Genomic DNA, 458,845 nt, shown 5'->3' with positions numbered 1-458,845 from the left:
CAGGTGGCGGTTGCGAGCGGTGGAGAGTGCGCAAGGTAGCGCCGGGCCAACAGCGCCGCTACGCCGTAGCTCATGCAGGCCGCAAGTCCGAGCATGATCCCGATGCCGCTGCCGGAATGGTCGAGGCCTGGAGCGCCGCGAAGGATCACGACGCCGATCAGCCCGGCCAGGACGCCGCCGACGCGCCGCGCCGACAACATCTCGTCACCGGCCGCGACCATCACGAGGATCGTGAACAGCGGCGTGGTCGCATTGAGGACCGCGGCGAGCCCGGACGAGATGAAGGTCTGGCCGACCACGATCAGCGAGAAGGGCACGACGTTGTTGAACAGCGCCACGGCCACGAACGGCCGCCACCCGGCGACATCCTTCGGCAGTCTCAGGCCACGCAGATGCAGCACCGGCAGCAGGATGGCGGCAGCCATCACGACCCGCAGCAGCACCAGGGTCAGCGGTGGTAGCTCTCTCAACGCAATGCCGTTGAAGAAGAAGGAACCTCCCCATAGGATCGACAGGACCAGCAGCAGCGACCAATCCTGTCCGTCCATCTGCTCCTTTTGCGCAATCATGGTCACCATCTGCACTCCGGCCAATGAATGCAGACTGCAGGCCGAGACCAGCAGTGGCCACCCGATTTCAGGGCGACGAAAAATGCCGGCGTCGCGATCAGGCCGGGGGCTTTCGGCGCGAGATGAGCTCGATCATACGGCCTTCATCCTCATCCGGCAGGGCCGCCTTGGCCCGCGCGTAGGCATCGACGGCGGCTTGCGCCATGACCGGACGCTCACCAAGCAGCTGCTCCGCGAGCTGCAGCGCGTAGGCCGCATCCTTGTGGCGCAGCGCCGCCGTGAAGCTCGCATCGGCGAAGTTGCGGGCGATCATGCGCGGCGCGTGCCGGAGCACCTGCGGGCTCGCCGCGACGCCGCCCTGGATCGCCTCCAGCACGAGGCTCATGTCGAGCCCGGCCTGCTCGGCGATCGCGAGTCCCTCGGCAAGACCTGCGATCTGGATCGCGCCCAACAGGTTGTTGATCAGCTTGTAGACCGTGCCGACGCCGACGGGGCCGAAATGGCGGATGGTCGAACCGATCGGCGTGAGAAACGGCCGGGCACGCTCGAGATCGGCGGCGTCGGCGCCGACCAGCAGCGTGAGCTTGCCGCTCGCCGCCGCCTCGGGCAGCCCAGTCACCGGACAGTCGAGGTAGATCACGCCACGCGCGTTCAGCTCGCGCGACAGGCGCAGTGCGTGATCGCGGGACACGGTCGAGCATTCGATCGCGATCGTGCCGACCCGCATGGTCGCCGCGGCGCCGTCCGGTCCGAGCCACACCGCGCGCGAGGCGTCGTCATCGGCGACCATGGTGACGACCGCATCGGCATCGATCGCGGCGTCGGCCGGAGAGGTCGACCAGCGCGCGCCGCGCACAATGAGATCCTCAGCCTTGGCCTTGCTGCGATTCCAGACTGCGACGGCATGACCGGCGTCGAGATAACGCGCAGCCATGCCATGGCCCATCCGCCCGAGCCCGATGAAGGCGACGCGAGCCACGCTCAATCCACGTCGTCGATGGCAGCGCCCGGTGTCGTCCCGAATGCACGCTGCGCCAGGGTCGCCGCCATGAACTCGTCGAGATCGCCATCGAGCACGCCCGCAGTGTCGGATGTCTGCACGCCCGTGCGCAGGTCCTTGACCATTTGATACGGCTGCAGCACGTAGGAGCGGATCTGGTGACCCCAGCCGATTTCGGTCTTGGCCGCCTGGTCGGCCGCAGCCTTCTCCTCGCGCTTCTTCAGCTCGATCTCATAGAGACGCGCGCGCAGCATGTCCCAGGCCTGGGCGCGGTTCTTGTGCTGCGATCGGCCCGCCTGACAGACCACCGCTACGCCGGTCGGGATGTGCGTCAGCCGCACCGCGGATTCGGTCTTGTTGACGTGCTGGCCGCCGGCGCCGCCGGACCGCATCGTGTCGGTGCGGACGTCGGATTCCTTGATGTCGATCTTGATGCTGTCGTCGATGACCGGGAAGATCTGGACCGACGAGAACGAGGTGTGGCGCCGCGCGTTGGAATCGAACGGCGAGATGCGGACCAGGCGGTGCACGCCGCCTTCCGTCTTCAGCCAGCCATAGGCGTTGTGGCCGGAGATCTGGATGGTCGCCGACTTGATGCCGGCCTCCTCGCCCAGCGATTCTTCGAGATACTCGATCTTGAATCCGTGCTTCTCGGCCCAGCGCGCGTACATGCGCAGCAGCATCTGAGCCCAATCCTGGCTCTCGGTGCCGCCGGCGCCGGCATGCACCTCGAGATAGGTATCGAACTTGTCGGCCTCGCCGGACAGCAACGCCTCGAGCTCGCGGCGCGCCACTTCCTTCTTCAAAGCCTTGAGCGCGTTCTCGGCTTCACTCACCACACCGGAATCGTTCTCGGCCTCGCCGAGCTCGATCATCTCGATGTTGTCGCTAAGCTCACGCTCGACCTTGCCGATGCCGGTCAGCGAATCCTCCAGCGAGGTCCGCTCCTGCATCAGCCTCTGAGCTTTCTGGGGATCGTTCCAGAGATTGGGATCTTCGGCGAGCTTGTTCAGCTCGGCTAGCCTTGCCGTCGATGTCTCGACGTCAAAGATGCCTCCTCAGCAGCCCGACCGACTGCTTGATCTCTTCTACGATTTTTTCGATTTCGGCGCGCATATCGCTCTCTTCGGGCTGCGGTCGAACCACCGCAGCATCAGGTCTGGCTGGGGATGTAGCGGCGCACGGCGCAAAGCGCAATCGCCCTGCACCGCACTAGCGTGAGTTTCGCAGGCCTAAGGCCTAATAGAGGCTGCCGGTCCCCGGACGGATGATGAAGCTGCCGGCGTCGGGCTGGCCGCCGCTCTGCGACGGGCTCATGCTGCGGCCGTCGGCGTCGGCGACGCCGATCACCGAGTAGTTGTCCGGCGGTGCGGTGCCCGGCTTGAACGCCTCCATGATCGTACGGCCGCCGTCGCCCGGGCTCGCACGCATGCCGGTCTTGGAATCGACGCGCACCAGCTTGATGCCGGCCGGGATCTTGAACGGCGTCGCCGGCTTGTCGGCCAGCGCGAGCTTCATGAAGTCCTTCGCGATCGGCGCGGCCAAATGGCCGCCCGTCGCGGCATTGCCCTTGCCGAGCGGCCGCGGCTTGTCGTAGCCCATATAGATCGCGACGGCGAGATCCGGCGAGAAGCCGACGAACCAGGCGTCCTTGGCCTCGTTGGTGGTGCCGGTCTTGCCGGCGATCGGCTTTCCGACCTCCTTGAGCACGGTCGCCGTACCCGCCTGCACCACACCTTCCAGCATCGAGGTGACCTGGTAGGCCGTCATCGTATCCAACACCTGCTCGCGGCGGTCGACGAGCTGCGGCTCGCTCTGGTTCTTCCAGCCGTCCGGTGCCTCGCAGCCGCGACATTCGCGGGCGTCATGCTTGAAGATGGTGTGGCCGTAGCGGTCCTGGATGCGGTCGATCAGAGTGGGCTTCACCCGGCGGCCGCCATTGGCGATCATCGAATAGGCCGTGACCATGCGCATGGCCGTGGTCTCGCCCGCGCCGAGTGCGTAAGAGAGGTAATTCGGCAGCTCGTCATAAACGCCGAACCGCTTGGCGTATTCCGAGATCAACGGCATGCCGACGTCCTGCGCCAGCCGCACCGTGACGGTGTTCAAGGACAGCCGCAGGGCGTTGCGTAGCGTCGTCGGGCCCTGATATTTGCCGTTCGAAAAGTTCTCAGGACGCCACACTTGGCCGCCCTGCCCTTGGTCGATCTCGATCGGGGCGTCGACGACCTGGGTCGACGGCGTGTAGCCGTTGTCGAGCGCCGACGAATAGACGATCGGCTTGAATGACGATCCAGGCTGCCGGTAGGCCTGCGTGGCCCGGTTGAACTGGCTCTGGTCGAACGAAAAGCCGCCCACCATGGCCAGCACGCGGCCGGTGTTCGGGTCCATGGCAACCATCGCGCCCGATACTTCCGGCAACTGCTCGAGCCGGTACTGGCCTTCGACAGGGTTGCCTTCCTTGAACAGCGGATCGGCATAGATCACATCGCCCGGCTGCAGCACCTGCGCAACCGAGGTCGGCGTCTTGCCGCGACCGTTGCCGGACATGGCGCGCGCCCACTTCACGCCGTCGAGCGTGATCAGGCCGGTCTGGCGCTCCTTGCTGACGGCGCCGCCGAGCTCGCGCGCCGGCTGGAAGCCGATGCGGGCGGACTGGTCGCTGGTCTCGAGCACCACGGCCATCCGCCAAGGCGAGATGTCGGAGAGCGACTTGATGTCGGCGAGCTTGACGCCCCAGTCGCCCGAAATGTCGAGCTTGGAGACGGCCCCGCGATAGCCCTGCTCCTGGTCATACCTCACGAGACCCGCGACCATGGCTTTGCGCGCCATGACCTGGACCTTCGGATCGAGCGTCGTGCGTACCGACAGCCCGCCCTCATAGAGCTTCTTCTCGCCGTAGCGCTCGAAGATGTCGCGCCGGACTTCCTCGGCAAAATATTCGCCGGCGAAGATGTGCGCACCGGTGTTGCGGCTCGCGATTGTCAGCGGGTCCTTGCGCGCCTTGTCCGCATCGGCCTGCTTGATCCAGCCATTCTCGAGCAGCCGGTCGATGACGTAGTTGCGACGCTCGATGGCGCGGTCGCGGTTACGAATCGGGTGCAAGCTGCCAGGCATCTTCGGCAGCGCCGCCAGATAGGCCGCGTCGGCCACCGTAAGCTCGTTGACGGACTTGTCGAAATAGACCAGCGACGCGGCCGCAATGCCGTACGCGCCTGACCCAAGATAGATCTCGTTCAGGTAGAGCTCGAGGATCCGGTCCTTGGAATAGGTCCGCTCGATGCGCATCGCCAGCAGCGCTTCCTTGATCTTGCGGGCGAACGAGACCTCGTTGGTCAGGAGGAAGTTCTTGGCAACCTGCTGGGTGATGGTGGAGGCGCCCTGTGGACGTCGGTTCGAGCCGAAGTTCTGGGCATAGACGACGGCAGCGCGAGCCATGCCCGTGAAATCGATGCCGCCATGCTCGTAGAAGTTCTTGTCCTCGGCGGCGAGGAAGGCGTTGATGACGAGCTTCGGAACCGCCTGGATCGGCAGATAGAGCCGCCGCTCCCTGGCATATTCGCCGACCAGCGAACCGTCCGCCGCATGGACGCGCGTCATGACCGGCGGCTCGTAATCCTGGAGCTGGGAGTAGTCAGGCAGGTCCTTGGAGAAGTGCCAGATCAGGCCGGCTGCCGCCGCCACGCCGACCAGAAAGACAACGGTACCGGCCGCGAACAGGAAGCCCAAAAACCGCACCATAAAGCGCATCGGCGAATATCCGTTCCAACTCTTGTTCATCTCTCGGCTTGGACGCGGCGCGCCTCAGGTGCGCTTCCGCCGACATCACGCAGTCGGCCGCAATTCCACGTGACCCATGCCAGATAACCGCACGGTCCAACCTATCAACGGTTAAGCCTATCACAAGTCTGCCGAGAAGGAATCCTTACGTGATTCCGGGTGCCTCGCAGCACGTTTATACGGCTGTTGCTGTGGCCAAACTAGGGCTTTGCACGCGCCGGAGCCGGCTTCTCGGCCCGTTCCCCACCGGCATTGGCGATGCGCTTGGCCAGGAATGCATCGATCGCGCGCGCCATCGCGTCCGCAGTACGCGAGCGCCACGTCTCGGAGATCAGGTTCCCCATGTCTCCCTTGTTGGAGACATAACCCAGCTCGACCAGCACCGAAGGCACGTCAGGCGCCTTCAGGACGCGGAAACCTGCCGATTTCAGCGGCCGCTTGTGCAGATGCACGGCCGTCTTCAAGTCGTTCATCAGGACACGAGCGAACCTGTTGGAAAAGGTGCGCGTTTCGCGCCTGGCCAGATCGATCAGAATGTCGGCGACATCCGCAGGCTCTTCCGTCAGGTTGACCCCGCCGATCAGGTCGGCACGGTTTTCCGCCTCCGCCAGCCGCTCCGCTTCGGAATCGGAGGCCTTGTCCGACAATGTATAGATGGTGGCGCCCTGGGCGTCGCCCTCGCCCCGCGGCAGCGCATCGGCATGGACCGAGACGAACAGTGCCGCCGATAGCTTCTGCGCAATGCGAACCCGGTCGCCGAGCGGGATGAATGTGTCGTCATCACGCGTCATGATCACGCGGTATTTGCCCGACCGCTCGAGCCGATCGCGCAGCGCCTGACCGAAGGCGAGCACCAGGTTCTTCTCGGGCACCTCGCCGCCCTGGGTTCCGTAGTCGATACCGCCGTGACCCGGATCGATCACGACCACGGGCCGCGTGTCAGGGGCTCCGGCAGGTCCTGTCGGCGCGACCGCGACCGTGGTCGGTGGCGGCCTGACGGCCAGAGGGTTGCCGGCGGCAGTCGGGGTGGCCGCGATCGGGGCCATTGGCCCGTTCGAATCGGTCGGCTTGCCCTGAGAGCGGCTGTCGATGCCGATCGCGCGCGCGAAAGTGGCCTCGTCGACCTCCTCCAGCTCCAGCACCAGACGCGACGGCTGCCCGTTGGCGGCGTCGAGGACCGACGAATTGGCGATTCGGGCCGGCCCGGTGAGATCGACGACGATGCGCGAGCCGCCAGGCATGACCAACCCATAGCGGAACGCCTTCACCAAGCCGCGACCATTGGTTCCCGCCCCTGCGGGGAGATGAAAGCTCACCTGCGGCAGGTCGACCACAACGCGATAGGGGTCGCTCAGCACGAAGGCGCGGAACGGAACCGGCTTGTCCAGATCGAGCACGAATCGGGTCTGCCGGGAATCGCCGGCCAAGCGGACATCGGAGGCGATCGGGAACCCTGGGCCCACGACCACAGGCGGAACCTGGCCGACCGGCCCGCTCTGAGCCTGCGCCGGAATCGCTCCCGCATATAACATTTGCGTGACGCACAGTGACGCGCATCCCAGCCAAGAAAGGTAGTTTGCCCGGCCTGCTGCCAAATCCGTGCCTCCGCGGGACCGTCTTACCGCAACCAATCCCAGCGGTTAACCGCCTAATTTTGTCATTTTCGTTAAAGGCCGGCGATTGTTGCGGTTCCGCGACGCTTCCCTTGCACGGCCAGCCCATTCCACGTATGTACGAACTGCTGAAGGCTATTCTTTACTGCCGGTTGTGTCGCGTTCAAGCTCCCGGTGCAACGCCGGAAGCTTCGTGATCGAGGTTCTCGATCTTTGCGGAGCTTCCTGCGCCTTTCCGACCCTCCATGGGGCCTGCGCGATCCGCGCGGCTGCAACGGAGAGCCGGTCAAGAGCCGAGTGGCGCCGGTTCCAGGGCGCCTCCTTGCTGAGACCGCCCGGGCACCAGGTCAGACACGGCGTAGCCTAATACCACACCCCTGTCGGGGTTGGTGTTCGATCCTGGGCAAGCGTTTCGGCGCAATCTGGCCTTCGGCAATAGACAAGGCGGCATCCACTGCCGCCAACGTGTTCCAGACGGGCCGACGCTTGATGCGCCAGACTGCATTGCTAACCATGACCAGCGGACGATCCGCGCCGATGCGGGGCAGCGTCCCCGCACGGCCGATCGTTCCGTCGGCACCAGGGTTGGCACGGCGCAACCAGATGCGTTTAGGCCTTCCCCTCACCCCCGAATCAGGTGGACCGTCGCGTCGTCCCGCAGCGCGCCACGCGCTCGCGTCGAATCGCGTCCGTCGCCTCCAAGAGTTCCAATATGCCCAACAAGATGTTGATCGATGCTACCCACCCGGAAGAGACCCGGGTCGTTGTCGTCCGCGGCAACCGCGTCGAGGAATTTGATTTCGAGACTGCCCAGCGCAAGCAGCTCCGTGGCAACATCTACCTGGCGAAGGTGACCCGCGTTGAGCCCTCGTTGCAGGCGGCCTTCGTGGAGTATGGCGGCAACCGCCACGGCTTCCTTGCCTTCAGCGAAATCCATCCCGACTATTACCAGATCCCGGTCGCCGACCGGCAGGCGCTGATCGAGGCCGAGGAGCGCGCCCACCGCGAAGCCGAAGAAGAGAGCGAGAACCGCTCCAACCGCCGTCGCAACCGGCACCGCAGTTCGCGGCGCCGCGGCAGTGGCGAGCGCGTGCAGAGCGAGGTCATCGAGGCCGTCGACGGCGGCCAGCCGATTCCAGCCGAAGGCCATGAGACCGACCACGAGGCGCATGAGCACCACGCTTACGCCCACGACGATCATTCCGATCAGCCGCATATCGAGGCGGCCGAGCACGCTGAGCCGCACGGCTTCTCCGAGGCCGCGGCTCCCGGCCATGGGGTGACGAGCGAGGCTGGCCAGGGCGCAGCCGATGAATCGCGCGACCACGCGGGCGGGCATCATGATGCCGTCACGGACGATGCCGGACACACCGCGGACCAGCCGGTCGGCGATGTTGCCGGGGCTGTGCCCGCTTCGGCCAGCGCCGAAACGACCGGCGCCGCGGGCGCGACCGACGACCATGACGACGACGCGCATGACCATGAAGCCCATGGTCACGATGAGCACGGTCACGATGAGCACGGTCATGATGAGCACGATCACGACCACCATGATCATGACGAGCATGACCATGATGAGCACGATCATGACGAGCATGATCACGACGATGACGTCTCGCCGGTCGCCGAGCATGAAGGCCGCGATGTCACGATCGTTCCGGGTGACGAGAACGGCGCGGACCCCGCTGCGGGCGACCATGAGGACGACGACGAGGACGAGATCGAGGAAGATGTCGTCGAATCCGTCGGCGGCGACGACGTGCTGGAGGAAGTGCCCGAGCGCACCTTCCGCCCGCGCCGCCAGTACAAGATCCAGGAGGTCATCAAGCGCCGCCAGGTGATGCTGGTGCAGGTCGTCAAGGAAGAGCGTGGCAACAAGGGCGCGGCGCTGACGACCTATCTGTCGCTGGCCGGCCGCTATGCCGTGCTGATGCCGAACACGGCGCGCGGCGGCGGCATCAGCCGCAAGATCACCTCGGCGCAGGACCGTTCGCGCCTGAAGGAAGTCGTGCAGGACCTCGACGTGCCCGAGGGCATGGGCGTTATCCTGCGCACCGCCGGCGCCAACCGGACCAAGCCGGAGATCAAGCGCGACTTCGAATACCTGCTGCGGCTGTGGGAGACGGTCCGCGACATGACCTTGAAGTCGCAGGCACCGACCCTGGTCTACGAGGAAGGCTCGCTGATCAAGCGCTCTCTGCGCGACCTCTACAACAAGGAGATCGACGAGATCCTGGTCGCCGGCGAGGCGGGCTACCAGGAGGCGCACGACTTCATGAAGATGCTGATGCCGTCCAACGTCCGGGCGGTGAAGCAGTATCGTGACGGCCAGCCGCTGTTCTCGCGGATGGGCGTCGAGAGCCAGCTCGACGCGATGTTCTCGCCGACCGTCCAGCTCCGCTCCGGCGGCTACATCGTGCTCAACCAGACCGAGGCGCTGGTCTCGATCGACGTGAACTCCGGCCGCGCCACGCGCGAGCATCACATCGAGGATACGGCGCTCAAGACCAACATGGAGGCAGCCGAGGAAGTGGCGCGCCAGCTCCGGCTGCGCGACCTCGCCGGGCTGATCGTCATCGACTTCATCGACATGGACGAGAAGCGCAACAACCGCTCCGTCGAGCGCAAGCTGTCGGACTGCCTGCGGCAGGATCGCGCGCGCATCCAGGTCGGCCGCATCTCGCATTTCGGCCTGCTCGAGATGTCGCGCCAGCGCATCCGCGCCAGCGTGCTGGAAAGCTCGACCGAGCCCTGCGTGCATTGCGGTGGCAGCGGCCATGTCCGCTCGGTGTCCTCGGTGGCGCTGCAGCTGCTGCGCAGCCTCGAAGAGACCCTGATGAAGGGGGCGACCCACAATCTGGTGGTCCGCACCCGCACCGAGGTCGCGCTCTACGTGCTCAATCACAAGCGCGGCCATCTGCGCGATCTCGAGAACAGCTTCAAGGTTTCGCTTGCCGTCATCGCCGACCCCAACGTGAGCGGTCAGCAGTCGTTCGTGATCGATCGCGGCGAGCAGGTGCACACGCTGGAGGCCGCCAAGGCGCTGCTCGCAGCGCAGGCCTCGGCGCCGCCGCTGGTCGCCGAGGAGGTCTATGACGAGGACGAGCCGTTCGACATCGAAACGGAGTCCGAGGTCGAGACCGAGGAAACCGAAGGCCTGTCGGAGGATGCCGCCGAGGGCGGCGAAGGCGAGCGCGATGGCTCCCGCCGCAAACGGCGCCGGCGCCGACGCGGCCGTGGTGGCGAGGCCCGCGAGGGCGCGCTACCCGAGGCGACTGCCGAATCGCAGCCATCCGAATCAGGTCTTGCCGCCGATCTGCCGGCCGAGGAAGCCGAAGCCGAGGACGACGAGGCGGACGAACAGCCTGCCTTCGCGCAAGGCGACCAGCCGACCGATCAGGCCGGCGAGCGGCGTCCCCGCCGGCGCGGGCGGCGCGGTGGCCGACGTCGGCGCGGCGGCATCGATGACGGTCTCGCCGCGTCGATCAGCGACGAGCTGGCACCGCCTTCGGTGTCGGAGGCAGAGACTGCAGTGGCCGATTTCGACGGCAACGGCGCGCCTCGCCATGATCACGAGGAAGAGCCCGCGGAGCAGGAGGCTGCTGCGGTCGCGGTGACCGCCACCGCACCGGAGGTCGTAGACTCCGTCGCGCCGGCGGCCGCTCCCGCAGCCCAGCCCGATCTGCAGGACGGCGACAAGGCCGAAGCTCCCAAGAGCGATTCTGAGAAGGCCCCGCGCCGCTCGACCGTTCGCGAAAAGGTCAGCTTCGTCACCGAGCCCAAGACTGAGCCCAGGCCGGACAGCCCGGCTTCGGCGGCCAACGTCGCCCAGAGCCATCAGACGGTAGCGGCCGCTACGCCTGAACCCGTTGCGACCGAGCCGGTCGCGCCAGACGCTTCGAACGCGGATCCCGCTGCCCCGCGCAAAGCCGGCTGGTGGTCGCGCCGCTTCGGCGGTGGGCAGTAACCGGCCCGCCACCGTCCATTCGATCCTCGACGCAAAACGCCCGGCCAGACGGCCGGGCGTTTTCTATTTCCAATACGCTCTGAAGCGCTTGCCGTGCGGGACTCAGCCGGTCGTGACCGCCGTCTCCAGATCGGAGGGATCGATCTGCTGGTTCAGCCGCCTCTGCAGCAGATCGTGGTCCAACTCGCCTTCCCACCACGAGACGAACACCGCGGCGACGCCGTTGCCGGTGATGTTGGTGAGCGCGCGCACCTCGCTCATGAACTTGTCGATCGAGAACACGACCGCCATTCCGGGAACGAGGGCGGGATTGACCACCGACAATGTCGCGGCCAGCGTGATGAAGCCGGCGCCCGTCACGCCGCTGGCGCCTTTCGAGGTCAGCATCGCGACGATGAGAATGGTGACCTGCTGACCGAGCGACAGATCGACGCCCAGAGCCTGCGCGATGAACAGCGTCGCCAGCGTCATGTAGATGTTGGTGCCGTCGAGATTGAACGAATAGCCGGTCGGCACGACCAGGCCGACCACCGGCTTCGAGCAGCCGAGCCGCTCGAGCTTTTCCATCAGCTGCGGCAGCGCGCTCTCCGACGAGCTCGTGCCGAGCACGATCAGCAGCTCGTCCTTGATGTAGGCGATGAACTTGAAGATGCTGAAGCCGACGAAACGCGCGATCAGTCCGAGCACGATCACGACGAACAGGCCGGCCGTGACGTAGAACAGCACGATCAGACCGATCAGGTTGCCGAGCGCCGCAGGACCGAACTTGCCGATCGTATAGGCCATGGCGCCGAACGCACCGATCGGGGCCGCCTTCATGACGATCGCGATGACGCCGAACACCGCGTGCGCTGTGTCGTCGATCACGTCGCGCAGGCGGTGGCCACGCTCCCCCAGCGCCATCAGCGCAAAACCGAATAGGATCGCGAACAGCAGCACCTGCAGGATGTCGCCGCGCGCCAGCGCGCCGACGACGCTGTCCGGAATGATGTTGAGGACGAAATCGACCGACTTCTGCGCCTCGGCCTGCTTGACGTAGTTGGCAACCGCAGCCGCGTCCGGCTTGGCGACAAGGCCATGGCCGATGGGGATCAGATTGCCGACGATGAGTCCGAGCAGCAAAGCGAAGGTCGAGACGATCTCAAAATAGACCAGCGCCTTGACGCCGACGCGGCCGACCTTGCTCGCATTCTGGATGTGGGCAATGCCGGACACGACGGTGCAGAAGATGATCGGCGCAATCACCATCTTGATCAGCTTGATGAAGCCGTCCCCGAGCGCCTTGATCCATTCGTTGGTGGCGAGGTTCGGGGACAGCCAGCCGACCACGATGCCGATCAGGATCGCGATCAGGACCTGGACATAGAGTATCCCGTACCAGGGCTTCTTCGCCGTTTGCGACCGGGCGCCCTGCGTCCCGGCTTCACTTGCTGCCACCATCGGACTTTCCTCATCCACCTGCTGCGTCGGGCCTCATGTCCCAGCCCTCGCGAGGCGCCACCTCACGCAAATTGTCCCGGCCAAGTCAATGGCGACGAATGGTGGACGCACGGCTCTCGCAGCGCAGCCCCTGCCCTAGCCGAGCCAGCGCGCAATCCGGGCCACAGCCTCGCGCATGTCGTCCCCCGAACGTGCATAGGAAAAGCGGACGAAGCTGCGGCCGTGGATCGGGTCGAAATCGACACCGGGCGTCGCCGCGACATGGGTCTCCTGCAGCATACGCTTGGCGAAGTCGAAGCTGTCCGACGTGAAGTCGGAGACATCGGCATAGAGGTAGAACGCGCCGTCGGCAGGGAGAAACCGGGTCAGGCCAGCCTTCGGAAACCCTTCGATCAGGATACGGCGGTTCTCCTGGTAGCCGTGCCGGATGGCCTCCATCTCGGTACGGCCATCGAACGCCGCCTCGGCCGCGATCTGCGACAGTGTCGGGACCGAGATCGCCAGATTCTGCTGCAACCTCTCGATCGGACGGACCAGCGCATCCGGCACCACCATCCAGCCGACCCTCCAGCCGGTCATGCAGAAGTACTTCGAGAACGAGTTGATGATCAGGGCGTCGGACGACAGCTCCGCCGCCGTCACGGCGGGAAAGGCGTAGTCGAGGCCGTGATAGATCTCGTCGGAGATGAAGCGGATGCCGGCATCGCGCGCCGCAGCGATCACCCCGCCGAGTGCCTCGCGCGACATCATGGTCCCCGTTGGATTGGCGGGACTCGCCACCAGCACGCCCTTCAGTGGCGTCTTGCGATGAGCCGCGAGCAGCGCCTCGCCGGTCAGGGCATGGCGGTTCTCGGCGGTGGTCTCGATCAGGACCGGCTCGCAGCCCAGCGCCGTCAGGATGTGGCGGTAAGGCGGATAGCCCGGCACGGTCACGGCCACGCGATCGCCCGGCTCGAACATCGCCAGGAACGCTAGGATGAACCCGGCCGACGACCCCGTCGTGACAATGATTCGTGCCGGATCGATCTCGCAAGCGTGGGTCTCGCGGTAGTGGCGCGCGATGCGTTGCCGGAGCGACGCCACCCCGAGCGCCGAGGTATAGTCGATGCGGGCCTGATCGAGCGCGGCATGCGCCGCCACCAGCGCGCTGCGCGGCGCCGGAGCGGCGGGCTGCCCGACTTCCATGTGAATCACGTGGCCGCCATTGGCCTCGATCCGCTCGGCCGCGGCCATCACGTCCATCACCATGAACGGTGGAACATTGCTGCGCGCGGACGGCGCGGTCAGGCTGGCGATCCGCTGTTCCAATGTCGGTATCACTGTCGCATCCACCATCAATATCTGCTATTGACCCAGGCTGTCCGGACCCGCTCTCTGAACCGGTCGGCGTGTGCCGCAATGGGTACCATTTCGCCGCAGATGAGCCGCATTCCGCAGTTTGGTGGGCAATAGCCCGTATCGAGCCTCGCGCCAATTGCAAAGATCGTCTGATGTTGCTCCGTATCGTGCTTCGCAAGAAATTGTCCGGCGGACTTGCCGCGATCGTCGCGGCTGCCGTTGCTCTGGCTCCGGCCGTGCCCGTTTCGGCGCAGCAGGGCAAGGGACCGCCGACCCTGCGTGACACCGAGGTGGAGGTGCTGCTGCGTGAGTACACGAGGCCGATCCTGCGCGCCGCCGGCCTCGAGAAGCAGAACATCCAGATGGTCATCATCAACGACGCATCGTTCAACGCGTTCGTCGCCGACGGCCGCCGCATCTTCGTCAATTACGGCGCCATCATGCAGTCGGAGAACCCGAACCAGCTGATCGGCGTTCTTGCGCACGAGACCGGCCATCTCGCCGGCGGCCACCTCGCCAAGCTGCGCCAGCAGCTCGCCACCGCACAGACCCAGATGATCATCGCCACCATTCTTGGCGCCGGCGCGCTCGCGGTGGGCGCACGCGGCGGCGGAAACGGCGGCCTGGCCAATGCCGGCGCGGCCGCGCTGTCTGGGCCCGGCGAGGTCATCCGCCGCTCGCTGCTGTCCTATCAGCGGCAGCAGGAGGAGAACGCCGACCGCGCCGGGGTGAAATTCCTCACGGCCACCGGACAGTCGCCGAAGGGCATGTACGAGACCTTCAAGCGCTTCACCAATGAGAGCCTGTTCGCGGCCCGCGGCGCCGACCCCTATCTGCAGTCGCATCCGATGCCGGCCGATCGTGTCGAGGCGCTGGAGGGCCTGGCCCGCCAGAGCCCCTATTGGGACAAGAAGGACGATGCCGCGCTGCAGCTGCGTCACGACATGGCCCGCGCCAAGATCTCGGCCTTCATGGAGCGGCCGGACACGGTGGCCCGGCGCTATCCGCAGTCGGACAATAGCCTGCCGGCCCGCTATGCCCGGGCGATCTCCACCTACCTCCATGGCGACCTGCGCAGCGCGCTGGCCCAGATCGACCTCCTGATCCAGGCGCAGCCCAACAACGCCTATTTCTACGAGGTGCGCGGCCAGGCTCTGCTGGAGGGCGGCCGTCCGGCCGAGGCGATCGCGCCGCTGCGCAAGGCCGCCCAGCTATCCAATAACGCTCCGCTCATCGAGATGTTACTTGGCCAGGCCTTGGTCGCAGCCGACAACAAAGCCTACACTGAGGAGGCGATCCCGATCCTGCGGACGGCCGTTGCACGCGAGTCCGAGGCGCCGCTCGGCTACTCCCAGCTCGCCATGGCCTATGGCCGCAAGGGCGACTACGCGGAGGCCGATCTGGCGTCGGCCCAGGCGGCCTTTCTGCGTGGCGACAACAAGACCGCGCGCGAGCTTGCATCGCGGGCCAAAACGCGTTTCGCCGTGGGATCTCCGGGCTGGGTGAAAGCCGACGACATCGTCGCAGCAAAGCCGCTCTCGAGCCAGTAGAACGAAGAGATTACTGCTATCATCCCAGCCGGATCATCAAGATACCCCTCACGATCATCGACAAGGACCCGATCATTTTGACCCAGAGGACCTCCTTCATGCCGTCATTCCGCCTGTTCCTTCCGGCGCTGCTCGCGCTTTCGCTGTGTGGCGCACCACAGATCGCCGCGGCCGAGAGCTTCTCCGACAGCCAGCGGAGCGATATCGAGGCCATTGTCAGGAACTACCTCGTCTCGCACCCCGAGGTGCTCGAGGAGGCCATGGCCGAGCTGCAGAAGCGCCAGACCGCCGCCGAGACCGCCAAGCACGAGGCGAGCATCGCCAAGAACGCCGACACCATCTTCAACTCGCCGCGCGGCGTCGTGCTCGGCAACAAGGACGGCGACGTCACCTTCGTCGAGTTCTTCGATTACAATTGCGGCTACTGCAAGCGCGCCATGGCCGACATGATGGATCTGATGAAGAGCGATCCGAAGCTGAAGGTCGTGCTCAAGGAATTCCCGGTGCTGAGCCAGGGCTCGGTCGAGGCCGCCCAGGTCGCGGTCGCCGTGCGCATGCAGGCGCCGCAGAAATATCTCGACTTCCATCAGAAGCTGCTGGGCGGTCGCGGCCAGGCCGACAAGGCCCATGCGCTCGCCGTCGCCAAGGATCTCGGGCTCGACATGGCCCGCCTCGAGAAGGACATGGCGAGCCCCGAGGCCAAGGCGACCATCGAAGAGAACTTCAAGCTGGCCGAGGACATGGGCATGAACGGCACGCCGAGCTACGTGATCGGCAAGCAGGTCGTGATCGGCGCCGTCGGCGTCGAAGGCCTGCGGGAGAAGATCAGCACGGCGCGCTGCGGCAAGGCGACCTGCTGAACCAACCGGCCAAGCACTGCGCATCGTGAGATCAGAAAAGAAAGGCCGGCTGTGTCAGCCGGCCTTTTGCTTTGGGTTCGTACCGGTCGAATACGAAAGGCCAGCCCGCGGCGACCGCGCCTTGCCTATCCCTTCAACTTCATGCCGAGCCGGGTCCGCAGCGCCTCGCGGATATGGCTCCGCGCAATCGTCTCGGCCCGATCAGGATCGCGGGCCGCGATCGCGTCGATCAGTTCGCCATGCTCGGCGGCTGCCGTCGCGGGACGCCCTTCGGCCGCGAAGGTCGTTGTTCCCAACAACGCAATCGCGACGTGCATGTCCTCGAGCGCGGCATCCAGGTAGCGATTGCGGGCGGCGCGCTGGATCGCCCCGTGCAGCAGCCGGTTCAGCCGCGCGAGCTCGGCCGCGCCGGCCACACCGGCCGCAAAGCTCTCATGGATGTCGCGGAGCGCCGCGATCTCGGCCGGAGCCGCATATTGGGCCGCAAGCCGCGCCGCGGCGCCCTCGAGAATCTCCCGCATCGCGTAAAGCTCGAGAATCTCGCTTTGATCGAGGCTGCGCACGACGAGGCCGCGGCCACCGGCCGGCTGCACCCAGCCTTTGGCCGTGAGCTTGCCGAACGCTTCGCGGACCGGCGTGCGGCTGACATCGAGCTTCTGCGCGACCTCGTCCTCCCGCAGCCGGTCTCCGGAGCGATAGACGCCGTTCTCCAGAGCCCGACACAGCGCGCGGAATACCGCCTCGCCGAGAGAGACGTTGTCGCGATCGATCGTGAGCGTGGGCGCTTCGGAGGCCATCGCGTTCAATGTCTCACAACCCTCCTCAGAACAACAGGACCACTTGCATATTTTTGTATACAATAGTATACGATTTTCATGTTTCAGTCAGAGTGTGCCCACGCATCGCGCCCGTCCGCCTTCGCCACTGCCCGGATGGTCCTGGCGCCGGGCGGGTATGGCGCCAGTCCGGGCCTGCCGGCTTGCAACAGGGAAGCGGTGCGATGAATGGCCAGAGCGACATTGCCGAGCATCCCGCAGCTTACGACGTCGTGGTCGTCGGCGGCGGCAATGCGGCCCTCTGCGCCGCGATTGCGGCGCGCCGCGCCGGCGCCTCGGTGATCGTCCTGGAGGCCGCCTCGAAGTTCTATCGCGGCGGCAATACGAGGCACACGCGCAACATGCGCTGCGCCCATGACGCGGCGACGGCCACCTTGAGCGGTCCCTATTCGGAGGACGAGTTCTGGGACGATCTCGTGCGCGTCACCGATGGCCAGACCAACGAGCAGCTGGCGCGCATGATGATCCGCGAATCGAAGGACATGCTCGACTGGATCTTCGATCAGGGCGTGCGCTTCCAGCCCTCGCTCGGCGGCACGCTGAGTCTGGGGCGCACCAACTCCTTTTTCCTCGGCGGCGGCCGGGCGATGCTCAACGCGCTGTATCTGACGGCCGAGCGGCTCGGCGTCGACGTGCTTTACGAAGCCGAGGTGGTGGCGCTCGACATCGACGGCGATCGTTTTCACGCGGCCACCGTCCAGCGCAAGGAAGGCAGGATGCGCATCCGCGGCAAGGCGCTGGTGGCCGCTTCCGGCGGCTTCGAATCCAACATCGAGAAGCTGGTCGAGGGCTGGGGCGAGATCGCCCGCAATTTCCTGATCCGCGGCACGCCGAACAACCGCGGCACCGTGCTGGACATGCTGCTTGGCGCCGATGTCGACAGCGTCGGCGATCCCACCCAGTGCCACGCGGTGGCGATCGATGCGCGGGCGCCGAAATATGACGGCGGCATCATCACGCGGCTCGATTGCGTCGTGTTCGGTATCGTCGTGAACAGGAATGCCGAGAGATTCTACGACGAAGGCGAAGACGTCTGGCCCAAGCGCTATGCGATCTGGGGACGGCTCGTTGCCACCCAGCCGGACCAGATCGCCTACATCATCTTCGACGCCAAGTCGGCCAACCTGTTCATGCCGTCGCTCTACCCGGCGATCGAGGCCGCGAGCATCGGCGAGCTCGCAGCCAAGTTCGATCTCGATCCGGAGAAATTGACGGAGACCGTGGCACAATTCAACGCCGCCGTGCACGAGGGATCCTTCGATCCCGACACGCTCGACGATTGTCACACCGAGAACCTGACGCCGCCGAAGACGCATTGGGCACGGCGCATCGACACCGGCCCCTACTACGCCTATCCGGTGCGTCCCGGCATCACCTTCACCTATCTCGGGGTGCGGGTCGATCACGAGGCCAGAATGATGATGAAGGCGGGTGGACCGGCTGCCAACATGTACGCCGCCGGCGAGATCATGGCCGGCAACGTGCTCGGCCGCGGCTACGCCGCGGGGATCGGCATGACGATCGGCAGCGTGTTCGGACGCATTGCAGGCCGCGGAGCAGCAAGACATGCAGCGCAGTGAGGCGTTGAACGAGGCGGATCGCCTGATGACGATCTGCAATTCCTGCCGCTATTGCGAGGGCCTTTGCGCCGTCTTTCCAGCGATGGAGATGCGCCGCGCCTTCACCAGCGGCGACCTCAATTATTTCGCCAATCTCTGCCATGCCTGCGGCGCCTGCTATGTCGACTGCCAGTTCTCGCCACCGCACGAATTCGACGTCCGTGTCCCATCCGTCCTGGCCAGAGTGCGGCACGAAAGCTATGCCGACTACGCTTGGCCGCGCGCGCTGGCGCCACTGTTCAGGCGCAACGGCCTCGCGGTGTCCCTGATCGCCGTCCTCAGCATCGCCGCGTTCATTCTCGGCTTCGTGGCCTTCAACGATCCCAGAGCCCTGTTTGCGAGCCGGCCCGGCCCCGGATCGTTCTACGCGCTGATGCCGCACAACGCGATGGCGCTGCTGTTCGGTGCGGCCTTCCTGTGGGCCGTCGTCGCCTTCATCAAGGGCGCGCGCGCCTTCTGGAATGACATCGGCGAAACGCGCTCGGCCCTGGCCGCGCCGCGCCCGTTGCTGCGCGCGGTTCGCGATGCCGCCAGCCTGCGCTATCTCGATGGCGGCGGCGTCGGCTGCTACAATGAGGACGAGCGGACCAAAGACAACAGGCGCTTCTATCACCACCTGACGTTCTGGGGCTTCATGCTCTGCTTCGCGTCGACGAGCATCGCGACGCTCTATCACTACCTGCTGCATCGCGAGGCGCCCTACCCGCTCTGGGACCTTCCAGTCGTGCTCGGGACGCTCGGTGGGCTTGGAATCGTGATCGGTCCGCTCGGACTCTACGCCGCGAAGCGCAAGCGTGAGCCCATGATGATGGACCATGACAGCCGCGGCATGGACATCGCGTTCCTCGCCATGCTCGTGCTGACCGGCGCGACCGGCCTTACCCTGCTCGTTCTGCGCGAGACGAGCGCCATGGGCGTTCTGCTGGCGCTGCATCTCGGGGCGGTGTTCGCGCTGTTCGTCACGCTGCCCTACGGCAAGTTCGTGCACGGCCTCTATCGCTTCCTGGCGCTCGTCCGCTACGCCAGGGAGCGCCACACCGCGGCGCCGGAAGCGCGCTCGGAGCGTGAAGCCCGCTCGACCTGAGCGAGGCGCGCCCTTCGGCCGACCTCACACATGATGCGCCGGTCACGCGGATCGTCATCCTGCGTTCATGACCGTGAGCATCCGTTCATAAGATCGCGATCCCGGACATTTTCGAGGAACAATCGGAGGCGCACGGAACGACTCCAACATCCTGCCGTTGTCGGCGCGGGCAGTGCCAATGATAGAGGAGGATAGAGTATGACCAATCGTTTGATGGTTTCAGTTGCTGCGATCGCGCTGGTCGCGGGCGCAGGCTTCGCCCACGCTCAAGGGGCCGGTGGTGCAGCCGGTGGCGGAGCAGCCGGTGGCGCAACGATGAACCGTGACAGTGCCGCGCCATCGCCAGGCGCTGCGCCGGGCGGTGCGCCCGAGACGCGCTCCGGCCAGTCGGATCAGAAGTCGGGTATGGCTCCGAAGAATCAGCACGCTGAAGACGGCATGAAGGGGCCGAAGAGCACGAGCTCGGAGACCGACAGCAAGGGCGGCGCCAAGAATATGAAGGCCGAAGGCCGCGACAGCAAGGGCGGCACCGGCGCGGCCGAGAACCGCGATGGCCGCAGCGACGCCACCAAGAATGCCGAGACCAAGACCGGCGGCGACCGCTCGCAGACCACCACGGGACAGGCCGGCGCAGGTGCGAAGCTCTCGACCGAGCAGCGCACCAAGATCTCGACTGTGATCCGCAGCCAGCGCGTCGAGCCGGTCACCAACGTGAACTTCAACATCTCGGTCGGCACCCGCGTGCCGCGCGAGGTCCACTTCCACCCGCTCCCGGCCGAGGTCGTGACCGTCTATCCGGAATGGCGCGGATATGACTTCATCCTGGTTCGTGACCAGATCCTCGTGATCGATCCTCGTTCCCACGAGATCGTCGCAGTTCTCGACACCTGATCCCCGACCAGGCAGGTGACGAGCAAGGGGCGGGCAGCAGTGCCCGCCCCCTTTTGTGCTGTGCAAGGCCCCGCGCGAGCGACTACACGCAGCACGTGCAGCTGTGCTGCGCCAACCTGGTTAAGCAGTCCTTTCCGTGACTTGGAGTGTTTTTTTCGCGTGACGGACCAAGCCCGGCCGGGCCTCTCCGGTCGCCGAAAGGCTTCCCCTTGGCGGCTTTGTTACCTATAACGCCGCCCACTGCCGCCACACCGCCGGGATGGGAATGGCCGACGCCGCGCAAAAGACGATCTATGTCCTCAACGGACCCAACCTCAATCTGTTGGGCACCCGTGAGCCGGAGACCTACGGCCACGCCACGCTGGCCGACGTCGAACGGCTCTGCATCGAGACCGCGGCCGGCTTTGGCATGATGGCGGATTGCCGGCAGTCCAACCACGAGGGCGTGCTGGTGGATTTCATCCATGAGGCCCGCAGCCGCGGTGTGGTCGGGATCATCCTCAATGCCGGCGCCTACTCTCATACCTCGATCGCCCTCCACGATGCGCTGATGGGGGTGAAGATCCCCACCGTCGAGGTGCACATCAGCAACATTCACGCCCGTGAGAGCTTCCGGCACCATTCGTTCACCGCAAAGGCCGCGTTTGCGTCGATTTGTGGTTTTGGAATCGACGGCTACCGACTCGCGATCACCGGCCTCGCCGCCAAGATCGGCATCACCACCGACACGAAGATCGGCGTCCAGGCACCAGCCTGACGCCCTCGCCCTCACGCCACACAAGGTTCTGGATCACGATCATGGCGCCCCAGCCCGACGACAAGACCACCGCCAAATCCGAAGACAGCCAGCTCATCCGCGAGCTTGCGGCCCTGCTGGACGAAACCAGCCTGACCGAGATCGAGCTGGAGCGGGCCGGCCTGCGCATCCGCGTCGCCCGCAACGTGACCATTGCCGCCGCGATGCCTTCCGGCGTCCCGGCAGCGGCCGTTCCTGTGGTCGCCGCCGCGACGGCTGCAGCCGCCGGCGCCGACCTGTCCAAACATCCGGGCGTCGTACCCTCGCCAATGGTCGGTACCGCCTACTGGGCTCCGGAGCCCGGCGCCAAACCGTTCATCGAGGTCGGCTCCAAAGTCACGGTCGGCCAGACCCTGATGATCATCGAGGCCATGAAGACGATGAACCAGATTCCGTCGCCGCGCGCCGGTACGGTGACGCAGATCCTGGTCGAGGACGGACAGCCGGTGGAATACGGCGAGCCGCTGGTGATCATTGAATAAGCGCGAATAGCGAATGGCGAATAGCGAATGGTTCTCCGTTCCCTATTCGCTGCTCACTATTCGCCACTCGCGCCCGAGGCACCATGTTCGATAAGATTCTCATCGCCAATCGCGGCGAAATCGCCCTTCGCATCCTGCGCGCCTGCAAGGAGCTCGGCATCTCCACCGTTGCGGTGCATTCCACCGCCGACGCCGATGCGATGCATGTGCGGCTCGCCGACGAAAGCGTCTGCATCGGCCCGCCGCCGTCGAAGGACAGCTACCTCAACGTTCCGGCGCTGCTCGCCGCCTGCGAGATCACCGGAGCTGACGCCGTCCATCCCGGCTACGGCTTCCTGTCGGAGAATGCGCGCTTCGCCGAGATCCTGGCGGACCACAATCTGCATTTCATCGGGCCGAAGGCGGAGCACATCCGCCTGATGGGCGACAAGATCGAAGCCAAGAAGACCGCCAAACGCTTAGGGATTCCGGTCGTGCCGGGTTCGGACGGCGCCGTGACTCCCGACCAGGATGCGCTGGCGATCGCCAAGGAGATCGGTTTCCCCGTGCTGGTCAAGGCCGCAGCCGGCGGCGGCGGCCGCGGCATGAAGGTCGCCCACACCGAGGCCGACCTCATGCTGGCGCTCACCACCGCGGCCAACGAAGCCAAATCGGCGTTCGGCGATGCGTCGGTCTATCTCGAGAAATATCTGCAGAAGCCGCGCCACATCGAGATTCAGGTGCTCGGCGACGGCCGTGGCGGCGCGATCCATCTCGGCGAGCGCGACTGCTCGCTGCAGCGCCGCCACCAGAAGGTCTGGGAGGAAGGCCCCTCCCCGGCGCTCGATGCGGCGGCCCGGGCCAAGATCGGCAACACCGTCGCCAAGGCGATGCAGGAGCTGAAATATATCGGCGTCGGCACCGTCGAATTCCTCTACGAGGATGGCGAGTTCTACTTCATCGAGATGAACACGCGCATCCAGGTCGAGCATCCCGTCACCGAGATGATCACCGGGATCGACCTCGTGCTGGAGCAGATCCGCATCGCGGCCGGCGGCGACCTGCCGATGACCCAGGACGCGGTCGTCATCAACGGCCACTCGATCGAGTGCCGCGTGAATGCGGAAAACCCGGTCACCTTCCGTCCCTCGCCGGGCAAGATCCTGCAGTACCACCCGCCGGGCGGCCTCGGCGTCCGCATCGACTCGGCGGTGTACCAGGGCTACGTGATCCCGCCCTATTACGACTCTCTCGTCGGCAAGCTGATCGTGCACGGCAAGAGCCGGGTCGAGTGCCTGATGCGGCTGCGGCGGGCGCTGGACGAGATGGTGGTCGACGGCATCGAGACCACGCTGCCGCTGTTTCGTGCGCTGGTCCGCGAGCCCGCCATCATCGACGGCGACTACCACATCCACTGGCTCGAGCAATATCTGGCCGGCCAGACGACGGACTGATCAGCGTTCGAGGAAAATCGCCTCTTCCCTGGAACCATTTCGCCTTCGGGCACGTTCTGGTCGGTCGGAGTTATTCCGCCGGGGGGTCATTATTTCCATCGATGTGCGAGTGAGCGGTGGCGCCTGAGGTCAGACAGCGGCGCACGCTGGGACAAATCCTGCTGTTGTCGGCGGGCTTCCTGGTGCTGGTTGCCGTCAGTACGGCTTCGGTGCTGCTGGTCAACAAGGCCCGCAGCGACAGCGCCTGGGTGATCCATACCGTTGAGGCCGAGAACCAGATCAATGCGCTGCTGCTGGAGGTCCGGCGTGCCGAGAGCGGCGTGCGTGCCTATCTGCTGACGCAGAACCCGGAGTTCCTCAGGGATCACGAGGCCGCCGTGACGGCGATCCGGCCCCTGCTCGACAAGCTGGGCACGCTCATCGCCGACAATCAGACGCAGCTGGCAAACCTCGCCAAACTGCGCGGCGTCATCGAGAGCCGGCTGGCGCAATTCGATCGCGAGAAGGCGCTGGTCGTGTCAGGCGATCTCCCCAGCGCCGTCACGCTGGTGCGCGATGCCGGATCAACCGACAGCAGCAATATGATGCGCGACACGGCCGAAGTGATGCGCAGCGAGGAGGAGCGCCTGCTGGCGCTGCGGACCACCAACGCCGATGCGAGCCAGCGGTTGGCGACGATTGTGACCGTCGCAGGTTCGGCGCTGGTCGTCGTGCTCGCCTTCATCTCGGTGGTCCTGGTGCGCGGCTCCACGCGCGCCCGTGACGAGGCGGAGGCCCGGCTACGCGAGAGCCATCTCAACCTCGAAGCCACCGTCGACGAGCGCACGGCCGACCTGCGCGAGGCCAATGAGGAGATCCAGCGCTTCGCCTATATCGTGAGCCACGATCTGCGCTCGCCGCTCGTCAACATCATGGGCTTCACGAGCGAGCTCGACGAGCTGCGCAGCGACATCTTCCGGCGTATCGCGACGCTCGCGCGCGCGGTGTCCGACGCGCCGCCGCCGGCCGAAGGCGCCGAGCCGGAGCTCGAAGGCGCCGACAAGCAGCTGTCGGAGGACTTCTCGGAGGCGCTGGGCTTCATCAAGTCCTCAATCGCCAAGATGGACCGGCTGATCACCGCGATCCTCAACCTGACCCGCGAAGGACGCCGCGAGTTCGTCCCGATCCGGATCGACACCCGCGAGCTGATCGAGACCATCGTGTCGACGCTCGCCCATCAGGCCGACGAGGCGAATGCGACCATCCGCATCGAGCCGCTGCCCACCGTTGTCAGCGACCGCCTCGCACTGGAGCAGATCTTCTCCAACCTGATCGACAACGCCATCAAATACATGAAGCCCGGCATTCCCGGCGAGATCGCCATCCGTGCCCGCACCAAGCTCGGTTTCGCGATCTTCGAGATCAGCGATACCGGCCGAGGTATTGATCCCAAGGATCACCAGCGTATCTTTGATCTGTTCCGCCGCGCCGGAACCCAGGACCGTCCCGGTCAGGGGATCGGATTGGCCCATGTACGCGCGCTGGTGCGCCGGCTCGGCGGAACCATGTCGGTCGCGTCGGAGCTCGACCAGGGTAGCACGTTCACCATCACGCTCCCGATCAACTGGAACGCCTCTAACCGGAACTCAGACCGATGACCATGCCTGTGACGATCATCATGATCGAGGACGACGAAGGCCACGCCCGCCTGATCGAGCGGAACATCCGCCGCTCCGGCGTCAACAACGAAATCATGCCGTTCACCAACGGTACAGACGCCGTCAAGTATCTACTGGGGGATGACGGCACCGGCCTCGACCATAAGGGCCGCGCCCTGCTGATCCTGCTGGACCTCAACCTGCCGGACATGACCGGCATCGAGATCCTGCGGATGGTCAAGCAGAACAGCTTCCTGAAGAGCGCGCCGGTCGTGATCCTGACCACGACCGACGACTCGCAGGAGATCAAGCGCTGCTACGAGCTCGGCTGCAACGTCTACATCACCAAGCCCGTGAACTACGAGAGTTTCGCCAACGCCATTCGCCAGCTCGGCCTGTTCTTCTCCGTCATCCAGGTTCCGCCCGCCGCATGAGCCCCGCCTCCCCCACGCTGCTCTACATCGACGACGACGCGGCGCTGGCGCGGCTGGTCGACCGGGGCCTCAAGCGGCTCGGCTTCACGGTTGAACATGCGCCCGGCGGCAGCGAAGGGCTCGACCGGATCAAGCACGGTGGCATCGACGTGGTCGCGCTCGACCAGTACATGCCCGGTCTCGACGGGCTGGAGACGCTGGAGCGCATCATGGCGCTGCCGGAGGCGCCGCCGGTCGTGTTCGTCACGGCGTCGCAGGATTCCAAGATCGCCGTCACGGCGCTGAAGGCCGGCGCGGCCGACTATCTCGTCAAGGACGTGCAGGGCGAGTTCATTCCGCTGCTGCAGGTTGCAGCCGAAGGCGCGCTGCGCCAGGCGCGGCTGCAGAAGGCGCGCGACGAGGCGGAGGCCGAAGTCCGCGCCTCACGCGACCGCTATGCGGCGCTGGCGGCGGAGCGAGAGGTGCTGTTGCGCGAGGTCAACCATCGCGTCGGCAATTCGCTGCAGATCATCGCCTCGCTGCTGCACCTGCAGGCCAATTCGAGCACGCAGGAGGACGTCAAGGCCGCGCTCACCAACGCCATGGGCCGCGTCGCCGCCGTCGCGCAGGTGCATCGCCGCCTCTACACCTCGCACGATTTGAAGAGCGTGCTGCTCAATCAATATCTCGACGCGCTGCTCGACGATCTCCGCCGCTCGGCCGAGGGCAACCGCATGTCACGACTGACCTTGAGGGGCGAGGCAATCGAGATCGACCCCGATCGTGCGGTTGCGATCGGCATCGTGGTCAACGAGCTGGTCATGAACGCGGTCAAATACGCCTATCCCGATGGCCCCGGGCCCATTCACGTCGAGCTGAAGCTCGACGGCGACGACATCGTGCTCGCCATCGCCGACAACGGCGTCGGCCTCAACGCGACCAGCGATCCGCGATCGACCGGCATGGGCCAGCGCATCGTCAGTGCGATGGCCAACAAGCTTGACGCGACCGTGGCTCCCGACCCGAGCCATGCCGGTACCAAGATCGTCGTCCGCTTCCGCCTCACCAAGGATGTTCCCAAGCCGGCTGCCGCCGTGGGCTGAGACCACGCGCCTCAGGCGCCAGGCGCGACCAACAGACCATCGCGTTGCTCATGGCATCCTGCTAAGCTGCCGTCATGAATTCGCGCGACTCCGCAGCGTCCGAGATTACGCCCGAGGTCCTGCTGCGTGCCTATGCCTGCGGCATCTTCCCGATGGCCGAAAGTGCCGACGATCCGACGCTGTTCTGGGTCGAGCCGGAGCTGCGCGGCCTGATTCCGCTCGATGGGTTTCGCGTGGCGTCGCGGCTGGCCCGCACGGTGCGCTCCGACACCTTCGTGGTGACCGTGAACCAGGCCTTCAAGGCGGTCATGGATGGCTGCGCCGAGCCGCAGCCCGGCCGCGAGGACACCTGGATCAACCGGCGCATCCGCGAGCTCTACAGCGGCCTCTATGCGCTCGGCCATTGCCACAGCGTCGAATGCTGGCAGGACGGCGAACTCGTCGGTGGCCTTTATGGCGTCAGCCTGGGCCGGGCCTTCTTCGGCGAGAGCATGTTCCATCGCACCCGCGACGCCTCGAAGGTGGCGCTGGTGCATCTCGTGGCGCGGCTGATCGCGGGCGGCTTCGAGCTGCTCGACACCCAATATGTCACCGAGCACCTCAAGACCTTCGGCGCCGTCGAGATCCCGCGGCGGCGCTATACCGCGCTGCTCGAAAAGGCGCTGACGGGACCAGCGGCTAATTTTGCGAGGCTTCCGGTCGACCAGCCGATCCCCGGCAGCGAGGCGCTGGCCATCATCGCCGCGCGCGGCTGACCGGCACTACCTGAACACCCCGCCGAACGGCCCACCCGCCTGGGGTGGCGGAGGCGGCGGCATCTGCTGGGTCTGATACTGCTGTGGCTGCTGCGGCGGCTGGGGCCTGGGTGCCGCCTGCTTCTGCTGCGGCGGCCGCTTCTGCGCCGGTTGAGCCGTGGGCTTCTGATCGGGCGCCGCGCTCACCACCGTGGTCTGCGGCTCTTTGCAGTCGACCAGCCAGATGTCGTAGACCGGGTGCTCGACGCCGTGCAGGCCGGGGCTTGCCGCGAACATCCAGCCCGAGAAGATGCGCTTCACCTCGCCCTGCAAGGTGATCTCGTCGACCTGGACGAACGCATCGGTATTCGCGGCTTCGGTGGCCGGCCGGGTGTAGCAGGCGTCGGTCTTCACCCTGAGCGCGCCGAATTGCACGGTCTCGCCGACGTCCTCGTCGAAATTGATGATGCGGCCGGTGATCTTGTCGAGGCCGGAGAAGCTCGCCTTCTTGTTCACGATCTTCTGCGCCGGCGGCTCGGTCACCACCTCGTCGCCCGGCTGCAGCGTCGCAGGCGTCTGCGGCACGGCCCCGTTCGGCGGGACCGCCGCATTCTGGGGCGCGCCGCGCGGCGGCAGCTGACGCTGACCGGGCTGGGCGACATTGCCGCCCGGCGCCGGCACGGCACCCGGCTGCGCGGAGGGCGGCGCGACCGCGACCGGCGGATTGTTTGGCGGCATCGCTGCCGGCGGCGGCGCGAGAGGCTGGGACTGCACCGGTCCCGGAAGGGCTGCGCCCTGCCCTGGCGGCGGACGGGTCGGCGCCGGCAGCACGCGTCCCTGCGGCAGCTCCGGGATCTCTTCCTCCTCCTCCGGCGGCGGGGGAAGCGGTTCTCCGCGGCGCGGAATGTTGCCGGGCGGACGCGGAACAGGGTCGGAGAAGATGGTGCCGATCTGCGCGCGCGCAGGCACGGCCACCAGCGCCATGGAGGTGGCGGCCACGAAGGCTGCGAGAGCGGTCAGGGCAATGTTTCGATGCATCTCGCGGGGCTTTGTCAGGCGAATCGGGGTTCCGGACAGTGTAATGGCGTCCTGTCCCATCCGCCGCTCTCGATCAGCCTCTCCGTTAACATGCGGAATACGGCGGGGAAAGGGCGACTTACCAGCGCACCGCGAGCTGGTCACGCAGTTCATCCAATGAGATAGTCGCATGCTCAGAAGATAGCGTGAAACCAACACGCGACAAGGCCGGCGCCACGGAACCGGCGGCAAGGGAAGAACAAGGGAAGGAAGCGAATGACGGATTCGATTCGTCTCGACGGCAGGATCGCCGTCGTTACCGGCGCAGCCGGCGTGATCGGCGCGGCGACCATGCGGCTGCTGGCTGCACGCGGCGCTCGCATCGTTGCCGTTGACCGGCGAGAGCAGGATCTCAAGGATGCCATCGCCTCTCTGCCCGCAAGCGCGGAAGCGCTGGCGATCGGTGCCGACGTCACCGACGAGGAGCAGGTCGCGGCCTACGTGCGACGCGCCTGCGATCGGCTTGGAACCATCGATGTGTTCTTCAACAATGCCGGCGTCGAGGGTGAGATCAGGCCGATCACGGACTATCCGCTCGATACGTTCCGCCGCGTGCTCGACGTCAACGTCGTCGGCGTATTCCTCGGCCTGAAGCACGTGCTGCCCGTCATGCTGAAGCAGAACCGCGGCTCGATCATCAATACCGCCTCGATCGCCGGCCTGTTCGGCTCGCCGCAGATCGCCGTCTATAGCGCCAGCAAGCATGCGGTCATCGGCCTGACCAAGAGCGCGGCCTGGGAATGCACCGGCACGAACGTGCGCGTGAACTGCGTCTGTCCCGGCCTGATCGAGAGCCGCATGCTGAGCGCGATCATCGAGGGCCGCAGCGGGGCGCCTGCTCCGTCCGAAAAGGTCGTCGACCGCGTCCCCGCGCGCCGGCTCGGCCTGGGCTCTGAGGTGGCATCGATCGTCGCCTTCCTCGCCTCCGACGACGCGAGCTACGTCTCCGGCGCCGCCTACACCGTCGACGGCGGCCGCACCGCCGCCTGACATCCCCTCAACTCAGCAGGTTCATTGTCCATGCCCGTCCAGCTCGATGCCGATGCCGCAGCCGTCTACAAGGCGTTTCAGGAGGCCGGCCGTCCGGCCTATGAGACCCTGACGCCCGCGGAGGCGCGCGACTACTATCTCGCCGCGCGCACGGTGAGCAATCCCGAGCCGCCGGAGCTCGCCGAGGTCAAGGAGCTCGCCATCCCCGCCCCGCATGGCGCAATCCCCTCCCGGCTGTATCGCCCCAAGACGCTGCGACAAACAGAAGGACTCGCGCCGGCGCTGGTGTTCTTCCACGGCGGCGGCTGGGTAATCGGCAATCTGGATTCGCACGATGTCGTATGCCGCGCGCTCGCCAATGAGGGCGAGCTCATCGTCATCTCGGTCGACTATCGCCTTGCGCCCGAGCACAAGTTTCCGGCCGCGATCGACGATGCGGTCGCGGCGACACAATGGGTGGCGGACAATGCGGCTGCGCTCGGCATCGACGCCTCCCGCCTCAGCGTCGGCGGCGATTCCGCGGGCGGCAATCTCGCCGCCGTGGTCGCGCTCGCAGCGCGTGACGGCAACGGCCCGCTGCTGTCCGGCCAGGTCCTGATCTATCCGGCGACCGACTTCACGATGAACCATCCCTCGCACAGCGAGCCCGAGACCAGCGTGCTGCTGACGCATTCGGTGATCCGCTGGTTTCGCGACCACTATCTCAACAGCGCCGCCGACGTGCACGACTGGCGGGCCTCACCGGCAAAAGCGGAGACGCTGGTCGGCCTGCCCCCAGCCTATGTGCTCACCGCCGGCGCCGACCCGCTGCGCGACGAAGGCGACGACTATGCGCGGCGCCTGCGCGAGGCCGGTGTACCAGTGACGCACCGGACGCATCCGGGCCAGTTCCACGGCTTCTTTACGATGGGCAAATTGCTGGACCAGGCCAACGTCGCAGCGCGTGACATCGGCGCTTGGTTGAAACAGCTCGACGGCGGAGCGCAGGCATTCGGGACCGCACCGGCTTGAGTTGCCACCCACACCACAGCCGGCAGGAAGGCAGGATGACCAAGGAACCATCAACCATAATGATCGCGCTCGCCTGGTACAGGCCCGAAGAATGGGAGGATATCAAGCAGATCTGTCCAGATCTGCACGACACCTACGAGGAATGGCTGGCCAGCGCTCAGGCTACCATCGAAGGCCTGGGCAGCCCTCTCAAAGAGCAGGTCGTGAAAGTCGTTCTGACGGCCGACGAACTCCGGAAGTGGAAGCGTGCCACCGGGCGCAAAGTCGATGGCAAGGTTCGATCTCAACTCGCCGCCAAGCACGCCAGAAAGACCGACGACGAAGGTGATGAAGGTGAGATTCATCCGCCACAGAGGCAACCATGAGACCTCGCGGCACTAAGACAACGAGGACAAACTTGAGCGCTGCATTGTGAAGTCGCCAAGCAAAGGCGCGGCTGCAAGCCGGCCACAACAGTAACCTCGCCTGTCAGATTTTGCATTCATGCGCGCCCTCTGACGCCTGTTCTCCAGTTCATTGATAGGGGACAACGATCAGCTTTGCCGGCGATCCCGCTGGAGGGTTTCCCCGTGCGCGCAAAGGAAGCCAAGCGTCGGCGAAATTTCCGCTGTTCTTGCGCTGCAACCAAGATAGTGTCCGACCGCCCGCGAGGACGGGTCATGGCCGACCAGCCCGGCTGCACCAACAGGAATGCCCTTGATGTTCGAACGATTGAGCCGCCAGCCCGATGATCCGCTCCTTGCCCTGATCGGCATCTTCAAGGCCGATCCGAGGACGGACAAGGTCGATCTGGGCGTCGGCGTCTATCGCGACGAGGCCGGCCATTCACCGATCTTCCGCGCGGTGAAGGCCGCGGAGCGCCTGATCTGGGAGAGCCAGGACAGCAAGGGCTATGTGGCGCCGGAGGGCGACCAGCGCTTCCTCGACCTGTTGTGGTCGCTGGTCGGCGGTCTCAAGCCGTCGGTCCATGCCGCAGGCGTGCAGACGCCCGGCGGGTCCGGCGCGCTGCGTCTCGCAGCCGACCTGATCCGCCAGGCCGGCACCGGCAGGATCTGGCTCGGGCTGCCGAGCTGGCCGAACCACGCCGGCATCTTCGCGGCCGCGGGTCTCGCGATCGAGACCTACCCGTTCTTCGACGTGACCTCGCAGACGATCCTGCTCGACAGCATGATGGAGGCGCTGCAGCGCGCCCAGCCGGGCGATGCCGTGCTCATCCATGCGTGCTGCCACAATCCTAGCGGCGCCGTGCTGACCGCCGACGCCTGGACACGCATCACCGCCGTCATCGCTGAGCGCGGGCTCGTGCCGCTGATCGACTCGGCCTACCAGGGGTTTGGCGCCGGCCTCGAAGGCGACGTGGCGGGGCTGCGGGCCATGATCGCTGCCGTGCCCGAGGCGCTGGTCGCAGTGTCCTGTTCGAAATCCTTCGGCCTCTATCGTGAACGCACCGGTGCCCTCTACACCGTCGCGGCATCGCCGGCGACGGCCGACACCGCGCGCTCCAATCTCGTGGCGATCGCCCGCACGAGCTATTCGATGCCGCCGGACCACGGCTCGGCGATCGTGAAGACCATCCTCGACAGCCCCGATCTTCGGCAGGACTGGAGCGAGGAGCTGGAGTCGATGCGCCTGCGCCTTGCGACGCTGCGCCGCTCCTTTGCCGAGGCGCTGGGCGGACGCTGGTCGAACACCGTCGCCATCGGCGTGCAGGAAGGCATGTTCTCGCTGCTGCCGGTCACCCCGGCCGAGGTCCTGGCCTTACGTGAGAAGAGCGGTGTGTACATGCCGACCTCCGGCCGCATCAATGTCGCCGGGCTGAAGCTCGCCGACGTCGCGCGCGTCGCCGGCCTGTTCAAGGCGCTGTGAGCGCTCGCGGGCGAGAGGGCAACGCGTGACGGATATAGTTCAGGAGCGGCACAAGCTCTACGAAGACGCGATGGCGCTCACCTTCGGCACGCTGTTCGTATCGCTGGGCATGCTGATCTACAGCAAGACGGTGCTGCTGGTCGGCAGCACTGCAGGCCTGTCGCTGCTGCTCAGCTACATCAGCGGCTACGGCTTCGGGCTCTGTTTCTTCCTGATCAACCTGCCCTTCTATGTGCTGGCTGTCCGGCGCATGGGCTGGCCGTTCACGGTCCGCACCTTCGTCGCGGTCGGCCTCGTCGCGGTGTTCTCGCGGCTGACGGCATCCTGGGTCGACATCGGCTATATCGATCCGATCTACGCGACCGTGATCGGCGCCGGCCTTACGGGGACCGGGCTGCTGATGCTGTTCCGCCACCGCACCGGGCTCGGCGGCGTCAACATCCTGGCGCTCTATCTGCAGGAGCACTGGAACGTCCGCGCCGGCTATTTCCAGCTTGCCGTCGACTTCGTCATCATGATCGCCGCCTTTTTCGTGATCCCGGTCGACCGGCTCGCGCTGTCGATCCTGGGCATCGTGATCGTCAACGTCATCATCGCGATCAACCACAAGCCCGGGCGTTACATGGCGCTCAGCTGAGACGCCCGACGTTGCAATCCGCTCCACCATTGCCTCGGGGGACGGCCGCCGATTCAGCCACCCGCGCCGGATGGCGCACGCGTGCGCCGCACCTTGCCAGACAGCTCATTCCATGTGATGTAGGCTCTGGTATGCCAGCAATCGAGGCAATGGGTTACCGCCCTCGTCCGCCCTTTTTGGGCGTCTGACGGACTCCACGGTGCGGCTGGATCGCCAATAAAAATCGCGAATGAATCTCTGGGGAAGACCAAGGTATGGCGCGCAACATTCTGATCCTCGGAGCCTCCTACGGCTCCCTGCTGGCCACCAAGCTGTTGATGGCCGGCCACAACGTGACGCTGGTCTGCCGCAAGAAGACCGCCGAGCTGATCAACCGCGAGGGCACTGAAGTCCGCATCAAGCTGCGCGACGAGCCGACGCATCGCTCCATCTTCTCGCGCGACCTGACCGGCAAGCTCGACGCCGCCTCGCCCGACACTGTCGACCTGTCGCGCTACGACCTCGTCGGTCTTGCGATGCAGGAGCCGCAATACACCAACCACACCATCCGTGTCCTGATGGTCAAGATCGCAGAGGCCAAGCTGCCGTGTCTCTCGATCATGAACATGCCGCCGCTGCCCTACCTCAAGCGCATCCCGGCGCTGGCCGACAGCGATCTCGAAGAGGCCTATACCAACGCCAAGGTGTGGGAGCGCTTCACGCCCGGCCTGGTGACGCTGTGCTCGCCGGATCCGCAGGCCTTCCGTCCGCCGGAGGAAGCCGCCAACGTGCTGCATGTCGGCCTGCCGACGAACTTCAAGGCCGCCGCCTTCGAGGACGCGACGCACAACGCGTTGCTGCGCGAGCTCGAGCGCGACATCGACGCCGTCACGCTCGACGGCCATGACGTGCCGGTCAAGCTGAAGGTGTTCGACTCGCTGTTCGTGCCGCTGGCGAAGTGGTCGATGCTGCTGACCGGCAACTACCGCTGCATCACGCGCGGCGAGCCGCAGGCGATCCGCGACGCCGTGCACGGCAATCTCGCGCTGTCGAAGTCGATCTACGAGCATGTCGACGCGATCGCGCGCAAGCTCGGCGCCGATCCGAGCGACCAGGTGCCGTTCGAGAAATACGCCAAGGCCGCCGAGAGCCTGCTGAAACCCTCGTCGGCTGCGCGCGCGGTCGCTGCCGGCGCGCCCTTCATCGAGCGGGTCGACCTCTTGGTGAAGCTGATCGCGCAGCAGATCGGCATGCCCAGTGCCGAGATCGACCAGACGGTGCAGATCGTCGATTTCAAGCTCAACGAGAAGATCGTGGTGGGCGGCTCCAGCGCGCAGTGATGTGCAGGAGAGTTCGGCGTTCGGCGTACTCGCAGGGCGCCGACATCATCGGTAACGAGATGTGACTTTGCCGGAACGCGCGACCAACGCATGGTTCGCGCGTTCATTGATTCACATCGCTTGGAATACTGATGCCATCCTCCGGGCCTCTCGCTTTTCCCCTGCAAGCCCTGAGCTGGCTTGGCAATCAGGGCACACGCGCCATCGCCGCGGTGCTCCTCGTCGCCATCGCGGTGCCGCCGGTCGGGGCGCTGACGCGCCCCTACGTCACCGAGGCCATCTTCCTGCTGCTCTGCATCTCCTTCATGCGCGTCGACGTCGCGATGCTCCGCGCGCACCTCAGACGTCCTGCGCTGGTGATCGCTGCGACCGCCTGGACCACGATCGCCGTTCCGGCGCTGGTCGGCACCCTCGCGCGCATCACGGCCGTCGATGCCGCGGCACCGGATCTCTACCTCGCCCTCATGCTGCAGGCGACGGCGTCGCCGATGATGGCCTCTCCCGCGCTGGCGGCGCTGATGGGGCTCGATGCGACGCTGGTGCTGATCACGCTGGTGACCTCGACCGCGCTGGTGCCGCTGACGGCGCCGCTGTTCGCCTATGCCTTGCTCGGCCAGACGCTGTCGCTGTCCCCGGCCGCACTGGGGCTGAAGCTCGCCGGCATCCTCGCTGGCGCCGTGGCTGTCGCGACTGTCATTCGCCTCGCCTTCGGCATCACGGCGATCCGGCGCCACCGTGCGCCGATCGACGGCTTCAACATCTGCATCCTGTTCGTGTTCGCCTCGGCCATCATGGCCCACTTCCTGGCCGACCTGGTCGCGGGCCCGTTCCGCATGTTGGGACTGGCGGTGCTGGCGTTCGCGGTGTTCTTCCTGCTGCTCGGTACCACGATGCTGCTGTTTTACAGCGCTGGCCGCGAACGGGCGATGGCGCTCGGCATGATGGTCTCGCTGCGCAACATGGGCCTCATGCTGGCCGCCACCGAGGGCGCAATACCGGGCACGACCTGGCTCTACTTCGCGATGAGTCAGTTCCCGATTCACCTTGCGCCGCAGCTATTGCGGCCGTTCGCTGAGCGCCTGCGCAACAAGCAGCTTCCGCCTGGTGAGACCGATCACGACTTGATCAGCCGTGCACGGGAATGAGGCATCGCAGCCTATAAACGAGCCCCCCGGCCACCTTTCCGCATGACTGGTCGGCGCCACCGATTGCTAACAGGTCCGACATGCTGGTTGCTGGCGCGCGGAGCCGACGCTACGCTCCGCGCCGATTGGTGCAGGAGGATTATGTGACCACTTCAGACGACCAGAGGATTTCCGAAGACCGCCGCGACGCACTGCGCTACGCGCTCGCGATCGGCTCCGGCGCCGCGCTCGCGTCCGCCATCACGGCGAGCCCGGCATCAGCGCAAGCGGCGGCCGACAACACGCTCGACCGCGTCCGCGCCAACAAGGTGCTGCGCATCGCCGTGCTGCCGGGCGAGCTGCCCTATTTCAACAAGGATCTCGCCTCGGGCACCTGGTCGGGCTTCTCGATCGAGATGGCCAACGACATCGCCAAGCTGCTCGACGTGAAGCTCGAATATGTCGAATCGACCTACGGCAATTCGGTGCTCGACCTGCAGGCCGGCAAGATCGACCTCGGCTTCGCGCTCAACCCGACGCCGCAGCGCGCGCTGGTCATCGACTTCTGCGGCACGGTGTTTCCGCACCCGTTCGGCGCCATGCTGAAGAAGGGCCTGGAGGCCAAGACCTGGGCCGACATCAACAAGCCCGAGGTCAGAATCGCCGTCGACGTCGGCTCGGCCAACGAGGCGGTGGCGCGGCGTTTTGCCCCCAATGCCACGATCAAGTCGCTGAAGTCGCGCGACGAGGTGATGCTGGAGATGGCGTCCGGCCGCGTCGACGTCGTCGTCAACGCGCTGATCCTAGGCCTCACCGCGATCGCCAAGAATCCCAATCTCGGCACCTACAAGATCCTGCAGTCGCCCTCGGTCGCAATTCCCTCCAGCATGGGCGTGCGCCGCGAGTCCGACAAGCGCTGGCGCGACTTCCTCGCGGTGTGGATCGACTACAACCGCGGCATCGGCCAGATGCGCGAATGGTTCGTCAAGGGTCTGGGCCTTGCCGGCGTCAAGTCCGAGGACGTGCCGGTCGAATTGAGCATCTGACGGACTTCACGACCCCCTCCGCCGTCATTGCGAGCGAAGCGAAGCAATCCAGAGTCCCGACGTAGCTCTGGATTGCTTCGTCGCTTCGCTCCTCGCAATGACGGCCGATGGGTCACGCCTTGTCGTAGCTCATGCCGCGCTCGAACCGCCGGCCCAGCAGGGTGGCCGGAAACAGGATCGCGAAATAGATCAGCGCGATGATGGTGTAGACCTCGAGCGGGCGGTAGGTATCGGCGTTGATCAGAGTGGCGTTGTAGACGAGATCGGGCACCGCGATCACCGACACCAGCGAGGTGTTCTTCAGCTGCGTCACCGACTGGTTGACGTAGGGCGCGAGCATCGGCTTCAACGCCTGCGGCAGGATCACGAGCCGCATCATCCGCCATGGACGCAAGCCCAGCGCGCGCGCCGCATCCCATTGGCCGCGCGGCACGCTCTCGATGCTGCCGCGCACGATCTCGGCGTAGAACGCCCCGCCATAGAGCGACAGCACGGTGACGGCGGCGACATGCGCGGGAATGTTGACACCGATCACCACCGGAAACGCGTAGTAGAACCAGATGATCTGCACCAGCAGCGGCGTGCAGCGGAACAGTTCGATATAGGCGATCAGCAGCCAGTCGATGACGACGGGGCGGCGCAGCCTGATGATGCCGACGAACAGCCCGATGGCCGAGCCGAGCAGGATGGTGCCGAGCGTATAGGCCATGGTCCAGCCCAGCCCCACCCAGAACAGATGGCTGTACTTGGCGAGGATGGCGAAATCCCAGGTGTAGTTCATTCAAGCTCCGAGCCCGGCGCGATGGCGCCGCCGATTGTGCCGGCCCATCACAGATACCGGCTCGGAGCGAACGCCGACGCGTCGAAGGACGGCGCCTCGCCCGCGATCATCGCGGCGATCGCCGCGCCCGTGGCCGGCCCCGTGGTGAAGCCGATGTGCTGATTGCCGAATGCAAGCCACAGGCCGGAATGCCGTGGCGCCGGCCCGATCATCGGCAGCGAATCCGGCAGGGTCGGCCGCGCCCCGCGCCAGGGCTGAGCCACCGGCTCGCCGAACTCGACCACGCCGCGCGCCAGCGGCACCACCTGCTCGAGCTGGGCGAAATTGGAGGGCGCATCGCGATCGGTCAGCTCGACGCCGGAGGTGACGCGCACGCCGTTCTCCATCGGAGTCATCAGGAAGCTGCCCTCGGCGTCATGGATCGGACGCAGCAGCGTTCGTCCCGGGTTCGGCGTGAACTCCTGGTGATAGCCGCGCTCGAATGCCATCGGCACCCGATAGCCGAGCGGCCGCAGGACATCCGGCGACCACGGCCCGAGCGCGACCACGACATGGCGCGCGCGGACCTCGCCGTCGCCGAGCACCACGCGCCAGCCGTCCTGATCAGGCAACAGCGCCCTGATCTCGGACTGGCGCAACGCGCCGCCGGCGCCCTCGAACATCCGCGCATAGGCCTTGGTGACGTTGCCCGGCGAATCCACGGACGCCGTCTGGCTGTGCAGCAGGCCGACCTTGTAGACCGGCAGCATGTTGGGCTCGAGCGCGGAGATCGCCTGGCGGTCGAGCAGCTCGCTCTTGATGCCGTAGTCGGCCAGGACCGCCTGCTCTTCCCTGGCGGCGGCCAGCGCCTCGCTGCGCCATGCCTTCAGCCATCCCGTCTCGCGGATGCGCTGCGGCTCGCCTGCCCGGACGATCCAGTCGCGATGCAGCTTCAGCGACGCGCCGATCAGGCCGTGCAGCGCGGTCGCGCGCGGCCTGACCCGCGACTCCACCGCATTGGCGAGGAAGCGCAGCACCCATTCGGCATTGCGCAACGTCCAGGCTGGATCCCAGCGCAGCGCCGCATTCCGGTTGCCGAGATAGGATGGCAGCGCTGATAACAGCGAGGGCTTGTTGAGCGGCAGGATCGAGCCGCTGGAGAGAATGCCGGCATTGCCGTACGACGTCTCCTCGCCCGGCGCCTTGCGGTCGACCAGCACGACCGAGAGGCCGCGCTCCCGGATCGCATAGGCCGAGGAGACGCCGACGATCCCCGCTCCCAGCACGACCACGTCGGCTGTCTGCTGCACGCTCTCCATCGCCTCTCGATCCATTTACATCAGGGTCAGGCCGCCATCGACCGGCAGCACGGCGCCCGTAACATGGCGCGCTTCGGCCGACAGCAGGAAGCGCGTGGCGGCCGCGATATCGTCCGGCTCCGCCAGCCGTCCTTGCGGATTGGCCGCTGCCGCCCTCTGCCAGGCGGCGGGATCCAACGAGCCGAGCCGGCCTTCGTCCTTGCGGGTATAGCCGGGCACCACGACATTCGCAGTCCCGGCGGTAGCAGCGAGTTCGATGGCGAGACACTTCACCAGCGCCTCCAGCGCGGCCTTGGCCGCGGCCGAGGCGGGAAAGGTGCCGCCGGGCACGAAGCGGTGCGCGACGAAGCTGGAGATGGCGACGACACGCGCCTGCGCGCTCTGCAGCAGGTCAGGCAGCGCGGCGCTGGCGAGCTCATGAAAAGCGGCCGGCATCACCGCCAGCGACCGCTCGAGCCCATCGCGCGGCAGGTCGCGAAAGCTGCGGCGATCGGCGAAGCCGGCGGCATGCACCAGCGCATCGACGCGGCCGAACGCCTTGCGCGCCGCCTCGACCAGCTCCGCCGCGGTCCCGGCGCGCGCGAGGTCGCCGCTGTGAAAGCCGACCTCGGCGCCGGCCTGCCGGCATTCGCCGGCGACCGCCTGCAAACGCGCGAGGCCAGCCTCGTCGGCGCCCTGCCCGTGCAACATGATGGCCTGACCCGGTGCAGCCACACGGCGCGCCACGGCTGCGCCGATGCCGGCCCCGCTGCCGGTGATGATGGTTACAGCCATGGATTCCAGGTCTGCCCCTTGTTTCGCGGGGCGGACTATAGGTCTCAGGCCTGCCAATGCCAACACGCGGACAGACATGCACCGATGTCCGCCGCGCGGGACTGCCTCTCAGCTCAGCCGTTCAGACAACCCGGGGCGGGCTGCTCGATCGGGCCGCTCAGCACTTCGCGCCGACGCTGCATTTCTTTGTCGATTGGGAAATCGTGCCCCCAGCCGTCGAGCATGTGGTCGCATAGGCGTTCACGCAGGCCACCTTCACGGAAGTGCAGCCCGCATGATCGTTCTTCACGCATTGCGTCTCGCTGTAGGTGTTGAGAACGTTGCTGCCCTTCTTGCAGACGCACATCCCGGTGACGTCCGCCTTCGCGGCGAAGGCGCTGCCGAGGCCGACCATCGAAGCCGCCAACAACAAAATCACAGACAGAAATACACGCATCGTATCCTCCATTCGGAGTGGGCAGTGCGAACAGTATGCGCGACGTCAGGTCGATACACAACTTTAAATTGATTAAGTTGTGGTCAAGCGTCCCATCGAGGACCTCGACCGCACTACGATAGAATTCAGCTGTGCGTTCGTGGATCTGGCCGATGCAGACCACGCCGAGCCTGGCCGAATTCCGACAGGGCTCAGATCAGATGGAAGGCCACGCCCGTGCCGGCGGCGTGGAAGTGCAGTCCGTTGACCACGGCGATGTCGACGAGATCGTCGGGCGTCAAGCCGCGAGGCCTCGCTCGCGAGGTTGTCTGACGCGTCGTAGCGGCGCGCCTGGCCGCAGGCGTGAGGAATTCGCCGCTGCCGGGATCGTAGCGGCCGTCGGATACTCGTCCGAAGTTCTCTTGCCGGCTGACTCAGATCAACCGGCGGCGACGGTACGCGCTGCGCGCCGCAGCGCCTGAGGTGGCTGGCCGAAGGCGCGGATGAAGGCGCGCCGCATCCGCTCGGGATCACGAAAACCGGTGGCTTCGGCGACCAGCTCGATCGGCTGGTGCGAAGCCTGCACGCGATCGCGCGCGACCTCGAGCCGCAGACGTTCGATCGCCTTCGACGGCGTGGTGCCCGTTTCCGCGACGAAGGCGCGGGTGAAATGCCGCGCGCTCATGCCGACACGCTCGGCCAGGTCCTCGACGGTCAAGGGCGCATCGAGATGCTCGCGCGCCCAGGTCAGAAGATCGGCGAAGCGCCCGCCAGGCGCCTTCAGCTCCAGCAGAGAGGAGAATTGTGACTGACCGCCGCTGCGGCGATGATAGAGCACGAGCTGGCGCGCCGTCTTCTGCGCGATCTCCTCGCCGTGATCCTCGGCGACCATGGCGAGCGCGAGATCGATGCCGGCCGTGATCCCTGCCGAGCTCCAGAAATTGCCGTCACGCACATAGATGCTGTCCGGCTCGAGCCGCACATTCGGATAGGTGCGCAGGAACTGCCGCGTGCGCTGCCAATGCGTGGTCGCACGCCTCCCGTCCAGCAGGCCCGCTTCGGCGAGCACGAACGCGCCGGAGCAGACGCTGGCCACGCGGGTGCCCCGGTGCGCGACCTTGCGGACGAAGTTGAGGGTGCACGCGTTGCGGCTCGCAGCCTCGACCCCGTCGCCGCCGGCGATCAGCAGCGTGGTGAACGCCGAGACGGGGCCGAACTTGCGCGCCAGCATTTCCACACCCGACGAGGAGCGCACCGGCCCGGGTGCGGCCGCGACCACGCGAATCGTCGGTGCGGCATGCGCATAGCACGCAGCGATCTCGAACACCGAGATCGGTCCCGCGGCGTCGAGCAACTGGAAGTCAGGAAAGATGAGGACGCCGATCATCTCGGTCGAGGCCTCCGACCCAATGTCCGAAATAGAGGGAACTTTGGCATATCAGACGCCAACTCCATCATGCAGGATCGCCGGCGTCAACCTTTCTCGTAGGGACACGCCCATGGCCGAACCGCTTTCGATCGCCCTTTTGTTGTTTCCCCACCTCACGCAGCTCGATCTGACCGGGCCGCTTCAGGTGTTCTCCAGCGTGCCCGGTGCGACGCTTCATCTGGTCTGGAAGAGAATCGAACCGATCCCGACCGACTCGGTTCTCACGCTGTTGCCGACCACGACCTTCGCCGAGTGTCCGCAAACTGACGTGATCTGCATTCCCGGCGGCTTCGGCGTCGATGCGATCCTCGACGACGACGAGGTCCTCGGCTTCATCCGCCGCCAGGCCGAAGGGGCAAAGTACATCACGTCGGTGTGCACGGGCTCGCTTGCGCTCGGTGCTGCCGGCCTGCTCGACGGCTATCGCGCGGCGACGCATTGGAGTGCGCGCGAGTGCCTGCCGCTGTTCGGCGCGACCGTCAGCACCGAACGGGTCTGCATCGACCGCAACCGCATCACCGGTGGTGGCGTCACCGCGGGCATCGATTTCGCGCTGACACTGGTGTCGCGGCTGGTCGACCGCCAGACGGCGGAAGCGATCCAGCTCAGGCTCGAATACCCCGCCCCGCCTTTCGCCGCCGGCTCGCCCGACACGGCGCCCCCAGAGGTGCTTTCACGGATGCTTGAGCGGATCGCGCCGTTCCAGCAGCGGCGGGCCGAGGCGGCGGAGCGCGCGGCGGCAGTTCTCAGGAATAGCGCAACGTAGCGCCGCGGGCTCAGGTTCCGGACAGCAAAGAGGCCGCCCGAAGTTCCGGACGGCCTCTTCTGATGCGATCATCCACAAGAAATCGAATCAGCTGCCCGGCGTCCAGGGCTGATAATCGCCGGTTGCCTTCGGACGGCGGCCGCTGGCCAGGGTCGAGCCGGCCGGACGATAGGCGAGCGGCGTGCCGGTCAGGTTGGGCTGATGCGGCTTTTCCCACTCGCGCGGCTTGTAGCCGTCCTGCGTCGGCGGCACGTCGACCGTGTGATGCATCCAGCCATGCCAGTCGGGCGGAATGCGGCTGGCTTCAGCCAGACCGTTATAGATCACCCAACGACGCTCGAAATGCAGCACCGGATCAATCTTGCCGCCGGCAGTCCGATAATAGCGGTTGCCCTGCGCGTCCTGTCCCACCAGCTCGCCGAAACGCCAGGTCCACAGCTGCGTGCCGAAGGTCTGGCCGTTCCACCACGTGAAGAGCTTGAGAAAAAACTGTTTCATGCGCTCGGGCCGATGTTGTGACGGTCCGGCTCTGATGCCACCCCGCCCACGACTTGTCCAGTGTTGCCCGCCTCAGGGTCCCAACCATATCCGTGCGCCTGCCTGTCTTGCGTCACGTCAGAGGTCCGCCGGGGGAACGACATCCCCTGCCTGCGGTTAGATCACTTTCCCCCCCTGATGGAGCGACATCGATGAACAACCTGAAGAGATTGAGCGCGGCAGCGGCCGTAGCGCTGATTCTGCCGCTGGCAGCAGCGACGACGAGCTTCGCACAAGGACCCGGTGGCCATGGCGGCGGCGGTCCGGGCGGCGGTGGCGGCGCAGCCATGGGTGGTGGTGGCGGCCGCGGCGCCCCGGGCGGCGGCGGCGCAGCCATCGGTGGCGGCGGCCGCGGCGGGCCGGGCGGCGGTGGGTTTGCCGGCAGCCATGGCGGCTTCGGCGGTGGCGGAGGGTTCGCGTCGCGCGGCGGAATGGGCGGCGGCGCAGCCTTTGCTAGTCGAGGTCCGGGGCCTGGAGCCAACGTCGCCGTGAACAACGGCGGCGGCCGCGGTTTTGGCGGTGGCAATTGGAATGGTGGCGGCGGCTGGCGTGGCGGACACGGCGGTGGCTGGCACCACCGCGGTGGCGGGTTCTGGCCAGGCGTGGCCGCAGGTGCCGTCGTGGGCGGCGCGCTGGGCGGCTCCTATGCCTACTACAACGATCCCTATTACTACGGACAGGATTACTACGCCGACGACTCGTACTATGACGACTCGGCACCTGTTGCCGTCGTGGGGGGCGAGGGAGTTGACCCGAGCTACTGCGCACAGCGTTACCGCTCCTATGATCCGGCGTCCGGCACCTACCTCGGCTATGACGGGCTTCGTCATCCCTGCCCGTAAGACATAGCGTCCGCACGATCTCCTTCGGAGGCGGCGAGGTATCCACCTCGCCGCCTCCGTCACGAGGCAAATCAGGGTTGCTAGTTGCTAGCAGCCGCATTCTTCAGCCGATTTCCGAACAGAAATTTCCACATTGTGCCCCCCGGCGTGCAGATGTATTGCACGTTCCGGTCCATTATTTACGCTTGTGATTCTGCCCGGACGGGCCGCTGGCGAGGACATCGATCTCTGCAAAATGAACGGACCGTTTTCCGCAGATCCGCGCCGCACAAATCGCGGCGAGCCGGTGTTGCGCCTGCCGCCGTCGGCCGCGCCGGGAATTCGACTAATTAGAGAGGCGCGCCTTGCAAACACACCATCGTCGCTTCGAACCCAGGTGTATTCGAGCACCGGCAGCGCGAGACCCTCGCGTGAATCCGGAGGGTAGCGGACGGGTATGCCGATGATCGAGATACGTGGATGATTCGTCAGCGTCTTGCCCTGGCGCTCGGTCTTGGAACGCTGCTGGCGATCGGCGCCGCGTCCACGGCGCTGGACATCAAGTCCCGCCACGACGCCGCCTGGGTCGACTCGTCTCTCGATATCTTGCAGAAAACGTCCGATCTGCGCCTGCTGCTGCGCGAAGCGGAGGCCTCCTCGCGCGGCTTCGCTCTCACCGACGCTGAGCAGTTTCGCGCCGAGTTCGCCGAAGTCAGCGCGAAGCTTCCGCCGGCGCTGGCCGATCTGCAGCGGGCCGTAAGCGACAGCCCCAAATCAGTCGAGCTTCTCGCCCAGACCGAGACGCTCATCGGGCGGAGGGTCGCACTCGCAGCGGAATTGATCCGCCTGCGCGCCGCGTCGGATCGCGCAGGGCTCCAGGCGCTCGGAATCAGGTCCGAAGGCCCGACCACGATGGCGGCGATCACGGCAAACCTCGATCGCTTCATTGCCGACCAGCGCCAACTGCTCGCGCAGCGCTCGGCGACGTCGAAGGCCACCGGCTCGCTGCTGCTCACGATCGACTTGTGCGGCCTGGCACTCCTGCTGGCGATCGCCGGATACGTCATCCGGCGTGCCTATCTCGATGACCGGAGGCTGCGCGCCTCGCTGGTCCGGTCCGAGGCCGAAGCGAGTTCGCTGGCAGAAAAGGCCGAGCAGCAGCATCTCGATCTGGTTGCGGCCCACGAAAAGCTGCGCCACTCGGTGGAGATCCTGCAGAGCACGTTCAACAGCATGGCGGAAGGCGTCCTCGTGATCGACGCCGCGGACGGCGTCGTGTTCTCAAATCCTGCCGTGGAACGCCTGCTCGGCTATCGTCCCGGCAGGAAGTTGTCCGACGTTCGTGCAAGCCTTTGCGTCTACGAGAACGAGGGCCTTACGCTGGTCGCGGACCAGGATCTGCCGACGCCGCGGGCGTTGCGTGGAGAGACGTTCGACCGCCGCGAACTCATCGTCCACCTGCAGGATCGCGGCGAGACACTGCGGCTGATGGTGAGCGGGCGCCCGCTGCGCGATGCGAACGGACGCATCACCGGCGCAGCCATGGTCTATCACGACATCACCATGGCGCACGAAACCGAGCGTCTGCTGCATCAGGCACAGAAACTCGACGCGATCGGCAAGCTCACCGGAGGCGTCGCGCACGATTTCAACAACATGCTCACGATCATCACCGGCACGATCGAAACCCTTGCCGACGAGGTCAGAGACCGTCCGGCCGCTGCCGCGACGGCCGCACTGATCGGGCAGGCCGCGGACCGCTGCAGCGAGCTGATCCGGCATCTGCTCGCCTTCGCGCGCAAGCAGCCGCTGCACCCGCGCGACAGCGACGTGAACAGCACCATCCTCGACATCGCCAAGCTGTTGCGCCCCACGCTCGGCGAGCAGATCGAGATCAATTCGATCCTCGAAGAGGAAGAGCTGATCGCCCATATTGACTCGGCCCAGCTCGCCAATTCGCTCGTCAACATGGCCATCAACGCCCGCGACGCGATGCCCAATGGCGGCAGGCTGCTGCTGGAATCGCGCCGGGTCGTGCTCGACGAAACCTATGCCGCAGCCAATGCCGGCGTGGTTCCCGGTCCCTACGTCATGGTCGCCGTCAGCGACACCGGCACCGGCATGTCGACCGAGGTCCGCGATCGCGCCTTCGAGCCCTTTTTCACGACCAGGGAAGCCGGCAAGGGCTCGGGCCTCGGCCTCAGCATGGTCTATGGCTTCATCAAGCAATCCGGTGGTCACATCAAGATCTACAGCGAGGAGGGCAAGGGCACCACGATCCGGCTCTACATCCCCGCGCCCAAGGGCCAGGCCGCAAGCCCCGCTGTACCCGAGCCGCAGCCGCTGCGCGGCGAGGAAACGATCTTCGTCGTCGAGGACGATCCGCTGGTGCAGGATTTCGTCGTCTCGCAGCTGCAGAGCCTGGGCTACAAGACGATCACCGCGTCGACCGGCGTCGAGGCGCTGGCCAAGATGGAAGCCGGACACCCCTTCGATCTGCTCTTCACTGATGTGATCATGCCCGGCGGCATCAACGGCAAGGAACTCGCGGAGGAAACGCTCCGACAACGGCCGGGCACCAAGGTGCTGTACACGTCCGGTTACACCGACAATGCCATGGTCGAGCACGGCCGCATCGATCATAGCGCGCTTCTGCTCACGAAGCCCTATCGCAAGTCCGAGCTCGCCCAGATGGTGCGGCTGGCCCTGCTCGACGGGCGCGATGCCCCGGCGCCGTCTTCCGCTGGCCCGCGCGAGCGAACTGAGAGCCATACCTCGATGGGCGCGGCGTCTGGTCGGCGGAACAATCCATGACGGAGCCGGACAAGTCCCGATGGAGCGTACGGGCGCTCAGCCCCGCGTCGCCAGCGCCACCGCCGCGAGCGTGAAGGCGAGCGCTGCCAGCTGCCCTGCCCCGAGCGGCTCGCGCAGCGCGATCGCCGAGGCGACGACACCGATCACCGGCACCGCCATGGTGCCGATCGCCGCCACCGACGCGGGCAACCGCGACAGCGCCGCGAACCAGGCGACATAGGCGACGCAGAACTGGATCACGGTGGAATAGAACATCAGCGCCCAGTCGAGAGAATCGAGCTTCGTCCAGTCGGAATGCTCGACGGCGAATCCGACCAGCACGATCGGCACGCAGCCGACCCCGATCTGCCAGGCCGCCGCCGACAGCGGCGGCAGCCTGATCGGCAGCTTCTTGGCCATGACCGTGCCGAGCGCGAAGCCGAACGCGCCGCCCAGCACCATCAGGATGCCCGGCAGCTTGTCGCGGCTCGCCGACAGCCCGTTGGCGCCCATGATCGCGCCGAGCCCCGCGAACGCCATCACCAGCGCCAGCACACGCAAGGCCGTCGGCCGCTCGCCGAGGATCGGCCAGGCCAGCAGCGAGGCCCACACCGGCATCGTATAGGCGATCAGGGCCGCCTCGCCGGCCGGCAGCCACAGCAGCGCCAGCCCCATCAGCACCATCCACGCCGTGACGTTGAGCAGGCCGGCCAGCACGAGCCGCGGCCAGACCTCGCGCGGCACGGCCAGGCTCTGGCTGCTGACGAGCGCGAGCAGCGCCAGGAGGGCTGCGCCGACCATGCCGGTGGAGCCGCGCAGGGTCAAAGGCGGCAGCACGCCGACGAGGTGCTTGGTGACCGGCCAGTTGAAGCCCCAGCCGAGCGAGGTGATGGCAAGGAACATCAGCCCGGCGGGCGCGATTCGCCCGCTGGCCTTATGTGTGTCTGTCATGGAATCACCGGCGCCGTCTGTGGGAGGGCCAGCTTGCCGGCGTTTTCCCGGTCCCACCAGGGATTGTGGGGCATGCCTGCCCCGCGCCCCTCCCGCAAGCGCCCGTGAGTCCCGCCGATGCAAGCCAAACCCGCGATTTGCACGCGAATAAATTTGCCCCTGTGAACAGCGGGACGAAGCCCTGTGGACAGGCCGCCGCACAAATTTTTTCGGTTTCGAATCCGCGAGGACTCGCCGATAGTTACGGCCATCACGATACCGGCACACGCCCTGGTTATCCCGTACTTTCCCCCATATTTAGTGTTTGGTTAGGGAACCCCCACTAGTTCTTGACGGGGGAAGCGGAGTCGTCCTAGCTTCCGGCCCGGTTCGGCGCACTGTCATGTTTCGGGTCTGGCCGGCCGCTTCCCTCAGAGGGTTCGAGGACGATCACGCTTCCGGCCACCTGGCCCGGCGTGCGCGGCCTCGTCTGTCCCGCGCTGGGGCGGTCGTGCAGCCATGGTCCGCCTGGGACCCCACTAGATGTGGGGGCTCCCCTGCAGGGACGACGGAGCAGGATGGCACGCGTGACGCGTTGAGTGTGGTGCGTTGAGAAACAGACGGAGCGGGCAGCGGACGGGCTGCACGCGCCGGCAGGGGAAGACGGGCGAGACGCCGGACAACGGCGCGGCAGCTTCCGCCTTCCAAGGCTGAACGACAGACGGACCGGGCGACCGGTTGAACTGCGGCGGCAGATGAGCTCCCGGCATCCCCGGGGGCTCGCGGTCGTCGCCATCTGATGCAATGATCCCGGCCGCCAAACGCGGTCCGGCAAGAACAAATTGGGGCTCGACCGATGCGGATTGAACGGCGCAACACCACCGAAGGACAGTCTCCCTATGCAGGGATCGACTTCCGCCTCACCACGTCCGAGATCAAGAATCCGGATGGCTCGGTGGTGTTCCGGCTCGAGAATGTCGAGATCCCCCAGGTCTGGTCGCAGGTCGCCTCCGACGTGCTGGCGCAGAAGTATTTCCGGAAGGCCGGCGTCGCCGCACGCCTGAAGAAGGTCGAGGAAGAGAGCGTGCCGTCCTGGCTGTGGCGCTCGGTGCCCGACACCGACGCGCTCGCCGCGCTGCCCGAGAGCGAGCGCTACGGCAGCGAGCGCTCCGCCAAGCAGGTGTTCGACCGCCTCGCCGGCTGCTGGACCTATTGGGGCTGGAAGGGCAGCTACTTCTCCTCCGAGGAGGACGCGCAGGCGTTCTATGACGAGCTGCGCTTCATGCTCGCCAAGCAGATGGTCGCGCCGAACTCGCCGCAATGGTTCAACACCGGTCTGCACTGGGCCTACGGCATCGACGGCCCGGGCCAGGGCCACTATTACGTCGACTACAAGACCGGCAAGCTGACCAAGTCGAAATCCTCCTACGAGCATCCGCAGCCGCATGCCTGCTTCATCCAGGGCGTCGAGGACGATTTGGTCAATGACGGCGGCATCATGGACCTGTGGGTGCGCGAGGCGCGCCTGTTCAAATACGGCTCCGGCACCGGCTCCAACTTCTCCCGCCTGCGCGGCGAAGGCGAGAAGCTGTCGGGCGGCGGCCGCTCGTCCGGCCTGATGAGCTTCCTCAAGATCGGCGACCGCGCCGCGGGCGCGATCAAGTCGGGCGGCACCACGCGCCGCGCCGCCAAGATGGTCGTGGTCGACGCCGACCATCCGGACATCGAGGCCTATATCGACTGGAAGGTGAAGGAGGAGCAGAAGGTCGCCGCCCTCGTCACCGGCTCCAAGATCAACCAGAAGCACCTGAAGGCCGTGATGAAGGCCTGCGTCAATTGCGAGGGCTCCGGCGACGACTGCTTCGATCCCGAGAAGAACCCGGCGCTGCGCCGCGAGATCAAGCTCGCGCGCCGTTCGCTGGTGCCCGACAACTACATCAAGCGGGTGATCCAGTTCGCCAAGCAGGGCTACAAGGACATCGACTTCCCGATCTACGACACCGACTGGGATTCGGAAGCCTATCTCACCGTCTCCGGCCAGAACTCCAACAACTCGGTGTCGCTGAAGGACGACTTTTTGCGCGCGGTTGAAACGGACGGGGATTGGAATCTCGTCGGCCGCACCAACAAGAAGATCGTCAAGACGCTCAAGGCACGCGACCTCTGGGAGAAGATCGGCCACGCCGCCTGGGCTAGCGCCGATCCCGGCCTGCACTTCAACTCGACGATGAACGACTGGCACACCTGCAAGGCGTCCGGTGACATCCGCGCCTCCAATCCGTGCTCGGAATACATGTTCCTGGACGACACGGCGTGCAACCTCGCCTCCGCCAACCTGCTGACGTTCTACGACATCAAGGCCAAGCAGTTCGACGTCGTAGCCTATGAGCATCTCTGCCGGCTCTGGACGGTCGTGCTCGAGATCTCCGTGCTGATGGCGCAGTTCCCGTCCAAGGCGATCGCCGAGCTGTCTTATGAGTTCCGCACGCTCGGCCTGGGCTACGCCAATATCGGCGGCCTCCTGATGACCATGGGCCTGCCCTATGACAGCAAGGAAGGCCGCGCGCTGTGCGGCGCGCTCAGCGCCATCATGACCGGCATCGCCTACAAGACCTCCGCCGAGATGGCCGGCGAGCTCGGCACCTTCCCGGGCTACAAGAAGAACGCCCTGCACATGCTGCGCGTCATCCGCAACCATCGCCGCGCCGCCCATGGCCAGGCGACCGGCTACGAGGCGCTCTCGGTCAACCCGGTGCCGCTCGACCACGCGCACTGCCCGCAGGTCTCGCTCGTCAGCCACGCCATCCAGGCCTGGGACGACGCGCTCGCGCTCGGCGAGACCAACGGCTATCGCAACGCCCAGGTCACCGTGGTCGCCCCGACCGGCACCATCGGTCTCGTGATGGATTGCGACACCACCGGCATCGAGCCTGATTTCGCGCTGGTGAAGTTCAAGAAGCTGGCCGGCGGCGGCTACTTCAAGATCATCAACCGCGCCGTTCCCGCAGCACTCCGCGTGCTCGGCTATCGCGAGAGCGAGATCGCCGAGATCGAGGCCTATGCGGTCGGCCACGGCTCGCTGTCGAACGCCCCCGGCGTCAACGTCTCGACCCTGAAGGCCAAGGGCTTCACCGATGAAGCCATTGCCAAGGTCGAGAAGGCGCTGCCGACCGCCTTCGACATCAAGTTCGTGTTCAACAAGTGGACCTTGGGCGAAGACTTCATCGTGAAGCAGCTCGGCGTCTCGACTGAGGCGATCGCCGCCCCGGGCTTCGACCTGCTGGCCGCCATCGGCTTCAGCAAGCGCGAGATCGAGGCCGCCAACGTGCACATCTGCGGCGCGATGACGGTCGAGGGCGCCCCGCATCTGAAGGCCGAGCATTACGCGGTGTTCGACTGCGCCAATCCCTGCGGCAAGGTCGGCAAGCGCTATCTCTCGGTCGAGAGCCACATCCGCATGATGGCGGCGGCGCAGCCGTTCATCTCGGGCGCGATCTCCAAGACCATCAACATGCCGAACGACGCCACGGTCGAGGACTGCAAGGCGGCGTATCTGTTGTCCTGGAAGCTCGCACTGAAGGCCAACGCGCTCTACCGCGACGGCTCGAAACTGTCGCAGCCGCTCAACTCGCAGCTCATCAGCGATGATGAGGACGAGGACGATGCGGTCGAGTCCTTCTACGAGAAGCCGATGGCCGCACGCGCCACGCAGGTCTCGGAGAAGATCGTCGAGAAGCTGGTCGAGCGCATCGTCGTGATGCGCGAGCGCGAGAAGATGCCGGATCGCCGCAAGGGCTACACCCAGAAGGCGGTCGTCGGCGGCCACAAGGTGTACCTGCGCACCGGCGAGTATGATGACGGCCGTCTCGGCGAGATCTTCATCGACATGCACAAGGAGGGCGCAGCACTGCGCTCCTTCATCAACAACTTCGCCATCGCGGTGTCGCTGGGTCTCCAGTACGGCGTGCCGTTGGACGAATATGTCGACGCCTTCACCTTCACCCGCTTCGAGCCGGCGGGCCCCGTGCAGGGCAACGACAGCATCAAGTACGCCACCTCGATCCTGGACTACGTGTTCCGCGAGCTCGCGGTCAGCTACATGTCGCGCTTCGACCTCGCCCATGTCGATCCCTCCGAGAGCAATTTCGACGCGCTCGGCCGCGGCGTCGACGAGGGCAAGATGACCGGCGAGCCCCAGCAGAACCAGGCCAGCAAGTACCTGTCCCGCGGCCTGACCCGTTCCCGCACCGACAACCTCGTCGTCATGCGCGGCGGCTCCCAGGCCGGCTCCTCTTCGACCGGGACGGTCGGAAGCGGCGCGAGCGATCGGGGTGGGGTCTCCGCCCTCTCCTCCTCCCGATCAGGAGATTCCTTCGAAGGCGCCACCGCCCTGAAGCAGGAGCCGCAGCACGACCTCTCGCCAACCGAGAAGCTCGAAGCGCTGCAATGGAGCAAGGCCGGCACCGCGGCGACGCAAGTCGCCTCCAAGGCCGAACGCCGCGCCGAAGCCAAGGCCAAGGGCTACGAAGGCGAGATGTGCTCGGAGTGCGGCAACTTCACGCTGGTGCGGAATGGGACGTGTATGAAGTGTGACACGTGCGGAAGCACGACAGGGTGCAGCTGATCGATTAACTAGAGGTAGAGGGCGGCGACAAACTCGCCGCCCTCGACGCAAAGGAACAAATCGTGCTCTTTTAGAGTACAAACGTTCTCACCCACCAGCTTCGTACCGACTGGACCGACGATGGCAAAGGCGTTTATTTCATACTCACACCGTGATGAGAGAGCGCTAGAGCGTCTCCATACACATCTGGCGACGATGACCCGAGAAGGGACTATTTCGACGTGGTACGATAGGGAAATTTTAGCTGGTGGGGAGATCGACCACGAGATTGCTTCTAGTTTTGCCAAAAGCGATCTCTTTCTAGCTCTCGTGAGCCCCGACTTCCTCGCATCCAGATATTGCTATGAGCAGGAGATGAAATCTGCGCTTGAGCGCCACGCTGATGGCACGATGCGCGTGGTCCCTGTTATCCTTGAACCTTGCGATTGGCGCTCGACTCCCCTCGGGAAACTGAAAGCGATCCCCAAAGACGGGAGAGCTATTTCGACATGGACGAATGAAAACGTTGCCTATCTCGATGTAGTCACAGAACTCCGTCGAATAACTGCCGAACAACAAACATCGAAATCAGAGGAGCCGCTGCCGAAGATCCAAGGTGAACGCGCACGAGCCGAGACACGAACCTATCGCATAAAAAAGAAGTTCGATTCTATCGACCGGGATGATTTTCGCAGAGAATCATTTGCAAAGATTCAACAATTTTTCCACGCCTCAGTCGATGAGCTCAACCAAGTCAGTGAACTGATACGGGCGCGATTCGAAAAAATAAACGAACTTGCATTTACCTGCACCGCCTTAAACAAGGCAAATAACCGCGAAGCAAACATCACGCTACGCGCCGATACCGAGCTTTTCGCGAGCAACATTGCGTTTTCATTTTCAAGACGAGCGGCACCAGGTACAGCAAATGGATTTGTCCACATAGATGCAGATGACTATGAACTTTATCTCAGATTAGACGACTTCTCACGCGGCCAAGCCCAAGGCGACAAAGCAGCAACCGCCGAAGAGGTCGCGGACGCGCTGTGGCGAAAATTCACTTCTAATGCGGGCATAGACCATGAGTAAAGATGTCCGCTATCAGCGTGGACTGATCCGATCTAAGACGCGAGCGAGACAAGCCCATGGCTGATTTCTTTCCGATTTTTGCAACAACTTCGCTCAGAAATGCATCCCCAGGATCGGTCGTGCTAGTTCCACGGCATAAAGGTCCTAAGCTCGCATTAGTCACGGATCAGATTGTAAACAATGCTCGATCTTTCGTCTGGATCACTCCGAATTTTCCCGGCAAGCCTCCGGCGATCTTTGAAGAGAACCGGCGCGATGAGCCATCTGTTCTCCAGTTTACTTCGCCGGTTCGGTTTGAGCTGAAACATGAGCCGGATAAATTGGATCCCACTGGCAGGGACTATTGGTACACCCCTGGCGTAATCGTATGTATCGGCGAGGATCTCTTCATTCGCGCAGTCCCGGGCGAGAATTTTTATGACGTTTATAAGCTAATAAACATTCGTGATGGGACTGTTTATAATGGTGAGCCACTTTCGCAAATGTGGACTTTTCTCACCTGGGAGCTCTGGATCCGAGATCCAAACAAGCTATGTGACAAAGTACTTGCAGCATTTGATGCGCGTTCGAATAGCACGCAATCATAGCAAGCGTAAGGCGGATTAGCGGAGCGTAATCCGCCGATTGACCGGATCAGCGCGTTACGCTTCGCTCACGCGCCCTAGGGATACGAGCACGCGGCTGGCCGCTCACCCCCATGGACCTCCACATCTTCTCCGATCTTCACGCCGACGTAGCCGACATCAAGCCGATCGCTGACCTCCCCGGGGTCGATGCGGTCGTCGTGGCCGGCGATGTCTGCGAGGGGGCGGTCAACGGATTCGCGCGGCTGCGCGAGATCGTGCCGGAGTCGGTGCCGATCGTGATGGTCATGGGCAACCATGAATATTATCACCGCACCTTTCCCGAGGAGCTCAAGCTGGCGCGGGCCGAGGCGGCGCGGTTCGGCGTGCATCTGTTGGAGAACGACGCAGTCGTGACGTCAGGCGTCCGCTTTGCGGGCGCCACGCTGTGGACCGACTATGCGATCTTCGGCCCCGGCAGCGAGACGGAGGCGATGGCCGCCTGCCTGGACGCCATGCACGACCATCGCTGCATCACCTGGCAGGACGAGCCGTGGCAGCGGTTCACGCCGCAGGAGGAGCTCGGCCTGTTCAGTGCCTCGCGGTCGTATCTGACGGACCTGCTGGAGACCCCGTTCGACGGACCGACCGTCATGGTCACGCACCACGCCCCCCGGCTGGGGCTTGGTCGCCAACAACTATCGCAACGACCGCGTCACCGCCGCCTTCGCCTCGGATCTCACCGAGCTGATCCTGGCGACCCAACCGGCGCTGTGGGTCCACGGCCACATCCACACGCCCTCGGACTATCGGATCGGATCGACCCGCGTTATCTGCAACCCGCACGGCTATGGCCGGGAGAACCCGGCGTTCGATCCGGCGCTGGTGGTGGAGGTCGCGTAGCCCGGATGAGCGAAAGCGACATCCGGGTTCATCACAGGCGGTGCGGGAGAATCCGAGTCTTCCTATCGCTCATCCAGGCTACGCGCTACTATGCTCACCACTATGAGCTACGCGGTCCTCAATCAATTGCGTCGTGGGAAGCCGCTCGCGGCCTCTGTTCCGTCCAAGTCGCCCGACCGGCTTGCCTGGATCGGCGTGTATCCTCTCGACATGGCATCGGACCATAGCCGGCGCTTTCTCGAGAACCACCGACAACCGATCCCGCTCCCCAACGTGCTGACCTGTCATATTCGCCACTTCGAGGTCGATCGCGGGCTTGTCGAACAGGATGTTTGGCTCTCGGAACGGGACCTTCAGAATTCCACCAGCTATTTCACGTTTGGAGACGAGGATCTCGTCAAAGCTCTGAAGCGGCTTGGCGTAGAGATCGAGCAGCTAGAACCGCACTGGAAAACGGACTACCCGATTTGAGTGCCGTAGCCCGGATGAGCGCAGCGACATCCGGGTTCATCACAGACGGTGCGGCAGGACCCGGATATCGCTTCGCTCATCCGGGCTACTGCTGGAACTATGGTGACGCTGCCGCCAGCGCGATTCCCGGGGCCGGCAACCGACACGCTCGGCGTCGAACGCCGACTGGTGCCCTATTTTTTCTTCTTCTTCCCGGCTGCGCCGGCCTGCTTGATGCCCTTGGCGTGCTTGTCGCCCTTGGCCCCGGACTTGTTCGGCTTTGTCAGACTGTCGTGATTTCCCTGATGGTCGCGGCCGGTGACTTGCTTCCGTGCAGCTGCCTTGGCTTTGCCCGCCTGGGCAGCTTTGATCTTGTCCTGCTTGCTGGACTTGGCGGCCTCGGCAGGAACTGCTGCCATAGCCACCATCGTCAGGCTGAGGACGCTGGCGAGCAGTCGACGTATGGTCATCATCGCCACCCTGGGAGGCTGGACTTCACGCATCCGTTTTCCTTCGCATTTACCTCAGGTTGATTCATCGACGACCACCAAGGCGTGAGTTTGTCCAAAATGCGAAACAGCCTGTAGCCCCTGAGGCGGATGAGCGGCTTGTCCACCGCAGCTCAACGAGCGAAGGCGGAAGCGTCATCCGGGAATTACGGAATTACAGTGACGCTGCATGTTATTAGCTAGTGCGAATGGACGGAATTACGGGGACGCTGCATTTTATTAGCTAAATGTCGCTCCACTCGAGCAGCCTCCTCGCCCGCCGGCCCTAGCGGAAACTGGCCGAGCGGTCGCCGGAATTACGTGACGCTGCGTTTAACTGATCCTGCGTATATGCCAGCTCCTGAAGGGACGCTGCATATCGGACGACCACACCCGCTGACCGGGACAAGGTCGAGATCAGCCGGGTCGGCCTGCATTGGGAAACACTCGACGAGGACATATCGGTCGCCGGCCTGCGCTGGCGCCCCAACCGAAAAACGCCTTACGAGGGCTCCATCCGATCTGCGGGTAACCGGCTGACAGCCGCGTGCGATCGTGTCGGAAGAACTGGCCTGCACGGACGCTCGAAGGAACGAATCCGCTTTTGTTGAGCATGAAGCCAGTAAGCGCAGCACCATTAGCAACTCGATTTACACTGATTGTACTCCGTCCGGCACTCCGCATTACAACTCGGTCGGCCTTCACTGAGACCAAAACCACATGCGCGCCCGCAACTCATCCAGCTCCTGGTACAATCGGCAGAGCAGTTCAAATTCTCCGCGCGTGGTGCGCCGATCGTGTCGCCGGGGCGGGCGCGAGGAACTGCATGGGGCACGACCGGGACACTTGGCTCCCTGTTGGCCGCCACGCGCATTCCCAGCAGCGTTCCACTTCGATACGCATTGACCGAGTTCAGCGAAGCGTGGTGCTCAACCCATTCGCCGCTGATTTGGCTGACATTCACAACGCGAAAGTAGTACTCCGTGGTCGCCGGGGACGGTGAGTTGTCGCTTGCCGTAAAGCTCAATTCCGTGTCGTTGAACTGAACGTCACTAATCTGCCCTAGCCCTTCGATGGAATAGGTCTCACCCAGATAGGTAATCCCGAATGATTGAATGAGCGGGCCATTTATCCGTCGCATGAACTCGTCCATTCCCTCTTCAGCGACGTCGCCGCTGGTTTGCGTCAGCTTAATCTGCCAGGTGCCCACAAACGGACGCTTGGAGTCGGGCCCCGCTGCGATGGCGTTGCTGCCAACGAGCCAGAGCAGCGCAACAGCGCAAATGAGCCAACGCACCGTCCCGGTGTGGCGCCATGGGCGGCGTACAATCAAAGAGGAGTCGAACGGGCGAAAGCATCGCATGCCGGAGGGCATATTCATCGACCATTCTCCTCTGACGAATTGAGATCATTTGCTGGGTACTGCGGGATGTCGGGTCATGCCCAACTCGAAAGAGCAAATGCTCGGCACGGCGAGAAAACGCCGTTCCTAAACGGCGTTCTTGCCGAATGTCTCAGGATGCCATTTTGCGCGCTTCAACGTGTTGATATGAGTCAACCTATGCGAGCGATGCTCGATTTGCGTGCGTGCGTGTCAGCGCGCTTAGGATCAGCCTAGCCTCATCCGCCATTTTGGGATCAGGGTGACGCAGCGCCTTACGGCCAATGCGAATCCATCCACCGTCCGACTATCGGAACGGATCAACCCGCGTCATCTGCAATCCGCACGGCTATCGCCGGGAGACTCCGGACTTCGATCCTGCGCTGGTGATCGAGGTCCCATAGCCCGGATGAGCGAAAGCGACATCCGGGACCTCACGAACTGCGCGGGAGACCCCGGATATCACTCCGCTCATCCGGGATACTTAGCGGAAACACACCGAGCGATCGCCGGGGGCGAAGGAGTTGCCCGGCATAGGTCGCAGCGCGGTCAGCTTGGGGTCGGCGTTCGTCAGTCGCTTGGAATAGGCGCCGAGCGCGGCGTTCATGGTGTTCAGCCGGTCCTGGGCGTCGGTGCGCTGCAGCGGCAGCGTGACCACGCCGGAGGCGTAGACTTCGGCCCGGGACCATTGCTGGCCCTGCACGATGCGGCCGACGAGGCGCGACTTCAGGTCGGCGGCGCTGTCGCCCGCGGCGCTCTTAGCCCCGACGACATTCGGCGGCAGCAGGCTGGGGTTGACGATCCAGCCACGCGGCTTGGCGACGTTGTTGCCGAACAGGATCAGCTCGTCGAGCGTGTTGTTCAGGGCCACATAGTCGCGCAGCGGCAGGCTGACATCCCCGGTTCCGGTCTCCTGGACATGGCTCGCCAGATGAGGACCGGTGGCGCAATAGGTGCCGAACGCGAGCTTCACGCTGCCGGAGCTCATGATCATGTAGCTGCCGGCGTCCGAGCCGCCCGGGGGCGACGGCGCGTCGTCGCCGCAGAAGGTGCCGTGCGACGAGGCATCCTGCAGGGAGTGCAGATAGAGCCCGATCCTGGCCACCTGGACCGGCACGGGCGGCTTCTTCGGATCGTCGAACAGCACGCCGGTGGTGCGGCTCTTGTCGTCCAGCCAGGATTTCAGCTGGGTGTAATCGACGACGGCGCTGGGATTGCTGTTGTCGAGAATCTTGGGTCCCGAGGTCACGTTGATGGCCGGCCCGATGGCGTAGTTCTCCAGCAGTGGCACGTTGCCGCTGATCGGGACGTTCGCCAGGCATTTCGGGCCGCTGAAGTTCGAGGAGCCATTGGGCGTCGTGTATCCCGCCGTGCACAGCAGGCCCGGGCCGTCGTCCGCCTTCATGGCCCATTGCCGGAGGTCGTAGAGCGTGCCCTGATAGACGTCGTCGATGGTGATGGGATAGCCGGGCGGCGGATAGTGGAACGGATAGACCGCCTGGACCCCGCTGGCGCCATGCACATCGGTGCCCTGCCCGTTGGGCGAGAAGTTCAAGAGATAGTGATAGAGCGGCCCGTCGGTGGTGTTGTTGGTGCGCTGGAAGCCGTTGAACTTGGCCGTGATGTAGCTGGATCCCGAATTCGTTGATGTCGCCTGCACGCCGCACTGATCGATCGGCGCATATTGCGCGTAGTCGGAGTTCTCGTTATACGCGGCGATCCAATAGGCGACGTCGGCGCGATAGCCGAGCGCCTGGGCGATGAAATAGGTCGAGTCGGCATGGACCATGCTGCGGCCGGGCGGGATGACGGCGAACTGCACCGCCTCGAGCAGGCAGCCCCGATTGAGCGCTTCCGTCGGATCCTTGCACGCGCTGGCCGGCGCGAGACAGTTCCTCAGGCCCTCACCGACGCGCTGGACGCAGATGTCCTCCAGAAACGCGCGCGCGGTGCGCGGCGCTGTCAGCCCCCAGCCGAGAACCGCCGATCCCACGACGACAGATAGGGTCGAAAGTGCAAAGCCAATGCGCATGATCAAATCCTTCGTGATTCGAAATCCAGCCGGGTCGGGACCTTGCGTCATGGCAAAACGCCATGCGTCCAACCGGTGGTCGGTTGAAGCGGCATCGTTCGTGAATGCATCACGGATACGACAGACTCCGCTTCGACCTTACGGAAACGACTATCAACCTATAGTTGTTTTTGTCAATCGCTTTCGGCCCCGCTGGTCGTCATCGCGAGCGCAAGCGACGTGTCCGCCGAAGGGCGAAGGTGGAAGCAATCCAGAATCCCACCGCGGAGACAAGTCTGGATTGCTTCGCTTGCGCTCGCAATGACGGCGAGATGGCGGAGGCAATGACGGCCATTCGCCAGAGCCGGGTTTCAGGCGCGTAGGGTGGGCAAAGGCGCGCCCGTACGCGCCATGGGGTAAAACGTCTCACGCGCCGTGCCCACCGTCCCCACCCACCGCTGCCGATGATGGTGGGCACGCGCCGCCTCACGGCGGCGCTTTGCCCACCCTACGGTTCGCTGGTCGTTGTTTCGAGCGCAGCGACGTGACGCCTCAGCGCAAACCGCCGGTCACATGCAGCGTCTCGCCGGTGACATAGGACGCATCATCCGAGGCGAAGAACGCCACGGCCGCGGCGATCTCCTCGGCTTTGCCGACGCGCCCGAGCGGGGTGGTCGTTTCGATCCAGTTGCGCATGTCGCCCTCGTGCAGGCCCGCGGCGACGACGCCTTCGGTCACGATCATGCCGGGATTGATGGCGTTGACGCGGATCTTGCGCGGCGCCAGCTCCTTCGACAGCACCGAGGAGATGGCGTCCACCGCGGCCTTGGTCGCGGAGTAGACGGCGGTGTTCGGCGGCGCCAGGGTCGACGCGCCCGAGGAGATGTTGACGATGCTGCCGCCGGCCGGATTGAAATGGCGCGCGGCTTCCTGCGACACCAGCAGAAGCCCGAGCACGTTGAGATCGAACTGGCTGTGGAAGTGCTCCGGCGTGATGCCGTCGAGCGGCGCGAAGGCGTAGACGCCGGCATTGTTGACGAGGATATCGATCGCGCCCAGCGCCTTGACGGTCTCGGCAACGACTGATTTCACCTGGTTGGCGTCGGTCAGGTTGCCGCGGACGGCCACCGCCTTGCCGCCCTTGCCGGTGATCGCCGCGACGACACGCTCGGCGCCCTCCTTGCTGGCGCTGTAGTTGACGGCGACCGCGGCGCCCTCCGCCGCCAGCCGCGCCGCGATCTCGGCGCCGATCCCCTTGGATGCGCCCGTCACCAGCGCCACCTTGCCTTCGAGTCTCTTGCTCATCTTTCTCTCCACATTGCGCTATGGCGCTACCGTTCAATAGTTCAGAACTAGTGAACCATTGAATGAGTGCAAGGCCGTCGCTATATGTTTTTTCATGGCGCAATTGTTTCACCCCTCGCGCGAGAACATCACCTTGGCCGGCGTGCTGGCCGCGCTCGCCGACCCGATGCGGCTGCGCATCGTCAGGAGCCTGATCGCGCAGAACGACTGCATGTCCTGCACCGAGGCCGCGCCCTGCCCCGGCATGGCCAAATCGACGCTATCCAACCATTTCCGGATCCTGCGCGAGGCCGGCCTGATCCAGACCACGAAAAAGGGCGTCGAGCACCGCAACGTCGTGCGCGAGGCCGACATCAATGCGCGGTTTCCCAAGCTGCTGAAGACGATTTTGGGCTGCGCGGAGTGAAAACGTAGATTCCATGGGGGAGCGGTGAGCGAGCCCTTCCGATAGGTTTGGGTTTCCACACTCGAACCCTCGGAGAGTCAGATGCAAGCTTCGACCCAAGGCACGCTCACCGCCGGAGATACTGGCACGATTTTCGTTGCAATTGAACTCAGCCAGAAGAGCTGGCTGATCACGTTGCACAGTCCCGATCAGGGACGGATGTCGCGGCACAAGCTCGACGGAGTCGATCAGGTCGGGTTGCTGGCGTTGATCGCCAAGACGCGGGCCCGGGCGGCGCAGAAGCTCGGATCGGAGCCGCGCGTGGCGAGCTGCTACGAGGCCGGCTATGACGGCTTCTGGCTGCACCGGTTGCTGGTCGCGAACGGAATCGACAATCTGGTGTTCGATCCGGCAAGCATCGCGGTCGAGCAGCGCGCACGGCGGGCAAAGACGGATCGGATCGACGGCGAGCTGTTGCTGCGCACGCTGATGGCCTATTTGCGCGGCGAGCCCCGGGTGGTCCGGATCGTCCGGGTGCCGACGGTGGAGCAGGAGGACGCCCGGCGGGTCAGCCGCGAGCGCGACCGGCTGGTCACGGAGCAGACGGCCCACACCAACCGGATCAAGGCGCTGCTGCGGCTGTCCGGCCTGGAGGTCGGCGCGCCGCGCCGCCGCAACTGGCTCACCTGGCTGGAGCAGCAACGCGACTGGCAGGGTGAGCCGCTGCCGCCCCACGTTCTGGCCGAGGTCAAGCGCGAGCACGCGCGTCTGATGCTGGTGCGCGAGCAGCTCGCGGCGCTGGAGCAGAGCCAGGAGGCCGCGCAGGCGGCTGTCGTTCCGGAGGCGATGGCCAAGCGGCGGGAGCAGCTGCAGCGGCTCAAGGGGCTCGGGCCGGCCTTCGCCACGACATTGGCGGGCGAGCTGTTCTACAAGGACTTCCGCAACCGGCGCGAGGTCGCCAGCTATTGCGGCCTGACACCGAGCCCATGGAAGAGCGGCGGCATCGATCGTGAGCAGGGCATCAGCAAGGCGGGCAATCCGCACGTCCGCCTGAAGACGATCGAGCTGGCTTGGCTCTGGGTCCGCCATCAGCCGGACAGCGCGCTCAGCCGCTGGTTCCAGACCCGCACGCTCAACACCGGCAAGCGTGTCAGGCGCATTGCGATCGTGGCGCTGGCGCGCAAGCTCGTCGTGGCGCTGTGGCGCTATCTCGAGACCGGCCTCGTGCCCGAGGAGGCCCTGATGAAGGCGTAAACGAACTTCGCGATCAGGCCCGCGGTTCGCCGCGGTCTTGCGAGGATGGATGATGACCGTGCCACCCTAGGGCCGTACCACCAGCCGTCTTGTAGATGGGTCTCATCCTCTTTGGCTTCTCGCCGCAAGCATGCGGAACATGGGCCCGGATGACTTCATCCGACCGGATATGAGGTGATGCAGCGGACAGCTGCAGAATCTTCGCAAGCCAGTCCTCGACCGAGACCGCAGGTTCGTGGCGCCAGACGTCGCCCTGCCCACCCGCAAAGCCGCCGTCCGCTACGGCGCAAAATCGAGAGCGCGCGGACGTCGGCTTTGCTCCGCCGAACACACCACCTCTAAGGAAACGAACGGCATCCTCGAAAAAACAACCTCGACCTATCGAACGAGACTTGACTCACAAGACCCCATATGAGGGTGGGCAAAGGCGCGCCCCTGAACGCGCCCGTCGGACACGCTGTCTGCCGCGCCGTGCCCACCGCCCGCACCCACCACCACCGACGGTGGGCACGCGCCGCCTCACGGCGTCGCTTTGCCCACCCTACGGTTGTGAGTTTGCGGCGACGTCCTCGTCACCAAGTTCTCAAATCGGGACCCTCATGGTGACGAGCGCCGCCTGCGGCGCGTCTCGAACCATGAGGTCCGGATGTGTCGGCGCATGGTCCACCTCTGCGAGGTGAACGGCGCGTGATGCGTCGCTGTTCTCGCCCCCTACTTCTCCTGCTCCATCGTCACGGCCACCGCGCCGATCGCCGACAGCCGCACCTTGTCGCCTTCGACCTCGGCGACGAGGCTCTTGTCGATGAAATGGTGATGTCCCTTGTGGCTGCCCTCGCCGCTGTCCTGCTTCGTCAGCTTGATACGATTGCCTTCAACGCCGTCGACGGTGCCGACATGCACGCCGTCGGCGCCGATGATCTCCATGTGTTCCTTGATGTCCTGCATGGCGGAGTCCTCTCGCGGCTGACCTGGAAGCTGCTTCAACCGGCTTATGGGACAAGTGTTCCGCGACGTGCATCCGCGCAAACGGAGCCGTAGGGTGGACAAAGCGACGCCGCAGAGCGGCGCGTGCTCACCATCACCGCCCGTGGGTGCGGACGGTGGGCACGGCGCGGGACACAGTTTGCCCGATGAGGTCGCGCCCGGCGCGCCTTTGCCCACCCTGCGGCAGCTTGCGCGCGGCGACATCGCCTGCGCCCCACGGCCAATTTCATCAAACTCATCAAGCTGATTTGCCCTGTCCAGTCCTTCGGCAAAAAATAATTATCTTTCGCTTTTCCGGAAATCATGATTGTCTATCGCCATCCCGCCTCACGAGAGGGGCGCATCGCGATCGTCACGAGACGTTGGGTTGCGGGATGCGGTGGCTGCAAGCGTGCTGCAGCGGGCTTCGTGCTCGCCGACGAACGGCAGGCTTTGCGGACGTGAAGACGCGTGGTCCTGGCGCCCCGATGCTGGCGCTAAGTCTTCTGGTGATGATGATCCGGAAGGCGACGGTGGCTATCAAGCCCGGACACCGGGGAGAGCGCGAGATAAGCGTGAAAACCATCGCGCGGGGAATGCCGGGACGTCTCGGCTGAACCTGTGGTGACTGCCGCCTGCTTTCTTGTCGCAGGCGGGCCATGGGTGCGGCCAGCGCCCGGCATTCCCCGCGCCCTCTCTGCTCAGAGGGCAAACGACCGGCACAGCTCGGACGCGATGCGCGCCGCGAGATCGCGACGACGCATGCCTGAGGCTGCGCTGGCGCGGTTGCGCGGTCGAAGGAGCGCGCATGCTGAGATGAGCGACGATCCCGCCGTCGCGGCCGGCGCACGCAGGCCTACGCCCTTCGCACCGTGCCGAGGAAGCCCTCCACCGCCACGCGGAAACGGTCGGCATCGGTGGACATCCGGCGCACGGAATCGACCATCGCGGCCCCCGCATTGCCGGTCTGGCGGTTGAGGGCCGCGACCGAGCCGATCGTGTCGGTGACGGCGCGGGTGCCCTGCGCGGCCTGCTGGAAGTTGCGCGAGATCTCGGTGGTGGCGGCCCGCTGCTGCTCGACCGCGGCCGCGATCGCCGTCATCTTCTCGTCGATGCCGGAGATGTTGAGGCTGATCGCGCGGATCGCCACGACCGACTCGCCGGTGGCGGCCTGGATCTCGGCGATCTGCCGCGTGATGTCGTCGGTCGCGCTGGCCGTCTGCGACGCCAGGTTCTTGACCTCGCCGGCGACGACGGCAAAGCCGCGGCCGGCCTCGCCGGCCCGGGCGGCCTCGATGGTCGCGTTGAGCGCCAGGAGGTTGGTCTGGCTCGCGATCGCGGTGATCATCTTGACCACCTCGCCGATGCGGTTGGCGGCGCGGTCGAGCATCTCGACGGTGGCATTGGTCTGCGCCGCCTTCTCGACCGCCTGGCGGGCATCGGCGGCGGAGGCCTGAACCTGAGTTGCGATCTCGGCGACCGAGGCCGTCAGCTCTTCGGTCGCCGCCGCAATGGTCTCCAGATTGCTCGTCGCGGTCTCGGCGGCGCTGGCGACGGCGGCGGTCTGCTCGGTGGAATCGTCGACCAGCGTTCGCACGTCGGCGGCGCTGGAATCGAGCTGGCCGGTCGAGTTGCCCATGCTGACGATGACCGCCTGCACGGTGTCGTCGAAACTGCGGCAGGCGCTGTCGATCGCCTGCGAGCGTTCCAGCCGCTTGCCCTGGTCCTGCTCGCGCTCGCGCGCCAGTTGGTCCGCCGTCGCGGCGCTCTCGCGCAGGCCTTCGAGGGCGGACGCCATCGCGCCGAACTCGTCGGCATGACCGAACTGCGGCACCGGCGTCTGATAATCACGCTGGCCGATCCGCTCGATCGACTGCATCAGCGCGCGCACCGGGCGCACCAGCCGGACCCGCACGGAGCGCAGCGCCACGACCGCCACAAGCAGTGCGGCGACGAACGCGATGGACTGCGCGACGAGGCTGCGCAGCGCCGCCGCCTTGAGCGCCTCGGCGCGAGCAATCGAGGCGTCGAGCGCCGTGATGCCGATCGCGATGATGCCCTGGAACGGAGCCTGGCAGAACGCATTCCATTCCGGTGCCGGCATCACCGGCTTGCCGCTGCCGTCGAGGCCCTTCGTGATCTGGTCCATCCGCTGATGCGCCGCGTCGACCTCGACCCGCGATGTCTTGACCACAATGGCGAGTGCGGAGCCTGCGGCGCCCGCCATCAGGTCGTCCAGCCCGCTCCAGCCGGCGTTGATGGTGCCGCGCCCCTGCGCGATCGAGCTCTTCTGGGCCTCTTCGAGCGGCTTGGAGCTGTTGATGTTGGGACGCAGCAACGAGCACTGCAGGCCATAGCGGTCGCGGACCTGCCAGGCCAGGCGGCGCGCCTGCACCATCTTCGCGATCGTCGGATCGGTCATCCAGACGCGGTTGGAGACCGCCAGCGACGCGGCGTTGGCCGAGTCCAGCGTCTTCGTCATCTGATCATACCAGGCATTGGTGCGCGCCAGCACGCGCTCGGCGCGCGGCCGCGCCGCCTCGTCGAACAGCAGCTTGAACTGCGGCACGGTGGCGTCCCAGTTCGCTTTCAGCCTGGCCACGAGGTCGCCGCGATCGGGCAGATCGACGCCGGCGAGCGCAGCCAGAATGCCGTCATAGCTCTTCGTCTCGATGCCCTGATATTCGGCGAGCTTGGCGCGGGGATCCTCCTCGCTGAGCAGCGCGCTCTGAATGTCGCCGCGATGGGCGCGCATGACGAGAACGTTCTGGAAGATCGCCTTGTCGGCCGCCGCGAGCTGTTCGGTCTCGACGCTCTCGTTGTAACGTGCCGTCGCACCGCTCATCAGGACGGCCGTGGACACCAGGATGCCCGCCGCCAGCACAGACAACAACACCATCAATAAGGTACTGACCGATTTCTTCATCACGCACCATCCCACCACAGAGAGCTACACCATGACGCGGTTGCACGAATTCTTCCTTAACCCTGATGGCGCGACCAGCGTTGGGAGCTGATGAGTTGCCTGAGCGCCGTACTCAGATACTACAAACAAGCCGCAGGCGGCGCGGGGCCAGTCGCTGGAACGCGCTGCTCCGCCGCACCAGGCGGATAGCTGCGCGCAGCGCGCGCTGGCTGCGCCGGAAAGTGACGACAACGCCGCGCGCACTGAAGATCGCCGCCATCACCGTGCTGGTGCTCGCCGCCTTTGCGCTGGTGAATCTCGCCTATCATGTGATGCGCAAGCCGACCGAGCTGTTCATCGTCGCAGGCCATTCGCTCGACAAGGAGCCGGAGCAGACTTGGCGGCAGTATGGCGCGCTGTTCCGCGACAATGCGACGCGATCGATCACGGCGGACCTGCTGGCCGCGCTGGCGCAGACGGAGAGCTCCGGCAATCCGGTCGCGCGCACCTATTGGCGCTGGCGCCTGGCGTGGAATCCGTTCGCGCTGTATCAGCCGGCCTCCAGCGCCGTCGGCCTGTTCCAGATGACCGACGGCGCCTTTGCCGAGGCCGCGCGCTTCTGCATCAGGGATCATGAGGTCACGGCCGACGGCTGCGGCGCATCGAGCCTCTACATCCGCGCCTGGCCCGCGCATGCAGTGGCGCTCACGGCGATCTATCTCGACCGCCAGGTCGCCGCCGTGCTCGCACGCTCGCCCGCCGCGAAGCCGACGGCACGGGAGACACAGGATCTCGCCGCCGTCATCCATCTCTGCGGCGCCGGCCCTGCCGCGGGCTTCGTGCGCCGCGGCTTCAGGCCCGATGACGGCGAGCGCTGCGGCGACCATTCGGTCGCGGGCTACCTCGGCAAGGTCAATGCGATGAAGAAGCAGTTCCGGGCACTGGCGGCGGCGGAGCGGAGCTAGAGAATGGAACCGTTCGGCAGGCCCGGCCCGCGCCCGGTTCCGCGTTAAGCACGTCGCATTTGCAGGGCGGGCAAGCGGCTGCCGTTAACACATTGGCAATGAACTGCCGCGCATTTTCGGGGTCCCATTAGTGTAGGAGTCACCATGTCAGACATCGGCATTCCCGGCGCGCGCATCCGGTCCTTCGTCGAGCGGATCGAGCACCTCGATGGCGAATTGGCGGAGCTGAACGAGCAGAAGAAGGAAGTATTCGCCGAGGCCAAGGGCGAGGGCTTCGACGTCAAGATCCTGAAGGAGATCATCAAGCTGCGGAAGCAGGACCAGGACGAGCGCGACGAGCACGAGACCCTGCTCGACACCTATCTGCGGGCCATGGAATCGGCCGAGAGCGCGCCCAAGGTCGCAGAGAAGAAGGCGGCGTGACGACGGGCTGGCTCGGCCAGCGACATGTCAACAACGGCAGCGCGCAACGTATCTGCGATGCGCGCTGTGACTGCAGGCAGGGCGCGATTTCCCTTGCCCGGTTCCACCCGAGCCTCTAACGCTGCGCACGCTTCCAGCAGCACCTGAGGATGAGATGACCGACGCGATGACCTGCCCGCAATGCCGCTCCGAGCACGCCTATCAGGACGGCGCGCTGTGGGTCTGTCCGGAATGCGGTCATGAATGGAGCGGCGACGCCGCGAACGCTGCGGCGGCAGGTGACGACGTCAGCATCCGCGATGCCAACGGCAATGTGCTCGCCGACGGCGACAGCGTCATCGTGATCAAGGACCTCAAGGTCAAGGGATCGTCCTCGGTGGTCAAGGGCGGCACCAAGGTCCGCAACATCCGCCTGCAGGAAGCGACCGACGGCCACAACATCGCCTGCAAGATCGACGGCATCGGTCAGATGAACCTGAAGTCGGAGTTCGTGCGCAAGGCGTGAGGATCGTCACGTCCGGACGACTCATCCGCGGGACGTGAGGACGCGCACGGCGCGGCTTGCAGCGTCGAGGCAAATCAGCTCCATGATGCGGGTCAACGGGTCACACCCGGATCAGTTTGACTCGCGTACCCCAGGGATCGGCAGTCTCCAGACCGTTCGCGAGTGGCGTGAGCGTTGCACCCGCCTGGCGCAGCCGCGTGTCTTGTCCGGCGAGGAGTTCTTCGCTTTCGACCTCAAAGGAGAACCACGACAGGCCTGTGGTGCCGTCGTCGCGGCGGCCGGCACCGGCGCTGCGCCAGGTGTTGGCGCCGATGTGATGGTGATAGCGGCCAGACGACAGGAAGGCGGCGCGGTCGATCGTCCGCGTCGGCTGCAGCCCGATCAGCCCGGTGTAGAAGCTGGCAGCCTCGCCGATATCACCGACCTTGAGATGGACGTGGCCGATGCGCAGGCCTTCTGGCGCGCCCGCGTAGTTGCTGGTGCGCGTATCGGTCAGGGCGACGAGGTCGTCGACGTCGAGCTGCTCGGTGCCCATCCTGACGACGCCGTCGCGCCACTGCCAGAGCTCCGGCGCGCGGTCGGCATAGACCTCGACGCCGTTGCCCTCGGGGTCGTCCAGATAGACGGCCTCGCTGACATTGTGGTCGGCAAAGCCAGTCAGCGGCGTGCGGTTGCGCGCGACATGCACGAGCCAGCGCGCGAGGTCCTTGCGCGTCGGCATCAGGAACGCCGTGTGGAACAGACCGGCCGCACGGGGCGATTCACGGCTCGCGTCGGGGCGCGGCTCGAGCTCGACGAGCGGCACGCCGCCGGCGCCGAGGCGGACCGACATCGTCGTCCGCTGCATCACCGACAAGCCGATGACGTCGCGGTAGAAGGCCGCGACCTTGTCCGGGTCAATCACGCGCAAAGTGACCATGCCGATGCGGATCGGCGTGCGGCTCGCGAAGGTCGGGCCCGCGACGGTGCTCTCGCCGCCACTTTCGGCGCGGGCGGCAGCGATGGCCGCCAACGTCATCGACGAAGCGCCGGCGATCTCGAGCAGCGCGCGGCGCGTGAATTCGGCTGTCATGAAGTCCCCCGGGATCTCTTCCGTTGTCCTACGGAGCGAAGGGCTGTTTGCGCAAGCCCGGCGCTCGGCGCAGGCCGTCACGTGGGTGTGAGCCGTGCGGCGGCCGCCTCCCAGCACCGCACCGCATTCGGAATTCAACACTGGACGGGCCAGTTCGACTTGGCGAAAGGCTGGGCTCGCCCCGCGCGGCATTGGAGCCTGCAGGCCCGTCGTCTGCAACCGCCGCAGGACTGCGCAGGCGCTGCCCGTTCTTTGACATCCGCCGAACTACACGTCGGCACGTCCCCAGCGGCGCCGGCCGCCACAGCGACGAGGCGACCAACTCATCAGCAGCGAACGCGAACGATGTGGTGAAAGAAGCGTGATGTAAGCAGTGAATCCGTCACGCTTCTGTAGCCATGAAGTGACACCCGTACCAATCCTTTCCGTAGCAACACGGCCTGGATTCATCACTTGGCATGAACTCTGCTTTCCAGATCCCTACCGGGTCCCACTCTTTGGAGGCAGAATCAACGTGCTCGTCACTCTCGTCGCAATGCTATGCAACGGCCCGCTCTGCATGGAGAAGGTCGTCACCAACAGCGAGATGTCCGGCATCACGATGACATCATGCGCGGTCAGTGCGCAGATCGGAATCGCGGACTGGATGTCCAAGGGTCCATATCACGAGTGGCGTCTGCAGAGTTACAAGTGCGTCGCCGGCAAGTACGTGCCGAAGACCAACGCCTGATCCCCTTCCCAGCCGGCTGGCGCCGTGATTTCCGGCACCGGCCGGCGGGCGCCGTGATTTCCGGCACCGGCCGGCGGGCGGACGCCCGCGGCGGGCTGTCAAGAGTTCGACGCCAGCCGCGTCGCGTTCGGAACACGCTCAGGCCCAGAGGGGGCCGTTTGCGTGCAAATGAGCCCCAATCGAGCCCCGAATCAACGCTTTCGGCGGGCTTGCGGCTGGCCCGCTTCATGCACTGTCCTCTCCCGTCGAGGAGGGGACGTGTCATGCCGTTCTACAGCTTCCATTGCGCCAAATGCACCGAAGATGTCGAGTTGCTGATCGGAATTTCGGAAAAGCCGGTGTGCCCGAACTGCGGCGGCCGCAGGCTCACCCGCCTGCCCTCGCTGCCGGCAGCACCGGCACGCAGCCCCGGCCTGATCAGGGCAGCGCGAGCCCAGGCCGCCCGCGAGGGGCATCTCAGCAATTTCAGCCGCGCCGAACGGAAGAAGCGCTGACGGCGGCGCGGTCTGCTCGTCAGTCCGAGGTGATCTGCACCTCCGGCACGTCGTCCTCGGGGTCGTCGATGTCGAGCCCGTCCTCCTCGTCCAGATCGATGCCGGACAGGCAGACATCGCCGTCGTCGATCACGAGCTTGATCGGGGGCAGCGCCCGGCCCTGACAGGGGCCGATGAAGCACTGCCCGGTGTCGAGATCGAACTGCGCACCGTGCTGGCCGCAGACGAGGAAATTGCCCTCCTCGTCCATGAACTCGCCTGGACGCTTGTCGAGGCGCGCGCCCTGATGCGGACAGGCATTCTCGAAGCCGTAGAAATTGTTGCCCTTGCGCGTGACCAGGATCGGCCAAGGCTTGGCGCTGCCATCTGCATCGCGCCGCTGCAGCACGAAGCCCTGCGCCGTGCCGTCGTCCACCTCATAGGTCGCGCAGATCGCAAACAGCGTGTCCATCAACTGTCTCCCCTCGCCTCGTGTGGCGGATCCGACATTCGCAAGCGCGCGCGGGCATGCTGACGCGAATGGCAGGGCCGGGACGCCGGCGTTCTGGCGCAACCGCGACATTGCGGGTTGCCCGGAAGGGGTTGCAGCAAGCAGCATGCCAGGAGATCGGCGCCCGCCGCCCTCAGGTGGGGGTCATGCCGAGACGGCCGATCCCGGGGAATTTCAAGGCAGGACGCCGCAGATCGAGCCCGAGGACCCCGCCGAAGAAGTTCAGCTCAACGCCTTCGATCCATCCCACCGTGAGGCCGAGATAGCCGCCGAGCGATACGAACAGGCCGGTGCCGGACGCCGTGCGTCCGCACCAGCCGTCATAGGGGTAGTCCTTGCCGATCGCGGTCGGCGGCAGCACGGCGTTCAGCTCCGGCACCGCATTCAGCGCCGCCTGCACGAACGTGTTCGAATTCGGTCCGGGCCAGGCGTTGTAGTCGCCATAGGCGCGCAGGCGATAGGTTTCGATCACGCCGCGGATCTTTGGAATCACACGCTCGGCTTCGTCGCCATCGACGGCCAGCACCGTCTCGGGCAGAGCCCCGAACCAGCGGCCGTCGGGCGCGAAACCATCGATTCGGATCGGCTCACCCCAGGCCGTGTAGTCATAGCGCGTGTAGCGCAGCGCGCCGCTCTCCTTGACGACGATCCAGGTGTGGACCGCGAAGATGCCGCGCCAGCGCACCGTGCGCGCAGCGAACACGCGCAGGATTGCGTCGGCATGCTCTGCCGGAGATGGCAGCAGGCCGGCGCTCGAACGGTCCGCGGTCTGCCAATGGCCGCGGCGATCGCCGCGCAGATAGTTCGCGGCCGAGAGCAAGATGGGGGTGATGATGAGCAGCAGGAAGACGAGCACGGACTTTTTCACGGCGGGCGAAGATCAAGGGAAAAACGGGAGGACGACAGCCATGTAGTCATCGTCCCCGCTATTGCCACCAGCCGATCTGCGCGCCGGCCCCGCGCCCCGCCTTGCAGCGGATGCGCGGTCTGCATTCTCTCCGCCACGCACGATCGTCAGTGCCGACGGAAGCCTCCAGCGGAGCCGGAGCGCCCGCCGCCGCGGGGGCCGCCTGCGCTGATGTGCGAAGGCCCCATGGCAGGGCTGCCGACGACGCGGGGAGCTGCGCCGACCTGCGGTGCATTGCCGATCATCGTCCGCATGCCGCCCATCTGCGCGCGGGCGCTCTGCGGCGGGCCACTGCTGCGTCCGATCGGCGGCTGCATGACATGGACCGGTGTTGTAGTCTGAGATGCGGCGCCCGCTGAGACCCGAGGTCCTGCAGCCCCCGTGACAGGGGCTGGTGACCCCGTCGCCATGCGTGGCGGCGGAGGCTGACTGCCAGCTCCGGCCACCGCGCCCGATGCGCCTGCGGGCTGGGCCACCCCGCCCGGGCCCGGACCACGCGGAGTCATGCCGGGCTGCGGTGGATTTTGAGCCATCGCGGGCGGATGGCGACGCCAGTAGTGGTTCCAGAACGCGTGCCGATAATACCAGGGCCGTCCGATGTAGAAGCTGCTCCAGTAGGTCGTGAGCACGAACGGCGCCACCGGCACGTATTCGACGTATTCGGGCAGGTAGACGTAGCGCTGACCGTCGAGATAGGCGAGCGCTCTCGCGGCCACCCAGCCGCGTTCGCGATCGAAGCTGACGTCGCACCACGCGCCGCCCTCAATGCAGCCATGGATGGTGACGCGTGCGCCCGCCGGAATGCGCTCCACGACAGGAAAACCGGAGCCGGGTCCGGCGCGCATCGTAGCCGCCGTTCGCACCAGGCCGGGCGCGGCGGCCGCCAGCGAGACAGGCATTGCCATCAACAATGCGGCGAACAGACACGTCTTGAATTTCACCACGCACACCTCCTGTCTGGCTTCCGGGCAGACCCGGGAGCAGAACGCTCATTCCCGCAAGCGCGGCATTGCCCGCTCCGGCATGAACTCGACAGGGATTGTTGCAGGCTATCGCGGCAACCTCACGGCGCTCCGTTGCCGGAAAGAATCTGCGCTACACCGCCCAGGCCGCGGCGAAACGCTTCGTCGAACGTCACGCCACGAAATCGCCACCGATGCTGCGCGCCCGCGGCATCGAGCCGCCATTGCGCGACCCAACCGAGCTCGGAATCATCCCAGGTGAGGCGACCGAACAATGTCGCCTCTGCTCCCGGCAGCGACACAGCGACGGTCGCAGGGGGAAGCTCGGCGCTGCCGAGATCGACGTTGGCGATCTGCGACGCGCTCGGGAGCAATACGTCCAGGCCACGCTTGACAGCGGCGGCACGCAACGCATCGCGCTGCAGATCAGACTGGCGGTCGTCCGACACGACGAGAAAGCTCCGGCTCCCGGACGTGATTGCGACGATCGCAGCGATGGACGGCCGCCGCGCCGACCATGGCTTGACGTTCAATGTCGCGAGCAGATCGTCGATCTTCGCATGATCGAACGAGACGGTCAGGTCGTAGGGCCGGTCGCGCGTGCCCTGCTCGTCGTGCTTCGGCTTGCCCGACATCTGGTCGTGGTAGTCGAAACCCGTCACGAATGCGCCGGCCCGCGCCTTCAGTGGCATCAGCCGCGCGTCTCCGCTGAGCTGAAACGCGCCGGATGCCTTGATCAGCACATCCTCCAGACAGATCGCAAAGCCTGCCTGGCGATTGTCCTCGCCCTGCCCGGTCACGACGGTCTGAGCCTGATAGAGGCCGCCGGTGGCTGCCTTCACGACCGTGCCGAGACCGACGATCAGCCACAGCCCAAGACACCATGTGCCAGACCGCAAGGAAACAGCGCCCGGTCCCATCCCGCCCTCGACGCGAAAGGTGAAACTATTACTGCCGATCGAGCTTGATGATCGTCTTCGCGCCGCTGCCGTCGGCGGTCGAGAACGTGACGCGATCGCCGGCGTGAACCTCCTCGATCATCGCATTGTCCTTGACCTTGAACTCCTCAGCCGCGGCGGACGCTCCTGCGCCGACGGTTCCATTCTGCACTCGCTTGATGGCGATGGTTCCATTCAGCCGGTTGATACCGGTCACGACGCCGGTGGCCCCCTGCTCGGCAGCAAGCAAGGGCAGGCTCCACACGAGAGCCGCAACCGTGACCAGAGTGATCCTTGCTGCTTTCATCGCTGTTCTCCTGCTTCCGATCTGCGGCAGACAAGCTACCACGAATTCTTTGGTTCCCGGAACAATGGTCCTATTCACGACTTTGATGCAGCCGCGTGACGCGCCGCAGCTCACGCCAAGATCATCGAACTGCCCGTGCCCTTCGGCTCATCCCACCCCGGAAATTCTGCTGGACGACATAGCCGCCACTGTCCGATTGCACAGCCTCGATAGTAAGACCCGTGCTCTCCTCAAATAGTGATCTTCGACGATTTGTCATCGGACGAACGCGAAGACTCCGCCGAACGACGAGAGTCCGCGTCCGCAAGGCCTTGCCGCAGCGATCCCTACCGTAACGCCGAATTCATCATTGCGTCATGATGCGCCTTGACAGCGAAGGTTCGCGGGAGGAGCATTCGAGGTGCCGTTTCGTTCGACGTGCCGGTTGATGAAGCCGCGGCGATGATCGGACGGCAGTCAACAATCAGGATGAGCGGGAGGTTCAATGACTCCACCTCAGCACCAGATCCGCTGAATGCGGCGGTATCGCTTCGGACCATCGCAGAGCGGTCAATCGCGAACGGCACGCCGGGTCGTGGCTTAGTGGGCTGCATCAGCAAGGCATTGCCCCTTGCCGCCCGGCGCTGTGCCGTCAACTGATTGTTGTCGGCGTAGCGTAAGCGGCGAGCGCGCTCGACGCGCCACCCGCCGCTTATGAATCACTGCGCATAAGAAGAGCTACACAGCGCATAAGAGCTACAGCGTATACGAAGTCACTGCGTATAGATTCACTGCGCAGCCGTTACTTGCTGTAATCGTAAAATCCCTTGCCGGTCTTGCGGCCCAGCTGGCCCGCCGCGACCATTTCCTTCAACAGCGGCGCAGGACGATATTTCGGGTCGTTGAAGCCGTTGTAGAAAACCTCCATCACCGACAGCATCGTGTCGAGGCCGATCAGATCGGCCAGCGCGAGCGGCCCGATCGGATGATTGCAGCCGAGCTTCATGCCCTCGTCGATGTCAGCGGCCGTCGCAATGCCTTCCGAGTACGCGAAGATCGCCTCGTTGATCATCGGGCAAAGGATACGGTTCACCGCAAAACCGGGGCTGTTCTTGGCGGTGATCGCGACCTTGCCGATCCGCTTGGCGAAGTCGACCGCCGCAGCATGGGTCGCGTCCGATGTCTGCAGGCCCCGGATCAGCTCCAGCAGAGCCATCATCGGCACCGGATTGAAGAAGTGCATGCCGATGAAGCGATCCGGCCGGTCGGTCGCGGTCGCAAGCTTGGTGATCGAAATCGACGAGGTGTTGGTCGCGATCAGCGCCTCGGGCTTCAGGCTCGCACAGAGATCCTTCAGGATCTTGAGCTTCAGCTCCTCATTCTCGGTCGCAGCCTCGATGACCAGATCACAGCTCGACAGCTTTGCCTTGTCAGCCGTGCCGGTGATGAGGGACAACGCCTTGTCCTTGTCGGCGGCGGTCATCTTGTCCTTCTTGACCAAGCGATCGAGGCTCGAGCCCACGGCCGCGAGCCCGCGCGCCACCGCCTGCTCCGAGATGTCGACCATGATGATCGGTACGCCGGCAGCCGCGCACACTTGCGCGATGCCGTTGCCCATGGTGCCCGCTCCGATGATACCGACCGTCTGAATCATTGCTGATGCCTCTCTCGCGTCCTTGGGGACCACGCCCCGCTTTCCGGTGTTGCTTAACAGGCTATCGCGCGGCCCGGTAGACCCCAGGCTTGGCGCCGACGTCCGGCCTCAGCCGACCGCGACATGAGCCGTCTGGCCTTCTGCCACCGCACGGAAGGCGTCGCGGATCGCGGACAGCAGAGTTTGCACGCGCGCCAGATTGGCCCGGGTCGTCGGCACCAGCGCCTTGACCCAGAGATCCGGTACCAGGACCTCCGGGAGGAGCTCGATCAGCGCGCCGCTGCGCAGCCGCTCCGCCACCGCCATCCGCGAGACCACGGCGACTCCGCCGCCGGCCCCGAGGGCCTCGACCAGCAGCGCGTTGTTGTTGGTCACGAGGCGCGGGCGCACCGCCATCGTCGTCAGGCCATTGGTGCCGTCGAAGGTCCAGACCGGTCCCATCGGCGTGAAGACGAGGCAGTCGTGGTCGGCGAGATCGCGCACGTGACACGGCCGGCCGCGCCGCGCGAGATACGACGGCGCGGCGCACAGCACGCGCGGAAAGGCCAGCAGCGGCTCCTCGATGACGCCGTGGAAGGATGATGGCATCATCGTCAGCACGATGTCGAAGCCTTCTTCGACCGGATTGACGGTGCGATCGACCAGCACCGCCTCCAATGTCACGCGCGGATATTTGAGCTGAAAAGCCGACAGCAGCCTCGCCAGGTCGATGGCCATCGGCGATCCCGGCGCCTTGATCCGGATCTGGCCTTCGATCTCGTCCGGCGATCGTTTCACGCCGGCCGCCATGTCGTCATACTCGCGGACGATGTGCTGCATCGTCTCGAGATAGCGCTCACCGACCTCGGTGAGCTGCAGACGCCGCGTGCTCCGGCGCAGCAGCTTGCACTTCAGCGACCATTCCAGCTGGCCGACCCGCTTGGTGACCGCCGATGGTGCGAGGCCAAGCTGGCGCGCCGCCTCGGAAAAACTTCCGCCCCGGGCCGTCGCCACAAATGCCTTCATGTTCAAAAGGCTATCGCCCATTTCATCCAATCCGGAAAAAATGTCTGTCCAAAATAGCCTATTCTCTCTCGATCCCGAAGCAAATAGCCTGCAGCTGCAAACTGCTTTGGCCGCGGATGCATCCCCCACGTTGCGCCCCGACGCTGGCTGTCCCCCAGGGAGGCCGGCTGTCGCCAGAGCGGTTTGCAACAAGCCGTCGCGAACGAACGGCAACTGGGGAAGGAACGACCGTGAGTGTCACCGCCGTCATTGACGTCAGCGACGTCATCGAGCGCCAGCGTCGCAATGGCCTGGTGCTCAAAGTCATGATCCTCTCCACGACGATGATGTTCCTCGACGGCTACGACCTGCACGCCATGGCATTTGCGGCGCCGGCCATCATCCGCAACTGGGGCATCGACAAGGCCACGCTCGGGGTCGTGTTCAGCGCCGGCGTGTTCGGCATTCTCGTCGGCGGCCTGATCTTCGGCTATCTCGGCGACCGCATCGGACGGCGCCTCGCGATCGTCGCATCGACCATCACTTTCGGCGGCTTCAGCCTGCTGACGGTCTGGGCCGACGACCTGAGCATGCTCATCGCGCTGCGCTTCCTGGCCGGTATCGGCATCGGCGGACTCGCGCCGCTGTGCTTCTCGCTCAATCTCGAATATGTGCCGAGCCGCTATCGCGGCACCGTGGTCGCGATCATCATGCTCGGCTATGTCGCCGGCGGCAGCGCCGGCGGACTCATCGCGGCCTGGCTGGTGCCGCATCTCGGCTGGCAGATCGTGTTCTGGATCGGCGGCGTGCTGCCGCTGATCGCAGCGACCGTCAGCTTCTTCACCTTGCCGGAATCGATCAAGTTTCTGGTGGTGCAGGGCCGGCGGCCCGACGAGGTTGCACGCATCGTCAACAGCATCGAGCCCGGGCTCGACGCGCAGCCGACCAGCCGCTTCGTGGTTCAGGAGGAGGAGCCGAACCCGGTTGGCAGCGGCCCGCTCGCAAGGCTGACCGCCTTGTTCGACGGCAAGCTCGCGATCATCACGCCGCTGCTGTGGGCCGCCTATATCGCGAGCTCGATGACGATGTTCTTCCTCAACAGCTGGACCCCCATTCTCGCGGAGGCATCGGGCTACACGCCGGCACAGGCGGCATTCGGCCTCTCGATGTTCAGCCTCGGCGGCGCCGTCGGCGCGCTGCTCGCCGGCTGGGTGCTCGACCGGTTCGGCGTGCTCGCGATCGCCGCCGTCCCGATGATCGCCTGTCCGCTGGTCGCCTCGCTCGGCCTTGCCGGCTTCAGCGATACCGGCTTCCTGGCGGCCATGATGTGTGTCGGGTTCTTCGTCGTCGGCGGCCACCAGGGGCTGAACAGCGCCGTCGGACAATTCTATCCCAGTGCCAACCGGGCGACCGCCGTCGGCTGGGCGCTCTCGGTGGCCAAGATCGGATCGATCGGCGGTCCCCTGATCGCGGGACTGCTGATTGCGCAGCACCTGCCCGCATCGAACCTGTTTCTTCTGGCCGCGCTGCCGCCCCTGGTGATGGCGAGCTGCGTCGTCGCCATGGGGCTTTCACAGCGCCGCCGGACGCTCACCGCGCCCGGGCCGGACAAGGTCAACCAGGCTGCGCCAGCCTGACCGGCCGCCGCACACGCCAACGCAAGCTGAGAGCCACGGAGCCGACGATGAGGATGCCCTACACGGGCGCGATCGATTGCGATCTGCACGTTCCTGCACCGACGATCGCGCAGCTGCTGCCCTACCTCGACGACTACTGGCGCGACCAGCTCGTCAACCGCGCGATCGACCGGATGCCGTTCGCGATGATGAGCTATCCGCCCAATGCGCCGATCAGCCAGCGCGCCGATTGGCGCGCATCGCAGGCCGGAACGGCGCTCGACACGTTGCGCTCCCAGGCGCTCGATGCGTTCGGCGTCAAATTCGCCATCGCCAACGTCATCCATGGCTGCGTCGCGCTCCACAATGACGACATGGCGGCAGCGCTGAGCCGCGCGGTCAACGATTGGCTGCGCGCTGAATGGCTCGACCGTGAGCCGCGGCTGCGCGGCTCCATCCTGATCCATCCGCAGGATCTGACGCAGGCGCTCGCAGAAATCGAGCGTCTCGCCTCCGATGGGCGTTTCGTCCAGATCCTGATGCTGGCGATGGGCGAACGGCCGCTCGGGCGCCGCGAGTTCTTCCCGATCTACGCGGCCGCAGAGCGCCACGGACTGGTCGTCGCCGTTCATGCCGGCAGCACCTATCGCTATGCGCCGACCATCGTCGGCTGGCCCTGCTATCAGTTCGAGGACTATATCGCGCAGGCGCAGGCGTTCGAGAACCAGACCGTGAGCCTGATCGCCGAAGGCGTGTTCCAGCGCTTTCCGCAACTGAAATTCGTCTTCCTGGAATCCGGCGTCAGCTGGCTGCCGGTGACGATGTGGCGCACCGACAAGACCTGGCGCGGCGCCAGGCCCGAAACGCCATGGATCGACCGTTGGCCGTCCGAGATCATCCGCGCGCATCTCAGGCTGACGACCCAGCCGTTCGACGCGCCTGATGCACATGCGGTGGCGCAAACCGTCGAGCGCATCGGCTCCGACGACATGCTGCTGTTTTCGACCGACTATCCGCACTGGCAGTTCGACGGTGACGACGTGCTGCCCGACGGGTTGCCTGCGCTGCGAAAGGTGCTGATCGAGAACGCGATGGCGACCTATCCGCGCCTTGCGCAGGATGCGCTCGGTGGTGCCGCCACGATCGAGGAGACCATCTGATGAATGCCCCCTTCCTGGAGCAGCAGGCACGGCAGACGCTGGCCGTCGTCGACTGCGACATCCATCCCGCGCACCGCACGCCGGGCGAGCTCCTTCCCTATCTCGAACCGCGCTGGCGCGAGCACTACCAGACCTATGGCGTGCATGTGCGGCAGGCGCTGTCGAGCACGCTGATGTATCCGCGCATGATGGCGGCGGGCATGCGCACGGATGCGCTTCCCTCGGCCGGCCCGGCGGGCTCGGATCTGGACATGCTGCGCAAGCAGCATCTCGATCCCGTCAATGTCGAGTTCGGGCTGCTGATGGCGCTCAGCAAGGGCGGGATGGAGGAGCGCAATCCCGAGTTCGCCGCCGCCATGTCACGCGCCACCAATGACTGGCAGATCGACCATTGGGTGCGCCAGGAGCCGCGGCTGCGCGCCGGGATCGTCGTGCCGCAGGAATTTCCCGAGGCCGCGGTGACCGAGATCGAACGCTGCGCCGCTGATCGCCGTTACGTGCAGATCATGCTGTCGTCGCGCCCGTCGGACCCGCTCGGCCATCCCCGCTACTGGCCGATCTACGCGGCCGCGGAGCGGGCCGGCCTGCCGATCGGCCTGCACCCGGTCGGCTACAATGGCGGGCATCCGTCGACCGGCTCGGGCTGGCCGACCTACTATCTGCAGGAGCATTACGTGTTCGTCGCCTGCATGGAAGCGCTGGCGGCGAGCTTCATTGTTGGCGGCGTGTTCGAGCGCTTCCCCGGCCTGAAGGTCGTGCTGGTCGAAGGCGGCTTCGCCTGGGCCCCGGCGCTGGCCTGGCGCATGGACAAGCATTTCGACAAGTTCCGCAAGGAAGTGCCGCACCTGAAGCAGCGGCCGTCCGAGTACCTGCGCCGGCACATCTGGTGGACGACGCAGCCGATCGAGGAGCCCGAGCATGCGCGGCATCTCGTCGAGATCATCGACTGGATCGGCTGGGACCGCCTGCTCTACTCGTCGGACTATCCGCATTGGGACTACGACAATCCCAGCTTCTCCTTCAAATTCCCGATGACCGAAACCCAGCGCCGCAAGATCTTCAGGGACAATGCAATGGCATTGTATCGCCTCTCATGAGCCGCCACGTCGTCTGTTCGGCGGACGAATTGCCGCCGGGGTCGCGCCGGACCGCGTTCGTCGACGGCCGCGAGATCGCACTGTTCAACGTCGACGGTCGCCTGCACGCGCTGCTCAACCGCTGTCCGCACGGCGGCGCCCGGATCTGCACCGGCGTCGTTACCGGTATCGCGCAATCGTCCGGTCCCGGTGACTACCGTCTCGAACGTCACGGCGAGTTCCTGCGCTGTCCCTGGCACGGCTGGGAGTTCGAGCTTGCCACCGGTCAGTCGTGGTGCGATCCGCGCACCACGCGGCTGCGCAGCTACGACGTGAAGCGTGAGCCCGGCGCAAGCCTGGTGAAAGGCCCCTATGTGGCCGAACGCTTTCCGGTGGTGATCGAGAACGACTACGTGGTCGTCGAAACCCGGTGAGACTCCGACGGTGGCACCGGGTTTGAAGATCGCGGCGCTGGCCACCGGCCTGCAGCACCCACGCCCGCTCTACGCGCTGCCGAGCGGCGACGTGCGGTGGAGCCGAGGGCGCTGCCGCCCCCGGCGAAACGGCCGAAGGTTGTCGTGATGGCGATCATCGAGTGTCAGGCGGCAGCACCGGCCCCAGCGACCGCGTCGCCCTGCTGCATACTCGCGCTTACTCGTCTCAAAGGATCGCTCCGAGCTTGCTCTCGGCAGTAGAGATAAGTTCTCGAACCTTTGCGCTTTCGATACGCAATGCTGCGAGAGGTGGATCCGAGCCGATGAGCAGGTCCAATTCGTCCAGGGCCTGGCGCTGCCGGTTCAGCTCTTGCTGGAGGCGATCAATGTGGGGATGTAGGAGCGCCCGAGAGATCGCATCTGCGCGACACGTGCTGAAGCGCGATGGATCGGGGACAGGAAAGTCGAGGATATCGGCCACGGTCTTCTCGCCAGCGCCTAGTCGTGAACCCAACCGTTCAATGGCTATGGGGCCGGGCTCCAGAGCCCAGCCGTCAGTTGTCCAGGCGTTCAAGCAGCGGCCCGACCGGCCAAGGCCTGCGCCTCGGCCGCCGCGCGAGCCATGCTGGACGACATCTCGTTCGTCACCGTGCTCTGCTCTTCGACTGCCGCGGCCGTCGAGGTGACGTACTCGCTGACGTTGTTGATCGCCTGTTTGATGGAATTGAGAGCCATCACGACGTCGCCCGATATGCTGTTGAGATTCTCGATTTCCTGACCGATCTTGTCGGTGGCCTGCTTGGCCTGGTTGGCGAGGCTCTTGACCTCGGCGGCGACGACCGCAAAACCACGACCGGCTTCACCCGCACGGGCTGATTCGATGGTCGCGTTCAGCGCCAGCAAGTTGATTTGCCCGGTAATATTATTGATCATCTCGACGATGCCGCTCATGGCCTGGGCGGCATCAGAAAGTCGCTGGGCCTGGCCATCCGCAGAGGCCACTTGACTCACGGCCCCCATCGCCGTCTCACGTGATTTCGTCATGGCTTCCGAGATCTCGCGCACCGATGCATTGAGCTCCTCCGACCCCGCGGCCACCGTTTCCATCATCGCGCGAACACGCTCGTTACCCATGCGAACCAGCACTTGTCTGGTGACGTCGGTGGCGTATTTGACGACCTTGAAAGGCTTGCCGTTGAGATCGAGGATTGGGTTATAGGATGCCTGGATGTAAACCTCCTTGCCGCCCTTGCCGATACGTTTGTATTCGGCAGCTTGGTACTGGCCGCGATTCAGGCTCGCCCAGAACTCGCGATAGTCGCCGCTGTTGCGCTCCGACGGATCGACCAACATGCTGTGGTGCTTGCCCTTGATTTCGGCCAAGCTGTATCCAAGCGCATGAAGAAAATTGTCGTTCGCCGTGATGATCGTTCCGTCCATGTTGAACTCGATCACGGCCTGCGACTTGCTGATTGCATCGATCTGGCCGGCAAGATCGGCATTCTTGATCTTCTGCGCGGTGACATCGGTTGCGAATTTGACGACACCGAACGGCTTGCCGGATGGATCGAGCACGGGATTGTAGGAAGCCAGGATCCAGACTTCCTTGCCGCCCTTGCCAATGCGCTTGAACTCGCCGCTCTGAAATTCGCCGCGATTGAGGGCCGCCCAGAACTCGCGATAGGCAGCGCTGTCGCGCTGCGACGGCTCGATGAAAATGCTGTGATGCCGCCCCTGGATCTCATCCAACCTGTAACCCAGCGCGTCGAGGAAGTTCTGGTTGGCGCCGACGATCGTTCCGTCGAGCTTGAATTCGATCACAGCTTGCGCGCGGTCGACCGCGGCGAGCTTGGAGGCGTCCGTCATGCTGCGGAGTTTCTTCTCTGTGATCTCGGTCGCGAACTTGACCACCTTGACCGGTCTGCGCTTGTCGTCGAGCACCGGATTGTAGGACGCCTCGATCCAGACCTCGCGGCCGCCCTTGGCGATCCGCTTGAACTCGCCCGCCTGAAATTCTCCGCGATTGAGTCCTGCCCAGAACTCGCGATAGGCAGCGCTGTCCCGCTCGCCCTGCGAAACGAACATGCTGTGATGCTTGCCTTCGATCTCGTTGAGCTGATAGCCGAGACAGTCGAGGAAGTTCTGATTGGCGCCGCGGATCGTGCCGTCAAGATCGAACTCGATCATGGCTTGCGAGCGGCTGATCGCATCGATCATCGCCTGTGCGTCGCCTTTGCTTGATTTCCGGCCGAACATTCACTTCATCTCCGAATTGTTGCGCGCGGGGCGCCTCCCGGACTATCCCGACCTCAGATCGAAATGCCGCGCAGGACCCGCAGCGCCTCCGATCCCAGGCGGCCGGAACAGTAGCTAATTCGACTTTTCAATTCATTTGCCCGATAGCTGACACAATGGCCGAATTCCGCCATTGCGATTGACTCAATCGCAATGTGTCGCCCCGTATTTTCACGGGCTTTCCGCGCGCGAGACATTTGCGAAGCAGCGCAGGCTACCGACTTACCTTGAGCTGTCCACGCTCGTACCATTGCGCGCGTCGTTCGCAGCTCGAGCCCGCAAAAGATTCCGCCTCGGCTCGTCTACAGGCGTTGGCCCGGATACCGGAATTGAGTAGATTCGAACTGGGTGTCGCTTTCGGCAACACCATGGCGGATTCCGGCACGACGACCGATGAACGGTCGCGTCGGAGCCACCGGGCGGAATTCGAGGATCGATTGGGCGGTATCTCATATCTCGATCGATATCCGTTGTTTCGCTCGCGAGACAGCGAGTTCGCTCGCGATCGCCTGTTCAGCGCGTACGGAGTCGATCGTTTTGAATGCCAGAACGCCGACTTCGGCATTCAGGCCAACCTTGCGCGACTGGGTTCGATGGGGCTGGCGTACTGCTCATATGCGGGTGCGGCGTCACTCTCGTTTCCGGAATCGACGATCTTCAGACAATTCTTTTCGATCCAGGGGACCGCGCACTACAGGGCAAGAGGAGTCGGCCAGGCGATCGCGGTCTGGAGCCCGATGATATCGGGCGAATCGAGGCTGGATTTGGACTTTCCCGCCGGCTATCGCCAATTAGTTGTCAGGGTCGATTCGGCTGCGTTGGAGGGCTTGCTGAAAGCAATACTCGGCGACGACAGCGATACGAAGTTGAGGTTTGACGCGGATCTTCCCGACCCGACTGTTATGGCCTTTGTCCGTCAGGATGTTTTCACGCTTGCTGAGGAATTGCAGAAGTTCGGAAAGGACTACTCACTGATAGCGATGGCGGAACTTGAGCGGAGCTTGATGGCTCGACTCCTCCTGGCACACCAGCACAACTTCAGCCAACGCCTGCGCAATGCGCCGCAGCGCGTCAATCGATCGGTCGTCGACATGGTCGAGTCCTACATCGAGACCCATTGGGATCAACCCTTGGATTTGGAGAAGATCGCGGGCATCGCTAATGTCAGTGTCCGGTCGATCTTCCGGGAATTTTCAGACACGGGACGCGGATCACCCGGCCAGTTCGCAAGACGCGTGCGACTTCAGCGGGCGTCGGAGTTACTGAGACAACCTGATACGAAGACCAGCGTGGTTTCGGTCGCGTTCAAATGCGGCTTTGGCAATCTCGGGCGTTTTGCCTCCGAGTACCGCCAGGTGGCGGGTGAGCTGCCCTCCGAGACCTTGCGGAACGCGCGGAAGGGGCTGGCTAACGCGATAGATGAGGCAGATCCAGATCCCAGCCAATCTTAGGATATGTCCTTAGCTGCCCCGCAAGGTCGCGCCATCTGACGTCGAGCATGATGAAGCGAACCGACCGTCCCGCGATGGCGTCGAACCGCCGTCGACCGTCGGGGCCGGACCGAACACGCGCGGCGCCGTGCCGGATTGTAACGACGCCCGATAGTCGGTCAGGGAGATCCCGTCTTCCACAATCGCAGCGTGCAGCAGCACGGCATCACCGCACGCATGCTCTGCGTCCCATGCTCTCGTGGCGATGCTGCGGCTTACGAGGCACTATGCTAACATAAGTTATTGAAGCAGCTCCACCTGGACCCCCTATAAGCACGCTGGGGGAACCGCTCCTTGAGTCATCTGGTCCGTAAGCTTGAGAACTTCGTCCGCCTCTCTGCAGCGGACCGCCTGATGCTCAACCGCGCGTCGGCGCAGCGGGTCAGGACTTTTGCGGCTCGCGCTGATATCGCGCGCGAGGGCGAGAAACCGAAGGACGTGCATCTGATCCTGAACGGCTGGGCCTGCCGCTACAAGCAGCTTGAGGACGGCCGCCGCCAGATCGTGTCGTTCTTCCTACCTGGCGACATTTGCGACCTCAACATCTTCATCCTGCGCGAGATGGATCACTCGATCGGCACGATCACTCCGGTCTCCATCGCCGACCTGCCGCGCGAGTTCTTCGATGAGATCAGCGCCGGGTATCCGCGCATCGCCACCGCCTTCTGGTGGGAGACGCTCGTCAATGCCGCCATCCAGCGCGAATGGACCATGAATCTCGGCCAACGTACCGCGTCCGAACGCATGGCCCACCTGCTGTGTGAGCTTTTCTTCCGGCTGCGCCTTGCTGGACTGGCCGACGACAACAGCTGCAACTTCCCGCTCACGCAGGCCGATCTCGCCGAGGCGACCGGCCTGTCGAAGGTGCATGTCAATCGCACGCTGCAGGAGCTGCGGGCCAGCAATCTGATCGTGCTCAAGGGCAAGATGCTGGTCCTGCCGGACCTCGAGCGCCTGATGAGCGCCGGTCTGTTCAACGCCAACTACTTGCATTTGGACCGGGAAGGTCGTCAGCTCGATGCGAATGAATGAGGCGACCTGAGCGTCGGCACGCGCGGATATCGCGATACCGGCCGGCTGAGGCGCTGCTCGGGAAATCGCGATGATCGAACAGCCTTCTGAGGACAGCGGCTCATTCGAGTTGGAGATCGTGCTGCGCCTTGGGGTGATGCCCAACCTGTTCCGGTCACCACCCGCGGCACCGGAGACGACGCGGCAGCTGTGGCAGTTCGCAAGATGCGCCTATCTCGATGCTCCGCTGCCGCCGTTGTTCAAGGAACGGCTTGCCGTCCACCTTTCGCGTCTGTGCCTTCAGCCCTATTGCCTCGCCCGCCATTTCGGTTTCCTGGTCGGGCTCGGACGTCCCGGAGGCGACCCGGCTTGCCGCCCGGAGACGATCGACGAAGCCCGCCGACTGCTCTCCCGTCCCGTTGCCGAAACGGCCCGCGTTGCTGCGGCGCTGACACGTCTCGAAGCCGTCCGGCGGCCTCTGGACATCCCTGAGCCCGGCAGCGAGGACGAAGCCGATCTGTTGGATGCCGCAGCCGCCCTGTTCATGCAGGCCGCGGCCGCCGGCCGGTCGCGGCTGGCGATCCGCAATGCGTTCGGAGACACCAGCTTCGAGCATCTGACTGCCTTTCTGGCCTATCTGCGCATGGCGCATTTCTGGGCCGACGCGCACCCCGACCTCGAGGTGGATGACGACGTCCTGGCGCTGGCGCAGTCCGACTCCGATCTCGCCGCAGGTCTGAGCTGCGACGGTCTGAGCTGCGACGACATCCGCCATCCTCGCCCCCCCGCCCCGGCACAGAGTCGTTCCGACCGGAGCGAACCGGGCGAGCATCGGCTGCGGCGGATGCTGGAGATCGATTCGGTCGGCGTGCTGTTCTTCGATTACGCCGCGGGCACGCTGATCGATGCCAACGACGCCTTCCTCGCGATGACCGGCTATTCACGCGAGGAGATCAACAACGGCGAGCTGACATGGCAGAGCCTGACGCCGCCGGAATGGGTCGGCAGCTCCGCGGCGCAGATCGACATGCTGCGACGGACGGGGCGGATCGGCCCCTACGAGAAGCAGTATTTTCGCAAGAATGGCGAGCGCGCCTGGATGATGTTCGCCGGCCGCGACATCGGGGACGGCACCCTCGTCGAGCTCGCCATGAACATCGACGACCGCAAGCGGACCGAAGCCGCCCTGCGCGAGAGCGAAACGCGTTTTCGCCAGTTCGGCGAGGCGTCCTCGGACGTGTTGTGCATCCGCGACGCGAGCAGCCTGCAGTGGGAGTATCTCAGCCCCGCGTTCGAGACAATCTATGGCGTTCCGCGCGCTGCGGTGCTGCTGGGTGATCATCTCGCGCATTGGACCGAACTGATATTGCCGGAGGATCGGCCACACGTGCTGGAGGACCTCGCCCGCGCTGGGCGAGGCGAGCGCGTCAGTTGCGACTTCCGCATCGAGCGGCAGCCCGATGGAGGCCTCCGCTGGCTCCGTATCCGTAGTTTCCCCGTGCTCGGCGACTCCGGGCACGTGCAGCGAATCGGCGGCATCACCCAGGACATCACCGCGCTGATCTCGGCCGCCGAGCACGAGAAGTTCCTGCTCTCCGAGCTGCAGCACCGGGTGCGCAACATGCTGGCGGTGATCCGCTCGATCGTCAGGCGCACGGGAGACAGCAGCACCAGCGTCGAGGATTTCGCGAGCCATCTCGAGGGCCGCATCACGGCGCTCGCACGCATCCAGGCGGCCGTCACGCGCAATCCTCTTGCGGGCTTCGATCTCGCCGAACTGATCGCCGACGAATTGCGGGCCGGCGCCGCACGCGAGGACAGGCAGTTCTCGCTGTCCGGCCCCGCGCTTCGGATCAAGGCGAAGACGGCCGAGAGCCTCGGCCTCGCGATGCACGAGCTCGCGACCAATGCGCTGAAATACGGCGCGCTCACCGTGCCGCGCGGCTTCATCAAGATCGAATGGCGGCTCGATGACAGCGAGGCAAGCACCTGGCTCGTCATCGACTGGACCGAGACCGGCATGTCGGGCCGACCACTCACGTCTCAACGGCAGGGTTTTGGAACGGTGCTGCTCGAACAGATGCTGCCCTATGATGTCGGTGCGCGCGTCACCAGGCGCTTCGAGCCGAGTGGCCTGCGCTGCGAGATCTGGCTGCCTGCCGACGACATCCTCCCGCGCTGAGCACAACGGGCCGATCGGAACTTCAAATTTGCCGCATGGGTCGGCAAGGATGGCCGGGCCGCGTCTCCGTCGTGAAACGCCATCAGCATAGCCTTCGTCGTTCATTCGGGGTATGCTCGGCCATGCGGCCAGAGGTGGAGGTCGCATGCATCGCGCAACCGTCATGCCTTCGCCTTGGTTTGGGCGGATATGACGAGGTGTGGAGCAAACAGGGAATGGCCTGAGCTTCGACACGGCGGAACGCTGGTGGGACGTTCCGAGGTCTCCGGCTCTGGCGAAGACTGATCGCCGTGCGCATGCAGGTTGCGTGGGCGCGAGGGACAACCGGTATCCAGGTTCTGTGCTGACGCGGCCGCGCGCCGCCGATCGTTTCGTGGCGTTGGTACGGAATCGAGCGCCGCTGCGGACGCGGACGACAACGGAGGACGGAGCGTCAATGCTTGCAACGACGACCACGAAAGAAGCCGATCAGCAGCCTCATGCTGTGATCGACGCCGAAATCGTCCTGGCGGCCCGCGCCGATCGCGCAAGCGCCGAGCCCGACCGGCGCGCCTCCTATCGGCCGCCGGAGATGCCATCGCCGAAGATCGATCCCGAGCTCAGGTCGCAGGCGACCAATGGGCTTGCCGCCGCGGGTGAGCGCAGCAAGGTCGGAACCTGGATCGTGCGCACCATGCTTGCCGTGCTGTTCGCGGTCGGCAGTGCGGTCGCCGCAGCCGCCTGGCAGAGCTATGGCGACGAGGCCCAGGAGATGATCGCGCACTGGATGCCGCGGATTTCGCTCGTCTCGAGCGCCGACAAGGATGGCACTGCGCCGCCGGCCGCGACATCAGGTCAGGAGACGGCCGCAGCGACACAGGCGCAAGCGCAGGACCCGGCAACCGGTACGGCGGCGGCTGGCGCATCCCTGGAACAGGCGCAGTTGCTGCAGTCGATGGCGCACGACCTCGCCGCCCTGAGCCAGCAGATCAGCGACCTCAAGACGGGCCTTGCCCAGCTCAAGACGGGCCAGGAACAGCTGGCGCGCGACGTGGCGCGGGTGGCCGAAGCCAGGCCGACGGAGCGGACCGCGGAGGCAAGATCGTTCGACCCCCGCGCCATCGAGCAGACGCTGCGGCCGCGCCCTGCCCCACGGCCGACAACGGCAGCAATCACGCCGCCGCCCGCAGCAGCTGCCCCAGCCCATCGACCGCGACCAGTCTCGCCGGCGGCGAACATGGTTCCACCGCCGCCCGCGCCGATGTCGCTGCAGTCGGCGCCGGCGGATCCGGATCAGCCGGTGGTGCGTCCGCCCATGCCGGTGCGCTGACGCGCTGCCAGAACGCGCTGCGCAAGTCCGAACTGCAGGCTGACGCGGTTGGCGTCCGCGTCGTCGGACTTGTCGCAGCGAGGCTTTCCGAGCTATGGAACCGCGCCTGAGATGTGCGCGCGATCTGAGATGCCTTACGGCTCACAAGCGCGGCGCACCAGCAGATTGGCGAGGAATCCATGAGCCTGATCGATCCAACCATCCTGTCCGCATCCGAGCTTGCAGAGCGCATCGCGATCCTGCGCGACAACATCCGCCAGATCACGGAACAGGCCGCTTCGCAATCGGGCGCAGCCGACGAGGAGCGCAACGCCGACCGCCTGGCGCAGCAGAGCGATGAACTCGACGTTCTGCTCAAGGAGCAGGAGCAGCGGCTGAGCAAATAGGCGGCCGGGCCAAGCCCGGATCCGGATCAAATCGCGATATTGCACTGCGCTCGTTGTTGCCGGCGCCACGCCCAGAAGCTAGCCTCGCCGCAAATAAACGGGAGGGTGCCAGGGTATGCGAAACGGTATGCGTTCTACATTGACGATTGCGGCCTTGCTCGTGGCCGCAGCTCCAGCCAGCGCCGAGCCGCGTCATACCTATACGACCCTGGTGCTGGAGGCCTTTGCCACCAAGGTCCAATGTCCGGGCACCGACGTCGTCTATCAGGACCTCGTCCAGAAGGCGCAGGACATGCAGCTGCCTGACGGGACCACCGAAAAGGTCCGCAAGGCGATCGCCTACATGCACACCGGCGGAAAGATGGGCGAGAAGCAGGACGACGACCTGATGGCCGAGGTGGCCGTCGCCACACAGGCCATCGACATGGATCAGCGGCATCTCGGCGTGCCGGCCTGGTGCGAAGAAGAAAAGAAGCGGCTGTCCGGTTTCATCCGCACCAAGGGCTGAGCGACGGCGGCCAGATCGACGGTGCGTCTTCTCTGAGGCGAGCGTGACGCGCGCCTCATCCCGGCGGGCTCGGACGAAAGGGAACCGCCGACGGGAAGGAACTCGAATGGCGGCTGCCGCTTGGCACTGTGATAGCAAGCTCGGAGCCCGCCATGCGCATCGAAAGCGCCTTCCTGTTCGACCTCGACGGCACGCTGGTCGACAGCGTCTATCAGCATGTGCTCGCCTGGAAGACTGCACTGGACGCCGAGAGCATCGAGCTGTCGGTCTGGCGCATCCATCGCAAGATCGGCATGAGCGGCGGCCTGTTCACCAACCAGTTGCTGCGCGAGACCGGTTTCTCGCTGGAGCCGGATCGGATCGAGCGGCTCAGGCGCGCACATGCGGCGGCCTATCAAGATTTGGGACGGCAGGTCCGGCCCCTGCCCGGCGCCCGCGAGCTGCTCGGTTTCCTGACCAACGCCGGCATTCCCTGGGCGATTGCGACCAGCGGCCGGATGGAAACCGCGGCAGTCAATCTCACCGCGCTCGGTGTCGATCCCAAGACCAGCCCGGTCGTGACGCGCGACGAGGTCCGTTACGCAAAGCCCGATCCTGATCTGTTTCTCGCCGCCGCCGCGCGGCTCGGTGTCCCGATCGAGCGTTCGGTCGTCGTCGGCGACAGCATCTGGGACATGCTGGCGGCGACCCGCTGCCGAGCGCTCGGCGTCGGCCTGCTGAGCGGCGGTTACGGTTCCGAAGAGCTGCGGCAGTCCGGCGCCATCCGCGTCTATGACGACCCGGCCGACCTGCTCGGACACATCGACGAGGTCGGCGGCCGGCGCTAATCGGCGCGATGGGCCGATCTCAGGTCTGCGGACCCGACAGCGGGATGTCGCGCTCGGCGCGGAACACGTTGGCGTAGAGATTGGCGATCCACTGCCGCCCGGTCGATGTCATGTTGAGATAGCGGATCTCGGTCTGGATATGCGGCGCGACGCTGTTCCAATAGAACTGCGGATAGCGGTTGACGATATCCGCCGGCGAGCCGTAGCCGAGCTGGCGGTTGATGCCGACCTCCTCGAACTCGTGGTAGAGCGCGTTGGCCTTGCGAATGTAGTTGGGATCGCCGAGCTGTCCGATCAGATCGGCGGCGCGCACGATCGACTGCTCCTCGTCGAACTGCTGGCCGGCAAGCGGGGGAAAGCGCGTGCCTTCGATGGCGAAGGCGATCCGCTCCTTGTCGAGCGGTGCCATGCCTTCGATCCGGTTGATCACGTAGAGCTTGGAACGGTCGACATGATACGGCATCAGGCTGGCATCGGACGAACCGCGCGGCAGGCTGATCTTGCGCCCTCCCATGTCGATGACGAAACCGTCGGCATCGTCCTCCCTGAACAAGCCGCGGACGTAGCCGATATCGTGGAGAAGGCAGGCCATGATGACATGGACGTAGTCCTCTGCCGTCATGTGGCTGTGGAGCGCCCGACCACGCAGGATCTCGTGGCCTGCGAGCGTGACCAGGAGCGTATGTTCGACGTTGTGATACAGGGCGTCGCTGTTGCCGATACATTCGAGCGCGATGCGCGCCGCAGCGGGAAGCATCTCGGACAGCTGGGTGTGGGAGGAGCCGAAACGACGGCGCATGTAGGAGCTCAGGAAACGCTCCAATGCCGCTGCTGCGAGCTCCGGTAAGGTCATCATCGCTGCTGCCCCGCCTCAGCGGGCTCCAGGACCCAGTCAAGGACCCCACCTGAGGAACCACCTCAGATATGGCACTTCCGGTCGTTGCTCAGCCGCCTCGGCACGTCGAACATAGCCCAGGTTGCCGGTATGGGCCACACTCCCATCGGGTTGCCCCGGAAAACTGCGGATGCGGGCCGCCCGCTAACGTCCGCGCACCGGCAGCGGCGGACGCGGTGGTCGCGGCTCGCGGGTTGCGGGTCGCCGACCTCTTGGGCCGGACTGCGCGGGCTTGCCGGCCGGCGTATCGACCGACTGCAGATAGGTGCTCAATGCGGACGCCGCGTCCGCGCTACTGGTGTAGTGCTGCTGCAGGAACAGATACAGGGTGAGGCGGAAGCGGCCCTTGGCGAGCCCACGGGGTGAGCGATGGCAGGTGGCGCAGCTGTCGGCAAACAGTCGTGCCCCGGATTTGCCTGCATCGAGATCTTCGGCGCGCGCCACGCTCATGCCAATCAGCAGCAGCAGCGCAGCCGACCATCCACGCTTCATCAGGCGCGTGCCGGGACGCTCACGTAGTGGCGGCAACGCCGCAGCCATTGTCAGACAGCGCCGTCAGGCAACATCGGCCCGCGGGCTTTCCTCCGCCTGCACACCGAGCGCGTCGAGATCGACCAGAGCGGGATCATCCGGCATCGGCTCGGCCTGCTGCTGCCCACTGCCGTGGACATGGATGAGGGTCTGAACCCGCCGCGCATTCAGATAGTCGACATGCTGATGCGCCAGCGCGAGCGGCAGCAGCGTCTTGGGCAACGCGGCCATGGTGAAGGCAGCGACACGCTTGACCTCGTCGCCTTCCCGCCAGGTCAGCGGGTTGAGCGTATAGATCATCTGCCGGTCGGTCTCAGGCGCAGGCAACAGCTTCGCCTCGGGGGGCGCCAGCAACGCCACATTGATGTTGCCGGCCCTTGCACGGGTTGCAGCCGCACGCAGTTCCCAACAGATCAGTTCAGCAGCCGAGAGCACCTCGCGACGGATGTCATCGACATCGGCAGCGAAGCGATTGGCCTCGCTCAGCGCCGCGCGGCCGCGCGTCACGGCATCGACCAGCGCCGCCGCGCCGATCTCGAAGCGCGGAACCGCCTGCTCGATCGCTGTCGCCACCGACTCGATTTCGTTGGCTGCACGATCGCGGTCGCGCTGCGCCACCGCGTCGGCGAGCGCGCGCTCCGCCAGCACCATCTGATCGTCGCATTCGGCGACCGATGCCCGCAGCGCCTTGGCCTTCTGCTCGACCACCTGCATCTTCGCCTCGGCGCGATCGAGCTGACCGTTGCTGGCGCCTGCCTTCGCCAGCCGCTCGGCCACCACGCGCTTCTCGTCGAGCGCCCTCTCGGCAACGATGAGACGCTCCGTGAGCTTCTGCCGCGTAGCCTGCTTGTCCTTCAGCGCACGCTCGAAGATCTCGACCGGACTGAGCTCACGCTTGAAAAAGACCATGGCAATATCCCCGAGGCTGCGATCGCGCCGGCACCGCCGCGTACGGCGAATCCGCTGCCGAATCATCTTGCCCGATTCATGCGTGGGAATTGGGTCGGAAACCAGGATCAGATTCCACATCGCGACCCTTGACGGGCAAATTCGAGGTCCCGCAGCGTCAGAGTCGCGGCCCGGTACCGCGTATCCTGCGGCCGGCCGGCGGCAATAGTCGGTCAGCTCTGATGCGGCCCACGCATCATCTTCATGGCGTCGGCAATGTGGCGCCATTCCCTGGCCTCGTCGGACTCGCCCTTGCTCTCGCACGCCTGCGCCTTCTGCGCAGCCTGCGCAATGGCTCCGGCACCGTGCATTTCGAGCATCTGCCGCGCGATCACATGGATCTGGGTTTCAGACATCATGCCGTGCTCCTGTTGCGCCAGGATTTTGAGGATCTGGCAACAACTTCGTCGGCGCCGAGGCGTTCCCTCCCGATGCGCTTCCGTGACCTGCATCACGGCGCGGCTGGTTCCAAAGTCACACACTGAGCCCGTAATTTACCTTACGTGATCGTTCCGATTTCGCTCGCGACGCAGCGCTGCTACTCGTAGACAACAATTCGCCGGTGGCGACTGAGGAGCCGAACATGGCACAGGTGTTTTTTCACTGCTCCAACGATGATGAGTTCCTCATCGATCGGCGTGGAACCTCCGTTCTCGATCTCACCGAAGCCCGCGATCACGCCGCCCGCGTGGTGCACACGCTGATCTCGACCGAAGGCGGCGAGGATTGGCGCGACTGGGTGTTGCACATTTCCGACGATCTCGGTGAGGAGATCTTCACCATGCCGTTCTCGTCGATGCTCGGCCGGATGCACTGAACGGAGTAATGCGCCATGTCGTCGGCGGCAACCCGCAGCTTGTCAGCACTAGGCGCACGCTTGAAGCGGTTTGTCGCGCTGCTAGCTGATCCATACCGCCCCGAGCGCCACTACATGCGCGGCCCAGGGCCGAAGTGGCGCGCCAGACACGCTCGGAACTTCGATCTCGGGAGCTGACCACTTCGCCTTGGTTCTGAGGGTCGCGCTCTTATCGCCACATTTGTCCTTCATTTCGGGCGCCGATGCGACGAAGGGACATCTCATGACCAGACTGCTGGCCGCGACGGCATTCGCGTTGATACTGACGGCATCGACCGCTCTGGCCGACGAGCGTCGCGGCGGTGACGCTGCGCTGGGCGCGCTGTCGGGCGCTGTCGTGTTCGGGCCTGTCGGGGCGGTTGCCGGCGCTGTCGTCGGCTACACCGCGGGTCCGTCGATCGCACGCTCCTGGGGCTTCCGCCGCTCCCGTGCAGCCCGGTCACAGCAGGTCCGGCGTCCCCTTCGGGACAGCCAGGCGGCGATGACCGCCCCACAGCCGCAGCAACAGGCGGCACCGCGCAGCGCCCCGTCCCAGCCGAGGACCGCCGCTGCAGCGCCTCCCGCCCCGCGTGGCCCCGTCGCGCCGCCGGTTCAGACGCTCGAATAGTTGACGGCTCCGACGCTCAGTAGCCGCGCGCGCGGTCGACCTCGTTCAGCAGCGCTCCGCCGCGCAGGAGCCGCCTGACGTTGTCTGCCACCTGCTGCGCGATCACCTCCCATGACGCGATCGCCGCCATGTGCGGCGTCACCAGCACGCCCGGCTCGCGCCATAGCGGATGGTCCGACGGCAAGGGTTCATGCTCGAAGACGTCGAGCACGGCGCCGCGCAGGTGACCGCTGCGGATGAGCGCGACCAGATCATCCGCGACCAGATGCTCGCCGCGACTGCAGAGGACCAGCGCGGCGCCTTGCGGCAGCCGGCCCAGGCGTTCGGCGTTGAGCAGGCCCACGGTCGACGGCGTCAGCGGCAGCAGCGAGACGAGAATTTCCGTTTCACTCAGAAACTCACCGAGCGCATCGGCGCCGCTGAACGTCCGCACACCGGCGACGACCTTTGGCGAGCGCGACCAGGCGCTCACTGCGAAGCCGAGATCGACGAGACGGACCGCCGCCGCGGTGCCAAGCGCGCCGAGACCGAGAATGCCGACTCTCCGGTCCTTCGCCGCACGCTGATCGTAGCGCCGCCACAGACCGTCACGCGCCTGGCTGATGACGCGGTCGAAGTCGCGATGAAAATACAGCGTCCCCCACAACACGAACTCGGTCATGGCCGAGGTGATATCGGGGTCGACGATCCGGCACAGCGGCACGTCCGGAACGGTGGGATCGGAGAGAATGTTGTCGACGCCGGCCGCGATCGAATGGATCAGTCTCAGCTTTGGCATCGCAGCCAGCGCACCGGCTTCCGGCTTCCAGCACACCGCAAGCTCCGCCTCACGCGCAGCTTCTTCCGGCCACGACGCAAAGGTCACGCCCGGCAGTTCGCGCGCGAGAGGCTCCTTCATCGGATCCATCAGACCCGGGCGGCTGAGCAACGCAATCGAGATCATGTCGTCGTCACGCCGTCCGCAGCCCGCACCATTGCGCGACGAACATCGCAATCGAGAGCGTGGTCTTGCGCACGCTGTCGAGATCGACGCGCTCGTCGAACGCATGCGGCCCGATGCCGTAGGGTCCGTAGCACAGCGCCGGGATGCCATAGTCGACCGTGTAGTAGCGGGTGTCGTTGACGGCCGTGGACAGCCGCACGTCGAGCGGCTTCTCGAATACGCGCGCATGCACCTCGGACAACGCGGCCTCCGCAGCACTCCCGGGCTCGCACACCGCGGGATCGGCCTGGAAGCCGCTCCACACCAGCTCGACGGGGTTCTCCGACAGGAAACTGTCAGCGGCCTGCGCCTTGGCGAGACACTGCTCGATGCCGGCCATGGCCTGCGCCGGCGTCTCTCCGGGCAGGATGCCCAGCCGACAATCGAGATCGCACCACGCCGGGGTCGAGCTCGCCCAGTCGCCGCCCCTGATGATGCCGACGTTGAACTTGATCGGATCCTTGACCTTGGCGAACCACGCGTTCGCCGCGGCGCGCGCGTTGATCTCTTTGGTGTGCTCCTGGAACGCCCGTATCAGATGCATCGCCGAGAGGATCGCGTTGGTGCCGGTCTCCGCATAGGCGACGTGCACGGGCGTGCCGCGCACGCGCAGGCGAAACCAGATCGCGCCGACCTGGGCGCGCGTCAGCGTATGGCCGGTCGGCTCAGGAATCAGGCAGGCATCCGCCGTGTAGCCGCGCATCAAGGTCGAGAGCGCGCCGTTGCCGGTGCTTTCCTCCTCGGTCACGGTTTCCAGGTGAATGCGCCCGTTGGGCACGAAGCCGGCGGCCTTGATCGCGTCGAGCGCGAAGATCATCGCGGAGACGCCGGCCTTCATGTCCTGCGCGCCGCGCCCGATCATCCAGCCGTCGCGCACGATCGCTTCATAGGGCGGATCGTTCCACAGGTCGCTCGGCCCCTCGGGCACAACATCGATATGACCCTGCAGGATCAGGCTTCGACCCTTGCCCTGGCCGTCCAGCGTGGCCACCACCTGCTTCGAGCCGTCCAGCGCGATGCTGTCCATCGGCGCCGCCTTGGGATGTCGCATCAGCTCGACATCGGCGAGGCTGAAGCGGTCGACCTTGTAGCCGCGCGTCTCGAACTCGCCGGCCAGCCAATCCTGCACCGGCGCCTCTTCGCCACGCAGGCTGCGGAAGCGGACGAGCTGCTGCAGGAAAGCGACCTGCTCGGCGAAGTTGGCATCAATAGCGGCGGCGAGCCGCTCCATCACGTCATTCGGCACAGCCGCCGCAGTTCCAGTCACACCAAGCCTCCAGCCTCTACACTTTCATCCGGCCGCGCTCACGCGGCCAGACACTTCTCCAGAATCGCGAGCCCCTCGTCGACGATGTCGTCGGACGCGGTCAGCGGCACCAGAATGCGGATCGTGCTCGCGGTGACGCCGCAGGACAACAGGATCAAACCATTCTCGTGCGCCACGCGGGTCACGCGCTTGGTCATCTCGGCATCCGGCTCGTCGCTTCCGCGCTGCTTCAGGATATCGAATGCAACCATCGCGCCAGGACCGCGTGGCCCGGAAACTGGAACCAGAGTGTTGGCGCGCGAGAAGCGCTCGATCGCAGCGCGGAGCTTGTCGCCGATGGCGTTGGCGCGGTCCAGCAGCTTCTCCTGCTCGAACACGTCGAGCACGGCCAACGCCGCGGCGCAGGCCAGCGGATTGCCGCCATAGGTGCCGCCGAGGCCGCCGGGCTCGGCCGCGTCCATGATCGCGGCACGGCCGATCACGCCCGACAGCGGCATGCCGCCGGCCAGGCTCTTGGCGACGCAGATCAGGTCCGGCTGCACGTCGTAGTGCTCCATCGCGAACATCTTGCCGGTGCGGCCGAACCCGGTCTGCACCTCGTCGGCAATCAGGACGATGCCATGGGCATCGCAGATCCGGCGAAGCCCGCGCATCAGCTCCGGCGGCGCCTGGTGGAAGCCGCCCTCGCCTTGCACCGGCTCGATGATGATGGCCGCGACCTGCGAGGCGTCGATGTCGGCCTTGAAGATGAAGTTGATGTAGGACAGCGTGTCCTCGACCGAGACGCTGCTGCCGGCGATCGGGAACGGCGCGTGCCAGATCCCGGGCAGCGGCGGTCCGAACGGCTTCTTGTAGGGCAGCACCTTGCCGGTCATCGCATTGGCCAGCGCGGTGCGGCCGTGGAAGGCGCCGGTGAAGGCGATGATGCCGCTGCGCCCGGTCGCGGCGCGCGCGATCTTGATCGCGTTCTCAGTCGCCTCCGCGCCGGTCGTCAGCAGGATCGACTTCACGGGCCCTGAGATCGGCGCGAGCGCGTTGAGGCGCTCGCTCAGCCGCACGTAAGGCTCGTACTGCAGCACCTGGAAGCAGGTATGGGTGAAACGGTCGAGCTGGGCACGGATCGCCGCCACCACATGCGGATGGCAATGGCCGGTGTTGAGCACAGCAATGCCGCCGGCGAAATCGACATAGCGCTTGCCCTCGACGTCCCACACTTCGCTGTTGACGGCGCGGTCGGCAAACAGCGGGGTGGCGTAGCTCACGCCCCTGACCACCGCCTGATGTCGTCGCGCCAGCAGTTCCTCGTTCGCAGCCATGGCTCATCTCCTCATCAGCAGAGTCGAGCAACAGGCTAGGCGGAGCGCCGGCGCGATCAATCAGCTTGTTCCGCACGATGGGTGGCTTTTATGCACCAGACGCCCGGATCGGTGCGACAGGGTCAACTACGCGGCGAGCACCTTCTTCAGCCAGGCCCGCAGCGCGACGATGGCGGGCTCGTCCCAGCGCTCCTTGAGCGCCACGAGTTGGTAGGCCCCCAAATGAATCGACGACGGGATCACCTCGACGAGCGCGCCGCTGTGCACATCGTCGGCCACCAGCACCTCGTTGGCGAGGGCCACGCCCTGGCCGAAGCGTGCGGCCTCGATCGCCAGATGCGCGTGCCACAGCCGCTGTCCGCGCAGCGTGACCGGCTCCGGATGCCCGGCGAGCGCGAACCAGCGCTCCCACTGCTCGGTGGACTCCTCGTGGATCAATGCGGCCTTGGCCAGATCGCCGAGTGAGGCCAGCGCTGGAAACCGCGCCAGATAGGCCGGGCTCGCCACCGGGAACACGCGCGGACGCACCAGCTCCTCGGCCATCAGCGCGCCCCTGGTGTCGATCGCCTCGGTGTAGACGATCTCGGCATCGGCCTCACCGCGCTGCAGGTCGGGATGCGACAGCGTCGGCTGCAGGTTGATGTCCCAATTGCGCGGCGGGCCGGTCAGCTCGGGCAGCCGCGGCAGCAGTCGGCGGTTGGCGAGACCGGGAATGCACCAGATGTTCAGGGTGGGACGTGCCGCCGGACGGGCCGAGGTGGTGGCGCGGGCGATGATGTCGAAGGCCTGGGTGACCTCGGCGTGAAACAGGCGCCCGGCATCGGTGAGCGCGATGCCGCGCCCCTCCGCGCGCACCAGCGCCACGCCCAGGCTTCGCTGCAGGTTCTGGAGATGGCGCGAGACCACGGTATGGCTGACGGCGAGTTCCTCGCCGGCGGCACGGACGCTGCCCCGGCGCCCGACCGCCTCGAAGGCACGCAGCGCAATCAGTGAGGGCAATCGTGGTCTGCTCATGCTCGCACAGCCTTCAAGCCTGCGCGATCCCCCCTCGCCCGCTCGCGCGCGAGCCGCCACGACGTGTCGTCCATGCGGCTGATGTCGAAGCGCCGGCGGCTTCGCCGACGTCCGTTGACCGAACGCAGCGCCCCGATCGGAGTGCGGCATGAGGCCGTGAGGGCGCTTTCGCGCGTCACGTCGCTCTTAGCGCCGCCGGTGGCGCAACACCAGCCCACATCCTGCCACAGTCGCCACGCGCACGGCCGCCTCGCGCATGAGCGTTAACGCGGCCGGCGAACCGGCAAACGATGCTTAAGGATGGCGTTGCCGGACGCGCATTTTGCCTCAAAGTTTCCACAATCCGGCTCTGAAACGTCGGTGCTTCGAGCAGGAGAACCTGAGGATGCGGATCACCCCAATGATCTTCGCCGGTTCGCTGGCTGCCGTCGTCGTGACGGCGGCCCCCGCACTGGCGAAGAATTCCCAGACGCCCAACCAGACGCCCAAGGCGGACGATCAGACCACCTCGTCCTCCCCGTGCCGCGCCTACCAGCAGGCTCCCGACGGGAGCTGGATGGAGCTGCCCTGCCAGGGTCAGGGCCAGGCGGCCAGCGCGCCGGCTCGCCAGCGGTCGGTGACCAACACGCCGAGCAGCGCTGCGCGGTAGCAGCCATGATGCGCGAGGGCCGGAGCGCGCCTTGCGCTTCGGCCCTCCACGGGACGGGCCACCCGGCTCAATAGGGCGGCGCCTTGCGCGCCCGCTGTTCCTTGCCCGCCTCGGCCCACCACAACAGATCGTCGGCAAAGCGCGGGAACGCCCGCTCCAGCGCCTTGCCGGCATCGCCCACGGGCTTGCCGTCGGCCGACAGCGACTGTCCGATCGGCCCGACCGCGAGCGTGCTCGACACCACGACCATGCCCATCTCCGACAAGGTGCCGTGCCACGCGGTCGCAGCGCGCGCGCCCGAGAGCCGGCCCGCCGAGTAGCTCGCGATCGCGGCGGGGCGCCAGAACCATTCCTCGAGGAAGTGGTCGGTGAGGTTCTTCAGTCCCGGCTGCATGCCCCAATTGTACTCGCCGGTGACGAACACGAAGCCGTCGGCGGCACGGATCTTGGCCGCGAGCTCCGCCATGGCAGGCGGGGCCTCACCCGGCTTGTATTCCTTGTACATGCGGTCGAGCATCGGCAGGCCGACCGCCTTGGCGTCGATCAGTTCGACATCCTGTCCCTTGGCGCTGATACCGTCGACCACGAATTGCGCCAGCCGGATGCCCATCCGGTCGGCGCGATAGGAGCCATAGAAGACGAGGATGCGGAAGCTCATGGCGGGTCAACTCCTGGCCGGTTGATCCGCGCCAGTCTACCACGCTTGAGAACGATGCGATCACGCCTGTGCCGCGCGCTCTCTCATGATGTGATGATGGTCACGCCGCAGATCCTGGCAGTGCCGGATCGGCGGCGCGTGATCGTTGTTTTAAATTGTCGGAGAGAGTTGCGTTCGAAAGCGTGCGGCCAAGGCGACTTGCGCCGCCATCGCCGATGGTGAAGGCCTACCGGGTCACCGTGGCCGAAGCCGAGCGCTCGGACGGCCGTCCGAACACGCTGCGGCAGCCGTCGCTCAGGCTGGCGCGCTGCTTCATCATGCAGGCGATGATGCGGTCACGATCGGGAATTTCCGACGAGCACAGCCGGAACACATCGCCGGTGCACAGCCGCCGCTGGTCGTCTTCGGTGAAGGCGTGGCTCGCGCGCGGCGTCGCAACCATCGCCAGCGCCAGCCCCGCCATCGCCACATTCCAGTTCCGCATCCTGAACAGATGAGTTCGCATCAGAGTCCCCAATTCGCCCGCTGTTTGCCCAGTTCACCCGCTGCTCTCGCTGACCACGCGAAGCAGTTGCCGCCGCAGAATCAAATCATGACACGTCGAGGCGCGCCTTCAACAAGCGCTCGTCTCCCTGCACCACTATTTTGCCGGCTGTTGCATCTTCGACTCCTTCACCGGCTTCGGAACCCGTGAAGCGCCGTCAAATTGTCATTAGGCGAACGCAATCCGGCCCAGCGACGCTCACACTCTCGCGGCGTAGTGACGGCGCTCCGGGCCGTCGCCCCGAGTTCATGCGTGGGAGCAGAATCATGGCGTACACGATGGTGGCTGAGCGGGACTCTCAGAAGATCCGCAAGCAGCGCGAAAGCGCCCTGATCGTGCTCGCCAATGCGAAGGTGATGGAGGCCGAGGGCTGGCAGGTCGTCATCACCGACGAGGAGGGCAACAGCCATCCGCTCGCCGCGTTCGAAGCAAGCCTGACCGAGAAGTTCTCGTCCTGGTACAAGCCGACGCCGCGCCCGTTCGTCGCCACGACCGTTCCAGCGCCCAACATGTTTGCTGAGCCGGTCGCCGGCGATGCCGAGCCGGAGGCGATCGTGGCCGCCGAACTCGCGGCCGAAGCGGTCGAGACCGCCGGCTCCGAGGTGCAGGAGATCGCCGAAGACGATTTCGAGACTCTCGAGGCGGCCAACACGGTCGATCAGACTCAGGCCGCGACAGCCGAGCGCGAGGAGAGCGCGCTCGACGCCGCCGAATTGGCCGACTGACGCCGCGGCCGCGGCACCACGCGCCGCCGTTACTCGCCGCCCTCGTAGAACAGTTCGAGCGGCAGGCCGACCTGGGCCTTGCCGATCCATTCCCGCGCAATGATGTTGGACGGCCCCATCGCGATCGCCGCGCGTGCATCGCGGAACGCCCGCTCGATCGGGCCGCGGTGGTAGCCATAGCCGCCGGTCACCGTCAGCGCCGATGACGCCACCTTGTTGGCGACCTCGGCCGCATGCACCTTGAATTCGGTCAGCGGGATCAGGATCTCGCTCTGCGGCTTGCCGGCGCGCCAGAGCTCGTCGAGCTTGTGCGCCAGCTCGATCCGCCACGGACGCAGGCTCTCGACCAGCACCTTGGCAGCCCCGAGCTCCTGCCGGATCGCCTGGTAATCCGACAGGCTCTTGTTGCGATCCTTGTGGACGAAGCCCGTGGTGTGCGCGACCGCAGCATTGAGCACGCCGCGCGCCAGCCCCTCCCAGACCGCGCCGAGGCCGATCAGATAGACCGGCGAGACGCCGTCATAGATGATCTCCTTGCCCTGCCCCTCGGCGCCGAGCCGGTCGCGCTTGGGCACGTGCACGTTCTTGTAGCTGATCGCGCCGGAATGATTGGCGCGGACGCCGAGCGCCTCCCACGGCCGTGACTGGATGCCCTCGGCCTTGCCATCGACGATGAAGAAGATGATGTCGGCCTGGTCCTTGGCGCCGGGCGAGCGGGTCTGCGCGACATAGAAGTCGGCCTGGCCGGAGCTCGTCGTGAACGACTTGTCGGCGTTGAGGCGGTAGTCCTCGCCGTCGCGCGAGGCTTCGGAGAGATTGTACCACCAGTGGCCGCCGGTGGCGCGCTCGCTGGTCGAATAGGTGCCGAGCAGCCGGCCACCGTCCGCCTTCAGCCAGCGCTCCTTCTGGTCGTCGCTGCCGAACAGGTTGATGGTCTGCGCCGCGCCGACATGCATGACGAAGACGAGCCCACTCGAGGCATCGGCCTGGCCGATGCGGTAGGCGGCCTCGGCGAAGTCGACATGGCCGAGCCCGAGCCCGCCGAACCGCGGCTCGTTCAGGATGCCGGTCCAGCCGGCCTCGGCGAGCGCGAGCAGGTTCTCGCGCGGGAAGCGCCCTTCGCGGTCGTTGCGGTCGGCATTGGCCTTGATCACCTGCTCGACGATGGCGTCGAGCTGCGGGTATGGGCTGTCCTCGATCTTGCGTGCGGCAGTGCTGGTCGCCATGAACGGTCTCCTTTGATGGTGAAGTCAGGCCACGGCCTGGGTTGAAGCCGGCGACGCTGTCGCGCCGCCGAGATAGAGATGCTTGATGTCGGGGCGCTGCCTGAGCTCGCGCGCCGACCCTGCGAGCACACTGCGGCCGCCTTCCAGGACAATGGCGTGGTCGGCGAAGCGCAGCGCCACGGTGGAATTCTGCTCGGCGACCAGGATCGATAGCCCCTCCTCGCCATTGAGCCGCTTGAGCGCACGAAAAATGCCTTCGACCACCAGCGGCGCCAGCCCCATCGACGGCTCGTCGAGCACCAGCAGCCTCGGCCGCGACATCAGCGCCCGTCCGATCGCCGTCATCTGCTGCTCGCCGCCGGAGGTGAGCCCGGCCACCGAACGGCGATGCCGCGTGAGCTGCGGAAACAGCGCGTAGACGCGGTCGAGATCGGCGCTGATCTCGCCTCGCCAGGCATCGCGGCCGATCGCGCCGGTGATCAGATTCTCCTCGACCGTCAGCGATGCGAAGCAATGCCGGCCTTCCAGCACCGGCACGAGCCCGGCACGCACCAGCGCCGCCGCCGATGACGTCGACACGTCACGTCCGTCATAGACGATGCGTCCGCTGGTGATCTGGCCACGGCGCGCCGGCAGCAGCGCCGACACCGCCTGCAGGGTCGTCGACTTGCCGGCGCCGTTGGCGCCGAGCACGGCGACGATCTCGCCGCGCGCGACCGTGAACGACACGTCGCTGACCGCGCGGATGGCTTGGTCGTAGGTCGCGGCCAGATGCTCGACCGACAGCAGCACGTCGCTCATGATGGATCATCCTTGGGAGAGATGCGCGGGAGACTGGCTCCCGCGCATGCAGGTCTCACTGCCCGACCGGATCGTCGCCGGAGGTGCGGATCTTGATGCCGTGCTCCTGCGCATAGGCCGTCGACGACTTCTCGATGATCGGCCGCAGCGCTGCCCAGTCCGGCGAGATCCAGTCGGAGACGACCTTCCACTTGGCGCCGTCCCATTGCTGGAACGTCACGCGGCCATTGCCCTCGTGATTGTCCCAGGTGACGTTGATCGAGTGGAACAGGCCCTTGGCGCCGAGCGCCTCGACGCGGGCCGGATCGAGAGCGAGATGCTCAAAACCCCAGCGCACCTCGTCGCCGGTCAAGGTCCGCTTGCCGAACTTCTCCTGCGCGATCCTGACCGCCTCGACATTGAGGATGCCGTTCACGATGCCGAGATTGTGGTAGACGCTGCCGATCCGCTTCTTGTCGTCGAGATTGCCCTTGCCGGCGCCGTAGACGGTCTTGATGACCTCCTGCAGCACCGGATATTCGGCACCCGAGGCCTGCGTCGTGATGGCGACATAGCCCTTGGCAGCGTCGCCGGCCGGGATCACGTCTTCCTCCGAATTGGACCAGACGTTGCCGATGATGTGGTCGACCGGGAAGCCTGTCTTCTGCGCGGTCTTCAGCGCCACCGGATTCATCACGCCCCAGCCGCGCAGCACGACATAGTCGGCCTTGGCGCGGCGGATCGACAGCCATTGCGACTGCTGCTCGTTGCCGGGATGCGGCACCTCGATCTGCTCGAGCTCGAAGCCGTATTTGTCCGCGAGCAGCTTGTAGATCGGGATCGTCTCCTTGCCGTAAGGAGAGCCGTGATAGAGCACGACCAGCTTCTTGCCCTTCAGCTTCTCCGGCCCGCCCTCGCGGTTGGCGATGTAGTTCACGATGCCCGAGGTCTCGCTGTAGGGATTGAGCAGCAGCGGGAAGACATAAGGAAAGACGCGACCGTCGGTGGAATCCGTGCGGCCGTGATTGATCGTGATCAGCGGCACCTTGTCCTTGCTGATGCGGTCGATCATCGCATAGGCGATGCCGACCGAGAGCGGATTCCAGGCGGCGACGCCCGGCCGGCTCTTCAGCCGCTCATAGACCTCGACGCCACGCTCGACCTCGTACTGGGTCTCGCCCTCGTCCCAGGTCAGCCTGACGCCATTGACGCCGCCGTCGCGGGTGTTGATCAAATTGAGATAGTCGATGAAGCCGCCGAAGAAGCCGGTGCCGCCGGCCGCATAGGGGCCGACCCGGTAGCTCTGCAGCGGGAAGAACTGCTCGTCGGCCTTGGCCGGCAAACTTGTGGCAAGGCCGAGGGCGAGCGCCACCCCCAAAGCCAGCTTCGCGCGTCTGAACGTCGTCATCATGATCTCCTTCTGGTGGGTGGTTCAGGTCTGGGATGAACGGAGGCGGCGCACCGCGCTCGTGGCGCGATCGACCAGCGCGATCAGGCCGCGCGGCTCGGCGATCAGGACCGCGATGATCAGCGCGCCGATGACGATGCGCTGGCTCATTTCGAGCACGCCGGAGTCGAACACGCCGCCGAGAACGGCGGCGCCGAGCCGCGACAGCAGCAACGGAAAGACGACGATGAAGGCCGCGCCGACGAAGGCGCCGCGCAGCGAGGCCAGCCCGCCGATGATGATGATGAACAGGATCTGGAACGAGCGATCGAGATTGAAGCCGGCCGGCTCGACCGTGCGCAGATAAGCGAACGCCCAGAGCACGCCGGCGACGCCGATCAGGAACGACGAGAACCCGAAGGCGAGCAGCTTGGTGCGCAGCAGCGGCACGCCGATCACCTTGGCCGCGACCTCGTGATCGCGCACCGCGATGAAGTTGCGGCCGGTCTGTGACGCCAGCAGCCGCGCCGTCAGCGCGGTGGCGATCAACACCGTTGTCAGCGAGAACACGTAGCGGCCAGTCGCCGAGGTGAAGGTCAGGCTGCCCACGCGGAGCACCGGCGCGTCGATCACGCCGGAGGCGTTGTCGTTGGAGAACCAGCCGAACTTGGTCAGCGCCCACTGCACGAAGAACTGCGCCGCGAGCGTCGAGACCGCGAGATAGAAGCCGCGCAGCCGCAGACTGGGCAGGCCGAATACGATGCCGACGGCGGCTGCGATGCCACCGGCTAGCACGATGTCGGCGAGCAGCGGCAGTGCCGGCAATCTCAAATTGAGATTGTAGGCCGCATAAGCGCCGACCGCGAGGAACGCCGCCGAGCCCAGCGAGACCTGGCCGGCATAGCCGGTCAGCACGTTCAGCCCGACGGCCGCCAGCGCCAACGCCAGGAACGGCGTCAGCACGGCGTCCATCAGGTAGTCGGAGCCGATCAGCGGCACGAGGCCATAAGCGAGCAGGAGCAGCAGCACGACGCCGAACACATTCGGAGCAAGCCACGCTGATCTCGCAGGAGCGGGAGCCGTATCGATGATCGTCGTCATGGCCTACACCCGCTCCACCAGCTTCTGGCCGAACAGGCCGGAGGGGCGCACCAGCAACAGCGCCAGCGCCACGACATAGGCCGCCCAGGCCTCGATGCCGCCGCCGAAGAACGGCCCGACATAGACCTCGGCGAGCTTCTCGATGGCGCCGATCAGCAGGCCCCCCACGATGGCGCCAGTGATGGAGTCGAAGCCGCCGAGCACCAGCACCGGCAGCGCCTTCAGCACGACCAGCGACAGCGAGAACTGCACCCCGAGCCGCGCGCCCCACAGCAGGCCCGCAACCAGCGCCACGATGCCGGCGGCCGTCCACACCGCCGCCCACACCCGCGGCAGCCGCAGGCCGACCGCCAGCGCGGCGAACTGATCGTCGGCGACGGCGCGGAACGCGAGCCCGGTGCGGGTGTAGCGGAAGAACAGCGTGAACAGCGCCACGAGACTGCCGGCGACCGCGGCGGCGAACAGGTCGAAGCGGCTGATGAAGACACCGCCGATATCGAACGGGATGTCGCTGACGCCGATGTCCAACCCGTGCACCTGCGTTCCCCACAGCAGCTGCGCCGCCCCCTCGATGACGTAGGACAGGCCGAGGGTGGCCATGAACAGCGTGATCGGCGGCTGGTTGATCAGCGGCCGCAGCACGGCACGCTCGATCGTGATGCCCAGCGCGACCATGATGGCGAGCGTCGCGAGCAGCGCCAGCGCGAACGGCGTACCGCGCTCGACCAGGCTGACGAAGGTCAGCGCGGCGAACAGCAGCATCGCGCCTTGCGCGAAATTGAGCACGCCCGAGGTCTTGTAGATCAGCACGAAGCCGATCGCGACCAGCGAGTACATCACCCCGGAGAGCAGCCCGCCGACCAGCACCTCGATCAGGAATTGATAGTCGAACATCAGATCGCGAGCTCCGTTTCGTCTTCATGGGCGACGCCGAGATAGGCATCGATGACGGCCTGGTTGGTGCGGATCTCGGCCGGCGGCCCGTCGGCGATCTTGCGGCCGTAGTCGAGCACGGCGATGTGATCGGACAGCTCCATCACGATGCCGATGTCGTGCTCGATCAGCACGATGGTGGTGCCGTAGCGGTCGCGCGCATTGCGCACGTGCTGCGCCAGCTCCTGCTTCTCGCTCAGGGTCACCCCGGCGAACGGCTCGTCGAGCAGCAGCAGCTTCGGCCGCGCCACCAGGGCGCGCGCCAGCTCGACGCGCTTCTGCAGGCCGTAAGGCAAGGTGCCGGCGATGCGGTCGCTCATGTCGGCGAGATGCAGGAAGCCGATGACCTGCTCGGCCGCGGCGCGGTTCTCGGCTTCGATCCGCCGCGCCAAGGGCGTGCCGACGAGCTGGCGGAGGAAGCCGACGCGGACGCGATGCGCGAGCCCCATCAGCACATTGTCGAAGACGGAGAGTCCCTTGAACAGCGCGAGGTTCTGGAAGGTGCGGGCCACGCCATGGCGCGCGAGGCGCGCTGTCGGCACCTGGCGGAACGCATGATCGCCGAGCCATACCTCGCCCTGGTCCGGCCGGTAGAGACCGCTGACGACGTTGAGCAGCGAACTCTTGCCGGCGCCGTTGGGGCCGATCACCGCCCGGATCTCGCCCTCCGCGACGTCGAGATCGACATCGCGAAGCGCGGCGAGACCGCCGAACGATAGCGAGACGCTGGCGAGCCGCAGCACCGGACGCCGCGCGCCGCTCGCGGCGTGCGCCGGCACGTTGGCCGGCTCCGCCGCGAGCACCTGGCGGGCCGTCCCTGGAGCCCATGTCTCCAGGGCCAGCACGTCCAGCGAGGTGGTGAGCCCGCTCAACAGCATCGCTCCCTGCCCTACTCGGCAGCCTGGACGCGAACGCCTGCCTTGGCCTCGGCCTTGGCTTCGAGCTCACGCACCAGCGGGATCACGTGCTTGCCGAAATAGGCGACCTCCTCCTGGAAGTGCAGGAAGCCGAGCAGGACCAGATCGACGCCGACGTCCTTGAGCGCAACGATGCGCTCGGCGATCTGCTGGGGCGTGCCGATCAGGTTGGTCTTGAAGCCGTCATTGTACTGGACGAGATCCTCGAAGGTCGATTTGGCCCAATTGCCTTCGCGCTCCGGCGATGCCTTTCCGGCATTCGCCACCTCATGCGCGAACGCATGGACGGCCTCCGGATTGGCTTGATCGATGATGTCCTTGAGCACCGCCTGCGCCTCGGCCTCGGTGTCGCGCGCGATCGCGAACGCGTTGACGCCGATCTTGACCGAATGCCCATTGGCCTTTGCCTTGGCCCTGATGTCGTCGACCTGGGCCTTGATGCCCTCGACCGAGTTGCCGTTGGTGAAGTACCAGTCGGACACGCGCGAGGCCATGTCGCGCGCCGCCCGCGAGCTGCCGCCCTGGAAAATCTCGGGCTGCGGATCGATCGGCTTCGGCTTCAGCGAGTAGTTCGTGAAGCGGTAGAAGTCGCCGCGGAAATTGAAATTGTCCTCGGTCCAGATGCCCCTGAGCACGCGGATGAACTCCTCCGAGCGGCGATAGCGCTCGTCATGGTCGAGCCAGGGCTCGCCGATCGCGGCGAACTCGCCGCGGAACCAGCCGCTGACGATGTTCACCGCGACGCGGCCCTCGGTGAGATGGTTGATGGTGGCGATCTGCTTGGCGACGACGGCGGGATGCCACGGTCCCGGCAGGATCGCCGCGATCACCTTCAGCTTCGTGGTCGCCTCCAGCAGCGCATGGCTGAACGACACTGATTCATGCTGATATTCGGCGCCGTAGCCGGCGGTGAACCTGATCTGGCTCAGCGCGTAGTCGAAGCCGCTCGCCTCGGCGATCTGCGCCAGCCGCTTGTTGTAGCCGATGTCCCAGCTCGTCCGCTGCTCGATCTTGGAGATCACCAGGCCACCCGAGACGTTGGGCACCCAATAGGCGAACTTGATCGAAGAGTCATTGGTCGTCATTCGCGTCCCTCGCTTGTCGTCATGGTCATGAGTGCCGGCAGCGCCTGCGTGAGGACGACAACCGGCATTTGCGCAGCCGGCCTGGCAGCACATGTTGGCTTGCATCGCGATATCGAGATGATGGGCAGACAACGCCTGCCGATGTCGCGGCGCTCGGCGCCGCGACCGCATTATCAAAGGATCAACAGAGCCAGGCGCAGACGATGCGCGGCAGGTTTCCATTCATGAGTGGAGCCGCATCGCTGTCGCGGCGGCCGTCATTGCCGATCATGCACGTCCCCTCTGTCAATCACCATCGATCGACGGACGAAGTGTCGCAGAGAAGCGGTGAGCCAGCGAGTCCAAGACTGTCTCTTTTTGGCTGTGGAGGTAAAAACGCCTTTCGTAGTTTTGCGTGGCGCGGATTGTTTGTGCTTCTGCGCCTCACGGTTTTCCTCCGCGCGCGGCCGCTGCGCGCGACAACTAACAGAAGCGACTTCACACGATCGAGACAGGACTCTCGTCCATGCTTCTCGCCCAAGACATCAAACATCAAAAAGAAAAATCGCGCTGCCCGTCGGGCAAATCAGCGCGCATTCTTCCACGACAACGCAGCATCCAGAGGTTGACCCGGCCAAAATGGCGATGCGCGCAGAAACTAAATTCTCCTGACGCATCAAGCTGATTTGGCCTGTCCAGTCCTGCCGCCAAAAATTTTCCGCTTTTCCTAAATTGGATTCGGTGCTCTTGTCTCGTCATCTCCCGCTCGCATGAGGGGCGTATCGCGGTCGTCACGGACGTTGAGCGGGAGGAGCGGTGGACGCGATGGCAGCGCAGCGCATCTTGCGCCGACGAACGCCGTCGTCGCGTACGGTCAAGTCGCGTGGTCCTGGCATCCCGACGCTGATGCCGCGCTGGTGCGTAAGCATCATGCGCAAAACGGTGACCAGAAAGCCCGGCGCACCGGGGAGAACGCGAAGCAGCCGTTAAGCCCATCGCGCGGGGAATGCCGGATGTCCGGCTGAACCTGTGGTGACTGCCGCCTGCTTTCTTTTCTGCAGGCGGGCCATGGGTTGCGGCCAGCATCCCGGCATTCCCCGCGCCCTCTTCTATCCGCGGGCATGACTGACGAATCACTCGGACGCATCAGCGCCGCGAGAACGCGAAATCGTGCGGGGATGATGTCGAGGTCTGCGAGGGTTGAGGTCATGTGCGGAGCGGCACCTCAAGAAACTCGCCGTCATTCCGGGGCGCGCGTCGGCGCGGGCTATGATGCGCAATTGCGCATCTGAGAATCCATACGCCGCAGCAGAACTTATCAAGCGAGATGGAGCAATCAGCATGCCCCCCACGGCCGCTCGTGCTTATGGATGCCGGGCTCGCGCTGCGCGCGCCCCGGCATGACGATGGAGCGAGGTCTTGGCCCATTCCACCGCTGTCATGCCCCGCGCAGGCGGGGCATCCAGTACGCCGCGGCGTCTCGACTGATCACCGCTGCCCTGGATTACTGGATCGCCCGGTCAAGCCGGGCGATGACACCGACTGAAAAGCGAGCGGGCGGTCACCACGAGAGGCCGACATCGCAGGCGCCTCCCGCCATGCCCTCCACCCTCACAACAGCTTCGCGCTCACGAACAGCGTGCGCACGGCGGTGGTGGCCTGCACGGTCATGATCGCATTGTCGGCCGCCGCCTGCAGCGCCGCCATCGCCTGGTCATGCAGCGACTTGAACTCCATCCATTCGACCGCGTTGAGGCTGGTGAGGAACTGATGCGCCTGCCCGACCGTCGAGATCATGAACGGTTTGCCGTTCACCTTGATGTTGAAGGTGGTGCGCAGACGCGTTTCCGAGTTTGCGGGATCGTTCATGGGGCCCTTCCGGAAGATGCGACGGGCGTAACCGCCGTGGTCGCGCACAGGCCCAGCAACAAGACGTCACTCTGCCTTCTGTGCGGTCCGCGTCGGGGTGCCCGCCTCGAGTCCGACGACGACAACGAGTCGGTTGATCTCGCCGTCATCATACGCCTTCAGGAAGCGATCGTAATTCTTGATCGAGACACAGCCGTTCGAATCGCCCTCAGGTCCCAGCATATAGGGGTGGGTGAGGAGCCCGATCCGGCCGAGGGTCGAGCCCTCCACCACGTTCATGCGCAGGGCGCGCACGCCGTGAAACAGTCTTTCGCGCGGCTTGAGCTCGTAAGTCGCCGGCGGCGTTGCGCCGACCATGCGCTGATTGACGTGCTCAGGGTCGTCGCGGAGATTGCCCATGCCGGAATGCGCTTCGAGCCCGAAGCCCGAGGGCAGGTAGACCATCTTCGCCTTGATGTCGTAGACGGCGGTCTGGCGATCATAGCCGAGCGCGCCGAGATCGATGTCGGCGCGCACGATACCGCTGTCCGGCCCGAGCGAGGCGAACTTGGTCGGGCTCGGCAACAGATCCGACAGCTTCTGCAGAATCGAACGATCATCGACACGCCCGATTGCTTCAGTCGCACTGGCCGAAACCAGGCTGGTCGGCAGGCCGGCCACCGACGGCCGCGGACGCGGCAGCGGCACGCCGGGCGCGGGCATCGTGACCGCGCTGCCTTCCGTCAGGGTCGGCCGCCAATCGCTGTTGGCGAGGTCGCGCCCGTTGGGGTCGCGCGACTCCATGCCCTTCACCAGCGCTGCGCGGGCGTCGAGCAGCTGACGGTCCATGCCGCGCAACGCGAAACGGTCCAGCGCGCGCACGGCGTCTTTTTCGGAATAGGCCGACGCCGAGGCCGAGGCCGGCGCGAAACGGGTTTCAAAGGACATCGACGGGGTGTTCGCAGTCGGCAAAGCAGCGGCTGCCGTCGGCGCCCGATCGCCGTCAGCACCGACCCATGCCGCCGCTCCCGCAGCGATCGCCAATGCCACGAGCACCAGGGCGATCGCTTCGGAACGACCGAAGCGGCCATGCGACAACAGCACTTCTACGCTTGCTTCACTGGAAGCCATCACGTCCCCGATATACCCCCCTTTCCGAACCGCCTGCGGAAGGCGTCCGACCCCAAGGGGTACGATTCGACCCGTCATGACATAGGATGGCAAGAGTGCGGCATAATCTAGACAAACGCCAGCCCGGATTGATGCGGATCGAGCCGGCAGCCGTATCGCGGCGCGCCGGCCGGCGATGCCGTCGAGACGAAATTATCGTTACTATTCAAACGATTGGAGGAATCATGGCGACGAATGGTGACGATCTCCGCCGATTTGTCGACGCACAGAATTCGATTTATTCCCGCGTGACCGCCGAACTTGCGGCCGGGCGCAAGCAAAGCCACTGGATGTGGTTCATCTTTCCCCAGATCGAAGGGCTCGGCAGCTCGGCCATGGCCCAGCGCTACGCCATCCGCTCCCGCGCGGAGGCTGAAGCCTATCTCGCCCATCCCATGCTCGGCCCGCGCCTTCTCGAATGCACCCGCCTGGTGCTCGCCGTGCAGAACAAATCGCTGCGCGAGATCCTGGGATCCCCTGACGACATCAAATTCCGCTCGTGCATGACGCTGTTCGACGCGGTCGCTCCATCGTCGAGCTTCGCGGAAGCGCTCGATCGCTATTGCAACGGCGAGCGGGATCCGGCGACGACGGCATTTCTGCAACGCGATATCCGATGAGCACACGGTTACCGTCACGGATGCATGCGGGCGACATGGCGATCAAATCGTTCTGCCGAGGTGGCGCGATTTCGGGTGATAGCACCAGACGAAAACTTGATCGCGCCAAGATTTGAGGCTCCCATCCGCCACATTGTTTGTCCCAAGGAGACACGCTCATGAAGAAGTTTTTTCTGATTGCCGCGCTCGCGACCTTCGCCGCCGGCTCCGCCTTCGCGCAAGACAGCTGCGACACCAAAGCTGTCGGCAAGGATGGCAAGCCGCTGGCCGGCGCCGCCAAGACCTCGTTCATGAAGAAGTGCATGGCCGAGTCCTGCGAAGTCAAAGCGGTCGGCTCCGACGGCAAGAAGCTCGCCGGTGCCGCCAAGAACAGCTTCATGAAGAAATGCGAGGCCGGCACCTGACGCGGCCGACGTCGTTCTGACGACATCGGAGCCCCGCCGCCAAGTCCGGCGGGGCCCAGATGCGAAGCGTGAGTTCTATCGGCAGCGGCGCACCGCAGGCATCGTTGAAGACCGCGATCCTGGGCAGCGGCCAGCTCGCCGGCCGCGTCACCGAGATGATCGAGAGCTGATCGAGGAGGATGCGTTGTCGATGATCGGGACTCGGAGCAATGCCGGCGCCGCCTTGCTCGCCGCGCTGTCGCTCGCACCAGCGGTCGCCGCCCAGCCCGACACCGTCTACTTCCCGAGCGCCGACGGTCACACCGAGCTCGCGGGATATCTGTTCAAGCCGCAGGGCAAGGGGCCTTTTCCGGCCATCGTCATGCTGCACGGCCGCGGCGGTCCGTACTCCTCCAACGTCAACGCAGATTGCACCCTGGTGTCACGCGCCGCGCCTGCATCGCCGTGCAATGCCGGCACGTTGTCGAAGCGTCACGTGATGTGGGGCAGCTACTGGGCCGAGCACGGCTATCTCGCGCTGCTGCCGGACAGCTTCGGTCCGCGCGGCAAGGCCCATGGCTTCGGTCGTTACACGCATGACGATCCGGACCGCGCCGATGTCAACGAGAAGACGGTGCGGCCGCTCGACGCCGAAGGCGCCCTCGCTTTTCTGCGCCAGCGCAGCGATGTCGCCGCGGGCCGCATCGTGCTGCAGGGCTGGTCCAACGGCGGCAGCACCGCACTGAATGTTCTGTTCCGACAGGGCCTCGAGCCCTCGGGCTTTCGCGCGGCCCTGGTGTTCTATCCCGGCTGCGGCGACAAGGCCCTGCTCGGCCCGACGCTCAAGACGCGGGCGCCAATCCAGCTTTTTCTCGCCGCCGATGACGAGGAGGTCTCGCCCGCGCTCTGCAGCGCCATGGCCGATCGCTCACATCAAGCCGGCACGCAGATCGACACGACGACCTATCCCGGTGCCAGCCATGGCTTCGACGAGCCATCGGCCGGCCGCCAGGCGACGGCCGGCAACGGTCCAGCCATGGACGACGCGCTCCGGCGTTCCGGCCCGATCGTGGACGGTTGGTTGAAACAATGAGGAGCAGGCGCCGGGCACACGCTCAGCTTCGCAGCCCGGGTGCCTCGTGACCGCTGCGGGCGACGTATTCGGTGTAGCCGCCGCCATACTGGTGGATGCCGTCGGGCGTCAGCTCCAGCAGGCGGTTGGAGAGCGCGGCAAGGAAATGCCGGTCGTGCGAGACGAACAGCATGGTGCCTTCGAAGCTGGACAAGGCGGTGATGAGCATTTCCTTGGTGGCCATGTCCAGATGGTTGGTCGGCTCGTCCAGCACCAGGAAGTTCGGCGGGTCATAGAGCATTTTCGCCATCACCAGCCGCGCCTTCTCGCCGCCCGACAGCACCCGGCACCGTTTCTCGACGTCATCGCCGGAGAAACCGAAGCAGCCGGCCAGCGCGCGCAGCGAGCCCTGCCCGGCCTGCGGGAACGAATGCTCGAGCGACTCGAACACCGTATCTTCACCGTCGAGCAGATCCATCGCATGCTGCGCGAAATAGCCCATCTTGACGCTGCCGCCGACCGTCACCGCCCCCTGGTCGGGCTCCGCCGTGCCGGCCACGAGCTTCAGCAGCGTCGACTTTCCTGCGCCGTTGACGCCCATCACGCACCAGCGCTCCCTGCGCCGGATCATGAAATCCAGCCCGTCGTAGATGCGGCGGCGGCCATAGGTCTTGGATACGTTCTTCAAGGCAACCACGTCCTCGCCGGAGCGCGGCGCCGGCTGAAACTCGAAGGCCACCGTCTGGCGCCGCTTCGGCGGCTCGACGCGCTCGATCTTGTCGAGCTTCTTGACCCGGCTCTGCACCTGCGCGGCGTGCGACGCCCGCGCCTTGAAGCGCTCGATGAACTTGATCTCCTTGGCAAGCATCGCCTGCTGGCGCTCGTACTGCGCCTGCTGCTGCTTCTCGTTCAGCGCACGCTGCTGCTCGTAGAATTCGTAGTCGCCGGAATAGGTCGTCAGCTGGCCGCAGTCGATCTCGATCACCTTGTCGATGATGCGGTTGATGAACTCGCGGTCATGCGAGGTCATCAGCAGCGCGCCCTCGAAACCTTTGAGGAAATGCTCCAGCCAGATCAGGCTTTCCAGATCGAGATGGTTGGACGGCTCGTCGAGCAGCATGACATCGGGGCGCATCAGCAGGATGCGCGCCAGCGCGACGCGCATCTTCCAGCCGCCGGACAACCGGCCGACGTCATTGTCCATCATCTCTTCGGAGAAGCCGAGACCGGCCAGCGCCTCGCGGGCGCGGCTGTCCAGCGCGTAGCCATCGAGCTCCTCGAAACGCGCCAGCACTTCGCCGTAGCGCGCGATGATCTCGTCCATCTCGTCGACCCGATCCGGATCGGCCATGGCCACTTCGAGCTCCTTGAGCTCCGCGGCGACCGCCGACACCGGCCCGGCACCGTCCATGACCTCCGCAACGGCGCTGCGGCCGGACATCTCGCCGACATCCTGGTTGAAATAGCCGATGGAAATGCCGCGATCGGTCGAGACCTGTCCCTCGTCCGGCTGCTCGCGGCCCGAGATCATCCGGAACAGTGTCGACTTACCGGCCCCATTGGGGCCGACCAGTCCGATCTTCTCACCTCTTTGCAGGGCGGCGGAGGCTTCGATGAAGAGAATCTGGTGACCGACTTGCTTGCTGACGTTATCGAGACGGATCATGAGGGCTCAGGACATGGGGAGAGGTTGCCGCCGCTCTTAATCCATGCACCGCCCCGGTGGAAGGCGCATTTTGCGGTGCGATACCGGCCCGCCGCCCGCGGAGGAAATCAGCGACCCGGGGGCCGGAAATCCTGGTTGCCGAACGGCTTTTCGGTCGGGATGCGCATGGCAACGTAGCCGCGGTCCATCGAGGCATGACACGCATTGCATCCCGACGTCAGCTCGGTCACGGCCGAGGCGAAGCGTTTGCCATCCTTGGCGGCGATCGCATCGGAAATCGACTGGATCGGCTGGGCCAGGGTGGTCACATTGTCCACCGGAAGACCCGAATAGAAGATCGCGGCGTCGGCCAGGCTCTGCCGCAGCTGCACCAGCTCGTAGGCCGCCAGATCCCAGTTCTTGGCCTGCCCGGCGAACCAGAGCTTCGCATGGCGGACCTGAATGAGGTTCATGATGTCGCCGAGCCGCGGCAGATACTGGTCTCCATTGGACCGCGTGCTCAGCGATTGCGCCGTTGCCAGCGACACCGCCGAGCAGGCCAGCAACAGACCAACCACCCACTTGCGATACGTCATTCGCCCACTCCGCTTCCCGGATCCAAAACATTGCAGCTTCTTGTCAAACTTACCGCCGCCGGACGATGGCGGACTTGCGATTGATCAAGACGGATCCAGCCCGCTCGCTGCAGGCGGTCGTTGCCGCGCGTCCGTCAGAAGCAGAGATTGCTGACCAGGTTGCCGCGCTTGTCCTTGAGCACGTAAGGGCATTCCAGCCGCTTCAGCGCCTTCTTCGCATCCTCGTCGCCGAGATCGGCCGCACGCTGGTAATAGGTCTTGGCCGTATCGCGATCCCTGGCGCCGCCACGGCCCTGCTCGGCAAAGGCGCCCATCCGCTCCAGTGCACCGGGGTGATTCTGTGCGGCCGCCTTCTCGAACATCGCGCGCGCCGCGGCGTCGTCCTGCGTCCCGCCCTTGCCTTCGGCCAGCATCAGGCCCAGCTGATACTGCGCCTCGGCATTGGTCTCGGCGGCCTTGGCAAGGAGCGATCGCGCACGCGCCGGATCGGCGGCCCCGGCCCCGCCACCGAGCGCGGCGAGATTGCTGACGCCGCGCGGATTGCCTGCTTCGGCGGCGCGCTCGAGCAGCTTGCTGGCCTGTGCCTCGTCCTTTGCGACGCCACTGCCGGTCGCGTAGAGGATGCCGAGTTCGACCATCGCAGCCGTCGAGCCCTTGTCGACGGCCTTCCGCCATGCCGCCAGCGCCTCCGTCGCCTGCTTGTTGGCCGCGTAGGCGCGGCCGAGCTGGTACAGCGCGCGCCGCGAACCGCCGGACGCCTGCTTGCAGAACCTGATGGCAGTCGGAATGTCGACCGCCGCGATCTCGCTGAAGCCCTTCACGTCGGCCGGCTTGTCCGGATCGGAGGGATCGGCGGCAATGCGATCACACAGCACGAGATCAGCCGACTGGGCACGCGCCCCGTGCGACAAGGCGATGACAGCAAGGACCGCAAGACAGAAGGCTGCAAGCGCGTTTTTCATGGTCGGGAAGGTGCGTGCCCAGCAGGGAGAATGCAAGCTCGTCCGCGGCTGACGCAACCCGAGTTGAAAACTCACCCTTCGCACGAGCACGGTCGCAAACGAATGATCCGCCGAAGCGATCGCTTCGGCGGATCATCATGTCAGCCCCTGCCCCGGGGTATCGTGTTCGGCGTCTTAGGCCGCGGCTTTCGCGCCGGTTGGAACCACCGCGATCGTCTTCAACACCTGAGACGCGATCTGGTAGGGGTCGCCCTGAGAGTTCGGACGGCGGTCTTCCAGATAGCCCTTGTAGCCGTTGTTCGCGAAGGAGTGCGGAACGCGGATCGAAGCGCCGCGGTCGGCAATGCCCCAGCTGAACGTGTCGATCGACGCCGTCTCGTGCTTGCCGGTCAGGCGCATGTGGTTGTCCGGACCATACACCGCGATGTGATCGGCGCGCGCGTCCTTGAACGCGTCCATCAGCTTCTCGAAGTACTCCTTGCCGCCGACTTCGCGCATGTGCTTGGTCGAGAAGTTGCAGTGCATGCCCGAGCCGTTCCAGTCGGTGTCGCCGAGCGGCTTGCAGTGGAACTCGATGTCGATGCCGTACTTCTCGGTCAGGCGCAGCATCAGGTAGCGGGCCATCCACATCTGGTCAGCGGCCGTGCGAGAGCCCTTGCCGAACACCTGGAATTCCCACTGGCCCTTTGCCACTTCGGCATTGATGCCTTCGTGGTTGATGCCGGCCGCGAGGCACAGGTCGAGATGCTCCTCGACGATCTCGCGGGCGACGTCGCCGACGTTCTTGAAGCCGACGCCGGTGTAGTACGGACCCTGCGGAGCCGGGTAACCGTGTTCCGGGAAGCCGAGCGGGCGGCCGTCCTTGTAGAAGAAGTACTCCTGCTCGAAACCGAACCACGCGTCCGGATCGTCCAGGATGGTGGCGCGCGCGTTGGACGGATGCGGGGTCTTGCCGTCCGGCATCATCACTTCGCACATCACCAGCGCGCCATTGGTGCGCCCGGCGTCAGGGTAAACGGCGACCGGCTTCAGCACGCAGTCGGAGCTATGGCCTTCGGCCTGCATCGTCGACGAGCCGTCAAAGCCCCAAAGAGGAAGCTGTTCCAAGGTCGGAAACGAGGAAAATTCCTTGATCTGTGTCTTGCCGCGCAAATTCGGCACCGGCTTGTAGCCGTCGAGCCAGATATACTCGAGCTTGTATTTCGTCATTGAGCCTCTCTGTCTTATCGAAAGGTGGGAGCCCGGCAATCTAAGGCACCCCGCTTACCCGGCCACGATCGGCCAGCGCACTCTTAAGCATGGAACGTGCCAAATCCTGCGGCGTCCCGCCGCATCCGACCCGGCCGATACAGACACCGCGCGAGTCGGATTTTATCCCTCAGGGTGCGGCAAAGCAGCGCGGCTGGGATTTCACGGACTGCATGACGGCGACAACGGCACGCCAACAATCCGCTTGATTCCGCAGCATTTGCGGCGGCGCGAAAAAGCGGCCGAACAAGGCCGCGGCAGATGTTGGACATTTTCGGAAAGGCCAACGCCGAACCTCGCAACCTTTGATCGGGCCCAAGCGTTAATCACCTGCACGTTGCTTCGCAGGAGGCAAATCTTGAATTGCCCTCAAAATGCGCAAGTCGTGATTTCATTTTGATCATGTTGCATTCTCTGGGGCAGCCACCGATATCGAAAATAGTAACTACAAGAGAACGAGTCGGGCGCACCATCATGGGGTCCGATAGGAAGGAGAATGTGTAATGGACACGAACGTGACCGAGGGATCCGCAAGGATCTACCAATTTCCACGCGGAGGACGGGCCGGTCTCGCGCCTCGTCACCTGGGCGAGACGTCCGCCCGACAGATCGCTCCGGCATTGCAGCCCACCATCTATAGTGGCAGCTGGTATCACGACGAGGCGATCCAGGAAGCCAAGCCGGCGTGGGACCGGTGATGTCGACAGGCTCAACGATGCACTTTTTGCACTTCTGCTAAAGGGTCGGACCGATACGGTTCCGACCCTTTTGCTTGATGGCCTCCCGCCTCAGCGTGCGGATCTTGTGGGGAAGGAAACCGACGATGAAGCGGGTCTCGTCAGGACAGCAATGCGGCCTACGGTCAGCGCTCCTTACTGCCGGTTCGATCGTTGCCAGTCGTCCGATCAGCATTGAGATGGCCGACATCCGGACCCGGCCCGTCGCATTCACTGCCCTGTAAGCCCTGCTGCGGCTGGGCGTCGAGACTGAGCGAACGGCGTTTCACGCGGACGCCTCATGACGTACATTCGGCTCATGTCCGATGCGCCCCCTCTTCATCCAGCCCGCCATCTCGGCCTTCGCGGCGCCAGCAATTTCAGAGATCTGGGCGGATATCCCAGCCGGGATGGACGCCGCGTGCGTTGGCGGCAGATCTTCCGGTCCAACCATCTCGGCCAACTGACGGAAACGGACGTAGCGATCGTCCGCCAGCTCGGCGTCCGGACCGCGTTCGACTTCCGCGGTCGCGACGAGCGAAGCGCCGGCCTGTGCCCGATCGCGGAGATTGCAGTGCAATCCTTGGCGATCGAGCCGACGGTCCTCCCTGCGTTGCGGGCCCTGGTTTCGGCGGGGCGCCTGACGGCCGAAGATGCCCAGGACCTGATGCGGGAATCCTATCGCAACTACATCCGTCACCACACGCCACGCTTCCGGGTTCTGTTCGACCATCTTCTGGCTGATCACGCGCCGCTCGTGATTCATTGCACAGCAGGAAAGGACCGTACGGGCGTCGCCTGCGCTCTCGTCCTCTCCGCACTCGACGTGCCCGACGAAGTCGTCCTCGAGGACTACCTGCTCACCAACCAGTACTTTCGACGTGACGCCGCAGCTCATTCCGAGCTTCCCGACGACGTGCTCAAGGCCATCGGAACGGTCCAAGCCTCGTTCCTGGCAGCCGCTCTCGATGCCGTGCGCCAGGACTATGGCGATCTCGACACCTATCTGCGCGACGGCCTGGGCGTCGACGGCGCCGCGCGCAAGGCTCTCCAGGAGCGCTATCTCGCTGCGTGACGTAGCGTGGCGCCGGCTCGTCTGCCTCTCAATCAGGCCGCTTCGATATCGGCCATCTCAGCGGCTTCCATCGCGTCGAGGTCAGCAATCACCTCCTCGAACGCGGAAATGGCCTGCTGGACGGCCGCAATCTGCATCAACTCCCAGCCGCTTACCGGACCCGCGCGATTTTGCAGTGCGACCACGAGGTCCCGCCGCTGCTCCTTCAGCTGTACCAGCGGCAAACCATGGTCCGGCAGATGTCTCATCATCACAAAGCTCCAATGCCCCTTAAGCGGCAGAGTGAGACGCTAGCCTGTCGTCCTGGCAATCCCCTTACGGAAGCCCGGCGAATTTTAGCGATCAGACCTGCGGCACCGACGGCGACATGATCGCACGGGCAAGAGCGTCGCTGACACAGGCTGTCGCGCGTTCGCTCATATGGAGGCGATCGTCATGCCCATCGTCCATGGCCGAGAGCGGGATCTGGCCCGTGTCACACCAGCTTTTCATCAGCTCCCAACGCCTGAACAGGTTGACGCCGGCCGCCGACGTGACCCTCTCGATCCGCCGCTGCATGTCTAGGGCCCGCGCCAGCCGGTTCGGCACCTCGACGATCGCGAACGTATATTGCAGATCCATGACGATCACATCGACCGGCAGCCGGGCGAGCCATCCCAGGCCAACGCGCAGCGCCGCCTCGACCTCATCAAGGCTGTAGCTCTCACGGTACGCGGCGTTGGTGCCGACCTGCCACACGACGAGCGACGGCTGCTCCGCAATCACGTCGCATTCGAAGCGAGACAGCTCCTCCGCCGCCTCCTGTCCGCCGAGGCCACGATTGAGAACATCGATGATGCAGCCGAAATTGGCCTTGCGCAGCCCTTGCTCAAGCCGCGCCGGAAAAGCCACGATGCCGTTGGTGCCAGCCGTCGACGACGAGCCGAGGGCGACGATCCTGGTCTTGCGCTGGACTGCCAGACTCTGGGGGAAGTGCTTGAACGGATGCAGGAATGTAGCGAGATCGGCGGGCCGATCGGAAACAACCGACATCATCGTGACCACCTCGGTGCAAAATACAATTCGTAATTGCAATCCCATGCCCCGGCCGCGCCACCATTGCAAGTGGTGGGCTTGGCCATAGTATAACAGGTGACGCTGCGGGGCGTGTGAACGGGGACCATGGACGGAATGAACGGAGCAGTGATTGTCATTACGGGGGCGCAGGGCGCGCTTGGGCGCAGCGTTGCTGACCTCGCGCTGGCGCGCGGCGCGCATGTGGCCGGGATCGATCATGCCCAGGCCGAGATCCCGGCCAGTGACGACCGCATCGAACTCGGAGGCGTCGATCTGTCCGATGCCGAACAGGCCAAAGTCGCAATCGACTCGGTGGCAGCCCATTTCGGCACTCTGGATGCCCTGATCAACATCGCCGGCGCATTTGCATTCGAGAACACCGCTGACGGCGACGACAGCGTCTGGGAGAAGATGCATGCGCGCAATCTCATGACCGCTCTGCACGCCTCTCGTGCAGCGATTCCTCATCTGGTCCGTTCCAGCACCGGCCGCATCGTCAACATCGGCGCGATGGGCGCACTGCAAGCGGGCTCCGGCATGGGTCCCTATGCGGCCTCGAAGTCTGGCGTTCACAGATTGACCGAGGCCCTGGCGGCGGAGTGGAAGGGCAAGATTACGGTCAACGCCGTGCTGCCTTCGACGATCGATACGCCGGCCAACCGCGCCAGCATGCCGAAGGCCGATTTCGACAAATGGGTGACCCCGCAGGAGCTCGCGGAGGTGATCCTGTTTCTGGCCAGCGACGCGGCGAGCGGTGTGACCGGCGCATTGATACCGGTGGTCGGCCGCATGTAGCGGCGCCGTAAGGTGCAAACCGACTTTGCACTGACATGACAATACGCGTCGGGCTAGAATCCCCGCGCTTTGAGTCGCACGCATGGACGGCCCTTGGAAACCGCGCTCTACCTCCCCGTCAAACGCTTCCTCGAAAAGCTCGGCTTCTCGGCCAAGGGCGAGATCGGCGGCTGTGACGTGGTGGCGCTGAAGGGCGGTGATCCGCCGATCGTTGTCATCTGCGAGCTGAAGCAGGCCTTCAATCTGGAACTGCTGCTGCAGGCCGTCGATCGCGCCGGTGCATGCGACGAAGTCTGGGTCGCGGCGAAATTCTCGGCGCGGGGCAAGGGGCGCGAAAGCGATGCACGGTACCGCAACCTGTGCCGCCGCCTCGGCTTCGGCATGCTCGCGGTGACGTCCACCGGGCAGGTGGAGGTGCTGGTACAGCCGCCCACCACCGCGCCGCGCAAGAACCCCAAGAAGCGATCGCGCCTGGTCGTGGAACATGAGCGGCGCAAGGGCGACCCCGTGGCGGGCGGCTCGACTCGCGCGCCCATCATGACCGCCTATCGCCAACAGGCGCTGGCCTGCGCCTCGGCCTTGTCAGAGGGACCGAAACGCGTCCGTGATCTGCGCACCGACATTCCGGATGCGCCGAAGATCCTCCAACGCAATGTCTATGGCTGGTTCGACCGCGCCGAACGCGGCGTTTATGGCCTCACCAAAGCCGGCCACGCGGCCTTGCGCCGGTGGCCCCAGGATATCCACATCCCTGCAGCGTTGCCCGATCGCGACATGGTGAATGCATAGCTGGGCTGCCGCGCAGAATTCATATTGCAATGCAACAAGGCTGCTTCTAGGTATCCCCGGACGATTTACGAGGCCCCCATGAGCGAAGATTGGAACACCAAGTACGGTCCGCGTCGCGTCAGGCGCGACCCTCCGACTCTGGAGGAAGCGATTTTCGCCGCATCCGGCATCACCGATGACGTGCAGGCTCAGGCCGAGATCGCGTCGGCGCTGATGGGCCTGCCGCTCGAGCAAGTCCTGCCCGAAGTGAAGAAGGCGAGCCGCATCGCGGCGCGCACCAACACGCGCGTCATCACGGCCGATCAGGGCACACAGCAACGCGCCATCGTGGTCGAGCGCCGCACCGTGCGCCGCTTCAACTTCGACAAGCGCACGGGCACCTGAGGCATCTGCCCGCGCCAGCGTAAGCGGCGCGCCCTGCCAGCCTGCAGTCGAAAACGAAAAGCGCGACAGCGGTCATCGCTGTCGCGCTTTTATTCGTTTTTACAGATCGTTGTCGATCAGGCGGCGCGCTGGTCGCCGTACATGCGAGTGACGAGCTTCCAGCACGCGCGATTGAGGCTGAAGAGCGCACGGGCTGCAGCGATCGGCGTCTCGACCACAAGCTTCGCCAGCTCGTCCTGCGGCTGCTGGGTCAGGTCGATCGTACCGGTCGACTCGCCGTGGCGGAACGCCAGGTGCGCGCCGAACTTGGCCGCCAGCGCCCGCATGGCGTGGTTCTGCGACCCGGTCGTGACGCGCAGCTTGCGATAGCCTTTCCAGCGCGCTTCCGAGATCACCCGCTGGAACAGCAGGCTGCCGACGCCGCGGCGGCGCACGCAGGATTCGACGCTGAACGCGATCTCCGGAAGCCCATCCTCGGACTGCTCCGGCGGATGCAGCTCGGCGGCGCCGCGCACCATGCCGTTCTCCATATAGGCGACGACGATGGTGCCATCAGCCGCACAGCGGGCCGCGTAGCGCTCGATGAAACTGTCATCGAGAAAGCCGTTGAATCGATCGTGCCGGCTCTCAGCATCGAGCCGCAACAAATGATCGCGCAGCAGCGGCAGTTCCTCGTGCTGGCTGAGCGTCCGCACATAGCCAAAGCCCGGCCGGGGACGAAAAATATCTACCTGTGACACTGCCAAAGACTCCTCTCAGAAGCCCTCGCGTACAGACGTCTTTCCCTAGACAGCAGCTATATTGTGCATTGCAACATTCATTGCAAGCCCCGGGCTCTACGGAGAGAACATGCGGCCATGCACGGGCCGCGTGAGTTAATAATTCGTTTGTGTACGAATCATCACAACACGAGCTGGGTCTGGGTCACGACGGCCACCAGCTTACCGTCCTCGGTCTCGATCCGGGTCTGCCACACCTGGGTGCGGCGCCCGCGATGGACCGGCGTCGCCGTCGCGATCACGACGGTGCCCTCCCTGGCGCCGCCGATGAAGTTGGTCTTGCTCTCGATGGTCGTGGTGCCCTTGGCATCTTCGGGCAGGTTGATGACGGTAGCCGCCGCGCCCACCGAATCGGCCAGCGCCATGACGGCGCCGCCGTGGATCGTGTGATGCAGGGTGCACAGATCCGGCCTGATCAGCATCTGCGCGACGACGCGATCCGCGCTGGCTTCGGTGAATGTCACGCCCTTCAGCTCCGCGAACGGCATCTTCAGCGCATTGATCTTGTCGAGCGGCGTCATGCCGTTCCCTCCCCTTGGACCCAGCTGCGCCTTTCAGCGCGTGTCGGCCGCCTTCGCGCAAGAGATGCACGGAGGTGCCAGCCGAAGGCAACGACCTGCGAGGTCATCGCCCCCCAAGCCGATCGTCATGCCGCTCAGGCCTTCTCGACTCCGCACCACTCGGCAATGAACAGGGCCATCGTCTTGGTCGCCCGGCGCAGCGAATCGAGCTCGACATGTTCATTGAAGCCGTGCATCGCCGCGCCGCTCGCGCCGAAGCACAGACTCGGAATGTTGTAGTTGAGGCCGTAGAAGCGGGTGTCGGTCAGCGCGGTGAAGACGAGATCCTGGACCTCGCTGCCATGCACGGCCTTGAACGCCCGTCCAAATGCCGCCTCCGGCTCGGCCGAATCGGTCAGCTCGTAGCCTTCCGACAGGAAGCCGGACCATTCGACGACCGGCGGATTGTTGGACAGGAAGCGGTGATCACGTGAAGCCGCCGCAACGCAGGCCAGGATTTCGTTCTGACAATCCTTGACCGACCAGCCCGGCAGGATCGCGATCCGGCAATCGACGTCGCACCAGGCCGGCACGCTCGAGGCCCAGTCGCCGCCCTTGATGATGCCGGGATTGAAGTTGATCGGATGGTCGAGCGACTTGAAGTGACGATCGCTCTTGGCCCGGTCGTTCCAATCGGCTTCGAGCTTCTCCAGCGCATGGATCAGGTGATACGCCGCCTGGATCGCATTGGCGCCGGCGCCCGCCTCGAACACATGCACCGGGAAGCCGCGCACCTTCAGCCGGAACCAGATCACGCCGACCTGCGAGCGGACCATCTTGCCGCCGGTCGGCTCGGGAATGAAGCAGGCATCGGCACGATAGCCGCGCTGCAAAGTGGAGAGCGCGCCGACCCCGGTGCTTTCCTCCTCGATGACGGACTGGACGTGAATGCGCGCCGTCGGCTTGAAGCCGGCCGCGGCGATCGCATCGAGCGCATAGAGCGCCCCGATCGTGCCGGACTTCATGTCGCAGGCGCCGCGGCCATACATCCGGCCGTCCTTGATAACGGGCGAGAACGGTGGCGTCTCCCACATGTCGAGCGGGCCGGCCGGCACGACGTCGCAATGACCCTGCAGGATCAGCGACCGGCCAGCCGTGGTCGCCGGGCGATAGGTTCCGACCACGCTGCGCGCCTTCGAGAAGTCGTGCTCGATCGGACCAAAGCCGCGCATCTCCTTGAGATCGTCGAGATCGATGTGCCAGTCGTCGACCTCGTAGCCGCGCGCACGCAGCAGATCACCGAACATGTCCTGGCACGGCCCTTCGGCACCGCGCGTCGAGGGGATCGCGACGAAGTCGCTGGTGGTCGCGAGCTGGCGCTCGAAGCCGGCGTCGACGGCGTCGACGATCCGTTGCGTCGTGTCTTGGGTGATCATGCCTGTCCAGGTTCCCGTTTTGAAACGCCGCCAGCAAACCACAATCCGCAGCGCAGGTGCAGCGCATTTGCCGCTGCTTTCAGAATCGCAGCCCTCCCCGTACACTGGCGCATACGGAACAGCGCAATGACATAGTCTGGAATTTTCGCATGTCGGATCACCGCAACATTCTCTATTTTCTGGTCGGCATCCTCACCGCAGCCGTCTGCGTGCTCGGCTACAATCTCTACCAGGCCAAGAAGCAGCCCGACGGCGTCCAGATCAATCTCGGGCCGAACGGCCTAAAGATCGAGGGCAAGTGATGCGTCCAGTGGCTTTGTCTCTGCGTACGATCGTGAAGGGTCTTGGTGGCGTTGCCGCGCTGCTGGTGGTCGTCTCGGCAGCTCAGGCCCAATATGTCGGGCGTGAGGAGGACATCGTTGATCTCAGGCTTGGGCAGCGCGTGCTGGTCGATGACGGCACCTGTGGCGCCGGCCAGGTCAAGGAGGTCTCCGGCTCCAAGATGGCCGAGACCGGCATCGTCCGCACCGTGAAATGTGTCCCGCGCTTCGGGCCGAAGAAGAAATAGCAAGACGATCCGGCGGCCCTGGCGCGGCCTGCCGTTGTGATGTGACTTCCCGCACAGTGCCGAGACAGCCGATCGCAGATGCTCCCGCCCGGTGGACAACCACGGGGGATGCAAATGTCGATGTCACTGGTGCATGATCACAGCTTCGAGCCTCCAGGCCGGACGCCGCCGATCAAAGCCGATTTCAGCCGCTACGCCCTGCTCGGCTATGTCTCGATTGCCCTCGTGTTCGGCGGGTTCGGCGTGTGGGCCGGCTATGCGCCGCTGGACCGCGCGGCCATCGCACCGGGAACGGTTTCCGTCTCCGGCGACCACAAGGTGGTTCAGCATCGCGAAGGCGGAATCGTCAGGGATATCCTGGCCAAGGAAACCCACGAGGTGCACCGTGGCGATCTGCTGTTCCGGCTGCAGCCGACCGAGGCCCAGGCCAATACGGATCTCCTGCGCAAGCAGATGGATGCCGCGCTCGCCGAGGAAGCCCGCCTTTTGGCGGAGCGTGGCAATGCCCGCATGATCAGTTTTCCCGACAGCCTGCTCAACCGGCAGAGTGTGCCGGAGGCCGCCCTTGCCATCGCCGATCAGCAGCGGCTGTTCATCGAACGCCGCAATGGCCTGATCAGCCAGGTCAACATCCTCAACTCGCAGATCGCTCAGCAGCAGCAGGAGCTCGCCGGGCGCGACCGGCAGCGCGCCGCTCTGGTTGCACAGCGCGCGAGCTTCGAGACGCAGATGAACAACGTGCGCCCGGCCGTCGCGGCAGGCTACTATCCGCGCAACAAGTTCCTCGAGCTCGAACGCGAGCGCGCCCGCGTCGAAGGCGATCTCGGCCAGGCGCAGGCCGACGTGGCGCGTCTGAGCCAGACCGCCTCACAGTCACGTTTGCAGATCGACCAGGCGCTGCAGAAGTACCAGGCCGAGGTTGGCCAGCAGCTCGACGGCACCCGTGCCAAACTGTCGGACCTGCGCGAGAAGCTCGTCATCGCCGAGGACGTGCTGCGCCGCATCGACATTCGCGCCGAGCGCGACGGCATCGTCATGAACATGAAGGTCCACACTGTGGGCGCCGTCGTGAAGCCGGGCGACACGCTGGCTGAGATCGTACCGATCGGCGAAGGCGTCGACGTGATGGCGCACGTCTCGCCGCGCGACATCGAGAGCGTCGCCGTCGGACAGAAGGCCGAAGTGCGCTTTTCCAATTTCTCCTCGCGCACGACGCCGACCATTTTCGGCAAGGTCCAGAGCGTTTCGGCTGACGCGGTGACCGACGAGGCGACCAAGCAGAGCTATTACTCGGCGCGGGTCGTGATCGACTATTCGACCCTGCCGCACGAAATCGTCGAAAAGATCATTCCGGGCATGCAGGCCGACGTGCTGATTTCGACCGGCGAGCGCACCGTGCTCGAATATCTCGTCGGCCCCTTGCTCAATATGCTCGCGAAGACGTTCCGGGAGAAATGAGCTGGCAGCGCTCAGGTTGCCGCCGCAGGTCCCGCGCCCGCGTCGAGCGAGAAATCGCGGGCGCGCGGCAGGCCGATCACGTCGATGTCCCGGCCCTGCTCCGCGCCGGCAAGACTCTCGCGCTGTGCTCCGGCGATGTCCTGTAGGCCGGCATGTATCGCGACGTCCCCGGACAGCGCGAGTTGCCACCCTCTGACATTGGCCAGTTCAGCCAGCCGCGCCGGCAGCTCGAGTCCAGGCCCGAGCACCGCGAGCTGCGCCATCCGTCCCAATTCCAGGCGCCCGACGACGACCTCTCCTGTCCAGGCCCCGATGGCAAGCTCGACCGGCTGGCCGATCTCGGCCGCGATCTTCTCGTTGACGCGGTCCATGGCGACGTCCATTGCGCGGATGGCCTGCAGCGCATCGCGGCATCCCTGGTCGGGCCCATGCTGCTCGCCGAACACGGCAAGCACGCCGTCGCCGAGGAAGCGATCGATGCGTCCGGCATGGCCTTCGACGGCCTGGCCAACGGCACCGAAGATCTCGTTCATCATGAACACGAGATCGTAGGGCAGCCGGTCACGCGACAGCGTCGCGAAGGTGCGGATGCTGACATGGACGAGACACACGGCGCGGCGCGCGCCTTGCGCGTCGACATGCGCAACGGGCTCCCTCGCTCCTTCGTCGCCGCCGACCAGACGCGTCACGGTCATGGGCGCGGTGGGACGGATCTGACAAGCCAGCCGCACATGGTCCGATGCGCCCAAGCGCGCCAACGTGGCGCGCTCCTCAGGGGCGAGCGGCGGCAGCGTGTCGGCGCCTTGGTCGATGCGGACGCGGCAGAGACCACAACGGGCGCGACCGCCGCATTCGGACTGGTGAGACAGATTGTTGCTGCTGATGATCTCGAGCAGCGTCGGACCAATCGCGGCCTGCACCGTTTCGCCATCGGCGAAGGCAATGGCGATCTTTGGTGCCGCGAGCATCGCGATATAGCGGAACACGATGATGGTTGCGACCACCGCGAGCAGCGCGGCGACGGCGATGCGCGCCGACATCTGAAGAAGACCAAGCCAGGCTTCGTCGACCGCGCTCGGCCAATGCGTGACCGCACGCATCCGGTCGGTCATGCCGGGGTCGGTCAGCAACGCGGCAACAGCCCGCCCGGACACCACGAAGCCCATCAGCGCCGCCATCGGCACGGCGACGGCGAGCACCACCAGAAGCGGCTGCGCGACGCGATACCAGCCGCGGAATTTCAGCCAGTGATGCAGGCCGAGACAGCCGTGGATCCAGACGAGCAGCAGCAGAAGCGTCTGGATCCAGGCCGCGCTGGGCCACAGGCGCGCCAGCGCATAGAGGTAGCTGTCCTGGACACCGAACAGCGCATGAGCAACATGAGTCTCGACGATGTGCGGCAGCAACAGCAGCGGGATCGCAAATCCCGTGGCGAGCTGGATCAACTCCCACAACGGCAGCCGCCAGCTGGCACGTTGCAGCGTTCTCGTGGCCGCCAGCATGGCATGCGCCAGCAACGCCGTGGCCAGCACGATCATGCCTGGCCACGACCGCGTGACGGCGAGCCGCCACTCCTGCACCTCGTCCATCGCTTCGAGACTGAACAGACCCACCGCGTGGTTGAGGAAATGAGTCGCAGCGAATGCGAGCAGGATCAGCCCGGACACGAGGCGGAGGTTCTGGGTCGTTATTGCGCGCATGTCGTCACTGGCGAGGAAGGCAGACTTCGAAATCGGAGCACGGGCCTTCATGCGGTAGCGGCTGAGACTGGCCAACTCAAGCGCGGTAAAGCGCCTCCGCGCTATGTGAGGTCAATCACGGTCGCGGATGCGGAGCTGGAAGAACATCCCTGAGCGCTTTGCAAAGGGATCTGCCATGACGACCACCATCGCCCGAAGCCCGCTCGGAACCGCGCTCCGCGCCTGCTTTCCCGCGCTCACCGCGACCTTCGTGCTCAGCCTCTTCATCAATGCGAGCATGCTGGCCTCGCCGCTCTATTCCATGCAGGTCTACGACCGGGTTCTCACCAGCCGCAGTCTCGGCACGCTGGTCATGCTCACCCTGATCGTCGGCGTTTTCCTGGTGCTGTACGGCGTGCTCGAATTCGCCCGCTCCGGCGTGCTGGCGCGGGCCGGCGTCCAGTTCGAAGGCACGCTGCGCCACCCCCTGTTCGAAACGATGATGAAGGCCGAGCTGTCGCCGCGGCATCGCTTCGGACAACAGGTCATCCGCGACGCCGAGACCATCCGCGACTGCATCTCCAGCGGCACGGCCGCGATTGCCTGCGATCTGCCGTGGACGCCGGTGTTCGTCGCGCTGTGCTTCCTGCAGCACGCCTATCTCGGCATCCTGTCGCTGCTCGGCGCGATCGTGCTGTTCTCGCTGGCGCTGTTCACGGAATTTTTCACGCGCGACAGTGTCGAGCGCACCAATGCGCTGGCCAACGAAGCTTCGCGGTTCGTTGCGGCTGCGCTCCGAAACGGCGAGGTCGTGCGCGGCCTCGGCATGGGCGACATCGTGATGGACCGCTGGAGCTGCCGGCAGTCGGCGATGGTCGATGCCCACAGCACGCTGGTCGAGCGCGGCGCCGCGATGCATTCGGTGACGAAATTCGCGCGGATGGCGGTGCAGACCTCGCTGTTGTGCATCGGCGCCTGGCTCGCGATCGAGCAGCAGATCTCGCCCGGCGCGATGATGGCGACGTCGATCATCATGGGGCGCGCTTTGGCGCCGGTCGAGCAGGTGGTCGGCCAGTGGAAGCGCATCATCGCGTTGCGCTCCGCCTATCGCCGGTTGGAAGAGCTGTTCCGGGCGCTGCCGGTGACGGCGGCCCCGACGGCGCTGCCCACGCCGCGTGGCGACATCGACGTCGAGAATGCCGTGGTGTGGCCGCCCGCGGCCGGCCGCCCTTCGGTCAAGGGCGTCAGCTTTTCGCTCAGGGCCGGCGAGAGCCTTGCGATCGTCGGCGCCTCCGCCAGCGGCAAGTCGAGCATGGCGCGCGCGATGGCCGGCGTCTGGCCGTTGCGCGAAGGCGTGATCCGGATCGATGGCGCCGCCTACAGCCAGTGGGATCAGAACCGGCTCGGCAAGCATATCGGCTATCTGCCGCAGGACATCGAGCTGTTCTCGGGCACGGTCGCCGACAACATCGCACGCCTCGCCAAGGTCGACGAAGCGGCTGTCGTCGCCGCAGCCAAGGCCGCCGGCGCGCACGAGGTGATCCTGCGCCTGCCGAACGGCTACGACACGCCGATCGGCGAAGGCGGCGTGGCGCTGTCCGGCGGCATGCGCCAGCGCGTCGGCCTGGCCCGCGCGCTCTACGGCGATCCGCGTCTCCTGATCCTCGACGAGCCGAATTCCAATCTCGACGAGGACGGCGAGCGGGCGCTGGCGCAGGCCATGGCCCAGGCGAAGGCCGCCCGCCGAACCGTGATCGTCGTCACGCACCGTCCGCAGCTTCTGGCGCATGTTGACCGCATCATGGTGATGGCCTTCGGCAAGACGCTGGCATTCGGCCCGCGCGACGAGGTGATCGCCAAGATGCGCGGCCAGCGCGTCGTCATCGCTCACGACCGGGCTGCGGCCAGCGCCGCAGCCTAAGCCAAAACCCAGTGCAGATCGCACTGCAGCCATATTAAGGAGCCTGCCATGATGAAGTTCGCATCGCGCTCGACCACACTGCAGTTGGCGCTCGCGACCGCCGTCCTGCTGCCGATGTCGGCGTTCGCAGAGCCGCCGACGACGGCGCGGCAGATGCTCGCCCACGCCCAGACGCAGGCCCTCAACGTTCCCGGGGACTTCAAGAAGACCGCACCGGAGCTGGACAAGAGCGAAAAGATCATGAGCGGGCCTGTTGTGACGCCACCGGACGTCGCCTTCGCAGCCGCCCCGCTTCCGATCATCGAGCCGCCGGCGCCAATCTCACCCCCGATGGCAACGTCCCAGACATTGGCTGCCCCGGTCGCTCCTGCGGAGACAATTCCCGCGCGGGGCCGCGTCGATGTTGGCGGGCCAGTTGCGCCGGCTGCTGACGCGGTCAAGGCTTCGAGCGCCACGGTCGCCATGCTGCCGGCAACCAGCAGCACCACCGAAACTCACGCCTCGGCACCGGCCACGCCACCCGTGACGGCAATCGCCGCTCCTAGCGTGGCTCCGGTCGTAGCCCCCGCCGTAACGCCGGCACAGCCCTCAATGCCGGCTACGGCCGCGACGGAGCCGACACGGCTGCCGCCGGCGGCGAACGTGTCCTCGTCCGAAAAGGCTGCGCAAGCCCAGCGCCAACCATCGACTGCCAGTCCCGCGATGCCGACGCGCCCTGCCCGCAGATCTGCTGCAAGATCGTCCGCCCGCAGCGACGAGGTCGCGATCGGCACCCGGATATCCCAGATCATGCGCCGGCCGGAGGTGCAATCGTTGATGTCGCAATATGGTCTGGAGTGACGCCGATCATGGCTGCACGAAGGTCATCGGCAAATCCAGTCCGACGATGCTCGTCGTTCACGGCATCACTGGGCGGGATCGAACATGCACTGCAGAGCCGGCTTCGCGATCTTGGTGAAGGTCGGGCCGATCTCGGCCTGTTTCGTCGCCGGCACCCAATTGGTCTCGATTGTGGGCACACCGGTCTCGCTGATCCCGCGCAACAGCGCCTCGCGCAGATCGGCATCCTCTACCACCGCGGCCGCATGGTCGTGCAAGCAGGAGCAGACAGCTTCGGGATGCGCCCATCGTCCGAGCATGTGCGGCGTACATTGACGGACGAACTCGCCGCGCGGATCAGGCAGTCTGACAGTTGGCCGCGCATCCGCGGATGACGAAAGACAGCAAATGACAGCCAGCGCCGCCGTACCGAGTTGAAGAAGCATTGTGGACCGCATGTCTCGGATTCTCGTCATGTCTTCCGCAGCGGCCGGTCGGAGGCTCAAAATCGGGTCGCGCCGCAGCCCGCTTCTGTTTCATAGCCATTTCACGTTTCATCCCGTCTGCGCCACAAGCAGGAAATGGTTTCGTCGCCGGCTGCTTTGTTTCGTGCGGACCGCCCCACAACACAAAACACAATCATTGCGGGTATTTCCTGGCCGAATATTACCATCGGATGAGCCTCGGCGGCGGCCGATTGCAGGGTCGGACGCAGCGGTCGATTCGGCCGATGGGATGGCTTCTTAAGGTTTCCATGTTGCAATGCTGGCGTCGGGAGAACCGTCTCCAAGCTCCTCGCAGGCAGCGCGCTGTGCGTTGAAGATATCGTTGCTCCCTCGGCTCGCCATGGACAAGAAGCGCACGCACGCCCCCCATTCGAAGGCACAGCGTCCAACAACCCCGCTTGCCACGCCGATGGCGCAGCAGCGCGCCGAGAACTGTGCCCGCTCGACGCAACAGGGTCTGGTTCGACTGATCGGCTGCCACGACCCCGCCAAGCGTCACTTGCCTGGAAAGCCCGCGGACAGCCGATCGGCCGCTCGAAAATCCCTTATTGAATGAAGTCGCCGCATTTCTGGACGTCACCCTCATCGGCCTTGCCCCACGGCATGACCGGCACGGACGAGGTCGAGTTCTTCGGCGAGCCTTCGATCAACTTGTCTGAGTAGACCATGTAGACGAGCACGTTGCGCTTGGCGTCGCAGCCGCGCACGATCTGCATCTTCTTGAAGAACAGCGACCGCCGTTGCCGGAACATGTCGTCGGCCTGCTCGAGCTTGTGCTTGAAGCGAATCGGCCCGATCTGCCGGCAGGCGAGCGAGATGTCCGAGACCTCCTCGGCAAGACCGAGCCAGCCGGCATATCCACCCTTCTGAGGTACGGTGAAATGACACGCGACGCCCTCGACCTCTGGATCATCAACACCATAGGTCGCGAGCTTGGCATTCGGGCTGAGCAGCTTGAAAACCGTCGACCGACGAAAGATCAGATCCGGCTCTTCCGCAGCGTACGCTGACACCACAGGCGAAGACAGCCCGATAAGCAGCAGGAAAGCTAGGGTTTTCAGCCACAGATCATACCGGCTGGTGGCTCTGAACGACATGTCGGTCTCCGTTGTAACGCCGATGGCTCGGCATACTGCCCATGTAGGAACACAAATGCCTGCGAGGAAGGCGGCTCCTGCCTTCGCCTTCCGATACGCGTTTAACGCGATGTGAGGCTTTTCTGCTACGATCGGGACGAATTCGTGCAGGGCGGAAGCCCAGGCTGGTGAACGCAGACTCCGTCTGCGACACTAACGACCAGATGGTTCTTGAGGATTTGCCGGAATGCTCTGCGTTCGTGCAGCCGCCAGGGGGCGGTTTTGTTGTGTAGCAATCGTTTCAGTCCCGCTTGTCATAGCCGCGACCTCTCAGGCTGAAGCAGCGCCCTATTACTATTGGAACGACACGCAGCCGGCCATCTCCCCTTCCGAACGCCCGGCAACTCTGCCGCGCAAGCCCAAGGCACGCCACGCTCAGAAGCCGGCCACCATCGAGAAGGAGGCCGCCAAGCCGCAAGGGCCCGTGATGGTGGCGGTGTCCATCAACAAGCAGCAAGTCAAAATCTACGACGCCAACGGCCTGTTCGCGGAAGCGCCGGTGTCGACCGGAATGAAGGGGCACTCCACGCCGATGGGCGTGTTCAGCGTCATCCAGAAGCAGAAATTCCACCGGTCGAACATCTATAGTGGCGCGCCGATGCCGTTCATGCAGCGCATCACCTGGTCAGGCGTCGCGCTCCATGCGGGCGTGCTGCCGGGCTATCCGGCGTCGCATGGCTGCATCCGCATGCCGCCGAGCTTCGCGACCCGGATCTATGGTTGGACCCGGATGGGCTCGCGCATTCTGGTCACACCGGGCGAAGTCGCTCCTGCCAGATTTTCGCACGCCCTCCTCGCGGCGCTGAAGCCGCCCCAGCCGAGCGCCTCGGTCCAGCCCGACGCCAACGCCCCCGCAGCGACCAAGTCAGACAAGGGCGCGGCAGTGAGCACCGCGATCACGGTCGCGACGACGGATCTGCGCACCTCGATCGGCCATCGCGAAGGCGCCGGGTCGGGCAACGATGAAACGCTGTCGTCCTCCCGCAGCCAGGTGCGCACGGCCGACGCCAGCAACACCAATGGCATGGCACCGATCGCCTCCGACGTTTCGCCCAGTGCCGGACCGGTTCGGGCGGACGCGGCCGAGCAACGCACCAGTGCTGCCGATTTGAAGCCCAGCGTTGCTGCGACCGACGTCAAGGCAGAGGATACGACAGCGGGCACGCCGACCGCCGCCAAGCCTGCTGAGCAGGACGAGAGCAAGTCCGCGGCGGGCCAGCCTGCCGGCACAGCTCAGGCTACGACGCCGGCGCCGGGCACGTCCGCCGAAACACCAGCCAGGATCGAGGCAACGACCGACGGCAAGCCGGCCGATCCCAAGATCGCTGACCGGCCTGCCGCGCCGTCGAATACGGCCGCAGATGCCCCCGCGAAGCCGGACGATGCCAAGGATTCGAAGGATCAGTCCCGTCTTGCTGCTCCCGTGCAGCCGGTCGCGCCGAAGCCCGAGTTGAGGCGCAATAGCCAGATCGCGATCTTCATCAGCCGCAAAGACTCCAAGCTGTACGTCCGGCAGAATTTCGCGCCGGTCTTCAACACCCAGGTTACGATTGCGCCCGGCGAGAAGCCGCTCGGCACGCACGTGTTCACGGCAGCGGCTGACAAGGCCGATCCGGCGACGATGACATGGACCGTCGTTTCGCTCGCCGCCTCGGCACGGAGCGCCGCCGTCAATGACAGCGCAGAGCACGCCGCCCGGCGCGGCAAGACGTCGGCCGGGACGCGCAGCGATGCGAAGCCGGCCCCTCCGGTGAGCAGCGCGGCCGAGGCACTCGATCGCATCACGATCCCGGCCGATGTCATGGCCTGGCTCGGCGAGGCCTTGTCGACCGGCAGTTCGCTGATCGTCTCGGATCAGGGCATCAACCAGGGCGAGACCGGCGAGGGCACCGAGTTCATTCTTTCGCTGCGCTGACGACTGAAGCAGTCCTTCTTTCCGCCCAAGGCCAGGGGTATCCCTTGGTGGAACGCGGCCTGATCCAACTCGACGTTGCGACCGTTCCAAGGCGCTAGTCGGGCGCAGGCGCATTCATGCTTACGGGCTGGGCTAAGGGAGATTCACATGATCGATCGCAGGATGGTTCTTATCGGCATCGGCGCGTCCTTGTCCGGCGCGACACTGATGTCGCGCGCCGGACATGCCGACAACGCGGTGAGCAAGATGACGGCTTACCGCTTCTCCTTCCCGGCGCTCGCCGGTGAGCCGATTCGCCTCGCCGATTTTGCGGGCAAGCCGGTGCTGGTCGTGAACACGGCTTCGCAATGTGGCTACACCCCCCAATACACCGGCCTGCAGCAGCTCTGGAGCGAGTTCCACGGGCGAGGTCTTTCGATGATCGCCGTGCCCTCCAATGACTTCAACCAAGAGCCGGGAATCGCGGGCGACATCGCCGAACTGGCCAACAAGGAATACGGCGTTACCTTCCCTATGGCCGCCAAGGCGGTGGTCACCGGTTCCAATGCCCACCCGTTCTACCGCTGGGCCGCGGAGGCCAGGCCCAAGGAGACGCCGCGCTGGAACTTTCACAAGTACCTGATCGGCCGCGACGGGTACCTCGCCGACGTGTTTGCCTCGTCGGTCGAGCCGACCGACACGCGGGTCAAGACGGCCGTGGCGCGGCTGCTGGCGGACGGCTGAGCCACACTCGGCAAGAATGCGGCGGAACTCGACAACTTCCCCGTGTTCTTGCCTCGTTTCCTTTTGGCGCTGATCCGGTGGCTGGTCTAATATCCCACCCCGGATGCGGAGCGAGTCCTGGCGCTCCCCGGTGCAACAACCCCCGAGGAAACACATGCGGATTGCGGCTGGATTGGTGTTCGCGAGTTCTTTGGCGGCATCGCTGTTGACGTCTGGTGCGGCGTGGTCGCAGGCCCAGCGCACGGCGGCAGCCCCTACCCCTGCAGCAGTTCCTGCCGCCGCGCCGGCCCAGGCGGCTGGCGGGCAGACCCAGCCGCCGCGCGCGCCCTGCATGAACACCGAGGCGCTCGGCGTCGGCCGCACGGTCGAGATCGACACGACGGGCGGCCCGGGCTTCGGCTTCGAGCACTTCAAGGATCTCGACTTCCTGAAGGATCACGAGGTCGTCCTGACCTTTGACGACGGTCCGTGGCCGGAGAACACGCCCGGCGTGCTCAAAGCGCTCGCCGACCAGTGCACGACCGGCATCTTCTTCATCATCGGCAAGCACGCGACCTACTATCCGGAGATCCTCAAGCAGGTCTACAACGCCGGCCATACGGTCGGCACCCACACCTGGTCGCATGCGGCGCTGACCAACAAGAAGCTGACCGAAGACCAGCGCAAAGAGGAGATCGAGCTCGGCATCAGTGCGGTGAAATGGGCGCTCGGCGGCAACTCCCCCGCCCCGTTCTTCCGCTTCCCGGCGCTGCAGCACCCGCCGGAGATGGTGACCTATCTCGGCACCCGCAACATCGGCATCTTCTCCTGCGATCTCGACTCGTTCGACTTCAAGGCGAAGAACGCACAGGCGGTGCTCGACGTCACCTTCAAGAAGCTCGACAAGCTCGGCAAGGGCATCATCCTGATGCACGATTTCCACAAGCATACGGCGGAAGCTCTGCCCGAACTGCTGCGCCGCCTGAAGGCCGGCGGCTACAAGGTGGTCGCGATGCGGGCCAAGGCGCCGGTGCAATCGCTGCCGCAATATGACGAGCAGCTCGGCAAGGTCGCCAAGCTTCCGACGGTGAGCCAACGACCGGTTTCGAGCGTTGTGACGACAGTGTCCGAATAAGTCAGGATTGCTTTCGTCAGTGCCTCAGCTTCGTATCGAAGGTTATGTCATCGTATCGGCCGACGGCATGTTGGCCGATTCCCGCAATGTGATGCCGGACGCGCTCAAGTTTCCCGGCGACGCGCTGTTCTTCTCCAGTGCGCTCGACCGCGCCGACCTGATCGTGCATGGCCGCAACTCCTATGAGGACCAGCCCAATTCGCCGAAGCGGCGGCGGATCATCGTCACCGGCAAGGTGGCGGGGCTGGCTCCTGACACGGAGAAGCCGCTCTCCACCCTGTGGAACCCGGCCGGCGCCTCGTTCGAAGCGGCCTGCGCAGCCGCCGGCATCGGTGACGGCATGGTGGCCGTGATCGGCGGCCCCGCCGTGTTCGAGATGTTCATGGACCGCTACGACACGTTCTTCCTGTCGCTTGCGCCCCACGTCTCGCTGCCTGATGGCGCGCCCTGCTTTCCCGGTGTCGGCCCCTCGCGCTCGCCCCAGCAGGTGCTGACGGAGCACGGCTACAAGGTCGCCGATCGCCTCATGCTCGATCCGGTCTCCGACGTCAGCGTCATCGCCTGGAAGCGCGCCGCCTAGCTCGGCCGTTACATATCGCCATATGCCGCCCGCTCAGGCTCCTTCGGCCCCTTGCCGTAGCCGAAGATCATGAACAGCGCGCCGATGATCGACAGGTTCTTCAGCGCGTCGATCAGGGTCTTGGCGTTGTCGGGTGGCGCCTGGTTCCAGAAATCGTGAAAGTAGAAGATCGTCGCGCCGACGAAGACGATCATCAAAGCCGCGAAGAACCGCGTCAGAAAATTCAGCGCGATCATCAGCCCCGCGAGCACCTCGAAGGCGCCGACCGCAATCGCGAGGATCTGCGGCATCGGCATCTTCGCCGCCGCCTCCAGCTGCGCCGCGTAGGGTGCGAGCACCCCGGGGATGGTCACTTTGGCGGCAATGAGATCGGCGGTCACCGCAATGCCGAACAGCTTGGTCGCGCCCGTGTAGATGAAAATCACGGCAAACAGAACGCGCCCGAACGTTATGAAACCCGGCATTCTCGTCCTCACGGATCAACTTCAAACGATATATGGTGCCGGCACGCCGGCGGGATATGTGACGTCTCCAACGCTTTTCAACAATAAAGGCGGACGGAATGCGACCGAAACCGGACGAATTCCGCCACACTTCGATCACGCCGACACGATCACGCAAACAGCGTCGGCTGCGCGCGCCCGGCCCGCTCCTGCGCTTCGACAGCCGCCACGGCCGTCATGTTGAGAATGCCGCGCGCGGTCACCGACGGCGTCAGGATGTGGGCCGGCCGCGCCGGGCCGATCAGGATCGGGCCGACCGGCACCGCATCCGCCAACACCTTGATCATCTGGTAGGCGACGTTGGCGGCATCGAGGTTCGGCATGATCAGCACATTGGCCTCACCGTCGAGGTCGGAATGCGGCAGGATCAGCTTGCGCGCCGTCGCCGACAGCGCCGTGTCGCCCTGCATCTCGCCGTCGGCCTCGAGGTCCGGCCGGTGCTGCTTCAGCAGCGCGGTCGCCTGGCGCATCTTGCGCGAGGATTCGGTGTCGTAGCTGCCGAAATCGGAGTGCGACACGAACGCGATCCTGGGCTTGATGTTGAAGCGCATGACGTGATTGGCCGCAAGCGAGGCCATCTCGGCGAGCTCCTCGGCGGTCGGGTTCGGCCGCACCTGCGTATCGCCGATGAAATAGGCGCCCTTGCTGGTGATGGTGAGCGCGAGCGCCGCGTAGTCGCTGACCCCCGGCATGAAGCCGATGATCTCGCGCACATGGCGCAGATGGCTCATGTAGCGGCCCTCGACACCGCAGATCATCGCATCCGCCTCGCCGCGGATCACGGCCAGCGCCGCGATCACGGTGGCATTGGTGCGCACCACGGTGCGCGCCGCATCCGGCGTCACGCCGCGACGGCCGGCGATCTCGATGTAGCTCTGCACGTAGGAGCGGTAGCGCGGATCGTCCTCGGGGTTGACGAGGTCGAAGTCGGTGCCCGCCCGGATCGACAGGCCGAACCGCTTGATGCGCGCCTCGACCACCGAGGGACGGCCGACCAGGATCGGCCGCGCCAGCTTCTCCTCGAGCACCACTTGCGTGGCGCGCAGCACGCGCTCGTCCTCGCCCTCGGCATAGATCACGCGCACCGGCTGGGACTTCGCCTTGGCGAACACCGGCTTCATGATCAGGCCGGAGCGGAATGCGAAGCGCTCGAGTTGGGTGGTGTACTCGTCGAAGTTCTTGATCGGCCGCGTCGCGACGCCGGAGTCCATCGCAGCTTTCGCAACCGCCGGCGCGATACGCAGGATCAGGCGCGGGTCGAACGGCGAGGGAATCAGCGAGCCCGGGCCAAACCCTTGCGTCTCGCCGGTGTCGAAGCCGCGCGACACCGCGTCCGACGGCGGGTCCTGCGCGAGCTGGGCGATCGCGTCGACCGCCGCCTGCTTCATCGCCTCGTTGATCGCGGTGGCGCCGACGTCGAGCGCGCCGCGGAAGATGAACGGGAAGCACAGGACGTTGTTGACCTGGTTCGGGAAGTCCGAACGTCCCGTACAGATCATCGCGTCGGGCCGCGCCGCGCGCGCCTCCTCCGGCATGATCTCCGGATTGGGATTGGCGAGCGCCATCACCAGCGGCTTGTCGGCCATCTGCTTGACCATGTCAGGCTTCAGCACGCCGCCGGCCGAGACTCCCAGGAAGATGTCGGCGCCGCCGATCACCTCGGCGAGCGTGCGCTTGTCGGTCTTCTGCGCGTAGACCGCCTTCCAGGGGTCCATCAACGTGTTGCGGCCCTCGTGGACGACGCCGTCGATGTCGGTGACCCAGATGTTCTTGCGCTGCGCGCCCATCGACACCAGCAGATTGAGGCAGGCGATGGCCGCGGCGCCGGCGCCGGAGGCGACGATCTTCACGTCTTCGATCTTCTTGCCGGCGAGCGAGAGCGCGTTCTTGATGGCGGCGCCGACGATGATCGCGGTGCCGTGCTGATCGTCATGGAAGACCGGGATCTTCATCCGCTCCTTGAGGCGGGCTTCGATCTCGAAGCACTCCGGTCCCTTGATGTCCTCGAGGTTGATGCCGCCGAAGGTCGGCTCCAGCGCGGCCACCGTCTCGACCACCCGGTCGATCGTGTCGGCGGATATCTCGATGTCGAACACGTCGATGCCGGCGAATTTCTTGAACAGGACCGCCTTGCCCTCCATGACCGGCTTCGACGCCAGCGGGCCGATATTGCCGAGGCCCAGCACCGCGGTGCCGTTGGAGACGACGGCGACGAGGTTGGCGCGCGCGGTGAGCGTGGCCGCCTCGGCCGGATTGTTGGCGATCTCGGTGCAGGCGGCGGCAACGCCCGGCGAATAGGCCAGCGCCAGGTCGCGCTGGTTGGCGAGCGGCTTGGTGGCCTGGATCTCCAGCTTGCCCGGCCGTGGCAGCCGATGATAGGCCAGCGCTGCGGAACGAAGATCTTCAGAATAGGACGACATACGTGCTCCAGCGTTTCCGACCCCGGTTGGTCTCGTGAGGTGCGTTCAGAACGCATTTTTTCCGGCCGGTGGAACCGCATGTGATGCACGCTGAGCGGTTTTCATGCAACATCGGAAACCATGTCCGTCAACAGACCAGGGGCGGCAAATTCTCAAGTTGGCAGAAGCACATCCCTATCCGATCCAGTCCGCCAACACCATGACCATGAGACCATGACCATTGCGGCCAGCCCGGGCGTCGGGCGTGAGCGGGAGCAGATTGAATGAGCCGGATCTTGATTGGAGCTCTCGTTGCGGTTGTCCTCGGCGTCGCCGGCTTTCTGGGCGTCCCCTGGTATGCCCAGAGCCGTGCGGAGCGTGAGGTCGAGGCCGGCTTCGCCCAGATCCGGCAGAATGGCGCCACGGCGAGCCACGGCAAGGTCGCGTTCGACCTGTGGACCCGCAAGCTGTCGATTGCGGACGTCAAGATCGAATCGGCCGCGCAGCCTCCGGCGAGCGTCACGCTCGGCAATATCGTCGCGACCGGCCTGAGCCAGCCGGACAGCGAGCACGTGGCAGCCAGCAGCATCGAGGTCAGCGACATCACGATGGCCGGCCAGATCCCCGGCCCTTCGGCCTTGCGCTTGAGCTACAAGCTGCCGCAGCTCGTGGTGAAGGACTATACAGGTCCAGCCCGCTTCGCACCGGCACCGGGCACCGGCCCGATCGAGACCTACCGGGCTCTGACGCAGCAATTCGTTGCCATCCGCGCGGCGTCGATCACGGCGCCGCGCATCAACGGCACGATGGAGGGCGATCCCAGCGCCGCTGGCCCGGCCGAATTCGCCTATGGCGGCCTCGTCATCGACGACATCAAGGATGGCCACATCGCGAGCTACCGGGTCGACGAGATGACCTTCACGATGACCCCGCAGCAGCCGAACGGCAAGGCCGCGAAGATGCAGGGCCGCATGGCCGACATCGTCACCAGGGACATCGATGCCAACGCGGTCGCAGCCTTGCTGGCGCCCGACTCGGCCACGGACGACAAGCTCTGGCGCTTCAGCGGCGGAGCCTCCGCCGGCGCCTATGAGGTCAATTCCGACATCGGCCTGCGCATGCACATGGACGGCATCAAGATGGGCGCGTTCGGCGTCCGTCCATCGCGCGTGCAGCTGCCGGCGCTGGTCGCCGCCATGACGACGGGTGCGCCGAAGTCTGCCGCGATGGCGCCGGAGCTGATGGATAAGGTCGCCGGCGTCTACGACGGCGTCCAGTTCAAGGACGTTGAGGTCCTGGGATTTGCAGTCGAGACTCCTGACGGTCCGGTCAAGATCGCGACGACGCGGTTCGATCTCGACGACGGCAAGGGCGACATCGCGTTCGAAGGCTTCGACGGCCGCACGCCCAACGGACCTGTCAAGCTCGGCCGCTTCGCCCTCAAGCGCTTCGACATCGCAGGCCTGCTGCGCCTGAGCGCAAAGTACGGCGCGCCGGGCGCAAAGCCGGCGCCCGCCGAGGCGCTCGCCCTGTTCAGGATGCTCGAAGGAATCGAGCTCAAGGACGTGACAACCCCCTACAGGGCCGGCGGCAAGCCGGTGCGGATCGACAACATCAACCTGAACTGGGGCCAGTTCGTCGGCCCGATCCCGACCCAGGCCCGCCTGGTCGCCAAGATGGCCGGGCCGCTCGATGCGTCCAACCCGGCGCTGCTGCCACTGCTGGTCGCCGGCATCGACACCGCCGCCTTCGACGCCGATGTCGGCCTCGGCTGGACCGAGAGCTCGGGTGCGTTCGCGCTTCAACCCTTCAAGCTCGAGGTCAGCAACCTCGTCGCGGCCTCCGCCAGCGTGTCGCTGGCGCGGGTGCCGCGCGACGTGTTCACGATCGACCTGCAGCAGGCGACGACCGCGGCGGCGCAGATCGAAGCGGTTGGGCTGGAATTGACCCTGCGCGATCTCGGCGCGGTCGACGTGCTCGTCGCCAACTACGCGCGCGGTCATGCGATCCCGCGCGATGCCGCACGCAAGGCGCTGATCGACGCCATCAAGGCCATCGGGGCGCAGGTTGCGGCCGCCAACATCGACGCGGCCAGCGCGGTCGACGCCATCAGCCGCTTCGTCGAGAGGCCGCGCCAGACCTTCACCTTGAAGCTCACCCCGCGCGCCAAGGTGCCGGCGATGCAGCTCGCCCAGCTCATCGCCATCGACCCGCCGAGTGCGCTGGCACAGTTCAAGATCGAGGCGCAGACCGCGCCGTGAGGTCCATGGCGGCGTGAGGCTGGGCCTCTCTCCACCGTCATTCCGGGGCGCGCGACTTGTCCGCCGTAGCTCGAAGAGCGAAGGCGGAAGCGCGAGCCCGGAATCCATACTCCCGGACGCCGGTTGGTGAAGGGAGGTCGTACGTGCAGGCATCTTCTTTCCCACGCAAAGTCGTGGTTATGGATTCCGGGCTCGCGCTGCGCGCGCCCCGGAATGACGTTGGATGGATTTGTGCGCGGGGCTGACATCGACGCCGACGGCGAGGACAACGCTCATCCCATGAGCGTCCGCTCTCCTCGCGTCGTTCATTCACCTCGCGCATGAACTCACCCCGCGCAACCGCGATCCCGCGGCGCGATCGCCCGGGGTTCTGCAGGTCGTTCGGCCCTCGGAAATTCGAAGAGGGCGCAGGGAATGCCGGGTGCTGGCCGCAACCCATGGCCCGCCTGCGAACAAAGAATGCAGGCGGCAGGTACCACAGGTTCAGCCGGTCATCCGGCATTCCCTGCGCGATGGGCTTTTCGGCTGCTTCGCGCTCTCCCCGGGAACCGGGCTTGTTTGCCCCCGTCATCCGCGCGATGCCGCAAGGCATCGGCGCGAACTTGACACCAGCATCGGGGTGTCAGGACCACACGACTTGACCGTCTGCACCCTGCCTTTCGTCCGCGCGCTTGCGCGCGCTGCGACAGACTGCAGCCACCGCCTCCCCACCTCACGTCTCGTGACGACCGCGAACCGTCCCTCTTCATCGAGGCGGGATGGCCGGAAATGTGCGGGTGATTTGCCCGACGGTGCAAGCGCAAACACTGCGACAGAGTGGCACGACGGGCAGTTTGCGCATGAACGGGATGCGGGAATTGCCCGTCGGGCAGACGCGTGATCGCGCGCGATTGTAGAGATCAACCTCAAGCGGTTAGATGCCAGTCCACGAGTGCGCTCGCGGATGCAATCCAGCTTTCTCAGTGGTGGTGCTCATGATCGAATACGCATGCGGCAACCCGCTGGACTCGGACGCCGGGGCTGCAGCCCACAACACCCTAGCAGGTGTTGCACTTGTGTCGTGAGCCCAAGGGATCCATAGCCACAGGATGTTGTGTGGCGGCACGCGCGTGGCTCCGATCTCGTGTCACCGCATCTCCCTGGGGGTATGGGTCCCGGGTCGGCGCCCGCACGGCGCTACGCGCCGTTCCGGCTTGCCCGGGACGACAGCGGGGGGTGAGGCCGTCGCTTCGTCGACGTGTGCTGATCATGAGATCGTGGCTGTCAGCCAAATACTCAGTCGTCATCCCCGCCAAAGCGGGGAGCCATCACCACATGATGTCGCTGGGGGCACACTTGTCGTCGAGTCTTTTGGACAATAACGCCTGTTGCTGGCGAAGCACGATCCGGCTCGCGCTTCAGGCTATTTCGCCTCCCACTTGGACGGCGACAAGCTTCGCGTCCTGACAACCGAAAGTCCAGCGGATGGCCACGTTCGGCTGAAGATCTACATCACCCTTGCTGATCATCTCGACGCAATCGCCTTCGGCGGCCGGTCGTCGTTCGACCCGTAGGATGTGCGTGGCCTGCGATGGCGTCGCGCTGACGCCAGACTATCGAAGCAAGCCCGGTTCGATGCCCGCCCTCACGCATTCACGCAGCTGCCGTATATCTGCGCTACCCCATACCTGTGACGACCTCTCCAAGGGACGCTGATTCGGGCGACGGCTGATCGCGTGGTCGACCTTCCCCAGGGCGCGCGCTCCCCATATCGTCCTTCATATCTCCGTACGGACACGACGTGAATCACAGCAAGATCAGTTACTACGCCGAGCTTTTCATCTACCCGATCGTCGTCGTCGCGCTTCTGCTGTTCGATCTCGCGAGCAGCGGCTTCACCTTGCACCAGCGTTGGCTGCTGGCGGCGCTCGGCGGGGCCATGCTGTGGACGCTCGCCGAATATCTGGTGCACCGGTTCCTGTATCATGAGGTCGCCATCCTCAAGCAGCTCCACGGACTGCACCACGCGCGCCCCAGTGATCTCATCGGCGCGCCGATCTGGGTGAGCGCCGTCATTTTCTTGTCATTTTTCGCGCTCGTCGCCGGCCTTGCCGACCTCCAGACGGCAAGCGGAACGACGAGCGGCCTGCTGGTGGGTTACGTGTTGTATCTGCTGGTCCACGATGCTGTGCATCACTGGCCATTGGCCGGACAGTCCCCGCTGCAGTCCTGGCTGCGGAGCTGTCGGCTCCGCCATGTCCGACACCATCGCGGCCCGATGCCCGGCAATTTCGGCGTCGTCACGGGTGTCTGGGATTACGTTCTTGGCACGGCCCTGGCGCCCGGACGGACACGAAACGCCTGAGACCACGAGCCCGATCAATGCCAACATCTCGCTCATCCTTGTCGCTCATCCTTGGCGAGGTGTCCTACAGCTACAAACCGAGCCTCGGGTCCGGCGTGACCGGTCCGGTCACGATCGCCGACAACGACTGCCTGTTTCCGCGCTGCGCGACCAACGGTCCGACGACTGTCGAGCTTTCCGTACGACGACGTCAAATCCCCCTCTTCGGCGACCTGCACCTGCATCCAGCATCTGCGGCAGAAGGGCTGCTAGCCTGCGCGTGACAGCCGCTTCTCGAAGCACACGGCTTCCGGCCTGCCGACATATTTGCCGAAGTTCGGGATGCGGCGGTAGCCGTGCCGCTCGTAGAACCTGACTGCACGCTGGTTCACCAGCCGGGTCTCCAGCCGGAGGGCACGGTAGCCGAAACCGGCGGCCGCGATTTCGAGATGTGAGAGGATCGCTGCGCCGACGCCGCGCGTGCCTGGGCGCGCATACATCCGCTTCAACTCGGCGATATCCGCATCCAGCGGTCGCAACGCGCCGCAGCCGACGGCCTGCCCGCACGCATCGCTCGCGACGACGAAGCACGCCTGCGGTCCGCGCACATCGTCCGGGTCGAAGGACGACCGGCCGCTGTCGCCGGTGATGCGCGCAAGCGTCGCCGACAGCTCCGCCATCAGGGCTCCCGCATTTGCCGAGGCCGGGTCTTCCAGTGAGATCGTCAACATGGGGGGCCGCGCGGCTCATCCATCATCGTACGCAATCATCATACAAGCGTCTGCAACGATCGGGCAGTCTCCGTTGACCGTGACCGCCGTCGGTCGCCAAGCCCGCAGGCGCGGCTTTGCTTCCCCCACGGGTTGCCGTACAAGATATGGCCCTCTCCCCGACAAGAACGCGATGCCCGAGCTCCAGACCTTCCTCCTCTATCTCGCGGCCGCACTGGTGGTCGCGCTGACGCCCGGCCCCGGCATCTTCTACATCGTGGCAAGGACGCTGGCCGGTGGTCGCACGGAAGGCCTGGCCTCCAGCGTCGGCCTCGGGCTCGGCGGCCTCGTGCACGTGTTCGCCGGCGCGCTCGGCCTGTCGGCGCTGGTTCTGGCGAGCGCGCAAGGCTTCACGGCGCTGAAGATCGCGGGCGCGGCCTACCTGATCTGGCTCGGCGTCAAGACGTGGCGCGAGGCGCGCGTCGCTACGCCGACCGAGGTGACGACGACCGGCAGCCGGCGCGCATTCCGCGAGGGCATCATCGTCGAGGCACTCAACCCGAAGACGGCAGCGTTCTTCCTCGCCTTCATCCCGCAATTCGTCGATCCCGCAGGCCGCGTTGCCGCGCAGTTCATCGTGCTCGGGCTGATCTCGGTGGCGCTCAACACCAGCGTCGACCTGGTGGTGACGTTCTGGGCCGCCAAGGCACGCCATCGCCTGGTCCGGCGGCCAAGCCTCGTCACGCGGCTGCGGCAGGCGTCCGGCGCGGTGATGTGCGGGCTCGGCGGGGCGCTGTTGCTGGCGCGTCGCACGAGCTGACGCTCAGATCGTCCGGCGCCAAGCCGCCACGTTCCATACCCGCGCAGCCGCGGCGTGCCGGCGTTGCTGCCGGCGCGCACGAGCCGATGCGTCTTTGCGACCGCCCCTGCTGGACGGGGGCTAGTCGCGATAGCGGCAGAACTCGTCGCCGTTCTCGTATTCGTAGCAGACCTTGACGCGACGATAGGGCCGCTCCCCGTCGGAGCTCCGCGCACGACGATCCATGTCGTCATCATCACGTTGCGTTCGCGCGTTTCGGCCCGTGGTGCGATGGTCCATGTCCTGATCCATCATGCGGCCCATGCGGTGCTCGCGCATGCGATCCATGCCCATGCGATCGTCGTCGCGCTGTTGCGCGGTCCAATCACGGTTCACCCGCGTATCTTCGGCACTCTGGCGCTCGCGCTCACGAACCTGGTCGGACTGCTGGGGTGTGCGTTCGGGCTGCACGGGGACCGCCTGGGTTTGTCTGGTTCCCGACGGGCTCTCGGCCTGCTGGGCTGATGCTCCTGCCGAGAGGAGACAAGAGGATAGGAATAGGACGGTCGCTGCTGCTGGAACGCGCATGGTTCATCCTCCAAGAGAAGGCTGTCTAACCGTGCGGCTCAGCGTTGGTTCGAACGACACCGCCTGTTTCGATGCTGCACCGCCGAGCAGATGACAACAGGGCGCGGTTCTTCAGATGCGGAGTGAGCGCAATCCGCCAACGTCAACGGTTGAACGTCGCGCCGGCGGCCAAGCCGCCGCGCGTTCATGACTGCCAGAAGCCGCCGTGGCGCAGCAATTCAGGCTCGTTTCTCTGGGTTGCTTCGCGGTGCTGCTCTCTGGTGTCAGCCCGAGATCATGTCGTGATCAATTCCACGTCCACGCCAGTACCTCGCGCGCAGCCGCGGCGCGATCTGCCACGAGAGAACGGCTGCCGCCGCCATGCTCACGGCGATCATGACGGGCATCGCGATCATCGCGTGCCCGCTCAGCGGCGTGAGGAGAATGGTCAGGATTCCCACACCGAACAGGATGGCCTGAACCATCATGAAGACCATCACCGAAATCTGTGTCCGGACAGACATTGCCATCACCCAGGGGTTGTTGCGCATCTAGCTCAACCCAAAATGGGGCGAACGGTTCCGCCTCACCATGGCTCGAAGCCGGCCGCTGTTCTGCGGCGCGGCCCGGACGGCAAGCTCAGCTGTGTCTCGCCGAGCTCGCACCTTCTTGCATCATTCCAGCTCGATCGCCTGGTAGGTGCCGGTCTCGTCGAGCGCGGTGCCCCAGATCTTGTGCGAGGCCTGGTGCTCGGCGCGTCCAAAGGCGAGCGCACTGCCGAGGCCGAGATCGATGCTCTGCATCGATTCCAGCGTGTCGACCAGCCGCTCGGTGTCGAGCGGCGTGGCCTGCTTCAGCGCCTGGATCAGGATGCTCGCTGAGATGAAGCCCTCGAGTGAGGTGTAGTCCGGCGCTTCGCCGGGGAAGTATTTGGCCAGCGCATTCTTGTAGTCGAGCACGAGGCTCGAATAGCCCGCGACCGATGGAACGCCCTGCGTGACAATGACGCCATTGGTGTATTTCGCGCCGAGCAGCTTCAGCTCGGCGGCCAGCGATGTGGATCCGACGGCCGAGATGTTGGCGTAGACCAATCCCGGAACCGCGTCGTGGGTCTTTTCGATGAATTTCGCGGCCGCGCGGTCGGTCGCGATCATGATCACGGCCTTGATCGCGGGCTTGGTTTGCGCCTTCAGTTTGCCGACGGCCTCATCGACATCCAGCGTGCCGCGGGGGAAACCGTAGCGGATGATCGGATCGTTGATGCCGAGCGCGCGGAACGCCTTGGCGACGCCGTTGGCGCCATCGTCGCCATAGGCATCGTTCTGCGCGAAAACAGCGATCTGTTTCGCCGGGATCCGCTTCACTTTCATCAGATAGCGCACGATTGCAGCGGTCTCTTCCGCGTAGCTCGCACGATAGTTGAAGACGTAACGGTCGGGCGGATCGCGGCGAACGACGGCCGAGCCGCTATAGGGCGCAAAGAACAGCGCGCGGCGCTCCAGCGCATAAGGGATCGCCACCGCGTTGTTGGCCGTGCCCATGTTGCCGATGAAGCCGAACACCTGATCCTTCTCGTAGAGCTGCGTCACTGCGGCAAGCGTCCGCGTCGGATCATAGCCATCGTCGGCCGCAATCAGTCGCAGCATGCGGCCGTTGATCCCACCGGCGTCGTTGGCGCGGTTGAACGCCGTCTCGATGCCGAGCTTCATCTGGCGCGCGGGCTCCTTGCGGACGCCCGAAAACGGGATGACGGTGCCGAAACGGATCTCGGTGTCGCTGACGCCGTGCGGAAGGGCGGGCGGAAGGTTGGCCGTGGGCTGCGTCGCCGCCGCCGCGGTCGAGGGCCCCAGCGCGAACGACAGCGTGGGTGCCGATGGCTGCTGCTGAGTCAGCGACCGCTCGAGCTCTGCCAATTGGCGTTCTGCGGTCTGACAGTTCACCTGTGAGGACGCGATCCGGCCGCGCCCCTCGGCGATGTAGCTGTTGAAGCTGCGGATGAGCGGATCGCGCTCGCCGTTGTTCGAAGCGGCCTGCCGGATCACCTCGCCGAACTGGTCGATGATGGTCTGGACGCGCCCCTGCGCAATGGTCGGGCAGGTCGCGGCCTGACCGACGACCGGGCCGACGCGGGAAGCGAGATCACGAACGACATCGGGGGAAATGGGGAGAGCGGAGGCCGTAGGGACAAAGACGCAGGTTCCGAGAAGGAGCACACACCAGCGAACGGTCATTTGATTATCCGTCTTCTTCTGATTGGTTGGCTATTCACTCCATCATTCAGACAGGGTCCTATTAAGGATAGGTTGCCTGACACCGCTATTAATCCGCGCGGTATCTCGATAAATTTGCTTCTCCCAACGTTGTGCGCTGGTTCGAGCTTCGTCCTTGAAAAACCCCGGACTAACAACCCTTCATCGATTAGTACTCGGAATCAAGCAGTTGCCGGCTTGTTGGGCAGCCAGCCTGGATGCCGAGTGAGGAATTGCTGCGATGCTCTGATGCGCCCGGTCGTGCTCGCAGGTCCCGGGATGAAGATACGTGCAGCCTTAACCAGCGCTGACGCGAGAAGATAGAATGCATGGGACCCAGGACGGCCGGGTCACCTTGCGCTGGAGAGACATCGCCGGCAAGCGATGCCCGGCATTGCGGGAGGCGGCCGGGCGCGCGCCATGGCTCGGCGCAAGACGGCAGCGGAGTGTGCGGAACAATCCGCCTGACGATATCAGCGACTGATCTGAGCCGTCCCGTTTGGCAACCGCAGCAGCGTCAGCCGCGTCGGCGCGGGGCGTGGCAATGGCCGGGCATTGGCGGGCGCGGCCTGCTGCGCCGGCGGCTTGTGCGGTCGCGGCTTCGGCCAATGCACCACGCTGAGCCGGACGTCGGCGAGGCCCGTCTCCACCATGCCAAGCTTGGCGGCCGCGGCATAGGACAGGTCGACCACGCGACCGTCGATATAGGGGCCGCGATCGTTGATCCGCACCGTCACCGACTGCCCGTTGTCCAGCCGCGTGACGCGCAGCCGCGTGCCGAACGGCAGGCTGCGATGCGCGGCGGTCATGGCGGTGGTGTCGAACACCTCGCCGTTCGCGGTCGGCTGCGGCGCCGTGTAGTAGCTGGCGACGCCGCGCGGCACGTAATGCGGCCGGCGGGGCTTGGGAGGTGGCGCAGGCGCAACCGTGGCCTGAGGCGACGGGCTCGCTTGAAGCGTGGGCGGCGATGGAGCCTGCTGTGTGAGCGCGGCCTGATTGCCCGGCGTGCCTGCATCAGGTCGGGCGGACACCTCCGGCGACCGCGCGCAGGCCGCGAGCGACGCGGCCGACAGCGCGACGATGATCCAGCGGACGAGCGCAGCAGCAGACGCTGCGTGATCAACGCGCGGGTGCGGCCGGGCCACGCCGGCCTCGTTATCGAGGCCGAATGCCCGTCCATGGCGGGTCGACGCCATGTCTCCTCCTCCCCGTGCCCCAGCGGGAGAAGTCGACTAGGCAAAATCGGCGTGGTGGCGACGGAACCGTGACGACAGCGGACCGACTCGGTGGAGGTCCAGGGATGACATACCGCGGTCCCGCAACGCGGCCGTTACGGCTCGGCCGCTGCCAATCGAGTTTGGCGCGGCTGGAAGCTGCGAGCGGCGCGGTCCCGTAGGGCGGGCCAAGGCGCTGCAGAACTCTCGCCTCGCGCGCGATCGCAGTGGCGCCGTGCCCACCCGTCTCGCCGCGTAACGCACCGATGGACGGTGGGCACACAGCCGCCTCACGGCGGCCGCTTTGCCCACCCTGCTCCACAGCGTCTGCCGAACTACTTGTTCGGCAGGTTGGTCTTGATGTGCAGCTCGCGCAGCTGCTTCGTGCTTGCTTCCGACGGTGCGCCCATCAGCAGGTCCATGGCCTGCTGGTTCATCGGGAACAGCGAGATCTCGCGCAGGTTCGTGGTGCCGCAGAGCAGCATCACGATGCGGTCGACGCCGGCGGCCATGCCGCCGTGCGGCGGCGCGCCGTACTGGAAGGCGCGGTACATGCCGCCGAAGCGGTCGACCACTTCCTGCTCGCCATAGCCGGCGATCTCGAACGCCTTCACCATCGCGTCCGGCTTGTGGTTGCGGATGCCGCCGGAGGCGATCTCATAGCCGTTGCAGGCGATGTCGTACTGGAACGCCTTGATGGTCAGCGGGTCCTGCGTCTTGAGCGCCTCCAGGCCGCCTTGCGGCATCGAGAACGGGTTGTGCGAGAAGTCGACCTTCTTGTCGTCCTCGTTGTACTCGTACATCGGGAAGTCGACGATCCAAGCCAGCGCAAACCGATCCTTGTCGATCAGGTTCAACTCCTCGCCGACCCTGGTGCGGGCCAGACCCGCGAACTTCCAGAACTTGTCGGGATCGCCCGCGACGAAGAAGGCGGCATCGCCTTCCTTGGTGCCGAGCTGCGTCCTGATCGCAGCGGTGCGCTCCGGGCCGATGTTGTTGGCAAGCGGGCCGGCGCCCTCGCCGCCCTCGCGCCACATGATGTAGCCGAGGCCCGGCTGGCCCTCGCCCTGCGCCCACGAGTTCATGCGGTCGCAGAACGCGCGGCTGCCGCCGGATGACGCCGGGATCGCCCAGACCTGGTTCTTGGGATCTTCGAGCATGCGCGCGAACACCTTGAAGCCGGAGCCGCGGAAGTGCTCGGAGACGTCCTGCATCTCGATCGGGTTGCGCAGGTCCGGCTTGTCGGTGCCGTATTTGCGTAGCGCCTCGGCGAACGGAATCCGCGGCCAGCCCTTGGTGACCGGCTTGCCCTTGGCAAATTCCTCGAACACGCCGGTGACAACCGGCTCCAGCGCCGCGAACACGTCCTCCTGGGTGACGAAGCTCATCTCGACGTCGAGCTGATAGAACTCGCCCGGCAGGCGGTCGGCGCGCGGGTCCTCGTCGCGGAAGCACGGCGCGATCTGGAAGTAGCGGTCGAAGCCCGACATCATCAAGAGCTGCTTGTACTGCTGCGGCGCCTGCGGCAGCGCGTAGAACTTGCCGGGATGGATGCGCGACGGCACCAGGAAGTCGCGCGCGCCCTCCGGCGAGGACGCGGTCAGGATCGGGGTCTGGAATTCGAAGAAGCCCTGCTCCTTCATGCGCCGGCGCATCGAGTCGATGATCGCGCCGCGGGTCATGATGTTGGTGTGCAGCTTCTCGCGGCGCAAATCGAGGAAGCGGTATTTCAGCCGGATGTCCTCCGGGTAGTCCTGCTCGCCGAACACCGGCAGCGGCAATTCGCCGGCCGGACCTAGCACCTCGATGTCAGCGACGTACAGCTCGATCTGGCCGGTCGGCAGGTCCGCATTGTCGGTGCCGTCAGGGCGGCGGCGCACCTTGCCCTCCATCCGCACTACCCATTCCGAGCGCAGCTTCTCGGCCAGGCTGAACGCCGGCGAGTCCGGATCAACCACGCATTGGGTGAGGCCGTAATGGTCGCGCAGGTCGACGAACAGCACGCCGCCATGGTCGCGAATGCGGTGGCACCAGCCGGACAGCCGCACCGTCTCGCCGATGTTGCTCTCGCGGAGCGCGCCGCAGGTATGGGTCCGGTAGCGATGCATGGTCGTCCTGAATTCGTCGTCGAAAGGGATGGGAATCGGCGCAAGCCCAAAGGCGCTGCCGAGTGCGCGCAGGGTTTAGCCGAGCCGCCCCGGCGCGGCAACCAAGGCACCGGGCCTTTTTCGCACCCAGCGCCGGGAAAACGGCGGTTCGGCGAGCCGGATTGCAACCGGCGGCGCTGCCGCCGGATTGGGCTGCCGAGGGATCGCTCAACTGGCCGCCGTTTGGGCTCGAAAAATGGGCGTCTTGCGCCTATCTTGGGAGGTATGACCGTGCATTTTCCCTTCCAGAACTCCTATGCGGCACTGCCGGACAATTTCTTTGCCCGGGTGGCGCCGACCCCCGTCGCGGCGCCGCGCCTGATCAAGCTGAACCGGCCGCTGGCCGCCGAGCTCGGGCTCGATCCGGCCGAACTGGAGACGCCCGAGGGCGCCGAAATCCTGGCCGGCAAGTCCGTGCCCGAGGGCGCCGAGCCGATCGCGATGGCCTATGCAGGCCACCAGTTCGGGCATTTCGTGCCGCAGCTCGGCGACGGCCGGGCGATCCTGCTCGGCGAGGTCGTCGACCGCAACGGCGTCCGCCGCGACATCCAGCTCAAGGGCTCCGGCCCGACGCCGTTTTCGCGCCGCGGCGATGGCCGCGCGGCGCTCGGCCCCGTGCTGCGCGAATACGTCGTCAGCGAGGCGATGGCGGCCTTGGGCATCCCGACCACCCGCTCGCTGGCGGCGGTCGTGACCGGCGAGCAGGTCTATCGCGGCACCGCCCTGCCCGGCGCGGTGCTGACGCGGGTCGCCACCAGCCACATCCGGGTCGGCACCTTCCAGTATTTCGCCGCGCGCCAGGACACCGACGCGGTGCGCCAGCTCGCCGACCACGTCATCAGCCGGCACTATCCCGATCTCGCCGGCACCGAGCGGCCCTACCACGCTTTGCTCGATGCCGTGATCGCACGCCAGGCGACCCTGATTGCGAGCTGGCTGCTGATCGGCTTCATCCATGGCGTCATGAACACGGACAACAGCTCCGTCTCCGGCGAGACCATCGATTACGGCCCGTGCGCCTTCATGGACGGCTATGACCCGAAGCAGGTGTTCTCCTCGATCGACGAGTTCGGCCGCTATGCGTTTGCCAACCAGCCGCGGATCGCGATGTGGAACCTGACCCGGTTCGCCGAATGCCTGCTGCCGCTATTTGGCGACGACAAGGACCAGGCGGTCAAGCAGGCCGAGGCCGCGCTCGACGGCTTCGCTGCGCAGTTCACGGCCGCGCACCAGGCGGGGCTGCGCCGCAAGCTTGGCCTGTTCACGGAGCGGGACGGCGACCAGCCGCTGGCGCAGGCGCTGTTCGACGTGATGGCGGCAGCCAAGGCTGATTTCACCCTCACCTTCCGCGGGCTCAGCGAGGCTGCGGGAAGCGGGGACGCCAGCGAGGTCCGCGCTCTGTTCGAGGAGCCGACCGACTTCGACGAATGGGTCCCGCGCTGGCAGCAGCGGCTCGCCGAGGAGCCGCAGACGCCGGCCGAGCGCCGCGCGGCGATGCGCAAGGTCAATCCGGCCTTCATCCCGCGCAACCACCGCATCGAGGCGGTGATCACGGCCGCGGTCGAGAACGACGACTACAAGCCGTTCGAGGAGCTGCATGCGGTGCTGGCGAACCCCTATGACGACCAGCCGGAGTTCGCCGCCTACGCCGAGCCGCCCCAGCCGGACGAGCGCGTGCTGCAGACCTTCTGCGGGACATAGCGCGCGCTTTTAACCTCGCGTGCACCATCGGGGCCGGCCGCCGCCGGTCCTTAAGAAACGATCAACGCAGCCCCGACAAGTTGAAACAACAAGTCGGGGAGGTCGCGAACGTGGACGCGCTGGTGTTCGAATTCATGGGTCTGGCGATGATTGCGCTGTGCCTGATCGTGCTCGCCGTGCCCTCAGGGCGCCGGCCCTCGGGACGCGTCCGACATCACTGATCGGCCTCATCCGGGAGCGCCGCCGCGGGCCCGCTGTCAACCATAGAGCGATCGTCCGGGCGCCCAGTGCTTGCCTTCGGGCCCGATTGGGCCGACAAGCAGGGACGAATTTATCCCGTACCCTTTGCCGACAGCCTTGACTTGTCAGCGTTTTCGGACGACGGCGTAAGTGCCTCGTCATGGATCGTTCATGGACTTGATCACCACCACCGCCGATCTTTCGGCCGCCTGCGCCCGCCTCGCCCAGCACCCGGTCATCACCGTCGATACCGAGTTCCTGCGGGAGACCACATATTACCCCTTGCTCTGCGTCGTGCAGTTGGCGAGCCCAGACGAAGCCGTGGTGATCGACGCGCTGGCCGTGGGCATCGACCTCAAGCCGTTCTTCGCGCTGATGGCCGACGAGAAGGTGCTCAAGGTCTTCCATGCTGCGCGCCAGGACATCGAGATCATCTGGCATCGCGCCGGCATCGTGCCGCATCCGATCTTCGACACCCAGGTCGCCGCGATGGTGTTGGGGTACGGCGACAGCATCGCCTATGACCAGCTGGTCGAGCGCATCACCGGCCACCGTCCCGACAAGACCCACCGCTTCACCGACTGGTCGCGCCGGCCGCTGAGCCATGAGCAGGTGCACTATGCCGAGGCCGACGTCACGCATCTGCGCGACGTGTTTGCAGCGCTCGATGCCGATCTGAAGAAGCGGGGCCGCAGCGACTGGGTCAGCGAGGAGATGGAGATCCTGACCTCGCCGAAGACCTACGACTTCCATCCCGAGCGCGCCTGGGAGCGGCTGAAGACGCGGGTCCGCAAGCCGAAAGAGCTCGCGGTGCTGATCGAGGTCGCCGCCTGGCGCGAGCAGGAGGCGCAGAGCCGCGACGTGCCGCGCAGCCGGGTCATGAAGGACGACGCGGTCGGCGACATCGCCACCCATGCACCGACCTCGATCGAGAAGCTCGGCGGTCTGCGCTCGCTGCCCAAGGGCTTCGAACGCTCGAAATGGGGCTCAGACATCGTCGCCGCCGTGCAGCGCGGGCTCGCCCGCGACCCTGCGGCGCTGCCCAAGCTGGAAAAGCCGCGCAACAACTCCAATGGCGCCGCGATCGTCGAGCTGCTCAAGGTGCTGCTGCGCATGACCTCGGAGCGTCACGCGGTCGCCAGCAAGGTGATCGCGACCGTCGACGATCTCGAGCAGATCGCCGCCGACGACGAAGCCGACGTGGCCGCGCTGCAGGGCTGGCGCCGCGAGCTGTTCGGCGAGGCCGCGCTGGCGCTCAAGCACGGCCGGCTGGCGCTCGCGATCGAGAAGGGCCGCGTCGTCCGAGTCGACCGGACCTAAACCCGGCCGGCAGCCGCGATGTGCCGCACCCGGGAGTTTCCCCAGTCGATTGCGCACCGCGCCACACCCGGCTACGGCCGGCGGACGTCATTCGGATCCAGCCTGCCCCCTCAACTCCGCCTCTATTGTCTGGGAAACCTCAACCAGAGCCATCGACAGGATGTAGACGCTCGTCGGCAGGTCGAGCTGACGCGCCCTTGCGATGGCCGCCTGGAGGTTGCTCGCCAGCTCTTTGAGCTCTTCCTCACGGGTCATGTCGGGTCTCTCGTTCCTGGAGCTACCGCGTGAGCAAAGACGATTGCGAACCGCCAGAACAGAAGCTGCTGCGGCTACTCAGCGAAAATCCTGTTGATTTGCACGTCGTCGAGGCTTTGCGACTGGTGGTTGCATTCAACAAGATCAGCGATCCGTCTGACCGTCGCATGGTCATCGATCTGGCCGAGCGGCTCGCCGGCGGGTGATGGCTTCACCGCCGGCCCCGGTTACACCTCGAGCCGGCCACTGGCGCCGATCACGTCGGCGCTGTCGAGCACGCCGGCGAAATTGCTGATCACCTTGGTGACGACCAGCTTGTACGAGGCGACGTCGCCGACACAGGCCTGCCGGCAGGCCACCGCATCCACGATCACCTGATAGCGGTGACTGCGATGGAAGCCGTCGACCACCGTCGAGAGGATCGTCTCGTCGAGCGAGAAGCCGAGCACGACGCAGCGCATGCTGCGCATGTTCGACATGTATTCGGCGAACCGCGCCGAGCTGTAGGCCGACGGCAAAGGGTGCTCGAACGTGAGCTCGCCAGGCGTCGGCTTGAAGTCCGGAAGCCAGTTCGTCAGGTTGGAGGCCGGGTTGAACCAGGCCGCCTGCGCGATCCGCTTGAGGTGGATCACCGGCCAGAGATTGTCGCGCCAGAGCGCGATCAGCTGCCGACAGCGCGGCATGATGGCGTCCCCGTCGGCAATCAGATGCTGGCGCCCCTCTGCGAGATATTCGCACTGCAGGTCGGCGCACACCAGAACCGGCGGATTGGTTTCGATCGCGCCGAACATGTCTCGGTTCGCCATCACGGTCTCGCTGCAGCGAAGTCACGCAAGGGCGAGGACGCCGGCCGGCCGGCGGAGATATCGAGCACCCCCGGACGATCCCAGTCACCCTCGGGACGGATGATCAGATAGGGATCGCTGTCGAGCGTGATCGCGTCGTTGCAGGGCTCGAGATCCAGCACCATCTCGGTGTAGGAGAAATCGGAGAAGGTGAGCTTGCGGTTGTGGCCGAGCGGCTTCGCACCGAAATGCGCCCAGAAGTCGACCAGGCGGTCCTGGGCATGACCATAGGCCTTCTTGAAGCCTTTGCGCCTGCAATAATCGAGCGCTTCGCGGACCAGCTTGAACGACAGCCGCGAACGCCGGTACTGATGCCGCACCGCAAGCCGCTCGACCTTGGCGAACTCGCCGAAGAAGCGCACGCGCACGCACCCAGCCGGCTGGTTGCCGACGAAACCGAGGAAATGCGCCGCGACGAGATCGTTGCCGTCGAACTCCTCCTCCATCGGGCAGTCCTGCTCGGTCAGATAGACCGCCGAGCGGATCGCGGTGACGAGCATGAGGTCGTTCGGATCGCGCGCGATGCGCACCGTGATGGCGCGTGAATTCGATTTTGCCGTCCTGGCTGAACTAATGTCGTGCATCCGCAAGACTCCTCTCTGCGAAAATCCTTGTCGATTGAATCGAAGGCGCGATCACCTCGGGCAGCCGGTTCCATGGCCGCTGATACCACCACAGATCCGGCTGGAAGCTCGGAACCGGCGTGAAGCCGAGTGCTCCGAGAAACGCGCGTCCTTCCGTGCTCGACGGCTGCGCGTAGTAATCGGCCGCGTGAAATCTCGGCCCCCTCAGCGCCTGCGCAACATTGCCGAGACCAACCGTTCCTCGTCCCTGCGCAACGAGCGCCCAGACATAGATCGCCGCAACCTCTTCGTCCGGTCGCGCAAGGTGCCTGCGCGCCGGATCGTTCAAATTGAACGCATCCAGCAGCAGCGCATCGAGACCCGCGCAGTTCAGATACAGGAAGGCAATGCCGCCGAGCAGTTTCCGGCCGCGATAGAGCGCGAAGATCGACTCCGGATCGTACCGCAGGAATTCCGCGAGCTCCTGCTCCGATGCGCGCACGCCGGGGATCTCTCGCCTGGCGAGTTCTGCGAGCTCGCCGAGCCGATCGGACGTGACGGGCTGCGCCGTGACCAGATCCGTCGCCGGCAGCGCATCGAGCTGATGCCGCAGGGTGAATTCTGTGCTTCCGCGCTGCAGGTTCTGCATCTATGTTTCCAGCTTGACTTTGATGACGTCATCATACTGGTCGGGGCTGGAGGGTATGCAGCAACATTTGCATCGGGGTGCTGCATCTACGCAGCGCAAGAAGACTGATGAAACGCTTAACGCTTCGTGGGAAGATTTAAGAGCTTTTCTCCTTTGTACGCGGCACCAGAGTTTCAGGAACGCGGCGGAAGTTCTTGGACTGACCGGCACCACGCTGATGCGCAAGATCGACCGGCTCGAGCACGAGCTCGGATGCAAGCTCTTCATCCGGGATCAGTCCGGCCTGTCGCTGAGCGACGAAGGCCGCTCGCTGCTGTTCGACGTCGAGCAGATGGAACGGCTGAGCTTCAGCATCTTCCGGCGCGCGTCACTCTCGACCGATGCTCATGGATCGGTACGGGTCGCCGTGACGGAAGGGCCCGGCAATTTCTGGATCCTGCCGCGTCTGATCGACTTCCAGAAGACCTACCGCAGGATCATGGTCGAGTTGAACTGCGCGATGGAGCAGGCCGACGTCTCGCGCCTGGAAGCGGACATCTCGATCCAGTTCGCGCGGCCGACCAATCCGGATGTGATCGTCACCAAGCTTGGCCGGCTGCACATCTACGGTTTCGTGTCGGAAGCCTATCGCGATGCCTATGGATTGCCGGCATCATTGGCCGACCTCAAAAATCATCGGATCATCAAGCAACACGGCATGCAGCTCGACGAGACCGGCTATGCGCGCATCCTCGGTCTCGAGTCGCTCGACGGCATCGTCGGCATTTCAACCAATTCGAGCGTTGCCGTGCTCTACGCCGTCGAGCGCGGCGCAGGCGTCGGATTCCTGCCGACGTCGGCGATCGCGCTTGGCGCACCGCTGGTGCCGATCGACCTGGGCATCAACTACCACATGGATCTGTGGCTGACCTATCACAAGGAGTTTCGCAACTCCGACCGGCACAAGATCGTGATTGAATGGCTGAAGCGCATCTTCGATCCGAAGGCCCATGCCTGCTTCCGGGATGAGTTCATCCATCCCCTCGATCTAGTGCCTCTGATGGCCCAGGCGCGGGAGACCGTCGGCTTCGATGAATACGTCGCGCCGAAGCCGGCGTAGAACGACAGTTGCCGATCTACCATTTGAGTTCAAGGCCGAGCGTGCCCTGATGCGACTGCAGCGCGGAGCGGAGCTTCGCATCGTAGCTCAGATAGACGCGCGCCGTGCTGCTCAGCGACAGCGAAAGCGCCGCACCTGTGTCCGCGCCATAGCGCCCCTCGCCAAGTCCTTGCAGCGTGATGCTTTGCGCACCGAGGCTGACGGTCACCGAGCCGAGATTCTGCGAAAAATTATCGACGAGCTTGCCGTAGGCCGAGAGGTCGAGAATCCTGCCGTCAACGACGAAATAGTGGCCGAGCTCGGCGCCGATCAGAACGCGCGCGCGTTCCAGCGACGTCCCACTGACCGCCAACGGATCGAGCCCGCCTGCCTCCTGGAACCCCGCCGTCGTGGCGCGCGCATATTCGAAGGCGAGCTTCGGAACCACCCGGCTCTCTCCGGAACTCCAATAATAGTCCAGCTCGCTCAGCACGCCGGTGATATGGGCGCCATAGGCCGACGTCGTCGTACCCAGGCTCGTGTCGCGGCGCGCCTTGATCCCGCCGAAGCCGTGGACGATGGCGACGGCCCAGGTCCAGGGCCCCTGGTCGACCGAGGCGTTGAAGCCCAGTTGCGTCAAATCGAGCGTGGCCGACTGCAGCGCCAGCGGGACATCGACAGCCGTGCGGCTCTGATCGACCGACAGGCCGATGTTCACGCCGGCGCCGAGGCGCATGCCGAGACCGGCAACGCCGCCCCAGGTCGTCCTGCTGTCGCCGACGAAGTTGCCTTGCGCCTTGGCGCGGGCCGTCACGCCGTAGGTTTCACCCCAGGCCCTGAAGCGCGGCTGGTCCGCGGCTTCCGACGCGCCGCCGCCCCCGGGGTTGGTCCGCAGCAGCCGGCCGCCGCCGTGAGTGGCCTGGTTCCCGAGCCGCTCGAGGAAGCTCGATCCGAGATCGAGCACGGATCGGCCCGATGATAGATCTGAACTGATCGCGTTCGGTGCCGGGCTGGGCGATGGGCTCGGCGTGGGCGTCGGGGTGGGAGTCGGCGTAGGCGTCGGGGTCGGGGTCGGGGTCGGGGTCGGGCTCGCCGAGGTGTTTGGAATGCCGGCAGCGTCCGCCGCGCTCGCCATCAGGGCAAGGGCAAGGCCGGTCGCAACGGCAAGCAGCGTCGAACCGCGTGAAACGGTGCTCGATCGCCCATCCTGTGTGGCCTGAGATGCCCCGCGCATCGCTGCCCGCCCGCCATCAGCTCAAATTCGTCGAAATATTGGCCGCGAGGATTTGCCTGCAGTTCCCGCCGGCCGTCAATTGCGATCGCCGCTGCCGCGCCTGCGCCTGCGAAAATTGTGGTTCCCGCGCCACACGCTACGCACTGCGGTACCACGACCAGTCGCGACTGCGCGACGCGTTCTCATCACCGTCTCAATCTTGATATCGGCAGAAAATCGTGTTGCTATCTCAGCACAATCGGATTTGGCCGTTCGACTGTGCGTTTCGCAACTTCGGAAATTGAGCAGATCTCGGGAAAGCCGGTTCGTGGCGTGGCACGCGGTGAGCGTGGCCGCGTCTTTTTTAGTCTAGACGAGGAGACAACGATGCCGACCTACAAAGGCAGCGTGAAATGGTTCAACCCGACCAAAGGATATGGGTTCATCAAACCGGCCGGCAGTGACAAGGACGTCTTCGTCCACATCTCGGCTGTCGAACGTGCGGGGCTGACGACGCTCAACGAAAACCAGGCCGTCGAATACGATCTGGTGGAGAGTCGCGGCAAGGCCTCGGCCGAGAACCTGAAGCTCTCGTGAGCATGCTCCAGGCAGGCGGCGCCTCCGCGCGCACTCCGACGCCAATCAACACGGTCGGCGCAACGCTCGCCCGCCGCGGATGATCAAACTTCGTCACAGTCGCATTGGCTGCCATGATGTTCCCCGGCTTTGCCGGGGATTTTTTTGACCAGCCGGCACCGCTACTACGAGACCATGGGCCAGATCAGCGATTGATCCGCCAGCTCCACGGCCGAAGTCCTGCACAGATCGCCGTCGAGCCGCACCTGACTCTTAGCCAGCAGCCGCAGCGCCTCGGGATAGATGCGATGCTCGATGCCGAGGATGCGTTCCGATAGCGTGTCCGGCGTGTCGTCATCCCTGACCACCACGGCGCCCTGCAGAACGATCGGTCCGGCATCCGTCTCCGGAATGACGAAATGAACCGTTGCGCCGGAGATCTTCACGCCGGCCCGCAACGCCTGGCCGTGCGGATCGAGGCCGGGAAAGGACGGCAGCAGCGAGGGATGAATGTTGAGCATCCGCCCATACCAGCGCTGCACGAACTCCGCCGTGAACAGCCGCATGAAACCGGCGAGGCAGATCAGCTCGATGCCGCGCGCATCGAGCGCCTGCTGCAGCTTCGCTTCGAAGCCGGCGCGGTCCTTGCCGAACGGCTTGCTCTCGATGATTTCGATCGGAACACCGCTCTCCTGCGCCTTCTGAAGGCCCGCAGCGTCGGCGCGGTTGGAAATGACGACTGCGATCTCGGCAGGGAAATCCGGCCCGCCCGCCGCACGGATCAGCGCGGCCATGTTGGACCCGCGACCGGAAATCAGGATGGCGACGCGGCGCTTCATCGGATCACCGTCGTCAGAGCGAGAGATCGAGCGCGCCGCTATAGACCACGCGCTGCTCGCCGCTCGCAGCGATGACCTCGCCGAGCAGCGCGACATGTTCGCCGCTCGCGGTAAGCACGTCGGTGACGACGTCGACAGCCTCGGCCTTCACGATCGCAATCATGCCGATCCCGCAATTGAAGGTGCGCAGCAGCTCGAGCTCGGCGATCCCGCCCTGCTCCGCCAGCCATTTGAACACCGGCAGCACCGGCAGGCGCGCAAGGTCGATCGACACACCCAGATGTTTCGGCAGCACGCGCGGAATGTTGTCAGTGAAGCCGCCGCCGGTAATGTGGGCGAGCCCCTTCACCGCGCCGGTCTCGCGGATCGCGCGCAGACATGATTTCACATAGAGCCGCGTCGGCGTCAGCAGCGCGCCGCCCAGCGTCATGACCGGCGCAAACGGCGCCGGCGCGTCGAAGCCCAGGCCCGACTGCGCGACGATCTTGCGAACCAGCGAATAGCCGTTGGAATGGACCCCCGACGAGGCGAGCCCGAGCACCGCGTCGCCCGCGGCAATGTCGGCCGACGGCAACAGCGTGCCGCGCTCGGCAGCCCCCACTGCGAAGCCGGCAAGATCGTAGTCCCCGTCCTTGTAGAGGCCGGGCATTTCCGCCGTCTCGCCGCCGATCAGCGCGCAGCCGGCTTCCCGGCAGCCTTCGGCGACGCCAGCGACGATCGATGCCGTCGCCTCGGGATCGAGCTTGCCGCAGGCGAAGTAGTCGAGGAAGAACAGCGGCTCGGCGCCCTGCACCACGAGATCGTTGACCGACATGGCGACCAGATCGATGCCGATGCCGGCATGCAGCCCGGTCTCGATCGCGATCTTGACCTTGGTGCCGACGCCGTCCGTCGCGGCAACCAGCACCGGATCCTTGAAGCCGGCGGCCTTGAGGTCGAACAGACCGCCGAAACCGCCGATCTCGGCATCCGCGCCCGCCCGGGCGGTCGCGCGCACCATGGGCTTGATCAGATCGACCAGACGATTACCGGCATCGATATCGACGCCCGAATCTGCATAAGTGAGCCCGTTCTTGCGCTCGGTCATGGTAAAAACCCCTAATCTGGCCGCTGGTTACGTCGGAATCCGGCGGCGCGCAATGGCTCGCAAGGGGCTCGTCCCCATACTATCTAAAGACCGTACCGGTCGCCCCGCTTCGGAATCGGGTTGTATTTTGATCGAGTTGTCGTCGGGACCTGCTGCGTGACCATTCCTCACACTCTCCCCAATCTGATTACGCTTGGTCGAATCCTGCTGGTTCCGATCGTCGTCTGGGCCATCGCGGCCGGCGAGATGGAGATCGCGTTCATGGTTTTCGTCGTCGCCGGCGTGAGCGATGCGGTCGACGGCTTCCTTGCCAAGCGCTTCAATCTGCGCTCCGAGCTCGGCGCGCTGCTCGATCCGCTCGCCGACAAGGCGCTGCTGGTGTCGATTTTCGTCACGCTCGGCATCTGGGGGGCGATCCCGCGCTGGATCGTGATCCTGGTGGTCTCGCGCGACATCATGATCGTCACCGCGGTGATCGTATCCTGGCTGTTCGACCGGCCGGTCGCGATGAAGCCATTGATGGTGTCCAAGCTCAACACGGTGGCGCAGGTGGGATTCGCAGCGCTCGTGCTCGCATCGCTCAGCTTCGGCTTCGAGCCGAAGCCCTACGACGTCGTGCTGATGGTGCTGGTGACGGTCTTTACCCTCGTGTCGGTCGGGCTTTATCTCATCGAGTGGGTGCGCCACATGAACACCATCGAAGTCCGATGAGCTGTCTGCAAGCCCTGCACCCAAGCCTGCACCCAAGCCTGCACCCGAGCCCTGCACCGACGACCTCATGGATGACACGATACGGAGCACGTCACACTTGGCCGGCCATATTCCCCCCCGTCAGTTGACCTTCGCGCTGCCGCATGCGGAGAGCCTGACGCGGGACAATTTCCTCGAAGGTCCGGGCAACGCGGCCGGCCTTGCCCTGGTCGACGCCTGGCCGGAATGGCCGGCGCGCACCATGTTCCTGGTCGGCCCCGACGGCTCCGGCAAGAGCCATCTCGCCGCGATCTGGGCCGAACAGGCCGGAGCCCGCTCGCTGTCGGCGCAGGCCCTCGATCTCGCGGCCGTGCCCGGCGCGCTGGCCACCGGGGCACTCGTGCTCGAGGACCTGACGCCGACCGATCTGGACGAACGCGCGCTGTTTCACCTGCTCAACCTGGCGCGCCAGGACGAGGCCTATGTTCTGATCACCGCGCGCCAGACGCCGACCGCCATGCCGATTGCGCTCAACGACCTCAGGTCGCGACTGCGCGCCGTCCCGGTTGTCACCCTGCTGCCGCCGGATGACCAGCTGTTCCGCGCCCTGATCGTCAAGCTGGCCGCCGATCGGCAGCTCGCAATCGACGAGGCGGTAGTGAACTACCTCGCCACGCGCATCGAGCGGTCGTATGCTGCGGCACGCCAGACCATTGCGCTGCTGGACAACGAATCCCTGCGGCTGGGACGGCCGATCACCCGCGCGCTCGCCGCCGAGCTGCTCCGCCCCGCGTAAGCCGCGGACGATCTTGACGATCCTCTGCCGCGGAACCTCAATGGTGCCGGGAACGTCATCCCTTGGTCATGCAGATTGGGCTACGGTCCGCGGCTGCGCCCTGATTTGATGCCGCTATCGGATATGGATCAATTTTCTCATGGACACCGAACAAGTTATTGAAACTCAAGAGAAAGACCAGACTTCGGCGGCCCCGCTCCAGATTGCCTCGAGCCCCGAGCGCTTCATCAATCGGGAACTGTCATGGCTGCATTTCAATCGCCGCGTGCTGGAAGAGTCGGTGAATCCGCGCCATCCGGCCCTGGAGCGCGTGCGCTTCCTGTCGATTTCCGCCAACAACCTTGATGAATTCTTCATGGTCCGCGTCGCCGGCATCCGCGCCCAGGTGCGCGAGGGCATCGCCGAGCGCAGCCCGGACGGGCTAACGCCGACCGAGCAGCTCAAGCTGATCAACGAGACCGTGTCACAGCTGGCGATCGACCAGCAGGCGATCTGGCGCGACCTGCGCAAGCTTCTCGCCGAGCTCGGGATCGTGCTGGTCGACGGCCAGGACGTCAGCAAGAGCGAGCGCGCCTGGATCGAGGACCACTTCCTCGCCAACATCTTCCCGCTGCTGACGCCGCTCGCGATCGACCCGGCTCACCCGTTCCCGTTCATCCCGAGCCTCGGCTTCACCGTTGCGCTGCAGTTGATGCGCACATCGGACGGCCGGCCGATGAACGCGCTGATCCGCATGCCCGGCAAGCTCGACCGCTTCATCCGCTTCCCCGGCTCCAAGGATGGCGTGATCCGCCTGATCACGCTGGAGCAGGCGACCGGGCTGTTCATCGGCCGCCTGTTCCCGGGCTACACCGTCAAGGGCCAGGGCGCCTTCCGCATCATCCGCGACAGCGAGATCGAGATCGAGGAAGAGGCCGAGGATCTGGTAAGGCTGTTCGAGACTGCGCTGAAGCGGCGCCGCCGCGGCTCGGTGATCCGGCTGGAGATCGAGGCCAACATGCCGGCAGAGCTGCGCGACTTCGTGCAGCACGCGCTGTCGACGACCGACGACGAGGTATTCCGCGTCGATGGCGTGCTGGCGATGAACGAGCTGTCTCAGCTGACGCGGGTGGACCGTCCCGACCTCGAATTCGCGCCCTATGTGCCGCGACATCCCGAGCGCGTCCGCGACCATGGCGGCGACATCTTCGCCGCGATCCGGCAGAAGGACCTGGTGGTCCATCACCCCTACGAGTCGTTCGACGTCGTCGTGCAGTTCCTGCAACAGGCGGCGCGCGACCCCGACGTGGTCGCGATCAAGCAGACGCTGTACCGCACCTCCAACAACTCGCCGATCGTACGCACGCTGGTGGAAGCCGCCGAAGCCGGCAAGTCGGTGACGGCGCTGGTCGAGCTGAAGGCGCGTTTCGACGAAGAGGCCAATATCCGTTGGGCACGCGATCTGGAACGCGCCGGCGTGCAGGTGGTCTACGGCTTCCTGGAGCTGAAGACGCATGCCAAGCTGTCGATGGTCGTGCGCCGCGAGGGCGGCGGCCTCACGACCTATGTCCACACAGGGACCGGCAATTATCACCCGGTGACGGCGCGCATCTACACCGACCTGTCCTACTTCACGTCGGATCCGGTGATCGGGCGCGACGTCACGCGCGTCTTCAACTACATCACCGGCTATGCCGAGCCGATCGACATCGAGAAGATGGCGGTGTCGCCGCTCACGCTTCGCAACCGCATGATCGAGCACATCCACGGCGAGACCAATTTCGCGCGGCAGGGCAAGCCGGCCGTGATCTGGATGAAGATGAACTCGCTGGTCGATCCCGACATCATTGACGCGCTGTACGAGGCCTCGCAGGCCGGCGTCTCGATCGACCTGATCGTGCGCGGCATCTGCTGCCTGCGCCCCGGGATTCCAGGGCTGTCAGACAACATCCGTGTCAAATCCGTCATCGGCCGCTTCCTCGAACATGGCCGGATCTACTGCTTTGGTATGGGTCAGGGCCTGCCGAGCGCCAAGGCCGCCGTCTACATCTCCTCGGCCGACATGATGCCGCGCAATCTCGACCGCCGCGTCGAGGTGCTATGCCCGCTGCAGAATCCGACCGTCCATCAGCAGGTCCTCGAGCAGATCATGGTGGCGAACCTCAAGGACACCGAGCAGAGCTGGCAATTGTTGCCGGACGGGTCGTCAACGCGTATGAAGGCCGCGAAGGGCGAGGAGCCGTTCAACCTGCACAATTACTTCATGACGAATCCGAGTCTGTCCGGCCGTGGAAAGTCGCTCAAGGAATCATCGCCACGCCGGCTCACCCGCCGGAATGAACGCCACCCGTCATAAGGGCAGCGTTCCTCGTACCATCCTTAATCGAGGAATACCGCGGTGAAACGGCCCGATACGAGGGCCGCGAGCGTTGGCGTCATCGACATCGGTTCGAACTCGGTCCGTCTCGTCGTCTACCAGGCGATGGAGCGCAGCCTCGTCACCGTGTTCAACGAGAAGGCGCTGTGCGGGCTCGGCCGCGAGGTCCAGACCACCGGTCTGCTCGCAGCCGACGCGGTCGACAAGGCGCTGACGGCGCTGAAGCGCTTCCGCGCGCTGTGCAAGGTCCAGAAGGTCGGCGAAGTCCATGCGATCGCGACAGCGGCCTGTCGCGACGCCTCGAACGGCCCCGACTTCATCGCCAAGGCCGAGAAGATCTGCGGCGCTTCGATCCAGATTCTGACAGGCCCGGAAGAGGCGCGCTACTCGGCGCTCGGGGTCATCTCCGGCATCCACAAGCCGGACGGCATCGTCGGTGACCTCGGCGGCGGCTCGCTCGAACTCATCGACGTCCGCGGCCACCAGGTCCGCAGCGGCGTGACCCTGCCGCTCGGCAGCCTGGCGCTGCAGGATCTCGCCGAAAAGTCGCTCAAGAAGGCGCAGCGGATCGCGAGCGAGGCGCTGACCGACCTGCCGCAGTTGCTCGCCGGCGAGAACCGAACCTTCTATGCGGTCGGCGGCACCTGGCGCGCGCTGGCCCGCATCCACATCATCCAGAGTGGCTATCCGCTCGGCGTCATGCATGGCTATGCGATCCCGGCCGCGGAAGCGCTCGCCTTCGTCCGCCGACTGCGCCGCCTCGTCGCCGCCGACATGCTGGCCGACATCGAGGCGATCGCCGAGGCGCGCCGCCCCCTGCTCGCCTATGCCGCGCTGGTGCTCGAACACGTCATCCGCATCGCCAGGCCAACGACCGTCGTGTTCTCGACCTTCGGCGTGCGCGAGGGCCTGCTCTACTCCAAGCTCCCGGACACCGAGCGCGCCAAGGACGGCCTGCTCTGCGCGGCCCAGGATCTGAACGAACTGCTGTCGCGCTCCGCGCAGCATGCCCGCGAGCTGATCGACTGGACCGACCGCCTGTTCCGGGTGGTGCATATCCGCGAGACCGAGGAGGAGCGACGGCTGCGGCACGCCGCCTGTCTGCTGTCGGACATCGGCTGGCGCATGCATCCGGATCATCGCGGCGAGCAGACCTACGGGATCGTGCTCAACGGCAATTTCGGTTCGATCAGCCATGAAGGCCGCATCTTCGTGGCGCTGTCGGTGTTCTTCCGCTACGAGGGCCTGCGCGACGAGACGGCGCCGCCGCCGCTGACGCAGCAGCTGAGCCAGGCCGCGATCGACCGTGCACGCGTCCTGGGCACGGCCTTTCGGGTCGCCCATCTGATCTCCGCGGCGCGGCCCGGCGTGCTGCCGGCCACCCATTTCCGCACCCAGGATCGCAAGCTGATGCTGATATTCGAGCATCAGATGGTCGACCTCGTCGCCGACCGCGTCGGCGGCCGCTTCAAGCAGCTGGCGCGGCTGGTCGGACGCTCCGGCTCGATCGTGCGAAGCTAGTCAGGACCGCGGAGCGCCGGCCGAAATCGCGATCATGCGCTGGGCGATGACGCCGTAGACCTTGCGCCAGGCCTGCTCCACATCAGCGGTCCAGTGCGGCCCAAGACCCTTGGCGAACAATCCTAAGACACTCAGCAATCCATCATGCGCCGACGAACGGTGTAATCCCGGCCGTCAGCCGCGGTCTTCCCGTCAATTCGGCAGGACCGCCGCTGCAGCCGGGTACTGGGCCAGCAAGGCCTCGCCGAGCACGTTCTGCTCGTCCTTCGGAATCGCGAACCGAACGCTGAAGCCGTCGAGCGTCGCCAGGGTCATGATGCGTTGCGTGGCGTCTGTCGACTGTTCGATGGTCCAGGATGCCAGCGGATAGGTATAGCGCAGCGCCTGATCGCCGTAGCGCGTGCGCAGCGCCATCTCGAGGAGACCCGGAAGCGTCATGACCAGCGCGCCGGCCTGGCTGACCGACAGGCTGAGCGCGGCCGGATTGCCTGCGGCATCCTCGAAACCGAGCGAGATCGTCTCGCCCTGCTCCACCACCTCGCAGCTCGTCAGCGCCTTGGCCCGCAGCTCCATCACGCGCTCCGCATCAATTCAGCGTTATTTCTGCCTGACTATATCGAAAAATCGCGCTCGGTCCACTTCGGCGCGCTCGATCAAACCGCCAGGTTCATCCACACCGCCTTGGGCTCGGTGAAGTTGTCCAGCGCCGCTGTCCCGTGCTCGCGGCCGAGGCCGGAGTCGCGGTCACCGCCCCAAGGCAACCGGACATCGGTGTAACCATAGGTGTTGATCCACACCGTGCCCGCGCGCAGCCGCTTGGCGAGGCGCTGGACGCGGCCGATGTCGCGGCTCCAGACGCCGGCCGCGAGGCTGTAGGCCATGCGCACCGCATCGGCCTCGTCCCTGAACTTGATCACGCTGACGACGGGACCGAAGATCTCCTCCTGCGAGATCCGCATGTCGTGCGTGACGCCAGCGAAGACGGCCGGGCTGATGAAATAGCCGCGCCTTGCCGCTCGCTCGCCACCGGTGACGAGCGTGGCGCCCTCGCTGCGGCCGATGTCGACATAGTCGAGGATCGACTTCATCTGCCGTTCGGAAATGACCGGACCGAGGGTCGTGGCGCGATCGAGCGGATCACCGATCCGCAGCGCCCTCGCCCGCTCCGTCAGGCGCTCGACGACCTCGTCATAGACGCGCTCTTGCACCAGCACACGAGCGCCGGCCGAGCACACCTGTCCCGCGTTGAAGAAGACACCGCTGGCCGCCGCCTTCGACGCGGCTTCGATATTGGCATCGTCGAAGATAATGTTGGCGGACTTGCCACCGAGCTCGAGCGACACGCGTTTGAAGTTACCAGCGGCGCCCTTCATGATGCCGCGGCCGACGCCCGGCGATCCCGTGAACGTGACCTTGTCGACATCGGGATGGTTGACCAGCGCCTCGCCAACGGTGCGTCCGGGGCCGGTGACGATGTTGAGGACACCCGGCGGCAGCCCGGCTTCGAGCGCGAGCTCAGCGATCCGCAGCGCCGACAGCGACGTCAGCTCCGCGGGCTTCATCACCACCGTGCAGCCGCAGGCCAGCGCCGGTGCGAGCTTCCACATGCCGATCATCAGCGGGAAGTTCCACGGCACGATCGCCGCGACCACGCCGACCGGCTCGCGCACCGTATACGTCAGCGCATCATCGCGCGTCGACACGACATCACCGCTGATCTTGTCGGCCCAGCCGGCGTAGTATGTGAGTGTATCGATCGCCGCGGGAAGATCCTGACGCAGGACTGCCGCAACGGGCTTGCCGGCATCAAGGCTTTCGAGCTCGACGATCTCGTCGGCATGGTCGCGCAACAGCTGCGCCCATTTCAGCAGGATCGCGCCACGCTCCGCTGCACGCATCGTCCGCCACGGCCCTTCGAAGGCCTTGCGGGCCGCAGCGACCGCGAGATCGACATCCTCGGCATTGCCCTCCGCGACCGTCGCAATCGCCTGCTCAGTTGCAGGATTGAGCGACGTGAAGGTGCGTCCCGAAACCGAGGGAACATGCCGGCCGCCGATCAGGAGCTGCAACGGCTTCGTCAGATACGACGACGTCGTCGAGCCACGCTCGTAGTCATATGCAATCGACATCATATTTCCTCCGTTTGTTGTATGCCAACGAAGGTAAGAACAAACATCCGTTCGTAAATATGATATCTGTTGCCTATGGCCGGCAATCATATGAAGCCGACTTCACAAGCAGGCCCTGATGTTGCGGATCGCGATCGAACCTGTCTGGCGCTTCTACAAGGACGACGGCCCGCAGAGCATCGTCGTGATGCTCCGCGTGCTCAGCGAAATCAGGAGGACGGGTAAGATCACCAGCGCGGCCAGCGACGCGCATCTCTCCTATCGCCACGTCTGGAATCTGATCGAGCAGTGGTCTGAATTCTTCGGCGTGCAGCTGGTCGAGACGCAGCGCGGCAAGGGATCGAAGCTCACAGCGTTCGGAGACAAGCTGGTCTGGGCCGGCGAGCGCATGCAAGCACGTCTCGGCCCGCAGCTGGAGAATCTCGCGCAGGAGCTCGTCACCGAGATCAAGCCGTTCCTGCAGCCGCATCCTGGCGTGATCCGTGTTCATGCCAGTCACGGCTTCGCGGTCGCCAAGCTGCGCGAGCTGTTGGATCGCGAGTCAGGTGTCGGGGTCGATGTCCGCTATGTCAGCAGCCAGCATTCACTGGCCTCGCTGGCGCAAGGCGAATGCGACCTGTCGGGACTGCATCTGCCGCGCGGCGAGCTGCGTGCCCAGAACATCCAGGCCTGCCGGGATTGGCTCGATCCGAAGCAGGACTGCGTCATCAGCTTCGTGACCCGCGAAATGGGGCTGATGGTCAAGCGCGGCAATCCGCTGTCCATCCGCTCGTTGGCCGATCTTGCCGATGGCAAGGCGCGCTTCGTCAATCGCGATCATGATTCCGGCACCCGCCTATTGTTCGATCAGTTGCTCGCGTCACAAGGCATCGACGAAACCAGCATCAATGGCGCGCAGCAGATCGAGTTCACCCATGCAGCCGTCGCGGCCTATGTCGCGAGCGGCATGGCCGACGTCTGCTTCGGCGTCGAGGCCGCCGCGCGGCAGTTCGGGCTCGACTTCATCCGGATCCTCACCGAGGACTATTTCTTCGCCTGCCATACGTCGTTTCTGGAAACCGACCCGATGCGGCGGGTGCTCGCGGTGATGAAGGGCGACGAATTCCATCGCGCCATCGCGGCCCTGCCCGGCTACCAGCCAGCCGCCACAGGATCGGTGCATACCGTTCGCGAATTCCTCGATCGGCTGGATGCGAAGTCCTGACGCCTCCAGATCGGATGCGACGCGTCCTGACGATCAGCTACGGCAGATCGACCCCGCGAGCCGGAACCGCTTCCAGCTCGCCCTCAGCCCGGCGCTGCAGGGCGCGGCCGCGCCAGATCGAGCCCGCGACCAGCACGACCGCGGCGCCGAGCAGCGACATCAGCGTCTCCATGACGTCGACATGGCTGGAGAGATGCGTCTTGCCGGCGAACAGGGCCGAGGCCGCCTCGATGTTGATGACCACGGTGCCGTCGAGAACATGATGCAGCAGCGGCTCGATGGCCGGATCGGTCGCAATCACCTCGCCGGCGACCCAGCCCAGCAGCATGGCGCCGAGCCAGACCAGCAGCGGAAAGCGGTCGAGCACCAGCATGATCAGCGCGGCGCCGGCGATGATCAGCGGGATGCTCATGGCGAGGCCGATGATCAAAAGCGAAGCCTGCCCGTTCGCGGCGGCTGCCACCGCGATCACGTTGTCGAGGCTCATCACGAGGTCGGCGAGCGCGACGATGCGCACCGCATGCCACAGCGTCGTGCCGGCGGCGATGTCGTCGTTCTCGTCTTCGGGCACCAGCAGCTTGGCGGCGATGACGAGCAGCGCCAGCCCGCCGACCAGCTTCAGATAGGGGAGCGCCATCAGCGTGGCGACGATGCCGGTGAAGGCGATGCGCAGCGCCACCGCGATGCCGGAGCCGGCCACCATGCCCCAGAAGCGATGCCGGCCGTGCAGGCCCCGGCATGCGAGCGCGATCACCAGCGCGTTGTCGCCGGACAACAGCACATTGATCCAGACGATCTTGCCGAGCGCCAGCCAGAAGCCCGGGCTCTGCAGGTCAGCTTCGAATTGAGCGAGCAAATGGCCGAAAGTGGCGGGATCAGCGAGCTGCGACAGCCAGTTCACGGCCGGACCTTCCAGATAAGTTCAGCGGATAGTACGGGCGGGTGCGATGTGCGGCGGAGGTTGCTCTCCGCCGCACATGAGATCGTCAGCCGACGATCTCATTGCCGGAGAAGAACTGCGCGATCTCGACCGCGGCGGTTTCCACCGCGTCCGATCCGTGCACCGAGTTCTCGCCGATCGACTTCGCATGCGATTTGCGGATGGTGCCGTCGGCGGCCTTCGACGGGTCGGTGGCGCCCATCACGTCACGGTACTTCAGGATGGCGCCCTCGCCCTCCAGGACCTGGACCACGACCGGGCCCGAGATCATGAAGTCGACCAGTTCGCCGAAGAACGGGCGTGCCTTGTGCACGGCATAGAAGGTTTCGGCCTGGTCGCGGGTCATGCGGATGCGCTTCTGCGCCACGATGCGCAAACCGGCCTTCTCGATCAGCGCGTTGACGGCGCCGGTGAGATTACGCTCGGTCGCGTCGGGCTTGATAATCGAAAACGTGCGCTCAATCGCCATGATATCGTCCTTGGAGGTGCGGGAATTGGGTGAGTTGCGGGCTTATATCGACGCAGCCGGGCAACGGCAAGCGACCCAGGCCCGATCCATGGCACGACGCATTACGACAATTTCACAATTCTGAACATAGTCTGAAGGGCCTGTGTCAGCTGCGTTCAGCTTGGGTCTCATATGTTCACGGCATCGGGTGAGGATGGCCTGAATTCAGCGACCGCCTTCTCCCAGCCTCAAGCGTCGGGGACAATGTGGGCGCCACCAGCGCCGTAATCCAGGAGACGATCATGTTGCGCAAACTCTCCCTCATGGCGGTCGCCGCCGTTTCGCTGGGCGCAGCCGCGCTGTCGCCGACCGCAGCCTCGGCCCATTGGCACGGTGGCGGTTGGCACGGTGGATGGCATGGCGGCTGGCACCGTCCGTTCTACGGCCCCCGGGTCTTCGTCGGCGGCCCGGTCTACAGCTACGGCTATGGCGGCGGCTGCTACGTGCGCCGTGTGGTTCCGACCCCGTGGGGACCGCGCTGGCGCTTGATCAACCGCTGCTATTGATACGAGCCTCCATACGAGCCTCGGCGCGGCACCCGCCCCCCGCCGCACCGAACTCGCATTGCCCCGGCGTCCCCCACGCCGGGGCTTTTTTCATAATTTTTAACTCAAAAGCCGCGTATCTGCGGCCTTGGCGGAAACCTATTCCGCAGCCATGACTTGTTACAGCATCCTGTTACAAATGCTGGTGGAACTCCGTCATGACTGGCCGCACCTCCGACCTCGGCGAGGCGCTCGATCGCAAGACCAGCCGATCGATCTGCGAGGCCGTGGGTGAACGGCTGCAGCGTAGCCTGCCGCCCGACGGCTCGCAGCTGCCCTGTCGGCTCGAGCATCTGATGGACGAGCTGCGCAAGCACGAGGGCGTGGCGGCGCGTCTCGAGTAGGCCGTTTCGAGGAGGCCCTGGACCTCCTCACGGCAAGCTGCTGGCCACAAAGCGGTTGCGTTTGGCCGCGCGCGCGGTGACAAGGCGCGCATGCTTTCCATCACCGACATCTCCATCCGCCTGGCCGGACGGCTGCTCATCGACCAGAGCTCGGTGCAGATCCCACCCGGCGCACGCGTCGGTCTGGTCGGCCGCAACGGCACCGGGAAATCGACGCTGTTCAAGGCGATCCGCGGCGAACTGTCGCTGGAGAACGGCGCGATCGCGCTGCCGCCGCGCTGGCGGATCGGCAGCCTCGCGCAGGAGGCACCAAGCGGACCGGAGAGTCTGATCGAGGTGGTGCTGCGGGCCGATCTGGAGCGTGATGCCCTGCTGCGCGAGTCCGAGACCGCTGATGACCCCGACCGCATCGCTGAGATCCAGACCCGGCTCGTCGATATCGACGCGCATTCGGCGCCGGCGCGCGCGGCCGCCATCCTCAGCGGCCTCGGCTTCTCTGCCGCCGACCAGGCGCGTGCCTGCGCCGAATTTTCCGGCGGCTGGCGCATGCGGGTCGCGCTTGCAGCGACGCTGTTCGCCGCGCCCGACCTGCTGCTGCTGGACGAGCCGACCAACTATCTCGACCTCGAGGGCACGCTGTGGCTCGAGGATCATCTGGCGCACTATCCGCGCACGGTGATCGTGATCAGCCACGATCGCGACCTGCTGGAGACCTCGGTCGATCAGATCCTGCATCTCGACCGCGGCAAACTGACGCTGTACCGCGGCAGCTATTCCTCGTTCGAGGAGCAGCGCGCCATGCGGGAGATGCTCGACGCCAAGGCCGTCAAGCGCCAGGAAGCGGAACGCGCGCGCCTGCAAGCCTTCGTCGACCGCTTCAAGGCCAAGGCCTCGAAGGCGCGCCAGGCCCAATCCCGCGTCAAGATGCTGGAGCGGATGAAGCCGATCGCAGCGCTCGTCACCCAGGACGTACGCGAGATCACCTTCCCCACCCCGGAGAAACTGCTGTCGCCGCCGATCATCGCCGTCGACAACGTGTCGGTGGGCTACGACCCCGCACAGGCCGTGCTCAACCGGGTCACGCTGCGCATCGACAATGACGACCGCGTCGCGCTGCTCGGCGCCAACGGCAACGGCAAGTCCACGCTGGTGAAGCTGCTCGCCGGCCGGCTCGCGCCGTTCTCCGGCAAAGTCACGCGGGCCGACAAGCTGTCGATCGCCTATTTCGCCCAGCATCAGCTCGATGAGCTGGACGAGCTCGGTTCGCCCTACAGCCACGTCCGCAAGCTGATGGGCGACATGCCGGAGTCGAAGGTCCGCGCGCGCACCGGCGCGATCGGCTTTTCAGGCAAGGCCGGGGACACCCTGGTGAAGAGCCTGTCGGGGGGCGAGAAGGCGCGGTTGCTGCTCGGACTCGCGACCTTCTTCGGTCCGAACATGATCATCCTGGACGAGCCGACCAACCATCTCGACATCGACAGCCGCGCCGCGCTCGCCGAGGCGATCAACGAGTTTCCGGGCGCCGTGATCATGGTGTCGCACGACCGCTATCTGATCGAGGCCTGCGCCGACCAGCTCTGGGTGGTGGGCGATCGAACGGTCAAGACGTATGATGGCGATCTCGACGACTACAGGCGCATGATTCTGTCGGCCCGCAGCGGCGCGCCCGCGCGCGAGACGGAACGACCGCAGGCGACGGACAAACCGGAGCGGCCGCGTGGCGACAACAAGCGGGGCGCGCTGAAGCAGAAGATCTCGGCCGCAGAGGCCGAGATCACGCGCATCACCGAGATCATCGCCAAGATCGACGGTGCGCTGTCGCTGCCCGACATCTTCACGCGGGATCCGAAACAGGCAGCGCAGCTATCGAAGGCGCGCGCCAATGCCGCCGAGGCGTTGGCGCGCGCGGAAGAAGTGTGGCTGGAAGCCAGCACGCTGTACGACGAGGCGATGGGCTGACGAACGGACGTTCGGCAGTCGGCCGGGAACGCACTTGATCGTCGGCTCAGCCGGTCCGCTTCTTCGCCTTGGGCTTGGCCATCTTCGGCGCCGGGCCTGGATCAGGCGCGCGCTCGACCGAGGTCAGGCGGCCGCCGGTGAAGGTGTAGACACCGGCACGCGCGCTGCGCAGCCACGTCACAGTGGCGACTCGGTCGCCGCCATTGCTGGAAATGTTGACGCTATCGGGCGCGCCGATACCGCGCACCACGTCGCATTCGGTATGGCCGAGCGCAACCGTGCCGCCAGCGCCTGTCGGTGCCGCGGCCGCATCGCTGGCCAACGCATTCGCCCCGGGATCACCGGCGGCCGGCGCCATGCCTGGACATGCTCCTTCAGCGCTGACGAGATCCTCGGCAAGCACAGGCTTTTCCGGCGATAGCGGCGGCGCATCGATCGAGATGCTCTTGATGAAGAGGCGCTGTGGCCGGTTGAACCATTCGGTATCTTTGGAGAGAAAATCAGGCGTTCCCGAGCATCCGGACACGACCGGTGCAAGCACAAGAAATGCCAGAACGCGCGTCAGCTTTTTGTTGTGGTCTTGCACGATGAACCTTGCTGGATTGCAACTTCCAGGATGAAGCAACATGTTGTCCCAACATCACTTTGCGGCACGTTCGTGGCTTTGCCAACGCTCGCCCCGCAAATCGGCAGATTATCATTAATCGCCGTGCGCGGCCATCGTCGGCGCATCCGCAACGTACCGGTCATCATTGCCGACGCTGCCAGCGTCCCCGCTCGTCGGCCTGCCAGTAGGTGACATCGAATCCGCGGGTTTTGCAATCGGTCCAAGCCGACCGCGCTGCAGCAAGCGCGTCCGTGTCGTCGCCGTTGAACACCAGCACCATGCGCTCATAGGTGTTCGAGTCCAACGGCAGCAACGCGTTGTCCACCAGGAATCGGACGTTCGCTGCGTTGGGATTGCTCTCTTCGACGGTCAGCACGATCGGCTGATCGGCCACATCAGCCACGCGCCAGGTGGCGTGCGGCAGAAACGAATCGTCACGATAGGTCCACAGATGCGCATCGAGCGCATCTGCACGTTCCTCCGACGTCGACTGTACGACGACCCGCCAGCCGCGCTCGAGCGATTTCTCGAGCAGCGGCGGCAGCACGCCTTCCAGGGTCATGTTCTGCAGATGATAGAACAGGACTTCGGTCATCGCCCGCGATCAAGCCTTATCAAGAGCTCTTGGCTTCGTAGGAATCCCAGACCAGCCGGTCGAGCAGTCGCACGCCATAGCCTGATCCCCAGCTCTGGTTGATCTCGGACTTCGGCGCGCCCATCGCAGTGCCGGCGATGTCGAGATGCGCCCACGGCGTCTCGTTGACGAAACGCTGCAGGAATTGCGCGGCCGTGATCGAGCCGCCGTGGCGCGAGCCGGTGTTCTTCATGTCGGCAAACTGCGAATCGATCAGCTTGTCGTATTCGGGACCGAGCGGCATGCGCCAGACCTTCTCGCCGGTCTCCTGCCCTGCCTGAATCAGTTTGTCGGCGAGATCCTCGTTGTTGGAGAACAGGCCGGCGTGCTCGGTGCCGAGCGCAACCATGATTGCCCCCGTCAGCGTCGCCAGATCGATCATGAATTTCGGCTTGAACTTGGTCGCCACGTACCAGAGCACGTCGGCAAGCACGAGCCGGCCTTCCGCGTCGGTGTTGATGATCTCGATGGTCTGCCCGGACATCGACGTGACGATGTCGCCGGGGCGCTGCGCATTGCCGTCCGGCATGTTCTCGACCAGGCCGATCGCGCCGATGACGTTGACCTTGGCCTTGCGCGCAGCCAGCGCGTGCATCAGGCCGACGACGCAGGCAGCGCCGCCCATGTCGCCCTTCATGTCCTCCATCGAGCCGGCCGGCTTGATCGAAATGCCGCCAGTGTCGAAGCACACGCCCTTGCCGATGAACGCGACCGGCTGCTCGCCGCGCTTGCCGCCATTGTAGCGCATGACCACCGTGCGGCTGGGCCGCGCCGAGCCCTGGCCGACGCCGAGCAGCGCCCCCATGCCGAGCTTCGTCATGGCTGCGACGTCCAGCACCTCCACGGTGACACCGAGCTTGCGCAAGGCAGCGGCGCGCTTGGCGAACTCTTCCGGGTAGAGCACGTTCGGCGGCTCGTTGACGAGATCGCGCGCCAGGATCACGCCGTCGGTCACGTGGGAACGCGGCGAGAATGCCTTCTTGGCCGCCGCGGCGTCGGCCACCGCGATCGACACGTTGGCGCTGACGCTCCCGTCCTCGTCCTTCTTCTTGGTCTTGTAGCGGTCGAATCGATAGGCCCGCAGCCTGATGCCGGCGGCCAGCGAGCTGACCTGATCCGGCGTCAGCGGTCCCGCCGGCAATTCGGCCAGCACCGTCACGGCCTCAGTCCCGGCGTTCAGCTTTCCCGTCAAGCTCCCGCCGTACTTGAGGAAATCCCTGTCCTTGAGGTCGGTTCCCTTGCCGGTTCCGATCACGATCAAGCGCTGAACCTTGATTCCTTCGGGAGCCAGGAGGTCCAACACCGAGCCATCCTTGCCCTTGAAACGGGCGGCGGCGGCGGCGCGCTTGATGAGATCGGAGGCGCCACCGAGCGCCTTCTCCGTCGCGACTCCAAGTCGCAGCGACTCATCGCAAAAAGCCACCAGGATACCGCGCGGGGCGGTCGACAGCGGAACGAAGCCGACCTTGACGGCGTCGGACATCAAGCAATCCTCCAAATTTCGACATGCTGAGCCGCCACGGCCGTCCGAAAACTCCAACGGACAGGCGAGGATGGCGGCTGTTCGGAACCCAACTTGGCAACAGTATGACCCGCCTTGGCGGGAGCTGCCAAGCGTCGCGTGGCGGCACCGCCACAATAGTGAAATTTTAGGCGTATTTTCATTGCGCCATGCCACAGCCATTTTGTCGACGGATCAAAGGGATGGTAGAGATACTCACCGCCTTCGGAACGTGACGGCGACAGCAGCCTCGGGGCCCCGTTTTACGGGTTGGCTGCAGCGCCCGTTCCGATAATGCTGACCGGGGATCGAGCGCGTACGATGGGGTCCATCGACAGGTACATCTTTCGCACGACGCTGGCGTCGTTTGCGTTGGTCCTGATCAGCCTCACCGGCGTGATCTGGATTACGCAGGCGCTGCGCGGCATCGACCTGATGACCAGTCAGGGACAGACCATCCTGACATTCCTGGGCATCACCGGCCTCGTGATCCCCTCTCTGCTCGGCGTCATCGCGCCGATCGCGCTGATGATCGCGGTCTCGCACACGCTGAACAAGCTCGCGACCGACTCGGAGATCATCGTGATGAACGCCGCCGGGATGTCGCCGTTCCGGCTGTTCATCCCGTTCGCCTATGCGACCTGCGTGGTCGCAATATTGGTGACCTTGATCGCATCCTATTTCGCGCCCGACGGCCTGCGCCGGATCAAGCAATGGGACGCCGAGATCACCGCCGACGTGCTCGCCAACATCCTGCAGCCCGGACGCTTCGCCCAGCTCGACCAGAATCTGACGATCCGGATCCGCGAGCGCCAGCCCGGCGGTGAACTGTCCGGCATCCTCATCGACGACCGCCGCGACCCCAAGGAGCGAATCACGATCGTGGCCGATAGGGGCACGGTGGTGAAGAATGTCGACGGTTCGTTCCTGGTGCTCGAGGACGGCAATCTCGAACGGTTCGAGCTCGGCAAGCGCGAGCCGGCCATGGTCGCCTTCGCCCGCTACGCCTTCGACATGTCGAAGTTTTCGAATCAGGGCCGCGATGTCGCGCTGGGCATCCGCGAGCGCTATCTGTGGGAGTTGATGGCGCCGGCCGAGGACGATCCGATCTACAAGCAGATCCCCGGACAGTTCCGGCAGGAATTGCACGACCGCTTCCTCGCCCCGATCTATCCGTTCGCCTTCGCAGCCCTGACCTTCGCGTTTCTGGGCGCGCCGCGCACGACGCGGCAGAGCCGTAATTTCTCGTTCGGCAGCGCAATCCTCGCCGTGTTCGGCGTACGCATGGCGGGCTTTGCCTGCTCCGTCATGACGGTGAAATCGCCGTTGGCGGCACTGGTCCAGTACCTCATGCTGTTCGGCGTTCTCGGCGCGAGCATCTGGATCATCATCGGCGGCGTGGTGGTCGAGCCGCCTGCGCGGCTGATGGAGGCCATCAACCGCTCCAATGCGCGGATTGCGCGGCTGTTCAGAAGGCCGGCCACCGCATGAGCATGGTCACCAACACGCTCGGGCGCTACTTCGCCGGCCGCTTCCTGGTCTCGGCGGTCGGCGTGTTCGCGAGCATCTTCATCCTGCTCGTGCTGGTCGATTACATCGAGATGGTGCGCAAGACCTCGGGCCTTGCCTCCGCCTCGGCGCTGATGGTGGCGGAAACCTCGCTGTTCCGCGTGCCGCAGCTGCTCGAGAAGATGATGCCGTTCTGCGTGCTGATCGGCGCCATGACCTGCTATCTCGCGCTGTCGCGCCGCCTCGAGCTCGTGGTGGCGCGCGCAGCCGGCGTCTCGGCCTGGCAGTTCATTGCGCCTGCGCTCGCCAGTGCGATCGTGCTCGGCCTGATGGCGACGACGCTCTACAACCCGATGTCGGCCAATCTCCGCGAGCTGTCCAAGCGCATGGAGGCCGAGTTGTTCGGCTCTGCTCCGGGCGGCGGCGTGCAGGATGCCTCAGGCTTCTGGCTCAACCAGATCAACCCGGACGGCTCCGTCATCATCAACGCCGCACGCAGCGAGCAGCAGGGCGTTCGGCTGACCGGACTGACCCTGTTCCGTTTTGATACGAAGAATCATTTCAAGGACCGAATCGAGGCTCGCGAGGCGACACTCGAGGACGGGCAATGGGTGTTCAGATCGGTGCGCCGATTCTCGCTCGATGCTCCGCCAGTGGACGAACCGACATTCATTCTGCCCACGACTCTGACGCCGGCGCAGGTCCGAAACAGCTTCTCCACCCCCGAAACTGTGTCGTTTTGGCAACTGCCGACCTACATCCGTTCGTCGGAGAGCTCAGGCTTCGCGACCGCCGGGTACCGACTGCAGTATCATAAGCTGATCGCACAGCCGTTTTTGCTGGCTGCGATGGTCATGCTGGCTGCGTCCGTGTCCCTCAGGTTCTTCCGTATGGGTGGCGTTCAAAAAATGGTTTTGAGTGGCGTGGGCGCCGGCTTTCTGCTCTACGTTCTGTCGAAAGTAACGGAAGATTTGAGCAAGGCTGCGTTGATGGATCCGATCGCTGCGGCGTGGCTGCCTGTCCTCGTGGGCGGCCTCACCGGTTTTATGGCCTTGCTCTACCAGGAGGACGGCTAGTGTCGTTCGTCGCCGTCCGTCAGACAGCGCTCGCCGCGCTCCGGCAGCATGCCGTTGCGCGCCGCGTTCGCGCGCGCGCGTCTGGCGTCCAGTCTGTCGTGCTCAAGTCTGTCGTGCCAAATTCTGCCGTTCTCGGATCCGTATTTGCCCTGGTGCTCGGCCTCGTGCTTGGCGCTGCGATCGACGTCGTCGCGGTCGCACCTGCGGCCGCGCAGAGCTTCACCTACAATCCCCGTCCGCCGAAGCCGCCGCCGCCGCGCGTCGCCAACGACAACCAGATGCTGGTGCAGGCGACGGAGGTCGACTACGACTACAACAACTCGCGCGTGTCGGCGGTCGGCAACGTCCAGCTGTTCTACAACGGCACCTCGGTCGAGGCCGACCGGGTGATCTACGACCAGAAGACCAAGCGCCTGCATGCGGAAGGCAACATCCGCATGACCGACGCCGAGGGTAAGATCACCTACGCCAACAGCCTCGATTTGTCGGACGATTATCGCGACGGCTTCGTCGATTCGCTGCGCGTCGAGACCGAGGACCAGACGCGGATGGCGGCGACCCGCGCCGACCGCTCGAAGGGCAATTACACCGTCTTCGAGAACGGCGTGTACACCGCCTGCGCCCCCTGCAAGGACGATCCGAAGAAGCCGCCGCTGTGGCAGGTCAAGGGTGCGCGCATCATCCACGACCAGAACGAGAAGATGCTGTATTTCGAGAACGCCCAGCTCGAATTCTTCGGCGTTCCGATGGCGTACATCCCCTACTTCTCGACGCCCGATCCGACCGTGAAGCGCAAGAGCGGCTTCCTGATGCCGGGCATCACGCAGACGGGCACCTATGGCTTCGGCGTCGACATCCCATACTACTGGGCGATCGCGCCGGATTACGACGCGACCTTCACGCCGCGCATCACCTCCAAGCAGGGCGTGCTGCTGCAGGCCGAGTTCCGCCAGCGCCTGAGCAATGGCGCCTATCAGGTGCGCCTCTACGGCATCGACCAGCTCGATCCCAACGCGTTCGCCGGCCAACCCGGAAACCGCCAATTCCGCGGTGGTGTCGATACCAAGGGCCAGTTCGCCCTCAACGACAAATGGGTGTTCGGCTGGGACGGCATCCTGCTGTCCGACTACATGTTCCTGTCGGATTATCGGCTTGCGCAGTACCGCGACCCGTTCAACTCGTTTATGAGCCTGCCGACCGAGGCGATCTCGCAGCTGTACCTGACCGGGGTCGGCAGCCGCAGCTTCTTCGACGTTCGCGCAATCCACTATCTGAGCTTCTCCGGCAACCAGCAGACGGTTCCGGTGGTCTATCCCGTGCTCGATTATTCGAACGTGCTGAACTATCCGGTGTTCGGCGGCGAGTTCAGCTACAAGACCAACTTCGTGAACCTGAGCCGCGAACAGGCGGTGTTCGACCCGATCACGGCCCAGGCCAACACCGCCGGCCTGTGCACGACCACGTCGGCCGACCCGCGGGCGCGCCTGCCGACGCAGTGTCTGCTGCGGGCCACGCCCGGCACCTATACGCGCCTCACCGCGCAGGCGGAGTGGCGGCGGTCCTTTACTGATCCGTTGGGCCAGATCTGGACGCCGTTCGCGATCCTGCGTGCGGACGCGATCAACGCCAACGTTTCGAACCAGCCCGGTGTGGCAAACTTCCTGCCGACGGGTGACACCCAGGCGTTGCGGCTGATGCCGACGGTCGGCCTGGAATACCGCTATCCGTTCATCAACGTCCAGCCGTGGGGCACCACGACGATCGAGCCGATTGCGCAGATCATCATCCGGCCGAACGAGACCTATGCCGGCCGGCTGCCGAACGAGGACGCGCAGAGCATGGTGTTCGACGCCAGCAACCTGTTCAGCGTCGACAAGTTCTCCGGCTACGACCGCGTCGAAGGCGGCGGCCGCGCCAATGTCGGCGTCCAGGCGACCACGCAGTTCGATCGTGGCGGCACCATCAACGTGCTGTTCGGCCAGTCCTACCAGCTGTTCGGCATGAACTCGTTCGCCGTGCAGGACGCCAACAACACCGGCATCGGGTCCGGCCTGGACAAGACCGTGTCGGATTACGTGGCGCGGGTGGATTATTCACCGAACCGGACCTACACGTTCAGCATGCGCAGCCGGTTCGACCAGCAGACGCTGAACGTTCAGCGCTTCGAGGCGGAAGCCAGGGCGAATTTCGATCGCTGGTCGGTGGCGCTGACCTACGGCAACTATGCCGCAGATCCGGCGCTCGGCTATCTCGATCGGCGTGAGGGCATCCTGGGCAGCGGCTCGGTCAAGGTCGCGCCGAACTGGATCGTGTCGGGCGCCGCGCGTTGGGACCTGGCGGCCAACAAGATCAACCAGTATGTGATCGGCGCGGGCTATGTCGACGATTGTTTCGTGCTGGCCGCGAACTATGTAACGTCCTATAATTACACGGCAGGCACCACCCCGCCCGTTCTGAGCCACGCCTATATGCTCCAGATCGGACTCCGGACACTTGCCAATTCCTCGTCGACGGGAAGTGCGGCCGGGGGCATTCAGTAGCGCGCGCCGGTCTCCGACTGGTGCTCCCCGGGTTCGAATGGACCTCGTCAGGAGCCGTGGCGCCGCTTCCAGTTGGATTCATTGCGAACAGCGAAGCTTGGTCATGACGATCGCGTCCCTTCCTCGCCTTCGGGCCCTGGCCATCTGCACCGTCGCGGTGCTGGCCTGGGGCGCCGGAATGATATCGGCTCAGGCCCAGAGCATCGTCGTCATGGTGAATGGCGATCCCATCACCGATTTCGACGTCGAGCAGCGCATGAAGCTCGACTTCCTGAGCACGCGCAAGCAATCGACCCGCCAGGAGGTCATCAACGAGCTGATCGACGACAGGGTGAAGATCAAGGAAGGCAAGAAGTTCGGCGTCGAGCCGAGCGCCGCCGATATCGACCAGTCCTTTGCCGGCATGGGCTCACGCATGCGCCTCAATACCGAGCAGTTGACGAAATCGCTCGAGAGCCAGGGCGTGCGGCCGGAGACCCTCAAGGCCCGCATCAAGGCGGAGATCGTCTGGACCAGCCTGGTGCGCGGCCGCTACAAGGAGAAGCTCATCGTCGGCGAGAAGGATGTGGCGGCCGCAGTCGCTGCGGCCGGCGGCGATGCCGATCAGCAGGGCCAGGCCTTCGAGTACAAGATGCAACCGGTGGTCCTGATCGTGCCGAAAGGATCGCCGCAATCGACCTACGAAGCCCGCCACAAAGATGCAGAATCGCTGCGTGGCCGTGTCCAGAGCTGCCAGGACGCCAACTCCTCTTTCCGCTCGATGCAGAACGCCGCGATCAAGGAGATCGTGATCAAGACCTCCGCCGATATCCCGCCGAATTTGCGCAAGGTGCTGGACGAGACGCCGATCGGCCACCTGACGCCGCCCGAGGTCACCAAGCAGGGCGTCGAAATGGTCGCGCTCTGTGCACGGAGCCCGACCACGGTCGAAACGCCGAAGAAGCGCCAGATCCGCGAGGAAATGTACACGAAGAAATACGAGGCGACCTCGAAGGCGTATCTGCAGGAAGTCCGCAAGGCGGCGATGATCGAATATCGCTGATGACGAAGCCCCTCGCGCTGAGCCTGGGCGAGCCCGCAGGCATCGGACCCGACATCACCCTGCAGGCTTGGCTGCGCCGCACCGAGCTTGGACTCCCTGCCTTCTACGTGCTCGGCGATGCGACCTTCATGGCGCAGCGGGCCAAGCATCTCGATCTCCATGTTCCCGTGGCTGAGGTCCGTCCCGAGCAGGCGGCCGAGGCTTTTGCGACGGCACTGCCCGTGGTCTCCACCGGGCATGCGGTCACCGCCCTGCCCGGGCGTCCCGACAGGACCAGCGCAGACGCCGCGATCGGCTCGATCCGTCAGGCCGTGGCCGACGTCAGGGCTGGACGTGCCGCCGCCGTCGTGACCAACCCGATCGCGAAGGCCGTGCTCTACCGTGCCGGCTTCTCGCACCCCGGCCACACCGAATTTCTTGCCGAGCTCGCCGCCGACGGCGGAGCCGTCCCGCAACCGGTCATGATGCTGTGGTCGCCTGGTCTCGCGGTGGTACCGGTGACGATCCACGTGTCGCTGCGCGAAGCGATCGAGCAGCTCACCAGCCCGCTCATCACGTCGACGACCCGCATCATGGCCGCAAGTCTGCGGCGCTATTTCGGCGTGCAGCGGCCGCGCATCGCGATGTCGGGCCTCAATCCGCATGCCGGCGAAGACGGCACGCTGGGCAACGAGGAAGAGACGATCATCGCACCGGCGCTCGCGACCTTGCGCAATGCCGGCCTCGACGTGCGGGGGCCGCTGCCAGCCGACACGATGTTCCATGAAGCGGCGCGCAGGTCCTATGACTGCGCCGTCTGCATGTACCACGACCAGGCGCTGATCCCGATCAAGACTCTGGCGTTCGACGAGGGCGTCAACGTCACCCTGGGCCTGCCCTTCATCCGCACCTCGCCCGACCACGGCACGGCATTCGGCATCGCCGGCAAGGGCACGGCCAATCCGGCGAGCCTGATCGCCGCCCTGCAACTGGCCGCACGCATGGCCTCAACGTCGACATGAGCGCGATCGACGACCTGCCGCCGCTGCGCGAGGTCATCCGCGACCATCAGCTGTCGGCGCGCAAGGCGCTGGGCCAGAACTTCCTACTCGATCTCAATCTCACGACGCGGATCGCGCGGGCCGCCGGCCCGCTCGAAGATGCCACCGTCGTGGAGATCGGCCCCGGCCCGGGAGGTCTGACGCGGGCCCTGCTTGCGCTCGGCGCACGTCACGTGATCGCGGTCGAGCACGACGCGCGCGCGCTCCCCGCGCTGCAGATGATCGCCGACCGCTATCCCGGACGGCTCGAGATCATCTGCACCGATGCGCGCACCTTCGACCCGCTGCCGTATCTCGGTGCGACGAAGGCGAAGATCGTCGCCAACCTGCCCTACAACATCGCGACGCACCTGCTGATCGGCTGGCTCTCCACCGAGCCGTGGCCGCCCTGGTACGACATGATGGTGCTGATGTTCCAGCGCGAGGTCGCCGAGCGCATCGTCGCGCGCGAGAACGAGGAGGCCTATGGAAGGCTCGGCGTGCTCGCGAATTGGCGCTGCGAGACGAAAATCCTGTTCGACATCTCGCCGTCCGCGTTCGTGCCGCAGCCGAAGGTCACGTCGTCCGTCGTGCGCCTGGCGCCGCGGCCTGCGCCCGAGCCATGCGACCGCCGCGCACTCGAACAGGTCGCCGCGGCCGCCTTCGGACAGCGGCGCAAGATGCTGCGGCAGAGCCTCAAATCGCTGCCCGCCGATCCGGCCAGGCTGGCGGCCGCGGCCGGCGTCGATCCGACGCGCCGCGCCGAAACCATTCCGGTGTCCGGCTTTGTTGCCATGGCCCGTGAATTGACCAATAGTCGCGGCGAAGCCAGATCCTAATCAACAAGCATTTCAGGGAGATGTTTCATGGCGTTGATGCGCCGTCAGTCGCTGGTCAAGTTCGACGCGCCGCTTTGTGAAACCATCGTCGAGACGCCGAAACCTGTGGGGGCCGAGGTTCTCGTTCGCATCGAGCGCTGCGGCCTGTGCCATTCCGATCTGCACATCCAGGACGGCTATGCCGATCTCGGCGGCGGCAAGCGCCTCGACACGACCCGCGGCATGACGCTGCCATTCACGTTGGGACATGAAATCGCCGGCGTCGTCGACGACGTCGGGCCCGACGTGCCGAGGGAGCTGATCGGAGCGCGGCGCGCGGTGTTTCCATGGATCGGCTGCGGCCAATGCCGCGACTGCGCCAATGGCGACGAGAACCTGTGCGCGAAGCAGCGCTTCCTCGGCGTCGCGATCGACGGCGGCTTCGCCACCCACGTTCTCGTGCCCGATGCGAAGTACCTGCTCGAATACGACCCGCTTCCGGTCAGTCAGGCAGCGACCCTGATGTGCTCGGGCGTGACCGCCTATGGTGCGCTCAAGCGTCTCGTTGATCGCCCGCGGCAGCGCAACCTGCTGCTGATCGGACTCGGCGGGGTCGGCATGATGGGTCTGTCGTTCGCACAGGCGATGTTCAAGCAGCCGATCTCGGTGGCGGATCTCTCAGCCGCGGCCCGCGACACCGCACTGCAGAATGGCGCGGCCACAGCCTATGATCCCGCCGAGCCGGACGTGATCAAGCGCATCCTGAAGGAGACCGAGGGTGGCTTCGACGAGGTCGTCGACTTCGCCGGCAACGAGAAATCGATGGCGTTTGCGGTCTCGGTCGTCGCGCGCGGCGGCAAGATCGTCGTCTCCGGATTGATGGGGGGCCAGTTCACGCTGCCGATGGTTCAATGGGTGTACAAGCGCATGACCATCGAAGGGTTCATGGTCGGCACGCTGGCCGAAGGCCACGAACTGATGCGGCTTGCCCGCGCCGGCAAGATCAAGCCGCCGCCGATGCGCGAAGAGCCGATGGGCGACGTCCAGAAGTGGATCGATGCGCTGCGCGCCGGACACGTGGTTGGACGGGTGGTTTTGAAGAACTGATTAGTTGGCCGCTTCATGCGAGATCGCAGGCGGCGACGGTGCGTGCAGCATTGCAGCCCTGCCCGCCGCGGCCGAAGCGGCGAACGGCCGCAGATCACTTGTCCACAAACGCACCGGTTGTCGACACCAGGTCGCAGATCGCCGAGGGTGAAAAAGCGCGGAGATTTTCATCGATGTGACCGTTTTGCCGCGACATCGCGGCCGAAATCGCGACGCGATGCAGGTCCGGTTGTGGGGAAAATGCCGCACTCGGAGACGAAAGGAGCGGGCCAGAATTAATCCGGAATTGCGGCTCATTGCCACCCAACTTGTTTCCGAGAACGCGCCGTTGCGTAGCGTATCCGGAGTAGTCAATGGCAAGCCGAACGGCGGGAGTTGCATTCGCCATTGCAGCCGGTATCGCTGGGACGGTCGTGATCGAGCTGCCACGCGCCGCCCTGGCCGCGGAGGAATGCCTCACCGAACCGACCGGTGACAAGTCGGACGCGCAGCATTGGTACTATCGCTTCGATCGCGGCACCAACCGGCGCTGCTGGTATCTGAAGGATGGCGCCGGAAATTCGCGCGACACGGCGGCACCCGCCCGCTCCGCGCAACAGCCGACTCCATGGGACTTTGCTCAGCCCACACCGCCCAAGCTGACTGCCCGACGGTCCGACGGTCCGGCCCCGCGCGCCAGCGCCGATGCCCTCGCAGAGCTGCCCCAACCTCGCCTGCGGACCGACGTCGACGCGCGAGGCACGCCGAGGCCGCAAAATCTCGCCATCACGCCAACGACGTTGACGGCGTCGGACGCCAGCCTCCCGCGCAGCCTCGATGCCTCGCCCTGGCCGTCGGCGCCGCCGCAACAAGCGGAGACCACGACGAGCGACACGACGCCGGCGCCGATGGCGGACGACGGCAATGCCGAACCGGACGCCAACGCGGCTAACGCCGCCGACGGGCAGACTGGGGTCGCGTCGAAGGCGGCCAAGCCTGAAGCGCCCATCCACATGCTGATGCTCGTCGTCATCGGCGCGCTGGCGATTTCGGGCCTGCTGGCCAGCGCTCTCTATAGGCTCAGCCGGATGGGACGCGGGCGACGGCGCAACGGCAGCTGGCACACGGCCGCCGCAAGGACGCGCCACGCGCGCATGAAGCCGCGGGTCAAGGCAAAGACGCCACCGTCCGGGCGCTCCGGTCGCGGCGGCCAGCCCACAGCGCCGTCCCGCGCGGGCGGCGATCGCGCGTCTCAGGCGCCTTCGGCGCTCGACCTCGCGAGTGCACGTCTGCCCCCTTCAAGACCGGCGCCGGTCGAGTCCCGTCCGTTCCGCGCAGCGGCGCCCGCTGTCCATCAGGATCAACCGCACGTCGCAGCGCGCCGACGTGACCCGGATGACGTCCCGGACATGCCGAGGCCACAGCCGACCGATGCGGTGTGGCAGGCCGTCGATCAGCTCGCAGACCGCGCGGCGGCGCGACGCGCCCCGCCGGCGGCCGCGGAGCCGACGGCACCGGTCCAGGCGCAAATGCCCTCGGCGCAGCAGACGTTCTCCGCCCCGATGGTCGCTGCGCCAGCTGCGGCGGCGCAAATCCCTGCTGCAGGCCAGCTTGCCACCGCCCAGATTGCTGCGGCTCAAGCCGCAGCAGCCAAGATCGCGGCGGCCAAAGCCAACGCAGCCGCCGCCAGCGTTGCCGTCGCACAGGGCGCCCGCCCTCACGCCGCGACGATCGCCCCGACCGAGCCCTGGCCTTCCGCGGAGAGGGTGGCGCCGCCTCCACCGCCTCTGCAGGATCCCCCGGCCGTCACACCGCCCGCGCCGGTCGACGTCAGCGAAATCGTATCGGCCCTGCGCAAGGCGCGCGTGGCCGATGCGTCGTCTCCGTCGGGCGGGGCCGCTCAGGGTGGCGGGTCGATCGACGCCGCCAAGGTCATTGCCGCGCTGCTGGTGTCCCGCGCAGCCAAGCGGCGCCCCGGGCAGCCGGCTTCGGCCGGACAGGGCGACGCTCCGGCCGCTGCCATCACCGCCGAATCGGTTTCGCCGCAGGCCGCGCAGCCGGTTGCGCCGCAGCCGATGCAGGCGGCGCAGAACCTCATCGATCACCTGCGGAACGCGCAGGCTGCCGCGCCGGTCGCGTCCGACCACCCAGCCGCGACGCGCGCGCAGGCTGCGCCCGCTGCCGATCCCGCCGCCGCGCTGATCGAGACGCTTCGCGCCCATGCGGCACGACAGCCGGCCTATGAACAGGGCAGTGCGATCGCCGCGGCCGAACCAGCAACCAGGCCGGAAGAGTATGCTGCCGCCGATGACAGGGAGCTCGACGATCCCGCTGCGGCGCTGATCAATCTGCTGCAATCGCGCTTTGCGTTGCCCGAAGACGAGCTCGAGGAGGATCCGTCCCACGAGGGCAGTGACGCGTTCGAACCGGAAGCGCCGGAGGCCGGCGTGTTCATGCATGACGATCCAGCCGCGCGACTCATCAGTCTTCTGGAGTCGCGGTCATCGCTTCCGGCCGAGCCGCCGATCGTACAAGCCCCCCAGCAGCAGCAGCGGCCGCTGTTCGTCCCGGCCCCCTTCGAAGACCCGGCCTCCCCGCCGCTCGACTTCATCCCGCGGCCGCCGGCCCTGCGGCCACGCCCACGAAACATTCAGCACGATGAATCGCTCGATGGGATCCAGGACATTCTGGCGCGCCTCGGCCGGCGCGCGTAAGTCGCGGAGCTGGATCGCGGCGGGGATCCGCTCTCGAGGGATCAGCTCTCGAGCTGGCGTTGCAGCTCGCGCACGAAAGTCGTCAGTCCGGTCCGCCGCTCGCGCTTCAGGCGCTCGGCCTTGAGAATCGACTGCACTTCGGCAAACGCATCGTCGACGTTGCGGTTGATGACGATGTAGTCGTACTCCGCCCAATGGCTCATCTCGTGGCTGGCGCGGCTCATGCGCCCGCGGATGACCTCATCGGAGTCCTGCGCGCGCGTGTGCAGACGCTTCTCCAGATCAGCGGCCGAGGGCGGCAGGATGAACACGCTGACCACGTCCTGCCGCGCCTTCTCGCGTAATTGCTGCGTGCCCTGCCAGTCGATGTCGAACAGCACGTCCTGCCCCGCCGTGAGAGCCGCTTCGACGGGCGCGCGCGGCGTGCCGTAGCGATTGTCGAACACGGTGGCCCATTCGAGCAGCTCGTTGCGCTTGGCCATCTCCTCGAACCGCGCGCGATCGACGAAGTGATAGTCGCGCCCGTCGACCTCACCGGGCCGCATCGGGCGCGTCGTCGCCGACACCGACATCCGCAATCCGGGCATGCGCTCGATCAGGAGGCGAGACAGCGTCGTCTTGCCCGCCCCCGAAGGCGATGACAGCACGAACATCAGGCCGCGCCGTTCGACCCCATCGAAGCTCCCGTCGTGAGCCATCATGGATCACTCCAGATTCTGAACCTGTTCGCGGAACTGCTCGACCACGGTCTTCATCTCCAGCCCCGTATTGGTCAGCTCGATATCGTTCGACTTCGAGCAGCAGGTGTTGACCTCGCGGTGGAATTCCTGCGCGAGAAAATCGAGCCGGCGGCCGACCGGCCCGCCCTTGCCGAGCATCTCGCGCGCCTGCGCGATGTGCGAGGCGATGCGATCGAGCTCCTCGCGGACATCCGCCTTGGCGGCGATCAACAGCGCCTCCTGCGCGAGGCGATCGGGATCGAAACGGTCGGACGTCTCCAGCAATGCCGCGACCTGCTCGGCGAGCCGCGCCTTGATGGCTTCCGGCTTGCGCCCGGGAGAGGCTTCGGCTTTGCCCGCCAGGGCCTCGATCTCACTGACGCGCTGGTTCAAGATCTGGCCGAGCGTTTCGCCTTCGCGCCGGCGCATCTCGACCAGATGTTTCAGCGCGGTCTCGAAGGAGCCGATGGCGGCCTCTTTGGCGGCCTTGTCTTCGGTCTCGTCGCTCTCCTGCTCGACGACCTCGATCACGCCCTTGATGGAGAGCAGGCCGTCGATGCTCGGCGCGACCGCGTCGATCCTGCCGGCCAGCGAGCTTGCCACCTTCACGATCGCCGCCAGCACATCCTCGTTGATGCGCACGGTGGAGCCGGTCTCGGCGCGCTTGACGGTCAGGTTGGCATAGACCGTCCCGCGCGACAGCACTTCCGACGCCCGCTTCTTGGCGAAGGCCTCGACCTCGTCCCAGCCCTGCGGCAGGCGCACCCGGACGTCCAGTCCCTTGGCGTTGACAGATTTCAACTCCCACTCGAACGAGTAGGGACCGCTTGCCCCGTGACTTCGGGCAAAGCCGGTCATGCTCGACAGCGCCATTTCGTCAATGTCTCCGGCACATCAGGAACGGGCGACAGACTCAGCCCAGCCAAAAGTGCGCGAACCTTACGGCCTTTTGGGCAAATGTTAAGCCCGGTTCTGTGCGGCCGGCAGGCGTGGAAAATTATTGCTGAACGACGGGCGGGCTCGGCTGCGCGGCCCCCTGCCGGCCACCATTGCCCGGCGCAGCGCCGCCCGATGCACGATTGGCCGGCGGCTTCTTGGCCCCTGCAGGGGTCCTGGGGGTCGCGGTCGCTGCCCCCGGATCCACTGCTCCGCCCGCCACGGCAGGCGGAGCCTCTTCGGGCTCGATGGTGTCGTTCTGGGTCTGCCGTTCCATCGCCCGCAGCTTCGCGACGTTCTTCTGGTGCAGGTCGTAGGTCTCGGTGAAGGCGTGCCCGCCGGTGCCGTCGGCGACGAAATAGAGATCGCGTGTCCGCGCGGGAGTTGCAGTCGCTTCCAGCGACGCCCGACCAGGATTGGAGATCGGACCGGGCGGCAGTCCCTCGATCACATAGGTGTTGTACGGCGAGGGCTGGGTGATCTCGCTGCGCTTGATCGGGCGCCCCAGCGTTCCCTTGCCGCCGACCAGGCCATAGATGATCGTCGGGTCCGACTGCAGCTTGATCTTCTGCTTCAGCCTGTTCACGAACACCGAGGCCACGCGGCTGCGTTCGTCCGGCTTGCCCGTTTCCTTCTCCACGATCGAGGCCAGCGTCACCAGTTGTTCAGGCGTCTTGACCGGCACGTCGGGGCTGCGCCGCTCCCAGATCTCAGCCAGCACGCGCTTCTGCGCCTGCTGCATGCGCTGAATGACCTGGTCGCGGCTGGTGCCGCGCGGGAACTTGTAGGTTTCCGGCAACAGCGTTCCCTCGCGCGGAATCTCGCGAACGCTGCCGGTGAAGATCTCGTTCTCCGACAGGCGGGCCACGATCTGCTCCGAGGTCAGCCCCTCGGGGATCGTCACCGCGTGCTGCACGACCTTGCCCTCGACGATCACGCCGATGACGTCGCGCAGGGACGCATTCTTCTGGAATGAATATTCGCCGGGCTTCAAGTCGGAACTGGCCTTCAGCGCATACACACCGCCGATGAAGATCCAGGGATTGACGTCGATCACGCCTTCGCGCGCCAGCACGTCGGCGATGTCGCGCTTGCCCGCACGCTGCGGGATGTTGACGATCTTGTCCTCCTGCAGCGGTCCAGCCGCTTCGAGCATCTGCCGGCCATAGTAATAGGCCGCGCCGGCGCCGAGCATCGCGAGCAGCAGCAATGTGATGATCGCGTTGCCGACGACCACGAACGGATTGCGGGCGCGCTCGGAGCGACGCGGCGGCGGAGGCACGCGTTCAGGCTCGAGCGCTGCGCGCGGACTACGGGGCGAGATGGGCGGCCGTTCACTCATCGATGCAACCTTCAGTCCTGTCGCTCTCGTCATGGCCGTGCGCTCCCCACGCAAGCGACCTGAAGTCCACGCCCATCCTAACGATTTATCATCGAATACGGCGAAAAGGTGTTTCGCCGGGTCTCGCCGCAATGACGTGTGCGCTCCCGCCCGGGCAAGTGCAAGCCGCCCCGGGCAGGACACGCGAACTCTTGGGTTCTAGTGTGGCTGCGGTCGGAAATCCGCGTGACGAAACGGCAATTGGCCGCAGCGGTATTCCGTCCTTCCTCACTAGTTGACCACGCGCCGCAGGATCACTGACGCGTTGGTGCCTCCGAAACCGAACGAGTTCGACAACGCCACGTTGATCTCGCGCTTGCGAGGCTTGTGCGGAACGAGGTCGAGCGCGGTTTCCACCGACGGATTCTCCAGATTGATCGTCGGCGGCGCGATGTTATCGCGAATCGCGAGAATGCAGAAGATCGCTTCGACCGCCCCTGCCGCCCCCAGCAGATGGCCGATCGACGATTTGGTCGATGACATCAAGACCTTCGATGCCGCATTGCCGAGCAGACGTTCGACGGCGCCGAGCTCGATCTCGTCGCCGACCTGCGTGGAAGTGCCGTGAGCGTTGATGTAGTCGATGTCGACAGCGCTGATTCCGGCCCGCTTCATCGCCGCACTCATGCTGCGGAATCCGCCGTCACCATCCGGCGACGGTGACGTGATGTGGTATGCATCGCCGGAGAGGCCGTAACCGGTGACCTCGGCGTAGATGCGGGCCCCGCGGGCCTTGGCATGCTCATACTCCTCGAGCACGACGACGCCGGCGCCCTCGCCCATGACGAATCCGTCGCGATCCTTGTCGTAGGGACGCGAGGCCCGCTCGGGAGTCTCGTTGAACCCAGTCGACAGCGCACGCGCCGCACAGAACCCGGCCATGCCGATCCGGCAGATCGGCGATTCCGTTCCGCCCGCCACCATGACGTCGGCATCGCCAAGCGCAATCAGTCGACTCGCATCGCCGATCGCATGCGCGCCCGTCGAACAGGCTGTGACGACGGAATGATTGGGGCCCTTCAGTCCGTGCTCGATCGAGACATAGCCCGACGCGAGATTGATCAGCCGTCCGGGAATGAAGAAGGGCGACACCTTCCGCGGACCGCGCTCCTTCAAGAGGATCGCGGTGTCGGCAATGCCCGACAGGCCGCCGATACCGGAACCGATCAGCGTGCCGGTGGCGCAGCGATCCTCTTCGGTCGCAGGATGCCAATTGGCATCGTCGAGCGCCTGGCGTGCCGCGGCCATGGCGAAGATGATGAAGTCGTCGACCTTGCGCTGGTCCTTCGGCTCCATCCACTGATCGGCATTGAACGTGCCGTCGGTACCGTCGCCGCGAGGCACCTGACAGGCCACCTTGGCAGGCAGATCAGAGACGTCGAAGGTCGCGATCACGCGAGCGCCGCTCTTGCCTTGAAGGATGCGCTGCCAGGTCGTTTCAACCCCACAGCCAAGCGGCGAAACCATGCCAAGGCCAGTGACGACAACCCGCCTCATGTTCGTTTCTCCGGACCCGACCTTGAGCACAATGGAGTCAGCTGGCGACAGTCGCTGCGCCTCGGGTCATTTCGAGCGACAATTTCTCGGCACATGACGGCGCTTCCGAATCATGCGCCGCTGGCCGACAGGAGCGGCCAAGGACGACGCCGCCAACAACAAGAAACCGGTCGGCCGCACGTGACGGACCGGCCGGTTTCGGGGCAACTCATGCCTGAGCGTCAGCTCTTGGCGTTCTTCTCTAGAAACTTGGTGGCGTCGCCCACGGTCAGAATCGTCTCCGCGGCGTCGTCCGGAATCTCGCAGCCGAACTCTTCCTCGAAGGCCATCACGAGCTCGACCGTGTCGAGGCTGTCAGCGCCGAGGTCGTCAATGAAGCTTGCGTTGTCGACCACTTTCTCGGGCTCAACACCAAGGTGTTCGACCACGATCTTCTTAACCCGCTCGCCAATCTCACTCATCGTTCAACCTCGTGCTTGTTCCTTTAAGACCCGACCCCCGGATGATCCGCGTCACCCCGGCCGTTAAACTTCCTTCGCGATCGCGCAAAACCAGATGTGCCCCGCAGCGCCCCTTTACCGAAATTGGCGGACGGTGTGGTCCGAAAACTTCGGAAACGGGGCCACTCACAAAACTCCAATCCACAGACTCCATCAGTCCAGTACGCCTCCAATCCAGAGCTCTCGAACAGGAACCCGGATCAGAAGGCACCGGCCGACGGAAAGCCCGGCGAACGATGGCAGCTCGCCCCGCCAATATACAGGGTTTCGAAATCCTGCAATGGCGTTCTTCGTCCACCCACGGGCGCCTCGGGTACCATATACGCAGATTCTTGACCACAACGCCCGAGGCGGCCGATGCGACGTCTTTTCGCCGCATTCCGCACCGCGAACGGGGTCTAGATCATGGCCATCCCGCCATTGACGTGGATGGTTTGCCCCGTGACATAGGCCGCCTCGTTGGAGGCGAGATAGACCGCAGCTGCAGCAATGTCCTCGGGTGTGCCGAGTCGCGCCGCCGGCACCTTGGCGAGGATGGACTCGCGCTGCTTCTCATTGAGCGCATCCGTCATGGGCGTCTTGATGAAGCCCGGGGCGATGCAGTTGGCCGTCACGCCGCGCTTGGCGTATTCCGCACCGAGCGTCTTGATCATGCCGATGAGACCGGCCTTCGATGCCGTGTAATTGCCCTGTCCCGGATTGCCGGTGACGCCGACGATCGACGTGATCGCGATGATGCGGCCAAACCGCTTGCGCATCATCAGCTTGGTGGCGGCGCGCGCCAGACGGAAGGTGGCGGTCAGGTTGACCTTGATCACCTCGTCCCAGTCCTCGTCACGCAGCTGCACGAACAGGTTGTCGCGCGTGATTCCGGCGTTGGCGACGAGAATGTCGACCTGCCCGAGCGCCTGCTCGGCGGCCGGCACCAGCGCCTCGACCTCGGCAGTGTCGGACAGGTTGCACGGGAGCACGTGCACTCGGCTGCCCAGCTCGCCCGCCAGTGCCTCGAGCACCTCGCGACGCGTGCCGGAAATCGCCACCGTCGCCCCCTGGGCGTGCAGCGCCTTGGCGATCGCATTCCCGATGCCGCCGGTCGCACCGGTGACCAGCGCGGTCCTGCCACTCAGATCGAACATTCAAACTCTCCTCAATGCCGCTACCTGCGACCTTCTACGCCGCCTTTGCCGCGGCCAAAGCATCCTTGGCACCGGCGATATCCGCTGGCCCCGCCACGGCGATGCCGACCGCGCCGTCTGCGATCCGCTTGACCAGACCGCTCAGCACCTTGCCAGCGCCGATCTCGAAAAACCGCGTCACCCCCTGGGCGGACATATAGGCGATCGATTCGCGCCAGCGCACCGTCCCCGTGACCTGTTCGACCAGACGACGACGAATCTCGTCGGGATCGCTGATCGGCGCAGCAAGCACGTTCGAGACCAGCGGCGACGCCGGCGCCCTGATCGTGACCTTCGACAGCGCCTCCGCCATCACATCGGCAGCGGGCTGCATCAGCTTGCAATGGAACGGGGCCGAAACCGGCAACAGCATCGCCCGCTTCGCGCCTTTGGCGCGGGCGATTTCAACGGCCCGATCCACCGCGGCCTTGTTGCCGGAGACCACGACCTGACCGCCGCCATTGTCGTTCGCCGCCTGGCAGACCTCGCCTTGCGCCGCCTCTTCGGCCACCGCCACCGCGGCGTCGTAGTCCATCCCGAGCAGCGCAGCCATGGCCCCGACCCCGACCGGAACCGCCTTCTGCATGGCCAGACCGCGCGTACGCAGCAGCCGGGCCGTGTCCGCGATGGTCAGGCTGCCGGCGGCGGCGAGCGCCGAGTATTCCCCAAGGGAGTGGCCGGCGACGAAGGCCGCATCTCCACGGACGGAGAACCCGGCCTCGCTCTCCAGCACACGCAGGGTCGCGATGGACACCGCCATCAGGGCGGGCTGGGCATTCTCGGTCAGCTGCAGGGTTTCGGCCGGACCGTCCCAGATGATCGCCGTCAGCCTCTCGCCAAGGGCGGCGTCGACCTCCTCGAACACGGCGCGGGCCACTGGAAAGGCCTCCGCGAGCGCCTTGCCCATGCCGACCGACTGCGACCCCTGCCCGGGAAAAGTGAATGCTGCCGTCATCGGCCGCTCCTTGAAATGTTCCGAAATCCCTGGAATTCAGTAACTTTGGCCGGAAAGACACTGGCCGAGGCAGTGATGTCAAGCACGTGACAGGCGCAATTCGACCACTTTCCCTTGCCTTGGCGTCGAAAACCGGTATATAGCCCGCCATCCGTGGATCCCGAGCCGGGAGCTGAACGGACGGTCCCAGCAAATTCACCTTGTAGGATCCCCGGGAGTTATATCCCCAGGATATCTGCAGGCGATTTTGATGTGGCAGGGCCAGTCGGTCCGTCGTCCCGTGTTCCCGCCTTCTGAGCTGACGTCTGCGAGTCCTTTCCAAAAGGCCTCGAAGGGCTTGACGCCGGGGTTCGCGCCAACTTGGAAAGGACAGCCATGCCGCTTTACGAGCATGTTTTTCTCGCGCGTCAGGATGCGAGCACCCAGCAGGTGGAAGACCTGACGGCCCAGATGACCGGTATCGTCGAAGGCCTCGGCGGTAAGATCACCAAGACTGAGAACTGGGGCGTTCGCTCCCTCACCTACCGCATGAACAAGAACCGCAAGGCGCACTTCGTGCTGCTCAACATCGACGCGCCGTCGGCGGCGATCGCGGAGATCGAGCGCCAGGAGCGGATCAGCGAAGACGTGATCCGTTACCTGAGCGTCCGCGTCGAGGAACTCGAGGAAGGTCCGTCGGCCATGATGCGCAAGGCCGATCGCGACCGTGAGCGCGACGATCGCGGCGGTGGCTTCCGTGGCGAGCGCGATGGCGGCGGTTTCCGCGGTGATCGTGGCGACCGCGGCGATCGTGGTGATCGCGGCCCCCGCCGTCCCCGTGACGAAGAAACTGCGGACGAGGAGTAAGATCAATGGCTGAAGCCCCCGCACGTCGCCCCTTCTTCCGCCGCCGCAAGACCTGCCCGTTCTCCGGTCCCAACGCGCCGAAGATCGACTACAAGGATTCGAAGCTCTTGATGCGCTACGTGTCCGAGCGCGGCAAGATCGTGCCGAGCCGCATCACGGCGGTGTCCGCCAAGAAGCAGCGCGAACTCGCGCGCGCCATCAAGCGCTCGCGTTTCCTCGGTCTGCTGCCCTACGTCATCCGCTAAGACGATGGACGTCGGCGGCCTTTGGGCCGCCGGCCGTCCGCCTTCAATTTCATAAGGTTTCCGGGTCGACCGGTTACCGATGGTTGGGGCCCATGGCCTCTAACCGCTCGAAAGGAGCGGGACAGCTGATGATCGCACCGCTTCTCATCGCGCTCGCGGCAGGCCTTGCCTCCGCCGTCATGTTCGCCTCGATCGTGTCGGGTGCGCTGATCTCGCTGGCGCTGTTCTATATGGCGCCACTGCCGCTCATGGTGGCAGCGATCGCCTGGGGACCGCTCTACGCCAGTGTCGGTGGGATCGCCGCGGCGGCTGGTCTCGGCGTGCTCGTCAGCTTCCCCTATTGCATCGCCTTCGTCGTGGCCGTTGCGCTGCCTGCATGGTGGCTGGGTCACCTCGCCATGCTCGGCCGTTCCGCTGCCGAGACCTCGCCCGGCGCGATCGAATGGTATCCCGTCGGGCGCATTCTGCTGTGGATCGCCGCGCTGGCGGCGCTCACGACTGTCGCCGCCTTGCTGACGCTCGGCACCGACGCCGACACCATCACCGACACCCTGCGGCGCGCGCTGGTCCGCCTGCTGAGCGCGGCCGACTCGCCGCTGCCCCCGGACGCGGATCGGTGGGTCGACGCGCTGATCCGAATTGCGCCTGGCGGCGCGGCGATGTTCGCGACCCTCACGCTGAGCCTCAATCTCTGGCTCGCCGGCAAGATCGCCGCGACCTCGGGACTCTTGCGGCGGCCCTGGCCTGACCTGAGAGCCATAGCGATGCCGCCGATGACGTTGGTGGCGCTGCTGGTCGCCATCGGCCTCGCCTTCGGCGGCGGCCTTCTCGCCCTGATCGCCGTCATCGCGGCAGCCGCGTTGCTGATGGCCTACGCTCTCACCGGATTCGCCGTGCTGCACACCCTGACGCTCGCGCTGCGCAGCCGTGCGCTGTGGCTGGGCTCGATCTACGTCGTGATCGTGCTGTTCGTCTGGCCGGTGCTGGCGATGGTCGTGCTGGGGCTCGCCGACGCCGCCTTCGATCTGCGCCGCCGCTTCGGCCCGAGACAGCCGCCGCCGCTGCCGGTGCCCTGATCAACTTCAACCCAAACCAACCGCATATCCGAACATCAAAGGAGAACATCGATGGAAGTCATTCTGCTGGAACGCGTCGCCAAGCTCGGCCAGATGGGCGAGATCGTGAAGGTCAAGGACGGGTTCGCCCGCAACTTCCTGCTGAAGCGCAAGAAGGCGCTGCGCGCCACCGCCGAGAACAAGGCCAAGTATGAGGGCATGAAGGCCGAGCTCGAGGCCAACAACATCCAGGCCAAGGGCGAGGCAGCCAAGGTCGCCGAGAAGATCGACGGCCGCGACATCATCATCATCCGCCAGGCCTCCGAATCCGGCCAGCTGTTCGGTTCGGTCTCGGTCCGCGACATCGTCGTGGCGCTCGCCGCCGACGGCATCACCGTGGGCCGTCCGCAGGTCTGGCTCGATGCGCCGATCAAGGCCATCGGCAAGCAGAAGGTCACCATCGCGATCCACCCGGAGGTCGAGACCTCGGTGACCGTGACGGTCGCCCGCAGCGCCGACGAGGCCGAGCGCATCAAGCGCGGCGAGGACATCTCGACCCGCCAGGAAGACCGCGACGCCGCCGCCGAAGCGATCGCCGCCGCCGGCGAGTTCTTCGATCCGGAGGCCCAGGACGAGGGCGCCGCCGGCGAGACCGAGCAGTAAGCACCGCTCCTGCTCTCTTCTCTCTCTTGCTATAAAGCCCGGCTCGTCGAGCCGGGCTTTTCGTTGTCTCAGTGCGACGGCGAGGATGGAACCGAAGGGTCGCTCGCGCTGCTGGAGGACGCCTGCGGCACCGACTGGGTCGTGGTCGGCGCCGGTGTCACCGGCGGGACCGGATCGGCGCGCAGCACCGGGGCCGCCTCGCTCGACTTCGGCGGCTCGACCCGCGGCGGCTCGGACCGGCTGCTCGCCTCGGGGCGAACGGCACTGTCGTCGCGGCTCTGCTCCGGCCGGGTCGCGCCGGTCGGCTCGCTGCGCGACTCCTCGGGGCCGGATCCTTCCTGTTGCGCCGGCTTCTTGCGCTTGCCGTGCCGGCCCTTCGTTGCCGGCGTGCGGCCCTCGCCGTCGGCAGGCCCCGCGACCGGCTCCTTGACCTCCGCCCCGGCCTCGGGCTTGGCGTCGGCCGGCGCAGAGCGCGCCGAGCGTCGGGAGTGATGGCCCGACCGGCGTCCCGGCTCGGTCTGACCGGCGCTCTCGGCATCGGCAGCGGCAGGCCGCGCCTCCGATGGCTCGGTCGCGGCCGACCGCGCCCGGCGCTCGGATCGCGTCTCCTTGCCGTCCTTGCCGTCCTTGCCCGAATGGCCGGTGGATCGGACATCGGCAGCGCCGTTGGAGATCAGGTAGTTGGCGAGCACGCCGGCCATTTCGGGGCTCGTCGTGTAGTGCTGCTTCAGGAACCCGGGCAGCGATCCCGCCGACGTCGTCTTGATGAGACCGCGCGGAGACTTGTGGCAGACCGTGCAGGTCCCGTTGAAGATCTGCGCGGGGCTCTTGCCCGCATCGAGATTTTCCTGCGCCACGGCAGCGGCCGCCAAGCCCATGCAGAACACGGCCACCACCGCCGCCAAATTGAGCGCTCGGCCCACCATCCTCATTCTCCAGCTATGGTTTCGTCCACACGGCGCAGTTCCTGACCCGACATTCGCTGCCGTGTTTCCACTCGCTATCAAGCCAACGTGACATCCGACATGGTGGTCGTTCCACGCCCTCGACGGCGCTCCAAGATCCAAAAAGACCTCGTCCGGCGCTCACCTGCCGGACACCGGCGAAAGCACCGGTGGCCGCCGCCTTTTTAGCGGATCGGAGAGGGAATGAAAGCGCACAGATGTCCCAGCGCACAGATGTCCATCGTTGAATGTCGCTTCCGAATAATCGCTTTGTCTCACCCGCAGCGACGGAACATATGAATGCTGCGCGCGATCCCGGCCCCGACCGATCGTCGACGCGAAAATGTTGCTCGGCCGGACGCATCCTCCGAGCGACGAAAGCTCCGTTCCGGACCGGTTCAAATTTTCTTCAGGCCAAACGGGCGGTCTGTGAACTGGCTCACAGACCCCGGGAAAGTCCGGCCGTAGTGTCCCGGCATGTCCCCGAGCCCCAGCCAAGCCATGTTGGAACCCAAGACCGACTTCAGCACCGATTACGCGCTGATTGCCGCCGGCGTGGGCGCATCGCTGATCGCCCTGCTCTATCTGCTGCTGATCTGACGCGCCGCGCGGACCTGGCAGTAGCGGACCTGGCAGTAGCGGACCCGGCAGTAGCGGACCCGGCGGTAGCGAACCTGCCAGCAGAGGATCCGGCAGCGGCGGGCTTGGCAACAATCGTCGCGCTCGCAGACACGCCGGCTTCGTTTCCCGTCTCACGTCGTTTTCCATCTCACATGCGTTCAGCATGTCTCGCTCCGTGATTGCACCGGGGTTCCGTTCCACCGCGGCCGGCACTGAGTCCGGCAGATCGCGTCAAGCGCGGCATCTGGCGAGTCCAGATTCATCCACCAGATTTACCCGACGGTGAATAGCGCTCAGCTTTCGCTTCCGCTTCGGGTGCGACTGGCGCTTTATCCCCTCCCCTTCAAAGCTGCTAGACACGCTGCCATGGCATTGACCGATTCGAACGTCCTGAAGCTGGCTCCCGATACGGCGGCGCCGGCCTATCGAAGCGCTCCTCACAACATCGAGGCGGAGCAGGGTCTGCTCGGCGCCATTCTCGTCAACAACGACGCGTTCTACCGCGTGTCGGACTTCCTCGAGCCGAAGCATTTCTTCGAGCCGCTGCACCAGACCGTGTTCGAGACCGCGTCCAGCCTGATCCGGATGGGCAAAGTGGCGACGCCGGTCACGCTGAAGACCTTCCTGCCCGCCGACATCGACATCGGCGGCATGACCGTCGGCCAGTATCTGGCGCGACTTGCCGCGGAAGCGACCACCATCATCAACGCCCAGGACTATGGGCGCACCATCTACGACCTGTCGTTGCGCCGCGACCTCATCGGCATCGGCGAGGACATGGTCAACGTCGCCTACGACGCGCCGGTCGACTTCGCGCCGCGCAACCAGATCGAGGATGCCGAGCGCAGGCTCTATGAGCTCGCGGAATCCGGCCGCTACGACGGCGGCTTCCAGAAATTCTCGCAAGCCCTGACGACAGCGCTCGACATGGCCGCCAAGGCGTTCCAGCGCGACGGCAAGCTGTCCGGCATCTCCACGGGCTTGCGCGATCTCGACGCCAAGATGGGCGGTCTGCAGCACTCCGACTTGATCATCCTCGCCGGCCGTCCCGGCATGGGCAAGACCTCGCTCGCGACCAACATCGCCTACAATGTCGCCCAGGCCTATGTTCCCGAATTGCAGCCCGACGGCACCTACAAGGCCGCCCAGGGCGGCGTGGTCGGGTTCTTCTCCTGCGAAATGAGCGGCGAGCAGCTCGCCACCCGTATCGTCGCCGAGCGCAGCGGCATTCCGTCCAGCATGATCCGCCGCGGCGGCATCACCGAGGCCGATTTCGAGAAGCTGCGCGAGTGCTCGATCGAGCTGCAGTCGCTGCCGTTCTATGTCGACGAGACCGGCGGCATCTCGATCTCGCAGGTGATGGCGCGCGCGCGCCGCCTGAAGCGCCAGAAGGGGCTCGACCTGCTGGTGATCGACTACATCCAGCTGCTGTCCGGCTCGGGCAAGCGCGGCAACGACAACCGCGTCCAGGAAATCACCGAGATCACCACCAGCCTGAAGGCGCTGGCCAAGGAGCTCAGCGTTCCCATCATCGCGCTGTCGCAGCTGTCGCGCCAGGTCGAGAACCGCGAGGACAAGCGGCCGCAGCTGTCGGACCTGCGTGAATCCGGCTCGATCGAGCAGGACGCCGACGTGGTGCTGTTCGTGTTCCGCGGCGAGTATTACCTGGCCGCCAAGGAGCCGCGCCCCGGCACCGAGGAGCACCAGAAATGGCAGATGGAAATGGATCTGGCGCTCGGCAAGGCCGAAGTGATCATCGGCAAGCAGCGTCACGGCCCCACCGGCACGGTCGAGCTGCACTTCGACGCCTCGGTCACGCGGTTCGGCGATCTCGCGCACGACGGCACGGTGCAGCAGAACCACGACTATTGACCGTGTGCTGTTGAACGGCGGCGCTGCGGCGCGTAAAAGCGCCTCATGAGCGTTCCCGAACCGAAACCCGCCGAGTCGCCCACGCCCGCACCTGACGACGGCCAGGTGCCCGCCAGCGCCACCGGCGTGCTGACCATCGATCTCGACGCGCTCGCCGCCAACTGGCGCAAGCTGGAAAAGACCGCGGTGCCCGCCGAATGCGCCGGGGTCATCAAGGCTGACGCCTACGGCTGCGGCATTGCCCAGGTCGCGCGCACGCTCGCCGCCGCCGGCTGCAAGACGTTCTTCGTCGCGACGCTCAGTGAGGCCAAGGCCGCCCGCGCCGCCTTGCCCGAATCGGCCGCGCTCTACGTGCTCGACGGCTTCTTCCAGAACACCGGCGACGACTACGCCGCGATCAACTGCCGCCCGGTCATCGGCGACCTCAACGAGCTCGCCGAATGGGACATGTTCTGCCGCCGCACCGGCTGGAAGGGCGGCGCCGCCATCCATGTCGACACCGGCATGAACCGGCTCGGGCTCACGGCCATCGACGCGCAGGGAATGATCCCGCGCATCCAGACCGGCGACCACGGCATCACGCTGGTCATGAGCCATCTCGCCTCCGCCGAGCAGATCAACAGCCCCGCGAATGCGCGCCAACTCGGGGCGTTTCGCGAGGTCGCGAGCGCCTTCAGCGGCGTGCCGGCGGTGCTCGCGGCGTCCTCCGGCATCTTCCTCGGCGCCTCGTTCCAGTTCGACATGGTGCGCCCCGGCGCTGCGCTCTACGGCGTCAACCCGACGCCCGAGGCCGACAACCCGATGCAGCCGGTCGCCGAGATCAAGGCCCGCATCGTGCAGCTGCGCGACCTCGCCCGCGGCGACACGGTCGGCTATGGCGGCACCTGGAGCGCGCGCCGCCCGACCAGGATCGCGATCCTCTCGACCGGCTATGCCGACGGCTATTTTCGCGCGGCGAGCTCCAATGACGGCACCCGCGGCGCCGACGTCATCATCGCCGGCCAGCGCTGTCCGATCGCCGGCCGCGTGTCGATGGACCTGATCGCGGTCGACGTCACCGACCTGCCGCCCAAGGCCGCGCGCCGAGGCCACTTCGCCACCCTGCTCGGCGACGGCATCACGGTCGACGAGCTCGCGCATCATTTCGGCACCATCGGCTATGAGGTCCTGACCAGCCTCGGCCGGCGCTACCACCGCATCTACAAGGGCGGAGCGGCAAGCGCGGAGAGCTGATCGTCTGCCGCGCCCTCCGCGCGAGGCGGTGCGCTTAACTGCGTCCACACCGTCATTGCGAGCTTCGCTCGCAATGACGGTGTCCGGACATACGTCCTCGTTCTCGCGGCATGTAACGCCCGAGGCTTGCATCTCGATTTCACCCTCTTCGAAAAACGAGGGCGCAGGGAATGCCGGGTGCTGGCCGCAACCCATGGCCCGCCTGCAGAAAAAAGCAGGCGGCAGTCACCACAGGTCCAGCCGTCAACCGGCATTCCCTGCGCGATGGTTTGACGACTTATACGTACTCTCCCCGGGGACCGGGCTGTCTTGCCCCCGTGACCGGCGGATCATCATCACCGCCGGCGTAGCCTCAGCGTCGGGAGGCCAGGACCATACGACTTCACCGTGCGCTCAAAGCCTTTCGTCCGCACGACATCAAGCCATGCTGCAGCCCCAAGCGCCCACCGCATCCCACCCCGCGTTCCGTGACGATCGCGATACGCCCCTCGTGCCGAGGCGGGATGGAGGTAGAGAAACACAATTTCTGGAAAGACGAAAGAGGAATATTTTTCGCGGGAGGACTGGACAGGGTGTGTCGCGTTGAGATGGTTGGGAAAATTCGTATGTTCGCGCATGCTCGACACCAAGGTCGGGCTGATCGACCCGCGATCGGCGATAGCCATGTGCTAAAAGAACCGCGGACCAGCCACCTCCTCGAGATGAGCGCCTCGCCATGAACCGTATGATGGCCCTTGTCGCGACTGTCATGCTCGCCACCACGGCAGCTATCGCGCATCGAGATCGTATCCTTTCCCTCGGCACCGACGGCATAATCCCGGAGCTGCCGCCTGCCTATCAGGCGACGCGTCTGCACTTGCGGTCTCTGAGGGCGACGCGGGCGCCTTGCAGGAATTGAGCTTCCTCTCGTCTGACCGAGAAACCCGCGTCCAACCATGTCTGCTGCGGCTGGTCTCCAAGGGCTCGCGCCGCCAAGTGTTTCTGATGGGCTCCTGGTATCATGACGAGACGATCGTGCCCCACTACGTTCAGGTCGAACTCCGCGATCCACCGTCGTCACAGCAGGCACCCGATCAGACCAGCATCCGCTTCCTGTTCAGCCTGCGAGACTCGACGCTTCTCGAAGTGACGCGGCAGTTTCAACGGCTACAATTGCGGGACGGCTGTCCAGACCTACCCTGACATTGCAACAAGCGTAGCCCGGATGAGCGCAGCGACACTCGGCATTGCGGCGATGGTGAACAAAGCTCTTCGTGCCCCTGACCTAGCGAAGAGCCTTGTAGAACAAATTCTATGCACCGTACTCCAAGGCGACTTCGCCTCGATGCAAGAGACATGACATAGTTTATCTGATATGGAAGCACCGCTGCGCGACTTGGGAGGCGGTACACAGTGTGGCGTCCTTCATTGGAAGAAGTAGAGGCAGCGGCTCGGGTTCTCCACATGGCAGGGCTTCACCACCATTGGTGGGAGCCGTATCGAAAATCGTACGACGAAATGGCTGCAAGTGATCCTATCGCCAAGGAAGAATTCGATGCGATCGTCGAGCAGATGTTGATGGCCGCACGCGACGCAGCATCACGGCTGCGTTGTTAAGTGCACTGTCACCGAATTGGTTCTACCCACGCTCGTTCAGCATCGGAAAGCCGCGCTGGTGCCAGACCGGATAGGCCGGCGGGGTGTCGCTGGCGGCGTCGAGGCGGGCGACCTGCTCGGGGGTCAGGCTCCAGCCCACGGCGCCGATGTTCTCGATCAGCTGGGTCTCGTTGCGCGCGCCGACGATGAGGGTCGAGACGGTCGGACGCTGCGGCAGCCAGTTCAGCGCGACCTGCGGGATCGTCTTGCCCGTGTCTTTCGCGGCGGCGTCGAGCGTATCGACGATGCGATAGAGCCGCTCTTCCTCGAAATGCGCGCCAGTACCGGCGATGTCATGGGCGCGGGTGCCGGGCTTGGCCGGCTGTCCCCTGCGGATCTTGCCGGTTAGCTTGCCCCAGCCGAGCGGGCTCCAGATCACCGCGCCGACGCCCTGGTCCAGACCGAGCGACATCAGCTCCCACTCATAGCCGCGGTTCAGCAGCGAATAATAGGCCTGGTGCGCGACGTAGCGCTGAGTGCCGTAGCGCTCGACGACGCCAGCGACTTCATCAGGTGCCAGCCGGAGAAATTCGAGCAGCCGATGTAGCGGATCTTGCCGGCGCGCACGGAGCCGTCGAGCACAGCCAGGGTCTCCTCGACTGGGGTGTTGTAGTCCTGGCCGTGCCGCTGGAACAAATCGATGTGGTCGACGCCGAGCCGCTTCAGTGAACCGTCGACGGCTTCGGTCAGATGCCGGCGCGACGAGCCGTAGTCGTTCGGACCATCGCCTCGCGGGAACGTCGCCTTGGTCGAGATCAGCAGCCGGCCGCGCTTGCCTTTGATGGCCTGGCCGAGAATGCTCTCGGCGAGGCCATCCGAATAGACGTCGGCGCTGTCGAACATCGAGATGCCGTGATCGAGGCAAACGTCGATCAGCCGGGCGGCGCCGCCCGCATCGGTGGCGCCCCAGGCCTTGAAGAAGTCGTTGCTGCCGCCGAAGGTCGCGGTGCCGAAGCTGAGCACCGGCACCCGCAGGCCGGAATGGCCGAGCCGTCGATAGTCCATCAATTCGCTCGGCGGCGCGGCGTTGGCGGAATCGGCGCGCGCAACTTCGAATGACACCGTGCGGCGCGGCGCGCGATGAAACGCCGGGAGATTCCGCGGTTGGTTTTCGGGATTTTGCGGCGGCGAGTCCCACTTCGCTCGAAAATGCAGGAAACCAGCGTGACGCAAGCGTTTTCGGGTTTGATGGCGCCGCCCACCGGGCCGCAAGTGGGACTCCTAAGTGGGTGGTCAGTCGCAAGGAGCCTCCGGCATGGTGATGGCCTTGCCCGAATGACCATTGCAGTCGCACCTGTCTCCTTTGTGGAGATTGAGGCTTGTTGGCTTACCGCAGACAATCTGGGGAACATCGTTTGTTCGACAATTTGCGCATACTCTGGTGTTCGGCGGCACCGGGGGCTGAGCGAGGCCAACACATGCGTTTATACGCGCCTTCCGTCCGACCTGGTTGATCGTCTCCAACGGACAGCCTTTTCCGTTATTCGTCCAGTCTTCATCCTTCCCGGCCAAATGGTGACACCGCTCGGCCATATCTTTTTCCGCCGCGGGATCGTCGCGCTGCATCGCCTTTTCGAATTCACTTACTTGCGGATCATCCTTCCATTCGCCACCTCGATAAGTGTACTTGCACCACGCCATGTCTTGACAGGCTTTTAAAACGTCGCAGCCATCAGCCGCCGCCTCGCTTCCTGATAGAATGGCAAAACAAAGAGCCGCGAAAAGAAAAATTCGCATTGCGATCACCCCCCAAATAAAACGCTTAGGTTATCACAACCTGTGGATGCAGCAAGGCAGGCCTTTACACGCTCCGGCGCAAGACACCTGATCAATCGTCCGTTTCAACCGGCTGCTCGCCCGGGCGGTAGGCGAATCCGGGGTCGATACCTTCAGGCGTGTGCCGTTATCCTCCGGGTAAGCAAGCGTAGCCCGGATGAGCGCAGCGACATCCGGGATCCCACGCGCTGTATCGGAGAACCTGGATATCGCTGCGCTCATCCGGGCTACGGGCTGGTCGCGCAAGAACCCCATCGTTCGATCAAGACGGGCGCCTTCGGGTCCGGATTCAGTAGCAGGGGCCCGATCGTTTGCCCGCGATTACAGTGCAAAGCCTCCTTGCATCCCCCACAGATCATGGCGGCGCGCGACCGCGCGCACCAACGGTCGCGGCCGGTGCTCACGCCTTGAAGTAGTCCGGTTGGCCGATGTCGGCGATCAAGCCGATCCCGTCAGGCGTCCAGCCCAGGCGCTGCTGTGTCAGGACGCTGGAGGCCGGCATATCCAGGCCCGCGAACATCGCCAGCGGTCCATAATAATCGCCCGCCTCCTCCTTACCGATCGAAACGACCGGCACGTTCAGCGCGCGACCGATCACCTCGATGACCTCACGCATCGGGACGCCTTCCTCGCCGACGGCGTGGTAGATCCCGTCTGCCGCGCCCTTCTCCAAGGCAAGCCGGTAGAGGCGGGCGACATCCGATCGATGCGCCGCGGCCCAGCGCTCGGTGCCTTCGCCGACATAGGCGGCGCGGCCCTTCTGACGCGCGAGCTCGACCAGATAAGAGATCAGCCCGGCCTTTCCCGGGGCGCCGTGCACCTGCGGCAGGCGGATCGCGATCGCGCGCACGCCGCGCGACGCATAGGCCAGGCCGGCCTGCTCGGACACGCGCGGAACATGCGCGCTGGACGCGCGCCGCATGTCTTCGGTGACCACCACGTTTGCCGCAACGAGCCCCGTTCCCGAGGTGACGATGAAAGGCTTGTTCGTTCCGGCCAGCACATCGCCCATGGCCTCGATGGCGGCCTTGTCGATCGCGCCGTTCTCCGCGAACTTCGTGAAATCATGGATGAAGGCCAGATGGATCACGCCGTCGGCGTCCTTTGCGCCGCGCTTCAGGCTCTCGAGATCCTGCAGCGAGCCGCGATGAACCTGCGCGCCCAGTTGCTCGAGCGTGCGGACGTTCTCTTCGGAGCGCGCGAGGCCTATGACCTGATGCCCGCCGGCGATCAGCTCTTTCGCGGTTTCGGAGCCGATGAATCCGGCGGCGCCGGTGACGAATACGCGCATGCGACACACTCCCTGTTCAGACCGCCGGGATATTGCTACGTTGCTCATGCGGGTAAAGTAGTGACATTATACGGGTATAATCGCTAACAGGATGACGGACACCAACTCGCTCGGGACTTATCTCAGGGATCGCCGCGCCAAGCTCGATCCGACCGCATTCGGTCTGCCGCTGCAGCGGCGGCGAACGCCGGGACTTCGGCGCGAAGAGGTGGCGCAGCGCGCCAATGTGAGCGCCACCTGGTACACCTGGCTGGAGCAAGGGCGCGGCGGCGCGCCCTCCGCCGACGTGCTGGATCGCATCGCTCGCGCCATGATGCTGACCGACGTCGAGCGCGAACATCTGTTCCTGCTCGGTCTCGGCCGGCCCCCCGAAGTCCGCTATCACGCGATCGACGGCATCTCACCCCGCCTGCAACGCGTGCTCGACACGCTGGAATACAGTCCCGCCTTTGTTCGCACGGCGACATGGGACATCGTCGCCTGGAACAGGGCCGCGACGGCTGTTCTGACCGACTACAGCACCCTGCCGGAAGGCCAACGCAATGTTCTGCGCATGATCTTCCAAGACAGCCGCGTCCGCGCGGCACAGTCCAACTGGCAGGCTGTGGCGCGCTATGTGGTCGCCTCCTTCCGCGCCGACGTGGCGCGCGCCGGTGCGGCCCGCAATGTCCAATCGCTGGTCGATGAGCTCTGCGCGACGAGCCCGGAATTTGCGGCGATGTGGCGCGACAATGATGTGCAAGGACGGCATGGCGATGGCGTGAAAGTCCTGCAGCATCCGATCGCCGGATCGCTCTCGCTGGAATTTTCGGGCTTCGCCGTCGATGGCCGGCCCGACCTCACCATGGTGATCTACAATCCTGCGACGCCTGCCGATACGGACAAGATCCGGGCGCTCGTGACGTCGCGACCGAAATAGGCGCGGCCGGGCAATTGCGGCAATTACAAATTACGGTGACAGTGCACAAAACTTGCCGCGCCCGGCTCGTGCACTTCTGGCCTCATGGTTCGAGACGCGCGGCCAGCGGCGCTCGTCACCGTGAGGGTCAAGGGCTCGCCAGGAATTCAACCCTCGTCCTGAGAAGCCCGCCGCAGGCGGGCGTCTCGAAGGAAGGTGGCAAGTCCTTACGCCCAACCTGATTTCGCATGCGACCGCGCGTAGCGCCCGCCCTCATCACCAACTGCGCGGATCCGTCTTCAGCAACGCGTACAGCATGTCGTCGCGCCATTCGTCGCCGACGCGCAGATGGTCGCGCAGTTGCCCCTCGCAGCGGAAGCCGAGCTTCTCGGCCAGCCGGCGCGAGGCGGTGTTGTCCGGATGGATCAACGCCTGCACGCGGTGAAGGCCAAGCTCGCCGAAGCAGAAGTCGAGCATCGCCGCGACGGCCTCGGTGGCGATCCCTTCGCGCCGGCGGGCGGGATCGACGATGTAGCCGATCGCCGCCCGCCTGCTGCGGATGTGACCGTCGTGATAGTTGACCATGCCGATGCAGCGGTCCGAATTCGGCTCTGCCACGGCCCAGAACCGATAATAGGACGGCGTGCAATCGATGAACCTGCGGACGGCGCGCTCGCTCTCGATGACCTTGGTGTGGACCGGATGATTCCAGAACCGCATCGCCTCCGGATCGCCGAAGCACCGGTGCATGGCGTCGGCGTCATCGGGACGGAACTGGCGCAGGCGCAGGCGGGAGGTCGCGAGGATCGGGTGCGGGATCGGCGGTTTGGCCATGGCGGGGCTCGTGCATGCACTGAGCGAGCCTAGCAGCGATCCAGCCGGGAGCGCCACCTTCGGTCGGTCGCGCCCCGATGCGCGCAGCGACATTGGGCGCGGTCCGCCATCCCTCCTCCGCGTTGACCACCTGTCGGCTACGATCGCGCCGGTGGGCGGGCCGTGTCCGCAGCGCGCTTTCGCGCGCGGTACGCCGCCCGACATTCATTCCACCGTGCACGCCCCGGCATCATTGAACCGTCATCGGACCGTCATTTTTACTTCGTCGCCCGTTGCTCTGTTGCCGGCGCAACTACGAGGACTGGAATGAACTTCATCGAGACCATGACCTCCAACCGCAGGGCGATCCTCAAGGGTCTTGCGGCCGCCGCGGTGGCGCCGCTGGCTGCGCCGGCGCTGGCGTCCGACGAATTGCCGAAGCTGCCGACCGCTCCGACGGCCGAGATCGCAACCGACAAGGCGTATTGGGGCGCGGTGCGCGGGCTCTATGCCGTCACGCCGGACATCGTCAATCTGGAGAACGGCTATTGGGGCGTGATGCCCGAGCCGGTACGGCGCGAGTTCATGCGCCAGTCCGACATGGTCAACACCCAGAACTCCTATTATGCGCGGCAGCGCTTCGGGGCGGATTTCGAGGCCGTGCGCGTCAAGGTGGCGGAGGCCGTGGGCGCAGCGCCTCAGGAGATCGCGCTGACGCGCGGCGCCACCGAGGCGCTGCAGCTTCTGATCGGCGGCTACAACAGGCTGAAGCCCGGCGATACCGTGCTCTATGCCGATCTCGACTATGATTCGATGCAGTATGCCATGAACGCGCTTCAGGCGCGGCGCGGCGTCGACGTGGTCAAGTTCGATGTGCCGGAGCCGGCGACCCGACAGGCCGTGCTCGACGCCTATGCCCACGCGCTCGAAGCCAACCCGAAGACGAGGCTTCTGCTCCTCACCCATGTCAGCCACCGGACCGGGCTCGTGATGCCGGTCGCCGAGATCGTGCGCATGGCCAAAGCGAGGGGCGTCGACACCATCGTCGACGCGGCCCATTCGTGGGGACAGCTCGATATCAAGGTCGCCGACCTCGAGGCGGATTTCATCGGCTTCAACCTGCACAAATGGATCGGCGCGCCGCTCGGCGTCGGCTTCCTCTACATCAGGAAGGACCGGCTCGACAGCATCGACCGCGACATGGGCGACGAGGACTATCCGGAGACCGACATCCGCTCACGGGTACACACCGGCACGGTGAATTTCGCCACCGTGCTGACGGTGCCCACGGCGCTCGCCCTTCACCAGGAGATCGGGGCGGCGGCCAAGCAGGCCCGCCTGCGCTACCTGCGCGACTCCTGGGTCCGTCGTGTCAGGACGTTCAAGGGCGTCGAGATCCTGACGCCGGACGAGCCCGGCCTCTATGGCGCCATCACGTCCTTTCGCCTGTCCGGCAAGATCAGCAAGGCCGACAACGAGGCCATCGTGGCGAGGCTCAGGGACGACCACAAGGTCCTCACCGTGCGCCGGGCGGGCGTGGCCAAGGGGCAATGCATCCGCGTGACACCGGCGCTCTATACCGGAGAGGAGGATCTCGACCGCCTGGTGGAGGCGCTCGCCGTCATCTCCGGCACGAAGAACGGGTGAGTATCGTATTACGACTCGTTGCGCGTTCTCGTTAGGCCGTTACGCATTACGCGTTACGGTGACAGTGCACAAAACTCGCGCCCCGCTCAGCGGGATCGGAGGGGCGCCCTCGACGAGTTAAATGCACTGTCACCGATTTATAGAGACGCGACGCGCCCCACGCTGCGCTAGTCGTTCCTCGCGGCGTCGAGCACCTTCTTGCATGTGTCCGTCAGCTGCGCATAGTTTCGCATCAGGCAGGCGACGATGCGGCCGCCGCCGGGCAGCGTGTCGCTGCAAAATTTGATGTAGTCTGCCTGGCAGGCGGCGCGCTGCTCGTCGGTCGGCAGCTGCGCGAAGGCCGCACCGGCGACGCCGAGCAGCGTGGTGAACAAAATGGCGATTGCGCGCTTGGACATCGGGCCTTCTCTCATTGCAGCCTCATCATGAAGATCGCGACCTTCAACATCAACAACGTCAGGCGGCGTCTCCCCAATCTCCTGCACTGGCTGCGCGCGGCCAAGCCCGACATCGTGTGCCTGCAGGAGCTGAAATGCGCGCAAGCCGAGTCCCGGCGGATGAGATCGACAACGCCGGCTATGGCGCGGTGTGGCAGGGCCAGAGGACCTGGAACGGGGTCGCGATCCTCGCGCGCAAATCCGAGCCGGTGCTGACGCGCACCGCCCTGCCCGGCGATCCCCACGACACCGACGCCCGCTACATCGAGGCCGCCGTGCGCGGCATCGTCATCGGCTGTCTCTATCTGCCGAACGGCAATCCGCAGCCCGGGCCGAAATTCGAAGCCAAGCTCGCCTGGTTCAGGCGGCTGCACAAGCATGCGGCGAAATTCATCAAGGACGACCTGCCGGTCGTGCTCGCCGGCGACTACAATGTCGCGCCGACGCCGCTCGACATCTACCCCACGAAGTCATGGGACAAGGACGCGCTGATCCAGCCGAAGAGCCGCGCCGCCTTCAAGGCGCTGGTGGACCAAGGCTGGTGCGACGCGATCCGCACGCTGCATCCGGATCTGCCGATGTTCACCTTCTGGGACTACAAGCGCAACCGCTGGCCACGCGATGCCGGGCTGCGGCTGGATCATCTGCTGCTCAGCCCGCTTCTCGCGCCGCGCCTCCGCAAGGCCGGCGTCGATCGCGCCATCCGCGGCGAGGACGGCGCCAGCGACCACGCGCCGGCCTGGATCGTGCTGACATAGTCCGAACGTCGCAGCCGCTGTTGCGCGCGGAGAGCCTCAGCTGCGGTCCGGCCAGATCTGCTCGAGATTGGTCGAGCGCTCCGGCAGGCCCTCGGTCAGCACCGCCATGCCGCCGCACACCGGCAGATGCACGACGAGGCTCGCCGCATCCGCCACGTTCGCCCGCGGCGTCACGTTCCACAGCATGATCTCCTGGCGCGTGCGCCGGATCTCCTTGAAGTCATAGCTGTAGGTCTCGGAGCCGCGCGGATATTCGCGCCAGAGATTGCCTTCCTTCCGGAAGCTGCTCTGCGTGCCGTCATAGCGATCGGCATAGGACAGGCAGGCGGGAAGGTTCAGCGTTTCGAGCACGGCCGCGCCGACGTTCGACGCCGCCGGGATCGCGCTGTTCACCGCGCCGATCGCGGCAAACACGGTCGTGATCACGCCGGCCGCGATCGCGAGCCAGCCGGTCCTGGACCGGCTCGGCTGCGCAGCCGTGTTCGGGCTGAGACCCTTGGAAACAGAAGCCTTGGAAACAGAAGCCTTGAAAGCGGCAGCGTTGGACGCAAGAACCTGGGGGGACGGCAGATGTAGCTGGGCCATGACTGCGTTCTCCGATGTTTCGGCAGGGAGCGCCGGAAGCGACACTCCTGATCGCTGACCAACCGAGGTCCGTTCATCGCAGATCAATCTTGCAGATCACGCTCCGGGCGAATGTGAGACGGATCACAACCATGAATTTGCACCGACCGCTGCCACACGGCGAACGGTCGGCAGTGCTGCCCTGTCAGTCCCTCCCCGCATCCATGATCGCCTGCGCGAGCCGCGCCGGATCCGAGAAGCACAGCTCGTGGCTGCCGCGCACCTGCACCAGCCGGAACAGGCCGAGCTTGCCGGACAGCCGCGGATGCCACGGCAGGCTGTGCGGCAGCGCGGTGTCCTCGGTGCAGTTGATGTAGGACTTGGCGAGTCCCATCTCGGCCGGATTGGTGCGGAGCTTGATCGCGTCGGTGAACGTCTTGTTCGGATGCGGATTGAGCAGCTCATAGGCGCGGGTCGCGGTGGCGAGATCGGCATCGTTGATGAAGGCCTCGCGCCAGACCGGGAACGGCAGCACCACCGAGCCGTCGTCGCGCTCCGCAGCGACGGCGTCGAACAGCGCGACGTAGTGCGGCGGCACCATGTCGTTGAGGCACTCGCCGTCATTGGGCACGAACGCGTTCCAGTAGATCAGCCGGCGGATGCGCGCCGGGATGCGGTCGGCGACGCCGGTGATGACCATGCCGCCATAGGAGTGCCCCATCAGAACGGCATCGTTGATGTCGTGCTCGGTGAAATAGTCGCAGATCGAGGCGATGGCCTCGTCGAGACCGGTGGTCTTGGCGTCGCCGGGGCGGTTACCGCGGATGGTCGGCAGGTGCACGACGTGGCCCGCCGCGCGGATCGGCGCCGCGACGGGCTCGAGCTCGGCGCCGGTATGCCAGGCGCCGTGGACCAGGACGTAGGTTGACATGCTGGGGTTCCTTTGCACTGTTGAGGGCGGTGCAAGGATGATGGCCCGGACGGCGCCCGCCGCGCTTGGCTGCAACTGAACCCAATTGGTCTCGGAGTGAACCGATGCCGGGCGCGGAGCCGGAACGTCAGCGGAGCTGGAATACGGCCATGGTGCGGCCGGCCGAGCAGTTCTCCTACTATCGCGAGGCGATCTGCCAGGCCTTCATGAACCTCACGCCCGAGCCGACCCGCGGCATCGGCTTCGCTGCTGACGTGCAGAGCGTCAGCGTGGGCGACGGCGCGATCAACCGCGTCACCTTTCCTGAGCACATCGTGCGCCGCTCGCGCGCCGACATCGCGGCGTCCGACCAGCGCTGCTTCTATCTCAATCTCAAGCTCGCCGGCCGCTGCACCATCCTGCAGGACGATTGCGAGGTCAGCCTGTCGGCCGGACAGGTCGGCATCTTCGACAGCGACCGCACCTTCGTGCTGCAGCACGATCGTGGCCCCTCGCTCGGCGTGATCTCATTCCGCGTTCCGGCGGAGGCGCTGTTCGGCCGCCTGCCCGTCCGCGACATCGCGCCGGCACGGCTCTCCGACGACCCGTACGTGGGCGCGCTGATCGTCGAGACGGCGCGGTCGCTCAACGCCAATGCGCTGCGCCTTGCGCCTGATGACGCGGCCGCGCTGTTCGGCGTGCTGCTCGATCTGGTGGCGCTGAGCCTATCGCGCGGCAGCCGCAGCGAGGCCCAGGCCACCGCCTCTTTCGCCGATGCGACGACGCTCGCGCTGCGCCGCGCCATCCACGACCGCCTGCGCGAGCCGGGCCTGACGGTCGCAGCCATCGCATCGACGGTCGGGATCAGCGAGCGCTACGTGCACAAGCTGCTGGCCCGCGCCGGCACCAGCTTTTCCGAGCTCGTGATCGCACGCCGGCTCGACGGCGCCGCGCGCGATCTGCGCGATCCCGGCTGCGCCAGCCGCGACATCGGCAGCATCGCCTTCGACTGGGGCTTCTCGGATCTGTCGCACTTCACGCGCCGCTTCAAGCAGCGCTTCGGCATGCGGCCGCGCGACTGGCGTGCGCAGCTCACGCGTCACTCAGGCTGACAACCCGCTTGGTCAGCGCGGACTCGGTTCGCGGACGACGCCCCACAACCAGATGGCCGCCAACAGGACGAGCGAGCCGACGAACGCTGCAACGATGTCGCGCAGCGAAATGACGATCGTGCCCATGCCAGCAAACAATCCAAACAAGTTGAACAAGACACCACCGATGAGGGCGCCGACACATCCCAACCCGATGTTGGTCAGAAGCCCGAAACCTGCTCGGCGGCGTTTCACCAGGATGCCGGCAAGGCCGCCGCCAATCAAGCCGACGACGAGCCAAGTCCCTGCATGTACCAATGTAAACATTCTTCACTCCGTGGGTCTGCCGTTGCCGCTGCGCTGGAGCGTCGCAGCTCAGCAGCAAGATCGTGAGAACACACTGCCAAGCAAACAGAACGACCAGTTGCTGCGCGGATGCAACCAGCTCAAGGTTCCTGCCCGCAGAGGCGCACGAATCGTGTCCTTGTGAGCTACATCGATTAAGCTACATCGATTTCGTTGCCATCAACTGAATTCTGCAAATCGGATGAGCTCGCGACCCATTCGCAAGTCGGGCATGGAGCGCGCAGCCCAACACGCCAAGACAGGTGCGTGATGACGATAGCGTGCATAGCCGCTCGGTCTTGCGGCCTGGTTTGTTGGCTTGCGCTGACATCCTGGCCCATCACGGCGATGGCGCAAGCGACGTCCCCATCGATCGAAGATATCGCAAGACAACGGGAGAATCCGCTCTCCGAGGTCGCCAGCTTCTCCGTCCAGAACACGCTCGGTTTTCCAACAGGTCCCTACCGGCAGGCCTCCCATGGCGCTGATCTCCAGCCGGTCATACCGTTTCATCTCGGTCCCGACTGGAATCTGGTGACACGAACGACCATCCCGACGCAGGTGCAGCCTCGACTGTCTCCTGAGCAGGGACGCAGCTTCAGCATCGGCGACGTCAGTCAGATATTTGCGATCACGCCATCGCATGCAGGACCGTTGATCTGGGGGGCCGGCCTCGCGCTCTCCCATCCGACGGCGAGCACGCCGAGTTTCGGTTCTGGAAAATGGAGTACCGGTCCGGCGCTTGTGGTGCTGACCATGCCCGGCGATTGGGTGATCGGCGCTTTGGCGCACAATGTGTGGTCATTTGCCGGAGCCGGCGATCGGGACCGTGTCAGCCTGCTGACGCTCGAGCCATTCATCTACTACAATTTCCCAAACGGCTCCTATATCACGTCAAATCCCACCATCACCGCGAACTGGATTGCCAATGGACGGGAGCGATGGACCGTCCCGATCGGCGGTGGCATCGGCCGGCTGTTCGCGGTCCGAGGCCAGGCAATCGATGCGCAAGCCGGTGTCTATTACAATGTGATGCGGCCCGCGTTCGCTTCGAATTGGCAATTCCGGTTCGACGTCTCGTTCTTCTTCCCGAAATGATATTCATTCGAATCTAAACGTTACAAACACAGCTCGTGCGAACGTTTCGCACGCAATGTCTTACGTAGTTCCCCCGAGTTTATACGGCCATCGGAATCAGAGAGAGTGCGCCTCCCGCAGAGCGTGTGAGGGTGAATGCATGTGCATGGCGTGCAACTGGGCAAGATTTCGCGGCCTGCTGAAGCTTGATTTGGCGTCAGTCGATGAGGCCGAGCCCTCGCGGCGCCTCCTCCTGCAGGCAGGCGCCGCGTTCGCTGCGGCCGGCGTTGCGTCGGTGTCGGCTCCGACGAGCGCCGAGGCGCGAACCAATGGCGGCAAGGCCGACATCGTATTTCGCAACGGCCCGGTCTACACGGTGAACGGCAGCCGGGAATGGGCACGGGCGGTCGCCGTCAAGCACAAGCACATCGTCTATGTCGGTGATGATGCCGGCGTCCGCTCCTTCATCGGCCCCAGGACGCGCGTCATCGATCTCGCCGGCAGGATGCTGCTGCCCGGTTTCGTCGAAGGACACATCCACCCGATTGCAGGCGCTGTCGCCACCCGGGGCGTCGATCTTCAATACGACACCAGGGAGGAGATGCTCGAGGCGCTCAGGGCCTATCGCACCAAGCTGGGCAAGGCCGACATCGTCCGCGGCTTCGGCTGGCGCTACAACGCCTTTCCGCCGACCGGGCCGCGCAAGGAGGATCTCGATCAGATCTGGCCCGACACATCCGTCTTTCTCGTCGGGATCGATGGCCATTCCGCCTGGGTCAATTCCAAGACGCTGGCGATCGCCAAGGTGACCAAGGCGACCAAGGACCCGCTGCCCGGCTACAGCTACTTCGAGCGGGATCCGGCCTCGGGAGAGCCGACCGGCTATCTGGTCGAACCGCCCGCCATGTTTCCGGTTCTCAACGCCGTCTCGCCGTTCACGACCAGCTACATCGCGGAGTCGCTCGAACAGTGGCTGCCGAAGGCATCGGCCGCCGGCATCACCAGCGTGTTCGATGCCGGACTGCTCGTTCTGCCGGAGGAGACCGGCTACGAGCTCTATCAGGACCTGGAGCGCAAAGGGAAACTGCCGTTTCGGGTGGTCGGATCGACCTACCACAACAATCCCGCCGTTGACCCCGTGCCGATCGCCAAGGCGCTGCGGCGGCGCTTCCATTCCGAACTGGTGCAGGCCTCCGTTCTCAAGCTCAACATCGACGGCGGCGAAGCCCAGCGCACGGCCGCACTGCTCGCCCCCTATAGCGACGATCCGAGCACGAGCGGCGAGACGCTGGTCCCGCCGGACCAGTTCAAGGACATCATTCGCCGCGCCGACAGGGATGGCCTCGACATCCACATCCACTCCTACGGCGATCGCGCCAACCGCCTGTCGCTGGACGCCTTCGAAGCCGCGATCAAGGTCAATCCGCCGCGCGATCGCCGGCACACGTTGGCGCATGTGGTGATTCTTGCCCCTGAGGATCTGCCGCGCTTCGCCAAGCTCGGTGTCACCGCGCAGTTCTCCACCCAGTGGTCGGTGGGCGATGCCTACTGGCATGGCGTCATGCGGCCGCGTCTCGGCGCGCGTGCCGAACAGGTGTATCGCACCGGCTCGATCCTTCGCCACGGCGCCAACATCTCGCTCGGCACCGATTGGCCGGCCGCCGGCTACTACAGCACCTACAAGCCGCTGGATGCGATCGAGATCGCGACCACGCGGCGGGAGCTGAACAAGCCGGATCAGCCGGCTCTGGTGCCGCTCGATGAGCGGATCAGCCTGGAAGAGGCGATCCGCGCCGCCACCATGGGCCCGGCCTATCAGCTTGGGCTCGACCAGAAGGTCGGCTCGATCGAGGTCGGCAAGCTCGCCGATCTGATCGTGCTCGAGAACAACCTGTTCGAGGTCGCCCAGCACGAGATCCACAACACCAAGGTGGTGATGACTGTCATGAACGGCGAGGTCAGGCACGAACAGCGAAGCTGAATCCAGCGACTTCTCGGACCGTCACCTTCAGGACCACATCGACATCCTCAGACCGATTCCCGGAAATGCGGAGGCGTATATGATTGACAGAAGAACGCTCATCAAAGGCGCGGGCGCGGCGCTCGCTGCCTCAGAGCTCGGTCTCACGGCTGCGCGGGCCGAGGCCGCCGATCCGCTCAGCTACGCCTCAGTCGACCATCTCATCGCCATGTTCCGGGCCCGCAAGGCGTCGCCGGTCGATCTCCTGAAGGCACAGATCAAGCGGATCGAAGCCTACAACGCGAAGGTCAATTGCATCACCTACGACCACTTCGACGAGGCGCTGAAAGCGGCCAAACAATCCGAAGATCGTTATCGGCGCGGGGACGCAAGGCCGCTCGAAGGAATCACGGTCGCCATCAAGGACGAATTCTCCAGGCCGGGTTGGCGAACGACGCAGGGCTCTCTCATCTACAAGGACTCGCCGCCCGCAACGGAAAACTCGGCCGTGACCGACTCGCTCGAGGCGGCCGGCGCCGTCATGCCCTTCCAAACCACGGTGCCGGAATTCTACCTCTTCCTCGGCGCCTCGACGCGTGCCTGGGGCACGACACGCAATCCCTGGAATCTCGAGTACTCCCCTGGCGGGTCGTCGGCGGGATCGGGTGCGGCGCTCGCGGCAGGATTCTCAACGCTGGCCATGGGTTCTGACATGGGCGGCTCGATCCGGATTCCCGCCTCGCAATGCGGTCTCTATGGTTTCAGGCCGCCGTTCGGACGGGTCGCGGGTGGTGAAATCCCCTACTCGACCTCGGGCCCGATGGCGCGGCGCTTCGACGACCTCGTCCATTTCCAGAACGCCATCGTCGGCCCGTCCGAGCGGATCATGGCCGCGATGCGGCCTCCTCTCGACTATCCCACCCATTATCCGCGCCTTTCCGGGTGGCGTATCGCCGTGGACTGGGGCGCCGGCATTGCCGATCTCATACCGTCCGTGAAGGCGGCGATGCTGAAAGGCATCGCGGCGTTGCGCGCCGCCGGCTGCACTGTGGACGAGGTCGACTGCGGCTTCACGAAGGCCCACAAGATGGTCTTCATACGTGGGCTGATGTCGACGTCCATCGGCGTTGCGATCGAGATCTCGAATGCCCATCGCGATCAGCTCTCGCCCTACATGACCGACATGCTCGACCAGGTCGGCCCCGTTGGACCGCGGCAGGCCGAAGAAGCCGAGGAGCTGCTGCAACGGCTGCACCGACAGGTCCAGCAGCGCGTATTCGGCTTGGGCTACCGCGTCCTGCTGATGCCGACCATGGCGACGCCTCTCGTTGGCGCCGACATGTTCAAGAGCAAGGAGAACAATGTCGATCCGTGGGTGGGCACCGGCCTGGGCTTGGCACTGACGTGGCACTGGAATCTGCTCAACCGCTATCCGGTCCTCGATGTCCCGCTCGGCGTGGTCGAGAACCGCATGCCCGCAGGCATGCAGGTGATCGGCCAGACCTACAGCGATCTGGACACGTTCCAGTTCGCGTCGAACTGGTCCCGACTCCGGCCGTCCCTGTTCGCCGGCGGGCGCTTCCCGACCTTCGCTTGAAGTGAAGAGATTGCTCGCGGCAGAAGCGGCACAAACACATCCGGAGGTCGGCAAGGCCGCCGGCCTCGTCGCGACCGACAACCCGACGCTGAAGATATGAGACAGACGCTGCACGAGCGGCGTTTCGGAACGAGGTGGGCAATGACGCCGCGAATTCCTGGACGTTTACGTTTGGGTTTGCTGATCCTGATCTCAGCGCTGTGCCCTGGCGCCGGCGCCTCGGCACAGCAGGCCAAGACGCCGTCTCTCGAAGATCTGGCCAAGGCGGCGCAGAACCCGATCGCGGATACGATCAGCGTTGGCCTCGAGAATATCGCCGCGCCGAATACGGGTCCGTACAGGCAGACGGCCGACGTCTTCAAGATCGAGCCGGTCATCCCGTTCCAGCTCAATGCCGACTGGAATCTGGTGACACGCACGACCATTCCCGGCATCGCGCAGGTGCGCTTCTCCCCCGAGCAAGGCCGGATCGGCGGCGTCGGCGACATCAACCAGATCTTCGCGCTCACCCCGTCGCACTCGGGCGCTCTGATCTGGGGTGTCGGCCCGACCTTTTCCTATCCGTCGGCGACCGACCCCGCCCTCGGTTCGGGAAAATGGAGCGCGGGCCCGACCATCGTGGCGCTGACCATGCCGGGTCCATGGGTGCTCGGGGTGCTCGCCAACAACATCTGGTCGTTTTCCGGTCCGAGCGACCGCGCGCCGGTGAACCAGATGATGCTGCAATACTTCGTCACCTACAATTTCTCCGACGGGTCCTACATCAGCTCGACTCCCATCATCACGGCGAACTGGCTCGCGAAGGGCAATGATCGCTGGGTCGTTCCCGTCGGCGCCGGCGTAGGCAAGCTGTTCATGGTCGACAAGCAGCCGATCAATGCGGAGATCGGCGTCTACTACAATCTGCTGAAGCCGGACCTCGCATCGCATTGGCAGTTTCGGGCCAGCCTGGCTTTCCTGTTTCCGAAGTGATCGTGCTCGGATCGAGCGCCTCTGTCGCCGTGACTAGCGATCCTGTCTGAAAGAATTCGATTTGAATTTTCTTCATCGGCAACAATCCGGGACTTCAGTTCGAGCGTGCGCGCGCGATGCCCGAGACTGACTTGATCGCTGTCAATCTTGGCGGGTGTGGAGTGACGTAGTTTAGCGTTCGAGTCGACAATGATGCAGCTCGCGCCGAGCGCGGACTTTTAGGAACAGGACAATGTGCATTGCATGTGGCTCAGCCCTCGGTTCACTCTTTTCGGCATCGAAGCCGGGCGGCGGCGGACTGACTCGTCGCCAGATGGTCGCGACCACGGCTGCGGCAGCAGCATTCGCAGCCGCCGCCGCGGCTCCGGCAGGGGCCGCCTCCAACCGCACGACCGTGTTTCGCGGCGGACGCGTCTATACGGTGGAGGACTCGCTGCCGTGGGCCGAGGCAGTCGTCGTCAAGGGAGAGAAGATCGTCTATGTCGGCGACGATGCTGGGGCGATGAAGTTTGCCAGACGCGGGGCTGAGGTCGTCGACCTCAAGGGGCGCATGCTGATGCCGGGCTTCGTCGAGGCGCATTGGCATCTTTGCACGCTGGCGTTCGCCCGCGGCGCCTGGGTCAACGAGGAAGATCCCGAGCGCATCTACGCGATCCTGCGCGATTACGCCAAGGCGCATTCCGACGACAAGTTCATTCTCGGCTTCGGCTGGATCGTTGGCGCGTTTCCCGCGTCGGGTCCACGCAAGGAATCACTGGACGCGATCTTCCCGGACCGGCCGGTCCTGCTCGTCAGTTGCGATCTGCACAGCTACTGGGTCAATTCCAAGCTGCTGGAGATGGCCGGCATCACCAAGGACACCCCGCGCGACGTCGTGCCCGGCTCCTCCTGGTACGAAAAGGATGCCAATGGTGAGCCGACCGGCTTCATTTCGGAAGTGCCCGCGCTGTTCGCGGTTCTGAAGACGCTCGAAAAGCATGGCATCGAACCGTTTGGCCTGAAGTCGACCGCCGCCGCGATCGAGGAATGGCAGCCCAAGCTCGCCGCCGCCGGCATCACCACCTTCTTCGATGCCGGCTTCAGCGCCTGGCCGACCGAGCAGCATCACGGCTTCGACATGCTGGTCGACCTCGAGAAGCGCGGCAAGCTGCGGCAGCGCGTGATCGGCAGCCTCTATCACAACGATCCCAATGTCGATCCGATGCCGATCATTCGGGCCTACCGGAAGCGCTATCGTACTCCGCTGGTCAAGGCCGAGGTGCTCAAGCTGATCGTCGACGGCACCGAACTGAGCCGCACCGCCTATCTGCTCGATCCCTACGCCGGAACTCCGGATTCGCGCGGCGACCCCTTGTTGCCATCACCCGTATTGAACCGCATCCTGCGCCAGGCGCATGCGGAGGGCATCGACACGCACCTTCACGCCTGTGGCGACGGGGCAGTCCGCATGAGCCTGGATGGATACGAAGCTGCGTTTGGCAAGCACGGACCCGGCAACCGCCGCCATACCATCTGCCACGCGTTCATCACCGCGCCTTCGGACATTGCGCGCTTCAGAAAGCTCGGCGTGATCGCGAACACCCAGATCCAGTGGGGCGTGCCGGACACGAGCCAGCGGCGCATCCGCGAGATCTATGGCGACGAGCGCTGGAGCCGCATGTACAGCTTCAAGACGTTCATCGATCAAGGCGTCACGGTTTCGTTCGGAATGGATGCCCTGGCGACCGGCTCCAAGGTCGTCGTCAAGCCGCTCGAGGCGTTGCAGGCCGGCCATACGCGTCAGGAGCCGGGCAAGCCGGACGGCCTGGTTCATCCGCCCGCGACCGAACGCCTGAGCCTGCCGGAACTCATCCGCGGCTACACAATCAACGGAGCCTACCAGCTCCGCATGGAAGACAAGATCGGCTCCATCAAGGTAGGCAAGCTGGCCGATCTGATCGTGCTCGAGAAGAACCTGTTCGATGTCGGGCCATACGACATAGGTAAGGTCAATATTCAGCTGACGATGATGAACGGACGGATCACGCATCGCGATGGACTCTGAACGGGAGTGATGAACGTGCACGAGACGACGAATGCGCGGACCGACCTGAGGTTTCCGCCGGCGAGCGCGCCGATGTCGAAACGCAATCGCTGGCTGATCCTCCTGACCGTCTCCAGCGCGCTTGCGCTGGTCGTGATCGACATGACGGTGCTCTACACGGCGTTGCCGAGCCTGACCCATGAGCTCGGAGCGACGGCCTCGGAGAAATTGTGGATCGTCATGGCCTATGGGCTTGTCGTTGCCGGTCTCCTTCCCGGCTTCGGCTCGCTCGGCGATCGCGTCGGTCACAAGAGGACGTTCGTTGCCGGCCTCATCGTGTTCGGACTGGCCTCGGTCGTCGCCGCCTATTCGCCGACTGCCACGGTCCTGATTGGCGGACGCGTCCTGCTCGCGGTCGGCGCCGCGCTGATGATGCCGGCGACACTGTCGATCATTCGCATCACCTTTTCCGATGAGCACGAACGGGCGCTCGCCATCGCCATCTGGGGAGCCGTCGCATCCAGCGGAGCGGCGGTCGGCCCCTTGGTCGGCGGCGTCCTGTTGGAATATTTCTGGTGGGGCTCGGTCTTTCTCATCAACGTGCCGCTGGTTATCCTCTCGCTGATTGCCGGCTTGGCGCTGATTCCGGCACCAGCAGATCGCGCTGACCGCAACTGGGACCTGATCGGTTCAGTACAGATCATGGCCGGGTTGATCGGATTCGCATATGTCGTCGAGGAGCTCGGCAGTCCCCATTCTTCTTATGGCATCGTAGCTGCCGCAGCCGTCGCCACGACCATCATGTTGACCGTCTTTGTACGCCGTCAATTGGGCCTCAAGGATCCGTTGATCGACTTCACCCTGTTCCAGAACGGCGAGTTCACGCTCAGCGTCGTGACGGCGATCGTGGCCTCGCTCGCCATCGCGGGCACGGAGCTGGCGATCAGCCAGCGCTTGCAACTCGTCCTCGGCTATTCGCCACTACAGGCCGCACTGTACATCCTGCCGGCGCCGGTCGGCGCGTTCGCCGGCGGGCCGATCGCGAGCCTGACGCTCCGTCGCGTCGGAGCCGCCACCGTGATGTCCGGCGCGCTGGCGATCGCCAGCATCGGCGCAGCCGGCTACTTCCTATGCTACAACGGCAATCTGGTGTTGCAATTGATCTGCATCGCGGTCAACGGTCTCGGGCTCGGTGCATCCGTTGCGGCCGCCTCCAACGCCGTGATGAATCACGCGCCCGAAGGCCGCGAAGGCATGGCCGCCTCGATCGAGGAAGTCTCGTTCGAGCTCGGCGGCACGATCGGCATCAGCATTTTCGGAAGCATCCTGTCGGGAGTTTTTACCGCATTCATGGTGCTGCCCGACGGCCTCGGCATTCCCGCGGCCGCTCGCGACAGCATCGACGAGGCCCTGATCGCTGCTGAGCGGCTGCCGACCGAGCTCGCTGCAATCGTGACCTCACACGCTCATCGCGCCTTCGATCAGGCGTTTCTGACTGTCGTCTTGGTTGCGATGCTCGTCCTGCTCGGCACCGCTTTCCTGGTCCGGCCCAGAACGGAACGAACGAGATCGAACCAGGCTCGTCAGCCTGTCCATTAGACAGACGACGACGGCAAATCATGCACCGTCGTCATTCGTGGCGATCAACACGCTCGCCAACGCAATATCGCCATCCGTCACGTAGTGATTGACGCGCTCTGGCAGGCTCTGACCAGCTTTGTACAGCTCCACGGTCTCGATCGATCGCGTCCTGATCAGTTCGGCCATGATGTAATCCCGCTCGGCGTTGACATCCGGATCGGTGGCGTGAGTGATCTGGAACGTCAGTCGGGTGAACGACAGGCCAGTGTCCTTCGTGCCGGCACCGACCCAGAGAACGGATTCATCGGCCGCTGGCTGGTCGGTGTTTGACCAGAAATCGCCAGCGTTCCAAGTCTTCTCTGCGCGTGCCAGGCCAACCGCCCAGAACCGGACGTGATGGCGCTTTCGCGGGCTATTGCCGATGGCTTGCTGAAAGCCGATATCCTGACCGCGCCCGAATAGATAGAGGGTGCTGAATGGAGCGGTGGGGTACGACGTGTTGAAGACGAAGGCACGGATCATGGCCCACGAGCTTGCCAGCCCCAATCGGTCCGCTTCAGACCAACCGACCGCCGCAAAGCCCGCGCGAATCTGTTGAAGCGTTCCGATCAGGGCGACATTGACGGGGTCCCCGTGCAATCCATCGCCGGTGATCGTGTAGCTGGGCACCCGCCGATTCTGAAGTATCTTGAGGCTCAACCGGATCACGCGCGGAAGAACGACATAGGCAGCGAATGCATAGCTGACACCGACAGCGAGAATCCAGGGCAGCCTGCGGTTCGCCGTCTCGAACACCACGAACACGATCAGCCAGACCGTGAAGATCCCCAACCCGGCGACGAGCACGCGTTGCATGAGGCGTATGAGCAGTCGCACTTGGATTGGTCCGGCGAAAACGAGGTGATCAGCCGTCGCGTTCTCGGGAGGGTGTCCGATCTTCACTTCGATGGCAACACCGCACGTGAAGGCGTGAGGCGGCCCAGTCACCGGCGTTTTGACAAGCTTGTCCGCGCTGGGTGACTCGACATCCGCCTGCCGCAGCAACAGGCCCCCAAGGTAGCCGGACTGCGCGTGCCTACACGGACAGCCGCTCGGCGTTGGCCGCGACATAGTCTCGATAGAGATCGACGATCGCCGCCGGGCTCGCGCCGGCCATCAGTTTCGCCGTCGCCTCCAGAGCTGCGGCGATCTTTTCAACGACCATCAGCTCCGCCTCCTCGCCCGCATCGGCTTCGCCGCGCGCGAATTTCTCCAGCCGCAGCCGGATCACCTCGCCGGCTTCGATCGCCAGCATCGCAGCTGCGAACCAGGGAAGCTCGGCATTGGACGTCGCCGTCATGGACGGCTGCATTTGCAAGGACATCGGCTCTCCGCTCGTCGTCATCGCCCGAAAACATCAGCGGACATGCGACGAATACGCTTCAACTTTTAAAGATGCAGACGCACAATCATCGGCGATTTCGATTCCCGTCGAACCATCGGTTAACCACACGGCGCGGCTGTCTCCTCGTCATTGCGAGCGCAGCGAAGCAATCCAGCATCCCTCCGCAGAGACAGTCTGGATTGCTTCGCTGCGCCGCTGCGCTCGCAATGACGGCCGAGACAGCGCGGGCGCCGCGGAGCGACAATCTTGGGCTTTCTCTTCGTGCTCACCGTCGGCCTCGTCGCCGGCACGCTGTCCGGCATCGTCGGCACCGGCTCCTCGATCATGCTGATGCCGGTGCTCGTTTACGAATACGGGCCGAAGGAAGCGGTGCCGATCATGGCGGTGGCCGCCGTGATGGCCAACCTCTCCCGCATCCTGGCGTGGTGGCGCGAGGTCGACTGGCGTGCCTGCGCCGCCTATTCGATCACGGGCATTCCGGCGGCGGCACTCGGCGCGCGCACGCTGCTCGTGCTGCCGTCGCATGCCGTCGACATCACGATCGGGCTGTTCCTGATCGCGATGGTGCCGCTGCGCCACGTCCTGGCGCGCTATCAGCTCAAAGCGGGTCTCTGGCATCTCGCGCTCGGCGGTGCGGTGATCGGATTTCTGACCGGCCTCGTGGTCTCGACCGGACCGCTCAGCGTGCCGCTGTTCCTGTTCTACGGGCTCACGAAGGGCGCCTTCCTGGCCACGGAGGCCGCGAGCTCGCTCGGGCTCTACGTCTCGAAGTCCATCACATTCCAGCGCTTCGGCGCGCTGACGCCGGACATCCTGCTCAAGGGCCTGATCGCCGGCGGCTCGCTGATGGCCGGCGCCTTCGTCGCCAAACGCTTCGTGCTGCACATGAAGCCGGACATGTTCCGCCTGGTCATGGATGGCATCATGCTGGTCGCAGGCCTAACTATGCTATGGAACGCATCCCAGTCCTGACCGCACCGATTCTCCTTCCATGGCCAAGACCACGCTCTCCTTCGTCTGCCAGAACTGCGGCGCTGCCTACGGCCGCTGGCAGGGCAAGTGCGAGTCCTGCGGCGAATGGAACACGCTGGCCGAGGAGGACACCACGGGTGCGACCTCGGCCCCGGTGTCGCTGCGCTCCAAGCGCAAGGGCCGCACCTTCCAGCTGGAATCGCTGAGCGGCAAGAGCATCGAGGCGCCACGCCTGTCGTCCGGGATGACCGAGCTCGATCGGGTCACCGGCGGCGGCTTCGTCCGCGGCTCGGTGCTGCTGGTCGGCGGCGATCCCGGCATCGGCAAATCGACATTGCTGACCCAGGCGACCTCCATCATGGCGCGCGCCGGCCATCGCGCGGTCTATATTTCCGGCGAGGAAGCAGTGGCCCAGGTGCGGCTGCGCGCCGAGCGGCTCGGGCTTGCGGATGCGCCGGTGCAGCTCGCGGCCGAGACCTCGGTCGAGGACATCATCTCGACGCTCTCGGAAGGTGCTGTCCCGCGGCTGATCGTGATCGATTCGATCCAGACGATGTGGACCGACACGGTCGAATCGGCGCCCGGCACGGTCACGCAGGTGCGGGCCTCGGCGCAGAAGCTGATCAGGTTTGCCAAGAAATCCGGCGCCGCCATCATCCTGGTCGGCCACGTCACCAAGGACGGCCAGATCGCCGGCCCGCGCGTGGTCGAGCACATGGTCGATGCGGTCCTGTCGTTCGAGGGCGAAGGCTCGCAGCAGTTCCGCATCCTGCGCGCCGTGAAGAACCGTTTTGGCCCGACCGACGAGATCGGCGTGTTCGAAATGACGGGATTGGGTTTACGCGAGGTCACCAACCCGTCGGAGCTGTTCCTGTCCGAGCGCGATCTCGGCAGTCCCGGCACGGCGGTGTTTGCCGGCATCGAGGGCACCCGTCCCGTGCTGGTCGAGATGCAAGCGCTGGTGGCGCCGACCTCATTGGGCACGCCGCGCCGCGCCGTGGTCGGCTGGGATCCGAGCCGGCTGTCGATGGTGCTGGCGGTGCTGGAGGCGCATTGCGGCGTCAAGCTGTCGGGCCATGATGTCTATCTCAACGTTGCCGGCGGCCTGCGCATCAACGAGCCGGCCGCTGATCTCGCCGCTGCGGCGGCGCTGGTGTCGTCGCTGGTGAACGCGCCGCTGCCGCCAGATGCGGTCTATTTCGGCGAGATTTCGCTGTCGGGCGCGGTCCGGCCGGTGGCGCAGACCTCGGCGCGGCTGAAAGAGGCCGCCAAGCTCGGCTTCGCCCGCGTGGTGCTGCCGGAACGGGCCCGCGGCGAGGCCGGCGGAGATGCCGGATTGAGCCTCAATACCGTCGGCGGGTTGACGTCGCTGGTGGCCGACATCGCCGCCCGTGGCACGCCGCGCGCGCGCCACAACAGCGGCCGAGACGACGGCGATGTCAGCGACCAGGGCCGGCGCAGCCCCAGCCATGCCGAAAAAAATGCCACACCAGCGAGATTCCGCCGCCAGGACGGCTAGGCGGACCGTGACGTTCGCGTGACTCGCCGCTATACAACGCCGCAACCGGGCCCGCGCACGGGATCGTGCCGCATCCGGACTTGCCGGGGAACCTCTGTTTCCTCCACCTGGAGGATCGGTGTTCTCCGTCGATTCGACGAGAACCTTGGACCAGCGAAGCGGACCCGACCAGCCGATGCCGATAACGATCCTCGATCTCATCCTGCTCGGCGTCATGCTGGTATCTGGGCTGCTCGCGATGGTCCGCGGCTTCATGCGCGAGGTGCTGTCGATTGCGGCCTGGGGCGCGGCGGCCCTGGTAACGCTTTATTCATTCTCCAAGCTGCTGCCGACCGCCAAGACCTATTTCAACAACGACACGGTCGCGAGCGTGGTCGTGGTCGCCGGTACTTTCGTGGGCACCCTGCTCATCGTCTCGGTAATCACGGTCCGAATCTCCGACATGATCCTCGATTCGCGGATCGGCGCGCTCGACCGCACCCTCGGATTCCTGTTCGGACTGGGCCGCGGCCTCCTGATCGTGGTCGTGGCCTTCCTGTTCTTCAGCTGGCTGGTGCCGGACAAGCAGCGTCCGGACTGGGTCACCGGGGCAAAGTCCCGCGTGGTCCTGCAGGGAACCGGGGATTGGCTGATGTCGCTCTTGCCTGATGATCCCGAGAACACCATTTTAAAGAAATTCAAGAAGAACAAGCCGGACGACGACCAGACTGACACCGAGTCGCCCGCAGCGGGCGGCGATGGGTACAGCAAGCCTGCCCGCGACAGCTTGAAGAAGCTGATCGAGAAACCCGCGGCCAAGTGAGCCAAGCCCAGAAGAGAGGCGCGATGGACCAGCACCACGATTCTTCCGGCGGAGCCCAAATGGATATCCAAGCGGATCTGGACTTCGGACCTCAAGCCTATCTCAGAGACCCCGACCTTGATGGAGACACGCTGCGCGAAGAGTGCGGCGTGTTTGGCATTTACGGGCATAGCGATGCCGCCGCGATCACCGCGCTCGGCCTGCATGCGCTCCAGCATCGCGGCCAGGAAGCGGCGGGCATCGTCTCCTATGACGGCGCGCGCTTCCACAGCGAACGCCGGCTCGGCCTGGTCGGAGATACGTTCTCCCGCCGCGAGGTGATCGAGCGCCTGCCCGGCAACGCCGCCGTCGGCCACGTGCGCTACGCGACGACCGGTGCGACGATCCTGCGCAACGTGCAGCCGCTGTTCGCCGAGCTGAATGCCGGCGGCTTCGCGGTCGGCCACAACGGCAACCTCACCAACGGTCTCACCTTGCGCCGCGAGCTGGTGCGGGCCGGCGCCATCATGCAGTCGACCAGCGACACCGAGGTGATTCTGCATCTGGTCGCCCATTCCCGCCGCAGCAACTTCATCGACCGCTTCATCGAGGCGCTGCGCGCGCTCGAAGGCGCCTACTCGCTGGTGTGTCTGACCAACAAGAAGCTGATCGGCGCCCGCGATCCCCTCGGCATCCGTCCGCTGGTCTATGGCGAGCTCGAAGGCTGCCCGATCCTGGCCTCGGAGACCTGCGCGCTCGACATGATCGGCGCGCGCTATATCCGCGACATCGAACCGGGCGAAGTCGTGATCTTCGACGAACAGGGCTTGCACAGCCACAAGCCGTTCCCGCCCAAGCCGGCGCGTCCCTGCGTGTTCGAGTACATCTACTTCGCCCGCCCTGATTCCGTGGTCGGCGGCCGCTCGGTCTACCAGGTGCGCAAGGCGTTCGGCGCGCAGCTCGCGCGCGAAAATCACGTCGATGTCGACGTCATCGTGCCGGTGCCGGATTCCGGGGTGCCTGCGGCGCTCGGCTACAGCCAGCACTCGGGCGTGCCGTTCGAGCTCGGCATCATCCGCAACCACTATGTCGGCCGCACCTTCATCCAGCCGACCCAGGCGATCCGCGAATCCGGCGTGCGCATGAAGCACTCCGCCAACCGCGCCGCGATCGAAGGCAAGCGCATCATCCTGATCGACGATTCGCTGGTGCGCGGCACGACCTCGAAGAAGATCGTGCGCATGATGCGCGAGGCCGGCGCCACCGAGGTCCATTTCCGTCTCGCCTCGCCGCCGATCCTCTACCCTGACTATTACGGCATCGACCTGCCGGACCGCGGCGGCCTGCTGGCGGCGACGCATTCGCTCGAGGAGATGCGCGAGCTGATCGGCGCGGATTCGCTGGCCTTCCTGTCGATCGACGGCATGTACCGCGCCATGGGCGAGGCGGGCCGCGACCCGGCGGCACCGAAATTCTCCGACCACTGCTTCACCGGCAGCTATCCGACCCACCTCACCGACCAGGCGATGGTCGAGCCGATCCAGCACCAGCTGTCGCTGCTGGCCGAGGCGAGTTGAGGCTCACGCCACTTGGCGGCATTCAACCCCGCGCCGTCATTCCGGGGCGAGGCTGCACGGCAAGATCGCAAAGCGATCTGCCGAAGGCCTCGAACCCGGAATCTCGAAGTTGTCTTGCACCTCTCAGCTCTGGATTCCGGGTTCGAGGCCTGTGGCCTCGCCCCGGAATGACGGCGGGTGGTTGGCCGTCGTCCGAACGCCGGCTGTCGTTCGTCGAGTGAGGCTAGCCACGACCAGCCAACTCCATCATAAACGCCGCGGAGTATGGGACCCGGCTTTCGCCGGGACGACGATGGACGCTGCATGATGACCCTTCCCCTCGCCAACCGTATTGCCCTCGTCACCGGCGCCTCGCGCGGCATCGGCTATGCGACCGCGCGCGCGCTCGCCCGCGCCGGTGCGCATGTCGTCGCGGTGGCGCGCACGCAAGGCGGGCTCGAGGAGCTCGACGACGAGATCCGCAAAGAGACCGGCAATGGCGCCACGCTGGTGCCGCTCAGCATGACCGACACCGACGGCATCGCCCGGCTCGGCGCCGCGCTGCACGAGCGCCACGGCAAGCTCGACATCCTCATCGGCAATGCCGGCGTGCCCGGCCCGTCGTCGCCGCTCGGCCATATCGACCTCAAGCCGTGGAACGACGCCGTCGCGGTCAACCTCACCGCTAATTTCCAGTTGATCCGCTGCATGGAGCCGCTGCTGAAGGCCTCGGATGCCGGGCGCGCTGTCTTCGTGACCTCGGGTGCGGCGGCCAAGGCCTCGGCCTATCTCGGCCCCTATGCCGCGACCAAGGCGGCGCTGGAAACGCTGGCGCGGGTCTGGGCCCATGAGACCGAGCGCACGCCCTTGCGCGTCAACCTGTTCAGCCCCGGCCCGATCCGCACCCGCATGCGCGCCACCGTGTTTCCGGGCGAAGACCCTGCCACGCTCGACACGCCCGAGCAGGCCGCCGAGTTCATCGTGCCGCTGTGCACGCCCGCCTGGACCGAGACCGGCAAGCTCTACGACTACAAGAGCCGCACCCTGAAGAGCTTTCAGCCGCCGGCGTAGTGCTTTCGCGCCGTCCGCCGCTGCCCGGAATGCATCCTTACGAATGACGGTCGAGAGAGGCGCTCCATCTCTCGTCCGTCATTGCGAGCGCCGCGAAGCAATCCAGGCTCGGGCCGTAAAACGATTCTGGATGGCTTCGCTGCGCTCGCAATGACGATTGGAGCGACGATCTCGCATTCCAACGACGCATGCCGGAGCGCCGCTCGCGCCTATTTGGCGGCAGGCTTCGCAGCAGCAGGCTTGGCAGCAGCCGCAGGTTTGGCAGCACCCGGCGTCTGGCGGTCGCGCACCGCCGACAGCTCCTTGCGGAGCTTCTCCTGCTCCTCCGCCGACAGCGCCGGCCGCGTGTCGTCGGCAGGCACATCGTTCACCGGAAGATAGTTGTAGGTGTTGTGGAATTGCGTGGCGTCAGCCGGCGGCGTGACCGACGTCGCGCAGCCGCCGAGCAGCAAGGGCATCAGCAACGCGATCGCGAGCAGTGCAGCGCGCGTGGCGGCGCGGGCTGCGCTCATTCCAACGCAGCCATGGCTGGTCCTGGATGCCGTCATCGCGACGCCGCCGCCATGGTGCGCGTAGGCAGCTGCGCCGTGATGCCGTGCTCGTTGGACTGCAGGCCCGGCAGGTTCTTCACCCAGGGATAGCCACGCCGGCCCATCGCCTGGCCGCGATCGAACAGCGCGGTCATGTAGTTGCGGTCGAACGGCCCGTCGGACTTGGCCTGGAAGTCGGAGGGCACGCTGGCGAGGTTGAAATCGATGCCGTTGAACCTTGCCACAGAGTAGATGCGATAGATGTCGCCGATGCCCTGATTCTTGATCAGGGTGGACAGCGAGCGCTGCGTCACCGAGAGCACGTCGGCGCCGACGCTGTCCCATTGCGGATCGATGCGGGCGTTGCGGATCACGTAGAGATGCGCGCCGCTCACGCTTCGCCGCGGGCCGCGGCCGGACACCAGGCGCAGCACCGACGGACCGATGAACACCTGCCGGGTCACGCCGCCATCGACATGCAGCTCGTCATAGTCCTTGTCGCCGATCCGTACCTTGATGCGAACCGGCGCGAAAGCGCCGGGCACAGTCGCCGAGGCCAGCAGCACCTTGCGGAACAGATCGATCGCCTCCGGCGTATCGACTGCCGCGATGCGGCCCATGTCCCACAGCACCGGCCGCTGCGCATCGAGATTGGTGGTGCCGATCAAGAGCACCCTGCCCTTGCTGCTCTCGCGCGCGACGTCGCGGAGAAACGCAGCGTCGACATATTTCTCGATCAACCGCGACAGCGGCGTGTTGTCGGCGAGCGCCGAGCCCTGCAGCAGGCCGGGAATGTTGACGGTGAAGATGTCCTTGCGCTCATAGGCGGTGAACACCTCCTGCAGCCGGTCATCATGCTGGCGCCCCAGGAAGACGAAGGGCGCGATCAGCGCGCCCGAGCTCACGCCCGTCACCATGTCGAACGCGGGCCGGTTGCCGGCCTCGCCCCAGCCGACCAGCAGCCCGGCGCCGAACGCGCCGTTCTCGGCGCCGCCGGAGATCGCCAGGAAATTGAGCGGACGCGACACGGGGATCTCGGCCGATGCACGCTGCACCGAGGCCTCGGCAAAGCGCGGCTCCGGCTCATCGCCCCAGTAGCGAACGTTGCGGAAGCCGACCGGCTCGGCGCTGACAGCCGCCATCTCGGGCGGCGCATTGCGCGGCATGACCGCGGCGCACGCCGCCAGCTGCAGCGACGCGGCGAGCACCACGGCGAAGCGCGATACGATGGCGCGGAAGGAGGCGGCAGGCGTCATCGCGAGTGTTGCTGCTCCACGCTTGCGACCTCCGGCGACGACTGCGGCGGGGTGGGTTTCGCCTCGTCAGCGCCCTTGTCGGTCCAGCCCGGCGGCAGCCCGAGGCCTGCGCCGACGAAGCCCTTCAAGCCGGGAAAGCGTCCATACTGCTCGCATGCGGCATATTTGGGGGCGCCGCCAAGCTTGGCGGGAACGCTGGCGACGGACGGCAGCGACGGCAGCCCACCAAACGGCGACTCGCCGGTCGACACCAGCCTGGCGAAATCGGCGCCGAACTCGGCGGCGAGGTCATAGGCGTCGCCGTCATTGGCCATGCGGGCCGTCGACACCGAGTTGGCGCCGCGCGCCCACACCATCGCCGCCTTCTGGAAGCCAGCGAAATCGCGCGCCTCGGCCTCGACGGACAAGGTGCCCAGCCCGACCGGGAGCCGCGGCACCGGCACGGGAACGCCCGGCAGCGCGACGCTCTTGGCAATCGAGGCAGCCTGCGAGGCTGCCGATGCCGTCGCATTGGTCGGCGTTGCATGGGTGACGGTGGCCTTGACTGTCAGGTCCGCTTCCTCGGCCGATGAGACGATCTGGAAACGTTCACTCAACCTCAGACACATCTCGCGGCTGATGGCGTTGGCCACGAGCTTCCGCTCGCCCTCATCGAGCGCGACGTCCGGGCGCGGTGGAAAGGCGGTGGGCTCGATCCGGATCGTCTTGGCCTCGAGCAGCTCCTTCTTGTTCACCTTGATCTGCGCGCGCGTCACCAGGCCGTTGGCATCGGCGAGACGGTCGTAGCTTTTCAGTGAGCCGGCCCGCTCCAGCGGCGCGCTCGCGCACCCCGCATTGGCCAGGACAAGGGACACGAGGGCAGTCCGCTTCATCGAGGCCATACGCGTCATGCCAGGGGCGCTCATTGATAGATAACTCACTCTAACTTACGATACACCGACGCGTCTGTCCAATGACACTAGATCAAATTCTCTGGATCAATTGGGCGGAAATATTATTTTATATTACAAGGGGTTGTTGTCGCGCTCCGAACCCGGGCAGGACTGAGGCGCCGGGACTTGAAGCGGCACGATGGGGAAATGGGACATGGCACGATGAGGAAGGTCGACCCGGTCAGGCACGGGCAGAAGCGCGGAGAGATCCTTCACGCCGCGTTGCGCTGCTTCGTCAGGGACGGCTTCCACGGCGCCAGCACGACCGATATCTGCGTCGAGGCGGGGATCAGCCCGGGACATCTCTACCATTACTTTCCCAGCAAGGAGACCATCGTCGAGGCCCTGGTACAGGACAGCCTGGCCCGTGCCGCCTCACGCTTCGAAGCGATCCTGGCGTCGCCCGACGTGATCGAGGCGTTGCTGACGGAGATCGAGAACACCAGCATCCATCGGCCCGAGGCTCAGGTCCTCAGCGCCGAGGCCCTGGCGGAAGCCTGCCGCAATCCGGCTTTCGCCCGCATCGTCCACGAGCATGCGCGCGCGATGCGGACGTTGCTGGTGGGCTTCCTCACCGAGGCGCAGCGCCGGGGAAACGTCGATCCCGGCCTCGATCCCGAAGCGACCGCAAACGTGCTGTTGGCCATCGTCGACGGCGCACGCGCGCTGCCGATCCGCAATCCGACCGTCGACATCAAGCAGAGCACCGAACATCTGCGGATCATGCTGACGCGCTTCCTGCGGCCGACCGCGGTACAGACGCCTCCAGCGGCCGAGAAGAAGCGCAGGACTTGCGGCCCCCTCGGTCTGCTCAAGAAGAGAAATGAACCGCGTCGGTGAGTGACGCGGGTTGGCGCAGCCCGGTCCGCCAGTTCCTCATCGCGCATAATGGAGGCCTCGACACCCGGCCGTCGGCGCGATTGACACCCCGCCCTGCCCGCGATTGACTGCGCTCATAAGCGGATGACCGCAGCACACATCGGGGAGGATGCCATGACGCGAGCGCCGCGCGGACACGCGATTGGTCTTGCCCGTATCATTCTGCTGTTCGTCATTGCCGCAGGCAGCGTCCTGCTCTCTCGGACCATCAGCGCCGCCGAGGTCCCGACCTTCGCCGTCGAGCCATCGTGGCCGAAGCAGCTTCCCAACAACTGGATCCTCGGCCAGGTCGGCGGCATCACCGTGGACAGCCAGGGCCACATCTGGGTCATTCACCGGCCGCGCTCGCTGACCGAAGACGAGAAGGGCGCGGCGCTCAACCCGCCCCGTTCGAAATGCTGCATCCCGGCGCCGCCAGTGCTGGAATTCGACGCCGACGGCAATCTGCTGCGCGCCTGGGGCGGACCCGGCCCGGGCTATGAATGGGTCGGCCGCGAGCATGGCATCGAGGTCGACGAGCGCGGCTTCGTCTGGATCGGCGGCAATGCCGACAACGACAATGCGATCCTGAAATTCACGCTCGACGGCAAGTTCGTCGCGCAGATCGGAGCGATCGCGCCGAGCAAGGGCTCGAACGACACGACCCAGCTCGGCAAGCCCGCGGAGACCGCAATCGACAAGGACGCGAACGAGATCTACGTCGCCGACGGCTATGGCAACCGCCGCGTCATCGTGTTCGATGCGACGACGCTGGCCTACAAGCGCCATTGGGGCGCCTATGGCCATGTCCCCGATGATAGCAAGCAGGCGCCCTACGATCCCGCGGCGCCCGTCGCCCAGCAGTTCGGCAATCCCGTCCACTGCGTGAAGATCGCCGACGACGGCCTCGTCTATGTCTGCGACCGCATCAACGACCGCATCCAGGTGTTCAGGAAGGATGGGACGTTCGTGAAGGAGTGGTTCTTCGAGAAGAACACGCTGGGCAACGGCGCGGTGTGGGACGTCGCGATCTGGCCCGATCCGAAGCAGACCTATCTGTTGTCCGCCGACGGCGAGAACAACGAGATCCGCATCATCAGGCGGGATGATGGCAGCGTGGCCGGAAGCTTTGGCCACAATGGCCGCAATGCGGGCCAATTCCACTGGGTGCATGCGATGGCCGTCGACAAGCAGGGCAACGTTTATACCGCCGAGGTCGACACCGGAAAGCGTATCCAGAAATTCAGGCTGACCTCGGACGCCCTGCGTTAACGCTGAGTGAGACGCACAAACCTTGGGCGAGCCTCCCCCCTTTTGGCGCATTGCCGCAACTCACAAGACCGGCTATCCAGGGTGACTGTCGGCAAAGGGCGCCCAAGAAGCCCCGCCGTGACACGATCAGGGAGGATTTTGATGACGACGTCTCATGCGCGGCGTATTGCCGCGTTGCTCGCTGCCACCGCTCTCAGCTTTGCCGGCTCCGCCTTCGCCGACGACAAGGTCGTCAAGATCGGCGTGCTCAACGACATGTCCAGCCTGTACGCCGACATCGGCGGCCCCAACTCGGTCGCGGCCATCAACATGGCGGTCGAAGACTCGGGAATGAAGGCCAAGGGCTGGACCATCGAGGTGATCAGCGGCGACCACCAGAACAAACCCGACGTCGGCGTCAGCATCGGCCGGCAGTGGCTCGACAACCAGAAGGTCGACGTGATCATGGACACGCCGAACTCCGGCGTGGCGCTGGCGGTGTCCAATCTCGTCAAGGAGAAGAACGCGATCCTGCTGAACTCCGGCGCCGCGACCGCCGACCTCACCGGCAAGGCCTGCAACGCCAACACCATCTCCTTCACCTACGACACCTACATGCTCGCCAACGGCACCGGCAAGGCGCTGACCAAGGCCGGCGGCGACACCTGGTTCTTCCTGACCGCCGACTACGCGTTCGGCCATGCGCTGGAGCGCGACACCTCCGCGGTCGTGACCAACAGCGGCGGCAAGGTGCTCGGCTCGGTCAAGCATCCGATCAACACCGCCGACTTCTCCTCCTTCCTGCTGCAGGCGCAGTCGTCGAAGGCGAAGGTCATCGGCCTCGCCAATGCCGGCGGCGACACCACCAACTCGATCAAGCAGGCCTCGGAGTTCGGCATCGTCCAAGGCGGCCAGAAGCTCGCCGCGCTGCTCTTGTTCGTCAACGACGTGCACGCGCTCGGCCTCAAGGTCGCGCAGGGCCTGACCTTCACGGAGTCGTTCTACTGGGACCTCAACGAGCAGACCCGCGCCTGGTCCAACCGCTTCATGAAGCTGTCGCCCAAGGGCACGATGCCGTCGATGACGGTGGCCGGCAACTACGCCGGCACGCTGCATTACCTGAAGGCGCTGGAAGCGCTCGGCGGCAATCCGCATGACGGCGCCAAGGTCGTGGCCAAGATGAAGGAGATCCCGACCGACGATCCGCTGTTCGGCAAGGGCCCGCTGCGCGCCGACGGCCGCCGCCTGATCCCGGCCTATCTGTTCGAGGTCAAGAAGCCCGAAGAGTCCAAATATCCGTGGGACTACTACAAGCTGATCGCGACCATCGCGCCGGAGGATGCCGCCAAGCCGCTGGAAGCCAGCGACTGTCCGCTGGTGAAGAAGTAATCGCTTAGACCCTCGTGTGGCCCTCGTCCTGCGCGACACATCGCTTGCGCGATGCTCGTCAGGATGAGGGTTTCAAGACGCCGGCGCGAAGCGTGCGGATTGCGACCCCGAGCGCGACGATCAACAACGCCGACGCCAGCAGGAATGGCGCGCCGGGCAGATGCACCGGCGCGGCGGCTCCGATGAAATAGGCAAAGGTCAGCGTGAACAGGAAGGGACCTGCGAGCTGGGCCACGCTCTGCACGCTCGACGTCGCGCCCTGCAATTGCCCCTGTCTGTCCGGCGGCACCAGCCGCGTCATCAGCGCCTGGATCGCCGCGCCGGAGACACCCCACAGCGCCAGCGCAGGGATGCCGAGCCAGCTCGAGGGCCCGGTCGGCGCCAGGCCCAAGATCAGGAAGCCCATCGTCCCCGCGCACAGACCGAGCATCAGCGCGCCGCGCTCGCCGAGCACGCGGACGATCAGTCCCACCGCCCCGCCCTGCACCACCATGGCGCAGATTCCGACCATCGCCAGCGTGAGGCCGACCGTTCGCGTGTCCCAGCCGTAGCGATAGGTCGCGTAGAGCACGAAGGTCGAGGGCAGCACGACATGGGCAAGCTGGGTGATGAAGTTGACGACCGACAGTCCGCCGAGGATCCGATCCGAGCGCAGCAATTGCAGCGCACCGAGCGGGCTTGCGGCTCGCCATCGGAACGGACTGCGCCGCTCTGACGGCAGCGACTCCGGCAGCACCAGCAGTCCGTACAGCGCATTGGCGAAGCTGAGCCCGGCCGCCGCCCAGAACGGCAGCCGCGGGTCGATGTCGCCGAGCAGGCCGCCGGTGGCGGGGCCCAGCACGAAGCCCGCGCCGAACGCTGCGCCGATACGCCCGAAGATCGCCGCGCGCCGGTCCGGTGGCGTCAGGTCGGAGATGTAGGCGAACGCGGTCGAGATGCTGGCCGAGGTGACGCCGGAGATCAGCCGCCCGACGAACAACCACGCGAGCGACGGCGCCAGCGCCATCAGCACGTAGTCCGCGGCCAGGCCGAAGTTCGACAGCAGGATGACCGGCCGCCGGCCGAAACGGTCCGACAGGCTGCCGAGCACGGGCGAGAACACGAACTGCATCAGCGCCCAGGCCGTGCCGAACAGGCCGAAGATGCGCGCCGCCTGCGCGGTGTCGTTACCGACGAAGCTTTCGATCAGCTTGGGCAGGATCGGCATGATCAGCCCGAGCGCGAGCATGTCGAGCAGGATGGTGACGAAGATGAACGCGACGGCGCCGCGGCGGGGCGCCTGCGGCGGCGAAACGCCGTCGGAATTCGTCAGCTCGGTATCGGACATCACGGCCATCGGGTTATCGCCGCTGGCGGGTGCCGGCCGCGGGCGCCGACTTATACACGCGTCACCGAGGTCGGCAATCCGAGCTGCTCAGCCGGCGACCGGCGAGGCGAAGCCTGCGACGATCCTGACGAGATCGGCCTGCCGTGCGGCCCCCGTCTTGGTGAAGACGCGGCGCAAGTGAGTCTTGATCGTGGTCTCGGCAACGCCAAGCAGACCCGCGACCTCGGGAACGCCGCCGACCTCGACGATGCCGAGCAGCACGCGCAACTCCGTGGGTGTCAGGCGATAGGCCTTGGCGATCAGTTCGGGCGATTGCGCAGGGTCGAGCACGGTGCGGCGCATGAAGATCGCAGCGCTCGGATCGGACATCTGCCGCGTCGCGCGGCGTCCGCGCGATGTCAGCGGCAGGACGCGAGCGACGTGATGCGATCCGTCCTGCGCCGTCATCAAGATGGCGGTCCCGCCGTTGTCCACCGCCGCATCGCCGGCTCCGCTTCGAGCGATCAGGTCCTGCAGCACCTGATCCGTTCGGCCATCGCGCGCCGCCAGGCGACCGTCACGCGTGAACAGCGGCTCGCCCGCCTCGAGCAACTGCCGGCCGGCCGCATTGGCGTGGACCAGCCGCCCAAGCCGGTCGACGAGACCGATGCCGCATGCCATCCGCTCCAACGCCTCGGCGAAGGCCGCCGCCTCCGCCGACCTCAGATCAATCAGACGGCCGATCAGCACGGCTCGGCGGATGTGCGGCGCGATCAGTTGCATGCGCATGCGCGCCGCGTCGTCGGCGAGGCCGTCGGACTCGTAGCGGAACACACCGAACAGTGCGGCCGAGGTCGCGGACTTGTCGATCACGGTCGAAATGAAATCGACCATGCCCTGCGGTGCGGCCCATTCCTGGTAGAAGCGGGTCTCGCGCAGCTCATCCTGCGGCATCAGGTCGGAGACCGCGATCGGCTGTCCGACCTCGGCGAAATACTGCCCGGTCGTCGCCGGATCGAGCTTCACGTATTTCTCGAAATAGAGCCGGCAAAAATGCGGATCGATGCCGGACTGGCAAAGGACGTCGCCACCGGCTGCGATCGGGCTCTTGGAAAAGATCGACGCCACCTGACCGCCGACGAAACGTCCGGCGCGGCCGACGACATCCGGCCACAGCGACGGATCGAGCGCGGCGTCGTAGATGTCTCCGATCAGATCGATGATGTCATCGGCATGCGCCATCGCACCTCTCCACGCTTCGCGATCGTGCGGCCCGACGCTCACCGTCACACGATCCAATTCATAGGATCGCGCAGGCCTGTGAACTTGGACGGACGCGACGAAACGCCCGGCCAAAGCGAAATCCCAGGACACGTCTCGACCACATGGCGAGACGCGCACCGGTTAGCGCGATGACGAGGGAGGCGGATGTGCGCGCGATCACGCGGTGATGCGCAGACGGCCGGGAAACAGACCTGGGAGCGGGGAAACGAGCCGGTCTAGTTCGGCCGCTTGCGCTTGTGCGCGAACGGATTGGCCTTCTCGCGCAAAGTAATACGCACCGGCGTGCCCGGCAGCTCGAAGGCTTCGCGCATCGAGTTGGTCAGATAGCGCAAGTACGATTGCGGGATCGCATCGGCACGCGAGCAGAACAGCACAAAGCTCGGCGGCCGCGCCTTGGTCTGGGTGATGTAGTTCAGCTTGAGGCGGCGGCCAGACACCGCGGGCGGCGGGTTGTTGGCGATGGCCTCCTCGAACCAGCGGTTCAGCGCGGCGGTCGACACGCGCTTGTTCCAGACCGCATAGGAGTCGACGATGGCCTGCATCAGCCGGTCGATGCCCTCGCCCATCAGGCCGGACACCGCCACGATCGGCGCGCCCGCGATCTGCGGCAGCCAATGGTCGGCGTCCCGGCGCAGCAGCGAGATCTGGCCGGGCTGGGCCTCCATCAGGTCCCATTTGTTGACCGCGATGACCAGCGCCCGCCCCTCGCGCTCGATCAGGTCGGCGATGCGCAGATCCTGCTCCTCGAAGCGGTTCTGCGCGTCCATCATCAGCACGACCACCTCGGCGAACCGCACCGCGCGCAAGGCATCCGCAACCGACAGCTTTTCCAGCTTCTCCTCGATACGCGAGCGCCGGCGCAGGCCGGCGGTGTCGAAGACGCGGAAGCCGCGGCCCTTCCATTCGATTTCGACCGCGATCGCGTCGCGCGTCGTGCCGGCCTCCGGGCTGGTCAGGAGACGCTCCTCGCCGAGGAGATGATTGATCAGGGTCGACTTGCCGGCATTGGGACGGCCGACGATGGCGACGCGGATCGGGCGTGCGGCGCGCTCCTCGTCGGTCTCCTCGTGCTCGTCGTCCTCATCCTCGGAGGGCGGCACCAGCACGCTGACGGCGTCGTAGAGCTCGCCCATGCCCTCGCCGTGCTCGGCCGAGATCTGGATGGGGTCGCCGAGCCCGAGTGCGTAGGATTCCATCGCGCCGAGCTCGCCATGCTTGCCCTCGCTCTTGTTGGCGAGCAGCAGCACCGGCTTGTTGGCGCGGCGGGCGAAATCCGCAAAGTCGCGATCGGCCGGCGTCAGGCCGACGCGGGCATCGATCACGAAGAACAGCGCGTCGGCGAGCGCGATCGCGGTCTCCGTCTGCTCCTGCATGCGTGCGGTGAGCGAGCCCTTCGGGCCCTCGTCGAGGCCCGCGGTGTCGATCACCGTGAAGTTCAGATCGGCGAGCTTGGCCTCGCCCTCGCGGCGGTCGCGGGTGACGCCTGGCATGTCGTCGACGAGCGCCAGCTTCTGCCCAACCAGACGGTTGAACAGGGTCGATTTGCCGACATTGGGCCGGCCGATGATGGCGATGGTGAAGGACATGATGATCCGCGTGCGCGTGAGCGCGCAGCTTTAACGCATCCGGCCGCAAAACCGAAACGCCGCGCGGCTGATCCGCAGCTTGAGATTAACGGTTGAACGAACCGCTCGGAACCGGGGCTTGGAACTGGCCGCCGGATTGCCGGACAGGCTGGTCGGCGGGAGCGGTATCATCCGCCGGCGGGGCGGTGGTGCGGCGGCGCACGATCTTCTTGGGCTTCGGCGCCGGCGGAACGGCTCCAGCGCCCTCCTCGACCGCAGCGGCTTCGCCGTCCTGCGGATCGGCGGGGGCGGCGCTTGGCGCCGCGGCCTGCTGCCGGCCCTTGGCGCCCTTCTTGCCCTTGGGCTCCTCCATCGGAGGTGCCGGCGGCGGTACGGCGGCCTGCGCTCCGGGATCGAGGTTCTGCTGCTGCGCGCCCTTATACATGTCCTTCGGCACGCCCTGCTCCAGACCGGGCACGCCTTGCGGGAACACCGGCTTGCGATCCCCCGGCAGCTTCTTCTTGGTGTCGAGGAAATCGAGCAGGTCCGACGGGTCGAAACCGCCACCGGCGCAGCCGCCGAGCGCGCCGGACAGCGCGACGAGGATGGTCAGGGCGATGAAACGTTGGGGGCGGCGCATGGTCGTCGTTCCGATCAGGGTCAGTTTCGCCGTCAGGTCGTTCGCGGTCAGCTTTTGGCCGCGGCAGGCAGCAGCGCCTGCAGCGCCTCGGCGCGCGAGCGCAGGCCCGGCGGGGTCTCACCATCCAGCGCAATCATGTCGAGCCATTGACGGGCTGCGGCGGCGTCATTGCCCCGCCAGGCCGACAGCGCCAGCAATTCGCGGGCGGCGTGACGGAACGGCGCGCCGGGCGCCGTTTCGCTCTCGAGCCGCGGCTTGATGTCAGCATAGGGCGCCGTGTCGACCAGGAGCCCGGCCGCGCGCAACCGCGCCATCGACTGCTGCTCCGCGCCGATGCTGCGGTCGGCCGCGAGCTCGTCGTAAAGTTTGACGGCCGCAGCCTTGTCACGCACCGCCGCCTCGGCCGCCTGGTGGAACCGGGCCAACATGCGGTAGCCGAACGGCGCCGTCGCCGCGACCTCGGCAAAGGCTTTTTCCGCTTCCGCGCGCTTGTTCTGCTCGGACAGCTCGAGCGCCTTATTGAAGGCGACGCCCGCCTCGGACGCCTTCTTGGCCTCGAGATATTCGTAGCCGCGCCAACCGCCCACGCCGGCGATGATCAGCACCGCGATCGCAATGATGTAGAGCGAGTAGCGGTCCCACAGCTTCTTGAGCTGTTCCCGGCGAACCTCCTCGTCTACTTCATCAATAAATTCAGACACTTGAGGACATCCCGTGAGATCCGCTGCAAACCGCAGGACGGATGGTATTGAAGTGCCGCGCGAGCAGGCTCCGCCCGCATGCGGGCGCGGATACCGCGGCGTTATGGCGGTGACAAGGCGAGTCCAGCCGAATCAAGGCGTTACTCCCAGCTTCTGCCACCGTGTCGAAAGCCGGCTATCACGCCGTCAAGCCTTCGCGCAACTGCCGTTTCATCACCTTGCCGTTGGCATTGCGCGGCAAAGGGTCCGAGGTCACCGTCAAGGTTTCCGGCACCTTATAGTCCGAGACCCGCTCGGCGCACCAGCTGCGCAAGGCCTCGGCGCTCATCGGCTCGCGGGTCACGACCACCGCGTGCACCCGCTCGCCGAGCACCGGGCACGGCCGGGCGACGATCGCGCTCTCGACCACCGCCGGGTGACTCGCCAGCACCGATTCGACCTCGGCCGAGTAGATCTTGAGGCCGCCGCGGTTGATCATGTCCTTCTGGCGGTCGAACACCCGGACGAAATTGTCGGCATCAATCGAGCCGAGATCGCCGGAGTGCCAATAGCCGGCGGTGAAGCTTTCAGCAGTGGCCTTCGGATTGTTCCAGTAGCCCTTGATGACCTGGCCGCCGCCGATCCAGATCTCGCCGATCTCGCCGCGTGGCAGCTCCCGCCCGTCCCCGTCCATCACCAGGATGCGCACGCCCGGACAGGGCAGCCCGACGCTGTCGATGTGGCGGGCGGTCAGCGCCGACGGCATCAGCGTCGCCGGCGAGGTGGTCTCGGTCGAGCCATAGGCGTTGACCAGCCGGAGGCCCGGGATCTTGGCGGCCAGCCGCTCGATGGTCGCGACCGGCATCGGGGCGCCGCCGAAGCCGCCGATGCGCCAGCTCGAGAGATCATGGCTGTCGAAGTCGCGCTGCAGCAGGCACAGATTGTACATGGCCGGCACCATCACGGTGTAGGTCACGCGCTCCCGCGCCGCGAGCTTCAGATACTCGCCCGCCTTGAACTCCGGCATGATGATCAAGGTGCCGGCGCAGCGCGCCATGCTGGTGATGTTGGCGACCACGCCGGTGACATGGCCGAGTGGCACGGCTGCGATCGAGCGGTCGGCGTGTGTCAGCCCGAGGCAGGCCTCGTAGATCATCGAGGAGTGGACGATGTTGCAATGGGCGAGCATCGCGCCCTTGGGCCGGCCGGTGGTGCCGGACGTATAGAGGATCATCGCAGTGTCCTCTTCGGCCACTTCGACCCGAGCCTCATGCGCGGCATGATCGGCCAGCGCTGCGAAGCCGGAGCGCTGCGGATGATCGTCGACGGCGATGCGCGCGGCGAGCTGCGGCGTCTCCGCGGCAGCCGGCAGCCGGTCCGCCAATGTGGCCTCGTGCAGCAGCAGCCGGGCGCCGCAGTCGTTCAGCACATAGGCGATCTCCGGCGTCTGCTGCCGCGTCGACAACAGCACCGTGATCAGCCCGAGCTTCGCTGCGGCAAACAGCGTGAGGACGAATTCGATGCGGTTGCCGAACAGCAGCGCCAGCCGATCGCCCGGGCGCAGGCCTCGCGCCTGCAGGCCGCCGGCGATCCGCGCCGCGGTTTCGGCGACCTCGCGCCATGACAGCCGCACGGCCCCGCAGACCAGCGCCTCGCCATCGCCGTTGCGCGCGGCGGCCTCTTCGACCATGGCCCAGATGCTCGCCGACCGCTCCGTGAACAGCGGAACCACGCGGTCGCCGAAACGGGCCTCACGCCGCAGCGGCGGCGTGACATAGGTCGACCAATCCATGGCGTTTCCTCGAGCTTGGCTTCTTGTCGTTGTTCGCCGCGATGCGGACCAGCCCAAGCATAACCATCGGACGACGCGCTTGGCTATCTCCGGCAGCGCCGGAGATCGGTCCCATGCCGCCGCGCCGCACCACCGCCCAAAGCGGCGACCAAGCGAGAGACCGGTCAGGTCTTGGACTTCATGCCGTACACATGTTCCGCCGCCGGAAAGGCGCGGGCGCGCACGTCGGCCGCGTAACGTTCGACCGCCTCGTCGATCGCCGGACCGAGATTGCCGTAACGGCGTACGAATTTCGGCGCGCGCGGCGACAGGCCGAGCATGTCCTCCAGCACCAGTACCTGGCCATCGCAGGCGGCGCTGGCGCCGATGCCGATGGTGGGGATCGCGATCTGCTGCGTGATCTTGCGCGCCAACGGCTCGGCCACGGCTTCGATCACCACCGAGAACGCGCCGGCCTGTGCGATCGCCGCAGCATCGTTCTCGATCGCGGCCCAATCCGCCTCGTCGCGGCCCTGCGCACGGAACGAGCCGAGCGTGTTGATCGATTGCGGCGTCAGGCCGATATGGCCCATCACCGGAATGCCGCGCTCGCTGAGGAAGGCCACCGTCTCGGCCATCCGCGCGCCGCCCTCGAGCTTGACCGCGCCGCATTGCGTCTCCTTCAGGATCCGCACCGCCGCATGAAACGCCTGCTCCTTCGTGGCCTCGTAGGAGCCGAACGGCATGTCGACCACGACCAGCGCCTGGCGCGAGCCGCGCATGACGGCGCAGCCCTGCAGGATCATCATCTCCAGGGTCACCGGCACGGTGGTCTCGAAGCCGTGCATCACGTTCCCAAGGGAGTCGCCCACCAGGATCACATCGCAATGGCGGTCCACCAGGGCCGCGGTATGGGCGTGGTAGGACGTCAGCATCACGATCGGCTCGCCGCCCTTGCGGGCGCGGATCTCGGGCGCCGTCTTGCGCCGGATGGTCGACTGCACCGACATCGCTAACTCCCGATGACGGGAATGCCGAGCACAACGGGATGGAACGCGAAGGCCAGCGCGACATAGACGACGATGCCGACCACCACCGCGATGACGTCGTTGCCGACGCCGCCGACCGGGATCGGCGGGCCGCCGGCATCAGTGCGCCGCTTCAGCGAGATGCGGTCGAACACGGCCCAGGCCAGGATCGAGCCGAACAGGATGATGCCGCCGAGATCGCCATTGCTGAGCAGATGCCCGAACGCCCATAGCTTCACGCCGGCCAGCATCGGGTGCTTCAGCGCCGTATAGATGCGGCCGCGGATGTAGGCGGCGACCACCATGATCACGGCAGGCAGCATCAAGGCGAGATTGATGTGCTTGAGCGCCTTCGGCGGCGTCCACACCTGGATCCAACCGCCGCCATGGCGGTACTCGGCAAAGCCCCAGACGATCAGGGCGAGGCCGGCGAGAGCCACGACCGTGTAGGCGAGCTTATACGTGCCCTCGCCCAGCCGCGCGATGACCTGCGCACGCGCCGCGCGCCGGGTCGTGAACACATGGGCGCCGAGAAACAGCACCAGCCCCACCACCATCACCAGAAGTCCCACGGCGTCCCCCTTCGCATGCACACGACCTGTGCGTGGGCATCGGTATCATTTCCGGGGGCGGCCTCGCAACGTACACGCGGTGCGCTTGGCTGGAGCACGCGGCAAACAGCGCAAGGCAACGTCGGATTACTGCTGGTCCGACGACGTGTTCTTCAAATCCCGGTTGTCGACATAGCGGATCGCGATCGGCCGCCCTGCCAGCGCACCGCCGAGCCCTGAGGTGAACTTCAGCGGCAGGCAGGTATCGAGCGAGGCATTGATGGCCTTCAGATAGGTCGCGCGGTTGTCGGCCGACGCGCCGGAGGTGGCGAAGGTCAGGCGTGGCGGCGCCACAATCTCGCCAGTCCGCTTGAAACTGAAGCGCACCGTCAGCTGCATGCCCGCACGGGCAGCGTCCTGCGGTGGTGGCGTCCAGCATGAGCGCAATTCGGCGAACAGGTCGCCGATCGTGTCGAGATCATGATCCGGCCTCTGATACTTGGACTCCTGGTCCTTGGGCGGCCTGCTCTCGATCGTCAGCTGCAGGTTCTGGCCATAGGGATAGTCCATCTCCGGAATGCACGGCCAGGGCCCGTAGATGCTGCAGAACGACGGCGTGCAGGGCTGGTTGTCGAGCACGCTGCACGGCGTGTGCGCGAACGGCACCGGATTGACCCGATCACGCGCCTCGGTCGCGGCCGGCGCGGCGATCATCAGCACGAGGATCATGAGGACACGGAGCATGCACGATACTTCGAGGTTCGACCCGGCTTGAGCTGGTTGCGCGGGATCCGGGCGCAAGCCCAATCCCGTTCACGTCTGCGCGTTCCCGCGTCGCCAACGCCTCTCGACCCTGCCCGGGGAACTCGGCTAGAACACGGCGAACCACCGCGAACGGACGCCATGATGAGCCGCAGCAGCGAGATCGTGATCAACGTCATCAACCCGAACATGACGGAATCGATGACCGAGCTGATCGCTCGAGCGGCCCAGGCCAGCGCCAGTCCGACAACGCGGATCATCGGCCGCACCGCCCGCTTCGGCGCCGCCTCGATCGAGGGTCATTACGACGAGGCGATTGCCACGATCGGCATGCTGAAGGAGGTCGAGACGGGCGATGCCCAGGGGTGTCACGCCCATGTGATCGCCTGCTTCGGCGACCCCGGCCTGCTGGCCGCGCGCGAGTTGTCGCCTGTGCCGGTGCTCGGCATCGCGGAAGCGGCCATGCATGCCGCGAGCTTCGTCGCCACGCATTTCAGCATCGTCACGACGCTGTCGCGTACCAAGGTGATCGCCGAGCACCTCGTACGCAATTACGGCATGGAGCAGCATTGCCGGAAGGTACGTGCGGTCGACGTCGCCGTGCTCGATCTCGACAAGCCCGAGGCCAATGTGCGCGGCACGCTGCTCGGCGAATGCCGCGCCGCGCGCGATCAGGACGGCATCGGCGCGATCGTGCTCGGCTGCGCCGGCATGGCCGATCTCGCGCACGACCTCTCGACCGAATTGGGTATCCCCGTGATCGACGGCGTCGCCGCCGCCGTGCGCTTCGCCGAAGCGCTGGTTGGGTTGGGGCTGAAGACGTCCAAGCATGGCGACCTCGCCTTCCCGCTGCCGAAGGCGCGGACGACGCTCTGAGACGTGACGGAGCTGCCTGCCCATCCGGGGAGTTCCGAAACGCCGACCGACGCTCCACATTGGGGTCAACCAAGGGAGCCGTCCATGTCCGATCCGTCCGCCCTCACCTCGTTGTCATCGGCGCTGGCCGCGACCGTTGCCGCCGCCGCGCCTTCGGTGGTCTCAGTCCACTCGCACCGCTCGCGCGCCTCCGGCTTCGTCTGGAAACCGGGCCTCGTCGTCACCGCCGATGAGGCGCTCGCCGATGAAGGCGAGGTCATGCTCGCCTTTGCCGACGGCGCAACGCGTCCCGCCGTGATCGTCGGGCGCGATCACACCACCGATGTCGCCCTGCTGCGCTACGACGGCAAGGAGGTGCCGGCCGCACCGCTCGTCGGGAACGCGCCTCCGCTGGGCGCGCTGGCCGTCCTCGTCGCGGCGGACCAGGGCACGCCGGTCGCGGCGCTGGCAATGGTCGCCAAATCGGCAGGGAGCTGGCGCAGCCTGCGCGGCGGCGACATCGATGCGCGGATCGAGCTCGACACCCGGCTCCGGCACAGTTCCGAAGGCGGCCTCGTGCTCGACGCAGAAGGCCGAGCGATCGGCATGGCCGTGCGCGGCCCCCGCCGCACGCTCGTCATTCCCGCGGCCACCATCGAACGCGTCGCCGCCAGGCTCGAGACCCACGGCCGGATCGCGCGCGGCTATCTCGGCGCCGGACTGCAGCCGGTGAGGCTCGACGATGGCCTCGGCGCGATGGTCATGAGCATCGACAAGAACGGTCCGGCCGCGGCGGCCGGCCTGCGCCAGGGCGACGTGATCACGTCGCTCAACGGCGAACCGTTCAGAGGCATGCGCGCGCTGATGCGCGAGCTCGGCCCCGGCAGCGTCGGCGCGGCGGTCGATGTCGCCGCCTTGCGCGGCGGCGAACCGATGAAGTTGACCCTGACCATCGGCGAGAGGCCGGCGTGAGCGACGGCGAGAGCTCGCCGATCACGATTGCCATCGCGGTCGGCGACGCCGAGCTAACCGACCGGCTGGCGGCGCTGCTCGGCGGCATCGCCGGCCTTCGGCTCGTCGCGCCAGGCGAGAGCGCCGACGTCGCGGTCGTCACGCCGCGCAGCGACGACGAGGCGCGCATCGACAACGGCAATGGCGACGGCAACGCGATCGACACGTTTCAGCTCACCGCGCGCGAGCGCGACGTGCTGGCGCTGATGGCCGAAGGCTGCTCCAACAAGGAGATCGCCCGCGCACTCGGCATTTCCGTGCACACGGCAAAATTCCACGTCGGCTCGTTGCTCGACAAGCTCGACGCCACCGGCCGCCTCGACGCGGTCGCCCACGCCGCACGGCGCGGGATCATCGAGCTGTAGAGCGAAAAGCCCATTGCAACGCGTAGCCCGCATGAGCGCCGGCGATATCCGGGGACAGACCATCCCCGCATATCGCTATCGCCTGCGCCCTTCGGCTGACGCTCATGCGGGCTACGCTCCGTCTGCGCGACTACTTGCGCAGACCGCTCATCACCCTGGGCAACAGCGCCGCCGCCAGCATCCGGTAGCCGTCCGGCGTGAGGTGCTGGCCGTCGACCTGATGCGGCAGGCCGCGGAGCATGCCGTTCTCGACCATGACGACCCTGATGTGGTGCTGCGCGGCCTTGGCCGTGATGGCGCTGATGTTGCTGCCGCGCTGGTCGCCGACCCCTTTGCGGAAATCATTGCCGCCGGGCTGCAGCAGCAGGACGCGGGTCGATCCATCGACGGCGCCGTCGAAGCGGGACAACATGCCAGCCGTGGTATCGCCGTTGACGCCGGCATTGGCGACGCTGACACGAACACCTTTGCCGTGCAGCATCGCCTCGAGCTGCGCCGGAAAGTCCTCACCGCGATTGACGCCCTTGCCATAGGTGTTGCTGGCGCCCAGCGCCACCACCTCGGCGGCCCCGGCCGCTCCCGCCGTCGTCAAAACCGACCAGATCACGAGCATGCTCGCCAACGGGCCAACCAGTCTGCCCACCACTGCCGACCTCCCCTGGTTTGCCCCGAGCCTAGCGTATTCATCGCGCTTGGAAAACGGAGGAAACGGAGTTGGCAAGCGACCGCAAGGCCCAAGTCGGGCGCGATGAACATCGCGCTCGACTTTCAAAGCGTGCAAGGTCGACGCCAGTCCCAGTCGTCAGAGCGAGAGTCTCAGAACGCCACCTTCACCCCGCCATTCACGCCATAGTCGTTGCGGTCGGATCGGGCGAAAGTGCTGACCACGCCAAGATTGGCACTGACCTTGTCGGTGATTGCCGCGGAGAAACCGGCTGCGACTTTTCCGTAGGTGGCGGTACGTCCGTCGATCGGCGTCAACACGGGCAACAAGGGTGTCGTCACCTGGGTCGTGATCAGGGTGCGCGCCGAGCCGAGGAAATCGTGCTCAACCGTCAAGTTCAGGTATGGATTGTAGAACGCCCCGGCCATGGCGAATGGCGCACGAAACTGCACGCCGGCGCTTCCGGTCAGGCTCTCCAGGCTCTGGCGATTGACGATGTTGGTGAGCAGGATGTCGCCGGTTTCGGTGTAGCCCGCGACTTGCGCATTGGTATAGGACAGCCCAGCGATCGGGCCCACGCGCAAGGCGCCGAGATCCCAGAGATAGCCGCCGCGCGCGGCGACCGTGAACGTGTCCGCATGGGTCGAACCGCGGATGGTGTCGATGACGCCCTGACGATCCGTGGCGATCGCCTGGCGGCCGTAGGCGAGAAGCGCATCCGCAAACCAGTTGGCGTGGCTATAGGCGGCATAGCCGCCGATCTGATAGGCGTCGATCTTCTCGTGCGCGCTCTGCACGGCGAGATTGACGTTCGGCTGGGCGTAGCTGAACAGCCCGCCGACCATCAGCTCGGGCGAGAGGCGATAGTCGAGCCCGATCCATCCGCCGACCGAATTGTAGTTGTAGCTGGATAGGAACTGCTGGGAGTCGCGGTTGCCTCCCGCATAAGCGACGTCGCCATAGACGGACCAGGGACTTTGCGGCCCGGACGGACGGACCGCCTTGACCGGCATGTCGGCGGCCATCGCGTTCATCGCATTGGCCGCCCCATTGACGTTGCGATAGGCGTCGATATGGCCGAACACCGAGCCGGTGAAGCCGGTGGCGATCGACATCGCCACGTCGCCCTGCGGCGCCACGGTCAGGGGCGCGTCGATCTGGTTGGTCTGGTAGCGCCCGATCAACGCAAAACCGGCGGTCGTGAAGTGCAGGCCGTCATAGGACAGGAATTGGTTCTGCGCCGCCACGGACCCGCCGACGCAGGACGGCACGGCCGTACAGGCGGCGGTGACATTGGTGAATCCGTAGAGCGACGGGTTCGCAACCACCTTCTGCGTCAGGGTGGCCAGATCGAAGAAGAAGATGCGGATGCCGGAGCGCGCCAGCGGCGCCAGGCTTGCCTGCTCCATCTGCGTCAAGGTGGATTGGAAGTAGTGGATGTTCGCGTTGCCGGCAGCGATGGGCAGGTAGGAAAGGTCTCCGACCGACAGGATTGCGAGGTTGCGTGCGCCGGCCTGGACGAGTTGCTGAACGTCGGACTGGATGTTCGCTGTGGTCTGCGCAGCAGCCGCGTTCATCTGGGCTTGCGTGATGGCCGGGTTGAACAGGATGGGCACGCCGTCATTGCCGCCTGCGGTCGTGATGTCGACGAGGTCGCGCGGGCCAAAATGGCCTCCCGCCGCGAGGAACGTCCTTATCTCCGTGCCAGTCCCGGGCAACACCGGAACGGGAGGTCCAAGCAGGTTTCCGACATTCGTATCGCCACTCATCGCGCCCCCGGTCGCGTAGTTGGCGACCGATGCGGTGGGAAGACCATAGTGGAATTGCAGAGCGTCGGCCATCGACAGCCCCGCGCTGTAGCGGCCGGTCGGTGGGACCGGCGACCCGGCCCGCAGCGCATTTCCCCAATCGGCGTAGCTGTCGCCGAACACCGTCAGGCGCGTAAACTGGCCTGTCACTTGGGGACCGAACAGCCCCTGAACGGATGGGTTTTGCTGGATGTAGGCGTAGACGTCCGGGCTCGGAACGATGGCCGTCGGCGTGTAGGTCTGCGCGGAGACTTCGGTCGCGTGGCACACCACCGCTGCTGTCATGACGGCCGCAGCGACCATGCAGCGGCTCCGAGCAGATCTGCCGGTCGATCCGGCCGGCCGGTGATGACTGCCCTTTTTGCCGCTGGAAATCTTCGACCTGTCCGGTCCCACCAGATTGAGCATTCGTCTCTCCCCCACGAGCGCCGTCGCGTTGATCGCGTTTGCTGGCGCCACGGCGGAGAATTGAAGCCCGTGATTGCGATGGGCCTGGTTCTTCCGACGGCGGCGCGTCATATGGTCGCTCTTGTGAAGATAATGTTCATCTTCTGATTTGTTCAGGTCAAGAACAATTCGTAATGAGGATTTGAAATGGCCACGCACTCGGGCAATGTGTGGCCTGCAGGCACCATAATTGAGAACACACTTGGCCCATCAGCCCCGACGCACGTTGAGACGCGCCCCCAAAGCCGACGAGACGCTCACCAGACCGAGGAAACGACCTGCCACGCAGGGGACCGATGAGCAGCGGCCACCGATCAGCCTCGATGGGCTGACGAGCCTTGCCGGCTATCTGATCCGGCAGGCTCAGCTCTGGGTGTTCGAGGACTTCAACGGAACGCTTGCGCCGCTCGACATTCGCCCCGCGCAATATTCGATCTTGGTTGTGGTCCGGGATAATCCCGGGTTGTCGCAAATGGCGCTCTCGGAGGTGCTCGGCATCAGCCGTTCGGGGATCATTCCACCGCTCGACGAGCTTCAGTCGCGGGGGCTGCTCGAACGCCTGCCGACGTCAGACCGGCGTACTCATGCACTGCACCTCACCGCAGCAGGCACCGCATTGCTCGCGCTTGCCGACAGCCTGGTCCAGCAGCACGAGCGGCGGCTGATGGATAAGGTCGGCTCTCGAGGACACCAGCAGCTGCTACAGGTGCTCGAGGTGTTCGGACGAAATCGGTAGAGATCCACCCACACACCGGAAGCTGCAGCTCACGCTTTCTTCTTCACGTCCTTGACGTTGGAGAAGACGATGCCTTCCGCGCGTTCCTTGGTGTAGCCGAGATAGAACTCGTTCTTGGCCAGGAACACCGGATCGCCATCGACGTCGTCGGCGACGCCGGAGCCGTTGGCGGCGATGAAGGCCTCCAGCTTCTTCCTGTCGTCGCAGGAGATCCAGCGCGCCAGCGAAAACTCGGAGATCTCGAACTCGACAGGCAACGAATATTCGGCATCGAGCCGCGCCTTGAGCACGTCGAGCTGCAGCGGGCCGACCACGCCGACCAGCGCCGGTGCGCCGTCGCGCGGCCGGAACACCTGCACGACGCCCTCCTCCGACATCTGCTGCAGCGCTTCCTTCAGCTTCTTGGCCTTCATCGCGTCGGTGAGCCGGACGCGGCGGACGATTTCCGGCGCGAAGCTCGGCACGCCGACGAAGGTGAGGTCCTCGCCCTCGGTCAGGGTGTCGCCGATGCGAAGCGAGCCGTGGTTGGGAATGCCGACGACGTCGCCGGCAAACGCCTCGTCCGCGACCGAGCGGTCCTGGGCGAAGAAGAATTGCGGGCTCGACAGCGGCATGGTCTTGCCGGTGCGCACCAGCTTCGCCTTCATGCCGCGATTGAGCTTGCCTGAGCACAGCCGCGCGAACGCGATGCGGTCGCGGTGATTGGGATCCATGTTCGCCTGGATCTTGAACACGAAGGCGCTCATGCGCGGCTCGGCGGCGTCGACCTTGCGCAGGTTGGAGTCCTGCGCACGCGGCGACGGCGCGTAGCGACCAAGGCCCTCCAGGAGATCGCCGACGCCGAAATTGCGAAGCGCGCTGCCGAAATAGACCGGCGTCAGATGTCCTTCGCGGAACGCCTCCAGGTCGAACGGCTTGCAGGCCTCCTTGACCAGCTCCAGCTCATCGGTGATCTGGCTGATGTCGAGATTGGCGTTGATCTTGCCGAGCTCCGAGATCTCGATCTGCTGCGCCGCGCCGGTCTTGGCTCCGCCGCCTTCGAGCAGGCGCACGCCGCCGTCGCGGATGTCATAGGTGCCGACGAAGTCGCGGCCGCGGCCCACAGGCCAGGTCATCGGCGTGGTGTCGAGCGCCAGCGTCTTCTCGATCTCGTCCATGAGATCGAACGTGTCGCGGCTCTCGCGGTCCATCTTGTTGATGAAGGTGATGATCGGGATGTCGCGCAGGCGGCAGACCTCGAACAGTTTTCGCGTGCGCGCCTCGATGCCCTTGGCGGCGTCGATCACCATCACGGCGGAGTCAACCGCGGTCAGCGTGCGGTAGGTGTCCTCGCTGAAGTCCTCGTGGCCCGGCGTGTCCAGCAGGTTGAAAACCAGCCCCTCGAACTCGAAGGTCATCACCGAGGTAACGACCGAGATGCCGCGCTCGCGCTCGATCTTCATCCAGTCGGAGCGGGTGTTGCGGCGCTCGCCCTTGGCCTTGACCTGGCCGGCGAGGTTGATGGCACCGCCGAACAGCAGCAGCTTCTCGGTCAGCGTGGTCTTGCCGGCGTCCGGGTGCGAGATGATGGCAAAGGTGCGCCGACGCGCCACCTCGTCGGACAAGGCGGTGCGGGCGGGCTGTTCGGTCGTGACGGCGGAATCGGACATGAGGCGGCGGGCGTCGTTTCGGGGCCAGAGCGTTGGATTTGACAGGAAACGCGCGGGATCACGGCCGTCGCGCGCCCTCCATATAGGCGTTTTGCACCGCAACTCCAACCGGCGAGTTGAGCTTCGCCGGGACCCGGATCAGTGCCGCAGCACCGACACCAGCCAGAATGTCAGCGCCGAGACGATGGCAGAGGCCGGAATCGTGAAGACCCAGGCATAGACGATCGATCCGGCCACGTTCCACCGCACCGCCGAGGCACGCCGGGCCGCGCCGACGCCGACGATCGCCCCGGTGATGGTGTGGGTGGTCGAGACCGGCACGCCGAGGAAGGTCGCCAGGAACAGGGTAATGGCGCCGCCGGTCTCGGCGCAGAAGCCCTGCATCGGGGTCAGCTTGGTGATGCGCAGGCCCATGGTCCGCACGATGCGCCAGCCGCCCATCAGCGTGCCCAGCGCCATCGCCGCCTGGCACGACAGCACGACCCAGAACGGCACCGTGAAATCGCCGCCGAGGTGCCCCTGCGAGTACAGCAGCACCGCGATGATGCCCATGGTCTTCTGCGCGTCGTTGCCCCCGTGGCCGAGCGAATAGAGCGAGGCGGAGGCGAACTGCAGGATACGGAAGGCGCGGTCGACCGCGAACGGCGTCGAGCGCACCGAGGCCCAGGACACGATCGCGACCAGGATCATCGCCAGCACCAGTCCGACGAAGGGCGACAGCACGATGGCCAGGATCGTCTTCGACAGGCCGCTCCAGACGGCGGCCGAGATGCCGGCCTTGGCGATCCCCGCCCCGACCAGCCCGCCGATCAGCGCGTGCGAGCTCGATGACGGAATGCCGGCCGCCCAGGTCACCAGGTTCCAGACGATGGCGCCGATCAGCGCGGCGAAGATCACCTGCGCATCGACGATGGCGGGATCGATGATGCCGGTACCGATGGTCTGGGCGACGTGCAGCCCGAACACCGTGAACGCCACGAAATTGAAGAAGGCGGCCCAGAATACCGCATATTGCGGCCGCAGCACCCGGGTCGAGACGATGGTCGCGATCGAGTTGGCGGCGTCGTGCAGGCCGTTCAGGAAGTCGAAAGCGAGCGCGACGGCGATCAGGCCGAACAGGATCGGGAGACCGAGCGGAGCATCCACGGCGCGGCCCCTAGACCTGTTCGATCATGATCGAATTGATCTCGTTGGCGACGTCGTCGAAGCGGTCGGCGACCTTCTCCAGATGGTCGTAGATCTCGGCGCCGACGATGAAGTCCATCGTGTTGGCGTGGCGGTGCTTGAGGAACAGCTCCTTGAGGCCGATGTCGTGGAGGTCGTCGACGCGGCCCTCGAGCTTGGTCATCTCCTCGGTGATCGCGGTGATCATCGGCACGTTCTGTCCGATCGCCTGCAGCAGCGGCAGCGCCTTGCCGATCAGGTTGGCGCACTCGACCAGCAAGGTGCCCATCTCGCGCATGGTCGGCTCGAACTCCTTGACCTCGAACAGCACCACGGCCTTGGACGTCTGCTGCATCTGGTCGATGGCGTCGTCCATCGAGGTGATCAGGTTCTTGATGTCGCCGCGATCGAACGGCGTGATGAAGGTGCGGCGGACGGCGGTCAGCACCTCGCGGGTGATGTTGTCGGCCTCGTTCTCGAACTGGTTGACGCGCTGGCAATGGCGGAGAATGTCATCGCCGCCCTGCAGCATGTCCTGCAGCGCATGCGCGCCCTCGATCACCACCTTGTTGTGGCGGGCGAACAAATCAAAAAACCGCTCCTCCCGCGGGAGGACGGCGCGAAACCAGTTCAGCATGGGACGAGGTCCATCGATTCCGAAAACGGGCCAGGGCCGGCCCGTCACAGAACTGTCATATCGCGGATCAGGCCCAGGCAGAAGCGATGGCCGGATCATCCACCGGTTTCTGAGGACCGGCCGATGCTGTTGCAAATCAATAGCTTACAGGGAGCGCTTGAAGAAATGGGCGATTTCGCCGACCACGCCGCGGCGGAACGTCAGCACGCAGGCGACGAAAATGGTGCCCTGGATCACCGTCACCCACTGGCCAAAGCCGGCCAGATATTGCTGCATGCCGACGATCACGAACGCACCGACCACGGGTCCGAACACCGTGCCGAGACCACCGACCAGGGTCATCAGCACGATCAGCCCCGACATCGGGACTTCGACGTCGGTCAGCGAGGCATTCTGGGCAACGAACACCTTCAACGCGCCGGCAAAGCCGGCGAGCGTCCCCGACAGGATGAAGGCGAGCAGCTTGTACTGGTCGGTCTTGTAGCCGAGCGAAATCGCGCGCTGCTCGTTCTCACGGATCGATTTCAGCACCTCTCCGAACGGCGAGTTGATGGTGCGGAAGATCAGCAGGAAGCCGGCGAGGAAGCCCACCAGCACGACGTAATAGAGCACGGTCGGCTTGGACAGGTCGAGGATGCCGAACATCCGCCCCTGCGGAATACCCTGAATGCCGTCCTCGCCATGGGTGAACGGCGCCTGCAGGTAGATGAAATACAGAAGCTGCGACAGCGCCAGGGTGATCATCGCGAAATAGATGCCCTGGCGGCGGATCGAGATATAGCCGGTGATGACCGAAAGAACGAACGATCCGGCGATGCCGACGAGGATGCCGAGCTCGGGCGGCAGTCCCCACACTTTCAGGGCATGCGCGCTGCAGTAGCCTGCTGTCCCCAGGAACATCGCATGGCCGAACGACAACAGGCCGCCATAGCCGATCAGCAGGTTGAAGGCGCAGGCGAGCAGCGCGAAGCACAGCGCCTGCATGACGAAGAACGGGTAGAGCCCGGTCCAGGGCACGATGGCGAGCAGCGCCGCCATGATGACGAACACGATCATCTCGTCGCGCATCGCGCGCGGGGTGATCGGCAGGGTCGCGTCGGTGATCGATGTCATGTCAGGCCGCCCGTCCGGTCAGACCCGTCGGCTTCACCAGGAGCACCAGGACCATCAGAACGAAGACCACGGTGTTGGAAGCCTCAGGATAGAAATATTTGGTCAGTCCCTCGACCACGCCGAGCGCGAAGCCGGTGATGATGGAGCCCATGATGGACCCCATGCCGCCGATCACGACCACGGCGAACACCACGATGATGATGTTCTCGCCCATCAGCGGCCGGACCTGGTTGATCGGCGCAGACAGCACGCCCGCAAGCGCGGCGAGCCCGACGCCGAGACCGTAGGTCAGCGTGATCATGCGCGGCACGTTGATGCCGAACGCCCGCACCAGGGTCGGATTTTCAGTCGCGGCGCGCAAATAGGCGCCGAGCCGGGTCCGCTCGATCAGGAACCAGGTCGCAATGCAGACGACCAGGGAGAATATGACGACCCAGCCGCGATAGACGGGCAGAAACATGAAGCCGAGATTCATGCCGCCGCGGAGCTGATCGGGGATCGCATAAGGCAGGCCGGACGAGCCGAAGAAGTTCTGGAACACGCCCTGGATGATCAGCGCCAGTCCGAACGTCAGAAGCAGGCCGTAGAGATGATCGAGCCCGGCAATCCATTGCAGCATGGTACGTTCGAGGACCATGCCGAAGATGCCGACGATGATCGGGGCCAGCAGCAGCGCCCACCAATAGCCGATCCCGCCGATGCTCAGCAGGAAATAGGCGCAAAACGCGCCCATCATGTAGAGCGCGCCATGCGCGAAGTTGATGATGTTGAGCATGCCGAAGATGACGGCAAGCCCGAGACTGAGCAGCGCGTAGAACGAGCCGTTGATCAGTCCGACCAGGAGCTGTGCGTAGAGGGCCTGCATCGTCTTGTTCTGTTTTCTCTCGGCGTTTCCCTAGAAAGACAGCAGCCCCGGCGACATCAGCCGCCGGAGCCGCAGCGGCTCACTTCTTCAACAGGGCGCACGCGCTCTTGTCGAGCGGCGTGAAGGCCTGGTCGCCCGGCACCGAGCCGACCAGCTTGTAGAGATCCCACGGTCCCTTGGACTCCGAGGGCTTCTTGACCTCGAACAGATAGGCGGTGTGGATGGTGCGGCCGTTGGGCTGGATCTCACCCTTGCCGAACAGCGCATCCTCGGTCGGGATCGACTTCATCTTGTCGACGACCTTGACGCCGTCATGCGGGTTCTCGCCGAGCGCGTCCAGCGCCTTGAAGTAATGCGACAGGCCCGCATAGACGCCGGCCTGAACCATGGTCGGCGGCGCGGCGTTCTTCATCCGTTTGGCGAAGCGCTCGGAGAAGGCGCGGGTCTGGTCGTTCATGTCCCAGTAGAAGGTCTCGGTGAAGTTGAGGCCTTGCGCGATGTCGAGCCCGATCGACTTGACGTCGGTCAGGAACAGCAACAGGGCGGCGAGCTTCTGGCCGCCCTTGTTGATGCCGAACTCGGCGGCCTGCTTGATCGTGTTGGTGGTGTCGCCGCCGGCATTGGCAAGGCCGATGACCTTGGCGCCGGACGACTGCGCCTGCAGCAGGAAGGAGGAGAAGTCGGAGGTGTTGAGCGGATGCTTGACGCCGCCGATCACCTTGCCGCCATTGGCGGTCACGACGGCCGTGGTGTCGCGCTCAAGCGCGGCGCCGAAGGCGTAGTCGGCCGTCAGGAAGAACCAGGTCGAGCCGCCGGCCTTGACCAGCGCCTGGCCGGTGGTATGCGCCAGCATGTAGGTGTCGTAGGTCCAGTGCACCGTGTTCGGCGAGCACTGCGCGTTGCTGAGGTCGGAGGTCGCGGCACCGGAATTGATGTAGACGCCGTTCTTCTCCTTGACGACGTTGTTGACGGCGAGCGCAACGCCGGAATTCGGCACGTCGACGATGACATCGACCTTCTCGACGTCGAACCACTGCCGCGCGATCGAGGTGCCGATGTCGGGCTTGTTCTGGTGATCGCCTGAGATCACGTCGATCTTCCAACCTTTCGCGGTGAGGCCGGAATCCTCGATCGCCATCTGCGCCGCGAGCGTCGAGCCCGGACCGCCGAGGTCGGCGTAGAGTCCGGACTGGTCGGACAGCGCGCCGATCTTGACCGTCTTGTCGCCGGCGAAAGCGATGCTGCCGGCCGCGAAGGTGAGCGCCGTGCCCAGCAGCAGTGACGCGATGAATCTGCTTTTCATGTCCTACTTTCCAAACCATTCGAAAAAACGTTGGTGGCGCCGATCAGACGCCGAGATACGTATGCAGCTTGTCCATGTTAGCCGCGAGGTCGGCATTGGCAAAGCCGTCGATGACCTTGCCGTGCTCGACCACGTAGTAGCGGTCCGCGACAGTCGACGCGAAGCGGAAGTTCTGCTCGACCAGGAGGATGGTGAAGCCCTCCTTCTTCAGCCGCGCGATGGTGTGGCCGATCTGCTGGATGATAACGGGCGCGAGGCCCTCGGTCGGCTCGTCCAGCATCAGGAAGCTTGCGCCGGTGCGCAGGATGCGCGCGATCGCCAGCATCTGCTGCTCGCCGCCCGACAGCTTGGTGCCCTGACTCTTGAGCCGCTCCTTCAGGTTCGGAAACAGCTCGAAGATCTGTTCGAGCGTGAGCCCGCCCGGCCGCACCACGGGAGGCAGCAACAGGTTCTCGCGCACATCGAGGCTCGCGAAGATGCCCCGTTCCTCCGGGCACAGCGCGACGCCGAGCCGCGCGATCTTGTCGGAGGTCATGCGGATGAGCTGCTGCCCGTTGAACTGGACCGAGCCGGTGCGCTTGCCGATGATCCCCATGATCGACTTCAAGGTCGTAGTCTTGCCGGCGCCGTTGCGCCCGAGCAGGGTGACGACCTCGCCGGCATTCACGTTGAAGTTCATGCCGTGGAGAATGTGGGATTCGCCGTACCAGCTCTCGAGATTCTTCACGTCGAGAATGGCGCTGGCCGCAGCGGCCGCCTCGGGCTTGTTGGTCGTCATCACCTCAGGCATGTCCGGCCCCCAGATAGGCTTCCTTGACGCGTTCGTCCTTGGCAAGCTCCGAATAAGGCCCCTCCGTCAGCACCTGGCCGCGCGTCAGCACGGTGATGGTATCGGAGAGGTTGGCGACGACGCTGAGATTATGCTCGACCATCAGGATGGTGTACTTGGCGGAAATGCGCTTGATCAGCGCCGCGATCTTGTCGATGTCCTCGTGGCCCATGCCGGCCATCGGCTCGTCCAGCAACATCATCTCCGGATCGAGCGCCAGCGTGGTCGCGATCTCAAGCGCCCGCTTGCGTCCGTAGGGCATTTCGACCGCCGACGTATGGGCGAACTCGCTTAAGCCCACATCGTTCAGGAGCTCCAGCGCCCGGCCGTTGAAGCGGTTCAGCACGCTCTTGGAGCGCCAGAAGTCGAACGACGCGCCATGCTGGCGCTGCAGGGCCACGCGCACGTTCTCCAGCGCGGTCATGTGCGGAAACACCGCCGAGATCTGGAACGAACGGACCAGCCCCAGACGCGCCACGTCGGCCGGGGCCACCGCGGTAATGTCCTGACCTTTATAGAGGATCTTACCGGCGGAGGGCCGCAGGAACTTGGTCAGCAGGTTGAAGCACGTCGTCTTGCCGGCCCCATTCGGACCGATCAGCGCGTGAATGGTGCCCCGGCGGATCTTGAGCGAAACATCGCGAACGGCAAAAAATCCCGCGAATTCCTTCGTCAATCCGTGGGTCTCGAGAATGAACTCGTCAGCCAAACAGATTCCCCCCGAGCCGGCGCACACAGCGCCAGGCCCTCGCTTCTTCCTTTAAGGCGGCTCTACCGGACGGCTGGACGATTCCCGTTGCCGACCGCGACCGCTTCGCGCCGGAATATGCCGTCAATCGAGGGAGTTAGGCAAGGCGGAAAGCTGGGCAACGGCGTCGCGGGCGAGACCGCGCACCTTGCGTTGCAGGATTTTACCTTCTCCCGCTCACATAGAATTCTCCGGCGCAGCGGCCGGCCATCCGCGCAGCAGCCGATGACTGATCAGACACGCGATCCGCAGCGGCGGCTGCCGGACAGCGACAAGCCGTCACTCGTCACGCCAGAAGCCACGTCATCGGCGCTGCCGGAGACCATGCGGGTGTCGAGCGTATGCAGAACGAGGATCTCGCGCGCGAGATCCTCGTTGAGGCCGAGGCTTCGATCAGTAACGCTACTATTTGCAACGTTAAAGTCGCTCAATTCAAGCCGGGATTGGGTTGGCTGAATTGATCAGCCCACGCGCGCCCCGGCGGCTGCAGACATATTCACGTCGCAACCGCCGGCGTGACGCAGATCAGAAGGACGGCCCGAGCGCGATGCGGCCGATGCCGCCATTCCGGGCGAGGCCGATGCGCCACTCAGCCGTGCCGTTGGCGAAGTGGACCATGTAGATGTCGCTGTCGAGCGCGGTGACGCCGCGGAAGCTGACGGCCCTGATCTCGCCGAGCCGGGCCAGGATGGCCCGGTTCATCGCCAATTGCTGGCGCGTATAGGCCGCGACCTCCGCGGTCATATGCGCGTAGTCCGGCTCGCCGCGCACGATCGTCTCGATGTAGTTGCGCAGCTTCGCCTCGCTGTCCGGCAGCGGCGCCGACCGCCGCTCGCCGAAATGATCCGCCGCCGTGCCGGCCCCTGCGGCTTCGACCGTGTGGAAGCGCGTGCGCCGCCCCGGCATGACGATCTCCAGGCAGCGCCCCGACGCATCTGCAACCACCCAGGGGCTGCCGATCTCGGTCGTGAAGGACGACGACAGGTCGTCGCCAATCGCCGCATGCGCGATCCGCTTGCCGCGGTCATCCAGCCGGTACAGCTGAACCTCCTGCCGGCTCGCATTATAGACCGTGAGCCGGATCGGCGTCGCATCAGGCCGTGCCCGCAAGTTCGCCTCGCTGGCGCAGTCGAGCACCTCGCCCGGCGCCTGATTGCCATCGGGACGGAAGATCACGTCGTCGGCCTTGCCGTCCGGCGTCATCAGCAGGCGGAATTCCGCGGCACCATTGGCGAACTTCACGCCATAGATGTCGTAGCCGCCGGATCCGACACCACGAAAGAAGATCGTCTCCACCTCGCCAAGCGTCTTGAACGTGGTCTGCAGCCAGGTCGCATGCTGACGAATGTTGGCAGCCAGCGACGGGCTCATGAGCGCGTAGTTCGGCTCTCCACGTCGGAGATCGGCGATTCCCCGCAGCACCATGTCACGGCTGCCGGGGGTCGGAACCTGCTCGCGGAAGCGGTCCGGCACCTCCGCGATGCGCCGCGCAAACGTCTCCTCGATCGCCTTGGCGCGCGGCTCGTCGATGCGGCGCGCCACCCGCGCGCCGAGCAGCGGATCCTGGACCAGAAGGCGCGTCACCCTGCCCTTGCCGTCGCGCAGGAACAGCAGGAGGTCCTCGTTCTTGCTGGAGAATGAATCGGTGCAATCGGCCGTCACGGCGAAGCTGCCGCGCCCGGTTTCCGACAATTGCAAACCGCCTGAGGCTGCACTGACCGTGAGCACCCGGTTCGCGTTGAGCTCGTACCAGCCGGCATAGTCGTCGCCGTTCGACGTCTCGAACTGACCATCGCACGGTGCGAACTCGGTGATGCGCGCGGCCTGCAGATCGCGATCGAGCTGATGCAGCACGAGATCGTTGGGCGGACGCTCATCCATGACGAAACTGAGCAGACCCGCATTGTCGGCATAGGCGTAGTGGCCGGGCGCGGCCGAGGCGAGCCGCAGCCGGCGCTGACCGGTCAGCTGGCCGTACAGCGCATCTCCGTGCCGCGAGACCGCAAACACGCCGTGCGAGCCCAGCGCATAGAAGGTGACGCGCTCCGCCCGCTGCGCCGGGCTGCCGAGATCGCTCGCGCCAGGCACGGCCTTGGCGGAGGCCATCTGCGTCCGCGTCGTGATGGCAAGTCCGGACAGCACCGCGAGCGGCACGAGCAGCGCGGCCAGCGCGACACGGCGGCTCGGCGCAATCCTGGGCAGGAGGCTCGCCTCCGACAGGATGCGCTCGATCCGCACCAGCACCGTCGACGGCCGCGCCATCTCCAGCGCCACCGTGCTTCCGCGCGGCGCCTGCACGATGTCGAGCAGGATCTCGGCATAGGAGACCCGATCGTCCAGTGCCTCGATGGCGCTGGAGTCGCTGATCATCTCGGCAAGCTCGGCCAGCCGGCGATGATGCCACCAGGCGAACGGGCTGAACCAGAACAGCGCGCGGTTGACCGCCGCCAGCACCAGCACATGAAAATCACGGTTGGCGATGTGGGACGCCTCGTGGGCCAGCACCGCGGCCTGCTTCTTCACATCCCACGACCGCCATTGCGCCGGCACCAGGATGGTCGAGCCGATGGTGACCGGGCTCGCGATCGCCTCGCTCAGACGCAGCTTCGCCGGTCCTGGGAGCGGCTCGGCCCTGCGAACCAGCCGCCACGTCAGGACGAGGCCAATGACAAGGCGCAGCAGCATGAAGCCGGCAACCGTGAGATAGACCAGCGTCGCGACGGTCCACGGGCTTACGGTGGTCTCGGCCGCCACCGGCGCAACCGGCGCATTGGCGGCATCGTCCGGCACAGGTGCGAGCGTCGCGGCCGAGAGCGCGGCATCGTCCGGCAGCCAGGTGGGCGGACCGGACGGCGCCGCGGCGGACCGGACGGTGACCGTGACGGTGGTCCAATGCATGGCGAGCGGCATCGCCAGCGACGCCAGCAGCACCACCAGCCAGGCCGTCATCTGCAGCTGCGGATGGCGCACACGGCACAGCCGCAAGCCCAACGCGACGGCACTTCCCAGCAGGACGGTGCGAAGCGCCGCTTCCGCCAGAACAGCGAGCATCATTTCCTCCCGCCCGTTGACCTTCCCATTGACTTGCCCGTTGGCTTGCCTGACGACTTGTCGTTCTTGGCCTTGGCGATCTGGTCGGCGAGCGCCTGCAACTGGCGCTGGTCCAGCATCGCATTATCGACCATGCCGACCAGCACCTCCTCGACGGAGCCGTTGCAGAACCAGTCGACGATGCGCTGCACCGCCTTGGCGGCCACCCGCGCGCGCGGCTCGGCGGCGGAATAGACATAGGTGCGGCCGTCGACCGTGTGGGTCACATAGGTCTTTTCTTCCAGCCGGCGCAGCACCGTGCGCACGGTCGATTCCTTGAGCTTGCGCGACAGCTTCTCGCGGACGGTCTCGGCCGTCACCGGACCATGCTCCCAGACCAGTTGCATGACCTCCCGTTCGAGGTCGCCGAGTTCGGGGAGGCTCGCGTCCATGATCCGTCCTTGCGATTGAGCTCTGTAGCGCTACAGATTGTCGCTCAATCACTGGTTTCGGGCAACAGCTTTCCGCAGATCTCCACGTTGCCACCCCAAAAGACGGCCGTGACGCTCCGTTTTTTTGCTTTTGGCGACAAGTCTCCCGGCGGCGGGGAGCTCCCTACGTCGCGGCCTTCGGCGTGCGCAGGACCACCGTCGACACCTGCGTGCATGGTCTGCGCCGGGATCAGCGGCCGCTGCTTCCTTCCGGCTTTTGCATCGCGCCTGGGGTGACGGCATCAGCAGGCGTCGGCGTGGTCGAAGCGGCGGACGGTGCATCGTCGTGAAATTTTGCCGGCGTCAGCCGGGTGCGATTGATCGAGAGGTCGAAAATGTCGAACCTGTTGTAGTAGCCGACCACATCGTGGAACTGCTTCGGCTCCACGCACCGATTGAGGTCGATCTCGGCATAGGCGATGCCTTCGTCGTCCTGCAGCAGATCTCCGACGACCTCGCCGGTCGGATCGACGAAGAAGCTTGCTGCACGCGGGGTCTGATCGATGACGTCGGCAATGGTGCGGTCGCGCGCGATCAGCTCATCACGCATCGCAGCGTCCATGTAGCCGGCGGTGACGATCCCGAACACCTTGGCCTCGAAGCAATGCGCGCTGGCGCGGATGCGGTTGGCGGCGACATTGTTGAAATTACCGCCGCCGCTCGGCCGGCGCGTCGGCCACATCGGCGGCCAGCTCGAGATGTGCACCTGTTCGCCTTGCGCCATCAACGCATAGCGCGCCAACGGGTTGGTGTTCTCGCCGCAGATCAGGCCGCCGATCCGACCGATCCGGGTGTCCGCGACCTTCAGGCCGGCGCCGTCGCCCGACGACCAGATCAGCTTTTCGTAGAATGTCGGCACCAGCTTGCGGTGATGGACCAGGATCTCCCCGTCTTCGCCGATCAAGAGATTCGAATTCCATAGTCCCCCGGCGCTGACAGGCGAGCGCTCGCTGATGCCGATCGAAACCATGATTCCCAGCGCCCGCGCCTCCGCGCAGATCCGCGCCACTTCGGGTCCGTCCGCCAGCACCGAGTGCTCCGCCATGCGGACGAAGAAGTCATGGTTGTCGATCGGCGCCCACAGCGCGGCCCAGACCGGAAAGGCTGGAATATAGGTCTCGGGAAATGCCACCAGTTCGGCGCCGGCCTTGGCGGCCTCGCGCATGATCGCGACGGCCTTCTCGGTGGTCGCCTGCCGATCGAGAAAGACGGGGGCGGCATGAACGGCGGCAGCCTTGAAGCGGGGAAGCATGAAATGGTCCGGTCTCGAACTTGGTTTTGGGTCTTTCGGGGATCGGAGCGCTATCACCTTCGTCTCGCCGAGCCACACAGGAATTGTCGCAAGGCCCGTTGCGGAGGATCGGAGCCATCTACTCCTTACTCCACGATTCCGCCGCCGAGCCTGGAACGGGACTTGCAGTATTCTGCGGCAGTCTGCTGGCTGAAGACGCGTTGAAACAGATGGAAGGTCGCGATGTTTGACACCCTCAATTGGGACGATCTGCGGGTCTTCCTGCATGCCGCCCGCGCCGGCAATCTGAGCCAGACCGCCAAGCGCATGCGCCTCGACCATTCGACCGTGAGCCGGCGCATCGCGCAGATGGAGGCCTCGCTCGGCATTGCCGTGTTCGAACGCCACCGCACCGGCCTCAAGCTCAACGAGACCGGCGAGCGGCTGCTGCGCCATGCCGAGCGGATCGAAAGCGCCGTGATCGCCATCCACGAAGAGACCAGCGCCGGCGACACCCAGGAACTGACGGGATCCGTGCGGCTTGCGACCATGGAAGGCATCGCCTCGCTGTATCTCGCGCAACGGTTCAGCCAACTGCGCCGGCTGGCGCCACGGCTCACCGTCGAACTCGTGACCTCGGCGCAGACGGTCTACGTCCACAAGCGCGAGGCCGATCTGTTCGTTTCGTTTTTTCAACCTCCAGGTCCAGGCCTGATTTCCGAGCGCATCGGCAAGTTTCGGCTCGGCCTGTTTGCGGGCAGAAGCTATCTCGATCATCACGGCACGCCCGCCAGCCTGCGTGCACTGCAGGATCATTGCTTCGTGTCCTATATCGAGGACCTGATCCAGGTGGATTCGGTGCGCTGGCTCGCCGACATCATCGATCAGCCGCGCATCGCCTTCCATTCCAACAGCATGATCGCGCAGATGAACGCCGCCGCCGGCGGCCTCGGCATCGTGCTGCTGCCGAGCTTCGCCACGGTTGACCGCCCGGACCTCGTTCCGGTTCTCCCCGGCATCGCCGCGACCACCCGCGAGGTCTGGCTCAACGTTCACAGCGACCTGCAATTCGCGCCGCGCATTCGCGCCGTCAGGTCATTCCTGAAGAACACCCTGAAACAGGATCCGGACATGCAGGTGACGCTTGCGGAGAGCGCGACCCTCGCAGAGAGCATGCCGGAGCCGCGCACGGCGGATTGCAAAAATGCGTAGTTCCCTTTGCCCCAAGCGCGACTGAAGCTGGTTTCGCCTGCTTTCGCTGAACTGGGACAGCCGGCGTGCAGCTGACAAGAGGGGGCAATGTGAACGCCAAGATTCGTAGTCAGGCCGATCCGGCGCCGCGCGGCGTCGCTCTGGCCAAGAGACGACTTTCGCTCGGACTCATCATGAGCGCAGCCATGATCTTGGTCTATTTCGGCTTCATGGGGCTGTTCGCGTTCGACAAGCCGCTGCTCGGAACCATGATCGCGCCCGGCCTGTCGCTCTGCATCGTGCTCGGTCCGCTCGTCATCATCACCTCGTTCCTGCTTTGCCTCGTCTACGTGCTGTGGGCGAACCGCGTCTTCGATGCGGGCATTCGCGACCTGAACCGCTAGGAGCCACGCAGATGGGCAACAACATGCTTTCGATCGGCTTCTTCTTCGCCTTCATGGCCTTGACGCTGCTGATCACCTATTGGGCCGCGCGACGCACCCGCACGACCGAGCATTTCTTCGCCGCCGGTGGCGAAGTCACACCCTGGCAGAACGGCTGGGCACTGGCCGGCGATTTCCTCAGCGCAGGTGCGCTACTCGGCATCGCCGGCATCGTCACCTCGAACGGTTTCGACGGCATGATCTACTCGATCGGATGGCTGGTCGGCTGGCCGATCATCCTGTTCCTGATCGTCGAGCCGTTGCGCAATGTCGGCAAATTCACCTTTGCCGACGTCGTTGCCTATCGCCTGCGCCAGCGACCGGTGCGCCTTGCCGGCGCCATCGGCACGCTGGCCGTGATCCTGTTCTATCTGATCGCGCAGATGGTCGCGACGGGATCGCTGATCAAGCTGTTGTTCGGCCTGCCCTACACCTGGTCCGTCGTGCTGGTCGGCAGCGTCATGCTGGTCTACGTGCTGTTCGGCGGCATGCTGGCGACCACCTGGGTGCAGGTCGTGAAGGCGGCCCTGTTGATGGCCGGCGGCGTCGTGCTCGCGGCTCTGGTGCTGACGCATTTCCACATGAATCCGCTCGAGCTGTTCGCCGCCGCCTCGGACAAATATGGCGTCAAGGTCCTGCAGCCCGGATCCAAGGTCGTGTCAGGGCAATGGGACGCCATTTCTCTCGGTCTTGGTTTGATGTTCGGGACCGCGGCGATGCCGCACGTCCTGATGCGGGCCTATACGGTGAAGGATTCCAAGGCCGCACGGCTATCGATCCTCTACGCAACCGGGCTGATCGGGGTGTTTCACCTCATGGTGTTCATCATCGGCTTCGGCGCGATGGTCCTGGTTGGCCCGGAGGCGGTCGCAAAAGCCGGTGGCGGCGGCAACATGGCCGCGCCGCTGCTCGCACTGGCCGTCGGCGGCAATGCCTTCTTCGGCTTCATCTGCGCCGTCGCCTTCGCAACCATGCTCGCCGTCGTCGCCGGCCTGACGCTCTCGGGTGTCGCCACGGTCTGCCACGACGTCTGGACCAACGTGGTCAGGAATGGCACCGCGCCGGAAGCCGAACAGCTCAAAGTGGCGCGCGTCGCCACGATCGCGATTTCGATCCTCGCCATCGTGCTCGGCATTGCGTTCGAGGGCCAGAACGTCGCGTTCATGGCGGGCCTTGCGTTCTCGATCGCCTGCGCCGCCAACTTCCCCGCGCTGGTTCTGGCCATCACCTGGCGCCGCTTCACGACCTCCGCCGCCGTGGCAAGCATCCTGGTGGGCACCCTGAGTTCGCTGGTTCTGATCTATCTGTCGCCGACCATCCAGGTCGACGTGCTCGGCAAACCGCTTGCGCAAATCGAGCACGCGTGGTGGTTCGTCTCGCTGCGCAACCCGGCCATCATCTGCATGCCGTTGTCGTTCTGCACAGCTGTCATCCTGTCGCTGTTCACGGCCGAGAAGAACGCCGACCAGACGTTCGACGAGATGCAGCAGCGCATGCTGTTCGGGCCGTTACGGCCGCTGACAGCGCCCCGCAACGACGCCAAGAGCGCGGCATAGCACGACATGATCCGGCTGCAACGGCAAGGTCTCCCACCCTGCCGCTGCAGCCGTGATGCTCACTTCGCTGTCTTGACGTTCTTGGCATAGACGTCCGGCTTGAAGCCGACCACGCGCCTGCCGCCGAGATCGAGCACGGGCCGCTTGATCATCGAGGGCTGCGCCAGCATCAGCGCGATCGCCTTGCTTTCGGTGAGACCGTCCTTGTCGGCGTCGGGCAGCTTCTTGAACGTGGTGCCGGCGCGATTGAGCAGCACCTCCCAGCCGACCTCCTCGCTCCATGCCTTGAGAGTCGCCTTGTCGATTCCGGCGGTCTTGTAGTCGTGAAACTCGTAACGCACACCGTGATCGTCGAGCCAGGCGCGCGCCTTCTTCATCGTGTCGCAGTTCTTGATTCCGTAGATCGTGATGCTCATGCCTCGCGCCCTCAAACAATCGTGTCCGACCGCTGCGGATGTGCCATGTTGTGACAATCGGCCCCGCATTTTGCAGTGCGATTCACTCGCTTTTGATGCGGCCGACACCACTCGTTCCGCAGTCGGAATTCACTCCGACCTTTGCCACGAAACTGTCGGCTGAGCATTACATTTTCTTCGCATCCCCGGCGTATCTGGCCCACGAACAGGAGACCGCGATGGGCAAGATCATGACACGTTGTCCGCAGACCGGCCGCAGCATCGAGACGGGGATGGAAATGGATGCCGAGCGCTTTCAGCGCACGCCCGTATTCTTCTCACGCGCTTACTGTCCGCACTGCCGCATCTATCATGAATGGTTCGCCGCCCATGCCTGGGTCGAGGAGACGCGCGACCGCGAGCGTATCGCGCTGGCATAACGGACACGATGCATGCCACGGAGCGTCCCGCGCGGCGTGACGCTCGCCCGCCCTCCTCATTCATTATTCGTCGATGGGATCGTTCTTCAGCGGCTTGTTGGAATCGCCCGGCATCAGGCAGGGGAACAGCTCGGTGAAGGTGAAGTCGATCTCCCCGGCGGCGCGATCGAACCGCAGCACGACATCGAAGCGCTTGCCGGACCAATGCGTCGGGAGATCACCGGTATTGGTCACCGGCAGTCGCGGCAGGATATCCGAGATGATCGCCTTGTGCTCCCACGCCACCAGCACGGTACCGGATAACGGCAGCAGCGCCTCGACCAGCGCCGCCTCCTGCCCCTTGGCGAAGGACGTGTTCGGCTTGGCGAGCCCGACACGGGCGGCCAGTTCCAGCACCGTTTCATAAGGCCGACGGCTCGGCTCGGAGCCGTCCTTGGTGCTGTCCGGATCGGCGGCATAGACCGCCTGCGGAGCCGGATAGGTCGTTCCGCCCAATCCGGCGCCGAACAGTGCGGTCCAGGCCCCTGCCCGCTCCCAGCCGGAGATCACCAGCGACTTCGCATCCGGCTTGCCCAGGTGCGTCAGGCCGGGGCCGGTCGCGTCACCATCGGGCTTCTCGGCGTGACGGATGATCAGGAGCGTCAATGCATCCATGGGATACTCCCGCGCGTAAAGGTTGGGGCCGACATCGTAGTGCAAGCGATCAGGGGGCTCTATGAACTCGATCACAGGTTGCCGGTCAGGTCCTGCCGAAAGCACCTTCAGCTGTGGGCTCGACGCGGCGATCCGTTGCGATCGGTGCTTGCTGCGGGCATGCGCGACTGGCCGATCCAGGCGTGGTTGAGCAGGCGCGTGAACAGCGGACAGTCGTCGCCGCGGATGCGCGCCAGCGCTTCCTGATAGGGGCCGACGGTGCGCAGCCGGTTCGGTAGCAATCCATAGGCGCGCGGCAGCCAGACGCGCGCACGCGCGGCGCTGCGGCGCTCGCGCATCCCGTAGGGCAACTCGAACGCCAGCTGCAGGCGCTCCGGCAGCATCTCGGCGGTCAGCGCGGTGAACCAGCGCGGCGGTCCGATCCAGGTCGCCTCACCGGAGAAGATCCGCTGCGCGATGTCGCGCGCCGCGGGACCGACGGTGAGCGTCTCGGAGTCCATCATGTCAGCCGTGTAGGCCTTGAACGCATCCCAGTCCGGCGGCAGCACCTCTTGCGGAATCCCGAACAGGCGCGCGAAGCGCGTCGCCTCGCTCCAATATTGCTCACGCTCGGCTGCGGTCAGCGGCGGACACAACAGGCCGTACGACATCATCGCTGTCTCGACCAAGGTCGCATGAACCCAGCGCAGCGCATCGACATCGTTGGCTAGAAAGCGTGAGCCGGCCGCGAACGGTCCGACGGTCTCCGGCATGACGCCGTCGACCGCGGCATGACGCCGGTAAAGCCGGCGCGCCACCGCGACCGCCTGCGCACGGGTGCCGAACACCATCGTGTAGACGATGCCGAACGTGCGATGGAAACGGCCGAGCGGATCGGCGAAGACTTTCGACTGCTCGGCGATGCCGGCCGCGACCCAGGGATGGGCGAGCTGCAGCAGCAGCGCGCGGCCGGCGCCGAGAAACAACGCCGCCTCGCGATGCACACGCCACATCACGCTGTCCGGGCCGAGCACGCCATCACCCGCCACCGCGGGCGCGGACAACACCTCGTCCATGCAACGTTCGAAATCCGCCTCGCTGACGATCACGGCCGCTTCGGGATCTCCAGCCCGCGCTGCACGGCCGGCCGCGCCAGGCCGCGCTCGAGCCAAGCCGGGACATGCGTCAGCTCATCGAAGGCGACGATCTCGCGTGCGCCGTAGAAGCCGATCAGGTTGCGCACCCAGCCGAGGCTCGCGATGTCGGCGATGGTGTAGTCGTCGTCCATGATCCACTGCCGGCCGTCGAGCCTGGCTTCGAGCACGCCGAGCAGCCGCCTGGATTCCGCGACGTAGCGCTGCAGCGGCCGCTTGTCCTCGTACTCACGGCCGGCGAATTTGTGGAAGAAGCCGAGCTGGCCGAACATCGGCCCGATGCCGCCCATCTGGAAATGCAGCCATTGCAGCGTCTGCCAGCGCCGCGCCGGATCGGCCGGGAGGAATTTTCCGGTCTTCTCGGCAAGGTACTGCAGGATCGCACCGGATTCGAACAGGCCGAGCGGCTCGCCGCCGGGACCGTCGGGATCGATGATCGCCGGGATCTTGCCGTTCGGATTGAGCGAGAGAAACTCCGGCGTCTTCTGATCGTCCTTGCCGAAATCGATCGCGTGCGGCTCGTAGGCCAGCCCCGTCTCCTCCAGCATGATCGAGACCTTCACGCCGTTCGGCGTCGGCAGCGAATAGAGCTGGATGCGGTCGGGATGCTGCGCCGGCCAGCGCGTCGTGATGGGGAAGCTGGAGAGGTCGGACATGATGGGCTTGCTCGCGCTCGCGTTGATCGATCCAATCTAGGGCCTGATGGCAGCGCCGCAAGGTGTATGCGGAACCAGGGCGGGCGAGCCGGTCTTATTTGGTCACCACGTGCAGAAAGCCGGCATGCCGAGTGCAACCTACCAGCTGATCATACAGGCGATGATCGCGCGCCGGCAGATTCTGTGCATGTATCGCGGTTTCGCCCGTGCGCTCTGCCCGATCATCCTCGGTCATACCGTGGGCCGCGAGCGCGTGCTGGCGTTCCAGTTCGCGGGCGGCGCGAGCCGGGGATTGCCTCCCGGCGGACAATGGAAGTGCTTCGATGTCGCTGACATGAGCGAGGTCGAGCTGCGCGAGGGACGCTGGCACTCCGGCAGCAGCCACCGGCAGCCGCAACATTGCGTCGCTGAAGTCGAGGTCGACGTCAATCCAGACAGCCCCTACGGCCCGAAGCGGTCGATCGCGACGCCTCGCAGCCGCAAACCCGGGCGGAAGCGCTGATGCTATTGCGGCTCGCGCAGGCGCACGCGCAACAGCGCCGGCAGCTTCGCCGTGGCGCCATGCTGCGCCAGCTTCGCCGCGACACGGTGCATCAGCGCCGAGGCGCCCTGCTTCGCGAACACCTTGATGCCACGCGCGCTGAAATCGACCACGACCTCATGATGGCGCATGCCCTTGCCGCCCTTAACCAGGCCAAGGTCGCGCACCAGGCAATAATGCCCGTCGCTCATGCGTGCCAATCGGGTGTTCTCGAACATGCCAAGAAGCAATGCACCGAGTCGCAAATCCGTCAAGATTGACAGGAACGACTCATGAACCCAGCACATCGGGGACAGGCCGCCGTGGCGCATAAGGCAGCGCGGGGCCATAGCCGAAGCGCAGCACGAGATCCGGCCGCCTGTTGGTCCCGATCAAGCGGGCCAGCTCGGGACGCAACGCGGCCACTTCGACCGGCTGGTTGATGAAGGCGAGCTTGAGCCCCAGCCGCGTCGCTTCGAGTGCGAAGCGCTGACAGGCCTGCCCCACCCTGATCCAGTGCGAGGGATCGGCTGCGTCTGCTGTGAAGATCGCAACGCCTGCCGAGGAGCCGATCTGGCGCGCATATTTGTCATTCTCTGCCGCCGCCTTGAAGAGATGGTCAAAGGCAATGCCACCGAGCGCTGTCGGCAGCGACGGATTGCCGCTCGCGGCTGCGAACAGACCATCTCCCATCTCCATCGCGCTGCGTGGATTGAAGCGCAGCCAGCTCTTCAGCTCGCGCATGAAGGCTGCATCGTGCATCTGCGCATCGTTGCCGGCGACGACGAGATCGCGAATCTTCGCGACCGCGGCGCGTTCGGTGACAACAGCGACAGCGACGCCGGGCATGGCGGCCGCGGCCTGCAGCGCCGCGAGATCTGCGCTCGCAACGGCGCGCCCATCATACTCGGACCGAGTCGACTGCCGGCGGAGGATCGCCGCAAGCAGCGGGTCATCATGCGGCTGACCGCCGGTGAAGCTGTATCGCACCGTCTGTCCGTCGATCGTCACCTCGCCCGGACGACCGCTCGCGGTCGCCGCAATCGCGAGGTTGGTGGCGGCGCAGCCGAGGCTGACGAACAGATGATGGTCGTCGGGATCGACCGCCGGCGTCCGGCGCGACAGATCCGGCAGGATGTCGATGACATCGCGCGTCAGGCGGAAGCGCCACGGCTGGGTGTTGTGGCTGTTGGCGGCGAGCGTCGCGAGACGGATCACGTCGGCGATGTCTGGCGACAGCGGCGCGCGCAGTCGCGTATTGTAGTCATCGTACGCCGTCATCGTTCCCGTGGCCTCGCGCCAGGCAACGGCGCCGAGTGAGGCCGCGGCAATCATGCCGCCCGCGCCTATCAGGACGTGACGTCGATTCATCGGGCAGCACTCGCGCGTTCGAACTTCTCTTCGCCGGACATGAATAGGCCCGCCATGGTCCGTGCGTGTTGTGGCAGATCAAGGCCGATCGCCGATCGCGCGCATCACGCTGTTGACAGCAACAACAAACCAGCGTACATGCCGCGACCTCGCGAACATCTGGGTTCGCAACCGATCATGAGCACGACGATGTCCTGCAGATATGAACATCTCATTCGTCCGTCCAACGGCGTCATGCCGACGGATGGCGCACGCCAGGCTCATGGGAACGATCTTGCGTAAGCCAGGATCGACAGTCCGCATCACACGGACCCTCCCGAGCCAGCCGCTCCGGAGGGTTTTTTATTGCCCTCACGCGAGATGGCTGCACGGCGAAACCAACAGAAGTCCCGGCGATCAGCCGGAACGGGAGACCCGGATCCCGGGGCTCGCGCAGGTGATGCGCGCGCCCAAGCGCGCGGGGCCTGTCGGAGGGAACGAAGGCGTGAGCGCCGGACACCGATGACAGAGCGAGCTCCTTGGAGCTCGCAATTCGCGGCGCAGTCCAGCGCCGCATAGAAACGTTATTCAAATCCCGGCCGTCCGCGGCCGGGAGATGCTGGTGGTGAAGATATCGGCTCCTTCGCCTCCCCTGCGGCGACAAGCCGCCGTCAGTCGATCGTACCGTGGAGCCCATCCGGCAAGATGGGCGTGTCGCGGGTCTCGGTTAAGGCTTCAAGCTGAACCTGCCATCGATTGTCGAACCGCCGAGATCGCCCGTTCCCCAGCATGCCATCAATCGTCGCCCGGCTACGGCCGAGCGGCCAGGCGGTGGTGAAGATGTCTGTTACTTCGTCTGAAACCCGAGCGCCCCGATGGGGCAGCAACAGCATCGCCTATTCCCCGCCGAACCAATCCACGAGCCGTGGTGAAGATGACTGTTACTTCGCCTTCCACGCGAGAGGTCGCGGGTTCGAATCCCGCCCGGCGTTCTGCCGGTAGCTCAGAGGTCAGAGCGCTTTCCGGTCCACGCAACTGGACCGGATCTCAGTCATCGCCCGTTCCCGGCTCGTGGTCCATCTCAATGCGTGAACGCCTATTATGGGTGGGGCAGCAACAGCATCGTCGATTCCCCGCCCACCCCTTCCACGTGCCGTGGTGAAGAGTGCTGATACTTCGATTGCTAATCGAGAGGTCGTGGGTTCGACTCCCATCCGGCGTTCCATGCGCCGGTAGCTCAGCGGCAGAGCACTGTCCGGTCCACGCGAGTGGAGCGGAGCTCAGCATTCGCCCGTTCCCGGCGCGTGGTCCATCCTGACGCATGATCGCTCGCAAGAGACGATCATGCGTCACTGCCGGTGGTGAAGAGCGCTGTTACTTCGGGACCACAAGGTTGGAGGTTCGACTCCTCCCGGACGTCATCCGTCCGCAGCTCGTCGGATCGAGCATGTGGTTGCCAGCAATGGCAGGTCAGCCTCGTCCGTTCCCCGGCACCCCATCCATCATCAACCCCAAGAGGAGGCCATCATGGTCAGGCTCAACAAGTCCCTGCGCGCCTTCACCCATGAGGGTGCGCGCACCCGGCAGCTCGCGCCGGCACAGGCGCTGCAGCGTACACTGATGAGCTGCCTGCTGTGGGAGGACCAGTTTTACGAGGACGGCGTGTCGATCGCCGAGCGCATCAAGGCGCTGGTGCCCCAGGTCGCACCGCGCGAGGTCACTGATCTCGCGGTCCGTGCGCGCGAGGAGATGAAGCTGCGGCATGCGCCGCTGCTCGTCGCCCGCGAGATGGCGCGGCTGCCGTCGCACCGTGCGCTGGTCGCCGAGACGCTGTCGCGTATCATCCAGCGGCCGAACGAGATGACCGAGCTGCTCGCGATCTACTGGGCGGATTCTCTCGGTCCTCAGCAGCAGCGCAAGCGGCAGCCGGTCTCGGCACAGGTCAAGAAGGGGCTGGCGAAGGCGTTTGCGAAGTTCGACGCCTATCAGCTCGCGAAGTATGATCGCGAGGGGCCGGTGCGGCTCCGCGACGTCCTGTTCCTGGTGCACGCCAGACCGAAGGATGCCGCCCAGGAGGCAGTGTGGAAGCAGCTTGCCCAGGGCGAGCTGCCCTCGCCCGACACCTGGGAGGTCGCGCTTTCGGCCGGCGCGGACAAGCGCGCGAGCTTCGAGCGGCTGCTCGCTGAGAAGCGGCTCGGCGCGCTGGCGCTGCTGCGCAACCTGCGCCTCATGCAGCAGGCGGGCGTGCCGCGGGCAACCATCGCGGCCGCGATCGAGACGATGCGGACGGACCGTGTCCTGCCGTATCGCTTCATCACGGCGGCACGGCATGCGCCCGACTTCGAGCCCGAGCTCGAGGGCGCGATGCTCCGGTCGATCAAGGGCTACGCACGGCTGCCCGGCCGCACGCGGCTCCTGATCGACGTGTCCGGCTCGATGTTCGCGAGGCTGTCCGCGCAGTCGGAAATGACGCGCGCGGAGGCGGCCTGCGGACTGGCGATCCTCGCCCGCGAGGTCTGCGACGAGGTGGAGATCTTCACGTTCAGCAATGAGGTCGTGAAGGTGCCGCCGCGCCGGGGATTTGCGCTGCGCGATGCGATCCTCAGTTCGCAGCCGCATTCCGGGACCTATCTCGGCCGTGCGGTCAAGGACATCGACCGTGGGGGTGACCGCCTGATTGTCTTCACCGACGAGCAGAGCCACGATGCGGTGCCGTCGCCGAAGGCGCGCGGGACCATGGTCAACGTGGCGTCGTACCAGCACGGGGTCGGTTACGGGCCCTGGACGCGGGTCGACGGCTTCTCCGAGGCCGTGATCGCCTGGATCGCGGCGCAGGAGGAGAGCTTGCGCGGGGCCACCCTGCATTGACGATAACGGACCCGGACGCGTCACAGACGCGCCCGGGTCTCCTTCCACAAAGTGGATCGGACGGCGCGCATTGGTTCAGTCATCCTGCATCACAAGGAGCTGGGCGGTTGTGGTTTCGCCGTCATTCCGGGGCAATCGTCAATGCGTCCGCGCGAAGCGGCGACGCGTTGACGATTGAACCTGGAATCTCGAGATTGTCAGGAATGGACGCAAGACAATATCGAGATTCCGGGTTCAAGGCCTCTCGGCCTTGTCCCGGAATGACGGCGGTTGTGACTCAGTAGGAATAAGTGACCCCATGTTTCTGTCCATCGCCACGACACATCAGCCCGCCACCGATCTCGGCTACCTGCTCAACAAGCATCCCGACAGGCTGCATGAGCTCGCGCTCACCTATGGCAAGGCGCTGATCGTCTATCCCGAGGCCAGCGAGAGCCGCTGCGAGGCGGCGCTGGTGCTCGACGTCGATCCGATCGGTCTCGTGCGCGGCAAGGGCCAGAGCGACGGGCTGCTCGATCAATATGTCAACGACCGGCCCTACGCCGCGTCGTCCTTCCTCTCCGTCGCCTTGAACAAGGCGTTCCGGACCGCGATGAACGGCGTCAGCAGCGCGCGCCAGGAGCTCGCCGACAGCGCCATTCCGCTCGAAGCGGTCGTGACGCCGCTGCCGCTGCGCGGCGGCGAAGCCGTGCTGCGGCAGCTGTTCGAGCCGTTGGGCTGGCAAATGGAGCTGGCGCCGGTGCCTGGACCGCAGGGCGATCCATCGAGCCGCTATGTCCGACTGACCTTGCGCGGCAGCGCCCGGCTCAGCGCGCTCTTGAACCATCTCTACGTGCTGATCCCGGTGATGGACGACGCCAAGCACTACTGGGTCGGCGATGAGGAGATCGACAAGCTGCTCAAGCGCGGCGAAGGCTGGCTCGACGCGCATCCGGCCAAGGAGCTGATCGTGCGCCGCTACCTGCGCCATCGCGGCGTGCTCGCACGCGCGGCGCTGGCGCGGCTGGCGCCGGAGACGCAGGATGAGGCGCTCGATCCCGATGCGCGCAGCGAGACCGAGGACACGCTGGAGACGCCGATCCGGCTCAATGACCTGCGCATGGCCGCCGCCGTCGAGGCGCTGCGCGCCACCGGCGCCAAGACGATCGCCGATCTCGGCTGCGGCGAAGGCAAGCTGCTGCAGCTTCTCGTCCGCGAGCGCTGGGTGGAGCGCGTGATCGGGCTCGATCCCGCCGCCCGCGAGCTCGAGCGCGCGTCCAAGCGGCTGAAGCTGGGCTTGCCGGGCGGCCCTCAGGAGGGCCGTATCACGCTGCTGCATGGCTCGCTGACCTATCGCGACGACCGCTGGGCCGGCGCCGACGCCGCGGCGCTGGTCGAGGTGATCGAGCATCTCGATCCCGACCGGCTGCCGCTGGTCGAGCGCGTCGTGTTCGGCGCCGCGCGCCCGCGCGCCGTCATCGTGACCACGCCGAACGCCGACTACAACGCGTTGTTTCCGAGCCTTCCCGCCGGTCAGTTCCGCCATCGCGATCACCGCTTCGAGTGGACGCGCGCCGAATTCGCCGATTGGGCGCAACGCATCTGCACAAGCTTCAACTATCAAGTCGCCGTCTCCGGCATCGGCCATCACGACGAAACGTTGGGCGCGCCGACCCAGATGGCCGTCTTCACCCGCTGAGCAAATTCATGAACATCGAAATTCCCGACTTCTCGCTGGTCGTGCTGATCGGCTCGACCGGCTCCGGCAAGTCGACCTTCGCCGCCAGTCACTTCCTTCCCACCGAGGTGATCTCCTCGGATCATTGCCGCGCGCTGGTTGCTGACGACGAGACCGATCAGAGCGTGTCGGCCGACGCCTTCGACATCGTGCGCGAGATCGCCGGCCGGCGGCTCAAGCATCGCAGGCTTGCGGTGATCGACGCCACCAATGTGCGCCCCGCCGACCGCAAGGGCTGGGTGGAGCTGGCGCGCAAATGGCATGCGCTGCCGGTCGCGATCGTGTTCGATCCCGGCATCGACATCTGCATCGACAGAAACAAGACGCGGCCGGAGCGCACTTTCGGCGGCCCGGTGGTGCAGCGCATGGTCTCGGAAATCCGCCGCGGCCTCGGTGGCCTGCAGCGCGAGGGTTTCCGCCAGGTCTGGAAGCTCGACAGCGTCGAGCGTATCGAGGCCGCGACCATCGCCCGGCAGCCACTGTGGACCGACAAGCGCCACGACAATGGTCCGTTCGACATCGTCGGCGACATCCATGGCTGCGCTAGCGAATTGCAGGCGCTGCTGGCGAAGCTCGGCTACCAGGTGACATGGAGCGAGGCCACGGGCCATCGCACTGTCACGGTGACACCGCCCGCCGGCCGCAAGCTCGTTGTCGTCGGCGATCTCGTCGACCGCGGCCCACAATCGCCCGACGTGCTGCGCATCATCATGAGCATGGTTGCGGCCGGCACCGCCTATGCCGTGCAGGGCAACCACGACCGCAAATTCGGACGCTGGCTTGCCGGGCGCAAGGTTACGATCGCGCATGGGCTGCAGGCGACGATCGATCAGCTCGCCAGCGAGGATCGCAGCTTCCGCGACACGCTGCCCGCGTTCCTCGACGGCCTGCGCAGCCATGTCTGGCTCGATGGCGGCCGGCTCGCGGTCGCGCATGCCGGGCTGAAGGAGGAGATGATCGGCCGCGGCTCCGGCGCGGTACGCGAGTTCGCGCTCTATGGCGAGACCACCGGCGAGATCGACGAGTTCGGCCTGCCCGTGCGCGCCGACTGGGCCGCGAACTATCGCGGGCCAACCAGCGTTGTCTACGGCCACACGCCGGTGCTCAACGCCGAATGGGTCAACAACACGCTCTGCCTCGACACCGGCTGCGTATTCGGCGGCAGGCTCACGGCGCTGCGCTGGCCCGAGCGCGAGATCGTCGACGTCGACGCCGAGCGCGTCTGGTGCGAGCCGATCCGTCCGCTTGCCGCGCGCGCCGGCGCGGTCTCGGCGCAGGCCGAGGCCGACCAGCTGCTCGACATCGCGGATGTCAGCGGCCGGCGCTGGATCGACACCACTTTGTTGAACCGCGTGGTGGTCGCCGAGGAGAACGCCGCCGCCGCGCTGGAAGTCATGAGCCGGTTCGCGCTCGCGCCACAATGGCTGGCCTACCTGCCGCCGACGATGTCGCCGTCGGAGACCAGCGCCCGCGAAGGCTGGCTGGAGCGGCCCGAGGAGGCGTTCGCGCATTTCCGTGACCGCGGCGTCAGCGAGGTCGTGTGCGAGGAGAAGCACATGGGCTCGCGCGCCGTGATCGCGCTGTGCCGGAGCACCGACGTTGCGAAGGCCCGCTTCAACATCGCCGGAGATGAGAGCGGCGCGATCTGGACCCGCACCGGGCGCGCCTTCTTCAACGATGCCGCGATGACCGAGGCGCTGTTGGCGCGGCTGCGACAGGCCTTCGACGATGCCGGCCTGTGGCAGGAGCTGCAATCCGACTGGGTTCTGCTCGACGCCGAGATCATGCCGTGGTCGGCCAAGGCTGGCAGCCTGATCGAGAGCCAGTATGCGCCGGTCGCGGCGTCATCGGTCGCTGGTCTCGGTGCGGCGGCGGAAGCGCTGGCGCGCGCCGCCCGTCGCGGGCTCGACGTCGCTGCACTCGGCGATCACTTTCGCGATCGTGTGCAGCGTGTGGCGCGCTATGGCGAGGCCTGGGCGCCCTATATCTGGCCGGTCTCGGGCGTCGATGATCTGAAGGTCGCGCCGTTCCATCTGCTGGCCAGCGAAGGCCGGGTCTGGTTCGACCAGGATCATGTCTGGCACATGGGCATCGCCGATCGGCTCGCCGCCGCATCTCAGTCGGTCGTCACGCGCACGCATTGGCGCACGGTGACGTTGGCGGATGACGCGGCCGTCGCGGACGCCATCGCCTGGTGGGAGCAACTCACGGCCGGCGGTGGCGAAGGCATGGTGGTGAAGCCCAAAGACTTCGTCGCACGCGGGCCGAAGGGCCTGATCCAGCCGGCGCTGAAGGTGCGCGGGTCAGAATATCTGCGCATCATCTACGGCCCGGAATACGACGCGCCGGAGCACATCATCCGGCTGCGCCAGCGCAAGCTCGACGGCAAGCGCAAGCTCGCCTTGCGCGAATTCGCCCTCGGCCACGAGGCGCTCACGCGCTTCGTCGCGCGCGAGCCGCTGCGGCGCGTGCATGAATGCGTGTTCGCGGTGCTGGCGCTGGAGAGCGAGCCGATCGATCCGCGGCTGTGAGCAAGACTGAGCGTCGCGCTCATTGGAGCGCGGCGCGCACCTTCATCAGCGCGAAGCCGAGCAGGTTGAGGCCGCGCCAGCGCGCCGGTTCGCGCGCCCGCGCGTCATCGGCCGCGAGGCCGATGCCCCAGATGCGGTCCACCGGGCTCGCTTCGACCAACACGGCGTCGCCGGTCGATCGCAGCCACGCCGCGAGTTCCGGGTTCTGGCCAAACTTGGCGACATTGCCGCGCACCGCGACATCGAACCGGTGTGCGATCCAGCGATCGTCGTCGAAGCCGCGCACCGCCCGCCCGAGAGTTTTTGCCTGCGACGGACCGGGCGCCGCCAGAATGGCGTCGCGCGTCTCCTGGTCTCCGAACAACTCGGCCTTGTGCGCCATCATGTAGTGCTCGGCGGTCGCATAGGTCCGGCCATCGAGCGAGAACGCCGCCGGCCACCACTGGCTGAGCACGTGCTTGCCGATCTCGTCCGTCTTTGCGGTGTGTCCCCAGAACAGCAGAAACGCCGGCGTTCGGCCGGAGGCGATCGCCTGCTTCAGGGCCTCGACGTCTTCGATCGTCATCACGCAAAATTCCTCAAGACCGACGCTCGCAATCCAAGCACGCCCAATGACTGTGGCTCGACATGGGCCCCGTATGCCAGATTTCCAGCAACCGACAACCATCTTGCGAGACCAGGCCGGCGAGGAAAACGCCCGAGACGTCGCGCGCGAGATGATCGATGATGGCGCACGGCTCGAACGGCACGAAGAGACCCTCTCGCGCCACTGGCTCGCCACGAAGCCTGCGTTTCAATCACGATCCTCGATCGGTCCCGGCAGGTCGAGGGCCGAGCGCAGCCGTCCCTGCCCGCGGCGATACAAGGTCGCGTGGGCCGCTGATGCCAACAGGTCGGGATAGGGTTCGAAGCCGTCGATGACCGCGTTGAAGGCGATCTCGCCGCAGCCGGGAACTTCGCATTTCGGCTTGCCTTTGGGGCAGCTGTTGAAGTTGCAGAGGCGGCCGAGATAGCGATCGGTCCCCGGCTCGATCAGGAAGATCTCGACCTGGTGATTGGCCGTGCTCGGCCCGGTGCCGGCCTTGTAGGCGGCGGCCAGGGCGCCATCGCGGGCGCGACGGATGTCGCCCAGCCGATGCTGCGAGCTGATCCACACCGCGAGATCGACATCCTTGCATTCGTGCCAGACCTCGATGCCGGCGTGGCGAAAGTCGCGAAAGCGCGGCACCTCCTTCCACAGCGGCTTGGCGACCGAACCGATCACCGCGACCGCCTCGATCTCGTCGAACTTCGCCAGCGCATCGGTGACGATGTCGGCGGCCCTGCGGAAGTCATGCTGCTGCCGCAGCAGATATTCGTCCTGCCTCTTGATCTCGGCGCGCGTGATCATCTCATCCCAGCAGCTTCATCAGGTTGCGCTTGCGCCCATGGCGCACTTTGAACTCGAGCACATACGTCACGTGCTCCTTGGCCGGCCGCAGCGTGGCCATGCGCCGGATCAGCTCGGCAGCCTTCTCATAACCAAGATTGTCTCCACTATTCGCCAACTGCTCGGCCCACCGCTGATACATAGCGAGCACCTGCGCAGGATGTGTCTTCTCGGTCGCCCGGGCAAGCTCCTCCTCCAGATCGCGCGCCAGCGGGAAACGGCTCGCAATGGCCCAGGCCCGGTCGAACAGGCCTTCGGTCAACAGAACCTTGACGAGGAGATTGGGCGCCCGCGCGATCCGAACCCCAGGCAAAGGCTTGGCTGCGAGCTCCTCCAGAACCCGGATCGCGCGCTGCTTGACGGTCTCGCCACCGACCTTGCAGAGCAGTTCATAGAGGCCCAGGTCCGGGTCCTTGCCGAACACGCGCCAGAGGTGCGCCTCCGCGTCGGCCTTGCGGCCATCCTGCAACAGAAGATCGACGACAAAGCGGACCAGCCGATCGTCCTGCCGATCATCATCCTCGAACGTCCAAAGCCCTTCCTCCGCATAGCGCAGAGCCAGGTCCTTGCGGCCACTGGCGAGACAGAATTCGGCGAGACGACGATAGCTGTGCGGCGTCGAGAGATCCCTCGCACGCAGCGCAATGCGCGCGTCGAGGTCACCGTCGCGCGCGGCGAAGAAATCCATGATCTCCATCAGCTGCGAATAGTTCGCCGGCTGCTCGCGCGATCGCGGCGTCAGCGCCGGCAGCTTGCGCCAGGCCCGCTCGGCCGCGGCACGGTATGCGGCAAGGCCCGGCTCGCCCAGCACAGCGGCATAGGTGTCGAGCGCACCGCCCAGACAAGCAACCTCCTCCGCCATCTCCCGCGCGAACAGATGCTTCGCAAACTGGACCGGTTCGGGCCGCGACTGCTCCGCAGCCGACAGATGGATCCCGGCCGCACGCCCGAGCAGATCGCTGCCCTCACCATCGGAATCGTCGACATGCGGCAGCGCCTGCATGATGCGATCGATCGCCCGCTCGACGAGCTTGAGCGCGAGCGCGCCTCGTCCGGCGGGCACCAGCGCCTCGATCGTCTCCAACACGTCGTCGACACCGCTGGCCCAGTTGCCGGCCTCGGAATAGTCGACGAATCCTCGCACGCGGATCGTACCGTCGATGGCCTTGCCGAGTTTCCGCTCGACGACCGCGTCGCTGCCTTCAAACGCCGTCGCGGCCAGCGACAATCGCTGGAACAGGTTCACGTCGTTCTCGGCGATCTGCACGATCATGTCGACGAGCGCATCGACCCCGCGGGATTTCAGATGAGCGCGGATCCGCGACGTGGCGTCGGACTCTGCCATCTCGCCGTCGCCCGCGGCGTTGGCCGCCAGCCCGACCGCGACCAAGTGCTTGCAGAAGCCCCAATCCGCAAAGGCGCGACAGGAGCAATGACCGAGGAACGTCTTTCCGCCGCCCTTCAGCTCCGCGCGATAATCTTCGGTACCGGCGACCCGCGCCAGCACGCGTGCGGGCTCCACCGACAGGATCTCGACCTCGCCGTCGCGAAAATAGCTTTCGCCGCGCGTGAACGCCTTGTCGCCGGCCCGCTCGCGCAGACTCGCAACGTCGAAGCGTGCGCTGGGGGCGGTTTCCTGGCGAGGTTGTCCCATGAGCCTTCCTCTCGTGGACGACGATCTTACCATGTTCGATCCCGCTCGCGCGGCATCAAGCGCATCAACGACGCACCTGTCCACTGGAGAGAAGATGTGCCCGCACCTCTCTCGCCACGGGCATATGCTCCGCTGCAACCGACCTTCGAGACGCCCGCTGGCAGCGGGCCCTCAGGATGAGGGCTGAACTCGGAGTGCAATCTGATATCCCCATGGTGACGGGCGGCGCGCCTCGAACCATAAGGCCGAAATGGTCGAGCAACGAAGGTGGCATCCGTGATCGCCGGACGACGTGCCGTCGGGCGGCTCACGTTCGAAGTGCCGTGACACAGGGGTCCGTAACGCGGAGGACCCGCGCGCACGATCGCGCGAGAAGCATTTTTCCGGCAATGGTCTCAATGCGTTCACCGCCCCCGGTCCCAACAGGCAAAAATTCTGCTTTCGTTTTTCCGAAAATCATGAGACAGTCACCGCGTCCCGCCTCGCCATGAGGGGCGCTTCGCGATCGTCACGAACGTGGAGGCGGTGATGCGATGGGCGCAGTTCTGCCGCAGCATGGTTGTCCCGTGCAGACGAACGGCAGGATGCGCCGGCGAAATCGTGTGGTCCTGGCCTCCCGATGCTGAGGTCAAGCCGGCTGAGATGATGATCAGCAGGCGACGGGGGCAACAAAGCCGGTCCCCGGGGAGAGCACGTATAAGCCGGAAAACCGTTGCGCAGGGAAGGCCGGAATGTCCGGCTGAGCCTGTGGTTCCTGCCCCGTGCACTTCTTCACGCACGGGGGCCGCGGGTATCAGCGGATACCCGGTCTTCCCTGCGCCCTCACTCTCGATGAGGGACAGATTGAGAGCATCACCCGGGCGCATCAAACGCCGCGGGATCGCGCTTCGCTGTCCTGCTGTTTGACATTCACATCAGAACGACACGTGCATGATGCCTGCGCTCAGGCTGTCACTTGCCGTCATCGAGGCTGACGAGAACAGCAGCATTGGCGATGATGATGGCGTCGCTGCCGGCCTCGGCGGGAATTTCCAGTCCGCCCTTCACGGCGGTCACGGTCACCGTGCCATAGGGCAGTTCCTTGGCGACAGCCGCAGTGTCCACCGCCTCCGGATTCGGCACGCCGATGGTGACGTCGACGAGCATGTCCTGCGGCGTCTTGCCGACCATGCGGAAGAAGCCGAGGCTGGAATGGCGGATCGCATCCGACACCGCGCGCTTGGCGGCCTTAGTGGCGTCGCGGCCATGGACGTCGACGCCCATGCCCATCTCGGTGATACAGCGGATGCGCGCCATGTCGGCTTCCCCTCGGTTTGCGTGGTCGCTTGGCGCGACCTTAACCCGCTCGTTGCGAAGCGCAACCGAAGCTCAGGCGATGACGACACCCCCGACCACAGTGCGCAACGCGCCGAGCGCAGCATCCTCTGCGGCGCGCGCATCGGTGATCAGGCTGTCGATGCGGTCGGGTGCGCAATAGGCGACGCGGCTGGTCTGACCGATCTTGCTGTGGTCGGCGAGAATCAGCACGCGCTTCGCCGCTGCGACCATCGCGCGGGCGACGTTCGCCTCCTCGAGGTCGAAGCTGGTGGCGCCATAGCGATGGTCGATCCCGACCGGCGACAGCAGCGCGACATCGGCCTGCCAGCGCTGGATCTCCGCGACCGTGGTCGAGCCGAACGTCGCCGGCATCGTGCTGCCGAGCTCGCCGCCGAGCACGATGACGCGATTGCTGCGCTCACCGGACGACCCGCCGATGATGGTGGCGACCTCGAAGGAATTGGTGACGATGGTCAAGCCAGACAGCGTCGCGAGCTCGCGCGCAAGAATCGAGACCGTCGAGCCGACATCGAGAAACAGCGTCTGGCCGGGGCTGACGAGACGCGCCGCGGCCTGAGCGATGCGCGTCTTCTCAGCGAGGCGCACCCGGGCGCGAACCGTGATCGGCGGCTCGGGCTCGGCGATCGCTGCGACGCCGCCATGGACACGGCGCAGCTCGCCGCGCGCTTCCAGCGCGAGCACGTCGCGGCGTACGGTCTCGCGGGAGACGCCGAGATCGGTGGCGATGCGGTCGGTGGTCGCGCGGCCGACGGTGGCGAGCAGCGCGCGGATGCGCTGATGACGGTCCTCCTGCAGCATCATCGGCGCCCGCCGCGCGCCGCGAGCCATTTCAGCGCCAGCTGCATCGCCAGCGCCGCCATGCAGACCACCAGCATGATGCAGGTCGAGAACGCCGCGGCCTGCGACACGAAGCCGGCCTCGTCGAGCCGCATCACCGACACCGCGGCGATGCCGAGCGACGGCGTGACCAGGAAGATGACCGCGGACAACGTCACCATCGAGCGCATGAACAGGAAGAAGAACACCGAGACCAAGGTCGGCGTCATCACCGGAATGATGACGTTGGCGAGCACCTGGCCCGCACCGCTGCCGAGGCAAGTTGCGGCCTCCTCCAAAGCCGGCGGCACGGCGCGCATGCCGGTCACCATCGTGAGGAAACCCTGGGTGTGATAGTGGTAGAAGTTGCAGAGCGCGAGGAGAAGCGTCGAGCCGTAGAGCACCGACAGCGGCGATCCCGCGATGTTGAAGGCGAAGATGTAGGACAGGCCGAGCACCAGGCCGGGCACGCCGACCGGCATCACCGCGACGAGATAGACGATCTTGGCCGCCAGCGATGGCAGCCGGCGGATGCCATAGACCAGCGCAAACAGCAGCAGAGTGCCGAGTCCGGCGGCCATCAGCGACACCAGCAGCGAGGTCCACAGCGGCGCGTAGCCGCCGCTCAGGGTGATGTCGTAATGCTTGAGCGTGAAGGTCAGACGGTACGGCCACAGCCGCATGAAGCTCGCGTAGACGACGACGCCGATGACGGCGAGCACAGACAGCGTCACGAGACCGGTGACGATGGACAGCGGCACGTCGCGCGCCGGGATGAAGCGCAACTGCGGCGGCACGGCGCCTTCGGCTCCGCCACCGAACTGGCGCTGCGCGGCGACGCGCTCGATGTAGACCGCGATCCCGGTCGGCGCGAGCAGCAAGAGACCGACCACGGCGCCGATGCCGAACTTCATCTGCCCGGTGACCTGGTTGTAGATCTCGGTCGCCAGCACCGCATAGTCGCCGCCGATCACGGCGGCGTTGCCGAAATCGGTGATCGTGACCGTGAACACGACGAAGCCGGCGCTGAGCAGACCGAACTTCACGTTCGGCAGGGTGATGTCGAAGAACTGGCGCCAGCGCCCGGCGCCCATCACCTCGGCGGCGTCGTAATAGCGGGCGTCGGCATGGGCGAGCGCGGCTTTCAGGATCAGCACCGCCTGCGGCAGCGCGTAGAGCACGTCGGCGATCAGCAGGCCCGGGAAGCCGTAGATGTCGATGCGCTTGCCGATGATGCCGCTGATCAGGCCGTTGCGGCCGAGCAGGAAGATCAGCCCGAGGCCGAGCACCAGCGACGGCGCCAGCATCGGCAGTGCCAGCACCGCGGCGGTGACGCGCGGTCCGGGCACGCGGGTCCGGGTCATCGCATAGGCCAGCACGAAGCCAAGCAGGAGACACACGGCGGTCGTGGCAAGCCCGAGCGTGAGGCTGTTGACGGTCGCCTTGACGATGCCGGGCGTGCGCACCAGAGCGACGTAGTTGGCAAAGCCGATCGTGCCGTCATCGGCGACCAGGCTGCGCCACAGCATCATGGCGAGCGGGAAGACGAAAAAGATGAGCAGCGCGAGACATGGCAGCGCCACGGCGGCGGCGACCAGCAGACGATCGCCGCCGGCCCGTCGCAAGCGAAATCCGCTCCGCTCCGCGACGTCGACCGCAGCGATGCTCATGCGCGCACCCAGCCGCATCCGGCGGCGTCGACCGAGACGGCGACGGCAGCCCCTGGCGCGAGGTCCTCGACATGACCGGTCTGGACCATCAGCTCGCGGCCCTTCCAAGCGACGCGGGTGCGGCTGATATGACCGAGGAAGGAGATGTCCACCACCCGCGCCTCGCCGTTGCTCGAAGATTGCAGCCGGACGTGTTCAGGCCTCAGGCAGGCGAGGTATTCCGCATCGGCGCCATCAGGGCGCGAGGCCATCAGCGCCGGCATCGCCTCGCGCACCCAGTCGGTCGGCAGCAGATTGCTGCTGCCCATGAAGTCGGCGACAAACCGCGTCGCCGGCCGCAGATAGAGCTCCTGGGGTGCGCCGACCTGCTCGACGCGGCCGGCGTTCATGCAGACGATCCGGTCGGAGAGAATCATCGCCTCCTCCTGATCGTGGGTGACCATGATGGTGGGGATGCCGAGCCGACGCTGCAGTTCGCGGATCTCGACGCGCAGATCGGCGCGCACCTTGGCGTCGAGCGCCGACAGCGGCTCGTCGAGCAGGATCAGCCGTGGATCGACCGCGACGGCACGCGCCAGCGCGACGCGCTGCTGCTGGCCGCCGGACAGCTGATACGGCAGGCGGTCGGCGAGGTCAGGCAGCTTGATCAGCTCCAGCAGCTCGGCGACGCGGGCGGCGATCCTGGCGCGATCCACTTTGCGAATGCGCATGCCGTAGCCGATGTTCTCGGCGACGGTCATGTTGGGGAACAGCGAGTAGGACTGGAATACGATGCCGAAGCCGCGCTCGCGCGCCGGCACCGCGCTGAGATCCCTGCCATCGAGCAGCAGCCGGCCGCTGTCATGGGTGAGCAGACCGGCGATGATGCGCAGCAAGGTGGTCTTGCCGCAGCCGCTCGGCCCAAGCAGGCAGACGAACTCGCTGCCCTCGACCGTGAGCGAGATGCGGTCGATCGCGACGAAATCGTCGAAGGTCTTGTGGAGACGGTCGAGCTCGAGCGTCATGACGACAACAGCTCAGCGGCCGATGCTGGTCTGCCACGTGTTCAGGATGCCGTCGCGCTCCCTGGCCGAGCGGGCAAAGTCGATCGGATAGACCGTCTTGGCGATTTCGGCCGGGAAGCCCGCGGTCTGCGCGGCCTTCGACGGCGCCGTGCCGGAGATGGTCACGAGCTCCTTGTAGCTGGTGTAGAGCGCGGCTGCCTCCGGCGACAGCGTCCAGTCGAGGAAGCGCTTGGCATCGGCCTTGTTCTTGGCCGCCTTCATCAGCCCGGAGGCTTCGAGCTCATAGCCCGCGCCATCGGTCGGGATCACCATCTTGATCGGAAACCCCTCTTCGATCGACTTGATCGCGGCGAAGGCGAGCGAGCCGCCGATGGCGAATTCGCCGGCGCGCGCCGCCTTGCAGGGCCGCGAGCCGGACTTGATGTATTGGGCGACGTTGCCGTCGAGGGCTTTCAGGAACTGCCAGCCTTTTTCCTCGCCCTGCGACTGCAGGATGCCGGCGATCTGCATGTAGCCCGTGCCGGAGGAGACGGGGTTCGGCAGCACCACCTCGCCCTTGTAGACGGGGTTGGTGAGATCCTTCCACGAGGTCGGCATCGGCAGATTCTTCGCCTTCAGCACCTCGGTGTTGACGCAGAACGCCGTGACATAACCCGTCGCGGCGAACCAGCTGGCGTCAGTGCCCTTGGCGGAGCCCGGCAGCTTGTCGGCGCCCTTGACCTCATAGGGTTCGAGCAGCGCGGTGATGCGCGGGTCGAGCATGTTGGTGACGGCCCAGCCCCAGATCACGTCATGCTGCGGATTGCCGGATTCGGCGATGATGCGCGCACCGAGATCGCCGGTCGACAGCCGGAGCACCTTGAGATCGACGTCGGGCAGCGCGGTCTTGGCCGCCTTCACATAGTCGGCGATCTCGTCCTCTTCCAGCGCGGTATAGACCGTCACCGTCCCCGCCTGCGCCACCGCGCCGAGCAGAAGCAGAGCGAGACTTGCGGAGAGGCCTTTCAACAGCTGCAACATCGTCATGTTCCTCATGAGCTGCGGCGCGGGCCCGATCCCGCCCGATCGAATGTGGATTTGCGTGATTATTTGCAAATATGTGGAACCGCGTCTACGATGATTGCGCATATGTCGTGCAAATCAGCAATTGCTTATATTGAAGGCACGCATCATGGGCAGGCGCTCGCCTCGGCCTTCCGTACGCTCGCGCGTGGTTTGCAGGCACTGACCCGCACATGCGGGACGTGACGTTGCCATGACGACATCAGCCGCTGATATCGATGGGCCTACGATCCCGGTCGCCGGCAGTTGAGAGACAGAGAGACGCGAATGGGCTTTTCACACACGCTCAGCGGCACGACCTTTCGCTTCGACGACCTCAGGACCCTGCTGGCGAAGGCGACGCCGCTGCGCTCGGGCGACGTGCTCGCCGGTCTTGCCGCACAGGATGCGGCCGAGCGCGTCGCCGCGCGGATGGCGCTCGCCGATCTGCCGCTGCGGCATTTTCTCAACGAGGTCGTCATTCCCTACGAGAGCGACGATGTCACGCGACTGATCGTCGACCAGCATGACGGCAGCGCCTTCGCTGATGTCGCGAGCCTCACGGTCGGCGCTTTCCGCGAATGGCTGCTGTCGGATGCGACCGACGCGGCGAAGCTCGCTGCGGTGTCGCCGGGCCTGACGCCGGAGATGGTTGCGGCCGTATGCAAGATCATGCGACTGCAGGACCTCGTCACGGTCGCGGCCAAATGCGAGGTCGTCACCCGCTTCCGCTGCACCATCGGCCTGCCCGGGCGGATGTCGACGCGGCTGCAGCCCAACCATCCGCTCGATGATCCCAAGGGCGTGGCGGCCTCGATCCTGGACGGGCTGATGTATGGCGTCGGCGACGCCACCATCGGCATCAATCCGGCGAGCGACGACGTCGACACCATGATGCGGCTGCTCGACATGATCGAGACCTTGCGGCTCGCATCCAACGCGCCGATCCAGTCCTGCGTGCTGGCGCATGTCACGACTGCGCTGAAGGCGATCGGGCGCCGTGCGCCGGTCGATCTCGTCTTCCAATCGCTCGCCGGCAGCGAGCAAGCCAACCGCGGCTTCGGCATCACGCTGTCGCTGCTCGACGAGGCGCTCGCCGCGGCCGAGAGCCTGCGGCGCGGACCTGATGGTGCCAACCTGATGTATTTCGAGACCGGCCAGGGCAGCGAGCTGTCATCGGACGGTCATTGCGGCGTCGATCAGCAGACCTTGGAGGCGCGATGCTATGCGGTGGCGCGGCGCTACCGGCCGCTGCTGGTCAACACCGTGGTCGGCTTCATCGGCCCGGAATATCTCTACGACGGCAAGCAGATCATGCGTGCCGGGCTGGAGGATCATTTCTGCGGCAAGCTGCTGGGGCTGCCGATGGGCTGCGACGTCTGCTACACCAACCATGCCGAAGCCGACCAGGACGACATGGATGCGCTGCTGACCCTGCTCGGCGTCGCCGGCTGTACCTACATCATGGGCGTGCCCGGCGCCGACGACATCATGCTGAACTATCAGAGCACGTCGTTCCATGACGCGCTCTACGTCCGCAAGGTGCTCGGCAAGCGCGCGGCGCCGGAGTTCGAGGCATGGCTGGCGGCGACCGGCATCAGCGATGCACAGGGCGAGCTGCGCTTCGAGCCGGCCCGGCTGATGCCGGCGCTGCCACTGCTGGAGGCCGAGCGATGAGCGACTCGGACGATGTGAAGACACCCGCAACATCGTCACTAGACGACTGGACCTGGCTATCGCGCTACACCGAGGCGCGCATCGCGCTGGGACGTTGCGGCCCCGGCGTGCCGACGTCGTCCCATCTCGGCTTCCAGGCCGCGCATGCCGAGGCGCGTGATGCCGTGCTGAAGCCATTCGATGCGGACGCGTTCACAGCCGATGTGGCAGCTCGCGGCTGGCCCGCCCTGGCCGTGCACAGCCGCGCGCCCGACCGCAGCATCTATCTGCAACGCCCGGACGAAGGCCGCCTGCTCTCGCCTGTATCCGAAGCGTTGCTGTCCGAACCGCGCGCGCCGGCCGACATCGTGCTGGTGGTGGCCGACGGGCTGAGCAGTCGCGCGGTGCAGGTCAACGCCCTGCCCGTGCTCGATGCGCTGATGCCGCGCCTGGCCGCAACCGGGCGGCGACTGTCGCCGGTCATCGTGGCGTCGCAGGGCCGCGTTGCGCTCGCCGATCACGTCGGTGAGCTGTTCGGCGCGTCGGCGTCGATCATCCTGATCGGCGAGCGGCCGGGCCTGAGTGCAGCGGATTCGTTGGGTCTTTACCTCACCTGGATGCCGCGTCGCGGCCGCGTCGATTCCGAGCGCAACTGCATTTCGAATGTCCGCCAAGGCGGGCTCGCGCCGGAGGACGCTGCGAAACAAGCAGCCGAACTGATCGACCGCATGTTCCGCCATCAGGCGGCCGGCGTCAGCCTCGCTCGCCTACCGGAATTGCCAGCACTGGAGAAAGATGGCTCGTCATAATGCCGACGAACCACGAAACCTCACACCGCGCAATAGCGATCCTGGATGTCCTTGTCGGCCAGCAGCGCCGCGGCGCTGCTCTCATGCACAACCTCGCCCTGGTCGATGATCACGGCGCGATCGGCGAGCCGCAGCGCCCATTCGACGTTCTGCTCGACCAAGAGCAGCGTCTTGCCCTGGTCGCGCAGCCGGCGGAACAGCACGCCCATCTCCTCGACCAAGACCGGCATGATGCCTTCCGAGGGCTCGTCGAGCAGGACCATTTTAGGCTTCGCGATCAACGCCCGCGCGATCGCCAGCATCTGCTGCTCGCCGCCCGACAAGGTCACGCCCTCCTGGTCGAGCCGCTCCCGCAAGCGCGGAAAGGTCTCCGCGATCTCGGCGAACGCCGCGCGCTCCTCGATATCGGCGTTCGCTGCGACGAGCCCAAGCCGAAGGTTCTCGCGCACCGACAGGCCGGGCACGATGCGGCGCTCCTCCGGCACGTAGGCGAGCCCCAGGTGAAAGCGCCGGTGCGCGGCGAGCGGCAGCAGATCCTGGCCGGCGAAGCGCACGCGGCCCTCGGCCTTCGGCATCAGCCCCATGACGGTGCGCAAGGTCGTAGTCTTGCCGGCGCCGTTGCGGCCGACCAGCGCGACCACCTCGCCCTCGTTCACGCGCAGCGAGATGCCGTGCAGGACATGGCTCGCGCCATACCAGGCCTGAACGCCGTCGAGCTCGAGCAACGCGGTCTCAGCCATAACCTTCACTCTGTCCCAGATAGACCCGGCGCACGTCGGGATTGCTCCTGATGTCCTCGGGCGCACCATCGGCGAGCAGCCGGCCGTGATGCAGCACCAAAACTCGCTTGCTCAGGCCGAGCACCATCTTCATCTTGTGCTCGACCAGCAGCACGGTGCGCCGCTCGGCCAGCCGCTCGAGCAGCGCGACCATCTCCTTGGTCTCTTCCGGGCCCATGCCGGCGGTCGGCTCGTCAAGCAGCAGCAGTTCGGGCTCGGAGACCAGCGCGATCGCGATCTCCAGCGCGCGCTGCTGGCCATGCGCGAGGAATTTCGCGAGCTCGTTGCGCTTGGCGATCAGGCCAACGGCCGCCAGCGCCGCATCGGCGCGCTCGCCGAGTTCGGTGAGATCAGCCCGGTTGCGCCAGATGTCGTAGCTCACGCGCATCGCCTGAGCCGCCACCCGCACGTTCTCATGCACCGACAGGTCGGGGAAGATGTTGGTGATCTGATAGGAGCGCGAAATGCCCTGGTGCACGAAGCGGTGCTGCGGCAGGCCGTTGAGATCCCGCCCCTTGAACCGCAGCGTGCCGCTGCTCGGCGGCAGCGTGCCCGACAGGATGTTGAAGAAGGTGCTCTTGCCGGCGCCGTTCGGACCGATGATCGAGGTCAGCTGGCCGGCCACAAACGAGACGGAGATGTCCTCCAGCGCGACGAAGCCGCCGAAGCGACGGCCGATGCCGTCCGCGCGCAACAATTCGGTGGTCATCGCCGCTCCCTCGCGATCGGCAGCACATCCAGGAACGTGCCCCAGATGCCCTTCGGCAGGAACAGCACGAAGGCGACGAAGATGGCGCCGACGACGATCTGCCAATGCGGCGTCCACAGCGAGACGACGTCCTCCAGGATCAGGAAGCTGGCGGCGCCGATGAACGGCCCGAAGAAGCTGCGGGCGCCACCGAGCAGCACCATCATCACGATCATGCCGGAGGTCTGGTAATGCAGGATGTCGAGCGGAACGATCGACAGATGCAGCGCCGACATGCAGCCGCCAATCGCAGAGATCGCGCCCGACAGCATGAACACGATCAGCTTGCAGCGCTCGACGTCATAGCCGCAGGCCCGCGCGCGCTGCTCGTTCTCCCGGATGGCTTCGATCACCGCGCCGAACGGCGAGTTGAGGATGCGCGACTGCACCCAAATCGCGACCGCCGCAAAAGCCATCAGGACGTAGTATTTGTTGAGCGGATCGAGGAAATTGAGCTGCACACCGAGCAGATTGATGTGATCGACCGTGAAGCCGCGCAGCCCGTTCTCGCCGCCGGTGAAAGACGAGGCCTGCAACGCCACGTAATAGACCAATTGCGCGAGCGCGAGCGTCACCATCGAGAAATAGATGCCGCGGGTGCGCGTCGAGATCGTGCCGATCACAGCTCCGAGAATCGTGCTGCAGGCGACCGCGAGCGGCACGGCGGCAAACCATGGCAGCCCCCAGCGGCCGATGGCGATGCCGGCCAGATATGCGCCGGTGCCAAAAAACGCGGCGTGGCCGAACGACAACAGCCCGGTGTAGCCGAACAAGAGATTGTAGCCCATCACCACGACGCCGTAGATCAGGACGTTGACCGCGAGCGCCTTCGACGGCAGCAGCCATGGCAGCAGCGCAAGTGCGACGATCGAGACCAGCACGCGGTGATCGGCCAGCACCGCGAAGAGGCGTTGTACATGAGGAAGCGGCGGTGCTTCGTCGGTCGACTGCACCGTCATCACGCTCTCCCCTTGAGGCCGAACAGGCCCTGCGGCCGGACCAGCAGCACGGCCGCCATCAACGCGAACATCACGATGGTGGCCATCTCGGGCGCGAACAGCGCCACCATGCTGATGCAGATTCCGACCATCAGTCCGGCCACGACGGCGCCGACGATCGAGCCGAGACCGCCGATCACGGTGACGACGAACGCTTCCGCGAGCACCAGCGTTCCCATCTCCGGGTTGACGCTGCGCATCGGCCCGGCCAGCACGCCGCCGAGCGCGGCGAGGCCGACGCCGAGGCCGAAGATCGCGAGCCAGACCTTGCCGATGTCGACGCCGAGCACGCGCATGATCATCGGGTCGCGCGCGCCGGCGCGGACGATGAGACCGACGCGGGTCTTTTCCAGCATCAGCCAGAGCACCACCAGCACGACGGCAACCAGCGCGATCACGAACAAACGATATTTGGGAAAGAAGCCGACGCCGAGATCGACGACGCCGACCAGCTGCGACGGCGTCGGAAACGGAATGCCGTCGCTGCCGAACACGATGCGCACGCCCTCGACCAGGATATAGCTGAGCCCGAAGGTCAGCAGCAGCGGATCATCGATCGAACGGCCGTACAGGCGCCGGACCAGCACGAACTCGATCAGCATGCCGAATGCGCCGACCAGCACGGGTGCGAGCAGCAGCCCCCACCAGAAGCTCCCGGTCAGCGATGCCAGATACAGCCCGGCATAGGCTCCGATCATGAACAGAGCGCCATGGGCGAAATTGACCACGCCCAGCATGCCAAACACGATGGTCAGGCCAAGCGCGGTGATCACCAGCACCGCCCCGAGGGCGATGCCTGAAAACAGCTGCATGATGATCAGCGAGAGGTCCATGCGACAACGCGGATCAGGTCGGGTGGCCGAGCTCGCTGCAGCTTCGCAGCAGGTCTTCGGTGCCGGCATCGCTGGCTACGATCGCGAACAGATCGTTGTCGTTGGCCATCGCCGACTTCTTCTTGGACTCCAGCACCAGCACCGACTGCACCGATTGGTGGTCGCATTTGCGATATTGCTGCGGCCCTTTGGTCAGGTCGTATTTGAGCGCCTCCAGGGCGGCGATCACCTTGTCGGTGTCGGTACCACCCGCGGCCTGCATGGCCTGCAGCAGCGAGCCGACGCCGGAATAGCCATAGGCGCCGTAATCGGTCGGGATCGCGCCGCCATTGGCGGCCCTGAACGCCGCGTTGAACTCGGCCGCCGTCTTGTTCTGTGTCTCCAGCCCCCAATAGTAATTGGCGCCGCCGACGACACCCTCGAACACGTCGGGACCGACCGCCAGGCGCTGATTGTGCAGGATCACGGGCACCACGATCTTCATCTGCTGCTTGATGCCGAAATCGACCGCCTGCTTGATCGCATTGGCCTGGTCGCGGCCGAAATTGCTGATGCACAGCACGTCCGGTCGCAGCGACATCAGGCGCGGCATGAAGGTCGAATAGTCGGCGGCACCGAATGGATGCAGGATCTCGCCGACGGTCTCGGCGCCGATGGTGCCCTGCGCGCGCTTGAAGCCGCGCAGCATCTCATGACCATAGGCGTAGTCGGCCACGAGATGGGCGACCTTCATGCCCTTCTTCATGGTCTGACGTGCCACAGCCCCCGTCGTCATGTGCGGATTCAGCGCCTCGTGGAAGGTGTATTTGCTGAAATCCTTGGCCTCGTTGATCGTGTCGGACTGGCTGATCGACACGTAGATCACGCTGCGCGCGCGGGTGACCTCGTTGACCGCAAGCTGGACCGCGCTGGAGAGCGCGCCGACGACGGCATGAACCTTGTCCTTCTCGATCAGCTCGAGCGTCCGCGTCGCCGCCTCGCCGGCATTGAGCTTGTCGTCGCGCACCAGCAGCTCGACCTTGCGGCCGGCGACGCCGCCCTTGTCATTGACCAGCTTGACGGCCAGCTCGGCGCATTTGACCTGGTCACGGGCTTCCGCCGCGAATGGGCCGGTGAGCGGCGTCGGAAAGCCGATGCGGATGGTGTCATCCGCCGCACGTCCCAGGCGCGGCATTGCGAGGCTGGCGAGACCTGCCGACATTCCCATGAGCGCCGTTCGCCGGGACACTCCCGTCCGTCGCAGCTTCGTGTCGCGCCTTGGCATGATGTTCTCCCTGAATGATGTGTCTCAAAATCGCCCGAGCGCTTCGAGCACCCGCGCGGGCGTGATCGGAACGGCATTGATGGATGCACAAAATGGCGCGAGTGCATCATTGACCGCATTGAGGACGCAGGCCGATGCCGCGGCGGTCCCGGCTTCGCCGCAGCCCTTGGCGCCGAGCGCGGTGTCGGCCGTCGGCGTCTCGACATGCGCGATCACGATGTCGGGCATCTCCATCGCCATCGGCACGAGATAGTCGGCGAGCGATCCGTTGAGCAACTGACCGGTCTCGCCGTAGCGGCATTCCTCGAACAGCGCGGCCCCAAGCCCCTGGACGACGCCGCCGCGCACCTGCTCGTCGACGAGCATCGGATTGATGATGCGGCCGCAATCCTCGACGACGAAATGCTTCAGCAACTTGATGAATCCGGTGTCGACGTCGACCTCGACGTAGCAGCCCTGTATCCCATTGGTAAAGGCGAAAGGATAGCCTTGTGGCGCGAAATGATGACTAACCGTGAGTTGTGCCTGGGTGCCCGGCGGCAACGTATCGGAGCGGAAATAGGCGATCCGCGCGATCTCGGCGATGGCCAGGCGCGGCTGCCGCGTCGCGGCGTTGACGACCTCGCCGTCGATGATGTCGAGCGCCGCCGGCTGCTCCTGCAGCACCAGCGCCGCGATCTCCAGGATGTTCGCCTTGAGCTTTCGCGCGGCCTGCAGCGCGGTCTCGCCGCCGATGCCGGCACCGCGGCAAGCCCAGGTCGCGCCGCCATGCGGCGTGACCTCGGTATCCCCGGTGATGACCTTGACATGCTCCTGGGCGAGGCCGAGCTGGTCGGCGACGATCTGGCTGATGATCGCCTCGGTCCCCTGCCCCTGCTCAGTAACTGAGATCGCGCATCGCACCTCGCCCGAAGGCGTGAGGCTGATGGTCGCACCGTCCTGGGACGAAATGCGCGCGCCGCCGACGCCATAGAAGGCCGGGCTCGGATTGGTGATCTCGACGAAGGTCGCAATGCCGATGCCGCGATGGATGCCGCGCTGACGCAACTCAGCCTGCTCGGCGCGCAGCGCATCGTAGTTCATGATCTCATGCAACCGCTGCAGGCAGACCTGGTGCGACAGTGCCTCGAACTTGTAGCCGGTCGGCGACGCCGTCGGATAGGCATCATCGGGGATGACGTTCCGGGCCCGGATCGCGAAGGGATCGAGGCCGACGCTGGCAGCGGCGAGATCGACCATCCGCTCGGTCACCGCGCAGGCAATGGGATGTCCGACCGCACGATACTGGCTGGTCTGCACCTTGTTCTGGAACACGACCTCAAGCGCCGCCCGATAGGACTTGAAATCATAGGGCGCGCCGATCAGGCGGATCACCTGGTTGCCTTCGACCACGCTGGTGCGCGGATAGGTCGAGAAGGCGCCGATGGCCGTGGCGTCGTGGACGTCCATCGCGAGGATCTTGCCATCAGCATCGACCGCCATCCGGGCGCGGACGCGGTGATCGCGCGCGTGGATGTCCGAGACGAACGACTCGATGCGGTCAGCGACGAATTTCACGGGACGGCCGAGCAGCATCGAGAGGCCGACCACCGCCATGTCCTCGTGATAGACGTGCAGCTTCAGCCCGAACGAGCCGCCGATGTCCGGCGCGATCACGCGCACGCGCGCTTCCGGAATGCCATAGTGACGGGCGTAGAGATCCTGGAACTGATACGGCGTCTGCGTGGCGTGATGCACGGTCAGCATGCCGGCCTCGGGATCGTAATCCGCGACGATGGCCCGCGGCTCGAGCGTGACAGGCGTGTGACGGCCGAAGCTGAACTCCTGCTCGATCACATGCGCGGCGGCCGCAAAGGCTTCATCCACACCGCCGCTGTCGAGCTGGGTGCGGAAGCAGATGTTGGACTGTCCAGCCGGATTGACGCGCGGCGTGCCGGGCTGGCGCGCGGCATCCAGATCGACCACCGCAGGCAGCTCTTCATAGTCGACCGAGATCAGCTCCAGCGCATCCTCGGCGATCGCCCGGCTCTCGGCGACCACGGCGACGACCGCCTGCCCGGCCCAGACCACACGGTCGAGCGGCAGCGGCAACTGCGGCTCCGAGGTCATGCCCTTGAAATGATCGAGCGTGCCGGTCCACGGCGTGCAGACCTTCGCGATATCCGTGCCGGCGGCGACCAGATGAACGCCGGCGAGCGCACGGGCCTGCCCGGTGTCGATGGCGACGATGCGCGCATGCGCATACGGGCTGCGCAGGAATGCGGCATGCAGCATGCGCGGCAGACGGATGTCCGTAACGTATCGGCCGCGGCCGGCAAGCAAACGCTTCGCGTTGGGACGCGGCACGGCGCGACCGATATAGGAGTTCGGACGATCGAGCGAGGTGAGAGGTGCACTCATCGGGACGCGGCCTCCCGCTCCTGCGCCGCCCGGTCCACGCGGGCCTCGGCCACCGCAGCGATGGCATCGATGATCGCCTCGTAGCCGGTGCAGCGGCAGAAATTTCCGGAGAGCGCATCGCGGATGGCCTCGCGGCTCGGCTCGGCGACGCGGGCCAGCAGCTCGTGGGCGTTGATCAGCATGCCCGGCGTGCAGAACCCGCACTGCAGCGCGTTGCGCCGATGAAACTCCGCTTGCAGGTCGGCGATGGCGCCGCTTTCGGACAACCCCTCGATGGTGTCGACCCGCGCGCCGTCGGCCTGCACGGCGAACATCAGGCAAGCGTGCACGGCGCGTCCATCGAGCTGCACCAGGCAGGCGCCGCAGGCCCCCATTTCGCAACCGGCATGTGTCCCGGTCAATTCGAGTGAGTTGCGCAGGCAATCAACCAGCGTGTCACGCGGCGCGACCGCGCAGGTGACCTTGCTGCCGTTGACGATGAAGCGGACCCGCACCGCCTCCTCGGCCTCGTCGATATCGCTGCTCATGCCGCCTCGCCCAGCCGTCCCAGCATCCGACCGAGCAGCACCCGCGCGAGATGCAGGCGCATGGCCGGCGGCACCTCATCGCTCTCGGGCGGCGCGAGATCGCCGTCGAGCGCGGCCTGCGCTGTCGCGATCCGCTCGGCATCGATACGGACACCGCTCAGCACGGCCTCCGCCGTCCTGGCGCGGGTCGGCACGTTGCCGACCGAAAAGAACGCCATGCGGATGGCCTCGATCACACCGTCCTTGCAGGTCGCCAGCATGCCGCAGCCGACCAGCGCATAGTCGCCGCGACGGCGGGCCAGCTCGTCGAAGCAGACGCGCTGGTTGCTGCGGAACAGCGGCACGAAAATCGCCGTCACGAGCTCGCCCGGCCCGACTGCGGTTTCGAACAGATCGACGAAGAAGTCGTCGGCCCGGACACGGCGCCGTCCGGAGGCGCCCGCAATTTCGATCTCGGCATCGAGCGCCAGCATCATGGCAGGAAACTCGGACGCCGGGTCGGCCAGCGCGACGCTGCCGCCAAGCGTGCCGCGATTGCGAATGGCGGGATGCGCCACGAACGGTGCCGCCGCCCGCAGCAACGGTGCGAACTCGGTGATGAGCGGCTCGGTCAACATCTCGCAATGCCGCGTCAAGGCGCCGATCCGCAGCCACTCGCCCTCGCAACGCACGCCCCTGAGGTCGTCGATGTGGTTGATGTCGATCAGCAGCCGCGGCGCCTGCAACCGCAGCGCAAGCGCGGGCACCAGGCTCTGTCCGCCGGCAATGAAGCGCGCATCGTCGCCGGCCCGCGCGTGAGTATCCAGCGCTTCTTCGATCGTACCGGCACGAAAATAGCTGAAAGCCCTCGCTTTCATCGCCGTTTCCTCATTCCAGGGCTCATCGGCCCGAATGGCCAGATTTGTGACCATCTGGTCTCAAAAGATTTGCACGGCCTGCCCGCTCCGGTCAACCGCAAATGAACGTTTGGTCACAAATCTGCTTTCCGCTATTTGAAGCACTGTCGTTGCGTTGCGATCGATTCAGGGCATGGCCAAGACCACCAAGACAGCACGCGTGAACGAGGCCGCCGGCCGTCGCCGACCTCGACGGACGTCGAAGCCCAGGGTTCTGCCGCAGGGACGGCGTCGCAACATGCGCGCGGCCGACCGCGAGCGGCTGATCCTCGATGAAGCAATCCGCTTCTTCGCGGAGCGCGGCTTCGAGGGCCAGACGAGGGAACTGGCCAAGCGCATGGGCATCGCGCACTCGGCGATCTATCGGCACTTTCCCAGCAAGGAGGCCCTGATCGAGCGCGTGTACCAGGAGGTCTATCTGAGCCGCTGGTCGCAGGACTGGGGCCCGCTGATCCGCGATCGCAGCCAGCCGCTACAGGCTCGGCTCACGGGTTTCTATCTCGACTATGTCACGCGCGTGTTCGAGTACAATTGGGTCCGCATCTTCGTCTTCTCCGGAATGAAGTCGTTCGGCATCGCCGGACGCTATCTCGATCTCGTCCGGCGTGAGATCATCGAGCCCGCCGCAATCGAGCTGCGCCACGAACTGGAATTGCCGGACAACCGGACCTGCCCGCTCGGCGGGCGCGAGACCGAGATGTTCTGGGGACTGCACGGCCGCATCTTCTATCTGGCGATCCGGAAGTTCATCTACGAAACCCCGGTTCCATCCGACCTCGAGCAGACCGTACGCGACGCGATCCAGCTTTTCCTGGACGGCGCACGATTGGCGCTTCCCCGACTCCTGCAGGATCGTGAGCCTGACAGGGCGTCATGACCGGAGAATTCCGAAGCAATTGCTCCGGAGCGTGACAACTGCATGTCCTGAAATTCCTGTGTCGCGCACTCTCTATATAGAGCGTGATCCATCAGTCACATCATGCATCGCAACTGCGCACGAGTCGCTCTCGATGCAGGTTGTATGACACCGTCGCACTACCGCTCGCTCATAGCATGAAACACGTTCTCGACGACGCGCGACTCTGATGCAGCTCACGCGACGTGCATGGCGATCAGCCTGAGGTGGCATCGTTGCAACTTGACGCGTTGAGCGACAGAAGTTACCGTGGTTGAATATTGCGATCTTTTCTATTTTTCGTTTTGACGCGAAACTCATTGAAACAGCTGAACCACATCGACTGGTCCGCACACACAAGCTTGACGACCATGTTGTACGGGCCTCTACGCCTGATCGAGCCGACAAGAGCACGGCTGTAATTATCAATCGCGATCGTTTGGTCGCGGTACTCTTCGCTACGTCGTTGCCAGCCTGTTAGTTGCGGAGCGAGACGTGATTGATCAAGCGATGATTTTCCTCCGCGATCTGCTCAATACGCAATTGATCGGACCGGCAGTTCCCGGGCACGCCACCCCTGCCGAGGATGCCGTCATCTTCCTGGACGGGGACAAGACCGATCCGATCTCATTCCGGATGGGCGCCGTCACGACCATGCTGATCAATGTCGAGCAGGAGCCGATTCTGCGGGCGGCCAATCCGTATCAGCGGCTGGGCGCAGACGGCACCGCCTACCGCGTCCAGCCTGACGTGCGCCTGAACATGCGCGTTCTGTTCGTGGCGCGCTTCAAGCAATATGAGCAGGCGCTGTCGCGGCTGTCGCAGATCATCGCCTTCTTCCAGTCGCATCCGGTGCTGGACCGCCAGACGACGCCGAACATGCCTGCGGGCATCCCGCAACTGGCCCTGGAGCTCGTGACCCTTCCGCTCAGCGAGCAGAACGATCTGTGGAATGCGTTGCGCGCCGCATTCCAGCCCTCCCTGCTCTATCGCGTGCGCATGCTCGTCTTCGAGGACAGCCAGGAAGAGATGACCCGGCCGGTCTCCGGCCCGCCCGAACGAAAGCTGGAACATGCGCTCGGCCCCTCTCTTTGATATCAGCGTCACGCACGACTACTACGCCGACCTGCGCTGCGGCGATTTCGACATCGTGCCCGCCGCGGTGACGGCATCCGCCATGGCGCGGCTGCGGTTGACCCATAAGAGCTTCGCCGACCGGATCCGCATCTATGCCGAGCTGGACGCGAGCGGCGCCGTCATCGCCAGCGGCGCCGCGCCGTTGTCACTCGATTTCGCGCTTCAGCCCCGCGGCTCCAGCTATGCGGCGATCACCAAGCTGAGCGATCTTGCGCAGCAGCCCGCGCCTCTGTTCACCAATGATGGCGTCGCAGCCGCTGATCCCCTGCCGCTGCGTCTGACCACGCGACGCGCACGGACGAACGAGAGCCTGGTCGTATCGACTCCGGCCAGCACCGAGCCGTTCGTGCTAGCCGGCACGCCGCTCGACGGCACCACGGCCGTGGACGTCACGGTCACCGGGGCCGGTCCGGTCAAGAGCCTGGCCACGGGTCCCAAGCGCATCACGGTCGACACCTCCGCGATGACGCGAGGCACCGTTTTCCAGGTCTCCTACCCGGTGCGCGCAACGACGTCGCGCGGGGCGCTCGCCGACATCGCGTTGACGCTGGACGCTCCGCTGCTCAAGCCGACGCCTGCGCCCCGCGCCTTTGTCGTGCCGTTGACTTCCGCGAACAGCAGGTGGGCCTATTACGTGGTCACGGACTTTTCCGGCGACCTCTCGACCCTGACCGTGGTCGATGCCACCCCCGGCAACGGTCCGCGCGCGATCACCGTAGCAGATGCCGGCCGTGTCGAGCTGACGGCGGCGACGGCCAGCACCGACGCGGTCGGCGCGGATCTGATCGGGCGATATCCGGGCCGGCGTGTGGTGCGACTGCTGTCGGACGCGTCGGTCGCAACGCGCGACACGCCGTTCGGCGCGCTCGAGCTGCGTCTCACCAACACGGCCCTGATCGCGCGCCTGCCCAATCCACCCCCCGATCGGCTCTTGCTGCTTCAAACCGATGCGGCGTCGCCGCGCCAGATGGTTCGCTACCAGGTCATACCGCTACTTTCGAACTGATTGCTTCCACCTCTCCTCACCACGTTCCGAAGGTGCATTGTCATGCCGATCTACAAAACCCCGGGCGTCTACGTCGAAGAGATCTCGAGACTGCCGCCATCCGTTGCCGAGGTGTCGACCGCCATCCCGGCATTCGTCGGATACACCGAGAAGGGTCCGGCGATGGCGCGGATCAGTTCGCTGCTGGAATACAACGCCACGTTCGGAGGCGCCAAACCGACCGCCTTCGTCGCCTCGACGGCGACGGATCCCGCCTCGGGACTGCCCACGATCGCGGTGGTCGATCCGGCGGCTGCAGCAGGACCGAGCCCGGACCGGCTGCTGTATTACGCGGTCAGTCATTATTTCGCCAATGGCGGCGGCCCCTGCTATATCTTCTCGCTCGGCGACTACGGGAGTTCCGTCGCCAAAGGCGATTTCAGCAAGGCGCTCGATCTCCTCGCATTGGAGGACGAGCCGACCCTGATCGTCCTCACCGACGCGGTGTTGCTGGCGGCGAGTGACTATTTCGAGATTGCCCAGGCCGCACTCAGCCAATGCGCGCGGCTGAAGGACCGTTTCACCATCCTGGACGTGCCGAAGGGCGATGTCGCGGCATTCCGCAACCAGATCGGCGTCGACTACCTGTCCTATGGCGCCGCCTATCATCCCTACCTGCGCACGTCCCTGAACTTCGCGATCGACGAGAGCAAGGTCCAGGTCAAGATCACCGACGCGCAGGTGCCGCCGACCATCAAGGAAGCACAGTTTCCGGCCAATGATGCCAACGGCCTGATCGTCTCGTTCCAGGGCGCCGACGCCATGACGCCGAAGGTCCAGATCGTCGGCGGCGACAACGCCCAGCCGATCGACATCTCCATCGTCAATGGCAAGCCGACGCTGGTGATCACCAATGTCGCGGGCGGCAAGACCGCCAAACAGGTCGTGGATCGCTGGACGGCGGTGAAGGCCGGCCTGCCGTCCGTCGGCTTCGACATCCGGATGCAGGGCACCGGCTCGGCCGCGTTGCAGCCGACGCCGGCCGGCGATGGCGCCGATCTCGTGAAGGTAGGAGGTGGTGCGCCGCCGACGCCCGCGCTCGGCGACATCAAGCTCACCGACACGGCGCGCTACAACCAGATCAAGGATGCGCTCAGCCGCCAGCGCGTGACGCTGCCGCCGAGCGCCGCGATCGCGGGCATCTACGCCCGCGTCGATCGCGACCGCGGCGTCTGGAAGGCCCCGGCCAATGTCGGCGTGATGGCCATGGTCAGCGTCGACAAGAAGATGACCGATGCGGACCAGGAACTGCTCAACGTCGACCCGACGGCCGGCAAGTCCGTCAATGCGATCCGCGACTTCACCGGCAAGGGCACCATCGTCTGGGGCGCCCGGACACTCGCCGGCAATGACAATGAATGGCGCTACGTGCCGGTCCGGCGCCTGTTCATCACCATCGAGGAGAACACCCGCAAGGCCTCGGGCTTCGCCGTGTTCGAGCCGAACGATGCCACGACCTGGCTGAAGGTCAGGGGCATGATCGAAAGCTATCTGTATTCGCTGTGGGAACGCGGCGCGCTGGCCGGTTCGACGCCGGAAGCGGCCTATTACGTCAATGTGGGCCTCGGCAAGACCATGACGCCGCAGGACGTGCTGGAAGGCCGCCTGATCGTGGAAATCGGGATCGCGGCGGTCAGACCCGCCGAATTCATCGTGCTGCGCTTCATGCACAAGCTGCAACAAGCCTGATCGACATCGACAGATAAGGGAGCGCACACATGGCTGTCAGCGCCGGCGAAATCAAGGCCACCTATCCATTACCGGTCTACAACTTCCGCGTCGAGATCGGACCCAACGCGGTGGCGTTCTCGGAGGTGTCGGGACTGTCGATCCACTACGAGGTCACGACCTTCAAGGAAAGCCCGACCGGTGGCGGCAGCGCAGGTCCCAGGATCGTCCACATGCCGTCGCAGCCGCAGCCGGTCAACGTGACGCTCAAGAAAGGCGTGGCGCGCAGTGCCAGCGTCTCCGCGCTCTACAGCTGGATCAAGACCGTCTCGCTCAACCAGGTCGAGAAGAAGGACGTCGTGATCAGGCTCTGCGACGAGCAGGGCAAGCCGGTGATCAGCTGGACGGTCATCAACGCCTTCCCGACCAAGCTCGACGGCCCTACCTTCGACGCCAAGTCGAACGAGGTCGCCGTCGAGTCGCTCGAGCTCCGCGCCGATGCCATCACCATGACCGAAGCGTGATATCCGCAATGGCCGACGACAAGGCGACACAGAAGCTGCTGTATCCGCTGCCTGGCTACAATTTCCAGGTCGCGGTGGATTCGGACTCGGCAAGCTTCGTCGAGGTGTCGGGCTTGGCCGCGGAGTACGAGACGGTCACCTACCGGCACGGCCTCAGCCGCTGGGAAGGCGAAGACGTGACGCGCTTTCCCAAGCGCAGCCATAGCACGGTGACGCTGAAGAAGGGCGTGATGCCGGGCGGCAAATTCCTGTCGCAATGGCTGACGGCGGATCCGCCGTCGGCGCGCGCTCTCGCGATCAGCCTGTGCGACGAAACGGGCACGCCGGTGGTGGTCTGGCACATCCAGGAGGCGATCCCGGTGAAGCTCGCTGCGCCAGGCTTCGACGTCAACAGCACGCAGATCGCCGTCGAGACGATCGACCTGCTCGCTAGTGGAATCTCTGTCGAGTATCTGTGACATGCCGGTCAAGGACCTCCCCTTAAGCTTCCGCTTCGGCGTGGTCTTCTTCGTCGGCGGCCTCGTGCCGAACCCGATCGACATCCGTTTCCAGAAAGTGTCGGGCTTGGGCGCGACGGTCGCGCTGAAGACGCACGCGGAAGGCGGACAGAACCTCTATACCCACCGCTTTCCCGAAACGATCGGCTACCAGAACCTCGTTCTGGAACGCAGCGCGCCGCTGATCTCCCCGCTCGATATCGAGTTCAACATCTCGCTGTCGCTGTTCAAGTTCTCCGCCTCCAACGTGCTGGTGACACTGCTAGACGACAGCGGCGTGCCGACGGCGGGCTGGATGTTCCTCAACACCTATCCGGTGCGCTGGGCGACCTCGGATCTCGATGCCGCACAGAACGGCGTCGTGATCGATACGATGGAGCTCGCCTACACCCGCATGCAGATCATGAGGCTCTGAGCCATGCCCGTCGAAATTCGCGAGCTGATCATCCGTGCCGTGGTCGATCCGCACAAGGTCGACGAGCGCAGCCATGCACCGAACGGCCCGGCGTTCGACCGCGACGCGCTGGTGCAGGCCTGCGTCGACGAGACCCTGCGCATCCTCCGCCGCGAGAAGGAGCGCTGATCCATGGGCTTTCCCGACCTGTTCAAGCTCGAGAAGCTGCAGATCTCCGCCTTCACCGATGCCAAGCGGCAGAAGAGCAAGGAGATCGAGGGATCGCCCTTCGTGGCGATGTTCAATCCGCAGACCCTGAGCCAGACCAACAGCAACCTGTTCGAGCCGGGCAAGGCCGCGGGCGGCGCCGAGCAGGTCGCGACCTTCATCCGCACCCAGCCGAGCGCACTCGAACTCACTTTGCTGCTCGACGGCACGGGGGTCGAGGAGATGGGCCTCGTCAACCTGTTCTCCGACACCAAGACGGTCAAGGATCGCATCGACAGCTTCCTCGCCGTTGCCTACCAGCCGCAGAGCGAAACCCACGAGCCGAGCTATCTGAACCTGAAATGGGGCAAGTTCAGCTTCAACTGCCGGCTCACCAGCGTCACCATCAACTATACGAGCTTCGAGCGCGACGGCTCGCCGCTGCGCGCCGAGCTCGTGCTGACGCTGACGGCCGATGACGACGTCGCCAAGCAGCAGTCCCAGCTCGCGTTCACATCGCCCGACGTGTCGCATGCGCGCCTGGTCCGGGGCGGCGACACGTTGCCGCTCATGGTTCATGCCGTCTATGGCAGCACGGTGCATACGCCGCGGGTCGCACGCGCCAATGGCCTCAATCATCTGCGCGGCCTGGAGCCGGGCCAGTCGTTGATCTTTCCGCCGCTGTCGCGCTAGGAGCGGAATGTGCCGGACGGCTTCACCATTCCAACCATTCTGGTCGCCGGCAGCGAGCTGCCGCCCGGTTTCGCGCCGCTCTCGATCGACGTGACGTGCGCGGTGAACCGCATTCCGATCGCGGTGATTTCGATCCACGCCAAGGGCGCGGTGGCGGATGAGGCGCCGCTGATGGCCGGTGGTCCGTTCAAACCGGCGGCCGAGGTCGAGATCAAGCTGCGCAGGGCCGGCGAAGAGGACGTCAGCGTCTTCAAGGGGCTCGTGACCGCCTTCTTCGTCCATACGCGCGAGGGCCTGCCGACGCTCGACGTCGTGGTCAAGGACAAGACCGTGAAGCTGACCGGCGCTCGCCACAGCCGGATCTGGACCGACACCGCGGACAGCGACGCGATCCGCGCCATCGTGAGCGACGCGTTGCTGACGGTGGACGACGTGCCCGACACGAAGCCGCAGCACAAGACCCTGGTGCAGCATGATTGCACCGACTGGGATTTCATCCTGACTCGTGCCGATGCGCAAGGTCTGGGGGTCGCGGCCTTCGACGGCAAGGTGTCGCTCAAGAAGCTCGCGGTCGACGGCGAGGCGGCCTACAGCTTCTCGCTCGGGCTCGACCCGATCACCGATCTCCATTTCGAGCTGGACGCCGCGAGCCAGGCTCCGAGCCTCGACGGTGTGGTGTGGGATCCGAAGGAACTTGCTCCTGCCGAGCCTGCGACGGCCGACATGCTGAGCCTGCCGCAGGGCGATATCGGCACCGCGACCGTCGGCGATGAACTCGGCATGGGGGCGGTTCGTCTCACCCATATGGTCCCTCTTCAGCCGGACGAAGTGAAAGCCTGGACGAATGCGCGCTCAGCGCGCGCCCGTCTCGCGCTGATCCGCGGCCGCATGTCGGTCGCCGGCCTTCCCAGTGCCAAGCCGATGGATGTGGCCGAACTCGCCGGACTGGGCGACCTGCTCAACGGCAAGGTGCTCGTCACCGGCGTCCGCCACCGGCTCGACTCGCACGGCTTCTCGACCGACCTGCAGTTCGGCCTGTCGGCCGAGCCCGCCGGCCGTCTGCCGGAGCTCGCCAACATGGAGGCAGGCGGCCTGCTGCCGCCGATCTCGGGCCTCCATCTCGGCACCATCGCCGACTCCTCCGACGAGGATCCGGATGGCGAGCACCGCATCCAGGTCAGCGTGTCCTCCGTCCTCACCGATCCGCCGAAGCCGCTATGGGCGCGCATCGCCAGTCCCGATGCCGGCGACAAGCGCGGCCTCTGCTTCAGGCCGGAACCGGGCGACGAAGTGCTCGTCGGCTTCCTTGGCGGCGATCCACGCCATCCCATCGTGCTCGGGCGGCTCTGGGGCAGCAAGAACAAGCTTCCCGACGGATTCACCGACGCCAAGCAGAAGGGCATCATCGGCAAGAAGGATACGCGCGTCGTTCTCTCCGAAGCCGACAAGCCGTCGATCACGATCAGCACGCCGGGCGGGCGGACGGTCATCCTCGACGACGATGGCGAGAGCATTACGCTGTCGGACAAGAACAACAACAAGTTCAAGCTCGATGCGAAGGGAATCACGATCGACTCGGCCAAGGACCTGATCATCCAGGCCAAGGGTGCAATCAAGATCAAGGGCAGCACGATCGACCTGAACTGATTTGATCCGTTTCAAGTGGCGTGCGGGAGGAAGAGCATGCGGAGCTTCAATTCACACCGAGCGGATCGGACATGACCGCGTCGGCCGGCTATCTCGGACGCGGCTGGGCATTTCCGCCGCAGTTCGGTCCCAACGGATCCGATATCGCGACGGTGGCGGGCGAGGACGACATCGCCCAGAGCCTGACGATCCTGTTCGGCACGGCGCTCGGCGAGCGCGCGATGCGGCAGGATTTCGGCTGCGACGTGTTCCGCTACATGTTCGAGGAGATCGACCAGACGCTGCTGACCTCGATCCGCGAGGCGGTGTCGGACGCGATCCTCTACCACGAGACCCGCATTCGCCTCGACGGGGTCGATGTCGTCGTCGACGGCCAGACGCCGGGCCTCGTGCTGATCGCGATCCGCTACACGGTCCGCGCCAACAATTCCCGATTCAACATGGTCTATCCCTATTACCTCAACGAGGCGGTGAGAACACCGTGAGCGATGTGATCGTGATCGATGGCGACATGGCCACCTTCCAGCCGGGCTTCGGCGCGGCGACGGTCGTCGTGCGCCCGGGTCCGATCACCGCGAGCGGCAAGGCAAAGGTCACCGGCAAGCTCGCCTGCGTCGCCGGGGACGAGAAGAGCGTGTCGGTCGCGGGCTGCATGTACTCGGCCGGCCCTTATTCGATCCCGGGCACCGGAACACTCTCGATCGCCTCGCTCGCGGCGAACCAGCAGGCCAAGACCTCCCAGACGAACAGCAAGAAGCTGCTGCTCAAGGGCGGCTCCTTCACCGCGCGCTTCACCGTCTCGGTGCCCGCAATGCAGCCGCCGCCGGGCCCCGGTTCGCCGATTCCCGACCCGACAGCCACCTATAGCGGCAGCGGCAGCTTCGTTGCAGCCGACACCACCGTGAAGGCGGGATGAGCGATGGCGCAGCAGCCTCCCACCGAGATCCCATCGCCAAGGCGTGACGGCACCAGCCAGCTCGCGCGGCTGCAGGCGACCCGGATCATCTCCGATCGGTACCCGGACGGCGTCGGCGTCGACGAGCGGACGACACGCGATCTGCTGGTTTTCCTGCGCGGGTATGTCGAGAACCTGATCTACTACGATGCCGACAATCAGCCGGCCGGCGATTGGTCCGGTCTCCTCGGCGATCTGACCGACGATCAGATCATGGCCTTCATCGACAACCCGGCGGCGGCGTCCGACGACAGGCTGCGGCGGCCGCATCTCGTGCTGCTGCTGGCCCTGTTCAGGCTGCTCGGCACGGCCAGGGATGCGTTGAACGGCCTCGTCCCGCGCCATCTCGACTACTACTATCGCGACGTGCTGCGGCTGGCGCCGAAGCCGCCGGTCCCGGACCGCGTCTTCGTGCTGTTCGACTTGGCAAATGGCACGCAGGCGGTCCAGATCCCGGCAGGCACGCGGCTGCCGGCGGGACGCGACGCCGCCAAGCGCGAGCGTTTCTTTCGCACGGATGCCGACGTCGTGGTCAACCGCGCCAAGATCAGCAGGCTCGCGAGCATCTTCACCGACAAGCTGCTGATCGGGCTGGCGGAGGCGCGCGATCCCAGGAAGGGCGCGCTCGGCACCAAGGAAGACCGCTTCATCGCGATGCTCCGCCTTGCGTTGGGCGAGCCCTCGCCAGGCGGCCCGCTGCCGTCCTACGCCGGCAAGCCGGTCACCTACCCGCTGCTGCAATCGCTCGCCGCGCTCGTCGCGTTCGCGCCGGCGACGCTGCATCTGCAGCATTACGAGCTGCGCGAACTGATCGATCGCAAGCGCGTGCGTGACAATGCCGGCGCCGACTGGGCCAAGATCAACGCCATCCTGCAGGTGGCCGGCCGCGACGCGCGCCACGATCCGAACTTCGTGCTCAATCCGGCCAATCCGCGCGACTTCAACGCCAACCTTGCCACTGCGCTGAACGGCGCGCCCAACCTTGCGGGCCTCCCGGAGATCACGACCGTCGATGATCTCTACGTGCAGCGCAATCGCCAGGACGTAAAGGATGCGATCCTGCACACGCTGCACATGCCGTCCATCGAGATCTTCGTGACGATGATGGACCTGAAGCGCGCATCCGATATCGATTGGCACGTCATCAATTCGCTGCTCGAACATGCCGGCCAGGACAAGCGCAAGGACCCCACCTATCACCTGAAGGTGACCGATCCCGCCGACTTCGCGACGAACATGAAGGAGGCGATCGGGGCGATCGATTTCACCCCGACCGGCACGACGTCGATCGACACCTATGCCGGCGCGGTCCGCAACCTGGAAGCCTACTTCTTCATGTCCGCCGAGACGTTCGGCGCCATGATGGCGACGGCCGGGCAGCCCGAGGCGAACGTCTCGGAGCACGCCTGGCAGCTGGTCTACGCCGGTCTCGAAGATGCGCTGCGGAAGAAGGTGTTCGCGGCCAGACGCGACGCCCTGCGCAAGACGCGCGAGGCGGCAGCCGATGCCGCGGCCGGACTCAAATTGATCCTGGCCGATGCCGCAGGTGCGGCGCCGAGCGCGGCGACGGACCAGTTGCTGGAGGAGTTGAAAGACTGGGTCGCGGCCGCGGACATGGCCGTTCTCAAAGCCATCGCCGACGCGCCAAAGGCCGCGACCGCCGATCAGTGGACGCAGGCCTACGACATTCTCGAACGTGCTTCGCGCAAGCGCACGCAATTGCCCGATCCGCGGCCACAGCGTCAGGATTGGCTCAATCTGTATGCCTATGCGGACGCATCCGTCGTTCACCCGAGCCCGGAGCTCGCGCAGCGCTGGAAGACGTTCGGCGCGGCTCCTCCGGCACAATCGCCCGATCAGCCGCCGCCCGAGACCATCGGCCTCGCGATCGGCTCGCCGCTGTTCGCGCTCAGCGCCGGGACGCGCCAGATCACTCTCACATTCGGCTTCTACGACGATGGCGGCGGATCGATCGTCGCTGCGCCCGAGCAGCCGTTCTCGGTTCAGGTCAGCACCGACAAAGGCTGGGTCACGCTCGGCGCCGACAAGGTGGAGATCACGGGCGATGCCACCATCGACTACAGCGGGCTCGACGACATCGCGCCGATTCCCGGCACGACCACCCTGATCGGCCTGCGCGTCCGACTGACCCTGCCCTCGACCTTGCCCGCGATCGCCCCGCTGCCGGCGGAACAGGCCCTGCCGGGCTGTCCATGGCCCACCGTGCGGCTGACACTGCGCCAGATCTGGGACGGCACGCTCAATCGCTGGGTGATCCGCTACGCGCGGCTGCGCTCGCTGCGGCTGGCGCGCATCCACATGCGCGCTGCGATCGGATCCTATGTCCTGCCGGCCAAGAGCGGCGAGCCGCTCGGTCCGCTGCTGCTGGAGAACGACCTGGGCTCGCTCGACGGCAAACGGCCGTTCGAGCCGTTCGGGCCACAGCCGGACGCCGGCGCCGTGCTCTGGGTCGGACATCCAGATCTCCTGAACAAGCGGCTGCGGGCGTTCAAACTTCGGCTCGACTGGATGGGCGGTCCCACCGATCTCAACGCCACCTACGCGGCCTATCAGCTCTCGGGACCGTTCACGGTCAAGGTCAGCCTGGTCGACGGCCCCATGATCACGGCGCAAGGCGACGCCAACGCGCTGTTTGTCACCGACAGGAACCGGCGAACGCAGGACGCGAGCAAGCCGCAGCCGCTCGAGATCGCAACCGTCAGCGATTCCGTGCAGCCCTATGACGTCCCATCGCCGTCGACAGCGGCGGCGTCGGCGCGCAACCTGCCGCACGCGCTGCGCCTCGAACTGTCGATCGGCTTCGGCCATCGCGAGTATCCCGGGCTCGCCGCGACCAGAGCGGTCGCGCTCGCGGTCGATGCGGCCGTGTTCGCCAAGTCCGGGGGCACAATCACCTCCGCCAGCTACAACGTCGGCCAGCCCTACACTCCCAAGCTGAAATCCCTGACGCTCGATCTCCTGGCCGGGCACGAGATGCGGATGGAGGCCTATCAGCAGGGTCCATCCTCGGACATGATGTTTCATCTGCACCCGTTCGGGATCGCCGAGGCGAGCGCCGCCGCGACCGGCTTTCCTCTGCTCGCCGACTACGGCAACGAAGGCGAGCTGTTGATCGGCCTCGACGGCCTGCGGCCGCCGCAAACGCTGTCGCTGCTATTTCAGATGGCCGAGGGCAGCGCCAACGCCGACGTCGAGCATCCACCGATCCGCTGGAGCGTGCTCGACCGGGATGGCTGGGTCGACCTGCCCGGCGAAGCGGTCCTGCAGGACGGCACGCGCGGCCTGATCAATTCCGGTATCATCACCTTCGCCCTGCCGCAGGCTGCGCCGGACGCGCGGCTGCCCGTAGGTCCCTATTGGCTGCGCGCCGGCGTGCCCGTCGGTGCCGCCGCAGTGTGTGACACCATCGCGATCCATCCGCAGGCCGCGCTCGCCGGCCGCGAGCTGGTCGATACCTCCGCGGTCGATCTGACGCCGCTGCCGGCAAAGACCATCAAGGCGTTGTTCGCGCCGCTGCCCGGCGTCGCCGCGGTCCGCCAGCCCTACCCGTCCTTCGGCGGCCGGCCGGCCGAGGATCCGCACGGCTTCTACGCCTCCTGCAGCGAGCGGCTGCGGCACAAGCAGCGCGCGGTGACGGCCTGGGACTATGAGCGGCTGGTGCTGCGCCGTTTTCCCGAGGTGTACAAGGTCAAGTGCCTGCCGGCGACCTCGAACGAGGCCGCAACCGACACACGCGACGCGCTTGGACTGGTGCGGCTGGTCATCATTCCGGACATCCGCGGCAAGAGCCTGTTCGACCCATTCGAGCCCAAGGCCTCATCGGCGCTGCTCGCGGACATTGCGGACTATCTGGCGCCGCTGCTGCCCGGGTCGGCACGGCTCAGCGTCGAGAACGCCAGATACGTCCAGGTGCGGATCCGCGTCGGCGTTCGCTTCGTCGATCAGAACAATCCCGCGCTGTGGAAGCAGCGGCTGAACGACGATCTCAACCGCTTCCTGTCGCCCTGGGCGTTCGACGAAGGCGCCGACATCGTCATCGGACGCAGGATCTACGCCAGCAGCATCATCAACTTCATCGACCAGCGGCCCTATGTCGACTACGTCGCCGGGATCAAGCTGTTCTCCAGCGAGGACGGCGAGACCTTCACGCTGGCGCCGCCCGGCGGGCCTGACGGCGACAGCGTCGGATCCGACCGGCCCGATGCGGTGCTGGTGGCGGCGCGGCAGCACGAGATCGACCTGATCGCCGACGAGATCTATCCCGCGGATCAGTTCAAAGGGATCAACTACATGAAGGTCGAGCTTGATTTCATCGTCGGATAATCTGTTTCACACGTGATAGCGGATACGAGGTTCCCATGAATATCGATGACAACAAGAAATCGCGGGCGGCGCTCAAATCCTACTTCGTCAAGAATGCAATCCCGACCGAGCAGCAATTCTCCCAGCTGATCGACAGCCTCCTCAATCAGCGCGACGATGTCCTGGTCAAGCCCGCAGGCGATCCGCTCTCGATCGAAGCGGTGGGTGACGCCACGAGCTTCAAGAAGGTCCTGAATTTCTACACGCAGATCTCCGACGCCAATCCCGCCTGGACCCTGTCGCTGCGTCCGAGAACCAACCCCAACGATCCGCAGACCGGGCGACCGGGCCTGTCCATCAACGATGCGGCGGGCAACAGCCGCCTGACGGTCGACGCTGCCACCGGCGGGGTCGGCATCGGCGTCGCCGCGCCGATCGAAGCGCTCGAAGTCAATGGTCGCATCAAGGCGGCGCTGCTGGCGATCGGGCCCTGGCCGGCCAACCCCACCCAATATGAGTTCTTCGGCGTGACGTCGCTGGATCAAAACCAGGCGCAGAACTATGCGCTGCTGCAGGGGTCCGCCGGTGCCGACCTCGGCATCACCTTCCTGAACTCGCCTACGTCGATTCGTCTCCGCATCAAGAACGCCGACCGCATGGTCGTCGCAACGAACGGCAATGTCGGGATCGGCACGGCATCTCCCGCAAACCTGCTCGAAGTCGCGGGCGTCGCGAGATTCGGATTGCTTGGCATCGGTCCATGGCCCGCCGGCGGCAACTACATGCATTTCGGGGTGACGACCCTGAACCAGGCGGCCGCCGGCAACTACGCGCTGCTGCAAAGCGCAGCCGGCGGCGACATCGGCATGACCTTCCTGAATTCGCCGACCTCTGTGCGCCTGCGCATCGGCAATGGTGACCGGCTCGTGGTCGATCCCGGCGAGACGACGGTGCTCGGCCCGTTCAAGACGCAGGGCGCCCATTTCGTCAAGCTCGGGTACCCGTCGCCCAGCGGGCGCTACGGCAATGACGGCATCCGCGGCGAGCCCAATCTGTGGCTCGACTCCGCCGGCACCGTCTTCCTCAAGCAGGGCTTCACGTCCATCGGCATGGACGTCGCCGAACGCTTCCCGGCCGGCGAGGCGCTCGTGCCCGGCGATGTCGCCGTGTTCGACGAGCACGACCGGACGATCCATCGTTGCGATCGCGCCATCGACCGCCGCGCCGTCGGAATCGTGTCGGGCGAGGCCGCCTTCATCCTCGGCATCGAGACCGAGGAGGTGCCCATCGCGCTGTGCGGCCGGGTTCCGTGCAAGGTCGACGCCGACGTCGCGCCGATCGTCGCAGGCGACCTGCTGACGACGAGCGCGACGCGCGGCCACGCGCAGAAGGTCGATGATCCCACGGCCTGTGCCGGCGCGATCGTCGGCAAGGCCCTGACGTCGCTGGCCAGCGGCAAGGGCGAGATCCTCGTCCTGGTCCATGGGAGGTGAACATGTTCGTCGTCGGTACGACAAACCAATCAGCTGAGGGTCAGCCCGAGACGGAGCGATCGAGCATGGAAACGCGCCTCAAGGAACGCCTGAGCCAATTGCGCGAGGAGTTCGCCAACGGCCAGGCGCAGCTGGTGCAGGCCGAAGCGCGCGTGCGCGATCTGCGCGAGACGCTGCTGCGCATTTCCGGAGCCATCCAGGTGCTGTCCGAGGAGCTCGGCGAGAACGGCGGGGGCTGACGGCGATGGACGCCATCTCCATTTCCACCGGCCCGCCGGAGCATCCGCTCCTCGACTACGCCACGTTGCTGCGGCAGGGCATGTCCGAGCTGGAACGCGTCGCCGGCGAGCAGTGGACCGACTTCAACGCGCATGATCCCGGCATCACCCTGCTGGAGGCGATGTGCTATGCGCTGAGCGATCTCGGCTACCGCACCTTCCATCCGATCCCTGATCTGCTCGCGGAGGCCGGCGCGCAGACCGAGACCAGCCTGTTCACGCCGGCGCAGGCACTGACCTGCAACGCGGTCACGTCCGATGATCTCAGACGCGTCGTGCTCGACGTTCCCGGCGTGAAGAATGCCTGGATCATCAAAGCGGATGGCACGTCGCCTCCGCTCCGCTATGATCCTGCCGCAAAGACCATCTCGTTCGACCGCGATCCGACACCGGCGGCGAACACCGAGGCCGTAGTGCCCCGCGGCCTCTGGCGCGTGCTGGTGGAGAAATCCGATCTGCAGGACATCGACGCCTCGGCACTGCGGCGCGCGGTCGCGGAGCGGCTGCACGCCAACCGGCCGCTGTGCGAGGATTTCGACGACATCGTCATGCTCGATCCGATGCCGGTCGCCGTGCTTGCCTCCGTCGAGATCGGCGAGACCGAGAATGGCGCCGACGTTCTGCTCGGCATCATCGAGCGGGTCAGCGCGCTGATCTCGCCGTCGGTCGGCTTCCTGCGACTGGACCAGGCCCTGGCGGGTGGCGCGAGCACCGATGAGATTTTCGACGGTCCGCCGCTCGAACGCGGCTTCGTCGATACCTCGACGCTTCCCGCAGCCGAGCGGCGCGTCGCGTTGCACACATCCGACGTGATCCGCGAGATCATGAGCGTGCCGGGCGTGCGCGCGATCCGCTGGATCCGCCTTGCACGCGCCGGCGATTCCGTCGGCGAGCCGTGGTCGCTGACGCTGGACGAAACGGGTGCCGCACGTCTCGACCTCACGGCCAGCCAGATCGAGCTCGTCAAGGATCGGCAGCCGGTCGTGGTCGACACCGCCGGCGCGATCCGCGCCTCTGCCGTGCGCGCGCGCACGGGACAGCTGTATCCACCGCTTGCTACGACCGACCGCGACCTCATCCCGCGGCCCGGACAGGCCCGTGATGTCGCGCATTATCTGCCGCTCGAGACGGAGCTGCCGCGGCTCTACGGCGTCGGCGCCGGCGCGCTGCCCGACTCCGCCGACGACAGCCGCAAGGCGCAGGCCAATCAGCTCCGCGGCTACCTGACGGTTCTGGACCAGCTGCTTGCAAACGAGTTCGCCCAGCTCGCTCATGTCGCCTCGCTGTTCCGCATCGATGACAGCTCGCCGCGTACCTATGCCGGTCAGCTCGTCGGCGCGGATCCTGATCACGATCCGGTGCTTCAACCCGGCTTCGGCCAGCAAAAGCTCGCCGAGCTGGTCGAACCGGAAGGCTCGACGCAAGCCCTGCAGCGGCGAAACCGGTTACTGAATCATCTGCTCGGCCGGTTCGCCGAGACGGTGACCGACGATCCGCAACTGTCCGGAACGTCCACGCCCCTCGATGCCGACGCAGCGACCACGCGGCTGCTGCAGGCCAAGCGCGAATTCCTGCGCGGCATGCCGCATCTCGGATCGGCACGCGGCACCGGCATCGACTATCTCTCGCCCGGATCGTCGTCGGCGCTGATCGACCGGGTGCGCCTGAGGCTCGGCTGGCCCGCGGATCCGGACACGCGCTTCCTGCTCGTCGAGCACATCCTGCTGCGCGCCTTGCCGGAGGACGAGATCAACGCCTTGCCGCTGCTTGCCGCGGCCCCGCGCAACGATCCGTGGACGGCGCAACTCACCTTCGTGTTCCCGTCGCGCTACGCGCAGCTCGGGACCATGATCCAGCGCATCATGCGCGAGGAGACGCCGGCGCATCTCACCGCCTATCTGCTCTGGCTGGACCCCGATCCTTTCGCCGCCTTCGCCGCCACCTATGACGATCTGCTGCTGGCGCTGCAGCATCATCGCCTCGCCGACCGCCTCGGCTCCAAGGCCGGCGGCGGCCCATCGGAGCCACCGGCATGAGCGGCGCGACCACGAGCACGACGACGGTGCTGCGCCTGCGCGAGGCGCGCAATCGCATGCTCGACGCGCTCCAGCTCGGCGAGACCTATCCGGTCCGCGACCTGCCGGTGCCCAACGAGCGGCTGACGGTCGCGTTCAACGACACCGCCACGATCAAGGTCGAGAGCAGCGAAAAGGGCGTCGCATACGGGCTGCGCAACCAGAACGGCGACGCCGTCAGCGCGGTCGTCAAGGGCACGGGAGACACGGTGCCGTTGACGAGCCAGGCGATCCGCGACGACATCACCTTCACGATTCACGCGCGCGCACCGAGCGGGCGCGAGGCGGATCTGCTGGCGACGGCCGGCGTCAAGGTCGGCCTCGATCTCTCGCTGGCGGCGATCCTGTTGCCCGAGGACGGACCGTCACCGCGCATCGTGGACTACAACGCGGCCGTCACGGTGCGGATCCCATCGAGCCAGGATGGTGTCGACTACAGGCTCGTGCGTTTTCCCAACGGCGATCCGGCGCATCCCGACGACATGGCGGCGGCGGCGCAGGACGACATCGTATCGGTGGGCAACCAGACCGTTCGCGGCACCGGCGGACCGATCGAGCTGCCGGGCAAGCCGCTGCAGGCCGACACCGAGCTCCGGATCCGCGCCACCAAGATCTTCGATGCGGCGTTGGCGCGTCCGCCGCAGACCAACGTCCTCGCGATCCGGCTGCGCGTCTACGTCAAGGCCAATCCGGATCTCGTGCCGACGCCGGAGCCGGGCGCGATCGTCGACTTCCAGGCCGCCCCGAAGATCAAGCTCGGCGCGGCCCAGGGCGGCGTCGACTATCGCGCCGTCATGCTGCGCATCGCTGACGCGGCGTTCGCGCAAGGCGTGCCGCCCGGTCCCGGACTGCTCGCGGTGCCGGTGCCGGGGCAGCCTGACGCCATGATACGCCTGCCGTCGCTCGATGCGGCGGATCCGAGCGGCGTCCCGCAAGGCTTCACCATCGGCGCGGATTGGCAGGCCGGCGCCAATGCCGATCTGCGGCTGACGTTGCCGCAAGCCACCGCCGACAGCATCATCGCCATTGCCGCGCGCAAGGCTCATACGACGGGAACGATCTCCTTCAGCTCCTGGACCTGGCTGCGCCGGATGATCGCCGTGCTGGTGCGGCCCAATCCCAAGCCGGGCCTCAGCGCGACCGTGACGCTTGCGGGAGCGGCGACCGACGGGGCGATGACGATCGCCGGCGGTCAGCCCGGCGTCTACTACACGCCGAGAACCACGCCCCCCGTTCCGAACATCCTGCCGGCCTATGTCCATCAGCGCAGTCCGGACGATCCCAGCGCCAACAAGGGCATCGGCCAGATCGAGCTGGAGGTCGACTTCGCCGTGACGCGCGATGGCCAGCCGCCGCTGCCTCCGGTGGTCCAGACGGGCGCGGTCCCGGTCGGCACGTCCTGGACCGTCGCCGCGATGGTGGCGCAAAGCCGCATCGGCATCGATCTTCCAACGCCGGTGGTGATCGCGGCCATTCAGCCGGCGCAATTGACCGCAGGCCTGATCGACCGCGGCGGTATCGCCCATGTCACGGTGCAGGCCAGCGCGGCGAGCGACAGCTACGCGCTGGCGCAGGAAGCCAGCCCGGACGACGTCGCCATCGGCGCGGCGCGCGACGGCAACGGACAGACCCTCGATTTCGCCTCGGCAGCCATTGCCAACGACACCATGCTGGTGCTGTCGGCGACGAGCAAGGCGCCCATTCCGGTGCGCCGGCGGATCAGATTCCCGGTTGCCGTCCGTCCCGATCCGTCATGCCCCGTCCGCGCCGGCGACAGCGCCGTTGCGGCCGGCAATCGTACCAAGATCCTGGTCGACAAGACCCAGATCGAGATCAGCTATCAGCTCGTGGCCGCAGGCGCGCCGGTCGGCGCGGCCCAGCAGGGCACGGGCGGCACGCTCGTGTTCATCACCAATCCGATCAATGCGACCACGACCTTCTCCATCACCGCCACGCGCCTCAATCCACCTGCCGCAACGGCGACGCTCGCCGCGACGGCCACCGTCACCCTCAACTGACCTGTTGGTCGACCGCCATGCCGCAGCGCCACGCCATCCACCGCCAGATCGTCGAGGTAACCGTTGCCAGCGCTGCGACGGCCGAGCGCATCAGCTCCGTCGTCTCGGATCTGATCCGCAACGCGGTGACACCGCTTCTGGAACGGATGTTCGATGAAATGACCCCGCATGCCGAGATCGTGCGCCTCGACCGGCTCGAGCTGGACCTCGGACGGCTCGATCTGGCCTCGCTGCAGCGAGAGCTGCCGGCGCGGATCGCCGCGAAGCTTCCGGCCGCGGTGCTGCAATCGGCTGCGCTACGGCGTTCCGGCGGCGACCCGTCGGGAACGTCGGCGCGAAGTGGCCGGATGAAACCCGACGCCGACGCGGCAGCGCTGCTCGTGATCAGCCACTTCGTGACGACGGGCACATTGCCGTGGTGGTGCGACGGCCGCGGACGCGACCTCCTGGACCGCGCGGCGGACGCCGCGTTGCAAAGATCCCCGGCCAACCTCACCCACAGCCTGCGAGGCTTCGTCTCGGATCCGACCGCGATGAACCGGCTGATCGGGCATCTCTCGGATCAGTCGCTCGAGAAAATCGCCGCCGCGCTGGCGCCCGATCGCGCGGCTGTCCTGCGCGAACTCGCAACGCTGCTGGAGAGCACGTCGATTGCTGATCTGACGCCGCGGCAAAGACGCCTCGTCGTCTGGCGCGGACTGCTCCAGGCGGCCTGCGCCGGCGCACGGTCGGACCTCATCGAGACGGCGTTGACGGCGACGGCCGGCGCGGCCGGCGTGCCCCTGGCGTCACTGCTGGTCGCCTGCACGGCAGCGGCCTCGGCACGACCACCATCGCGGGATGTCGCAGCCCGCCTCGCCGCGTTGACAGCCGCATATTCCGACCTCGCCCCAGCCGACGCGGCGCGTCGCCGTGAACCTGGTCTTTCAGTGTCAGATCCTGCGCTCGCGGCCTTGCATGCGGAGCTCGCGCCATTGACGGCGCGCCTGCCCGACTCCGCGCACAGCGCGTGGTCTGCCGCGTTCGAACGGCTCGCGCAGACTGCGTCAGGCCGAGCGCGCGATGACGCCATTTCGGCCATGCTGCAGCCGCTGTTCACAGCCGCCCTGATGACATCGGCCGAGGCCGATCGCCTGCGGGCGCGGCTCGCGCGGCATGCTCCGGCACGACAGCAACCGGAGCCGATCGCGGCCACCGAGGACTCCCATGCCGTCGTGACGGCCGGCGTCTGCCTGCTCTGGCCGTTCCTGCCGCGCTTCTTCGCGCGCCGCGGCCTGCTCGACGACAAGGAGACGGGCTTCGCGAGCCTGGCCGCGCAACAGCGCGCCGTGCTGCTGCTGCATCATCTCGCGACCGGCGAGCGCGACGCGCCGGAATTTGCGCTGCTGCTGCCGAAAGTGCTGTGCGGGATGCCGCCGTTCGATCCCTGCGAGACCGCGGATCCGGTGAGCGATGTGGAGAGCGCCGAGGCCGCGCAACTGCTGGACGCTGCGATCGCGCATGCGACGTGTCTCGGCACGATCTCGCATGCGGGCCTGCGTGAGACCTTCCTGATGCGACCGGGCATGCTCGGCACGCGCGACGGCGCGTGGCTGCTGCGACTGGAGGGTCGTAGTGCCGACGTGCTGCTGAAACGGATTCCCTGGACCCTGCAGTGGCTGCGATTGCCATGGATGCAGGCGGCAATGCGGGTGGAATGGTGAGCGCGCTGGAGCAGAACGCAACGGATCTCGACGGCGAGCTGAACTGGCTCGCGCAACTGATCGATGCCCGCTTCAAGCTCTATTTCAATCTGGAGGGCACCGAGCCCGTGGCGCCGCCCGAGCCGTCCGATCTGTCGCGTTCGTCCTCCCCCTATGCGACGTTCCTGCGTGAGCTCAAATGCGACTTCGCCGAGCGGGTCGCGCTGGTGCTGGCGCTGGCGCCGCATCTGCGGCCGCAGATCCTCGATGTCTTCTTCACCCGCAACCAGACCTTCGACCGCCGCTTCACCGAATTCGGCGGCGTGCGCAGGGAGGCCGACGGCGACTTCTGGCCGACCGGCGAGACGCTGGCCTTCATCATCGGCGGCACCGATCTCGCCGTGCGCTTCAGGCTGCAGGCGCTGTTCGAGCCCGATCATCCGTTCGCACGGCGCGGCCTGTTGCGGGCGGCGTCCGGTGGCGACGAGCCGCCGATGAAGGCGCGGCTCACTCTGTCCGAAGACGCACTATCGCTGTTCACCCGCGGCGAGCAGCGGCGGCCGAGCTTCGGCGCCCATTTCCCGGCGCAACTCGTCGAGACCGGGCTCGACTGGAGCGATCTCGTGCTGCATCCGGCGACCCGCCAGGGTCTCGGCCAGATCGAATCGTGGATCGCGCACGGCCCCACGCTGATGCACGACTGGCGCATGGCCGCCAAGCTGCGTCCCGGCTATCGCAGCCTGTTCTACGGTCCGCCCGGCACCGGCAAGACGATGACGGCCTGCCTGCTCGGCAAATCGACCGGACGCCACGTCTATCGCGTCGACCTCTCGATGGTGGTGTCGAAATTCATCGGCGAGACCGAGAAGAACCTCGCCGCCGTCTTCAACCAGGCGGAGGGACGCAACTGGATCCTGCTGTTCGACGAGGCCGACGCGCTGTTCGGCAAGCGCAGCGAGACGCGCGATGCGCATGACCGCTACGCCAACCAGGAGATCGCGTTCCTGCTGCAGCGGATCGAGAGTTTCGACGGCATCGCGATCCTCGCCTCCAACCTGCGCGACAACATCGATGACGCCTTCGCCCGGCGCTTCGAATCCGTGATCTACTTCCCGCTACCGCGTCCCGAGGAGCGCGAGCAGCTGTGGCGCCAGGGCTTCTCGCCGAAGGCGCAGTTCGCTGGTGATCTCGACCTGTCGAAGATCGCCCGCGACTACACGCTGTCGGGCGGCTCGATCATGAACGTGATCCGGCTCGCCTCGCTGCAGTCGCTCAAGGACAACGAGCGCCCGATCGGCCGCGACGACCTCGTCGCCGCGATCCGGACCGAGATGATCAAGGAAGGGAGGGCGGCATGAAGCACACGGCAACGCACGCCTCGCCCCATGCGCGGCAGAGCCAGGCCGTGCGACCGAACCGAGGTTTCGCTCTGAATCCGCCCCTCGCCTTCCCGTCTGGGGCGGCCGCGCCGGTGACGCTGCAGCGGACCTGCGCTTGCGAGGAAACGGGCGAGGCATGTTCTCGCTGCGCCGGCAAGCGCACCGGCCTGCAGCGGTTCGGAACAGGCGCGCCGCCGCTCGGGCTGCCCGGTGCGGTCGGCGACGTGCTGCGAAGCCCCGGCCAGCCCATGCCGCCCGCGCAGCGCACGCGGATGGAAGAGAAGTTCGGCCAGGATTTCTCGGCCGTGCGCATCCATGCCGATGCGTCGGCGCAGAACTCCGCCGCGGCGGTCAAAGCGCGTGCCTACACGGTTGGCCGGGATATCGTGTTCGGCAGCGCCGCGCCGGACCCTGCCAGCACAGCGGGCCAGCGGCTGCTCGGCCACGAGCTTGCGCATGTCGTGCAGCAGTCGCGCGGCGGCGTAGCGGCAGGCATCGATCCCGATCCCCGGCTTGAGACTGAAGCGCGGCGGGCGGGCGAGACGGTCGCGGCGAACGGAGCCGTACAGGTCGCGGGCGGGGCCGGCCGCGGTCTCCAGCGCAACGCGAAATCGGATGCGCAGGAGCCGACAAATGCCAACACCGACGGCCCCTATCTGGACGACCCCGACCTTCTGTCGATGGGCTATCGCCAGGGCGATTATGCGTATGTCAGCGAAGGCACCACCATCGACAATGTTCCCGTGAAAGCGGACGAGCGGAGCTATTCCTACGGCCGCGAACAGGATGTCGGCGTGGAGGACGCGCAGAAGATCTATCGCGCGGCGATGCAGAATCGCTACGGCGTGACGCCCGTCGTCATCGACGGCGAGGTCGCCATGGTGCAAGGCGTCGGCGCGGAAGACCAGGGCGAGATCATCGGCAACGAGGTCATCGTCATGCACGATCTGGCGACCGAGGCAGAAGTCACACGCCGCGCCGGCACCTCCAATCCGCAGACGTTCGAAACATTCTCGAAGCAGTACCAGAAGGAGAGGCACACGTCCGAGGGAGTGGTGAAGGCGTTCTTCGAGTACCGCAACGCCTATTCCGACGAACTGCGCAAGGGCTACAAGATAATCGATGCGGCCGCCGGGGTCGCCAATTTCTCCGCGAAGGTCGTCATCGCGATGATTGCCGGCGGTGGCGATCCGATCGCCGCGTTCGCCCCCGGCATCGCCGGCAAGGGCGCCGAGTACAGCGCCAAGGCGCTCGGGGTGAACGACGAAATTGCGGAAGGCATCGGCGGGCTCGTCGAGACGGCCGCCGGCATGGGCAATCCGGCGAAGATGACGACGGCGCAAGCCATCGCCCCGCTGGTCGGCATGGGCGCGGAGAAGCTCGCGACATCGCTTGGTGTGTCGAAGGAAGATGCATCGCTGATCGGCCAAGGCGCCACGTTGGCGACAGGCCATGCCGGGTCGATCGGCAGGAAGGGCCCTTCGGTGGGCAACGCGTTTCGTGCGAGCCTGCATGGGCCGGCAGGCGAAGCGCCGACTGCCAGGCTGCCCGCCGGAAAGACCTCTGCTGCCGCTCGGACGGAGACGAAAGCACCCGGAATTCTTCCGCATGCCGAAGAGCCGTTTCAAACGAAGGTCGTCTCGCGGCCGGAAAAAACGCCCGCGCCGACCGAGGTAGAGACAAAGCCCATCACGCGTCCACGCGGCGAGGAGCCGCTCCCCGCAAAAACGACCGCAACCGCCACCACTTCGCCGCCAAAGCTCGACGAGACCGCCGCGGCCATCGAGCCGAACCGGGCGACGGCGCGCAAGCCGGCGGACAACGGGCATGATGCGGTCGTCACGCCCGAGGGCGTCGGTCGGTGCAGCCCCACGCCGTGTCCGGTCATCCAGGTCGAGTACAAGAACGAACTGGCCGACAATCCCGATCTGAAACAATGGAACGACGAGGTTCAGGGGTTGCGCCAGACCAACCCGCAGCGCGCGGCGGACGAAGCGGCCAGCCTCATCCGCGCTTGCGAGGCGGCGCGCAACAATGCACAGCGGTCGCCAGAAGAGGGAAGCGGAACGTCGGCGGCCAGTCGCCCCGGTCCCGAAACCCCCAAAGGCCGTCCGGGCGATGCATTGGCTCGAGAGGCGGAACGGCTCGACGCAATGCGCAGGATAGCAGCCCGGCAGGAGGCCGCGCTCGGCAAGACCGATCCCGATTTCGCAAAGCGTATCGAGAGGGAGACTGCCGAACTTCAGAATAGGAAGCAGGCGGCGAAGCTCGGCAAGCCGGCAGCGCCGTCCACCCCACCGTTGCGTACTCCCATCGGACCCAAGGTCGAGAACCCGCTGCCGCCGCTTCAGACCGGTCCATACAGGAACGGCCCGGATGCAGTGGCGGGACATCATGTTCATCAGTCGGCCAGCATGTCGCCGCGAGGTACGGTCTCCGCCAAGGGCAATCCCAACCACAATCCGGCAATTGCCATCAGGCAGAACGTCCCCGGCTTCACCGAGGCACAACATGGCGCCGCTTCCGCGACCCAGCGCAACCTCAACCGGGCGATGCATGGCGAAACGCACGAACCGAACATTGGCGAAGTGCAGATCAAGTCGAGTGGTGAGGGCACATCAGTCACGCCCTCGCCTTATTACGAGGATGTCAAAGCTTATTTCGCACTCCGCGCTGCCGGCCGCTCGCACGAGGAAGCGCTGGATTTGGTGATGCGTTCGCGTGATCAGATCGACGCGTCCGGCGATCCCATCATACGGGTGCCGACGCGATGAGCGCGCAACGCGCCATGGCCGTGAAGGCAGCGCCCGTCGCTCGGGCGGCCCGGCCGGTGACGCTGCAGCGGACCTGCGCATGCGAGGAAACGGGCGAGACATGTTCTCGCTGCGCTGGCAAGCGCACCAGCCTGCAGCGGTTCGGAACAGGCGCGCCGCCGCTCGGGTTGCCCGATGCTGTCAGTGACGTGCTGCGAAGCCCCGGCCAGCCCATGCCACGCACGCGGATGGAAGAGAAGTTCGGCAAAGACTTCTCGGCGGTGCGCATCCATGCCGATGCGTCGGCGCAGAGCTCCGCCGCCCGCCCGATCGGCCGCGACGACCTCGTCGCCGCGATCCGCACCGAGATGATCAAGGAAGGGAGGGTGGCATGAAGCAGACGGCAACGCACGCCTCGCCCTATCAGCGGCAGAACCAGGCCGTGCGACCGAACCGCGGCGTAGCTCTGAATCCGCCCCTTGCCTTCCCCGCGACCGCGATGCTGCAGCCGCGGCTCGAGATCGGCCCGGTCGACGATCCGTTCGAGCGCGAAGCCGATGCGATGGCGCGCCGGGTCGTCGATGGTCCGGTGCCTGCGAGCTACGCAAGTCCGGCATCGCTTGGCGCGGTCTCCGCAGTTGCGCCGCGCGTGCAACGCCAATGCGCCTGCGGCGGCACCTGCCCCGACTGCCGCAAGGATCTGATGCAGCGCAAGGAAGCGCACGGCGGTCTCGCGGCCTCGCCCGCAGCGATGGCGCCGCCGGTCGTACATGACGTCCTGCGTTCGTCCGGCACCCCGCTCGACGCTGCGACGCGCGCCGATATGGAGCCGCGCTTCGGCCAGAGCTTCGAAGGTGTTCGTGTCCACACCGATGCACAAGCCGCGGCCTCGGCGCGTGCGGTTGGCGCCCAGGCCTACACGGTCGGCCGCAACGTCGTGTTCGGCGGCGGCCATTATGCACCGCAATCGCCCGCCGGCCGCCGGCTGCTCGCCCATGAGCTGACCCATGTCGTGCAGCAGGGCCGTCGGGGGGCGGTGCTGCAACGCCAGCCGGACCCACCGCTGGATGCCCGTCTGCAGGTCATCGAGGAAGGAGGTCCCGCCGCCCAGGCGCGGCTCGACCAGATCCTGCGCGCGGGCGGACCCGTACCGAAAACGACCAAGGTCATTGGAGCCGCGATCATCGACATCGAGGGTTACACAGGCCCGAAGGAAATGCGCGCTATCAGCGGCGCGGACTCCGATGCGCTGGGCCAGGGAGCCGCGGTGTATCACGCCAGCAGTCCGAGTAGCCGCACCTTGTCGGGCACGCGCAGCATCGCCGGCTCGGGCCCGCGGCGCGACTTCCCGTTTCAGCATGTCAACGATGCGGAGATGAAGATCTTCGAGGACATCATCGCCCGGCTGCCGAAAGGGGCCAAGGGCACCATCCGTTTCTCGACCATCCGCGTTCGTCAGGTCAACGGACAAACCGTCTTCGAGCCCTATCCGGCCTGTTCGGGGTGCATCCGCGCCAGCTTCGAGACGTCCGGAACGCTGTCGAAGGTCGACCTGGTCAGCCATGCGCCCGTGCATCCGACCGGCAATGCGGACCTCGCCGAAACGCCCGCTAGCGGCGGCAGCGGCGGTGGTGGTGGCACGCGCGCGCGCTTCAAGAGCATCGGCATCGGCGTCGGCACGACCGCCCTGTCGATCGGCATCGGCTTGCTCAGCTCCTACCTCAAAGCCCGGGTCGATCGGAAGATCGCCGCGGCGCAGATCGATCGCAACCAGGCGAAGGCGCAGAAGGTCATCGACGACAGCGCCGACACCGTTCTGAAGATGATGCTGAGCAGCCCGGAGCAGACGCTCTACGCGCGCGTCTTCATGAGCAGCGCGGTGATCTCGACCATCGAAGCCAATCCCGCCGCAGTCGAGCCGACCGTCAGCGATTCATCGCCAATCATCGATCTGACCGGCGTCGGCTTCACGTTCCAGCAGCTCGACCCCGAGCTGAGCGATACGTTCCAGCAGTTCAGCGGCGGCGGACGTCACTTCACGATGGTGCGCCTGCTGGTCAGCGAGATTCCGCTCGAGACCCCGTCGATCGAGGATCTGATCGCCACCGCCAAGGCGCGCAAGCTGCCGCTGGATGAACTCCGCTACTACGTCCTTGGCCGGATGGCCGGACTGGACCAGAGCGATCCCAACAAGTTCATCGCGTCCGTGAACCGCTGGCAGAAGATCCTGGAGCTCATCGATCAGAAGGCGGCGCCTGTCCAAGCGCCTGCGCCGCCACCCGCCCCCGCGCGTCCGCCGGCGCAAGCGCATCCCAATCCGCCGAACTACAAGCCGCCGGCTTCCAACACGAACACGTTCCCGACGGTGCAGCAGCAGACCGGCACCGTTTGTCCGAACTGCCACACTCCAAACAAGAGCAAGGACAGCTGGAAGGACCTGAGCTTCGGAAACGGCCCGTCGCCCTTCGGCAAGCAGCCGAACGACGAGGCCACGCGCAAGCTCATGCAGGAGTGGCTTTCGAAGTGACGCATCATGCTCGACATGACCGAGGACCGACGGGATCAAGATGGAAGACAAATGAAGACTGAGCAAAGAATTCCAGCAGTTGGTCGGATCTTTGTGGATCTTGGTCGGCGCATGGGCGGCATCGGGGACGTGAACTCCGACAAGCGCGGGGTGCCAGAATGAAGGCGGCCGCGTCCCATAGCTCCGCCAGCCCCCGTGCGGCCCATGCGCAGCGGCCCGGCGCGGGCGTCGCCCTGCAGCCGCCGTCGCCGCTGCTGCAGCCGTTGCAGGCCCAGTTGGAGATCGGCGCGGTCGACGACCCGGCCGAGCACGAGGCGGAGGCGGTCGCGCGCACCGTCGTGGACGGGGCCGCGGCGCGTCCGGGCCCGGTCACGGCGAGGCCATCGTCGGCTCCACAGTCCAGCGTCGGTTCGTTCCGGCCAGCATCAGCGCTGCAGCGCCAGTGTGAGTGCGGCGGCACCTGCGCCTCGTGCCGGCAGGACACGCTACGGCGCAACGCGGCCCAGGATGGCGGCCCTCGCGCGCAGGCCAGCATTGCACCGCCGATCGTCCACGAGGTGCTGCGCTCGCCCGGCCAGCCGCTCGAACGCTCCGCACGCGCCACCATGGAGGGCCGCTTCGGCCACAGCTTCGAAGGCGTCCGCATCCACACCGATGCGCGCGCGGCTGCCTCAGCGCGGGCCGTCGGCGCCCGGGCCTACACGGTCGGCCACAACGTCGTGTTCGGCGACGGACGTTACGCGCCCGCCTCGGCCGCGGGCCAGCGCCTGCTCGCCCACGAGCTGACGCATGTGGTGCAGCAGCGCGGCCAGGGCGCCGTGCTGCGACGTGCCCCGGACTACACGAAGCTGTCCATCGACCAGTTGCGCAAGCTGGTCAAGAACGGCGACGCGGCAGCGGTCGAAGCGCTGCAGAATCGCTACGCCAACATGAGCAACGGCCAGCTCGCCCAGTTCGCCAAGGGCAATGATGAGCTGGCCGCAGACGAATACGCACGCCGCGTGATCAAGCCGGCCGACGCTGCAGGGCAAGGGCGCTTCTCGCAAAACGGCATGCAGGATATCCTGACGAAGGACATCAAGGCCAATCGCGCCACCACGGGCGTCACCCGCATCGAGCCCAATGCCGTGGCGCCGAACATCGAGGTCGAAGGCGGCACCGTCGGCGCAGCCCGCACCGACATTCCCGGCCTGGAGAACCGTACGTTCGTCGGCCAGTCGAAGCTGGCGGGCGGTCCGGGCTACAATGCGCAATCCAACTTCCCGCCTCACACCAGTGCCGAGACGCTGCCGCACACGCATGGTCACGCCGAACAGCACATCGCAGACCAGCTCGAGGAGGCGCTCGCAAAGATCCCGCGCGACCAGCTCAAGGGCCGCCGCGTCTGGATGCTGATCGAGCAGGAGGTGTGCGCGACCTGCGGCCAGGGCGCAACCAACGCGGAGACCGCCGCCGGCGTCTTGAAGAAGCTCAGCCTGAAATATCCGGAGCTCACCTTCGAGATCAAGAACCTGCAGAGCAGCAGCCTGACCGTCCTGAAGGGCTCCGAGACGGCGGTCGCCGCCGCAGAAGGAGCACAGGCCGTGCCCGGCGCGCCGGCCGGCCAGCAGGCCACCTCGGTGCAGGTCGAGACCAAGGTCGAGGTCGTCAACTCCGTCCGCAATGCCAATGGCACGACGGTATCGGAAGTCAGGTACACCTTCGGCAAGAACCTCGAGCAGGTCAACGCGTCAGCGCCGGCCGGCGCCAAGGTACCCGAGCAGATCACGATCAGGATCACGCAGAACGCCGACGGCAGCATCGCCGCCGTCGAGTCCTTGTCGGGTGAGCCGCAGGCGCTGGTGGAGGCGCTGGCGCAGAAGACACTCGCGGGCGCGAGCGGCGAAGCAGGCGCCCTGGAAGGCGCCGCGGAGGGGGCGGCAGCCGCCGCCAACAGCGCGCGCCGGATGGCGTTGCTGTTCAAGGGGCTCAAGATCGGCGGCATCGCCGCCTTCACCATCATTACCGGCTACCAGCTCTACACCGCGACGCCGAAGCAGCGCCCGCGCGTGCTGGCCGGCGCGGCCGGTGGACTGGCTGGCGGCGCGCTGGGAAGCTACGTCGTCTGCAATCTCCTGCTCGACATCGAGACCGCGGGATGGGGCATCTTGATCTGCGGCCTAATCGTCGGAGGCGGCACCGGCTATCTGAGCAGCAAGGGAAGCGAGGCTGCCTACGACGCCGCCACCGAGACCGATCTCGACAGGGCCTACAAGCAGCTCGACGGCAAGCGGCCGAACGAGATCAGCATCTACAACATCCTCGTGGGCCGGATGGGATCGGATGGATGCGTCGATGCTGCTTTCGTCACCGAGTTCATGAAAGCCTTCCCCGAAGGCGCGACGGACACCGAAACGGTGCTGATCGCGGCGCAGCTCGCCGACGCATCAATCCAGGGCGTGCCGCCTGCCGCGCGGCTGCCGGCGCCGAAGCCGTCCGCCGGCAAGGATGACGTCTGTCCCTCCTGTCACGGTCGGTTGCCCAAGGATCTGCCGGGACCGAAGATGACACCGGCCGAGGTCGAGGCCCTCAACAGGATTCCGACCTGCTCCAGCGTCACCGGACAGGCGCTCACGGCGCTGCGATCGGCCGTCAAGAACCTGCCGCCGCGGCCGCAGAGCCTGCCGGCGCAGGCCCAGCCGCAGCCGGTTCAACCACGCGATCCGAACGCGCATCCCAGCCCGCCGGGCTACAAGCCGCCGGATCCCAACCGCAATGCATTCCCGACCGTCCAGGAACAGCTGGGCACGGTCTGCCCGAACTGTCATGCGCCGAACCGGGGCAAGGAGATGTGGAAGGATTTCAATCTCGGCACAGACCGCAAGACTGACGAGGCCACGCGAAAATTCCTGCAGGACTGGCTTTCGAAGTGACAAGCCAGCTCCAATGAATGGACGACGATAATCACGGCCGAAGACCGATCGATACTGAACGAACGATTGCCCCCGGGAGAAACACATGACGCTCTCATCAGGTGAACTGGCCCAGATCGTGTGGGCGGAGACCAAGGCGCTCGGCAATGCGCCCGCCGACGGCAGCGGCAGCGTCAACGGCGTCAGGCGGCTCGTTGCGCAGCTCGCGGCCGCCGTGGACGGCGCAGGATTCGAGCGGCGCGACCAACTGCCGTCGGTGCAGGACCGCGAGTTCGGCGACACCGTGCGCGCGATCCTGTCGATTACCGAAAATGCGCGCGGCGCGACCGCGCCGCAAGGCCGCATCATCATCTGGGAGGCCGACGGCGACACCCTGCGGCTCAACAAAACCACGACCCCGCCGCCCCCTGCCCCCTGGAGCGATCTCGCTGCCGACAAGATCACGCATCAGCTGCATCAGGCGCTCGCCAACGGACAGACCGTCGACGTCTTCACGCGCGATGCTGCGACGGATGCGGGCTCCGGTAGCAATCCGGTGCTCGTCAACGCGATGACCGGCACCGGCGTGACCGGCGGCAGCGCGCCGATGGCGGAGCCGCGATCGACCTCGAAGGCGATGCCGAAGACCGGCGTCGCCTTGTTCGTCGTGGCCCTCGCGCTGTTCGTGCTGGCCGCGCTCGGCTCCTACGGCATGGGGGTCGGCGCACGGCTGTCGCTCGGCCAGTTCGTCCAGAGCGCGCGCGTCGCGCTCGGCGGCGCGGATGACGGCCTCGATTGCACGGTTGCGACCGCAGAGAAACCGACCGTGCTCGACAGCGTCAAATGGCGTCCCAATTCCGACAAGGCCAAGGACTGCCGCGCGCAGTTCGCCGCGGCCCAGACCGTGGTCGCGTCGGCGCAATATCCCGACGCCGATGCCAAGCCCGGCGTGAAGGCCAGCCGCAAGACGACATGGCCGGAATGGTTTGCCAGCCAGCCGCTGGGTTGGTCGAGCGCCATCAACGGCACGATGTCACTGGTCATTCCCTTCTGCCTCGCGCTGCTCTCGCTGCTGCTGCTGTTCATCGCCTGCGGCTTCGGCATCACCGGCCGCGCGCTGGGGCCCATCATCGACGAGCGCAACCGCATGAGCCTCACCCTGGCCCAACTCGCGATGTGGTCGATCATCCTGCTGTCGGGCCTATTGGTCTGCGGTCTCTTCAACTACGGCTTCGGTGGCCTTGTTATTACCGAACTGCAGCAGCAGGCGGCGGCTGCAACCGCCGCCAAGGAGACGCCCAACACCGCCAAGGCCGCGCTCGACGCCTACAATCTGTTCCCGAGCATCCCCCTCTATCTCGGTCTCGTCGGCGGGTTCGCCGTCGCCACGCCGTTCCTGTCGCGCCTGATCTCGAACTCGACCATCGTCGGCACCCAAGACCAGACCGCCCCCGACGCCGCTTCGCCAACGCAGGCGCCGAAGTATCTGGCCGACAAGACCGGCCCCGACAAGGCCGCGCTGTCCGACATGGTGCTGCAGGAGGTCAAGGGCCGCAGCAACATGGTCGACATCAACAGGATCCAGCATGTCGCCATCACCGGCATCCTCGGCATCAGCTATCTCCTGGTGCTGTTCGACGTGGTCTCGAACATCGACGCGGTGCGCATCGTCTTTGCGGCGGCTCAGAATGCCTCGGTGCTGACCTCCATGCCGCAGATCGACGGCACCTTCACCTCGCTCTTGTTCGTCAGCCATGCCGCCCTGCTCGGCAGCAAGGTCTACGACAAGATGGTGCCGGCGAAGCGGGAAGTTTGAGCGGCGGCGCATCGCAGAACGATTCGCTTCGACCCGACGGGCAAATCGGGCGTCGGCGGTCGTGTCGCATGACAACGGTCCGGAAGCGGTAGAGCACGCGTGTTCGCCGCCCCCGACCCTTGCGCGAAAAGCGCTGGTTTGCGAGCGGACTCAACGAGATCACCCTTGTCCAGTCTCCTCGCGAAAAATATTCTTCTTTCGCTTTTCCAGAATTCATGATTGAGTATCGCCATCCCGCCTCGGCAAGAGGGGCGTATCGCGATCGTCACGACACGCGAGGTGGGAAGGCGATGGCCGCGCGGTGCCGCAGCGTGCTCATGCACGCGGACGAACGGCATGGCGCGGACGTGAAGTCGCGTGGTCCTGGCGCCCCGACGCTGGCGCTAAGTCTTTGGGTGATGATGATCCCGAGGGCGACGGTGGCTATCAAGCCCGGCACACCGAGGAGAGCGCGATATAAGCGTGAAAACCATCGCGCGGGGAATGCCGGGTGTCTCCGGCTGAACCTGTGGTGACTGCCGCCTGCTTTCTTTCTGCAGGCGGGCCATGGGTGCGGCCAGCGCCCGGCATTCCCCGCGCCCTCTTCCTAATGAGGGCGCCGACGACCGGCACACCTCGGACGCGACAGGCGTTGCGAGAACGTCCTGCCGCATCGCGAGTTTGCTATTTGAGCCGTGAACCCGATCTGCCTGCCCCGACGGGCACACATGCCGCCGCGTTCGGCCGTGGGACGCCAACGATCACGCTATCGTCCATTGCCGACCGTCAAGCCGTGCGGCCCCGGCCGTTGCGGTTGATCCTCGCCGCGACGAGATACGACAGCGGCATGGCGACGATGAAACCGGCCAGAGCCGCCAGCGGCAGATCCTTCATCGGGCTCGCGACGAGCCCCTGGACGGTCAGCAACGCCGTCACCGCGCTGCCCGCCAGCACCGTGCCCAGCATGACCCAGATGAGAATTGCGACCTTGAACATGTGTCTTTCTCCGTCGTTAGGGAAGTCTCGATCCCTTGACGCGACGATGCTTTGCCTGCGGCCTCGATCCATCATTGATTTGGAACAACCGGCTAGACAAAAAAGGGAGGAGCGGCTGCTCCTCCCTCTTTCTGTCAGTGGTTATGGACCGCCCGCCTGGTGCTGTCGCCTCGCAGCTCACCGAACGACAGCCGCTCTATCGCGTCGGCGGAACGAAGTGATCGCGCGTGCTGACCGCGTTGCCGGTCGCTGGATCCGTGATCCTGATCTCGATGTCGACGGGGGCCGTCGGAAGGTCGCCGCCCTTGGCCTCGATCGACACGCGGATCTCGCGGGTCTGGTCCTGGCCGACATCGATCACCATGCGGCCGTCCGACTCGCGCGTCTCGCCGGCCACCGTCACCTTGGCATTCGGCAGGCCCACGACGTCGAGCACGAAATCGCGCGCGCCGCGCTTGTTGAGCAGACGCACCGTATAGTCGTTGCGCACGCCACCATCCGACAGCTGAACAAACAGCGGGTTGCGCTCATGCAGGACATTGATGCCCATCGTGCCCCGCGTCGCCAGCGTGTAGAGCATGATGCCGCCGACGATGGCGATGAAGCTCGCATAGATGATCGTGCGCGGCCGAATCAGCCGGTAGATCTCCGGCTTGCCTTCGCTGCGGCGCTGAACGTTGATGTCGGTGTCATAGCCGATCAGGCCGGTGGGACGGCCGATCTGATTCATCACGGTGTCGCAGGCATCGATGCACAGGCTGCACTGGATGCAGCCGAGCTGGATGCCCTCGCGGATGTCGACGCCGGTCGGACAGACGTTGACGCATTGGTGGCAGTCGACGCAATCGCCGGCCCGCTCGCCCTGCAGCCGCGCCGCCTCGGCCTTCTTGACCGACATGCGGGGTTCGCCGCGGTCGTCCTTGTAGGTGACGTTGAGCGCCCATTCGTCGGTCAGCGCGGCCTGGATGCGCGGCCACGGGCACATGTAGATGCAGACCTGCTCACGGGCGTGGCCGGCGAACACGTAGGTGGTGGCCGTGAGAATGCCGATCCAGAGATAGGCGGCGAACGGCGCCTGGAGGGTGGCGAGGTCCTTCACCAGCGTCGGCGCGTCATCGAAATAGAGCACCCAGGCGCCGCCGGTCCACCAGGCGATCATCAACCAGAGAAAATGCTTGGTTGCCACCTTGCGAACGTGGCTGAAGCTCCAGCCTCGCTTGTCGCTCAGGATGCGCTCGCGGCGGTCACCTTCCACCCATCGCTCGACGGCATAGAACAGGTCGGTCCATACCGTCTGCGGGCAGAGGTATCCGCACCACAGCCGGCCTGCGACCGCATTCATCAGAAACAGGGCCACGGCCGCAAGGATCAAGAGGCCCGTGAAGTAGTAGACCTCCTGCGGCCACAGCTCGATGAAGAAGAAATAGAACCTGCGGTGCGGCAGATCGACCAGGACCGCCTGGTTCGGCATGCCCGGACCGCGGTCCCAGCGCACGAAGGGCAGCAGATAGTAGATGCCGAGCGTGATGCAAAGGATCGTCCATTTGATGCGGCGAAAACGGCCGTGGACGGCCGCGGGATAGACCTTGTCCCGCGCCTTGTAGAGCGGACCGACGATATAGGTTTCGTCCGAGTCAGCCATGATATCCTCGCTTCATCTCGTTACCCCGCCCTGCGCGCCGCTCAGGAGAACGCGTTGCCGCTTCTGAGCCCAAGCTTCTTGAACACGATCGCCGCAGGGCAGAAGCCGGTGAAGGATGCCTGGATCATGTTCACGCCTGCAAAGGCGGCCAGCAGGAACCAATATGGGCTGACGAGCCAGCCCAGGGAGAGGCTGAGCAGGACGACGAACCCTGCAAAGGTGAGAACTGCTTTGTCGACGTTCATGGCATACACCTTCATGCTTCAATTTGAGCCTGATCAATCCGGGCGGTCATGTGCCGGTCCTGACTTCCTTGATCTTTGCAATGTTGAGCCGGTCGAGCAGGAACTTCTCGTAGAACGGCTCGGGCGTACCGCGCCTCATCTTGCGCAGGAAATACCTCTCGAAGGCGACCTTGGCGTAATGCACCCATTCCCCCTTGGACGACCAGTTGACGTTGCGCGGCGGGATTTGCGGCTGGGCCAGGAAGGCCACGCCGGTATCGCCGAAGTCGGCGAGGCAGATCGCATTCCACGTCGGCTGCGCCTTGGGCTCCTGGCCGCGCAGCAGCGCCCCGATGTTCAAGGCGGTCGCGGTGACCATCGATTCGATCATGAAGCCGGTCTTCGGCACGCCGACCGGCACCGGCGTCGGACCGATGGGCGGAATCGCGACGCAGACGCCGATGGCGAAGACGTCGGGAAAGGTCGGGTTGCGCTGATGCTTGTCGACGATGACGAAGCCGCGCGGATTGGTCAATTTGTCGATGCCGTGCACGGCTCCGACGCCGCGGAAGGCCGGCAGCATCATGGAGTAGGCAAACGGCAGCTCATGCGTCCTGCGGACCGCGCCGTCGTCGGCGACCTCCTCGACCGACATGCGCCCCTCCTCGACCTTGGTGACGCGCGCATTGGTGATCCACTTGATGTGCTTCTCGCGCATCTCGCTTTCGAGCAGGCCCTTGGTGTCGCCGACCCCGTCGAGGCCGAGATGACCGACATAGGGCTCCGAGGTCACGAAGGTCATCGGCACCTGGTCGCGCATCTTGCGGCGGCGCAGCTCGGTCTCGAGGATGAACAGGAATTCGTAGGCCGGGCCGAAGCAGGACGCGCCCTGCACGGCGCCGACGATCACCGGCCCGGGCTTCTCGGCCAGTCTGTCGAAGGCAGCCTTCGCATGCGCCGCATGGTCGACATGGCACACCGACTGCGTATGTCCATCCGGTCCGAGCCCCGGAATCTCGTCGAAGGCAAGCTCGGGCCCGGTGGCAATCACCAGGTAATCGTACGGAATCGTCTCACCATCCGACAGTTCGACCTGTTTGGTGGCCGCGTGAACCCGCTTGGCGCCCTGCGTCAGCAGCCGGATGCCCTTGCGCTGCATGACATCGACGAGGTCGATCTCGATGTCCTCGCGCTTGCGCCAGCCGACGGCGACCCACGGGTTGGACGGCACGAAATGATAGGAGGAGCCCTGCGAGACGACGGTCAGGCGGTCCTCCTTCCTCAGCTGCGGCAACAATTCGTAAGCCATCAACGAGCCGCTCAGTCCTGCTCCGATCACGACGACGTCCGCCATTGGGGTTCCTCCATCCGAACTTGCTTTGTTATTGCTTCGTGTTTCCGGCAACGTTGCAGCCGGTCTTGACTATATATTCGCATATCCGTATATACGCAACTATGAATTTTGACGTCGACATCATGGAAATGGCCGCGGACCAGGCCAGCGATCTCCTGAAGGCGCTGTCGAACCGCCACCGGCTCCTGATCATCTGCCAGCTGGTCGACGATGAGCGATCTGTTGGCGATCTCGCCGAGTTCCTGGGGCTGCGCGATTCGACCGTGTCGCAACACTTGGCTCTGCTGCGCAAGGACGGCCTGGTGACCGCCCGGCGTGAGGGGCAGACGATCTACTATTCGATCACGAGCGAACCGGCCCGTGAGGTCCTCAAGACACTCTATCGGGTGTACTGCACACCGCGACCACCGAAAGCCACACCCACACTATGACGATCTCGTCCCGTGAACTTGAGCAGGATCAAGGGTGCAAGCTCATCCCGATGGGATGCGTGCGCGACTGCGGACGTTTCGCCCAACCTCTCAATTTGATTCAGAACAGACAGGAATAGGCTGATGCGCAGATTATCGGTCCTGGGCTTGATCGCCGCGATGGCGTGGCAGGCGGCGCCGGCCCGCGCGGAGATGCTGACGGTGTCGCCGCGTCAGGTGGCCGACGAGAAGGCGGTGTTCGCGACGGTGGAAAGCATCAGCGTGGTGCCGGCACGTGGCCGCATCGGCGGCACGATCGCGCAACTGTCGGTGCGCGAGGGTGATGCGGTCAAGCGCGGCCAGCCGATCGCGCTGATTGGAGACGAGAAGCTCGCACTGCAGCTGACGTCGCTGGACGCGCAGATCCAGGCGCTGCAGGCCCAGGCCAACCAGGCGCAGATCGATTTCACTCGGACCGAAGGGCTGGTGGAGCGCGGCACCCTGCCCCGGGTCAAGCTCGACGAGACCCGTACGGCCCTCAACGTCGCCGAGAACGGGCTGCGGGCCAAGATCGCCGAACGCGCCGTCGTCAATCAGCAGATGACCGAAGGCCAGGTGCTGGCGCCCGATGACGGCCGCGTGCTGAAGAAGCTCGTCACGGTCGGTTCGGTCGTGCTGCCAGGCGATCCCGTCGTCACCATCGCACAGCAGAACTTCAAGCTGCGGCTGCGGGTCCCTGAGCGTCATGCGCTGTTCCTGAAGGCCGGCGACAAGGTCCGCCTGGATGGCGCCGAGTTCGGCGATACGTCGGACAAATGGGGCGTGATCGATCTGGTCTATCCGCAGATCGAGGAAGGGCGCGTCGTCGCCGACGCGATCGTCAACGGCCTCGGGGAATACTTCGTCGGCGACCGGTTGCGCGTTTGGATCTCCGGCGGCAAGCGCGACGCCTACGTGATCCCCGCGCGTTACGTCACCACCCGGTTCGGCATCGACTACGTCCAACTGCAGCAAGGGCCCCAAAAAGTGAGAGTTCCCGTGCAGCGCGGCCGCGCTTTGCCGAGCGCCGATCTTCCGGATGGCCTCGAAATCCTGTCCGGCCTGCGCGCCGGCGACGAATTGGTGCAGCCGTGAAACTGGGATTGTCAGGCAAGCTCACCCAGGCGACCATCGCCTCGCCGCTGACGCCGCTGTTCCTGCTGGCGGCGCTCGTGGTCGGCCTCATCGCCGTCGTCGTGATCCCGCGCGAGGAGGAACCGCAGATCAGCGTGCCCATGGTCGACATCCGCGTCAACGCCGACGGCCTGCGCGCGCCCGATGGCGTCGAGCTCGTCACCAAGCCGCTGGAGACCATCGTCAAGGCCATCGACGGCGTCGAGCACGTCTACAGCCAGACCGAGGACGACCGCGTGATGGTCACCGCGCGGTTTCTGGTGGGCACCAAGTTCGAGGACGCGATCCTGCGCGTTCATGAGAAGATCCGCGCCAACCTCGATCGTATTCCCGTCGGCATTTCGGAGCCACTCATCGTCGGGCGTGGCATCAACGACGTGGCCGTTACCGTGCTGACGCTGTCGCCGAAGCCGGAGGCCGCCGAGCGCTGGTCCGACAAGGACCTCTACGAGCTCGCCGACAAGCTGCGCTCCGAGCTGACCAAGGTCGACAATATCGGCCTGACCTACATCTCGGGTGGCGGCGCCCAGCAGATCCGGGTCGAGCCGGATCCCGAGAAGCTCGCGCTGTTCGGGGTCACGCTGCAGCAGCTCGTTGGCAAGGTGAAGGACGCCAACCGCTCGTTCCTCGCAGGCGACGTCCGCGACCGCGGCATCGTCCGCAGTGTGGCAGCCGGCCAGACGCTCACGGGCATTCCAGATATCGGCCTGCTGCTGATCTCGACGCGGGACGGCCGTCCGGTGTACGTGCGCGACGTCGCGACCGTCATCGTCGGTCCCAATCTCGCCGAGCATCGGGTCTGGGACGATGCCCGCAGCGACAAAGGCGAGTGGCACCGTGTGCCGGCGGTGAGTCTCGCGCTCGCCAAGCGCGCCGGCGCCAATGCGGTCGTGGTGTCCCATGACATCGCGCATCGGCTCGAAGGGCTCAAGTCCAGCCTCATTCCCAACGACATCGCGGTCACCGTGACGCGCGACTACGGCGAGACGGCCAACGAGAAGGCAAACGAGCTCCTGTTCCATCTTGGCCTGGCCACGATCTCGATCGTCGTTCTGATCGCGATTGCAATCGGCTGGCGCGAGGCCGTGGTCACTTTCGTGGTGATCCCGACCACGATCCTGCTGACGATGTTCGCCGCCAATTTGATGGGCTACACGATCAACCGGGTCAGCCTGTTTGCTCTCATCTTCTCCATCGGCATCCTGGTTGACGACGCCATCGTCGTGGTCGAGAACATCGCCCGCCATTGGGGCATGCATGATGGCCGGCCGCGGCTGCAGGCGACGATCGAGGCGGTGGCGGAGGTCGGCAATCCCACCGTCGTCGCGACCCTGACCGTGGTCGCCGCCCTGCTCCCGATGCTGTTCGTGTCGGGACTGATGGGGCCCTATATGGCGCCGATCCCGGCCAACGCCTCGGCCGCGATGCTGTTCTCCTTCTTCGTCGCGATGGTCGTGGCGCCCTGGCTGATGCTGCGGCTGGCGCCAAAGGCCACCAGCGCCTCGGCGGGCTCACATGACGCGCATGGCGAAGGTCGTCTCGGACGGATCTATCGTAGCGTTGCGCATCCCATCGTCGCCAGCAAGCGCTCGGCCTGGATCTTCCTGCTTGGCGTCGGCCTCGCCACGCTGCTGTCGATGACGCTGTTCGCGACCAAGTCTGTCACGGTGAAGCTGCTGCCGTTCGACAACAAGTCGGAGATCGCCGTGATGGTCGATCTGCCCGAAGGCGCGAGCCTGGAGGATACCGAGCGGACGCTGTTCACGGCGGCTGACATCGCGCATCAGCTGCCCGAGATCACGACGGTGCAGAGCTATGCCGGCACGGCTGCGCCGTTCAACTTCAACGGACTTGTCAGGCACTATTACCTGCGCGAACGCCCCGAGCTCGGCGAGCTCCAGGTCAATCTCGCCGCCCGCGGGGACCGCAAGCGCGCGAGCCACGACATCGCACTCGACCTGCGTCAGCGCCTGAAGGCGGTCTCCGTGCCGGCCGGGACCAGCATCAAGGTGGTCGAGGTGCCGCCCGGCCCGCCGGTGCTCGCGACGCTGCTCGCCGAGATCTACGGCCCGGATGCCGCGACCCGCCGCGCCGTCACGACCGAGCTCAAGAAGGTGTTCGCCGACGTCCCGTTCATCGTCGACATCGACGATTCGATCGGGCAGAGGCGGCCGCGGCTGCGGCTGTCGATCGACCAGGACAGTCTCGAATTCTTCGGCGTCGAGCAGAAGGACGTCTACGACACGATCCAGACTTTGTTTGGCGGCGTCTCGGTCGGCTACTCGCATCGCGGCGAGGATCGCAATCCGATCGAGATCGCCGTGCGGCTGCCGAAGCGCGACAAGACCTGGAGCGAAGCGCTGGCGTCGACGCCGGTGCCGGCCAACACGCTTCCCGGCAGCAAGACCGTGGTCGAGCTCGGCCAGGTCGTGAAGGCCACGATCGAAGAGGGCTCGCCTGTGATCTTCCGCCGCGACGGTCGTTTCGCCGACATGGTGATGGCCGAGCTCGCCGGGCGCTTCGAGGCGCCGCTCTACGGCATGCTCGCCGTCGCCGACCGCATCGATGCCCATGACTGGGGCAAGCTGCCCAAGCCCGTGATCGGATTCCACGGCCAGCCCACCGACGAATCCCGTCCGACGCTGCTGTGGGACGGCGAATGGGAGATCACCTATGTGACGTTCCGCGACATGGGCGCGGCCTTCGGAGCTGCGATCCTCGGCATCTACGTGCTGGTCGTGGCGCAGTTCAAGAGCTTCCGCCTGCCGCTGGTGATCCTGACGCCGATCCCGCTGACGCTGATAGGCATCCTGCTCGGCCACTGGCTGCTCGGCGCGCCGTTCACGGCGACCTCGATGATCGGCTTCATCGCGCTCGCCGGCATCATCGTCCGCAACTCGATCCTGCTGGTCGATTTTATCCGGCACAGCGGCGGCGAGGGCAAGACCCTGCGCGACGTGGTGCTGGAGGCCGGCGCCGTGCGCTTCAAGCCGATCCTGCTGACGGCGTTGGCGGCAATGATCGGCGCCGCGACGATCCTGCTCGATCCGATCTTCCAGGGGCTCGCGATCTCGCTGCTGTTCGGCTTGGCCTCATCCACCCTGCTCACCGTGCTCGTGATCCCCGCGATCTACATCGCGCTGCGTGATCCCGGCAAACCCACAACGAAGATGTCGTAGGAGACACTCATGACAAAACTGTACAGCGAGATCTGCAAGGATCTGTCCGGCAACCTGAAGACCCTGCGCAAGGACATTCCCGACGTCATGCAGGGCTTCTCGGCGCTCGCGAAGGCTGCCTCCAGCGACGGTGCGCTCGACAAGAAGACCAAGGAGCTGATCGCGCTGGCGATCGGCGTCGCCGTCCGCTGCGACGGCTGCATCGGATTCCACGCCGAGGCACTCGTCCGTATGGGCGCGAGCCGCCAGGAGGTCGAGGAGACGCTCGGCATGGCCATCTACATGGGTGGCGGCCCGTCGCTGATGTATGCCGCCGATGCGATCGCGGCGTTCGAGCAGTTCCAGCAGCAGGCGGCGGCAGCCTGACGCGGGATCATCCGCAGATGTCGAGAATGGCCAGCATGTAGATGCGGATCATGTCGAGATAGTCGGGAATGTCCACGCGTTCGTCGGGCATCGTGTTGTAGCGGCCGCCGGGGCCACAAACGATGCCTTCCATGCCGCCATAGGCATAGAGATGGCCGGCATCGGTGCCATAGAAGCAACTCGGCGTCACCGGTCCGGTCTGCTGGAACTCGCCGCGCACGGCGCGATAGGCATCGTTGACCGCGCGCACGATCGGGCTGTCCGGCGCGACCTCGAACGGCGGCATGGTCGGCACGCCAGCCCGATCCTCCGACATCAGATCGGCCTTGAGGCCGGGGAAGCGCGCCTCCAGCGCATCGAGCTCGCGCCGCATGTCAGCCAGCGCGCCTTGCTCGGTCTGGCCGGGCGCATAGCGGCCGGAGCCCTTGATGCGCACGAAGTCGGCCACCTGCGGCGTCCGCCACTCGTGCAACTCGCGCCCGAGCGCTCCGTGGACGACGCCGACATGGACGCGGTTGATGGCCTCGTGCGCGGGCGAGCGCGCGCCGGAGAACCTCATCGCATTGAGGCGCGGGACGAGATCGCAGGCCGCCGTGATGGCATCGACCGCCTCCTCACGCTTGGACAGATGCCGCGTGTTGCCGACCAGCGCGATGATGAACATGAACGCAGCGGCGTGCATGGTCATCGCCTTCAGGTCGGTCGGCTCGGAGTTGATGAAATAATCAGCGCGCAGCCCCTGCTCGATCAGCGAATAGGTCCCAACCCCGCCCTGCAGCTCGCCGACCACATAGGTCAGGATGACGTCGCCCCTCAGCTTCACGCCGGCCTCGATCAGCGTCTTGACCGCGCAGAAATAGGCGGCATCGCCGGCCTTCATGTTGGAAACGCCGATGCCGTAGATGAACTTGTCGTCCACCTTGCCTTCCCACGGATCGACGGTCCAGCCTTCGGTCACCGGATTGGTGTCGACATGGCCGTTGAACAAGAGGCTCTTGCCGCCACCGCTGCCGTTCCAGCGGCCGACCGCGTTGACACGGCCCTCGTTGCCAAAGGGAGCGATCGAGGCATCCAGGCCGATCTCCCGCATCTGGTCGGCCATGAAGGTTGCGAGCTGCTTCTCGCCATCGGTCTTCGAATAGCTCTTGTGCTGCACCATCAGCGACAGCAGCGCGAGCGCCGCCGGGATGTCGATGCGGGCGAGCAGTTCGTTGCGATCCATGCGTTGCAATCCTTGCGGTCAGCCGACGGGCGCGGGCGACGCCGCCATCAATTCGCGTGTGTAGGGGTGAACGTCATCGGCCCCGAACGCGTCGACGGGACGGCTGTCGACCAATTGGCCATGGCGCATGACCACGATGCGATGCGCGATCTGCCGGATCAGGTTGAGGTCGTGGGTGATGAACAGATAGGCCGCGCCGGTCTCAGCGCGCAGCGCCAGCAAGAGCTCGATGATCTGGGCCTGCACCGACACGTCGAGTGGCGCCGTGATCTCGTCGCAGATTACGAGCCGCGGGCGTGCAGCAAAGGCGCGCGCGATCGCGACACGCTGCTTCTCTCCGCCGGAGAGCTGATGCGGCCAGCGCCTCGCATAGGACGCCGGCAGCCGGACCTGTTCGAGAAGGCGCGGCACAGACGCAACATCACCGCCGTAGAGCTTCAGCGGGCGCGACAGGATCTCGCCGACGCGATGGCGCGGGTTGAGCGAGGAATCCGGATGCTGGAACACGATCTGAACATCGCGGCGGTAGCCGGAATTCATGTCGCCTGCCCCGCGCAGCGTGCGGCCGTCGAAGCTGATGGCGCCGGAAAAGCGGGCGAGCCCGGTCAAGGCCCGCGCCACGGACGATTTGCCCGAACCGGATTCGCCGACAAGGCCCAAGATCTCGCCGGCACGAATGTCGAGGTCGATCGCCTGCGTCGCGGGCGGCGGCGCCGCGCGGAACAGACCGGCCCGGCCATAATGGACCTCGATGCCGCGGGCTTCCAGCACCGCGGCCTCGCCCGGCGTGTCGTGCACGAGCCGCCGCTCCGGACGCGGCACCGCGGCGATGAGCGACTTCGTGTAGTCGTGCCGCGGCCTGCGGAAGATCTCCGAGGCCTGGGCCTGCTCGACGACGCGGCCATACCGAATCACCGCGACGCGATCGGCGACGCGCGTCATCATCGCGAGGTCATGCGAGATGTAGAGTGCGGCCACGCCGGTCTCCGCGCGCAGGCGTGCGAACAGGTCGATGATGCGGGCGCCGGTGATGACGTCGAGCGCCGTCGTCGGCTCGTCGAACACGATGACGTCAGGGCGGCAGCCGAAGGCGGTGGCGACGATCACGCGCTGCTTCTCGCCACCCGAGATTTCATGCGGATAGCGTCGCAGCGCGGCGGCCGGATCGCGCAGCTCGACATGGCCGAGCAACTCGATCGCGAGATCCTTCGCGTCCCGCGCCTTCAGGTCAAGATGGCGCATCAGCGCCTCGGTGATCTGACGGCCGATGGTCAGTGTCGGATTCAGCGCGGTCGAGGGATCCTGAAACACCATGCCGATGCGGCGTCCGCGCACCCCGGTGAGCTGCCTTGGACTCAGGGCCTGCAGGTCGATATCGCCAAGCCTCAGCGATCCCGACACCTCGCGGGCGTTGGCCGGCAGATGCCGCATCAGCGCCCAGGCCAGCGAGCTCTTGCCCGAACCGGATTCACCGACGAGGCCAAGCACCTCGCCCGGCGCGATCTCGAGCGACACGTCGCGCAACACCTCGACGGCGCCGGCCAAGGTCACGTAGTCCAGCCCGAAATTGGTGATGGCCAGCGCCGGCTTCATCGGTCATCCCGCGGGTTGAGTGCATCGCGCAGGGCGTCACCGACGAGGTTGAAGGCGATGGCCGACAGCGCGATCGCGGCGGACGGCGCGATCAGGATCCACGGCGCGCGATGCATGTATTGGCGCGCATCCGCCACCATCAGCCCCCATTCCGAGGCCGGGGGCTGTGCACCGAGACCAAGGAAGCTCAGCGTCGCAAACAGCATCACCGCGAACGACACCCGGATCGTGGCTTCGATCACGATCGGCCCCATCACGTTGGGAAGCATCTCGCGGAAGATGATCTGCGACGCGCCCTCGCCGCGCGCGACCGCAGCCTTGACGTAGTCCTGGTTGCGCACCCCGAGCGCCACCGAGCGCGTCACCCGCGCCATCCCTGGTGCGAATGCAATGGCGATCGCGACGACCGCATTACTCGCGCCGTTGCCGAGCGTGCTGACCAGCAGCAGCGCCATGAGAAGACCGGGGATGGCCATCACCGCGTCGTTGGTGCGCATGATGAACTCGTCGGCCTTGCCGCCGAGATACGCCGATGCGACGCCGATCACGGCGCCCATGGCACTCCCAGCCAAAGTAGCGGCGAGCGCCATCGGGACGGTCGCGCGCGCGCCGGACAGCAGGCGGCTCAGCACGTCGCGGCCGAACTGGTCGGCGCCGAGCCAGTTCTGCCATCCCGGCGCGCGGAAGCGGCCGAGAAAATCCATCTTCTCCGGACCATACGGCGCGAGCCAAGGACCGAAGATGCAGATGACGGCAAGGGCAACGAGCAGCGCCACGCTGATCGCGCCCTGCGGCTTGCGGACCATCCTGCCGAGCAGCTCAGTCATAGCGGATCCGTCGGTCGAGCAGCGCGTAGACGACGTCGGCGAGCGTGTTGGTGATCGCGTAGGTGACCGCCATGATCATCGCGCCGGCCTGGATCGACGGCAGATCGCGGGTGGTGATGGCGATCATCAACGCACGGCCGATGCCGGGAATGGCGAAGATCTCCTCGATGACGATGATGCCGCCGAGCAGATAGCCGACGTCGAGCGCAACGATGGTGATGACGGGCAGCAGCGCATTGCGCATCACGTGCCGGACCAACACCGTCCGCTCCGGCAGGCCCTTCAATCGCGCCGCACGGACATAGTCGGATTGCAGCACGTCCAGCGTCTCCGAGCGCATCATGCGCATGACATGCGCGACGAGGATGACCGAGACCGTCAGGACCGGCAGGACCAGATGGCGCAGCGCCAGCCCGGAATCCTCCAGCGGCGATACGTAGCCGGTGGCGGGCAGCCATGGCAGGATGTCGGTGAGCAACAGCGCCAGCACGGTTGCGGTGACGAATTCCGGCAGGGAGACCCCGAGATACGCGACCACGCTGGTCGCCGTATCCGTCGGCCGGCCCTGGCGCAGTGCCGCGAAGATTCCGAGCGGGACCGCGATCAGAAGCGTCACGACGAGCGCGCCAGCTGCGAGCAGCAGCGAGCGCGACAGCGCCGTCAGCATCTCTGGCGCGACCGCCAGGCCGGTGCGCATGGAGACGCCGAAATTGCCGGTGGCCGCGCGCGCGACCCAATGCGCGAGTTGCAGCCAGACCGGATCATTCAGCCCGAGCCTGGCGCGGACGGCGGCCAGCGCCTCCGGCGAGGCATTCTCGCCGAGCAAGGTCTGCGCGGCATCAGCCGGCAGCGCCTGCGTGATGGCAAACACCAGCACGCAGACGATGACGACGGTGTAGACCATCAGGAGCAGCCGCCGCAGCAGCCAGGCAAACGACACCGATCGGACCCTGCGTCAGGCGCGCTTGGGCGCGCCGGTGCCGAGCGAGGCGAGATCGAGCCGGAACACCGACCCGCGCGGATGCAGGCTGTAGCCTTCGACATAGGCGCGCTGCGCCGCCAGGATGTCGAAGAACACCGGGATCACAGACGGCACCTCCTCGTTCATCATGGTCTGGGCCCGCGCATAGAGCGCAGCGCGGTTGGCGTCATCGGTCTCGCTGCGGGCAGCATTGACGATCTCGTCGAACCGCGGGTTGTTCCAGCGCGTCTCGTTCCAGGCGGCATCCGAGGTGTAGAGCAGCTTGAAGATCGCATCCGCCGTCGGCTGCATGTTGTAGAAGCCGACGTAGAAATTGCCCTTCTTCCAGACCTGGTCGAGATAGGTCGCGTGCGGCATCGTCTGCACATTGATGCGGAAGCCCGCGGGCGCGGCCATCTCGCGGATCGCGACGCCGAGCTGCGTGCGCGTCTCCGGCTTGTCGGAGGCCACCAAGGTCAGGTCGATCCCGGACGGATATCCCGCCTCGGCGAGCAGCTGCTTGGCTTTGGCGATGTCCGGCTTCTTCAGCACGTTGTCCTTGTAGAAGCGATAGGCCGGGCTGAGCGGGGTATCGTTGCCGGGCGTGCCGTAGCCGCCGGCAACGAAGCCGGCCATGGCCTCGCGATCGATGGTCAGCGCCAGCGCCTGGCGCACGCGGACGTCGTTGAACGGCTTCTGATCGCAGCCCATGTTGACGTTGAGGAACTGGCCGGACGGCGTCCGCAGCGCCTTGACGCCGCTGGCCTTGCCGAGCCGCTCATATTCGCCGGGCGTGGTCGACAGCATCAGGTCGATGTCGCCCGAGATCAGGGCGGATGCCTCCGCGGTCCGATCGGGATAGACGAGGATCTCGACGCGATCGAGATAGGGCCGTGCCGGATCGTAATAGGCCGGGTTGCGCTCGACCACGATCTTGCGATCCGGCTCGTAGGACACGAGCTTGAATGGCCCTGAGCCATTCGCCTTGGTGGCAAGGCTGCCGAGATCGGCGGCGATGACCTTCGCCGGGATGATGCGCGCATTGGTATAGGCGAGCGCGACCGGGAAGTCGGCGAAGGCGACCGACAGCGTGAACTTCACGGTGGAGGCATCGACAGCCGTGACGTCCTTGATCGGTCCGACATTGGTGCGCGCGGGAGAGGCCGTCTTCGGATCGAGGATGGCCTTGAACGTCGCGACGATGTCTTCCGCCGTCAGCGGCGAGCCGTCATGGAAGCTGACGTTCGGCCGCAGCTTGAAGATCCACTCGCTCAGGCCGGCGGCCGATGGCTCCCACGACAGCGCGAGGTCCGGCTCGACCGTCATGTCCGGCTTCAGCCGGGTCAGGTTGGAGTAGAGCAGCTCGGTCACGAGGTATTCGGGGTTCACGCGCGCGAGCAGCGGATGAATGACGGCCGCGCCCTGGTCGACGGAGATCCGCAACACGCCGCCGCGCTTGGGAGCCTCGGTGGCACGAGAGACATAAGGCATTGCGCCAAGCGCGAGCGCGGAGCCGGCAAGGAAATGGCGACGGGTGACGGACAGCATCAGGCGAGGTCCTTCTTGAGCGTCATTGCTTCGGGAGAGAGTTCGGGACGGAACTCGGCTGAAAGATACGCGAGCACCGATTTCGCCAATGCGACGATGTCGGCGAGCGTGGTCGATTCATCGGGCGCATGGATGCGGCTGTCGGGCTTGCCAAGGCCGGTGAGCAGCACCTCCTGCAGGCCCGTGGCCTGCTGCACCCAACCGAAATCGGAACAGCCGGAGGCGCCCCATCGCGCGAATTCCTCGGGCGCATAGCCGAAGCCGGCCGACAGCGCCGTCTGCCAGCGCGACCAATGCGGCCCGCCGGGATCGGCAGTCGGCGCCAGATGGCCGGTGAGGATGATGTCGACGTCGAGAGCGCCAGCCGCCTGCGCGATCGCTGATTCGATCTCGCGGCGCGCGGCGGCAAAATCCTCCTCCGGCGCGTAGCGGCGGCACAGCAGGATCTCGACATCAGACGGAATCTGTCCGCCGCATTGGCCACCATAAATGGCGGAGATATCGAGACTCGCGGCGAGCGGCCCGGCCGCCTGCGGCGGTGGCGGCAGCGCCGATGTCCGTTGCGCGATGACCGGCTTCAGGGCGGAAAGCGCATTGAGGATCGGCAGCGCCGCCTCGATCGCATTGGCGCCGGCACTGCGCTGCTCGCCGGCATGGGCCGCCTTGCCGTGAACGCTCAAAGTCAGCGTGAACAGGCCGAAGCAGCCGGCCCAGATGCGCGGCATGGCGCTGCCGTTGAAATTGAGGACATGCCCTTCGAGCCGGCCTTGCTCGGCGAGATAGCGCACGCCGGGATAGAGCCCCGCCTCCTCGTCCGTGCACAACAGCAGCATCGGATCGTAAGCGAGAGGCACGCCGGTCGCCTGCGCGGCGCGCAGCGCCAGCAGCGCCGCCGCAATCGAGCCCTTCATGTCGGCCGCACCAAGCCCGATCAAACAATCACCGTCGCGCGTCAACTGCAGCGGATCGGTCGTCCAGCCGGGCGCAGCCGGCACCGTATCGACGTGGAAATACAGCCCGAGCACGGGCCTGCCTGAGCGACGCCGCGCAATCAGGTTGGTGCGCTGTCCCCACGCGCCCGGCGCGCGCCACAGCTCCTCGGGGACGACCACGCGCTCACAGTCCAGCGCCAGTGGCGCGGCGAACTGCTCCATCAGATAGGCAAAGGCATCGTAGCCGGCGCCCGGCGGAAAGCTGGTGTCAACCGCCACCATCTTCTGCAGGTCGTCGACGGCGGTCTCGGACAGCCGCTCTATCGCAGTGAAGGCGTGGGCCAAGCTGGCCCCGCCCCGACCTGCCGAGATGTCCAGAGATTCCATTTGCCGTCAGCTCAATCCTATATTCTATATAGAAATAGAATTCACAGCGTAGCGTTTGTCAATTCCATGAAACAGGCAGGCGTGGCCAGCAAAGCGGCAGACGGGATGGGTGCCGGTCCGGGCGGCCTGCCCGTGCCGCTCTACGAGCATGTCAAACGGCAGATCGCGGAGGCGATCCTGATCGGTGACATGCCGCCGGGCACGGTGCTGCCCGGCGAGGTCGCGCTCGCCAATCAATACGGCGTCGCCGTCGGCACCATCCGCCGCGCGCTGGCCGACCTCACCGCCGGCGGCATGCTGATGCGCCGGCGCAAGACCGGCACGGTCGTCACGGGACGTGCCTCGCAGAACGGCCTGCAGTTCTTCTTCCAGTATTTCCGCCTGCTCGGCGCGGACGGCAGCCTCCTGCACTCGGACGCCGAGGTGCTGTCGGTGGCGACGCGATCCGCCGACAGGGCCGAGGCCGCGCTGTTCGCCGTGGCCGATGGCGAGCCGCTGCTGCATCTTCATCGGATCCGCCGCGTGGCCGGCGCACCGGTGCTGCATTCGCGCATTTCGCTGGTCGCGAGCCGCGTGCCCGGATTTCCGCGCGAGACGAAGAAGGTCCCGGCCCTGATCTATCGGCACCTGCTCGAAGCCCACGGCATCCGGATCGCGGCCGTCCGCGAGAAGGTCACGGCCGAAGTCGCCACCAAGGAGGATCGCAAGCTGCTCGGCCTGCCCGCCCCCGGCGCCGTGCTCGTGATCGATGAGGAAGCCTACGACCAGACCGGCGCGCTCGCGATCCTCAGCCAGCACCGCGCGACGACCGCGCATCACTACTACTCGAACGAGATCCGCTGAGCAGACCGTTCAGCAGCCCCAGCGCAGCGCCGCCGTGTGCACCGGCGCGTCCCACAGCGACAGTGTGGCGTCGTCGAGCGCGGTGACCGTGAGCGAGCAGCCGGCCATGTCGAGCGAGGTGACGTAGGAGCCGACCAGCCCGCGCGCGATGGCAAGCCCGCGCCCCTCCAGGATGCGCCGCGCCGCATTGGCCATCAAATAGAGCTCCATCGCCGGCGTGGCGCCGAAGCCGTTGACCAGCAGCAGGCATGGCGTGCCGGGCTTGGCTGCGAGATCGGCCAGGATTGCGCCCATCATCTCCTCGGCGATCGCGTCCGCCGAGGCCAGCTTGACCCGGTGCCGGCCGGGCTCGCCATGGATGCCGACGCCCATCTCCATCTCGTCCTCGCCGAGCGCGAAGGTCGGCTTGCCCGCCGCCGGGACGGTGCAGGAGGTCAACGCCACGCCCATCGACCGGGTGCGCTTGTTGACGTCGTCGCCGAGCGCCTTGAGCGCGGCGAGATCACGGCCCTGCTCGGCCGCGGCGCCCAGCATCTTCTCCACCACGAGCGTGCCGGCGACGCCGCGACGGCCGGTCGAATAGGTCGAGGTCTCGACCGCGACATCGTCGTCGGTGATGACGGTCGCGACCTTCGTCTCCATCATCTCCGCGGCCATCGCGAAGTTCATCACGTCGCCTTCGTAGTTCTTGATGATGAACAGCGAACCGGCGCCGGTGTCCACCGCCTGCGCCGCAGCCAGCATCTGGTCGGGGGTCGGCGAGGTGAACACCTGGCCCGGACAGGCCGCGTCGAGCATGCCCTGGCCGACGAAGCCCGCATGCAGCGGCTCATGGCCGGAGCCGCCGCCGGAGATCAGCGCGACCTTGCCTTGCTTGAGACTCTTGCGGCGGACGAACTTGTTCTCCTCGCCGAGCGTGACGATATCGCCATGCACGGCGGCAAAGCCCTGCAGGCTCTCGGTCAGCACGTCGGAAACGGCATTGATCAGCTTCTTCATGGCTTCCCTCCCGGTTCGGCATCGTCCTGGTTTTCATTGGCGGAGATCAGCGCGGTGATGCCGCGCGCGACGCCGGTGATGATGCGGTCGGCATGGGCGTTGAGCGCGGCATCGCCAAAATCCGGCAGCTCGACGACGAGACGCCGCATCGGCCGCTGCGTCTCGGCCTCCTCGAGCCGGCCGGGATGCGCGGCGCGATAGGCCGCGAGAAACGCCTGCTGCTCATGCGGCGAGAAGTGGCAGATGTGGAAAATGGTGTCGAGATGCTGCAGCGGGATCGGCGTCGCATAGGCGGGATTGACGATCTGCGAGATGAAGCTGCGGTTCTTGCCGATCGCTTCCGCCAGCCGCTGCCGCGTGCCCGAGGGGCGGCTGTCGATCACCGCGCGCAGGATCGCCTTGTATTCGGCGAGCGGACTCGCGGCCTCGAATGGCTCCTGCTCGCTCATGCGCCCTCTGCAAGCTTTGCAAGATCGATCTCGCGGACCGCAGCCTTCACCAGCGGCAACAAGCCCGGTGAGACCGACAGCGCCCGCACGCCGGCCGCGAGCAACGCTGGAATGGCCCTGACGTCACCGGCGGCGTCGCCGCAGACCGAGACTTCGACGCTCCTCGCACGGCCGGCGCGCACCACATGAGCGATCATCGCCAGCACGCCGGGATGCAGCACGTCGGCGTAGTCGGCGACCTCGGCGCCGTCGCGCGAGGCGGCGGTGGCATATTGGGTGAGATCATTGGTGCCGATCGAGAAGAAGTCGGCAGCGAAATCCTGCGCAGCGAGTGCCGCAGCCGGCACCTCGACCATCATGCCGAAGGCCGGCTCGGCAAAGGCGACATGGCTATCGGCGAGCTCAGCGAGCACGTCGCGCAGATGCCCGCGCGCGGCGTCCAACTCGGCGGCATTGGTCACCATCGGCAACATCACCTTGAGCGGCCCAAGCACCGCGGCGCGGGCAAGCGCCCGTAGCTGGACGCGGAAGATCTCGGGATGGCGCAGCGACAGGCGGAGGCCGCGCAGGCCGAGAAACGGATTGCTCTCGCCGTCGATGGTGTAGCCCGGGATCGGCTTGTCGCCGCCGGCATCGAGCGTGCGGATCGTGACCGGACGGCCGTCGGCCCAGCGCATCAGCTCGGCATAGGCGCGATACTGCGCCTCCTCGTCGTGAAGCACGTTGGCAGTGAGGAATTCCGTGCGCGCCAGCCCGACGCCGTCGCAGGCTGCGGCCGGCAGCACCGTCATATCGGCCGGACCGGAGATGTTGACGAGGACGGCAACGGCCGTGCCGTCGCGCGTCAGCGCCGGCTCGTGCTGGCGCGCCACCGCGCCGGCCTTGCGGCGCGTGAGCGCCTCGCCCTCCGTCTGCGCATCGGCGATCTGCCTCACGCCGGGATCAACGATGACAAAGCCGCGGCCTCCATCCACAAGCAATGTGCCGTCGAGACTCTCCCAATCCTGACCGAGCCCGACCACCATCGGCACGCCGCGGCCGCGCGCCAGCATCGCGACGTGGCTGGTCGGGCTGCCCTCGCCGAGCGCGATGCCGCCACCCTTCGACCAGTCGATGCCGAGGAAGGCCGACGGCACGAGGTCGCGCGCGACCACGATCGCGCCGTCCGGCAGTTGGCCGTCGTCAGCGAGGCCGAACAGATGCCGCAGCACGCGATCCCTGATGTCGGTGAGATCGCTGGCGCGAGCGCGGAAATATTCGTCGTCGGCCGCCTCGTAGCCCGCGATTTCCTCGGCCATTGCCGCGCGCCAGGCGGCATCAGCCGCGACACCAGCCTCGATCTGCGCATACGCCGTTTCCGTCAACGCGTCGTCTTCGAGCAGCGCGAGCTGAAAGCCGATCAGCTCGGCGGCATCGCCGGCGAGCCGGCCAATCAGTTCAGCAACGGCCTCGCGTGCGCGCACAACCGCCGCGGCCAGAGCCGCATGCTCCTCCGCGATGGAGCCCTTCGGCCTGCTGGCGCCATCGAGCGCACGCAGCATCGCCGACGGCCCGATCGCCAGCCCGTCCGACGCCGCACGGCCGGAGATGCGCCGCTCCATCGTCACTCCTCGTCGAACTTGCGGTTGACCAGCCCGACCAGCGCGCCGACGGCGGCCTCCGCATCCGTGCCGTTCGCCCGCATATACAGCGTCTCGCCCTTGGCCGCCTTGACGCGCATGATCTTCACCGGGCTCTTGGCGTCGGTCCACGGCCCGTCGGCCGCAATCGCGACTTCGACGGTCGACGCAAAGCGCTTGGCGAGCTGGGTGAGCTTGACCGAGGGGCGCGCATGCAGCCCGACCTCGTTGATCAACAGCGCATGCGCCTTCACTTCCTGCATGCCGATCTCTCCACCGTCAGCCATTGTCGTTCCCGCTGCAATTCCCGCTCATCCGCCCATCAGCTCTTCAGCGGTCGCGCGCACGGCATCGAGCGGCGACCCGCCCGAGGCCTCCGTCGCCGCCATGACCGCGCCCTCGACCAGCGGCGCATTGCAGATCACGATGCGGTCGCGCCGCGTCTCCGGCATCATCTCGATCGCCATCTCGCTGTTGGTCTCGGCGCCGCCGAGATCGACCAGGATGGCGACACCAGATTCCGACCAGGCCTTGTCGATTGCGCCCATGATGGCGCCGACGTCGGTGCCGAGCCCGCCATCGGCATTGCCGCCGACCGCGGCGAGCGGCACGCTGTCGCCGACCATCTGCCTGACCATGTCGGCCGCGCCTTCCGCCACCTTGGCGGAATGCGACACGATGACGATGCCGACATTCTTCTGCTCACTCATGATCAGGCCTCATTGAATACGCTGCAGATCGCCTGCACCAGCAGACTGGACGAGCGCGCGCCGGGATCCATGTGCCCGATCGAACGCTCGCCGAGAAACGAGGCGCGGCCGCGGATCGCCTTCATCGGCACGGTGGCATCGGCCGCTTCAGCGGCGACGGCAGGCAACCGAGTTGCAAGATCTTCACCGCCAGCGGCAAAAGCGACCTGCACCGGGATCAGCACGTCGAGCATGGTCTTCTGACCGGCCTCGGATTTGCCGCGCGCCTTGACGTCCGCGATGGCGCGGTCGAGCGCGGCCGCGGCGTCAGCGACCGATGGCTCCGGCGGCAGCGCCTTGCCGAGGCCCATCGCGAGCGTGCCGTAGAGCGGACCGGAGGCGCCGCCGACCTTCATCACCAGCGTCATGCCGATCGCCTTCAACGCATCCGGCAACGGCTTGGCCGTGATGTTGTCGGCATCGGCGAGCACGGCTTCGAAGCCGCGCTTCATGTTGAGACCATGGTCGCCATCGCCGATTGCGGAATCCAGCGCCGTCAACTCCTCGGCATGGGCGATGATGGCATCGGCCATCGCCATGATCAGTCTGCGCTTGAAGTCCTGGTCCATGCCTCATCTCACCCGCTGGCCAACCCGGTCGAACAGCAGCGGCCGGGTGAACTCGATAGCGACGGCGTCGCCGACTTTCAATTCCGTATCCGGCTCGACCAGGCTGACGATCTTCTGGTCCCGTAACGTGATATGCAGATGATTCTGGTCGCCGAGATGCTCGATCCACTTCACCCGCGCATCCGCACCGTTGCCCGCGCGGCGGACCGTCATGTGCTCGGTGCGCGCGCCGATCGTCGTGACGTCGCCGGGAACAGCGAGATCCGGAAACAACCCGCGCGGCAACAGATTGATGCCGGGGCTGCCGAGCCGGGTCGCGACATAGGTGTTGGCCGGATCCTCGTAGATCTCGCGCGGACTGCCGACCTGCACCAGCCGGCCCTGGTCGATGACGCCGATGCGGTTGGCCAGGGTCATCGCCTCGATCTGGTCGTGGGTGACGTAGAGCATGGTGGCGCCGAGATCCTGCTGGATGCGCTTGAGCTCGATGCGCAGCTCGGCACGCAGCTTGGCATCCAGTGATGAGAGCGGCTCGTCGAGCAGCGCGATCGCGGGCCTGCGCACCAGCGCGCGGCCGATGGCGACGCGCTGCATCTGGCCGCCCGAGAGCTGGGTGGCGCGGTTGCCGAGCTTGTCCTCGATCCGCAGCATCGCCGCGATCTCGGCGACGATGCGCTTGATCTCGGGCTCCGGCGTCCTGCGCACCGGCGAGCGCAGCGGGAAAGCGAGATTGTCGTACACCGACAGATGCGGATAGAGCGAATATTGCTGGAACACGAAGGTGACGTCGCGCGCCGCCGGCGTCGCGCGGGTCTGGTCGACGCCGCCGATCGTGACGGTGCCGTTGTCGGGCACCTCGAGACCTGCGACCAAGCGTAACGTCGTGGTCTTGCCGGCGCCGGTCGGCCCGAGCAGCACCACGAGCTCGCCGTCGCGGATGGTCAGCGAGAGATCCTGCACCGCGGGCTTGGTGCCGAAGGATTTGCTGACGGCGTTGAGGCGCGTCTCAGCCATGGCGGCGTCCCCTCACCGGCTGCTCGTAAAGTGCCGTACGGATCGCACGCCCCGTGGTGCCGTCGAACAGCGACAGCCGGTCGGCGCGAAACGTGATGCCGACGGGTTCGGCCCGCTGTACGCGCTGAGTGGCGGGAGCGCGCGCCTTCACCATGCCGTGCGCCGTCGTGATGGTGATGATCTGGGTGGTGCCGAGATATTCGGCGCCGAACACCTCACCGCGCAGGCCACCCTGATCCGTCAGCGTCACCTGCTCCGGCCGGACCCCGAGCACCAGCTCGCTCGTCTCGGCATCCTCGCGCAGCTCGGGCACGCCGATCTCCGCACCGTCGATGCGGACACTGTTGGCTCCGGCTGCGAGCCTGTCCTCGAAGCGGATGAAGTTCATGGCCGGCGAGCCGATGAAGTCGGCAACAAACATCGTGGCGGGACGGTCATAGATCTCCTGCGGGGTCCCGAGCTGCTCGACCACACCGCGATTCATCACCGCGATCTTGTCGGCCATCGACATCGCTTCGAGCTGATCATGGGTGACGAACACGGTGGTGGCCCTGAGGCGATCGTGCAGCGCGCGCAGCTCGCCGCACATGATATGGCGGAACTCGGCGTCGAGCGCGCCGAGCGGCTCATCCATCAGAAACGCCTTGGGCTCGCGCACGATGGCGCGGCCGAGCGCCACGCGCTGGCGATCGCCGCTCGACAGGCCGCTGACCGGCCGATCGATCAAATGATCGATACGCAGGATGCGCGCGGCCTCCTCGACACGCCGCTTGATCTCAGGTTTCGGCACGCCCATCGAGACCAGCGGAAAGGCGATGTTCCTGCGGACGTTCATGTGCGGATAGAGTGCGAACAGCTGGAACACCATGGCGATGTCGCGCTCGCGGGCGCGGCGAAAGGTGACATCCTCGCCTCCCAAGCTGATCGTGCCCGACGTCGGCAGCTCGAGCCCGGCAATCATGCGCAAGGTCGTGGTCTTGCCGCAGCCGGATGGACCGAGCAGGCAGAAGAACTCGCCATCGGCGATGGTGAAGCTGGTACCGCGCACCGCAGCGAAGCCGCCGAACTGCTTGAACAGGTTTTCGATCCGGATCTCGGCCATGGCGTCAGTCCGGAAACTTGGAAACGATGGTGAACATCACGACGCCGGCGAGCGTGGTGACGAACGAATACGTGTAGAGCACCAGCGCAAACGGCTGCAGCAGCATCAGCACGCCCGCCGCAATCAGGATCGTCGCCAGCGTCTCCATCGGGCCACGCCGCAGCGCCCGCGGCCAGCGCGTGGTGGCGACGTCGGCAGGGATGTTTTGAGGAGATCCGCTCATTTGCGCACCGCTCCGAAGGTGATGCCGCGCAACAGATGCTTCCGCAGCAGCACGGTGAACACGACGATCGGGATCAGGAACAGCGTGGTGCCCGCCGCGACCGCCGGCCAGTCCTGGCCGCCCTCGCCGATGATGATCGGAATGAAGGGCGGCGCGGTCTGCGCCGTGCCCGACGTCAGAAGCACCGCGAAGGCATATTCGTTCCAGGCGAAGATCAGGCAGAAGATCGCGGTGGCGACGATGCCGGTGGTGGCCTGCGGCAGCACCACCTTGAAGAAGGCCTGCAGCCGCGTATAGCCGTCGACCATCGCCGCGTCCTCGTATTCGCGCGGGATCTCGTCCATGAAGCCCTTGAGCAGCCAGACCGCGAGCGAGATGTTGACGGACGTGTAGAGCAGGATCATGCCGAGCCGGGTGTCGGACAGGCCGAGCTCGCGATACATCAGGTAGATCGGGATAGCGACCGCGATCGGCGGCATCATCCGCGTCGACAGGATGAAGAACATGAGATCGTCCTTCAACGGCACCTTGAAGCGCGAGAACGCGTAGGCCGCGAGCGTGCCGAGCACGACCGACAGCGCGGTCGAACCGAACGCAATCACCAGCGAGTTGATGTAGCGCGGGATGTAGTTCGACGGGCCCGCGACCACCATGTTGCGGCCGCGCGAGACGCGGTCGCACAGGCTGGCGGCCGGCGGCAGCTTGGCCATGTACTCCGGCGTCTGCCGCGTCCGCGTCGTGAACAGGTTGCAATAGCCCTCCGGGGTCGGCTCGGCGACGAGCTTGGGCGGATAGGCGATCGCATCCGACGGCGACTTGAATCCCGTCATGAAGATCCAGAGCAGCGGCACCAGGGTGATCAACGCATAGCCGATCACGACGGTCGCAGCGATGCGCTTCGTAAGCGGCGACGGATCGACCACGGAATGGGCGGTTGCGAGACCGGTCATCGGCTTTTCACCCGGTTGAGCGCCTTGACGTAGATATTGGCGAGACCGAACACGGTGACGAACAGGATGATGGCGAAGGCTGAGGAATAGCCCGTCCGCCATTTCTCGAAGGCCTCGCGCTTCAAGGTGATCGAGGCCACCTCGGTGGTCGAGCCCGGTCCGCCGCCGGTCAGGAGGTTGACCATGTCGAACATCTTGAAGTTCTCGATGCCGCGGAACAGCACCGCAAGCATGATAAAGGGCAGCGCCATCGGCAGGGTGATCGACCAGAACTGCCGCCACGGCGAGGCACGATCGACCTCGGCCGCCTCGTAGATGTAGTCGGGAATCGAGCGCAAACCTGCAAGGCAGATCAGCATCACATAGGGCGTCCACATCCAGGTGTCGACGATGACGATGGCCCAGGGCGCGAGCTGCACCTGCGCCAGCATCTGGAACGAGGACGCCGGCGCACCGGTCACGGCGGCAATGACGTAGTTGAACAGCCCGATCTGCGGCTGATAGAGGAAGGTCCAGAAATTTCCGACCACCGCCGGCGACAGCATCATCGGCAGCAGGATCAGGGTGGTCCACAGACCATGGCTGCGGAATTTCTTGTCGATCAGCCAGGCCAGGGTAAAGCCGAGCACGGTCTGGATCAGGATGGACCAGAACACGAAGCGCGCGGTCACCGTCATCGCCGCCCACACATCCGGGTCGGTCAGGATCGACTGGTAGTTGGCGAGCCCGACATCGAGCATTGTCGCATTCGGCCGGTTGGCGCGGTAGTTGGTGAAGGACAGCCGGATGGTCCAGATCAGCGGGAAGATGTTGATCGCGAGCAGCAGCAGCATGGTCGGGGTGATGAACAGCCAGGCGATGGCGCGCTCGGACAGCCCGCGCATGCGCCGCGCGACGACGGGCGGCGTCACCAGTGCGGCACGGTCGACAAGGCCGCTCAATCCGGTTTGGTCGGTCATGCGAGGGACTGCTTCACTGGGGCTGCTTCTGGCTTGCGTCTGGGTCAGGTCTCGTCCACCGGCAGGCTCCTGAGCCTGCCGGAAGGATCGTGCGCACAGCACGTGCCTTGCGCGAGGGGCAATGGCAGATCAGAGCTTGCCGTCCTCCTTGAACACCTTGGTCCAATCGGCGATCAGCCCGTCGAGCGCACCCTTGGCCGTGCCCTGGTCGGCGACGACATAGTCATGAACGCGCTTCTGCATAGCCAGCAGCAGCTGCGCGTAGGACGGCTCGGCCCAGAAATCGACCACCTGGTCCATCGCGACCAGGAAGTCGGCGGCGAACGGCGCGGTGTTCTTGAAGTTGGGATCGTTGAGCACGCCCTTGTGGCAGCTGTAGCCGCCGAGCGCCCACCACTTCTTCTGGGTGTCGAGCGAGGCGAACCATTTGATGTAGGCCAGCGCCTCGGCGCGGTTCGGCGAATAGGCGACCACGGAGATGCCCTGCCCACCGAGCTGCGAACCCTTTTCCTTCTGCGCCGGGTTGACGAAGAAGCCGATTTTTTCGCCGCCGACATTGGGATCCTTGTAGAGACCCGGGAAGAAGGCGAACCAGTTCATCTGCAGCGCGACCTGGCCGGACTTGAAGGCATCGAGCCCTTCCTGCATGTAGCCGTTGGAATAGCCCGGCGGCGTGCAGCACTGGTACAGCGCCTTGTAGAATTCGAGGCCCTTCACGGCGTCGTCGGAATTGACGTAGCCCTGCATGTCATAGGGCTTCTTCGGGTTCTGATACTTGAAGCCGAACGGATAGAGCGCGTTGGTGACGCCCATGGTGATGCCTTCCGAGCCGCGCTCGGTGAAGATCGCCGCGCCATAGACGGTCTTGCCGTCGATCACGCGCTTCTGGAAGAACTCGGCAATGTCCTTCAGTTCGGCTTGGGTCTTCGGCACGTCGAGCTCGCGGCCGAACTTCTTCTTGAACTCTTCCCTGATCTCCGGCCGTGAGAACCAGTCCTTGCGGTAGGTCCAGCCATTGGCGTCGCCCATCGCCGGCAGCGCCCAGTAGTTCGGCGAGCCCTTCGGCCACTCGGCATAGCCCGCCACGGTGGCCGGCATGAAGTCGGAGATCTTGATGCCTTCCTTGTCGAAGAACTCGTTGAGCTTGACGTATTGGCCGTTCTCGGCGGCGCCGCCGATCCATTGGGAGTCGCCGATCATCAGGTCGCACAGCTTGCCCTTGGAGTTGAGCTCGTTGAGCATGCGGTCGGCGAAGTTCGGCCATGGCACGAACTCGAACTTCATGTTGACGCCGGTCTTGGCGGTGAAGTCCTTGGACAGCTCGACCAGCGCGTTGGCAGGATCCCACGCGGCCCAGCACAAGGTGATCGTCTTTCCTTCGGCGCGCGCCGGCGCGGATGCGCCCAGCGCCGTGGCGGCGGCGACCACAGCCGTCAGTGCAAATGTCTGCAGCAACTTCATCTGGCACTCCCTCCCTGTTGGCGCCGCCCCTGCCTTTGCGCGGGTGACGGCGATTTGTGGCCCGCGGCCAACGCGCCGTCACAACGACAGCGGGAGCCGCAAGCGTTTCCCCATGATCCCCGGATCGTCGGTCCGAGTTAAGTATTTTGTTTAGTAGATTGCCGATGACTAAACATGTCAAGCGCCATTTCCTAGCGTTTGCGGTGCATCATGTTTAGCGCATGCGGTAACCGGCTCGTGAGACGGAGATTTTCGGGAAAGAGCCGTGGCACGATTTGCCGGCGGCGCGCCGGCGGGACGGCCCACCCCAACCCTGGGGTGCGTTCGTGCGGTCAGTCCTGGGCAAGCTCGACGCCGCAGCCGACCCGATCGTCATCGACTAGAAAACGTCCGGACAGGCGGGCGACGGCGGCCGGCCAGCCTTCCTTGAGCACGCGCGCCTCGAACGTGCCCGAGGCCCATTCGATCGCAAGCTCGACATCCCGGAATTCGAGGAAGCCGCGCGTGATCGGATACTGACATTTGTAGTACGCTTCCTTGGCGCTGAAGATCACGATCGGCAGCAGCGGCCGGAGCGTCGCGGGCTGGGCGCAAAGCCACCGCCGCTCTGTGGGCGTGAGCACGAGATCCAGCATCGTCGGCTCGAGCTCACGCAGATCCTCCACGTCCAGACCGAGCGATCGGACATCGCGGCTTCGCGCCACGACGACGGCGCAATAATCGGCGCAATGAGAAATGCTTCCCGTATAGCCCGACGGCCAGACCGGCGCGCGATCGGCCGTCGGCACCAGCGCGACCGAGGGCGCCCCTACGGCGGCAAGCGCGCGGCGCGACAGGATCCGCGCCGTCGCGAACTCCGCGCGCCGCTTGGGTACCGCGTTCTGGATATGGGCGCGCTCCTCGGGATACAGCTCGTGCTCAGCCAGCCACAGCGCCGAGGTCTCAATCGCGACCGGGCCACGAAACAGGTCTGCTATCGCCGTCATGAACAACTCTGCAAGCGGGTGGCTTCCACGGACGGGCCTTTGACCACGAGGCATCTTGACCAGGAGTCATCGACCGGGCGGCCACAGTACACCACATGGTCGCTGCCACCATCGCAACGATCGCGAGCCTCGGCGCGCCGACGGAATCATCGGCGCGAGGCGCGCGATCTCCTGGCAGGATGGGCCGCACGGGACTGCCAAAGCCAAGACAAGAGGCCTGCGCCAAAAACGCAATTTCTGCTGCGCCGTCAACCTGATTTGGCCTGTCCAGTCCCCCGGCGAAAAATATTCTTCTTTCGTTTTATCGGAAATCATGGTTGAGTGTCGCCATCCCGCCTCGCGAGAGGGGACGTATCGCGATCGTCACGGACGTCGGGTGCGGGATGCGGTGGCTGCAAGGATGCTGCAGCGGGCTTCAGGGCTCGCCGACGAACAGCACCTTGCGGACGTGAAGACGCGTGGTCCTGGCGCCCCGACGCTGGCGCTAAGTCCGAGGGGATGATGATCCCCGAGGGCGACGGTGGCTATCAAGCCCGGACACCGGGGAGAGCGCGAGATAAGCGTAAAAACCATCGCGCGGGGAATGCCGGGATGCCTCGGCTGAACCTGTGGTGACTGCCGCCTGCTTTCTTGTCGCAGGCGGGCCATGGGTGCGGCCAGCGCCCGGCATTCCCCGCGCCCTCTTCTTCAAGAGGGCGACAACGACCGGCACACCTCGGACGCTGATGCGTCGCGAGACCGACGGCCCGTGTTCGACAGCCGGTGTTCAGATGACCGATCGACGGACACGCGTGAACATTGCACGGAAGCCGGTTGCTGCTGCGTTCAGCGCGGCCCTACAGCCCCGCGCCCTTTGCGATCGCCGCGGAGAACGAGCGGTCGAGGATATCAGCCGCGTCGAGATGCTCCCTGATCAGGCCGGTCCGCGCGTAGAGATCGATGGTCTTTTGCTCATCGGCCACCACGGCGTCGTCGACCGGCACGATGCGCACCTTCGCCCGGCTGAGCCAGTTCAGCGGCACCGCCGGCGGGATGTTCATGAGCCGGCCCCAGGTCTCGGCATAGCTCTCGACATTGCCCAGCGACCAGGCGCGCGCCGCCGTCAGCCGCTGCACGAAGTCCTCCAGCGCCGCACGCTTGTCCTTGATCGCCGTGGGCGTTGCGACTTGGAAGCTCAGGCCGGGCGTCAATCCCTCGCCGGTGATGATGCGCCGCGACTTGAACAGCACCTCCTCCTGGCTCACATACGGCTCCCAGGTCGACCACGCGTCGACCGAGCCTTGGCTGTAGGCGACCTTGGCGTCCGACGGCGGCAGGAACACCAGCTGGATATCGTTCACGGTCCAGCCGCGCGACTCCAGCGCCGCCAGCACCAACTGGTGACCGATCGAGCCGCGGCCGGTTGCAATCTTCTTGCCCTTCAGCTCGTCGAAGCTCTTGATGGCGGAGCTTTCCGGCACCAGCATCGCGAGCCCTTCCTGGGTCTGTCGGATCGCGGCGATCGCCTTGACCGGCACGCCCGAGGCGGCGGCAAAGGTGAACGGCGCATCGCCGACGAGCCCGGTCTCGATCGCGCCGGCGCTGAGCGCTTCCAGCAAGGGCGCCGCCGCAACGAACTCCTTCCATTCGATGGTGTAGGGCACGTCCTTGAGCACACCGGCGGCTTCCATGACGGCGCGCGAATTGCCCTTCTGATCGCCGACGCGCAGGGTGACCTGCGCGAGGGCGGACGCTGTGAACGCGAGCAACAGGCCCGCGGCAAGGAGAACGCGCTTCATTCTGCGGCCACTCCCTTGGCGCCCTGCCGCCGCGCGATCAGCTCGCGCGTCGCCGGAATCAGCTCGCGGCCATACTCGATGGCATCGATCAGCGGATCGAAGCCACGGATCAGGAAATGGCTGATGCCGAGATCATAATAATCGCCGAACACTTCGGCGACCTGCTCCGGCGTGCCGACCAGCGCGGTGGTGTTGCTGTTGGCGCCGGTGAGCCTGGCGATCTCGGTCCACAGCCGCTTGTCGACGCGCTTGCCCTGCTCGGCGATGGCGAGCAGGCGCTTGGCGCCGTCGGTCGCATGACCGTCGGCCGGCTTGCGATAGCCGGTCTGATCCTGCAGCGCGGTGGCGCGCTCCAGGATCTGCTGCGCCTCGGCCCAGGCCTTGTCCTCGGTTTCGGCGAGGATCGGTCGCACCGAGAGCGAGAAGCGCGGCGCCGGCCGGCCATGCTTGGCGGCCGCCGCGCTGACGCGGGCGACCTGCTCGCGCACCTGCGCGTAGGACTCGCCCCACAGCGCGTAGGTGTCGGCGTGCCTGCCGGCGACGTCAATCGCAGCATCCGACGCGCCGCCGAAATAGATCCGGATGCCCTCTTTGCGATACGGCTTCACCTGCGCGAACGCGTTCTCGACCTGGTAGTACTTGCCGGCATAGCTGAACGGCTTCTCGCTGCTCCATTCGGCGCGCACGATGTCGAGGAACTCAGCTGTCCTGGCGTAGCGCTCTTCTTTGTCGTCCAGCGTGTTGCCGTCCTGGCGCAGCTCGGTGGCGTTGCCGCCCGTGATCACGTGCAGCGCGACGCGGCCCTTCGAGAACTGGTCGAGAACCGCGAACTGGCGTGCCAAAAGGGTCGGCGACGTGAAGCCCGGGCGCTGCGCGATCAGCACATTGAGCTTCTCGGTCACGCCGAGCACATGCTGGGCGACCTGCAGGCTGTCGGGCGAGGTCGAGTGGAACGCCAGCAGCGCGCGGTCGAAACCAGCGTTCTCATGCGCCTTGGCCACCGTCTCGATGTGGACGGGATCGAGCACCGGCCCTTGACGGACGATCGTCTCGGACGAGTTGTTATTGGAAATGAATCCGATGAATTCAATCTCGGACATGTGTCCTGTCTCCTGCTGTTCTCAAAGTCCAAGGGCGAGACGGCCGGCGGCGATCCGCGTGGCATCGTCCTGCGGGGTGTGCACGCGGCCGCAGAGCACGTCGCGATAATGACGCTCCAACGGGTTGGCGCGGCTGAGCCCGTGATTGCTCGACAGCGACAGCGCGTCCTCGACCGCGGCGACCGCGTTGTTGGTCACGGTGAGCTTGATGATGCTGCCCTCGACCGGGCTGACGACGTTGCCCTCGTCGAAATCGCGCGCGACGCTGTCGATCAGCCGCGCATTGACCTGCAGCCGCGCCTCGATCGCGCCGAGCACCTCCTGCGCGCGCGGCAGGGTCGCGAGCGGTGCGCCGAGGCTCGACGGCGTCCGCGTCTTGAGGAAGTCGACGATCCAGTTGCGCGCGGCGCGGGCGACACCGCCATAGATCGCGCCGACGAAGGCGGCATGGACCAGCGCCTGGGTGGGGTTCTGCACGCGCCAGCCGTCCGGCTTGCGCAGTTCGATCTCATGATCGAGCGGGATCACGACGTCATCGAACACCACGTCATGGCTGCCGCTGGCGCGCAGGCCGAGATGGTCCCAGGTCTCGACGATGCTGATGCCGGGAAGCCCTGCCTGCACCAGGAACAGGCCGAGCCGCGGCTCGGCCTCGTCGGTCTTCGCCCACACCGCGTACCAGCTCAGGATCGGCGCGCCGGTCGAATAGATCTTGCGGCCGCTCAGCCGCCATCCGGTTTCGGTGCGCCGCGCCGTCGTCTCCGGCAGGCCGCCGCGCGACGGCGAGCCGAGCGCCGGCTCGACGCGGAACGTATTGATCAGCGCACCCTGCTCGACCGAGTCCCGCGCCAGCTTGCGGGCCAGCCGCGGCGGATAGTCCTGGTGACGGGCCATCACGAAATGCTGGATGTAGTGCATCGCGAGCACCAGCGCCGTCGAGGGATCGGCCTCGGCGATGATCCCGAGCACGCGCGCCGTGAGGCGCGCACCCGCCCCGTGTCCGCCGAGCGCCGTCGGCACCGTCAGCGACAACAGGCCCGCGTCGAACAGATCCTTGAAGTTCTGAAACGGAAAGCTGCCGTCGCGGTCATGTGCAGGTGCACGTTCGGCAAACAGCGGAACCAACCGACGCGCCCGCGTGAGCAATTCCGCTTCATTCTGCGCGCCGGCCTGGCGCGGCGCGATGCTTTCGATGGCGGCTACCATGTCGCTTCCAATCCGAGGAGACCGAGGATTTGTCGCCGCAGATCGCCGAGATATGGATCGCCACGATGCCGCGGATGAGGCCTGTTCACCACGATGTCCGCCTTGATCCGCGCCGGGCGGTCGCTGAGAACGACGACGCGATTGGCGAGCACCAGTGCCTCCTCGACATCGTGGGTGACGAGCAGGGTGGTGAATCCCTTGCGCTGCCACAGCGCCACGAGTTCCGCCTGCATCGCCATGCGCGTCAGCGAGTCGAGCTTGCCGAGCGGCTCGTCGAGCACCAGCACCTTGGGATCGTTGACCAGCGCCCGCGCCAGTGCCACCCGCTGCGCCATGCCGCCGGAGAGTTGATGCGGATAGGCATTGCGGAAGTCGGACAGTCCGACCAGGTCGAGCGCCGCGTCGACGCGATGACGCTGCTTCTTCAGGATGCCCTGCGCTTCCAGTCCGAGCGCGACGTTGTCCCACACGTTGCGCCAGGGAAACAGCGTCGGATCCTGGAACACGACGACACGCGAGGGATGCGGTCCCTTGATGCTGATGTCGTCCTCGCGGAGCACACCGCTGCGCGGCCTGTCGAGACCGGCGATCAGACGCAGCAGCGTCGACTTGCCGCATCCCGACGGTCCGAGCAGCGCGACGAACTCGCCGGGCTCGACGATCAGGCTGACGTCATCGAGCACCTTCAGTTCGGCGCCGTCGATGTCGAAGGCATGATCGACATGGGCGATGTCGATCGCAGCACCCGGGAATGGCGCCCTTGCGGCCTCGGCTACGGCTACCATTTGACGACCCCCTTCTGCCAGACCAGCACGCGGTCACGGGTCTTGAACAGCAGCGTGATCGCGCCGGAGCACAGCAGCGACATGACCAGCAGCGCAGCATACATGTTGGCGTATGCGGCCCAGCCCTGCGCCCACTGCAGGTACCAGCCGAGACCGGCCTTGACGCCGATCATCTCGGCGACGACCAGCACCGCAAAGGAGGCGCCGAGCCCCATGAACAGGCCGACGAACACATGAGGCAGTGCCGCGGGGATTGCGACCTTCAGCACCAGGAACGACGGCTTGGCGCCGAGCGTCCGCGCCACGTCGTAATAGGCACTCGGAACGCTGGCGACGCCGGACCAGGTCAGCACGGTCACTGGGAAGCCTGTGGCCAGCGCGATCAGGAAGGTCGACGCGCTCCAGCTGGTCGGAAAGCTGAAGAAGGCGACCGGCAGCCACGCGGTGGCCGGCAGCGGTCCGATGAAGCGCAGCACCGGATGCACCCAATAGCCGATCCGCGTCGACCAGCCGATCGAGACACCGGTGACGAAGCCGATGCCCGCACCGATGACGTAGCCGCCGAGCTGCAGCTTGACCGAGGCCCACGCGCTATCGAGCAACTTGGGCAGGTCGTCCGTATAGACCTCGATGATCGCCTGCGGCGGCGGAAAGAACGGCAGCGGCAACCAGGCGAATTTCGCGGTGGCGAGCTCCCACAGCGACAGGACCACGCCGAGCGCGATCAGCCAGGGACTGCGCTGGCGCAACGCGCCACCTGCGCGGCCAAGGCGTGACGCAGCGATGCTGGCAATGAGGATGAGAGCCCCGATGACGAATGCCGCGACAGCGAGATCCGTGGTGCGCGACCAGTCGCCGACATCCTCGCGCACCAGGCAGGATGCACCGAACGCTGCCCACGCCAGCGCCGCGGCAACGCCGGGCGCAAGATCGCGCAGCTTGCCGGCGAGACCGGCGCCGCGTTCGACCTCGCCTGCGACGACGTCAGACAGAGAAAATGTCGACATAGATGCGCTCGGCAAATTTATTGGTGTCGGTGGAGGGCTTGAACACGGAGACGACCTTCAGGTCGTCGGCATAGGCCTTGAGCTCCTGCTTGAGCGCGGGACCGTGCGGATGATGATGATGGGTGTGATAGCGCACCATGCCTTCGAGATCGGCCAACGTCGCCTGCTTCGGCGCATAGGGCTGGAACGACTTCGCCGCCTCGACCGGGTTCTGCGCCGTGAACATCGCGGCATCGAGCAGCGCCTGGGTGATCGCACGGCCGACCTGCGGCTCCTCACGCACCAGGCTGCCACGCAGGCCGAGGATGCAGCAGACGCGGTTCTGGTAGTCGCCGTCGAGATTGGAGGCGACCTCCTTGTAGGCGGGATCCTTGAGCCAGAGATAGGCAAGCGGATCGGAGGCGAGGAACGCCTGCGCCTCGCCCTTGTCGGCGGCGACGTTGACAACAGCCCCGGGATAGACACGCCAATCGACGTCCTTCACCGGATCCACGCCCAGCCTCGCCAGCTGGATCGAGAAGAAGTTTTTGTCGGGACCGCCGAGATCGCCGACGGCGACCGCCTTGCCCTTCAGGTCGGCCAACTTGGTGATGCCGGAATCGGTGCGTGCCAGCACCCGCATGCAGCCGCCATGGGTGCCGGCTGCGATCTTGACGTCGAAGCCCTGCTCCAACGGCTTGAGCCAGCGCAGCGCCATGCCGAGGCCGGCATCGCTCTTGCCGGTCGCGATCGCTTCGAGCAGCTGATCGGTGGAGCCGCTGTAGTTGATCAGCTCGACATCGAGATTGTACTTCTTGAAGAAGCCCTGGTCGATCGCCACCGGAACCGGCGTCAGGCAGACGGCGCCGGCATTCCACGACAGCTTGAGTTGGCGCGGCGCGCCCGTCAGCACCGGTCCCTCGGCCGTGGTCCTGCAGATCGGAAACTGCGACATGTCGATGTCAGGCGCGGCTCGCAACGACAGGGCCTGCGCGGCAAGGCCGCCGAACGGCGCCACCAAAGCGGCCCCGGCACCTGCCTGCAGCAGTCGACGCCGGCTCAGCGCGTTTGTCTTCTCCGAGTTGTCCATCACCCTCTCCTGCCGACAACGCTCCGCCGATGCGCAGGCACGTCGCGCCCGCACTCCCCCGCGGAATGCATCGATGTGTCGTTGAACGCGCGCTGTCGTCAGCGCCCCAATCATGAACGGATGATGCGTTCACCTGTGCACATCGTCAATGAAATGGATTTTCGAATGTGGCACGACAGCGAGCGAATATCTCCCCACGCGACGATCTTCGCAAAGCAATCAGTTCGTCTGCGCGCTCCGCAGCCGAGATCATCCCACACGACGATCGGAATCGGCCACCGAGAGACCATGGTCTCGCTGCCTTTGTCGCACGCGCGGAATGACCTCCTCCGCAAATCTCTTCATCTCGGCCTCGAACGGCTGGAACTGCAGCGTGAACAGCTCGATGCCGGCGGCATGGAAGTCGACGATGCGGCCCGCGACCTCCTCGTAGCTGCCGACGAGCCCGGCCGCCGTGCCGCCGTTGCTGCCGACCCGCGCACTCTTCTGCATGGTCTGCATCATCACGACCTTCGGGTCGGTGTTCTCCTTCTGGATCGCCTTCATCGGCGCATCCCTTTCGGCGAGGCGCAACAGCCGCTCATGGGCGGCTTCCGCCTCCGCTGCGGTCGGGCGCGCGATCACGAACGCCGAGAGGCCGAAGCGAAGCGGCGGCGCGCCGTCCCTCGGCCGCGACGCGACGTCGTGGATCAGGCTTGCGACATCAGCGAGAGGCTGACCATTGACGAACCAGACATCGCCATGATCGGCGACCAGCGCGCGCGCCGGCCCCGACTCACCGCCGACGTAGATGCGCGGTCTCTCCCGATAGAGATCCTTCGGTCGCAGCACATAGTCCTGCACGTCGAAATATCTGCCCTTGTGCGTGAGGCGCTCGCCCTGCAGCAGCCGCGACACGACCGATATCCATTCGCGCCCGTACGCGTAGCGCTCGTCATGCTCGGCAAAGCCGATCCCCGCCCGCTCCAACTCCGGCCGGTTCCAGGCATTGACGAGGTTGATGGCAAAGCGCCCGCGGCTGATGTTCTCGATGCCGAGCGCCATCTTGGCGAGCACGACCGGATGATAGAGATAAGGCTTGATCGCCGTGATGATCTCGATCCGGCTGGTCAGGGCGGCCAGGGCGGCCGCCGCGCTCCAGGCCTCGAGCTGATCAAGATCCTCCTGATGCGGATTGATGGTGTGCTGGGCCACCAGCGTCGACTCATAGCCCAACTCTTCCGCCCTCAACACGAGATCGCGATTGCGCTCCCAGGAGGCATCATACGGCTCCTCGGGATCCTGATGCGCCGCGCGCGGGCCATGGACCAGCGCCCAGATGCCGAACCGAAGCGGATGAGTCATTTTCGAGCCTCACAATCTGCAGAGTTCGGATCGCCGTCTCGACGAAGCGCCATCTCCAGCTCAGGTACTAACAAAATCGGAAAAGAAGTTCTTGCCGCTTTTTGTTCACGGCGGAAATCGAAAACCTCCAACCACGACAACAATTGGAAAACGGCTCTATTTCGGTCTGCATTGTTTCGTGGGAGAGTTTGGCAGCACGCGACAAGGCAGAGCAACGTGGCCTCGCGCGCAGAACGGATCAGCGGCCGTGCAAACCGAGTTCGATCGGCGCGCATGACATGGTGAGGACTACACACACTTGACCAGTTTCGAACAGGCTGCAGGAACGATCGAACTGCCGCGGACAAGCGCCGACAGCGTCCGGCCCGACGCCGACGCACGCCGCTCGATCAGCCCAGTCGCCCTGCAGGCGCTGTCCTGGCTCGCACCGGCACTCCTGGTTCTGATCTGGGAGGCGCTCGCTCAGGGCGGCTATCTGTCGCCTCAGGTGCTGCCGGCCCCCAGCAAGGTTCTGCGCGCTGCCTTCAAGCTCGCCTCGCAGGGAACGTTGCTCAGCGATCTCGGCGTCAGCCTGCTGCGCGCCGCCGCCGGTTTTGCGATCGGCGGCGCCATCGGTTTTGCGCTCGGCATTCTCGTCGGCTTCTCTCGGATCGCGGAAGCTCTGATCGATCGCAGCATCCAGATGATCCGCGCGATCCCGTTCCTAGCCCTTTTGCCGCTCGTGATCGTCTGGCTCGGCGTCGGCGAAGCCGAGAAGGTGTTCCTCGTCGCGCTCGGCGTGACCTTCCCGATCTATATCAACACGACACTCGGCATCCGTCAGGTCGATCCGAAGCTGATCGAGCTCGGCCATGTCCAGGGCTTGTCGACCCTGCAGCTGATCCGGCGCATCATTCTGCCGGGCGCCCTGCCCTCGGTCCTCACCGGCGTCCGCTATGCGCTGGCGACGGCCTGGCTCGCCCTGGTCGTCGCCGAGACCATCGGCGCGCAGTCGGGCCTCGGCTTCCTCGCGATGGACGCCCGCGAATTCCTGCGCACGGATGTAATCGTCCTCACGATCGTGATCTATGCGCTGATCGGCGTCGCGGCCGACCTGATCGCGCGATGGCTCGAGCGGCGGCTGCTGTCGTGGCATCCGAACTACGGGGCGGCACGATGACCATCCAGTTCGCGCCGACGCTGCAAGGCGCAGCCGCGCCGGCCGTCATCGTCAATGGGCTGCGCCGCGCCTATGGCGACCGCACCGTCATCGAAGGCCTCGATCTTCGCATCGAGCGCGGTGAGTTCGTTGCCCTGCTCGGCGAAAGCGGCTGCGGGAAGACCACGCTGTTGCGCGCCCTTGCAGGCCTCGATCCGATTCAGGCCGGGCGAATCATTGCGCCGCGACGTCCTGCCGTCGTGTTCCAGGAGCATCGTCTGCTGCCGTGGGACAGCCTCTGGCGCAATGTCGCACTCGGCCTCGAGACACCGGATGCGCGCGCCCGTGCCGGCGCGGCGCTGGCCGAAGTGGGACTGGGCGACCGCCTCGACGACTGGCCGCGCAATCTCTCCGGCGGCCAGGCGCAGCGCGTCGCGCTCGCCCGCGCCCTGGTGCAACAGCCGGAGCTGCTGCTGCTCGACGAACCGTTTGCCGCGCTCGATGCGCTGACCCGCATCCGCATGCACGCGCTGGTGCGCGAGCTCGTCGCCAATCACCGCCCCGGGGTGCTGCTGGTGACGCACGATGTCGACGAGGCGATCGCGCTGGCCGACCGCATCCTGGTGATGCGCGACGGCCGGATCGCCTACGAGCACCGCTCGCACGGCAACAGCAAGGTCGCCCGCGACGACCTGCTCGCCGAACTCGGTGTGCTCAGCGCACACACTCCCGCTTGATTTTCGGAAGGATCAATCATGTCTTCGGATGACTTTGAACAGCCCTCGCGCCGTCGGTTCCTCGGCACTGCCGCGTTCGGAATCGGAGCGCTCGCCGGCTTCACCCTGACCGATGAGGCCTGGTCCGCCCCCGGCCGCGTCACGGACACCGTGCGCCTGACCTGGGGTCTGTCGGGGCTCAACCTGATCGCCAGGGAGCGCGGCGAGTTCGAGAAGCTGCTCGCCAAGGACGGCATCAAGGTCGAATGGCTCGGGCCGTTCCCGAACCATGCGCCGACGCTTCAGGCGGTGACCGGCGGCAGTGCCGATTTCAGCTTCGGCGGCTCGACCACGCCGGCGCTGGCCGCGATCATTGCCGGCTCCCCGCTGGTGTTCACGCAGTTCGTCGTCTACGAGCCCCGCACCACTGCGATCATCGCCCGCGACGATTCCGGCATCACCAAGGTCGAGGACCTCGTCGGCAAGTCGGTGGCGGTCAACCGTTCGGGCCTCGGCGAATTCCTGCTGGTCGCCGCGCTCGAAAAGCACAAGGTCGATCGCTCCAAGGTCAAGTTCGTCTACCTCAATCCGCCGGACGCGGCGCCGGCTCTGGCCTCGGGCAAGGTCGATGCCTGGTCGATGTGGAGCCCGGGCGTCGACATCGCCCGCCTCGACTACAAGGCCCACGACATCTTCCTGGAAGGCCGCGATCTCGAATTCCAGATCGACTACACATCCTACCTGACGACCCGCAAATTCGCGACCGAGAATCCGGCCCTGGTGCGCGCCGTCAACGACGCCTTCCGGGCCGAGGGCAAATGGATTTCGGACAACAGCAAGGACGCGGAGTACATCGCGCAGAAGGCTGGCAAGTACAGCGATCAGGTGCGCGATCAGTTCATCGCACTCGATCGCAAGTACCGCTATTACTCCGTCAACGACAAGCAATTCGTGACTGACCTGCAGAAGGCCGCCGACTGGCTGGTCGAGCGCAAGGTGCTGCCCGAGCCGGTCAAGGTCACAGATCACCTCGCCCAGATCGACGAGCCGGCGCCACAACGCTGACCGGTCGCCCCCCTCTTGTCATTGCCAGGCTCCGTCATGAACAAGCCGCTATCCACCAAGGCTCTCGCCACCGAACCGACCGTCCCGCTCTCCACGAGCACCCTCGACGCCCTGCTTGCAGAGATCGCGGAAGGCGAGTCGGAGCGCGAGCGCGAACGCACCCTGCCACATCGGCAGATCGCCCTGATCAAGCAGGCCCGTCTCGGCGCGCTGCGCCTGCCGGTGGCTGCCGGCGGCGCCGGCAGCTCGATTCGCGAGCTGTTCCAGATCATCATCCGGCTCGCCGAGGCCGATGCCAATGTCGCGCATATCCTGCGCAACCATTTCAGCGTCGTGGAGCGGCTGGTTCGCAATCCGCGCGACAACCAGGCGGGGGAATGGCAGACGGCGGTGGCCGGCGGCGCCATCATCGGGCTTGCCACCACCGAGCTCGACAGCCCCCAGGTCGGCAACATCACGCCGAACACGACCTTCACGCCCGATGGCGACGATTATCTGCTGAACGGCACCAAATATTACAGCACCGGCACCTTGTACTCCGACCTCGTGCTGGTGCGCGCGGCCGATCCGAGCGGGCGTCCCGGTGCATCGATCATCCCGGTGAACCGGGACGGCATCGAGCTGATCGACGATTGGGACGGCATGGGGCAGCGGCTGACCGCGACCGGCACCACCCATTTCCGCAATGTCAGGGTCAAGCGGCAGGAGATCGTGTTCGACGCGCCGGACATCGGCTACGGCGTGCCGTACTCAAACACGTTCGCGCAGCTGTTCCTGACCGCGGCCGTCGCCGGCATCAGCCGCGCCGCGTTGCGCGACGCGATTGCGCTGGTGCGGTCGCGCAAGCGCACGTTCTATTATGCGCCGCACGAGAGGCCGACCGAGGACCCGTTGCTGCAGGAAACGATCGGCAAGATCGCAAGCGCGGCGCATGCCGCCGAGACGGTCGTCCTTGTCGCAGCCGAAGCGCTCGACGCGGCCACGGAGGCGTTCGATGCCGGGCGCGGCGACGCCGAGGAACTGGCTCACCGGGCTGCGCTGCTGTCGGCCCAGGCCAAGATCGTCGCTGACGACGCAGCCATTCGCAATGGCGGACACATCTTCGATGTCGGCGGCGCCTCGTCGACCAAGAAGGCCACCAATTTCGATCGGCACTGGCGCAACGCGCGCACATTGTCGTCGCATAATCCGGTCAGCTACAAGGAACGGGCGATCGGACAATACCTGATCAACGGCACACCGCTTCCGGCCAAGGGCTTCTTCTGACGGACAGCGCTGCGCCGCGACGAGGGCACGACCATGACGGCTCGTGTGCCCGAAGGAGGCGACGGATGAGCAAGCGTGAACTTCATCTCGTACCCGAGACCGCGTCCGATCCCCTGCACTTCCACTCGGCGCTGCGCCGCGTCGCCGCCGGCGTCAGCATCGTGACCGCGGGACGTGGCGACGACATCACCGGCGTGACGATTGCGTCACTGATCTCGCTGTCGGTCGCCCCGCCACGCCTCATGATCAATCTCGGCAGGCAGTCGTCGGCGTTTCCGCTGATCGCCCGCGACGGCTGGTTCGGCATCAACATCCTCGGCTCGGACCAGCTCGCCCTCGCCGACCGCTTCGGCACGCCGTATCTGTCCGGCCGCCAGAAGTTCGACGACGTCCGCTGGTCGCGCGGGGCCGCGGGCGTCCCGCTGCTGCAGCATGCGCAGGCGGCCATCGCATGCGAGGTCGACGAGATCATCGAGCGCTATGCGCACGCGATCATCGTCGGTCGCCCCGAAAGCGTCGAGCTTGCGCCGAAGCTGTCGAGCCTGCTCTATTGGAACGAGCAGTATGTCGAGGTCGACCGCAATGCCGACCTCGACCTGCTGGCAGAGGTCAGCGTTCCCCCTGCTCATGTCAGGTGAGCTGGCCAAACACGCGGATGACGACGGAGACCAAGACCATGAGCCACGGTCAGCCGGCTGGTTCGGAGCGCCTCACGACCGGATCCGATTTGACGGACAGCTCGACATCGAGCCCGCGCTGGGATCTCGACCGGCTCGTGACGGAGCTGCGCATATCGCGAGAGGAGACGCACAGCATCCGCAAGGACGGCGTGATCCACCGGCCGCCCTCGCGCGACAAGCTCGCGCAAGTCATCTCCGCGCTGACCGAGGCGCTGTTTCCCCGCCATTACGGTCAGTACGATCTCGACGGCGAGAACATCGACTATTTCGTCGGTCACCGGCTCAGCGTCGCGCTCGATCTGCTGTCGGATCAGATCCACCGCTCCGCCCTGTTCGTCGGCGATGAGCTGATCCCCGGCTTCCGGCAGCCCGAGGCCGTCGAGCTGACGCGCAGCTTTGCGGCCGAGCTGCCTGCCCTGCGCGGCGTCCTGATCAGCGACCTGCGAGCCGCCTTCGTCGGCGACCCCGCCGCCAAGAGCTTTCCGGAGATCCTGATCGGCTATCCCGGGATGACGGCGATCATCCACCACAGGCTCGCGCATCTTCTCTACGGCTTCGGCGCGCGCCTCGTGGCCCGGCTGATCGCCGAGATCGCCCATACCCGCACCGGGATCGACATTCATCCGGGCGCAACGATCGGCTCCGGATTCTTCATCGATCATGGCACAGGAGTCGTGATCGGCGAGACCGCCATCATCGGCGACCACGTCCGGATCTATCAGGCCGTCACGCTCGGCGCGCGCCATTTTCCCACCGACGACGACGGTTCGCTGATCAAGGGCGACGCCCGCCACCCGATCGTCGAGGACGACGTCGTCATCTATGCGGGCGCCACGATCCTCGGCCGTATTACGATCGGTCGCGGATCGACGATCGGTGGCAATGTCTGGCTGACCAATGACGTGCCGCCGAACAATGTCGTGACCCAGGCGTCTCTGCGCAACAAGGTCGGCAGCCCGAACCTGCAGAAGTCCTGACCGTCTCTTGCGCCGAAGGCGATGCCCGAAGTCGGGTGCGCCGACCCGGCGGCTGTTCGGCCGCGACGTCCGTCGAGGCTATCAAAATGGGCCTCTTGAGTCCTTGGCTCGGTACGACGCGTTCATGCTGGTGTCGCGCGCAACAATGCAAATCCATTTCATCGACAGCATCGGGACCGAGACGCTAGATTTCGACGCTACAGCCGGCCCCGTGTCTGTGAGCGGCAGCGTATGGATGGATAGCACGATGTCAGACCCCCTCGCCGTGATCAGCCTTCACCAGGACACCCCGGAGCTCGCCCACACCTATGAGCAACTGGGCGTCATCCAATTCAACCACGGCAAGCTGCTGCTGGAGCCGCTTGCGTTGAAACCCGGCGAACGCGTGCTCGACGTAGGCGCCGGAACCGGCCGGCTCGCCGAATTTGCCGCCCGTCTGGTCGGCCCCACCGGCCACGTCGTCGGCGTCGACCCGCTCGATAGCCGCATCGCCATCGCGCGCCTGCGCCAATCGACCAACCTCGTCTTCGATACCGGCCGCGCCGAGGATCTCTCGCGCTTCGGCGAAGGCGAGTTCGACGTCGTCTATTTCAACAGCGTGCTGCACTGGATCGCCGACAAGCGGACCGTTCTGCAGGAGGCCCGCCGGGTGCTCCGGCCCAGCGGCCGTATCGGCCTCACCATCCAGGATCCGACGGCTCCCCACGAGTCCCGCATCCTGTTGCGTCGCGCCATCACCGAGGCGGGTCTCGATGCGGAACGGCTCAGTGCCCACGGTGTTTACGCGGCGACCGACGCCGAGCTTCGTGCGCTGTTCGACCACACCGGCTTCGTCGGCTACCAAAGCGAGCTGCGCACGCTGGTCGAGACGCACGGCAATGTCGATGAGCTGCTCGGCTGGTCGGAGAGCAGCGCGTTCGGAAACTTCCTGGACGGATTCTCCTACGCCGAGGGCAAGCGGATCCGGGCTGCTTTCACCGGCCTGGTCGAAGCCCACCGGACGCCCGAGGGCCTGCGGCTGGCGCGCTACCTGCGCTACGCCTTCGCGCGCAAGCCGGAATAACCCGCCTCAGCCGATGATCGCCGTGCATCACACGTCAGCACAAGCCAAGACATGAGCGCCCCATGAGCGAACGCCGTCAACTCGCCCTTAACCTCTTCATCTATCCTGGCGGCCATCATGAGGCCGCATGGCGCTACAAGGGCTCCTCGGCCAGCCGGGCGTTCGACATCGGCTATTATCAGCAGCTGGCGCGCACGGCCGAGCATTACAAGTTCGATGCAATTTTCTTCGCGGATGGTCCGGCGCTGGCGGACAACGTCCGCTACGCACAGCGCTTCCGCTTCGAGCCGATCACCTGGCTGTCGGCGATCGCAGCGGCCACCAGCCGCATCGGCTTGATCGGCACGGCGTCAACCACCTATCACGAGCCCTACAACCTGGCGCGCCTGTTCACCTCGCTCGATCATCTCAGCGGTGGCCGCGCCGGCTGGAACATCGTCACCACCAGCGCGCCACAGGCGGCGCAGAATTTCGGCCTGCCGGAGCATCCGCCACATCACGAGCGCTACGAGCGCGCCAAGGAGTTCCTCGATGTCGTCACGGCGCTGTGGGACAGCTGGGAAGACGACGCCGTGGTCAACGATCCCGCCTCGGGCATCTTTGCCGATACAGACAAAGTCCACCCGCTCAACCATGTCGGCAAGTACTTCCGCGTGCGCGGACCGCTCAACGTGCCGCGCTCGCCACAGGGGCGCCCGGTCTATGTGCAGGCAGGCTCGTCCGAGGACGGCCGCGCTTTCGCCGCGCGCTTCGCGGAGGCCATCTTCACCGCGCACCAGACGCTCGCCAGCGCACAAGGCTTCTACGCCGACATCAAGCGCCAGGCGCGCGCGCTCGACCGCAATCCCGACCACGTCAAGATCCTGCCCGGCATCAGCCCGTTCATCGGCTCGACGCAAGCCGAGGCCGACCGCTTGCAGGAAGAATTCAACGACCTGATCCAGCCTGAGTATTCGCTGGTGCAGCTGCGCCAGATGCTGGGCCTCGATCTCTCCGGCTTCGACCTCGACGGCCCGTTCCCGCGCCATCTGATCGAAGCCGACGGCGCGCGCGGCGTCGCCAGCCGCTTCAAGCTGGTGGTCGACATCGTGGACCGCAAGAAGCCGACGATCCGGCAGCTGATCCAGCGCCTCGCCGGCGCGCGCGGCCATTGGGTGATCGCGGGCACGCCGGAGAAGATCGCCGACAACATCCAGGCCTGGTTCGAACAGGACGCGGCCGATGGCTTCAACGTGATGCCGCCCTGGCTGCCGGGCGGCTTCGACCTGTTCGCCGAGCACGTCGTGCCGATCCTGCGCAAGCGCGGCCTGTTTCGCGAGGATTACACCGGCAGGACCCTGCGCGAGCATTACGGGCTCGACCGTCCGGACAGCGCCTACAGTCATCAGGTCCAGGCGATCGCCTGAGATCCGTATCCTAAGCGGCGCGGATGCGTTGCGAGGCGTCCGCGCCGCCTTTCGTTTGTCCAAGCTTCGGAAGTCTCATGACCAGAATGACAAGATCACGTTTCCTCGGCCTGCTCGCCGCCTCGACACTCTCCCTGTTCGCCACCAGCGCGGTTGCGCAGACGGCCGAGAAGAAGGACCTCAAGGTCGGCTTCGTGCCCGGTCCCTATATCGACGAGTTCAAGATTGGCGTCGCGCCCGAGCTGCAGAAGAAGGGCTACCAGATCCGCTACGTCGAGTTCTCGACCGGCTTGGAGGCCAACAACGCGGTGTTCAAGAGCGAGATCGACGCCAACGTAATGCAGCACACGGTGTTCCTGAACTCCTACAACGAGCGCCAGAACACCGACCTTGCGGGCATCGTGCACGTACCGACACCGCCGATGGGACTCTATTCCAAGAAGCACCCGCTCGGCACCAGGATCGGCGCCGGCGCCAAGATCGCGGTGCCGAACGACCCGATCAACCTGCAGCGCGCGCTGTGGATCCTGCGCGATCTCGGCCTGATCGAGATCCGCGACTCCAAGCCGATCGACGTCTCCGAGCTCGACGTGATCAAGAATCCCGGCGGCATCAAGATCGTGCCGCTGGAGGCAGCCCAGGCGCCGCGCGCCCTCGATGACGTCGATTTCGCAGCCATCCAGGGCAATTTCGCAATCTTCAGCGGCCTGAAGCTGACCAACGCCTTCGCGCTCGAAAAGATGACCGCGCCCTACATCAACGTGGTCGCCGTCAAGCGCGACAATACCGAGACAGCATGGGCGAAGGACATCGTGGCGGGCTACAAGTCGCCGGCCTTCAAGGCCGCCATCCTCGCGGATCGCTTCTATGACGGCTTCACCCTGCCCGACTATATGAAGTGATCATCAGACCGAAACGGCGGCCCGCGTTCGTCACGGGCCGCCGTCGACGTCATCACGCTTCTAAGCTTAAGCGGCCCGGCCGACCGGCTTCGGCGCCTTGATACGCGTCACGCTCTTGCGGCCGTCGACCCCGACCGGAACGTCGCCATCGATCGTCGCCCGCCGCACGATGCGGTGCTGATCGCCGTAATCGTTGACCGCGATGTGCTGGGTCGCGCGATTGTCCCAGATCGCGATGTCGCCGGCCTTCCAGCGCCAGCGCACGGTGTTCTCCGGCGCCGTGATGTAGGACTGGAACAGGTCGAACAGCTTCTGGCCGTCCGCCTTGCGGATCCCGGAAAATCTCTGCACGAAATGGCCGAGCAGCAGCGTGCGCTCGCCCGTCTCGGGATGCACGCGCACCACGGGATGCTCGGTCTCGTAGACCGTGCCGGTGAAGACCTCGTCGAAATGCTTGCGGTCGGCATCCGTCGCGCGGTTGCGGGTCGCGGCATAGTCGTAGGCGTTGCTGTGAACCGCCCAAAGCTCATCGGCCAGCCGCTGCAGCGGCGCCGGGAGATCCTGATAGGCGGCCGCCGTGTTCGACCAGATCGTGTCGCCGCCGAATTCGGGGATCACGACGCCGCGCAGCACCGCAGCCTTGGGATAGGCATCGACGAAGGTGACGTCCGTATGCCAGGAATCCGCGCGGCCCCCGCCGCGCGCGGAGTCCAGCTCGAGAATGGAGGCGGTGCCCTTGATCGCACCGACCGTCGGATGCGGGACGAGATCGCCGAGCCGCTTGGCAAAGCGCTCCTGCTCGGAATCGTCGAGATGATCCTGGCTGCGGAAGAAGATGACGCGATGCTGTAACAGCAGATCATGGATCTCCTTGACCAGGTCATTAGGCAGATCGCCCGACAATCTCACATTGTTGATCTCGGCGCCGATCTGTGCCGACAGCCTTGATACGTCGGACGACGGGATCGAACGTCCCGAAGCCGGAGTTGATATTGGAACTGATTGGACGCTGGCCATGGCGGGTTCCCGATGCGTTGCCGTTCTTACGTCGCTGTCCGACCGGGCCATGTCCTCGTTGCAAGAAGCCATGGCCCTACAAGTCACGACGCTCAACTCACGGTATACGCAAGCCTGCAGAATTGGCTTTCAAACTTGACACGCCTAATGGAAGGAGAATCGACGGGCAGCGTCATCGCGAGAACAACGCCGCCTGCTACTACTTAATCCCGAATCCGAGCGCGCGCAGCGCCTCAGTCAGCTTATCGCGGCCGTTGAGCGCCTTGGCGGAGCCCAGCCGGTTGAGCACGGCCTCGCGCCATCCGACCGCGGCCACACCCTGGCTGGTTTGAAACTCACGCAGCGTCTCGTTATAGGCCGCGATGCCGTGGATCTCGTCCGTCGGCGCATAGCGCTCGCGATGCACGATCACGCTCTGGCGCAACCGCGGCTTGACGTCCTCGCCAGCCGCGCGATCGGGATAGCCGACACACAGGCCGAACACGGCGAGCACGTTGGGCGGCAGGCCGAGCTCATCGGCCACGGCCTGCGGACGGTTGCGGATCGCGCCGATATAGACGGAGCCGAGCCCGAGCGCTTCCAGCGCGACAACGGCATTCTGCGCCGCCAGCGCGGCGTCGATGATGGCGACGAACAGCGTCTCCAGGAAATGAATGCCGTCGTCGGGACGCCCTTCCCGCCTGGCCAGACGCTCCGCCCGCGACAGATCAGCCAGCCAGACCAGGAACAGCGGCGCCTCGCGGATGTGCTTCTGATTGCCGGCGAATTCGGACAGGCGCTGCTTGCGCGCCTGATCCTCGACTGCAACGACGCTCCAGGTCTGCAGGTTCGAGGACGATGCGGCCGATTGCGCCGCAGCCACCAGCGTCTCGACCGTGTGCGGCGGCACCGGATCGGACCGGTAGCTGCGGATCGACCGATGCGCCAGCAGATGGCCGAGGATATCGTCGGCGCCGGGCGCGATCTTGGGAATATGCGCGCCGTAACGCTTGCGCAGCGCCGCGGTGATGTCGTCCTCTGCCGCGGCGGCTGTCCTCGTTTCGATGATCGTCATTCCAATTCCTCACGTCAGGCGGTGCGCCATCGCACCAGCCGATGCTCGATCCAGCTTGCGCTCCGGTCCACAGCAAAGCCGACGAGACCGACGACGACAATCCCCAGCATCACCAGCGCCATCTCGAAGCGCTCACGTCCGGAGATGATCAGTCCGCCGATGCCGGGTCCGGCGGCCATGAAATACTCGGCACCGATGGTCGCAAGCCAGGCGTAGATCAGGCCGAGATGCAGTCCCGTCAATATCGACGGCGTCGCCGCCGGCAGATAGAGCGACCGCACCAGTTGCAGCCGGTTGAACCTGAAGACCTCACCGACGTCCCGGAGCTTCGTCGAGGTGGAGCGCACACCTTCGATCGTATTGAGAATGACCGGAATGGCCGCGGCCAGCGCGATGAAGACGATCTTGGCGGCCTCATCGAAGCCGAACCACAGCGAGATCAGCGGAATCCAGGCCAGCAGTGCAATCTGCTTGAGACCGTTGAACCAGGTCGTGAAGATGCGATCGGCGATGCGGGACAGGCCCAGCAGCAGGCCTGCGACGATGCCGATGCCGGCGCCGAGCGCAAAGCCCAGAAGATCGCGCTTGAGGCTTGCCGCCAGCGCATAGGGCAGCTCGCCGCTCGCGAGCTCCTGCCAGGCGACCCGGCCCACCTTTTCCAGCGGCGGCAGGAACTGCGGATTGACCAGACCGGAATGGCTGCCGGCCTCCCAGGCCGCGAGCAGCAGCAGCGGCAGCACCAGCCCACGCCGCAGGGCAACGGACGCGGAGTGAGCCGGAAGATCCTCAGACGCCATCGGTGCGCCACCGCTGCAGCCGCGCCTCGACGCTCGCCAGCAGCTTGTCGCTGGCGAAGCCGATCACGCCGATCACGATCATCGCCACCAGCACCGTATCGAGCCAGAACATCTGCCGGCCCCAGACCAGGAGATAGCCGAGCCCCTCGGACGACGCGAGCAGCTCGACGCTGACCAGCGCGATCCAGGCATGGGTGAGGCCATAGCGCAGGCCGGTGAAGATCGGCGGCACCGAGCCGGGCAGCACGACATGGCGCAGCATCTGCAGCGGGGTGAAGCGGAAGGTCTCTCCGACCTCGACCAGCGCGCGCGGCACGTTGGCAATCCCGGCACTGGTGTTCATCGCGACCGGCACGAACGCTGCCTTGGCGATGACGACGATCTTCAAGGTCTCGCCGATGCCGAGCAGCAGCATGGCGAGCGGAATCCAGGCGAGCGCCGGCACCTGCGCGACCGCGGTGAACAGCGGACGCACGTGATCGTCGACCCCCCGCGACAGACCCATCGCCGCGCCGAGCACGAGGCCAGCCCCGGCGCCAACCGCAAAGCCGAGCAGCACGCGCAGCAGGCTGATGCCGGCATGCTGCGCCAGCTCGCCGCTCGCGAGCATCTCGTTGAAGGTGTGCAGCACGTCGGCCGGCCGCGGCAGGATCTGCTCGGCCAGCCAGCCGCGCTCGCTGCCGACGATCCAGAGCGGCAGCGCGACCGCGGGGAAAATCAGCAGCCACGCCGCTGCCTTCACGCGCGTGATCAGAGCCGCGACCAGCGCATTGCCAGGCCATTCGCGCCATCTCCGCGCGGCGAGCGCGCGGGCCGGGCTCAGATTCGTCTCCAGGATCGTGTCGCTCATGCGCCGCTCCGGTTGCTTTGGCTGGTCGGGGGATCACCCGCTCCATCCTGCTCGAGCGTCCGCAGCACCGCGTTGCGCAGCCGGATCAGATCGTCATCGCTGCGCTCACGTGGCCGGACGGCCGCGACGTCGAAGATGCGTGAAATGCGCCCAGGGCGCGGCGCGAGCACGATGACGCGATCGCCGAGAAACACCGCCTCGTCGACGTCGTGGGTCACCAGGATCATCGAGATCTTCTCATGCGCCCAGATGCGCTGCAGCTCGGTCTGCAGCCGGGCCCGCGTCAGCGCGTCGAGCGCGCCGAACGGCTCGTCGAGCAGCAGCAGACGCGGCCGATTGACGAGGCCGCGCGCGATCGCCGCACGTTGCGCCATGCCTCCCGACAGCTGATGCGGGTAGGCCTCGGCAAAGCCGTCGAGGCCGATCAGCGTGATATGCGCGGCGACGGCCTCGCGCTTCGCCGCCTCGCTGATCGGCGCATTCTTCAGCCCGAGCGCGATGTTCTGACGAACCGTCGCCCAGGGAAACAGCCGCGGCTCCTGGAACACGATGCCACGCGCGAGGCTCGTGCCGGTGACGGCTTCGCCATCCTGCACGATGCTGCCCTTGTGGTCGCGGTCGAGCCCTGCGATCAGCCGCAGCAGCGTGGACTTGCCGCAGCCGCTCGGACCCAGCAGGGCCACGAACTCTCCAGGCGCAACACTCAACGAAACGTCGTTCAGCGCTGCGATCGGAGCGCTATTGACGATGAACGTCTTCGAGACGCCGCGCACCTCCAACCGGCCGCACGCCTCGGCCAACGCCGGCGTTTCGATCCGCGTGTCGCGTTCGATCGCAATGCTCATTGGCCGGCCGCCACGGGCTTGCCGTCGGCGCCGAACTCTTGCCAATAGCCAACCAACCCCTGCTCCTTCAACGCCTTGTCGAGGAAGGAGCGGTCGAACCAGCCGTCGATCTCGACATTGCGGCGGAGCAGACCAAACTCCCTGGCCTGCCTGGCCTGGACGCGATAGCTCTCGATGATCGAGGCATCGATGACAGGCGAATTACGGTACTTGAGCTCCTGGCCCTTGAAGTCGAACCGATAGCCCGAGGCAGGAAAGCCCGAGCGCGCCGAGATGTCGAAGAAGGCCTCGCGATTGGCCTCGTCCGACGACCAGCGCGCCGCGCGCACGATGGCCGACACGATCTTCTGCGTCACATCGGGATGAGCCGCGATGAAGGCCTCCTGCCCGATCAGCGTTGAATGGCGCTCATAGGCCGGGTTGTCGCCCTTGGTCGTATAGATGATCTCGGCGATGTTCTTCTCGACCAGACTGGCCAGCGGGAAGTTGCCGAAGGCGGCATCGATGTCGCGCGACGTCAGCGCCGCATTGGTCGTCGCCGTGTCCATGTTGATGACCTGGACGTCCTTCTCCTGTAGCCCATAGCCTGCCAATACCTTCACCGCCGCCAGATGATTGTTGGTGCCACGGAAGATCGAGACCTTGCGTCCCCTGAGATCGGCGACCTTGCGGACCGGCGAGTCCTTCGGTACGGCGAGGTAGATCGGCGCATGCGCGCCCGCCGCCAGCAGGATCTTGGTCTTCAGACCATTGGCGCGGCCAATGATCTCGGGAAGATCACCCTGCAGAGCGAAATCGAGCTGATTGTTGGCGAAGGCCTCGTTGACCGCAGGACCTGCGCCCTTGAAGAACGACCATTCGATCTTGACGTCGGGCAGATCGCGCAACTCCTGCTCGACATAGCGCTCTGAATGGGCGATCGCGGCCGCAGACCCTCCGGAGAACTGCCGGTTGTCGGCACCGACCGACGCAAAGCCGATCCGCACCGTCAGCGGCTCCGCTGCAGCCGGTGCCACGCCGAGCACGCCCAAGGTCAGCGCTGCGGCCAGCCCGATCGAAAATTGCTTGCGCGTTGACGTCATCTCTCTCGTCCTTTGCTTGTCGGCTATTCGACGGCCTGCGCCGCGGCACGATGAGCGGCCGCCTCGACCACGGGCGTGCGCAAGCCGGCCTGCTCCATCAGCGGCAGCACGCGGCGGCCGAAGAAGTCGAGATCCGGCTTGAAATCGTAGAACGACAGCTGCAGGCCGTCGACGCCGGCCTGTTTGAGCTGGACGAACTGTTCGACCACCTGCTCCGGCGTGCCGATCACCTCGATGTTGCCGCCGATCGCGCGGCGCTTGGGTGCGTCGACGCCGACGCGCCCGCGCCAGGCATGGGCGTCGCTGTCGAGCCGATGAAAGTCGCCGATCGGATCGGCGTGGGCGACGATGGCGTCGTGATAAGCCCAGGTCTCGCGCTCGGTCTCGCGGCAGATTACCATGGGATTGAGCAGCGTCCGCACCTCGCGGCCGAGATCACGTGCTGCCTGCTTGACTCTCGCCGTGTGCGCCGGCAGCGCCGGGATCGCGCTCGCGAAGCTCGATCCGGCAGGGCTGGTGATGAAGACGATGTCGGAATAGCGCGCCGCGAAGGCGATGCCGGCGTCCGATCCGGTGGCGTTGACCAGAACCGGCCGGCCGTAGCGCGGCTTCGGCGTGACGAAAGCGTCGTTGAGCTTCCAGGACGACTGGCCGGCGAACGAATAGTTCTCGGTCTCGCGCCACAGCCGCTGCAGCACTTCGAGAAACTCCGCGGCGAGCTCGTAGCGGCGATCGTGATCGATCCGGCTCCAACCGAACGCCTCGTGCTCGGCCGCGCGATGACCGGTCACGACGTTGATGCCCCAGCGCCCGTTGGAAATGTGGTCGAGCGTCGCGCCATATTTGGCGAGATGCAGCGGATGCCAGGGACCGTAGAGCACGTGGATGGTCGAGACCAGGATGATGCGCCAGGTCAGGCTCGTCAGCGCCGCCGTGGTCATGAAGGAGTCGAGCGCCTCGCCGGTGAAGACGCCGCCATAGCCGCCCTTGGGCAGCCATTGCGACAGCGCGAACACCAGATCGAAGCCGAGATTCTCCGCCGTCAGCACCAGGTCGCGGTTGTAGTCGAAATGCCAGGACGTCGTCCGCGGCAAGGTCGATGCGCTCCAGCCGCCGGCCTGGATCGGCAGGAACAGACCGAGCAGCAGCGGCTGCGTCAGTGCCTGCGACAGCGGACTCTCCGGCCAGTCGGCCGGTCCGCGAAACCCGTCGAGACCAACCAGGGCTCCCGGCCGGTGCGTGATGATGGTCATGCTATCCTCTCGTCATCAGCGTCGGCTGCACGCGCGGCGGCCTCGCCGGCTCGGCGGAACACCGTCTCCATCAGCCATTGCTCGTTGGGAAAATGCCCGGCCCATTCGTCCCAGCCGGAATGCCTGCGATATTGGCCAAGCGTTCCCGAGGCCACGGCCTCATCCGGCGTGATCGCGACGCGCCGATCGCAATCGGGCGCGACATAGATCGCATCCGCGCGGCAATGGAGCTCGCACAGGAAGCAGGTCTGGCAATCCTCGACCCGCGCCAGCCGCGGCGGCCCCGATGGTGCGCGTTCGAGCACGTTGGTCGGGCAGACCTCGACACAGGCGCCGCACTCGGTGCAGCGATCGGCAACAATGAGCTCGATCATGATGTGGCTTCCAGCGTGCGCGAAGCGGCCGGCGCACGCTGCCCCTCCGGGGTCACGACGATGCGGTCCAGGCCGCTGCTGAGCAGCCTCATTGCGAATTGCGGATCGAGTTGAGGGTGATCGACCCTGCGATGCAGCCCCCTGCTCTCGGTACGCTGGCGCGCGGTGGCGACCGACCAGCGCGCGGAGGCCACCAGCGCCGCCGTCTCACGCGATCGCAGGACATCGCCGGCCGCGTGGCCGGCGATCTCGCGCCAAAGACCATCGAGCGCGCGCTGCGAGGCGGCCAGACCAGCCTCCTTGCGGAAAAGCACCTTCTCGAACGGGTGCATCTCGGCGCGCACACCGGCCCGGATCGTGTCGAGGTCGACCGCTCTCGTTCTCACCTTCGGCCGCAGTCCAGCTTGTCCAAGCGGCGTCAATGCGGCGGCGGACGAGCCGACATATCGCGCCAGCCGCGCAGCCGCCTGCCCGGCCCGGACGCCCGACGACAGCGCCCACGCCGCATTGACGTTGCCGCCGCCGGAGATCGCACCGGCGACCTTCTCGCGCGAGGCATTGTCGCCAGCAACGAACAGGCCGGGCACCGATGTGCAGCCGTCGACATCGTCGACCCTGATGCCGCCGAGACCACGGATCGTGCCGTCATTGTGCAGCGTGACCTCGAAGCGATCGCGATAGGGATCGATGCCCCAGCGATCGAACACCAGCGGCACATTCGGCGAGATCGTGTGCAGCCGGGCCTTGATGTCATCGGGCAGCCGATGCAGCGAGCAGAACACCGGGCCCGCGAGCAGCGCCTTGGCCAGTGCAATCGTCTGCTGCGGGCCGAACGGCAGGTCGAGCTCGCGACCGTCGGCGTCGTAGTAGGTCGCGAACGCATAGGCCATGCTGCGCGTCATGGTCGAATGCGCCGGCGCGATCGTATAGGCCGCCGTGAATTCCATGCCGGACAGCTCGGCTCCGGCTTCCGCTGCCAGGAGATAGCCGTCTCCCGTGTTCGTGCGCGATCCCAACAGATACGACAGGAAGCTGGTGCCGCCGGCGGCCAGAACGGTCGCAGCTGCGGCGATCTGATAGAGACGATTTCCCTCCTGACGGCGCAGACCACGGGCACCGCCGATCGATCCGTCGCCGCGCGCGAGCAGCTCCAGCACCGGTGAATGATCGAGAATCGTGACGCTGTGGGCGCCCGCGAAGGCGCGCAGCGCCCGCATGTATTCCGGACCGCGCACGGCGCGGTAGTTCGTGCGCCCCTCGTCGTCGGTGCCGAAAGCGTAGTGTCCGGCCAGCGTCGGCAGCGAGCGCCAGGTCTCCTCGATGATGGCGTGCATCCAGGCGGCCTCGCCGAGACCGAGACCAGCGGCAACGCGTTGACTGACGGCTTGCTCGCGCGCATGTGGCGGCACCCACCAGTGGCCAGGACCGGCCGCCGCGGTGACGCCGCTGGTGCCGCAATAGCCCTTGTCGGCCAGGATGACGCGCGCACCGGCGCGGGCGGCTGAGACAGCGGCCCAGGCACCGGCCATGCCTCCGCCGATCACGAGCACGTCGGCCGTGAGCGACAACGGATCTGGCACCGATACCCTCACCACGACACCTGAGATGCCACCAGCAGGCAACTGCATGCCGTTAAATCTGGCGCATTGACGCAGGCAATCATGATTCCAACTCCGAGCTCATGCGCAAACGACGCACGTCAGCAGTCATGGTTGTCCAGTGCAGCGCCGCTGGCAATTTCAGAGTTGCGCGATTTTCGACGGCTCTGTTCTCGCCGCGATCAGTTGTCGGAGAAAATTTCGGTTGAGGGGAGCGGCCCCGCTGACGCACTCGCCGCGCCTATAATAATTCTATCGCCGTATGGCTCATGACGACACACTCGCGACGACAATTTGATTTTTCTTGGAACAAGGTCGATCGGAACAGGCTCAGAATTAGAATATTTGTCTTTCCGGCGGCGCCAGTCGTTTTGCGTGCTACATTTCGAAAGACGCGCATCGTCCGCGCTCGAGAGAAAAGGCATCTTTGCATGAGCCGTTTTCCAGAACGACACATGATCATTGTCGGCGGTGGAGCATCCGGTGTGCTTCTGGCCTATCAGCTCCTGCAGCATCCGGACTCGGACGTCCGCGTCACCCTGATCGAAAAGCGCTCGGAGGTCGGCCGAGGACTTGCCTATCACACGGGCAATGCGGATCACCTTCTCAACGTGCGTGCCGCCAACATGAGCGCGCTGCCTGACGATCCCGACCATTTTTGGCGCTGGCTGTCGACGCAGGCGCACGCCCAGCCGCTTTGCCCTGATCCCTTCTGTTTCGTGCCACGCCGCATCTATGGCGACTACATCGCGAGCCTCATCGCACCATTTCTTGCCGAGGAGGAGGGCGCACGTCGCCTCACCATCATACGGAGCGAATGTGTCGCGGTCAGCGAAGGGCGTGGCGGCGTCACCGTCAGTCTCGCCGATGGAACGCGTCAGCTCGGCGACACAGCCGTCCTCGCGACCGGCCACGATGCGGCGATTCCCCGCTCGGCCTGGCATGCCGACCCCTGGATCTCTCCGTCCGTTCCCGGCTTCGGCAAGGACGCCACTGTGCTGATCTTGGGCACCGGCCTGACGATGGCAGACTACGTGCTGTCGCTGCTGCGCGAAGGCCACCGCGGCCCGATCGTCGCGATCTCGCGCCGTGGGCTCATGGCGAAAGCGCATCGGCGCATCAGTCCCTGCAAGATCAGCGAAGATGAGGTTCCGTTCGGCGCAAACGGGAGCACCCTGCTGCGCTGGTTCCGCCAGCGCATTGCCGCCCATGTCGCCGAGGGCGGCGACTGGCGCGGCGTCATCGACGCCATCAGGCCGTTCAGCCATCGGCTGTGGCACGAGCTGTCGCAGGCGTCCAAGCGCAGCTTCCTGGAGCATGCGCGGGCCTGGTGGGACGTCCATCGGCACCGGATGGCGCCCGAGGTCGAAGAGCGCATCGCCCGGGCGATCTCCGATGGACAACTCCGCGTCGCGGCGGCGAAGCTGGTCAAGATCGACGGCGGCACGAACGGCGCCCAGGCGCACTATCGACGCCGCGGCCGGAGCGAGATCGAGACGCTCGAGGTCGGCGCCGTGATCGACTGCACGGGGATCGTGAGGGATCCCCGCGCCACCGCCAATCCCGCGGTGCGCAGCCTGTTCGACCAGGGGCTGGCGCGCTGCGATCCGCTGCGGATCGGCATCGAGGTCGCCGCCGATTGCACCGTCGTCGGCGCGGATGGCTCGCCATCCCAGCGCCTGTTCGCGATCGGCCCGCTGACCCGCGCCGCCTTCTGGGAGATCATCGCGATCCCCGATATCCGAAGCCAGTGCGCCGCGCTCGCCGACAGACTGCTGCAGGCCCGTCCGATCGCGGTGCCGCCGCGCGATGCTCCGGCACTCGCGGCCGCCCCCGATCACCAGGTCGCGATGTAGGTGCCCTTGAAGCGGGTCTCCAGGAACGCCTTGACCGGCTCGGACTGATAGGCCTCGATCAGCTGCTTGACCCAGGACTTGTCCTTGTCTTCCTCGCGCACCGCGAGGATGTTGACCCACGGCCCTTCTGCGTTCTCGCGCGCGATCGCGTCCTTGGCGGGATTGAGCCCGGCCTGAACCGCATAATTGTTGTTGATCGAGACCAGGTCGACGTCGGCGAGCGCGCGCGGCAGCTGGGCCGCATCGAGCTCGACGAATTTCAGCTTCTTGGGATTGTCGCTGATGTCGGCCACCGTCGCGGCGACGTTGCCCGCATCCTTCAGCTTGATGACGCCGTGCAGCGCCAGGATCATCAGGCCGCGCGCACCGTTCGACGGATCATTGGCGATCGCGACGCGCGCGCCGTCCGGAAGCTCGGCCAGTGACTTGTACTTCTGCGAATAGACGCCCTGCGGCGAGGCGATGGTGGTCGCGACCTTGACGATCTTCCAGCCGGTCTTGGAGATCTGGTTCTTCAGGTAAGGCTCGTGCTGGAACGAATTCGCCTCGAGATCCCCGAGCGCCAGCGCCTGGTTCGGAATCACGTAGTCGGTGAATTCGACGACCTTGATATCGAGCCCGCGTTCGGCGCCGACCTTCTTCACGACATCGATGATCTCGGCATGCGGCCCGGCGGTGACACCGACGCGAATGGTTTCGCCCCGTGCGGGAATGACCAGGGACAGGAGGGCGGCGACGGCGGCAAGTGAACTACGCATTCAATTCTCCACTGAAACAATCGGGGTTCGCTGCTCACTAGCGCCGGTCCCGCCCGGCATCAATTGCTTCCCGAACAAAGCAACAAGGACACTTTCAATCCGGACTATCGCGCTCAGATGTTCTTTCCTCTCCAGGTTTCGTGACCTGTTTGTTCTCGTATCCCGGATGAGCGCAAGCGATATCCGGGGGAGACCGTCCCGCATGTCGCTAACGCTCATGCAGGCTACGGGACCTCCTTCAGTTGAAGAGATCCGGCTCCTGCGCCGTGATCCAATCCCACAGCGGCTGGAAACTGAAATAGCCGCCCTTGTGGGTGCCGACCTGGCCCGCCGTCAGCTTGGCGATCTCATGCGGGATCGGCTTGGTGGGGCCGGCAGCCTCGGCCAGCAACTGGGTGCGCGCGGCATTGTCCATCGCGATATACCACCACGCCGCCGCCTCGATGGTCGGGCCGACCGTCAGCAGCCCATGGTTCTGCAGGATGGCGGCCTTCTTCGTACCAAGCGCCTGCGCGATCTTCTTGCCCTCGTCGGCATCGAGCACCACGCCGGTGAACGGATCGAACAGCACGTGATCCCCGTAGAAGGCGCAGGAATCCTGCGTCAGCGGATCGAGTAGCCGGCCGAGCGCCGACCACGCCTTGCCATAGGTCGAATGGGTATGCGCGGCGGCGATCACATGCGGATGCGCCGCATGGATCGCCGAGTGAATCACGAAGCCGGCCTGATTGATCGGCTTGTCGCCGATCAGGATGTTGCCGTCGTGATCGACGAGCTGCAGATCGGAGACCTTGATCTGGCTGAAATGCATGGACAGCGGATTGATCCAGAACCGGTCCGGGAATTCGGGATCGCGCACCGTGACGTGGCCGGCCAGTCCCTGATCGAAACCGTAGCGGGCGAACAGGCGGAAGGTCGCCGCAAGGCGCTGCTTGCGATGCAGCCGCTCTTCCTCGAAGGTGGCCGCGGGCTGCCGTTCGACGAGCGCAAATTTCCTGGGTCGTTCGACGATCGTGTTCATGGTCGTTCACCTCCCGCCTCGAGCGCCCGCATTCACCGCGACACGCTCACACGCCAAGATCCTGTCCTCAACGCTGCCGCAGCCGCCGATTGAGCCGGCGGGCAAGATGATCGCCCACGGTCTGCACCGTCTGCACCAGTGCGATCAGGACGACGACCACCGCGAGCATCATCTCGGGCATGAAACGTTGATAGCCGTAGCGGATGCCAAGATCGCCGAGCCCGCCGCCGCCGACCGCGCCCACCATCGCGGAATAGCCGAGCAGGCTGACCACGGCGAGCGTCAGTGCCAGCACGAGGCCCGGCAGCGCTTCCGGAATCAACACCTTGAACACGATCTGCAGCGGCGTCGCGCCGAACGAGGACGCGGTTTCGATCAGGCCGCCGTCGACCTCGCGAATGGCCGCCTCGACCAGCCGCGCGATGAAGGGCGTCGCCGCGACCGTCAGCGGCACGATCGCCGCGCCAGAGCCGATCGACGTACCGGCGACAAGGCGGGTGAACGGGATGATGGCGACGACGAGGATGATGAAGGGCGTCGACCGCGTCGCGTTGACGACCACGCCGAGGGCCGCGTTGATCGCGGGTGCTGCGAACAATTCCCCCTTGCGGCTGGTGGCCAGGAAAATGCCGAGCGGCAGCCCGAGCGAGGTCGCGACCAGTGCGGCCGTCGACACCATGAACAGGCTCTCGCCGGTGGCCTGGATGATCAGATTGATGAGCTCAGGAGACATAGCCGAGACGCTCCGATGAGACATGATGCTGAGCGAGATACGCCACGGTTTGCCGCGCCGCCGCCTCGCCGCCCGGAATTCCCAGGATCAGTGAACCGACATGCTGGCCGCCGATCTCGTCAATCCGCGCCGACAGCAGCGCGACATCGATCGACAGCTCGCGCGCCAGCCGCGCCACCAGCGTATCGCCTGCATCGGTACCGCGCAGCTGGACGCGAATGACCGCCTGTCCGACCGACAGCGGCGCCGGCACGAGGCGGCTTGCCAGTGAGACGGGCACGGCGTCGCCGAGCGCTTCCGACAAGAACGCCTGCGTGGTGGGATGCCTCGGATGGGTGAAGATGTCGGCGACATGGCCGCGCTCGACGACACGTCCGTCATCGATCACGACGACCTCCTTGGCGAGCTGGCGGACCACGGACATTTCATGGGTGATGAGGATGATGGTGACGCCGAGCTCGCGATTGATGTTGGCGAGCAGGTCGAGAATGGCGCGCGTGGTCTGCGGATCCAGCGCCGACGTTGCTTCGTCCGACAGCAGCACGTTCGGCCGCGTCGCCAGTGCGCGCGCGATGCCGATGCGCTGCTTCTGACCGCCGGACAGCTCCGACGGATAGCGATCGTGCTTGTCGGCGATGTCGACCAAATCCAGGAGCTCGGACACCCGTGCCCGGATGTCGGCCTTCGACCAGCCGGCGATCTCCAGCGGCAGCGCGATGTTGTCGGCCGCCGTGCGCGACGACAGCAGGTTGAAATGCTGGAAGATCATGCCGATCGAGCGTTGCGCAAGCCGCAGCGGCTGACCGCGCAAGGCCGAGATATCGCGGCCATCGACGATGACGCGTCCCGCCGTCGGCTTCTCGAGCCCATTGATCAGCCTGACGAGACTCGACTTGCCGGCACCGGAACGGCCGATCACGCCGGTGATCGAGCCGCGCGCGATCGCGAAGTCGATATCCTTGAGCGCTTCGACATCGGGCTTGTCGCGATAGGCGGGATAGACCTTCGACAGTCCCTCGAAGCGGACCATCGGCTCGGCGACGCGACCAGCGGGCACGACCGGCTCCGTGGGCCGGATCGGCTCGGCGATGCCGACGTATGGGTGGGCATTCATCGAATAGCTCTCTTTGACGTGCTGCAGCGCACTCGAATTTGCGCCACCATCGCCCGTGTGATCGGCCCGGAGGCAATTTCAGAAAATGCTCTCCGGTTGGACGATGCTTCTCGAACGACCATCATCCGGAAAACGTCTTCCTCCTCCTCATTGATTCATGCCCGGTGAAACACCAGCGCCCGCAATTCGATGCTCTCGCGCGGCGGCGCATCGGGTGGCGTCGTCGGATCGACGAACGCGGTGTGCGGCGCGAACCGCGTGCGGCCGTCGGTCGCCGAATCGTAGCACTTCAGCAGCAGCGCCTCATCGACCGTCATCTCTGGAAAATAGAACCAGCGATGACGCGGATTGTACGTCACCGAATAGGTCTCGCCGTTGCGATTGGGATAGATCAGGTCGGACGCGACCAGATCGCCGGGCGCCACGGTGGTGGCATCGCACATCGCGAGCGGCGTGTCGCGCAACGGGCCGATGATCGGCCGCCACAGATTGATCACCTGCACCCGCCCGCGCAGCAGGTCGTCCGCCTCGGCGCCGAGGTGCTCGCGGACACGGTTGGCGCCCGATGTCGCCGTCTGGTCCACATGCACGCGCGTCGCCGGCTGCCGTGGCCCGCCGTCGCGGATGTCGGCGGCGCCGGCCACGCGCTTGCGGACGGTGTGATCGAAGATCACGACGCGGTCCGCGCGCAAGGTGGCACGAATGAACGCCTCGGCCGCCGGATAGTAGACGCCGCGGATCTCCTTCTCGTTGGTGAAGTCGCGCACGAATGTCGGATGGCGCACCAGCGCAAAGCCCTCGCGATCCAGAGCAAACGACTCCGCGATCGGACGGCCGCTGAACACCGGCACCTGGCGCGGCTCCGGCAGCGCGGTCGACTTCGGCTCCCCCGGTGGCGGATCGAAGGCGTAGGTGCGCGGCTTGGCTAGTGTCGGCGCCAGATAGTTCAGCTCGGCCAGCACGAACGGCAGCGACTCGATCTTTCTCTCGACCAGGCTCATGGATCTCTCCGGGACGATTTCATGCGATTGCATGCATGTTGGCGCGCGCGGTCGGCAGCGGCAAGCTGACCGCGAAAATAGCAATGTTCCTGCTCCCGGCGGTCCTGCAGATAGCATTGCTTGCCGTGCAGGACCGCGCCGCCGACCGATTTGTCCTTCCTGCCGATTCGCCCTACTCCGCGGCCTCGCTGAGCGCGAGGCGCGCCCGCGGGACCTCGCCGGTCACGACCGACACGCGCTCGCCCCAACGCTCTTCGGGATAGTAGTCCCAGACCGCATGGTGCTGGCTCGCCCAATTGTCCCACACCAGCAGCGAATTCGGCTGCCAGTGCACGCGCGCCTGCAGTGCGAGCTGCCCCTCGACATGACGAAACAGGAGCTGCAGCAGCGCGTCGCTTTCCCGCCGCGTCAGCTGCACGATGTGCGAGGTGAAGGACGCATTGACGTAGAGGAACTTGCGACCGGTGCGCGGATGGGTGACGACCACCGGATGCTCCGACTGCGGATAGGTCTTGCCCGGATCGGGCTTGGCGCCGTAGCCGGCGGTCCACGCCAGTGATCCGTCATGGATCGCCGTCAGGCCATCGAGCAGTTGCTTGATCGGGTCCGACAGGAATTCATAGGCGAGGTACATGTTGGCGAAGGCCGTGTCGCCGCCGAGCGGCGGCGTCCTGGTCACGCGCAGCAGCGAAACCGCGATCGGGCTCGGATCGCACGAGACATCCGGATGCCAGCCATCACCCGCGGTGAAGCGCGACGTCTTGTCGGTCTTCCAGGACAGGAACTCCGGATCGAACGATCCCTCGTGGCGGAAGCGGGTCGCCGCCAGCTCGTGCCGGTGCAGCGACTTGCCGAAACGGCGCGCGAAGCGCTTGTGGTCGTCCTTGGAGATGTCCTGATCACGAAACACGATCGCGAGATTCTCGTCGAGCGCGCGACGGATCTCTACGAACTGCGCGTCCGAGACCTCCTTGGTCAGATCGACACCCCCGACCTCCGCGCCCACCGTCGGGCTGAGCTGCCGCACCTCGATCGTTGCGTAAGGCTCACGCCTGCCGCTGTTCCAGGCCTCGATGGCGAGCTTGTCGTTGAAGTCTTTGTAGAAGCTCATGGTGAGACGTCCTCGTCTGGCTGTTATTGAATTCAGAGCGACCGGCGCCGCGGCATTCCGCGGGAGTTCAACAGCGCGCGGGCGGCGCGTTCGGCCTCGCGCGCGGATGCGAAGAAGCGCCCTTCGAGGCTGTCGAAGGCGCGCTCGGATGAAAAGAAGCTGAAGCCGTGCTCATCGCCCGTGACGATGCCGGCGGTGCGATTGTAGACTTCGATGACGTAGGCGGTGGACATGGATGCTCATTCGCCGCTGGCGTCGCGGCGCTCCTGCCTGATCTGCTGATGGTGGGGGACGATCGACTTCGCGGACGGCGGTCAGCAACAGGCCCCGGTCGCCGCCGAGAAGCAGCGTCCTGCGCGGCGCTTGCGCACCAGGCGGCATGCTGCAGCTTTCGTTCTCATCTGGCGACCCGTGATTGAGCGATGACGCTCGGCAATATCCGCGCACGGCCCGCTCCGGTCAATGAAATCGCCGTTCAAAGATCGGCGCGTCGCGCGCCTTTTGTTCCATGCGGCGACGACGCCGACAAATAAGTCGTTTCGCTCGCCTCGCACCGGGGATTGCGACCGATTTGCAGGCATGGTCCGACCTGAACGGCACGCAACAGGAAGGGTCGTTCTCGAGACCGCTTCTCGCGCGGCGCGCGCCTGCGACCTCCCAAGGAGTCAAGCAGCAAGCAACAACAGTGATGAGTGACGACAGGCACAGCGACCAAATGGCTTCGCGATCTCGCGGCACGTTGCGCCCGAGCTTTGCATCAGTTGATCCTCTTCTGATGAAGAAGAGGCGCAGGGAAGGCCGGGAGCCTGCCGCCCCCATGGCCCCCGTGCAGTGAAAAAGCACGGGGTAGGAACCACAGGTTCGGCTGGGACATCCCGGCCTTCCCTGCGCGATGGTTTGCCAGCTTATACGTGCTCTCCCCGGGGACCGGCTTGATTGCCCCCGTCGTCAGCGGTTCATCATCACCGCTGACTTGGCGCCAGCATCGGGGCGCCAGGACCACACGATTTCGCCGTCGCATCGCTCCGCTCGTCCGCCTGATCGGTGAGACCAAGCTACGAAACAACGCGCCCATCGCATCTCCGGCTCGACGTTCGTGACGATCGCGAAACGCCCCTCTTCTCGAGCCGGGACGCGCGAGAAAGTGCCGGTGATTTGCCCGACGGTGCAAGCGCTAAGTTCGCGACAAACCGGCACGACGGGCAGTTTGCGCATGCGCGGCATGCACGGATGGCCCGTCGGGCAAGACTGACTCGGCGCGGCTCGGGCCACGAGAGTCACAGCTGCAACGGTCATCGCCCGCGGGTGATGACCGCATGGCCAAATCAACTCACGCTGCGACAGCGGCCGGCCGGCGCCGACGAGATACGCGGTCCACAAATCGACGCCACCGACACGACACCCGCATCCGAAGACTTCGTATCGTCTTGTATTTTGTCGGATTCCCGACACCAACTTTTCTTGACCGTCACGCCGCGCGCTCCTAGTTTCCGTCTCCGTTTGAAGCGACAATCAACAAACTCATCACGGGCGGAAACGATGGTTCGAGAATTCGAGTACAAGGGGGAAGTGTTTCGGGTGACGGCGCATGGCATCCCGGGCCATGAGGAGATCTTCATCGTCCACATCGATGACGGCGTCGAAGGCGGCGAGATCTCGATCGACCGGATGACCGAGGAGAACGACACCAGCGCACCGCTCGAAGCCATCATCGTCATGCTGTGCGACAAGCTGATTCCGGAAGCCGGCATCGCCTGCCGCGACCCAAACGGCCCGTTCGCCTGGCGCGAGGGCAAGGTCGTCTACCAGGTTCACGACGGCGTGCAGGAACTCAACCGCGGCTGATCGAAGGCGCCGAGCAGGACCGCCATGGTCAGATGCGCCGCTGCACCGTCGTGGGTCGGAGATCCGGCTCGCAGCTGCAGGTTCTCTGCGCCCTCTCCTGCAGCACCTGTGAGACCATTCGCTCCGTCCCGGTCAGGCCGGTCAGAATCGTCGCACCGACGGCCATGCCCGATCGCAATTCGGGAGGCATGGCAGCCTTCAGCAGGCTGATCTTCAGCGCGATCCGGTCTTCGCCGTATCGCGAGCCGGATGCCGCACCGATCAGCTCGGCATCCGCGACGTGTCCATAGAGTCGGACGGAGGGCAGGCCCGGCACGTCGATCGTGACCGCCTGTCCGATGGCGACATAGGTGATCTCGGACACCGCGAGACCGGCGATGACCTGGGCCTCGCCCGGCGTGACCACCGCCATCAACGGCCGATCCGCCGTCACCGATTCCCCGACATGAAGACCGCTTGCGGCAACGACGCCGGTGACGGGAGCGATGATGTCGTTCAGCACGGCCGTCGCGGCGCTCTCGTCCCGGTGCTCGATCCGCGCGAGAACCTGCCCCGCAACGATCTCCTGATTGTCGATCACGAGCAGATCCCTGACGAGGCCGGACACCGCAGACGTGATCGGGACTTCGTTCATCCTGACATAGGCGTCATCGGTGTAAACGAGATATTGGCCGACGGTCACATATTCGAACGTCCACGACAGCACGATGGCCGTTCCGATCATCAGGCTGAGCCCGACGAGCGGCCATAGCGCACGTCCCGCGCACGCCCTGGGCGTGGCGCGCCGGCCCGCCGGGTGAGACTCCTCCTGCACAATGACCGGCCCGGATCCGCCCGGCGCTTGCTGTCCGTCCACCGCTCGCTCCTCACCACCACCGGCATCAGGCCGCGCTGCCGCCCCGACAGCGTCCTCGTGTCATGAGGGTCGCGCCCGTCGGATGCTCGTGGTGCGGATGTGGCTGCTCGCAGGCCGATTGATAATGGCGGCTGGACCGAATTGGGTCTTCAAGTTTCCGAAACAATGCCCCGCGTCGACGTGCGGAACCTGCCGCGAGCGACGTTGGGAGAGCGGGCGCGGCGTCTGCACGTGTCGATGTCCGCATTGGACCGTGAGGATCGCCTGATCCGGCAATCGCCTGGAGAGATCAGGACGTCCCACAGCGAATGGCAGATCCGCCGGCCGCCCCCCTTGCGCCACGGGGCGCCGCGAAAGATGCTCTGCGCCTCGCTCATCGAAGGGATTCGTTCATGACTGTCGACGCTGATGCCGCCACCGACCGCCTCATGCGTTTCCTCGCGGTCGAGGGCGTCAGCGGACAGGAGAAAGCGATCGGGCGCGAGATCGCGGCGGCGCTGAGGGACGGCGGCGTGCCGGCCAAGGCGATCCGCCTCGACGACGCCAACAGCCGCATCCCGCTGCCGACCGAAACCGGCAACCTCATCGTCGACCTGCCCGGCCGCGGCACGATGCACAACCAGCCGCGGATCATGTTCATGACCCACATGGACACGGTGCCGCTGTGCGCCGGCGCGCAGCCGAAGATCTCGGGCCGCAAGATCGTCAACGCCGCGAAGACCGCGCTCGGCGGCGATAACCGCTGCGGCTGCGGCATTCTCGTGACACTCGCGGCCGAGCTGATCCGCGAGAAGCTCGATCATCCGCCGATCACGCTCTTGTTCTGCGTGCGCGAGGAGACCGGGCTGTGGGGCGCGCGGCACGTCAAGACCGACGACCTCGGCGCACCAGTCATGGCCTTCAACTTCGACGGCAGCTCCGCCTCCGGCGTCACCATCGGCGCGGTCGGCGCCGATCGCTGGCAGGTCGAGATCCTCGGCCGCGCCTCGCATGCCGGCGTCGCGCCGGAGCGCGGCATCAGCGCGACCATGATCCTGGCGCTCGCGCTCGCCGACGTGAAGGCCGGCGGCTGGTTCGGCAAGGTGGTGAAGGGCAAGGGCAAGGACGCCAAACTCGGCACCAGCAATGTCGGCCCCGTCACCGGCGGCGAGGGCCGCCCCGCAGGCGACGCCACCAATGTCGTCACCGACTACATCCACGTGCGCGGCGAGAGCCGTAGCCACGATGCAAAATTCGTCAGGGAGATCACGAAGGCATACAAGGCGGCGTTCGAGAAGGCCGCCAAGCAGGTCACCAACAGCGACGGCAAGGCGGGCCGCATCAAGTTCAAGGCCGAGACCGACTACCATCCGTTCCGCATGAAGGAGAGCCTGCCCGTGGTCAAGCGCGCGGTCGCGGCGGTGTCCGATGTCGGCGGAGCCCCGACCATCCGCGCCAGCAATGGCGGGCTGGATGCGAACTGGATGGTCCGCCACGGTGTACCGACCGTGACCTTCGGAACGGGTCAGAACGAGCCCCACACGATCGACGAATGGATCAATCGCGACGAGTACGAGCGCGCCTGCGCGCTGGCGCTGCGGCTCGCGACGATGCGGTGAGCGGCAATCCAGATCAAGACGCGTGTCCGAGCCGGCGACCGGCGGTGGTCGCCCTCCCTCGGTCCAGCGGCCACCGTTTCACCCGGCGCACGCACCGTAGAACTACTGGTCTGAGCTGTTTGGACCAGACGTCGTCCGTCACGCCGGCGCATCGTGCGGATTATCGGCACCCCCTCTTACCGATAGACGGCACCTCCGGTCACGAGCATTGACGGTGCTCTGCTCGGCACGCTTCGGACGTCTGAGAGATCGGATTTTGGCAATGTCGATGGGGTCAACTGACCAGCTTCAACTTAGCAAAACACCGCCCGTCGCCGACGACGCTCCGCATCTCCGCTGCGACCAATGCGGCTCAGACATGACCCATCTCGGCGACCTGCCCTCCCTGATGGGGGCAACGGCAAAGCGCGTCTTTCGCTGCTATCGCTGCAACCGGGTCGCCTCCGCACCCTGGTAAGCCGTCTCGACGCAGGCGCGTCCGCCGCGATACAGGCGGGCGGCGCGCCTTCGCCGGTCCGGGCATTTTGTGCACTGTCACCGTAACTACGTCGCAGCTCACGAGTGTCAGCCGCGGTGGAGGCGGACTGTCCGCGGTCAGGACTTTCACGTACTGGCACCGTCACGCCAGCGTTGCCACGCTTCAAACGACCGCCCCAAACAACTTTCCGATGCCCGCGGTGAGGCCGAGGGCGAAGGCTCCCCAAAATGTGACGCGAACGGTGGCGCGCGGAATGTTCGCCCCGCCTGCCTTTGCGCCGATCGCCCCCAGCACCGCAAGAAAGGCGAGCGAAGCCGCGGAAACGATCGGGACCAGCGCGTTGGCAGGTGACACGACGACCATCAGCAAGGGCATGGCGGCCCCCACTGAAAACATCACGGCCGAGGTCAGGGCAGCCTGGATCGGCCGCGCTGCCGTGATCTCCGAGATTCCCAATTCGTCGCGCGCATGAGCCGTCAACGCGTCTTTCGCCATCAACTGCTCGGCCACCTGTCGCGCAAGGGATTGATCGACACCTCGCTTGACGTAGATATCGGCAAGCTCGTCGCGCTCAAATGCGGGGTTGTCGCTCAGCTCCTTGCGTTCGCGTGCAAGGTCGGCCTGCTCGGTATCCGACTGAGAGCTGACCGAGACATATTCACCGGCGGCCATCGACATCGCTCCGGCGACCAATCCCGCGACGCCCGCGATCAGGACGTCGTTTCGTGTCGCGGCGGCCGCAGCAACACCGACGATCAGGCTCGCAGTCGAAATGATTCCGTCATTGGCGCCGAGAACGGCCGCCCTTAGCCATCCGATTCTCGCCACCAGATGGTTTTCGGGATGGGCGCGAAGGCGGCTCATGTCCTTCTCCTGATCACGCCCTGGAGCTTCGTCGCGGCCGCCACGGTGTTGGAGATCGTCCCATACTTCCTGACATTCTGATGAAGCAGCTCCAGCCGGCGGTCATCTTCATCGGTGTCGACGATCAGCTCGTAGTCGATCGACGCCATCATCGGCGGGCTGTCCTGACGGACGCCGATCAACCGCACGTCGACACCGCGAAGATCGAACTTGAGCATCGGCGTCACGCGCTCGATTCCCTTGATCATGCAGGCGGCAACCGCCGCGAGAAGAAGCTCGGCCGGATTGAACGCATCCCGCCGTCCCTTGATATCGGTATCGAGCACCACGGTCGCATCCTTGCAGTCTGCGACGCTTTCATGCGCGTCGATCCGTCGGGCGCTGACGCGATATTCCAACATTGGTGAGTCTCCCGGCCGTGTTTCCCTGGGGATTGGCAATCCGAACCACGAGCGGTGCGATGCGTCATCCCTGCAGGCGTGCCGCTTCCTCTAATTGTCCGAGTGAGGCAACATGCGAAGCAGCGTCCGGTCCCGGAAGATCCAGTGATGAATCAGCGCGGCAGCCGCATGCATTGCGGCTACGATGACGAGGGCGTGGGCGAGAATTTCATGCACTTCCTTGACGTTGTGAGCAAACGCGCGGTCCTTGGGCCAAGGCGACGCGATCTCGGCGATGCCAAACAGCGGCAAGGCATCACCGCGCGCAAACTGCAGCACGATTCCCACGACGGGCACGGCAAAGAGCAGCGCATAGAGGGCGTAGTGCGCGAAACGCGCGGCCGGATCCTGCCACTTTCCCATCCATGTGGCGAATTCGGTCGCCTCGGGCGGCGGAGATGGATCGGCCAGCCGCCATGCCAGGCGCACCACCAGAAGCGCGAGGATCGCGATCCCAGCCGTCACGTGGATGAACAGGCCGGACTCACGCGGTGCGCCCTTGGGCAGCGCGTCGCCGAACACACCAAGCGCCCAGGCGGCGGCCACGAGAACGACCGTCAGCCAATGCAGCGCCTGCGGGATCGCGCCGTAGTTCCTCGTCGAGTTGAAGAGCTGCATCTCGAATCCCTCTCGCTAGAATATGGTCCTGACGCGCCCCTCCCCCGTTGATATGAATCAAGCCCTTGTCGGCCTGCGCCCCTTCGCATTGTGCGACGGTGTAGCCCCCCATCGTCCCACGCGGTGGTCGCGCGCGACGCCGACCACGCTGGCTGCGCGCGGAGGCAAGACGCGCGGCGCGGCCCGGCCCTCGCGCAGTGCTCAGACCGGCGGGACGAGCGCCAGCTCTGCGTCGGCGATGACATAGCGGACGTAGCGGTAGTCGCGGATGAAGCTGATCTTGCCGTCGCGCCAGCTGAGCCACATGATGTAGCTGGGCTTCGGATCGCCCTGGCGTTCAAACACGGCGATGACTTCCCGGCCCTCGAGCCAGGCAGGCGCCAGCCAGAGGCCGTCAATGCCGGCGTAGATGCTGAAGAACATCCCGACATCGGCCGAGCCGACGCGGACGGGATGGGCGGACTGGTGCAGTTTGACGTCATGCGCCAGCAGCGCGCGCAGCCCGTCCCAATCACGCTGGTTGAACAGGCTCACATAGCGCGCCACCGCATCGGACACGGGTCTCGCCGCCGGCTGCGCATCGGCAACGGCGTTGATCTCGGAGAGCCGCGCCCGAGCGCGGGCGAGATGTGCCTTCACCGAGTCCACCGTCAGGCCGAGCAGAGCCGCGATGTCGGCGAGCGGCTCATCGAGCACGTCCTTCAGGATGAGAACGCTGCGCTGAGGGATCGGAAGCTCCGTGAAGCGCGACACCGCCGTCCTGATCGCCTCGTCGCGCATCATCACCTCCACGGCATCCGGTGCGGCGGCGTCGGCGACGTCGTCAGCCGCCTCGATCGGTTCGGCCGCACGGATCGCACGGCCGCGCAGCAGGTCCAGCGCCCGGTTATGCGCGACCCGGAACAGCCAGGCGCGCAGCATCGCGAGGTCCCGCATCTCGTCCACGGCGACGAGCGCCTTCGTCAGGGTGTCCTGCACGACGTCCTCGCCGTCGATCACCGAGCCCATCAGGCGCGCGCAATAGCGATGAAGCTCGGGCCGTAGCTGCTCTGCGAGAGCCATGAGCTCGGCCCTGCGCGCGCCGTGCGAAGCATGTCCGCCGTCACTCAAGCCGCCGCTCCTTCCATCACCGTCACGCCATCGTCGCCGTTGAGACCGAACACGACGCCGTCGGCGAAACGCGGGTCCTCCAGCACCGCGACCACGCGATCGCCGAACGCCCGTGGCGGCATCGGCGCGCCGAAGCGGGCGACGAACGCTTCCGGCGTGATGCCTATGGACCCGGCATAAGCGCCCGCGGCCGTATCCCCCACTCCCGTGCCGAGGATCATCATGCGCGGCACGATCGCCTGGAAGCGGATGCCGAGCCTGGTCTCCTGCGACACGCCATTGGCGTATTTCGCCATGAACCAGAGCATGCGTTTGGCGCCCCCGTAGCCGCCAGACATCTGTGAGCCCGTCACCGCCGCGCCGCTCGATCCGACCAGGACGCGGCTTCCCGGCTTGAGCGGGAGCTTGAGCGCCGCCTGGATCCAATACAAGCCGGCCTTGACGTCCGTCTCCCAGGCCGCGGAAAAGTCCGTCCAGCTCAGCTGATCCAGCCGGCCCATCCGCGGCGTCGTGCCGGCATTCAGCACAAGGATGTCCGGGCGGATGTCCCCGACGATGCGCTGCGCGGCGGCCTCGTCGGTGACATCGGCCGCAACCGTGGCCACGCCCAGACGGGCGGCGACGGCGTTCAGCGCCTCGGTTCCGCGCGCGACCACGGTCACCCTCGCGCCGTGATGGACCAGGGCCTCCACCAGTCCCAGGCCGAGACCGCGGCTTCCGCCGGTGACGACGACACTCTTGTCTTGCAGGCTCATGATGATGCTCCACTCTCCAGATGAGGTGAAGACGATCGAGCCGGGGCAAAAGAGTCAGGCGGCCGGTGCGATGGATCGGTCAGGTGAGGACCGCGGCGCCTGAGGCTCAGAGCATGAGGTGAAGGTTGCGGCCCCCGCCGCCCCCTCATCAATCGCGCATGTCAGACGTCGGTAAGCTTGGCCACGTTCATATCGCCGGACGGATGCATGGCCTTGAAGCAAGGAGAGTCCTTGGCGCACGACATCGGAGACAATTGCGTGACCCTCCAGGTCGCGGACAAGCGGGATCTGCCGGGCTTCAAGAGGGAATTGCAGGAGGCATTTTCGGCCGCCGTGATCGACGCGGTCGGCTCGGTCCCGGACCAATCGATCCCCTCCGGCGACGATGTCGAGGAGTCATTCAGCGCGCCGGGCGCCGCGACCTATCATGTCCTCCTGGACGGGATACGCGTCGGCGGAGCCGTCCTGACCATTGATCCGGTCTCGCATCGCAACTCGCTCGATCTGTTCTACATCTCGATCAGGCAGCATGGCCGCGGCGTCGGGCAACGGGCCTGGCAGGCGATCGAAGCGCGATATCCCGAAACGAAGGTCTGGCAAACCTTCACGCCGTATTTCGAGAAGCGCAACATTCACTTCTACGTCAACAAATGCGGCTTCAAGATCGTCGAATACTACAACGCCCACAACCCGCTTCCGCACCGGCCTGCGCCGGAGGGCATGCCCGACGACGGCGATTTCTTCCGGTTCGAGAAGATCATGCGGGACGAGCGTTGAGCCGAGCGCCGCATGGGCAGATCAATCTGCTCTTCGCGACGCCCGTTGGGCCTCGGCGGGCGCTCGCTCCACGCGACGCGTTGCGGCACTGGTGGCGCCTCCCCTCTAGGAAGCTGCTCGGCCAAGGCCCGCGCAAAGCTACGAACATGGACCGTGACCAGTCGGCGCATGTCGTCAGGATCTGCAGCCACGGCCGACATCCATGATTACTGCGCGTCATCCGGCGCGATGACGCCCTTGCTGAAGATAAAACAGCCGTAGAAGCGGCGCTCGCCGGTCGCGATCACGCAATAGGCGCTCCTCGCCATCTCATAGAACGCGTAGCGCTCGACGCCGACCAGCGGCCACGACTTGCCTTCGGCGCGGTCGATCACCGCCTGGACCTCCTGCTGCACCGGCGTCACCTCCTCCGGCTTCCCGACGACCTCCATCCTGACAGCGGCATCGTCGATGAAGCTGTCGAGCGGCAGCACCGACAGCACCGCCTGGACGGCGCGCGCCGCGCTCACATTGTCGATGCGCAAGAGCTCGCCGAACACGGTCTGCCGCGCGATCGCGTCCGCCGGAAAATTGGTGTCGCAGATCACCAGCCGGTCGCCATGCCCCATCGCACTGAGCGCATAGAGCACGTCGGCATTGAGCAACGGATCGAGGTTCTTGAGCATGGTCTCTCCCTGAAGCATCGTTTGCATGATTGGTCTGCCTGCCCTGCTCTTTCGGCCGGGTCGGCGTGGGCATTCAATTTGATGGTGCGATAGTCTCTGCTGCCGATCCAGACATTTGCACCTGTGCGGTCACGTTTACGGCGGCGCCGCAAACGGATCGCGCACGGCAACACCCAGCGGCTCGAGCGACCGGAGCGACAATCCGCTTCATTGCGCGTCACCAACCAGGCGAAGATCCATCCTGCCGATCAGGTCCGAGCGAACCGTCTCAGCGGTGGCCATTGCCGCCATTGTCTGTCGCAATGTGCTGACGTTCGATCCGAGTGAAACGGTGCCGCCGAGCACCGCAGCAATCGCACCGAGGGCGACGACAGCATTAGACCCGAGCAGGCCCAGCACCGCGCCGAGCAGCAATCCGGCGCCGACATAGATCACGACCTTCGAGACCAGGATGATCTTCCGACACCGCTCGGCCATTCCGGCAAGCTCCTCGAGCCGCGCCTCGATCCGGGATATTTGTTCGCTCCAGTCGTCCTCATCCATCAGACCAACTGTTCTCCATGACGTTTCGCGCCATCGCATGTGGCCGGCGTCCGCGCAACCTGGATGGTCATGGCGTCGGGCACGATTCGACGAGCTCGGCGCCGCAATGATCGCGCCCCAGCATGTCGCAGGTCCGCCAATTGCGCCAGCTTTCTTGCGCGGCCGGTCCCGATGATCCCAAACGCGCAGCCTGCCAAAGCCGCCGCATGACGTTCGCCGCGCCCTGCCCCTTCGGCAGGTCGCGCTCAGATCCAAGACCCCGCAAACGCGACAAAACGCCACGCAACCTCGCCTACTCACACGCGATCATCTCGCGGACGAATAAGGCCTTGATTCCCCCGTTCGACGTCAATCCCGAAGAAACCCGCGAACGCGCATCCTGGTCTCCGGGCTCTGCATGAGCGTCCAGATGCCTTCGATTTCGGCCTGGGCGCCTCGCGCCAGATCGTGTCGCGGCGGCCTGCGTCCAAGGTCTGATGAACGCGCGCGCCGTGCGTTGGACCAAGCGCATCGTGCCGCCCCTCGCCGATCCCGTTCCGCATCTCTGCTGCGACCAATGCGGCACGGACATGACCCACCTCGGCGACCTTCCCTACCTGAGGGGCTCAGCGGCGACATGCGTCTTCCGCTGCTACCCTTGCAACCGGATCGTTTCGACACGGTGGTGACGTGCCGGACTGACGCGGCTCACGCCAGCCGCTGGAGTTAGCAAGCGCATAGAACCGCGTCAGGCCATCTCCTCGCGTACGGTCCGCGCCAGCACGGACTCATCGAACTCGCCGCAGATCTTCGCAGTCACGATCGTGGCGATGCTGTTGCCGATCACGTTGGTGGTCGCGATCGCGATCGACATGAAACGGTAGACACCGAACAGCACGGCCAGACCTTCGAGCGGCAGGACGCCGGTGGCAGCCACGGTCGCCGCGAACACCACGAAGCTGCCGCCGGAGACGGTTGCAGCGCCCTTCGAGGTGAGCAGCATGATGGCGAGAATGCCGAGCTGCTGGCTGAAGTCGAGCGGCACGTTGTAGGCATGGGCCAGGAACAGAATGCCCATCGACATGTAGATCGACGTGCCGTCGAGATTGAAGGCATAGCCGGTCGGCAGCACCAGCCCGACGCTCTGCTTCGAGCAGCCATAGGTCGGCAGCTTCTCCAGCAACCGCGGCAGCACGCTCTCGGACGACGCGGTGCCGAGCACGATGAAGATCTCGTCCTTGATGAAGGCGAGGAAGCTAAAGAGGTTGATGCGGAACATCGCGCAGATGCCGCCGAGCACCACGACGATGAAGGCGATGACGACCGCGTAGAAGCTGAGCACGAGATAGATCAGCGACAGCAGCACCGCGGTCCCGCTCGAGCCGACCGCAAAGGCGACCGCACCGAAGGTGCCGATCGGCGCAACCCACATGATCAGGTGGATGAACTCGAAGAAGGCGTCCGAGATGGCGTTGAGCCCGCGCTCGATCGGAAGCCGCTTGCTCTCCTTCAGATGCAGCAGCGCCGCGCCGAAGATCAGGGCGATCACGAGAACCTGCAGCAGCTCGCCCCTTGCGAAGGCGCCGATGAAGTTGTCGGGAAAGATGTTGAGGATGAACTCCAGCGTCGAATGCGGCGCGCCTGCGGCCGAAGGCGGCTTGACGCCGGATGCCGCTGTGGTCGCCGACATGCCCTGGCCGATGCCGAGCAGGTTGCCGGCAACGAGGCCGAAGCCGAGCGCGATCGACGACACGATCTCGAAATAGAGCATCGCGACCAGGCCGACCTTGCCGATCCGCTTGAAGTCGCCGGCCGACACGACGCCGACGACGACGCAGAGAAACACCAAGGGCGCCACCGCGGTCTTGATCAGCCGCAGGAAGATGTCGCCGAGGATCTTGAGCTGGGCGGCAAAGGATGGAAACAGCAATCCGACCAGCGTGCCGAGGATCATGGCGATGACGACCTGGACGCCGAGATTCTTCCACAGCGCCTTTCTCGCCGGCGCCGAAGCCGACGCGACAGCAACAGACATTCCAACCTCCCTTTTCGAATTTGGCCATGACTCTGCCGTTCCCGGTTTTGGGCCGGGCCAGACAGCTTCGATGCGGCAGACGCGAGCGCTTGATCGCGCTCGTTCTTGATTGTCAGCCTCGGCGCTTGTCCGCGTCGAGCACGCGGTCGACCATCGCCGGCGCGAGGCCGAGATAGTTGCGGGGTGACGTCAGGCGATCGATCGTGGCGCGATCGATGCGGCCGGCCACCTCCGGATTTGCGGCAAGCGCGTCAGCGAGCGTGCCGCCCTTTTCGTTGACGACGCGGCAGGCGTCATAGACGACGTCATGCGCCTGCTGCCGTCCGATCTGCGGGGCCAGGCCCATCATGACCGCCTCGGCCACGATCAGGCCGCGGCTGATGTCGAGATTGTCGGCCATCCGCTTCTCGTCGACGATCAGGCCGCCAAGGGCGAACTTCGCCTGGTGCAGCGCGCCGGCGGTGAGCACGAAGCTCTCGGGGATCGCCATCCATTCGGCGTGCCACGGGCCCGTGGCGCGCTCGAAATCCTGAACCATCGCGTCGAGCATCAGGCCGGCATGCTGACGCACGCCCTTGCAGGCTGCGAGCATCAGCTCGGAGGAGATCGGATTGCGCTTCTGCGGCATGGTCGAGGAGGCGCCGCGGCCTTTGACGAAGGGCTCATAGACCTCGGCGAACTCGGTCGAGGCCATGATCATGATATCCAGCGCGATCTTGCCGAGCGAGCCGGTGACCAGGCCGAAGAAATTCACGACTTCCGCAAGGCCGTCGCGCGCGACGTGCCAGGTCGAGACGGGAACGCCGAGCCCGAGCTCCTCGCAGAGCGCGGCCTGCACCTCGAAACCCTTGTCGCCGAGCGATGCGAGCGTGCCGGCGGCGCCGGCGAATTCGCCGACGAGAACGCGCGGCTTGAGCTGCGCCAGGCGCTCGGCGTGGCGATCGAACATCGCGAGCCAGATCGCGGTCTTGTAGCCGAAGGTCACGGGTAGCGCCTGCTGCAGATGGGTGCGGCCGGCCATCGGGGTGTCGCGATATCTCCGCGACAGGTCGGCCAGGATGCGCCTGAGCTCGGCGATATCGGCTTCGATGATCTCCAGTCCGGCGCGGACCTGCAGGATCACCGCGGTGTCCATGATGTCCTGCGTGGTCGCGCCCCAATGCACGTAGCGGCCGGCGTCGCCGCACTGCTTCACCATCTGGTGGACCAGCGGCAGGATCGGGTAGCCGACGATATCGGTCTCCTGGCGCAGCAGGTCGAGATCGAACGCGGCGACGTCCGTCAGCCGCGCGATGTCCTCCGCGGCCTGTTGCGGGATGACGCCGCAGCGCGCCTCGGCTTTGGCGAGCGCGATCTCGACCTCGACGTAGCAGGAGATCAGCGCATGATCGGAGAACACCGCGCGCATGCGCGGCGTGCCGAAGGCGTCGCGAAACAGGAAAGAATCGAAGACGGTGGTGGCTGCGAGAGGAGCCGATCGGTCCATGGCGTGTTCCTCGTGCCGGATCTCATGTCCGGACATAATCCCTCGTAAATTATGTCCGGACATGAAGTCAAGGGGCTGGTAACGTCATGGCCGGATTTGTTTGGGCGGACGATTCATGAGCGAAACGCGCTATGCCCAGGTCGCGCGCGACTTGGCGGAGGGAATTGCCAACGGGCGCTTTCCCGTTGGCTCGGTGCTGCCGACGGAATTCGAGCTGTGCGACCATTATGGCGCCAGCCGCCACACGGTGCGCGCCGCCATCAAGGAGTTGCAGGACCTTGGTCTGGTCTCCCGCAAGAAGAAGCTCGGGACTCGCGTCGAAGCCTCGACGCCGGCGCAAGGCGGCTATCGGCCGTCACTGACCTCGGTCGCGGATCTCGTCCAGTTCGGCGCCGCGCACACCCGCGTGGTGCAGGACATGGCCGACCTCGTCGCCGACCGCCCCCTGGCGAAGATGCTCGGTTGCGCGGTGGGCCGGCGCTGGCTGCGCATCTCCAGCCTCCGCCTCGACGGGGACGAAGGGTCGGCGCCGATCGGCTGGACGGATGTGTATGTCGATGCCGCCTATGCGAGTCTGCGCGATAGCGTGCGCACGACGCCGGACGTGCTGATCAGCGACCTCATCGAGGCGCGCTTCGGCCGCCGCGCCGCCGAAATCCGCCAGGACATCGAACCCGTGCTGATCCCCGACGATCTCGCGCAACCGCTTCGGGTCGACCGAGGAACGGCAGGGCTGCGGATCATCAGGCATTATCTCGACAGCGCCGGCGCCTGCTTCGAGACGTCCGTCAGCATCCATCCCGCCGGCCGCTTCATGATGTCGATGCGGCTGAAGCGCGAACGGGAATGACTCCAAGATCAGCCACAGCACGCCGCAAGCGATAAGTCCGCGACAAACTGGCACGACGGGCAGTTGGCACATGCGCGCCATGCAAGGATTGCCCGTCGGGCAGCTCGGGATGACGCGAGCTCATCGGGTCACAGCGGCCAGTATCATCGACGTCCTTCAAACGTCTTCAGTTATTGGAATGCACCTTCACCGTTATGAGTTGGCTCCGGCGTGGGGCTGCTGGTCGGCAAAGGAGGAGCCGCTCCCCTCCTCCGCAGGCCCAGCGGCACTGTTCCGATCGCATTGAAGTTCGGGCGGGGCCGGAACTCCAAAGGGGAGCAGCGGTTCTATTGCGGTGGACCTGACATTCGCTTTGGGACCCCTGCTGGCTCCTCAAGCGAGGTCAGATCCAGAACCGCAATTGATCATCCGTTTGCCGGAATTCTTCGGCTCTGACGTTCGTCAACAGTTCTCGGCAGAGCCGGACACCGAAGACATCCGCCGATCACGGCGCACTTCACTGGAGGCCTGACATGTCGACCCAAAAAGCTCTGCTCGGCCGCACGGCCGTCATCGCTTCATTGACCGCACTCGCGATCGGCGCCTTGACCCCGACCAGTGCCGACGCTCGGAATGGGCGCTGGCACGGCGGCGGCAGCGCGGCGGTCGGCGCGGCGCTTGCGGCGGGTGCCATCGGCACCGGTCTTGCGATCGCCGCAAGCCGTAACGCCTATGATTATTATGATGGTCCGGTCTATGGCGGTCCGGCCTATTACGAAGCTCCGTCCTATTACGGAGCGAACCCCTATGCCTATGGCTATTATCGCAAAGGCGAATACCCCTATCAGGTCTATGGCGGCGAAAGCCCGAACGCGGTTTGCGCGCAAGGAACTACCTGGAATTGCCGCTGAGGGGCCGCTTCTGATTGAAACCTCGGCGCGGCACCGGGCAAGTTCTCGCGGCGCTCGCCCGGCGCAGCGACCCCCTCTCTGCCCTCGCGATGGATCCCGTAGCCCGCCATGAGCGCAGCGACATGCGGGACCGGTCTCTGAGCGTCTCATCCCTATCCAGGCGAGGATGACTCATCGCCCCTCGCCGCCACCGCTTGCGCGGCGCAGCCTGCCAGGCACCGCCATCGTCGTCAGCCTCATACGCCACAATCCGGATTTCATCGTGCCGGACCTGAAAACCGACGAACATTTCATGCAGAAGGCGATCAAGGTCGCAACGCAAGATGGCGCAGATCCGGCGCTGTCGCCGATCGGCTGCGTGATCGTATTGGGCTCCGACATCATCGCAGCCGATCGAAATCACGTCGCCGACAAGCATGACGCCACGGCCCACGCAGAGATCGAGGCCGTCCGAACGGCCGGACGCGGCTTCGACGCACCTCGTGCTGTCAATTAATGCAGCGTCACCCTCATTCACCGATGTCGAAAGCGTCACGCAACGCAATCCAGCATCCATTGCACGCCGAACCGGTCGGTGAGCTTGCCGAAGTAGCTCCCCCAAGGTTGATCTGCGAGCGGCGTGGTTATCCGGCCGCCATCAGCCAAACGGACAAACAGCCTATCGGTGCTGTCGCGATCATCCATGATCAGCATATGGGCAGAACCTCGCATCGGCTCGGCATCGTGATTGTCCGAAGCGAAGAACAGGATACCCGGCCCTTCGAAGCGCGCGTGCATCACCTTGCCCTGCATGACTTCGGTGACGACGGGTATGCCATGGGCGCCGTGGCGCACGAGTTCGGTGACCCGGCCGAGCCCACATTTCGTATAAAAGGCAAGCGCTTCTTCGCACTGCGTGGTGAAGAACAGATAATTGGCAAGCCGCATGTTCAACTCCGTTGCGCTGACGTGCCTGTGATGGCGCCAATGAGATCGGCGTTGCTGTAGCTTCGCCCGGCGATCCCCCACGCCCCGTCCGGGGCATAGACGATGTTTGACCAGATGCGCTCGCGTGTGAGCCGTCCTCCGGCAGCCTTTTCGACGATATCTGTCGCCTTTTCGATGAAGGCCTTCTTCGCCTCGGGCGTTGCCAGCGCGATCTCTGGCAGCTTGAGTTCGACAAACGCCGCAGCGATCGGCTTTCCGGCGGCACGCACGTGGTCCTTCGGGAGGACGTTGATCGAGCCGATGACGTTCGGGGTCATGAAGGCATTGCCGGTCAGGCCGGAGACCTCCAGAAGGGCGTCCGTCAGTTCGTCAAAGGCGCGTACCTGCTCTTCGGATGAGAGCAGGCCCTCGGGCAGTGTGAGCGTGATGGGCATGGGTCTCTCCTTGTTTGAATCGCGACGGTGATTCATATACGTTGATCACTCTTTATCGATACACGCCGATCGCTCTCTTAGCAAGAGATAAAGAGCGATTCCTCTCTATGGAAGTGACCATGCGCTACAGCACTGAACACAAACAGGAAACCCGTGCGCGCGTCGTCGCAGCCGCCGGACAGGTGTTTCGCGAGGAAGGCTATGGGGGCGCCAGCATCGATGCGCTGACGAAGGCGGCTGGGGTTACCAACGGCGCATTCTACGGACACTTCAAATCCAAGAGCGAAGCCTTCCGCACCGCCGTCCTGTCGGGGCTGGAAGAACTGCGTCAGGGGATCGCGGCACTCAAGGCGGATCGGCCAGGAGACTGGCTGAAGGCTTTCGTCGGCTATTACCTCGGCTACAAGCGAACCTGCGAACTTGGTGAGAGCTGTACCTTGCCGAGCCTGTCCCCCGACGTGATGCGCGCGGACAACGAAACGCGAGCCGCCTATACCGTGGAATTGAAGCGCCTCATCGCGGAAGTCGCCGCCGGCCTGCCGGAGAATGAAGCGCCGGGCCGAGCCGACAGCTCACGAGAGGACCAAGCGATCCTGCTTCTCGCCATGCTCAGTGGCGGCGTCACGCTATCCCGCGCCGTTTCCGACGCAACGCTGTCCGAACGCATCGCACACCTCGTCGCGCAGGCCGCCCTTTCTGGAACGCAGCAGGGTAGGAAGCGGGCCTGAGCTTGGGCTGTCGTACTTCGACGATAAGGACCACGACTCTCAGATTAAGAGTTCGAAGCGTCACGAAGCTCGTTCTGCTCGGCGACAATGCCGATGACGCCTACGCTAGCCTGACCGCCCTGTACAAGCGATTGACCACGACCGCCGGCGACCTGCCGCGCGTCAGTCGTGCGATACGGACAGCCCCGCGAGAAGCGGCGCGTACGCGGCGAGCCTGCGGGATACGAACTCCGTGAAGAGCCGCACGCGCTTGGTCTTGCGTGTCTCCCCCTGCGTGAGAAGCCAGAGCGTTCCGTACATGTGCAGGTCGGTGCCCGGCACCCTCACCAGCAGGGGGTCGGCGTCTCCGACGAAGCACGGCAGCGTCGTCATCCCGATCCCTCGCCTTGCTGCAACGATCTGCGCCTCGCCGTCCGTGGTCCTGAACGGAACCCCCGTGGCGCTGACCTCGCGGACCCAGTCCGGGATTCCATGACTGCTGATGACGATCCACCGGGTGGGATCAGGCGCGCCCGCACGCGACGCTGCCAGTCGATCGCGGGACATGTAGACGCCGCCGAACACCTCCGGTCCCTTCAGGCCGTGAAGATTGAGCGGCAGGGTTTTGCGGTCGTAGACGACGCGGATAGCCACATCAGCGTCTCGGTTGGTCAGATTTGCCAGCTCGCCGGACGACAGGATTTCCATCTCGATGTCCGGATGCAGACGCGCGAAATCGGCGAAGTCCGGCATCAGCAGGTGTGTCGCGACGGTCGGTGCCAGTGTCACCCGCAGAAGCCCGCGCACACTCTGGTCGCGGCCGAAGACCCGCGTCTCCAGCTGGTGCGACGACGCTTCCATCTGGTCCGCGAGCTCGAGAACCTCCTCGCCTGCAGCCGTCAGGCGGTAGCCCGAAGGCAGCTTCTCGAACATCTGCGCCCCCAGGCGCTCCTCGAGCTGAGCAATACGTCGCAGTACGGTCGCGTGATTCACCCCGAGGCGCCCGGCGGCGGCCCGCACCGAGCCTCCGCGCGCGACGGCGAGAAAATAGCGAACGTCATCCCAGTCGATCATGGTGCATTCCCGCGCCGCGCAGTGCTCCTTCCGGAACCCGTATCTCCCGCATCGTACGGCAGTACGGCGGTCATCATAGCTTATTTCAACGAGCGCGGCCCAATTCCGAACGGCGGACACCGATCGTCACGGCTGGCGTCAGTCGTCCGGCCGGATCGATTTTGCACCACCGATGTGCGCGCTTCCGCACTCAACGCCTGACGCCGGCGGACCCATCTCGAGGGTCTCGGGGGACCTCCCCGAACGACCAAAGACGGTGTCTGAAAGGAAGTCATGGGAAAGCTTGAGGGTAAGGTTGCAGTCATCACGGGTGGATCGAGCGGCATGGCGCTGGCGAGCGCCAAGCGGTTCGTCGAAGAAGGCGCCTACGTTTTCATAACGGGCCGGAGGCAGGAGGCGCTCGATAAGGCCGTCAAGCTGATTGGCCGGAACGTGACCGCCGTGCGCGGCGACGCGGCCAATCTCGACGACCTCGACCGCCTGTTCGATACGGTCAAGCGGGTCAAGGGCAAGATCGACATCCTGTACGCGAGCGCCGGCACCGGCGAAGCCGTCCCACTGGGCGAAATTACCGAGCAGCATTTCGATGCGACCTTCAGCCTGAATGCGCGGGGCACGCTGTTTACGGTGCAGAAGGCGTTGCCGCTGTTCAACGATGGCGGATCGATCTTCATGACCGGGTCGGTTGCTTCGATCAAAGGTTTTCCTGGTTACAGCGTGTATGCGGCGAGCAAGGCTACGCTGCACGCATTCGCACGCGGTTGGCTCAACGAACTGAAGGGCAGGAATATCCGGGTGAACGTGCTGCACCCGGGGCCGATCGCCACACCGATGCAGGACCAGGTTCTCACCGAGGAGGCGAAGCAGATGTTCGAATCCCTGATCCCGCGGGGAAAGATGGGTCGTCCTGAGGAAATTGCGGCGGCCGCGCTGTTTCTTGCTTCAGACGATTCGAGCTTCGTGAATGGAGTGGAGCTGTCTGTCGACGGCGGCTTCTCGGCGATCTGAATTCGCGCCGAACGAAAAAGGAGAGATACGATGAGCACCGAAGAGAATGTCCAGCTTGTGAAGAATTTCTTTGCAGCCATGGGCAGCAGCAACGCGCGCGATCTGCTGGCGTTGGCTGCCGAAGATATCGAGTGGATCATTCCGGGCGAAGGCTGGCCGCTGGCAGGCACGCACCGCGGGCACGCGGAGTTGGCGGCTGTGCTCAAGAAGGCGTCCGAAGAGGTGGAAACGCAATACCCGAAGCCCCCCGAATTCATGGCGCAGGGAGACCGGGTTATGGTCGTCGGCGTCGCTACGGGAAAAATCAAAGCCACGAATAGGCCGTTCAAGGACGAGTGGGTCTTCGACATTACCGTTCGAGACGGCAAAGTCGCCCACATCCAGGAGTACATCGACACGCAAGCGCTGGCGCGGGCCTCGCAGATCGACGCAAGGACCTAGTCAAGTTCGACGTGTGAATCGTGATCGCATGACACGATGTTGTGCCGACCAACATCCATTTCCTGAAAGCGCTCCCACCTATGACTTCCGCTTCAAACGATCAGTCGCTTGATCAGATCTTTCGCTCCGCTCGCACCCCCAACGGATGGGCAGATCGTCCTATAGGGGACAATCTGGTACGAGAGATCTATGACCTCCTGAAATGGGGCCCGACATCTGCGAACAGCAGCCCCGCGCGGTTTGTCTGGGTGCGTAGCCCTGATGGAAAGGCAACGCTCGCCGGGCTTGCTGCGGAACCGAATAAGCCGAAGATTCTGAAGGCTCCTGTCACGGTCATTATCGGCCACGATTTGGATTTCGCCGGCGAGTTGCCCAAGCTTTTGCCTCACGCTGCCGAGGTCATGCAGAAATACTTTGCGGCACCAGACGTGGCCGAGGTGACGGCAATGCGAAACGGAACGCTGCAGGGCGCTTACCTCATCGTCGCTGCGCGGGCGTTGGGACTGGACTGCGGGCCCATGTCCGGCTTCGACAACGCTGGCGTGGATAAGGCGTTCTTCTCAGGCATGCGGGTTCGGTCGAACTTCATCTGCAGCATTGGGTACGGCGATCCAGCTTCCGTGTTTCCGCGCAATCCCCGCCTTAGTTTTGAGGAGGCCGGTCGCTGGGCCTAGGCCCGCCCATCTGCGGCCATCAGGTTCGGGGTCGGCGGTGAATGAGCCGTGGATCGCCCCCTCGCCCGCCGCGCGCTCGTCGAATGCCCAACCGTAAAGGAGATCCCGATGTACGACCAATCCAAGCTATCCGAGTTGATCCGTTTCGCACGCATAGATGCGGGCTCCACCGTCATCGACGTTTACCCAGGCGATGGCGACTGGACCCGTCTCTTCTCCAGCATCGTGGGACCCGACGGATGCGTTTACAGCTTCGTGCCGGCCGAAGTCGCCCACTTCAAGAACGATCCGGTCGGCCGCATGCGGACGCTTGCGAAGGAGCCGGGCCGAGAGAATGTCGAAGCCGTCTCGGCGGACCTCGTGGCGATGCCGGAGGCCACGCAAGCAGCGGATATCCTGTGGCTGCACCTGTTCTACCACGACCTCCACACCGCGCTGATCCAGGCCAAGGGCGCGACCGCGGCCCTCTTCAATCGAGCTGTCTACGAGCGGCTGAAGCCCGGTGGGTCCTACGTCATCGTCGACCACGCCGCCGCCGTCGGGGCGGGCACGAGCGACGCCCAGTCGCTGCATCGGATCGAGCCCGCATCCGTTCGCACGGAGGTGGAGGCGGCCGGCTTCGTCCTGGACGCGGAAAGCACCCTGCTCGCGAACAAGGACGATCCGCACGGGATCAAGGCGTTCGATCCCTCGATCAAGGGCAAGACCGATCGCTTCGCCTATCGGTTCGTGAAACCCTGACACCACACCGATCGGCTCGCACTGGACTGCGCGTGGGCCGTCCGCGTCCTCACGACGGCTCAGGTGCATTTGCTTGACGTGTCAAACAGCGAAGGCGTGAAGTCGCGATCTCGCGGCGCGATGCGCCCGAGTTTTGGATCAGTTCGGCCCTCGTCTCTTGAAGAGAGGGCGCAGGGAAGGCCGGGTATCGACTGATACCCGCGGTCCGCGTGCAGCAAAAAAGCACGCGGCAGAACCACAGGTTCAGCCCAATATCCGGCCTTCCCTGCGCGACGGTTTGACGGGTTATAGGCGCTCTCCCCCGGGGATCGGCTGTCTTGCCCCCGTCGCCGGCGGATCATCATCACCGCCGACTTGGCGCCAGCACCGGGATGCCAGGACCACACGATTTCGCCGTCGCATCGCTCCGTTCGTCGGCCAGGCTGTGACACCCGGCTGCAGAGCAACGCGCCCATCGCTTCCCCAACTCGACGCTCGTGACGATCGCGAAACGTCCCTCTTCAGCGAGCCGGGATAACAGGAAATGTGGATGTGATTTGCCCGACGGTGCAAGTGATTAGTTTGCGACAAACTGGCACGACGGGCCGTCGGCGTGCGCATGGATGGCCTGATATCGGAGCGGCGGACGCCCATTCGTGGCTGCGATCTCAAGAGCTCGACTCTCGTCTCGATACGATCGAGATAGCGTTCGGCGGCGGCCGGCTGCTCTAGCCCGATCAGCAGATAGATATCGATCAGATCGGCCCGCGCCTAATTGGACCAGATCAGCTCAATCGGCATGGCCGGAGGCTTTCTTCGCCCCCTTCAACCGGTCGCGAGCCTCCTTGCGCAACTGCTTCATGTCGACCTTGCCGGCAGAGCCGCTGGCAACGCCCTCGTCCCATGCCTGCCGCAAACGCCTGATGTCTTCCTGCCGCAACTCGCGCTTCAACTGCCAGTCACGCACCGCCTCCCGGACGATCTCGCTCGTGGTGGCATATTCGCCGGACTCGACGGCCGTCTTGAGAGCCGAGACCTGCTCATTGGTCAGCGCAACGCTCAGCTTTTCGACAGATGCCATCGGATCGCTCCACGACTGGGGAGCATAAATTGCCACTATTTGCTAACGCGGCCAACACCTGCCGGCATGGCTGGCCCTAGGCCATGGCCAAGGCAATCCCGGGTCGCGATGCCGGAACAATCCTTGGAGATCCAGCCTGTCGCCGACGACGGTCAATTGAAGGTGCGATCAGGATGTCAGGACATGAGACGGCCTCTGCTCACCACCGCGATCCTCCTGGGAGCCGTCGCCATTCCGCCCCCGAGGCGCGCGTCGCCGCTCGACGACGCCCAGCTTCTTGGCTGGACTGCGACGCTATTAGCTCAGCGTATGATGGCAGGTCGCGATCTACTGCCGCGGGGACCACAAGGCGCCGTATCACGGCCACCTCGCGCAGCACCAAAATCGTGCGCGAGACTGGATCGCCTGCGTGCAGGACGTTGTCCAGCTTATTGCCAAGCATCGGATTCAGGTCTGTCGGCCGCAGATCGGAGGCGAGGCGTCCGGTCGTGCGGACGCCTTCAGGATCAGACGCAGGCAGGCATTCGCGTTTCATCGCGGCTCACCTCATGCGAACCCACACGCCTTTGGCGGCCGAGGATTTCACTGCGGCATCGATGAACTTCACCCCCGCGAGGCCATCCTCGACGGTCGGGAACAGGACGTCAGCATCGGGCTTCACGCCGGCTCTCGCCGCGTGGATGGCGCGCGCGGCCTCGGCATAGATCGTCGCGAAGCCTTCGAGGTAGCCCTCGGGGTGGCCCGAGGGAACGCGGGTGACGCGGGCCGCATCGCCGATGGCGCCGGCGCCGCCGCGGGTCAGGAGCTGTTTGGGCCGGCCATGCGGCGTGAACCAGAGCTGGTTCGGATTCTCCTGCGCCCATTCGAGTCCGCCCTTGCTGCCGTAGACTCGCAGCGTGAGGGCATTCTCATTGCCGACCGCGACCTGGCTCGCCCATAGCATGCCCTTGGCGCCGCCCTTCCACTTGAGCAGGATCTGGACATCGTCATCGAGGCGCCGTCCCGCGACGAAGGTCGAGAGCTCGGCGAGCAGCTCGTCGAGCTCGAGCCCGCTGACGAAGCAGGCAAGATTGTAGGCATGCGTGCCGATGTCGCCGATGCAGCCGCCGGCGCCGGAGCGGGCCGGATCCGTGCGCCACGCCGCCTGCTTGTGGTCGCTTGCCTCCAGCCGCTCGGTCAGCCAGTCCTGAAGATATTCGGCCTGCACCAGCCGGATCTCGCCGAGCTCGCCGTTTGCAACCATGGCCCTGGCCTGTCGCACCATGGGATAGCCGGTGTAGTTGTGCGTCACCACGAACACCCTGCCCGTCGTCCTCACCAGCGCCACCAGCTCTTCGGCTTCGGCCACGGTCGTCGTCAGCGGCTTGTCGCAGATGACGTGGATTCCCGCCTGGAGGAAAGCCTTCGCGACCGGAGCGTGCATGTGGTTTGGCGTGACGATCGCGACCGCCTCGATGCCGTCCGTCCGCGCAGCTTCGGCCTTCGCCATCTCTTCGAAGGAGCCATAGGCGCGATCGGAGGCCAAGCCGAGCTCCTTCGCCGAGGCCTTGGCGCGGATCGGATCGGATGCCAGCGCACCGGCCACCAGCTCGAACTGGTCATCGATGCGTGCGGCAATACGGTGGACCGCGCCGATGAAGGCGCCCTGCCCGCCTCCGACCATTCCCAGCCGGATACGGTCATGTCGACCGGCTGCACTGCTTGCCTCGATCGCCATTTTCGTTCTCCGCTCAGGACAGGCCCAGCATCTTGCGGTTGGCCATGTCGTCTGCGCCCGAGCCCGCGAAATCGTCGAACGCCTTCTCGGTCACCCGAATGATGTGGCTCTTGATGAACTCTGCGCCCTCCTGCGCGCCCTGCTCCGGATGCTTGAGCGCACACTCCCATTCGAGCACCGCCCAGCTCGCGTAGTCATACTGCGTCAGCTTCGAGAAGATCGCGCCGAAATCGACCTGGCCGTCGCCCAGCGAGCGGAAGCGGCCGGCGCGGTCGACCCAGCTCTGAAACCCGCCATAGACGCCCTGGCGCCCGGTCGGATTGAACTCGGCGTCCTTGACGTGGAAGGCCTTGATCCGCTCGTGATAGATGTCGATGTAGGCGAGGTAGTCGAGCTGCTGCAGCACGAAGTGCGAGGGATCGTAGAGCAGATTTGCGCGCCTGTGGTTGTTCACCCGCTGCAGGAACATCTCGTAGGAGACGCCGTCGTGCAGGTCCTCGCCCGGGTGGATCTCATAGGCGAGATCGACCCCGTTCTCCTCCGCATGGTCGAGGATCGGCAGCCAGCGCCTTGCGAGTTCGTCGAACGCGGCCTCGATCAGGCCAGGCGGACGCTGCGGCCACGGATAGATGTAGGGCCAGGCCAGCGCGCCGGAGAAGGTCGCGTGCGCGGTGAGCCCGAGACGCCTGGACGCCACGATCGCGCGCTTGACCTGGTCGACAGCCCAGCTCGTGCGCGCACTCGGATTGCCGCGCACCTCCGGCGCGGCGAAACCGTCGAAGGCCGCATCATAGGCCGGGTGAACGGCGACGAGCTGGCCCTGCAGATGGGTCGAGAGCTCGGTAATACCTAGTCCATGGCGCGCCGCGATCCCCTTGATCTCGTCAGCGTAGTCCTGCGATTCCGAGGCCTTGTGGAGGTCGAACAGCCTGCCATCCCAGGTCGGGATCTGGACTCCCTCGTAACCGAGCGAGGCCGCCCATCCGCAGATCGAATCGAACGAGTTGAACGGCACCGCATCCGCGGCGAACTGGGCCAGGAAGATGCCCGGTCCCTTGATCATCCTCATCGCATGCTCCCTCTTCCGTGGACTTGCTCGTTGGACGCGCTCACCGGGCCCGGTTTGCGCCGAGCCTTCTGCGTTTCTTCCCTCGGGTATCTTACTCGGACCGTCGGACCAGACCACCGGAATTTGCACCTCCGCCCGCAAGGCCATCGTCTCGACGCCTGACGGTCGCGGCCGGCCGCAATCGCCACGGGCGAGGTGATGGTCAACAGGCTTTCTCCGTCGTCGCACGCTGTTGCGGTCCTGATGCGTCGACGGACATCGCCACGGACCCTCTCTCCACGTTCCAAACAGCAGGCATGACTGAGCCATCTCGCGGCGGCCTGCGCCCGAGTTGTGCCATCAGTCGACCTCTTCGTCGAAGAAGAGGCGCAGGGAAGACCGGGTATCGACTGATACCCGCGGTCCGCGTGCAACAAAAAGCACGCGGCAGAACCACAGGTTCAGCCCAATATCCGGCCTTCCCTGCGCGACGGTCTGTCGACTTATACGCGCTCTCCCCGGGGACCGGCTGTCTTGCCCCCGTCACCAGCGGATCATCATCACCGCCGACTTGGCATCAGCACCGGGATGATGCCAGGACCACACGATTTCGCCGTCGCATCACTCCGTTCGTCGGCCCGGCTGTGACACCCGGCTGCAGAGCAACGCGCCCATCGCTGTCCAACTCGACGCTCGTGACGATCGCGAAACGTCCCTCTTCAGCGAGCCGGGATGCGCCGAAATGTGGAGGTGATTTTCCCGACGCCGCAAGTGATGAGTTTGCGACAAACTGGCACGACGGGCAGATGGTCAGTCGCACGGCGAACGCGTGTCAGTGAGTGACCTCGCCTCTCTCGTCATCGTCATGGCCGTGCGCGTCACGGCCATCCACGTCGTCGTCATCACGAATAAGGATTATGGATTCCCACGCCTCCATCATGGCCCCGAGGGGCCGCCTCGATACAGGGGACGAGTAAAACGGGCTCGGTATCAACCTCAGCTGCGGTGGCATCGATCCTTAACGCCTCGCCTTTCTCAACGCTTCGCACACCCGCCAGCACCTTATGGCCACGGCGAGCCAATTCGCGGGCTGCGCCCTTACGAGGCCTGAGGTGGCACCAGAAATCAGGATGGTCTTTGACATTTGGGTTCCTTTCGGGTCGCGCCTGAAAAGAACTTGCCCGCACCACGTCACACTTGCATTCTCGGAATATGCCAAAATTCTATCACAACGCGCCAAATCGTCGGAAGCGTCTAGCGAGCATACCTGTGCCGTGCTTGTGATTATGCGCCATACGAAAAAGGCGAACAATTATGACGACACGACTCTACCCCATGGCCAAGTCCCTCAAGCAGCTGTCCAAGCTTCTGAATTTTTCTGCTGAGCAGGCTCTTCGCCGCGCTGGGCTACCGACGGATCTCCTCCTTAATGAAGGTAAAGGACTGACTCCGTCTCAGACGTTCGATCTGTGGACGGCTATTGGCGTGGAGGTCGACAGACATGATCTGCCCTTGCATCTCGCTCGGCTGTTCGCCCATGCCCCCTTCACCCCTGCGATGTTCTCGTTCTCCTCGTCACCTGACGTCCGCACCGGCTTCCAGCGCCTCTCGCTGTTCAAGCCATTGATGGGGCCCATGCGGATCGACGTGACAGAGGACGCCGGCGGCCTGCACCTTGCGATTGGTTCGGTCGATCCAATGACGCCAGCGCCAGCCCAATTTGTCTGGTTCGAGGCCCTCTACTTGCTGGAATGCATGCGGTGCTACACCGCCGAGATGATCAGGCCACTAAAGGTGCGGTTGCCCGAGTTGAAGAATGCCGGGTCCGAGACGATCGACTTCCTTGCGTGTGATCCGGAGATTGGCCCAAACGCCAGTCTCACCATCGCGGCGGAGCATGCCGGTCTTCCGCTGATCACCGACAACTCCGAGGCGTGGCCCGCTTTCGAGAGGCAACTGCGCAAGGAGATGGAAGAACGCACCGGCGATATTCCGACGACGATACGAGCCAAGCGCGCGCTGCACGAGATGCTACCGGCGGGGGATGCCAGTATCGAAGCCATGTGTAAACGCCTGGCCATGTCGAAGCGAACCCTGCAGCGCGAGCTCAAGGAGGAAGGCGAAACCTTCCAGACCGTGTTAGCCTCGACACGTTCGGAACTCGCCCGACAGTATCTCGCGCAAGACAACCTCAGCGTCGAAGAGGTCAGTTATCTCCTGGCCTATAAGGAGCCGAACTCGTTCTATCGAGCCTTCCATGGGTGGACGGGCCTGACCCCAGCTGAAGCGCGCAGGATGCAGGCACATTAACACCCACCACGCCGCTGTAAGGCGGATAACGGATTGGCATCTTTAGATAGATGATTGGCGCGATGCGATTTTGAAAGGGTCGGAGAAAACCGCCAGATTGATCTCCATCAGCAAGGGCATCCGCCCGAAACTCTGGAGATTAAAATGGCAAACGCAAAGCAAGTCGCCCTGGTCACCGGCGCATCGTCGGGCATGGGCAAGGTCATAGCTGAAAGGCTGATCAAGGACGGCATGACGGTCATCGTCGCCGCCCGTCGTCTGGAGCAGATGAACGGGCTCAAGGATCAGGGCGCCTACCCGATCGAACTGGACGTCTCGGATGAGGCCAGCCGGCTCGCGGCAGTCACCGCGGTCACCGAGAGCTTCGGCGGGGTCGATCTTTTGATCAACAATGCCGGCTTCGGGCTCTATGGCTCCGTCGAAGATGTGCCGCTCGCCGATGCCCGTTACCAGTTCGAAGTCAACGTGTTCGGGGCTGCCGCGCTGATTCAGCTGCTGGTTCCCTACATGCGGCAGAAGCGCGCCGGAAAGATCATCAACATCACTTCGATGGGCGGCAAGATCTATACGCCCCTCGGCGCCTGGTACCACGCCTCCAAACACGCGCTTGAGGGCCTCTCCGACAGCCTTCGCCTGGAACTGCAGCAATTCGGTATCGACGTTGTTGTGGTGGAACCAGGCATCATCCAGACCAACTTCGGCAATGTCGTTGAAGGACCGATGATGAAGTTCTCCGGCAAGACGGCTTATGGCCCACTGGCGGCGAAAGTCGCCAAGGCCACTGCCAACAGCTATCGCGAGGGCGGCGGCTCCTCGCCCCAGGTCATTGCCGATGTGGTGTCAAAGGCTGTCGCGGCCCGCAAGCCAAAGACCCGCTATTCGGCAGGTCGATATGCCAAGCTGATGATGGGCATTCGCAAATGGCTCGGCGACCGCGCTTTCGACCGGCTGGTGATGGCCACCGTTCGCTGAGCCCAGCCAAGCCATCTTTGCACGTCTAGACCGCGCCAAGTCCGCATCATCCTCGGACTTCCCCCAAACCGGTATCTGCCCGGCCGCGCTCCGGCAGAGCCGGCAATCACGTCGATCTTTATCGTTCGCACCAGGAGACTACCATGACCACCCAGCTCACCCTCATCGCCCGGCTGACGGCCAAGCCCGAGCATAGCGAAACTCTCGGCGAGAGCCTCCGCGCGATGATCGCGCCAACGACCCGGGAAGAGGGTTGTCTTGGTTACATCGTCCATCGTGACAACAACGATCCCAACATTTGGATCGTCTATGAGACCTGGGTGTCCCATGCCGCGCTCGAATTCCACTTCGCGCAGCCCTATACGGCCTCTCTGCTCGCCCGCGCCTCTGATATTCTCGCTAAGGAAGCGGAGATGACCTACGCCACTGCCATGAATCCACGTAGCTGAGAACCGGACAGGGAGCCAAAGAGTTTAGTGCACTGCCACCGTAACTCCCATTCCGCCCCCGAGGCGTACGTCGCCGCTCGACGACGCCGCTAGGCGGATTGCGATTTTTGGTCAGCGCGCGCGTGGGGCGTTGGCTCTGGGCGCGGCAGGGCTGCGATCAGCCATAGTCGGCCAAGGTCAGCGCGCTGTGAATCAGACGGGAGCTATCCTTCTCAAGAACCTTGCCTCCCGCCTCGGCCGCCATCTTCCGAAACATCTCATTGCGGGCGTCGATCTCCTCCTGGGTGTCCGGAATCATGGTGCGCTTGCCTTTATCGACCAGGGCCTGGTTCATCTCGACGAAGGGCCGCACCAGTTTCTCATAGGACTCGAAAGCAGAGCTGTAGTCGGCTTTGGTCGCGATCTCGCCGGCCAGGACATAGGCGCCGACAAGCGCCATGCTCGATCCTTGGCCCGACATGAAAGAGGTGGCGTGCGCAGCGTCCCCGGCGAGCACGACGCGCCCCTTCGACCAGACCGGCATGTAGATCTGGCTGACCGAGTCAAAGAACAGGTCCTTGGCTGTTCGCATCGCCCCCACCATTTGCGGCACGATCCACCCATTGACCCCTTCGAACATGCGGGCGGTCAGATCGCGCTTATCCGCGTCGGTGAGGCTCTTCCGAAACGGCGAGGTCGGATACTTGAAGACGAGGAATGCGAATGCCGGACCGCCATCGTTGGTCGCATAGATGACCGCATTTTTTCCTGGAAGCGCATAGGCCAGCGCGCCGCGATCGAGGCCGAAGGTGTTCGGGATCGTGAACCCGGCGAAGCAGTACCCAATGTACCGCTCGAATTGCGACTCGTGACCGAAGACCAGCGCTCGGGTGTTCGAATGCAGGCCGTCAGCGCCAATGACGATATCGTAGGTCCCGGTTTCTCCGCTGACAAATGTCACGTTTACGCCGTCGGCATGCTCCTGCAGAGCGTCAATGGAGTCGTTGAACTTGTAGTTCGTCGTGTCCTTCGTCGCGGTATATAAGGTCGTGGCGATTTCGCCCCGGCGGATCTCGATATCCTTGCCCCTGACGCCGCCGGTGATCGCTTCCGGATCGATCTTCGCGACCACTGCGCCGTTGGCTTCGACGAAGCCGATGCTCTGCGTGTCGACGTGCGCCGCGCGCATCTGCGCATACAAGCCCATACGCTCCACCGCCTCGATCGCCGTGCCCCGGACATCGACCGGATAGCCGCCGCCGCGCAACGACGAGGCCTTTTCAACGACCGTTACATCGATGCCATAGCGGGCGAGCCAGAACGCCAGTGCAGGCCCCGCAATGCTGGCGCCTGATATTAGGACGGTCTTGACCGCTCTCTCACACATGTCTTGCAATCCCGTCTTGTTCTGCGGCCGATCGTTCCACGAGCGCTTCGCGGTTCGCGATCCGAATGGGCTTTCCGTCGAGCCACGCCGCCACGGCTTCAACAGCGTCCGAATAGACGGCGGCGAGAAGTTCGCGGGTGACGTAGCCGAGGTGAGGAGAAAGCGTGACGTTCGGCAGCGATCGCAGCGGATGATCGGACGGCAGAGGTTCGACGTCATAGACGTCCAGCCCTGCTCCGGCGATCTGTCCTGCTTTGAGCGCGGCGATGAGGGCCGCCTCATCGACGATCGGGCCTCTGGAAGTGTTGATCAAATAGGAGCTTGGCTTCATCAGGGCCAACTCTGGTCTCCCGACGAGGCCGTGTGTGCGTTCCGACAGCACCAAGTGGATGGAGATCACGTCGGCTTCTCTAAAGAGAGCCTCCTTCTCGACCCAGCGCGCGCCGACCGCCGCCGCGGCCTCAGCGGTCAGATTTTGGCTCCAGGCGACGACCTCCATCCCAAAAAACTTTGCGTATCCATTTATGATTTTGCCGCTCCTGCCGAGACCGAGAAGGCCGAGCGTCTTGCCGTGGAGGGTCGTGCCTACCGAGGCCTGCCACCCGCCTTCGCGGATGCGCCGATGTTCTTCGGCCAGGTTGCGCACGGTCGCCATCGTCAATCCCCACACCAGTTCCGGGACGGCGGCGCCGGCGGCTGCGAATGCGGGGTTGGCGAAGTCCGGATGGGCCACCAGGATGCCCCGTTCGGTTGCGGTAGCCATGTCCAGGTTCGCCAGGCTCATGCCGACGATTGTCATGAACTTCAGGTTCGGCAGCCGCTCGATAAGCGTGCGCGGAAAGGCCGTCCGTTCCCGGAGGGTACAAATCACGTCGAACGGTTGCAGCACCTCCGCGGCGTCATCTTCGGAGAGGTGACGGTCGAAAACCGTTACGTCCGCCTTGGCCCGCACCGACGACCAGTCGGCGAGGTCGAGGGCGACGCCGGCGTAGTCGTCGAGTATCGCCACCTTCGTCATTCGGCCTCCTGGTCAATCAACGGACCGGCTTGGACTGGCAGGTTGCGCGCAAACCAAATAAGATGCATAGATCGTTCTTATAGCTCCGACGCAGGAGCGTCAATTAGAATCACTCGCGCATCTTAAAGAGGGCGGCGTGGAAGCGAATAAAGGTCGGCGACGCGGGGACGCTCTCGAGACAGCAATCCTTGACGCCGCTTGGGCCGAACTGCTGGAAGCTGGATATTCCAGCTTCACGGTGGAAGCGGTAGCGAAGCGGGCGAGAACGAGTCGGCCGGTTTTGGCGCGCCGTTGGCCGGGCCGCGCCGATCTGGCCGTCGCTGCGCTAGCGCATTACAATAGGACTCATCCCGTCGAGATGCCCGACCTCGGAAACGTGCGGGACGAATTGATCCTCATTCTGCAAAAGCTCTCGGAACGAGGCGCCAGCACCGTGATGAAGGTCGTTCTGACCATGAACGACTATTTTGCGGAGACCAATTCGAGCATCGCCGATCTTCGGGCGCGTTTGGTTGGCGAGAACAAATTCGAACAGGTGCTACGGCGCGGCGTCGCGCGAGGGGAACTGGATCAGGGCAGATTGACATCCCGCATATCGTCGCTGCCACTCGATCTTCTCCGCCACGAACTGATCATGACGCGCATGCCTGTTTCAAAAGAGCTGATTGTCGAAATCGTAGATACGATATTCTTGCCGTTAGCGGCCGCCAGGACCGCGGGTTGATGCGCGCCACGCGTGATCGAAGGTATTACGGTGACGCTGCACTCAATCGTATCCTGCTCATTCGGATCAACAGCCGCCATCTATTGCACTGTCCCCGCGCTTGTCACCTTCCTGCTGCCGCCATCAAAGGTTTTTGGTCTTTAGCCAGGTACGGATGGCCTGAGTGAGATCGCTCTTGCGTTCTAGCGGCAGCCAATGGCCGGAGGGCATGCTCGTCGTGGTGAGGTCGGCACAGGCCGCGCGCATCGGGTCGCCTTGGTGATTTCCGGTGATGGTGCAGATTTGATCGTAGTCGCCGTTGACGAACAGCACGGGTTGCGAAAGCCGGCCGCCATCAGGCGCCTCGCGAGCGTAGGCAATGTCCGCATCGTCATTCATGTACCACGCGCACGAGGGACGGAAGCCGTGAGCCTCGAATGTCTGCACCAGCACGCCAAAGTCCGCCGGTGGCCAGAGAGCCGGGTTGGGTTGAGTAGGTGGAGCGCGGTGCGCGGCGCCGAAGCGCCCGCCCTTGCGCGTGACCAAGGCATTTGGCGAAACCTTGCCGATACCTGCGGGATCACCGGGTTGAAAGATCGACGCCAGCGATGCTGCCTTGTCTGCATCGAGGTCGGCGACAGCCTCCTCGAAGTGCGTCGTGTAATAGCGGTAATAGTCCCATTGACCATCCGGATATTGATCAGTGGGATAAATCGTACGGTCGACCAGCGGGACGAGCGTCCGCAGGGCATGTCCATCGGGTTGATACGCCAGCGAGGTCAGCACGACGCCGCGGCTGCGCTCCGGCGCATGCGCAGCGAGCTGACCGACCACGACCACGCCCCAGTCGTGGCCGACCCAGATCGCAGGTTTGCCGCTGAGATGATCATGGAGCTCCGTCATATCTGCCACGATGTCCCTGATCGTGTAGGCGTCGTTGGCGGCAGGCGCGGAAGAGCCGCCGAAGCCGCGCAGATCGGGAGCGACACAATGCCAGCCGTCGGCGGCGAACGCGTCCATCTGGGCGCGCCACATCAGACTGATGGTCGGCCAACCGTGGAGGAAGATCATCAACGGCCCGCCGGCAGGCCCGCTCTCGACGTAGTGCGTTGTTTGACGAGGCGTGCTGAAAGAGCGCGAGGCCAGCGTGGAGGACGACGGCGTCGCCCATGCTGCGCCCGGCAGGGCGGCGGCAACGCCCATCCCGAGAAGATGAGTATGCCGGTCCAGCGTCAATCCGGGCGCCCAACTGAGCGGTTGAAGTAAGGCTGTCATGATCAAGCACTCCGGTGACAATGCACTGAATGAGATATCGGTTCACCGCGCGCCTTCGCATCCATCGAGGGTTTACGGAGCCGATCCGATCTTGCGGCCCGCGACGCCGGTGGCGCAGCCGAAGAAGTATTTCACATATTTCACCTCGAGCCCCTGCTCGCGCAGCATGGCTGCGATCCCTGCGGCGCTGCCAAAATTGGTGCTGTACGTGCCGATCATCGCGAAGTCCTGGGCGCCGCGCAGAAAGATGCGCTCGATGAGCGGCAGGACCACCTTGAGATGAAGCCGGTACAGTGGCCGAAGCCACCAGCCTTTCGGGTCCGACGCCTCGATCATCGAGAAGACGCCGCCGGGCTTCAGCACGCGGGCGATGAGCGCGGCGAGACGCGCATGCTGCTCGGGATTGAATGTCTTCAACCCGAAGGTCGAGATGACGAAGTCCGCGCTCTCCGCCGGCAGGTCGCTGGCCAGCACGTCATCCTCGATGAAGTCGATGCGGTGCGCACGGTGGGTGTGCAGCCGCGCCAGCGCGCGACGGTGCATGCCGGAGGAGATATCGACAGCCGTGATCGCGGCGATATCAGCGAAGCGCTTCAACAGATGCGGCCAGACCTCGCCGGTGCCGGCCATCAGATCGTAGCCGCGGGCGCCCGTCCCGAGGGCGGGCATCGCCGCCACGCATTGCCGGCGCCAGCGCTCGGTAAAGCCGAACGAGCAGATCAGGCTGAAGGTGATGTACCGATCCGAGCAGCGATCGAATACACCCTTCACGAAGTCAGGGTCATAGATGTCGGCCATGCCCGCTGCCCGCCCCCTATTCCTGCGCGATCCTACGTTGCGGCTTGCTCGTCATATCGGAGGGCCAACGGCCGGATACTTCAAGGGGCGTTTTGAAGTCGGGAGCCGCCGACCGTGGCCGGTGGACGATCAGTGCATTGTCACCTGAGAGCGCGTTTGTCAGCGGCTCCAGCCTTTCAGCACCCAGTTCGTCCGCTCATGCAGGCATTCGAAGCCGGCGCGCTCCATATTGGCGAGTGATGGGTTCGGGCCGTCGAGGATGCCGGTCTCGGTGAACGCCCAGGATTTGCCAAGTGCTGCCGCATCGGCGATGCGCCGGGCGATGAGCGCGCTCTGCGCCCCGCGTTTGCGGCTCGTGGGCAGTGTCGCGGCCATGCCGAGCCAGGCGCTGTCGCCGTCGAGGTAGAGCGCGGCGGCGGCAAGCGTCTCGCCCGCCGCGCGCGCGAGATAGCAGCGCCAGCCCGCCCGTCCCGGCAAGGCGGCGAGCCAGGGCGAGAAGGAGCGCGGCATCCCGAAGCCGGCGAGCACCGTATCGGCATAGAGCTCCGCATCCGCTGGCCCGGCCAAGTCGATGGTGAATTCGGTGTCGAAGACCGGCGGGCGGGCGGTACGGCGGCCCATCTTCGCCCAGACGGTCGGCGCGCGGCCAAACCCTTCGTCGGCGAGATCTGCCTCCAACCCGGACGACAGCGCGAACGGCGCGATCTGCAATTGCGCCACCGGAGCCGAGGCAGACCGCATCTGCCGCGCGATCTCTCTGAGATCGTGGCGCTCGACCGGCCGTTCGAGGCCCAGCCCGATCACGCGGTTGAAAGTGACAAGCGGCACGTTCCTGGCGCTGATCACAAGCGCGCCGCCGACGATCCGGCCATCACCACCGATCTCGGTCTTGAGCTGAGCCGGCATGACATCCAACAAGTCCTGCCATGCCTTCACCTCGATGGCTTCGGCTGCCCGCTGTTCGCCCGTAATCGCAACCATTGATCTATCCCCAAAAATTCTTACAGTGTAAGGTACAGCAAAAGTTTACGCTGTAAAGGGGAAGCGTTGCAGTGACCGCCAAGCGCTTGAACCTGACCCGCGACGCCATAATCGACAAGGCGCTGGACCTGATCGAACAGGACGGGCTGGACCGTCTCTCGACCCGCGCGCTCGGCAAGAGCCTCGGCGTGCAGGCCATGTCGCTCTATCACTACGTGCCGAGCAAGGATGCGCTGCTTGACGATGTGACGGCTCGGCTTGCCGCGATGATCGTCATTCCCGAGCCGAGCGAGAACTGGCGCGGCGACCTGGAGACGATCGCCAGGAGCTATATCGCGATTGCGCGAACCCATCCGCGGGCCTATCCGCTGCTCGCGGGGCGGCGCTTCAATTCGCGGGAAACCCTGCCGATCCTGGAACAAGTGTTCTCGATCTTCGGTGCCGCGGGCCTGCCGCCGGACGGCATTGCCGCCGCCTTCCGCCTCCTCGGCTATTTCATGAACGGGGCCGGCATGGCGGAGATGGCGACCCGGGAAGCGACCCGACGCAGCGATTTCCAACTCCCTGATCCGGATTTTCTCGCCGATTATCCCTTGGCGCGGCAGGTCGTGCCGCATCTGGCGCTCGACGAACTGAACGGTATTTTTGAGAAAGGATTGAAGGCTATCCTGGATTCGATCGAGAACGACCCTGCCCGCAAGCCGAAGATCGCTGCGGCTTAGTTTGATTGCGGTGACGGCGCACTAAACCGTATGCTGCTCATTTGGATCAACGGCCGCCATTTCATGCACCGTCACCCGGCTGACGATATAGGTGAGACCGCGTGGATGGGGCGATTCTGCGCCACACCAGCGCGGGACATCGCCACGAAACCCTTTCTCCACGTTTCAAACAGCAGGCATGACTGAGCCATCTCGCGGCGGCCTGCGCCCGAGTTTTGCGATCAGTCGACCTCTCCTCCGAAGAAGAGGCGCAGGGAAGGCCGGGTATCGACTGATACCCGCGGTCCGCGTGCAACAAAAAGCACGCGGCAGAACCACAGGTTCAGCCCAATATCCGGCCTTCCCTGCGCGACGGTTTGACGGGTTATAGGCGCTCTCCCCGGGGATCGGCTGTCTTGCCCCCGTCACCGGCGGATCATCATCACCGCCGGCTTGGCATCAGCACCGCGATGCCAGGACCACACCATTTCGCCGTCGCCTCGCTCCGTTCGTCGGCACGGGCTGTGACACCCGGCTGCAGAGCAACACGCCCATCGCCTCCCCAACTCGACGCTCGTGACGATCGCGAAACGTCCCTCTTCAGCGAGCCGGGATGGCCGGAAATGTGGAGGTGATTTGCCCGACGACGCAAGCGACGATACCTGCGACAAACTGGCACGACGGGCAACTTGCGCATGAACGACATGCGCAGATTGCCCGTCGGGTAGATTGCATGGACGCCGAGATTTTGGTCATTCTCCGCTGAAGAATTATTGCCCGTTCGGCTTCGCTATCAACGCGAGTGCACGCAAAAGATCGTCGGCTACCAATCTCGAAAGTTCATCCAAGCGCGCCAGACCAGGTGCTCGCGGTCGATTGGCAGGATCACCCCAGGTCATATCCAAGCGGCAATCAGGATCGCTCAGCACACGTTTGACGTCGAATGAACGGCTTCGCTCGCCATCTTTGCGTGCAGCATCGAAGTACATACTTACGAACTCTCGCAGATCCTCGTTCTGTAGCGGCCTCGTGCGGAGTGAAAATCGCTTATCTGAACGAAGATCGTACACCCAGAGACGTTGATTATTAACTGCCCCAATCTTTTTCGGCTTGCTGAAGAAGATGACGTTCGACTTTACACCTGCAGCATAGAACAACCCGGGCGGCAGCTTTAGAATCGTATGGAGACAGCAGTTCTCCACCAACCGGCGGCGCACGGAAGCCGCAGCGCCCCCCTCGAACAACACGTTGTCTGGAACAACCACTGCAGCCCGCCCGCCAGGTTTCAGAAGGGCCACAATGTGCTGCATAAAGTTAAGCTGCTTGTTAGCACTCTGAACCCAGAAGTCGGGCCGTACGATCGTCAGGCCGTCCTCAGCACGTGTTGAGCTTCCTTTAGAATATGTAACACTGCCTTTGATTCCAAATGGAGGGTTCGTAAGCACGACGTCATACTGCCGAGCCGGGGGTGCCTTGAGGCTGTCCGCACATTCGATCGGCAATTCATCCTCATCGTTACCGCCGACGCCATGCAGCAGTAGATTCATCGCTGCGAGACGCGCAACTTCCTCCACTAGCTCCACTCCGCGAATGGACCTGGTGGCAAGATTTTTCCTCTGTGCCGCCGTCATCTTCGGATTGCTCTTCCGCAGGTAATCATGAGCTACTAAAAGGAATCCCGCCGTTCCGCACGCCGGATCGCAGATCATCTCCCCTAGCTGCGGGTTCACACATTGAACAATAGCTTCAATGAGAGGACGTGGCGTGAAATACTGCCCCGCTCCGCTTTTGGTGTCCCGCGCGTTCTTTTCAAGCAAGCCCTCGTAGGCGTCACCCTTCAGATCATCCGACAACCCCGTCCATTCCGTTTGACCAATGAGGTCGACGATCAGTAAGCGCAACTTCCCCGGATCTCGAATTTTGTTTTTTGCATTGCCGAAGATCAATCCAAGCATACCCTTGCGCCCACCGAGCGCCGATAGAATGCGGCCGTAGTGCGCGTGCATCTCGTCCGGCTCTAGGCGAACTAGGGAACGCCAACAATATTTGCTTGGTATGGCCCGGTCGGCTTGCTCGTCAGCCATTTTCAAGAATAGTAGATACGTCAACTGCTCGACATAATCCGGGTACGAAAGACCGTCGTCTCGCAACACGTTACAATAATGCCAGAGCTTCCGCACTAAGGCCTGTGCGCCAGGCGCGCTCGTGTCCGTCATTTCAAAGCCTTAGAACCACGTCGTTTACCCACCAAACATTCCTGAACGACTCAACGTAAACTTTGGCCGCGGCCGAGTACTCGGCCCGCGGGTCCATGTAGTTCTTGAGGTCGCGGATAGCATCCTTGAACGCTTCGCTAGCCGTTGGCCAACCTTCGAAATTAACCGGCGCCTCTCGGCATCCACGTTCTATTGCTCGCTCTACGAGATTGTAGAGCGTTAAACGTCCCTCGACAAACTTCGGCCAATTCAAGTGCAGACCGAGTCGGCTCGCCTCAATTTTCGCCTCCGCGACCGCGTTGCCTCGGAACTCTGGAGACAGGTCAACCTCCCCATTCGGCCTAAACGTCAGAAGGATGGGATCACCGGGGTCCGTCGGATCAAGAAGGGCAGGATGCTCCAGAGCAAGATCGTCACTAGGTCCCCGAGCCCGAATTCCCGTCGGCAAAAGTGGAAAGTGAGTGGATTTTCCCCCGGCGATACGTGTGCCAGGAGCGATGCGTGGTCGGTTGGCCCGCTGACAACTCAGCCGCATGTTTCTCCAATCGAATGCCAACCAGTAATAACCCGGATGGGTCCGATCCTCGCGTACCTTTCCCTTGGGACGGAAGTGATCGATGTCATTCTCTGCGCCGGGACACTTGCACTCTGTGTACCAGCATTTGTCAGACGAAGCCTGCTCAAATGCCTCTCGAAGAGCCGTCCAACTTTGTTGATTGGCCTCAATAATCCGCGCGCGGCGCTTGGGGTCCGGCTCCGCGAGGGTCGCGTCCTGCGCGATCTGCAGGTCCGATAGAAGGCTCCGAATTTTCGGAAGGATGGCTTCAAGATCGATGAACCGCATATCTATCAGGATCCACCCGCCTCCCGACGCAGTTCTTCTACGATCCGCGCTGCTAGCTTCCCTCGAGCCGCGCGCTGCTTAGGCGTCAACTCTACCACATCGCGCCAAGCTGGATCTTCCTGCGCGGTCCACGCTTTCAGAAACTCCTGATAGAGAGGATCCCGAATTGTGAAGTCAAAGCCTCGGCCGCGCAGGTCATCTCTAATCCGGCCAAGCTCAGCCTCCTCTTCCGGCGTCAGCGACTCTTTCATGGCGAGCACGCGCTGACGATCCAAGGCAGCCTGAGTCTTGGTATCGAGTGTTGTCTTAAGGCGAAAGAGATCACTGGTCAGGATCGCTGCGACACCCATCCCTCGCGGATCTTGTTCGGGTAGCTCCGCAACAGCGCGTCCCTTGTCGTCCCGCCTGAAAATCCGCACCTGGGCCCGCTCAAGCCCAGCAAATACGAGCGGATCATGCGAAGACATCACAATGTGGCAGCTATCACGACCTTTAATGAAACGATCTAAGAAAGCTAGGTACTGCGTACTCCAAGCTGGGTTGAGATGGGTATCTGGTTCGTCAAGCAGAAACAAAGCTTCGTCTCGGGCTGTGAATTTCAACAAGCCAAGAACCAACAGCAACTGCTGCTCGCCCTCACTCAGGTCGCGGTACGTGACGTTTCCGCCTCCTGCCCCCGCGCTCATTTTGACGCGCGTACGGACCTCGGCTAACACCTTGGACAGGTGCATACTCTCAAGCGCCGTGAAAAAAGCATACTGGTCACCATATGAACGGTACACATCCGCGAGCGCCTCGGCGCTAGACAGAAACAGATAGAGACTCTGGACGATGGGATTCTTTGTCAAATCGACTGGAATGCGCCGCGGCATACGTAGGGGAAGCATCGCTTGTTGATATAGCCGACTGAGAAACTGCTGGACTTCTCCGACCGCATTCCAGAACCTAGGATCTCCGCCCTTGCGCTTCCAAGGGGGCTCTTTTAGAGCGAAGAGCACGCTATCTAGACCCTCGATTTGAAGATGCTCGCGAAGGAAATCGCGATCTTCCTTCGAGGCGTCGCTAGCCTCCATAAAGAACGCAATTAGGGCGAACTGCCCGTGCAACGTCTGGGCATAGAAGAGACGCCGCAACGCATTCGGGTCACTGATCGCCTTTCCTCGCTGTTCAGGTGATTTTATGATCCAGCTATAAAATCGTTCGCGATGCCTCTCGAATATAACTGCCAAGCGATCGCTTGGGCCAGAGTAATACCCAAACACAAATGCCGGACGATAGTGCGGGCGACCATTTCGATCCTCTGTCATAAAGGTCTTACGAGGAAGTTCACCATACTCAGTCTCCCCCGCCCGTTTGATCCGGAAGGTCGGAAACTCGTCCGCTTTGGCGCGGATCTCAATATGGCTTTCGCGGCACTCGTAATTCAGGTCGTAATCAAACGGCGCTTCAACATCGAGATCGAGATTACGGAAGATTAGCGTCAACGCTTCAATCAGGTTTGACTTTCCTGCGCCATTCTCACCGACGAGAACAGTGTAGGACGACCTTTCGTCAAAATCGACGGAAAGATCTCGTAGATTCTTGAACGAGCCGATCCTGACGGTGTTAAGCCGCATTGGCCTCAAGTTCCGCGTTCTCTGCAGACTCACCTGTCAAACGAATAGTTTTTCCGAGCGCCTTACGCAGTGCGAGATAGAAGAGTTCGACGTGTTCGGGCAGGTCACGATTGTACCCTGCCTGTGCAAATAGCTCTGGCATAGGCAAAGATCCACCGTGTTTCTGCAACACAGCCGCCAAGTCAGGTGTCGGTTCAGCTTGCTGCGTCGGGCGAGGGCGTCTCTTTGACATAATATCGGCTCTTAGACTCGACTGGGGTAATGTCGCTTCGGTCTTGCGTGGGGGACCCAGCCGCCGGAACAGCTCGCTTGCCGGCTCGTCGCCTGGGTCTTGCGGCACTAAGTCGCCTGCCACCGCTGCCGCCAACAATTCTCGCTCAAACTCGGGCACTCGCGCAAGCGAGGCTTCAATGGCTAGCATCTGGGAAGCCGCAGCCTCAAGTCGGCGACGAGCTTCGGCGACAATACGCCGTTGTTCACCACGGGGGGGTATTGGAAATGGAAGAGATCTAAACCGCTCCAATCCTAGATGAGCAATGTTTGTCGACCATCGCGCAATCTTACGAAATACCCCCGAATGCATGTAGTGACGAAATACGAATAGCGCATATTCCGGCTCAATCTCGTCGCCGGAACGGAAGCGGATCAGGGTATTCTGAAAACACGCTCCCGGCACCTCTCCACGGTAAATCGCTGGACGACCAACTAGTTCCGGGCTCTGCCCTTCATTGAGAAGAACATCGCCGTCCCGCAGCTCGTAGATGGCGACTTCCTCCGGCTCAAAGTTCATGTGGAGAACGTCGGACGTGTCAATCCTGTCTTCGTAGACATTTGCCACGCGAAGATAGGGTCGCATATTATGCCCCCGCTCGTGCTTCGGCGCGCGCTGTCGCCCCAATGTAACTTGTCCAGCCTGCTCGACACGACACCATCGCCATCCTTCCGGCACAGTACCGCCAAGTCCCAGGACTTTCTGGGCGGATACTGCCTCATTCTCGAAGAGGCTAATCTGCCTCGATCTTGACGACGCATGAGCTCGGTCCGGTTCAGCCGCCTGCGGCGATTGCGGCACCAGTTCGCCAGCTGCGGCCGCCGCTAAGATCTCGCGCACCTGCTCTTTCAGATGTCCAAGCGCAGACCGAAGACGAGCTTCCGCTTCTCTGATGTTGGCTAGACGTACGTCGACGACCTCAGTTATCCGCTTCTGCTCAGCCAGCGGCGGCAACGGATAAAGAATCTCAGCGAAACGCGAGCCGCCCAAATGCTGAATGCCCACACCCCGCGCTACGCCTGCGAACACGCCAGCCGCCGCATAGTGCCGAAAGACGACGAGCGCGTATTCAGAGGTCGTCAGATGCGGGCGAAACCGGATCACTGTATTTTGAAAGCAGCATGGCTCGACTTCGCCGCGCCAAATCGAGGCTCTTCCAACTTGAGAGGCACTGCCCGACGCCTCGGTTAGCAAAACGTCACCCGGCTTAAGACCGAACGCCTCGCGCTCAGCTGGCGTGAAGTTCATCTCAAGAAGATTTGAGATGTTCATGCCAGCGGGAGTTATGTTAGCTGCACGAACGTATCTGGTCATATATGCACCAGATTCCTGGTCAGGCGACCGTTGTCGACCCAGCCGTACCTCGCCCACCTGATCGACGCGGACAGAAACCCAACCGGGCGGCAGTGCACGTTCAGAATCAGCCGGCAGTTGGTCCATTCGTTTCCTCATCCCTTGGGGTAGATAGGCATATCCAGAATAGTTTACAGAACTGCTAGCAGATTTTAGCTTGATTTACTCCCACTCAATCGTCCCCGGCGGCTTGCTCGTCACGTCATACACCACCCGATTCACGCCCTTCACCTCGTTGATGATGCGCGTGGCCGTATTGCCCAAAAACTTCATGTCGAACGGATAGAAATCCGCCGTCATGCCGTCCGTCGAAGTCACCGCGCGCAGGCCCACGACGTAGTCGTAGGTGCGGCCGTCGCCCATGACGCCGACGGTCTTGACCGGGAGCAGCACCGCAAAAGCCTGCCAGATGGTGTCGTAGAGGCCGGCCTTGCGGATCTCGTCGATGTAGATGGCGTCGGCCTTGCGCAGGATGTCGAGCTTGTCGACGGTGATCTCGCCGGGGCAGCGGATGGCGAGGCCGGGGCCCGGGAACGGGTGGCGGCCGACGAACACGTCGGGAAGGCCGAGCTCGCGGCCGAGCACGCGGACCTCGTCCTTGAACAATTCGCGCAGCGGCTCGACCAGCTTCATGTTCATGCGCGCAGGGAGACCGCCGACATTGTGGTGCGACTTGATGGTCACCGAGGGCCCGCCCGTGAAGGAGACGCTCTCGATCACGTCGGGATAGAGCGTGCCTTGCGCCAGGAAATCGGCGCCGCCGATCTTCTTCGCCTCGGCATCGAACACGTCGATGAAGAGTTTGCCGATGGTCTTGCGCTTCTGCTCGGGGTCGGTGACGCCTGCGAGTTCGCCGAGGAACAGTTTTGAGGCGTCCACATGCACCAGCGGGATGTTGTAGTGGTGCCGGAACAGATCGACGACGGTCTCGGCCTCGTTGAGACGCAAGAGGCCGTGATCGACGAACACGCAGGTGAGCTGGTCGCCGATCGCCTCGTGGATCAGCACGGCGGCGACGGCCGAATCGACGCCGCCGGAGAGGCCGCAGATCACCTTGCCCTTGCCCACCTGCGCGCGGATCTTCTTGATCTCCTCCGCGCGGAAGGCGTGCATGGTCCAGTCGCCGCCGAGGCCGGCGATGTTGCGGACGAAGTTGCGGATCAGCTTGGCGCCGTCGGGCGTGTGCACCACCTCGGGGTGGAACATCAGGCCGTAATATCTGCGCGCCTCGTCCTGGATCACGGCGAACGGCGCGTTCGGCGAGACGCCGGCCACCGAGAAGCCCGGCGGCATCTGCGTGATGCGGTCGCCATGGCTCATCCACACCTGGTGCTGCTCGCCGGTCTGCCAGACGCCCTCGAACAGGCGGCTCGTCGTCTTGACCTCGACGTCGGCACGGCCGAACTCGCGGTGGTGGCCGCCCTCGACGGTGCCGCCGAGCTGGGCGGCCAAGGTCATCTGGCCGTAGCAGATGCCGAGCACGGGCACGCCGGACTCGAAGATCAGCTGCGGCGCGCGCGGCGAGCCTTCCTCATGGACCGATCCCGGCCCGCCGGACAGGATCACGGCCTTCGGCTGCATCTCGCGGAAGGCGGCCTCCGCCTTCTGGAACGGCACGATCTCGCAATACACGCCGTCCTCGCGCACCCGGCGCGCGATCAGCTGCGTGACCTGGCTGCCGAAATCGACGATCAGGATCTTGTCGTGGAGCGCGGCCACGGAGAGGTCCTGGCCGGCGGATGTGTCGGGGGATTTGGGGGGGAAGTTGTCTTGGGCTGTCATGGCAAGCAATTACGCCGAGGCGGGAGGACTCGCAACCCTTGCAAGCGGGCGATTCACCGGTGCGTCGTCACCCACCGCTGTCGTCCCGGCCAAGCGGACTGGGGCAATGCGCAAGCATTGCGCCGGTCCGCGCCGAGCCGGGATCCATAACCACAGGATGCGGGTCGGGGCACGCTGGCCGCTCCAGCTCGCGCCTCACGACGGCCGCGGCGTTTGGGTCCCGGGTCGGCGCCCCACGCGCTGCGCGCGAGGGGCTTGCCCGGGACGACAGCGGAGAGGATCACGGCCGCCTACCCCGTCATTGCGAGCGAAGCGAAGCAATCCAGAGTGCCGCGCGCAGCCCTGGATTGCTTCGCTTCGCTCGCAATGACGGCGGTGGGTGGGGCTTAGGCCTGCTTCTTCAGCACCGACACGAAGAACCCGTCGGTCCCCGTCCGGCGGGGGGTCATCAGCCAGCCCTCGTCCGACTTCAGCGCTGCCTCGGCGAAGGCCTCGGCCTTGTCCCAGAGGACGGTGGCGGTCTGATCGGGGGGCTGGATGGCAAACGCCGGGTGGCGGGCGATGAAGGCGCGGACCTGGTCGCCGTTCTCCGGGTGCAGCACCGAGCAGGTGATGTAGGCGATGCGGCCGCCGGGCTTGACCAGGGATGCCGCGCGATCAAGCACTTCGGCCTGGTCCTTCAGGCGGATCTCGAGCGCGCCGGGGCGCATGCGCCATTTGGCGTCGGGGTTGCGGCGCCAGGTGCCGGTGCCCGTGCAGGGAGCGTCGATCACGACCAGATCGGCCGACGCCCTGATGTCGGCGAGCGGGTCGGCGTCGCCCTTCGGGCTGCGCACATCGGCATTGTGGACGCCGGCGCGCGACAGCCGCTCGTGGATGGGCGCGAGCTGGCGCTTGTCGTGGTCGGTCGCGATCAGCCGGCCCTTGCCGCCCATCATCGCCGCCAGCGCCAGGGTCTTGCCGCCGGCGCCGGCGCAGAGATCGATGACCTGCTCGCCGGGCTTGGCCGCGGTGAACAGCGCCGCGAGCTGCGAGCCCTCGTCCTGGACTTCAACCGCACCCTTGATGAAATCCTCCTCGGCATGAACGCCGGGATTGCGCGCGTCGGCCCCGAGCGCGATGCGCAAGCCCAGCGGCGACCACGGCGTCGGCACGGCGCCGAGATGCTTGAGCGAGGCCTGCACCTTCTCGCGCTTGGCCTTCAGCGTGTTGACGCGCAGATCGAGCGGCGCGCGGCTGGCCATCGCCATGGCCTCGGCGACGCGGTCGTCGCCGAATACGGCGGCGAGATACGGGTCGAGCCAATCGGGATAGTCGCCGGCGACGGGCGGCGGCGCGCCGGCGGTGGTGCGCGAGGCGAGCGCGCTCTCCTCCTGGGCGGTGAGCGGCGGCGGCGCGAAGCGGCTGCCGTCGCACATCGCGGCGATGGTCGCAACATCGAGGCCGCGCTCGAGCTTGAGCATGCCGAGCACGCGCGCCCGCGCCGTATCGTCCTCCATCACATAGGCGCTGGAGGCGCGGCGGCGCAGCACGTCCCAGACCAGGCCGGCGATAGCGGCGCGGTCGCCGGAGCCGGCGAAGCGATGACTGGTGCCCCAGTCCTTGAGGGCCTTGGCCGCCGGCGCCCGCTGGGCTTCGATGGACTCGATGATGTCGATGGCGGCGGACAGCCGGGCGGCGGGGGTCATTCCAGGAATTCCAAAGCTAGAGCAGAAGCAACATCTTGAGGGCGAAATACAGCCACATCGCCAGCAACACCAGTACCCCGGCAAGCCAGGCCAGCCCGCGCTGGCGGCTGTCCTTGGCGCCGCTGACCAGCCCGGCGTTGGCAAAACGGGTCACCACGAAGACCCAGGACAAGAGCACGATGACCAGATCGGCATGGCGCAGCGGCAGCGCCAGCGCGATCAGGGCGTAGAACAGCGTCGGCAGGCCGAACTCGTCGGCTGCGTCGGCCGGCGTGGCGCGGCTCCTGTTCCACAACAGGAGCGCAAAGGTGAGCCCGACCTGCACGAAGACGGGCAGCAGAACCATGGTGAGCGACATCGAAAATCCCCCTGGAAAGTCTTTGGGCCCGGCGCGATGCCGGGCCCTTAAGATTGAACCGGTTCCCTCAGGACTCCCGATAAGCCATCATGGTTCCCGCGTTTTTCGCGTTGGCCTGAACTTTTACATCAGGTGTGGCGTCACGCCTTGTCCGGCCCGACCCGCACCAGCTGCTTGCCGAAATTGGCGCCCTTCAGGAGGCCCATGAACGCATCAGGCGCGTTCTCCAGGCCCTCGGTGACGAACTCCTTGTACTTGACCTTGCCGTCCCGGACCCAGCCCGACATGTCCTTCAGGAAGTCGCCATGGCGGCTGGCGAAGTCGCTGACGATGAAGCCGCGGATGGTGAGCCGCTTGGTCAGCACGTTGCGCATCATCGCGCCGGCCCATTTCGGCGCCACCGACTGGGTGTCGTTGTAATGGGCGATCAGGCCGCAGACGGGCATGCGGGCAAAGGCGTTGAACAGCGGGAACACCGCCTCGAACACCGGACCGCCGACATTCTCGAAATAGACGTCGATGCCCTTGGGGCACGCGTCCTTCAGCTTGGCGGCGAGATCAGGGTCGCGATGGTCGAGACAGTCGTCGAAGCCGAACTCACGCTTCACGTAGTCGCATTTGTCCTTGCCGCCGGCGATGCCGATGGCGCGGGCGCCCTTGATCCTGGCGATCTGGCCGACCGCCGAGCCGACCGCGCCGGAGGCCGCGGCGACCACGACGGTCTCGCCCGGCTTGGGCTGGCCGATGTCGAGCAGGCCGGTGTACGCCGTCATGCCGGGCATGCCGAGCACGCCGACCGCGGTCGAGATCGGCGCCAGCTTGGGGTCGACCTTGGCGAGGCCACGGCCGTCGGAGATCGCATGCGTCTGCCAGCCCGCGCGGGCCAGCACGATGTCACCGGCCGCGAAGCCCGGATTGTTCGAGGCCACCACCTCGCACACGGTCCCCGCTTCCATCACGCCGCCGACCGGCACCGGCTGGGCATAGGACGGCCCGTCGCTCATCCGCCCGCGCATATAGGGATCGAGCGACAGCCAGATCGTGCGCAGCAGCACCTCGCCGGCACCCGGCGTCGGCACGGCATAGTCCTCGAGGCGGAAGTCGGAGGGCTTGGGCTCGCCGACCGGGCGGGCGGCGAGAACGATGCGCTTGGCTTGGGACATGGGTGTTTCCTCCTGATGTTCTTATCGTTGCCGACGGAAGGATGATCTCTCCTCCGTCATTCCGGGACGCGCGTCAGCGCGAACCCGGAATCCAGAGGTGATGCGCAAACGTGATTGCGCAAGACAATATCGAGATTCCGGGTTCAGCCCGCCGCGACATGTCGCGTCGGACTGCCCCGGAATGACGGCGCGAGTGGCGCCGCCGTATCTTACGCCCCGCCCGGATAGTTCGGGCTTTCGCGCGTAATCGTGACGTCATGCACGTGGCTCTCGCGCAGGCCCGCGCCGGTGATGCGGACGAACTCGGCCTTGCCGTGGAATTCGGCGAGATCCTTGGCGCCGACATAGCCCATGGCGGCGCGCAGGCCGCCGGCGAGCTGGTGCATGACGTTGCCGACCGGGCCCTTGTACGGCACCTGACCCTCGATGCCCTCCGGCACCAGCTTCAAGGTGTCCTTGATGTCCTGCTGGAAATAGCGGTCGGCCGAGCCGCGCGCCATCGCGCCGACCGAGCCCATGCCGCGATAGGCCTTGTAGGAGCGGCCTTGCCACAGGAACACTTCGCCGGGCGTCTCGTCGGTGCCGGCAAGCAGCGAGCCGACCATGGCGACATCGGCGCCGGCGGCGAGCGCCTTGGCGAGGTCGCCGGAGAACTTGATGCCGCCATCGGCGATGACAGGCACGTCGGCCTTCTTGGCCGCCTCGACCGCATCCATGATCGCGGTGAGCTGCGGCACGCCGACGCCGGCGACGATGCGCGTGGTGCAGATCGAGCCCGGGCCGATGCCGACCTTGACCGCGTCAGCGCCGGCGTCGATCAGCGCCTGCGCGCCGTCACGGGTGGCGATGTTGCCGGCGATGACCTGCACGGCGTTGGAGATCCGCTTGATGCGGTTGACCGCCTCGAGCACGCGCGCGGAATGGCCATGCGCGGTGTCGACCACGATGAGATCGACGCCGGCCTCGATCAGCTTCTCGGTGCGCTCGAAGCCGCCCTCGCCGACGGTGGTCGCAGCCGCCACGCGCAGGCGGCCCTGGCCGTCCTTGCAGGCGAGCGGATGGGCGACCGCCTTCTCCATGTCCTTGACGGTGATCAGGCCGACGCAGCGATAGTGCTCGTCGACGACCAGCAGCTTCTCGATGCGGTGCTTGTGCAGGATCTTCTTGGCCTCGTCCTGGCCGACGCCCTCGCGCACCGTGACGAGGTTCTCATGCGTCATCAGCTCGGAGATCTTCTGGCGCGGATCGGTGGCGAAGCGCACGTCGCGGTTGGTGAGGATGCCGACCAGCTTGCCGGGGATCCCCTTGCCGCCGCCGGTCACCACCGGAATGCCGGAGAAGCCGTAATCCTTCATCAGCGCCATCGCGTCGGCCAGCGTCGCCTCCGGCGCGATGGTCAGCGGGTTGACCACCATGCCCGACTCGAACTTCTTGACCTGGCGCACCTGGGCCGCCTGGCCGTCGGGATCGAAATTGCGGTGGATGACCCCGACACCGCCGGCCTGCGCCATGGCGATCGCCATGCGCGCCTCGGTGACGGTATCCATGGCGGAGGCCATGATCGGAATGTTGAGCGGGATCTCGCGGGTCACGCGGGAGCGGATGTCGACCTCGGACGGCAAGACATCCGACAGGCCCGGCTTCAAGAGCACGTCGTCGAAGGTAAAGGCTTCGCGAAGACTCTGCACGGTCGCCATCGTCAACTCCTTGTCTGCGGACGTAAACGGCCGCGATGCTGATACGGATGAGCGGCGCCGCCGTCGAGACCATGCCTCGCCGTCGAATCGGTGCCCATCGGAGGGGGTTGACGCGGGTCGATAGCATGGGCCTGTGACGAATCAAAGGGCCCTCGCGCCGTCATCCCGCGATGGCGAAGGACGGCCGCCGCACGGCGTCAATCGCGCGGCAGGCGTAACAAAAGATCGCGGACGACCCGATTCCGGAGCAGAAATTCCGCGCCGCGAGGCTGGCGCGTCCTCAGCGCCAGGCGCTCGGCGGCGGCCCGTAGCGCCTGATCGCATCGACCACCTCGCGGTGCCGGCGGTCCTCTCGCCGCATGTGCACCGCGATCAGGGCATGCGCCGACGGCACCAGCAGGAGAAAGTGGAAGAACAAGCCAAGAATGATGCAGACCACTGATAGCAGCAGGTTGAAGATGGCCGCAAACGGCTGGCCGTTGAACAGCAGCCCCAGCGGCGGCACCAATGCGGCAAGCAGGTAGATCATCCGGCACGTCTCCAAACGGAACGCCGCAGCGTCGCGCAGGATTTAGGCGGCCATGCGGCCAGTGCAATGGCCTGCGCAAGCGCAGGGTGATAAAGCCGCAGCGCCCGCCTGTCCTGCCCCTCCCCCACCGACACCCGTATGAACAAGCAACGCGTCATTCCGCTGATCGTCGCCACCGCCCTGTTCATGGAGAACATGGATTCCACGGTCATCGCCACCTCGCTGCCGGCGATCGCCCGCGACATCGGCACCAGCCCGCTGACCCTGAAGCTCGCCATCACCTCCTACCTGCTGTCGCTGGCGGTATTCATCCCCGCGAGCGGCTGGACCGCCGACCGGTTCGGCGCGCGGCGGGTGTTCTCCAGTGCCGTCTTCGTGTTCATGATCGGCTCGATCGGGTGCGCGCTCGCCAATTCGGTCGAGAACTTCGTGTTCGCCCGTATCCTGCAGGGCATGGGCGGGGCGATGATGACGCCGGTGGGCCGGCTCGTGCTGTTGCGCTCGGTCGACAAGAGCGCGCTGGTCGGCGCGATGGCCTGGGTCACGATCCCGGCGCTGATCGGCCCGGTGATCGGGCCGCCGGTCGGCGGCTTCATCACCACCTATTTCTCCTGGCACTGGATCTTCCTGATCAACATCCCGATCGGCATCGTCGGCATCGTGATGGCGTTGCGCTTCATCGATCCGATCAAGAGCGACAATCCCGAACCATTCGACTTGTATGGAATGGTGCTCGCGGGCATCGGCCTTGCCGGGCTCGCCTTCGGGCTCTCCGTCGCCGGCCTGAACCTGCTGCCGTGGTCGGTCGTCGCGAGCCTGGTCGCGATCGGCGCCATCGCGATGACGCTCTACGTCCGGCACTCCCGCCGCACCAACTCGCCGGTGCTGGATTTCTCGCTGCTGCGGCTGCCGACCTTGCGCGCCTCGATCGTCGGCGGCTTCATGTTCCGGCTCGGCATCGGCGCGCTGCCGTTCCTGCTGCCGCTGTTGATGCAGATCGGCTTCGGCCTGTCGCCGTTCCAGTCCGGCCTCGTCACCTTCGGCTCCTCGGCCGGTGCGATGGGCATGAAGGCGCTGGCGGCGCGCATCATCCGCGCCTTCGGCTTCCGCTATCTGATGACCGTGAATGCCGTGGTCAGCTCGGTCTTCCTCGCGGCCTGCGCGCTGTTCACGCCGGCGACGCCGCTGATGCTGATCCTGATCATCCTGGTCGTCGGCGGCTTCTTCCGCTCGCTGCAGTTCACCGCGATCAACACCGTCGCCTATGCCGAAGTCGAGACGGCGCAGATGAGCCGCGCCACGACGCTCACCAGCGTCAACCAGCAGCTCGCGATCTCGGCCGGTGTCGCGGTCGGCGCATTCTCGGTCGAGACCACGATGTGGATGCATCAGGCGAGCCAGATCACCGCCTCCTCCTTCGCGCCGGCCTTCATCGTCGTCGCCATCACCTCGGCGCTGTCCTCGATCTTCTTCTGGCAGATGCCGGACGATGCCGGCAGCGAGATCTCGGGCCGCAAGGTCGCGGCGATCGCAAGCCGCAAGGGCGCCGAGAAGGGCAAGGAAAAGGCGGCGACCAAGACCGCGAGCGAGACCACGCAGGATGCGCGGGATCAGCGGCTCGGGTAGTTGGCCGGCCAACCTGTCCTCGCGCCATTGTCGCGGCGAGTCGCCAGCGCGACATCGCCAGCCTCGACGTCGACGTGCGGCGGCCTCTCCGCCCGGAAGCAGACGTCAGGTCCGGGACACGAAGCTCGGCAGCACAACCTCAGCCATGATTGCCGCGACGACGCGCTGCTGCTCGCGCCCCGGTTTTCCGTAATTGCCACAGTGGATCACGACGGCGAGGTCGTGGCTGGGGAATACGTAGAGGCGCTGCCCTCCCCAGCCATTGCCGCCGAACCAGTGATCCGATGACGCGCCCGCCGCGATGTCGCCCATATACCATTGATAGCCATAGGACCGTTCACGGTCGATCGTCACAACAGGCGTCGTGATGCGCTTGACCCATTCCGCCGGCACGATCTGACGTCCGTCCCAGCGGCCACCGGCCTGCATGAGCCGCCCGATCTTGACGAGATCGGGCGGCAACAATCTGAGACCGGAGGCGGCAATGGGATCGCCGCGCCTGTCGCGATGCCACTCGAACCCGCCAAACTGCAGCGGACCAAACAGGACACGCTGACAATATGTAGGCAGATCATCGCCAGTTCCTTTGGCGATCAACTGTCCGAGCAGCGCGGTGGCGCCGCCGCAATAGATCCACCTTGCCCCCGGCTCGGCGACGATCGGCCGGTCCAGAATGAAACGGAAGCGGTCGGGCGCGGCATCCATCGCGTCCTCGCTGTTGGCCGGATTGCCATAGGGAACGGTGCTTTCATCCCATTGCAATCCAAGCGTCATGCTGAGCACATTGTGGATTGTCAGCCGGTCACGCCCGGGTTGACCGGCGAGATCGGAATATTCGGGAAACTGCGCATAGAGACTGGCCTCGGGCGGAGGCACCCGCCCCTCGGCCAGCGCAATCCCGTAGGCCAGCCCGACCACACTCTTCGACACCGAGCGCAGGTCGTGCAACACGTCGGGCGCGAACGCGACCGTACCGAGCGGCCGGCCACGCGCCCAATCTTCACCCTTGCCATAATGCTCGAACACGAGCCGGCCACCCTGGCTCGCCAGAAGCGCATGGAGACCAAACACGCGGCCCGCCTGCTCGGCCTCGGCGAGGCGCTGCGCAATATCCGACGCAGAAACTTCGGCGTGTGACGGGTTTCCCGTCAACAGCGCCGCTCCCATTCCAACCAAGACATTGCGTCGATTGAGATTGATCATGACGACCCTCGAGCCACCGCGCAGCGCTTTCTCCGTAAAGCTACGCGCTCCGCGTGACGACGTCCGCCGATTTTTTTTCAACTCTTCGAGAAGCTTGGTTCCGGCGTACTGCGGCCACACCGGTTCTGCCGCAGCGGACAAATAGCTTCGTTCGCAAGAGCGCGCTCGGCGCACAGCTCGCATTCCGGATCCGCTGCGATTGGAGCGCCTCCGCAGCCGATCGCACGCAATCCCCGGACGGGAGCGTGGACGTCAGGGGACTACAGCGCCGATAAACGGATTCCATCCAGTTTCGGCCAGCGCCGCCCAGGCCGTCGCGCCAAGGTGAGGCCGCCGATAGTAGAAGAAGTCGGGCGTGGTGCCGGTCGGATCGATCGACAGGCCCGTCGTCACACGCCGGCTGCGCGTGGCGTTGAGCAGCCCGGATCCGACCTGATCGGCGCGCATCCCCTTCATCAGGCGCTCATGCATCGCACGATCGCCGACGAGCCGATAGGCCATGGCCGCCTGCGCCGTGCCCTCGACCCAGACGCCGTCGCGGTCGCCATTGAAGTCGAAGCCGCCATCGACGGCGAGATGCGCCTGTGCGAAGCCGAGCGCATCACGCCAGGCGCGCGGCGCATCGGGCACCGCCATCCACGGCCAGAGCTGGACATCGAGCGCAAGCAGGCTGTCATCCGCGGGGCTGCCATCGGGCTTGGTGCCGAGGCTGAAATGATCGCCGCGAAAGGCGCGATCGAGCAGCCGTCGCGCCCGTTTCGCGGCGTCGTCGTAACGCGCCTCGCCGGTCAAGCGAAACAACCAGCGCGACACCGCGTAGACGTCGACATTGTGCTCGGTGGACGACCAGGTCAGCCGGACCTGCTGCGGATCGTAGCCGTGGACTCCTCCACAGTAGCCGTCGGGTCCGCAGGACGTGGTGGTCATCACCCAGTCCATCGCGCGCCGCGCGGCGGACAGAAACGTCTGCTCACCGGTCGCCTGGTGCAGCGTCAGCAAAGCGAGGGCCGCCCAGGCGACATTGCCGGTCGAGCTGCCGTCCTGCGCAGCATCCTCGGCCCACAGCCCGGCGCGATCGTCCCACCAGCCCGGCAGCAGCGGCGCCTCATCATAGATCGGTCCGGCGCGGTAGGCATTGCGGATGCGCCCGTCGGTAAAGGTGCGATCGCGCGAGGCGGCAAGAACCAAGGCCTCTCCGATCGCTCTTGCCTCGGTCACCCGACCGCAGGCGACCAGCGCGATCGCGACGAGCGCGTTGTCATAGACGAAGGCGGTCGTCGCCAGCGGCGCCGGCAGGCGGCGTTCGTCGGCCGCAGGTTCATAGCTGCGGAGAAAGACCGCGTCGGCCACGCGAAGCGGCACGGCGACAGCCCGCGCCAGACCGTCGCAGAACGGCCGCTCCTCGACTGAACCCGCAGCCGCCGGACGACCGCTCGCCAACAATGCCAGAGTAACGGCGACGGCAGCGCGCCAACTCATCGGATCATCCCTCTGACGCGGCGCGGCAGACGGCTCATCCGCGAGCTGCGCCGTCAATCCTCGTTCGCCTTGAAGCGGCCGAGCCCTTTCAACACGAACGGGGCGATCAGCGCAATCAGCGCAACGGCCAGGAGCGTCGCGGAGATCGGGGATTGCAACAGCGTCATGGGATCGCCGAGACTGATCGCGAGCGCGCGCCGCAGCTGGCTCTCCGCGATCGGTCCGAGGATCAAGCCGACCACGACCGGCGCAATGGGAAAATCAAAGCGGCGCATCAGGAAGCCGAGCACGCCGAAACCGGCCAGCATCGAGAGCTCGACGACAGACGGTTTCGCCGCGATGGTGCCCATGGTCGCGAACACGAGGATGCCGGCGTAGAGCCAGGGCGTCGGGATCGCGAGCAGCTTCACCCACAGGCCGACCAGCGGCAGGTTGAGCACCAGCAGCATCGTGTTGGCGATGAACAGGCTCGCGATCAGGCCCCAGACCAGATCCGGACGTTCGGCGAACAGCAGCGGTCCCGGATTGAGGCCGTATTGCTGGAAGCCGGCGAGCATCATCGCGGCCGTTGCCGATGTCGGCAGGCCAAGCGTCAGCAACGGCACCAAGGTGCCCGCGGCAGAGGCGTTGTTGGCGGCTTCGGGCCCGGCGACACCCTCGATCGCGCCCTTGCCGAACTGCTCCGGATATTTCGTCAGCCGCCGCTCCGTCGAATAGGACAGGAAGGTCGGAATCTCGGCGCCGCCCGCCGGCAGCGCGCCGATTGGAAAGCCGAGCAACGTGCCGCGCAGCCACGGTTTCCACGACCGCTTCCAGTCCTCGCGCGTCATCCACAGCGAGCCTTTGATGGCCTCGATCTTCTCCTCGGTGTGGTGGCGGCGCGAGGCGACGTAGAGCGCCTCGCCGACCGCGAACAGGCCGACCGCCAAGGTCGTCACCTCGACGCCGTCGAGCAGTTCCGGCACGCCGAAGGCAAGCCGCGCCTGCCCAGTGAGCTTGTCGATGCCGATGAGCCCGAGCGTCAGTCCGATGAACAGGCTGGTGAGCCCGCGCACGGGTGAATCGCCGAACGTCGCGGACACCGTGACGAAGGCGACGCACATCAGCGCGAAGTAATCTTCCGGCCCGAAGCGCACGGCGATGTCGACGAGGTACGGCGACAGGAATGCAAGGCCGATGGTGGCGATGGTGCCGGCGACGAAGGAGCCGATCGCCGAGGTCGCCAGCGCCGGGCCGCCGCGGCCGGCCTTGGCCATCTTGTTGCCCTCCAGGGCGGTCGCCATCGAGGCGCTCTCGCCGGGGGTGTTGATCAGGATCGCCGTAGTCGACCCGCCATACATGCCGCCATAGTAGATGCCCGCGAACATGATCAGCGAGCCGCCGGGATCGAGCTTGTAGGTGACCGGCAGCAGCAGCGCGACGGTGAGCGCGGGCCCGATGCCCGGCAGCACGCCGACCGCGGTGCCGAGGAACACGCCGATCAGCGCATAGAGCAGGTTCATGGGCTGGACGGCGATCGCCATCCCATGCGCGAGCGCGACAAAGGTGTCCATCAGAGCAGTCTTTCGAGAGGACCGGCGGGAAGGCTCAGGGTCAGGAGGCGATCGAAAGCGAGATAGATCGCGGTCGTCAGCACGGCGCCGATGATGAGATCGGTGACGTAGGCGCGCCTCCCGAACGCGGCCGATGTCGTCACGAACAAAGTGGTGGTGGCCAGAATGAAACCGCCACCGAAACCGATGATCATGATCAAGAGCGCAAGGCCAGCGAGGATCAGCAGCACCGCCATCGGATCGGCGCTCTCGCGCGGGGGCAGGTTGCCTCTGACGGCATCGATCAGATTGGCCAGTGCAAGAATGCCGAGCCCGATCGCGATCACGACCGGCATGACCTGCGGGCCCATGCCGTACATCGTCGTCGCCGGGATCTGGTTGGCGTCATAGACCAGCACCAGCGCGACCGCCGCCAGCAGCGCCGCGATGACGATGCCGGCCTTGTCGACGCCTCCCGAGGCAGGAGTCTCGGTGCCAGCGCTGTCCGGTGTCATGACTTGACGAGGCCGACCGACTTCAGCACGTCGGTGACGCGGACGTTCTCCTTCTTCAGGAAGTCGGAGAAAGCGTCGCCGGGCAGATAGGCGTCGTCCCAGCCCTTCTGCTTGAGGATGTCGCGCCACGCGTCCGACTTCACCATCTTCTCGACCGCGTCGCTGAGCGTCTTGCGCTGCTCCGCAGTGATGCCCGGGGGGGCCATGACCGAGCGCCAGTTGGCGAGCACGAGATCGATGCCCTGCTCCTTGAAGGTCGGGATGTCGACGCCGGGAATGCGGTTCTCCGAGGACACGCCGATCGCGCGCAGCTTGCCGCTCTTGATCTGCCCGTCATATTCGGACAGGCCGGAAATGCCCGCGGTGACCTTGCCACCGAGGATGGCGGCCAGCGACTCGCCACCGCCCGAGAACGGGATGTAGTTGACCTTCTTGGCGTCGGCACCGACGGTGCCGGCGAACAGCGCCGCCATCACATGGTCGACGCCGCCGGCCGAGCCGCCCGCAAACGTCACCTTGGCGATGTCGGCCTTCAGCGCAGCCGCGAGATCCTGCGCGGTCTTGATCGGCGAAGCGGCCGGCACGACGATGACCTGGATCTCCTCGGTGAGCCGCGCGATCGGCGTGACCTGCTCCAAGGTCACCGGCGACTTGTTCATGGCGAGCGCGCCGACCATGACGAAGCCGTTGACCATCAGCTGATTGCCGTCGCCCTTGGCGCCATTGACAAACTGCGCGATGCCGACGGTGCCGCCGGCGCCGGCGACGTTGGTGACCTGGACGCTGCGCGCCACACCGGAGGCGACGAAGGCCTGCTGCATGGCCCGCGCGGTCTGATCCCAGCCGCCGCCGGGCGCGGCCGGCGCCATCACCTTGAGCTCGAGCTGCTGGGCAATGGCCGGACCACCGGCCAGCGACGTCAACACGATGGCTGCGCCGAACAGGCGCGCACGGAACGAATTCAAGGGACCCCTCCACAGCCGGCAAGCGGCTCACGTTTCTTGTCTTGTGACTGTCCTGCCCCTCGAAAGTGGCCAGCTAGCACGACGGCGTGTCCTGTGCGGACACAGAACAGGCGCGTGGCGGCCGGGTCCGCTCTCGAATTCTCAAGACACGCCAAAAGCCTACAGCTGCAGAGGGTGCGTTCAAGGCATCCGCATGCGACAGGAGAGCGCACCCCACATGCGCTCGACCGGTGCAGCCGATTGCGGTCTCAGAGGCCTATCCGCAGGTCCAGACCGCGCCAACCGGCGTCCGCGTCCAGCACGGGCCGAAGCTGCCGCCATTGTAATGGCCGCGATAGAAGCCGGGCTGGCCGAAATAATGCCACTCGCCGTTATAGAGGAGATATTTCGGCGTGCCGTCGATGTACCAGTTGCGCCGGCTGCCGCGGGGCCCGTTGCGCATGGCCTCCTTGTCGGCATAGAGCGGCAGGCTGTTGTTGGGCGGCTGCTTGTAGCCGGGCAGGAAGCCGTAGCCCTGCCAGCGCGGTGGCTTGCGCTTATGCGTGGGCGCGGCAAAAGCGATTGCGGGCACCAGCAGCAGGAGCATCACGATCGAAACGATGAAACGATGCGGCATCTCGGAAGCCCGATTGATACGAGGTCTCGAATCTTCAGTTCGATTGCGGCGCGGCAACGGCCGTACCGTCATGAAATGTTTCAGCCATGCCGCCGATGCGCGCGGCGCGGCGGCGGCGGCGCGAAGAACGGATTGAGATCGCAGACAGCCGGCCGGCCCGACGCCGTCGCGCGGCATTGCGGCAGCGACGTGAAGCTGCAATCGATCCACTCGCCGCCGTCGAGCGGACCGGCATAGAGCTTCATGCACACGGGATAGCGCGGATCGTAGGTCTGGGCGTGAGCCGGAACCACCATCAGGGTGAGCGCGAGAGCGCTCCAGGCCAGGACACGCATCAGAACCTCCGGAACCTCATCTCGCCGGCGCCGGACGGGCGCCAAGATTCAGCAAGACTCAGATCGTATTTGCGTCTTGCTTCAGGTCTGTACCGCCCGGGCGGACCGGTCGCAATGACGCCGTTACAACACCTCGGCGTCCTCGCCCCGAAAGCCCATCGCCAGCACGTAGCGTTCCGACGAATCCTGGCGGCTCGACGCCGGCTTGACGTGACGCACGGTGGCGAAATCGCGCTTGAGCTGGGTCATCAGGTCGGCGTCCGCACCGCTCTGGAACGTCTTGGCGAGAAAGCTGCCGCCCGGCTTCAGCACCTCGCTGGCGAAATGCGCGGCGAGCTCGACCAGGCCGACGATGCGCAGCTGGTCGGTCTTGCGGTGGCCGGTGGTGTTGGCCGCCATGTCCGACATCACGACATCGGCACGGCCGCCGATCATCGCCGTCAGCTTCTCCGGCGCATCCTGGGCGTGGAAATCGAGCTGCGTGAAGGTGACGCCGGGGATCTCGCCCATCTCCAGGAGGTCGATCGCGATCACCCGGCCCTTCCCCGCCTCGGCGCCGACGCGCCTGCCTGCGATCTGGCTCCAGCCGCCGGGCGCCGCGCCGAGATCGACAACGGTCATGCCGGGCTTGAGCAGACGGTATTTGTCGTCGATCTCGATCAGCTTGTAGGCCGCGCGCGAGCGATAGCCGTCGCGCTTGGCTTGCGCGACATAGGGATCGTTGAGCTGGCGCTCCAGCCAGAGCTTGGAGGACAGCTTGCGCTTGCCCCCTGTCTTGACCTGCACATGCATGCGGCCGGTGGTGTCTTTTGCCATGTGGGTCTCTGTATCGTGACCTGTGCTGCGTCGACGGGACCGAACGATCCGCGAGGCGACAACAGCAGATTGGACGTCCACCCTCCCCTGGAGGGGGAGGGTCGATCGGGAGCGAAGCGAGCGATCGGGGTGGGGTGAAGCCACGGCAAGACTGCCCGTGTGACTCACCCCACCCCGTCTCACATCTCGCTTCGCTCAATGTGAGCCGCCCCTCCCCCTCCAGGGGAGGGTGAAGACGCTACGCTGTCCTGAGCGCGCCGTCCTCGCGCATCATCTCGACCAGCATGCCCTCGCGCAGGCCGCGGTCGGCGACGCGCAGCCGCGGCAGCGGGAACGCCTGGCGGATCGCATCGAGGATGGCGCAGCCCGCGA

427 protein-coding genes, 2 tRNA genes and 5 pseudogenes (2 of these 434 cut by a window edge) are annotated in these 458,845 nt (G+C 65.4%); 195 read left to right on the top strand and 239 right to left on the bottom strand.

Going from position 1 to position 458,845, the window contains the following annotated elements:
* From LQG66_RS03740 to LQG66_RS03720, 5 genes are all read right to left on the bottom strand, one after another.
* A protein-coding gene (locus LQG66_RS03740; RefSeq protein ID WP_425601326.1) for a DMT family transporter crosses the window boundary here: on the bottom strand, positions 1-569 show its 5' portion. 355 nt of this gene lie to the left of the window's left edge; 569 of the gene's 924 nt are visible here — the first part of the coding sequence; the start codon lies at positions 567-569; the stop codon falls past the left edge of the window.
* Between the two features lie 97 nt (positions 570-666).
* Entirely contained in the window at positions 667-1,548 is an 882-nt protein-coding gene (locus tag LQG66_RS03735) for an NAD(P)-dependent oxidoreductase (protein ID WP_231323536.1), read from the bottom strand.
* Between the two features lie 2 nt (positions 1,549-1,550).
* A protein-coding gene (gene prfB / locus LQG66_RS03730; RefSeq protein ID WP_231323534.1) for a peptide chain release factor 2 occupies positions 1,551-2,685 on the bottom strand; the annotation gives its coding sequence in 2 pieces (ribosomal slippage) (positions 1,551-2,615 and positions 2,617-2,685; 1,134 coding nt in all).
* Positions 2,686-2,808: 123 nt separating this feature from the next.
* A complete protein-coding gene (locus LQG66_RS03725) occupies positions 2,809-5,319 on the bottom strand; it encodes a penicillin-binding protein 1A (protein WP_231323532.1) in 2,511 nt (836 codons plus the stop codon).
* A gap of 230 nt (positions 5,320-5,549) precedes the next feature.
* Positions 5,550-6,881, bottom strand: coding sequence for an N-acetylmuramoyl-L-alanine amidase (locus LQG66_RS03720; protein WP_425601284.1), 1,332 nt, complete (start codon positions 6,879-6,881; stop codon positions 5,550-5,552).
* Between the two features lie 793 nt (positions 6,882-7,674).
* On the opposite strand from LQG66_RS03720, the gene LQG66_RS03715 reads away from it, so the two are divergent.
* Entirely contained in the window at positions 7,675-10,929 is a 3,255-nt protein-coding gene (locus tag LQG66_RS03715; protein WP_231323530.1) for an Rne/Rng family ribonuclease, read from the top strand.
* 102 nt (positions 10,930-11,031) lie between these two features.
* Here the strand turns inward: LQG66_RS03715 and LQG66_RS03710 are convergent, their stop codons facing one another.
* Entirely contained in the window at positions 11,032-12,369 is a 1,338-nt protein-coding gene (locus LQG66_RS03710) for a dicarboxylate/amino acid:cation symporter (protein ID WP_231323528.1), read from the bottom strand.
* A 135-nt stretch (positions 12,370-12,504) separates the two neighbouring features.
* Entirely contained in the window at positions 12,505-13,704 is a 1,200-nt protein-coding gene (locus LQG66_RS03705; protein ID WP_231323526.1) for a pyridoxal phosphate-dependent aminotransferase, read from the bottom strand.
* Between the two features lie 155 nt (positions 13,705-13,859).
* Here LQG66_RS03705 and LQG66_RS03700 point away from each other — a divergent pair, with 155 nt between their 5' ends.
* On the top strand, positions 13,860-15,257 hold the full coding sequence (locus LQG66_RS03700) for a M48 family metalloprotease (RefSeq protein WP_231323524.1): 1,398 nt from the start codon (positions 13,860-13,862) through the stop codon (positions 15,255-15,257).
* 98 nt (positions 15,258-15,355) lie between these two features.
* The gene (locus LQG66_RS03695; RefSeq protein WP_231323522.1) at positions 15,356-16,117 is read left to right on the top strand and encodes a DsbA family protein; all 762 of its coding nucleotides are present in this window, start codon (positions 15,356-15,358) and stop codon (positions 16,115-16,117) included.
* A gap of 125 nt (positions 16,118-16,242) precedes the next feature.
* On the opposite strand, the gene LQG66_RS03690 is transcribed toward LQG66_RS03695, so the two are convergent.
* Positions 16,243-16,914, bottom strand: coding sequence for a GntR family transcriptional regulator (locus tag LQG66_RS03690; RefSeq protein WP_231327682.1), 672 nt, complete (start codon positions 16,912-16,914; stop codon positions 16,243-16,245).
* 203 nt (positions 16,915-17,117) lie between these two features.
* On the opposite strand from LQG66_RS03690, the gene tcuA reads away from it, so the two are divergent.
* The 10 genes from tcuA to aat all read left to right on the top strand — a co-directional run bounded on the left by tcuA (position 17,118) and on the right by aat (position 27,166).
* Positions 17,118-18,533: an FAD-dependent tricarballylate dehydrogenase TcuA gene (gene tcuA / locus LQG66_RS03685; RefSeq protein ID WP_231323520.1), complete on the top strand. Its 1,416-nt coding sequence runs from the start codon at positions 17,118-17,120 to the stop codon at positions 18,531-18,533.
* Positions 18,520-19,656, top strand: coding sequence for a tricarballylate utilization 4Fe-4S protein TcuB (gene tcuB, locus LQG66_RS03680; protein ID WP_231323518.1), 1,137 nt, complete (start codon positions 18,520-18,522; stop codon positions 19,654-19,656). The genes tcuA and tcuB overlap by 14 nt, the downstream gene beginning before the upstream one ends.
* Before the next feature lie 198 nt (positions 19,657-19,854).
* Positions 19,855-20,547: a DUF1236 domain-containing protein gene (locus LQG66_RS03675; RefSeq protein ID WP_231323516.1), complete on the top strand. Its 693-nt coding sequence runs from the start codon at positions 19,855-19,857 to the stop codon at positions 20,545-20,547.
* Positions 20,548-20,812: 265 nt separating this feature from the next.
* Positions 20,813-21,304, top strand: coding sequence for a type II 3-dehydroquinate dehydratase (gene aroQ, locus LQG66_RS03670; RefSeq protein ID WP_231323514.1), 492 nt, complete (start codon positions 20,813-20,815; stop codon positions 21,302-21,304).
* A 41-nt stretch (positions 21,305-21,345) separates the two neighbouring features.
* Complete coding sequence (accB, locus tag LQG66_RS03665) at positions 21,346-21,825, top strand: acetyl-CoA carboxylase biotin carboxyl carrier protein (RefSeq protein ID WP_231323512.1); 480 nt, start codon at positions 21,346-21,348, stop codon at positions 21,823-21,825.
* Between the two features lie 83 nt (positions 21,826-21,908).
* On the top strand, positions 21,909-23,258 hold the full coding sequence (gene accC / locus LQG66_RS03660; RefSeq protein ID WP_231323510.1) for an acetyl-CoA carboxylase biotin carboxylase subunit: 1,350 nt from the start codon (positions 21,909-21,911) through the stop codon (positions 23,256-23,258).
* 116 nt (positions 23,259-23,374) lie between these two features.
* Positions 23,375-24,895 (top strand): sensor histidine kinase, encoded by a 1,521-nt coding sequence (locus tag LQG66_RS03655; protein ID WP_231323508.1) that lies wholly within the window; start codon positions 23,375-23,377, stop codon positions 24,893-24,895.
* On the top strand, positions 24,892-25,329 hold the full coding sequence (locus LQG66_RS03650) for a response regulator (protein WP_231323506.1): 438 nt from the start codon (positions 24,892-24,894) through the stop codon (positions 25,327-25,329). The genes LQG66_RS03655 and LQG66_RS03650 overlap by 4 nt, the downstream gene beginning before the upstream one ends.
* Positions 25,326-26,411: a sensor histidine kinase gene (locus LQG66_RS03645; RefSeq protein WP_231323504.1), complete on the top strand. Its 1,086-nt coding sequence runs from the start codon at positions 25,326-25,328 to the stop codon at positions 26,409-26,411. Before LQG66_RS03650 ends, LQG66_RS03645 begins: the two co-directional genes overlap by 4 nt.
* Positions 26,412-26,485: 74 nt before the next feature.
* Complete coding sequence (aat, locus tag LQG66_RS03640; RefSeq protein WP_231323502.1) at positions 26,486-27,166, top strand: leucyl/phenylalanyl-tRNA--protein transferase; 681 nt, start codon at positions 26,486-26,488, stop codon at positions 27,164-27,166.
* Between the two features lie 6 nt (positions 27,167-27,172).
* On the opposite strand, the gene LQG66_RS03635 is transcribed toward aat, so the two are convergent.
* On the bottom strand, positions 27,173-28,183 hold the full coding sequence (locus LQG66_RS03635) for a DUF2155 domain-containing protein (protein WP_231323500.1): 1,011 nt from the start codon (positions 28,181-28,183) through the stop codon (positions 27,173-27,175).
* A gap of 255 nt (positions 28,184-28,438) precedes the next feature.
* On the opposite strand from LQG66_RS03635, the gene LQG66_RS03630 reads away from it, so the two are divergent.
* The 8 genes from LQG66_RS03630 to LQG66_RS03595 all read left to right on the top strand — a co-directional run bounded on the left by LQG66_RS03630 (position 28,439) and on the right by LQG66_RS03595 (position 36,215).
* Positions 28,439-29,212 carry an SDR family NAD(P)-dependent oxidoreductase gene (locus tag LQG66_RS03630; protein WP_231323498.1) on the top strand — a complete coding sequence of 258 codons (774 nt, stop codon included), beginning with the start codon at positions 28,439-28,441 and terminating at the stop codon, positions 29,210-29,212.
* Between the two features lie 30 nt (positions 29,213-29,242).
* Positions 29,243-30,223, top strand: coding sequence for an alpha/beta hydrolase (locus tag LQG66_RS03625; protein ID WP_231327681.1), 981 nt, complete (start codon positions 29,243-29,245; stop codon positions 30,221-30,223).
* Between the two features lie 35 nt (positions 30,224-30,258).
* The gene (locus LQG66_RS03620) at positions 30,259-30,588 is read left to right on the top strand and encodes a hypothetical protein (protein ID WP_231323497.1); all 330 of its coding nucleotides are present in this window, start codon (positions 30,259-30,261) and stop codon (positions 30,586-30,588) included.
* Positions 30,589-30,922: 334 nt separating this feature from the next.
* Positions 30,923-32,089, top strand: a complete 1,167-nt coding sequence (locus LQG66_RS03615) for an amino acid aminotransferase (protein ID WP_231323495.1) — start codon at positions 30,923-30,925, stop codon at positions 32,087-32,089.
* Positions 32,090-32,114: 25 nt separating this feature from the next.
* Positions 32,115-32,726: a YitT family protein gene (locus LQG66_RS03610; RefSeq protein ID WP_231323493.1), complete on the top strand. Its 612-nt coding sequence runs from the start codon at positions 32,115-32,117 to the stop codon at positions 32,724-32,726.
* 254 nt (positions 32,727-32,980) lie between these two features.
* Positions 32,981-34,045 (top strand): ketopantoate reductase family protein, encoded by a 1,065-nt coding sequence (locus LQG66_RS03605; protein ID WP_231323492.1) that lies wholly within the window; start codon positions 32,981-32,983, stop codon positions 34,043-34,045.
* 131 nt (positions 34,046-34,176) lie between these two features.
* On the top strand, positions 34,177-35,190 hold the full coding sequence (locus tag LQG66_RS03600; protein WP_231323490.1) for a Na+-dependent transporter: 1,014 nt from the start codon (positions 34,177-34,179) through the stop codon (positions 35,188-35,190).
* A gap of 143 nt (positions 35,191-35,333) precedes the next feature.
* Positions 35,334-36,215, top strand: a complete 882-nt coding sequence (locus LQG66_RS03595; RefSeq protein ID WP_231323488.1) for a transporter substrate-binding domain-containing protein — start codon at positions 35,334-35,336, stop codon at positions 36,213-36,215.
* 112 nt (positions 36,216-36,327) lie between these two features.
* On the opposite strand, the gene LQG66_RS03590 is transcribed toward LQG66_RS03595, so the two are convergent.
* From LQG66_RS03590 to LQG66_RS03570, 5 genes are all read right to left on the bottom strand, one after another.
* The gene (locus LQG66_RS03590; RefSeq protein WP_231323486.1) at positions 36,328-36,996 is read right to left on the bottom strand and encodes an amino acid ABC transporter permease; all 669 of its coding nucleotides are present in this window, start codon (positions 36,994-36,996) and stop codon (positions 36,328-36,330) included.
* Positions 36,997-37,043: 47 nt separating this feature from the next.
* Positions 37,044-38,294, bottom strand: coding sequence for an NAD(P)/FAD-dependent oxidoreductase (locus LQG66_RS03585; RefSeq protein ID WP_231323483.1), 1,251 nt, complete (start codon positions 38,292-38,294; stop codon positions 37,044-37,046).
* Between the two features lie 15 nt (positions 38,295-38,309).
* A complete protein-coding gene (locus LQG66_RS03580) occupies positions 38,310-39,068 on the bottom strand; it encodes an SDR family NAD(P)-dependent oxidoreductase (RefSeq protein WP_231323481.1) in 759 nt (252 codons plus the stop codon).
* Positions 39,069-39,225: 157 nt separating this feature from the next.
* The gene (locus LQG66_RS03575; protein ID WP_231323479.1) at positions 39,226-39,504 is read right to left on the bottom strand and encodes a hypothetical protein; all 279 of its coding nucleotides are present in this window, start codon (positions 39,502-39,504) and stop codon (positions 39,226-39,228) included.
* Between the two features lie 418 nt (positions 39,505-39,922).
* Complete coding sequence (locus LQG66_RS03570) at positions 39,923-40,870, bottom strand: GlxA family transcriptional regulator (RefSeq protein WP_231323476.1); 948 nt, start codon at positions 40,868-40,870, stop codon at positions 39,923-39,925.
* Between the two features lie 112 nt (positions 40,871-40,982).
* Between LQG66_RS03570 and LQG66_RS03565 the strand changes: the two genes are divergently transcribed.
* On the top strand, positions 40,983-41,678 hold the full coding sequence (locus LQG66_RS03565) for a DJ-1/PfpI family protein (RefSeq protein ID WP_231323474.1): 696 nt from the start codon (positions 40,983-40,985) through the stop codon (positions 41,676-41,678).
* Positions 41,679-41,765: 87 nt separating this feature from the next.
* Here LQG66_RS03565 and LQG66_RS03560 read toward each other — a convergent pair whose 3' ends face one another.
* On the bottom strand, positions 41,766-42,176 hold the full coding sequence (locus tag LQG66_RS03560; protein WP_231323472.1) for an NADH:ubiquinone oxidoreductase subunit NDUFA12: 411 nt from the start codon (positions 42,174-42,176) through the stop codon (positions 41,766-41,768).
* 191 nt (positions 42,177-42,367) lie between these two features.
* Here LQG66_RS03560 and LQG66_RS03555 point away from each other — a divergent pair, with 191 nt between their 5' ends.
* A complete protein-coding gene (locus tag LQG66_RS03555; protein ID WP_231323470.1) occupies positions 42,368-43,057 on the top strand; it encodes a BA14K family protein in 690 nt (229 codons plus the stop codon).
* Positions 43,058-43,516: 459 nt separating this feature from the next.
* Positions 43,517-45,850, top strand: coding sequence for a CHASE3 domain-containing protein (locus tag LQG66_RS03550; RefSeq protein ID WP_231323468.1), 2,334 nt, complete (start codon positions 43,517-43,519; stop codon positions 45,848-45,850).
* A 36-nt stretch (positions 45,851-45,886) separates the two neighbouring features.
* On the opposite strand, the gene LQG66_RS03545 is transcribed toward LQG66_RS03550, so the two are convergent.
* Positions 45,887-46,780, bottom strand: a complete 894-nt coding sequence (locus LQG66_RS03545) for a DMT family transporter (protein ID WP_231323466.1) — start codon at positions 46,778-46,780, stop codon at positions 45,887-45,889.
* 835 nt (positions 46,781-47,615) lie between these two features.
* On the opposite strand from LQG66_RS03545, the gene LQG66_RS03540 reads away from it, so the two are divergent.
* From LQG66_RS03540 to LQG66_RS03515, 6 genes and pseudogenes are all read left to right on the top strand, one after another.
* Positions 47,616-51,383 (top strand): vitamin B12-dependent ribonucleotide reductase, encoded by a 3,768-nt coding sequence (locus tag LQG66_RS03540; RefSeq protein ID WP_231323464.1) that lies wholly within the window; start codon positions 47,616-47,618, stop codon positions 51,381-51,383.
* A 120-nt stretch (positions 51,384-51,503) separates the two neighbouring features.
* Positions 51,504-52,451 carry a toll/interleukin-1 receptor domain-containing protein gene (locus tag LQG66_RS03535; protein ID WP_231323462.1) on the top strand — a complete coding sequence of 316 codons (948 nt, stop codon included), beginning with the start codon at positions 51,504-51,506 and terminating at the stop codon, positions 52,449-52,451.
* A gap of 56 nt (positions 52,452-52,507) precedes the next feature.
* On the top strand, positions 52,508-53,038 hold the full coding sequence (locus tag LQG66_RS03530; protein WP_231323460.1) for a hypothetical protein: 531 nt from the start codon (positions 52,508-52,510) through the stop codon (positions 53,036-53,038).
* Between the two features lie 110 nt (positions 53,039-53,148).
* A pseudogene (locus tag LQG66_RS37315) lies at positions 53,149-53,346 on the top strand (metallophosphoesterase); the annotation flags it as partial.
* 352 nt (positions 53,347-53,698) lie between these two features.
* A complete protein-coding gene (locus LQG66_RS03520; RefSeq protein ID WP_231328094.1) occupies positions 53,699-53,917 on the top strand; it encodes a metallophosphoesterase family protein in 219 nt (72 codons plus the stop codon).
* A 102-nt stretch (positions 53,918-54,019) separates the two neighbouring features.
* Positions 54,020-54,388: a hypothetical protein gene (locus LQG66_RS03515; protein ID WP_231328093.1), complete on the top strand. Its 369-nt coding sequence runs from the start codon at positions 54,020-54,022 to the stop codon at positions 54,386-54,388.
* A gap of 173 nt (positions 54,389-54,561) precedes the next feature.
* On the opposite strand, the gene LQG66_RS03510 is transcribed toward LQG66_RS03515, so the two are convergent.
* Positions 54,562-54,870 carry a hypothetical protein gene (locus tag LQG66_RS03510; RefSeq protein ID WP_231323458.1) on the bottom strand — a complete coding sequence of 103 codons (309 nt, stop codon included), beginning with the start codon at positions 54,868-54,870 and terminating at the stop codon, positions 54,562-54,564.
* A gap of 383 nt (positions 54,871-55,253) precedes the next feature.
* Here LQG66_RS03510 and LQG66_RS03505 point away from each other — a divergent pair.
* Positions 55,254-55,466 (top strand): annotated as a pseudogene (locus LQG66_RS03505) (DUF2442 domain-containing protein); the annotation flags it as partial.
* A gap of 26 nt (positions 55,467-55,492) precedes the next feature.
* On the opposite strand, the gene LQG66_RS03500 reads toward LQG66_RS03505, so the two are convergent.
* The 3 genes from LQG66_RS03500 to LQG66_RS03490 form a co-directional block, all read right to left on the bottom strand.
* Positions 55,493-56,236 (bottom strand): hypothetical protein, encoded by a 744-nt coding sequence (locus LQG66_RS03500; protein ID WP_231323456.1) that lies wholly within the window; start codon positions 56,234-56,236, stop codon positions 55,493-55,495.
* A gap of 484 nt (positions 56,237-56,720) precedes the next feature.
* The gene (locus LQG66_RS03495; protein ID WP_231323454.1) at positions 56,721-58,268 is read right to left on the bottom strand and encodes a hypothetical protein; all 1,548 of its coding nucleotides are present in this window, start codon (positions 58,266-58,268) and stop codon (positions 56,721-56,723) included.
* 531 nt (positions 58,269-58,799) lie between these two features.
* Complete coding sequence (locus LQG66_RS03490; protein ID WP_231323452.1) at positions 58,800-59,552, bottom strand: SDR family NAD(P)-dependent oxidoreductase; 753 nt, start codon at positions 59,550-59,552, stop codon at positions 58,800-58,802.
* Between the two features lie 94 nt (positions 59,553-59,646).
* Here LQG66_RS03490 and LQG66_RS03485 point away from each other — a divergent pair, with 94 nt between their 5' ends.
* Positions 59,647-59,958, top strand: coding sequence for an ArsR/SmtB family transcription factor (locus tag LQG66_RS03485; protein ID WP_231323450.1), 312 nt, complete (start codon positions 59,647-59,649; stop codon positions 59,956-59,958).
* 81 nt (positions 59,959-60,039) lie between these two features.
* Positions 60,040-61,191: an IS110 family RNA-guided transposase gene (locus LQG66_RS03480; RefSeq protein WP_231317924.1), complete on the top strand. Its 1,152-nt coding sequence runs from the start codon at positions 60,040-60,042 to the stop codon at positions 61,189-61,191.
* A 711-nt stretch (positions 61,192-61,902) separates the two neighbouring features.
* Here the strand turns inward: LQG66_RS03480 and LQG66_RS03475 are convergent.
* Both LQG66_RS03475 and LQG66_RS03470 read right to left on the bottom strand, forming a co-directional pair.
* Entirely contained in the window at positions 61,903-62,136 is a 234-nt protein-coding gene (locus LQG66_RS03475) for a DUF2171 domain-containing protein (RefSeq protein WP_231323448.1), read from the bottom strand.
* Between the two features lie 874 nt (positions 62,137-63,010).
* On the bottom strand, positions 63,011-65,080 hold the full coding sequence (locus LQG66_RS03470) for a methyl-accepting chemotaxis protein (RefSeq protein WP_231323445.1): 2,070 nt from the start codon (positions 65,078-65,080) through the stop codon (positions 63,011-63,013).
* 263 nt (positions 65,081-65,343) lie between these two features.
* Between LQG66_RS03470 and LQG66_RS03465 the strand changes: the two genes are divergently transcribed.
* The 3 genes from LQG66_RS03465 to LQG66_RS03455 all read left to right on the top strand — a co-directional run bounded on the left by LQG66_RS03465 (position 65,344) and on the right by LQG66_RS03455 (position 66,952).
* Complete coding sequence (locus tag LQG66_RS03465; protein ID WP_425601325.1) at positions 65,344-66,024, top strand: lysozyme family protein; 681 nt, start codon at positions 65,344-65,346, stop codon at positions 66,022-66,024.
* A gap of 144 nt (positions 66,025-66,168) precedes the next feature.
* Positions 66,169-66,447 carry a DUF2312 domain-containing protein gene (locus LQG66_RS03460; protein ID WP_231323443.1) on the top strand — a complete coding sequence of 93 codons (279 nt, stop codon included), beginning with the start codon at positions 66,169-66,171 and terminating at the stop codon, positions 66,445-66,447.
* Positions 66,448-66,601: 154 nt separating this feature from the next.
* Positions 66,602-66,952, top strand: coding sequence for a zinc ribbon domain-containing protein YjdM (locus LQG66_RS03455; RefSeq protein ID WP_231323441.1), 351 nt, complete (start codon positions 66,602-66,604; stop codon positions 66,950-66,952).
* A 100-nt stretch (positions 66,953-67,052) separates the two neighbouring features.
* Here LQG66_RS03455 and LQG66_RS03450 read toward each other — a convergent pair whose 3' ends face one another.
* Positions 67,053-68,024, bottom strand: a complete 972-nt coding sequence (locus LQG66_RS03450) for a VOC family protein (protein ID WP_231327678.1) — start codon at positions 68,022-68,024, stop codon at positions 67,053-67,055.
* Positions 68,025-68,538: 514 nt separating this feature from the next.
* Here LQG66_RS03450 and LQG66_RS03445 point away from each other — a divergent pair.
* Both LQG66_RS03445 and LQG66_RS03440 read left to right on the top strand, forming a co-directional pair.
* Positions 68,539-68,754: a hypothetical protein gene (locus LQG66_RS03445; RefSeq protein ID WP_231323439.1), complete on the top strand. Its 216-nt coding sequence runs from the start codon at positions 68,539-68,541 to the stop codon at positions 68,752-68,754.
* A 263-nt stretch (positions 68,755-69,017) separates the two neighbouring features.
* Positions 69,018-69,248, top strand: coding sequence for an FmdB family zinc ribbon protein (locus LQG66_RS03440; RefSeq protein WP_231323437.1), 231 nt, complete (start codon positions 69,018-69,020; stop codon positions 69,246-69,248).
* Between the two features lie 19 nt (positions 69,249-69,267).
* On the opposite strand, the gene LQG66_RS03435 is transcribed toward LQG66_RS03440, so the two are convergent.
* The 7 genes from LQG66_RS03435 to LQG66_RS03405 form a co-directional block, all read right to left on the bottom strand.
* Positions 69,268-69,699 carry a Rieske (2Fe-2S) protein gene (locus tag LQG66_RS03435; protein WP_231323434.1) on the bottom strand — a complete coding sequence of 144 codons (432 nt, stop codon included), beginning with the start codon at positions 69,697-69,699 and terminating at the stop codon, positions 69,268-69,270.
* Positions 69,700-69,871: 172 nt separating this feature from the next.
* The gene (locus tag LQG66_RS03430) at positions 69,872-70,594 is read right to left on the bottom strand and encodes a DUF3750 domain-containing protein (protein ID WP_231327677.1); all 723 of its coding nucleotides are present in this window, start codon (positions 70,592-70,594) and stop codon (positions 69,872-69,874) included.
* Between the two features lie 158 nt (positions 70,595-70,752).
* The gene (locus tag LQG66_RS03425) at positions 70,753-71,589 is read right to left on the bottom strand and encodes an SH3 domain-containing protein (protein ID WP_231323432.1); all 837 of its coding nucleotides are present in this window, start codon (positions 71,587-71,589) and stop codon (positions 70,753-70,755) included.
* Positions 71,590-71,708: 119 nt separating this feature from the next.
* On the bottom strand, positions 71,709-72,527 hold the full coding sequence (locus LQG66_RS03420) for a DUF2066 domain-containing protein (protein WP_231323430.1): 819 nt from the start codon (positions 72,525-72,527) through the stop codon (positions 71,709-71,711).
* 28 nt (positions 72,528-72,555) lie between these two features.
* Positions 72,556-72,852 carry a copper-binding protein gene (locus tag LQG66_RS03415; protein ID WP_231323427.1) on the bottom strand — a complete coding sequence of 99 codons (297 nt, stop codon included), beginning with the start codon at positions 72,850-72,852 and terminating at the stop codon, positions 72,556-72,558.
* 781 nt (positions 72,853-73,633) lie between these two features.
* Positions 73,634-74,485 carry a 3-hydroxybutyryl-CoA dehydrogenase gene (locus LQG66_RS03410; RefSeq protein WP_231323425.1) on the bottom strand — a complete coding sequence of 284 codons (852 nt, stop codon included), beginning with the start codon at positions 74,483-74,485 and terminating at the stop codon, positions 73,634-73,636.
* A gap of 108 nt (positions 74,486-74,593) precedes the next feature.
* Entirely contained in the window at positions 74,594-75,511 is a 918-nt protein-coding gene (locus LQG66_RS03405) for a LysR family transcriptional regulator (protein WP_231323422.1), read from the bottom strand.
* 209 nt (positions 75,512-75,720) lie between these two features.
* Here LQG66_RS03405 and LQG66_RS03400 point away from each other — a divergent pair, with 209 nt between their 5' ends.
* From LQG66_RS03400 to LQG66_RS03380, 5 genes and pseudogenes are all read left to right on the top strand, one after another.
* A complete protein-coding gene (locus LQG66_RS03400) occupies positions 75,721-77,106 on the top strand; it encodes an MFS transporter (protein WP_231323420.1) in 1,386 nt (461 codons plus the stop codon).
* A gap of 47 nt (positions 77,107-77,153) precedes the next feature.
* On the top strand, positions 77,154-78,245 hold the full coding sequence (locus tag LQG66_RS03395; protein WP_231323412.1) for an amidohydrolase family protein: 1,092 nt from the start codon (positions 77,154-77,156) through the stop codon (positions 78,243-78,245).
* Entirely contained in the window at positions 78,245-79,342 is a 1,098-nt protein-coding gene (locus LQG66_RS03390) for an amidohydrolase family protein (protein WP_231323409.1), read from the top strand. The genes LQG66_RS03395 and LQG66_RS03390 overlap by 1 nt, the downstream gene beginning before the upstream one ends.
* A complete protein-coding gene (locus LQG66_RS03385; RefSeq protein WP_231323407.1) occupies positions 79,339-79,755 on the top strand; it encodes a Rieske (2Fe-2S) protein in 417 nt (138 codons plus the stop codon). The genes LQG66_RS03390 and LQG66_RS03385 overlap by 4 nt, the downstream gene beginning before the upstream one ends.
* Positions 79,745-79,964: pseudogene (locus LQG66_RS03380) on the top strand (PQQ-dependent sugar dehydrogenase); the annotation flags it as partial. The gene LQG66_RS03385 and the pseudogene LQG66_RS03380, both read left to right, overlap by 11 nt.
* 17 nt (positions 79,965-79,981) lie before the next feature.
* On the opposite strand, the gene LQG66_RS03375 reads toward LQG66_RS03380, so the two are convergent.
* Together LQG66_RS03375 and LQG66_RS03370 are read right to left on the bottom strand one after the other, a co-directional pair.
* Positions 79,982-80,236 carry a hypothetical protein gene (locus LQG66_RS03375; protein ID WP_231323405.1) on the bottom strand — a complete coding sequence of 85 codons (255 nt, stop codon included), beginning with the start codon at positions 80,234-80,236 and terminating at the stop codon, positions 79,982-79,984.
* An 89-nt stretch (positions 80,237-80,325) separates the two neighbouring features.
* Positions 80,326-82,011 carry a methyl-accepting chemotaxis protein gene (locus LQG66_RS03370; RefSeq protein WP_231323403.1) on the bottom strand — a complete coding sequence of 562 codons (1,686 nt, stop codon included), beginning with the start codon at positions 82,009-82,011 and terminating at the stop codon, positions 80,326-80,328.
* Positions 82,012-82,379: 368 nt separating this feature from the next.
* Between LQG66_RS03370 and LQG66_RS03365 the strand changes: the two genes are divergently transcribed.
* From LQG66_RS03365 to LQG66_RS03335, 7 genes are all read left to right on the top strand, one after another.
* Entirely contained in the window at positions 82,380-83,501 is a 1,122-nt protein-coding gene (locus LQG66_RS03365) for a helix-turn-helix transcriptional regulator (RefSeq protein ID WP_231323401.1), read from the top strand.
* A gap of 333 nt (positions 83,502-83,834) precedes the next feature.
* Positions 83,835-84,572, top strand: a complete 738-nt coding sequence (locus tag LQG66_RS03360) for a Crp/Fnr family transcriptional regulator (RefSeq protein ID WP_231323399.1) — start codon at positions 83,835-83,837, stop codon at positions 84,570-84,572.
* Between the two features lie 70 nt (positions 84,573-84,642).
* The gene (locus tag LQG66_RS03355) at positions 84,643-86,733 is read left to right on the top strand and encodes a sensor histidine kinase (RefSeq protein ID WP_231323397.1); all 2,091 of its coding nucleotides are present in this window, start codon (positions 84,643-84,645) and stop codon (positions 86,731-86,733) included.
* 436 nt (positions 86,734-87,169) lie between these two features.
* Entirely contained in the window at positions 87,170-88,042 is an 873-nt protein-coding gene (locus LQG66_RS03350) for a hypothetical protein (protein WP_231323395.1), read from the top strand.
* A 179-nt stretch (positions 88,043-88,221) separates the two neighbouring features.
* Positions 88,222-88,428, top strand: coding sequence for a hypothetical protein (locus LQG66_RS03345; RefSeq protein WP_231323393.1), 207 nt, complete (start codon positions 88,222-88,224; stop codon positions 88,426-88,428).
* Between the two features lie 127 nt (positions 88,429-88,555).
* Positions 88,556-88,936, top strand: a complete 381-nt coding sequence (locus LQG66_RS03340) for a hypothetical protein (protein WP_231323391.1) — start codon at positions 88,556-88,558, stop codon at positions 88,934-88,936.
* A 152-nt stretch (positions 88,937-89,088) separates the two neighbouring features.
* Entirely contained in the window at positions 89,089-89,763 is a 675-nt protein-coding gene (locus LQG66_RS03335) for an HAD family hydrolase (protein WP_231323388.1), read from the top strand.
* 19 nt (positions 89,764-89,782) lie between these two features.
* Here the strand turns inward: LQG66_RS03335 and LQG66_RS03330 are convergent, their stop codons facing one another.
* From LQG66_RS03330 to LQG66_RS03315, 4 genes are all read right to left on the bottom strand, one after another.
* A complete protein-coding gene (locus LQG66_RS03330) occupies positions 89,783-90,619 on the bottom strand; it encodes an HD domain-containing protein (RefSeq protein ID WP_231323386.1) in 837 nt (278 codons plus the stop codon).
* Positions 90,620-90,802: 183 nt separating this feature from the next.
* Complete coding sequence (locus LQG66_RS03325; protein WP_231323384.1) at positions 90,803-91,150, bottom strand: cytochrome C; 348 nt, start codon at positions 91,148-91,150, stop codon at positions 90,803-90,805.
* A 63-nt stretch (positions 91,151-91,213) separates the two neighbouring features.
* Complete coding sequence (locus LQG66_RS03320) at positions 91,214-92,098, bottom strand: hypothetical protein (protein ID WP_231323382.1); 885 nt, start codon at positions 92,096-92,098, stop codon at positions 91,214-91,216.
* 212 nt (positions 92,099-92,310) lie between these two features.
* Positions 92,311-92,493, bottom strand: coding sequence for a hypothetical protein (locus tag LQG66_RS03315; protein ID WP_231327676.1), 183 nt, complete (start codon positions 92,491-92,493; stop codon positions 92,311-92,313).
* Between the two features lie 227 nt (positions 92,494-92,720).
* On the opposite strand from LQG66_RS03315, the gene LQG66_RS03310 reads away from it, so the two are divergent.
* Both LQG66_RS03310 and LQG66_RS03305 read left to right on the top strand, forming a co-directional pair.
* Complete coding sequence (locus LQG66_RS03310) at positions 92,721-92,954, top strand: DUF6894 family protein (RefSeq protein ID WP_231323380.1); 234 nt, start codon at positions 92,721-92,723, stop codon at positions 92,952-92,954.
* Between the two features lie 262 nt (positions 92,955-93,216).
* Entirely contained in the window at positions 93,217-93,600 is a 384-nt protein-coding gene (locus LQG66_RS03305) for a hypothetical protein (protein ID WP_231323377.1), read from the top strand.
* Positions 93,601-93,616: 16 nt separating this feature from the next.
* On the opposite strand, the gene LQG66_RS03300 is transcribed toward LQG66_RS03305, so the two are convergent.
* The 4 genes from LQG66_RS03300 to LQG66_RS03285 all read right to left on the bottom strand — a co-directional run bounded on the left by LQG66_RS03300 (position 93,617) and on the right by LQG66_RS03285 (position 98,179).
* The gene (locus LQG66_RS03300; protein ID WP_231323375.1) at positions 93,617-94,543 is read right to left on the bottom strand and encodes a 2-hydroxyacid dehydrogenase; all 927 of its coding nucleotides are present in this window, start codon (positions 94,541-94,543) and stop codon (positions 93,617-93,619) included.
* 7 nt (positions 94,544-94,550) lie between these two features.
* Positions 94,551-95,849, bottom strand: coding sequence for an ArgE/DapE family deacylase (locus tag LQG66_RS03295; protein WP_231323373.1), 1,299 nt, complete (start codon positions 95,847-95,849; stop codon positions 94,551-94,553).
* A 38-nt stretch (positions 95,850-95,887) separates the two neighbouring features.
* Positions 95,888-97,165 (bottom strand): 4-aminobutyrate--2-oxoglutarate transaminase, encoded by a 1,278-nt coding sequence (gene gabT, locus LQG66_RS03290; RefSeq protein WP_231323370.1) that lies wholly within the window; start codon positions 97,163-97,165, stop codon positions 95,888-95,890.
* Positions 97,166-97,291: 126 nt separating this feature from the next.
* Complete coding sequence (locus LQG66_RS03285; RefSeq protein ID WP_231323368.1) at positions 97,292-98,179, bottom strand: LysR substrate-binding domain-containing protein; 888 nt, start codon at positions 98,177-98,179, stop codon at positions 97,292-97,294.
* Positions 98,180-98,564: 385 nt separating this feature from the next.
* Between LQG66_RS03285 and LQG66_RS03280 the strand changes: the two genes are divergently transcribed.
* A complete protein-coding gene (locus LQG66_RS03280) occupies positions 98,565-98,828 on the top strand; it encodes a hypothetical protein (protein ID WP_231323366.1) in 264 nt (87 codons plus the stop codon).
* 67 nt (positions 98,829-98,895) lie between these two features.
* Here the strand turns inward: LQG66_RS03280 and LQG66_RS03275 are convergent, their stop codons facing one another.
* Both LQG66_RS03275 and LQG66_RS03270 read right to left on the bottom strand, forming a co-directional pair.
* Positions 98,896-99,486 (bottom strand): NADPH-dependent FMN reductase, encoded by a 591-nt coding sequence (locus LQG66_RS03275; RefSeq protein ID WP_231323364.1) that lies wholly within the window; start codon positions 99,484-99,486, stop codon positions 98,896-98,898.
* A gap of 226 nt (positions 99,487-99,712) precedes the next feature.
* Positions 99,713-99,991, bottom strand: a complete 279-nt coding sequence (locus tag LQG66_RS03270; protein ID WP_231323362.1) for a hypothetical protein — start codon at positions 99,989-99,991, stop codon at positions 99,713-99,715.
* A 305-nt stretch (positions 99,992-100,296) separates the two neighbouring features.
* On the opposite strand from LQG66_RS03270, the gene LQG66_RS03265 reads away from it, so the two are divergent.
* On the top strand, positions 100,297-100,755 hold the full coding sequence (locus LQG66_RS03265; protein WP_231323360.1) for a hypothetical protein: 459 nt from the start codon (positions 100,297-100,299) through the stop codon (positions 100,753-100,755).
* Between the two features lie 29 nt (positions 100,756-100,784).
* Here LQG66_RS03265 and LQG66_RS03260 read toward each other — a convergent pair whose 3' ends face one another.
* From LQG66_RS03260 to LQG66_RS03215, 10 genes are all read right to left on the bottom strand, one after another.
* Positions 100,785-101,981: an acyl-CoA dehydrogenase family protein gene (locus tag LQG66_RS03260; protein ID WP_231323358.1), complete on the bottom strand. Its 1,197-nt coding sequence runs from the start codon at positions 101,979-101,981 to the stop codon at positions 100,785-100,787.
* Between the two features lie 24 nt (positions 101,982-102,005).
* The gene (locus LQG66_RS03255; protein WP_231323356.1) at positions 102,006-102,782 is read right to left on the bottom strand and encodes an ABC transporter ATP-binding protein; all 777 of its coding nucleotides are present in this window, start codon (positions 102,780-102,782) and stop codon (positions 102,006-102,008) included.
* Between the two features lie 55 nt (positions 102,783-102,837).
* Positions 102,838-104,169: an ABC transporter substrate-binding protein gene (locus tag LQG66_RS03250; RefSeq protein WP_231323354.1), complete on the bottom strand. Its 1,332-nt coding sequence runs from the start codon at positions 104,167-104,169 to the stop codon at positions 102,838-102,840.
* Between the two features lie 24 nt (positions 104,170-104,193).
* Complete coding sequence (locus LQG66_RS03245; protein WP_231323351.1) at positions 104,194-105,249, bottom strand: branched-chain amino acid ABC transporter permease; 1,056 nt, start codon at positions 105,247-105,249, stop codon at positions 104,194-104,196.
* A 3-nt stretch (positions 105,250-105,252) separates the two neighbouring features.
* Entirely contained in the window at positions 105,253-106,143 is an 891-nt protein-coding gene (locus tag LQG66_RS03240; protein WP_231323349.1) for a branched-chain amino acid ABC transporter permease, read from the bottom strand.
* Positions 106,143-107,060, bottom strand: a complete 918-nt coding sequence (locus tag LQG66_RS03235; protein ID WP_231323347.1) for an ABC transporter ATP-binding protein — start codon at positions 107,058-107,060, stop codon at positions 106,143-106,145. The genes LQG66_RS03240 and LQG66_RS03235 overlap by 1 nt, the downstream gene beginning before the upstream one ends.
* 11 nt (positions 107,061-107,071) lie before the next feature.
* Positions 107,072-108,184, bottom strand: coding sequence for a dimethylsulfone monooxygenase SfnG (gene sfnG, locus LQG66_RS03230; protein ID WP_231323345.1), 1,113 nt, complete (start codon positions 108,182-108,184; stop codon positions 107,072-107,074).
* Between the two features lie 531 nt (positions 108,185-108,715).
* Entirely contained in the window at positions 108,716-108,922 is a 207-nt protein-coding gene (locus LQG66_RS03225) for a hypothetical protein (protein WP_231323343.1), read from the bottom strand.
* An 852-nt stretch (positions 108,923-109,774) separates the two neighbouring features.
* Complete coding sequence (locus LQG66_RS03220; RefSeq protein ID WP_231323341.1) at positions 109,775-110,032, bottom strand: hypothetical protein; 258 nt, start codon at positions 110,030-110,032, stop codon at positions 109,775-109,777.
* Positions 110,033-110,098: 66 nt separating this feature from the next.
* Positions 110,099-111,142: a DUF2778 domain-containing protein gene (locus LQG66_RS03215; RefSeq protein ID WP_231323339.1), complete on the bottom strand. Its 1,044-nt coding sequence runs from the start codon at positions 111,140-111,142 to the stop codon at positions 110,099-110,101.
* A 224-nt stretch (positions 111,143-111,366) separates the two neighbouring features.
* Between LQG66_RS03215 and LQG66_RS03210 the strand changes: the two genes are divergently transcribed.
* The 3 genes from LQG66_RS03210 (at position 111,367) to LQG66_RS03200 (ending at position 113,277) form a co-directional block, all read left to right on the top strand.
* Entirely contained in the window at positions 111,367-111,801 is a 435-nt protein-coding gene (locus LQG66_RS03210) for a DUF1810 domain-containing protein (protein WP_231327675.1), read from the top strand.
* 158 nt (positions 111,802-111,959) lie between these two features.
* The gene (locus LQG66_RS03205) at positions 111,960-112,205 is read left to right on the top strand and encodes a hypothetical protein (RefSeq protein WP_231323337.1); all 246 of its coding nucleotides are present in this window, start codon (positions 111,960-111,962) and stop codon (positions 112,203-112,205) included.
* A 190-nt stretch (positions 112,206-112,395) separates the two neighbouring features.
* Positions 112,396-113,277: a dienelactone hydrolase family protein gene (locus LQG66_RS03200; protein WP_231323335.1), complete on the top strand. Its 882-nt coding sequence runs from the start codon at positions 112,396-112,398 to the stop codon at positions 113,275-113,277.
* Positions 113,278-113,299: 22 nt separating this feature from the next.
* Here LQG66_RS03200 and LQG66_RS03195 read toward each other — a convergent pair whose 3' ends face one another.
* The 4 genes from LQG66_RS03195 to LQG66_RS03180 form a co-directional block, all read right to left on the bottom strand.
* Positions 113,300-114,922: an ABC-F family ATP-binding cassette domain-containing protein gene (locus tag LQG66_RS03195; RefSeq protein ID WP_231323333.1), complete on the bottom strand. Its 1,623-nt coding sequence runs from the start codon at positions 114,920-114,922 to the stop codon at positions 113,300-113,302.
* A 107-nt stretch (positions 114,923-115,029) separates the two neighbouring features.
* A complete protein-coding gene (locus tag LQG66_RS03190) occupies positions 115,030-115,497 on the bottom strand; it encodes a hypothetical protein (RefSeq protein WP_231323331.1) in 468 nt (155 codons plus the stop codon).
* A 134-nt stretch (positions 115,498-115,631) separates the two neighbouring features.
* Positions 115,632-116,459 (bottom strand): tetratricopeptide repeat protein, encoded by an 828-nt coding sequence (locus LQG66_RS03185; protein ID WP_231323328.1) that lies wholly within the window; start codon positions 116,457-116,459, stop codon positions 115,632-115,634.
* Between the two features lie 174 nt (positions 116,460-116,633).
* A complete protein-coding gene (locus LQG66_RS03180) occupies positions 116,634-117,668 on the bottom strand; it encodes a glutamine synthetase beta-grasp domain-containing protein (protein WP_231323326.1) in 1,035 nt (344 codons plus the stop codon).
* A gap of 542 nt (positions 117,669-118,210) precedes the next feature.
* Here LQG66_RS03180 and LQG66_RS03175 point away from each other — a divergent pair.
* Together LQG66_RS03175 and LQG66_RS03170 are read left to right on the top strand one after the other, a co-directional pair.
* Positions 118,211-118,405, top strand: a complete 195-nt coding sequence (locus tag LQG66_RS03175) for a DUF2735 domain-containing protein (RefSeq protein WP_231323323.1) — start codon at positions 118,211-118,213, stop codon at positions 118,403-118,405.
* A 319-nt stretch (positions 118,406-118,724) separates the two neighbouring features.
* Positions 118,725-119,498, top strand: a complete 774-nt coding sequence (locus tag LQG66_RS03170; protein ID WP_231323321.1) for a tyrosine-protein phosphatase — start codon at positions 118,725-118,727, stop codon at positions 119,496-119,498.
* A 32-nt stretch (positions 119,499-119,530) separates the two neighbouring features.
* Here LQG66_RS03170 and LQG66_RS03165 read toward each other — a convergent pair whose 3' ends face one another.
* Both LQG66_RS03165 and LQG66_RS03160 read right to left on the bottom strand, forming a co-directional pair.
* Positions 119,531-119,749 carry a hypothetical protein gene (locus LQG66_RS03165; protein WP_231323319.1) on the bottom strand — a complete coding sequence of 73 codons (219 nt, stop codon included), beginning with the start codon at positions 119,747-119,749 and terminating at the stop codon, positions 119,531-119,533.
* Positions 119,750-119,840: 91 nt separating this feature from the next.
* Positions 119,841-120,602, bottom strand: coding sequence for an SGNH/GDSL hydrolase family protein (locus LQG66_RS03160; protein WP_231323316.1), 762 nt, complete (start codon positions 120,600-120,602; stop codon positions 119,841-119,843).
* 66 nt (positions 120,603-120,668) lie between these two features.
* Between LQG66_RS03160 and LQG66_RS03155 the strand changes: the two genes are divergently transcribed.
* The 3 genes from LQG66_RS03155 to LQG66_RS03145 all read left to right on the top strand — a co-directional run bounded on the left by LQG66_RS03155 (position 120,669) and on the right by LQG66_RS03145 (position 122,522).
* Positions 120,669-121,349: an SDR family oxidoreductase gene (locus LQG66_RS03155; RefSeq protein WP_231323314.1), complete on the top strand. Its 681-nt coding sequence runs from the start codon at positions 120,669-120,671 to the stop codon at positions 121,347-121,349.
* A 93-nt stretch (positions 121,350-121,442) separates the two neighbouring features.
* Positions 121,443-122,138 carry a DUF2161 domain-containing phosphodiesterase gene (locus tag LQG66_RS03150; RefSeq protein ID WP_231323312.1) on the top strand — a complete coding sequence of 232 codons (696 nt, stop codon included), beginning with the start codon at positions 121,443-121,445 and terminating at the stop codon, positions 122,136-122,138.
* A gap of 78 nt (positions 122,139-122,216) precedes the next feature.
* A complete protein-coding gene (locus LQG66_RS03145; RefSeq protein ID WP_231323310.1) occupies positions 122,217-122,522 on the top strand; it encodes a hypothetical protein in 306 nt (101 codons plus the stop codon).
* A 116-nt stretch (positions 122,523-122,638) separates the two neighbouring features.
* Here LQG66_RS03145 and LQG66_RS03140 read toward each other — a convergent pair whose 3' ends face one another.
* The 3 genes from LQG66_RS03140 to LQG66_RS03130 all read right to left on the bottom strand — a co-directional run bounded on the left by LQG66_RS03140 (position 122,639) and on the right by LQG66_RS03130 (position 125,237).
* Entirely contained in the window at positions 122,639-123,262 is a 624-nt protein-coding gene (locus LQG66_RS03140; RefSeq protein ID WP_231323308.1) for a GNAT family N-acetyltransferase, read from the bottom strand.
* Positions 123,263-123,423: 161 nt separating this feature from the next.
* Positions 123,424-123,822, bottom strand: coding sequence for a PaaI family thioesterase (locus tag LQG66_RS03135; RefSeq protein WP_231323306.1), 399 nt, complete (start codon positions 123,820-123,822; stop codon positions 123,424-123,426).
* Positions 123,823-123,956: 134 nt separating this feature from the next.
* On the bottom strand, positions 123,957-125,237 hold the full coding sequence (locus tag LQG66_RS03130) for an ArgE/DapE family deacylase (RefSeq protein ID WP_231323304.1): 1,281 nt from the start codon (positions 125,235-125,237) through the stop codon (positions 123,957-123,959).
* Positions 125,238-125,386: 149 nt separating this feature from the next.
* Here LQG66_RS03130 and LQG66_RS03125 point away from each other — a divergent pair, with 149 nt between their 5' ends.
* The 3 genes from LQG66_RS03125 to LQG66_RS03115 all read left to right on the top strand — a co-directional run bounded on the left by LQG66_RS03125 (position 125,387) and on the right by LQG66_RS03115 (position 127,263).
* Positions 125,387-125,539 (top strand): hypothetical protein, encoded by a 153-nt coding sequence (locus tag LQG66_RS03125; protein WP_231323302.1) that lies wholly within the window; start codon positions 125,387-125,389, stop codon positions 125,537-125,539.
* On the top strand, positions 125,539-125,805 hold the full coding sequence (locus LQG66_RS03120) for a DUF6719 family protein (protein ID WP_231323300.1): 267 nt from the start codon (positions 125,539-125,541) through the stop codon (positions 125,803-125,805). The genes LQG66_RS03125 and LQG66_RS03120 overlap by 1 nt, the downstream gene beginning before the upstream one ends.
* Positions 125,806-125,919: 114 nt before the next feature.
* Positions 125,920-127,263 carry an HlyD family type I secretion periplasmic adaptor subunit gene (locus LQG66_RS03115; protein ID WP_231323298.1) on the top strand — a complete coding sequence of 448 codons (1,344 nt, stop codon included), beginning with the start codon at positions 125,920-125,922 and terminating at the stop codon, positions 127,261-127,263.
* 11 nt (positions 127,264-127,274) lie between these two features.
* Here the strand turns inward: LQG66_RS03115 and LQG66_RS03110 are convergent, their stop codons facing one another.
* On the bottom strand, positions 127,275-128,963 hold the full coding sequence (locus tag LQG66_RS03110) for an adenylate/guanylate cyclase domain-containing protein (RefSeq protein ID WP_231323296.1): 1,689 nt from the start codon (positions 128,961-128,963) through the stop codon (positions 127,275-127,277).
* Positions 128,964-129,138: 175 nt separating this feature from the next.
* Between LQG66_RS03110 and LQG66_RS03105 the strand changes: the two genes are divergently transcribed.
* Both LQG66_RS03105 and LQG66_RS03100 read left to right on the top strand, forming a co-directional pair.
* Positions 129,139-130,863 (top strand): type I secretion system permease/ATPase, encoded by a 1,725-nt coding sequence (locus LQG66_RS03105; protein ID WP_231323294.1) that lies wholly within the window; start codon positions 129,139-129,141, stop codon positions 130,861-130,863.
* 48 nt (positions 130,864-130,911) lie between these two features.
* Positions 130,912-131,703, top strand: coding sequence for a hypothetical protein (locus LQG66_RS03100; RefSeq protein ID WP_231323292.1), 792 nt, complete (start codon positions 130,912-130,914; stop codon positions 131,701-131,703).
* A gap of 65 nt (positions 131,704-131,768) precedes the next feature.
* Here the strand turns inward: LQG66_RS03100 and LQG66_RS03095 are convergent, their stop codons facing one another.
* Positions 131,769-132,158 (bottom strand): hypothetical protein, encoded by a 390-nt coding sequence (locus tag LQG66_RS03095; RefSeq protein ID WP_425601283.1) that lies wholly within the window; start codon positions 132,156-132,158, stop codon positions 131,769-131,771.
* 575 nt (positions 132,159-132,733) lie between these two features.
* Complete coding sequence (locus LQG66_RS03090) at positions 132,734-133,285, bottom strand: CreA family protein (RefSeq protein WP_231323290.1); 552 nt, start codon at positions 133,283-133,285, stop codon at positions 132,734-132,736.
* 226 nt (positions 133,286-133,511) lie between these two features.
* On the opposite strand from LQG66_RS03090, the gene LQG66_RS03085 reads away from it, so the two are divergent.
* The 4 genes from LQG66_RS03085 to LQG66_RS03070 all read left to right on the top strand — a co-directional run bounded on the left by LQG66_RS03085 (position 133,512) and on the right by LQG66_RS03070 (position 137,656).
* Positions 133,512-135,239: a L,D-transpeptidase family protein gene (locus LQG66_RS03085; RefSeq protein WP_231323288.1), complete on the top strand. Its 1,728-nt coding sequence runs from the start codon at positions 133,512-133,514 to the stop codon at positions 135,237-135,239.
* Positions 135,240-135,386: 147 nt separating this feature from the next.
* Positions 135,387-135,962: a glutathione peroxidase gene (locus LQG66_RS03080; RefSeq protein WP_231323286.1), complete on the top strand. Its 576-nt coding sequence runs from the start codon at positions 135,387-135,389 to the stop codon at positions 135,960-135,962.
* A 154-nt stretch (positions 135,963-136,116) separates the two neighbouring features.
* A complete protein-coding gene (locus LQG66_RS03075; protein ID WP_231323284.1) occupies positions 136,117-137,076 on the top strand; it encodes a polysaccharide deacetylase family protein in 960 nt (319 codons plus the stop codon).
* A gap of 19 nt (positions 137,077-137,095) precedes the next feature.
* The gene (locus LQG66_RS03070; RefSeq protein WP_231323282.1) at positions 137,096-137,656 is read left to right on the top strand and encodes a dihydrofolate reductase family protein; all 561 of its coding nucleotides are present in this window, start codon (positions 137,096-137,098) and stop codon (positions 137,654-137,656) included.
* Positions 137,657-137,664: 8 nt separating this feature from the next.
* Here LQG66_RS03070 and LQG66_RS03065 read toward each other — a convergent pair whose 3' ends face one another.
* Positions 137,665-138,120, bottom strand: coding sequence for a DoxX family protein (locus tag LQG66_RS03065; protein ID WP_231323279.1), 456 nt, complete (start codon positions 138,118-138,120; stop codon positions 137,665-137,667).
* A gap of 149 nt (positions 138,121-138,269) precedes the next feature.
* Entirely contained in the window at positions 138,270-140,579 is a 2,310-nt protein-coding gene (locus LQG66_RS03060; protein WP_231323277.1) for an NADP-dependent malic enzyme, read from the bottom strand.
* Between the two features lie 263 nt (positions 140,580-140,842).
* Between LQG66_RS03060 and LQG66_RS03055 the strand changes: the two genes are divergently transcribed.
* The 3 genes from LQG66_RS03055 to LQG66_RS03045 all read left to right on the top strand — a co-directional run bounded on the left by LQG66_RS03055 (position 140,843) and on the right by LQG66_RS03045 (position 145,163).
* On the top strand, positions 140,843-142,819 hold the full coding sequence (locus tag LQG66_RS03055; protein WP_231323275.1) for a hypothetical protein: 1,977 nt from the start codon (positions 140,843-140,845) through the stop codon (positions 142,817-142,819).
* A 1,367-nt stretch (positions 142,820-144,186) separates the two neighbouring features.
* Positions 144,187-144,372, top strand: coding sequence for a hypothetical protein (locus tag LQG66_RS03050; RefSeq protein WP_231323273.1), 186 nt, complete (start codon positions 144,187-144,189; stop codon positions 144,370-144,372).
* A 227-nt stretch (positions 144,373-144,599) separates the two neighbouring features.
* Positions 144,600-145,163, top strand: a complete 564-nt coding sequence (locus tag LQG66_RS03045) for a sterol desaturase family protein (protein ID WP_231323270.1) — start codon at positions 144,600-144,602, stop codon at positions 145,161-145,163.
* Between the two features lie 248 nt (positions 145,164-145,411).
* On the opposite strand, the gene LQG66_RS03040 is transcribed toward LQG66_RS03045, so the two are convergent.
* Positions 145,412-145,822 carry a GNAT family N-acetyltransferase gene (locus tag LQG66_RS03040; RefSeq protein WP_231323268.1) on the bottom strand — a complete coding sequence of 137 codons (411 nt, stop codon included), beginning with the start codon at positions 145,820-145,822 and terminating at the stop codon, positions 145,412-145,414.
* 223 nt (positions 145,823-146,045) lie between these two features.
* Between LQG66_RS03040 and LQG66_RS03035 the strand changes: the two genes are divergently transcribed.
* Together LQG66_RS03035 and LQG66_RS03030 are read left to right on the top strand one after the other, a co-directional pair.
* Complete coding sequence (locus LQG66_RS03035; RefSeq protein ID WP_231323266.1) at positions 146,046-146,672, top strand: LysE family translocator; 627 nt, start codon at positions 146,046-146,048, stop codon at positions 146,670-146,672.
* A gap of 270 nt (positions 146,673-146,942) precedes the next feature.
* Positions 146,943-147,176: a hypothetical protein gene (locus tag LQG66_RS03030; protein WP_231323264.1), complete on the top strand. Its 234-nt coding sequence runs from the start codon at positions 146,943-146,945 to the stop codon at positions 147,174-147,176.
* 326 nt (positions 147,177-147,502) lie between these two features.
* Here LQG66_RS03030 and LQG66_RS03025 read toward each other — a convergent pair whose 3' ends face one another.
* The 4 genes from LQG66_RS03025 to aspS form a co-directional block, all read right to left on the bottom strand.
* On the bottom strand, positions 147,503-147,742 hold the full coding sequence (locus LQG66_RS03025) for a hypothetical protein (protein ID WP_231323262.1): 240 nt from the start codon (positions 147,740-147,742) through the stop codon (positions 147,503-147,505).
* A gap of 150 nt (positions 147,743-147,892) precedes the next feature.
* Complete coding sequence (locus LQG66_RS03020; RefSeq protein ID WP_231323260.1) at positions 147,893-149,449, bottom strand: ABC transporter substrate-binding protein; 1,557 nt, start codon at positions 149,447-149,449, stop codon at positions 147,893-147,895.
* A gap of 491 nt (positions 149,450-149,940) precedes the next feature.
* Entirely contained in the window at positions 149,941-150,663 is a 723-nt protein-coding gene (locus LQG66_RS37225; protein ID WP_256460602.1) for a septal ring lytic transglycosylase RlpA family protein, read from the bottom strand.
* Positions 150,664-151,016: 353 nt separating this feature from the next.
* Positions 151,017-152,789, bottom strand: a complete 1,773-nt coding sequence (gene aspS / locus LQG66_RS03010) for an aspartate--tRNA ligase (RefSeq protein ID WP_231323257.1) — start codon at positions 152,787-152,789, stop codon at positions 151,017-151,019.
* 264 nt (positions 152,790-153,053) lie between these two features.
* Here aspS and LQG66_RS03005 point away from each other — a divergent pair, with 264 nt between their 5' ends.
* Entirely contained in the window at positions 153,054-154,529 is a 1,476-nt protein-coding gene (locus tag LQG66_RS03005) for a protein adenylyltransferase SelO (RefSeq protein WP_231323255.1), read from the top strand.
* Between the two features lie 411 nt (positions 154,530-154,940).
* Positions 154,941-156,089: a ribonuclease D gene (gene rnd, locus LQG66_RS03000; protein WP_231323253.1), complete on the top strand. Its 1,149-nt coding sequence runs from the start codon at positions 154,941-154,943 to the stop codon at positions 156,087-156,089.
* Positions 156,090-156,176: 87 nt separating this feature from the next.
* Here rnd and LQG66_RS02995 read toward each other — a convergent pair whose 3' ends face one another.
* Positions 156,177-156,344: a hypothetical protein gene (locus tag LQG66_RS02995; protein ID WP_231323251.1), complete on the bottom strand. Its 168-nt coding sequence runs from the start codon at positions 156,342-156,344 to the stop codon at positions 156,177-156,179.
* A 29-nt stretch (positions 156,345-156,373) separates the two neighbouring features.
* Between LQG66_RS02995 and LQG66_RS02990 the strand changes: the two genes are divergently transcribed.
* The gene (locus LQG66_RS02990; RefSeq protein WP_231323249.1) at positions 156,374-156,550 is read left to right on the top strand and encodes a hypothetical protein; all 177 of its coding nucleotides are present in this window, start codon (positions 156,374-156,376) and stop codon (positions 156,548-156,550) included.
* A gap of 21 nt (positions 156,551-156,571) precedes the next feature.
* Here LQG66_RS02990 and LQG66_RS02985 read toward each other — a convergent pair whose 3' ends face one another.
* Genes LQG66_RS02985 through LQG66_RS02975 form a run of 3 tightly spaced genes read right to left on the bottom strand, consistent with a single transcriptional unit; the run spans position 156,572 to position 158,401 of the window.
* Complete coding sequence (locus tag LQG66_RS02985; protein ID WP_231327673.1) at positions 156,572-157,135, bottom strand: isochorismatase family protein; 564 nt, start codon at positions 157,133-157,135, stop codon at positions 156,572-156,574.
* A gap of 14 nt (positions 157,136-157,149) precedes the next feature.
* Positions 157,150-157,773 carry a GNAT family N-acetyltransferase gene (locus LQG66_RS02980; protein WP_231323247.1) on the bottom strand — a complete coding sequence of 208 codons (624 nt, stop codon included), beginning with the start codon at positions 157,771-157,773 and terminating at the stop codon, positions 157,150-157,152.
* A complete protein-coding gene (locus LQG66_RS02975; protein WP_231323244.1) occupies positions 157,760-158,401 on the bottom strand; it encodes a hypothetical protein in 642 nt (213 codons plus the stop codon). The genes LQG66_RS02980 and LQG66_RS02975 overlap by 14 nt, the downstream gene beginning before the upstream one ends.
* A 55-nt stretch (positions 158,402-158,456) precedes the next feature.
* Here LQG66_RS02975 and LQG66_RS02970 point away from each other — a divergent pair, with 55 nt between their 5' ends.
* Entirely contained in the window at positions 158,457-159,500 is a 1,044-nt protein-coding gene (locus LQG66_RS02970) for a LysR family transcriptional regulator (RefSeq protein WP_231323242.1), read from the top strand.
* A gap of 16 nt (positions 159,501-159,516) precedes the next feature.
* Here the strand turns inward: LQG66_RS02970 and LQG66_RS02965 are convergent, their stop codons facing one another.
* Positions 159,517-160,713: an autotransporter outer membrane beta-barrel domain-containing protein gene (locus LQG66_RS02965; RefSeq protein WP_231323239.1), complete on the bottom strand. Its 1,197-nt coding sequence runs from the start codon at positions 160,711-160,713 to the stop codon at positions 159,517-159,519.
* A gap of 366 nt (positions 160,714-161,079) precedes the next feature.
* Between LQG66_RS02965 and LQG66_RS02960 the strand changes: the two genes are divergently transcribed.
* Positions 161,080-161,289 (top strand): cold-shock protein, encoded by a 210-nt coding sequence (locus LQG66_RS02960; protein ID WP_015667237.1) that lies wholly within the window; start codon positions 161,080-161,082, stop codon positions 161,287-161,289.
* 164 nt (positions 161,290-161,453) lie between these two features.
* Here LQG66_RS02960 and purN read toward each other — a convergent pair whose 3' ends face one another.
* Positions 161,454-162,107 (bottom strand): phosphoribosylglycinamide formyltransferase, encoded by a 654-nt coding sequence (purN, locus tag LQG66_RS02955; RefSeq protein ID WP_231327672.1) that lies wholly within the window; start codon positions 162,105-162,107, stop codon positions 161,454-161,456.
* 13 nt (positions 162,108-162,120) lie between these two features.
* A complete protein-coding gene (gene purM / locus LQG66_RS02950) occupies positions 162,121-163,194 on the bottom strand; it encodes a phosphoribosylformylglycinamidine cyclo-ligase (RefSeq protein ID WP_231323237.1) in 1,074 nt (357 codons plus the stop codon).
* A gap of 156 nt (positions 163,195-163,350) precedes the next feature.
* Between purM and LQG66_RS02945 the strand changes: the two genes are divergently transcribed.
* From LQG66_RS02945 to ppx, 4 genes are all read left to right on the top strand, one after another.
* A complete protein-coding gene (locus tag LQG66_RS02945) occupies positions 163,351-163,905 on the top strand; it encodes a CDP-alcohol phosphatidyltransferase family protein (RefSeq protein ID WP_231323234.1) in 555 nt (184 codons plus the stop codon).
* Positions 163,906-164,002: 97 nt separating this feature from the next.
* Entirely contained in the window at positions 164,003-164,680 is a 678-nt protein-coding gene (locus LQG66_RS02940; protein WP_231323232.1) for an HdaA/DnaA family protein, read from the top strand.
* A gap of 139 nt (positions 164,681-164,819) precedes the next feature.
* A complete protein-coding gene (locus LQG66_RS02935; RefSeq protein ID WP_231323230.1) occupies positions 164,820-167,015 on the top strand; it encodes an RNA degradosome polyphosphate kinase in 2,196 nt (731 codons plus the stop codon).
* 42 nt (positions 167,016-167,057) lie between these two features.
* The gene (gene ppx, locus LQG66_RS02930) at positions 167,058-168,557 is read left to right on the top strand and encodes an exopolyphosphatase (RefSeq protein ID WP_231323227.1); all 1,500 of its coding nucleotides are present in this window, start codon (positions 167,058-167,060) and stop codon (positions 168,555-168,557) included.
* Here the strand turns inward: ppx and LQG66_RS02925 are convergent, their stop codons facing one another.
* The 3 genes from LQG66_RS02925 to LQG66_RS02915 form a co-directional block, all read right to left on the bottom strand.
* Positions 168,558-168,695, bottom strand: a complete 138-nt coding sequence (locus tag LQG66_RS02925; protein WP_231323225.1) for a globin family protein — start codon at positions 168,693-168,695, stop codon at positions 168,558-168,560. It abuts the gene before it with no gap.
* Between the two features lie 54 nt (positions 168,696-168,749).
* On the bottom strand, positions 168,750-169,130 hold the full coding sequence (locus LQG66_RS02920) for a hypothetical protein (RefSeq protein ID WP_231323223.1): 381 nt from the start codon (positions 169,128-169,130) through the stop codon (positions 168,750-168,752).
* A gap of 80 nt (positions 169,131-169,210) precedes the next feature.
* Entirely contained in the window at positions 169,211-170,686 is a 1,476-nt protein-coding gene (locus LQG66_RS02915) for an aldehyde dehydrogenase family protein (protein WP_231323221.1), read from the bottom strand.
* Positions 170,687-170,804: 118 nt separating this feature from the next.
* Between LQG66_RS02915 and LQG66_RS02910 the strand changes: the two genes are divergently transcribed.
* Entirely contained in the window at positions 170,805-171,890 is a 1,086-nt protein-coding gene (locus LQG66_RS02910; RefSeq protein ID WP_231323219.1) for a substrate-binding domain-containing protein, read from the top strand.
* A 37-nt stretch (positions 171,891-171,927) separates the two neighbouring features.
* Here LQG66_RS02910 and LQG66_RS02905 read toward each other — a convergent pair whose 3' ends face one another.
* Complete coding sequence (locus tag LQG66_RS02905; RefSeq protein ID WP_231323217.1) at positions 171,928-172,791, bottom strand: TerC family protein; 864 nt, start codon at positions 172,789-172,791, stop codon at positions 171,928-171,930.
* Between the two features lie 85 nt (positions 172,792-172,876).
* Positions 172,877-173,299 (bottom strand): nucleoside-diphosphate kinase, encoded by a 423-nt coding sequence (gene ndk / locus LQG66_RS02900; protein ID WP_231323215.1) that lies wholly within the window; start codon positions 173,297-173,299, stop codon positions 172,877-172,879.
* Between the two features lie 281 nt (positions 173,300-173,580).
* On the opposite strand from ndk, the gene LQG66_RS02895 reads away from it, so the two are divergent.
* The 3 genes from LQG66_RS02895 to LQG66_RS02885 all read left to right on the top strand — a co-directional run bounded on the left by LQG66_RS02895 (position 173,581) and on the right by LQG66_RS02885 (position 176,186).
* A complete protein-coding gene (locus LQG66_RS02895) occupies positions 173,581-173,844 on the top strand; it encodes a sulfur globule protein precursor (protein ID WP_231323213.1) in 264 nt (87 codons plus the stop codon).
* 197 nt (positions 173,845-174,041) lie between these two features.
* Complete coding sequence (locus LQG66_RS02890) at positions 174,042-174,227, top strand: hypothetical protein (protein WP_231323211.1); 186 nt, start codon at positions 174,042-174,044, stop codon at positions 174,225-174,227.
* A gap of 90 nt (positions 174,228-174,317) precedes the next feature.
* Positions 174,318-176,186: an ABC-F family ATP-binding cassette domain-containing protein gene (locus LQG66_RS02885; protein ID WP_231323209.1), complete on the top strand. Its 1,869-nt coding sequence runs from the start codon at positions 174,318-174,320 to the stop codon at positions 176,184-176,186.
* A gap of 46 nt (positions 176,187-176,232) precedes the next feature.
* Here LQG66_RS02885 and LQG66_RS02880 read toward each other — a convergent pair whose 3' ends face one another.
* The 3 genes from LQG66_RS02880 to LQG66_RS02870 form a co-directional block, all read right to left on the bottom strand.
* Positions 176,233-176,727: a hypothetical protein gene (locus LQG66_RS02880; protein ID WP_231327671.1), complete on the bottom strand. Its 495-nt coding sequence runs from the start codon at positions 176,725-176,727 to the stop codon at positions 176,233-176,235.
* A 208-nt stretch (positions 176,728-176,935) separates the two neighbouring features.
* Entirely contained in the window at positions 176,936-177,388 is a 453-nt protein-coding gene (locus LQG66_RS02875; protein WP_231323207.1) for a DNA polymerase III subunit chi, read from the bottom strand.
* A 19-nt stretch (positions 177,389-177,407) separates the two neighbouring features.
* A complete protein-coding gene (locus LQG66_RS02870; protein WP_231323205.1) occupies positions 177,408-178,910 on the bottom strand; it encodes a leucyl aminopeptidase in 1,503 nt (500 codons plus the stop codon).
* A gap of 339 nt (positions 178,911-179,249) precedes the next feature.
* Here LQG66_RS02870 and lptF point away from each other — a divergent pair, with 339 nt between their 5' ends.
* From lptF to LQG66_RS02830, 8 genes are all read left to right on the top strand, one after another.
* Positions 179,250-180,419 carry an LPS export ABC transporter permease LptF gene (gene lptF, locus LQG66_RS02865; protein ID WP_231323203.1) on the top strand — a complete coding sequence of 390 codons (1,170 nt, stop codon included), beginning with the start codon at positions 179,250-179,252 and terminating at the stop codon, positions 180,417-180,419.
* Positions 180,416-181,513, top strand: a complete 1,098-nt coding sequence (gene lptG / locus LQG66_RS02860; RefSeq protein WP_231323200.1) for an LPS export ABC transporter permease LptG — start codon at positions 180,416-180,418, stop codon at positions 181,511-181,513. The genes lptF and lptG overlap by 4 nt, the downstream gene beginning before the upstream one ends.
* Entirely contained in the window at positions 181,513-184,053 is a 2,541-nt protein-coding gene (locus LQG66_RS02855; RefSeq protein WP_231323198.1) for an LPS-assembly protein LptD, read from the top strand. The genes lptG and LQG66_RS02855 overlap by 1 nt, the downstream gene beginning before the upstream one ends.
* Before the next feature lie 103 nt (positions 184,054-184,156).
* Complete coding sequence (locus LQG66_RS02850) at positions 184,157-185,095, top strand: SurA N-terminal domain-containing protein (protein ID WP_231323196.1); 939 nt, start codon at positions 184,157-184,159, stop codon at positions 185,093-185,095.
* Positions 185,095-186,096: a 4-hydroxythreonine-4-phosphate dehydrogenase PdxA gene (pdxA, locus tag LQG66_RS02845; RefSeq protein WP_231323193.1), complete on the top strand. Its 1,002-nt coding sequence runs from the start codon at positions 185,095-185,097 to the stop codon at positions 186,094-186,096. The genes LQG66_RS02850 and pdxA overlap by 1 nt, the downstream gene beginning before the upstream one ends.
* Positions 186,093-186,953 carry a 16S rRNA (adenine(1518)-N(6)/adenine(1519)-N(6))-dimethyltransferase RsmA gene (rsmA, locus tag LQG66_RS02840; protein ID WP_231323189.1) on the top strand — a complete coding sequence of 287 codons (861 nt, stop codon included), beginning with the start codon at positions 186,093-186,095 and terminating at the stop codon, positions 186,951-186,953. The genes pdxA and rsmA overlap by 4 nt, the downstream gene beginning before the upstream one ends.
* A 27-nt stretch (positions 186,954-186,980) precedes the next feature.
* Positions 186,981-188,039: an alcohol dehydrogenase gene (locus LQG66_RS02835; RefSeq protein WP_231323187.1), complete on the top strand. Its 1,059-nt coding sequence runs from the start codon at positions 186,981-186,983 to the stop codon at positions 188,037-188,039.
* Positions 188,040-188,392: 353 nt separating this feature from the next.
* Complete coding sequence (locus tag LQG66_RS02830; protein WP_231323185.1) at positions 188,393-190,732, top strand: hypothetical protein; 2,340 nt, start codon at positions 188,393-188,395, stop codon at positions 190,730-190,732.
* Between the two features lie 41 nt (positions 190,733-190,773).
* On the opposite strand, the gene gmk is transcribed toward LQG66_RS02830, so the two are convergent.
* From gmk to fabD, 7 genes are all read right to left on the bottom strand, one after another.
* Complete coding sequence (gene gmk / locus LQG66_RS02825) at positions 190,774-191,433, bottom strand: guanylate kinase (protein ID WP_231323183.1); 660 nt, start codon at positions 191,431-191,433, stop codon at positions 190,774-190,776.
* 3 nt (positions 191,434-191,436) lie between these two features.
* Positions 191,437-192,324, bottom strand: a complete 888-nt coding sequence (locus tag LQG66_RS02820; RefSeq protein ID WP_231323181.1) for a YicC/YloC family endoribonuclease — start codon at positions 192,322-192,324, stop codon at positions 191,437-191,439.
* A 124-nt stretch (positions 192,325-192,448) separates the two neighbouring features.
* Positions 192,449-193,729: an endolytic transglycosylase MltG gene (mltG, locus tag LQG66_RS02815; protein ID WP_231327670.1), complete on the bottom strand. Its 1,281-nt coding sequence runs from the start codon at positions 193,727-193,729 to the stop codon at positions 192,449-192,451.
* Positions 193,730-193,999: 270 nt separating this feature from the next.
* A complete protein-coding gene (gene fabF, locus LQG66_RS02810) occupies positions 194,000-195,265 on the bottom strand; it encodes a beta-ketoacyl-ACP synthase II (RefSeq protein ID WP_231323179.1) in 1,266 nt (421 codons plus the stop codon).
* Between the two features lie 221 nt (positions 195,266-195,486).
* Complete coding sequence (locus tag LQG66_RS02805; protein ID WP_006610957.1) at positions 195,487-195,726, bottom strand: acyl carrier protein; 240 nt, start codon at positions 195,724-195,726, stop codon at positions 195,487-195,489.
* A gap of 437 nt (positions 195,727-196,163) precedes the next feature.
* On the bottom strand, positions 196,164-196,901 hold the full coding sequence (fabG, locus tag LQG66_RS02800; RefSeq protein WP_231323177.1) for a 3-oxoacyl-[acyl-carrier-protein] reductase: 738 nt from the start codon (positions 196,899-196,901) through the stop codon (positions 196,164-196,166).
* 34 nt (positions 196,902-196,935) lie between these two features.
* Positions 196,936-197,895, bottom strand: coding sequence for an ACP S-malonyltransferase (fabD, locus tag LQG66_RS02795; protein WP_231323175.1), 960 nt, complete (start codon positions 197,893-197,895; stop codon positions 196,936-196,938).
* Between the two features lie 375 nt (positions 197,896-198,270).
* Between fabD and rpsF the strand changes: the two genes are divergently transcribed.
* From rpsF to rplI, 4 genes are all read left to right on the top strand, one after another.
* Positions 198,271-198,741 carry a 30S ribosomal protein S6 gene (gene rpsF / locus LQG66_RS02790; RefSeq protein WP_231323172.1) on the top strand — a complete coding sequence of 157 codons (471 nt, stop codon included), beginning with the start codon at positions 198,271-198,273 and terminating at the stop codon, positions 198,739-198,741.
* 5 nt (positions 198,742-198,746) lie between these two features.
* Positions 198,747-198,986 carry a 30S ribosomal protein S18 gene (rpsR, locus tag LQG66_RS02785; RefSeq protein WP_231323170.1) on the top strand — a complete coding sequence of 80 codons (240 nt, stop codon included), beginning with the start codon at positions 198,747-198,749 and terminating at the stop codon, positions 198,984-198,986.
* 128 nt (positions 198,987-199,114) lie between these two features.
* Positions 199,115-200,062 (top strand): DUF2232 domain-containing protein, encoded by a 948-nt coding sequence (locus LQG66_RS02780; protein ID WP_231323167.1) that lies wholly within the window; start codon positions 199,115-199,117, stop codon positions 200,060-200,062.
* Between the two features lie 51 nt (positions 200,063-200,113).
* Complete coding sequence (rplI, locus tag LQG66_RS02775) at positions 200,114-200,704, top strand: 50S ribosomal protein L9 (RefSeq protein ID WP_231323165.1); 591 nt, start codon at positions 200,114-200,116, stop codon at positions 200,702-200,704.
* Positions 200,705-200,772: 68 nt separating this feature from the next.
* Here rplI and LQG66_RS02770 read toward each other — a convergent pair whose 3' ends face one another.
* Complete coding sequence (locus LQG66_RS02770) at positions 200,773-201,630, bottom strand: hypothetical protein (protein ID WP_231323163.1); 858 nt, start codon at positions 201,628-201,630, stop codon at positions 200,773-200,775.
* 1,005 nt (positions 201,631-202,635) lie between these two features.
* On the opposite strand from LQG66_RS02770, the gene LQG66_RS02765 reads away from it, so the two are divergent.
* The 3 genes from LQG66_RS02765 to LQG66_RS02755 all read left to right on the top strand — a co-directional run bounded on the left by LQG66_RS02765 (position 202,636) and on the right by LQG66_RS02755 (position 206,970).
* Positions 202,636-204,141 (top strand): replicative DNA helicase, encoded by a 1,506-nt coding sequence (locus LQG66_RS02765; protein ID WP_231323161.1) that lies wholly within the window; start codon positions 202,636-202,638, stop codon positions 204,139-204,141.
* A gap of 45 nt (positions 204,142-204,186) precedes the next feature.
* Positions 204,187-205,374: an alanine racemase gene (gene alr, locus LQG66_RS02760; protein ID WP_231323159.1), complete on the top strand. Its 1,188-nt coding sequence runs from the start codon at positions 204,187-204,189 to the stop codon at positions 205,372-205,374.
* Positions 205,375-206,817: 1,443 nt separating this feature from the next.
* A complete protein-coding gene (locus LQG66_RS02755) occupies positions 206,818-206,970 on the top strand; it encodes a hypothetical protein (protein WP_231323157.1) in 153 nt (50 codons plus the stop codon).
* 22 nt (positions 206,971-206,992) lie between these two features.
* Here LQG66_RS02755 and LQG66_RS02750 read toward each other — a convergent pair.
* From LQG66_RS02750 to LQG66_RS02740, 3 genes and pseudogenes are all read right to left on the bottom strand, one after another.
* Positions 206,993-208,014, bottom strand: a pseudogene (locus LQG66_RS02750) (aldo/keto reductase).
* A 228-nt stretch (positions 208,015-208,242) separates the two neighbouring features.
* The gene (locus LQG66_RS02745) at positions 208,243-208,746 is read right to left on the bottom strand and encodes a hypothetical protein (protein ID WP_231323155.1); all 504 of its coding nucleotides are present in this window, start codon (positions 208,744-208,746) and stop codon (positions 208,243-208,245) included.
* Positions 208,747-209,185: 439 nt separating this feature from the next.
* On the bottom strand, positions 209,186-210,076 hold the full coding sequence (locus LQG66_RS02740) for an SDR family oxidoreductase (RefSeq protein WP_231323153.1): 891 nt from the start codon (positions 210,074-210,076) through the stop codon (positions 209,186-209,188).
* 91 nt (positions 210,077-210,167) lie between these two features.
* Between LQG66_RS02740 and LQG66_RS02735 the strand changes: the two genes are divergently transcribed.
* On the top strand, positions 210,168-210,995 hold the full coding sequence (locus tag LQG66_RS02735) for a helix-turn-helix transcriptional regulator (RefSeq protein WP_231323151.1): 828 nt from the start codon (positions 210,168-210,170) through the stop codon (positions 210,993-210,995).
* 255 nt (positions 210,996-211,250) lie between these two features.
* Here the strand turns inward: LQG66_RS02735 and LQG66_RS02730 are convergent, their stop codons facing one another.
* Entirely contained in the window at positions 211,251-211,808 is a 558-nt protein-coding gene (locus LQG66_RS02730; protein WP_231323149.1) for a GNAT family N-acetyltransferase, read from the bottom strand.
* 306 nt (positions 211,809-212,114) lie between these two features.
* On the opposite strand from LQG66_RS02730, the gene LQG66_RS02725 reads away from it, so the two are divergent.
* Complete coding sequence (locus tag LQG66_RS02725; protein WP_231323146.1) at positions 212,115-213,434, top strand: aminotransferase class V-fold PLP-dependent enzyme; 1,320 nt, start codon at positions 212,115-212,117, stop codon at positions 213,432-213,434.
* 167 nt (positions 213,435-213,601) lie between these two features.
* On the opposite strand, the gene LQG66_RS02720 is transcribed toward LQG66_RS02725, so the two are convergent.
* On the bottom strand, positions 213,602-213,832 hold the full coding sequence (locus LQG66_RS02720) for a cysteine rich repeat-containing protein (RefSeq protein WP_231323144.1): 231 nt from the start codon (positions 213,830-213,832) through the stop codon (positions 213,602-213,604).
* Between the two features lie 27 nt (positions 213,833-213,859).
* Between LQG66_RS02720 and LQG66_RS02715 the strand changes: the two are divergent.
* Positions 213,860-214,629, top strand: a pseudogene (locus tag LQG66_RS02715) (exodeoxyribonuclease III).
* 36 nt (positions 214,630-214,665) lie between these two features.
* On the opposite strand, the gene LQG66_RS02710 reads toward LQG66_RS02715, so the two are convergent.
* Both LQG66_RS02710 and LQG66_RS02705 read right to left on the bottom strand, forming a co-directional pair.
* Positions 214,666-215,214 (bottom strand): hypothetical protein, encoded by a 549-nt coding sequence (locus LQG66_RS02710; RefSeq protein ID WP_231323142.1) that lies wholly within the window; start codon positions 215,212-215,214, stop codon positions 214,666-214,668.
* Positions 215,215-215,398: 184 nt separating this feature from the next.
* A complete protein-coding gene (locus tag LQG66_RS02705; protein ID WP_231323140.1) occupies positions 215,399-216,124 on the bottom strand; it encodes an alpha/beta hydrolase in 726 nt (241 codons plus the stop codon).
* A 104-nt stretch (positions 216,125-216,228) separates the two neighbouring features.
* On the opposite strand from LQG66_RS02705, the gene LQG66_RS02700 reads away from it, so the two are divergent.
* Complete coding sequence (locus tag LQG66_RS02700; protein WP_231323137.1) at positions 216,229-217,215, top strand: helix-turn-helix domain-containing protein; 987 nt, start codon at positions 216,229-216,231, stop codon at positions 217,213-217,215.
* Between the two features lie 12 nt (positions 217,216-217,227).
* Here LQG66_RS02700 and LQG66_RS02695 read toward each other — a convergent pair whose 3' ends face one another.
* The gene (locus LQG66_RS02695) at positions 217,228-217,479 is read right to left on the bottom strand and encodes a GlsB/YeaQ/YmgE family stress response membrane protein (protein WP_231323135.1); all 252 of its coding nucleotides are present in this window, start codon (positions 217,477-217,479) and stop codon (positions 217,228-217,230) included.
* Between the two features lie 408 nt (positions 217,480-217,887).
* Here LQG66_RS02695 and LQG66_RS02690 point away from each other — a divergent pair, with 408 nt between their 5' ends.
* The 6 genes from LQG66_RS02690 (at position 217,888) to LQG66_RS02665 (ending at position 226,767) form a co-directional block, all read left to right on the top strand.
* Positions 217,888-218,637 carry a hypothetical protein gene (locus LQG66_RS02690; RefSeq protein WP_231323133.1) on the top strand — a complete coding sequence of 250 codons (750 nt, stop codon included), beginning with the start codon at positions 217,888-217,890 and terminating at the stop codon, positions 218,635-218,637.
* A gap of 190 nt (positions 218,638-218,827) precedes the next feature.
* A complete protein-coding gene (locus LQG66_RS02685) occupies positions 218,828-220,597 on the top strand; it encodes an amidohydrolase (protein WP_231323131.1) in 1,770 nt (589 codons plus the stop codon).
* Positions 220,598-220,676: 79 nt separating this feature from the next.
* On the top strand, positions 220,677-222,173 hold the full coding sequence (locus LQG66_RS02680; RefSeq protein ID WP_231323129.1) for an amidase: 1,497 nt from the start codon (positions 220,677-220,679) through the stop codon (positions 222,171-222,173).
* Positions 222,174-222,344: 171 nt separating this feature from the next.
* Positions 222,345-223,145, top strand: a complete 801-nt coding sequence (locus LQG66_RS02675; RefSeq protein ID WP_231323127.1) for a hypothetical protein — start codon at positions 222,345-222,347, stop codon at positions 223,143-223,145.
* A gap of 313 nt (positions 223,146-223,458) precedes the next feature.
* Positions 223,459-225,189 carry an amidohydrolase gene (locus LQG66_RS02670; protein WP_231323125.1) on the top strand — a complete coding sequence of 577 codons (1,731 nt, stop codon included), beginning with the start codon at positions 223,459-223,461 and terminating at the stop codon, positions 225,187-225,189.
* 72 nt (positions 225,190-225,261) lie between these two features.
* Complete coding sequence (locus LQG66_RS02665; protein ID WP_231323123.1) at positions 225,262-226,767, top strand: MFS transporter; 1,506 nt, start codon at positions 225,262-225,264, stop codon at positions 226,765-226,767.
* An 18-nt stretch (positions 226,768-226,785) separates the two neighbouring features.
* Here the strand turns inward: LQG66_RS02665 and LQG66_RS02660 are convergent, their stop codons facing one another.
* Together LQG66_RS02660 and LQG66_RS02655 are read right to left on the bottom strand one after the other, a co-directional pair.
* On the bottom strand, positions 226,786-227,793 hold the full coding sequence (locus tag LQG66_RS02660; RefSeq protein ID WP_345778932.1) for an LssY C-terminal domain-containing protein: 1,008 nt from the start codon (positions 227,791-227,793) through the stop codon (positions 226,786-226,788).
* Positions 227,794-227,824: 31 nt separating this feature from the next.
* Positions 227,825-228,112 (bottom strand): hypothetical protein, encoded by a 288-nt coding sequence (locus LQG66_RS02655; RefSeq protein WP_231323121.1) that lies wholly within the window; start codon positions 228,110-228,112, stop codon positions 227,825-227,827.
* A 267-nt stretch (positions 228,113-228,379) separates the two neighbouring features.
* Here LQG66_RS02655 and LQG66_RS02650 point away from each other — a divergent pair, with 267 nt between their 5' ends.
* The 5 genes from LQG66_RS02650 to LQG66_RS02630 all read left to right on the top strand — a co-directional run bounded on the left by LQG66_RS02650 (position 228,380) and on the right by LQG66_RS02630 (position 234,032).
* Positions 228,380-229,105 carry a sulfite exporter TauE/SafE family protein gene (locus LQG66_RS02650; protein WP_231323119.1) on the top strand — a complete coding sequence of 242 codons (726 nt, stop codon included), beginning with the start codon at positions 228,380-228,382 and terminating at the stop codon, positions 229,103-229,105.
* A gap of 19 nt (positions 229,106-229,124) precedes the next feature.
* Positions 229,125-230,624 carry a DNA repair protein RadA gene (gene radA / locus LQG66_RS02645; protein WP_231323117.1) on the top strand — a complete coding sequence of 500 codons (1,500 nt, stop codon included), beginning with the start codon at positions 229,125-229,127 and terminating at the stop codon, positions 230,622-230,624.
* Between the two features lie 175 nt (positions 230,625-230,799).
* Entirely contained in the window at positions 230,800-231,426 is a 627-nt protein-coding gene (locus LQG66_RS02640; protein ID WP_231323115.1) for a CvpA family protein, read from the top strand.
* 59 nt (positions 231,427-231,485) lie between these two features.
* Positions 231,486-232,982, top strand: coding sequence for an amidophosphoribosyltransferase (gene purF / locus LQG66_RS02635; protein WP_231323113.1), 1,497 nt, complete (start codon positions 231,486-231,488; stop codon positions 232,980-232,982).
* Between the two features lie 306 nt (positions 232,983-233,288).
* A complete protein-coding gene (locus LQG66_RS02630) occupies positions 233,289-234,032 on the top strand; it encodes an SDR family NAD(P)-dependent oxidoreductase (RefSeq protein WP_231327668.1) in 744 nt (247 codons plus the stop codon).
* Between the two features lie 209 nt (positions 234,033-234,241).
* Here the strand turns inward: LQG66_RS02630 and LQG66_RS02625 are convergent, their stop codons facing one another.
* From LQG66_RS02625 to LQG66_RS02615, 3 genes are read right to left on the bottom strand one after another with little or no spacing between them, the layout of a single operon-like run.
* Complete coding sequence (locus tag LQG66_RS02625; protein WP_231323111.1) at positions 234,242-234,544, bottom strand: hypothetical protein; 303 nt, start codon at positions 234,542-234,544, stop codon at positions 234,242-234,244.
* 32 nt (positions 234,545-234,576) lie between these two features.
* Complete coding sequence (locus LQG66_RS02620; protein ID WP_231323109.1) at positions 234,577-235,818, bottom strand: patatin-like phospholipase family protein; 1,242 nt, start codon at positions 235,816-235,818, stop codon at positions 234,577-234,579.
* The gene (locus LQG66_RS02615; protein ID WP_231323107.1) at positions 235,815-236,723 is read right to left on the bottom strand and encodes a DUF3313 domain-containing protein; all 909 of its coding nucleotides are present in this window, start codon (positions 236,721-236,723) and stop codon (positions 235,815-235,817) included. The genes LQG66_RS02620 and LQG66_RS02615 overlap by 4 nt, the downstream gene beginning before the upstream one ends.
* 189 nt (positions 236,724-236,912) lie before the next feature.
* Between LQG66_RS02615 and LQG66_RS02610 the strand changes: the two genes are divergently transcribed.
* The 3 genes from LQG66_RS02610 to LQG66_RS02600 all read left to right on the top strand — a co-directional run bounded on the left by LQG66_RS02610 (position 236,913) and on the right by LQG66_RS02600 (position 240,248).
* On the top strand, positions 236,913-237,590 hold the full coding sequence (locus tag LQG66_RS02610; protein ID WP_231323105.1) for a TetR/AcrR family transcriptional regulator: 678 nt from the start codon (positions 236,913-236,915) through the stop codon (positions 237,588-237,590).
* A gap of 153 nt (positions 237,591-237,743) precedes the next feature.
* On the top strand, positions 237,744-238,880 hold the full coding sequence (locus LQG66_RS02605) for an NHL repeat-containing protein (RefSeq protein WP_231323103.1): 1,137 nt from the start codon (positions 237,744-237,746) through the stop codon (positions 238,878-238,880).
* Between the two features lie 141 nt (positions 238,881-239,021).
* Positions 239,022-240,248 carry an ABC transporter substrate-binding protein gene (locus LQG66_RS02600; protein ID WP_231323101.1) on the top strand — a complete coding sequence of 409 codons (1,227 nt, stop codon included), beginning with the start codon at positions 239,022-239,024 and terminating at the stop codon, positions 240,246-240,248.
* 58 nt (positions 240,249-240,306) lie between these two features.
* Here the strand turns inward: LQG66_RS02600 and LQG66_RS02595 are convergent, their stop codons facing one another.
* From LQG66_RS02595 to LQG66_RS02555, 9 genes are all read right to left on the bottom strand, one after another.
* On the bottom strand, positions 240,307-241,575 hold the full coding sequence (locus LQG66_RS02595) for a TCR/Tet family MFS transporter (RefSeq protein ID WP_231327667.1): 1,269 nt from the start codon (positions 241,573-241,575) through the stop codon (positions 240,307-240,309).
* Between the two features lie 87 nt (positions 241,576-241,662).
* Positions 241,663-242,796: a helix-turn-helix transcriptional regulator gene (locus LQG66_RS02590; protein ID WP_231323099.1), complete on the bottom strand. Its 1,134-nt coding sequence runs from the start codon at positions 242,794-242,796 to the stop codon at positions 241,663-241,665.
* Positions 242,797-243,053: 257 nt separating this feature from the next.
* Positions 243,054-244,424, bottom strand: a complete 1,371-nt coding sequence (gene der, locus LQG66_RS02585; RefSeq protein ID WP_231323097.1) for a ribosome biogenesis GTPase Der — start codon at positions 244,422-244,424, stop codon at positions 243,054-243,056.
* A gap of 85 nt (positions 244,425-244,509) precedes the next feature.
* On the bottom strand, positions 244,510-245,043 hold the full coding sequence (locus LQG66_RS02580; RefSeq protein WP_231323095.1) for a hypothetical protein: 534 nt from the start codon (positions 245,041-245,043) through the stop codon (positions 244,510-244,512).
* Positions 245,044-245,090: 47 nt separating this feature from the next.
* Positions 245,091-245,744 (bottom strand): tetratricopeptide repeat protein, encoded by a 654-nt coding sequence (locus LQG66_RS02575; RefSeq protein ID WP_231323093.1) that lies wholly within the window; start codon positions 245,742-245,744, stop codon positions 245,091-245,093.
* Positions 245,745-245,922: 178 nt separating this feature from the next.
* Positions 245,923-247,515 (bottom strand): class I adenylate-forming enzyme family protein, encoded by a 1,593-nt coding sequence (locus tag LQG66_RS02570; RefSeq protein ID WP_231323091.1) that lies wholly within the window; start codon positions 247,513-247,515, stop codon positions 245,923-245,925.
* A gap of 164 nt (positions 247,516-247,679) precedes the next feature.
* On the bottom strand, positions 247,680-248,504 hold the full coding sequence (gene panB / locus LQG66_RS02565; RefSeq protein WP_231323089.1) for a 3-methyl-2-oxobutanoate hydroxymethyltransferase: 825 nt from the start codon (positions 248,502-248,504) through the stop codon (positions 247,680-247,682).
* Between the two features lie 2 nt (positions 248,505-248,506).
* The gene (locus tag LQG66_RS02560; RefSeq protein WP_231323087.1) at positions 248,507-249,094 is read right to left on the bottom strand and encodes an NnrU family protein; all 588 of its coding nucleotides are present in this window, start codon (positions 249,092-249,094) and stop codon (positions 248,507-248,509) included.
* A 126-nt stretch (positions 249,095-249,220) separates the two neighbouring features.
* The gene (locus LQG66_RS02555) at positions 249,221-249,817 is read right to left on the bottom strand and encodes a hypothetical protein (protein ID WP_231323085.1); all 597 of its coding nucleotides are present in this window, start codon (positions 249,815-249,817) and stop codon (positions 249,221-249,223) included.
* 162 nt (positions 249,818-249,979) lie between these two features.
* Here LQG66_RS02555 and LQG66_RS02550 point away from each other — a divergent pair, with 162 nt between their 5' ends.
* From LQG66_RS02550 to LQG66_RS02540, 3 genes are all read left to right on the top strand, one after another.
* Entirely contained in the window at positions 249,980-250,711 is a 732-nt protein-coding gene (locus tag LQG66_RS02550; protein ID WP_231323083.1) for an aspartate/glutamate racemase family protein, read from the top strand.
* 84 nt (positions 250,712-250,795) lie between these two features.
* Complete coding sequence (locus LQG66_RS02545) at positions 250,796-251,662, top strand: S1C family serine protease (protein ID WP_231323081.1); 867 nt, start codon at positions 250,796-250,798, stop codon at positions 251,660-251,662.
* Positions 251,659-252,066 carry a response regulator transcription factor gene (locus LQG66_RS02540; RefSeq protein WP_231323079.1) on the top strand — a complete coding sequence of 136 codons (408 nt, stop codon included), beginning with the start codon at positions 251,659-251,661 and terminating at the stop codon, positions 252,064-252,066. The genes LQG66_RS02545 and LQG66_RS02540 overlap by 4 nt, the downstream gene beginning before the upstream one ends.
* A gap of 130 nt (positions 252,067-252,196) precedes the next feature.
* On the opposite strand, the gene LQG66_RS02535 is transcribed toward LQG66_RS02540, so the two are convergent.
* Positions 252,197-252,709, bottom strand: a complete 513-nt coding sequence (locus LQG66_RS02535) for a GDSL-type esterase/lipase family protein (RefSeq protein ID WP_231323077.1) — start codon at positions 252,707-252,709, stop codon at positions 252,197-252,199.
* Positions 252,710-252,882: 173 nt separating this feature from the next.
* On the bottom strand, positions 252,883-254,841 hold the full coding sequence (locus LQG66_RS02530; RefSeq protein ID WP_231323075.1) for an autotransporter domain-containing protein: 1,959 nt from the start codon (positions 254,839-254,841) through the stop codon (positions 252,883-252,885).
* Positions 254,842-255,187: 346 nt separating this feature from the next.
* Here LQG66_RS02530 and LQG66_RS02525 point away from each other — a divergent pair, with 346 nt between their 5' ends.
* Positions 255,188-255,721 carry a MarR family winged helix-turn-helix transcriptional regulator gene (locus tag LQG66_RS02525; RefSeq protein ID WP_231323073.1) on the top strand — a complete coding sequence of 178 codons (534 nt, stop codon included), beginning with the start codon at positions 255,188-255,190 and terminating at the stop codon, positions 255,719-255,721.
* Positions 255,722-255,750: 29 nt separating this feature from the next.
* Here the strand turns inward: LQG66_RS02525 and LQG66_RS02520 are convergent, their stop codons facing one another.
* The 11 genes from LQG66_RS02520 to LQG66_RS02470 form a co-directional block, all read right to left on the bottom strand.
* A complete protein-coding gene (locus LQG66_RS02520; protein ID WP_231323071.1) occupies positions 255,751-257,370 on the bottom strand; it encodes a peptide chain release factor 3 in 1,620 nt (539 codons plus the stop codon).
* A gap of 138 nt (positions 257,371-257,508) precedes the next feature.
* Entirely contained in the window at positions 257,509-258,516 is a 1,008-nt protein-coding gene (locus tag LQG66_RS02515) for an inorganic phosphate transporter (RefSeq protein WP_231323069.1), read from the bottom strand.
* Between the two features lie 10 nt (positions 258,517-258,526).
* The gene (locus tag LQG66_RS02510; RefSeq protein WP_231323067.1) at positions 258,527-259,171 is read right to left on the bottom strand and encodes a DUF47 domain-containing protein; all 645 of its coding nucleotides are present in this window, start codon (positions 259,169-259,171) and stop codon (positions 258,527-258,529) included.
* A 144-nt stretch (positions 259,172-259,315) separates the two neighbouring features.
* On the bottom strand, positions 259,316-260,284 hold the full coding sequence (locus LQG66_RS02505) for a branched-chain amino acid ABC transporter permease (RefSeq protein WP_231323065.1): 969 nt from the start codon (positions 260,282-260,284) through the stop codon (positions 259,316-259,318).
* Between the two features lies 1 nt (position 260,285).
* Positions 260,286-261,149 carry a branched-chain amino acid ABC transporter permease gene (locus LQG66_RS02500; RefSeq protein WP_231323063.1) on the bottom strand — a complete coding sequence of 288 codons (864 nt, stop codon included), beginning with the start codon at positions 261,147-261,149 and terminating at the stop codon, positions 260,286-260,288.
* Between the two features lie 79 nt (positions 261,150-261,228).
* Positions 261,229-262,452 (bottom strand): ABC transporter substrate-binding protein, encoded by a 1,224-nt coding sequence (locus LQG66_RS02495; RefSeq protein ID WP_231323061.1) that lies wholly within the window; start codon positions 262,450-262,452, stop codon positions 261,229-261,231.
* Between the two features lie 43 nt (positions 262,453-262,495).
* The gene (locus tag LQG66_RS02490) at positions 262,496-263,242 is read right to left on the bottom strand and encodes an ABC transporter ATP-binding protein (RefSeq protein WP_231323059.1); all 747 of its coding nucleotides are present in this window, start codon (positions 263,240-263,242) and stop codon (positions 262,496-262,498) included.
* Complete coding sequence (locus LQG66_RS02485; protein WP_231323057.1) at positions 263,235-263,990, bottom strand: ABC transporter ATP-binding protein; 756 nt, start codon at positions 263,988-263,990, stop codon at positions 263,235-263,237. The genes LQG66_RS02490 and LQG66_RS02485 overlap by 8 nt, the downstream gene beginning before the upstream one ends.
* 564 nt (positions 263,991-264,554) lie before the next feature.
* Entirely contained in the window at positions 264,555-267,080 is a 2,526-nt protein-coding gene (locus LQG66_RS02480; RefSeq protein WP_231323055.1) for a M56 family metallopeptidase, read from the bottom strand.
* On the bottom strand, positions 267,080-267,511 hold the full coding sequence (locus LQG66_RS02475; protein ID WP_231323053.1) for a BlaI/MecI/CopY family transcriptional regulator: 432 nt from the start codon (positions 267,509-267,511) through the stop codon (positions 267,080-267,082). The genes LQG66_RS02480 and LQG66_RS02475 overlap by 1 nt, the downstream gene beginning before the upstream one ends.
* A gap of 229 nt (positions 267,512-267,740) precedes the next feature.
* Positions 267,741-268,802: a carbon-nitrogen hydrolase family protein gene (locus LQG66_RS02470; protein ID WP_231323051.1), complete on the bottom strand. Its 1,062-nt coding sequence runs from the start codon at positions 268,800-268,802 to the stop codon at positions 267,741-267,743.
* A 222-nt stretch (positions 268,803-269,024) separates the two neighbouring features.
* Here LQG66_RS02470 and LQG66_RS02465 point away from each other — a divergent pair, with 222 nt between their 5' ends.
* The 3 genes from LQG66_RS02465 to LQG66_RS02455 all read left to right on the top strand — a co-directional run bounded on the left by LQG66_RS02465 (position 269,025) and on the right by LQG66_RS02455 (position 271,971).
* Entirely contained in the window at positions 269,025-269,993 is a 969-nt protein-coding gene (locus tag LQG66_RS02465) for a LysR family transcriptional regulator (protein ID WP_231323048.1), read from the top strand.
* An 89-nt stretch (positions 269,994-270,082) separates the two neighbouring features.
* A complete protein-coding gene (locus LQG66_RS02460) occupies positions 270,083-270,376 on the top strand; it encodes a DUF485 domain-containing protein (RefSeq protein WP_425601324.1) in 294 nt (97 codons plus the stop codon).
* A gap of 11 nt (positions 270,377-270,387) precedes the next feature.
* Positions 270,388-271,971, top strand: a complete 1,584-nt coding sequence (locus LQG66_RS02455; protein ID WP_231323044.1) for a solute symporter family protein — start codon at positions 270,388-270,390, stop codon at positions 271,969-271,971.
* 59 nt (positions 271,972-272,030) lie between these two features.
* Here LQG66_RS02455 and LQG66_RS02450 read toward each other — a convergent pair whose 3' ends face one another.
* On the bottom strand, positions 272,031-272,387 hold the full coding sequence (locus LQG66_RS02450; RefSeq protein ID WP_231323042.1) for an ArsC family reductase: 357 nt from the start codon (positions 272,385-272,387) through the stop codon (positions 272,031-272,033).
* Between the two features lie 218 nt (positions 272,388-272,605).
* On the opposite strand from LQG66_RS02450, the gene LQG66_RS02445 reads away from it, so the two are divergent.
* Positions 272,606-272,806 (top strand): hypothetical protein, encoded by a 201-nt coding sequence (locus tag LQG66_RS02445; protein WP_231323040.1) that lies wholly within the window; start codon positions 272,606-272,608, stop codon positions 272,804-272,806.
* 63 nt (positions 272,807-272,869) lie between these two features.
* Here LQG66_RS02445 and LQG66_RS02440 read toward each other — a convergent pair whose 3' ends face one another.
* The 3 genes from LQG66_RS02440 to LQG66_RS02430 form a co-directional block, all read right to left on the bottom strand.
* Positions 272,870-273,460, bottom strand: coding sequence for a histidine phosphatase family protein (locus LQG66_RS02440; RefSeq protein ID WP_231323038.1), 591 nt, complete (start codon positions 273,458-273,460; stop codon positions 272,870-272,872).
* Positions 273,461-273,567: 107 nt separating this feature from the next.
* The gene (locus LQG66_RS02435; RefSeq protein WP_231323036.1) at positions 273,568-274,548 is read right to left on the bottom strand and encodes an oxygenase MpaB family protein; all 981 of its coding nucleotides are present in this window, start codon (positions 274,546-274,548) and stop codon (positions 273,568-273,570) included.
* A complete protein-coding gene (locus LQG66_RS02430) occupies positions 274,545-275,249 on the bottom strand; it encodes a glutathione S-transferase N-terminal domain-containing protein (RefSeq protein ID WP_231323034.1) in 705 nt (234 codons plus the stop codon). Before LQG66_RS02430 ends, LQG66_RS02435 begins: the two co-directional genes overlap by 4 nt.
* A 124-nt stretch (positions 275,250-275,373) precedes the next feature.
* Between LQG66_RS02430 and LQG66_RS02425 the strand changes: the two genes are divergently transcribed.
* Positions 275,374-275,751, top strand: a complete 378-nt coding sequence (locus LQG66_RS02425; RefSeq protein ID WP_231323032.1) for a hypothetical protein — start codon at positions 275,374-275,376, stop codon at positions 275,749-275,751.
* A 2-nt stretch (positions 275,752-275,753) separates the two neighbouring features.
* Here LQG66_RS02425 and LQG66_RS02420 read toward each other — a convergent pair whose 3' ends face one another.
* The 3 genes from LQG66_RS02420 to LQG66_RS02410 all read right to left on the bottom strand — a co-directional run bounded on the left by LQG66_RS02420 (position 275,754) and on the right by LQG66_RS02410 (position 278,012).
* Entirely contained in the window at positions 275,754-275,981 is a 228-nt protein-coding gene (locus LQG66_RS02420; protein ID WP_042340837.1) for a hypothetical protein, read from the bottom strand.
* A gap of 79 nt (positions 275,982-276,060) precedes the next feature.
* Positions 276,061-277,140 (bottom strand): Acg family FMN-binding oxidoreductase, encoded by a 1,080-nt coding sequence (locus LQG66_RS02415; RefSeq protein ID WP_231323030.1) that lies wholly within the window; start codon positions 277,138-277,140, stop codon positions 276,061-276,063.
* A gap of 650 nt (positions 277,141-277,790) precedes the next feature.
* Complete coding sequence (locus LQG66_RS02410) at positions 277,791-278,012, bottom strand: hypothetical protein (protein WP_231323028.1); 222 nt, start codon at positions 278,010-278,012, stop codon at positions 277,791-277,793.
* A 29-nt stretch (positions 278,013-278,041) separates the two neighbouring features.
* Here LQG66_RS02410 and LQG66_RS02405 point away from each other — a divergent pair.
* From LQG66_RS02405 to LQG66_RS02385, 5 genes are all read left to right on the top strand, one after another.
* Positions 278,042-278,109 (top strand) — tRNA-OTHER (locus tag LQG66_RS02405).
* 158 nt (positions 278,110-278,267) lie between these two features.
* Positions 278,268-278,344, top strand: a tRNA-Ser gene (locus LQG66_RS02400).
* Positions 278,345-278,646: 302 nt separating this feature from the next.
* Positions 278,647-279,987, top strand: a complete 1,341-nt coding sequence (locus LQG66_RS02395) for a TROVE domain-containing protein (protein WP_231323026.1) — start codon at positions 278,647-278,649, stop codon at positions 279,985-279,987.
* 298 nt (positions 279,988-280,285) lie between these two features.
* Complete coding sequence (locus LQG66_RS02390; RefSeq protein ID WP_231323024.1) at positions 280,286-281,665, top strand: 3' terminal RNA ribose 2'-O-methyltransferase Hen1; 1,380 nt, start codon at positions 280,286-280,288, stop codon at positions 281,663-281,665.
* An 8-nt stretch (positions 281,666-281,673) separates the two neighbouring features.
* Positions 281,674-284,235: a polynucleotide kinase-phosphatase gene (locus tag LQG66_RS02385; RefSeq protein ID WP_231323022.1), complete on the top strand. Its 2,562-nt coding sequence runs from the start codon at positions 281,674-281,676 to the stop codon at positions 284,233-284,235.
* 19 nt (positions 284,236-284,254) lie between these two features.
* Here the strand turns inward: LQG66_RS02385 and ybiA are convergent, their stop codons facing one another.
* The 8 genes from ybiA to LQG66_RS02345 all read right to left on the bottom strand — a co-directional run bounded on the left by ybiA (position 284,255) and on the right by LQG66_RS02345 (position 293,166).
* Complete coding sequence (ybiA, locus tag LQG66_RS02380) at positions 284,255-284,800, bottom strand: riboflavin biosynthesis intermediates N-glycosidase (RefSeq protein ID WP_231323020.1); 546 nt, start codon at positions 284,798-284,800, stop codon at positions 284,255-284,257.
* Between the two features lie 228 nt (positions 284,801-285,028).
* On the bottom strand, positions 285,029-285,622 hold the full coding sequence (locus LQG66_RS02375) for a hypothetical protein (RefSeq protein ID WP_345778952.1): 594 nt from the start codon (positions 285,620-285,622) through the stop codon (positions 285,029-285,031).
* Positions 285,623-285,626: 4 nt separating this feature from the next.
* A complete protein-coding gene (locus LQG66_RS02370) occupies positions 285,627-287,318 on the bottom strand; it encodes an SWIM zinc finger family protein (protein ID WP_231323016.1) in 1,692 nt (563 codons plus the stop codon).
* A gap of 951 nt (positions 287,319-288,269) precedes the next feature.
* Positions 288,270-288,614 carry a Lin0512 family protein gene (locus tag LQG66_RS02365; protein WP_231323013.1) on the bottom strand — a complete coding sequence of 115 codons (345 nt, stop codon included), beginning with the start codon at positions 288,612-288,614 and terminating at the stop codon, positions 288,270-288,272.
* A gap of 72 nt (positions 288,615-288,686) precedes the next feature.
* Entirely contained in the window at positions 288,687-289,457 is a 771-nt protein-coding gene (locus tag LQG66_RS02360) for a DeoR/GlpR family DNA-binding transcription regulator (protein ID WP_231323011.1), read from the bottom strand.
* A complete protein-coding gene (locus LQG66_RS02355; protein WP_231323009.1) occupies positions 289,454-291,142 on the bottom strand; it encodes an ABC transporter permease subunit in 1,689 nt (562 codons plus the stop codon). Before LQG66_RS02355 ends, LQG66_RS02360 begins: the two co-directional genes overlap by 4 nt.
* Complete coding sequence (locus LQG66_RS02350; RefSeq protein ID WP_231323007.1) at positions 291,139-292,146, bottom strand: ABC transporter ATP-binding protein; 1,008 nt, start codon at positions 292,144-292,146, stop codon at positions 291,139-291,141. The genes LQG66_RS02355 and LQG66_RS02350 overlap by 4 nt, the downstream gene beginning before the upstream one ends.
* Positions 292,147-292,158: 12 nt before the next feature.
* Positions 292,159-293,166, bottom strand: coding sequence for an ABC transporter substrate-binding protein (locus LQG66_RS02345; RefSeq protein WP_231323005.1), 1,008 nt, complete (start codon positions 293,164-293,166; stop codon positions 292,159-292,161).
* A gap of 309 nt (positions 293,167-293,475) precedes the next feature.
* Here LQG66_RS02345 and LQG66_RS02340 point away from each other — a divergent pair, with 309 nt between their 5' ends.
* Both LQG66_RS02340 and eutC read left to right on the top strand, forming a co-directional pair.
* Positions 293,476-294,864, top strand: a complete 1,389-nt coding sequence (locus tag LQG66_RS02340; RefSeq protein WP_231323003.1) for an ethanolamine ammonia-lyase subunit EutB — start codon at positions 293,476-293,478, stop codon at positions 294,862-294,864.
* Positions 294,861-295,652: an ethanolamine ammonia-lyase subunit EutC gene (eutC, locus tag LQG66_RS02335; RefSeq protein WP_231323001.1), complete on the top strand. Its 792-nt coding sequence runs from the start codon at positions 294,861-294,863 to the stop codon at positions 295,650-295,652. Before LQG66_RS02340 ends, eutC begins: the two co-directional genes overlap by 4 nt.
* 20 nt (positions 295,653-295,672) lie before the next feature.
* Here the strand turns inward: eutC and LQG66_RS02330 are convergent, their stop codons facing one another.
* Genes LQG66_RS02330 through LQG66_RS02295 form a run of 8 tightly spaced genes read right to left on the bottom strand, consistent with a single transcriptional unit; the run spans position 295,673 to position 304,058 of the window.
* Positions 295,673-296,392, bottom strand: coding sequence for an ABC transporter ATP-binding protein (locus LQG66_RS02330; RefSeq protein ID WP_231322999.1), 720 nt, complete (start codon positions 296,390-296,392; stop codon positions 295,673-295,675).
* Positions 296,385-297,140, bottom strand: a complete 756-nt coding sequence (locus LQG66_RS02325) for an ABC transporter ATP-binding protein (protein WP_231322997.1) — start codon at positions 297,138-297,140, stop codon at positions 296,385-296,387. The genes LQG66_RS02330 and LQG66_RS02325 overlap by 8 nt, the downstream gene beginning before the upstream one ends.
* Complete coding sequence (locus tag LQG66_RS02320) at positions 297,137-298,138, bottom strand: branched-chain amino acid ABC transporter permease (protein ID WP_231322995.1); 1,002 nt, start codon at positions 298,136-298,138, stop codon at positions 297,137-297,139. The genes LQG66_RS02325 and LQG66_RS02320 overlap by 4 nt, the downstream gene beginning before the upstream one ends.
* A complete protein-coding gene (locus tag LQG66_RS02315; RefSeq protein WP_231322993.1) occupies positions 298,138-299,010 on the bottom strand; it encodes a branched-chain amino acid ABC transporter permease in 873 nt (290 codons plus the stop codon). Before LQG66_RS02315 ends, LQG66_RS02320 begins: the two co-directional genes overlap by 1 nt.
* A 13-nt stretch (positions 299,011-299,023) precedes the next feature.
* Positions 299,024-300,274, bottom strand: coding sequence for an ABC transporter substrate-binding protein (locus LQG66_RS02310; protein WP_231322991.1), 1,251 nt, complete (start codon positions 300,272-300,274; stop codon positions 299,024-299,026).
* Positions 300,275-300,298: 24 nt separating this feature from the next.
* Positions 300,299-302,674, bottom strand: coding sequence for a xanthine dehydrogenase family protein molybdopterin-binding subunit (locus tag LQG66_RS02305; protein ID WP_231322989.1), 2,376 nt, complete (start codon positions 302,672-302,674; stop codon positions 300,299-300,301).
* Positions 302,671-303,201 carry a (2Fe-2S)-binding protein gene (locus LQG66_RS02300; protein WP_231322987.1) on the bottom strand — a complete coding sequence of 177 codons (531 nt, stop codon included), beginning with the start codon at positions 303,199-303,201 and terminating at the stop codon, positions 302,671-302,673. The genes LQG66_RS02305 and LQG66_RS02300 overlap by 4 nt, the downstream gene beginning before the upstream one ends.
* On the bottom strand, positions 303,198-304,058 hold the full coding sequence (locus LQG66_RS02295) for an FAD binding domain-containing protein (RefSeq protein WP_231322985.1): 861 nt from the start codon (positions 304,056-304,058) through the stop codon (positions 303,198-303,200). The genes LQG66_RS02300 and LQG66_RS02295 overlap by 4 nt, the downstream gene beginning before the upstream one ends.
* Before the next feature lie 277 nt (positions 304,059-304,335).
* Between LQG66_RS02295 and LQG66_RS02290 the strand changes: the two genes are divergently transcribed.
* From LQG66_RS02290 to LQG66_RS02170, 25 genes are all read left to right on the top strand, one after another.
* Positions 304,336-304,974 carry a TetR/AcrR family transcriptional regulator gene (locus LQG66_RS02290; protein WP_231327666.1) on the top strand — a complete coding sequence of 213 codons (639 nt, stop codon included), beginning with the start codon at positions 304,336-304,338 and terminating at the stop codon, positions 304,972-304,974.
* Between the two features lie 528 nt (positions 304,975-305,502).
* The gene (locus LQG66_RS02285; RefSeq protein ID WP_231322983.1) at positions 305,503-306,087 is read left to right on the top strand and encodes a Pvc16 family protein; all 585 of its coding nucleotides are present in this window, start codon (positions 305,503-305,505) and stop codon (positions 306,085-306,087) included.
* Positions 306,065-307,135, top strand: a complete 1,071-nt coding sequence (locus tag LQG66_RS02280; protein WP_231322981.1) for a hypothetical protein — start codon at positions 306,065-306,067, stop codon at positions 307,133-307,135. Before LQG66_RS02285 ends, LQG66_RS02280 begins: the two co-directional genes overlap by 23 nt.
* A gap of 42 nt (positions 307,136-307,177) precedes the next feature.
* The gene (locus LQG66_RS02275) at positions 307,178-308,863 is read left to right on the top strand and encodes a phage tail sheath family protein (RefSeq protein ID WP_231322979.1); all 1,686 of its coding nucleotides are present in this window, start codon (positions 307,178-307,180) and stop codon (positions 308,861-308,863) included.
* Between the two features lie 29 nt (positions 308,864-308,892).
* Positions 308,893-309,366, top strand: a complete 474-nt coding sequence (locus LQG66_RS02270) for a phage tail protein (RefSeq protein WP_231322977.1) — start codon at positions 308,893-308,895, stop codon at positions 309,364-309,366.
* A gap of 8 nt (positions 309,367-309,374) precedes the next feature.
* Positions 309,375-309,824: a phage tail protein gene (locus LQG66_RS02265; protein ID WP_231322975.1), complete on the top strand. Its 450-nt coding sequence runs from the start codon at positions 309,375-309,377 to the stop codon at positions 309,822-309,824.
* 1 nt (position 309,825) lies between these two features.
* Entirely contained in the window at positions 309,826-310,278 is a 453-nt protein-coding gene (locus tag LQG66_RS02260; protein ID WP_231322972.1) for a phage tail protein, read from the top strand.
* A gap of 3 nt (positions 310,279-310,281) precedes the next feature.
* Positions 310,282-310,446 (top strand): DUF5908 family protein, encoded by a 165-nt coding sequence (locus LQG66_RS02255; protein ID WP_231322970.1) that lies wholly within the window; start codon positions 310,282-310,284, stop codon positions 310,444-310,446.
* A 3-nt stretch (positions 310,447-310,449) separates the two neighbouring features.
* Positions 310,450-311,157, top strand: a complete 708-nt coding sequence (locus tag LQG66_RS02250; protein WP_231322968.1) for a CIS tube protein — start codon at positions 310,450-310,452, stop codon at positions 311,155-311,157.
* A gap of 9 nt (positions 311,158-311,166) precedes the next feature.
* Entirely contained in the window at positions 311,167-312,804 is a 1,638-nt protein-coding gene (locus LQG66_RS02245) for a phage baseplate assembly protein V (protein ID WP_231322966.1), read from the top strand.
* A gap of 71 nt (positions 312,805-312,875) precedes the next feature.
* Entirely contained in the window at positions 312,876-313,289 is a 414-nt protein-coding gene (locus LQG66_RS02240) for a GPW/gp25 family protein (protein ID WP_231322964.1), read from the top strand.
* Positions 313,286-313,720: a hypothetical protein gene (locus LQG66_RS02235; RefSeq protein WP_231322962.1), complete on the top strand. Its 435-nt coding sequence runs from the start codon at positions 313,286-313,288 to the stop codon at positions 313,718-313,720. The genes LQG66_RS02240 and LQG66_RS02235 overlap by 4 nt, the downstream gene beginning before the upstream one ends.
* Before the next feature lie 3 nt (positions 313,721-313,723).
* Positions 313,724-318,103, top strand: a complete 4,380-nt coding sequence (locus tag LQG66_RS02230) for a baseplate J/gp47 family protein (RefSeq protein ID WP_231322960.1) — start codon at positions 313,724-313,726, stop codon at positions 318,101-318,103.
* A gap of 35 nt (positions 318,104-318,138) precedes the next feature.
* Entirely contained in the window at positions 318,139-319,575 is a 1,437-nt protein-coding gene (locus tag LQG66_RS02225) for a hypothetical protein (RefSeq protein ID WP_231322958.1), read from the top strand.
* 2 nt (positions 319,576-319,577) lie between these two features.
* Complete coding sequence (locus tag LQG66_RS02220; RefSeq protein WP_231322956.1) at positions 319,578-319,814, top strand: hypothetical protein; 237 nt, start codon at positions 319,578-319,580, stop codon at positions 319,812-319,814.
* A gap of 5 nt (positions 319,815-319,819) precedes the next feature.
* A complete protein-coding gene (locus LQG66_RS02215) occupies positions 319,820-321,889 on the top strand; it encodes a hypothetical protein (protein WP_231322954.1) in 2,070 nt (689 codons plus the stop codon).
* The gene (locus tag LQG66_RS02210) at positions 321,886-323,946 is read left to right on the top strand and encodes a hypothetical protein (protein WP_231322952.1); all 2,061 of its coding nucleotides are present in this window, start codon (positions 321,886-321,888) and stop codon (positions 323,944-323,946) included. Before LQG66_RS02215 ends, LQG66_RS02210 begins: the two co-directional genes overlap by 4 nt.
* Positions 323,947-323,963: 17 nt before the next feature.
* Positions 323,964-325,649, top strand: coding sequence for a contractile injection system tape measure protein (locus LQG66_RS02205; RefSeq protein WP_231322950.1), 1,686 nt, complete (start codon positions 323,964-323,966; stop codon positions 325,647-325,649).
* A complete protein-coding gene (locus tag LQG66_RS02200; RefSeq protein WP_231322948.1) occupies positions 325,601-326,986 on the top strand; it encodes an ATP-binding protein in 1,386 nt (461 codons plus the stop codon). Before LQG66_RS02205 ends, LQG66_RS02200 begins: the two co-directional genes overlap by 49 nt.
* Complete coding sequence (locus tag LQG66_RS02195; protein ID WP_231322946.1) at positions 326,983-329,781, top strand: eCIS core domain-containing protein; 2,799 nt, start codon at positions 326,983-326,985, stop codon at positions 329,779-329,781. Before LQG66_RS02200 ends, LQG66_RS02195 begins: the two co-directional genes overlap by 4 nt.
* The gene (locus LQG66_RS02190; RefSeq protein WP_231322944.1) at positions 329,778-330,155 is read left to right on the top strand and encodes an eCIS core domain-containing protein; all 378 of its coding nucleotides are present in this window, start codon (positions 329,778-329,780) and stop codon (positions 330,153-330,155) included. The genes LQG66_RS02195 and LQG66_RS02190 overlap by 4 nt, the downstream gene beginning before the upstream one ends.
* Positions 330,152-332,287, top strand: coding sequence for an eCIS core domain-containing protein (locus LQG66_RS02185; RefSeq protein ID WP_231322942.1), 2,136 nt, complete (start codon positions 330,152-330,154; stop codon positions 332,285-332,287). Before LQG66_RS02190 ends, LQG66_RS02185 begins: the two co-directional genes overlap by 4 nt.
* Before the next feature lie 6 nt (positions 332,288-332,293).
* Entirely contained in the window at positions 332,294-332,449 is a 156-nt protein-coding gene (locus LQG66_RS02180; RefSeq protein ID WP_231322940.1) for a hypothetical protein, read from the top strand.
* Positions 332,446-335,199: an eCIS core domain-containing protein gene (locus LQG66_RS02175; protein ID WP_231322937.1), complete on the top strand. Its 2,754-nt coding sequence runs from the start codon at positions 332,446-332,448 to the stop codon at positions 335,197-335,199. Before LQG66_RS02180 ends, LQG66_RS02175 begins: the two co-directional genes overlap by 4 nt.
* A gap of 85 nt (positions 335,200-335,284) precedes the next feature.
* Positions 335,285-336,994 carry a hypothetical protein gene (locus LQG66_RS02170; RefSeq protein ID WP_231322935.1) on the top strand — a complete coding sequence of 570 codons (1,710 nt, stop codon included), beginning with the start codon at positions 335,285-335,287 and terminating at the stop codon, positions 336,992-336,994.
* 765 nt (positions 336,995-337,759) lie between these two features.
* On the opposite strand, the gene LQG66_RS02165 is transcribed toward LQG66_RS02170, so the two are convergent.
* The 4 genes from LQG66_RS02165 to LQG66_RS02150 all read right to left on the bottom strand — a co-directional run bounded on the left by LQG66_RS02165 (position 337,760) and on the right by LQG66_RS02150 (position 341,189).
* Positions 337,760-337,969 carry a hypothetical protein gene (locus LQG66_RS02165; protein ID WP_231322933.1) on the bottom strand — a complete coding sequence of 70 codons (210 nt, stop codon included), beginning with the start codon at positions 337,967-337,969 and terminating at the stop codon, positions 337,760-337,762.
* A 196-nt stretch (positions 337,970-338,165) separates the two neighbouring features.
* Positions 338,166-339,611, bottom strand: a complete 1,446-nt coding sequence (ccoG, locus tag LQG66_RS02160) for a cytochrome c oxidase accessory protein CcoG (protein ID WP_231322930.1) — start codon at positions 339,609-339,611, stop codon at positions 338,166-338,168.
* A 41-nt stretch (positions 339,612-339,652) separates the two neighbouring features.
* Entirely contained in the window at positions 339,653-339,856 is a 204-nt protein-coding gene (locus LQG66_RS02155; protein ID WP_231327665.1) for a YgaP family membrane protein, read from the bottom strand.
* A gap of 46 nt (positions 339,857-339,902) precedes the next feature.
* On the bottom strand, positions 339,903-341,189 hold the full coding sequence (locus LQG66_RS02150) for an NAD(P)/FAD-dependent oxidoreductase (protein ID WP_231322927.1): 1,287 nt from the start codon (positions 341,187-341,189) through the stop codon (positions 339,903-339,905).
* A gap of 101 nt (positions 341,190-341,290) precedes the next feature.
* On the opposite strand from LQG66_RS02150, the gene LQG66_RS02145 reads away from it, so the two are divergent.
* From LQG66_RS02145 to LQG66_RS02130, 4 genes are all read left to right on the top strand, one after another.
* On the top strand, positions 341,291-341,620 hold the full coding sequence (locus tag LQG66_RS02145) for an ArsR/SmtB family transcription factor (RefSeq protein ID WP_231322925.1): 330 nt from the start codon (positions 341,291-341,293) through the stop codon (positions 341,618-341,620).
* 123 nt (positions 341,621-341,743) lie between these two features.
* Positions 341,744-342,733, top strand: a complete 990-nt coding sequence (locus LQG66_RS02140) for an efflux RND transporter periplasmic adaptor subunit (RefSeq protein ID WP_231322923.1) — start codon at positions 341,744-341,746, stop codon at positions 342,731-342,733.
* On the top strand, positions 342,730-345,951 hold the full coding sequence (locus tag LQG66_RS02135) for an efflux RND transporter permease subunit (protein ID WP_231322921.1): 3,222 nt from the start codon (positions 342,730-342,732) through the stop codon (positions 345,949-345,951). Before LQG66_RS02140 ends, LQG66_RS02135 begins: the two co-directional genes overlap by 4 nt.
* Positions 345,952-345,960: 9 nt before the next feature.
* A complete protein-coding gene (locus LQG66_RS02130) occupies positions 345,961-346,317 on the top strand; it encodes a carboxymuconolactone decarboxylase family protein (protein ID WP_231322919.1) in 357 nt (118 codons plus the stop codon).
* A 7-nt stretch (positions 346,318-346,324) separates the two neighbouring features.
* Here the strand turns inward: LQG66_RS02130 and LQG66_RS02125 are convergent, their stop codons facing one another.
* Genes LQG66_RS02125 through LQG66_RS02100 form a run of 6 tightly spaced genes read right to left on the bottom strand, consistent with a single transcriptional unit; the run spans position 346,325 to position 353,787 of the window.
* Positions 346,325-347,539, bottom strand: a complete 1,215-nt coding sequence (locus LQG66_RS02125) for a M20 family metallopeptidase (RefSeq protein WP_231322916.1) — start codon at positions 347,537-347,539, stop codon at positions 346,325-346,327.
* Between the two features lie 18 nt (positions 347,540-347,557).
* Complete coding sequence (nikE, locus tag LQG66_RS02120; RefSeq protein ID WP_231322914.1) at positions 347,558-349,132, bottom strand: nickel ABC transporter ATP-binding protein NikE; 1,575 nt, start codon at positions 349,130-349,132, stop codon at positions 347,558-347,560.
* Positions 349,129-349,959, bottom strand: coding sequence for an ABC transporter permease (locus LQG66_RS02115; RefSeq protein WP_231322912.1), 831 nt, complete (start codon positions 349,957-349,959; stop codon positions 349,129-349,131). The genes nikE and LQG66_RS02115 overlap by 4 nt, the downstream gene beginning before the upstream one ends.
* Positions 349,952-350,899 carry an ABC transporter permease gene (locus tag LQG66_RS02110; RefSeq protein WP_231322910.1) on the bottom strand — a complete coding sequence of 316 codons (948 nt, stop codon included), beginning with the start codon at positions 350,897-350,899 and terminating at the stop codon, positions 349,952-349,954. The genes LQG66_RS02115 and LQG66_RS02110 overlap by 8 nt, the downstream gene beginning before the upstream one ends.
* A gap of 15 nt (positions 350,900-350,914) precedes the next feature.
* Positions 350,915-352,468, bottom strand: a complete 1,554-nt coding sequence (locus tag LQG66_RS02105; protein ID WP_231322908.1) for an ABC transporter substrate-binding protein — start codon at positions 352,466-352,468, stop codon at positions 350,915-350,917.
* On the bottom strand, positions 352,468-353,787 hold the full coding sequence (locus LQG66_RS02100) for a M20 family metallopeptidase (RefSeq protein WP_231322906.1): 1,320 nt from the start codon (positions 353,785-353,787) through the stop codon (positions 352,468-352,470). The genes LQG66_RS02105 and LQG66_RS02100 overlap by 1 nt, the downstream gene beginning before the upstream one ends.
* Before the next feature lie 105 nt (positions 353,788-353,892).
* Here LQG66_RS02100 and LQG66_RS02095 point away from each other — a divergent pair, with 105 nt between their 5' ends.
* The gene (locus LQG66_RS02095) at positions 353,893-354,630 is read left to right on the top strand and encodes a GntR family transcriptional regulator (RefSeq protein WP_231322903.1); all 738 of its coding nucleotides are present in this window, start codon (positions 353,893-353,895) and stop codon (positions 354,628-354,630) included.
* A gap of 9 nt (positions 354,631-354,639) precedes the next feature.
* Here LQG66_RS02095 and dhaK read toward each other — a convergent pair whose 3' ends face one another.
* From dhaK to LQG66_RS01995, 20 genes are all read right to left on the bottom strand, one after another.
* The gene (gene dhaK, locus LQG66_RS02090; RefSeq protein ID WP_231322901.1) at positions 354,640-355,629 is read right to left on the bottom strand and encodes a dihydroxyacetone kinase subunit DhaK; all 990 of its coding nucleotides are present in this window, start codon (positions 355,627-355,629) and stop codon (positions 354,640-354,642) included.
* Positions 355,626-356,078 (bottom strand): hypothetical protein, encoded by a 453-nt coding sequence (locus LQG66_RS02085; protein ID WP_231322899.1) that lies wholly within the window; start codon positions 356,076-356,078, stop codon positions 355,626-355,628. Before LQG66_RS02085 ends, dhaK begins: the two co-directional genes overlap by 4 nt.
* Positions 356,075-357,679: a phosphoenolpyruvate--protein phosphotransferase gene (gene ptsP / locus LQG66_RS02080; protein WP_231322897.1), complete on the bottom strand. Its 1,605-nt coding sequence runs from the start codon at positions 357,677-357,679 to the stop codon at positions 356,075-356,077. The genes LQG66_RS02085 and ptsP overlap by 4 nt, the downstream gene beginning before the upstream one ends.
* 2 nt (positions 357,680-357,681) lie before the next feature.
* Complete coding sequence (locus LQG66_RS02075; protein ID WP_231322895.1) at positions 357,682-357,984, bottom strand: HPr family phosphocarrier protein; 303 nt, start codon at positions 357,982-357,984, stop codon at positions 357,682-357,684.
* A gap of 24 nt (positions 357,985-358,008) precedes the next feature.
* A complete protein-coding gene (gene dhaM, locus LQG66_RS02070) occupies positions 358,009-358,407 on the bottom strand; it encodes a dihydroxyacetone kinase phosphoryl donor subunit DhaM (protein WP_231322893.1) in 399 nt (132 codons plus the stop codon).
* A 2-nt stretch (positions 358,408-358,409) separates the two neighbouring features.
* Entirely contained in the window at positions 358,410-359,015 is a 606-nt protein-coding gene (dhaL, locus tag LQG66_RS02065; protein ID WP_231322890.1) for a dihydroxyacetone kinase subunit DhaL, read from the bottom strand.
* 3 nt (positions 359,016-359,018) lie between these two features.
* Positions 359,019-360,029: an ABC transporter ATP-binding protein gene (locus tag LQG66_RS02060; protein ID WP_231322888.1), complete on the bottom strand. Its 1,011-nt coding sequence runs from the start codon at positions 360,027-360,029 to the stop codon at positions 359,019-359,021.
* On the bottom strand, positions 360,022-361,131 hold the full coding sequence (locus LQG66_RS02055; protein ID WP_231322886.1) for an ABC transporter ATP-binding protein: 1,110 nt from the start codon (positions 361,129-361,131) through the stop codon (positions 360,022-360,024). Before LQG66_RS02055 ends, LQG66_RS02060 begins: the two co-directional genes overlap by 8 nt.
* 4 nt (positions 361,132-361,135) lie before the next feature.
* A complete protein-coding gene (locus LQG66_RS02050; RefSeq protein WP_231322884.1) occupies positions 361,136-361,354 on the bottom strand; it encodes a hypothetical protein in 219 nt (72 codons plus the stop codon).
* A complete protein-coding gene (locus LQG66_RS02045) occupies positions 361,351-362,304 on the bottom strand; it encodes a carbohydrate ABC transporter permease (RefSeq protein ID WP_231322882.1) in 954 nt (317 codons plus the stop codon). Before LQG66_RS02045 ends, LQG66_RS02050 begins: the two co-directional genes overlap by 4 nt.
* Positions 362,301-363,263, bottom strand: a complete 963-nt coding sequence (locus LQG66_RS02040) for a carbohydrate ABC transporter permease (RefSeq protein ID WP_231322880.1) — start codon at positions 363,261-363,263, stop codon at positions 362,301-362,303. The genes LQG66_RS02045 and LQG66_RS02040 overlap by 4 nt, the downstream gene beginning before the upstream one ends.
* Before the next feature lie 129 nt (positions 363,264-363,392).
* Positions 363,393-364,724, bottom strand: coding sequence for an ABC transporter substrate-binding protein (locus LQG66_RS02035; RefSeq protein ID WP_231322878.1), 1,332 nt, complete (start codon positions 364,722-364,724; stop codon positions 363,393-363,395).
* A gap of 332 nt (positions 364,725-365,056) precedes the next feature.
* Positions 365,057-365,710, bottom strand: a complete 654-nt coding sequence (locus LQG66_RS02030; protein ID WP_231322876.1) for a 4'-phosphopantetheinyl transferase family protein — start codon at positions 365,708-365,710, stop codon at positions 365,057-365,059.
* Positions 365,711-366,546: 836 nt separating this feature from the next.
* Positions 366,547-367,488 carry an ABC transporter substrate-binding protein gene (locus LQG66_RS02025; protein WP_231322874.1) on the bottom strand — a complete coding sequence of 314 codons (942 nt, stop codon included), beginning with the start codon at positions 367,486-367,488 and terminating at the stop codon, positions 366,547-366,549.
* Positions 367,485-368,588: an LLM class flavin-dependent oxidoreductase gene (locus LQG66_RS02020; protein WP_231322871.1), complete on the bottom strand. Its 1,104-nt coding sequence runs from the start codon at positions 368,586-368,588 to the stop codon at positions 367,485-367,487. Before LQG66_RS02020 ends, LQG66_RS02025 begins: the two co-directional genes overlap by 4 nt.
* Positions 368,589-368,609: 21 nt before the next feature.
* Positions 368,610-369,794 (bottom strand): acyl-CoA dehydrogenase family protein, encoded by a 1,185-nt coding sequence (locus tag LQG66_RS02015; protein ID WP_231322869.1) that lies wholly within the window; start codon positions 369,792-369,794, stop codon positions 368,610-368,612.
* Complete coding sequence (locus tag LQG66_RS02010; RefSeq protein ID WP_231322867.1) at positions 369,788-370,579, bottom strand: ABC transporter ATP-binding protein; 792 nt, start codon at positions 370,577-370,579, stop codon at positions 369,788-369,790. Before LQG66_RS02010 ends, LQG66_RS02015 begins: the two co-directional genes overlap by 7 nt.
* Complete coding sequence (locus tag LQG66_RS02005) at positions 370,573-371,586, bottom strand: ABC transporter permease (protein ID WP_231322865.1); 1,014 nt, start codon at positions 371,584-371,586, stop codon at positions 370,573-370,575. Before LQG66_RS02005 ends, LQG66_RS02010 begins: the two co-directional genes overlap by 7 nt.
* Positions 371,564-372,655 (bottom strand): ABC transporter substrate-binding protein, encoded by a 1,092-nt coding sequence (locus tag LQG66_RS02000; RefSeq protein WP_231322863.1) that lies wholly within the window; start codon positions 372,653-372,655, stop codon positions 371,564-371,566. The genes LQG66_RS02005 and LQG66_RS02000 overlap by 23 nt, the downstream gene beginning before the upstream one ends.
* Positions 372,656-372,904: 249 nt before the next feature.
* Positions 372,905-373,999, bottom strand: a complete 1,095-nt coding sequence (locus LQG66_RS01995) for an LLM class flavin-dependent oxidoreductase (RefSeq protein ID WP_231322861.1) — start codon at positions 373,997-373,999, stop codon at positions 372,905-372,907.
* Between the two features lie 298 nt (positions 374,000-374,297).
* Here LQG66_RS01995 and LQG66_RS01990 point away from each other — a divergent pair, with 298 nt between their 5' ends.
* The 9 genes from LQG66_RS01990 (at position 374,298) to LQG66_RS01950 (ending at position 383,212) form a co-directional block, all read left to right on the top strand.
* Entirely contained in the window at positions 374,298-375,158 is an 861-nt protein-coding gene (locus LQG66_RS01990; RefSeq protein ID WP_231322859.1) for an ABC transporter permease subunit, read from the top strand.
* On the top strand, positions 375,155-375,874 hold the full coding sequence (locus tag LQG66_RS01985) for an ABC transporter ATP-binding protein (protein WP_231322857.1): 720 nt from the start codon (positions 375,155-375,157) through the stop codon (positions 375,872-375,874). Before LQG66_RS01990 ends, LQG66_RS01985 begins: the two co-directional genes overlap by 4 nt.
* 18 nt (positions 375,875-375,892) lie before the next feature.
* Entirely contained in the window at positions 375,893-376,918 is a 1,026-nt protein-coding gene (locus tag LQG66_RS01980) for an NrtA/SsuA/CpmA family ABC transporter substrate-binding protein (RefSeq protein WP_231322855.1), read from the top strand.
* A gap of 36 nt (positions 376,919-376,954) precedes the next feature.
* Positions 376,955-378,184, top strand: a complete 1,230-nt coding sequence (locus tag LQG66_RS01975) for an acyl-CoA dehydrogenase family protein (protein WP_231322853.1) — start codon at positions 376,955-376,957, stop codon at positions 378,182-378,184.
* A 65-nt stretch (positions 378,185-378,249) separates the two neighbouring features.
* Positions 378,250-378,822, top strand: a complete 573-nt coding sequence (locus LQG66_RS01970) for a flavin reductase family protein (protein ID WP_231322850.1) — start codon at positions 378,250-378,252, stop codon at positions 378,820-378,822.
* Positions 378,823-378,860: 38 nt separating this feature from the next.
* Positions 378,861-379,841 (top strand): serine O-acetyltransferase EpsC, encoded by a 981-nt coding sequence (gene epsC / locus LQG66_RS01965; protein WP_231322848.1) that lies wholly within the window; start codon positions 378,861-378,863, stop codon positions 379,839-379,841.
* A gap of 247 nt (positions 379,842-380,088) precedes the next feature.
* Complete coding sequence (locus tag LQG66_RS01960) at positions 380,089-380,904, top strand: class I SAM-dependent methyltransferase (protein ID WP_231322846.1); 816 nt, start codon at positions 380,089-380,091, stop codon at positions 380,902-380,904.
* A gap of 62 nt (positions 380,905-380,966) precedes the next feature.
* On the top strand, positions 380,967-382,310 hold the full coding sequence (locus LQG66_RS01955; protein ID WP_231322844.1) for an LLM class flavin-dependent oxidoreductase: 1,344 nt from the start codon (positions 380,967-380,969) through the stop codon (positions 382,308-382,310).
* A gap of 77 nt (positions 382,311-382,387) precedes the next feature.
* Positions 382,388-383,212 carry a MetQ/NlpA family ABC transporter substrate-binding protein gene (locus tag LQG66_RS01950; RefSeq protein WP_231322841.1) on the top strand — a complete coding sequence of 275 codons (825 nt, stop codon included), beginning with the start codon at positions 382,388-382,390 and terminating at the stop codon, positions 383,210-383,212.
* A 66-nt stretch (positions 383,213-383,278) separates the two neighbouring features.
* On the opposite strand, the gene LQG66_RS01945 is transcribed toward LQG66_RS01950, so the two are convergent.
* The 9 genes from LQG66_RS01945 to LQG66_RS01905 form a co-directional block, all read right to left on the bottom strand.
* Positions 383,279-384,205, bottom strand: coding sequence for a TauD/TfdA dioxygenase family protein (locus LQG66_RS01945; protein WP_425601323.1), 927 nt, complete (start codon positions 384,203-384,205; stop codon positions 383,279-383,281).
* Positions 384,206-384,428: 223 nt separating this feature from the next.
* The gene (locus LQG66_RS01940) at positions 384,429-385,283 is read right to left on the bottom strand and encodes an NADPH-dependent oxidoreductase (RefSeq protein ID WP_231322834.1); all 855 of its coding nucleotides are present in this window, start codon (positions 385,281-385,283) and stop codon (positions 384,429-384,431) included.
* 14 nt (positions 385,284-385,297) lie between these two features.
* Positions 385,298-386,080, bottom strand: coding sequence for an ABC transporter permease (locus LQG66_RS01935; RefSeq protein WP_231322831.1), 783 nt, complete (start codon positions 386,078-386,080; stop codon positions 385,298-385,300).
* Positions 386,070-386,930, bottom strand: coding sequence for an ABC transporter permease (locus LQG66_RS01930; protein WP_231322828.1), 861 nt, complete (start codon positions 386,928-386,930; stop codon positions 386,070-386,072). The genes LQG66_RS01935 and LQG66_RS01930 overlap by 11 nt, the downstream gene beginning before the upstream one ends.
* Positions 386,927-387,775, bottom strand: coding sequence for an ABC transporter ATP-binding protein (locus LQG66_RS01925; protein ID WP_231322826.1), 849 nt, complete (start codon positions 387,773-387,775; stop codon positions 386,927-386,929). Before LQG66_RS01925 ends, LQG66_RS01930 begins: the two co-directional genes overlap by 4 nt.
* Positions 387,772-388,857, bottom strand: coding sequence for an ABC transporter substrate-binding protein (locus LQG66_RS01920; protein ID WP_231322824.1), 1,086 nt, complete (start codon positions 388,855-388,857; stop codon positions 387,772-387,774). Before LQG66_RS01920 ends, LQG66_RS01925 begins: the two co-directional genes overlap by 4 nt.
* A 23-nt stretch (positions 388,858-388,880) precedes the next feature.
* Positions 388,881-390,110 carry an LLM class flavin-dependent oxidoreductase gene (locus LQG66_RS01915; protein WP_231322822.1) on the bottom strand — a complete coding sequence of 410 codons (1,230 nt, stop codon included), beginning with the start codon at positions 390,108-390,110 and terminating at the stop codon, positions 388,881-388,883.
* Positions 390,107-390,484: a 4Fe-4S dicluster domain-containing protein gene (locus tag LQG66_RS01910; protein ID WP_231322820.1), complete on the bottom strand. Its 378-nt coding sequence runs from the start codon at positions 390,482-390,484 to the stop codon at positions 390,107-390,109. Before LQG66_RS01910 ends, LQG66_RS01915 begins: the two co-directional genes overlap by 4 nt.
* Complete coding sequence (locus tag LQG66_RS01905; protein WP_425601282.1) at positions 390,481-392,112, bottom strand: FAD-dependent oxidoreductase; 1,632 nt, start codon at positions 392,110-392,112, stop codon at positions 390,481-390,483. The genes LQG66_RS01910 and LQG66_RS01905 overlap by 4 nt, the downstream gene beginning before the upstream one ends.
* Before the next feature lie 401 nt (positions 392,113-392,513).
* On the opposite strand from LQG66_RS01905, the gene LQG66_RS01900 reads away from it, so the two are divergent.
* The gene (locus tag LQG66_RS01900) at positions 392,514-393,938 is read left to right on the top strand and encodes an FAD/NAD(P)-binding protein (RefSeq protein ID WP_231322819.1); all 1,425 of its coding nucleotides are present in this window, start codon (positions 392,514-392,516) and stop codon (positions 393,936-393,938) included.
* Here LQG66_RS01900 and LQG66_RS01895 read toward each other — a convergent pair.
* The 7 genes from LQG66_RS01895 to LQG66_RS01865 all read right to left on the bottom strand — a co-directional run bounded on the left by LQG66_RS01895 (position 393,920) and on the right by LQG66_RS01865 (position 399,909).
* Positions 393,920-394,696: a MetQ/NlpA family ABC transporter substrate-binding protein gene (locus LQG66_RS01895; RefSeq protein WP_231322817.1), complete on the bottom strand. Its 777-nt coding sequence runs from the start codon at positions 394,694-394,696 to the stop codon at positions 393,920-393,922. The two genes, LQG66_RS01900 and LQG66_RS01895, sit on opposite strands and share 19 nt — an antisense overlap.
* A gap of 238 nt (positions 394,697-394,934) precedes the next feature.
* Positions 394,935-395,717: a class II aldolase/adducin family protein gene (locus LQG66_RS01890; protein WP_231322814.1), complete on the bottom strand. Its 783-nt coding sequence runs from the start codon at positions 395,715-395,717 to the stop codon at positions 394,935-394,937.
* A gap of 67 nt (positions 395,718-395,784) precedes the next feature.
* Positions 395,785-396,450: a methionine ABC transporter permease gene (locus LQG66_RS01885; protein WP_231322812.1), complete on the bottom strand. Its 666-nt coding sequence runs from the start codon at positions 396,448-396,450 to the stop codon at positions 395,785-395,787.
* A complete protein-coding gene (locus LQG66_RS01880) occupies positions 396,440-397,564 on the bottom strand; it encodes a methionine ABC transporter ATP-binding protein (protein WP_231322810.1) in 1,125 nt (374 codons plus the stop codon). Before LQG66_RS01880 ends, LQG66_RS01885 begins: the two co-directional genes overlap by 11 nt.
* A 155-nt stretch (positions 397,565-397,719) precedes the next feature.
* Positions 397,720-398,565, bottom strand: coding sequence for a CmcJ/NvfI family oxidoreductase (locus LQG66_RS01875; protein WP_231322807.1), 846 nt, complete (start codon positions 398,563-398,565; stop codon positions 397,720-397,722).
* Positions 398,566-398,737: 172 nt separating this feature from the next.
* Complete coding sequence (locus tag LQG66_RS01870; protein ID WP_231322804.1) at positions 398,738-399,676, bottom strand: TauD/TfdA dioxygenase family protein; 939 nt, start codon at positions 399,674-399,676, stop codon at positions 398,738-398,740.
* 32 nt (positions 399,677-399,708) lie between these two features.
* A complete protein-coding gene (locus tag LQG66_RS01865; protein ID WP_231322801.1) occupies positions 399,709-399,909 on the bottom strand; it encodes a hypothetical protein in 201 nt (66 codons plus the stop codon).
* Positions 399,910-401,215: 1,306 nt separating this feature from the next.
* Here LQG66_RS01865 and LQG66_RS01860 point away from each other — a divergent pair.
* Complete coding sequence (locus LQG66_RS01860) at positions 401,216-401,521, top strand: hypothetical protein (protein ID WP_231322799.1); 306 nt, start codon at positions 401,216-401,218, stop codon at positions 401,519-401,521.
* A gap of 28 nt (positions 401,522-401,549) precedes the next feature.
* On the opposite strand, the gene LQG66_RS01855 is transcribed toward LQG66_RS01860, so the two are convergent.
* The gene (locus tag LQG66_RS01855; protein WP_231322797.1) at positions 401,550-402,377 is read right to left on the bottom strand and encodes an HlyD family secretion protein; all 828 of its coding nucleotides are present in this window, start codon (positions 402,375-402,377) and stop codon (positions 401,550-401,552) included.
* Positions 402,378-402,769: 392 nt separating this feature from the next.
* Here LQG66_RS01855 and LQG66_RS01850 point away from each other — a divergent pair, with 392 nt between their 5' ends.
* Positions 402,770-403,975: a M20/M25/M40 family metallo-hydrolase gene (locus tag LQG66_RS01850; protein ID WP_231322795.1), complete on the top strand. Its 1,206-nt coding sequence runs from the start codon at positions 402,770-402,772 to the stop codon at positions 403,973-403,975.
* A 640-nt stretch (positions 403,976-404,615) separates the two neighbouring features.
* Here LQG66_RS01850 and LQG66_RS01845 read toward each other — a convergent pair.
* From LQG66_RS01845 to LQG66_RS01825, 5 genes are all read right to left on the bottom strand, one after another.
* Entirely contained in the window at positions 404,616-405,317 is a 702-nt protein-coding gene (locus LQG66_RS01845; protein ID WP_231322793.1) for a VIT1/CCC1 transporter family protein, read from the bottom strand.
* A complete protein-coding gene (locus tag LQG66_RS01840) occupies positions 405,314-405,718 on the bottom strand; it encodes an OsmC family protein (RefSeq protein WP_231322791.1) in 405 nt (134 codons plus the stop codon). The genes LQG66_RS01845 and LQG66_RS01840 overlap by 4 nt, the downstream gene beginning before the upstream one ends.
* A 90-nt stretch (positions 405,719-405,808) precedes the next feature.
* Positions 405,809-406,375: a cytochrome b gene (locus LQG66_RS01835; protein ID WP_231322789.1), complete on the bottom strand. Its 567-nt coding sequence runs from the start codon at positions 406,373-406,375 to the stop codon at positions 405,809-405,811.
* A 201-nt stretch (positions 406,376-406,576) separates the two neighbouring features.
* Positions 406,577-407,437, bottom strand: coding sequence for a sigma-70 family RNA polymerase sigma factor (locus LQG66_RS01830; protein ID WP_231322787.1), 861 nt, complete (start codon positions 407,435-407,437; stop codon positions 406,577-406,579).
* A gap of 44 nt (positions 407,438-407,481) precedes the next feature.
* The gene (locus LQG66_RS01825; RefSeq protein WP_231322784.1) at positions 407,482-408,240 is read right to left on the bottom strand and encodes an SDR family oxidoreductase; all 759 of its coding nucleotides are present in this window, start codon (positions 408,238-408,240) and stop codon (positions 407,482-407,484) included.
* A 207-nt stretch (positions 408,241-408,447) separates the two neighbouring features.
* Between LQG66_RS01825 and LQG66_RS01820 the strand changes: the two genes are divergently transcribed.
* Entirely contained in the window at positions 408,448-409,017 is a 570-nt protein-coding gene (locus LQG66_RS01820; RefSeq protein ID WP_425601281.1) for a GNAT family N-acetyltransferase, read from the top strand.
* Positions 409,018-409,223: 206 nt separating this feature from the next.
* Here the strand turns inward: LQG66_RS01820 and LQG66_RS01815 are convergent, their stop codons facing one another.
* The 4 genes from LQG66_RS01815 to pcaB all read right to left on the bottom strand — a co-directional run bounded on the left by LQG66_RS01815 (position 409,224) and on the right by pcaB (position 413,725).
* Positions 409,224-409,682, bottom strand: coding sequence for an RbsD/FucU family protein (locus LQG66_RS01815; protein WP_231322778.1), 459 nt, complete (start codon positions 409,680-409,682; stop codon positions 409,224-409,226).
* Between the two features lie 207 nt (positions 409,683-409,889).
* Complete coding sequence (locus LQG66_RS01810) at positions 409,890-410,225, bottom strand: hypothetical protein (protein ID WP_231322776.1); 336 nt, start codon at positions 410,223-410,225, stop codon at positions 409,890-409,892.
* A 727-nt stretch (positions 410,226-410,952) separates the two neighbouring features.
* On the bottom strand, positions 410,953-412,239 hold the full coding sequence (locus LQG66_RS01805; RefSeq protein WP_231322774.1) for a cation:dicarboxylate symporter family transporter: 1,287 nt from the start codon (positions 412,237-412,239) through the stop codon (positions 410,953-410,955).
* 112 nt (positions 412,240-412,351) lie between these two features.
* A complete protein-coding gene (gene pcaB / locus LQG66_RS01800; RefSeq protein ID WP_231322771.1) occupies positions 412,352-413,725 on the bottom strand; it encodes a 3-carboxy-cis,cis-muconate cycloisomerase in 1,374 nt (457 codons plus the stop codon).
* Positions 413,726-413,840: 115 nt separating this feature from the next.
* Here pcaB and LQG66_RS01795 point away from each other — a divergent pair, with 115 nt between their 5' ends.
* From LQG66_RS01795 to LQG66_RS01785, 3 genes are all read left to right on the top strand, one after another.
* The gene (locus LQG66_RS01795) at positions 413,841-414,575 is read left to right on the top strand and encodes a GntR family transcriptional regulator (RefSeq protein WP_231322769.1); all 735 of its coding nucleotides are present in this window, start codon (positions 413,841-413,843) and stop codon (positions 414,573-414,575) included.
* Positions 414,576-415,087: 512 nt separating this feature from the next.
* A complete protein-coding gene (locus LQG66_RS01790) occupies positions 415,088-415,465 on the top strand; it encodes a hypothetical protein (protein WP_231322767.1) in 378 nt (125 codons plus the stop codon).
* A 166-nt stretch (positions 415,466-415,631) separates the two neighbouring features.
* Positions 415,632-415,961 (top strand): tRNA-specific adenosine deaminase, encoded by a 330-nt coding sequence (locus LQG66_RS01785; protein WP_231322765.1) that lies wholly within the window; start codon positions 415,632-415,634, stop codon positions 415,959-415,961.
* A gap of 35 nt (positions 415,962-415,996) precedes the next feature.
* Here LQG66_RS01785 and LQG66_RS01780 read toward each other — a convergent pair whose 3' ends face one another.
* Together LQG66_RS01780 and LQG66_RS01775 are read right to left on the bottom strand one after the other, a co-directional pair.
* Positions 415,997-416,392, bottom strand: coding sequence for a VOC family protein (locus tag LQG66_RS01780; protein WP_231322763.1), 396 nt, complete (start codon positions 416,390-416,392; stop codon positions 415,997-415,999).
* 2 nt (positions 416,393-416,394) lie between these two features.
* A complete protein-coding gene (locus tag LQG66_RS01775) occupies positions 416,395-416,826 on the bottom strand; it encodes a tautomerase family protein (protein ID WP_231322760.1) in 432 nt (143 codons plus the stop codon).
* 119 nt (positions 416,827-416,945) lie between these two features.
* On the opposite strand from LQG66_RS01775, the gene LQG66_RS01770 reads away from it, so the two are divergent.
* A complete protein-coding gene (locus LQG66_RS01770; RefSeq protein WP_231322758.1) occupies positions 416,946-417,554 on the top strand; it encodes a TetR/AcrR family transcriptional regulator in 609 nt (202 codons plus the stop codon).
* Between the two features lie 162 nt (positions 417,555-417,716).
* On the opposite strand, the gene LQG66_RS01765 is transcribed toward LQG66_RS01770, so the two are convergent.
* Complete coding sequence (locus tag LQG66_RS01765; protein ID WP_231322756.1) at positions 417,717-418,607, bottom strand: LysR family transcriptional regulator; 891 nt, start codon at positions 418,605-418,607, stop codon at positions 417,717-417,719.
* A 273-nt stretch (positions 418,608-418,880) separates the two neighbouring features.
* Here LQG66_RS01765 and LQG66_RS01760 point away from each other — a divergent pair, with 273 nt between their 5' ends.
* The 4 genes from LQG66_RS01760 (at position 418,881) to LQG66_RS01745 (ending at position 421,471) form a co-directional block, all read left to right on the top strand.
* Positions 418,881-419,615 (top strand): SDR family NAD(P)-dependent oxidoreductase, encoded by a 735-nt coding sequence (locus LQG66_RS01760; RefSeq protein WP_231322754.1) that lies wholly within the window; start codon positions 418,881-418,883, stop codon positions 419,613-419,615.
* 30 nt (positions 419,616-419,645) lie between these two features.
* Positions 419,646-420,056 carry a nuclear transport factor 2 family protein gene (locus LQG66_RS01755; RefSeq protein ID WP_231322752.1) on the top strand — a complete coding sequence of 137 codons (411 nt, stop codon included), beginning with the start codon at positions 419,646-419,648 and terminating at the stop codon, positions 420,054-420,056.
* 80 nt (positions 420,057-420,136) lie between these two features.
* Positions 420,137-420,730, top strand: a complete 594-nt coding sequence (locus LQG66_RS01750; RefSeq protein WP_231327663.1) for a malonic semialdehyde reductase — start codon at positions 420,137-420,139, stop codon at positions 420,728-420,730.
* Positions 420,731-420,838: 108 nt separating this feature from the next.
* Positions 420,839-421,471, top strand: a complete 633-nt coding sequence (locus tag LQG66_RS01745) for a class I SAM-dependent methyltransferase (RefSeq protein ID WP_231322750.1) — start codon at positions 420,839-420,841, stop codon at positions 421,469-421,471.
* Between the two features lie 285 nt (positions 421,472-421,756).
* Here the strand turns inward: LQG66_RS01745 and LQG66_RS37375 are convergent, their stop codons facing one another.
* The 4 genes from LQG66_RS37375 to LQG66_RS01730 all read right to left on the bottom strand — a co-directional run bounded on the left by LQG66_RS37375 (position 421,757) and on the right by LQG66_RS01730 (position 425,317).
* A complete protein-coding gene (locus tag LQG66_RS37375) occupies positions 421,757-422,209 on the bottom strand; it encodes a type II toxin-antitoxin system RelE/ParE family toxin (RefSeq protein ID WP_425601322.1) in 453 nt (150 codons plus the stop codon).
* A 31-nt stretch (positions 422,210-422,240) separates the two neighbouring features.
* Positions 422,241-422,531, bottom strand: a complete 291-nt coding sequence (locus tag LQG66_RS01740; RefSeq protein WP_231322747.1) for a ribbon-helix-helix domain-containing protein — start codon at positions 422,529-422,531, stop codon at positions 422,241-422,243.
* Between the two features lie 541 nt (positions 422,532-423,072).
* Complete coding sequence (locus LQG66_RS01735; RefSeq protein ID WP_231322744.1) at positions 423,073-424,248, bottom strand: Gfo/Idh/MocA family protein; 1,176 nt, start codon at positions 424,246-424,248, stop codon at positions 423,073-423,075.
* Positions 424,249-424,261: 13 nt separating this feature from the next.
* On the bottom strand, positions 424,262-425,317 hold the full coding sequence (locus LQG66_RS01730) for a sugar phosphate isomerase/epimerase family protein (protein WP_231322742.1): 1,056 nt from the start codon (positions 425,315-425,317) through the stop codon (positions 424,262-424,264).
* Positions 425,318-426,631: 1,314 nt separating this feature from the next.
* Here LQG66_RS01730 and LQG66_RS01725 point away from each other — a divergent pair.
* The 3 genes from LQG66_RS01725 to LQG66_RS01715 all read left to right on the top strand — a co-directional run bounded on the left by LQG66_RS01725 (position 426,632) and on the right by LQG66_RS01715 (position 429,027).
* The gene (locus LQG66_RS01725; RefSeq protein WP_231322740.1) at positions 426,632-427,606 is read left to right on the top strand and encodes a helix-turn-helix transcriptional regulator; all 975 of its coding nucleotides are present in this window, start codon (positions 426,632-426,634) and stop codon (positions 427,604-427,606) included.
* A 54-nt stretch (positions 427,607-427,660) separates the two neighbouring features.
* Positions 427,661-428,578, top strand: a complete 918-nt coding sequence (locus LQG66_RS01720) for an oxidoreductase (RefSeq protein ID WP_345778931.1) — start codon at positions 427,661-427,663, stop codon at positions 428,576-428,578.
* 143 nt (positions 428,579-428,721) lie between these two features.
* Positions 428,722-429,027 (top strand): putative quinol monooxygenase, encoded by a 306-nt coding sequence (locus LQG66_RS01715; protein WP_231322738.1) that lies wholly within the window; start codon positions 428,722-428,724, stop codon positions 429,025-429,027.
* Between the two features lie 157 nt (positions 429,028-429,184).
* On the opposite strand, the gene LQG66_RS01710 is transcribed toward LQG66_RS01715, so the two are convergent.
* Both LQG66_RS01710 and LQG66_RS01705 read right to left on the bottom strand, forming a co-directional pair.
* The gene (locus tag LQG66_RS01710) at positions 429,185-430,495 is read right to left on the bottom strand and encodes an FAD-dependent monooxygenase (protein ID WP_231322735.1); all 1,311 of its coding nucleotides are present in this window, start codon (positions 430,493-430,495) and stop codon (positions 429,185-429,187) included.
* Positions 430,386-431,411: a D-2-hydroxyacid dehydrogenase family protein gene (locus tag LQG66_RS01705; RefSeq protein ID WP_231322733.1), complete on the bottom strand. Its 1,026-nt coding sequence runs from the start codon at positions 431,409-431,411 to the stop codon at positions 430,386-430,388. The genes LQG66_RS01710 and LQG66_RS01705 overlap by 110 nt, the downstream gene beginning before the upstream one ends.
* A 136-nt stretch (positions 431,412-431,547) precedes the next feature.
* Between LQG66_RS01705 and LQG66_RS01700 the strand changes: the two genes are divergently transcribed.
* The gene (locus LQG66_RS01700; protein WP_231322731.1) at positions 431,548-432,135 is read left to right on the top strand and encodes a TetR/AcrR family transcriptional regulator; all 588 of its coding nucleotides are present in this window, start codon (positions 431,548-431,550) and stop codon (positions 432,133-432,135) included.
* A 123-nt stretch (positions 432,136-432,258) separates the two neighbouring features.
* On the opposite strand, the gene LQG66_RS01695 is transcribed toward LQG66_RS01700, so the two are convergent.
* From LQG66_RS01695 to LQG66_RS01685, 3 genes are all read right to left on the bottom strand, one after another.
* Positions 432,259-433,389: an alpha/beta hydrolase gene (locus LQG66_RS01695; protein WP_231322728.1), complete on the bottom strand. Its 1,131-nt coding sequence runs from the start codon at positions 433,387-433,389 to the stop codon at positions 432,259-432,261.
* Between the two features lie 72 nt (positions 433,390-433,461).
* Positions 433,462-434,187: a class I SAM-dependent methyltransferase gene (locus LQG66_RS01690; RefSeq protein WP_231322726.1), complete on the bottom strand. Its 726-nt coding sequence runs from the start codon at positions 434,185-434,187 to the stop codon at positions 433,462-433,464.
* Positions 434,188-434,346: 159 nt separating this feature from the next.
* Positions 434,347-435,168 (bottom strand): hypothetical protein, encoded by an 822-nt coding sequence (locus tag LQG66_RS01685; RefSeq protein ID WP_231322723.1) that lies wholly within the window; start codon positions 435,166-435,168, stop codon positions 434,347-434,349.
* 71 nt (positions 435,169-435,239) lie between these two features.
* Here LQG66_RS01685 and LQG66_RS01680 point away from each other — a divergent pair, with 71 nt between their 5' ends.
* Positions 435,240-435,890, top strand: coding sequence for a TetR/AcrR family transcriptional regulator (locus LQG66_RS01680; protein ID WP_231322721.1), 651 nt, complete (start codon positions 435,240-435,242; stop codon positions 435,888-435,890).
* A gap of 749 nt (positions 435,891-436,639) precedes the next feature.
* Here LQG66_RS01680 and LQG66_RS01675 read toward each other — a convergent pair.
* From LQG66_RS01675 to LQG66_RS01630, 10 genes are all read right to left on the bottom strand, one after another.
* Positions 436,640-438,085, bottom strand: a complete 1,446-nt coding sequence (locus LQG66_RS01675) for a class I SAM-dependent DNA methyltransferase (protein WP_231322718.1) — start codon at positions 438,083-438,085, stop codon at positions 436,640-436,642.
* A 1-nt stretch (position 438,086) separates the two neighbouring features.
* Positions 438,087-438,929 carry an HNH endonuclease family protein gene (locus LQG66_RS01670; RefSeq protein ID WP_231322714.1) on the bottom strand — a complete coding sequence of 281 codons (843 nt, stop codon included), beginning with the start codon at positions 438,927-438,929 and terminating at the stop codon, positions 438,087-438,089.
* A gap of 5 nt (positions 438,930-438,934) precedes the next feature.
* Positions 438,935-440,545: an AAA family ATPase gene (locus tag LQG66_RS01665; protein ID WP_231322711.1), complete on the bottom strand. Its 1,611-nt coding sequence runs from the start codon at positions 440,543-440,545 to the stop codon at positions 438,935-438,937.
* Positions 440,535-442,256, bottom strand: a complete 1,722-nt coding sequence (locus tag LQG66_RS01660; RefSeq protein WP_231322708.1) for a restriction endonuclease subunit S — start codon at positions 442,254-442,256, stop codon at positions 440,535-440,537. The genes LQG66_RS01665 and LQG66_RS01660 overlap by 11 nt, the downstream gene beginning before the upstream one ends.
* Positions 442,257-442,331: 75 nt before the next feature.
* Positions 442,332-443,951, bottom strand: coding sequence for a glutamine-hydrolyzing GMP synthase (gene guaA / locus LQG66_RS01655; protein ID WP_231322704.1), 1,620 nt, complete (start codon positions 443,949-443,951; stop codon positions 442,332-442,334).
* A gap of 386 nt (positions 443,952-444,337) precedes the next feature.
* Positions 444,338-445,639 carry an RsmB/NOP family class I SAM-dependent RNA methyltransferase gene (locus tag LQG66_RS01650; RefSeq protein ID WP_231322701.1) on the bottom strand — a complete coding sequence of 434 codons (1,302 nt, stop codon included), beginning with the start codon at positions 445,637-445,639 and terminating at the stop codon, positions 444,338-444,340.
* 16 nt (positions 445,640-445,655) lie between these two features.
* Positions 445,656-445,997 (bottom strand): MAPEG family protein, encoded by a 342-nt coding sequence (locus LQG66_RS01645; protein ID WP_231322699.1) that lies wholly within the window; start codon positions 445,995-445,997, stop codon positions 445,656-445,658.
* Positions 445,998-446,137: 140 nt separating this feature from the next.
* A complete protein-coding gene (locus LQG66_RS01640; RefSeq protein WP_231322696.1) occupies positions 446,138-447,160 on the bottom strand; it encodes an NADP-dependent oxidoreductase in 1,023 nt (340 codons plus the stop codon).
* Between the two features lie 209 nt (positions 447,161-447,369).
* Positions 447,370-448,857 (bottom strand): IMP dehydrogenase, encoded by a 1,488-nt coding sequence (guaB, locus tag LQG66_RS01635; protein ID WP_231322694.1) that lies wholly within the window; start codon positions 448,855-448,857, stop codon positions 447,370-447,372.
* 280 nt (positions 448,858-449,137) lie between these two features.
* Positions 449,138-449,386: a hypothetical protein gene (locus LQG66_RS01630; RefSeq protein ID WP_231322691.1), complete on the bottom strand. Its 249-nt coding sequence runs from the start codon at positions 449,384-449,386 to the stop codon at positions 449,138-449,140.
* Positions 449,387-449,524: 138 nt separating this feature from the next.
* Between LQG66_RS01630 and LQG66_RS01625 the strand changes: the two genes are divergently transcribed.
* Positions 449,525-451,012, top strand: a complete 1,488-nt coding sequence (locus LQG66_RS01625; RefSeq protein ID WP_231322689.1) for a DHA2 family efflux MFS transporter permease subunit — start codon at positions 449,525-449,527, stop codon at positions 451,010-451,012.
* A 105-nt stretch (positions 451,013-451,117) separates the two neighbouring features.
* On the opposite strand, the gene LQG66_RS01620 is transcribed toward LQG66_RS01625, so the two are convergent.
* From LQG66_RS01620 to LQG66_RS01580, 9 genes are all read right to left on the bottom strand, one after another.
* Positions 451,118-452,356 (bottom strand): serine hydrolase domain-containing protein, encoded by a 1,239-nt coding sequence (locus tag LQG66_RS01620; RefSeq protein ID WP_231322687.1) that lies wholly within the window; start codon positions 452,354-452,356, stop codon positions 451,118-451,120.
* 111 nt (positions 452,357-452,467) lie between these two features.
* Entirely contained in the window at positions 452,468-453,694 is a 1,227-nt protein-coding gene (locus LQG66_RS01615; protein WP_231322685.1) for a glycoside hydrolase family 127 protein, read from the bottom strand.
* A gap of 53 nt (positions 453,695-453,747) precedes the next feature.
* Positions 453,748-455,247, bottom strand: coding sequence for a tripartite tricarboxylate transporter permease (locus tag LQG66_RS01610; protein ID WP_231322681.1), 1,500 nt, complete (start codon positions 455,245-455,247; stop codon positions 453,748-453,750).
* Positions 455,247-455,741 carry a tripartite tricarboxylate transporter TctB family protein gene (locus tag LQG66_RS01605; protein WP_231322679.1) on the bottom strand — a complete coding sequence of 165 codons (495 nt, stop codon included), beginning with the start codon at positions 455,739-455,741 and terminating at the stop codon, positions 455,247-455,249. The genes LQG66_RS01610 and LQG66_RS01605 overlap by 1 nt, the downstream gene beginning before the upstream one ends.
* Positions 455,738-456,706 carry a Bug family tripartite tricarboxylate transporter substrate binding protein gene (locus LQG66_RS01600; RefSeq protein ID WP_231322677.1) on the bottom strand — a complete coding sequence of 323 codons (969 nt, stop codon included), beginning with the start codon at positions 456,704-456,706 and terminating at the stop codon, positions 455,738-455,740. The genes LQG66_RS01605 and LQG66_RS01600 overlap by 4 nt, the downstream gene beginning before the upstream one ends.
* A gap of 256 nt (positions 456,707-456,962) precedes the next feature.
* Positions 456,963-457,322 carry a hypothetical protein gene (locus tag LQG66_RS01595; protein ID WP_231322675.1) on the bottom strand — a complete coding sequence of 120 codons (360 nt, stop codon included), beginning with the start codon at positions 457,320-457,322 and terminating at the stop codon, positions 456,963-456,965.
* A gap of 80 nt (positions 457,323-457,402) precedes the next feature.
* On the bottom strand, positions 457,403-457,657 hold the full coding sequence (locus tag LQG66_RS01590; RefSeq protein ID WP_231322673.1) for a DUF3551 domain-containing protein: 255 nt from the start codon (positions 457,655-457,657) through the stop codon (positions 457,403-457,405).
* Between the two features lie 123 nt (positions 457,658-457,780).
* Complete coding sequence (locus tag LQG66_RS01585; RefSeq protein ID WP_231322671.1) at positions 457,781-458,473, bottom strand: RlmE family RNA methyltransferase; 693 nt, start codon at positions 458,471-458,473, stop codon at positions 457,781-457,783.
* Positions 458,474-458,711: 238 nt separating this feature from the next.
* Positions 458,712-458,845: the 3' portion of a Ppx/GppA phosphatase family protein gene (locus LQG66_RS01580; RefSeq protein WP_231322669.1), read on the bottom strand. 940 nt of this gene lie beyond the right edge of the window; only the last 134 of its 1,074 coding nucleotides appear in the window; its start codon lies beyond the right edge, outside the window; the stop codon is at positions 458,712-458,714.

The organism is Bradyrhizobium ontarionense, assembly GCF_021088345.1.
Classification (GTDB): Bacteria; Pseudomonadota; Alphaproteobacteria; order Rhizobiales; family Xanthobacteraceae; genus Bradyrhizobium; species Bradyrhizobium ontarionense.
The sequence above is the reverse complement of the archived record's forward strand: the minus strand, read 5'-3'. Positions and strand labels throughout refer to the sequence as shown.

Bases quoted from the DNA above. Each gene is read 5' to 3' on its own strand.
- LQG66_RS03725 (WP_231323532.1), bottom strand. From the start codon at position 5,319: ATGCGCTTTATGGTGCGGTTTTTGGGCTTCCTGTTCGCGGCCGGTACC.
- LQG66_RS03720 (WP_425601284.1), bottom strand. From the start codon at position 6,881: ATGTTATATGCGGGAGCGATTCCGGCGCAGGCTCAGAGCGGGCCGGTC.
- LQG66_RS03715 (WP_231323530.1), top strand. From the start codon at position 7,675: ATGCCCAACAAGATGTTGATCGATGCTACCCACCCGGAAGAGACCCGG.
- LQG66_RS03710 (WP_231323528.1), bottom strand. From the start codon at position 12,369: ATGGTGGCAGCAAGTGAAGCCGGGACGCAGGGCGCCCGGTCGCAAACG.
- LQG66_RS03705 (WP_231323526.1), bottom strand. From the start codon at position 13,704: ATGGTGGATGCGACAGTGATACCGACATTGGAACAGCGGATCGCCAGC.
- LQG66_RS03700 (WP_231323524.1), top strand. From the start codon at position 13,860: ATGTTGCTCCGTATCGTGCTTCGCAAGAAATTGTCCGGCGGACTTGCC.
- LQG66_RS03695 (WP_231323522.1), top strand. From the start codon at position 15,356: ATGCCGTCATTCCGCCTGTTCCTTCCGGCGCTGCTCGCGCTTTCGCTG.
- LQG66_RS03690 (WP_231327682.1), bottom strand. From the start codon at position 16,914: ATGGCCTCCGAAGCGCCCACGCTCACGATCGATCGCGACAACGTCTCT.
- tcuA (WP_231323520.1), top strand. From the start codon at position 17,118: ATGAATGGCCAGAGCGACATTGCCGAGCATCCCGCAGCTTACGACGTC.
- tcuB (WP_231323518.1), top strand. From the start codon at position 18,520: ATGCAGCGCAGTGAGGCGTTGAACGAGGCGGATCGCCTGATGACGATC.
- LQG66_RS03675 (WP_231323516.1), top strand. From the start codon at position 19,855: ATGACCAATCGTTTGATGGTTTCAGTTGCTGCGATCGCGCTGGTCGCG.
- aroQ (WP_231323514.1), top strand. From the start codon at position 20,813: ATGGCCGACGCCGCGCAAAAGACGATCTATGTCCTCAACGGACCCAAC.
- accB (WP_231323512.1), top strand. From the start codon at position 21,346: ATGGCGCCCCAGCCCGACGACAAGACCACCGCCAAATCCGAAGACAGC.
- accC (WP_231323510.1), top strand. From the start codon at position 21,909: ATGTTCGATAAGATTCTCATCGCCAATCGCGGCGAAATCGCCCTTCGC.
- LQG66_RS03650 (WP_231323506.1), top strand. From the start codon at position 24,892: ATGACCATGCCTGTGACGATCATCATGATCGAGGACGACGAAGGCCAC.
- LQG66_RS03645 (WP_231323504.1), top strand. From the start codon at position 25,326: ATGAGCCCCGCCTCCCCCACGCTGCTCTACATCGACGACGACGCGGCG.
- aat (WP_231323502.1), top strand. From the start codon at position 26,486: ATGAATTCGCGCGACTCCGCAGCGTCCGAGATTACGCCCGAGGTCCTG.
- LQG66_RS03635 (WP_231323500.1), bottom strand. From the start codon at position 28,183: ATGCATCGAAACATTGCCCTGACCGCTCTCGCAGCCTTCGTGGCCGCC.
- LQG66_RS03630 (WP_231323498.1), top strand. From the start codon at position 28,439: ATGACGGATTCGATTCGTCTCGACGGCAGGATCGCCGTCGTTACCGGC.
- LQG66_RS03625 (WP_231327681.1), top strand. From the start codon at position 29,243: ATGCCCGTCCAGCTCGATGCCGATGCCGCAGCCGTCTACAAGGCGTTT.
- LQG66_RS03620 (WP_231323497.1), top strand. From the start codon at position 30,259: ATGACCAAGGAACCATCAACCATAATGATCGCGCTCGCCTGGTACAGG.
- LQG66_RS03615 (WP_231323495.1), top strand. From the start codon at position 30,923: ATGTTCGAACGATTGAGCCGCCAGCCCGATGATCCGCTCCTTGCCCTG.
- LQG66_RS03605 (WP_231323492.1), top strand. From the start codon at position 32,981: ATGGCGCGCAACATTCTGATCCTCGGAGCCTCCTACGGCTCCCTGCTG.
- LQG66_RS03600 (WP_231323490.1), top strand. From the start codon at position 34,177: ATGCCATCCTCCGGGCCTCTCGCTTTTCCCCTGCAAGCCCTGAGCTGG.
- LQG66_RS03590 (WP_231323486.1), bottom strand. From the start codon at position 36,996: ATGAACTACACCTGGGATTTCGCCATCCTCGCCAAGTACAGCCATCTG.
- LQG66_RS03585 (WP_231323483.1), bottom strand. From the start codon at position 38,294: ATGGAGAGCGTGCAGCAGACAGCCGACGTGGTCGTGCTGGGAGCGGGG.
- LQG66_RS03580 (WP_231323481.1), bottom strand. From the start codon at position 39,068: ATGGCTGTAACCATCATCACCGGCAGCGGGGCCGGCATCGGCGCAGCC.
- LQG66_RS03575 (WP_231323479.1), bottom strand. From the start codon at position 39,504: ATGCGTGTATTTCTGTCTGTGATTTTGTTGTTGGCGGCTTCGATGGTC.
- LQG66_RS03570 (WP_231323476.1), bottom strand. From the start codon at position 40,870: ATGATCGGCGTCCTCATCTTTCCTGACTTCCAGTTGCTCGACGCCGCG.
- LQG66_RS03565 (WP_231323474.1), top strand. From the start codon at position 40,983: ATGGCCGAACCGCTTTCGATCGCCCTTTTGTTGTTTCCCCACCTCACG.
- LQG66_RS03560 (WP_231323472.1), bottom strand. From the start codon at position 42,176: ATGAAACAGTTTTTTCTCAAGCTCTTCACGTGGTGGAACGGCCAGACC.
- LQG66_RS03555 (WP_231323470.1), top strand. From the start codon at position 42,368: ATGAACAACCTGAAGAGATTGAGCGCGGCAGCGGCCGTAGCGCTGATT.
- LQG66_RS03550 (WP_231323468.1), top strand. From the start codon at position 43,517: ATGATTCGTCAGCGTCTTGCCCTGGCGCTCGGTCTTGGAACGCTGCTG.
- LQG66_RS03545 (WP_231323466.1), bottom strand. From the start codon at position 46,780: ATGACAGACACACATAAGGCCAGCGGGCGAATCGCGCCCGCCGGGCTG.
- LQG66_RS03540 (WP_231323464.1), top strand. From the start codon at position 47,616: ATGCGGATTGAACGGCGCAACACCACCGAAGGACAGTCTCCCTATGCA.
- LQG66_RS03535 (WP_231323462.1), top strand. From the start codon at position 51,504: ATGGCAAAGGCGTTTATTTCATACTCACACCGTGATGAGAGAGCGCTA.
- LQG66_RS03530 (WP_231323460.1), top strand. From the start codon at position 52,508: ATGGCTGATTTCTTTCCGATTTTTGCAACAACTTCGCTCAGAAATGCA.
- LQG66_RS03515 (WP_231328093.1), top strand. From the start codon at position 54,020: ATGAGCTACGCGGTCCTCAATCAATTGCGTCGTGGGAAGCCGCTCGCG.
- LQG66_RS03510 (WP_231323458.1), bottom strand. From the start codon at position 54,870: ATGCGTGAAGTCCAGCCTCCCAGGGTGGCGATGATGACCATACGTCGA.
- LQG66_RS03500 (WP_231323456.1), bottom strand. From the start codon at position 56,236: ATGAATATGCCCTCCGGCATGCGATGCTTTCGCCCGTTCGACTCCTCT.
- LQG66_RS03495 (WP_231323454.1), bottom strand. From the start codon at position 58,268: ATGCGCATTGGCTTTGCACTTTCGACCCTATCTGTCGTCGTGGGATCG.
- LQG66_RS03490 (WP_231323452.1), bottom strand. From the start codon at position 59,552: ATGAGCAAGAGACTCGAAGGCAAGGTGGCGCTGGTGACGGGCGCATCC.
- LQG66_RS03485 (WP_231323450.1), top strand. From the start codon at position 59,647: ATGGCGCAATTGTTTCACCCCTCGCGCGAGAACATCACCTTGGCCGGC.
- LQG66_RS03480 (WP_231317924.1), top strand. From the start codon at position 60,040: ATGCAAGCTTCGACCCAAGGCACGCTCACCGCCGGAGATACTGGCACG.
- LQG66_RS03475 (WP_231323448.1), bottom strand. From the start codon at position 62,136: ATGCAGGACATCAAGGAACACATGGAGATCATCGGCGCCGACGGCGTG.
- LQG66_RS03470 (WP_231323445.1), bottom strand. From the start codon at position 65,080: ATGAAGAAATCGGTCAGTACCTTATTGATGGTGTTGTTGTCTGTGCTG.
- LQG66_RS03460 (WP_231323443.1), top strand. From the start codon at position 66,169: ATGTCAGACATCGGCATTCCCGGCGCGCGCATCCGGTCCTTCGTCGAG.
- LQG66_RS03455 (WP_231323441.1), top strand. From the start codon at position 66,602: ATGACCGACGCGATGACCTGCCCGCAATGCCGCTCCGAGCACGCCTAT.
- LQG66_RS03450 (WP_231327678.1), bottom strand. From the start codon at position 68,024: ATGACAGCCGAATTCACGCGCCGCGCGCTGCTCGAGATCGCCGGCGCT.
- LQG66_RS03440 (WP_231323437.1), top strand. From the start codon at position 69,018: ATGCCGTTCTACAGCTTCCATTGCGCCAAATGCACCGAAGATGTCGAG.
- LQG66_RS03435 (WP_231323434.1), bottom strand. From the start codon at position 69,699: ATGGACACGCTGTTTGCGATCTGCGCGACCTATGAGGTGGACGACGGC.
- LQG66_RS03420 (WP_231323430.1), bottom strand. From the start codon at position 72,527: ATGGGACCGGGCGCTGTTTCCTTGCGGTCTGGCACATGGTGTCTTGGG.
- LQG66_RS03415 (WP_231323427.1), bottom strand. From the start codon at position 72,852: ATGAAAGCAGCAAGGATCACTCTGGTCACGGTTGCGGCTCTCGTGTGG.
- LQG66_RS03410 (WP_231323425.1), bottom strand. From the start codon at position 74,485: ATGATTCAGACGGTCGGTATCATCGGAGCGGGCACCATGGGCAACGGC.
- LQG66_RS03405 (WP_231323422.1), bottom strand. From the start codon at position 75,511: ATGGGCGATAGCCTTTTGAACATGAAGGCATTTGTGGCGACGGCCCGG.
- LQG66_RS03395 (WP_231323412.1), top strand. From the start codon at position 77,154: ATGAGGATGCCCTACACGGGCGCGATCGATTGCGATCTGCACGTTCCT.
- LQG66_RS03390 (WP_231323409.1), top strand. From the start codon at position 78,245: ATGAATGCCCCCTTCCTGGAGCAGCAGGCACGGCAGACGCTGGCCGTC.
- LQG66_RS03385 (WP_231323407.1), top strand. From the start codon at position 79,339: ATGAGCCGCCACGTCGTCTGTTCGGCGGACGAATTGCCGCCGGGGTCG.
- LQG66_RS03370 (WP_231323403.1), bottom strand. From the start codon at position 82,011: ATGTTCGGCCGGAAATCAAGCAAAGGCGACGCACAGGCGATGATCGAT.
- LQG66_RS03355 (WP_231323397.1), top strand. From the start codon at position 84,643: ATGATCGAACAGCCTTCTGAGGACAGCGGCTCATTCGAGTTGGAGATC.
- LQG66_RS03350 (WP_231323395.1), top strand. From the start codon at position 87,170: ATGCTTGCAACGACGACCACGAAAGAAGCCGATCAGCAGCCTCATGCT.
- LQG66_RS03345 (WP_231323393.1), top strand. From the start codon at position 88,222: ATGAGCCTGATCGATCCAACCATCCTGTCCGCATCCGAGCTTGCAGAG.
- LQG66_RS03340 (WP_231323391.1), top strand. From the start codon at position 88,556: ATGCGTTCTACATTGACGATTGCGGCCTTGCTCGTGGCCGCAGCTCCA.
- LQG66_RS03335 (WP_231323388.1), top strand. From the start codon at position 89,089: ATGCGCATCGAAAGCGCCTTCCTGTTCGACCTCGACGGCACGCTGGTC.
- LQG66_RS03330 (WP_231323386.1), bottom strand. From the start codon at position 90,619: ATGATGACCTTACCGGAGCTCGCAGCAGCGGCATTGGAGCGTTTCCTG.
- LQG66_RS03325 (WP_231323384.1), bottom strand. From the start codon at position 91,150: ATGAAGCGTGGATGGTCGGCTGCGCTGCTGCTGCTGATTGGCATGAGC.
- LQG66_RS03320 (WP_231323382.1), bottom strand. From the start codon at position 92,098: ATGGTCTTTTTCAAGCGTGAGCTCAGTCCGGTCGAGATCTTCGAGCGT.
- LQG66_RS03315 (WP_231327676.1), bottom strand. From the start codon at position 92,493: ATGTCTGAAACCCAGATCCATGTGATCGCGCGGCAGATGCTCGAAATG.
- LQG66_RS03310 (WP_231323380.1), top strand. From the start codon at position 92,721: ATGGCACAGGTGTTTTTTCACTGCTCCAACGATGATGAGTTCCTCATC.
- LQG66_RS03305 (WP_231323377.1), top strand. From the start codon at position 93,217: ATGACCAGACTGCTGGCCGCGACGGCATTCGCGTTGATACTGACGGCA.
- LQG66_RS03300 (WP_231323375.1), bottom strand. From the start codon at position 94,543: ATGATCTCGATTGCGTTGCTCAGCCGCCCGGGTCTGATGGATCCGATG.
- gabT (WP_231323370.1), bottom strand. From the start codon at position 97,165: ATGGCTGCGAACGAGGAACTGCTGGCGCGACGACATCAGGCGGTGGTC.
- LQG66_RS03285 (WP_231323368.1), bottom strand. From the start codon at position 98,179: ATGAGCAGACCACGATTGCCCTCACTGATTGCGCTGCGTGCCTTCGAG.
- LQG66_RS03280 (WP_231323366.1), top strand. From the start codon at position 98,565: ATGCGGATCACCCCAATGATCTTCGCCGGTTCGCTGGCTGCCGTCGTC.
- LQG66_RS03275 (WP_231323364.1), bottom strand. From the start codon at position 99,486: ATGAGCTTCCGCATCCTCGTCTTCTATGGCTCCTATCGCGCCGACCGG.
- LQG66_RS03270 (WP_231323362.1), bottom strand. From the start codon at position 99,991: ATGCGAACTCATCTGTTCAGGATGCGGAACTGGAATGTGGCGATGGCG.
- LQG66_RS03265 (WP_231323360.1), top strand. From the start codon at position 100,297: ATGGCGTACACGATGGTGGCTGAGCGGGACTCTCAGAAGATCCGCAAG.
- LQG66_RS03260 (WP_231323358.1), bottom strand. From the start codon at position 101,981: ATGGCGACCAGCACTGCCGCACGCAAGATCGAGGACAGCCCATACCCG.
- LQG66_RS03255 (WP_231323356.1), bottom strand. From the start codon at position 102,782: ATGAGCGACGTGCTGCTGTCGGTCGAGCATCTGGCCGCGACCTACGAC.
- LQG66_RS03250 (WP_231323354.1), bottom strand. From the start codon at position 104,169: ATGACGACGTTCAGACGCGCGAAGCTGGCTTTGGGGGTGGCGCTCGCC.
- LQG66_RS03245 (WP_231323351.1), bottom strand. From the start codon at position 105,249: ATGACGACGATCATCGATACGGCTCCCGCTCCTGCGAGATCAGCGTGG.
- LQG66_RS03240 (WP_231323349.1), bottom strand. From the start codon at position 106,143: ATGTTCGACTATCAATTCCTGATCGAGGTGCTGGTCGGCGGGCTGCTC.
- LQG66_RS03235 (WP_231323347.1), bottom strand. From the start codon at position 107,060: ATGCTGTTGAGCGGGCTCACCACCTCGCTGGACGTGCTGGCCCTGGAG.
- sfnG (WP_231323345.1), bottom strand. From the start codon at position 108,184: ATGACGACCAATGACTCTTCGATCAAGTTCGCCTATTGGGTGCCCAAC.
- LQG66_RS03225 (WP_231323343.1), bottom strand. From the start codon at position 108,922: ATGACGAGACAAGAGCACCGAATCCAATTTAGGAAAAGCGGAAAATTT.
- LQG66_RS03220 (WP_231323341.1), bottom strand. From the start codon at position 110,032: ATGAACGATCCCGCAAACTCGGAAACGCGTCTGCGCACCACCTTCAAC.
- LQG66_RS03215 (WP_231323339.1), bottom strand. From the start codon at position 111,142: ATGGCTTCCAGTGAAGCAAGCGTAGAAGTGCTGTTGTCGCATGGCCGC.
- LQG66_RS03210 (WP_231327675.1), top strand. From the start codon at position 111,367: ATGGCGACGAATGGTGACGATCTCCGCCGATTTGTCGACGCACAGAAT.
- LQG66_RS03205 (WP_231323337.1), top strand. From the start codon at position 111,960: ATGAAGAAGTTTTTTCTGATTGCCGCGCTCGCGACCTTCGCCGCCGGC.
- LQG66_RS03200 (WP_231323335.1), top strand. From the start codon at position 112,396: ATGATCGGGACTCGGAGCAATGCCGGCGCCGCCTTGCTCGCCGCGCTG.
- LQG66_RS03195 (WP_231323333.1), bottom strand. From the start codon at position 114,922: ATGATCCGTCTCGATAACGTCAGCAAGCAAGTCGGTCACCAGATTCTC.
- LQG66_RS03190 (WP_231323331.1), bottom strand. From the start codon at position 115,497: ATGACGTATCGCAAGTGGGTGGTTGGTCTGTTGCTGGCCTGCTCGGCG.
- LQG66_RS03185 (WP_231323328.1), bottom strand. From the start codon at position 116,459: ATGAAAAACGCGCTTGCAGCCTTCTGTCTTGCGGTCCTTGCTGTCATC.
- LQG66_RS03180 (WP_231323326.1), bottom strand. From the start codon at position 117,668: ATGACGAAATACAAGCTCGAGTATATCTGGCTCGACGGCTACAAGCCG.
- LQG66_RS03175 (WP_231323323.1), top strand. From the start codon at position 118,211: ATGGACACGAACGTGACCGAGGGATCCGCAAGGATCTACCAATTTCCA.
- LQG66_RS03170 (WP_231323321.1), top strand. From the start codon at position 118,725: ATGACGTACATTCGGCTCATGTCCGATGCGCCCCCTCTTCATCCAGCC.
- LQG66_RS03165 (WP_231323319.1), bottom strand. From the start codon at position 119,749: ATGATGAGACATCTGCCGGACCATGGTTTGCCGCTGGTACAGCTGAAG.
- LQG66_RS03155 (WP_231323314.1), top strand. From the start codon at position 120,669: ATGAACGGAGCAGTGATTGTCATTACGGGGGCGCAGGGCGCGCTTGGG.
- LQG66_RS03145 (WP_231323310.1), top strand. From the start codon at position 122,217: ATGAGCGAAGATTGGAACACCAAGTACGGTCCGCGTCGCGTCAGGCGC.
- LQG66_RS03135 (WP_231323306.1), bottom strand. From the start codon at position 123,822: ATGACGCCGCTCGACAAGATCAATGCGCTGAAGATGCCGTTCGCGGAG.
- LQG66_RS03130 (WP_231323304.1), bottom strand. From the start codon at position 125,237: ATGATCACCCAAGACACGACGCAACGGATCGTCGACGCCGTCGACGCC.
- LQG66_RS03125 (WP_231323302.1), top strand. From the start codon at position 125,387: ATGTCGGATCACCGCAACATTCTCTATTTTCTGGTCGGCATCCTCACC.
- LQG66_RS03120 (WP_231323300.1), top strand. From the start codon at position 125,539: ATGCGTCCAGTGGCTTTGTCTCTGCGTACGATCGTGAAGGGTCTTGGT.
- LQG66_RS03115 (WP_231323298.1), top strand. From the start codon at position 125,920: ATGTCGATGTCACTGGTGCATGATCACAGCTTCGAGCCTCCAGGCCGG.
- LQG66_RS03110 (WP_231323296.1), bottom strand. From the start codon at position 128,963: ATGCGCGCAATAACGACCCAGAACCTCCGCCTCGTGTCCGGGCTGATC.
- LQG66_RS03105 (WP_231323294.1), top strand. From the start codon at position 129,139: ATGACGACCACCATCGCCCGAAGCCCGCTCGGAACCGCGCTCCGCGCC.
- LQG66_RS03100 (WP_231323292.1), top strand. From the start codon at position 130,912: ATGATGAAGTTCGCATCGCGCTCGACCACACTGCAGTTGGCGCTCGCG.
- LQG66_RS03095 (WP_425601283.1), bottom strand. From the start codon at position 132,158: ATGACGAGAATCCGAGACATGCGGTCCACAATGCTTCTTCAACTCGGT.
- LQG66_RS03090 (WP_231323290.1), bottom strand. From the start codon at position 133,285: ATGTCGTTCAGAGCCACCAGCCGGTATGATCTGTGGCTGAAAACCCTA.
- LQG66_RS03085 (WP_231323288.1), top strand. From the start codon at position 133,512: ATGCTCTGCGTTCGTGCAGCCGCCAGGGGGCGGTTTTGTTGTGTAGCA.
- LQG66_RS03080 (WP_231323286.1), top strand. From the start codon at position 135,387: ATGATCGATCGCAGGATGGTTCTTATCGGCATCGGCGCGTCCTTGTCC.
- LQG66_RS03075 (WP_231323284.1), top strand. From the start codon at position 136,117: ATGCGGATTGCGGCTGGATTGGTGTTCGCGAGTTCTTTGGCGGCATCG.
- LQG66_RS03065 (WP_231323279.1), bottom strand. From the start codon at position 138,120: ATGCCGGGTTTCATAACGTTCGGGCGCGTTCTGTTTGCCGTGATTTTC.
- LQG66_RS03060 (WP_231323277.1), bottom strand. From the start codon at position 140,579: ATGTCGTCCTATTCTGAAGATCTTCGTTCCGCAGCGCTGGCCTATCAT.
- LQG66_RS03055 (WP_231323275.1), top strand. From the start codon at position 140,843: ATGAGCCGGATCTTGATTGGAGCTCTCGTTGCGGTTGTCCTCGGCGTC.
- LQG66_RS03040 (WP_231323268.1), bottom strand. From the start codon at position 145,822: ATGGCGGAGCTGTCGGCGACGCTTGCGCGCATCACCGGCGACAGCGGC.
- LQG66_RS03035 (WP_231323266.1), top strand. From the start codon at position 146,046: ATGCCCGAGCTCCAGACCTTCCTCCTCTATCTCGCGGCCGCACTGGTG.
- LQG66_RS03030 (WP_231323264.1), top strand. From the start codon at position 146,943: ATGGTCCATGTCCTGATCCATCATGCGGCCCATGCGGTGCTCGCGCAT.
- LQG66_RS03025 (WP_231323262.1), bottom strand. From the start codon at position 147,742: ATGTCTGTCCGGACACAGATTTCGGTGATGGTCTTCATGATGGTTCAG.
- LQG66_RS03020 (WP_231323260.1), bottom strand. From the start codon at position 149,449: ATGACCGTTCGCTGGTGTGTGCTCCTTCTCGGAACCTGCGTCTTTGTC.
- LQG66_RS37225 (WP_256460602.1), bottom strand. From the start codon at position 150,663: ATGGCGTCGACCCGCCATGGACGGGCATTCGGCCTCGATAACGAGGCC.
- aspS (WP_231323257.1), bottom strand. From the start codon at position 152,789: ATGCATCGCTACCGGACCCATACCTGCGGCGCGCTCCGCGAGAGCAAC.
- LQG66_RS03005 (WP_231323255.1), top strand. From the start codon at position 153,054: ATGACCGTGCATTTTCCCTTCCAGAACTCCTATGCGGCACTGCCGGAC.
- rnd (WP_231323253.1), top strand. From the start codon at position 154,941: ATGGACTTGATCACCACCACCGCCGATCTTTCGGCCGCCTGCGCCCGC.
- LQG66_RS02995 (WP_231323251.1), bottom strand. From the start codon at position 156,344: ATGACCCGTGAGGAAGAGCTCAAAGAGCTGGCGAGCAACCTCCAGGCG.
- LQG66_RS02985 (WP_231327673.1), bottom strand. From the start codon at position 157,135: ATGTTCGGCGCGATCGAAACCAATCCGCCGGTTCTGGTGTGCGCCGAC.
- LQG66_RS02980 (WP_231323247.1), bottom strand. From the start codon at position 157,773: ATGCACGACATTAGTTCAGCCAGGACGGCAAAATCGAATTCACGCGCC.
- LQG66_RS02975 (WP_231323244.1), bottom strand. From the start codon at position 158,401: ATGCAGAACCTGCAGCGCGGAAGCACAGAATTCACCCTGCGGCATCAG.
- LQG66_RS02970 (WP_231323242.1), top strand. From the start codon at position 158,457: ATGCAGCAACATTTGCATCGGGGTGCTGCATCTACGCAGCGCAAGAAG.
- LQG66_RS02965 (WP_231323239.1), bottom strand. From the start codon at position 160,713: ATGCGCGGGGCATCTCAGGCCACACAGGATGGGCGATCGAGCACCGTT.
- LQG66_RS02960 (WP_015667237.1), top strand. From the start codon at position 161,080: ATGCCGACCTACAAAGGCAGCGTGAAATGGTTCAACCCGACCAAAGGA.
- purN (WP_231327672.1), bottom strand. From the start codon at position 162,107: ATGAAGCGCCGCGTCGCCATCCTGATTTCCGGTCGCGGGTCCAACATG.
- purM (WP_231323237.1), bottom strand. From the start codon at position 163,194: ATGACCGAGCGCAAGAACGGGCTCACTTATGCAGATTCGGGCGTCGAT.
- LQG66_RS02935 (WP_231323230.1), top strand. From the start codon at position 164,820: ATGGACACCGAACAAGTTATTGAAACTCAAGAGAAAGACCAGACTTCG.
- LQG66_RS02920 (WP_231323223.1), bottom strand. From the start codon at position 169,130: ATGGAGCTGCGGGCCAAGGCGCTGACGAGCTGCGAGGTGGTGGAGCAG.
- LQG66_RS02915 (WP_231323221.1), bottom strand. From the start codon at position 170,686: ATGTCGATTGCATATGACTACGAGCGTGGCTCGACGACGTCGTCGTAT.
- LQG66_RS02910 (WP_231323219.1), top strand. From the start codon at position 170,805: ATGTTGCGGATCGCGATCGAACCTGTCTGGCGCTTCTACAAGGACGAC.
- ndk (WP_231323215.1), bottom strand. From the start codon at position 173,299: ATGGCGATTGAGCGCACGTTTTCGATTATCAAGCCCGACGCGACCGAG.
- LQG66_RS02895 (WP_231323213.1), top strand. From the start codon at position 173,581: ATGTTGCGCAAACTCTCCCTCATGGCGGTCGCCGCCGTTTCGCTGGGC.
- LQG66_RS02890 (WP_231323211.1), top strand. From the start codon at position 174,042: ATGACTGGCCGCACCTCCGACCTCGGCGAGGCGCTCGATCGCAAGACC.
- LQG66_RS02885 (WP_231323209.1), top strand. From the start codon at position 174,318: ATGCTTTCCATCACCGACATCTCCATCCGCCTGGCCGGACGGCTGCTC.
- LQG66_RS02875 (WP_231323207.1), bottom strand. From the start codon at position 177,388: ATGACCGAAGTCCTGTTCTATCATCTGCAGAACATGACCCTGGAAGGC.
- LQG66_RS02870 (WP_231323205.1), bottom strand. From the start codon at position 178,910: ATGTCCGACGCCGTCAAGGTCGGCTTCGTTCCGCTGTCGACCGCCCCG.
- lptF (WP_231323203.1), top strand. From the start codon at position 179,250: ATGGGGTCCATCGACAGGTACATCTTTCGCACGACGCTGGCGTCGTTT.
- lptG (WP_231323200.1), top strand. From the start codon at position 180,416: ATGAGCATGGTCACCAACACGCTCGGGCGCTACTTCGCCGGCCGCTTC.
- LQG66_RS02850 (WP_231323196.1), top strand. From the start codon at position 184,157: ATGACGATCGCGTCCCTTCCTCGCCTTCGGGCCCTGGCCATCTGCACC.
- pdxA (WP_231323193.1), top strand. From the start codon at position 185,095: ATGACGAAGCCCCTCGCGCTGAGCCTGGGCGAGCCCGCAGGCATCGGA.
- rsmA (WP_231323189.1), top strand. From the start codon at position 186,093: ATGAGCGCGATCGACGACCTGCCGCCGCTGCGCGAGGTCATCCGCGAC.
- LQG66_RS02835 (WP_231323187.1), top strand. From the start codon at position 186,981: ATGGCGTTGATGCGCCGTCAGTCGCTGGTCAAGTTCGACGCGCCGCTT.
- LQG66_RS02830 (WP_231323185.1), top strand. From the start codon at position 188,393: ATGGCAAGCCGAACGGCGGGAGTTGCATTCGCCATTGCAGCCGGTATC.
- gmk (WP_231323183.1), bottom strand. From the start codon at position 191,433: ATGATGGCTCACGACGGGAGCTTCGATGGGGTCGAACGGCGCGGCCTG.
- LQG66_RS02820 (WP_231323181.1), bottom strand. From the start codon at position 192,324: ATGGCGCTGTCGAGCATGACCGGCTTTGCCCGAAGTCACGGGGCAAGC.
- mltG (WP_231327670.1), bottom strand. From the start codon at position 193,729: ATGAGTGAACGGCCGCCCATCTCGCCCCGTAGTCCGCGCGCAGCGCTC.
- fabF (WP_231323179.1), bottom strand. From the start codon at position 195,265: ATGAGGCGGGTTGTCGTCACTGGCCTTGGCATGGTTTCGCCGCTTGGC.
- LQG66_RS02805 (WP_006610957.1), bottom strand. From the start codon at position 195,726: ATGAGTGAGATTGGCGAGCGGGTTAAGAAGATCGTGGTCGAACACCTT.
- fabG (WP_231323177.1), bottom strand. From the start codon at position 196,901: ATGTTCGATCTGAGTGGCAGGACCGCGCTGGTCACCGGTGCGACCGGC.
- fabD (WP_231323175.1), bottom strand. From the start codon at position 197,895: ATGACGGCAGCATTCACTTTTCCCGGGCAGGGGTCGCAGTCGGTCGGC.
- rpsF (WP_231323172.1), top strand. From the start codon at position 198,271: ATGCCGCTTTACGAGCATGTTTTTCTCGCGCGTCAGGATGCGAGCACC.
- rpsR (WP_231323170.1), top strand. From the start codon at position 198,747: ATGGCTGAAGCCCCCGCACGTCGCCCCTTCTTCCGCCGCCGCAAGACC.
- LQG66_RS02780 (WP_231323167.1), top strand. From the start codon at position 199,115: ATGATCGCACCGCTTCTCATCGCGCTCGCGGCAGGCCTTGCCTCCGCC.
- rplI (WP_231323165.1), top strand. From the start codon at position 200,114: ATGGAAGTCATTCTGCTGGAACGCGTCGCCAAGCTCGGCCAGATGGGC.
- LQG66_RS02770 (WP_231323163.1), bottom strand. From the start codon at position 201,630: ATGGTGGGCCGAGCGCTCAATTTGGCGGCGGTGGTGGCCGTGTTCTGC.
- LQG66_RS02765 (WP_231323161.1), top strand. From the start codon at position 202,636: ATGGCATTGACCGATTCGAACGTCCTGAAGCTGGCTCCCGATACGGCG.
- alr (WP_231323159.1), top strand. From the start codon at position 204,187: ATGAGCGTTCCCGAACCGAAACCCGCCGAGTCGCCCACGCCCGCACCT.
- LQG66_RS02755 (WP_231323157.1), top strand. From the start codon at position 206,818: ATGGCAGGGCTTCACCACCATTGGTGGGAGCCGTATCGAAAATCGTAC.
- LQG66_RS02745 (WP_231323155.1), bottom strand. From the start codon at position 208,746: ATGCGAATTTTTCTTTTCGCGGCTCTTTGTTTTGCCATTCTATCAGGA.
- LQG66_RS02740 (WP_231323153.1), bottom strand. From the start codon at position 210,076: ATGCGCGTATTCGTCACCGGCGCCGCCGGATTCATCGGCTCCGAAACC.
- LQG66_RS02735 (WP_231323151.1), top strand. From the start codon at position 210,168: ATGACGGACACCAACTCGCTCGGGACTTATCTCAGGGATCGCCGCGCC.
- LQG66_RS02730 (WP_231323149.1), bottom strand. From the start codon at position 211,808: ATGGCCAAACCGCCGATCCCGCACCCGATCCTCGCGACCTCCCGCCTG.
- LQG66_RS02725 (WP_231323146.1), top strand. From the start codon at position 212,115: ATGAACTTCATCGAGACCATGACCTCCAACCGCAGGGCGATCCTCAAG.
- LQG66_RS02720 (WP_231323144.1), bottom strand. From the start codon at position 213,832: ATGTCCAAGCGCGCAATCGCCATTTTGTTCACCACGCTGCTCGGCGTC.
- LQG66_RS02710 (WP_231323142.1), bottom strand. From the start codon at position 215,214: ATGGCCCAGCTACATCTGCCGTCCCCCCAGGTTCTTGCGTCCAACGCT.
- LQG66_RS02705 (WP_231323140.1), bottom strand. From the start codon at position 216,124: ATGTCAACCTACGTCCTGGTCCACGGCGCCTGGCATACCGGCGCCGAG.
- LQG66_RS02700 (WP_231323137.1), top strand. From the start codon at position 216,229: ATGCCGGGCGCGGAGCCGGAACGTCAGCGGAGCTGGAATACGGCCATG.
- LQG66_RS02690 (WP_231323133.1), top strand. From the start codon at position 217,888: ATGGCGCAAGCGACGTCCCCATCGATCGAAGATATCGCAAGACAACGG.
- LQG66_RS02680 (WP_231323129.1), top strand. From the start codon at position 220,677: ATGATTGACAGAAGAACGCTCATCAAAGGCGCGGGCGCGGCGCTCGCT.
- LQG66_RS02670 (WP_231323125.1), top strand. From the start codon at position 223,459: ATGGTCGCGACCACGGCTGCGGCAGCAGCATTCGCAGCCGCCGCCGCG.
- LQG66_RS02665 (WP_231323123.1), top strand. From the start codon at position 225,262: ATGTCGAAACGCAATCGCTGGCTGATCCTCCTGACCGTCTCCAGCGCG.
- LQG66_RS02655 (WP_231323121.1), bottom strand. From the start codon at position 228,112: ATGTCCTTGCAAATGCAGCCGTCCATGACGGCGACGTCCAATGCCGAG.
- radA (WP_231323117.1), top strand. From the start codon at position 229,125: ATGGCCAAGACCACGCTCTCCTTCGTCTGCCAGAACTGCGGCGCTGCC.
- LQG66_RS02640 (WP_231323115.1), top strand. From the start codon at position 230,800: ATGCCGATAACGATCCTCGATCTCATCCTGCTCGGCGTCATGCTGGTA.
- purF (WP_231323113.1), top strand. From the start codon at position 231,486: ATGGATATCCAAGCGGATCTGGACTTCGGACCTCAAGCCTATCTCAGA.
- LQG66_RS02630 (WP_231327668.1), top strand. From the start codon at position 233,289: ATGACCCTTCCCCTCGCCAACCGTATTGCCCTCGTCACCGGCGCCTCG.
- LQG66_RS02625 (WP_231323111.1), bottom strand. From the start codon at position 234,544: ATGAGCGCAGCCCGCGCCGCCACGCGCGCTGCACTGCTCGCGATCGCG.
- LQG66_RS02620 (WP_231323109.1), bottom strand. From the start codon at position 235,818: ATGACGCCTGCCGCCTCCTTCCGCGCCATCGTATCGCGCTTCGCCGTG.
- LQG66_RS02615 (WP_231323107.1), bottom strand. From the start codon at position 236,723: ATGAGCGCCCCTGGCATGACGCGTATGGCCTCGATGAAGCGGACTGCC.
- LQG66_RS02610 (WP_231323105.1), top strand. From the start codon at position 236,913: ATGAGGAAGGTCGACCCGGTCAGGCACGGGCAGAAGCGCGGAGAGATC.
- LQG66_RS02605 (WP_231323103.1), top strand. From the start codon at position 237,744: ATGACGCGAGCGCCGCGCGGACACGCGATTGGTCTTGCCCGTATCATT.
- LQG66_RS02600 (WP_231323101.1), top strand. From the start codon at position 239,022: ATGACGACGTCTCATGCGCGGCGTATTGCCGCGTTGCTCGCTGCCACC.
- LQG66_RS02595 (WP_231327667.1), bottom strand. From the start codon at position 241,575: ATGTCCGATACCGAGCTGACGAATTCCGACGGCGTTTCGCCGCCGCAG.
- LQG66_RS02590 (WP_231323099.1), bottom strand. From the start codon at position 242,796: ATGGCGCATGCCGATGACATCATCGATCTGATCGGAGACATCTACGAC.
- der (WP_231323097.1), bottom strand. From the start codon at position 244,424: ATGTCCTTCACCATCGCCATCATCGGCCGGCCCAATGTCGGCAAATCG.
- LQG66_RS02580 (WP_231323095.1), bottom strand. From the start codon at position 245,043: ATGCGCCGCCCCCAACGTTTCATCGCCCTGACCATCCTCGTCGCGCTG.
- LQG66_RS02570 (WP_231323091.1), bottom strand. From the start codon at position 247,515: ATGGATTGGTCGACCTATGTCACGCCGCCGCTGCGGCGTGAGGCCCGT.
- panB (WP_231323089.1), bottom strand. From the start codon at position 248,504: ATGTCGGTGCAGTCGACCATCCGGCGCAAGACGGCGCCCGAGATCCGC.
- LQG66_RS02555 (WP_231323085.1), bottom strand. From the start codon at position 249,817: ATGCTCCGTGTCCTCATGATCCTCGTGCTGATGATCGCCGCGCCGGCC.
- LQG66_RS02550 (WP_231323083.1), top strand. From the start codon at position 249,980: ATGAGCCGCAGCAGCGAGATCGTGATCAACGTCATCAACCCGAACATG.
- LQG66_RS02545 (WP_231323081.1), top strand. From the start codon at position 250,796: ATGTCCGATCCGTCCGCCCTCACCTCGTTGTCATCGGCGCTGGCCGCG.
- LQG66_RS02530 (WP_231323075.1), bottom strand. From the start codon at position 254,841: ATGGTCGCTGCGGCCGTCATGACAGCAGCGGTGGTGTGCCACGCGACC.
- LQG66_RS02520 (WP_231323071.1), bottom strand. From the start codon at position 257,370: ATGTCCGATTCCGCCGTCACGACCGAACAGCCCGCCCGCACCGCCTTG.
- LQG66_RS02510 (WP_231323067.1), bottom strand. From the start codon at position 259,171: ATGCTGAACTGGTTTCGCGCCGTCCTCCCGCGGGAGGAGCGGTTTTTT.
- LQG66_RS02505 (WP_231323065.1), bottom strand. From the start codon at position 260,284: ATGACATCGATCACCGACGCGACCCTGCCGATCACCCCGCGCGCGATG.
- LQG66_RS02500 (WP_231323063.1), bottom strand. From the start codon at position 261,149: ATGCAGGCCCTCTACGCACAGCTCCTGGTCGGACTGATCAACGGCTCG.
- LQG66_RS02495 (WP_231323061.1), bottom strand. From the start codon at position 262,452: ATGAAAAGCAGATTCATCGCGTCACTGCTGCTGGGCACGGCGCTCACC.
- LQG66_RS02490 (WP_231323059.1), bottom strand. From the start codon at position 263,242: ATGCCTGAGGTGATGACGACCAACAAGCCCGAGGCGGCCGCTGCGGCC.
- LQG66_RS02480 (WP_231323055.1), bottom strand. From the start codon at position 267,080: ATGCTCGCTGTTCTGGCGGAAGCGGCGCTTCGCACCGTCCTGCTGGGA.
- LQG66_RS02475 (WP_231323053.1), bottom strand. From the start codon at position 267,511: ATGGACGCGAGCCTCCCCGAACTCGGCGACCTCGAACGGGAGGTCATG.
- LQG66_RS02470 (WP_231323051.1), bottom strand. From the start codon at position 268,802: ATGCTTCCCCGCTTCAAGGCTGCCGCCGTTCATGCCGCCCCCGTCTTT.
- LQG66_RS02465 (WP_231323048.1), top strand. From the start codon at position 269,025: ATGTTTGACACCCTCAATTGGGACGATCTGCGGGTCTTCCTGCATGCC.
- LQG66_RS02455 (WP_231323044.1), top strand. From the start codon at position 270,388: ATGGGCAACAACATGCTTTCGATCGGCTTCTTCTTCGCCTTCATGGCC.
- LQG66_RS02450 (WP_231323042.1), bottom strand. From the start codon at position 272,387: ATGAGCATCACGATCTACGGAATCAAGAACTGCGACACGATGAAGAAG.
- LQG66_RS02445 (WP_231323040.1), top strand. From the start codon at position 272,606: ATGGGCAAGATCATGACACGTTGTCCGCAGACCGGCCGCAGCATCGAG.
- LQG66_RS02440 (WP_231323038.1), bottom strand. From the start codon at position 273,460: ATGGATGCATTGACGCTCCTGATCATCCGTCACGCCGAGAAGCCCGAT.
- LQG66_RS02430 (WP_231323034.1), bottom strand. From the start codon at position 275,249: ATGTCCGACCTCTCCAGCTTCCCCATCACGACGCGCTGGCCGGCGCAG.
- LQG66_RS02425 (WP_231323032.1), top strand. From the start codon at position 275,374: ATGCCGAGTGCAACCTACCAGCTGATCATACAGGCGATGATCGCGCGC.
- LQG66_RS02420 (WP_042340837.1), bottom strand. From the start codon at position 275,981: ATGAGCGACGGGCATTATTGCCTGGTGCGCGACCTTGGCCTGGTTAAG.
- LQG66_RS02415 (WP_231323030.1), bottom strand. From the start codon at position 277,140: ATGAATCGACGTCACGTCCTGATAGGCGCGGGCGGCATGATTGCCGCG.
- LQG66_RS02410 (WP_231323028.1), bottom strand. From the start codon at position 278,012: ATGCTGTTGCTGCCCCATCGGGGCGCTCGGGTTTCAGACGAAGTAACA.
- LQG66_RS02395 (WP_231323026.1), top strand. From the start codon at position 278,647: ATGGTCAGGCTCAACAAGTCCCTGCGCGCCTTCACCCATGAGGGTGCG.
- LQG66_RS02390 (WP_231323024.1), top strand. From the start codon at position 280,286: ATGTTTCTGTCCATCGCCACGACACATCAGCCCGCCACCGATCTCGGC.
- LQG66_RS02385 (WP_231323022.1), top strand. From the start codon at position 281,674: ATGAACATCGAAATTCCCGACTTCTCGCTGGTCGTGCTGATCGGCTCG.
- ybiA (WP_231323020.1), bottom strand. From the start codon at position 284,800: ATGACGATCGAAGACGTCGAGGCCCTGAAGCAGGCGATCGCCTCCGGC.
- LQG66_RS02370 (WP_231323016.1), bottom strand. From the start codon at position 287,318: ATGGGACAACCTCGCCAGGAAACCGCCCCCAGCGCACGCTTCGACGTT.
- LQG66_RS02365 (WP_231323013.1), bottom strand. From the start codon at position 288,614: ATGGCGCGCATCCGCTGTATCACCGAGATGGGCATGGGCGTCGACGTC.
- LQG66_RS02360 (WP_231323011.1), bottom strand. From the start codon at position 289,457: ATGATGCTGCAGGAGGACCGTCATCAGCGCATCCGCGCGCTGCTCGCC.
- LQG66_RS02355 (WP_231323009.1), bottom strand. From the start codon at position 291,142: ATGAGCATCGCTGCGGTCGACGTCGCGGAGCGGAGCGGATTTCGCTTG.
- LQG66_RS02350 (WP_231323007.1), bottom strand. From the start codon at position 292,146: ATGACGCTCGAGCTCGACCGTCTCCACAAGACCTTCGACGATTTCGTC.
- LQG66_RS02345 (WP_231323005.1), bottom strand. From the start codon at position 293,166: ATGTTGCAGCTGTTGAAAGGCCTCTCCGCAAGTCTCGCTCTGCTTCTG.
- LQG66_RS02340 (WP_231323003.1), top strand. From the start codon at position 293,476: ATGGGCTTTTCACACACGCTCAGCGGCACGACCTTTCGCTTCGACGAC.
- eutC (WP_231323001.1), top strand. From the start codon at position 294,861: ATGAGCGACTCGGACGATGTGAAGACACCCGCAACATCGTCACTAGAC.
- LQG66_RS02330 (WP_231322999.1), bottom strand. From the start codon at position 296,392: ATGGCTGAGACCGCGTTGCTCGAGCTCGACGGCGTTCAGGCCTGGTAT.
- LQG66_RS02325 (WP_231322997.1), bottom strand. From the start codon at position 297,140: ATGACCACCGAATTGTTGCGCGCGGACGGCATCGGCCGTCGCTTCGGC.
- LQG66_RS02320 (WP_231322995.1), bottom strand. From the start codon at position 298,138: ATGACGGTGCAGTCGACCGACGAAGCACCGCCGCTTCCTCATGTACAA.
- LQG66_RS02315 (WP_231322993.1), bottom strand. From the start codon at position 299,010: ATGGACCTCTCGCTGATCATCATGCAGCTGTTTTCAGGCATCGCCCTC.
- LQG66_RS02310 (WP_231322991.1), bottom strand. From the start codon at position 300,274: ATGCCAAGGCGCGACACGAAGCTGCGACGGACGGGAGTGTCCCGGCGA.
- LQG66_RS02305 (WP_231322989.1), bottom strand. From the start codon at position 302,674: ATGAGTGCACCTCTCACCTCGCTCGATCGTCCGAACTCCTATATCGGT.
- LQG66_RS02300 (WP_231322987.1), bottom strand. From the start codon at position 303,201: ATGAGCAGCGATATCGACGAGGCCGAGGAGGCGGTGCGGGTCCGCTTC.
- LQG66_RS02295 (WP_231322985.1), bottom strand. From the start codon at position 304,058: ATGAAAGCGAGGGCTTTCAGCTATTTTCGTGCCGGTACGATCGAAGAA.
- LQG66_RS02290 (WP_231327666.1), top strand. From the start codon at position 304,336: ATGCGCGCGGCCGACCGCGAGCGGCTGATCCTCGATGAAGCAATCCGC.
- LQG66_RS02285 (WP_231322983.1), top strand. From the start codon at position 305,503: ATGATTTTCCTCCGCGATCTGCTCAATACGCAATTGATCGGACCGGCA.
- LQG66_RS02280 (WP_231322981.1), top strand. From the start codon at position 306,065: ATGCGCTCGGCCCCTCTCTTTGATATCAGCGTCACGCACGACTACTAC.
- LQG66_RS02275 (WP_231322979.1), top strand. From the start codon at position 307,178: ATGCCGATCTACAAAACCCCGGGCGTCTACGTCGAAGAGATCTCGAGA.
- LQG66_RS02270 (WP_231322977.1), top strand. From the start codon at position 308,893: ATGGCTGTCAGCGCCGGCGAAATCAAGGCCACCTATCCATTACCGGTC.
- LQG66_RS02265 (WP_231322975.1), top strand. From the start codon at position 309,375: ATGGCCGACGACAAGGCGACACAGAAGCTGCTGTATCCGCTGCCTGGC.
- LQG66_RS02260 (WP_231322972.1), top strand. From the start codon at position 309,826: ATGCCGGTCAAGGACCTCCCCTTAAGCTTCCGCTTCGGCGTGGTCTTC.
- LQG66_RS02255 (WP_231322970.1), top strand. From the start codon at position 310,282: ATGCCCGTCGAAATTCGCGAGCTGATCATCCGTGCCGTGGTCGATCCG.
- LQG66_RS02250 (WP_231322968.1), top strand. From the start codon at position 310,450: ATGGGCTTTCCCGACCTGTTCAAGCTCGAGAAGCTGCAGATCTCCGCC.
- LQG66_RS02240 (WP_231322964.1), top strand. From the start codon at position 312,876: ATGACCGCGTCGGCCGGCTATCTCGGACGCGGCTGGGCATTTCCGCCG.
- LQG66_RS02230 (WP_231322960.1), top strand. From the start codon at position 313,724: ATGGCGCAGCAGCCTCCCACCGAGATCCCATCGCCAAGGCGTGACGGC.
- LQG66_RS02225 (WP_231322958.1), top strand. From the start codon at position 318,139: ATGAATATCGATGACAACAAGAAATCGCGGGCGGCGCTCAAATCCTAC.
- LQG66_RS02220 (WP_231322956.1), top strand. From the start codon at position 319,578: ATGTTCGTCGTCGGTACGACAAACCAATCAGCTGAGGGTCAGCCCGAG.
- LQG66_RS02215 (WP_231322954.1), top strand. From the start codon at position 319,820: ATGGACGCCATCTCCATTTCCACCGGCCCGCCGGAGCATCCGCTCCTC.
- LQG66_RS02210 (WP_231322952.1), top strand. From the start codon at position 321,886: ATGAGCGGCGCGACCACGAGCACGACGACGGTGCTGCGCCTGCGCGAG.
- LQG66_RS02205 (WP_231322950.1), top strand. From the start codon at position 323,964: ATGCCGCAGCGCCACGCCATCCACCGCCAGATCGTCGAGGTAACCGTT.
- LQG66_RS02195 (WP_231322946.1), top strand. From the start codon at position 326,983: ATGAAGCACACGGCAACGCACGCCTCGCCCCATGCGCGGCAGAGCCAG.
- LQG66_RS02190 (WP_231322944.1), top strand. From the start codon at position 329,778: ATGAGCGCGCAACGCGCCATGGCCGTGAAGGCAGCGCCCGTCGCTCGG.
- LQG66_RS02185 (WP_231322942.1), top strand. From the start codon at position 330,152: ATGAAGCAGACGGCAACGCACGCCTCGCCCTATCAGCGGCAGAACCAG.
- LQG66_RS02180 (WP_231322940.1), top strand. From the start codon at position 332,294: ATGCTCGACATGACCGAGGACCGACGGGATCAAGATGGAAGACAAATG.
- LQG66_RS02175 (WP_231322937.1), top strand. From the start codon at position 332,446: ATGAAGGCGGCCGCGTCCCATAGCTCCGCCAGCCCCCGTGCGGCCCAT.
- LQG66_RS02170 (WP_231322935.1), top strand. From the start codon at position 335,285: ATGACGCTCTCATCAGGTGAACTGGCCCAGATCGTGTGGGCGGAGACC.
- LQG66_RS02165 (WP_231322933.1), bottom strand. From the start codon at position 337,969: ATGTTCAAGGTCGCAATTCTCATCTGGGTCATGCTGGGCACGGTGCTG.
- ccoG (WP_231322930.1), bottom strand. From the start codon at position 339,611: ATGGCTGACTCGGACGAAACCTATATCGTCGGTCCGCTCTACAAGGCG.
- LQG66_RS02155 (WP_231327665.1), bottom strand. From the start codon at position 339,856: ATGAACGTCGACAAAGCAGTTCTCACCTTTGCAGGGTTCGTCGTCCTG.
- LQG66_RS02150 (WP_231322927.1), bottom strand. From the start codon at position 341,189: ATGGCGGACGTCGTCGTGATCGGAGCAGGACTGAGCGGCTCGTTGATG.
- LQG66_RS02145 (WP_231322925.1), top strand. From the start codon at position 341,291: ATGAATTTTGACGTCGACATCATGGAAATGGCCGCGGACCAGGCCAGC.
- LQG66_RS02140 (WP_231322923.1), top strand. From the start codon at position 341,744: ATGCGCAGATTATCGGTCCTGGGCTTGATCGCCGCGATGGCGTGGCAG.
- LQG66_RS02130 (WP_231322919.1), top strand. From the start codon at position 345,961: ATGACAAAACTGTACAGCGAGATCTGCAAGGATCTGTCCGGCAACCTG.
- LQG66_RS02125 (WP_231322916.1), bottom strand. From the start codon at position 347,539: ATGGATCGCAACGAACTGCTCGCCCGCATCGACATCCCGGCGGCGCTC.
- nikE (WP_231322914.1), bottom strand. From the start codon at position 349,132: ATGAAGCCGGCGCTGGCCATCACCAATTTCGGGCTGGACTACGTGACC.
- LQG66_RS02115 (WP_231322912.1), bottom strand. From the start codon at position 349,959: ATGACTGAGCTGCTCGGCAGGATGGTCCGCAAGCCGCAGGGCGCGATC.
- LQG66_RS02105 (WP_231322908.1), bottom strand. From the start codon at position 352,468: ATGCTGTCCGTCACCCGTCGCCATTTCCTTGCCGGCTCCGCGCTCGCG.
- LQG66_RS02100 (WP_231322906.1), bottom strand. From the start codon at position 353,787: ATGGAATCTCTGGACATCTCGGCAGGTCGGGGCGGGGCCAGCTTGGCC.
- LQG66_RS02095 (WP_231322903.1), top strand. From the start codon at position 353,893: ATGGGTGCCGGTCCGGGCGGCCTGCCCGTGCCGCTCTACGAGCATGTC.
- dhaK (WP_231322901.1), bottom strand. From the start codon at position 355,629: ATGAAGAAGCTGATCAATGCCGTTTCCGACGTGCTGACCGAGAGCCTG.
- LQG66_RS02085 (WP_231322899.1), bottom strand. From the start codon at position 356,078: ATGAGCGAGCAGGAGCCATTCGAGGCCGCGAGTCCGCTCGCCGAATAC.
- ptsP (WP_231322897.1), bottom strand. From the start codon at position 357,679: ATGGAGCGGCGCATCTCCGGCCGTGCGGCGTCGGACGGGCTGGCGATC.
- LQG66_RS02075 (WP_231322895.1), bottom strand. From the start codon at position 357,984: ATGGCTGACGGTGGAGAGATCGGCATGCAGGAAGTGAAGGCGCATGCG.
- dhaM (WP_231322893.1), bottom strand. From the start codon at position 358,407: ATGAGTGAGCAGAAGAATGTCGGCATCGTCATCGTGTCGCATTCCGCC.
- dhaL (WP_231322890.1), bottom strand. From the start codon at position 359,015: ATGGACCAGGACTTCAAGCGCAGACTGATCATGGCGATGGCCGATGCC.
- LQG66_RS02060 (WP_231322888.1), bottom strand. From the start codon at position 360,029: ATGGCTGAGACGCGCCTCAACGCCGTCAGCAAATCCTTCGGCACCAAG.
- LQG66_RS02055 (WP_231322886.1), bottom strand. From the start codon at position 361,131: ATGGCCGAGATCCGGATCGAAAACCTGTTCAAGCAGTTCGGCGGCTTC.
- LQG66_RS02050 (WP_231322884.1), bottom strand. From the start codon at position 361,354: ATGAGCGGATCTCCTCAAAACATCCCTGCCGACGTCGCCACCACGCGC.
- LQG66_RS02045 (WP_231322882.1), bottom strand. From the start codon at position 362,304: ATGACCGGTCTCGCAACCGCCCATTCCGTGGTCGATCCGTCGCCGCTT.
- LQG66_RS02040 (WP_231322880.1), bottom strand. From the start codon at position 363,263: ATGACCGACCAAACCGGATTGAGCGGCCTTGTCGACCGTGCCGCACTG.
- LQG66_RS02035 (WP_231322878.1), bottom strand. From the start codon at position 364,724: ATGAAGTTGCTGCAGACATTTGCACTGACGGCTGTGGTCGCCGCCGCC.
- LQG66_RS02030 (WP_231322876.1), bottom strand. From the start codon at position 365,710: ATGACGGCGATAGCAGACCTGTTTCGTGGCCCGGTCGCGATTGAGACC.
- LQG66_RS02025 (WP_231322874.1), bottom strand. From the start codon at position 367,488: ATGAAGCGCGTTCTCCTTGCCGCGGGCCTGTTGCTCGCGTTCACAGCG.
- LQG66_RS02020 (WP_231322871.1), bottom strand. From the start codon at position 368,588: ATGTCCGAGATTGAATTCATCGGATTCATTTCCAATAACAACTCGTCC.
- LQG66_RS02015 (WP_231322869.1), bottom strand. From the start codon at position 369,794: ATGGTAGCCGCCATCGAAAGCATCGCGCCGCGCCAGGCCGGCGCGCAG.
- LQG66_RS02010 (WP_231322867.1), bottom strand. From the start codon at position 370,579: ATGGTAGCCGTAGCCGAGGCCGCAAGGGCGCCATTCCCGGGTGCTGCG.
- LQG66_RS02005 (WP_231322865.1), bottom strand. From the start codon at position 371,586: ATGTCGACATTTTCTCTGTCTGACGTCGTCGCAGGCGAGGTCGAACGC.
- LQG66_RS02000 (WP_231322863.1), bottom strand. From the start codon at position 372,655: ATGGACAACTCGGAGAAGACAAACGCGCTGAGCCGGCGTCGACTGCTG.
- LQG66_RS01995 (WP_231322861.1), bottom strand. From the start codon at position 373,999: ATGACTCATCCGCTTCGGTTCGGCATCTGGGCGCTGGTCCATGGCCCG.
- LQG66_RS01985 (WP_231322857.1), top strand. From the start codon at position 375,155: ATGACCATCCAGTTCGCGCCGACGCTGCAAGGCGCAGCCGCGCCGGCC.
- LQG66_RS01980 (WP_231322855.1), top strand. From the start codon at position 375,893: ATGTCTTCGGATGACTTTGAACAGCCCTCGCGCCGTCGGTTCCTCGGC.
- LQG66_RS01975 (WP_231322853.1), top strand. From the start codon at position 376,955: ATGAACAAGCCGCTATCCACCAAGGCTCTCGCCACCGAACCGACCGTC.
- LQG66_RS01970 (WP_231322850.1), top strand. From the start codon at position 378,250: ATGAGCAAGCGTGAACTTCATCTCGTACCCGAGACCGCGTCCGATCCC.
- epsC (WP_231322848.1), top strand. From the start codon at position 378,861: ATGAGCCACGGTCAGCCGGCTGGTTCGGAGCGCCTCACGACCGGATCC.
- LQG66_RS01960 (WP_231322846.1), top strand. From the start codon at position 380,089: ATGTCAGACCCCCTCGCCGTGATCAGCCTTCACCAGGACACCCCGGAG.
- LQG66_RS01955 (WP_231322844.1), top strand. From the start codon at position 380,967: ATGAGCGAACGCCGTCAACTCGCCCTTAACCTCTTCATCTATCCTGGC.
- LQG66_RS01950 (WP_231322841.1), top strand. From the start codon at position 382,388: ATGACCAGAATGACAAGATCACGTTTCCTCGGCCTGCTCGCCGCCTCG.
- LQG66_RS01940 (WP_231322834.1), bottom strand. From the start codon at position 385,283: ATGACGATCATCGAAACGAGGACAGCCGCCGCGGCAGAGGACGACATC.
- LQG66_RS01935 (WP_231322831.1), bottom strand. From the start codon at position 386,080: ATGGCGTCTGAGGATCTTCCGGCTCACTCCGCGTCCGTTGCCCTGCGG.
- LQG66_RS01930 (WP_231322828.1), bottom strand. From the start codon at position 386,930: ATGAGCGACACGATCCTGGAGACGAATCTGAGCCCGGCCCGCGCGCTC.
- LQG66_RS01925 (WP_231322826.1), bottom strand. From the start codon at position 387,775: ATGAGCATTGCGATCGAACGCGACACGCGGATCGAAACGCCGGCGTTG.
- LQG66_RS01920 (WP_231322824.1), bottom strand. From the start codon at position 388,857: ATGACGTCAACGCGCAAGCAATTTTCGATCGGGCTGGCCGCAGCGCTG.
- LQG66_RS01915 (WP_231322822.1), bottom strand. From the start codon at position 390,110: ATGACCATCATCACGCACCGGCCGGGAGCCCTGGTTGGTCTCGACGGG.
- LQG66_RS01910 (WP_231322820.1), bottom strand. From the start codon at position 390,484: ATGATCGAGCTCATTGTTGCCGATCGCTGCACCGAGTGCGGCGCCTGT.
- LQG66_RS01905 (WP_425601282.1), bottom strand. From the start codon at position 392,112: ATGCAGTTGCCTGCTGGTGGCATCTCAGGTGTCGTGGTGAGGGTATCG.
- LQG66_RS01900 (WP_231322819.1), top strand. From the start codon at position 392,514: ATGAGCCGTTTTCCAGAACGACACATGATCATTGTCGGCGGTGGAGCA.
- LQG66_RS01895 (WP_231322817.1), bottom strand. From the start codon at position 394,696: ATGCGTAGTTCACTTGCCGCCGTCGCCGCCCTCCTGTCCCTGGTCATT.
- LQG66_RS01890 (WP_231322814.1), bottom strand. From the start codon at position 395,717: ATGAACACGATCGTCGAACGACCCAGGAAATTTGCGCTCGTCGAACGG.
- LQG66_RS01885 (WP_231322812.1), bottom strand. From the start codon at position 396,450: ATGTCTCCTGAGCTCATCAATCTGATCATCCAGGCCACCGGCGAGAGC.
- LQG66_RS01880 (WP_231322810.1), bottom strand. From the start codon at position 397,564: ATGAATGCCCACCCATACGTCGGCATCGCCGAGCCGATCCGGCCCACG.
- LQG66_RS01875 (WP_231322807.1), bottom strand. From the start codon at position 398,565: ATGAGCCTGGTCGAGAGAAAGATCGAGTCGCTGCCGTTCGTGCTGGCC.
- LQG66_RS01870 (WP_231322804.1), bottom strand. From the start codon at position 399,676: ATGAGCTTCTACAAAGACTTCAACGACAAGCTCGCCATCGAGGCCTGG.
- LQG66_RS01865 (WP_231322801.1), bottom strand. From the start codon at position 399,909: ATGTCCACCGCCTACGTCATCGAAGTCTACAATCGCACCGCCGGCATC.
- LQG66_RS01860 (WP_231322799.1), top strand. From the start codon at position 401,216: ATGGTTCGAGAATTCGAGTACAAGGGGGAAGTGTTTCGGGTGACGGCG.
- LQG66_RS01850 (WP_231322795.1), top strand. From the start codon at position 402,770: ATGACTGTCGACGCTGATGCCGCCACCGACCGCCTCATGCGTTTCCTC.
- LQG66_RS01845 (WP_231322793.1), bottom strand. From the start codon at position 405,317: ATGAGCCGCCTTCGCGCCCATCCCGAAAACCATCTGGTGGCGAGAATC.
- LQG66_RS01840 (WP_231322791.1), bottom strand. From the start codon at position 405,718: ATGTTGGAATATCGCGTCAGCGCCCGACGGATCGACGCGCATGAAAGC.
- LQG66_RS01835 (WP_231322789.1), bottom strand. From the start codon at position 406,375: ATGCAGCTCTTCAACTCGACGAGGAACTACGGCGCGATCCCGCAGGCG.
- LQG66_RS01830 (WP_231322787.1), bottom strand. From the start codon at position 407,437: ATGGCTCTCGCAGAGCAGCTACGGCCCGAGCTTCATCGCTATTGCGCG.
- LQG66_RS01825 (WP_231322784.1), bottom strand. From the start codon at position 408,240: ATGAGCCTGCAAGACAAGAGTGTCGTCGTCACCGGCGGAAGCCGCGGT.
- LQG66_RS01820 (WP_425601281.1), top strand. From the start codon at position 408,448: ATGGCCTTGAAGCAAGGAGAGTCCTTGGCGCACGACATCGGAGACAAT.
- LQG66_RS01815 (WP_231322778.1), bottom strand. From the start codon at position 409,682: ATGCTCAAGAACCTCGATCCGTTGCTCAATGCCGACGTGCTCTATGCG.
- LQG66_RS01810 (WP_231322776.1), bottom strand. From the start codon at position 410,225: ATGGATGAGGACGACTGGAGCGAACAAATATCCCGGATCGAGGCGCGG.
- LQG66_RS01805 (WP_231322774.1), bottom strand. From the start codon at position 412,239: ATGTCTGTTGCTGTCGCGTCGGCTTCGGCGCCGGCGAGAAAGGCGCTG.
- pcaB (WP_231322771.1), bottom strand. From the start codon at position 413,725: ATGGACCGATCGGCTCCTCTCGCAGCCACCACCGTCTTCGATTCTTTC.
- LQG66_RS01795 (WP_231322769.1), top strand. From the start codon at position 413,841: ATGAGCGAAACGCGCTATGCCCAGGTCGCGCGCGACTTGGCGGAGGGA.
- LQG66_RS01790 (WP_231322767.1), top strand. From the start codon at position 415,088: ATGTCGACCCAAAAAGCTCTGCTCGGCCGCACGGCCGTCATCGCTTCA.
- LQG66_RS01785 (WP_231322765.1), top strand. From the start codon at position 415,632: ATGACTCATCGCCCCTCGCCGCCACCGCTTGCGCGGCGCAGCCTGCCA.
- LQG66_RS01780 (WP_231322763.1), bottom strand. From the start codon at position 416,392: ATGCGGCTTGCCAATTATCTGTTCTTCACCACGCAGTGCGAAGAAGCG.
- LQG66_RS01775 (WP_231322760.1), bottom strand. From the start codon at position 416,826: ATGCCCATCACGCTCACACTGCCCGAGGGCCTGCTCTCATCCGAAGAG.
- LQG66_RS01770 (WP_231322758.1), top strand. From the start codon at position 416,946: ATGCGCTACAGCACTGAACACAAACAGGAAACCCGTGCGCGCGTCGTC.
- LQG66_RS01765 (WP_231322756.1), bottom strand. From the start codon at position 418,607: ATGATCGACTGGGATGACGTTCGCTATTTTCTCGCCGTCGCGCGCGGA.
- LQG66_RS01760 (WP_231322754.1), top strand. From the start codon at position 418,881: ATGGGAAAGCTTGAGGGTAAGGTTGCAGTCATCACGGGTGGATCGAGC.
- LQG66_RS01755 (WP_231322752.1), top strand. From the start codon at position 419,646: ATGAGCACCGAAGAGAATGTCCAGCTTGTGAAGAATTTCTTTGCAGCC.
- LQG66_RS01750 (WP_231327663.1), top strand. From the start codon at position 420,137: ATGACTTCCGCTTCAAACGATCAGTCGCTTGATCAGATCTTTCGCTCC.
- LQG66_RS01745 (WP_231322750.1), top strand. From the start codon at position 420,839: ATGTACGACCAATCCAAGCTATCCGAGTTGATCCGTTTCGCACGCATA.
- LQG66_RS01740 (WP_231322747.1), bottom strand. From the start codon at position 422,531: ATGGCATCTGTCGAAAAGCTGAGCGTTGCGCTGACCAATGAGCAGGTC.
- LQG66_RS01735 (WP_231322744.1), bottom strand. From the start codon at position 424,248: ATGGCGATCGAGGCAAGCAGTGCAGCCGGTCGACATGACCGTATCCGG.
- LQG66_RS01730 (WP_231322742.1), bottom strand. From the start codon at position 425,317: ATGAGGATGATCAAGGGACCGGGCATCTTCCTGGCCCAGTTCGCCGCG.
- LQG66_RS01725 (WP_231322740.1), top strand. From the start codon at position 426,632: ATGGCCAAGTCCCTCAAGCAGCTGTCCAAGCTTCTGAATTTTTCTGCT.
- LQG66_RS01715 (WP_231322738.1), top strand. From the start codon at position 428,722: ATGACCACCCAGCTCACCCTCATCGCCCGGCTGACGGCCAAGCCCGAG.
- LQG66_RS01705 (WP_231322733.1), bottom strand. From the start codon at position 431,411: ATGACGAAGGTGGCGATACTCGACGACTACGCCGGCGTCGCCCTCGAC.
- LQG66_RS01695 (WP_231322728.1), bottom strand. From the start codon at position 433,389: ATGACAGCCTTACTTCAACCGCTCAGTTGGGCGCCCGGATTGACGCTG.
- LQG66_RS01690 (WP_231322726.1), bottom strand. From the start codon at position 434,187: ATGGCCGACATCTATGACCCTGACTTCGTGAAGGGTGTATTCGATCGC.
- LQG66_RS01685 (WP_231322723.1), bottom strand. From the start codon at position 435,168: ATGGTTGCGATTACGGGCGAACAGCGGGCAGCCGAAGCCATCGAGGTG.
- LQG66_RS01675 (WP_231322718.1), bottom strand. From the start codon at position 438,085: ATGACGGACACGAGCGCGCCTGGCGCACAGGCCTTAGTGCGGAAGCTC.
- LQG66_RS01670 (WP_231322714.1), bottom strand. From the start codon at position 438,929: ATGCGGTTCATCGATCTTGAAGCCATCCTTCCGAAAATTCGGAGCCTT.
- LQG66_RS01665 (WP_231322711.1), bottom strand. From the start codon at position 440,545: ATGCGGCTTAACACCGTCAGGATCGGCTCGTTCAAGAATCTACGAGAT.
- LQG66_RS01660 (WP_231322708.1), bottom strand. From the start codon at position 442,256: ATGGACCAACTGCCGGCTGATTCTGAACGTGCACTGCCGCCCGGTTGG.
- guaA (WP_231322704.1), bottom strand. From the start codon at position 443,951: ATGACAGCCCAAGACAACTTCCCCCCCAAATCCCCCGACACATCCGCC.
- LQG66_RS01650 (WP_231322701.1), bottom strand. From the start codon at position 445,639: ATGACCCCCGCCGCCCGGCTGTCCGCCGCCATCGACATCATCGAGTCC.
- LQG66_RS01645 (WP_231322699.1), bottom strand. From the start codon at position 445,997: ATGTCGCTCACCATGGTTCTGCTGCCCGTCTTCGTGCAGGTCGGGCTC.
- LQG66_RS01640 (WP_231322696.1), bottom strand. From the start codon at position 447,160: ATGTCCCAAGCCAAGCGCATCGTTCTCGCCGCCCGCCCGGTCGGCGAG.
- guaB (WP_231322694.1), bottom strand. From the start codon at position 448,857: ATGGCGACCGTGCAGAGTCTTCGCGAAGCCTTTACCTTCGACGACGTG.
- LQG66_RS01630 (WP_231322691.1), bottom strand. From the start codon at position 449,386: ATGATCTACCTGCTTGCCGCATTGGTGCCGCCGCTGGGGCTGCTGTTC.
- LQG66_RS01625 (WP_231322689.1), top strand. From the start codon at position 449,525: ATGAACAAGCAACGCGTCATTCCGCTGATCGTCGCCACCGCCCTGTTC.
- LQG66_RS01615 (WP_231322685.1), bottom strand. From the start codon at position 453,694: ATGAGTTGGCGCGCTGCCGTCGCCGTTACTCTGGCATTGTTGGCGAGC.
- LQG66_RS01610 (WP_231322681.1), bottom strand. From the start codon at position 455,247: ATGGACACCTTTGTCGCGCTCGCGCATGGGATGGCGATCGCCGTCCAG.
- LQG66_RS01605 (WP_231322679.1), bottom strand. From the start codon at position 455,741: ATGACACCGGACAGCGCTGGCACCGAGACTCCTGCCTCGGGAGGCGTC.
- LQG66_RS01595 (WP_231322675.1), bottom strand. From the start codon at position 457,322: ATGCCGCATCGTTTCATCGTTTCGATCGTGATGCTCCTGCTGCTGGTG.
- LQG66_RS01590 (WP_231322673.1), bottom strand. From the start codon at position 457,657: ATGCGTGTCCTGGCCTGGAGCGCTCTCGCGCTCACCCTGATGGTGGTT.
- LQG66_RS01585 (WP_231322671.1), bottom strand. From the start codon at position 458,473: ATGGCAAAAGACACCACCGGCCGCATGCATGTGCAGGTCAAGACAGGG.